At 71.5% G+C, this 361,490-nt stretch carries 293 protein-coding genes, 3 tRNA genes, 7 pseudogenes and 1 riboswitch (1 of these 304 only partly in view); of the genes and pseudogenes, 141 read left to right on the forward strand and 162 right to left on the reverse strand.

Going from position 1 to position 361,490, the window contains the following annotated elements; genetic code table 11:
• Positions 1 to 2,052, forward strand: partial view of an SDR family NAD(P)-dependent oxidoreductase gene (locus tag ACIQOU_RS14690; protein ID WP_401537050.1) — the end only. Its footprint begins 5,409 nt before the window's first position; the window shows 2,052 of its 7,461 coding nt (coding positions 5,410–7,461); the start codon falls outside the window, past its left edge; the stop codon is at positions 2,050 to 2,052.
• 421 nt (positions 2,053 to 2,473) lie between these two features.
• Here the strand turns inward: ACIQOU_RS14690 and ACIQOU_RS14695 are convergent, their stop codons facing one another.
• Complete coding sequence (locus ACIQOU_RS14695) at positions 2,474 to 3,082, reverse strand: hypothetical protein (RefSeq protein WP_401537051.1); 609 nt, start codon at positions 3,080 to 3,082, stop codon at positions 2,474 to 2,476.
• A gap of 347 nt (positions 3,083 to 3,429) precedes the next feature.
• Here ACIQOU_RS14695 and ACIQOU_RS14700 point away from each other — a divergent pair, with 347 nt between their 5' ends.
• Both ACIQOU_RS14700 and ACIQOU_RS14705 read left to right on the forward strand, forming a co-directional pair.
• A complete protein-coding gene (locus ACIQOU_RS14700; RefSeq protein WP_401537052.1) occupies positions 3,430 to 3,684 on the forward strand; it encodes a hypothetical protein in 255 nt (84 codons plus the stop codon).
• Between the two features lie 255 nt (positions 3,685 to 3,939).
• Positions 3,940 to 4,692 carry an rRNA methyltransferase gene (locus ACIQOU_RS14705; RefSeq protein WP_401537053.1) on the forward strand — a complete coding sequence of 251 codons (753 nt, stop codon included), beginning with the start codon at positions 3,940 to 3,942 and terminating at the stop codon, positions 4,690 to 4,692.
• A 61-nt stretch (positions 4,693 to 4,753) separates the two neighbouring features.
• Here the strand turns inward: ACIQOU_RS14705 and ACIQOU_RS14710 are convergent, their stop codons facing one another.
• Positions 4,754 to 5,617, reverse strand: coding sequence for a TrmH family RNA methyltransferase (locus ACIQOU_RS14710; protein WP_401537054.1), 864 nt, complete (start codon positions 5,615 to 5,617; stop codon positions 4,754 to 4,756).
• Between the two features lie 166 nt (positions 5,618 to 5,783).
• Positions 5,784 to 9,278: a carboxylic acid reductase gene (car, locus tag ACIQOU_RS14715; RefSeq protein ID WP_401537055.1), complete on the reverse strand. Its 3,495-nt coding sequence runs from the start codon at positions 9,276 to 9,278 to the stop codon at positions 5,784 to 5,786.
• Between the two features lie 636 nt (positions 9,279 to 9,914).
• On the opposite strand from car, the gene ACIQOU_RS14720 reads away from it, so the two are divergent.
• Both ACIQOU_RS14720 and ACIQOU_RS14725 read left to right on the forward strand, forming a co-directional pair.
• Positions 9,915 to 10,553: a TetR/AcrR family transcriptional regulator gene (locus ACIQOU_RS14720; RefSeq protein WP_401537056.1), complete on the forward strand. Its 639-nt coding sequence runs from the start codon at positions 9,915 to 9,917 to the stop codon at positions 10,551 to 10,553.
• Positions 10,554 to 11,178: 625 nt separating this feature from the next.
• Entirely contained in the window at positions 11,179 to 12,543 is a 1,365-nt protein-coding gene (locus tag ACIQOU_RS14725; RefSeq protein ID WP_401537058.1) for a hypothetical protein, read from the forward strand.
• A gap of 7 nt (positions 12,544 to 12,550) precedes the next feature.
• On the opposite strand, the gene ACIQOU_RS14730 is transcribed toward ACIQOU_RS14725, so the two are convergent.
• On the reverse strand, positions 12,551 to 14,917 hold the full coding sequence (locus tag ACIQOU_RS14730; protein ID WP_401537060.1) for a tetratricopeptide repeat protein: 2,367 nt from the start codon (positions 14,915 to 14,917) through the stop codon (positions 12,551 to 12,553).
• A gap of 297 nt (positions 14,918 to 15,214) precedes the next feature.
• On the opposite strand from ACIQOU_RS14730, the gene ACIQOU_RS14735 reads away from it, so the two are divergent.
• Entirely contained in the window at positions 15,215 to 15,769 is a 555-nt protein-coding gene (locus ACIQOU_RS14735) for a glycoside hydrolase family 25 protein (RefSeq protein ID WP_401537062.1), read from the forward strand.
• Positions 15,770 to 15,812: 43 nt separating this feature from the next.
• Here ACIQOU_RS14735 and ACIQOU_RS14740 read toward each other — a convergent pair whose 3' ends face one another.
• Positions 15,813 to 16,475, reverse strand: coding sequence for an NADPH-dependent F420 reductase (locus ACIQOU_RS14740; protein WP_401537064.1), 663 nt, complete (start codon positions 16,473 to 16,475; stop codon positions 15,813 to 15,815).
• A gap of 99 nt (positions 16,476 to 16,574) precedes the next feature.
• Positions 16,575 to 17,309, reverse strand: coding sequence for a FadR/GntR family transcriptional regulator (locus ACIQOU_RS14745; protein WP_401537066.1), 735 nt, complete (start codon positions 17,307 to 17,309; stop codon positions 16,575 to 16,577).
• Between the two features lie 70 nt (positions 17,310 to 17,379).
• Between ACIQOU_RS14745 and ACIQOU_RS14750 the strand changes: the two genes are divergently transcribed.
• Positions 17,380 to 18,168, forward strand: a complete 789-nt coding sequence (locus ACIQOU_RS14750) for an ABC transporter ATP-binding protein (RefSeq protein WP_401537347.1) — start codon at positions 17,380 to 17,382, stop codon at positions 18,166 to 18,168.
• A gap of 51 nt (positions 18,169 to 18,219) precedes the next feature.
• Here the strand turns inward: ACIQOU_RS14750 and ACIQOU_RS14755 are convergent, their stop codons facing one another.
• The 7 genes from ACIQOU_RS14755 to ACIQOU_RS14785 all read right to left on the reverse strand — a co-directional run bounded on the left by ACIQOU_RS14755 (position 18,220) and on the right by ACIQOU_RS14785 (position 25,277).
• Positions 18,220 to 18,432 carry an EF-hand domain-containing protein gene (locus tag ACIQOU_RS14755; RefSeq protein ID WP_401537068.1) on the reverse strand — a complete coding sequence of 71 codons (213 nt, stop codon included), beginning with the start codon at positions 18,430 to 18,432 and terminating at the stop codon, positions 18,220 to 18,222.
• A gap of 338 nt (positions 18,433 to 18,770) precedes the next feature.
• A complete protein-coding gene (locus tag ACIQOU_RS14760) occupies positions 18,771 to 19,958 on the reverse strand; it encodes a beta-propeller fold lactonase family protein (RefSeq protein ID WP_401537070.1) in 1,188 nt (395 codons plus the stop codon).
• The gene (locus tag ACIQOU_RS14765) at positions 19,958 to 20,749 is read right to left on the reverse strand and encodes a polysaccharide deacetylase family protein (RefSeq protein WP_401537071.1); all 792 of its coding nucleotides are present in this window, start codon (positions 20,747 to 20,749) and stop codon (positions 19,958 to 19,960) included. The genes ACIQOU_RS14760 and ACIQOU_RS14765 overlap by 1 nt, the downstream gene beginning before the upstream one ends.
• A gap of 268 nt (positions 20,750 to 21,017) precedes the next feature.
• Positions 21,018 to 21,524, reverse strand: coding sequence for an ATP-binding protein (locus ACIQOU_RS14770; RefSeq protein ID WP_401537072.1), 507 nt, complete (start codon positions 21,522 to 21,524; stop codon positions 21,018 to 21,020).
• 273 nt (positions 21,525 to 21,797) lie between these two features.
• Complete coding sequence (locus ACIQOU_RS14775) at positions 21,798 to 22,565, reverse strand: enoyl-CoA hydratase/isomerase family protein (RefSeq protein ID WP_401537074.1); 768 nt, start codon at positions 22,563 to 22,565, stop codon at positions 21,798 to 21,800.
• Positions 22,566 to 22,653: 88 nt separating this feature from the next.
• Positions 22,654 to 23,889, reverse strand: a complete 1,236-nt coding sequence (locus ACIQOU_RS14780; protein ID WP_401537076.1) for an Ig-like domain-containing protein — start codon at positions 23,887 to 23,889, stop codon at positions 22,654 to 22,656.
• Between the two features lie 155 nt (positions 23,890 to 24,044).
• Positions 24,045 to 25,277, reverse strand: coding sequence for an Ig-like domain-containing protein (locus tag ACIQOU_RS14785; RefSeq protein ID WP_401537078.1), 1,233 nt, complete (start codon positions 25,275 to 25,277; stop codon positions 24,045 to 24,047).
• Between the two features lie 153 nt (positions 25,278 to 25,430).
• Here ACIQOU_RS14785 and glgX point away from each other — a divergent pair, with 153 nt between their 5' ends.
• The 5 genes from glgX (at position 25,431) to ACIQOU_RS14810 (ending at position 33,409) form a co-directional block, all read left to right on the forward strand.
• Positions 25,431 to 27,683, forward strand: coding sequence for a glycogen debranching protein GlgX (glgX, locus tag ACIQOU_RS14790; RefSeq protein ID WP_401537080.1), 2,253 nt, complete (start codon positions 25,431 to 25,433; stop codon positions 27,681 to 27,683).
• 139 nt (positions 27,684 to 27,822) lie between these two features.
• The gene (locus ACIQOU_RS14795; RefSeq protein ID WP_401537082.1) at positions 27,823 to 29,238 is read left to right on the forward strand and encodes a sulfatase-like hydrolase/transferase; all 1,416 of its coding nucleotides are present in this window, start codon (positions 27,823 to 27,825) and stop codon (positions 29,236 to 29,238) included.
• 123 nt (positions 29,239 to 29,361) lie between these two features.
• The gene (locus ACIQOU_RS14800; RefSeq protein ID WP_401537084.1) at positions 29,362 to 31,191 is read left to right on the forward strand and encodes an ABC transporter ATP-binding protein; all 1,830 of its coding nucleotides are present in this window, start codon (positions 29,362 to 29,364) and stop codon (positions 31,189 to 31,191) included.
• A complete protein-coding gene (locus ACIQOU_RS14805; protein ID WP_401537085.1) occupies positions 31,188 to 33,071 on the forward strand; it encodes an ABC transporter ATP-binding protein in 1,884 nt (627 codons plus the stop codon). The genes ACIQOU_RS14800 and ACIQOU_RS14805 overlap by 4 nt, the downstream gene beginning before the upstream one ends.
• Before the next feature lie 116 nt (positions 33,072 to 33,187).
• The gene (locus tag ACIQOU_RS14810) at positions 33,188 to 33,409 is read left to right on the forward strand and encodes a hypothetical protein (RefSeq protein ID WP_401537087.1); all 222 of its coding nucleotides are present in this window, start codon (positions 33,188 to 33,190) and stop codon (positions 33,407 to 33,409) included.
• Between the two features lie 89 nt (positions 33,410 to 33,498).
• Here the strand turns inward: ACIQOU_RS14810 and ACIQOU_RS14815 are convergent, their stop codons facing one another.
• The 3 genes from ACIQOU_RS14815 to ACIQOU_RS14825 form a co-directional block, all read right to left on the reverse strand.
• Positions 33,499 to 33,954: an RICIN domain-containing protein gene (locus tag ACIQOU_RS14815; protein WP_401537088.1), complete on the reverse strand. Its 456-nt coding sequence runs from the start codon at positions 33,952 to 33,954 to the stop codon at positions 33,499 to 33,501.
• A gap of 123 nt (positions 33,955 to 34,077) precedes the next feature.
• Positions 34,078 to 34,854: a GntP family permease gene (locus tag ACIQOU_RS14820; protein ID WP_401537090.1), complete on the reverse strand. Its 777-nt coding sequence runs from the start codon at positions 34,852 to 34,854 to the stop codon at positions 34,078 to 34,080.
• A gap of 10 nt (positions 34,855 to 34,864) precedes the next feature.
• Positions 34,865 to 35,527, reverse strand: a complete 663-nt coding sequence (locus ACIQOU_RS14825) for a GntP family permease (RefSeq protein ID WP_401537091.1) — start codon at positions 35,525 to 35,527, stop codon at positions 34,865 to 34,867.
• 433 nt (positions 35,528 to 35,960) lie between these two features.
• On the opposite strand from ACIQOU_RS14825, the gene ACIQOU_RS14830 reads away from it, so the two are divergent.
• Positions 35,961 to 37,835 (forward strand): ABC transporter ATP-binding protein, encoded by a 1,875-nt coding sequence (locus ACIQOU_RS14830; protein WP_401537093.1) that lies wholly within the window; start codon positions 35,961 to 35,963, stop codon positions 37,833 to 37,835.
• Entirely contained in the window at positions 37,832 to 39,580 is a 1,749-nt protein-coding gene (locus tag ACIQOU_RS14835; protein ID WP_401537095.1) for an ABC transporter ATP-binding protein, read from the forward strand. The genes ACIQOU_RS14830 and ACIQOU_RS14835 overlap by 4 nt, the downstream gene beginning before the upstream one ends.
• 49 nt (positions 39,581 to 39,629) lie before the next feature.
• On the opposite strand, the gene ACIQOU_RS14840 is transcribed toward ACIQOU_RS14835, so the two are convergent.
• The gene (locus ACIQOU_RS14840; RefSeq protein ID WP_401537096.1) at positions 39,630 to 40,805 is read right to left on the reverse strand and encodes an FAD-dependent monooxygenase; all 1,176 of its coding nucleotides are present in this window, start codon (positions 40,803 to 40,805) and stop codon (positions 39,630 to 39,632) included.
• Between the two features lie 649 nt (positions 40,806 to 41,454).
• On the opposite strand from ACIQOU_RS14840, the gene ACIQOU_RS14845 reads away from it, so the two are divergent.
• The 3 genes from ACIQOU_RS14845 (at position 41,455) to ACIQOU_RS14855 (ending at position 46,096) form a co-directional block, all read left to right on the forward strand.
• Complete coding sequence (locus ACIQOU_RS14845; protein WP_401537098.1) at positions 41,455 to 43,524, forward strand: M4 family metallopeptidase; 2,070 nt, start codon at positions 41,455 to 41,457, stop codon at positions 43,522 to 43,524.
• Positions 43,525 to 43,840: 316 nt separating this feature from the next.
• A complete protein-coding gene (locus tag ACIQOU_RS14850; protein ID WP_401537100.1) occupies positions 43,841 to 45,502 on the forward strand; it encodes a M4 family metallopeptidase in 1,662 nt (553 codons plus the stop codon).
• 72 nt (positions 45,503 to 45,574) lie between these two features.
• Positions 45,575 to 46,096: a DUF1990 domain-containing protein gene (locus ACIQOU_RS14855; protein WP_401537101.1), complete on the forward strand. Its 522-nt coding sequence runs from the start codon at positions 45,575 to 45,577 to the stop codon at positions 46,094 to 46,096.
• 70 nt (positions 46,097 to 46,166) lie between these two features.
• Here the strand turns inward: ACIQOU_RS14855 and glgP are convergent, their stop codons facing one another.
• Positions 46,167 to 48,785, reverse strand: coding sequence for an alpha-glucan family phosphorylase (glgP, locus tag ACIQOU_RS14860; protein ID WP_401537102.1), 2,619 nt, complete (start codon positions 48,783 to 48,785; stop codon positions 46,167 to 46,169).
• 596 nt (positions 48,786 to 49,381) lie between these two features.
• On the opposite strand from glgP, the gene ACIQOU_RS14865 reads away from it, so the two are divergent.
• The 6 genes and pseudogenes from ACIQOU_RS14865 to ACIQOU_RS14890 all read left to right on the forward strand — a co-directional run bounded on the left by ACIQOU_RS14865 (position 49,382) and on the right by ACIQOU_RS14890 (position 58,867).
• A complete protein-coding gene (locus ACIQOU_RS14865) occupies positions 49,382 to 51,481 on the forward strand; it encodes an alpha-1,4-glucan--maltose-1-phosphate maltosyltransferase (protein ID WP_401537103.1) in 2,100 nt (699 codons plus the stop codon).
• A complete protein-coding gene (gene treS, locus ACIQOU_RS14870) occupies positions 51,478 to 53,190 on the forward strand; it encodes a maltose alpha-D-glucosyltransferase (protein ID WP_401537104.1) in 1,713 nt (570 codons plus the stop codon). Before ACIQOU_RS14865 ends, treS begins: the two co-directional genes overlap by 4 nt.
• Before the next feature lie 162 nt (positions 53,191 to 53,352).
• On the forward strand, positions 53,353 to 54,738 hold the full coding sequence (locus ACIQOU_RS14875) for a maltokinase (RefSeq protein WP_401537105.1): 1,386 nt from the start codon (positions 53,353 to 53,355) through the stop codon (positions 54,736 to 54,738).
• Between the two features lie 37 nt (positions 54,739 to 54,775).
• Entirely contained in the window at positions 54,776 to 57,055 is a 2,280-nt protein-coding gene (gene glgB, locus ACIQOU_RS14880) for a 1,4-alpha-glucan branching enzyme (protein ID WP_401537106.1), read from the forward strand.
• Positions 57,056 to 57,667: 612 nt separating this feature from the next.
• A pseudogene (locus tag ACIQOU_RS14885) lies at positions 57,668 to 57,901 on the forward strand (aminoglycoside phosphotransferase family protein); the annotation flags it as partial.
• Positions 57,902 to 58,042: 141 nt separating this feature from the next.
• A complete protein-coding gene (locus tag ACIQOU_RS14890; RefSeq protein ID WP_401537107.1) occupies positions 58,043 to 58,867 on the forward strand; it encodes an SGNH/GDSL hydrolase family protein in 825 nt (274 codons plus the stop codon).
• Positions 58,868 to 59,002: 135 nt separating this feature from the next.
• On the opposite strand, the gene ACIQOU_RS14895 is transcribed toward ACIQOU_RS14890, so the two are convergent.
• The 6 genes from ACIQOU_RS14895 to ACIQOU_RS14920 all read right to left on the reverse strand — a co-directional run bounded on the left by ACIQOU_RS14895 (position 59,003) and on the right by ACIQOU_RS14920 (position 76,465).
• A complete protein-coding gene (locus ACIQOU_RS14895) occupies positions 59,003 to 60,877 on the reverse strand; it encodes an ABC transporter ATP-binding protein (RefSeq protein WP_401537108.1) in 1,875 nt (624 codons plus the stop codon).
• 149 nt (positions 60,878 to 61,026) lie between these two features.
• Positions 61,027 to 62,217, reverse strand: coding sequence for a glycosyltransferase (locus tag ACIQOU_RS14900; RefSeq protein WP_401537109.1), 1,191 nt, complete (start codon positions 62,215 to 62,217; stop codon positions 61,027 to 61,029).
• Positions 62,214 to 63,059 carry an alpha/beta fold hydrolase gene (locus ACIQOU_RS14905; RefSeq protein WP_401537110.1) on the reverse strand — a complete coding sequence of 282 codons (846 nt, stop codon included), beginning with the start codon at positions 63,057 to 63,059 and terminating at the stop codon, positions 62,214 to 62,216. Before ACIQOU_RS14905 ends, ACIQOU_RS14900 begins: the two co-directional genes overlap by 4 nt.
• Positions 63,060 to 63,063: 4 nt before the next feature.
• A complete protein-coding gene (locus tag ACIQOU_RS14910; protein WP_401537111.1) occupies positions 63,064 to 63,396 on the reverse strand; it encodes an acyl carrier protein in 333 nt (110 codons plus the stop codon).
• Positions 63,393 to 69,218, reverse strand: coding sequence for a beta-ketoacyl synthase N-terminal-like domain-containing protein (locus ACIQOU_RS14915; protein WP_401537348.1), 5,826 nt, complete (start codon positions 69,216 to 69,218; stop codon positions 63,393 to 63,395). The genes ACIQOU_RS14910 and ACIQOU_RS14915 overlap by 4 nt, the downstream gene beginning before the upstream one ends.
• 65 nt (positions 69,219 to 69,283) lie before the next feature.
• Entirely contained in the window at positions 69,284 to 76,465 is a 7,182-nt protein-coding gene (locus ACIQOU_RS14920; RefSeq protein ID WP_401537112.1) for an SDR family NAD(P)-dependent oxidoreductase, read from the reverse strand.
• A gap of 780 nt (positions 76,466 to 77,245) precedes the next feature.
• On the opposite strand from ACIQOU_RS14920, the gene ACIQOU_RS14925 reads away from it, so the two are divergent.
• Positions 77,246 to 77,527: an NAD-dependent epimerase/dehydratase family protein gene (locus tag ACIQOU_RS14925; RefSeq protein WP_401537113.1), complete on the forward strand. Its 282-nt coding sequence runs from the start codon at positions 77,246 to 77,248 to the stop codon at positions 77,525 to 77,527.
• A gap of 431 nt (positions 77,528 to 77,958) precedes the next feature.
• Here ACIQOU_RS14925 and ACIQOU_RS14930 read toward each other — a convergent pair whose 3' ends face one another.
• Positions 77,959 to 78,402 (reverse strand): GNAT family N-acetyltransferase, encoded by a 444-nt coding sequence (locus ACIQOU_RS14930; protein ID WP_401537114.1) that lies wholly within the window; start codon positions 78,400 to 78,402, stop codon positions 77,959 to 77,961.
• A gap of 183 nt (positions 78,403 to 78,585) precedes the next feature.
• Here ACIQOU_RS14930 and ACIQOU_RS14935 point away from each other — a divergent pair, with 183 nt between their 5' ends.
• Positions 78,586 to 79,794 (forward strand): helix-turn-helix domain-containing protein, encoded by a 1,209-nt coding sequence (locus ACIQOU_RS14935; RefSeq protein WP_401537115.1) that lies wholly within the window; start codon positions 78,586 to 78,588, stop codon positions 79,792 to 79,794.
• A 141-nt stretch (positions 79,795 to 79,935) separates the two neighbouring features.
• Here ACIQOU_RS14935 and ACIQOU_RS14940 read toward each other — a convergent pair whose 3' ends face one another.
• Positions 79,936 to 80,670, reverse strand: a complete 735-nt coding sequence (locus tag ACIQOU_RS14940; RefSeq protein ID WP_401537116.1) for a GntR family transcriptional regulator — start codon at positions 80,668 to 80,670, stop codon at positions 79,936 to 79,938.
• Between the two features lie 173 nt (positions 80,671 to 80,843).
• Here ACIQOU_RS14940 and ACIQOU_RS14945 point away from each other — a divergent pair, with 173 nt between their 5' ends.
• From ACIQOU_RS14945 to ACIQOU_RS14960, 4 genes are all read left to right on the forward strand, one after another.
• Positions 80,844 to 81,050 (forward strand): hypothetical protein, encoded by a 207-nt coding sequence (locus tag ACIQOU_RS14945; RefSeq protein ID WP_401537349.1) that lies wholly within the window; start codon positions 80,844 to 80,846, stop codon positions 81,048 to 81,050.
• A complete protein-coding gene (locus tag ACIQOU_RS14950; RefSeq protein WP_401537117.1) occupies positions 81,047 to 81,658 on the forward strand; it encodes a hypothetical protein in 612 nt (203 codons plus the stop codon). The genes ACIQOU_RS14945 and ACIQOU_RS14950 overlap by 4 nt, the downstream gene beginning before the upstream one ends.
• A complete protein-coding gene (locus ACIQOU_RS14955) occupies positions 81,643 to 82,140 on the forward strand; it encodes a hypothetical protein (protein WP_401537118.1) in 498 nt (165 codons plus the stop codon). The genes ACIQOU_RS14950 and ACIQOU_RS14955 overlap by 16 nt, the downstream gene beginning before the upstream one ends.
• A 113-nt stretch (positions 82,141 to 82,253) precedes the next feature.
• Positions 82,254 to 82,409, forward strand: coding sequence for a hypothetical protein (locus ACIQOU_RS14960; protein ID WP_401537119.1), 156 nt, complete (start codon positions 82,254 to 82,256; stop codon positions 82,407 to 82,409).
• Positions 82,410 to 82,999: 590 nt separating this feature from the next.
• Here the strand turns inward: ACIQOU_RS14960 and ACIQOU_RS14965 are convergent.
• From ACIQOU_RS14965 to ACIQOU_RS14990, 6 genes and pseudogenes are all read right to left on the reverse strand, one after another.
• Entirely contained in the window at positions 83,000 to 83,350 is a 351-nt protein-coding gene (locus ACIQOU_RS14965; RefSeq protein ID WP_401537120.1) for a hypothetical protein, read from the reverse strand.
• A 666-nt stretch (positions 83,351 to 84,016) separates the two neighbouring features.
• Positions 84,017 to 86,320, reverse strand: a complete 2,304-nt coding sequence (locus ACIQOU_RS14970; RefSeq protein ID WP_401537121.1) for a HelD family protein — start codon at positions 86,318 to 86,320, stop codon at positions 84,017 to 84,019.
• A 126-nt stretch (positions 86,321 to 86,446) separates the two neighbouring features.
• Complete coding sequence (locus tag ACIQOU_RS14975; protein WP_401537122.1) at positions 86,447 to 86,791, reverse strand: thioredoxin family protein; 345 nt, start codon at positions 86,789 to 86,791, stop codon at positions 86,447 to 86,449.
• Positions 86,788 to 87,180: a MerR family transcriptional regulator gene (locus tag ACIQOU_RS14980; RefSeq protein WP_401537123.1), complete on the reverse strand. Its 393-nt coding sequence runs from the start codon at positions 87,178 to 87,180 to the stop codon at positions 86,788 to 86,790. The genes ACIQOU_RS14975 and ACIQOU_RS14980 overlap by 4 nt, the downstream gene beginning before the upstream one ends.
• A 449-nt stretch (positions 87,181 to 87,629) precedes the next feature.
• Positions 87,630 to 88,403, reverse strand: a complete 774-nt coding sequence (locus ACIQOU_RS14985; RefSeq protein WP_401537124.1) for a DUF2127 domain-containing protein — start codon at positions 88,401 to 88,403, stop codon at positions 87,630 to 87,632.
• A gap of 558 nt (positions 88,404 to 88,961) precedes the next feature.
• A pseudogene (locus ACIQOU_RS14990) lies at positions 88,962 to 90,617 on the reverse strand (DHA2 family efflux MFS transporter permease subunit); the annotation flags it as partial.
• A 128-nt stretch (positions 90,618 to 90,745) separates the two neighbouring features.
• Here ACIQOU_RS14990 and ACIQOU_RS14995 point away from each other — a divergent pair.
• On the forward strand, positions 90,746 to 91,363 hold the full coding sequence (locus tag ACIQOU_RS14995; protein WP_401537125.1) for a TetR/AcrR family transcriptional regulator: 618 nt from the start codon (positions 90,746 to 90,748) through the stop codon (positions 91,361 to 91,363).
• Between the two features lie 82 nt (positions 91,364 to 91,445).
• Here the strand turns inward: ACIQOU_RS14995 and ACIQOU_RS15000 are convergent, their stop codons facing one another.
• On the reverse strand, positions 91,446 to 92,867 hold the full coding sequence (locus tag ACIQOU_RS15000) for a cation:dicarboxylate symporter family transporter (RefSeq protein WP_401537126.1): 1,422 nt from the start codon (positions 92,865 to 92,867) through the stop codon (positions 91,446 to 91,448).
• Positions 92,868 to 93,064: 197 nt separating this feature from the next.
• Here ACIQOU_RS15000 and ACIQOU_RS15005 point away from each other — a divergent pair, with 197 nt between their 5' ends.
• From ACIQOU_RS15005 to ACIQOU_RS15025, 5 genes are all read left to right on the forward strand, one after another.
• Entirely contained in the window at positions 93,065 to 94,732 is a 1,668-nt protein-coding gene (locus tag ACIQOU_RS15005; protein WP_401537127.1) for an ATP-binding protein, read from the forward strand.
• Positions 94,729 to 95,427, forward strand: a complete 699-nt coding sequence (locus ACIQOU_RS15010) for a response regulator (protein WP_401537128.1) — start codon at positions 94,729 to 94,731, stop codon at positions 95,425 to 95,427. Before ACIQOU_RS15005 ends, ACIQOU_RS15010 begins: the two co-directional genes overlap by 4 nt.
• A 165-nt stretch (positions 95,428 to 95,592) precedes the next feature.
• Positions 95,593 to 96,969 carry an extracellular solute-binding protein gene (locus ACIQOU_RS15015; protein WP_401537129.1) on the forward strand — a complete coding sequence of 459 codons (1,377 nt, stop codon included), beginning with the start codon at positions 95,593 to 95,595 and terminating at the stop codon, positions 96,967 to 96,969.
• Positions 96,970 to 97,078: 109 nt separating this feature from the next.
• Positions 97,079 to 97,933, forward strand: coding sequence for a carbohydrate ABC transporter permease (locus tag ACIQOU_RS15020; protein WP_401537350.1), 855 nt, complete (start codon positions 97,079 to 97,081; stop codon positions 97,931 to 97,933).
• A gap of 6 nt (positions 97,934 to 97,939) precedes the next feature.
• Positions 97,940 to 98,779, forward strand: a complete 840-nt coding sequence (locus ACIQOU_RS15025) for a carbohydrate ABC transporter permease (protein WP_401537130.1) — start codon at positions 97,940 to 97,942, stop codon at positions 98,777 to 98,779.
• A gap of 134 nt (positions 98,780 to 98,913) precedes the next feature.
• Here the strand turns inward: ACIQOU_RS15025 and ACIQOU_RS15030 are convergent, their stop codons facing one another.
• Positions 98,914 to 99,939, reverse strand: coding sequence for an ATP-dependent 6-phosphofructokinase (locus ACIQOU_RS15030; protein WP_401537131.1), 1,026 nt, complete (start codon positions 99,937 to 99,939; stop codon positions 98,914 to 98,916).
• A 293-nt stretch (positions 99,940 to 100,232) separates the two neighbouring features.
• Here ACIQOU_RS15030 and pta point away from each other — a divergent pair, with 293 nt between their 5' ends.
• The 3 genes from pta (at position 100,233) to pyk (ending at position 105,048) form a co-directional block, all read left to right on the forward strand.
• Entirely contained in the window at positions 100,233 to 102,323 is a 2,091-nt protein-coding gene (pta, locus tag ACIQOU_RS15035; RefSeq protein WP_401537132.1) for a phosphate acetyltransferase, read from the forward strand.
• The gene (locus ACIQOU_RS15040) at positions 102,320 to 103,528 is read left to right on the forward strand and encodes an acetate kinase (RefSeq protein WP_401537133.1); all 1,209 of its coding nucleotides are present in this window, start codon (positions 102,320 to 102,322) and stop codon (positions 103,526 to 103,528) included. Before pta ends, ACIQOU_RS15040 begins: the two co-directional genes overlap by 4 nt.
• 92 nt (positions 103,529 to 103,620) lie before the next feature.
• Positions 103,621 to 105,048: a pyruvate kinase gene (gene pyk, locus ACIQOU_RS15045; RefSeq protein ID WP_401537134.1), complete on the forward strand. Its 1,428-nt coding sequence runs from the start codon at positions 103,621 to 103,623 to the stop codon at positions 105,046 to 105,048.
• Between the two features lie 106 nt (positions 105,049 to 105,154).
• Here pyk and ACIQOU_RS15050 read toward each other — a convergent pair whose 3' ends face one another.
• The 4 genes from ACIQOU_RS15050 to ACIQOU_RS15065 all read right to left on the reverse strand — a co-directional run bounded on the left by ACIQOU_RS15050 (position 105,155) and on the right by ACIQOU_RS15065 (position 109,574).
• Positions 105,155 to 106,576, reverse strand: coding sequence for a hypothetical protein (locus tag ACIQOU_RS15050; RefSeq protein WP_401537135.1), 1,422 nt, complete (start codon positions 106,574 to 106,576; stop codon positions 105,155 to 105,157).
• A complete protein-coding gene (locus ACIQOU_RS15055) occupies positions 106,566 to 107,123 on the reverse strand; it encodes a DUF6114 domain-containing protein (RefSeq protein ID WP_401537136.1) in 558 nt (185 codons plus the stop codon). Before ACIQOU_RS15055 ends, ACIQOU_RS15050 begins: the two co-directional genes overlap by 11 nt.
• 182 nt (positions 107,124 to 107,305) lie before the next feature.
• A complete protein-coding gene (locus ACIQOU_RS15060) occupies positions 107,306 to 107,950 on the reverse strand; it encodes a DUF6230 family protein (RefSeq protein ID WP_401537137.1) in 645 nt (214 codons plus the stop codon).
• A 643-nt stretch (positions 107,951 to 108,593) separates the two neighbouring features.
• Positions 108,594 to 109,574, reverse strand: a complete 981-nt coding sequence (locus ACIQOU_RS15065) for a tetratricopeptide repeat protein (protein ID WP_401537138.1) — start codon at positions 109,572 to 109,574, stop codon at positions 108,594 to 108,596.
• Positions 109,575 to 109,827: 253 nt separating this feature from the next.
• Between ACIQOU_RS15065 and ACIQOU_RS15070 the strand changes: the two genes are divergently transcribed.
• Positions 109,828 to 110,460: a TetR/AcrR family transcriptional regulator gene (locus ACIQOU_RS15070; protein WP_401537139.1), complete on the forward strand. Its 633-nt coding sequence runs from the start codon at positions 109,828 to 109,830 to the stop codon at positions 110,458 to 110,460.
• 23 nt (positions 110,461 to 110,483) lie between these two features.
• Here ACIQOU_RS15070 and ACIQOU_RS15075 read toward each other — a convergent pair whose 3' ends face one another.
• The 3 genes from ACIQOU_RS15075 to ACIQOU_RS15085 form a co-directional block, all read right to left on the reverse strand.
• Positions 110,484 to 112,184 (reverse strand): methylmalonyl-CoA mutase, encoded by a 1,701-nt coding sequence (locus ACIQOU_RS15075; protein ID WP_401537140.1) that lies wholly within the window; start codon positions 112,182 to 112,184, stop codon positions 110,484 to 110,486.
• Between the two features lie 74 nt (positions 112,185 to 112,258).
• A complete protein-coding gene (locus ACIQOU_RS15080) occupies positions 112,259 to 112,597 on the reverse strand; it encodes a DUF3817 domain-containing protein (RefSeq protein ID WP_401537141.1) in 339 nt (112 codons plus the stop codon).
• Positions 112,598 to 112,640: 43 nt separating this feature from the next.
• Positions 112,641 to 113,150: a MarR family winged helix-turn-helix transcriptional regulator gene (locus ACIQOU_RS15085; RefSeq protein WP_401537142.1), complete on the reverse strand. Its 510-nt coding sequence runs from the start codon at positions 113,148 to 113,150 to the stop codon at positions 112,641 to 112,643.
• A gap of 187 nt (positions 113,151 to 113,337) precedes the next feature.
• On the opposite strand from ACIQOU_RS15085, the gene ACIQOU_RS15090 reads away from it, so the two are divergent.
• Positions 113,338 to 114,330, forward strand: a complete 993-nt coding sequence (locus ACIQOU_RS15090; protein ID WP_401537143.1) for a glycoside hydrolase family 6 protein — start codon at positions 113,338 to 113,340, stop codon at positions 114,328 to 114,330.
• 21 nt (positions 114,331 to 114,351) lie between these two features.
• On the opposite strand, the gene ACIQOU_RS15095 is transcribed toward ACIQOU_RS15090, so the two are convergent.
• From ACIQOU_RS15095 to ACIQOU_RS15110, 4 genes are all read right to left on the reverse strand, one after another.
• A complete protein-coding gene (locus ACIQOU_RS15095) occupies positions 114,352 to 116,325 on the reverse strand; it encodes a galactose oxidase-like domain-containing protein (RefSeq protein WP_401537144.1) in 1,974 nt (657 codons plus the stop codon).
• Positions 116,326 to 116,327: 2 nt separating this feature from the next.
• A complete protein-coding gene (locus ACIQOU_RS15100) occupies positions 116,328 to 118,187 on the reverse strand; it encodes a glycosyltransferase family 2 protein (protein WP_401537145.1) in 1,860 nt (619 codons plus the stop codon).
• A gap of 187 nt (positions 118,188 to 118,374) precedes the next feature.
• Complete coding sequence (locus tag ACIQOU_RS15105) at positions 118,375 to 118,671, reverse strand: MTH1187 family thiamine-binding protein (protein WP_401537146.1); 297 nt, start codon at positions 118,669 to 118,671, stop codon at positions 118,375 to 118,377.
• On the reverse strand, positions 118,668 to 119,012 hold the full coding sequence (locus tag ACIQOU_RS15110; RefSeq protein ID WP_401537147.1) for a DUF3817 domain-containing protein: 345 nt from the start codon (positions 119,010 to 119,012) through the stop codon (positions 118,668 to 118,670). The genes ACIQOU_RS15105 and ACIQOU_RS15110 overlap by 4 nt, the downstream gene beginning before the upstream one ends.
• Positions 119,013 to 119,243: 231 nt before the next feature.
• Between ACIQOU_RS15110 and ACIQOU_RS15115 the strand changes: the two genes are divergently transcribed.
• The 4 genes from ACIQOU_RS15115 (at position 119,244) to ACIQOU_RS15130 (ending at position 121,907) form a co-directional block, all read left to right on the forward strand.
• Positions 119,244 to 119,876, forward strand: coding sequence for an AIM24 family protein (locus tag ACIQOU_RS15115; RefSeq protein ID WP_401537351.1), 633 nt, complete (start codon positions 119,244 to 119,246; stop codon positions 119,874 to 119,876).
• Position 119,877: 1 nt separating this feature from the next.
• Positions 119,878 to 120,528, forward strand: coding sequence for an AIM24 family protein (locus ACIQOU_RS15120; protein WP_401537148.1), 651 nt, complete (start codon positions 119,878 to 119,880; stop codon positions 120,526 to 120,528).
• On the forward strand, positions 120,525 to 121,325 hold the full coding sequence (locus tag ACIQOU_RS15125; RefSeq protein ID WP_401537149.1) for an AIM24 family protein: 801 nt from the start codon (positions 120,525 to 120,527) through the stop codon (positions 121,323 to 121,325). Before ACIQOU_RS15120 ends, ACIQOU_RS15125 begins: the two co-directional genes overlap by 4 nt.
• A gap of 105 nt (positions 121,326 to 121,430) precedes the next feature.
• On the forward strand, positions 121,431 to 121,907 hold the full coding sequence (locus ACIQOU_RS15130) for a MarR family winged helix-turn-helix transcriptional regulator (protein ID WP_401537150.1): 477 nt from the start codon (positions 121,431 to 121,433) through the stop codon (positions 121,905 to 121,907).
• A gap of 152 nt (positions 121,908 to 122,059) precedes the next feature.
• Here ACIQOU_RS15130 and ACIQOU_RS15135 read toward each other — a convergent pair whose 3' ends face one another.
• Together ACIQOU_RS15135 and ACIQOU_RS15140 are read right to left on the reverse strand one after the other, a co-directional pair.
• Entirely contained in the window at positions 122,060 to 123,505 is a 1,446-nt protein-coding gene (locus ACIQOU_RS15135; protein ID WP_401537151.1) for a sensor histidine kinase, read from the reverse strand.
• Positions 123,502 to 124,170 carry a response regulator transcription factor gene (locus tag ACIQOU_RS15140; RefSeq protein WP_401537152.1) on the reverse strand — a complete coding sequence of 223 codons (669 nt, stop codon included), beginning with the start codon at positions 124,168 to 124,170 and terminating at the stop codon, positions 123,502 to 123,504. Before ACIQOU_RS15140 ends, ACIQOU_RS15135 begins: the two co-directional genes overlap by 4 nt.
• 116 nt (positions 124,171 to 124,286) lie before the next feature.
• Between ACIQOU_RS15140 and ACIQOU_RS15145 the strand changes: the two genes are divergently transcribed.
• Entirely contained in the window at positions 124,287 to 124,892 is a 606-nt protein-coding gene (locus tag ACIQOU_RS15145) for a PepSY domain-containing protein (RefSeq protein WP_401537153.1), read from the forward strand.
• 66 nt (positions 124,893 to 124,958) lie between these two features.
• On the opposite strand, the gene ACIQOU_RS15150 is transcribed toward ACIQOU_RS15145, so the two are convergent.
• The 3 genes from ACIQOU_RS15150 to ACIQOU_RS15160 all read right to left on the reverse strand — a co-directional run bounded on the left by ACIQOU_RS15150 (position 124,959) and on the right by ACIQOU_RS15160 (position 128,762).
• On the reverse strand, positions 124,959 to 126,221 hold the full coding sequence (locus ACIQOU_RS15150) for an MFS transporter (RefSeq protein ID WP_401537154.1): 1,263 nt from the start codon (positions 126,219 to 126,221) through the stop codon (positions 124,959 to 124,961).
• Between the two features lie 266 nt (positions 126,222 to 126,487).
• Positions 126,488 to 127,444: a methylmalonyl Co-A mutase-associated GTPase MeaB gene (gene meaB / locus ACIQOU_RS15155; RefSeq protein WP_401537155.1), complete on the reverse strand. Its 957-nt coding sequence runs from the start codon at positions 127,442 to 127,444 to the stop codon at positions 126,488 to 126,490.
• A gap of 115 nt (positions 127,445 to 127,559) precedes the next feature.
• Positions 127,560 to 128,762 (reverse strand): acetyl-CoA C-acetyltransferase, encoded by a 1,203-nt coding sequence (locus ACIQOU_RS15160; RefSeq protein WP_401537156.1) that lies wholly within the window; start codon positions 128,760 to 128,762, stop codon positions 127,560 to 127,562.
• A 151-nt stretch (positions 128,763 to 128,913) separates the two neighbouring features.
• Here ACIQOU_RS15160 and mce point away from each other — a divergent pair, with 151 nt between their 5' ends.
• The 7 genes from mce (at position 128,914) to ACIQOU_RS15195 (ending at position 138,788) form a co-directional block, all read left to right on the forward strand.
• Positions 128,914 to 129,354 carry a methylmalonyl-CoA epimerase gene (mce, locus tag ACIQOU_RS15165; protein WP_401537157.1) on the forward strand — a complete coding sequence of 147 codons (441 nt, stop codon included), beginning with the start codon at positions 128,914 to 128,916 and terminating at the stop codon, positions 129,352 to 129,354.
• Between the two features lie 210 nt (positions 129,355 to 129,564).
• A complete protein-coding gene (gene scy / locus ACIQOU_RS15170; protein ID WP_401537158.1) occupies positions 129,565 to 133,419 on the forward strand; it encodes a polarized growth protein Scy in 3,855 nt (1,284 codons plus the stop codon).
• A 185-nt stretch (positions 133,420 to 133,604) separates the two neighbouring features.
• Entirely contained in the window at positions 133,605 to 134,540 is a 936-nt protein-coding gene (locus ACIQOU_RS15175; protein WP_093836241.1) for a cellulose-binding protein, read from the forward strand.
• A gap of 222 nt (positions 134,541 to 134,762) precedes the next feature.
• The gene (locus ACIQOU_RS15180; protein ID WP_401537159.1) at positions 134,763 to 135,746 is read left to right on the forward strand and encodes an ABC transporter ATP-binding protein; all 984 of its coding nucleotides are present in this window, start codon (positions 134,763 to 134,765) and stop codon (positions 135,744 to 135,746) included.
• A gap of 1 nt (position 135,747) precedes the next feature.
• Positions 135,748 to 136,518 carry an ABC transporter permease gene (locus ACIQOU_RS15185; RefSeq protein WP_401537160.1) on the forward strand — a complete coding sequence of 257 codons (771 nt, stop codon included), beginning with the start codon at positions 135,748 to 135,750 and terminating at the stop codon, positions 136,516 to 136,518.
• Positions 136,519 to 136,650: 132 nt separating this feature from the next.
• Positions 136,651 to 137,919 carry an ATP-binding cassette domain-containing protein gene (locus tag ACIQOU_RS15190; RefSeq protein WP_401537161.1) on the forward strand — a complete coding sequence of 423 codons (1,269 nt, stop codon included), beginning with the start codon at positions 136,651 to 136,653 and terminating at the stop codon, positions 137,917 to 137,919.
• Complete coding sequence (locus ACIQOU_RS15195) at positions 137,916 to 138,788, forward strand: ABC transporter permease (protein ID WP_401537162.1); 873 nt, start codon at positions 137,916 to 137,918, stop codon at positions 138,786 to 138,788. The genes ACIQOU_RS15190 and ACIQOU_RS15195 overlap by 4 nt, the downstream gene beginning before the upstream one ends.
• Before the next feature lie 28 nt (positions 138,789 to 138,816).
• On the opposite strand, the gene ACIQOU_RS15200 is transcribed toward ACIQOU_RS15195, so the two are convergent.
• Positions 138,817 to 139,158, reverse strand: coding sequence for an ATP/GTP-binding protein (locus ACIQOU_RS15200; protein ID WP_401537163.1), 342 nt, complete (start codon positions 139,156 to 139,158; stop codon positions 138,817 to 138,819).
• Positions 139,159 to 139,381: 223 nt separating this feature from the next.
• On the opposite strand from ACIQOU_RS15200, the gene ACIQOU_RS15205 reads away from it, so the two are divergent.
• Complete coding sequence (locus tag ACIQOU_RS15205) at positions 139,382 to 140,410, forward strand: LLM class flavin-dependent oxidoreductase (RefSeq protein ID WP_401537164.1); 1,029 nt, start codon at positions 139,382 to 139,384, stop codon at positions 140,408 to 140,410.
• Between the two features lie 72 nt (positions 140,411 to 140,482).
• Here the strand turns inward: ACIQOU_RS15205 and ACIQOU_RS15210 are convergent, their stop codons facing one another.
• The gene (locus ACIQOU_RS15210) at positions 140,483 to 140,875 is read right to left on the reverse strand and encodes an SCO5389 family protein (RefSeq protein WP_401537165.1); all 393 of its coding nucleotides are present in this window, start codon (positions 140,873 to 140,875) and stop codon (positions 140,483 to 140,485) included.
• A 297-nt stretch (positions 140,876 to 141,172) separates the two neighbouring features.
• On the opposite strand from ACIQOU_RS15210, the gene nucS reads away from it, so the two are divergent.
• Complete coding sequence (nucS, locus tag ACIQOU_RS15215; RefSeq protein ID WP_401537166.1) at positions 141,173 to 141,844, forward strand: endonuclease NucS; 672 nt, start codon at positions 141,173 to 141,175, stop codon at positions 141,842 to 141,844.
• Between the two features lie 100 nt (positions 141,845 to 141,944).
• Here the strand turns inward: nucS and ACIQOU_RS15220 are convergent, their stop codons facing one another.
• The 4 genes from ACIQOU_RS15220 to ACIQOU_RS15235 all read right to left on the reverse strand — a co-directional run bounded on the left by ACIQOU_RS15220 (position 141,945) and on the right by ACIQOU_RS15235 (position 146,982).
• Complete coding sequence (locus ACIQOU_RS15220; RefSeq protein WP_401537167.1) at positions 141,945 to 144,458, reverse strand: ATP-binding protein; 2,514 nt, start codon at positions 144,456 to 144,458, stop codon at positions 141,945 to 141,947.
• 237 nt (positions 144,459 to 144,695) lie between these two features.
• On the reverse strand, positions 144,696 to 145,019 hold the full coding sequence (locus tag ACIQOU_RS15225) for an STAS domain-containing protein (protein WP_401537168.1): 324 nt from the start codon (positions 145,017 to 145,019) through the stop codon (positions 144,696 to 144,698).
• Positions 145,020 to 145,348: 329 nt separating this feature from the next.
• The gene (locus ACIQOU_RS15230; RefSeq protein WP_401537169.1) at positions 145,349 to 146,197 is read right to left on the reverse strand and encodes a 3-hydroxyacyl-CoA dehydrogenase family protein; all 849 of its coding nucleotides are present in this window, start codon (positions 146,195 to 146,197) and stop codon (positions 145,349 to 145,351) included.
• Between the two features lie 365 nt (positions 146,198 to 146,562).
• A complete protein-coding gene (locus tag ACIQOU_RS15235) occupies positions 146,563 to 146,982 on the reverse strand; it encodes an ATP-binding protein (RefSeq protein WP_401537170.1) in 420 nt (139 codons plus the stop codon).
• A 187-nt stretch (positions 146,983 to 147,169) separates the two neighbouring features.
• Here ACIQOU_RS15235 and ACIQOU_RS15240 point away from each other — a divergent pair, with 187 nt between their 5' ends.
• The 5 genes and pseudogenes from ACIQOU_RS15240 to ACIQOU_RS15260 all read left to right on the forward strand — a co-directional run.
• On the forward strand, positions 147,170 to 148,435 hold the full coding sequence (locus tag ACIQOU_RS15240; protein WP_401537171.1) for a helix-turn-helix domain-containing protein: 1,266 nt from the start codon (positions 147,170 to 147,172) through the stop codon (positions 148,433 to 148,435).
• A 45-nt stretch (positions 148,436 to 148,480) separates the two neighbouring features.
• Entirely contained in the window at positions 148,481 to 149,053 is a 573-nt protein-coding gene (locus ACIQOU_RS15245; protein WP_401537172.1) for a cob(I)yrinic acid a,c-diamide adenosyltransferase, read from the forward strand.
• Between the two features lie 226 nt (positions 149,054 to 149,279).
• Positions 149,280 to 149,794 (forward strand): annotated as a pseudogene (locus ACIQOU_RS15250) (histidine kinase); the annotation flags it as partial.
• Between the two features lie 8 nt (positions 149,795 to 149,802).
• A pseudogene (locus tag ACIQOU_RS15255) lies at positions 149,803 to 150,247 on the forward strand (DNA-binding response regulator); the annotation flags it as partial.
• Positions 150,248 to 150,561: 314 nt separating this feature from the next.
• Positions 150,562 to 151,674, forward strand: a pseudogene (locus ACIQOU_RS15260) (glycoside hydrolase family 18 protein); the annotation flags it as partial.
• A 12-nt stretch (positions 151,675 to 151,686) separates the two neighbouring features.
• On the opposite strand, the gene ACIQOU_RS15265 reads toward ACIQOU_RS15260, so the two are convergent.
• The 25 genes from ACIQOU_RS15265 to ACIQOU_RS15385 all read right to left on the reverse strand — a co-directional run bounded on the left by ACIQOU_RS15265 (position 151,687) and on the right by ACIQOU_RS15385 (position 178,381).
• Complete coding sequence (locus ACIQOU_RS15265; RefSeq protein ID WP_401537173.1) at positions 151,687 to 152,133, reverse strand: DUF2550 domain-containing protein; 447 nt, start codon at positions 152,131 to 152,133, stop codon at positions 151,687 to 151,689.
• Positions 152,134 to 152,274: 141 nt separating this feature from the next.
• A complete protein-coding gene (locus tag ACIQOU_RS15270) occupies positions 152,275 to 152,649 on the reverse strand; it encodes a F0F1 ATP synthase subunit epsilon (protein WP_401537174.1) in 375 nt (124 codons plus the stop codon).
• A gap of 220 nt (positions 152,650 to 152,869) precedes the next feature.
• Entirely contained in the window at positions 152,870 to 154,306 is a 1,437-nt protein-coding gene (gene atpD, locus ACIQOU_RS15275) for a F0F1 ATP synthase subunit beta (protein ID WP_401537175.1), read from the reverse strand.
• Positions 154,306 to 155,223 carry a F0F1 ATP synthase subunit gamma gene (locus tag ACIQOU_RS15280; RefSeq protein WP_401537176.1) on the reverse strand — a complete coding sequence of 306 codons (918 nt, stop codon included), beginning with the start codon at positions 155,221 to 155,223 and terminating at the stop codon, positions 154,306 to 154,308. Before ACIQOU_RS15280 ends, atpD begins: the two co-directional genes overlap by 1 nt.
• 21 nt (positions 155,224 to 155,244) lie before the next feature.
• Entirely contained in the window at positions 155,245 to 156,834 is a 1,590-nt protein-coding gene (gene atpA, locus ACIQOU_RS15285; protein WP_401537177.1) for a F0F1 ATP synthase subunit alpha, read from the reverse strand.
• Between the two features lie 128 nt (positions 156,835 to 156,962).
• Positions 156,963 to 157,778, reverse strand: a complete 816-nt coding sequence (locus tag ACIQOU_RS15290; protein WP_401537178.1) for a F0F1 ATP synthase subunit delta — start codon at positions 157,776 to 157,778, stop codon at positions 156,963 to 156,965.
• Positions 157,775 to 158,332 (reverse strand): F0F1 ATP synthase subunit B, encoded by a 558-nt coding sequence (locus tag ACIQOU_RS15295; RefSeq protein ID WP_401537352.1) that lies wholly within the window; start codon positions 158,330 to 158,332, stop codon positions 157,775 to 157,777. Before ACIQOU_RS15295 ends, ACIQOU_RS15290 begins: the two co-directional genes overlap by 4 nt.
• A 43-nt stretch (positions 158,333 to 158,375) precedes the next feature.
• Positions 158,376 to 158,621, reverse strand: coding sequence for an ATP synthase F0 subunit C (gene atpE / locus ACIQOU_RS15300; protein ID WP_067259277.1), 246 nt, complete (start codon positions 158,619 to 158,621; stop codon positions 158,376 to 158,378).
• Between the two features lie 74 nt (positions 158,622 to 158,695).
• Positions 158,696 to 159,505: a F0F1 ATP synthase subunit A gene (gene atpB, locus ACIQOU_RS15305; RefSeq protein ID WP_401537179.1), complete on the reverse strand. Its 810-nt coding sequence runs from the start codon at positions 159,503 to 159,505 to the stop codon at positions 158,696 to 158,698.
• 222 nt (positions 159,506 to 159,727) lie between these two features.
• The gene (locus ACIQOU_RS15310; RefSeq protein ID WP_401537180.1) at positions 159,728 to 160,141 is read right to left on the reverse strand and encodes a hypothetical protein; all 414 of its coding nucleotides are present in this window, start codon (positions 160,139 to 160,141) and stop codon (positions 159,728 to 159,730) included.
• Between the two features lie 298 nt (positions 160,142 to 160,439).
• Positions 160,440 to 161,777: an MraY family glycosyltransferase gene (locus tag ACIQOU_RS15315; RefSeq protein ID WP_401537181.1), complete on the reverse strand. Its 1,338-nt coding sequence runs from the start codon at positions 161,775 to 161,777 to the stop codon at positions 160,440 to 160,442.
• 193 nt (positions 161,778 to 161,970) lie between these two features.
• Entirely contained in the window at positions 161,971 to 163,206 is a 1,236-nt protein-coding gene (gene glyA / locus ACIQOU_RS15320) for a serine hydroxymethyltransferase (RefSeq protein ID WP_401537182.1), read from the reverse strand.
• Between the two features lie 72 nt (positions 163,207 to 163,278).
• The gene (locus tag ACIQOU_RS15325; RefSeq protein ID WP_401537183.1) at positions 163,279 to 163,953 is read right to left on the reverse strand and encodes a protein-tyrosine-phosphatase; all 675 of its coding nucleotides are present in this window, start codon (positions 163,951 to 163,953) and stop codon (positions 163,279 to 163,281) included.
• Positions 163,950 to 164,597 (reverse strand): L-threonylcarbamoyladenylate synthase, encoded by a 648-nt coding sequence (locus tag ACIQOU_RS15330; protein ID WP_401537184.1) that lies wholly within the window; start codon positions 164,595 to 164,597, stop codon positions 163,950 to 163,952. Before ACIQOU_RS15330 ends, ACIQOU_RS15325 begins: the two co-directional genes overlap by 4 nt.
• 52 nt (positions 164,598 to 164,649) lie before the next feature.
• Positions 164,650 to 165,489: a peptide chain release factor N(5)-glutamine methyltransferase gene (gene prmC / locus ACIQOU_RS15335; protein ID WP_401537185.1), complete on the reverse strand. Its 840-nt coding sequence runs from the start codon at positions 165,487 to 165,489 to the stop codon at positions 164,650 to 164,652.
• Between the two features lie 83 nt (positions 165,490 to 165,572).
• On the reverse strand, positions 165,573 to 166,649 hold the full coding sequence (prfA, locus tag ACIQOU_RS15340; protein WP_401537186.1) for a peptide chain release factor 1: 1,077 nt from the start codon (positions 166,647 to 166,649) through the stop codon (positions 165,573 to 165,575).
• A 108-nt stretch (positions 166,650 to 166,757) separates the two neighbouring features.
• Positions 166,758 to 166,982 carry a 50S ribosomal protein L31 gene (rpmE, locus tag ACIQOU_RS15345; protein WP_401537187.1) on the reverse strand — a complete coding sequence of 75 codons (225 nt, stop codon included), beginning with the start codon at positions 166,980 to 166,982 and terminating at the stop codon, positions 166,758 to 166,760.
• Positions 166,983 to 167,415: 433 nt separating this feature from the next.
• Positions 167,416 to 168,555 carry an LCP family protein gene (locus tag ACIQOU_RS15350; protein WP_401537188.1) on the reverse strand — a complete coding sequence of 380 codons (1,140 nt, stop codon included), beginning with the start codon at positions 168,553 to 168,555 and terminating at the stop codon, positions 167,416 to 167,418.
• A 339-nt stretch (positions 168,556 to 168,894) separates the two neighbouring features.
• Positions 168,895 to 170,967: a transcription termination factor Rho gene (gene rho, locus ACIQOU_RS15355; RefSeq protein ID WP_401537189.1), complete on the reverse strand. Its 2,073-nt coding sequence runs from the start codon at positions 170,965 to 170,967 to the stop codon at positions 168,895 to 168,897.
• Positions 170,968 to 171,376: 409 nt separating this feature from the next.
• A complete protein-coding gene (gene thrB / locus ACIQOU_RS15360; RefSeq protein ID WP_401537190.1) occupies positions 171,377 to 172,294 on the reverse strand; it encodes a homoserine kinase in 918 nt (305 codons plus the stop codon).
• A 471-nt stretch (positions 172,295 to 172,765) separates the two neighbouring features.
• The gene (thrC, locus tag ACIQOU_RS15365) at positions 172,766 to 173,824 is read right to left on the reverse strand and encodes a threonine synthase (RefSeq protein WP_401537191.1); all 1,059 of its coding nucleotides are present in this window, start codon (positions 173,822 to 173,824) and stop codon (positions 172,766 to 172,768) included.
• Positions 173,825 to 173,830: 6 nt separating this feature from the next.
• A complete protein-coding gene (locus ACIQOU_RS15370) occupies positions 173,831 to 175,132 on the reverse strand; it encodes a homoserine dehydrogenase (protein WP_401537192.1) in 1,302 nt (433 codons plus the stop codon).
• Between the two features lie 172 nt (positions 175,133 to 175,304).
• Positions 175,305 to 176,696 (reverse strand): diaminopimelate decarboxylase, encoded by a 1,392-nt coding sequence (lysA, locus tag ACIQOU_RS15375; protein ID WP_401537193.1) that lies wholly within the window; start codon positions 176,694 to 176,696, stop codon positions 175,305 to 175,307.
• A gap of 58 nt (positions 176,697 to 176,754) precedes the next feature.
• The gene (gene nrtL, locus ACIQOU_RS15380; RefSeq protein ID WP_401537194.1) at positions 176,755 to 177,804 is read right to left on the reverse strand and encodes an ArgS-related anticodon-binding protein NrtL; all 1,050 of its coding nucleotides are present in this window, start codon (positions 177,802 to 177,804) and stop codon (positions 176,755 to 176,757) included.
• Positions 177,805 to 177,892: 88 nt separating this feature from the next.
• On the reverse strand, positions 177,893 to 178,381 hold the full coding sequence (locus ACIQOU_RS15385) for a two-component system response regulator (RefSeq protein WP_401537195.1): 489 nt from the start codon (positions 178,379 to 178,381) through the stop codon (positions 177,893 to 177,895).
• 275 nt (positions 178,382 to 178,656) lie between these two features.
• On the opposite strand from ACIQOU_RS15385, the gene ACIQOU_RS15390 reads away from it, so the two are divergent.
• Positions 178,657 to 178,728 (forward strand) — tRNA-Arg (locus tag ACIQOU_RS15390).
• A 96-nt stretch (positions 178,729 to 178,824) separates the two neighbouring features.
• Here ACIQOU_RS15390 and ACIQOU_RS15395 read toward each other — a convergent pair.
• Complete coding sequence (locus ACIQOU_RS15395; protein WP_401537196.1) at positions 178,825 to 179,265, reverse strand: VOC family protein; 441 nt, start codon at positions 179,263 to 179,265, stop codon at positions 178,825 to 178,827.
• 134 nt (positions 179,266 to 179,399) lie between these two features.
• Here ACIQOU_RS15395 and ACIQOU_RS15400 point away from each other — a divergent pair, with 134 nt between their 5' ends.
• Complete coding sequence (locus tag ACIQOU_RS15400) at positions 179,400 to 180,269, forward strand: alpha/beta fold hydrolase (RefSeq protein ID WP_401537197.1); 870 nt, start codon at positions 179,400 to 179,402, stop codon at positions 180,267 to 180,269.
• 141 nt (positions 180,270 to 180,410) lie between these two features.
• Here the strand turns inward: ACIQOU_RS15400 and ACIQOU_RS15405 are convergent, their stop codons facing one another.
• The gene (locus tag ACIQOU_RS15405) at positions 180,411 to 180,863 is read right to left on the reverse strand and encodes an Lrp/AsnC family transcriptional regulator (protein ID WP_401537198.1); all 453 of its coding nucleotides are present in this window, start codon (positions 180,861 to 180,863) and stop codon (positions 180,411 to 180,413) included.
• 178 nt (positions 180,864 to 181,041) lie between these two features.
• On the opposite strand from ACIQOU_RS15405, the pseudogene ACIQOU_RS15410 reads away from it, so the two are divergent.
• From ACIQOU_RS15410 to ACIQOU_RS15430, 5 genes and pseudogenes are all read left to right on the forward strand, one after another.
• A pseudogene (locus tag ACIQOU_RS15410) lies at positions 181,042 to 181,299 on the forward strand (PaaI family thioesterase); the annotation flags it as partial.
• A gap of 22 nt (positions 181,300 to 181,321) precedes the next feature.
• Complete coding sequence (locus ACIQOU_RS15415; protein WP_401537199.1) at positions 181,322 to 182,500, forward strand: pyridoxal phosphate-dependent aminotransferase; 1,179 nt, start codon at positions 181,322 to 181,324, stop codon at positions 182,498 to 182,500.
• Positions 182,501 to 182,728: 228 nt separating this feature from the next.
• Entirely contained in the window at positions 182,729 to 183,412 is a 684-nt protein-coding gene (locus ACIQOU_RS15420; RefSeq protein WP_401537200.1) for a TetR/AcrR family transcriptional regulator, read from the forward strand.
• Positions 183,413 to 183,690: 278 nt separating this feature from the next.
• Positions 183,691 to 184,932, forward strand: coding sequence for a hypothetical protein (locus ACIQOU_RS15425; RefSeq protein ID WP_401537201.1), 1,242 nt, complete (start codon positions 183,691 to 183,693; stop codon positions 184,930 to 184,932).
• A 260-nt stretch (positions 184,933 to 185,192) separates the two neighbouring features.
• Positions 185,193 to 186,401 carry a fructose-specific PTS transporter subunit EIIC gene (locus ACIQOU_RS15430; protein WP_401537202.1) on the forward strand — a complete coding sequence of 403 codons (1,209 nt, stop codon included), beginning with the start codon at positions 185,193 to 185,195 and terminating at the stop codon, positions 186,399 to 186,401.
• Between the two features lie 229 nt (positions 186,402 to 186,630).
• Here the strand turns inward: ACIQOU_RS15430 and ACIQOU_RS15435 are convergent, their stop codons facing one another.
• The 3 genes from ACIQOU_RS15435 to ACIQOU_RS15445 all read right to left on the reverse strand — a co-directional run bounded on the left by ACIQOU_RS15435 (position 186,631) and on the right by ACIQOU_RS15445 (position 195,093).
• Positions 186,631 to 186,903, reverse strand: a complete 273-nt coding sequence (locus tag ACIQOU_RS15435; RefSeq protein ID WP_401537203.1) for a hypothetical protein — start codon at positions 186,901 to 186,903, stop codon at positions 186,631 to 186,633.
• A 198-nt stretch (positions 186,904 to 187,101) separates the two neighbouring features.
• On the reverse strand, positions 187,102 to 191,259 hold the full coding sequence (locus tag ACIQOU_RS15440; RefSeq protein WP_401537204.1) for an XRE family transcriptional regulator: 4,158 nt from the start codon (positions 191,257 to 191,259) through the stop codon (positions 187,102 to 187,104).
• 117 nt (positions 191,260 to 191,376) lie between these two features.
• Positions 191,377 to 195,093 (reverse strand): helix-turn-helix domain-containing protein, encoded by a 3,717-nt coding sequence (locus tag ACIQOU_RS15445; protein ID WP_401537205.1) that lies wholly within the window; start codon positions 195,091 to 195,093, stop codon positions 191,377 to 191,379.
• A gap of 312 nt (positions 195,094 to 195,405) precedes the next feature.
• Here ACIQOU_RS15445 and ACIQOU_RS15450 point away from each other — a divergent pair, with 312 nt between their 5' ends.
• The 3 genes from ACIQOU_RS15450 to ACIQOU_RS15460 all read left to right on the forward strand — a co-directional run bounded on the left by ACIQOU_RS15450 (position 195,406) and on the right by ACIQOU_RS15460 (position 199,329).
• The gene (locus ACIQOU_RS15450; RefSeq protein WP_401537206.1) at positions 195,406 to 196,308 is read left to right on the forward strand and encodes a hypothetical protein; all 903 of its coding nucleotides are present in this window, start codon (positions 195,406 to 195,408) and stop codon (positions 196,306 to 196,308) included.
• Positions 196,309 to 196,544: 236 nt separating this feature from the next.
• Positions 196,545 to 197,933, forward strand: coding sequence for a glycosyltransferase family 39 protein (locus ACIQOU_RS15455; protein ID WP_401537207.1), 1,389 nt, complete (start codon positions 196,545 to 196,547; stop codon positions 197,931 to 197,933).
• A 694-nt stretch (positions 197,934 to 198,627) separates the two neighbouring features.
• Complete coding sequence (locus ACIQOU_RS15460; RefSeq protein WP_401537208.1) at positions 198,628 to 199,329, forward strand: hypothetical protein; 702 nt, start codon at positions 198,628 to 198,630, stop codon at positions 199,327 to 199,329.
• A gap of 136 nt (positions 199,330 to 199,465) precedes the next feature.
• On the opposite strand, the gene ACIQOU_RS15465 is transcribed toward ACIQOU_RS15460, so the two are convergent.
• Genes ACIQOU_RS15465 through ACIQOU_RS15480 form a run of 4 tightly spaced genes read right to left on the reverse strand, consistent with a single transcriptional unit; the run spans position 199,466 to position 200,944 of the window.
• Positions 199,466 to 199,669, reverse strand: a complete 204-nt coding sequence (locus tag ACIQOU_RS15465) for a DUF397 domain-containing protein (protein WP_401537209.1) — start codon at positions 199,667 to 199,669, stop codon at positions 199,466 to 199,468.
• A gap of 20 nt (positions 199,670 to 199,689) precedes the next feature.
• Complete coding sequence (locus tag ACIQOU_RS15470) at positions 199,690 to 199,893, reverse strand: DUF397 domain-containing protein (protein ID WP_401537210.1); 204 nt, start codon at positions 199,891 to 199,893, stop codon at positions 199,690 to 199,692.
• A 14-nt stretch (positions 199,894 to 199,907) separates the two neighbouring features.
• Positions 199,908 to 200,111 (reverse strand): DUF397 domain-containing protein, encoded by a 204-nt coding sequence (locus tag ACIQOU_RS15475; RefSeq protein WP_401537211.1) that lies wholly within the window; start codon positions 200,109 to 200,111, stop codon positions 199,908 to 199,910.
• A complete protein-coding gene (locus ACIQOU_RS15480) occupies positions 200,108 to 200,944 on the reverse strand; it encodes a Scr1 family TA system antitoxin-like transcriptional regulator (protein ID WP_401537212.1) in 837 nt (278 codons plus the stop codon). Before ACIQOU_RS15480 ends, ACIQOU_RS15475 begins: the two co-directional genes overlap by 4 nt.
• A gap of 107 nt (positions 200,945 to 201,051) precedes the next feature.
• Here ACIQOU_RS15480 and ACIQOU_RS15485 point away from each other — a divergent pair, with 107 nt between their 5' ends.
• The 3 genes from ACIQOU_RS15485 to ACIQOU_RS15495 are packed head-to-tail and all read left to right on the forward strand — an operon-like array spanning position 201,052 to position 202,333.
• The gene (locus ACIQOU_RS15485; RefSeq protein ID WP_401537213.1) at positions 201,052 to 201,294 is read left to right on the forward strand and encodes a hypothetical protein; all 243 of its coding nucleotides are present in this window, start codon (positions 201,052 to 201,054) and stop codon (positions 201,292 to 201,294) included.
• Positions 201,291 to 201,893 (forward strand): hypothetical protein, encoded by a 603-nt coding sequence (locus tag ACIQOU_RS15490; protein ID WP_401537214.1) that lies wholly within the window; start codon positions 201,291 to 201,293, stop codon positions 201,891 to 201,893. Before ACIQOU_RS15485 ends, ACIQOU_RS15490 begins: the two co-directional genes overlap by 4 nt.
• A complete protein-coding gene (locus tag ACIQOU_RS15495; protein WP_401537215.1) occupies positions 201,884 to 202,333 on the forward strand; it encodes a hypothetical protein in 450 nt (149 codons plus the stop codon). Before ACIQOU_RS15490 ends, ACIQOU_RS15495 begins: the two co-directional genes overlap by 10 nt.
• 45 nt (positions 202,334 to 202,378) lie before the next feature.
• On the opposite strand, the gene ACIQOU_RS15500 is transcribed toward ACIQOU_RS15495, so the two are convergent.
• Positions 202,379 to 203,410: a Ku protein gene (locus tag ACIQOU_RS15500; protein ID WP_401537353.1), complete on the reverse strand. Its 1,032-nt coding sequence runs from the start codon at positions 203,408 to 203,410 to the stop codon at positions 202,379 to 202,381.
• Positions 203,411 to 203,463: 53 nt separating this feature from the next.
• Here ACIQOU_RS15500 and ligD point away from each other — a divergent pair, with 53 nt between their 5' ends.
• Positions 203,464 to 204,375: a non-homologous end-joining DNA ligase gene (gene ligD / locus ACIQOU_RS15505; RefSeq protein ID WP_401537216.1), complete on the forward strand. Its 912-nt coding sequence runs from the start codon at positions 203,464 to 203,466 to the stop codon at positions 204,373 to 204,375.
• A gap of 111 nt (positions 204,376 to 204,486) precedes the next feature.
• Here ligD and ACIQOU_RS15510 read toward each other — a convergent pair whose 3' ends face one another.
• Positions 204,487 to 205,290 carry a nuclease-related domain-containing protein gene (locus ACIQOU_RS15510; protein ID WP_401537217.1) on the reverse strand — a complete coding sequence of 268 codons (804 nt, stop codon included), beginning with the start codon at positions 205,288 to 205,290 and terminating at the stop codon, positions 204,487 to 204,489.
• A gap of 97 nt (positions 205,291 to 205,387) precedes the next feature.
• Between ACIQOU_RS15510 and ACIQOU_RS15515 the strand changes: the two genes are divergently transcribed.
• The 6 genes from ACIQOU_RS15515 to ACIQOU_RS15540 all read left to right on the forward strand — a co-directional run bounded on the left by ACIQOU_RS15515 (position 205,388) and on the right by ACIQOU_RS15540 (position 211,776).
• Complete coding sequence (locus ACIQOU_RS15515) at positions 205,388 to 205,894, forward strand: protein phosphatase (protein WP_401537218.1); 507 nt, start codon at positions 205,388 to 205,390, stop codon at positions 205,892 to 205,894.
• 447 nt (positions 205,895 to 206,341) lie between these two features.
• Complete coding sequence (locus ACIQOU_RS15520) at positions 206,342 to 207,049, forward strand: hypothetical protein (protein WP_401537354.1); 708 nt, start codon at positions 206,342 to 206,344, stop codon at positions 207,047 to 207,049.
• Positions 207,046 to 208,332 carry an ATP-binding protein gene (locus tag ACIQOU_RS15525; protein WP_401537219.1) on the forward strand — a complete coding sequence of 429 codons (1,287 nt, stop codon included), beginning with the start codon at positions 207,046 to 207,048 and terminating at the stop codon, positions 208,330 to 208,332. Before ACIQOU_RS15520 ends, ACIQOU_RS15525 begins: the two co-directional genes overlap by 4 nt.
• 132 nt (positions 208,333 to 208,464) lie before the next feature.
• Complete coding sequence (locus ACIQOU_RS15530; protein ID WP_401537220.1) at positions 208,465 to 208,872, forward strand: SH3 domain-containing protein; 408 nt, start codon at positions 208,465 to 208,467, stop codon at positions 208,870 to 208,872.
• 43 nt (positions 208,873 to 208,915) lie between these two features.
• Positions 208,916 to 210,271, forward strand: coding sequence for an FtsW/RodA/SpoVE family cell cycle protein (locus tag ACIQOU_RS15535; protein WP_401537221.1), 1,356 nt, complete (start codon positions 208,916 to 208,918; stop codon positions 210,269 to 210,271).
• Entirely contained in the window at positions 210,268 to 211,776 is a 1,509-nt protein-coding gene (locus ACIQOU_RS15540; RefSeq protein ID WP_401537222.1) for a peptidoglycan D,D-transpeptidase FtsI family protein, read from the forward strand. Before ACIQOU_RS15535 ends, ACIQOU_RS15540 begins: the two co-directional genes overlap by 4 nt.
• A gap of 76 nt (positions 211,777 to 211,852) precedes the next feature.
• On the opposite strand, the gene ACIQOU_RS15545 is transcribed toward ACIQOU_RS15540, so the two are convergent.
• The gene (locus ACIQOU_RS15545; protein WP_401537355.1) at positions 211,853 to 212,749 is read right to left on the reverse strand and encodes a hypothetical protein; all 897 of its coding nucleotides are present in this window, start codon (positions 212,747 to 212,749) and stop codon (positions 211,853 to 211,855) included.
• A 210-nt stretch (positions 212,750 to 212,959) separates the two neighbouring features.
• Between ACIQOU_RS15545 and ACIQOU_RS15550 the strand changes: the two genes are divergently transcribed.
• The 4 genes from ACIQOU_RS15550 (at position 212,960) to ACIQOU_RS15565 (ending at position 216,215) form a co-directional block, all read left to right on the forward strand.
• A complete protein-coding gene (locus ACIQOU_RS15550; RefSeq protein ID WP_401537223.1) occupies positions 212,960 to 213,910 on the forward strand; it encodes a diiron oxygenase in 951 nt (316 codons plus the stop codon).
• A gap of 38 nt (positions 213,911 to 213,948) precedes the next feature.
• Entirely contained in the window at positions 213,949 to 214,611 is a 663-nt protein-coding gene (locus tag ACIQOU_RS15555) for a TetR/AcrR family transcriptional regulator (protein WP_401537224.1), read from the forward strand.
• A 118-nt stretch (positions 214,612 to 214,729) separates the two neighbouring features.
• Positions 214,730 to 215,068 carry a hypothetical protein gene (locus ACIQOU_RS15560; RefSeq protein WP_401537225.1) on the forward strand — a complete coding sequence of 113 codons (339 nt, stop codon included), beginning with the start codon at positions 214,730 to 214,732 and terminating at the stop codon, positions 215,066 to 215,068.
• A gap of 103 nt (positions 215,069 to 215,171) precedes the next feature.
• Positions 215,172 to 216,215, forward strand: coding sequence for an NlpC/P60 family protein (locus tag ACIQOU_RS15565; RefSeq protein ID WP_401537226.1), 1,044 nt, complete (start codon positions 215,172 to 215,174; stop codon positions 216,213 to 216,215).
• A gap of 257 nt (positions 216,216 to 216,472) precedes the next feature.
• Here the strand turns inward: ACIQOU_RS15565 and ACIQOU_RS15570 are convergent, their stop codons facing one another.
• The 3 genes from ACIQOU_RS15570 to ACIQOU_RS15580 are packed head-to-tail and all read right to left on the reverse strand — an operon-like array spanning position 216,473 to position 218,924.
• Positions 216,473 to 217,633: a hypothetical protein gene (locus ACIQOU_RS15570; RefSeq protein WP_401537227.1), complete on the reverse strand. Its 1,161-nt coding sequence runs from the start codon at positions 217,631 to 217,633 to the stop codon at positions 216,473 to 216,475.
• On the reverse strand, positions 217,630 to 217,947 hold the full coding sequence (locus ACIQOU_RS15575; RefSeq protein WP_401537228.1) for a hypothetical protein: 318 nt from the start codon (positions 217,945 to 217,947) through the stop codon (positions 217,630 to 217,632). The genes ACIQOU_RS15570 and ACIQOU_RS15575 overlap by 4 nt, the downstream gene beginning before the upstream one ends.
• A complete protein-coding gene (locus ACIQOU_RS15580) occupies positions 217,905 to 218,924 on the reverse strand; it encodes a hypothetical protein (protein WP_401537229.1) in 1,020 nt (339 codons plus the stop codon). The genes ACIQOU_RS15575 and ACIQOU_RS15580 overlap by 43 nt, the downstream gene beginning before the upstream one ends.
• 545 nt (positions 218,925 to 219,469) lie before the next feature.
• Here ACIQOU_RS15580 and ACIQOU_RS15585 point away from each other — a divergent pair.
• From ACIQOU_RS15585 to ACIQOU_RS15610, 6 genes are all read left to right on the forward strand, one after another.
• Positions 219,470 to 220,489 (forward strand): hypothetical protein, encoded by a 1,020-nt coding sequence (locus ACIQOU_RS15585; RefSeq protein ID WP_401537230.1) that lies wholly within the window; start codon positions 219,470 to 219,472, stop codon positions 220,487 to 220,489.
• Positions 220,486 to 221,052, forward strand: coding sequence for a GNAT family N-acetyltransferase (locus ACIQOU_RS15590; protein WP_401537231.1), 567 nt, complete (start codon positions 220,486 to 220,488; stop codon positions 221,050 to 221,052). The genes ACIQOU_RS15585 and ACIQOU_RS15590 overlap by 4 nt, the downstream gene beginning before the upstream one ends.
• A gap of 291 nt (positions 221,053 to 221,343) precedes the next feature.
• Positions 221,344 to 222,564 carry a phosphatidylserine decarboxylase gene (locus ACIQOU_RS15595; protein ID WP_401537232.1) on the forward strand — a complete coding sequence of 407 codons (1,221 nt, stop codon included), beginning with the start codon at positions 221,344 to 221,346 and terminating at the stop codon, positions 222,562 to 222,564.
• A gap of 105 nt (positions 222,565 to 222,669) precedes the next feature.
• Positions 222,670 to 224,103, forward strand: coding sequence for a hypothetical protein (locus tag ACIQOU_RS15600; protein WP_401537233.1), 1,434 nt, complete (start codon positions 222,670 to 222,672; stop codon positions 224,101 to 224,103).
• Positions 224,104 to 224,228: 125 nt separating this feature from the next.
• Positions 224,229 to 225,596 carry an NAD(P)/FAD-dependent oxidoreductase gene (locus tag ACIQOU_RS15605; RefSeq protein WP_401537234.1) on the forward strand — a complete coding sequence of 456 codons (1,368 nt, stop codon included), beginning with the start codon at positions 224,229 to 224,231 and terminating at the stop codon, positions 225,594 to 225,596.
• Positions 225,597 to 225,793: 197 nt separating this feature from the next.
• A complete protein-coding gene (locus ACIQOU_RS15610; protein WP_401537235.1) occupies positions 225,794 to 226,969 on the forward strand; it encodes a UDP-N-acetylglucosamine--N-acetylmuramyl-(pentapeptide) pyrophosphoryl-undecaprenol N-acetylglucosamine transferase in 1,176 nt (391 codons plus the stop codon).
• A 72-nt stretch (positions 226,970 to 227,041) separates the two neighbouring features.
• On the opposite strand, the gene ACIQOU_RS15615 is transcribed toward ACIQOU_RS15610, so the two are convergent.
• The 6 genes from ACIQOU_RS15615 to ACIQOU_RS15640 all read right to left on the reverse strand — a co-directional run bounded on the left by ACIQOU_RS15615 (position 227,042) and on the right by ACIQOU_RS15640 (position 234,474).
• Complete coding sequence (locus tag ACIQOU_RS15615) at positions 227,042 to 228,142, reverse strand: DegT/DnrJ/EryC1/StrS family aminotransferase (protein WP_401537236.1); 1,101 nt, start codon at positions 228,140 to 228,142, stop codon at positions 227,042 to 227,044.
• Between the two features lie 396 nt (positions 228,143 to 228,538).
• On the reverse strand, positions 228,539 to 229,795 hold the full coding sequence (locus tag ACIQOU_RS15620; protein ID WP_401537237.1) for a styrene monooxygenase/indole monooxygenase family protein: 1,257 nt from the start codon (positions 229,793 to 229,795) through the stop codon (positions 228,539 to 228,541).
• Between the two features lie 39 nt (positions 229,796 to 229,834).
• Positions 229,835 to 230,482: a GTP-binding protein gene (locus tag ACIQOU_RS15625; RefSeq protein WP_401537238.1), complete on the reverse strand. Its 648-nt coding sequence runs from the start codon at positions 230,480 to 230,482 to the stop codon at positions 229,835 to 229,837.
• Complete coding sequence (locus ACIQOU_RS15630) at positions 230,463 to 230,846, reverse strand: DUF742 domain-containing protein (protein WP_401537356.1); 384 nt, start codon at positions 230,844 to 230,846, stop codon at positions 230,463 to 230,465. Before ACIQOU_RS15630 ends, ACIQOU_RS15625 begins: the two co-directional genes overlap by 20 nt.
• Before the next feature lie 137 nt (positions 230,847 to 230,983).
• Positions 230,984 to 231,496, reverse strand: a complete 513-nt coding sequence (locus ACIQOU_RS15635) for a roadblock/LC7 domain-containing protein (RefSeq protein WP_401537239.1) — start codon at positions 231,494 to 231,496, stop codon at positions 230,984 to 230,986.
• A complete protein-coding gene (locus ACIQOU_RS15640) occupies positions 231,493 to 234,474 on the reverse strand; it encodes a nitrate- and nitrite sensing domain-containing protein (RefSeq protein ID WP_401537240.1) in 2,982 nt (993 codons plus the stop codon). The genes ACIQOU_RS15635 and ACIQOU_RS15640 overlap by 4 nt, the downstream gene beginning before the upstream one ends.
• 417 nt (positions 234,475 to 234,891) lie before the next feature.
• Here ACIQOU_RS15640 and ACIQOU_RS15645 point away from each other — a divergent pair, with 417 nt between their 5' ends.
• On the forward strand, positions 234,892 to 235,677 hold the full coding sequence (locus ACIQOU_RS15645) for a protein phosphatase 2C domain-containing protein (protein ID WP_401537241.1): 786 nt from the start codon (positions 234,892 to 234,894) through the stop codon (positions 235,675 to 235,677).
• A gap of 29 nt (positions 235,678 to 235,706) precedes the next feature.
• Here the strand turns inward: ACIQOU_RS15645 and ACIQOU_RS15650 are convergent, their stop codons facing one another.
• Positions 235,707 to 236,099, reverse strand: coding sequence for a MarR family winged helix-turn-helix transcriptional regulator (locus tag ACIQOU_RS15650; protein WP_401537357.1), 393 nt, complete (start codon positions 236,097 to 236,099; stop codon positions 235,707 to 235,709).
• 409 nt (positions 236,100 to 236,508) lie between these two features.
• On the opposite strand from ACIQOU_RS15650, the gene ACIQOU_RS15655 reads away from it, so the two are divergent.
• The 5 genes from ACIQOU_RS15655 to ACIQOU_RS15675 all read left to right on the forward strand — a co-directional run bounded on the left by ACIQOU_RS15655 (position 236,509) and on the right by ACIQOU_RS15675 (position 242,790).
• Positions 236,509 to 237,306: a lysozyme gene (locus ACIQOU_RS15655; RefSeq protein WP_401537242.1), complete on the forward strand. Its 798-nt coding sequence runs from the start codon at positions 236,509 to 236,511 to the stop codon at positions 237,304 to 237,306.
• Positions 237,307 to 237,861: 555 nt separating this feature from the next.
• On the forward strand, positions 237,862 to 239,016 hold the full coding sequence (locus tag ACIQOU_RS15660) for a polyprenyl synthetase family protein (RefSeq protein ID WP_401537243.1): 1,155 nt from the start codon (positions 237,862 to 237,864) through the stop codon (positions 239,014 to 239,016).
• On the forward strand, positions 239,013 to 240,404 hold the full coding sequence (locus tag ACIQOU_RS15665) for a cytochrome P450 (RefSeq protein ID WP_401537244.1): 1,392 nt from the start codon (positions 239,013 to 239,015) through the stop codon (positions 240,402 to 240,404). Before ACIQOU_RS15660 ends, ACIQOU_RS15665 begins: the two co-directional genes overlap by 4 nt.
• A gap of 2 nt (positions 240,405 to 240,406) precedes the next feature.
• Positions 240,407 to 242,194: a hypothetical protein gene (locus ACIQOU_RS15670; RefSeq protein WP_401537245.1), complete on the forward strand. Its 1,788-nt coding sequence runs from the start codon at positions 240,407 to 240,409 to the stop codon at positions 242,192 to 242,194.
• Positions 242,195 to 242,340: 146 nt separating this feature from the next.
• A complete protein-coding gene (locus ACIQOU_RS15675; RefSeq protein ID WP_401537246.1) occupies positions 242,341 to 242,790 on the forward strand; it encodes a hypothetical protein in 450 nt (149 codons plus the stop codon).
• Positions 242,791 to 242,860: 70 nt separating this feature from the next.
• On the opposite strand, the gene lon is transcribed toward ACIQOU_RS15675, so the two are convergent.
• A complete protein-coding gene (lon, locus tag ACIQOU_RS15680) occupies positions 242,861 to 245,296 on the reverse strand; it encodes an endopeptidase La (protein WP_401537247.1) in 2,436 nt (811 codons plus the stop codon).
• A 193-nt stretch (positions 245,297 to 245,489) separates the two neighbouring features.
• Complete coding sequence (locus ACIQOU_RS15685) at positions 245,490 to 246,257, reverse strand: rhomboid-like protein (RefSeq protein ID WP_401537248.1); 768 nt, start codon at positions 246,255 to 246,257, stop codon at positions 245,490 to 245,492.
• Positions 246,258 to 246,517: 260 nt separating this feature from the next.
• Between ACIQOU_RS15685 and ACIQOU_RS15690 the strand changes: the two genes are divergently transcribed.
• The 5 genes from ACIQOU_RS15690 (at position 246,518) to ACIQOU_RS15710 (ending at position 253,586) form a co-directional block, all read left to right on the forward strand.
• Positions 246,518 to 247,195 carry a spermidine synthase gene (locus ACIQOU_RS15690; protein ID WP_401537249.1) on the forward strand — a complete coding sequence of 226 codons (678 nt, stop codon included), beginning with the start codon at positions 246,518 to 246,520 and terminating at the stop codon, positions 247,193 to 247,195.
• A gap of 135 nt (positions 247,196 to 247,330) precedes the next feature.
• The gene (locus tag ACIQOU_RS15695; RefSeq protein WP_093834503.1) at positions 247,331 to 248,068 is read left to right on the forward strand and encodes a response regulator transcription factor; all 738 of its coding nucleotides are present in this window, start codon (positions 247,331 to 247,333) and stop codon (positions 248,066 to 248,068) included.
• Positions 248,065 to 249,180, forward strand: a complete 1,116-nt coding sequence (locus ACIQOU_RS15700; protein ID WP_401537250.1) for an ATP-binding protein — start codon at positions 248,065 to 248,067, stop codon at positions 249,178 to 249,180. The genes ACIQOU_RS15695 and ACIQOU_RS15700 overlap by 4 nt, the downstream gene beginning before the upstream one ends.
• A gap of 291 nt (positions 249,181 to 249,471) precedes the next feature.
• Positions 249,472 to 253,254, forward strand: a complete 3,783-nt coding sequence (locus ACIQOU_RS15705) for a multifunctional oxoglutarate decarboxylase/oxoglutarate dehydrogenase thiamine pyrophosphate-binding subunit/dihydrolipoyllysine-residue succinyltransferase subunit (RefSeq protein WP_401537251.1) — start codon at positions 249,472 to 249,474, stop codon at positions 253,252 to 253,254.
• Positions 253,255 to 253,385: 131 nt separating this feature from the next.
• The gene (locus ACIQOU_RS15710) at positions 253,386 to 253,586 is read left to right on the forward strand and encodes a DUF6104 family protein (protein ID WP_401537252.1); all 201 of its coding nucleotides are present in this window, start codon (positions 253,386 to 253,388) and stop codon (positions 253,584 to 253,586) included.
• An 84-nt stretch (positions 253,587 to 253,670) separates the two neighbouring features.
• On the opposite strand, the gene ACIQOU_RS15715 is transcribed toward ACIQOU_RS15710, so the two are convergent.
• On the reverse strand, positions 253,671 to 254,504 hold the full coding sequence (locus tag ACIQOU_RS15715; RefSeq protein ID WP_401537253.1) for a hypothetical protein: 834 nt from the start codon (positions 254,502 to 254,504) through the stop codon (positions 253,671 to 253,673).
• A 169-nt stretch (positions 254,505 to 254,673) separates the two neighbouring features.
• Between ACIQOU_RS15715 and ACIQOU_RS15720 the strand changes: the two genes are divergently transcribed.
• A complete protein-coding gene (locus tag ACIQOU_RS15720; protein ID WP_401537254.1) occupies positions 254,674 to 255,666 on the forward strand; it encodes a DUF4097 family beta strand repeat-containing protein in 993 nt (330 codons plus the stop codon).
• Position 255,667: 1 nt separating this feature from the next.
• Positions 255,668 to 256,822, forward strand: a complete 1,155-nt coding sequence (locus tag ACIQOU_RS15725) for a helix-turn-helix transcriptional regulator (RefSeq protein WP_401537255.1) — start codon at positions 255,668 to 255,670, stop codon at positions 256,820 to 256,822.
• Positions 256,823 to 256,989: 167 nt separating this feature from the next.
• Here ACIQOU_RS15725 and ACIQOU_RS15730 read toward each other — a convergent pair.
• From ACIQOU_RS15730 to ACIQOU_RS15740, 3 genes and pseudogenes are all read right to left on the reverse strand, one after another.
• Positions 256,990 to 257,237: pseudogene (locus ACIQOU_RS15730) on the reverse strand (Clp protease N-terminal domain-containing protein); the annotation flags it as partial.
• Between the two features lie 7 nt (positions 257,238 to 257,244).
• Positions 257,245 to 258,210 (reverse strand): zinc-binding dehydrogenase, encoded by a 966-nt coding sequence (locus tag ACIQOU_RS15735; protein WP_401537256.1) that lies wholly within the window; start codon positions 258,208 to 258,210, stop codon positions 257,245 to 257,247.
• Positions 258,211 to 258,801: 591 nt separating this feature from the next.
• Complete coding sequence (locus ACIQOU_RS15740; protein WP_401537257.1) at positions 258,802 to 260,097, reverse strand: NADP-dependent malic enzyme; 1,296 nt, start codon at positions 260,095 to 260,097, stop codon at positions 258,802 to 258,804.
• Between the two features lie 603 nt (positions 260,098 to 260,700).
• Here ACIQOU_RS15740 and ACIQOU_RS15745 point away from each other — a divergent pair.
• Genes ACIQOU_RS15745 through ACIQOU_RS15755 form a run of 3 tightly spaced genes read left to right on the forward strand, consistent with a single transcriptional unit; the run spans position 260,701 to position 263,411 of the window.
• On the forward strand, positions 260,701 to 261,657 hold the full coding sequence (locus tag ACIQOU_RS15745; protein WP_401537258.1) for an ABC transporter substrate-binding protein: 957 nt from the start codon (positions 260,701 to 260,703) through the stop codon (positions 261,655 to 261,657).
• A 27-nt stretch (positions 261,658 to 261,684) separates the two neighbouring features.
• Entirely contained in the window at positions 261,685 to 262,620 is a 936-nt protein-coding gene (locus ACIQOU_RS15750) for an amino acid ABC transporter permease (RefSeq protein WP_401537259.1), read from the forward strand.
• On the forward strand, positions 262,617 to 263,411 hold the full coding sequence (locus ACIQOU_RS15755; RefSeq protein ID WP_401537260.1) for an amino acid ABC transporter ATP-binding protein: 795 nt from the start codon (positions 262,617 to 262,619) through the stop codon (positions 263,409 to 263,411). Before ACIQOU_RS15750 ends, ACIQOU_RS15755 begins: the two co-directional genes overlap by 4 nt.
• 127 nt (positions 263,412 to 263,538) lie before the next feature.
• Here ACIQOU_RS15755 and ACIQOU_RS15760 read toward each other — a convergent pair whose 3' ends face one another.
• Positions 263,539 to 264,357 (reverse strand): class I SAM-dependent methyltransferase, encoded by an 819-nt coding sequence (locus tag ACIQOU_RS15760; RefSeq protein WP_401537261.1) that lies wholly within the window; start codon positions 264,355 to 264,357, stop codon positions 263,539 to 263,541.
• Positions 264,358 to 264,457: 100 nt separating this feature from the next.
• Between ACIQOU_RS15760 and ACIQOU_RS15765 the strand changes: the two genes are divergently transcribed.
• Positions 264,458 to 265,087 (forward strand): CGNR zinc finger domain-containing protein, encoded by a 630-nt coding sequence (locus ACIQOU_RS15765; protein WP_401537262.1) that lies wholly within the window; start codon positions 264,458 to 264,460, stop codon positions 265,085 to 265,087.
• Here the strand turns inward: ACIQOU_RS15765 and sodX are convergent.
• On the reverse strand, positions 264,991 to 265,473 hold the full coding sequence (gene sodX / locus ACIQOU_RS15770; RefSeq protein ID WP_401537263.1) for a nickel-type superoxide dismutase maturation protease: 483 nt from the start codon (positions 265,471 to 265,473) through the stop codon (positions 264,991 to 264,993). The genes ACIQOU_RS15765 and sodX overlap by 97 nt on opposite strands.
• Positions 265,474 to 265,619: 146 nt before the next feature.
• Here sodX and sodN point away from each other — a divergent pair, with 146 nt between their 5' ends.
• A complete protein-coding gene (gene sodN / locus ACIQOU_RS15775) occupies positions 265,620 to 266,015 on the forward strand; it encodes a superoxide dismutase, Ni (RefSeq protein WP_401537264.1) in 396 nt (131 codons plus the stop codon).
• 426 nt (positions 266,016 to 266,441) lie between these two features.
• On the opposite strand, the gene ACIQOU_RS15780 is transcribed toward sodN, so the two are convergent.
• The gene (locus ACIQOU_RS15780) at positions 266,442 to 266,675 is read right to left on the reverse strand and encodes a hypothetical protein (protein WP_401537265.1); all 234 of its coding nucleotides are present in this window, start codon (positions 266,673 to 266,675) and stop codon (positions 266,442 to 266,444) included.
• 38 nt (positions 266,676 to 266,713) lie between these two features.
• The gene (locus ACIQOU_RS15785) at positions 266,714 to 267,868 is read right to left on the reverse strand and encodes an anion permease (protein WP_401537266.1); all 1,155 of its coding nucleotides are present in this window, start codon (positions 267,866 to 267,868) and stop codon (positions 266,714 to 266,716) included.
• 102 nt (positions 267,869 to 267,970) lie between these two features.
• Here ACIQOU_RS15785 and ACIQOU_RS15790 point away from each other — a divergent pair, with 102 nt between their 5' ends.
• From ACIQOU_RS15790 to ACIQOU_RS15800, 3 genes are all read left to right on the forward strand, one after another.
• The gene (locus ACIQOU_RS15790) at positions 267,971 to 268,363 is read left to right on the forward strand and encodes a helix-turn-helix transcriptional regulator (RefSeq protein WP_401537267.1); all 393 of its coding nucleotides are present in this window, start codon (positions 267,971 to 267,973) and stop codon (positions 268,361 to 268,363) included.
• Between the two features lie 113 nt (positions 268,364 to 268,476).
• Positions 268,477 to 268,890 carry a VOC family protein gene (locus ACIQOU_RS15795; protein WP_401537358.1) on the forward strand — a complete coding sequence of 138 codons (414 nt, stop codon included), beginning with the start codon at positions 268,477 to 268,479 and terminating at the stop codon, positions 268,888 to 268,890.
• Positions 268,887 to 269,630 (forward strand): VOC family protein, encoded by a 744-nt coding sequence (locus tag ACIQOU_RS15800; RefSeq protein ID WP_401537268.1) that lies wholly within the window; start codon positions 268,887 to 268,889, stop codon positions 269,628 to 269,630. Before ACIQOU_RS15795 ends, ACIQOU_RS15800 begins: the two co-directional genes overlap by 4 nt.
• Before the next feature lie 12 nt (positions 269,631 to 269,642).
• Here ACIQOU_RS15800 and ACIQOU_RS15805 read toward each other — a convergent pair whose 3' ends face one another.
• From ACIQOU_RS15805 to ACIQOU_RS15825, 5 genes are all read right to left on the reverse strand, one after another.
• Positions 269,643 to 269,975 (reverse strand): DUF952 domain-containing protein, encoded by a 333-nt coding sequence (locus ACIQOU_RS15805; RefSeq protein ID WP_401537269.1) that lies wholly within the window; start codon positions 269,973 to 269,975, stop codon positions 269,643 to 269,645.
• A gap of 48 nt (positions 269,976 to 270,023) precedes the next feature.
• Positions 270,024 to 270,608 carry a dihydrofolate reductase family protein gene (locus ACIQOU_RS15810; protein ID WP_401537270.1) on the reverse strand — a complete coding sequence of 195 codons (585 nt, stop codon included), beginning with the start codon at positions 270,606 to 270,608 and terminating at the stop codon, positions 270,024 to 270,026.
• Between the two features lie 214 nt (positions 270,609 to 270,822).
• Entirely contained in the window at positions 270,823 to 271,485 is a 663-nt protein-coding gene (locus ACIQOU_RS15815; RefSeq protein WP_401537271.1) for a GNAT family N-acetyltransferase, read from the reverse strand.
• Positions 271,486 to 271,920: 435 nt separating this feature from the next.
• Entirely contained in the window at positions 271,921 to 272,985 is a 1,065-nt protein-coding gene (locus ACIQOU_RS15820; protein ID WP_401537272.1) for a family 2 encapsulin nanocompartment cargo protein polyprenyl transferase, read from the reverse strand.
• Between the two features lie 113 nt (positions 272,986 to 273,098).
• Positions 273,099 to 274,505, reverse strand: a complete 1,407-nt coding sequence (locus tag ACIQOU_RS15825; RefSeq protein ID WP_401537273.1) for a family 2B encapsulin nanocompartment shell protein — start codon at positions 274,503 to 274,505, stop codon at positions 273,099 to 273,101.
• Between the two features lie 321 nt (positions 274,506 to 274,826).
• Here ACIQOU_RS15825 and ACIQOU_RS15830 point away from each other — a divergent pair, with 321 nt between their 5' ends.
• Positions 274,827 to 275,417, forward strand: coding sequence for an N-acetylmuramoyl-L-alanine amidase (locus ACIQOU_RS15830; RefSeq protein WP_401537274.1), 591 nt, complete (start codon positions 274,827 to 274,829; stop codon positions 275,415 to 275,417).
• Between the two features lie 76 nt (positions 275,418 to 275,493).
• On the forward strand, positions 275,494 to 276,387 hold the full coding sequence (locus ACIQOU_RS15835; RefSeq protein ID WP_401537275.1) for a 1-aminocyclopropane-1-carboxylate deaminase/D-cysteine desulfhydrase: 894 nt from the start codon (positions 275,494 to 275,496) through the stop codon (positions 276,385 to 276,387).
• A 129-nt stretch (positions 276,388 to 276,516) separates the two neighbouring features.
• Here the strand turns inward: ACIQOU_RS15835 and ACIQOU_RS15840 are convergent, their stop codons facing one another.
• Positions 276,517 to 278,112: a Na+/H+ antiporter gene (locus tag ACIQOU_RS15840; protein WP_401537276.1), complete on the reverse strand. Its 1,596-nt coding sequence runs from the start codon at positions 278,110 to 278,112 to the stop codon at positions 276,517 to 276,519.
• 62 nt (positions 278,113 to 278,174) lie between these two features.
• On the opposite strand from ACIQOU_RS15840, the gene ACIQOU_RS15845 reads away from it, so the two are divergent.
• From ACIQOU_RS15845 to ACIQOU_RS15855, 3 genes are all read left to right on the forward strand, one after another.
• On the forward strand, positions 278,175 to 278,435 hold the full coding sequence (locus ACIQOU_RS15845) for a UBP-type zinc finger domain-containing protein (RefSeq protein WP_401537277.1): 261 nt from the start codon (positions 278,175 to 278,177) through the stop codon (positions 278,433 to 278,435).
• 262 nt (positions 278,436 to 278,697) lie between these two features.
• Positions 278,698 to 279,111 carry an anti-sigma factor gene (locus tag ACIQOU_RS15850; protein ID WP_015657891.1) on the forward strand — a complete coding sequence of 138 codons (414 nt, stop codon included), beginning with the start codon at positions 278,698 to 278,700 and terminating at the stop codon, positions 279,109 to 279,111.
• Positions 279,112 to 279,128: 17 nt separating this feature from the next.
• The gene (locus tag ACIQOU_RS15855; RefSeq protein WP_401537278.1) at positions 279,129 to 280,190 is read left to right on the forward strand and encodes an RNA polymerase sigma factor SigF; all 1,062 of its coding nucleotides are present in this window, start codon (positions 279,129 to 279,131) and stop codon (positions 280,188 to 280,190) included.
• A 51-nt stretch (positions 280,191 to 280,241) separates the two neighbouring features.
• Here ACIQOU_RS15855 and ACIQOU_RS15860 read toward each other — a convergent pair whose 3' ends face one another.
• Positions 280,242 to 280,691: a hypothetical protein gene (locus ACIQOU_RS15860; protein ID WP_401537279.1), complete on the reverse strand. Its 450-nt coding sequence runs from the start codon at positions 280,689 to 280,691 to the stop codon at positions 280,242 to 280,244.
• Positions 280,692 to 280,819: 128 nt separating this feature from the next.
• Between ACIQOU_RS15860 and ACIQOU_RS15865 the strand changes: the two genes are divergently transcribed.
• Complete coding sequence (locus ACIQOU_RS15865) at positions 280,820 to 281,788, forward strand: diacylglycerol/lipid kinase family protein (protein WP_401537280.1); 969 nt, start codon at positions 280,820 to 280,822, stop codon at positions 281,786 to 281,788.
• 319 nt (positions 281,789 to 282,107) lie between these two features.
• Positions 282,108 to 282,365 carry a WhiB family transcriptional regulator gene (locus ACIQOU_RS15870; protein ID WP_016639615.1) on the forward strand — a complete coding sequence of 86 codons (258 nt, stop codon included), beginning with the start codon at positions 282,108 to 282,110 and terminating at the stop codon, positions 282,363 to 282,365.
• A 244-nt stretch (positions 282,366 to 282,609) separates the two neighbouring features.
• On the opposite strand, the gene ACIQOU_RS15875 is transcribed toward ACIQOU_RS15870, so the two are convergent.
• On the reverse strand, positions 282,610 to 284,076 hold the full coding sequence (locus tag ACIQOU_RS15875; protein WP_401537359.1) for a sensor histidine kinase: 1,467 nt from the start codon (positions 284,074 to 284,076) through the stop codon (positions 282,610 to 282,612).
• 607 nt (positions 284,077 to 284,683) lie between these two features.
• Between ACIQOU_RS15875 and nagB the strand changes: the two genes are divergently transcribed.
• Entirely contained in the window at positions 284,684 to 285,469 is a 786-nt protein-coding gene (gene nagB, locus ACIQOU_RS15880; RefSeq protein WP_401537281.1) for a glucosamine-6-phosphate deaminase, read from the forward strand.
• 187 nt (positions 285,470 to 285,656) lie between these two features.
• On the opposite strand, the gene ACIQOU_RS15885 is transcribed toward nagB, so the two are convergent.
• The 4 genes from ACIQOU_RS15885 to ACIQOU_RS15900 form a co-directional block, all read right to left on the reverse strand.
• Positions 285,657 to 287,159 carry a glycoside hydrolase family 3 protein gene (locus ACIQOU_RS15885; RefSeq protein ID WP_401537282.1) on the reverse strand — a complete coding sequence of 501 codons (1,503 nt, stop codon included), beginning with the start codon at positions 287,157 to 287,159 and terminating at the stop codon, positions 285,657 to 285,659.
• An 8-nt stretch (positions 287,160 to 287,167) separates the two neighbouring features.
• Positions 287,168 to 288,016, reverse strand: coding sequence for a carbohydrate ABC transporter permease (locus ACIQOU_RS15890; protein ID WP_401537283.1), 849 nt, complete (start codon positions 288,014 to 288,016; stop codon positions 287,168 to 287,170).
• Entirely contained in the window at positions 288,013 to 289,017 is a 1,005-nt protein-coding gene (locus ACIQOU_RS15895; protein ID WP_401537284.1) for a carbohydrate ABC transporter permease, read from the reverse strand. The genes ACIQOU_RS15890 and ACIQOU_RS15895 overlap by 4 nt, the downstream gene beginning before the upstream one ends.
• Positions 289,018 to 289,087: 70 nt before the next feature.
• Entirely contained in the window at positions 289,088 to 290,359 is a 1,272-nt protein-coding gene (locus tag ACIQOU_RS15900) for an extracellular solute-binding protein (protein WP_401537285.1), read from the reverse strand.
• 362 nt (positions 290,360 to 290,721) lie between these two features.
• On the opposite strand from ACIQOU_RS15900, the gene ACIQOU_RS15905 reads away from it, so the two are divergent.
• The 6 genes from ACIQOU_RS15905 to ACIQOU_RS15930 all read left to right on the forward strand — a co-directional run bounded on the left by ACIQOU_RS15905 (position 290,722) and on the right by ACIQOU_RS15930 (position 298,452).
• Complete coding sequence (locus tag ACIQOU_RS15905) at positions 290,722 to 291,480, forward strand: GntR family transcriptional regulator (RefSeq protein WP_401537286.1); 759 nt, start codon at positions 290,722 to 290,724, stop codon at positions 291,478 to 291,480.
• A gap of 412 nt (positions 291,481 to 291,892) precedes the next feature.
• Positions 291,893 to 292,156, forward strand: a complete 264-nt coding sequence (locus tag ACIQOU_RS15910) for a DUF3311 domain-containing protein (protein ID WP_401537287.1) — start codon at positions 291,893 to 291,895, stop codon at positions 292,154 to 292,156.
• Positions 292,153 to 293,763: a monocarboxylate uptake permease MctP gene (mctP, locus tag ACIQOU_RS15915; protein WP_401537288.1), complete on the forward strand. Its 1,611-nt coding sequence runs from the start codon at positions 292,153 to 292,155 to the stop codon at positions 293,761 to 293,763. The genes ACIQOU_RS15910 and mctP overlap by 4 nt, the downstream gene beginning before the upstream one ends.
• 431 nt (positions 293,764 to 294,194) lie before the next feature.
• A riboswitch (cobalamin riboswitch) is annotated at positions 294,195 to 294,351 on the forward strand.
• A gap of 130 nt (positions 294,352 to 294,481) precedes the next feature.
• Positions 294,482 to 296,845: a ribonucleoside-diphosphate reductase subunit alpha gene (locus tag ACIQOU_RS15920; RefSeq protein ID WP_401537289.1), complete on the forward strand. Its 2,364-nt coding sequence runs from the start codon at positions 294,482 to 294,484 to the stop codon at positions 296,843 to 296,845.
• Positions 296,845 to 297,858, forward strand: a complete 1,014-nt coding sequence (locus ACIQOU_RS15925) for a ribonucleotide-diphosphate reductase subunit beta (RefSeq protein WP_401537290.1) — start codon at positions 296,845 to 296,847, stop codon at positions 297,856 to 297,858. The genes ACIQOU_RS15920 and ACIQOU_RS15925 overlap by 1 nt, the downstream gene beginning before the upstream one ends.
• 123 nt (positions 297,859 to 297,981) lie before the next feature.
• A complete protein-coding gene (locus ACIQOU_RS15930) occupies positions 297,982 to 298,452 on the forward strand; it encodes a hypothetical protein (protein WP_401537291.1) in 471 nt (156 codons plus the stop codon).
• A gap of 46 nt (positions 298,453 to 298,498) precedes the next feature.
• On the opposite strand, the gene ACIQOU_RS15935 is transcribed toward ACIQOU_RS15930, so the two are convergent.
• The 10 genes from ACIQOU_RS15935 to ACIQOU_RS15980 form a co-directional block, all read right to left on the reverse strand.
• The gene (locus ACIQOU_RS15935) at positions 298,499 to 299,875 is read right to left on the reverse strand and encodes a cytochrome P450 (RefSeq protein ID WP_401537292.1); all 1,377 of its coding nucleotides are present in this window, start codon (positions 299,873 to 299,875) and stop codon (positions 298,499 to 298,501) included.
• Complete coding sequence (gene cyc1, locus ACIQOU_RS15940; protein ID WP_401537293.1) at positions 299,872 to 300,957, reverse strand: epi-isozizaene synthase; 1,086 nt, start codon at positions 300,955 to 300,957, stop codon at positions 299,872 to 299,874. Before cyc1 ends, ACIQOU_RS15935 begins: the two co-directional genes overlap by 4 nt.
• Positions 300,958 to 301,236: 279 nt before the next feature.
• Complete coding sequence (gene def / locus ACIQOU_RS15945; protein WP_401537294.1) at positions 301,237 to 301,887, reverse strand: peptide deformylase; 651 nt, start codon at positions 301,885 to 301,887, stop codon at positions 301,237 to 301,239.
• 189 nt (positions 301,888 to 302,076) lie between these two features.
• On the reverse strand, positions 302,077 to 303,057 hold the full coding sequence (locus ACIQOU_RS15950) for a tetratricopeptide repeat protein (RefSeq protein WP_401537295.1): 981 nt from the start codon (positions 303,055 to 303,057) through the stop codon (positions 302,077 to 302,079).
• Positions 303,058 to 303,211: 154 nt separating this feature from the next.
• On the reverse strand, positions 303,212 to 304,450 hold the full coding sequence (locus ACIQOU_RS15955; protein ID WP_401537296.1) for an HD-GYP domain-containing protein: 1,239 nt from the start codon (positions 304,448 to 304,450) through the stop codon (positions 303,212 to 303,214).
• Entirely contained in the window at positions 304,447 to 305,775 is a 1,329-nt protein-coding gene (locus tag ACIQOU_RS15960; protein WP_401537360.1) for an HD-GYP domain-containing protein, read from the reverse strand. Before ACIQOU_RS15960 ends, ACIQOU_RS15955 begins: the two co-directional genes overlap by 4 nt.
• A 135-nt stretch (positions 305,776 to 305,910) precedes the next feature.
• Positions 305,911 to 306,213 (reverse strand): mycothiol system anti-sigma-R factor, encoded by a 303-nt coding sequence (gene rsrA / locus ACIQOU_RS15965; RefSeq protein WP_401537297.1) that lies wholly within the window; start codon positions 306,211 to 306,213, stop codon positions 305,911 to 305,913.
• Complete coding sequence (sigR, locus tag ACIQOU_RS15970; protein ID WP_401537298.1) at positions 306,210 to 306,893, reverse strand: RNA polymerase sigma factor SigR; 684 nt, start codon at positions 306,891 to 306,893, stop codon at positions 306,210 to 306,212. The genes rsrA and sigR overlap by 4 nt, the downstream gene beginning before the upstream one ends.
• A 251-nt stretch (positions 306,894 to 307,144) precedes the next feature.
• Complete coding sequence (locus ACIQOU_RS15975; RefSeq protein WP_401537299.1) at positions 307,145 to 307,792, reverse strand: alpha/beta family hydrolase; 648 nt, start codon at positions 307,790 to 307,792, stop codon at positions 307,145 to 307,147.
• 1 nt (position 307,793) lies between these two features.
• A complete protein-coding gene (locus tag ACIQOU_RS15980) occupies positions 307,794 to 308,609 on the reverse strand; it encodes an SOS response-associated peptidase (protein WP_401537300.1) in 816 nt (271 codons plus the stop codon).
• An 81-nt stretch (positions 308,610 to 308,690) separates the two neighbouring features.
• Here ACIQOU_RS15980 and ACIQOU_RS15985 point away from each other — a divergent pair, with 81 nt between their 5' ends.
• The 4 genes from ACIQOU_RS15985 to ACIQOU_RS16000 all read left to right on the forward strand — a co-directional run bounded on the left by ACIQOU_RS15985 (position 308,691) and on the right by ACIQOU_RS16000 (position 312,230).
• Positions 308,691 to 309,410 (forward strand): M50 family metallopeptidase, encoded by a 720-nt coding sequence (locus tag ACIQOU_RS15985; protein ID WP_401537301.1) that lies wholly within the window; start codon positions 308,691 to 308,693, stop codon positions 309,408 to 309,410.
• An 81-nt stretch (positions 309,411 to 309,491) separates the two neighbouring features.
• On the forward strand, positions 309,492 to 310,808 hold the full coding sequence (aroA, locus tag ACIQOU_RS15990; protein ID WP_401537302.1) for a 3-phosphoshikimate 1-carboxyvinyltransferase: 1,317 nt from the start codon (positions 309,492 to 309,494) through the stop codon (positions 310,806 to 310,808).
• A gap of 11 nt (positions 310,809 to 310,819) precedes the next feature.
• Positions 310,820 to 311,830, forward strand: coding sequence for a ribosome small subunit-dependent GTPase A (gene rsgA / locus ACIQOU_RS15995; RefSeq protein WP_401537303.1), 1,011 nt, complete (start codon positions 310,820 to 310,822; stop codon positions 311,828 to 311,830).
• A gap of 76 nt (positions 311,831 to 311,906) precedes the next feature.
• The gene (locus tag ACIQOU_RS16000) at positions 311,907 to 312,230 is read left to right on the forward strand and encodes a DMT family transporter (protein ID WP_401537304.1); all 324 of its coding nucleotides are present in this window, start codon (positions 311,907 to 311,909) and stop codon (positions 312,228 to 312,230) included.
• 52 nt (positions 312,231 to 312,282) lie between these two features.
• Here ACIQOU_RS16000 and ACIQOU_RS16005 read toward each other — a convergent pair whose 3' ends face one another.
• Entirely contained in the window at positions 312,283 to 312,894 is a 612-nt protein-coding gene (locus ACIQOU_RS16005) for a TetR/AcrR family transcriptional regulator (RefSeq protein WP_401537361.1), read from the reverse strand.
• Positions 312,895 to 313,125: 231 nt separating this feature from the next.
• Here ACIQOU_RS16005 and hisN point away from each other — a divergent pair, with 231 nt between their 5' ends.
• From hisN to ACIQOU_RS16020, 3 genes are all read left to right on the forward strand, one after another.
• On the forward strand, positions 313,126 to 313,926 hold the full coding sequence (hisN, locus tag ACIQOU_RS16010) for a histidinol-phosphatase (protein ID WP_401537305.1): 801 nt from the start codon (positions 313,126 to 313,128) through the stop codon (positions 313,924 to 313,926).
• A 182-nt stretch (positions 313,927 to 314,108) separates the two neighbouring features.
• Positions 314,109 to 314,510 (forward strand): cyclic nucleotide-binding/CBS domain-containing protein, encoded by a 402-nt coding sequence (locus ACIQOU_RS16015; RefSeq protein WP_401537362.1) that lies wholly within the window; start codon positions 314,109 to 314,111, stop codon positions 314,508 to 314,510.
• Between the two features lie 92 nt (positions 314,511 to 314,602).
• Positions 314,603 to 315,019: a Fur family transcriptional regulator gene (locus ACIQOU_RS16020; RefSeq protein ID WP_401537306.1), complete on the forward strand. Its 417-nt coding sequence runs from the start codon at positions 314,603 to 314,605 to the stop codon at positions 315,017 to 315,019.
• 137 nt (positions 315,020 to 315,156) lie between these two features.
• Here ACIQOU_RS16020 and ACIQOU_RS16025 read toward each other — a convergent pair.
• The 4 genes from ACIQOU_RS16025 to ACIQOU_RS16040 all read right to left on the reverse strand — a co-directional run bounded on the left by ACIQOU_RS16025 (position 315,157) and on the right by ACIQOU_RS16040 (position 320,603).
• A tRNA-Met gene (locus ACIQOU_RS16025) sits at positions 315,157 to 315,230 on the reverse strand.
• Between the two features lie 159 nt (positions 315,231 to 315,389).
• Positions 315,390 to 317,300, reverse strand: coding sequence for a sel1 repeat family protein (locus ACIQOU_RS16030; protein ID WP_401537307.1), 1,911 nt, complete (start codon positions 317,298 to 317,300; stop codon positions 315,390 to 315,392).
• 228 nt (positions 317,301 to 317,528) lie between these two features.
• Positions 317,529 to 317,602: transfer RNA gene (locus ACIQOU_RS16035), tRNA-Met, on the reverse strand.
• Between the two features lie 55 nt (positions 317,603 to 317,657).
• Positions 317,658 to 320,603: a UPF0182 family protein gene (locus ACIQOU_RS16040; protein WP_401537363.1), complete on the reverse strand. Its 2,946-nt coding sequence runs from the start codon at positions 320,601 to 320,603 to the stop codon at positions 317,658 to 317,660.
• 163 nt (positions 320,604 to 320,766) lie between these two features.
• On the opposite strand from ACIQOU_RS16040, the gene ACIQOU_RS16045 reads away from it, so the two are divergent.
• Positions 320,767 to 321,315, forward strand: a complete 549-nt coding sequence (locus tag ACIQOU_RS16045; protein WP_401537308.1) for a PPA1309 family protein — start codon at positions 320,767 to 320,769, stop codon at positions 321,313 to 321,315.
• A 10-nt stretch (positions 321,316 to 321,325) separates the two neighbouring features.
• Here the strand turns inward: ACIQOU_RS16045 and ACIQOU_RS16050 are convergent, their stop codons facing one another.
• The 4 genes from ACIQOU_RS16050 to ACIQOU_RS16065 all read right to left on the reverse strand — a co-directional run bounded on the left by ACIQOU_RS16050 (position 321,326) and on the right by ACIQOU_RS16065 (position 324,464).
• Positions 321,326 to 322,417, reverse strand: a complete 1,092-nt coding sequence (locus ACIQOU_RS16050) for a PDZ domain-containing protein (protein ID WP_401537309.1) — start codon at positions 322,415 to 322,417, stop codon at positions 321,326 to 321,328.
• A gap of 51 nt (positions 322,418 to 322,468) precedes the next feature.
• On the reverse strand, positions 322,469 to 322,633 hold the full coding sequence (locus ACIQOU_RS16055) for a hypothetical protein (RefSeq protein ID WP_401537310.1): 165 nt from the start codon (positions 322,631 to 322,633) through the stop codon (positions 322,469 to 322,471).
• A gap of 160 nt (positions 322,634 to 322,793) precedes the next feature.
• Complete coding sequence (locus tag ACIQOU_RS16060) at positions 322,794 to 323,249, reverse strand: molybdenum cofactor biosynthesis protein MoaE (protein WP_401537311.1); 456 nt, start codon at positions 323,247 to 323,249, stop codon at positions 322,794 to 322,796.
• A 102-nt stretch (positions 323,250 to 323,351) separates the two neighbouring features.
• Positions 323,352 to 324,464, reverse strand: a complete 1,113-nt coding sequence (locus ACIQOU_RS16065; RefSeq protein ID WP_401537312.1) for an SDR family oxidoreductase — start codon at positions 324,462 to 324,464, stop codon at positions 323,352 to 323,354.
• 192 nt (positions 324,465 to 324,656) lie between these two features.
• On the opposite strand from ACIQOU_RS16065, the gene ACIQOU_RS16070 reads away from it, so the two are divergent.
• Complete coding sequence (locus ACIQOU_RS16070; protein WP_401537313.1) at positions 324,657 to 326,099, forward strand: zinc-dependent metalloprotease; 1,443 nt, start codon at positions 324,657 to 324,659, stop codon at positions 326,097 to 326,099.
• On the forward strand, positions 326,096 to 326,617 hold the full coding sequence (locus ACIQOU_RS16075) for an NUDIX hydrolase (protein WP_401537314.1): 522 nt from the start codon (positions 326,096 to 326,098) through the stop codon (positions 326,615 to 326,617). The genes ACIQOU_RS16070 and ACIQOU_RS16075 overlap by 4 nt, the downstream gene beginning before the upstream one ends.
• A 194-nt stretch (positions 326,618 to 326,811) precedes the next feature.
• Here the strand turns inward: ACIQOU_RS16075 and ACIQOU_RS16080 are convergent, their stop codons facing one another.
• The 4 genes from ACIQOU_RS16080 to ACIQOU_RS16095 form a co-directional block, all read right to left on the reverse strand.
• Positions 326,812 to 327,564, reverse strand: a complete 753-nt coding sequence (locus tag ACIQOU_RS16080; RefSeq protein WP_401537315.1) for an AIM24 family protein — start codon at positions 327,562 to 327,564, stop codon at positions 326,812 to 326,814.
• Between the two features lie 18 nt (positions 327,565 to 327,582).
• Positions 327,583 to 328,263: an AIM24 family protein gene (locus ACIQOU_RS16085; protein WP_401537316.1), complete on the reverse strand. Its 681-nt coding sequence runs from the start codon at positions 328,261 to 328,263 to the stop codon at positions 327,583 to 327,585.
• A gap of 11 nt (positions 328,264 to 328,274) precedes the next feature.
• Positions 328,275 to 329,924 carry a TerD family protein gene (locus ACIQOU_RS16090; protein ID WP_401537317.1) on the reverse strand — a complete coding sequence of 550 codons (1,650 nt, stop codon included), beginning with the start codon at positions 329,922 to 329,924 and terminating at the stop codon, positions 328,275 to 328,277.
• A gap of 120 nt (positions 329,925 to 330,044) precedes the next feature.
• Positions 330,045 to 330,641, reverse strand: a complete 597-nt coding sequence (locus ACIQOU_RS16095; protein ID WP_401537318.1) for a M48 family metallopeptidase — start codon at positions 330,639 to 330,641, stop codon at positions 330,045 to 330,047.
• Positions 330,642 to 330,885: 244 nt separating this feature from the next.
• Between ACIQOU_RS16095 and ACIQOU_RS16100 the strand changes: the two genes are divergently transcribed.
• On the forward strand, positions 330,886 to 332,100 hold the full coding sequence (locus ACIQOU_RS16100; RefSeq protein ID WP_401537364.1) for a ThiF family adenylyltransferase: 1,215 nt from the start codon (positions 330,886 to 330,888) through the stop codon (positions 332,098 to 332,100).
• Entirely contained in the window at positions 332,093 to 333,553 is a 1,461-nt protein-coding gene (locus ACIQOU_RS16105; protein ID WP_401537319.1) for an ABC1 kinase family protein, read from the forward strand. The genes ACIQOU_RS16100 and ACIQOU_RS16105 overlap by 8 nt, the downstream gene beginning before the upstream one ends.
• A 175-nt stretch (positions 333,554 to 333,728) precedes the next feature.
• Here the strand turns inward: ACIQOU_RS16105 and ACIQOU_RS16110 are convergent, their stop codons facing one another.
• The 4 genes from ACIQOU_RS16110 to ACIQOU_RS16125 form a co-directional block, all read right to left on the reverse strand.
• Positions 333,729 to 334,052, reverse strand: coding sequence for a hypothetical protein (locus ACIQOU_RS16110; RefSeq protein WP_401537320.1), 324 nt, complete (start codon positions 334,050 to 334,052; stop codon positions 333,729 to 333,731).
• Entirely contained in the window at positions 334,049 to 334,417 is a 369-nt protein-coding gene (locus ACIQOU_RS16115; protein WP_401537321.1) for a WhiB family transcriptional regulator, read from the reverse strand. The genes ACIQOU_RS16110 and ACIQOU_RS16115 overlap by 4 nt, the downstream gene beginning before the upstream one ends.
• 174 nt (positions 334,418 to 334,591) lie before the next feature.
• A complete protein-coding gene (locus ACIQOU_RS16120; protein ID WP_401537322.1) occupies positions 334,592 to 334,906 on the reverse strand; it encodes a hypothetical protein in 315 nt (104 codons plus the stop codon).
• Positions 334,907 to 335,070: 164 nt separating this feature from the next.
• Positions 335,071 to 337,266: an ATP-dependent DNA helicase UvrD2 gene (locus ACIQOU_RS16125; protein WP_401537323.1), complete on the reverse strand. Its 2,196-nt coding sequence runs from the start codon at positions 337,264 to 337,266 to the stop codon at positions 335,071 to 335,073.
• A gap of 235 nt (positions 337,267 to 337,501) precedes the next feature.
• On the opposite strand from ACIQOU_RS16125, the gene ACIQOU_RS16130 reads away from it, so the two are divergent.
• Both ACIQOU_RS16130 and ACIQOU_RS16135 read left to right on the forward strand, forming a co-directional pair.
• Positions 337,502 to 337,759 carry a mycoredoxin gene (locus tag ACIQOU_RS16130; protein ID WP_401537324.1) on the forward strand — a complete coding sequence of 86 codons (258 nt, stop codon included), beginning with the start codon at positions 337,502 to 337,504 and terminating at the stop codon, positions 337,757 to 337,759.
• A 107-nt stretch (positions 337,760 to 337,866) separates the two neighbouring features.
• The gene (locus ACIQOU_RS16135) at positions 337,867 to 338,187 is read left to right on the forward strand and encodes a hypothetical protein (RefSeq protein WP_401537325.1); all 321 of its coding nucleotides are present in this window, start codon (positions 337,867 to 337,869) and stop codon (positions 338,185 to 338,187) included.
• A gap of 29 nt (positions 338,188 to 338,216) precedes the next feature.
• Here ACIQOU_RS16135 and nudC read toward each other — a convergent pair whose 3' ends face one another.
• The 5 genes from nudC to ACIQOU_RS16160 form a co-directional block, all read right to left on the reverse strand.
• Complete coding sequence (gene nudC, locus ACIQOU_RS16140) at positions 338,217 to 339,161, reverse strand: NAD(+) diphosphatase (RefSeq protein WP_401537326.1); 945 nt, start codon at positions 339,159 to 339,161, stop codon at positions 338,217 to 338,219.
• A 161-nt stretch (positions 339,162 to 339,322) separates the two neighbouring features.
• Complete coding sequence (locus ACIQOU_RS16145) at positions 339,323 to 340,726, reverse strand: dipeptidase (RefSeq protein ID WP_401537327.1); 1,404 nt, start codon at positions 340,724 to 340,726, stop codon at positions 339,323 to 339,325.
• 10 nt (positions 340,727 to 340,736) lie between these two features.
• Positions 340,737 to 344,339, reverse strand: coding sequence for a UvrD-helicase domain-containing protein (locus ACIQOU_RS16150; RefSeq protein ID WP_401537328.1), 3,603 nt, complete (start codon positions 344,337 to 344,339; stop codon positions 340,737 to 340,739).
• 101 nt (positions 344,340 to 344,440) lie between these two features.
• Positions 344,441 to 347,932 (reverse strand): ATP-dependent helicase, encoded by a 3,492-nt coding sequence (locus ACIQOU_RS16155; RefSeq protein ID WP_401537329.1) that lies wholly within the window; start codon positions 347,930 to 347,932, stop codon positions 344,441 to 344,443.
• Between the two features lie 257 nt (positions 347,933 to 348,189).
• Complete coding sequence (locus tag ACIQOU_RS16160) at positions 348,190 to 348,576, reverse strand: MGMT family protein (protein ID WP_401537330.1); 387 nt, start codon at positions 348,574 to 348,576, stop codon at positions 348,190 to 348,192.
• A gap of 186 nt (positions 348,577 to 348,762) precedes the next feature.
• Here ACIQOU_RS16160 and ACIQOU_RS16165 point away from each other — a divergent pair, with 186 nt between their 5' ends.
• From ACIQOU_RS16165 to ACIQOU_RS16175, 3 genes are all read left to right on the forward strand, one after another.
• Positions 348,763 to 351,510 (forward strand): YbhN family protein, encoded by a 2,748-nt coding sequence (locus ACIQOU_RS16165; protein ID WP_401537331.1) that lies wholly within the window; start codon positions 348,763 to 348,765, stop codon positions 351,508 to 351,510.
• Positions 351,511 to 351,589: 79 nt separating this feature from the next.
• The gene (locus tag ACIQOU_RS16170; protein ID WP_401537332.1) at positions 351,590 to 353,134 is read left to right on the forward strand and encodes an alpha/beta hydrolase; all 1,545 of its coding nucleotides are present in this window, start codon (positions 351,590 to 351,592) and stop codon (positions 353,132 to 353,134) included.
• A 136-nt stretch (positions 353,135 to 353,270) separates the two neighbouring features.
• Positions 353,271 to 354,818, forward strand: a complete 1,548-nt coding sequence (locus ACIQOU_RS16175) for an alpha/beta hydrolase (protein ID WP_401537333.1) — start codon at positions 353,271 to 353,273, stop codon at positions 354,816 to 354,818.
• A 68-nt stretch (positions 354,819 to 354,886) separates the two neighbouring features.
• Here the strand turns inward: ACIQOU_RS16175 and moeZ are convergent, their stop codons facing one another.
• From moeZ to ACIQOU_RS16200, 5 genes are all read right to left on the reverse strand, one after another.
• Positions 354,887 to 356,065, reverse strand: a complete 1,179-nt coding sequence (moeZ, locus tag ACIQOU_RS16180) for an adenylyltransferase/sulfurtransferase MoeZ (protein WP_401537334.1) — start codon at positions 356,063 to 356,065, stop codon at positions 354,887 to 354,889.
• Between the two features lie 63 nt (positions 356,066 to 356,128).
• On the reverse strand, positions 356,129 to 356,890 hold the full coding sequence (locus tag ACIQOU_RS16185; protein ID WP_401537335.1) for a spherulation-specific family 4 protein: 762 nt from the start codon (positions 356,888 to 356,890) through the stop codon (positions 356,129 to 356,131).
• Positions 356,878 to 357,837: an NAD-dependent epimerase/dehydratase family protein gene (locus tag ACIQOU_RS16190; protein ID WP_401537336.1), complete on the reverse strand. Its 960-nt coding sequence runs from the start codon at positions 357,835 to 357,837 to the stop codon at positions 356,878 to 356,880. The genes ACIQOU_RS16185 and ACIQOU_RS16190 overlap by 13 nt, the downstream gene beginning before the upstream one ends.
• Before the next feature lie 130 nt (positions 357,838 to 357,967).
• A complete protein-coding gene (locus ACIQOU_RS16195; protein WP_401537365.1) occupies positions 357,968 to 359,362 on the reverse strand; it encodes a hypothetical protein in 1,395 nt (464 codons plus the stop codon).
• A 224-nt stretch (positions 359,363 to 359,586) separates the two neighbouring features.
• The gene (locus ACIQOU_RS16200; protein ID WP_401537337.1) at positions 359,587 to 361,278 is read right to left on the reverse strand and encodes a DUF3492 domain-containing protein; all 1,692 of its coding nucleotides are present in this window, start codon (positions 361,276 to 361,278) and stop codon (positions 359,587 to 359,589) included.
• Between the last annotated feature and the right edge of the window lie 212 nt (positions 361,279 to 361,490).

Raw genomic sequence — 361,490 nt, forward strand, 5'->3', positions numbered from 1 at the left:
AGCCTCCCGGAGCCGGGTCCTGGCGAGGTCGTCGTCGAGATGCGGGCCGTGGCCCTCAACTACCGTGACCCGATGCGGGCCAACGGCCTGTTGCCCCCCGAGGCCGTGGAGCGCAGCCCGCTCGCCCGCGGCCTCGGCACCGACGGCGCCGGTGTCGTCCGCGCGGTGGGCCCGGGCGTGCGGGGCCTGGCAGTCGGAGACCGGGTGTGCGGTGTCTGCCCCGCCGCCCTCGCGTCCCACGTCACGACACCCCACCAGACGCTCGCGCGCATCCCGGACGGCATGAGTTTCGAGGAGGCGGCGACCTTCCCGGTCGCCTTCCTGACGGTCCATCACACCCTGGTCGACCAGGGCCGTCTCCTTCCCGGTGAGACCGTCCTCGTGCACGGCGGAGCGGGCGCCGTGGGTCTGGCGGTCCTGCAATGCGCCCGGGCCCAGGGCGCCCACGTCATCGCCACGGCCGGAACGGCGGCCAAGCGGGACCTGCTGCGCACGCTCGGCGCCGCCCACGTTCTCGACTCCCGCAGTCTGGACTACGTTGCCGAGGTGAGGGAGTTGACCGGCGGACGAGGTGTGGACGTCGTCGTGAACTCCCTCAGCGGCGAGGCCATCGCCCACAATCTCGACCTGTTGCGTCCGGGCGGCCGCTTCATCGAGCTGGGCAAGCGGGACATCTTCCTCAACAACCCCGTCTCGCTCAGGCCGTTCCACCGCAGTCTGACCTTCACCGGGTTCAACCTCGACGTCGTGATCGTCGACCCGGTCCGTGGCCCCCGGCTCTGCGCCGACCTGGCCCGGGAGATCGCCGACGGCACGTACCGGCCGTTGCCGCACACCGTGTATCCGGCCGCGCGGGTCGACGAGGCGTTCCACGTGCTCCAGCACTCGCGGCACACCGGGAAGGTCGTCGTCTCCTTCGCCCCGCTGGACGAACCCGTCCTCGTGGAACCCGCCCCCGGCACCCTCGCCCTCGATCCCGACGGCACCTATCTGATCACCGGCGGACTGAGCGGGCTCGGCGCCGCCACCGCCCACTGGCTGGCCGACCGGGGCGCCCGGCACCTGGCCCTGCTCTCACGGCGCGGGCCCGACGCCCCCGAAGCCCCGGCCCTGTTGCGGGAGTTGGCCGCGCGGGGAGTGCACGCCACGGCCCACGCGGCCGACGTCACCGACCGGGAGGCACTGGAACGGGCCATCAACTCCCTTGAGAGCGACGGGCGTTCGTTGCGCGGGGTGGTCCACGCCGCGATGCACATGGACGACGCGCCGCTGGCCGATCTCACCGACGACCGCTTCGCCGCCGTTCTGGCCCCCAAGGCGGCGGGCGCGGCCCTCCTCGACCACCTCACCGCCGACCACCAACTCGACCTGTTCCTCAGCTACTCGTCCGTCTCCGCCGCCATCGGCAACCCCGGGCAGGCCGCCTACGCCGCGGCCAACGCCTACCTCGAAGCGCTCGCCCGGGCCCGGCGGGCCGCGCGGAAGCCGGGCACGGCTCTGGCCTGGGGCCCGCTGAGCGAGACGGGGTACGTCGCCCGCAGCGGCATGGAAACGGCGATGACGGACCGTGGCCTCGAACTCCTCACGCCCACCGAAGCGTTCGCCACGGCCGACCTGTTGCTGTCGGCGGGCACGGACGTCGCCGTCGCCGGAGCGGGCCGGTACCGCTGGGGCGTGGCCCGCCATCTGCTGCCCGCCCTGGCCACCCCGCGCTTCGGCCTCCTCGCGCCGCCGTCCTCGGAGATCTCCCCCGACGCCCGTGCGGAACTCCTGCGTTCGCTGGCCGAGCAGTCCGAGGAGGAGGCCCTGCGGACGATCACCGAGCGCCTGACCCATCTTTTGGCAGCGGTGCTACAGACCGACGCGGCCGACATGGACCCGACCCACCCCGTCGACGACTTCGGCCTCGACTCGCTGCTCAGCATGCAATTCCTGGTCCAGGTACGGGACTTCTTCGCCATCCGCGTCGCCCCGGCAGACCTCGCCACCAACGGCCGCACCCTCACCCACCTGGCCCACCTGGTCCACCAACGCCTCCCCACCCCCAACTGACCCGAACCCCACCCCAACAGCCCCCACCAGAAACCACTTGCCCAAGGCCCACGGCACGCCGCGAAGGGGCGCGAGGCTGTATCAATATGCGGCTCCGCCGCGCGACCGCGCCCAGCCCCCACGGCGCCGCACCCAAACACAACCAAAACTCACCGTGAACTACTTGCCCAAGGCCCACGGCACGCCGAAAAGGGGCGCGGGGCTGTGTCAATATGCGGCTCCGCCGCGCGAGCGCGACCAGCCCCCACCGGAAACCACTTGCCCAGGCCCACGGCACGCCGGAAAGGGGCGCGGGGCTGTGTCAATATGCGGCTCCGCCGCGCGAGCGCGACCAGCCCCCACGGCGCCGCACCCGAAGTCAACCGCCCCACAACGGAGTTGAAGCCCACCGGACGTGAAGTCCACCCGGGCTTCAGCCCACTCAGCCCGTGTAAGGGTTCCAGCGACCGAAGCGGGCCATCACCTTGCGAGCCGCCTCCTCATCGAGCCCCAGGGCCGCCGCGGCCTGCTCCGGGGTCGTGTCCCAGCGGGCCTCACGAGCCGGCCAGTACCCGACCTGCACAGCAACGACCTCCATCCGACGAACCGCCCGCAGCGCGGCCAGCGGCGAGGACTTCGCCAACTTCTCGATCTCCCGCTCCAGTTGGCCCAACAGCACAGTGACCGTCTCCGGCAACGGCACCGCCGACCGCTCCACCTCCTCGGCATGCGTGTCCCACTCCCGCATACACGCGTCCGCCGCGTCATCACCCGCCTCACCGAAGTCCCGGTCGCCGATCTCGTCCCAGTCCAGGGGCCGTTCCTCGCCGGTCCAGCCGCAGGAGCACACCGCGCGCAGCGCCGCCGCTCTCGGCACGTGCGAGAACCGTCCGTCGTAGACGCTCCACTGCGAGATCTCCGACCCGCCCGTGCCCGACATCATCCCGAAGAAGGCGGGAGGCGGAACGGTGCCGTCGGCCAGCAGCACCCCCACCGCACCCTCGTGCGAGGCCCCGAACTCCTCCGTCGTCCACGTCTCACGCTCGCCCATGACACCTCTCCACCCGCTGCCCAGCCCCCCGCACGCCCCGGACGGGGCTCACGAACGACGATCCCGCAGCCCGCCGACCCGCACTACCGAAACGCGCGAAGAGAAGAAGTTGTCCGAGCTGTCCAGGCCCGGAAGACCCCGACCCGAAGAGACCTCTGGGACCCGTGAGACCTGTGGGACCTGTGGGGCCGCAGAGGTCGATCCGGCCGGTCGGCCCAGTGCAGAAACGCTCCGGCTTCCCCCCTCCCTGTGACGCGCCGTGCGCCCGCGTCACCCCTTCCGCCCCGTCGGCCACCATCCTCTGGCCCGGCCGCGCCCCTGGCGGCCGCCGAACCGAAGGACGACCCATGCGCCTCACGCACACCCGTGTCCGAGCCCTCCTGGTGGCGGTCTGCGCCGCCGGAGTCGCCCTGACCACCGTCCCGGCCGCCCAGGCCGCACCGCAGGCGAACTGCCGTTACTACTACACGAGTTTCTGGCAGGGCCCCAACGGTGAGACCACCGGAAGCGGCAACTGCGCGGAGGGCGACACCGACCCCGAGGGCCGCGTCTGCGAGAACGGCTGGTGGGTCGACAACCGGCAGGACGACGAGCAGTGGTGACACACCCCGCCCGGCCGAGCTAGCACCCCTCACGATCCCCCCACGTCCGCGGCCTCGACCGGCGAACACTCGCTGGTCGGGGCCGCTGTCATGAACCGGGGGCGACCGTCCCGGACCCGGCGGCGACGAGGCCGTCCGGCGGCGGGGAGCCGCACCGAAGCGCGGCATAATGACCGCTTCGGGACTGCGCCGGAGGCGGTTGTGAGGGGCCGGACAGCTGGATGACCGGATGAGTGGAGAGCGGGGAGTGTTCAGGTGAGTGCGTACCGGCATGCCGTGGAGCGGGTCGACAGTTCCGATGTGGCGTGCGGTGTCGTGCTCCACTCCGCGCCGGGTTTCCCCGCTTTCCCCGTCCGGCTGGCGACCGAGATCTTCCTACGGGCGCTGGCCCGGCTTCCGGTCAACGGTCCGGTGACGCTCTGGGACCCGTGCTGCGGCAGCGGTTACCTGCTGACGGTGCTGGGGCTGCTGCACCGGGGCGCGCTGCGCGGGGTGATCGGCTCCGACGTGGACCCCGCCCCGCTGGAACTCGCGGCCAAGAATCTCGCCCTGCTCTCCCCGGACGGGCTGAGCGCACGCGAGCGGGAACGGCGTGAGCAGAGCGAACGGTTCGCGAAGCCTTCCTACCTGGAGGCCGCGCAGGCCGCCGGTCGGCTGCGGGAACGGCTGACGGCGAACGGCGGTGCGCTGCCGTTCACTCTCCGCGCGGCGGACGTCTTCGATCCGGGTGCGCTGGCCGCCGTTGTCGCCGGGTCCGCGCCCGATGTCGTGCTGACCGATCTGCCGTACGGGGAGCGGACGCACTGGGACGGGCAGGTGTCCGACCAGCCGGTGGTGAGCATGGTGCGATCGCTCGCGTCGGTGCTGCCCCCGCACGCGGTGATCGCGGTCACCGACCGCAGCCGCAAGATCCCGGTGGCCCCGGTGCCGACCCTGGAGCGGCTGAAGATCGGGACGCGCTCGGCCGTGCTGGTCCGGGCCTCCGAGGTGCTGGACGCCTGTTCCTAGGCGGGAGTGCCGAACGCGGGCCAGGCCCAACTACCCCGTACCGTGAGGGGAGTTGACCTGCTCATGGAGTCGTTGTGGCCCGGCGGCCGATCCGTTGCCGGAGAGCTTCGTAGAGGATCGCGGTGGCGGCGTTCGCGGCGTTCAGGGAGCTGGCGGCACCGGCCATCGGGATGCTGACCGTGAAGTCGCACAGGCCGCGCCAGCTGTTGCTGAGCCCGGAGGTCTCGTTGCCGATGAGCAGCAGGGTCGGCTGGGTGAAGTCGAAGTCGAACACCTCGCAGTCACCGTGCTCGTCGGTGCCGACCAGGACGATCGGCGTTCCGGCGGCCCGGCGGGTGTCGGCCCACTCCATCACCTCGCCCGGTGACGGCACCCGGACGGCGGGCAGCGAGAACAGTGAACCGGTGCTGGATCGCACGGACTTGGGGTCGTAGACGTCGGCGGCGTGCCCGGCGACGATCAGACCGTGGGCGCCGAGGGCGTCCGCCGAGCGGAGGATGCTGCCGATGTTCCCGGGGCTGGTGGGCCGGTCGAACAGGACGCCGAGGAAGTCGTCGGGGACGCTGATCCGGGCGAGGTCGTCGGCGGGCATCTCCACGACGGCGACGATCTCGGGCGGGGCCTCGCTCTTCTCGCCCAGCTCCATGAGGAGTTCCGGGGCCATCGCGATCTGCTCGGTCCGCACCGAACGGAGCAACTCCCGCGCCCACGTGGACAGTTCGCGTTCGCCGTCGTAGAGGAGCGTGCGGACGGGCCAGCCGCGTTCCACGGCGAGGGAGATCGGGCGGACCCCCAGGACCAGGAACTCTCCGGCGCGCGTGCGCTTGTTCCGGTTGCCGAGCAGGGCCTGCCACTGCTGGAAGCGGGCGTTGCGCGAGGTGATCCGCTGCACCGCCGGCACCCGCTCTCCACGTGACCTCGACATTCCCGAAACCCTAGCGGCCACCCCACCCCCGGGCAAAACACCTCCGCGCCGACGCATCCGGGGCCCCACGAGGACACCGGTCCCGGCGGGCCCCCGCCCCGGCCGAGCCGACCGCGCCTGAGCGGGGCGACCCGCGTGCATGCCGGGCCGCCTCGCTCAACCGCCGTTACAGGATGCCGAGTTGGCGCAGGTCTGTCGGGTACTTGGTGATCAGCTCCGGGGACAGGTGGGGGATGTTCTTGTCGTCGCCGATGCCCGCCTCGCGGACCGCCTTCTCGAAGCGGTCGGCCGGGATGATCGAGCCGGCGAGCGGCTCGTCGGGGTGGGCGAAGGCGTGCAGGAGGGGCAGCAGCGACTGCTGGCGGCGGGACTCGGGCAGGGCGCGCAGGGCCGTTTCGAAGCGGGCGAACCAGTCGTCGTAGTCGTCGACGCGCCGGATCGGATGACCGGCCTCGGTCAGCCAGTCGACGAACGTGTCCAGCGAGACGCCGTCGTCGTGCGGGTTGACGACGTTGTAGGTCCGGTAGCCGTCGGTGGCGTGGGCGCCGAGCGTGTTGACGGCCTCGGCGACGAAGTCGGCCGGCAGACCGTCGTAGTGCGCCCGCTGCCGCTCGCCCGCCAGACCCGTGCGGTAGAAGGAGCCCGGCGCGATCCCCGTCGTGACCAGGCTGAACAGCAGCCGGGTGAACAGGTCGGGGACGTTGAGCTGGCCGGTGTGGCGGCGGTGGGCGAGGATCATGTCGGAGCGGAACACCGTGACCGGCAGCCCGTACGCCTGGTGGGCCTCGCGCAGCAGGACCTCACCGGCCCACTTGCTGGTCGAGTAGCCGGTGGCGTACCCGTCCGAGAGGACGCGGACGGGGCTGACGTCGCGGATGTCGGCCCACTCGTCGAGCCGCGCCGGATCGAGGTCGCTGGCCACGCCGACCGTCGAGAGATACGTGACCGGCTTCAGCTTCCCGGTGAGGGCGAGCCGGATCAGCTCGGCGGTGCCGACGACGTTGGGGCCGAACAGCTGGTCGTAGGGCAGGACATGGTTGACCAGGGCGGCCGGGTGGAGGACGAGGTCGACGTCGGCGGCGAGCCGGTCCCAGGTCGCGACGTCGAGCCCGAGGCGTTCCTGCCCGATGTCCCCGGCGAGCACCTCCAGGTGGCGGTCGGCCAACTCCCGGTAGCGGGCGAGGAGTTCGGTGTCGCCGCTGTCGAAGGCGCTCTCCAGCCGGCGTCGGGCGTCCGCGTCGTCCCGGCCGCGTACGACGGTGACGAGGCGGCCGCCGGTGGTGGCGAGCCGCTCCAGCCAGTCCAGGCACATGAACCGGCCGAGGTAGCCGTTGGCGCCGGTGAGCAGCACCGTCCGTACGGCGTCCTGCGCTGTGGGGCGCGGGAGTTGGGCGGCGCCGCTCAGGGTGGCGGCGTCGATGAACTTCTCCAGGGTCAGATCGGCGGCCCGCGCCTCGGGGCTGCCGGGGCCGTGCACACCGGCGACCGAGGGGCGCTTGGCTCCCGAGGTGCGCTCGCTCTCGATGTGGTCGGCGATGGTGCGCAGGGTGCTGCCGGAGCTGAGCAGGAGGCCGACGGGGACCTCGGTGCCGAAGATGTCCTGGAGCAGCCGGGAGAAGGTGAGGGCGGAGAGGGAGTCGACGCCGAGGTCGGTGAAGCGGGCGGTGGGAGCGAGGTCGGCCGGTGCGCAGCCGAGCAGGGCGCTCGCACCCCGGCAGATGGTCTCGAACACCGGCTGCTGCGGGCCCGCTTCGCGCAGCGCGCGCAGGGCGTCCTCCTGGCCGTCGGCGAGCTGCTCGTAGAGGGCTTCGAGCCGCTCGCCGTACCGTTCCTTGAACCGGGGGTGCAGGTTCTTGCCGATCTCCGACAGCAGGCCGCCCTCGATGCTGAACGGCTCGGTCTCCACGAGGAAGTCGCGCGGGATCTCGTACGGCTCCAACTCCGCCTGCCGGGCCATCTGTTGCAGCGATTCGCTGATCGCGCGCCGGAGTGCGGCGGGGCTGTCGGCGCCTTCAAGCGCGTCCTCGGTGGGGACGACCACGGCGAGCAGGTAGGCGCGCCGGCTGTTGCCGTAGACGTAGATCTGCCGGACGAGCGGGCTGTTGACGAAGAGGCTCTCCAGGCGGGAGACGGTGACGAACTCGCCCTGGGCCAGCTTCAGTACGTTGTTGCGGCGGTCCACGTAGACGAGCCGGTCCGGGGCGGTCTCGGCCATGATGTCGCCGGTGCGGTAGAAGCCGTCGGCGTCGAAGACCGCGGCCGTCGTCTCGGGGCGCCGGTAGTAGCCGGGGGTGGCCATTCGCGTCTTGAGCAGCAACTCGCCCCGGGGGTAGGGCCGGTCGGAGGTGAGGTAGCCGAGTTCGGGGACGTCGACGAGCTTGTACTCGATGACCGGGGGCCGCTGCACGACCGAGTTGAACATGACGAAGCCGGCCTCGGTCGAGCCGAAGGAGTCGTTCATGGGCAGCCCGAGGCAGGACTCGACGAACGCCTTCAGCTCCGGCGCTATCGGCGCGCTGCCGCACTGCAACTCACCCACCCGGTCGCCGAAGAAGCGCTCGCGTAGATCCGCCCTGACCGCCGCCTCCAGCTCCGCCCGGTCGGTGAACTCCCCTGCCCTGCGCACCGTTTCGCTCTGGAACTCCTGGAAGAGCGTGTCGCAGACGCGCGGCACGAGCAGCAGCCGGGTCGGCCGGACGAGCGCCATGTCGTCGAACAGGGTCGACGCGTCGCTCTTCGCGGTGAAGTACGAGACGCCGCCCCGGCCCAGGCCCGCGTAGAGGGTGACGCGGGCGGCCACATGGCTCATCGGCATGTAGTTGACGCCGATGGAGGGCAGTCCCTCCCGGCCCGGGCCCCAGCCCAGCCAGAGGCAGCGCAGCATGTACTCGGTGTAGATGGCGCCCTTCGGCGCGCCGGTGGAGCCGGAGGTGTAGATGAGCAGCTTCATCGCGTCGTCGGCCGACGGGGGCGGGGCGACAGGCGGCAGGGCGCGGCCGCGTTCGGTGACGGCGGTGAGGGCGTCGATCGCGCTCAGCCCGGCGTCGGCGAGCCGGGCGCGGGCGGCCTCGAACCGCTCCCGCTGCTCGTCGACCTCGGGCCGGTAGTCGAAGACGACCAGACGCGGCCTGGGCTCGCTCAGCAGCACCAACTCAACGGCGCTGTCGAGGAGTTCGGCGCTGGTCGCGAGGATGCGCGGGCGGGTCTCCTCCAGGATGGGCGCCAGCCGGGTGAGGGAGGCGCTCGACTGCAACGGCACGGAGACCGCGCCCGCCCGCAGGCAGGCGAGGTCGAGGGCGGCGTAGTCGACGCTGGTGAACCCGTACTGGGCGACGAAGTCCCCTTCGTTCAGGGGGTGTTGGTCGTTGCCGCGCCATTCGGCGGCGATCGCGCCGGCCCGTTCCCAGATCTCGCGGTAGCTGAGGGTCTCGAAGCGGGGCAGCAGCCGGAGGGTGGTCCGGCCCGTCGCCGGGTCCGTCACCGTCTCCGTCGCCCGTTCACCGAAGGCGGGGCGGTCGGCGTATCCGTCCATGACGGTGGAGACGAGGCCCAGCAGGCCGCCTTCGCTGTCGGGCAGGGCGGCGCTGACGGACGGCAGGGACAGCGTGGCGCGCGCCTGCTCGTCGTCCACGAACGGACCGGACTCGGGTACCGAGGACACGAGTTCTCACCGACTTTCCATGAGGCATCAGGGGAGGTGGGGCGGTGGGGCATTCCATGAGAGGGGCCCGCACGGTGGGGCGCGCGGGTCACGTGGGAGGAACGGCGTACGCGGGGTGGGGCATACGGCTTGCTCGGGGTGGAGCGGAGGCACCTGGACGCCGGACAGCGGGGCCGTGCGTACCGCGTCGCGCACGTGCCACGGGGTGCATGCGCCGCAACGGGGCACTCGCACCGCAACCCGCCTACGGGCAACAGGAGTTGGGGCGCTCGTGGCCGGGCGCTCCGCCGGGCCCCGTTGCCGGGGCGCGGTGGGGAACTGGCACGCTGGAGCCCCTGTCGCCAGGGGCGCGGTCGAGGCTCGCGCCCGTCACCGGCACGGTGGGCCGGAGAGGGAGGGAGGGAGCGGGGGTGGGGAGTAGCGGCGGGGCGGCGGGGCGGGCGGGCCGTCCGCCTGCTCGGCTAGGTGCGTGAGGGCGGGTAGGCGGGGCGTGCCGTCGGGTGAAGTGGCTCGTGTGCTGTGTCGGTGGGGGGAGTTGACACAGTGCCTCCAGACGCGAATCTCCGTGTACCCAACAACCATCCTTTTTTCGTTACGTGCCTGTCAAGTAAAGCAATGGCAAGCTACTCTGATCGGATGCGCGAGATGGCCGAAAACGACAAGGCGAGCGGCGCCGAGGCCAAGGTGCGCGGCAGGCCGCGCGACCCGGCCGTGGAGAAGGCGATCCTCCGGGCGACCGTCGAGCGTTTCGCGTCGGACGGGTACTCGCGGATGACCATCGGTGACATCGCGGCGGACGCCGGTGTCACCCGCCCCACCGTCTACCGGCGCTGGGCCAACAAGCACGACCTCGTGGTGGACGCGCTCGACTTCAACTACCAGGAGGAACGGGAGCGCAACCCCATCGCCCCGCTGGAGGAGCTGCCCCCGGCGGAGGCGCTGCGCAAGGCGCTGGAGTACGCCGCTCCGTTCGGCGCGTCCGGCCGCGGCATGACCGTCATCGGGAACGTCCTCGCCGAGGCCAAGGTCACCCCGGGCCTGGTGGAACTGGTGCGCCGGCACGCCGTCGCCCCGCGCGTGCAGCCCCTGATCGACACCCTCCGCCGGCTGTGCAAGGAGGGCGCCCTGCACCCGGACACCGACGTGCAGGTCATCGCGGACATGATGATCGGCAGCTTCTACTCCTCCTACCTGCGCGGCGGCGGCGAGGACCCCCAGCTGCCGGGCCGGGTCGTCGCCGCGATCTGGCCGGTTATCGCCGGTCAGGAACGGTGACACGGGGCCACGGAACGGGTCCCAGGGGGCGCCGCCGCCCGAACCCCCGCACTCCGGGCCCGCCCCGTACGCCCCGATAGCATCAAGGGAAACGGCGGACGAAGCAGCGGCGACAGCACGCTCGGGCACGGGGGACGGACGACGGTGACGGGTGGGGCGGCGCGGTTGCGGGTACCGGTGGGCGAGGACGCCGAGCGATGGGTCACCCGCACGGGATGTCACCGGGTCCTGTTCGTCGTGCACAACGTGACGTCAGCGACCCGGCTGCTGGACGTCATCCCCCTGCTGCACAGCGACCTCCGGGTGCAGATGTTCGCCACCTGCACGGGCTCCTCGCCGTTCCTCGCCGGGGTGCCCGAGCTGCTGGCCCGGGCGGGGCTCCCGGTGCTGCCCTGGGAGCAGGCCAAGGACACCACGTTCGACCTGGTGGTGTCCGCGAGCTACGGCGGCGAACTCACCTCCCTCCAGGGCAAGTTGACCGTCTTGTCCCATGGCGTCGGATACAATAAGAGACTGGCCACACCAGCCACCAGCCACCAGCCACCAGCCACCAGCCACCAGCCACCAGCCACCAGCCACCAGCCACCAGCCACCAGCCACCAGCCACCAGCCACCGGTTTTCGGGATGTCGGGGGAATGGGTGCTGGAGAACGGCCGGCCGGTCGCCGATGCCACCGTGCTGTCCCATCCGGAGCAGGTGGACCGGCTGCGCGAGGCCTGCCCCGAGGTGGCGCCCACCGCCGTGCTCGCGGGAGACCCGTGCTTCGACCGTATCCTCGCCGCACTCCCCCAACGTGACCGTTTCCGGCGGGCGTTGGGCGTGGGGCCGGGGCAGCGGCTGATCGTCGTCAGCTCGACGTGGGCGCCGCGTTCGCTCTTCGGCGGGGCGGGCGGCGACGCGGAGTCGGGCACGGACGACCTGCTGCCGTGGCTGCTGGCCCGGCTGGCGGCGGAGCTGCCGGTCGACGAGTACCGCACGACGGCCGTCCTGCACCCCAATATCTGGCACGGCCACGGCCCCGGGCAGGTCCACGCCTGGCTGGACGGCGCACAGCGCGCCGGTCTCGAAACGGTCCCGCCCCTCGACGGCTGGCGACAGGCCCTGATCGCCGCCGACTGCGTCCTGGGCGACCACTCCAGCGTGACGTACTACGCGGCGGCGATCGGCGTGCCCGTCCTGCTCGGGGCGTTCCCGCAGGCGGACCTGGACCCGCACTCCCCGGTGGCCGAACTCGGCCGCACCGCACCCCGGTTGGACCGGCGTGGCAGTCTCCGCGCCCAACTCGACCGGGCCGTCGCCGCGCACGACCCCGGCCGGTACAAGGAGCTGACGGACCAGACCAGTTCCGCACCGGGCGAGTCGGCCACGCTCCTCCGGCGCCTGTTCTACGGCCTCATGGACCTCCCCGAGCCCGGCAGCCGGCCCGCGCTGCTCGACCCGCTGCCCCTGCCGCCGTTCCGCCCGGCCCGCGTCACCGCCCCGATCCGCGTCCTGACCGGGGCGATCAGCGCGGCGCCGCCGGAGGTCACCGTCGTCCGGTACGCCGTCGTCGGCGACGAGCCCGACCCGGCGGAGCACCCGGCGGCATGGGTCGACGCCGCGCACACGGTGGTCGACGAGGAGACCCGGGAGACCGGCCGACTGCGCGTCGCGGACATCGTCGTCCGGCGTGCGGACGCGGCCGATCCGCGGCTCGGGCCACCGGCCGCCTGGACGGCGGAGGCGCTCGACCGGTATCCGCACTGCGGTCTGGTCGCCTACGTCGACGGCCCTGACCGCTGCGTCGTCCGCACCCGCGACGGACGGCTGGTGCGGCTGTCGGCCGCCCCGGACGCCGAGGGACGGCCCGACCTGTGCGACCCGGCGCTCCACGCCTCCGCGTTCTACGCCTGGACGGTGAACGGCGGGGCGGCGGACGTCCCCGAGATCGGCGTGCGGACCGGTGCCACGACGCACCACGTCACCGTCGAGGCGCTCCCCTCGTCCTGAACGGCCCTCACAATTCCGCGAGTTGGGCGCGGACGCGGGCCAGGGCGAGCTGGTCGCCGGTCTCCTCGAAGCAGGCGACGGCGGTCCGCAGATCCTCGGCGGCCAACTCCGGTCGGCCACAACGGCGGTGGCAGCGGGCGCGGGCCTCGACGGCGTCGGCGAGTTGGAGTCCGGCGCCCGCCTCGGTCATGGCGTCGACGGCCGAGTCCAGGCAGACGCGGGCGAGTTCGGGGTCCCCGGCCGTCAAGTGGGCGTCGCCCAGGCTCATATAGACGCGGCCCGCGTTGTAGGAGTCGCCGCCGGGCAGGGCGCGGAAGCGGGCGAGGGCGTCGTTGAGCCGGGTGAGAGCGGCGGGGAACTGCCCCTGCCTGGTCTGGGCGCGGCCGATGTGGTGCTCCAACAGGGCGGTGGCCCGCGGCACATCGGCCCGGCCGTCCTCACCCTCACCGATCCTGCTGAGGATCACCTGCGCCTCCTCGAAGCACCGCTGGGCCGCCTCGAACTGCCAGGTCCGGAGGTTCAGCAGCCCCAACGCCTCGACGGCGGTGGCCTCGCCCCGGTGGTGTCCGCACTCCCGGTCGGCGGTCCGGGCGTGCTCGAAGGCGTCCCGGGCGTCGTCGGCCTGGCCAAGTCCCATGTGCCCGAAGCCGAGTTGGGTCCACATCCGGCCCACGGAACGCGGGTCGCCGAACTCGGCGGCGTGCCTGCGCGCGGCCTCGACCCCGAGCCGATGGGTGTCGACCCACTGGGTGTGGAAGCCGAGCAGCAGATGCAACCCCCACATGGCTTCGCAGAGTTGCCAGACGAGGTCGTCGCAGTCGTGCTGGGCGGCGGCCCGGATGACGGCGGCGAGGTTCTCCCGTTCAAGCCGCAGCTGTGCGAGGGCCCGCTTGCCGTCGGCCGGGTCACGCTGCTCGGGCAGGGTGAGGCGCTGGTAGGCGGGGCCGAGGCGCCAACGCAGCGGCATGACACGGAAGTCGGCGCCCGCCGCGAACCGCAGCTGCCCGACCGCCACCCGGCGGACGGCGGCCCTCATGCGGTGGGGGCCGTCCTCGGTGACGGCGAGCCCACGGGCGTGCGCGCGGGTCAGATCGTGGAAGCGGTACCGCTCCTCACCGACCTCCTCCAGCAGATGCGCCCCCGCCAACTCCTCCAGCAGCGACCGGACTTCGCCTTCCCCGACACCGGCGGCCTGCGCGGCCAGCGGGACGGTCACCGTCGGCCAGCTGCCCACCGCGAGCGCCCGGTACAACGCGGCGCAGGCCGGGGTCAGTTCGCCGTAGGCGACATCCTGGGCGAGCCGGACGGGGTCGGACGTACCGGGGTCGGCCATGGTGTCGCCCTCCTCGTCGGGGCCGCGCGTCCCGGACAGTTGGCGCGCGACGCGTTCCCAGGTCAGATGTTCCCGGACGGCCAGCCTGGCGCCCGTCGTGCACACGGCGAGGGGCATGCCCCCGGTGCCCTCCGCGACGGCCCGCACCACCGCGTCCGGCGCGGGCGCCCGGTCACCGCCGACGACCCGCCTGATCAGACGCACGGCGTCGTCCGTCGACAGCGGCCGCAGCGCCAGCGGCCGGGCCCCGTACTCGCTCACCAGCCGCCCCGGCCGGTGCCTGCTCGTGACCAGCACCAGCGACCCGGACGACGCCGGAAGCAGCGGAACGACCTGCGCGTCACTGTGCGCGTTGTCCACAACGACGATCAGGCGCCGGTCGGCCGTGCAGGCGCGGTACAGATCGCGTTGCCGTGCCTCGTCGCCCGGCACCATCGCGGCCGGTACCCCGAGCCCCTCAAGGAACCGCGCGAGCACGTCGGACGGCGCGAGGGCGGTCCCGGCCGAGGCGCCGTTCAGGTCGGCGAAGAGCCACCCGTCGGGAAACCGCTCGCCCAGCTCCGCCGCGCACCGCACGGCGGCGGCCGTCTTGCCGATGCCGCCGGGCCCGGTGAGAACGGCGATGGTGGGCGCCGTCGCCGCCCGCCCCTCCGTGTCCAGCAGCCCGGTCACCCAGTCGAGGACGTCGCCGCGGTCGGTGAACACCGGTGTGGTCGGCGGCAGCATCCGCGGCCGGGACGCCCCGGGCGCCACGGCGGGCACGGCACGCGGCGCCAACCACGAGGCCTCCCGCGCCCATTCGCCCACCTCACGCGCCAACGCGGGAGAGCTGCGGGCGAGTTCCATCAACTGCGCCACCGCAGCGGCCCGCTCGCCCTCGGTCGTGGGCAGCACGGGCACGGTCGCACCGCCGCGCGAACGGCCCAGCAGCTCATGGAGCCGCTCGGACATCCGTCTGCCGAACTCGCCCCCGGCCCCGGACAGCGCGCCCGAAGCGACGGTACCGACAGCCGAGAACGCCATCCCCATCAACGCTTCCACCGTGGACTCCCCCAACTCGCCTTTGCGGCAATGGTATCGACGCGATGCGGACGCCGAGCGGGGGAAGAGCGAGGGATGTCCGAGCGACCCACCCCCGCTCACGCCGCGAACGGCCCCCCTGCACACGGACGACCGTGTCCGATTGTTCCGTGAAGTCAGGTTACGTACTTCGTCCGACGCCTGACCGGAATTGACCTCTCACCGCGTTCACACACCCGGAATGAGACCCTCGTGCGACGCTGAAAGGAAGGCCCTCTCCAACTTCCCTCCCCCCACCAGCACTTCAGGGAGTTCCCCATGTTGCGCGGTATCGACGTGAGCGCGTTCCAGACGTCGTACGACACCGACGGTCTCTCCTTCGCCTTCGTCAAGGCGACCGAGGGGCGTTCGTACGTCAATCCCCGGCTCAGCTCCCAGACGAAGATCGCCCGGGACGCCGGACTCGTCGTCGGCTTCTACCACTTCCTGTGGCCCGGCAACCTCACCGCCCAGGCCGAGTACTTCGTCAAGAACGCCCCGGAGAAGGCCGGCGACATCCTCGCCGTCGACTGGGAGACCACCGGCGACGGGACGCACGCGACCAACGCGGAGAAGGACACGTTCATCCGCGCGGTGAAGAAGCTGCGGCCGAACAACAGAGTCGTCCTCTACTGCAACCGCAACTTCTGGCTGAACATCGACACCACCTCGTACGCGGGTGACGGTCTCTGGATCGCCGACTACGTCACCGCGGGCAAGCCCCGCATCAAGGCCGACTGGCTCTTCCACCAGTACACCAGCACCCCGCACGACAAGAACGTCGCCGACTTCGACGACCAGAGCGACCTGGAGGACTGGGCGAACCTCGACTGAGCCGGGTGCGGCCGAGCCGGGTGCGGCCGAAGGCGCCGCGCGGTCAGCCTCGGAAGCCTTCGGGGCGGGTCGGGCTCGCCTCCGCCAGCGCCTTCTCGACACCGGCCACGTCCGCGCGCAGCCCGTACACCGGCGAGTCCGGCTGCTGGCGCCAGGAGTCGTCGATGCCGCCCGCGTCCACGGTGTCGAAGCCGAGCGCGTCGATCAGCGCCCGCACCGTGGCCTTCGCGGCCTCGTCGTCACCGGCGACCGGGAGGGCGATGCGGTCGGCGGCACCGGCCGGACGGGGCCGGTCCAGCAGGTCCTGGGCGAAGGTGCCGTTGAACGCCTTGATGACGGGGTGCCCGAGGTGCTGTTCGGTCCAACGGCTCTCGGTGAGGCCCTCGTCCTCGATCGCGGCGATCCTGCCGTCGCGCTGCTGCGGGTAGTAGTTGCCGGTGTCGATCACGGCGACGCCGTCGGCCGCCCCGTCCAGCAGGCCGGACGGCAGCCCCGGCACGGCCTTCAGCGGGACCGTGACGACGACGATCTCGGCGCCGCGCGCCGCCTCCTCGGCCCGCACCGGTGTCGCACCGGTCTCCTCGGCGAGGGCCGTCAGGGTCCCTGGGCCACGGGAGTTGGCGACGGAGACGTCGTGCCCGAGGGCGGTGAGCCGCCGGGTGAGATTGCCGCCGATGTTGCCCGCGCCGATGATGCCGATCTTCATGGTTCGCCTCGCCCTTCAACGCTGTGCTCGATGGGATGGTGCGTGGGCCGGGAGCCGGTTGCCGCGCTCCGCACCCCACCAACCTCTCCCCCGGCCACGCTATTCCGCCCGCCCGCCGAACGGGTGACCGTCGCCGCACCCCTCCCCGAGCAACCTCAACGTCTCCGTCAACTCCCGCGTCAACACGGCCACCGCGCCCTCCTCGTCGCCCTCGATGACCGCCCGCACCAGGGCCGCATGGGTGTCGTCGTGGACCTGGGGATCGGCTGCGCGCAGCGGCAGCAGGGCGAGCAGCGCGGTCAGCCCCTCCCGCAGGGACGGCGCGAAGTCGGCGAACAGCGAGGTCAGCAGCGGGTTGTGGGCGGCGGCGACCACCGCAGCGTGCAGCGCGATGTCCGCCTCGACGAACGCCGCGTCGTCCGCTCCGGCCGCCGCCCGCCGTCCGGCCAGCGCGGCCCGCAGCGCCGTCGCGTCCTCGGGCGTACGCCGGTGCGCGGCGAGCCGGGCCGCGTGCACCTCGACGGCCATCCGCACCTCGTACACCTCGCTCACCGCCGCCCGCCGCAGCCGCGTCGGCCAGTCCGTGACCGGTTCGACGGCGATGACGAAGACACCGGCGCCCTGCCGGGGCCTGACCAGACCGGCACCGGCCAGCGCGCGCACCGCCTCCCGGACCGTGGAACGGCCCACGCCCAGCTCCTTGGCGAGGGTCGTCTCACCGGGCAGCCGGGTGCCGACCGGCCAGTGCCCCCCGGCGATCTGGGCACGCAGCCGGTCAGCGGCCTGTTCGACCAGCGGGCTGGGCCGAAGGATTCCGAGCGACGGCACGGACATGAGGGCGCCCTTCCACTGATCCGAGTGCAACTTGTCTGAGGAGCTGAGGGGTGGATAGCGTACCGGGATGATGAGCGAGGTACTGCGCGCCGAGGACGTCCACGTCGTGCGGGACGGGCGGCCGATCCTCCAGGAGGTCTCCCTCACCGTGCGGGCCGGTGAGCACTGGGCCCTGCTCGGGGCCAACGGCGCGGGCAAGTCGACGTTGCTCCAGCTGCTCGGGGCGCTGACGCATCCGACGCGCGGGACGGTGGAGGTGCTGGGGCGGCGGATCGGGCGGGTGGATCTGCGGGAGCTGCGGACGTTCGTCGGTCATGTCGATCCGCGGCATCCGCTGAGCGAGCCGCTGCGGGTGCGGGACGTCGTCCTCACCGGGCTCACCAACTCCGTTGCCCCGGTGCCGCGTTGGCGGCCGACGGCGGAGCAGGAGGCGCGGGCCGACCGGCTGATCGACACCCTCGGCCTCGCGGAGCGGCGGGAGGCGCGCTGGCCGACGCTCTCGCAGGGGCAGCGTGGGCGGGCGCTGATCGCGCGGGCGTTGATGCCGGAACCCCGGCTGCTGCTGCTCGACGAACCGGCGACGGGGCTCGATCTGCCGGGCCGCGAGCAGCTGATCGGGGCGTTGGACGCGTTGCGCGCGGAGCATCCTCGGTTGGCGACGGTGCTGGTCACCCATCATCTGGAGGAGCTGCCTCCGGGGACCTCGCACGCGATGCTGCTGCGGGACGGGCGGGTGCTGGCGCAGGGGCCTGTGGACGGCGTCCTCACCGGCGATCAGGTGGGCACGTGCTTCGGTCTGCCGCTGGTGTTGGAGCGCGGCGACGGTCGGTGGAGTGTGCGTGTCCGGCGCCGGGTATGACGAAGGGGCGCCCGTACGGCCGTTCCGGCCCGGGCGCCCCTCTTCACCGGCTCACTTGCTCAGGTGCGTCCAGAACTCGTCGAAGGACAGCACCTTGTCGCCGTCGAGGTCACGGGACTTGATGATGGCCTCGGCGACCGACTCGGTGACGTTCCAGTCGCCGCCCTGGGCGAGGGCGGTCTTGAACTCGGCGGCGGTGATGAATCCGTCGCCGTCGGTGTCGATCCGCTGGAACTCCTTGCGTGCCTCTTCGATGTCCGCCACCGGACCGCCCCTTTGTTTCGTGTACACGTTGACGCAGCTCAGATTATCTGCCCGTACACACCAAAAACGCCGGGGGCGGGTGGCAGGGGTTTCTGGCCGACTGCGGCACCGTCGTGGCTGTCCGCGCAGTTCCCCGCGCCCCTTGAGCGCGATGCCCAACCGTCGACACCAAGCCAAGGACCCCCTTCGAACCAACGCCGACCGCAACGCCGGGATAGGGGCGCGGGGAACTGCGCGAGAAGCCCCACGGCGCCGCACCCGACCACGAACCCTCTAGGGCAGCCCCCACCGGGCCGGGCGCGACCCTCTGCCTCGTCCGGCGTTCATCAGCGAAGCGTCTAGCGGAAGATGCCCGTGTGGCCCAACGAGTAGCGGCCGGGCTGGGGATAGACCGCGAGGCCATGGGGCCCGCTGCCGACCTTGATGCGGGCGAGTTGCTTGCCCGTACGGGTGTCGAGGGCGTAGACCTCGGAGTTGTACCGCCCGGTCAGCCACAGCACCTTGCCGTCGGCGGAGACACCGCCCATGTCGGGACTGCCCCCGTTGGGAAGGTGCCACTTCTTCGCCACCTTGTCCTGGGCGAAGTTCCAGACGGAGACGGTGCCTTCACCCCGGTTGGAGATGTACATCTCACGGGAGTCGCGGCTGATGTACAGACCGTGCGCCCCCTTCCCGGTCCGGAGGAACGTCGGCTTGCTGAAGGTGTCCCCGTTCAGCACCCACATCCCGTCGGCCATCATGTCGGCGACATAGAACTTCTTGCCGTCCGGCGAGATCTTGACGTCCTGCGGCATCGCCCCGTGGAACGCCAGCTTCTGCTGCCCGATGACCTTCATCTTCTCGGTGTCGACCTTGAGGAGTTCGCCGCTGAACTCGCAGGAGACGATGAAGTACCGCCCGTCGGGCGAGAAGTCGGCGTGGTTGACGCCGTAGCAGCTGACCGGCACCGACTTCTTCACCTCCATCGTGTGGGCGTCGCGGAAGACCAGTTGGCGGTCGAGCGAGGCCATCACGACGGCGTACTTGCCGTCGGGCGTGAAGTACAGGTTGTACGGGTCGTGCACGTCGACCGGTTTACCGGCCTTGCCGGTCTTCGGGTCGATGGGGGTGAGGGTGTTGCCCTTGTCGTTGTTGACCCACAGCGTCTTGAGGTCCCAGGACGGCACGACGTGCTGCGGCTGGACGCCGACCGGGATGGTCTCGATGACCTTGTAGGTCGCGGGGTCGATGACGGTGACGGTGTTGGAGTTGGTGTTGGGGACGTAGATCCGGGAGGGGAAGTCCCGGACCACCGGCGAGAGCCGGCCGGGCCGGTCCGCCGCGTAGAGGTCGTGGGGGTCGAGGACGGGCGGCATGCCGGGCAGCCCGCTCGGCGCCTTCTTCTTGACGGGGGCGGGAACGGCGGCCTCGGTGCCGCGTGCCTCGTCGGCGGGGAGACGTCCGGCGCAGCCGCTCAGCGCGGCGAGCGCGACGGCCGCGGTGAGGGCGCGACGCAGGACGGTGCGGCTCAGGAAGGTGCGGTGCATCAGCTCAACAACTCCGTGGTGGTCACCGCGGACAGACCGCGGCGGTCGAGTTCCGTCAGAACGGCGGGGAGCGCGGCGGCCGTGTCCGGGTAACCGAAGTGCAGGCTCACCACGGAGCCGGCCCGGACCTGGCCGAGGATCGTGCGGGTGACGGCGTCGGCGCCCGGGCTCGTGTAGTCGAGGGAGTCGACGTCGTACGACAGGACGTGCGGGTATCCGGCGCCACCGGCCAGCCGTGCGACCAGCGGGGAGGCGCGGGCCGCGCGCGAGGGCCGGAACCAGGTGCCGATGGACCCGGTGAGCCGGTGCAGCCGGTCCGCGCACCCGGTGATCTCGGCGCGGGCGTCGGCCTCCGACATGGCGTTGATGTCGATGTGCCGTTGGGTGTGGTTGCCGAGGTCGTGGCCGCCGTCGAGGATGCGGCGGGCCATCTCGGGATGGGCGTCCAGCCAGCTGCCGACGGCGAGAACGGTGACGCGCGCCCCGTGTTTCTCCGCCGCGCTCAGCAGCGTCCGGGCGAGTCCGGGGTCACCCTGCCCATGAAAGGTGAGCGCGACCCGGGGCCGGTCCCGCGGCCCGTGGTCCACCTGAGCGGGCAGCCCCGGAAACCGCCGAGGAGCAGGCGCCGCACGCGGAACGGCAGCGGCATGGCGAGTAGCACTGGCCGAACTGGCAGCGCTGGCCGAACCGGAGGGGTGTCCGGCAGCCGGTGCACACCCGCTGCCGAACACCCCTCCCGCCACAACCCCAGCACCACCGAACAACACCACACGACGCTCAGTCGAAGTCACGCCCCCATTTAAGAACGCCCCACCACAAAACCCCCCGATTAACCCAAAAGGCGACAGAGTGCCCAACCTTCAAACAGACGCCCACAGCAACGCCAAAAAGGGCCGAGCTTCAAGCTGGCGCCGACAGCAACGCCGATAAGGGGCGCGGGGCTGTATCAATATGCGGCTCCGCCGCGCGGGCGCGACCAGCCCCCACGGCGCCGCAGCCGCGCCCACAACCCCACCCTCCCGCCCGTGGCGGACCCGCCTCACCCCGACGGAGTCACCCTCACCGATCCCCCACCCGCATCTCGAACCACGTCGTCTTCCCCCGGGGCAACAGATCGACCCCCCACCGATCGGCGAGCTTGTCGACAAGGAACAACCCCCGCCCGCTGACATCCGTCACAGCGACCGGCATCAGACACGGCAACCCCCGCGAGGGATCACGCACCTCCACCCGAATCCACCCCCGCCGCCGCTTCATCCGCAGCCCGAAGACCCGCGCACCGGTGTGCCGAACAGCGTTCCCGACCAGTTCGGAGACGAGGAGCACCGTGTCCTCGGTGAGCTTCGGACTGAGCTTCCAGTGCCGCAGGACAACGACCTGCGCAAGCCGCCGCGCCGTCGCCGCGGACTCCGGCCGGGACGGCAACGGCACCTCCGCGTCGGTGGGGTTCCCGAACAACTCCAGTGCCTTCAGGCCCCGTTCGTCCTCCACCGCGGGCGACCACCGCGCCGCGATCGCACGGCCGTCTCCCCGCGGCTGCCCGATGTCCTCCTCCAGCCCCGCCATGCCCCCATCATGGCGGGGCCCGGCGGACTCGGAGGCCGTTCCCGGGGAACGCGCCCCCCGGAACACCTCGGGGTGAGGCGGGCGTTCGGCATATGTCCCAGGCATCTCGGTGGCCGGGGCGACCGATCTGACCTGTGGTGGAGGCTCGGCTGGCGACAATCGACGGGCTCCCTCGACACGGCAGGCTTAAGGGCGTTTTAAGGCTCCCATAACCGTCCCTTCGAGGGACCCCGAATGAGACATCGCGTCAATTGCAAGCGCTTCCAAGGCAGTTCAGCGGAACGTCGCCTTGCCCGGGCCCTCCTCGACGAAGCTGCGCATCCCGCGCTCCCGGTCCTCGGTGGCGAACAGGCCCGCGAACCAGCTCCGTTCGAGAGCGAGCCCGGTGTCGAGGTCGGTCTCCAGGCCCGCGTCGATCGATTCCTTGGCGGCGCGCAGGGCGAGCGCCGGGCCCTTGGCGAGTCGCGCGGCCCACGCGTGCGCGGCGCTGTAGGTGTCCTCGGCCGGGACCACCCGGTCGACGAGGCCGAGGGCGAGGGCCTCGTCGGCCTTGACCATGCGGCCGGTGAAGATGAGGTCCTTGGCCTTGGCGGGGCCGATCAGCCGGGCCAGGCGCTGGGTGCCGCCGGCGCCCGGGATCAGGCCGAGCAGGATCTCGGGCTGGCCGAGCGTGGCGTTCTCGGCGGCGATGCGGAAGTCCGCGCAGAGCGCCAACTCGCAGCCGCCGCCCAGCGCGTAGCCGGTGACGGCCGCGACGACGGGCTTGGGGATGCGGGCGACCGCCGTGAACGAGTCCTGCAAGGCGCGCGAGCGCAGGACCATCGCGGTGTGGTCCATGTCCCGCATCTCCTTGATGTCCGCGCCGGCCGCGAACACCTTCTCCCCGCCGTGCAGGACGACGGCGCGGACGTCGTCGCGCCGGGCCGCCTCCTCGGCGAGGTCCTTGATGCGGTCCTGGATCTCCATGTTCAGGGCGTTCATCGGCGGGCGGTCGAGGCGGAGCGTGCCGACGCCCTCGGCGACTTCGAGTGTCACGGTCATGCCGCCAGGTTAACGACCACTCACGACAACGGGCCCGGTGCCGTCGGACAGCACGGCACCGGACCCGCCCAGGGGCGCTGCTGAAGCGTTACGCCTTCCACTTCTCCCAGGACATGTTCCAGCCGTTGAGGCCGTTGTCCGGGGCGACCGTCCGGTCGTCGGAGTTCTTCACGACGACCACGTCACCGACCATGGAGTGGTCGAAGAACCAGCCGCCGGGCAGCGCGCGGTCCGCGCCGCCCCGGGTGTCCTGGAGGCCGACGCAGCCGTGGCTGGCGTTGTAGTGGCCGAAGGCGCCGCCGCCCCAGTAGTTGCCGTGGATGAAGGTGCCGGAGGTGGTCAGGCGCATGGCGTCGGGGACGTCCTTGATGTCGTACTCGCCGCCGTAGCCGACCGTCTCGCCGTTCATGCGGGTCACCCGGAGCTTCTCGCTGATGACCATCTGGCCGTTCCAGGTCTCGTAGCCGGGCTTGCCGGTGGTGACCGGGACCGTCTTGACGACGCGGCCGTCCTGGGTGATCTTCATCGTGTGCTTCTTGGCGTCGACGACCGAGACCTGGTCGCGCCCGATGGTGAAGGACACCGTCTTGGACTGCGTGCCGTAGACGCCCGAACGGCCTTGCACACCATCGAGGTCGAGCTTCACGGTGACCTTGGTGCCGGACTTCCAGTAGTGCTCGGGGCGGAAGTCGAGGCGGTCGTTGCCGAACCAGTGGCCCTCGACATCGACGGCCGGTGACGTCGTGACCTTGATGGCCTTCTCGACGTCCCCGGGCGCGGTGATGCCCCGGCTGAAGCGGAGCGAGAACGGCATCCCGACGCCGACCTTCGAGCCGTCCTCCGGCGTGAAGGTGCCGATGAAGGTGTTCTTCGGCGTCAGCGTGGTGAAGCGGGAGTCCTTGGCGGTCTCCCGGCCCTCGGTGTCCTTGGCGACGGCGTGCACGGTGTAGGTGGTGGACGCCGCCAGATGCGTGTCCGGCGTCCAGCGCGTGCCCCCGGTGATCTTCCCCGCGACGTCGGCGCCCTTGCCGTCCTTGACCTGGACCCGCGTCAACTTCCCCTGGCCGACGTCGACATGGAGCGCCCCATCGGTGTCGACGGCCTTGCTGCCGTCCTTCGGCGCTATGGAGAGCACCGCCGCCGACCGCGTGCTCGCCGCGCTCCCCGCGTCCCCGTCCTTGGCCTTGCCGTCGGACCCGGAGTCCGAACCGCCCCCGCAGCCGGTCACGGCCAGCATCAGCGTCCCGAGCAGCAGGGCCGGCAGCGCTGTGCGGCGCCGTCCCCGCGCGTCAACCGACGCCCCCGATATCGGTCGCACGTTCACGATCTCTCCCCTCGACGGGCCTGGTCGGGCCCGCTCCCCGGCGCGTTCCACGCGCACATTGGCGCATATTAACCGCAAGGTTTTGAGGAAGTTGTGAGACCGAGGTCACCGTTCAGCGGCAACGCCGCCGATCATCATCTCCCGCCCCAGGAGCCTCACTTGACGGCGCCGCCCGCCGTCCACGCCCGCCAGGTCATGTTCCAGCCACCGAGGCCGTTGTCCGGGGCGATCGTCTTGTCCTTGCTGCGCGTGATCTCGACGACGTCCCCGACCAGGCTGCGGTCGAAGAACCATCCGGCGGGGGTGTCGGAGCTGCCGCCCTTGACGTCCCGGAGGCCCACGCACCCGTGGCTGACGTTCACATGGCCGGGTGCGGTCGGCGACCAGTAGTTGCCGTGCAGGAAGGTGCCCGAGTTGCTCAGCTTCATGGCGTGCGGGACGTCCGGGATGTCGTACTCGCCGCCGAACCCGACCGTGCGGCTGTTCATGCGGGTCACCTCCAGCATGTCCATCACCACCATCTTGCCGTTGTAGGTGGGCGTCTTGGGGGCGCCGGCGGTGATCGGGACGGTGGCGAGGAGTTCGCCGTCGCGCCGTACCTCCATGGTGTGTTCGGCGGCGTCGACCAGGGAGACCTGGCTGCGGCCGACGGTGAAGGAGAACGTCTTGTGCTGGAGCCCGTAGACGCCGGGGGCGCCCTCGACGTCCCGGAGCTTGACCGAGACGGTGACCTCGGTGCCGGGGCTCCAGTACCGCTCGGGGCGGAAGTCGAGGCGGCTCTTGCCGAACCAGTGCGGGCGGACCTCGACCGGCGGGCGGGCGGTGATGTGGACGGCGCGTTCGACGGCGGCCCGGTTCTCGATCTCGCGGCTGAAGTCCAGGGAGACGATCATGCCGGTGCCGACCGTGGAGCGGTTCTCGGGGGTGACATAGCCGATGAACCGTTCGTCGGGCACATAGGTGGTGAACGTGGTGTGCCGGGCCGAGCGGTGCCCGGCGTCGTCCACGGCGACCGCGTCGACGGTGTAGCGGGCGGCGAGGCCGAGACGCCGTTCGTCCGGTTCCCAGCTCAGGCCGTCGTCGGTGATGCGCCCCGCCACCTCCGTCTCCTGCGCGTCCTGCGCTCTGACCACCCGCACCGACTCCAGCCGCCCGTCGGGGACCCGCACCCGCAGCGTCTCGCTCGGCGCCACCCCCTTCGCGTTGTCGTCCGGGGAGATCCGGATGGCGTCCTCGGGGGCCGCCGGCCTGCCGAACGACCCACCCAGGCCGACCCCGCCGGAGCCGCCCGAGGTGCAGCCGGTGGCCCCGGCCAGCAGTCCTGCCCATGTCATGACGGCGGCCAGAGCGGCCCCCGCGCGCCGCGCGCGCCCGTGTACGTGCCTCACGGGGTGTGCAACGAGCGGAGCGGCTCGGGGGAAACGTGAGTGCGACGCGTGCTCTGGGCAGAACATGGGTGAGGACGAGGTGAAGGGGTGCGGTGACCGGGACGTCGCCCGCCCTTTTTCCGGCTCGTCCCCCGAGCCGTGGGAGGCTGACAGGTGTCCAGCGCAGCGGAGCGGGAGGCGGTGGCCCAGGAGCGCGACCGGCCTGCCGTGGTGAGGAACGGGACCCCGCGCAGAACACCGGGGGTGCCGGTGCGGCCGGGGGCGCCGACGCCGTTGGGGGCCCGGGTGCGGGTCGGGTCCGACGGGGTGGCGGGCACCAACTTCGCGCTGTGGGCGGGCGGCGCGGAGGCGGTGGAGCTGTGCCTGTTCGACGAGGGGGGCCGCGAGACCCGGGCGCCGCTGACCGAACTGACGCACGAGATCTGGCACGGGTTCGTGCCCGGCGTGGGCCCCGGCCAGCGCTACGGCTTCCGGGTGCACGGCCGTTGGGACCCGTGGACCGGCGGCCGCTGGAACCCGGCGAAGCTGCTTCTGGACCCGTACGCGCGTGCCGTCGACGGCGACTTCACGTTGCCGCCCGAGGTGTACGGGCATGTCAGGGACTGGCCTCAGCAGCAGGTCGCCGACACCGTCCGTGACGACCGTGACTCGGCGCCGTTCGTCCCCAAGGGTGTCGTCGTGCACGATGACGACGACTGGGCCGACGACACCCGGCCGAAGACCCCGTGGGCGGACTCGGTCATCTACGAACTGCACGTCAAGGGCTTCACCCGGGCCCACCCCGCCATCCCCGAGCAACTGCGCGGCACCTACGCCGGGTTGGCGCATCCGGCGGCGCTCGCGCATCTGGTGCGGCTCGGGGTGACGGCGGTGGAGCTGTTGCCGGTGCACCAGTTCGCGCACGAGGACCATCTGCTGCGCCGGGGTCTGAAGAACTACTGGGGCTACAACTCCCTGGGCTACTTCGCCCCGCACGCCGGGTACGCGGCCACCGGCACCACCGGGCAGCAGGTCGGCGAGTTCAAGCGGATGGTGCGCGCGCTGCACGCGGCCGGTATCGAGGTGATCCTCGACGTCGTCTACAACCACACCGCCGAGGCAGGTGAGTTGGGGCCGACGCTCTCCCTCAAGGGCATCGACAACCGCGGCTACTACCGGCTCCAGTCCGACGCCCGCCGCTACGCCGACTACACCGGCTGCGGCAACACCCTGCACGTCGTGCAGCCGCATGTGCTGCGCCTGATCACGGACTCGCTGCGCTACTGGGTGACCGAGATGGGCGTCGACGGGTTCCGTTTCGACCTGGCGGCGGCGCTGGCCCGCTCGATGCACGACGTCGACATGTTGTCGCCGTTCCTCGCGGTGATCGCGCAGGACCCGGTGCTGCGCCGGGTGAAGCTGATCGCGGAGCCGTGGGACGTCGGGTCCGGCGGCTATCAGGTGGGCGCGTTCCCGCCGTTGTGGACGGAGTGGAACGACCGCTACCGGGGCGCCGTCCGGGACTTCTGGCGGGGTGCGCTGCCCGATGTGCGTGACCTCGGCTACCGGCTTTCGGGCTCAAGCGACCTGTACGCGTGGGGCGGCAGGCGGCCCTACGCGTCCGTCAACTTCGTGACCGCGCACGACGGTTTCACCCTGCGCGACCTGGTCACCTACGAACGCAAGCACAACGAGGCCAACGGCGAGGCCAATCGGGACGGCAGCGACGACAACCGGTCCTGGAACTGCGGCGCCGAGGGCGAGAGCGACGACGGGCGCGTCCAGGCGCTGCGCAGGCGGCAGTTGCGGAACCTGCTGACGACGCTGCTGCTGTCGACGGGGGTGCCGATGCTGGTCGCGGGCGACGAGATGGGGCGCACCCAGGGCGGCAACAACAACGCCTACTGCCAGGACAACGCGCTCAGTTGGGTCGACTGGGGGCTCCTCGAAGAGCCCGGCTGGCGGGCGCTGACCGACCTGACCGCGCGGCTGATCGCGCTGCGCCACCGGCATCCGGTGCTGCGGCGCCGGGCGTTCTTCTCCGGCCGGGCGCACTCCGCCGACGGTCTGCGTGACCTGGCCTGGTTCACCGCGCGGGGCGCCGAGATGACCGAACGGGACTGGTACGCGCCGGCCGCGACGCTCGGCATGTACCTCTCCGGACGGGACATCCCGGGCCGGGACGAGCGGGGCGCCCCGATCGTCGACGACAGCTTCCTGGCGATCCTGCACGCCGGGGACGGTCCGGCGGCGTTCGTGCTGCCGGGGCCGCCGTGGGCAGAGCGGTACGAGGTCGTCGTCGACACCGCGCGGGAGGAGCAGGAGCGGGCGCCGGGCGAGGTGCACCGGGCGGGGTCGACGGTCAGTGTGCCGGCGCGGTCGGTGCTGTTGCTGCGGGTCGGCCGGGACAACGTTGCAGGCGCGTGAACTCCGGTCCGCACGCCTGGGCAGAGCCGGAGTCGGGTGATCAGACTGGGGCCGCCCCCCTGTCGTTCGACGTCCTCCGATGTCCTCCGATGTCCTCCGTCGTTGTCCTCCGTCGTTGTCCTCTGTGCAAGGAACGCGCATGTCCGAGTTGTCCCGTCGTGCCTTCGCCGGTCTCGTCGGCGGTGGTGCCGTCACCGCGGCCGCCGGTGCCGCCACCCCGGCCGAGGCCGCCGTCCCCGCCGAGCGCCCCTTCCGGGCCCGTACGGCCGCCGCCCGCCCCGCCGCCCGGCCCAACCTCCTGGTCATCCTGGGCGACGATCTGGGCTGGGCCGACCTCTCCTCCTACGGCGCCCCGCACATCAGGACGCCGCACCTGGACCGGCTGGCCCGGCAGGGGGTGCGGTTCACCGACGCGTACTCCGGGTCCGCGACCTGCTCGCCGACCCGGTTCAGCCTCTACACCGGGCGCTATCCGGGCCGTACCCCGGGCGGGCTCGCGGAGCCGATCGCCGACCGCACGCAGGGTCTCGAACCGAGCCACCCGACGCTCGCGTCGTTGCTGAAGGAGGCCGGGTACGCCACCGCGCTGATCGGGAAGTGGCACTGCGGCTGGCTGCCCGACTACAGCCCCACGAAGTCGGGTTGGGACGAGTTCTTCGGCAACCACGGGGGCGTCCTGGAGTACTTCTCCAAGCTCGGCCAGCTCGGCGAGTACGACCTCTACGAGGGCGACGCCACCCACCAGGACCTGCGCTACTACACCGAGGTGCTGACCGAGCGGGCGGTGGAGTACGTGGGCCGCGCGCACGACAGGCCGTGGCTGCTGAACCTCAACTTCACCACCCCGCACTGGCCCTGGCTCACCGAGGGCGACGCCGTCACCGGCGCCGAGATCGCCGCGAAGATCCGCGCCGCGACCAGCCAGGCGGAGGTGAGCCGGGCCCTCAACCACTACGACGGCGGCTCGGTCGCGACGTACACGGCGATGGTCGAGAGCCTCGACGCGGCGGTCGGCGAGGTGCTGGCGGCGCTGCGCCGCTCGGGCCAGGAGGAGAACACGGTGGTGTACTTCGCCAGCGACAACGGCGGTGAGCGCTGGTCGTACCTGTGGCCGCTGAGCGGCGAGAAGTTCGTCCTCCAGGAGGGCGGCATCCGGGTCCCCACGATCGTGCGCTGGCCGCACCGGATCGACGGCCGTCAGGTCAGCCACGAGCCGAACTTCTCCCCCGACTGGACCGCGACCTTCCTGGAGCTGGCCGGTGCCCGCCCCGACCCGGCGTACCCGCTGGACGGCACGAGCCTCGCGGGCTATCTCCTGAACGGCGACGCGCTGCCCGAACGGGACCTGTTCTGGCGGGTACGCGCGGGCCGGGCGCTGCGGCGCGGCGACTGGAAGTACCACCGGGACCCGGCGGGCGTCGACCACCTCTACGATCTCGGCGCCGATCTGCGCGAGCAGGCCGATCTGGCGCCCGACCGGCCGGAGTTGCTCGCCGACCTGAAGGCCGCCTGGGAGAAGATCGACGCCGGTCTCCTGCCCTACCCGGCCGCCTAGGGCCGCGGGGCCGCGAAGATCGCCGTCGAACTCGGTGTTCCCGCAGGTCAGGGCGGGGGCGGCGGGGCGATACGGCCCAAAATCTGGTGGGCGTTGTCAGTGCTGGTCCGTACGCTCGTCCTGATGTCCACCACACCTGTCGCCGCGCCCGCCCCCGCGCTCACCGAGCGCCGCTCCGCCGTGCGTACGTTGCTGCGCCTGTGGCCGTATGTCCGGCCCGTGCGGGCGCGGTTGTTCACGGCCGCGTTCGTCGCGATCGTCGCGTCCTGTCTGGGCCTGGTGTTCCCGCTGGTCCTGAAGTGGATCGTGGACGGCCCGGTGGCCCACCGTGATCCGGCCGGGGTGTGGTGGGGCGCGCTGGGTCTGCTGCTGCTCGGGATCACCGAGGGGCTGCTGTTCGGGCTGCGCCGGTGGCTGGTGGCCCGGCCGCTGTCCCGGGTCGAGTCGGAGCTGCGGGCCGACCTGTACGGGCGTTCGCAGCGGCTGCCGGTCGCCTTCCACGACCGGCTGCCGTCGGGGCAGTTGCTGTCCCGGGGCACCACGGATCTGATGCTGCTGCGCATGTTCCTCGCCTTCCCGCTGACGTTCCTGCTGGTCAACGGCGTGACGGTGCTGGTCGGCGTGGGCATCATGCTGGTCCAGGACTGGACGCTCGGGCTGGTCGTGCTGGTGCCCGCGGTGCCGGTGATGGTGACGTGCGTGCTGTTCGAGAAGCGGTACGCGCGGCTGGCGCGGCGCGCTCAGGACCAGGTCGGCGATCTGACGACGGTCGTCGAGGAGAGCGTCCTCGGCATCCGCGTCATCAAGGGCTTCGGCCGCCACCGCAGTCAGGCACGCGCGTTCAAGGAGCTGTCGGGCGAGCTGCGCGGCACGGAGCTGCGCAAGGCGCGGCTGCTCGGCACCGTCCTCGGCGTCATCGTGACCCTGCCCGAGCTGGCCATCGGGGCGGCGCTGGTCGTCGGCGCGGTCCGGGTCGCCGACGGTGAGCTGTCGGCGGGCACGCTGGTCGCCTTCCTGTCCACGGCGCTGGCTCTGCGCTGGCCGGTGGACTCCGTCGGCTTCCTGCTGGCGATGTGCCAGGAGGCGGCCACCGCCACCGAACGGTACTTCGAAGTCCTGGACGAGCGGCCGGAGTCGTCCGGCGTCGACGCCCCGCGCGCGCGGAACGCCGGTGAGGGCGGCCTGCGCTTCGACGACGTGCGGTTCAGCTACCCGGACGCGCCGCCCGGATCGCCGCCCGTCCTGGACCGCGTCGACCTGCACATCAGGCCCGGCGAGTCGATGGCCCTGGTCGGCGCGACCGGCAGCGGCAAGACGACCCTCACGGCGCTGGTGCCGCGCCTGCACGAGGTGACCGGGGGCCGCATCACCCTGGACGGCGAGGACATCACCGCGATGACCCGCGAGGAGCTCCGCTCCCGGGTCGCCGTCGCCTTCGAGGAGCCCACCCTGTTCTCGGCGAGCGTCGGGGAGAACGTCCTGATGGGCGCCGACGGCCGGGCGGGCACCGGCGAGCTGGAGCGGGCCCTGTCCGTCGCGCAGGCCGACTTCGTGGAGGCGCTGCCCGAGGGCGCCGACACCCAGGTAGGCGAGCAGGGCCTCAGCCTCTCCGGCGGCCAGCGGCAACGGCTGGCGCTGGCCCGCGCGGTCGTCGGCCGACCGAGGTTCCTCATCCTGGACGACCCGCTGTCCGCGCTGGACGTGCACACCGAGGCGGCCGTGGAGGCGGCGCTGCGGGAGGTGCTGGCCGACACCACCGCGCTGATCGTCGCCCACCGCCCCTCCACGGTGCTCCTCGCCGACCGGGTCGCCCTGCTGTCCGGCGGCCGCGTCACCGCCGTCGGCACCCACCACGAACTGCTGCGCGAGAACGCCGAGTACGCGTATCTGATGTCCGGCGTCGAGGCCCCGACGGCGGCCCCGGCACCGAGCGAAGGGGAGGGCGGACGATGACCTCCGCGACGACGTCCGTGTCGAGACCCGGGGACGACGAACCGGACCTCGCACCCCCCGCCCCGTCGGCCGCCCCGGCCCCGCCCGTCGAGGACGCCGTCGGGCAGGACCGGCTGCCCACGCCCCCGGGGGCCACGGCGGCGCTGCTGCGTTCGCTGCTCGCCCCCTTGAAGGCGCGGGTCGCCGTCACCGCCGTGCTGATGCTGCTCCAGCAGGCGGCCGTGCAGGCGGGCCCGCTGCTGGTGGCGTACGCGATCGACACCGCCGTACCGGCGCTGCGGCTGGGCGACCGGGGGCCGTTGGTGGCCGTCGGGGTCGGATATCTGGCATGCGCGCTGCTCTCCGGCGGCCTGCAATACACGTTCATCGGCGTCTCCGCGCGCGTCAACCAGGATGTGCTGCTCGATCTGCGCGGGCGGATCTTCCGGCACGCGCAGGCGCTGAGCCTGGACTTCCACGAGCGGTACACGTCGGGCCGGCTGATATCCCGGGCCACCACGGACGTGGAGTCGCTGCGCGAGCTGCTGGAGGAGGGCTTCCAGGAACTGGTGCAGATCGTCCTGTCGTTCGTGTACATCTCGGCGATGCTGCTCTGGCTCGACCTGAGCCTCGGCGCGGTGGCGGTCGCGTCGTTCGGGCCGCTCTGTCTGCTGGTGCGGTCCTACCGGCGGCGGGCGGGGCGGGTGTTCCGGCTGCGGTCGACGGCGATCGCGACGGTGATCGTGAAGTTCGTGGAGACCCTGAACGGCATCCGCCCGGTGCGGGCGTTTCGCCGCGAGTCCGTGAACGACGCGGAATTCCGGGTGGTGAACGTCGAGTTGGAGCGCCGCAACGGCGACGCGCTGCTGGAGATGGCCCGTTACGTGGTGGGTTCGCGGCTGGTCGCCAACACGGCCGTCGCGGGGATCGTGCTGTGGGGCGCCCTGCGGGTGACGGACGGTTCACTCGCACTGGGGGTGCTGGCGGCGGCGGTGCTGTATCTGCGGCGGCTGTACGACCCGATCGACCGGCTGTCGATGTTCCTCAACTCCTATCAGTCGGCGGCGGCTTCACTGGAGAAGATCGCCGGGCTGCTGGCGCAGACGCCGTCCGTGCCGGAGCCGGTCAGCCCCCGGGAGCTGCCGCCGGTGCGGGCGGGGCGGCCCGGCCGTGAGGTCGTCTTCGAGCGGGTGCGGTTCGGCTACCGCACCGGCGGCGAGGTGCTGCCCCGCTTCGACCTGACGATCCCGGCCGCGCAGACCGTCGCCGTGGTCGGCTCGACCGGCGCGGGCAAGTCGACGCTGGCCAAGCTGCTCGCCCGGTTCTACGACGCGTCCGACGGGCGGGTCCTGCTGGACGGGGTCGACCTGCGTGAGCTGGCCGGGCCCGAGCTGCGGCGCGGGGTGGTGATGGTGACGCAGGAGGCGTTCCTGTTCTCCGGCACGGTCGCCGAGAACATCGCGATCGGGCGCCCGGAGGCGAGCCGTGCGGACATCGAGCGCGCCGCGAAGGCGATCGGTGCGCACGACTTCATCGCGGCGCTGCCGGACGGCTATGACACCGACGTCCGCAAGCGGGGCGGCCGGATATCCGCCGGGCAGCGTCAACTGGTCGCGTTCGCGCGGGCGTTGCTCGCCGACCCGGGCGTGCTCATCCTCGACGAGGCGACCAGCTCCCTCGATGTGCCCGGCGAACGGGCGGTGCAGCGCGCGATGTCGACGGTCCTTCAGGGCCGTACGGCGGTCGTCATCGCCCACCGCCTGTCCACCGTCGCCATCGCCGACCGCGTCCTGGTCATGGAGCACGGCCGCATCGTCGAGGACGGCACCCCGGCGGAACTCATCGCGGGCACGGGCAGGTTCGCGGACCTGCACCGGGCGTGGCGGGAGAGCCTGGCGTGAGAGGCATGCCGAGAGTCAGGTGAGGGGCGCGCGGGCCACGGGCACGCCGGGCGTCAACTCCCGTCATCTCCGGCAACGGCACCGGGACCGACGGCGAGCCCGGTCAACGGGTGTGGGTGGAGCGGACCGACAGCGTGCGGGGCATGCTGGAGCGGGCGGCCGCGCGGGGCGAGCCCTCGGTCGACGCGCTCCGCTGCTTCGAGGCGGTCGTCGGGCCGCTGTACGGCTACGCGTTGATGATTCCGGCCCTCGTCAGCCCTCGCGCGCCGATCCTGGTCGGGGAGTTCCTCGCCGACCTCGGGCTGGGCCCCGACAGCCAGCCCCGCGACCCGAGTTGACCACGCCGCCCGCGACCGGCCGGAGCGGGAGCCGACGCGCGCGGCCGACTCCCGCCCCTCTCCCGCCCCTCTCCCGCCGGGGCCCTCCCCTAGGGGAGGATCTTCCAGCGCTGGGACGTGCCGCCGGTGCAGCGGGCGACGTTGACATGGTCGTTCGCCATCCGGCCGAGGCAGGTGCCGTTGGCGTTGTTCTTGATCTGCGCGCCGGCCGACGAGCGGACGACCTTCCAGAGGGCCGCCCGGTCGGCGGAGGCGCAGGGCTTCATGGCCACCTTGCCGCCGCGCACCGTCAGACACGCCCTGGTCGCCACCTGCCGCAGCGCGGTGGCCCGGCCGGAGGTGTTGTTCCAGGTCCACTTCTGGTAGGCGCCGCTGTTGCACCCGGTGACGTAGACGCCCCAATCGGCCCGGTAGTCCAGGCACTTGAGGTGCTCGGCCTGGTTCTCGAAGCGGTTGGTCGCGGACGCCGCGCTGGCCGGTGTGCCGCTCAGCCCCACGGCGAGCGCGACCCCCGTGCCCACTGCGGCCAGCCTGATCAGACGCATGATTCCCCCTGTCTGCCGTGCCGGGACCTGTTCCCGACGGCCAGGAAGCTACCCGGGCGCACTCCCGTACATACTCGAACGAGTTGGCATCAGGCGCCAGATTCTGTTCGATCGCGGACATCTTCAGGCGAACACCGAGAGCAGCAGCGCCATCCCGAGGCCCAGCACGCTCACCATCGTCTGCACGGCCGTCTGCGTCTTCGCCGCCTGCGTCAGATCCATCCCGAACGACTCCTTGACCAGCCAGAACCCGGCGTGGTTCACGTAGTTGAGGCCGAGCGAGCCCGAGCCGATGGCGACCACCAGCAGGGACGCCTCCAGGGTGGAGCCGTTGCCGACGAGCGGCGCGAGGATGCCGGTGGCGGAGACGATGCCGACGGTGGCGGAGCCGGTGGTGAGGGAGAGCAGCAGGGCGATCAGCCAGCCCAGGACGATCAGGTTCAGCCGGGCGCCCTCGGCCGCCGTCGCGATGGCCGCACCGATCCCGGAGTCCTTGAGGACCTGGTTGAACGCCCCTCCCCCGCCGATGATCAGCAGGATCGGCGCGACGGACTGGAGGCTGCCGGTCAGTGAACGGCGCGTCTGCTCACCGGAGTTGCTCCCCCGCACGGCCATCACGCCCAGCGCGAAGAGGAACCCGGCGAGCATCGCGATGAGCGGCTCCCCGGCGAACGTCAGCCAGGCCCGGGGCCCACTGGACTCGTCGAGGGTCGTCTCCGCGAGGGTGCGCAGCAGCATCAGCACGACGGGGATGAGAACGGCGGCCACGGCGAGGCCGATCGGCACCTGGGGGCGGGGCGCGGCGGAGAGGGTGGGGTGTGCGCCGGGGCCGTCGGAGGGGTGCCGTTGCTCCCCTTCGGTGACCTCGACGCGTTCGCCCGCCCCCGTGAACTGGGCCACCAGGGCCGGGTCAGGGCGGACGTCGGGGAGGCGGGGGGGCGATCCAGCGGGCGTAGACGGGCCCGGCCAGCACGATGGTCGGGAGGGCGCAGACCACGCCGACCAGAAGGGTCAGCCCGAGGTCGGCGTGCAGGCCGGTCATCGCGGTGAGCGGGCCCGGGTGCGGCGGCAGCATGCCGTGCAGGGTGGAGAGGGCCGCGATGGCGGGCACCCCGAGCAGCACGTAGGGGGAACCCTGAGTGCCGCCCCGGGTCTCCAGTCTGCGCGCCACGCTGAAGATGAGCGGCAGCAGCACGATCAGTCCGACCTCGAAGAACATCGGCACGCCGATCAGGAACGCGGCGCCCGCGACCAGCCACGGCAACCGGCGTCCAGCGGAGCGGTCGACGATGGCGTGCGCGAGGGCGTCGGTCGCCCCCGAGTCGGACAGCAGCCGCCCGAGCATGGCGCCGAGGGCCAGCGTGACGCCGACATCACCGAGGGTGCCACCGGCGCCGTCCTCGATGGACCCGGCCAGCTTGCCGACGGGTTCACCGGCCGCGAGGCCCGTGCCGACGGAGACGACGATCAACGCGACGAACGGATGTATGCGCAGGCGGGAGTTGATCAGGACGATCAACGCCGCGATCGCCACCGTCAGGATGAACAGCAACGACCAGGCGTGCGGAGTCATATGGGGGGTGCCTTTCGGATCGCGGTTCCGGCGAGCGAGCCGGTCAGGGGGCCGAGGCCGCGGGCGCCGCCCACGAACAGGCCGATGCCGGTGCCCATGCCCAACCGGCCGCCGAGGAATCCGACGAACGGAGGGGAAGGTGGGGAACGCGGGGAAGGTGGGGAAGGTGGGGAAGGCCGCCGCGACGATACGGCCGACAGTGCGGCAGCGGCCCTGTCCGGCGCCCCGGATCGCGGTCGGGCACCACTGGCGAGGAACGCGCCGAGCCTCCTGTCGAGCCGTCGGACTCTCGAACCGTCGAGCCGTCGATCCGTCGAACCGTCGCACCGTCGAGCCGTTGAGCCGCCCGGGGAATAACCAGAGGCGGGGATTCCGCCCGGTCCGCGACAATCGGGGCGCATCGAAGGCGCGCCAACTCCAGGGGGACGGACAGATGATCGACGCGTACGAGGACCCCGGGGAACCGGATGTCCGGGGTGGCGGCGGGCGGTATCTGTGGTGGCTGGTGCGGTGCCAGCCGGGGCGGTCGGTCGCCGGGGCGGTGCTGGGCAGCACCTGGATGGCGCTGCTCGCGGCGACGCCGTATCTGCTGGCGCGGGCGATCGACGAGGGGCTGACGCCCGGGGATCTCCCGGTGCTGGCGGGCTGGACGGCCGCGCTGTTCGGGGTGGGGTCGTTCAACGCCTGGCTGAGCATCATGCGCCACCGCACGATGACCCGGGTCCGGATGGACGCCAACTTCCGTACCGTGAAGGTGGTGGTGGGGCACGCGGTGCGGCTGGGGGCCGCGCTGCCGCGCCGGGTGGGCGCCGGGGAGGTCGTCACCATCGGCGTCGGGGACGTGCAGACCATCAGCGCGGCGCTGACCGTGGTCGGCCCTGGCATCGGCTCGGTCGTCGCGTATCTCACCGTCGCCGGGCTGCTGTGGGCCCAGGCGCCGCTGCTCGCCGTCGTCGTGCTGCTCGGGATGCCGGTGATCGGTGCCCTGGTCGGGCCGCTGCTGGCGCGGTTGCAGGGCGCGGAGGGCGAGTACCGGGAGCGGCAGGGTGTGCTGACGGCCCGGATCGCGGACCTCGCGGGTGGCCTGCGTGTCCTCAACGGCCTCGGTGGCAAAGGGCTGTTCGCGGACGCCTTCCGGCAGGACTCACGGCGGCTGCTCCAACAGGGCTACCGGGTCGGGGCGGTGACGAGTTGGGTGCAGGCGCTCGGGGCCGGGCTGCCGACGCTGTTCCTCGCCGTGGTGACCTGGCTGGCCGCCCGCCTCGCTGCCCAAGGGGCGCTGTCCATCGGGCAGTTGGTGGCGGTGTACGGGTATGTGGCGGTGCTGATATGGCCGGTGTCGTTCTGGGTGGACTGCGGCTACCAGATCAGCCGGGGGCTGGTCGCCGCCCGCCGGGTCGTGCGCTTCCTGCGCCTCGCGCCGATGCCGGACACCGGCACCCTGGACGCGCCCGCCGAACCGTCCGTCCTGCACGACCCCGCCTCCGGTGTCCGGGTGCGCCCGGGACGGCTGACCGCGCTGGCCGCCGCCCGCCCCGCCGACGCGGCCGAGGTCCTGGACCGGCTCGGCCGCTATGTCCCGTCGGACGCGACCTGGGGTGAACTCCCGCTGGCCGACATCAGGTTGGCGCAGATCAGGCAGCGGATTCTGGTCGCCGACCATGAGGCGGACCTGTTCAGCGGCCCGCTCGGGGACCTCCTGGGCGGGCGGCGGGAGCGGACGGCCGCCGACATCGAACGCGCGGTGCGGGCGGCGGTGGCCGACGACATCGTGCGGGCACTGCCGGACGGGCTCGGCACGGTGATCGACGCCCAGGGCCGCAACCTCTCCGGCGGTCAGCGTCAACGGGTGCGCCTGGCAAGGGCGTTGCTCGCCGACGCGGAGATCCTCCTCGCCGTGGAACCGACGTCCGCCCTCGACGCCCACACCGAGGCCGAGGTGGCGGGCCGGTTGCGGGAGGCACGCCGGGGCCGTACGACGGTGGTGACGACGACGTCCCCGCTCGTCCTCGGCCACGCGGACACCGTCCACCACCTGGTCGACGGCAAGGTCGTCGCCACCGGCACGCACGCCGAACTCCTCGACTCCGCACCGGAGTACCGCGCCCTGGTCGCCCGGGACGCGGACGGGGCTGCGGCCCGGGAAGAGCCGGCCGGGGCGCCCGACGCGAAGGTGCCCGACGCGAAGGTGCCCGAACCGGCGTCGGAAGAGCCGACCGGAGAAGAGTTGGCCGGGCAAGAGCCGCCCGGGGAAGAGTCAGTCGGGCAGGAGTCGGCCGTGTCGGCCGGGGACGAGGTGGCGCGGTGACCGCAGGACAGCTCCCGGTGGCCGCTCCGGCCGATGTGCGGCGCGCGGCGGTGCGGCTGGTGCGCGGGGACGCACGGGCGTTCGGCGGGGTGCTGCTGCTCAACTCCCTTGCCGCGGCTGCCGGGTTGGTCGGCCCCTGGCTGGTCGGGCGGATCGTGGACCTGGTGCGGGGCGGGGCCGGGGTCGATGCCGTCGACCGGCTCGCACTGTGGATCGTGCTGTGCGCGCTCGCCCAACTCGCCCTGGCCCGCTGGGCGCGGTACGTCGGTTACCGGTTCGGGGAACGGATTCTGGCGCGGGTGCGTGAGGAGTTCGTCGAACGGACCCTGGCGCTGCCCGCCGCCACCGTCGAACGCGCCGGGACCGGCGACCTCACCGCACGCGGCACGGCCGATGTCGCCACCGTCGGCACCACCCTGCGTGACGTGGGCCCCGAACTGCTCATCAACTCTGCGCAGTCCCTGTTCCTGATGGGCGCGGTGTTCGCCCTCGATCCGCTGCTCGGCGCCTGCGGGCTCCTCGGTCTGGTCGGCATCTCGGTCGCCCTGCGCTGGTATCTGCGCCGGGCCAGGGCCGGTTACCTGGCCGAGGGCGCCGCCACCTCGGACGTCGCGGAGATCGTCGCGGCCACCGCGTCGGGCGCCCGCACGGTCGAGGCGCTGCGCCTGCACCGACGCCGGATCACGGCGAGCCGGGACGCGTTGGAGACATCCCGGCGCACCCGCTTCCACACCCTGTCCCTGCGCACGGTGTTCTTCCCGGCGGTCGAGGTCTCCTACCAGGTGCCGGTGGTGGCGGTGCTGCTGGTCGGCGGCGCCCTGCACACGTACGGCACGCTGAGCCTGGGCGCGATCGTCACGGCGGCCCTGTATCTGCAACGGCTCGAAGGTCCCCTCGACGAGATCCTGATGCGGATCGAGCAACTCCAGAGCAGCGGCGCCTCGTTCGCCCGCGTCGAGGGGCTGGCCCGGGCGCCGCGCGCGGTGCCGGACGCGTCGGTGACACCGGCCGACGACCGGATCGACGTGTCCGGCGTGCGGTACGCCTACGACCGGGGCGGCGAGGTGCTGCGCGGCGTCGACCTCACCGTCAGGCCCGGTGAACGGCTGGCGGTGGTCGGCCCGTCCGGCGCCGGGAAGACGACGTTGAGCCGGCTCCTCGCGGGCATCGACGCGCCGACCACGGGCACGGTGACGGTCGGCGGGGTACCGGTGGTCGCGCTGGGCCCCGAGCAACTGCGGCGCACGGTCGTCCTGGTCACCCAGGAACACCATGTCTTCCTCGGCACCCTCCGCGACAACCTCCTGATCGCCGAACCGGGCGCCGGGGACGAGGAGTTGTGGGACGCGTTGACGGCGGTCGGCGCCGACGACTGGGTGCGCGAGCTGCCCGACGGTTTGAACACCCGCCTGGGTGAGGGAGGTTGGCGTACGGATGGCTCCCAGGCCCAGCAACTCGCCCTGGCCCGCGTGATCCTGGCCGACCCGCACACGCTGATCCTGGACGAGGCGACGGCGTTGCTCGACCCCGCGACCGCCCGGCACACCGAACGCGCCCTCGCCGCCGTTCTCACCGGCCGCACGGTCATCGCCATCGCCCACCGCCTCCACACGGCCCACGACGCCGACCGGGTGGCCGTCATGGAGAACGGCCACCTCACCGAACTGGGCCCGCACGAGACCCTGGTGGCAGCCGACGGCGCCTACGCGCGGCTGTGGCGGACGTGGCACGGGGAACGGGGGTAGGCGGAGCGCCCCCACTCCCCCACGCCCCGACTCCCCCACCGCCCGCCCCTCAGTAGTCCGGCAGGTCGAACGCCGTGGCGGCACGGAACATCTCCGTGTTCACGGGGCCCTCCTCCCCGATCCCGCCCCCCGGCGCGGATTCCGGGTCGCCCGCTGCCGCCGCCAGGGCCTGGCCCAGGACCAACAGGGCCTGGTTGTCGGCGACATGGTCGCGCAGCCGGTCCTCGTAGGCGGCGAACGCGGCCCGGTGATCGCCGTCGGCCGCGTGCAGTTCCCCGGCGAGGACGTACGCCGCGGTCAGTGCCACGCTCGTGCCCTGCCCGGTGAGCGGGGAGCAGCAGTACCCGGCGTCACCGAGCAGCGTGACCCGGCCGCGCGACCACTGGTCCATCTTGATCTGCGCGACCACGTCGTAGTGGAAGACGTCGCTCTCCCACAGGGACTTCAGGAAGCGCGGCATCTCCCAGCCGAGGTGCGCGGCGCGTTCCGCGACCAGCCGCTTCTGCGCGTCGACGTCGCGGGGGAGCATGTCAGCGAGGGGTTCGTCGGTCTGGAAGCCGGTGAAGACACGGAGTTCGGTGTTGTCCCGGACGGTCATGATCATGCTGCCCCACACCTCGCTGTCGTCGCCGGGCTGGTGGAAGATCTCCCAGCGGTCGAGGCCGAGGTGGTTGGGGGCGCTCCAGCCGGCGATGTAGGTGCCGACCGGGTGGAGGTAGTCGGCCTCGGGCCCGAAGACCAGACGCCGGGTGACCGAGTGCAGGCCGTCGGCGCCGACCACGAGGTCGAACGAGCGCTCGGTGCCGCTCTCGAAACGGACCCGGACGCCGTCCTCGTCCTGGACGAGGGTGGTGATCGAGTCACCGAAGAGGTACTCGATGCCGGGTTCGGCGGCGGAGACGAGCAGGGCGCACAGTTCGTCGCGCAGGATCTCGATGTCGGGGCCGTCGACGGCGCCGCCGCTGAAGGTGCGCTCGGTGGTGCGGTGCACCTCGTGGCCGTCGGCGTCGACCTGCGACATCCCGAGCAGCGCGGTCTTCCGCTCCCGAACGGCTTCGAGGAGCCCCATCTTCTCGACGACGTCGAGGGCACTGCCCCGCACGTCCACCGCCTGCCCGCCGCCGCGCAGGGACGGAGCCCGCTCCACGACGGTGACCTCGAAGCCGTACCGCTGAAGCCAGTACGCGAGAGCGGCCCCGGCAACGCCGGCACCGGAAACCAGCACCGAGGTGCCACTCGAGCGAGAGGTTCGACCACTGTCGACCATGACGTCCTCCAAAGGATCGGGGGGGTGTGTACTGCCGTGCCCTCACACTCCAGCCCCCCACCGACACCCCACCGACACCCACCGACACCCGACCGACAGAACAACCGACGGCCCGGCAACGCCGCCTTTAAGGGGCGCGGGGCTGTATCGATATGCGGCTCCGCCGCGCGGGGCGCGACACCCACCCGAGCAACGTCACCGACGGCCCGGCAACGCCGGAAAAGGGGCGCGGGGCTGTATCGATATGCGGCTCCGCCGCGCGGGCGCGACCAGCCACGACGGCGCCGCACCCGACAACGCACCCCACCCGCTCAGGCCATCGTCCGCATACCGAACAAGAACCCCCGTTCAACGAACCATTTCGGTCATTCCTTGCCGTGCACCTGACAGAACGGCAAACCACCTGACACCCTTCCCACGGGAACTTCACAACGACCCCACAGATCAACCCCGTTGCGATGCCCCACAGATCAACCCCGTTGCTCCCCCTAACGGAGTGACTCCGCAACGCCACCCCACGGAGCACCGCGTTCTGCCCGGGCCGGCGCCCAAGCCGCCCGGTCTCCCCCGGCCGCGCGACCCCGCGGCCACGCAGAAGGAGTCCGCGTTGAGAAGCAGTTCCAGACGCACGTCCTCCACCTCGCACCGCCCCACCGCACACCACCCCACCGCACACCGCCGCATCGCGGCCGTCGCCCTCGCCGGCGTCACCGCCCTGATCGCCGCCGCCGTCCAGTCGGGCGCCGCGAGCGCGGCCCCGGCCGAGGCGCCCGCGGGCAAGCCGGGCACGGCCCACGCGGCCACCGCCCTCTCCCCCTCGCAGCGCGCCGAGCTGATCCGCGACGCCGACACCGCCCGCGCCCGCACCGCGCGGGACATCGGGCTCGGCGCGCGGGAGAAGCTGGTCGTGCGGGACGTCCTCCGGGACGCGGACGGCACCCTGCACACCCGCTACGAGCGCACCTACGACGGCCTCCCGGTGCTGGGCGGCGACCTGATCGTCGACACCACGGACTCGGGCACCACTCAGCGTGTCGTGCGGGCGACGAAGGCCGTGATCGAGGTCGCCGACACCACGCCGGAGCTGACGAAGGCCGCGGCCGAACGGCAGGCGGTGCGCCGGGCCGAGGCGCTCGGCTCCACCGAGGCGGACGCCGACTCCGCGCCGCGCACGGTGATCTGGGCGGCGACCGGGACGCCGGTGCTGGCGTACGAGACGGTCGTCGGCGGCTTCCAGGAGGACGGCACGCCGAACCAGCTGCACGTCATCACCGACGCGGCGACCGGCGAGAAGCTCTACGAGTACCAGGGCATCAAGAACGGCACCGGCAACACCCAGTACAGCGGCACCGTCACGCTGACGACGACGCAGTCGGGGTCGACGTACACGCTGACGGACGGGGCGCGCGGCGCGCACAAGTCGTACAACCTGAACCGGGGTTCGTCCGGCACCGGCACCCTGTTCTCGCAGACCAGCGACACCTGGGGCAACGGCACCACGTCGAACACGGCGACCGCGGGCGCCGACGCGCACTTCGGGGCGGCGACCACGTGGGACTTCTTCAAGTCCGAGTTCGGCCGCAACGGCATCAAGAACAACGGCGTCGGCGCGTACTCGCGGGTCCACTACGGCAACGCGTACGTGAACGCGTTCTGGGACGACAGCTGCTTCTGCATGACGTACGGCGACGGCTCGGGCAACGCCCGCCCGCTGACGTCGTTGGACGTGGCCGGGCACGAGATGAGCCACGGCGTCACCTCCAACACCGCGGGGCTCAACTACAGCGGTGAGTCGGGCGGGTTGAACGAGGCGACCTCCGACATCTTCGGCACCGGTGTGGAGTTCTTCGCCAACAACAGCTCCGACGTCGGCGACTACCTCATCGGCGAGAAGATCAACATCAACGGCAATGGCACGCCGCTGCGTTACATGGACCGGCCGAGCAAGGACGGCGCGTCCAAGGACAGTTGGTACTCGGGGATCGGCTCGGTCGACGTGCATTACTCCTCGGGCCCGGCGAACCACTTCTTCTATCTGCTGAGCGAGGGCAGCGGCGCCAAGACCATCAACGGCGTCAGCTACAACTCCGCGACGGCGGACGGGCTCGCGGTCACCGGCATCGGCCGGGAGAAGGCGCTCCAGATCTGGTACCGGGCGCTCACCACGAAGTTCACGTCGACGACCAACTACGCGGCCGCCCGCACCGGCACCCTCGCGGCGGCGGGCGAGCTGTACGGGACGACCTCCGCCGAGTACAAGGCGGTGCAGGACGCGTGGGCCGGTGTCGCGGTCGGCGCGCGCTCCAGCGGGGGCGGGGGCAGCACCGGGACGTCGTTCGAGAACAATTCCGCGGTGTCGATTCCGGACAACGGGGCGGCCGTCACGTCGTCCATCGCGGTCACCGGGCGGACCGGCAACGCGCCCTCGGCGCTTCAGGTCACGGTCGACATCGCGCACACCTGGCGCGGCGACCTGGTGATCGACCTCGTCGGTCCGAGCGGGACGGCGTACCGGCTGAAGAACTTCAGCTCCTCCGATTCCGCCGACAACGTCCAGGAGACATTCACGGTCAATGCTTCGGCCGAAGTCGCCAACGGGACTTGGCAGTTGAAGGTCCAGGACCAGGCGGCGCAGGACACCGGGTCGATCAGCGGCTGGAAGCTCACCTTCCCGTAGGCAGGGTGGCACGGGCGCAGGTCAGGGCGCCGTTCCGGGAGTTCCTCTCCCCGGGGCGGCGCCCTTCGCGCTACCCGCGTCGACCGCTCTTTTTTGCCAACTCCATGCCGACCTCTAGGTAAGGCTTTAGACAGGTCAAGCGGGTTCACATTCCCGAAACGTTCACCTGACCGTCGATATTCAGCCAACATCACTTTCTGACGCTGACATGTACGCGACTTGATGCCACTCTTCCTCACATCCGCCGCACAACCTCAAGCAAGCCATCCCGGACGGCGCCCCACTCCGTCCGGAACTCCCCACTCAAGGAGCTTGTGTGACCCCCCTCTACACGCGTCACAAGCGTTCGACCGTGGCCATCGCGACCGCCGTTGCCGCCGGCACCCTGCTCGCCTCCGGTCTGACCACCGGTACGGCCGCCGCCCAGACCCCGGCGGACTCCACCGGCCGGACGCAACTGGCCGCCGCTCCGCTGCTGCTGAGCAACGCCGCCCGCACCTCCCTCATCAAGGAGAAGCAGGCCGACGCCACCGAGACCGCGCAGGAGATAGGTCTCGGCACCAAGGAGAAGCTGGTCGTCAAGGACGTCCTCAAGGACGCCGACGGCACGGTGCACACCCGCTACGAGCGCACCTACGCGGGCCTCCCGGTGCTCGGCGGCGACCTCGTCGTGCACCAGTCGGCGGCCGGTGCCACCCGCAGCGTCACCAAGGCCGTCAAGGCGACCATCAAGGTGGCCTCGGTGAAGCCGCAGATCGCCGCGGCCAAGGCCGAGAAGCAGGCCGTGACGCTGGCGAAGGCGGCCGGTTCCGAGAAGACCACGGCCGACTCCGCGCCGCGCAAGGTGATCTGGGCGGGCGACGGCAAGCCGGTCCTCGCCTTCGAGACCGTCGTCGGCGGCCTCCAGGACGACGGCACCCCCAACGAGCTGCACGTCATCACCGACGCGGCCACCGGCAAGAAGCTCTACGAGTACCAGGGCATCGAGACCGGCACCGGCAAGAGCCTGTACTCGGGCTCGGTCAACCTGGGCACCACCCTGTCGGGCTCGACGTACCAGCTGTACGACACCACGCGCGGCGGTCACAAGACGTACAACCTGGCCCGGGGCACCTCCGGCACCGGCACCCTGTTCACCGACGCGGACGACGCGTGGGGCACCGGCGCGGCCTCCAGCTCCAGCACCGACCAGACGGCCGCCGTCGACGCGGCCTACGGCGCCCAGGAGACGTGGGACTTCTACAAGAACACGTTCGGCCGCAGCGGCATCAAGAACAACGGCGTCGCCGCCTACTCCCGTGTGCACTACGGCAGTTCGTACGTGAACGCGTTCTGGGACGACAGCTGCTTCTGCATGACGTACGGCGACGGCTCCAGCAACACGCACCCGCTGACCTCGCTGGACGTGGCCGGCCACGAGATGAGCCACGGCGTCACCTCCAACACCGCGGGCCTGAACTACTCGGGCGAGTCCGGCGGCCTGAACGAGGCGACCTCGGACATCTTCGGCACCGGCGTGGAGTTCTACGCCAACAACTCCTCCGACGTGGGTGACTACCTCATCGGCGAGAAGATCAACATCAACGGCGACGGCACCCCGCTGCGCTACATGGACCAGCCCAGCAAGGACGGCGGCTCCGCCAACTACTGGTCCTCGTCGGTCAAGAACCTCGACGTGCACTACTCGTCGGGCGTCGCGAACCATTTCTTCTACCTCCTCTCGGAGGGCAGCGGTTCGAAGACGATCAACGGCGTCGCCTACAACTCGCCGACGTCCAACGGCTCCACCGTCACCGGCATCGGCCGCGCCAAGGCGCTCCAGATCTGGTACAAGGCGCTGACGACGTACTTCACGTCGACGACCAACTACGCGTCGGCCCGCACCGGCACCCTGTCGGCCGCGGCGGCCCTGTACGGCTCCGGCTCCACCGAGTACAACGCGGTGGCCTCGGCCTGGAGCGCGGTCAACGTCAGCTGATCGCACGCCAGTAGACCAACGACGGCCCCCGGGACGCGAGTCGCCCCGGGGGCCGCCCTACTCTTGGGTGCCATGTCCTCCCCGCAGTTCACGTACGACCCCGTCGGCGCCACCCGCGACGACCTCACCGCCTGCCCGCCGGGCTTCCGTCCCCTGCACGTCCGGGCCCGCATCGGCGAGGGCGAGGACGTCTTCCGCAAGGCGTCGGAGGCGGTCCTCACCTGGGAGATGCACCGCGCGATGGGCGTCGGCATAGAGGCCGCCGCCGACCGGGCGGCCCCGGACGTCGACGTCACCGTCTCCCTCGCGGGCCTCATCCGCGCCCCCTGCCGAGTCGTCTGGACCGTTGACGAACCCCGCCGCCGCGGCTGGGCCTACGGCACCCTGACCGGCCACCCCGAGTGCGGCGAGGAGGCCTTCGTCGTCGACCGCACCGGCGACGGCACGGTCTGGCTCACCGTCGCCGCCTTCAGCCGCCCGGCCAAGTGGTACGCCCGAGCCGCCGGCCCCGCCACCCGAGGCCTCCAACAGGCCTACGCCCGCCACTGCGGCACCACCTTGCGCAAACTCTGCACAGAGGCGACCGAATTCTGACCCTGGGGCGGGACACGACCCGAGCCCGCTGACGCCTCAGCACCACCCGGGCCCGCCCCGCGAAGAACCCCTACCGCAGCAGTACCCCCGCCCCCTCTCCCGGAGTCTCCGTCGGGGTGGTCAGTAGGCCCAGTTCTGTGGGGGTGGAGAGGTGGGGGTGGGTGGGGAGGATGCGGATGGTGTAGCCGTAGGGGCCCGTGCGGTCCAGGGCGAGGGGGCCCTCGTAGAGCCAGTGGCCGTCCTGGTCCGGGGTGCCGGTCGGCTTCAGGGTCGTTGCCGTGGTGTCGGTCAGGTGGTCCTCCGGGTCCACTCGGCCGGAGACCGCCTGGACCTCCACGTCCTTCGGGTTCAGGGCGTCCAGGCCCACCCGGGCCCGGAGGGTGAGGGTCGCGCCCAGTTCGGGGGTGGGGGTGGTGGTGAGGGTCTCGACGTGGTCGATGGTGACGCCGTGCCAGGCCGCGCGGATCTTCGCCTTCCAGGCGGCCAGCGACTCGGCGGCGTCCGGGGTCATCGCACGGTGGGCGTGCGCGGCCGGGGTGTAGAGCCGTTCGACGTATTCCCGGACCATGCGTCCGGCCAGCACCTTCGGGCCCAGCCGGGTGAGGGTCTGGCGGACCATCTCGATCCAGCGGTCGGGCAGTCCGGTGCGCCCGCGCTCGTAGAAACGCGGGGTGATCCGCTGCTCCAGCAGGTCGTAGAGGGCCGCGGCCTCTATGTCGTCGCGCCGGTCCGGGTCGGTGCCCGCGCCGTCGGCGGTGGGGATGGCCCAGCCGAAGTCGGGCTGGTACCACTCGTCCCACCAGCCGTCCAGGACCGACAGGTTGAGGCAGCCGTTGAGGGCGGCCTTCATCCCGGAGGTGCCGCAGGCCTCCAGCGGGCGCAGCGGGTTGTTGAGCCAGATGTCGCAGCCGGGGTAGAGCTTCTGCGCCATGGCCATGCCGTAGTCGGGCAGGAAGACGATCCGGTGCCGCACCCGGGGGTCGTCGGCGAACCGCACGAGTTCCTGGACGAGGCGTTTGCCGCCGTCGTCGGCCGGGTGGGCCTTGCCCGCGATGACGATCTGGACGGGCCGCTCGGGGTGCAGCAGCAACCGCGTGAGCCGTTCCCGGTCGCGGAGCATCAGGGTCAGCCGTTTGTAGGAGGGCACCCGGCGGGCGAACCCGATGGTGAGGACGTCGGGGTCGAGGACGCCGTCGATCCAGCCCAACTCGGCGGTGGCCGCCCCGCGTTGGCGCCAGGACGCGGTGAGCCGGGTGCGGACCTCGGTGACGAGCTGCTCGCGCAGGGTGCGGCGCAGTTCCCAGATGTCGGGGTCGGGGATGTCGGCGACGGCGTCCCAGCGGTCGGAGTCGCCGACGGTGAGCGCGTCCTCGGTGCGCTGCACGCCGACCCGCCGGGCGCCGAGCCGCTGCACCTCGGGGGCGACCCAGGTCGGGGCGTGGACGCCGTTGGTCACGGAGGTGATGGGCACCTCGTCGGCGTCGAATCCGGGCCAGAGTCCGGCGAACATCTCGCGGCTGACCCGGCCGTGCAGCAGGGAGACGCCGTTGGCGCGCTGACCCAGGCGCAGGCCCATCACGGCCATGTTGAAGAGGTGGGGTTCGCCGCCGGGGTAGGTCTCGGTGCCGAGCCCGAGGATCTGGCCGACGTCCAGGCGCGGGAGTTCGGCGCCGGGGCCGAGGTGCCGGGCGAGGAGGTCGCGGTCGAAGCGGTCGATGCCGGCCGGGACCGGGGTGTGGGTGGTGAAGACGGTGCCGGCCCGCACGGATTCCAGCGCGGCGTCGAAGTCGAGGCCCTGGTCGGCGAGTTCGGCGATGCGTTCCAGGCCGAGGAACCCGGCGTGCCCCTCGTTGGTGTGGAAGACCTCGGGGTCGGGGTGGGCGGTGAGGCGGCAGTAGGCGCGCACCGCGCGGACCCCGCCGATGCCGAGCAGCATCTCCTGGAGCAGCCGGTGTTCGCTGCCGCCGCCGTAGAGGCGGTCGGTGACGCCGCGTTCGCCGGGGTCGTTCTCCTCGACGTCGGAGTCGAGCATCAGCAGCGGTACCCGGCCGACCCGGGCGAGCCAGATCCGGGCCCGCAGCAGCCGTCCGCCGGGGAGGGCGAGGGCGACCTGGGCGGGGGTGCCGTCGGCCTCTTCGAGGAGGGTGACGGGCAGCTCGTTGGGGTCGAGGACGGGGTAGTGCTCCTGCTGCCAGCCGTCCCGGGAGAGGGTCTGGCGGAAGTAGCCGTGCCGGTAGAGCAGGCCGACGCCGATCAGCGGAACCCCGAGGTCGCTGGCGGCCTTGAGGTGGTCGCCGGCCAGGATGCCGAGGCCGCCGGAGTACTGGGGCAGGGCGGCGGTGATGCCGAACTCCGGGGAGAAGTAGGCGACGGCGGCGGGGAGCCGGCCGGGCCGGGTCTGGTACCAGCGGTCGCCGTGCAGATAGTCGTCGAGGTCGTCGGCGACGGCGGTGAGGCGGCGCAGGAAACGGCGGTCGCGGGCCAGCTCGGCGAGGCGGGCCGGGGGCACGCTGCCGAGGAGGCGGACCGGGTCGCGGCCGACGGCGGCCCAGCGTTCGGGGTCGACGGACTGGAAGAGGTCGCGGGTCTCCTGGTGCCAGGACCAGCGCAGGTTGCGGGCGAGTTCGCCGATCGGCCGGAGGGGTTCGGGCAGGACGGGTCGGACGGTGAAGCGACGGATAGCCTTCATTGCCACCTCGTCAGGCGTGCGGAAAGGGACGCACGGCGTTGCGCGTCCCGTCGTCAGCGTCGACGGTATCGGCGTCCGGTCCTCGTCACCACGGCGCCGCTCGGCCGCACACCGTCCGAAACTGGGCGCGACCTGGAGCGGGGTGCGGGTGCATCCTCGTATCCGTCCGGTCGTTCACCGGCGTTCGCCGGTCCCTGTTTTCCAAGTGCTCGTAAAGGAACCGGCTGCCGGGAAAGGGGCCGTTCGAGGGCCGGGCCCGCCGGGCAGGCTCTGTGGAGTACCGGCTGCCGAACGGCAGAGTGCCTGGCCCAAAGGGGCGGGGACCGGACACCGCGGCGAGACCGGCCGGACGCCGGTCCCGCTTCCTCGGAGACAACCGGTCTCCGGTCCGGACATACGCGCGAGTAGTTAACGAAGTGCCGGATTGCCCACGCCCCCAGGGTGGGAAGGAACCTCCGGTACGAGCCCGTCGCAGACTCCGCCGCGCAGCTCGCGGAACTCCACGGAACTCCATAGAGATCCCCCGGGGACCCCCACGCAGGACCCACTCCCCTCAGCCATCCGCCCACCCATCGTTGACGCGGACAGGAGCGGTCATGCCCGCCACGCACCACACGTCAGCACCCCCGACACCCCGCACGGCACCGGCACCAGCACCCCCGCCGGCCCCCGGCCCCCCGCCGGCGCGGCCACCCGCCACGCCCGGCGCCGGTCTCATCGGACGCATCCCCGTCCTCGACGTACGCCCGGTCGTGCAGCGCGGCCGGCGCCCCGCGAAGGCGGTGACCGGAGAGTCGTTCGAGATCTCGGCGACGGTGTTCCGGGAGGGACATGACGCGGTGGCCGCCGACGCCGTCCTGACCGATCCGGCGGGGCGAACGGCGGTGCGGGCGCCGATGCGCGAACTGGCACCCGGCACCGACCGCTGGGGGGCCCGCGTCAGCGCGGACCGGGTCGGCCGCTGGACGTTCCGGGTGGAGGCGTGGAGCGACCCGGTCGCCACCTGGCGGCAGCACGCGGGCATCAAGATTCCGGCCGGGATCGACACGGATCTGGTCCTGGAGGAGGGCGCGCGGCTGTATGAGCGGGCGGCGGACGGCGTGCCCAGGGGCGCGGGTGCGCGCACGGTGCTGCGCGGCGCCGTCGACGCCCTGCGGGACGCGTCCCGCCCGGCCGCGTCCCGTCTCGCGGCGGCCCTGAACGCCGAGGTCACGGCGGTCCTCGACCGCTATCCCCTGCGTGAACTGGTCACCGCCTCCGAGGAGTTGCCGCTGCTTGTCGAGCGGGAGCGGGCGCTGTACGGGGCCTGGTACGAGTTCTTCCCGCGCTCCGAGGGCACGGCCGCTCAGCCGCATGGCTCGTTCCGTACGGCGGCAGGCAGGCTCGCGGCGATCGCGGGCATGGGTTTCGACGTGGTGTATCTGCCGCCGATCCATCCGATCGGCACGACGTTCCGCAAGGGCCGCAACAACACGTTGGACGCGGCCCCCGAGGATGTCGGCGTGCCCTGGGCGATCGGTTCGCCGGAGGGCGGGCACGACGCGGTGCACCCGCGTCTGGGGACGGTCGAGGACTTCGCGTGGTTCGTGGCGCAGGCCCGCGCCCATGGCCTGGAGGTCGCGCTGGACTTCGCGTTGCAGTGCTCGCCGGACCACCCGTGGGTGGAGAAGCATCCGGAGTGGTTCCATCACCGCTCGGACGGGAGTATCGCGTACGCGGAGAACCCGCCGAAGAAGTACCAGGACATCTACCCGATCGCGTTCGACGCGGACCTCGACGGTCTGGTCGCGGAGACGCTGCGGGTGCTGCGGCTGTGGATGGGCCACGGGGTGCGGATCTTCCGCGTCGACAACCCGCACACCAAACCGGTGCTGTTCTGGGAGCGCGTGATCGGCGAGATCAACGCCTCCGACCCCGACGTCATCTTCCTGGCCGAGGCCTTCACCCGCCCCGCGATGATGCGCACCCTCGGTGAGATCGGCTTCCAGCAGTCCTACACCTACTTCACCTGGCGCACCGGCAAAGGGGAGTTGACCGAGTACCTCACCGAACTCGCCGGGGAGACCGCCGCGTCGATGCGGCCGAACCTCTTCGTCAACACCCCGGACATCCTGCACGCATTCCTCCAGCACGGCGGACGGCCCGCCTTCGAACTCCGGGCCGTCCTCGCCGCCACCCTCTCCCCCACCTGGGGCATCTACAGCGGCTACGAACTCTGCGAGAACACCCCCGTGCGGGCCGGCAGCGAGGAGTACCTCGACTCGGAGAAGTACCAACTCAGGCCCAGGGACTGGGAGTCGGCGGCACGGGAGGGCCGGACGATCGCCCCGCTGATCACCCGCCTCAACGAGGTCCGCCGGGCCAGTCCCGCCCTGCGCCAACTGCGCGACCTGCACTTCCATCACGCGGACCAGGACGCGGTCATCGCCTACTCGAAACGGAGCGGCACGAACACCGTCCTGGTCGTCGCCAACCTCGACCCGCACCACACCCAGGAAGCGACGGTCACTCTGGATCTACCCCAACTCGGCCTGGACTGGGGCGAGTCGGTGCCGGTGCGGGACGAACTCACCGGCGAGATCTACCACTGGGGCCGGTCCAACTATGTGCGTCTGGAGCCGGGACACCGGCCCGCGCACGTCTTCACCGTCCTGCGACCGTCCACCCCGCAGATCGGAGGGTCACCCACCATATGATCTTCAACGAGCCCGTCCCGGACACCTTCGAGGACACCCCCGCCAAGGACCGGGACCCGGATTGGTTCAAGCGCGCGGTCTTCTACGAGGTCCTCGTCCGCTCCTTCCAGGACAGCAACGGCGACGGCGTCGGCGACCTCAAGGGCCTCACCGCCAAGCTCGACTACCTCCAGTGGCTGGGCATCGACTGCATCTGGCTCCCGCCCTTCTTCAAGTCCCCACTGCGCGACGGCGGTTACGACGTCTCCGACTACACCGCCGTCCTGCCCGAATTCGGTGACCTCGCGGACTTCGTCGAGTTCGTCGACGCCGCCCACCACCGCGGCATGCGCGTCATCATCGACTTCGTCATGAACCACACCAGCGATCAGCACCCGTGGTTCCAGGAGTCGCGCCGGGACCCCGAGGGCCCCTACGGGGACTACTACGTCTGGGCCGACGACGACCAGCAGTTCCCGGAGGCGCGGGTCATCTTCGTCGACACCGAGGCCTCCAACTGGACGTTCGACCCGGTCCGCAAGCAGTACTTCTTCCACCGCTTCTTCTCCCACCAGCCGGACCTCAACTACGAGAACCCGGCCGTCCAGGACGAGATGATCTCGGCCCTCAAATTCTGGCTGGACCTGGGCATCGACGGATTCCGGCTCGACGCCGTGCCGTATCTGTACCAGGAGGAAGGAACCAACTGCGAAAACCTTCCTGCAACCCATCAGTTCCTCAAACGGGTCCGCAAGGAGATCGACACGCACTACCCGGACACGGTGATCCTCGCTGAGGCGAACCAGTGGCCCGAGGATGTCGTCGACTACTTCGGTGACTATCAGAGTGGCGGCGACGAATGTCACATGGCGTTCCATTTCCCCGTCATGCCCCGCATTTTCATGGCGGTGCGCCGGGAGTCCCGTTACCCGATCTCGGAGATCCTCGCGAAGACCCCGGCGATTCCGTCGGGCTGCCAGTGGGGCATCTTCCTGCGCAACCACGACGAGCTGACGTTGGAGATGGTCACCGACGAGGAACGCGACTACATGTGGGCGGAGTACGCGAAAGACCCCCGCATGCGGGCCAACATCGGCATCCGCCGCCGTCTCGCCCCCCTCCTGGACAACGACCGCAACCAGATCGAACTCTTCACCGCCCTCCTCCTCTCCCTGCCCGGCTCGCCGATCCTCTACTACGGCGACGAGATCGGCATGGGCGACAACATCTGGCTCGGCGACCGCGACGCCGTCCGCACGCCCATGCAGTGGACCCCGGATCGCAACGCCGGGTTCTCGTCCTGTGATCCCGGCCGCCTGTATCTGCCGACGATCATGGACCCGGTGCATGGGTATCAGGTCGCGAATGTGGAGGCGTCGATGTCGTCGCCGTCGTCCTTGCTGCACTGGACTCGGCGCATGATCGAGATTCGTAAGCAGAATCCGGCGTTCGGGCTCGGGACGTACACGGAGTTGTCGTCGTCGAATCCGTCCGTGATCGCGTTCCTGCGGGAGTACGAGGATGATCTCGTGGTGTGCGTGAACAACTTCTCTCGGTTTGCTCAGCCGACGGAGTTGGATTTGCGGGCATTTAGTGGGCGGCATCCGGTGGAGTTGTTCGGTGGCGTGCGGTTTCCGGCCATCGGGGAGCTGCCGTACTTGCTGACGTTGGGCGGGCATGGGTTTTATTGGTTCCGCCTGCGGGGCGCTTCGCTGGATGGGGCGGGGTGAGGTTGTCGGTCGGGTGCGGCGCAGTGGGGGCTGGTCGCGCCCGCGCGGCGGAGCCGCAGACCGATACAGCTCCGCGCCCCTTTGAGACGCTCTAGCGGGCGTCGGTCACCTGGTGAGAGTCAGTGATAGCCCCGCAGTGAATTGGGGAAAGGACTCGGCGTCATGTCGGAAGTCGTTGTTCGTTCCGGTGGTTCGGCCGACTCCGGGATTGAGTTGCTCGCCTGTCTGGACCCGTTGTTGCGGGAGTGGTTGCCGAGGCAGCGGTGGTTCGCGGGGAAGGGGCGGCCGGTCACCGGGTTCACGTTGGTGGGGGCCGCTGAACTCCTTCCGGTGGAGGGGCGGTTGGGGCTCCACCATCTGCTGGTCCGGGTCCATCAGGGGCCGTCGCGGCCCGGCGACTGCTACCAGTTGCTCATAGGTTCGCGTGCGGCGTTGCCGCCCCGGCTGGCGCCCGCGCTGATCGGCCATGTCGAACAGGGCGCGCTCGCCGGACGCACGGTGTACGACGCCCTGTACGACGCCCGCCCCGCCGACGTCCTCCTGGAGGCCCTGCGTTCCGAGGCGCGCGTCGGCGGCCTGTGCTTCGAGCGGGACCCGGGGCAGGAGATCCGTGCGGACCTGGTGCCCCGTCTGGTCACCTCGGAGCAGTCCAACTCCTCGCTGGTGTACGGCGATACGTTCATCCTGAAGCTGCTGCGCCGGATCGTGCCGGGCGTCAACCCCGACCTGGAACTCCCGTTGGCGCTGGCCCGCGAGCACTGTCCCCGGGTGCCGCCGCCGACGGCGTGGCTCCGTGCCGAACTGGACGGCGAGGCCTCGGTGTTGGCGGTTCTCCAGCCGTTCGTGCGGGGCGCGACGGACGGCTGGGAACTGGCGTTGCGTGAACTCGCCAAGTCCGAGGACTTCTGCGGCGAGGCCCGTGCCCTGGGCCGCGCGACCGCCGAGGTCCACCAGGCGCTGGCCCGGGCCCTGCCGACGGTCACCCTCGGCCACCTCCAGATGGAGGCGCTGGTCGACGGCATGCTGGAACGGCTGGAGTCGGCGGCCCGGGCGGTGCCGTTGCTGCTCCCCTATGTCCCGGCGCTCCGCTCGGCGTTCACGGCGCTGTCGGACCTCGCCGAGGAGGGGCGTACCTGGACCGCCCAGCGCATCCATGGGGACCTGCATCTCGGGCAGTGCCTGCGGGCGCCGGGCGGCGAGTGGTCGGTGATCGACTTCGAGGGCGAGCCGTCGAAGTCGTTGGCCGAACGGCGGTTGCCGCAGCCGCCGTTGCGGGACATCGCGGGGATGCTGCGGTCCTTCGACTACGCGGCCCACTCGGCGGGGGCGCCCGCGCCGGAGTGGGCGGCGGCCTGCCGTGCCGCGTACTGCACGGGGTACGCGCAGGTCAGCGGGGTCGATCCGCGGACCGACCCGGTGTTGTTGCGCGCGTACGAGACGGACAAGGCGATCTACGAGGTCGTCTACGAGGCCCGTCACCGCCCGGACTGGCTGGCCGTGCCGATGAAGGCGATCGCGCGCTACACGACACCGGCCGACCGTTTCTGACCCCCGACGTCCTCAACTCCCCCAGGAGGCGCACCTCGTGACCCCCCGCCGCCCGTCCCACGGTTCGGATGCGAAGAAGCCGACGTCCAGAAAGCCGCCCACGAAGAAGGCGCCGCCGAAGAAGCGGCCCGCGCCGGTCGAGGCCGCCGTCTCCCCCGCCCTGGACGCGGGCGACCGGGAACGGCTGCTGCACGGTACGCATCACGCGCCGCACGCGGTGCTGGGGGCGCACCCGGTGCCGGGCGGGGTGGCGTTCCGGGCGCTGCGCCCGTACGCGCGGTCGGTCACGGTGGTGACCAAGGACCGGCGGACGCGGCTGCACGACGACGGCGACGGCTTCTTCTCCGCGCTGCTGCCGCTGTCGGAGATACCGGCGTACCACCTCCAAGTGGCCTACGAGGCGGCGACGTTGGAGGTGGAGGACGCCTACCGGTTCCTCCCCACGCTGGGCGAACTGGACCTGCATCTCATCGGTGAGGGCCGCCACGAGGAACTGTGGAAGGCGCTCGGCGCGCATCCGACGGTCCACCAGGGCGTGGCCGGAACCCGCTTCTCGGTCTGGGCGCCGAACGCCCGCGGCGTCCGCCTGACCGGCACCTTCAACTTCTGGGACGGCACGGCCTACCCGATGCGCTCGCTCGGCTCGACCGGGGTGTGGGAGCTGTTCGTGCCGGGCATCGGTGAGGGCGAGCTGTACAAGTTCGAGATCACCCGCCCGGACGGTTCCCGCACCCAGCGCGCGGACCCGATGGCCCGCCGGACGGAGGTCCCGCCGGCGACGTCGTCGGTGGTGACAGCGTCACACCACGAGTGGAACGACGGCGAGTGGCTGGCGGCCAGGGGCCACGTCCCGGCGCACGAGGCGCCGTTCTCGATCTACGAGATCCACCTCCCCTCCTGGCGACCGGGTCTGACCTACCGTCAGCTCGCAGAACAACTCCCCGCCTATGTCTCGGACTTGGGCTTCACGCATGTGGAGCTGATGCCGGTGGCGGAGCATCCCTTCGGGGGCTCGTGGGGCTACCAGGTGACGGGCTTCTACGCGCCGACGGCCCGGTTGGGGACGCCGGACGACTTCAGGTTCCTGGTGGACGCCCTGCATCAGGCGGGCATCGGGGTGCTGATGGACTGGGTTCCGGCCCATTTCCCGCGCGACGACTGGGCGTTGGCGCAGTTCGACGGGTGCCCGGTGTATGAGCACGCGGACCCGTTGCGGGCGGCGCATCCCGACTGGGGCACGCTGGAGTTCGACTTCGGCCGACGCGAGGTGCGCAACTTCCTGGTCGCCAACGCCGTGTACTGGTGCGAGGAGTTCCACATCGACGGGCTGCGCGTGGACGCCGTCGCCTCGATGCTCTACCTCGACTACTCGCGCGAGCCGGGCCAGTGGACGCCGAACGCGCACGGGGGCCGGGAGAACCTGGACGCGGTGGCGTTCCTCCAGGAGATGAACGCGACGGTGTACCGGCGGGTGCCGGGCGTGGTGACGATCGCGGAGGAGTCGACGGCGTGGGACGGGGTGACCAGTCCGACGGACAGCGGCGGTCTGGGCTTCGGCTTCAAGTGGAACATGGGCTGGATGCACGACTCCCTCGCGTATCTGGCCCATGACCCGGTGCACCGCGCCCATCACCATCACGAGATGACGTTCTCGATGGTGTACGCGTACAGCGAGAACTACGTCCTGCCCCTGTCCCACGACGAGGTCGTGCACGGCAAGCGCAGCCTGGTCTCCAAGATGCCGGGCGACTGGTGGCAGCAACGCGCCAATCTCCGCGCCTACCTGGCCCAGATGTGGGCCCACCCGGGCAAGCAACTCCTGTTCATGGGGCAGGAGTTCGCCCAGGGCGCGGAGTGGTCCGAGGCCCACGGCCCCGACTGGTGGCTCCTGGACCCGGCGTACGGCGCGGAGGCGGACCACCGGGGCGTACGGGACTTGATCCGCGACCTGAACTCGGCCTACGCGTCCACCCCGGCCCTCTGGCAACGCGACACCGACCCGTCCGGCTTCCAGTGGATCACCGGCGACGCGGCCACGGACAACGTCTTCGCCCACCTACGCCTGGACGCAGGCGGCACCCCCCTCCTCTCCATCACCCACCTCTCCCCGGTCGTCCGCCCCGACTACCGCATAGGCGTCCCGGACTCCACCCAGGCCTGGCAAGAAATCCTCAACACCGACGCCCTCCACTACGGAGGCAGCAACGTCACCAACGGAGACACCCTGAAGACGGAGGCACAGAGCTGGCACGGACGGCGGGCCAGCATCCGACTGACGTTGCCACCGTTGGCGACGGTGTGGCTACGGCCGGTTTGAGGGGGGCACGAGGAGGTTGATCGCCGGCTACCGCTCAGCGGTCAATGAAATAGCCGATCGCAGCAAGAATTGCCCCTGGCAGGAGCAGGATATCTATCCACCAGCGGTACCGGATACGGCGAACCTCTCCACTGATCACCCCGGCAACTTTGCGACCAGGTCCACGTCCCAGCTCATTCCTCACCTCCTCGGCAGCACGCTCACTGGTCTTGAAGACGGCATCAAGAAGGGACCCGCCGAACGCGAAAGAGGAGACAGAAGTTGTCCACCTGGAGCGACGACTCGTGCAGTACGATTCTGCACGTCCCCATCCTTCGGAAAAGCGAGGTCCACACCAAAACGTTTCCCGCCATGAAGAGGTCGCCACTGCGGTCGTCACTATCCAGGGACAGCAAAAGAACTATCAAATAAACGAGCCACAGGACGACAATCCCAACCCAGCTGAAAACAGGCCACGAACGACGCCGCAGCGTGCGTGGTTTCGCCATCCCCACCCCTTGAGTCGCGCGACTCCAACTCTGCGGACTTTACCTGCACTTGGCGTAGTCGCTCCGACAGGCACGGCAGCGTGCAGGGAGAGGGGTCGGGCAACGATGCGAGCGTCAGAGTTCGCAACTGCTGCACGGCGAGCCACACCCGGGCAACCTGCTCAGCGAGAAAGTCGCCGCGCACTACCCCGGTGTCGATCAGGACCTGCTGCGGGCATGCCGGCTCCTTGTGCTGGCGATGATCACCACCTGGCGCTGGGACCGAGGTGACCAACTCCCGAACGGACGCCGGCTGGCGGAGGAGTGGCTCAGCCAACTCCGAACGGCGCTCGGCCACACCCGCCCGTCCGGCGGTTGAGGACGAGGCCGGCCGGGGGCGGAGTCCCCAGGGCTCTTCGGTGTCGTGGGAACGCCGGGATTTTCTGCGCCGTTATCGCTTCCGCATCCTTGGGCTGGTACTTCAGAGGTATCAACTTTCCCCCCACACACGGGAGTTCGCATGCGCCCTGCCCGCGCACGCAGACCGTTGGCCACTCTGCTCGCCGCCCTCGCCACCGCAACCTGCCTCACCGTCGTCGCGGCACCCGGCGCGCAGGCCGCCGAGGCCGGGAAGTATGTCGCGCTAGGCGACTCCTACGCCGTCGCGCCCGGGACGCGCAGCTACGACGACCCCAACGACGTATGCAGGCGGGGGCCGTTGACCTACCCCCGGCTGTGGGCGGCGCAGCACACCTCGTACGCGTTCGTGGAGGCGTCCTGCTCCGGCGCCACCGCAGCGGAGATCAAGACGCAGCAGGTGCCCCGACTCACCGCCGACACCACGCTGGTCACCGTCCAGGCGGGCGGCAACGACGTCGGATTCGTCAGCGTGTTGCAGAACTGTGTGCTCACCCTGGACGACAAGGAGTGCGTGGCCGGGGTGGAGGCCGCGAAGGCGGCGGCGACCGGCGCGCTGCCGGGCACGTTGGCCGACACCTACGCGGCGGTGAGGGCCGCCGCCCCGAACGCCCGCGTGATCGTGGTGGGTTACCCCCGGCTGTACCGGATCGGCGGCAACTGCGGCGTTCTCGGGCTGAGCGACACCGAGCGCACCGCGCTGAACTCGGCCGCCGATGTCCTGGACTCCGTTCTCGCGCAGCAGGCCGCGCACGCGGGCTTCACCTTCCTCGACCCCCGGCCGGCGTTCGACGCGCACGCCATCTGCTCGGGGAACACCACCTGGGTGACAAGCCTGGAGTGGGACAAGCTGAACGAGTCGTACCACCCGAACCAGGCCGGTCACCGGGACGGTTATCTGGCCGCGCTGAACGCCATCACGGGCTGACGGAACAGTAGTTGGGGGCGGGGGCGGGGGCGCGGCTCTGTTGGGCCCCCGCCCCCGTCACCGTCGTTCGTCCGCCGCCCCCGTCACCGTCGTTCGTCCGCCGCCCCCGTCACCGTCGTTCGTCCGCCGCCCCCGTCACCGTCGTTCGTCCGCCGTCGGTACGAGCATCTGGGACGCGGCGAGTTCGCGGTAGAGGGGGTCGGCGTCGACCAGGTCGGCGTGGGAACCGGCGGCGCGGATACGGCCGTTCTCCAGGACGATGATCTGCTCGGCGTCGGTGACCGTGGACAGGCGGTGGGCGATGAGGATGACGGTGCAGCGGCGGGCGGCCTGGTCCACCGCTTCCCGCAGCGCCTGTTCGTTGCTGGCGTCGAGCTGGGCGGTGGCCTCGTCGAGCAGCAGGACCTCGGGTCCGCGCAGCAGGGCACGCGCGATGGCGAGGCGTTGGCGCTCCCCGCCGGAGAGGGCGACGCCTCGGTTGCCGACCTCGGTGTCGAGGCCGTCGGGGAGCCGGGCGATCAGGGAATCGAGCCGGGTCAGCCGCAGCACCTCGGTGATCTCCTCGTCGCTCGCGTCGGTCGCGGCGTAGCGGAGGTTGTCGCCGAGGGTGCCCGCCATGACCGGCGATTCCTGTTCGACGTAGGCGATGCGGCGGCGGACCTCGGCGCGGGGCATCCGGGCGATGTCCCGGCCGCCGATCCGGATGGCACCGGCGTGCGGTTCGTAGAAACGCTGGAGCAGCGCGAACATCGTGGTCTTACCGGCGCCGGAGAGGCCGACCAGGGCGGTGCGGGTGGCGCCGGGCACGGTGAAACCGATGCCGCGCAGGGCGGGTTCGCGCCCCGGGTAGGCGAAGTGGACGGCGTCGAACTCGACCGGCGGCGCCTGCACCTCCCGTTGCGTATGCGCTCGTTGCCCAACTGCCCCGACGGAACGGGTCAGTTCGGGGAGGTCGACGTCGTTCTCGGTGGGCAGGTGTCTGACCTGTTCGATGCGGACGATGGCGCCGAGGCCCTGTTGGAGCATGCCGAGGCCGCCGAGGAGGGAGGCGATCGGGCTGGCGAGGTAGAAGACGTACAGCAGGAACGCGATGAGCTGCGACGCGTCCAGGCCCCCGGAGGCGACCAGCGCGCCGCCGACGCCGAGCACCGCGAGGAACGCCGCCTGGATGGCGACGCCGGACAGCACCTGGACCAGCGCGACGTACTTGGCGCCGGTCAGACCGGCCTCGTACGCTTCCTGGACAGCGGCCTCGGCGCGGGCGGTCTCGCGGGCTTCGGCGCCGTTCGCCTTGACGGTGCGGGCGGCGCCGAGGGAACGGTCGAGGGCGGCGCCGATCGCTCCCACGGAACTCTGCGCGCGGGCGACGGCCTCCCGGATGCGGGGCAGGATCAGTCCGAGGAGCGCCCCGGTGCCGAGCAGGACGGCGAGGGTGACGCCGAGGAGGAGGCCGCTGACCGTGCCCATCAGGGCGATGGCGCCGACGACGGTGAGGAGCCCGTTGGTGATCATGACGAGGCCCTGGGTGGCGGCGTTCTGCACCAGGGCGCTGTCGGAGGTGACGCGGGCGACCAGATCGCCGGGTGGGCGCCGGTCCAGTTCGGGGACCTTGAGGCGGACGAGGCGGAAGACGAGGTCGCGGCGGATGGAGCGGACGACCTGTTCCGAGGTGCGCTGCTGCCACCAGGACTGGAGGCCGGTGAGCACGGCGCCCGCCACCACCAGCACACCGAGCAGGACCAGCGCCCCGGTGACCGTCGTCCCCCTCGCCAGCGCGTCCAGCACCGCCCGCGCCACCAGCGGCTGCACCAGACCGCTGGCGCTGGCGGCGAGAGCCAGCAGCAGCGAGCCGAGCAGGACGTACCGGTGGGGGCGTGCCTGGCGGAGGAGGGCGCGCAGGGGGCGGATGCCGGAATCCACCGGTCCGTCGGGCCGGACGCCGCGATCCTCGGGGCCGTCGGGCGCGGGACGCGGTACCGCCTGCGGCGGGATCGGGTCGGTGGTGGTCATGAGGTGCTCCGGGGTGAGGGACGCGCTCAGCGGCCTGCGGGACGGGCGAGGGTGACGAGGGGAGGGGTGCGGCGGGGGTGCTCAGCGGCCCACAGGCACGGGACCGGCCCACGGGCACGGGACCGGCCCGCGGACTCGGGTGAGCGCGGTCAGCCCGCCGTGGAGACCAACGGGTGCTCGGCGACCAGCCGTTCCAGGTGGTCCGCCGCTGCCCGGCGCCCGCCCGCTGCCCGCAGCGACCTGCCCACCGCCTCCGCCGCGCTGCGGTGGCCGCCCCGGTCGTCGAGGATCGTGCGCAGGGCCTCGGCGAGTTTCGGGGCGTCGACGCGGCCGAAGCGGACGCGGATTCCGGCGCCCGCGTCGGCGACCTGGCGGGCGATGATCGGCTGGTCGTCGCGGATCGGGGCGATGACCAGCGGGAGCCCGTTCCAGAGGGCCTCGCAGACGGTGTTGTGGCCGCCGTGGCTGACCACCGCCCTGGCCCGGCCGAGGAGTTGGAGTTGGGGGACGGACCGGCGGACCAGGACGCCGGGCGGCGGGTCGGTGAGCAGGCCGCCGGGGTCCACGACGACGCCCTGCACCTGGCCGGCGAGCAGGTCGAGGGCGCGCGCGGCCTCGTTCAGGAAACGGGCGCCGGCGTCGGTGTTGGCGGTGCCGAGCGAGACGAGGACCAGGTCGCGGGAGGCGTCGAGGGCGTCCCAGGGGAAGTCGGGGTCGCCGGGCCGCTCGGCGATGGCGGGGCCGACGAGGTGGACGCGTTCCCAGGGCAGGTCGGCGGTGTCACCGACGAGGGCGCGGCTGGTGAAGGCGAGGACGCCGTGGGGGGAGAAGCGGGGGTCGTGGGTGGCGGCCGGGTCACCGATCAACTCCCGGAGCGCGGTGAGCCGTTCGGTCAGCCAGGCGGCCACCTTGGGCAGGTCGGCGAGCGGGTCGACGAGTTCGGCGGAGGTGCTGGCGGAGGTGAAGTAGGGGACGCCGAGGCGTTCGCAGACCAGGGCTCCGGCCACCGCGTGCTGGTCGGTGACGACCGCGTCCGGACGGAACGCCCGCACCGCGTCGGCCACGGCGGGCGCCATCGCCTCGGCCAGCGGAATGAAGAAGTCCGCCCACAGGAAACGGAAGGCGGCCGGTCCGGTCAGGGTCGGCGGCCGGACCAGTTCGGCGGTGTCGGGGAGGGTGCAGGGGTGAACGACGGCGTCGGCTCCGGCGGCCTCGTGGATGCGGTCGGCGTCACCGCACCACGCGACCTCGTGGCCGCGCGCGGTCAGTTCGGCGGCGACGGCGACGAGCGGGTTGATGTGCCCGGTCAGCGGCGGCACGACCAGCAGGAAGCGGCTCATCCGACGGCTCCGGCCCAGGCGTCCGCGCGGCGCGCGTGGTGCTCGCGTACCCAGTCCAGGACCAGGTCCCGGGTGCGGGCGGGCTGTTCGACCAGCACCGAGTGGCCCTGGTCGGGCAGGACCACGGTGCGGCACCGCTCGACCTTGGCCTCCAGCTCCGGCACCTGCGCGCTGAGCCCGGAGGCCCCGCCGAACACGGCGAGCAACGGGCAGCGCAACGCCGAGAGGTCGTCGTCGATGAGCCGCCCGGCCGGGACGTCGTCGGCCAGCGTGGTGGTGGCGAGGATGCGTCCGGCGTTGCGGGAGAGGCGGGCGGTGTGCGCGCCGTGCCGCTCCTTGATCCAGTCGATGGCCTCGTCGCGGACCAACTCCCGCCGCGCGTGCGCCAGTCCGTCCCTGATGTGCCCGGACCAGGCGGCCACCGGCGGCTCGGACTCGATCATCGTGAGGGTGGCGGTGCGGTGCGGGTGCCAGGCGGCGAACCCGGCGGCGACGGTGCCGCCGAAGGAGTTGCCGACCAGGTGCACGGGGCGGTGCTCGCCGAGGGCGTCGAGGAGTTGGTCCAGGTCCTCGACGAAGTGCTCCAACTGGTAGCCCGTGGGCGGCCGTTCGGTGCGGCCGTGTCCGCGCAGGTCGTACATCACCGTGTCGATGCCGGCGGCGGACAGCGCCGGGCCGAGGGTGAAGTAGTAGCTGGCGAGCGAGTCGGTGAGCAGTCCGTGCACGAGGACGACGACCGGCGGCTCGTCGTCGCCGCTGAGGGCGCCGCTGCTGCGGCCGACCGCTCCCGCCGCCAACTGCTGGACATGGGTGGTGAGTTCACCGGTGCGTAGCTTCGCCATCCTGTCAGCTCTCCTGGGTCGCGCGGAGGGAGGCGGCGACGTAGTCGGCGAGCTGTCCGACGGTCAGCGCGATGATCTCGTCGAGTTCCAGGTCCGCGATGAACAGGGCGAGGTTGACGCGGTCGCCGTAGTGCTCGCGGAGCATCCCGGCCAGCGAGACCAGGTCGATGCTCTCCAGCTCCAGGTCGTCGTGGAAGAGGGTGTCGCGGTCGATCTCGGCGTCCTCCAGACCGGCGTCGGGCAGGTCGCGCAGGGTCGCGGCGATCTGCGCGAGGGCGGCGTCCTCGTCGACGCCGGGGGCCGTGGCGGTGGGCGTGCTGGTCGCCTCAGTGGTCATGCCGTCTCTCCTGACTGACTGACTGGCTCGGTGTCGCCCGTGGTCCAGGCGACGACATAGGTCCGTTCGGGCAGCCCTGCGGGGGCGGCCAGTTGATCGCAGCGCACGTCCCAGACGCCGCCCGCGTGTTCGACCCGCAGCAGGCCGGGGCGGGCGGCGGTGACGCGGTAGGCCTGGGGGCGGCCGCCGAGGCCGGTGCCGCGTTCCTTCGCGACGGCCTCCTTCGCCGCCCAGAACCGGGTGAACCACACGTCCTCGCCGTCCTCGCCCGCCGCGACGGTCCGCGCGAGCAGCGTGCGTTCCTCCGGGCCGCAGGCCGCCGCGACGGAGGCGGCGGGCCGCGCGGTGACCTCTTCGAGGTCGATGCCGCAGGGTCCGCGCCGGGCCACGGCGACGGCCGCCTCGCCGCTGTGCGCGAGGGAGACCGTCAGGCCCTGGCCGAGGTCGCGGCCGTGCACGCCGGTGACCGATGGCCGTCCGGTCGCGTCGTTGTGAACGGCGATCTCGGCCGGGTAGATGTCCCCCGCGCCCTCCGCCCACAGCAGCCTGCGCACCGCGTCCTTGGCCGCGATCCGGCCGAGCAGGTGGTGGCGCCGCCGGGTCGGCGGCCGGGCGGCGTAGTGGTCGCGTTCGGCGCCGCCGAGCACGTTCCGCATGATCAGCTCGCGGGTCGCGAGGTCGGGCCACCGTTCGTGGACCACGCTCCAGCCCTCGGGGCGCGCCTCGGAGAGGGTGTTGCGGCCGGGGAAGCGGTCCATCAGCCGGATGCCGGGGTCGGTGTCGAAACGCCGGTCGGTCCAGCCCGTACAGGTCGCCCAGACCCGGCCCGCGTGCACGAGTTGCATGTCGGCGGTGAGGGTGGTGGGGGTGACCTCGCGGATGCGGATGTGGCAGTCCAGATCGGTCCCGGCGGCCGGTTCGGGGCCGTAGAGGTCGATGCGTTCCATGCCGACCGGGAAGACCGTGGTGCGTTCGGTGAGGGTCGCCATGATCCAGTAGCCGAGGAGCTGGCCGACGTTGTCGAAGAGCGCGCCGGGTGCGCCGGGTGCGGTGAGCACGCCGCGCACATGCCGCTCCCCGATCCCGGTGAGCGCGGTGACGCCCTGGAAGGCGGGCCCGTGGAACATCCACCGCTCGGTGTAGAGCTGCTCGGCGGTGAGTTCGGGCACCCGTTCACCCGCCGGGTCCAACGGCCATACGGCGGGCGGTACTTCGCGTCCCGACCCGAACTCCACCTCGGCCCCGGCGAAGCCGGTGAACCCGACGTCGATCCGGTCGGGCCCCGTGCGCCGCACGGCCACCGGCACGTCCCGGGCGGGCATGGCCTCGACCCACTTCTGAAGCCGCACCCGGTGAACGGCGACGACCGGTCGCGCGGGGGTGTGGTCGGGGTGGCCCAAGTGCCCGGCTCGGCCGGGCTGTTCGGGGTGCGGTTGCGGCATCGCCTGTTCCGCGATCCGGATCATGTGGTCGATGACGGTGGTCGCGGGCACGATCGGCCAACGGTCGGCCTCGTCGGGCCACCCGGGCCGCTGCCGGAAGAAGCAGTGGTCGAGGAGGTACGGCATCTGATCGACGTCGATCCGCAGGGTCGCGGGGACCGGGACGAGATCGCCGGGGGCGGTGGAGCCACTGACGCCGTGCGGGGCACGGGAGCTGACGGGACCGCCGGAACTGTCCGAGGGGCGGGGGCTGTTCGGGAGACGGGGACTGTTCGGGACCGTAGGAACGGCCGCGTGAACGTCGGCGCCACGGGAGCCGTCCGGGACACGGGAGCCCTGCGGGACACGGGAGTTGGCCGGGGAACCGGAGTCGGCCAGGGAACCGGAGTGGGCCGGGCCGGTGAAGCCACCCGAGCCGCCGGAACCGTTCGGCCCCCTGGAGTGACCCTGACCTCCGAAACCAACCGGAACGCCGGGACCGCTCGGGACACCGGAGTGGGCCGGGCCGGTGAAGCCACCGGGGCCGCCGGAGCCGTTCGGGGTACCGACCCCGACCCCGGCCGGGGTACCGGTTCCGGACGGGCCGACCGCGTGGCCCGGGGCGGGCGCTGCTGCGGGCGGCGCCGCGACGAACGCCGACGGCGTCGGGGTGACGGCACCGGAACGCGGGGTCGGTGGCAGGTGCCGGGTCGGGACGCGGGGCCCGCCGGGCTGGCCCAGCACGTCGAGGAGTTCCGCTGCGACAGCGGTGGTGTCGGTGAGCAACGCCGAGAACTCGGCCGCCACCGACTGGTGCCCACCGGCGCGGCCGAGCCGATCGAGCACGTCAGCGTGCGCCTCGGCGCGGGCGACCGGAGCAGGGGGCGCCGGGGCAGGGGCCACCGGGGCCGCCCGGTGCGGTCGCTCCGCCGCCGCCCCAACGGCGTTGCCCTGCACGGCAGTTGGAACGGTGAGCGGCGAGCCCTGCGGCGCACCGCCCGGCGTCGAGGTGAGGCCACCCTGCCCGGCAGCCGGAACGACGGGACGCGCCGCCTGCGCCATGCCGCCCGGCGCCGACGCGAGGCCTCCCCTCCCGCCAGCTGCCGGAACGACGGGTCGGCGGGGCTCGCCCATGCCCTCGGCTCCCGGGGCGAGGAGCCCTCGGGTGGCGGACGGAAGGGCGATGAGGGCACCGCCGAGGTCGAGCTTCATCCCGGGGCGACGCGCGGGGCGATGACCCGAACCGGCTTCCGGGGAAGGGGAGTTCCTGGACCCCACCTGCGCGGCAGGGGCATTGCGCGAACTCGCCTGCCCCGCAAGGGCGTTGCCCGGAACCCCAGGTCCCGCAAGGGCGTAGCCCGAGCCCACCTGCACGGCGGGGACGCTGCTCGAACTCGCCTGCCCGGCAAGGGCGTCGCCCCGAACCCCGAGTCCCGCAAGGGCCTCGCCCGAACCCACCTGCACGACGGGGACGCTGCCCGACCTCGCCTGCCCGGCAAGGGCGTCGCCCCGAACCCCGGGTCCCGCAAGGGCCTCGCCCGAACCCACCTGCACGGCGGCGACGTTGCCCGAACCCCCCTGCCCCGCAAGCGCGTTGACCGAGCCCAGCCGCGCTGCATCCTCGCCCAGTAGCGGGCGCGCATCCGGGGTGCCTCCCTCGGTCCACAACGCCGTGGTGACTCGGCGGAGTTGGGTGAGGGCGTCTCGGTTGGGGGCGTGGGCGGGGACGACCAGGCGGTCGCGGCCGGCGAGGGTGTCGTCGATGAGGGAGCCGAGTTGGCCCGCGCCGAGGGTCAGGAAGGCGCGGAAACCGGCGTCGTACATCTCCAGCACGAGGGCGCGGAAGCGGACCGGTTCGAGCAGGTGCCGTACGAACAGTTCGCGGACCGCCGCCGGTTGGGCCGGGAAGGGTGCGGCGATGGTCGCGGACCACAGCGGGGTGTGCGGCGGGTGCAGGCTGTACCGCTCGGCCGCCGCGCGGATCGGCCCGAGGTAGGGCGCGAGCATCGGCGTGTGGAACCCGGAGCGGAACGGCAGCACCTGTGCGATGACGCCCTGCGCCCGGAACGCGTCCACCAGGTGGGCGACGGCGTCCTCGGGGCCGCAGATCATCGACTGGTTGGGGGCGTTGTCGTGGCTGAGGACGACGTCGTCGCGGCCGGCGAGCCGGTCGAGGACCCGGTCGGCGGCCGTGCCGAGGACGGCGAAGGCGAGCCCGGGGACCCGCAGGGCGTCCGGGTCGAAGCCCGCCAGGAACGCGTCGACCTCCTCGGGGGCGTGCACCCCGGCCGCCGCCATCGCGGTCCACTCCCCCACGCTGTGTCCGGCCACGGCGTCGGGCGCCACGTCCAGGCGGCGCAGGGCGGTGTCGAGGAGCCGGCCGAGTTGGAAGACGGCGGCGCCGTGCCGGCCCACGTCACCGACCTCGGCGGTCTCCTCGTGGGCCCAGTCGAGGCCGAGCCGGGCGGCGAGCTGGTCCACCTTCGGGGTGAACTCGGCCTCAAGTCCCGGGAAGACGAAGGCGGTTCGGCCGCCCGCCGATCCGAGCACCGGGCGCGGCGTGAACCACACGTCGCTCCGCCCGCGCCACGGCTCGCCCTTGTCGACAGCCTTGCGGGCCAGCTTCAGGCGCCGCGCCGTGGGGTCGACGATCCCGAGCCGCACGGGCCCTTCGGGAGCGGCGCCGGTCTCCGGCAGGCTCGCGGCGAGCACCGCGCTGTCCTCGGCGTCGAGGAGCGCGGCCAACTCGCCCGGCGTCCGGGCGGCCAGCCGCAGCACACGTTCCGGCTCAGCGACCGTCACCCGAGCCCGACCGACCTGGCCCGCAACGGGCGCCCCCGCCTCCGGCGACTTCCCGGCGCCCACGGCACCGGCCGCAGCGAGGGTCGCCCCGGGACGAGCGGCACCGGCCGCACCGGACACCCCCGTCTCCGACAAGCTCGCGCCGACCCCCGCGCCCCCCGCCCGGGAAGGACCGCCCCGCGCCAACTCGGGCTGTTCCAGGACGACATGGGCGTTGATGCCTCCGAAGCCGAAGGCGTTGACGGCGGCTCGGCGCGGGGCGCCGCTCGCGACGGCGTCCCAACGGCGGGCCGTGGACAGGGGGGTGAAGCGGGTGGCGTTCAGGGACGGGTGGGGGTCGTCGCAGTGCAGGGTGGGCGGCAGCGTCTCGTGGTGCAGGGCGAGGGCCGCCTTGATCAGACCGGCCACCCCCGCGGCCGGCATCGTGTGCCCGATCTGCGACTTGACCGAGCCGATGACCGCGCGGGCGGCGGTCGCGGGCCCGAACACCTCGGCCACCGTGGCCAGTTCGGCCTGGTCACCGGCGGCCGTCGCGGTGCCGTGCGCTTCCAGGAGCTGGAGCGCGTCGGGGTCGCGCGGGTCGAGTCCTGCGGCCTCCCAGGCCTGGCGGACGGCACGGATCTGACCGCCCGGGTCGGGGTTGAACAGGCTCGCGCTGCGGCCGTCGCTGGCCACGCCGGTGCCACGGATCACGGCGTAGATCCGGTCGCCGTCGCGTTGCGCGTCCGCGAGCCGTTTGAGGACGACGACGCCGGTGCCCTCGCCGATCAGGACGCCGTCGGCGTCGCGGTGCAGCGGGCGGATGCGCTCGCTCGGGGAGAGCGCGCCGAGTTGGGTGAAGACGCTCCACAGGGTGAGGTCGTGGCAGTGGTGGACGCCGCCCGCGAGCATCACGTCGCAGCGCCGGGAGGTGAGTTCGCGGACCGCGTGGTCGACGGCGACCAGCGAGGAGGCGCAGGCGGCGTCCACGGTGTAGGCGGGTCCGCGCAGGTCGAGCCGGTTGGCGACGCGGGAGGCGACGAGGTTGGGGACGAGACCGATCGCGGACTCGGGTTCCTCGGGGCCGAGCTGTTCGCAGAACCCGGCGCGTACCGACTCCAGTTGGGCTTCGTCGAGTTGCGGGGTCAACTCCCGCAGGGTCTGCACGAGTTGGTTGGCGGTGCGCACCCGCTGGTCGAGGCGGACCAGGCCGGGGGTGAGATAGCCGCCCCGGCCGAGGACGATCCCGGCGCGTTCCCGGCGGGCGGGCAGCACGGACTCGCCGCCCGCGTCCTTGAGGGAACGGTGGGCGACGTCGAGCGCGATGAGCTGATCGGGGTCGGTGCCGCGCACGGACGTGGGCATGATCCCGAACCGGGTCGGGTCGAACTCCGCGTCCCCGTCCACGAATCCACCGCGTCGGCAGTAGAAACGGTCGCTGCGGCGTGCCTCGCCCCGGGCGGCGGGGTCGTAGAAGAGGGGGTCCCAACGGTCGGCGGGCACCTCGGTGATGGCGTCGACGCCACCGGCGATGACGTTCCAGTAGGCGGCCAGGTCGGGGGCGCCGGGCAGGAAGACCTCCATCCCGACGACGGCGACCGGCTCCGACTGCCGCGACACCTGCGACGACGACTCCGGCGCCGCCTGCGCCCCGGGTCCGCCGTGAGCCTCGGTGGACACGCCGCTCACCAACCGGAGGCGGTGTAGACGACGGCGTGCTCGTCCGGTGCCCCGTAGGCGAGTTCGCGCAGCAGGCTGAGCGGGCCTTCCTCCAGGTCGATCAGTTTGATGCCGCGGGCCGCGTAGGAGCGCATCAGCTCGGGGCCGACCATGCCGCCGCCGTCCTCGGACGCGGCCCACGGCCCCCAGTGCACAGTCAGCCCGCGCCGCTCGGCGCCCGACCACCGTCGGCCCAACTCTTCGAGTACGTCGTTGGCGCCGGCGTAGTCGCTCTGCCCCCGGTTGCCGAGGGCGGCGGCGATGGAACCGAACAGGACGGCGAACCGTGGGCTCACCGGCAGCCGGTCCACCGCGTCGAGCAGGGTCCGGGCGCCGTCGGCCTTGGTGCTGAAGACCCGGGCGAACGACTCCGGCGTCTTCTCCGCGATCAGCTTGTCCTCGATGAGCCCGGCGGCGCAGACCAGCCCGTCGAGCCGCCCGTACTGGGCGTACACCTGCTTGACGGCGGCGCCGACGGCCTCCGTGTCGAGCACGTCGACCCGCTGGTACTCGGCTTCGGCGCCCGCCTCGCGCAGGGCGGTGAGGGTGGCGCGGACCTCGCGTTCGGCGAGGATCGCGGAGACCCGGCGTTCGGTCTCGGCGGGGGTGGTGGTGAGTCGCGCGGCGAGCAGGGCGCCGCGCAGGGCGGCCCGGTCGGTGGCGGCGGCGGTGGCCGGGTCCTCGGTGGCGGCGGGCGGCGGGGTGCGGCCGAAGAGGACCAGGCGGCAGCGGGCGGCGGCCGCGAGGGTGCGGGCGAACCGGGCGGTGATGCCCCGGGCGCCGCCGACCAGCAGGACGACCGCGTCCCGGTCGAGCCCGACGGCCTCCGCCTCGGCGGCGCCGTCCCCGGCCGGTCCGGCCCCGCTGGTGGCGATGGCGCCGAGCGGGCTGAGCCGCAGCTGCGGGGCCCGTCGCCCGCCGCTCTGGTCGAGCAGGACCACCGATTCCCCTGCGGGGGCGGCGAGTTCGGCGAACAGCAGCCGGGCGGCCTCGGCGGCGTCCGCCCCGTCGGGAACCTCGGCCAGCGAGGCGTGGATCTCGGGGTACTCACGGGCCACGGTCCGGAAGAACCCGCGCAGCCCGCTCGGCGCCCCGCCCCCACGCCGGTCGGCGGCGACCAACCGCCTGGGCCCGGCGGCCAGAACCCGCTGATAGAGCCCGAACGCTCCGGGCAGCACCGGCAGTTCACCCTCCAACGGACTCAGGTGAACGACGATGTCGGCGCCCTGGGCGGGGAGTTCACCGTCGGCGACGCGTTCCGTCTCGACCCCGGCGTCGGCCAGCAGCGCGGCCAGCGCGGCGGCGGTCTCCCCGCCCCCGAGCAGCTGGACCCGACTCCCGTTCGCCAGAGGCCTGTTGACGGGTTCGAGCACCTGCTCGGCGAAGACCAACCGCTGCGGGGCGACGATCTCCGGAAGCGGCCCGTCGGCCCCGGGGGCCGCAGCGGAGGCGGCGACCGGCGCGGAGGTCACCGGGGCCACGGCGGGCGTCGCCGTCCCGCCCCCGAGGGCCGCGTCCAGGAGCGCCCCGAGCGCGGCGACGGTACGCGCCCCGCTGAGCGCCTCAAGGTCGGCCTCGGCGGCGATGCCCAGCCGCACCGCCAACTCCCCTGCGATCTCTGTGCGCTTGATGGAGTCGATGCTGAGGTCGGCCTCCAGATCGAGCCCCGGCTCCAGCATGTCCACCGGGTACCCGGTGCGCTCCGCGACCACGTCGAGAACGGTCTCCAGCACCGGCACCTCCCCGGCCGGCCCACCGGCGGCGGCCGGAGCGACCGGCCCGGCGACGGCACCGGCGACAGCGCCGAGCCGAGCGGTGAGGAACGCGGCGATGCCCTCAGCCGTGCGGACCCCGCTCAGCTCCTCCAACTGCTCGCTCTGGTCGGCGCCGATACCCAGCCGACCGGCCAGCTCCCCCGCTATTTCGGTGCGCTTGATGGAGTCGATGCTGAGGTCGGCCTCCAGATCGAGCCCCGGCTCCAGCATGTCCACGGGGTACCCGGTGCGCTCCGCGACGACGTCGAGGACGGTGTCGAGGATCGAGGCACCCGAGGGGGCGGCGGGCGCGGCGCCGGGCGCCGGGACCTCGGCCTGGCCGACGGGTGCCGCAGGAGCTGGCGCCGCGCTCAACGACGTTGCCCCGGAGGGGAGTTCGAGCGTTCCGGGGTAGACGACCGGCGCACCCGCCCCCACCGCCGGAGCCCCCGGGTGTCCGGAGGGTGCCGGTGTTCCCAAGTAGGAGAGCAGGACGTCGCGTTGGGCGGAGACCAGCTCGCGGCTGCTGCGGAGGAACTCCGCGATGAGCGCCTCGGGACCGGCGGCCGGGCCGGGAAGGTGACGCGGGTCGGACACGGTGAACTCCGTCACGGGTCGGGCGGGGAGCAGGGCGTGGGGCGGGAAGGCGCCGTCGGCGCGGCGCAACAGGTGGCCGTCGACGGTGAATCCGGGCCGCCGGACGGTGGCGGCGGTGGCGGGGTCGACGCTGTCGCGGCCGGTGAACAGCGGGCGGGTGCGTATCTCCGTGCCGCTGACGGCGAGTTGGGCGAGGGCGGTGAGGAAGGCGGGGAGGCCGCCGTCGCGGGTGCCCTCCAACGGGACGGTGCGGTGCGGGCGTTCACCGAGAATGTCGGCGACCAGACGGCTGAGGACCCGGCCGGGACCGGCCTCGACGAAGACCCGGGCACCGGCCGCGTACATCGCCTCGATCTGGTCGGCGAAGCGGACCGGGGAGCCTATCTGGGCGGCGAGTTCGGCGCGGATGCCGTCGGCGTCGTCGGGATAGCGGGCGGCGGTGCGGTTGGCCCAGACCGGGAACTGCGGTGTCTGGAGGTCGAGTCCGGCGAGGTGGGCGGCGAAGTCGGTACCGGCGCCGTCGAGCAGGGGGCTGTGGAAGGCGCAGGCCACCTTGAGCTGCTTGGCGCTGTGTCCGGCGTCCTTGAGGCGGGCGACGGCGGTGGTGATGGCCTCACTGGGGCCCGAAATGACCGTCTGGGTGGGCGAGTTGTGGTTGGCGGCGACGACGTCGTGATCGAGTTCCGCGAGCCGCAGCACCTCCTCGACCTGGGCGGCCGAGGCGCCGACGGCGGCCATGGTGCCCGCGTCCGAGGCGGGGACCCGGCCGAGGATGGCCTCGGCGCGGGCGGCGCTGGCGGCGAGGAGTTCCTCGGCGCTGAACACTCCGGCGGCGGCGAGGGCCGCGAGTTCGCCGTAGCTGTGGCCGCCGGCCATCGCGGGCCGTACCCCGAGCGAGGTGAGGAGTTCGGTGGCGGCGAGCGCGGTGATGCCGAGGGCGGGCTGGGCGACAGCGGTGTCGGTGATGCGGGCCTGGGCGCGGGCGGCGGCGTCGGCGTCGAGGGCGGCGGGCGGGAAGAGCGCGTCGGCCCAGCGGGCGCCGAGGTGCAGCGGGCGGTGCAGGGCGGGGAAGGCCGCGAAGAGCGGGGCGAGCATGCCGGGGCGCTGGCTGCCCTGGCCGGGGAAGAGCAGCGCGAGCTGTCCTTCCGTGACCTCCTGGGGGACGGCGCGGGCGAGGTGGATGCCGTCGGCGGGGGCGTGTTCGCCGTCGGCGGCGCGGCGCAGCAGGTCGGGCAGGGCGGCCGTGGAGGGGCCGACGATCGCGATGCGGACGGGTTCGCCGCGCAGGGCGGCGCGGTCGCTGCGGTGGGCGGCGTGGTGGGCGAGGTCGCGCAGCCGGGCCTGGCCGCCGTCCTGGTCGATCAGGGCGAGCAGGGCGTGCACGGCCTTGACGGCGGACTCTTCGTCGTGTCCCCGGAAGGTGAAGAGTTCGGCGGGCCAGGCGTCCAGGGCGTGGGCGGCGGGTTCCTGGTCGTGGGCGCGCAGGACGACGTGGAAGTTGGTGCCGCCGAAGCCGAAGGCGCTGACGCCGGCGATCCGGTCGGCGGGTTCGACGGCCCAGGGGGCGGCGGTGGTGTGGAAGGCGAAGGGGCTGGTGTCCGCGTCCCAGGCCGGGTTGGGGGTGCTGAGGTGGAGGGTGGGCGGCTTGATGCCGTGGTGGAGGGCGAGGGTGGTCTTGATGAGTCCGGCGAGCCCGGCGGCGCACTTGGTGTGCCCGATCTGCGACTTGACCGAGCCGATGGCGCAGGTGCCGGGGCGGGCGCCGTTCTCCTGGAACACCTCGGTGAGGGTGGCGAGTTCGGTGCGGTCACCGACGACGGTGCCGGTGCCGTGCGCCTCGATCAGGCCGACCTGGGCCGGGGAGATCCGGGCGCCGGCGTAGGCGCGGGTGAGGGCGGCGCGCTGGCCTTCGGGGCGGGGTGCGGTGAGGCCGAGGCCGCGGCCGTCGCTGGCGCTGCCGACGCCGTCGATCACGGCGTAGATCCGGTCGCCGTCGCGTTCGGCGTCGGCGAGCCGCTTGAGGGCGACGCAGGCGACGCCTTCGCCGAGGGCGATGCCGTCGGCGCTCGCGTCGAAGGTGGCGGAGCGGCCGGTGGGCGACAGGGCGTGCACGGAGGCGAAGAGGAGGTAGTCGTTGATGCCGTTGTGCAGGTCGGCGCCGCCGCACAGCACCAGGTCGCTGGTGCCGGTGGTGAGTTCCTTGCAGGCGGCGTCGACGGCGGTGAGCGAGGAGGCGCAGGCCGCGTCGACGGTGTAGTTGGCGCCGCCGAGGTCGAGCCGGTTGGCGATGCGGCCCGCGATGACGTTGGCGAGCATGCCGGGGAACGAGTCCTCGGTGAGCGTCGGCAACTGCTCGGCGAGGCCCGGCGGGAGGGTGCCGAGGTAGGCGGGCAGGACGGTGCGCAGGGTGGAGGCGTTGGCGAGGTCGCTGCCCGCCTCGGCGCCGAAGATGACCGAGGTGCGGCGGTGGTCGGCGTCGGGGCCCGCGTATCCGGCGTCGGTGAGGGCGCGCCGGGCGGCCTCCAGGGCGAGCAGTTGGACGGGTTCGATGCTGGGCAGCGAGGCGGGCGGGATGCCGTAGCTCAGCGGGTCGAACGGGATCTGCGGCAGGAAGCCGCCCCAGCGGGAGGGGGTGCGTTCGCCGTCGCCGTCGGGCGCGTAGTACAGCTCGGGGTCCCAGCGTGCGGCGGGCACCTCGGTGACGCTGTCGGTGCCCGCCACCACGTTGGCCCAGAATTCGCCCAGGTCACGGGCGCCGGGGAACATCGCGGCCATGCCGACGACGGCGATCCGCAACGGCTCCGGCGCCTGCGGTGCGGCGGGGGCGACGGCGGTGCGGGCGGCGAGGTGGGCGGCGGCGCCCTCGGTCACCTCGCGGTGCAGGGCGGCGACGGTGGTGGCCTCGGCGCGCAGCACGCTGACCTCGCCGGCCATGAACATGCCCTCGGCGTCCTGGCGTTCCTCGTCGACGGTGCGCAGGTCGTCGCCGACGCGTTCGACGCCCTTGGAGGCGAGGCGGAGTCGGCCGACGTTGAAGCGCTCCAGTCGCTCCCAGATTTCGCGGTCGGGGACGCCCTGGGCGGTGAGTTCGGCGCGCAGGGCGGCGAAGTCGCGGGTGACGTCGCTGGCGGCGCACCGGGTGGCGTGGCCGGGCGCGGTCTCCAGCAGGTCGGTGCGGTCGGCGGCGAGGACGCGTCGTTGGAAGAGCGGCTGGATGGCTCCGGCGTCGACGGCCTCGGCGGTGAACAGGTAGGCGGTGCCCATCAGAACGCCGAAGGCGGCGCCCGCGTCGGTGAGCGGGGCGGCGACGGTCGCGGCCATGGCGGCGGACCGGGCGTCATGGATGCCACCGGCGAACAGGACGGTCAACTCGCCTGCCGCTGAAGGCTGTTCGGCGAGAAACGCGCGGAGCACCTCGGTCTGTGCCTCCCAGAGCGGGAAGCTGTTGCGGGGCCCGATGTGGCCGCCGCACTCGGCGCCCTCGAAGATGAACTTACGGGCGCCCGCCGCGAGGAACTGCCGCAGCAGCCCCGGCGAGGGCACGTGCAGGAACGCCGTGATGCCCTCCGCCTCCAGGGCGGCGGCCTGCGCGGGGCGGCCGCCCGCGATGACGGCGTGGGTGGGTCTCAGCTCCCGGACGACGGCGAGTTGGGCCTCCTTGACCTGCTCGTCGGCGAAGCCCAGGATGCCCACGCCCCAGGCGGCGCCCTCGGGCAGCGCGTCCCGGGTGCGCTCCAGCATGGCGCGGGTGCGGGTGGCGTCGGCGAGGGCGAGCGCGAGGAACGGCAGCGCGCCCTCGGCGGCGACGGCGGCGGCGAACGCGGGTTCGTCGCTGACCCGGGTCATCGGGCCCTGGGCGAGCGGGAGTCGGGTGCCGAGCGCGCGGGCCCCGGCGGAGCCCTCGGCGAGTGCGGCGGCGGCGCGGTCGTCGGCGGCGGCCCGGCCGATGGCGTCGCGGACCCGGCGGACGGCCTCGGCGACGGTGGTGGAGCGGGCGGCGAAGGTGGCGGCGAGGTACCCGTCCTGCCCGACCGGCAGCAGCCGGCGCTCCGGATCGACGGCGGTGAAGGCACGTTCGGCGGCCGCGCGGTCGGCGGGCGGCTCGGGGGTGCGCGGCCCACGGCGGCGCAGGAAGCGCACCCCGTCGACGAGGACGCTCTCGGAGCCGTCCAGCGAGCCGAGCGCCTCGACGGTCTCGGCGTCCGGTTCGGCCTCGTCGAGCAGCGCGAGCTGCACGTCGAGCACCACACCGGCCGCGCCACCGGCGACCGCCGCGGCCGCGGTGCGCGGTCCGATGCCGCCCCACGCCCAGACCGGAACGGTGATCTCCGGGGCGGCGAGCACCCCTTGCAGCAGCACGAACGTGCTCAGCTCACCGGCGCGCCCCCCGCATTCGCTCCCGCGCACCACCAGCCCGTCGGCCCCGTCGCGCACGGCGTCGACGGCGGCGGCGAGACCGGTGACCTCGACCAGGACGCGGCGCCCGGGAAAGTCACCGGCGCTCAGTTCCTCGGAGCCGGCGAGCAGCACGGTGGTAACGCCGTCGGGCAGCTCGTCGTTCCCGACCGGGCAGCCGGGGCGGACCCGGACGCCGAAGGGCCGCCCGCCGGACCAGCGGGCGGTGCGCTCCAGCGCCTCGACGGCCGCGCGGCGCCGCCCGGGCAGTTCGAGCACGCCGAGTGCACCGGCTCGCCCGGCCGCGGCGGTGAGGCGGGGGGAGGGTCGGTGCAGCGGGTTGACCGCGAGAACGGCGTCTGTCGGTGCTTCTGAGGGCGCAGGGGTGGCGAGCGTCCGCATGAGAATCTCCTGTGGGGGGAGTGATGCGCGGTAGTCAACTGGGGCCATGACAACCGGTCAACCCGTCACGGAGCGTGTTCGTGTGCCCTGACCCACACAGGACATGTCATTTCGAATACCGAAAACAAGACACCCGGGAAGCCGCCCCAAGACTTTCACCGAAACACCGCACGACATAGCGGTGCCTGTCACACGAATGTGTCATGCGGAAGCAACACGCACGACGCAATTCCGCCGCTGGAATGTGCGCCAGATCACGCAAATTCTTTATTAGAAAGCGCAACCATCACGGCTTCCCACACGCTCCGTGACGGCCTCTCGGCGCCCCCACTCCCCCGACCCCGCCGCAGGGCAACGGCGGTTTTCCGACGCCCGCACCCTCGGGGAGAAGGGAGCCGGAGGCAACGGAAGGAGACGAAGGCGGAATATGGGCGGTGATAGTCCACCCTGCCATCTCATTACCGTCACTACACCGCTTCCCCCCACCCCTCCCCCAAGAATTCACGATACGCCACCAGACCCGGACACCGCGCCCACCGACGACAGGTCAAATGACAGAAGTTGCCCACGAGTTACCCCGAACCAAATCCCCCGCACACCTACGAACACCGCCAACCTGCTAGCGGAGCGTAAGCAGAGCCCCGCCTCAACTAGGCCACCCCCAGGGCAAGGAACCCCTTCCCGGGGCGGAACACAAGACCGGGACCAGGCCAACTGGGGTGCGGGGGCGGGGAGTTCCCGGCGGTGGGCGCGGGCCGGCCCCAGGGCAGGATCTTGGGCATGAGGATTCTGGTCCTGGGCGGCACGTGGTTCCTGGGCAAGAGCGTCGCGGAGGAGGCCCTGCGTCGCGGCTGGGACGTGACGGCGTTCGACCGTGGCAGGTCCGGGCAGGGCATGCCGGGGGTGCGCTCGGTACGGGGCGACCGTACCCGGGGCGCGGATCTCGACCGGCTTTCCGACCATGGCCCCCGGGACGCCGTGATCGACACGTCGACTTCCGAACTCACGCCGCGCGAGGCGCGGTGGGCCGCGCAGGCCCTGCGGGACGCGGCCTCCCGGTAGGTGCACGTCTCCACCGTGTCGGTGTACGCGGGGTGCCCCCACCAGACCCTGACCGAGCGCCCGAGGCACTGGAGTGCCCGGCGGACGCGGCCTCGTCGTTCGGGCACACGGGTGCGGACGCTTCACCGACCAGGTACGGATGCCAGAAGGCCGGTGGGGAACGGGAACATCTGCGGACGCTGGGCGACTGGCGCCGCCTCCGCCACCCGTCCGGCTCGCCCGGGGTCTGGTACCCGGACCGCGCCGGATGCCCCGTCAACTCGCCCAGTACCGGCACCTGTTCACCGAGCCACCGCGCGGCCGTCGGCGTCACACCGAGACCCACATCGAACCCTCCGGCCTGCGCATCCTCGACCACCCGCCCGACGTCGAAGACCGCAAGGCGCCGCCGAACCGAACAGGCAGAGCACGGGAGTTCGTCACGCTCCCCGTCAGAGCACCGCGCGGTAGAACACCTTCCCCCCGTGCCGTTCCACGCCGAGTGCCGCGTAGAAGCCGAGAGCTGACGGGTTGTCCGAGTCGGCCGTCCACTCGATCCGGGAACACCGCAGAGCCACCGCCTCCGCCCGGAGCCCGGCCAGCAGGCCACGGGCCACACCCCGCCGCCGGGCGTGCTCGCGGACGTACAGTTCCTTGAGGTACAGGCTGGTGTCCGCGCCGGCCGCCGGCCAGAGCCGGGAGTACGAGGCGAGGCCGAGCACCTCATCGCCGTCCCGGGCCAGAAGCACGGTTGCCACCGGGCACTCACCGAACAGGGCGGCACGGATCTGGCCCAGGTCACCGGGCACCGCTGCTCCGCCGTAGTACCCCTCGATCTCGCCGAGAACGATCGAGATGACCTCAACGTCCGCCACCGTCGCCTTACCGATATCCACGCGCCCGCTCCGATCCCGTCCTCGCTCAACACCACCGACGCGTCCGCCATGTTCAGCTCCCCTCCAACCCAGGCTCCAGAGGGCCTCCGGCCTATCCCGGCCGACCGGGGCATCCCGCCGGGGTCGCATCGTCCGCTGAAGGGCAGCCTCCGTGCCCGTATCGGGCGGCAGTACCGTGGGCGCGTGGCAACCGAAGATCTGGGACGAACCCTGCGCCGCCTGCGCCGTCTGGCTTCTCTGACGCAGGAGGAGCTGGCCGAGCGGTCCGGCGTGTCCGTCGACGTCATCCGCCAGCTGGAGCAGGGCCGTAAGCATTCGGCGCGTCTGCCCACGTTGCACGCCCTCGCGAACGGCATGGGCGTGGAGTTGACGACGCTCCTGGGTGACCCGCCTGCCGTCTCCTCGACGGGGGAGAGCGACGGGCCCCGCTTCGTGGCCGTCCGGCGTGCCGTCATGCCCGCGCTCTGGGCGGCCGAACCGGCGCCGCCGGGGCCCGAGTTCGCGATGACCGGCCTGCGCGAGCGGATCGCCGACGGCTGGACGCAGTACCACGCCGCCGAGTTCGACACCGTGATGAAGGCGCTGCCCGACATGCTCGCGGACGCGCGCGGCGCCGCGCTCCACGGCGACGACCGGGAAGCCGGTGCCGCCGCCCTCGGCAAGGCCCTCCAACTGGCAGGCCACGTCGCCGTGCGGATGGGCAAGACGGACCTCGCGCTCATCAGCCTGGAGCGCGCGATAGACGCGGCGGGACAATCGTCCGACCCGCTGCTGCCGCCGATGATCGTCAACTCGGTGGCGTGGACGTACCAGCGTCAGGGCCGCCTCAGTGACGCCCTGAGCATCGCCCTGCACGCCGCCGACGAGATCAGGCGAGGCGGCCACACGGACACCGCCGACGGGCTGAAGGTCTGGGGCGCGCTGACGATGTCCGCCGCGACCTCCGCCGCGCGCAGCAACGACTACGACCGTGCCGCCTCCCTGATGGAGGGCGCTGAGAAGGAGGCCGCCCGGGTCGCGGGGCTGCCGCAGGCCGGTGACAACCGCATGGTCAGCGTGTTCAGCCCGTCCTCGGTACGTATCGAACGGGTCCGCCTGGCCGTGCAGTACGGCCACCCCGAGGAGGCCCTCGACCTGGCCAAGGGGATGCGGCTCGGCAAGGACGTGCCCCCGTCCTGGCGGACGTGGCTCCTGCTGGACGTCGCCCGCGCCCACACCGATCTCTCGGACGCGCCGGGCGCCGTGAAGGCCCTGGAGTCGCTCCGCCGCGTGGCACCCGCCTGGATGCAGCACCACACGCTGGCGGTGGCCATCGTGCGCGACCTGTGGTCCCTCCCCAACCGCCCGCCGGGGCTCCGGCCACTCGCGGAATTCCTGGGAATCGACACCTAACGTCGCAAAACTAGGACGCCACATCCCTGTGACCCTGCATGGCGCTTCACTTCTTGACGGAGCAACGCCCGCCCCTCCAGGCTTCCCAACCCGGTTGCGTGGCAGGGCCGGAGAGTATCCCGGAGTGGCCGGGGTGGTTCGTCACAGCTGGTACTCGTAGCCGATCACGTGGCGGTACGGCAGGCACCATTCTCCGTACTCCATCACGCCCTGGTCGTCCCAGTAGCGGTGGGCGCCGGCCAGGATCGGTGCGCCGACCCGGACGCCGAGGTAGTTGGCCTCGCGGGCGTCGGCGTCGCGGGCGTGCATGTCGTCCCTGCCGTGGGTGGGGGTGCGGCCGGTGGCCTCGATGATCTGCGGGAGCACGTTCTTCATCTTGGTGCGGTCGCTGGAGAGCAGGTCGGGCACCAGGGCGGCGAACTGTGCCGGATACCAGGAGACATGCAGGCCCCGGCGTTGCGATGCCCGTCCGACGTGCCATTCCCGCATGACGACCTGGTCGCCGTCGTCGAGGCCGAAGAGGTCCTGTACGTACAGGGGAGGCACGAGCAGGGTGGCGCGGGTGACGATGCAGTGTTCGCCGGGGACGAAGGGGGTTCCGGCGGACAGGACCCGGGCGGCCCGGTCCCGGCCGGACAGGTTCACGGACGGTGTGTTCGCGACGAACGTCCCGCGCTGGGAGGTGCGGATGATGCCCTCCACCGACAGCTGTTCCAGGGCGCGTTGGATGGTCGCGATCGCCACGCCGTAGGACGCCGACAGCTCACGGTTCGAGGGCAGCTTCGCCCCTTCGGGCCGCTCCCCCTCGACGATGGAACGCCGCAGATGCTCCGCGATCTGCATGTACTTCGGTGCCGGGTTGCCGGTGTCGGTCATGGGTTCACCAGATTTCCGGAAGTGGACTAGGTCATTTGGCATGGTGGACTAGGTCACTCCTCTACCGTAAGTGATGCCGAAGTCACCGGAGAGTGAACGGCGTTAAGACCGTGCAGAGAATCGGACCTCATCGAGCAGGTAAGGCCGCCGTCCCCACTGTGGGCACGTTGGTCGTGGACACCGGCCGGGACACCGTCGCCGAGTTCCGGGCGGAGTTGGCCGGGCGTTGGTACCTGCGGCCCGTAACGGGCGGTGTCGAGTGGGACGTTGACCCCAGGACCGTCCGGCTGGCCAGCCCCGAACAGCGCCTCCGCGTCGAACTCGCCCGTGCCAACGCGCAGAGCCACCGGAACGCCTACTGCAAGCGCGACCCGAAATGACCACCCGCCCCCGGCTGAACTTCCGCCTCCCGCGCTGGTTACGCCCCCGGCACCGCCGTTCCGCGTGGCCGAACACCCTCCACCACTCCCGCCGCACCGGCCCGGCCCTGGAGCCGTCGAGCTACCGGGCGGAGGTCCGCGCCGAGTGGTCCGCCCCCAGCACCGGCGAACCGAAGTGGCTGGTCCTCGGGACGTTCCAGTCCATCTCCCCGAAGCTGATACTGCGCTGGCTGGCCGGAGAGGCGGTGCGGGTCGCGGACCGGCTGGCCCCCCGGCCCACCGGCACCCCGTGGGTGTCACCCCTGATGCACGCCTTCCGGCTGCCCGACCCCGGCTGTTCCGGCGAACTCCGCGCGTGGGCCGCCGACACCGACGAACTGCACGCCGCCCGCACCCACATCAAACGCGGCTACCCGCTCTACGTGACCTTCACGGACGACGACGACTGCACCTACACCCTCACCGTGTGGCCCGTGAACTCCCGCACCCCGCACGACAGTTACACCCCCGCCCCCGCCCCCGCCCCGTCGCCGGTGTGGCACCGGGTCGGCGGACTCTCCCACCCCCTCTACGTCCTCGCCCCGCAGGACCCATGGACGTCACCGTGACAACTCCCGCCCGCCCCAAGGCCGTTGCCCCCCTCACTCCCGCCGAAAAGATCGCCGCCCGCGACGCCGCCCGTGCCGACAGCACCCGCATCATCGAGCGCTACCAGGCCCGCGAACCCGTCTCCCGCATCGCCGCCGACTACCACGTCACCCCCAACTGGCTGGCGCTGCGGCTCGCCGAGTGGGGGGTGCCCCGGCGTCACCGGCACGAGGCCCACGCCCTGCGCCGACCCGCCGGGCACGTCTTCCGAGGCCGCACCCGGCGCCGTTCCACCGCCGAAGTCCGCGCCGCCCAGGCCCAGTTCACCGGCGACCAAGCCGACGTCACCGCCCGCTACCTCGCCGGAACCTCCATCACCACCCTCGCCCGCGAATACCAGGTCAACCCCGTCTGGGTCACCGAACGCCTCGACGACTGGAACGTCCCCCGGCGGAAACAGTCCGCCGCAGCCGCCGCCGCTCGTGCGCGCAGCGCCCGTTAGAACTGCCCCCCACACCACCAACTCCCCCTCTCCCTCAGCCGGAAGCCGTTCCGCCCACACAGATCGGTGATCCCGACGGGACGGCACCTCCCCACCTGACTGGAAGTCGCCGCATGGACCAAAGTGACGAGGTCGAAGCGCTCACCGCTGGATGGGCGATCGGATTGCACGAGGCGCTGAACGAAATCGAGCGGCACCTCACGGAGGCGCAAAGGGGTCTCGATTCGGCCCGTGAGGCGCTGCGCGAACTCGAACGGCTCCGCGACTGAGAATGGGACCCCATTCATCAGGCCCTATGAAGCCAACGGCGGAGACAGCTTGCCCGGCGAGCCAACTGGGGCCACCGGCCAGGGCGGGCGGCGCCAGGCAGACAGTCACCCAACTTCTTAAGGCGGTGGCACCCGACCATAAGGATTGGTCAGAACCGAGCGACATCAGCCAGACCTACGGGGCCATATCCGTCGGGGTCTCCGCCCTGGCGCTGGCTGGTGTCGTCGCCTCGTTGACGCCAACTCGTTCGTACTGGGACGCACCACGGAGGACCAGGTGCGCGGGCTGCTCCGGCAGCACGTCGGTGGTGAACCCGCGCGACCCCACTGGGAACAAGCCCGCGCGGGTTGGCCGCGTCACGTGGAGGCCGGAACTGACCGCCGAGCACTTCGCACCGGAAGCAAACAGGCCCACCACCCCCTGACCATCCGCAACCCGGGCGTCCACTTCTCCTCGCCGTCCCTTTTCGAATACGGCCCTCACATGCCCTTTCTCAGCCATGTGGAAACTCAGCGGAGAAACAGCTCCGCCCCGGCACAGCAACGGTGTGCTGTACCGGGGCGAACGGTGCCGGAGAACCCGCCGAGAATCAGGCCTTCCAGAACATGACCGACCCAAAATACCAGTGCTCTCCGGAACCGGAACCAGTCCCCCGCGAGGGAATCTTGCGGGTCGTTCCGTCACACTTGAATCCACTGTAGATAGTGGCGGAAGCGTCGGTGCCGTTGTTTGCGTAATAACCACGGTCTCGGTCATGGCCAGGAACGGAGTAACACTTCTCTTCCACCGGATCGGTGATCTTGATCGTGAGCTTCTTCATATTCACCGTGTCGCGAAGCTTGTATTCAAACGTCCCCGTGGCCGCATTGGCCGGAGTGGAAACAGTCAGCAGAAGCATAAGTGCACCGAGGCCGGCAGCCACGGCATTACGAAGGCGCATCAGAAACCCTTTCCGGGGTGGTTTTGTCGGCCAAACCCTTACACAAAGGCAGGCTCAGCCAGCCGCCCTCTTCTCCGGATGGGTGGGGCCGAAACGTTCCCCCGCCCCTCTATAGAGGTACCCCCGCACCCAGCCAACGCCGCCGACCATGCCCGGACTTGAGCCAGCCTCCGTTGCTCACGCAAGCCGCCCACAACCAGCCCGTCCGGCGCTTGAGGACGAGGCGGGGTCTGGGGCGGCAGCCCCAGAGTCTTGTGCCGAGCCAGGCAACACAGGCCACACCACTTCAGCCCGTCCGGCGCTTGAGGACGAGGCCGTCCAGGCCGAAGGGGGGTCTGGGGGCACAGCCCCCAGGGTCCTGTGCCCAGCCAGGCAACGCAGGCCCACACCATCCAGCCCGTCCGGCGTTTGAGGACATCGGGCCGGGCAACTCCGGAAACCCTTACAGCGGGCGCCACCCATCCAGCCCGTCCGGCGTTTGAGGACGAGGCCCGTTCAGGGCCGAAGCGGGGGCCTGGGGGCGGCAGCCCCCAGACCTGACCAGTCACCCCGGCCCCTGAAGGGCCACCTCACCCCGGGCCCGCGAGGGCCACCTCACCCCGGCCCAGAAAGGCCACCTCACCCCGGCCCAGAAAGGCCACCTCACCCCAGGCCGGGAAGGCCACCTCACCCCCGGCCGGGAGGGCCAACCTCGGCCACCCCGGCCCATTCCGCCGGCACCGCCCCCACGCACAGCACACCCAACCGCTGCGTCGCCCGAGTCAACGCCACGTACAGATCACTCGTCCCGAACCGCCCCGGTTCCACCACCAGCACGGAGTCGAACTCCAGCCCCTTCGCCTGCCGAGGATCAAGCAGCACCACCCGCCGGGTGAGATCGGGCTCGTCCCCGGCCACGACCCCGTCGATCCGCGCGGCCAACGCCCGATGCAGATCCCGAGGCGCGATGACCGCCAACCGCCCCTCCACAGGGGTGAGTTCGACGACGGCGCCGGCGACGGCAGCGGCCAGGTCCCCGGCGACGCCCCGCACCCAGGGCCGCACGCCGGTGCTCCGGACCGAGCGAGGCGGCTCGAAATCGGGCCGCTGCGCACGAACGACCGCTGCGGCGAGGTCCATGATCTCGGCGGGCGTGCGGTAGTTGACGCCGAGCCGGACGTGGTCCCACCGGTCCTCGACGTAGGGCGTGAGGATGTCGGACCAGGAGCCGACGCCGGCCGCCTCGGCGGTCTGGGCGGGGTCACCGACCAGCGTCATGGACCGCGTCGGACTGCGCCGCATGAGCAACCGCCAGGCCATCGGGGAGAGTTCCTGCGCCTCGTCGACGATGATGTGCCCGAACGCCCAGGTGCGGTCGGCCGCAGCACGTTCGGCCGCGCTGCGGAAATCCTCCTCCTCCTGGCGTTCCGCGAACCGTTCGGCGTCGATGATGTCGTGCGCGGACAGCGCCTCGGAGCCGTCGGGGTCGCCGTCCTCCTTGTCCTCGAACTCATAGGTGCGGGAGGCGTAGGAGACGTCGAGGACACCCTGCGCGTACGCGACCTGTGTCTCGCGCTCACGCTCGGCCCGCGCCCGCGCCAACCGCTCGTCCACGCCGAGGAGTTCGGCGGCCTCGTCGAGCAACGGCACGTCCGCGACGGTCCAGACGCGGGTGACGGGTCGGCGGACGGCGTCGGCATCGTCGTCGTTCAAGTACCCCTCGGGGGAGGCGAGTAGGTCGGCGACCAGGCGGCGCGGGGTGAGGTGCGGCCACAACTGGTCGATGGCGGACCAGACTTCGGGGTTCTCGGCGAGTTCGTCACGGATCTGCGTGATGTCGCTGGGGTCGAGGAGGTTCGTGCCGTCGAACGGGTCGGTGCCGATGCGCTCGGCGACCATGTCGGTGAGCGCGTTGAGGATGTGGCCCTCGAAGTACTCGCGGGCCGCGTTGTGCGGCAGCCTGGTCTGCCGGGTGCGCTCGCGGGCGACCTGGACGAGACCGTCGTCGAGCATCAGGACCTCGCGGTCGTGCTCGATGGTGAGGACCGGGTCGGGCAGCGCCTGCCGGTCGCGAACGGCGGCGGCGAGCACGTCGGCCATGTCCGCGCGCCCCTTCACCGCGGCGGCGGCCGGGGTGTCGGTGGCCGTCGCCTTCACGCCGGGGAAGAGTTCACCGACGGTGGCGAGGAGCACGCCGGTCTCACCGAGCGCGGGCAGCACCTCGCCGATGTAGCCGAGGAACGCGGGGTTCGGGCCGACGATCAGCACCGCGCGCCGGGCGAGCAACTCCCGGTGTTCGTAGAGCAGATAGGCCGCCCGGTGCAGCGCGACGGCCGTCTTTCCGGTGCCGGGGCCACCCTCGACGACCAGCACGCCGCGATGCGGGGCCCGGATGATGTCGTCCTGCTCGGCCTGGATGGTCTGCACGATGTCGCTCATCCGGCCGGTGCGCGCGGAGTTGAGCGCGCTCAGCAGGACGGCGTCCCCGGTCGGGTCCTCGTGCCCGGTGCGGGTGGCGTCACCGAGGTCGAGGATCTCGTCGTGCAGCGCGGTCACCGTACGGCCGTCGGTGGTGAGGTGCCGGCGGCGGCGCAGGCCCATCGGGGTGTGCCCGGTGGCCAGGTAGAACGGGCGGGCGACCTCGGCACGCCAGTCGATCAGGATCGGCGTGCGCTCCGCGTCGTCGGCGCGCAGCCCGATGCGGCCGATGTGGTGGCTGGTGCCGGAGGTGAGGTCGATGCGGCCGAAGCAGAGCGAACCGTCGACGGCGTTCAGCGCGGCCAGCAGCCCGGACCGCTCGGCGACCAGGATGTCCCGCTCAAGGCGGGCCTGCATCGGCTTGTCCCCCTGGGTCAGCGCGTCCGCGACCCCGGCCTCGGTGTCCCCGCGCAGGGCGTCCGCGTGGGCATACAGGCCGTCGATGAATTCCTGTTCCCGGCGGATTTCACCGTCCGGAAATTCACTGTTTGACAATTCCACTCCCGCACGCATATACTGACCTCATCGAGCTTGTTCGTGACAATTCAAAATTAAGTCGCGAACCATTCAATATACGCAAAGAAATCCCCCGGGCGCAACGCCCGGGGGATTTCTTATGTCACCGTCGCCGTCGCCGCCTCACAGCGTGTCCTCCAGCACGTCCTCCAACTCGGCAAGCAGCCGCCGCTTGGGCCGCGCCCCGACCATCGAACGCACCGGCTCACCACCTCTGAACAGCATGAACGTCGGCATCGACAGCACCTTGTAGGCGTTGGTGGTCGCCGGATTGTGGTCCACGTTCAGCTGAACGACCCTCATCCGACCGGCCTCCTCGGCGGCCAGCGCACTCAGCACCGGCGCCATCTGCCGACACGGCGGACACCAGTCGGCAGTGAACTCCACCAGCACCGGCACCGCGGAACCGAGCACTTCATCGGCGAAATCCGCGTCGCCCACTTCGGCCACTCCCACTGCCTTGGTCATAGGGTCCCCTCCAGTTCGCACATGGGCGGCGCGTTGTCGGCGCCCCCGGCCGACGCAAGCCGTACGCCGATCTCGGCCCGCACCGCGCGCAGGTCGCCGATCAGCTCGTCCAGCTCGGCGAGCTTGCGCCGGTAGACGTCGAGCGAGGCGGGGCAGGTGTCGCCCTGGGGGTGACCGGCCCGCAGACACTCCACGAAGGGCCGGGTCTCCTCCAGGTCGAACCCGAAGTCCTGGAGCGTCCTGATCTGCCGCAACAGCTTCAGATCGCTCTCGTCATAGCTCCGGTAGCCGTTCCCGGCCCGCCGCGCGGACAGCAGCCCCCGCGACTCGTAGTACCGCAACGCCCGCGTGGTGGTCCCGCCCCGCGCGGCCAGCTCGCCAATTCGCATACCAAAGAACGTAACCCTTAACGCCAAGGTCAACGCAAGAACCCAACCCACTCACCAGCCCCAACGAAGCCCGCACCCGACAACGCCCGCGCGTGAGAAGCCAAACCACTCAGCCAACGGCCCGCCAACCCCGATAAGGGGCGCGAGGCTGTATCGATATGCGGCTCCGCCGCGCGGGCGCGACCAGCCCCAACGGCCCCGCACCCAACAACACCCGGGCGTGAGAGGCCAAACCACTCAGCCAACGGCCCGCCAACCCCGATAAGGGGCGCGGGGAACTGCGCGACCAGCCACAACGGAGCCGCACCCGACGACACCCCAGCGCAGGAAGCCAGACCACTCAGCCAACGTCCCAGCAACCCCGCAAAGGGGCGCGAGGCTGTATCGATATGCGGCTCCGCCGCGCGGGCGCGACCAGCCCCAACGGCCCCGCACCCGACAACGCCCCCTCAGCGAAGCGAACCCCCCACCCCCGCCCGCTCCTCCACCTCGATCAGGGACGCCCCCCGCCGCTCCTCCTCGAACGCCGCCCGCCCACCCCGCACCCCGAACAGCCGCTTGGCAACGGCTATGTAGACGACGGCGAGGACGTTGAGGACCAGCGTGCCGACCTTCAACCCGCTGACCTGCTCGGTGAGTTCGTAGACCTCCAGCGGAAGGAACGCGGCGGTGGCGACCACCGTCAGATACTCCGCCCAGCGCTTGGCGTACCAGAGACCGACCGCCTCGACCAGTTCGATCAGCGCGTACGCCAGCAGCAGCCCGGCGACGAGCACCAGGGTGGAGTGGTGGTAGCCGAACACCTTCTGGATCGTGCCGACGATCGGCGAGTGATCGAGGTCGTAGTGGAAGTGCCGGAACACCGGCCGCAGCACGTCGAGATACTCGTCGAAGAGCTGCCGCACCGCGTCCTGGCTGTTGCTGAACTTCCACACCGCCAGCGCGACCAGCACGATGAAGACACCGCGCACGAGCCGTTCGATCGCCAGGAACCGCAGGATGAACAGGTCCCGCAGCACCTTGCCGCGCGGCACCAGCGGGGCGTCGGCCGCCGGACCCGAGCCGTGCGGGGCGCCGAGCGCGAAGTCACCGCAGCGCAGGCACCGCCAGACCTCGCCGAGGCCGGTGTCGGCCCGCAGCCGCACCCGGAGTCGGGGGTCGTCCGGCGCGTAGGTCACGTGCCCGCGCCGGGCGCACGTCCGCCGGTCCCAGTCGATCTTCATCCCCCGTGCCTCCAACGAACGTGCCGCGCCAGTGAACCGGCGCGGCACGCTAGTGGAGCGGATTAAGAACCCGGTAAGGATTCAGCGCCCCCGGCCCCCACCCCCGTCCGACGCCTCGACGAGCCCCTTCGCCACCCCGGCTCCCCTGCCCACACCCGAGACCACGCCCGGGGTCGAGCCCGAGTCCGCGTCCGCCTCCGAGTCCGCGCCCCCATCGACGCCCCCATCGACGTCCCCCTCGACGTCCACGCCAGCGTCCCCGTCCGAGCCCGCGTGCACGCCCCCGTCCGCCGCCACGTCCCCCGAGCGCCCCTCAACAGCCCCAGCCGCAGCCGCCGTTGACGACACCCCGTCACCCGGGCCATCCGCACCCGAGCCCGCCCCGAGGGCACCGGACCCCGTCCGTTCCCCCTCGGCCCCGGCCTCGGCGTCGTTCCCAGCCGCAGCGCCAGCCGTAGCCCCGGCCCCAGCCGTGCCCTCGACCGCACCCCCCGTCGACCCGGCCCGGTCACCCGAGCCATCCGCGCCGGAGTCATCCGCCCCGGCACTCGGGCTGTCCGCCCCGGCCCCCGTCTCCCCCGTGTCAGCGGGTTCCGTGCGTTGCCTGCCCGGGAGCAGGACCCCCACCACCAGCGTCCCGATGCCCAGGACCACCGCGCCGATCAGGCTGGTGTGGGCCACCGCGTCGGAGAAGGACGCGCCGACCGCGTCGGCCATCTGGTGGGCGCCCTGGGCGAGTTGGGTGGCCTGTTCCTTCAACTGGGCCGCCTGCTGCGGGTCCGTGGCCTTCGCCGCCTGGCCCGCGAGGGCGCGCGCCTTCTCGCCGATGCCCTGCGCGACGGCGTACCCGGCGCCGACCGAGTCCTGGGCGGTGGCCAGCGTTTGGGCGGGCAGCTTGCTTCCGGCGGTGGCGTCGGCGAGGTGGCCGGAGTACGAAGTCGCCAGCAGGGAGCCGAGGATGGCGATGCCGAGGGAGCCGCCCAGTTCGAGCGAGGTGTCGTTGACGGCGCCGCCGACGCCCAGCTCGGATTCCGGGAAGGCGCCCATGATGGCGTCCGTGCAGGGCGAGAGGGCGAGCCCGATCGCGAGGCCGAGCACGATCAGCGGCGCGACCAGGTCGCCGTAGGTCGAACCGGCGTCGACGCGGGCCAGCAGGGCGAGCGCGGCGGTGCCGCCGACCATGCCCGCGGTGACCGTCCACTTCATGCCGACGCGGGGGGTGAGGTACCCGGTGAGGGCCGAGCCGACGAAGACCGCGCCGGCCAGCGGCAGCATCCGCACGCCGGTCTCGAACGCGTCGTAGCCCAGCACGAACTGGAGGTGCTGGGTGAGGTAGTAGAAGGCGCCGAAGACGGCCAGGAAGAAGAGGGCGACGGCGAGGTTGGAGCCGGCGAACCGGCGGTGGGCGAACCGGCGGACGTCCAGCACCGGGCGCGGGTGGCGCAGTTCCCACAGGACGAACGCGACCAGGCCGACGCCCGCGACGACGGCCGCGCCGATCGCCTTGGCGCCCCACCCGAAGTGCGGGCCCTCGATGATCATGTAGACCAGCGCGGCGATCCAGATGACGGAGAGCACGCCGCCGACGTAGTCGATCCGGTCGTGGTGCCCGGCCCTGGAGGGCGGCACGAGGACGAAGGCGCCGATCAGGGCGACGGCGGCGACGGGGACGTTGATGAGGAACGTCGAGGCCCAGCCGTGCCGTTCCAGGAGCGCACCGGCGACCAGCGGTCCTGCCGCGATGGCGAGCCCGGCGGTGGCGGTCCACAGGACGATGGCCTTGGCGCGTTCGGCGCGCGGGAAGGTCGCGGCGAGCAGCGAGAGCGTCGCGGGCATGATCAGGGCGGCGCCGACGCCCATGACGGCGCGGGCGGCGATGACCGTCGTCGCGCTGTCGGCGAGGGAGCCGAAGACGGCTCCGGCGGCGAACACGACGAGGCCGAGGACGAGCGCCCCACGGCGGCTGTACTTGTCGCCTATCGCGCCGAGCAGCAGCATCAGGGCCGCGTACGGGACGGTGTAGCCGTCGATGACCCACTGGAGGTCGGCGCTGGACAGGCCGAGGTCCTGGGTCATGGCGGGGGCGGCGACGGTGAGGGCGGTGTTCGCCATCACGATGATCAGCAGGCTCAGGCACAGCACGAGCAGCGCCCACCAGCGCCGGGCGTAGGGGCGGTCGGACCTCTCGACCGGTTGGTTCACGACGAGTCGCATGGCAGGGGGCCTTCCTCGGCAGACTTCCGAACGCGCGGACGCAACTGCACAACACTGAGCAATTGCACAACGATGTGCAATGTACGCTCGTTGCACAGCGCTGTGCAAGTCGGTGCGCGGGAGGCAGAATGGCCGTCATGACCACGGGTAACAGCAGCCGCGCCGATGCCAACCGCCGGCGGATTCTCGATGTCGCCCTCGCCGAGCTGCTGCGCGACCCGGACGCCTCGATGGACCAGATCGCGCGCGCGGCGGGGGTCGTCCGGCGGACGGTGTACGGGCACTTCCCCAGCCGTGAGGCGCTGATCAGCACCCTCACCGACGGAGCGGTGGCGGCGGTGGCGCGGGCGCACGCCCAGGGGCTCGCGGCGGCCGAGGGACCGGCGGAGGCGGTGGCCCGTTCCACGCTCGCCGTCTGGGAGATCGCGGACCGCTACCGCATCCTCGTCGCCCTCGCCCAGCGCAGCGTCACCGTGCAGGGCATCCGCGAGCGGCTCGCCCCGGTCCGCGCGTCCTGCGCCGAGGTGCTCGCCCGGGGTCTGGCCGACGGCGTCTTCCACTCGCCGCTGCCCGCACCGGCGTTGGCGTATGTGCACGAACAGATGCTGCTCGCGCTGATGGAGGCCGTGAACGACGGCCTGCTGGAAACGCGGGAGGCGGGCAGCTCCGCCGCGGTGGCACTGCTGACCGCGGCGGGCGTACCCGCCTGTGACGCCACCGACCTGGTGGCGAAGCTGAACTCTTGAGTGGGGAAGCAGGGAAAGAGGGGGTGCCGGGCGGCTGAGTGGACGGGGGGGGAGTCCCTCAGCCGCCCGGCGGGAGGGAGGGTCAGGCCTTGGTGAGTTCCTTCTCGTCGCCCTGCTCCTGCTGCGGGCTCCCGGAACCGTCGGTGCTGTCGGTGCCGTCGCTGGCCTCGGTGGCGCCGTCGACGTCGTCCTCGTCGAGCATCGTCGTCTCGTCGAACGGCAGCTCGCCGCGGAGCACCTTCTCGACGCGCTCCTTGTCGATCTCCTTGGTCCAGGTGCCGACCAGGACCGTGGCGATGGCGTTGCCCGCGAAGTTCGTCAGGGCGCGCGCCTCGCTCATGAAGCGGTCGATGCCGACGATCAGGCCGACGCCGTCGACCAGCGCGGGCTTGTGCGACTGGAGACCACCGGCCAGCGTCGCGAGACCGGCGCCGGTGACACCGGCGGCGCCCTTGGAGGCGACCAGCAGGAAGAGCAGCAGCGGGATCTGCTCGCCGATCGACATCGGGGTGCCCATCGCGTCGGCGATGAACAGCGACGCCATCGTCATGTAGATCATGGTGCCGTCGAGGTTGAACGAGTAGCCGGTCGGGACGGTGATGCCGACGACCGGCTTGCTGATGCCCAGGTGCTCCATCTTGGCGATGAGCCGCGGCAGCGCCGACTCGGAGGACGACGTCGACAGGATCAGCAGGAACTCACGGCCCAGGTACTTGCAGAGCGCGAGGACGTTGACACCGGCCACCAGCCGCAGGATCGCGCCCAGGACGATGAAGACGAAGAGGAAACAGGTGATGTAGAAGCCCAGCATCAGGACCGCGAGGCCCTTGAGCGCGTCCACGCCCGCCGAGCCGACGACCGCGGCCATGGCGCCGAAGGCACCGACCGGGGCGGCCCACATGATCATCGAGAGGATGCGGAAGACGAGGCGCTGGACGTGCTCGATGCCGCGCAGGATCGGCTGGCCCTGCTTGCCCATGCCCTGGAGCGCGAAGCCGGCCAGCAGGGCGATCAGGAGGGTCTGGAGGACGTCGGGCTGGGTGAACGCCGAGACGATCGTGGTCGGGATGATCCCGAGCAGGAACTCGGTGGTGTCCTTGGCCTCGGGGGCGACCTGGGCCTGACCTGTCTCCTTGATCGCCTCGGTGATGTGCAGACCGGTGCCGGGCTCCAGAATGTTGCCGACGACCAGGCCGATGGCCAGCGCCACCAGGGACATCACCATGAAGTAGGCCAGGGCGATACCGCCCACCTTGCCGACCTTGGCGGCCTTGCGCACCGAACCGATGCCCAGCACGATCGTGCAGAAGATGATCGGCGAGATCATCATCTTGATCAGGTTCACGAAGCCGGTCCCGATCGGCTTCAGCTCCTGGGCGAAGCCCGGGGCGGCCAGACCGACGACGATGCCGATCGCGACCGCGCCGATGACCGCGATGTACAGATAGTGGGTGCGGTCCCGCTTCGCGGCGGGGGTGGCGGTTGCCGTAGGCGACGTCGTCACGGCTGCCTCCTTGACATCTTCGTCGGTAGGACCGGCGTGCGGCTCACGTCCGGACGGGGTGCAGAGGGAGAGGAATCGAGCAGTGGCCTGAACCAGTCGTACTGCATCCGTATTGCGGTGACTATCTCCCGCCCTGTGAGGGCGGTCACCCTTCCGTTCATTTAGTTCACGCTTAACGTGCGAGGCACACTGACGACATGAACATCCGCGTCCTGAGACCGCGCAGCCTCGCCGGGCAGCTGTTCGCCATGCAGGCGGTACTGATCGCGGTCGTCGTCGCCGGATGCGCGCTGTTCAGCTATGTCAGCGACCAGCGCCAGGCCCAGCAGGCGGCGGGGCGCCAGGCGCTGGCGGTGGCCCGTTCGGTCGCGGACTCCCCCTCGGTGCCCGCGGCGATCCGCACCGCCCACCCCTCCACCGCGCTCCAGCCCTACGCGCTGCGGGTGATGCGGGACACCGACGTCGACTTCATCACGATCATGAATCCGCAGGGCATCCGCTGGACCCACCCCGACCCGAGCCAGATCGGGCAGCGCTTCCTCGGGCACATCGACCGGGCCGTCGCGGGCCACTCCTTCACCGAGACCTACACCGGCACCCTCGGCCCGTCCGTCCGCGCGGTCACCCCGGTGTTCAACGGCGACGGCAGGGTCGTCGGCCTGGTCAGCGCCGGCATCAAGGTCGAGGCGATCAGCGAACGGGTCCGTGACCAGCTGACCGCGCTGCTCGGCGTCGCCGCCGGTGCCCTGGCGCTCGGCGCGATCGTCACCTACGGCCTCAACGCCCGGCTGCGCCGTCACACCCACGGCATGAGCGCGGCCGAGCTGAGCCGGATGCACGACTACCAGCAGGCCGCGCTGCACGCGGTGCGTGAGGGGCTGCTGATGCTGGACGGGCAGTACCGTGTGGCGCTGATCAACGACGGGGGGCGGGAGCTGCTCGGCGTGCCGTCCGAGGAGGCCGTGGTGGGAGAGTCGGTCGCGGACCTGGGGCTGCCGTCCCCTCTCACGGGGGCGCTGCTGTCGTCGGAGCCCCGGGTGGACGAAGTGCATCTGACGGCGGACCGGGTGCTGGTCGTCAACACCTCACCGGTCTCGGGCGGCGAGCGCCGGGGCACGGTGGTCACCCTGCGCGATGTCACGGAGTTGCAGTCCCTGATGGGTGAGCTGGACTCGGAGCGGGGTTTCACGCAGGCGCTGCGGTCGCAGGCGCACGAGGCGGCGAACCGGCTGCACACGGTGGTGTCGCTGATCGAGCTGGGCCGCGCGGAGGAGGCCGTCGACTTCGCCACCGCCGAACTGGAACTGGCGCAGGCCCTCACCGACCAGGTGGTGGCCGCCGTCCATGAACCGGTGCTGGCCGCGCTGCTGCTCGGCAAGACCGCCCAGGCCAACGAACGAGGCGTGGAACTGGTGGTCTCCGAGGACAGTGGTCTCGACGACGGGCTGTTGCCGCCGTCGCTGCCCGCCCGTGACCTGGTCACCATCCTGGGCAACCTGATCGACAACGCGGTGGACGCGGCCCAGGGCAGCGCCGCGTCGAAGGTGACGGTGACGGCCCGCACGGACGCCGCCGAGCTGGTGCTCAAGGTGGCGGACACCGGCGCCGGGGTCGACGCCGACCATGCCGAGCTGGTCTTCCAGCGCGGGTTCTCGACGAAGCCGTCCGGGCCGGGCGGGCGGGGCCTGGGTCTCGCCCTGGTCAGCCAGGCGGTGCACCGGCACGAGGGCACCTTGTCGGTGGCGGAGGCGAGCGGCGGCGGCGCGGAGTTCGAGGTACGGCTCCCGCTGCGAACGACGATGAAGGCGCCGCCCGCGACCACCACCGGGGCTCGGTCGGACATAGTTCCCGGAGGCAAAGCGTGACCAGTGCTCCGCTCATCCGTGTGCTGGTCGTCGAGGACGATCCGGTGGCCGCCGACGCCCATGTCCTGTACGTCAACCGGGTCCCCGGCTTCACCGCCGTCGGCAAGGTCCACACCGGCGCCGAGGCCCGCCGGATGCTGGACCGCACCGGCATCGACCTGCTCCTGCTCGACCTGCACCTCCCTGATGTGCACGGGTTGCAGCTGGCCCGCTCGCTGCGGGCGGCCGGCCATCACGCCGACGTGATCGCGGTGACGTCGGCCCGGGATCTGGCGGTGGTCCGCGAGGGCGTCTCCCTCGGCGTCGTCCAGTACGTCCTGAAACCCTTCACCTTCGCAACTCTTCGTGACCGTCTCGTTCGGTACGCGGAGTTCCACGCGTCGGCCGGCGAGGCCAGCGGCCAGGACGAGGTCGACCGCGCCCTGGCGACCCTGCGCGCCCCGGGTCCTGCGGCGTTGCCGAAAGGTTTGAGCGGGCCGACGCTGGAGCGGGTGACGGGGGCGCTGCGGAACGCCGACGAGGGGCTCACGGCGGCCGGGGTCGCGGAGGCGGTCGGGATCTCCCGGATCACGGCCCGGCGTTATCTGGAGCACCTGGTGGAGGCGGGCCGGGCGGGGCGCAGCCCGCTGTACGGGCAGGTGGGGCGCCCGGAGCTGGTCTACCGCTGGGGCAAGGGGAGCGCGCCGGGGCGGTGACGCGCCCGGGGTGCGCGCGGGCGCACCCGGACCGGCGGCCCGCCTCCCCCGCCCTCCGCGAGACAAACCCCGCACACGCATTGACCTGACCTGACGGTTCCTCCTACGTTCGCCGGGCAACCATCTCGGCCGACACCGTCGTCAGTCCCGTAGGAGGTCGCGTCCGTGCGTATCGTCGCCGTCCGTTCCCCGCTGACCGCCCTGCTCGCACTCGCTCTCTCCGGCGCCGCCCTGACCGCCTGTGGCGGGGGGCCGGGCGCTGATCCGGACACCGTGAAGATCTCCTACAAACAGTCCACGGACAACTCGGTCCAGGTGATGGACGATTACCTCGCCGGCGTCAAGAAGCAGTTCGAGGCGGCGCACCCCGGCAAGAAGGTCGAGCTGATCCCGGTCAAGGCGCCGGACTCGGAGTACTACACCAAGGTCCAGCAGATGCTGCGCTCCCCCAAGACCGCCCCGGACCTGGTCTACGAGGACACGTTCCTCATCAACTCCGATATCACCAGCGGGTACTTGAGACCGCTCGACGCCTATCTGTCGGCGTGGCCGGAGTGGAAACAGTTCTTCGCCACGGCGCGGACGGCCGCGCGGGCCGAGGACGGCAGGACGTACGGCGTCCCGGACGGCACCGACACCCGGGGCCTCTGGTACGACCGGGACCTCTTCAAGAAGGCCGGTCTGCCCGCCCGTTGGGAGCCGAAGACGTGGGGCGACGTGCTCGCCGCCGCCCGCACGGTCCGCGAGAAGGTCCCCGGCGTCACCCCGCTCAACGTCTACACGGGCAAGCCCGCCGGTGAGGCCGCCACCATGCAGGGCTTCGAGATGCTGTTGTACGGCACCGGCGACGGCCGCGCCGATCCGCTCTACGACAGGGCGTCGAAGAAGTGGATCGCCGGGAGCCAGGGGTTCAGGGACGCGCTGTCCTTCGTCGAGACCGTCTACCGGGAGAAGCTCGGCCCCGACCCTTCCACCGCGCTGGACCCCAACATCCAGACCATCGTGCGCGGAGAGCTGCTGCCCCAGGGCAAGTTGGCGATCGACCTGGACGGTTCCTGGCTGCCGCAGGACTGGTTGACGGGCGCGGGACATGAATGGCCCGACTGGTCGCAGAAGTTGGGGCTGGCCGCGATGCCGACCCAGCACGGCCAGGCGCCCGGCAAGGTGAGCATGTCCGGCGGCTGGACCTGGGCGATCCCCGCCAAGGCCGGCAACCCGGACCTGGCGTTCGCCTTCATCACGACGATGCAGACCAAGGCGAACGCCCGGAAGTGGTGCCTCGCCAACTCCGGTATCGCGGTGCGCAAGGACGTCGCCGCCGACCCCGGGTACGTGCAGGCGCAGCCCGGCATCAGGTTCTTCACCGACCTGGTCGCCAGCAGCCACTACCGGCCGGCCTACCCGGCCTATCCGAAGGTCTCCACGGCGATCCAGGAGGCGATGGAGGGCGTGACGACGGGTGACACGTCCGTGGCGAAGGCGGCGAGCGGCTACGACGACGCCCTCAAGGACGCCACCGACAACCAGGTCGTCCACCGGTGACGGGCGGCGAACGCCGGTGAAGGCGCCGACCTCGCGCATACCCCGGCAGACCTCCCGACCGCCGTCCCGGCAGGCTTCCCCTCCCCGACTCTCACCCCCGCCCCGCGTCCTGCGCTCCCTGGCCCGCGCGCTGCCCGTCTCCCCGGCGCTGATCCTGCTGCTGCTCTTCCTCGCGGGCCCGATCGCCTACTGCGGGTATCTCGCCTTCACCGACCTCCAGTTGACGGGTCAGGCGCACGCGTCCTTCGTCGGCCTGGCCAACTTCCGCCGCGCGTTCCAGGACCCCGCGTTCCTCAACGCCGTTTGGCTGACGCTGGTGTTCACGGTCGTGTCGTCGCTGCTCGGGCAGAACACCCTGGGCCTCGCGCTGGCCGCGCTGATGCGGCGGGCGTCGAAGCCGGTGCGGACGCTCACCGGCGGGGTCGTCGTCACGGCGTGGGTGCTGCCCGAGGTGGTCGCCGGTTTCCTGCTCTACGCGTTCTTCCGCGCGGAGGGCACCCTGAACGCCGTGCTCGACCTGCTCCGACTCCCGTCCCAGAACTGGCTGTTCACGCTTCCCGTCCTCGCCGTGTCGTTCGCCAACGTGTGGCGCGGCACGGCCTTCTCGATGCTGGTGTACTCGGCCGCGCTCAGCGAGATCCCGCAGGAGGTCGAGGAGGCGGCCGAGGTCGACGGCGCGGGCGGCTGGCGCCGGCTGTGGCACATCACGCTGCCGATGATCCGGCGTTCCATCGCCACCAACCTCATGCTCAACACCCTCCAGACGCTGTCGGTGTTCGGGCTGATCTGGGTGATGACGCGGGGCGGCCCGGGCGGCCGGAGCCAGACGCTGCCGCTGTTCATGTACGAACAGGCCTTCCAGAACAGCATGATCGGCTACGGCACGGCGGTGGCCCTGCTGTTGCTGGTGGTGGGCGCCCTGTTCTCGCTCCTGTACCTGCGCCTACTGAGGACGGAGGTCTGACGAGCCATGCCCCCCTCCTCCTCACCCCGCGAGCGCGGCCGCCAACTGGCAGCGGACACCGCCCTGTTGATAGTGGCCGTCGCCTTCGCGCTCCCGCTGGCGTGGGTCCTGCTGTCCTCGGTTGACCCGCACGCCGATCTGCGGGTGAAGGTGCCCGACGGGTTCACGTTCGGCAACTTCGAGGCGATCCTCACCGCCGACATCACGTTCACGCCGATGCTCAACAGCCTGATCCTGTGCGGCGGGGCGACCCTGCTGACGGTGGTGTGCGCGACGCTCGCGGCCTACCCGCTCTCCCGGTTCCGCTCCCGCCTCAACCGGCCGTTCCTGCTGACGGTCCTCTTCGCGACGAGCCTGCCGATCACCGCGATCATGGTGCCGGTCTACGCGCTGTTCGTGCAGGTCGACCTGATCGACACGGTGCGGGGCACGATCCTGTTCTTCACCGCGTCCCAACTCCCGTTCGCCATCTGGCTGATGAAGAACTTCATGGACGGCGTGCCGAGGGAGCTGGAGGAGGCGGCGTGGACAGACGGCGCGTCCTCGCTCCAGTCCCTGGTCCGGATCGTGCTGCCCCTCATGGGGCCCGGCGTCTCGGTCGTGACGGTGTTCTCGTTCGTCATGATGTGGGGCAACTTCTTCGTCCCCTTCATGCTCCTCCTCACCCCCGACCAGCTGCCGGCCAGCGTGAGCATCAACGACTTCTTCGGCAACCGAGGAATGATCGCCTACGGCCAACTAGCGGCCTTCTCCCTCACCTACTCCACCCCAGCAATCCTCCTCTACCTACTGATCTCCAGAAAACTGGGAGGAGGCTTCGCACTAGGAGGAGCAGTAAAGGGCTGAAAACCCGGGGCACTTACCACCACACGCCCGGGGCTGTATCGATGTGCGGCTCCGCCACGCGGGCGCGACAACCCACAACGGCGCCGCACCCGCCCACCAACCACCCCAGCCAGGGTGATTTAGGGGTGCCGCTCCTAAAAGACGGACTCCGCCTCGTCCATGCGGGACGTCGGCACCGTCTTCAGCTCCGTCACCGCCTCCGCCAACGGAACCATCACCACATCAGTCCCCCGCAACGCGGTCATCCGCCCGAACTCCCCCCGGTGGGCGGCCTCCACGGCGTGCCACCCGAACCGCGTCGCGAGAACCCGGTCATACGCGGTAGGCACCCCACCCCGCTGCACATGCCCAAGAATGACCGGCTTGGATTCCTTCCCGAGCCGCCGCTCCAACTCGTACGCCAGAGCCGTCCCGATCCCCTGGAACCGCTCATGACCGAACTGGTCGATGGCCCCCTTGCCATAGTCCATCGTGCCGTCGGCCGGATGCGCACCCTCGGCCACACAGATCACCGCGAACCGCTTCCCGCGAGCGAACCGCTCCTCGACCATCTTGACCAGGTCGGCCGGGTCGAAGGGCCGCTCGGGCAGGCAGATGCCATGCGCACCGGCGGCCATGCCGGACTCCAGGGCGATCCAGCCGGCGTGCCGCCCCATGACCTCGACGACCATCACCCGTTGGTGGGACTCGGCGGTGGTCTTGAGCCGGTCCATGGCCTCCGTGGCGACCCCGACGGCGGTGTCGAAGCCGAAGGTGCGGTCGGTGGAGGAGATGTCGTTGTCGATGGTCTTGGGGACGCCGACCACGGGCAGACCGGCGTCGCTGAGCATGCGCGCCGCCGTGAGCGTGCCCTCGCCGCCGATCGGGATCAGCGCGTCGATGCCGAAGTCACGGGCGATGTCCATGGCGGACTCGCACGCCTCGCGCAGCCGGTCGCGCTCCAGCCGGGACGAGCCGAGGATGGTGCCGCCACGGGCCAGGATGCCGCTGACGGCGTCGAGGTCGAGGCTGCGGTAGTGGCTGTCGAGCAGCCCGGCGTAACCGTCCTCGAAGCCGATGACCTCGTCGCCGTAGGTCGTGACCGCGCGGTGGACGACCGAACGGATCACGGCGTTCAGGCCGGGGCAGTCGCCGCCTGCGGTGAGAACTCCGATGCGCATCGTGCTGTGTCTCCTGCTCGCTGTCGGTCCCGTGGGCCGGTTCGATTGTTTCATGCGTCGAACGACGCCCCTTCCGCACCCTTTAAACATGATTAACCCGTTCGGCCCTATCGGCGGCCTCCCCGCGCCCTCTATCTTGACGGGCGCCTTATCCACCGGGCGGGGTATTGTCAAGGGGGTTCCGCTCACCTTCACGGGTGATTTTCTTCCGGGGGTCACCCCCGCTGAGCGGCCCGTACGTCCTCTCAGGCCACCGACCGACGAGAACCAGACAGACGAAACGGAGAGCACGCGTGACCCGCAGCGTGTACGTGACCGGTATCGACCGCGGCGACGGACGTCAGGTCGTCGAGCTGGGTGTCATGGAGCTGTTGACCAGACAGGTCGACCGGGTCGGCGTGTTCCGCCCACTCGTCCACCACAGCCCCGACCGGCTCTTCGAACTGCTGCGCGCGCGGTACCGCCTCTCCCAGGACCCGGCCACCGTCTACGGCATGGACTACCACGAGGCGTCCACCCTCCAGGCCGAGCGCGGCGCCGACGAACTGGTGTCCACGATGGTCGACCGGTTCCACGTGGTCGCCCGCGAGTACGACGTCGTTCTCGTCCTCGGCACCGACTTCGCCGACACCCAGCTCCCCGACGAACTGGCCCTCAACGCCCGCCTCGCCAACGAGTTCGGCGCCTCGGTGATCCCGGTGGTCGGCGGCCGGGGCCAGAGCGCCGACTCGGTGCGCGCCGAGACCCACAACGCCTACCGCGCCTACGCGGGCCTGGGCTGCGACGTGCTGGCGATGGTGACCAACCGGGTCGCCCGCGAGGACCGTGACGAGATCGCCCGGCGGGTCGGCGCCAAGCTCCCGGTGCCCTGTTACGTACTGCCCGACGAGCCGGCCCTCTCGGCGCCGACCGTCTCCCAGATCGCCCACGCGCTCGGCGCGCGGACCGTCCTCGGCGACGACTCCGGGCTGGCCCGCGACGCCCTGGACTTCGTCTTCGGCGGCGCCATGCTGCCGAACTTCCTGGACGCCCTGACCCCCGGCTGCCTGGTCGTCACCCCGGGCGACCGCGCCGACCTGGTCGTCGGCTCGCTGGCCGCGCACAGCGCCGGCACCCCGCCGATCGCGGGCGTGCTGCTCACCCTGGGCGAGGTCCCCAGCGACGGCGTCCTGACCCTCGCCGCCCGCCTCGCACCCGGCACCCCGGTGCTCTCCGCGCCCGGCAACAGCTTCGTCACCGCCACCGAACTCTTCGCGCTGGAGGGGAAGTTGAGCGCGGCCACGCCACGCAAGGCGGAGACCGCGCTCGGCCTCTTCGAGCGGTACACGGACGCCGCCGAACTCCTGGAGCGGGTCTCCGCACCGAGCAGCGACCGGCTCACGCCGATGATGTTCGAGCACAAGCTCCTGGAGCGGGCCCGTTCCGACCGGCGCCGCGTCGTGCTGCCCGAGGGCACCGAGGAACGCGTCCTGCGCGCCGCCGAGGTGCTGCTGCGGCGCGGGGTCTGCGATCTCACGCTGCTCGGTCCCGTCGACCGCATCCGCAAGACCGCCGCCGATCTCGGCATCGACCTCGGCGGCTGCGAGCTGACCGACCCCGCCACCAGCGAACTGCGCGACACCTTCGCCGAGAAGTACGCCCAGCTCCGCGCCCACAAGGGCATCACGGTCGAACTGGCCTACGACGTCGTCTCCGACGTCAACTACTTCGGCACCCTGATGGTCCAGGAGGGCCTGGCCGACGGCATGGTCTCCGGCTCCGTGCACTCCACCGCCGCGACCATCCGGCCGGCCTTCGAGATCATCAAGACCAAGGAGGACGCCGCCATAGTGTCCTCGGTGTTCTTCATGTGCCTCGCCGACAAGGTCCTCGTCTACGGCGACTGCGCGGTCAACCCCGACCCGAACGCGGCCCAGTTGGCGGACATCGCCATCCAGTCGGCGGCCACCGCCGAGCAGTTCGGGGTCGAACCCCGGATCGCGATGCTGTCGTACTCCACCGGCACCTCCGGCTCGGGCGCCGACGTCGACAAGGTCCGCGAGGCGACCGAACTGGTCCGCTCGCGCCGCCCCGATCTGCGGATCGAGGGGCCGATCCAGTACGACGCGGCCGTCGAGCCGTCGGTCGCGGCGACCAAGCTGCCGGGCTCCGAAGTCGCGGGCCAGGCCAGCGTGTTGATCTTCCCCGACCTCAACACCGGCAACAACACCTACAAGGCCGTGCAGCGTTCGGCCGGCGCGATAGCCGTCGGGCCGGTGCTCCAGGGCCTGCGCAAGCCGGTCAACGACCTGTCCCGGGGCGCCCTCGTCCAGGACATCGTCAACACCGTGGCCATCACGGCCATCCAGGCCCAGACCCCGAGCGAGAAGGCAACCGCCCAGTGAGCCCCACCCGTGTCCTCGTCCTCAACTCCGGTTCCTCGTCGCTGAAGTACCAGCTGCTCGACCCGGCCGACGGCGACCGGCTGGCCACGGGGCTCGTCGAGCGCATCGGCGAGGAGACCTCCCGCCTCACGCACACGCCGCTCGCCACCGGCACCGCGCGGGAGCGGACCGGCCCGATCGCCGACCACGACGCCGCCCTCAAGGCCGTTGCCGAGGAGCTGGCGCGGGACGGGCTCGGCCTCGACTCCCCCGAACTGGCCGCGATCGGGCACCGGGTGGTGCACGGCGGGCAGCTCTTCACCGAGCCGACGGTGATCGACGACGCCGTCCTCGCCGAGATCGAACGGCTCATCCCGCTCGCCCCGCTGCACAACCCCGCCAACCTCACCGGCATCCGCACCGCCCGGGCGCTCCGCCCCGACCTGCCCCAGGTCGCCGTCTTCGACACCGCGTTCCACACGACGATGCCGGAGTCCGCCGCCCGGTACGCGATCGACGCGGCCACCGCCGACGCGCACCGCATCCGCCGGTACGGCTTCCACGGCACCTCGCACGCGTACGTCTCCCGGGAGACGGCCCGGCTGCTCGGGAAGGCGCCCGAGGACGTCAACGTCATCGTGCTGCACCTCGGCAACGGCGCCTCCGCCTCGGCGGTACGCGGCGGGGTCTGCGTGGACACCTCCATGGGGCTCACCCCCTTGGAAGGGCTCGTGATGGGCACTCGTTCCGGTGACACCGATCCGGCCGTCATCTTCCATTTGGCGCGCGTTGGCGGAATGTCCATCGACGAAATCGACACTCTTCTCAACAAGAGAAGTGGCCTGGTCGGACTCTGCGGCGACAACGACATGCGGGAGATTCGCCGCCGGGTCGACGCGGGGGACGCACAGGCCGCGCTCGCCTTCGACATCTACATTCACCGGCTCAAGAAGTACATCGGCGCGTATTACGCCGTGCTCGGTACGGTGGACGCGATCGCGTTCACGGCCGGCGTCGGCGAGAACGCGGCGCCGGTGCGCGCGGCGGCCGTCGCGGGCCTGGACCCCCTGGGCCTGGCGGTCGACGAGGCGCTCAACGCGGTACGCGGCGACGGGCCGCGGCTGATCTCTCCGGCCGACGCCCGGGTGAAGGTCGCCGTGGTGCCGACCGACGAAGAACTGGAAATCGCGACGCAGACCTACGCACTGGTCGGAAAGAGCAACTGAGCGCCGAGGCAGCACCTGAGCAGTGACGCGCCCATTTGTTTCTTCCGTCAGACGGAATATTCCGTAGCGAAACAAACCGATAGGATCGCCCCATGCGCCGTTCGAAAATCGTCTGTACTCTCGGCCCCGCGGTCGACTCCCACGAAATGCTGGTCTCGATGATCGAGGCCGGGATGAACGTGGCCCGGTTCAACTTCAGCCACGGCAGCCACGCCGAGCACCAGGCGCGGTACGACCGCGTCCGGGCCGCCGCCAAGGAGACCGGCCGCGCCATCGGCGTCCTCGCCGACCTCCAGGGCCCGAAGATCCGCCTGGAGACCTTCGCCGAGGGTCCGGTCGAGCTGGAGCGCGGTGACGAGTTCGTCATCACGACCGAGGACGTCCCGGGCGACAAGCAGATCTGCGGCACGACCTACAAGGGTCTGCCGGCCGACGTCTCGCGCGGCGACCAGGTGCTGATCAACGACGGCAACGTCGAGCTGAAGGTCGTCGACATCGACGGACCGCGGGTCAAGACGATCGTCATCGAGGGCGGTGTCGTCTCCGACCACAAGGGCATCAACCTCCCCGGCGCGGCGGTCAACGTCCCGGCGCTGTCCGAGAAGGACATCGACGACCTGCGGTTCGCGCTGCGCATGGGCTGCGACCTGGTCGCGCTCTCCTTCGTGCGGGACGCCTCGGACGTGGCCGACGTCCACAAGGTGATGGACGAGGAGGGCCGCCGGGTCCCCGTCATCGCCAAGGTGGAGAAGCCGCAGGCGGTCGAGAACATGGAGGACGTCGTGATGGCGTTCGACGGTGTGATGGTCGCCCGTGGCGACCTGGCCGTCGAGTACCCGCTCGAAAAGGTCCCGATGGTGCAGAAGCGCCTCATCGAGCTGTGCCGCCGCAACGCCAAGCCGGTGATCGTGGCGACCCAGATGATGGAGTCGATGATCACCAACTCCCGCCCGACCCGCGCCGAGGCCTCCGACGTGGCCAACGCGATCCTGGACGGCGCGGACGCGGTCATGCTGTCGGCGGAGTCGTCGGTCGGCGCCTATCCCGTCGAGACTGTGAAGACGATGTCGAAGATCGTCGCCGCGGCCGAGGAGGAGCTGCTCTCCAAGGGCCTGCAACCCCTCGTCCCCGGCAAGAAGCCGCGCACGCAGGGCGGTTCGGTCGCCCGTGCCGCCTGCGAGATCGCCGACTTCCTCGGCGGCCGGGGCCTGGTGGCGTTCACCCAGTCCGGTGACACCGCCCGCCGTCTGTCCCGCTACCGCGCGGCCCAGCCGATCATCGCGTTCACCACGGACGAGAACACCCGCAACCAGCTGTCGCTCAGCTGGGGCGTCGAGTCCCACGTCGTCCCGTTCGTGAACAGCACGGACGAGATGGTCGACATGGTCGACGCCGAGATCGCCAAGATCAGCCGCTTCAACCCGGGCGAGACGGTCATCATCACCGCCGGTTCCCCTCCCGGCGTCCCCGGCACCACCAACATGATCCGCGTCCACCACATCGGCGGCACCACGAACTGACGCCCGGCACAGGGCAGTTGAACGGCGCTGAGGGCGCCCTCCGGATCGGGGGGCGCCCTCGGTGTCTCTCGCGGCTCGCGGCTCGCTCAGACGCCGGCGGCGACGGTCAGTCCGTCGTGTACACGTGCATGCCCGGGATGGTCAGGGTGCCGCCGAACTGGGCGGCCTGGAGAACCTTCACGTTGGTGAAGTAGATCAGCGGGATGTTCAGCGGGGGCGGGCTGTCCGGCGTGAACGTCACCGGGATCAGGCCGAACAGATTCCCGGAGATGCTCTCGGTGTACATCGTGGTGTCGCCGTCGCGGATGGTGGACGTCGTCCCCTTGGCGGCCTGCACGTGGTACGTCTTGCCGGAGTTGCTGTCGTCCACCGTCTGGTGCAGGTCACCGATGTCGGTGCCCTCGGAGATGACGTACTTGAGCACCTTCTTGGTGGCCCCGCTGGCCGTCTTCACCTCGACGACGCCCTGGTAGTCGGCGCCCTTCAGCAGCAGCGAACTGGCGTCCAGGTGCCAGGGGTCGTCCGCCACCGTGGTCTGCACGCCGCTCTGGTCGTCGGTCGCGAGCGGACAGTTCCCGGCGTCCGCGGAGGCACTGGCCGACGGGCTCGGCGTGGCGGTGGGCGTCGGGGTGGCCGCGTCGGCCGCCTTGCCGACGGCGTCGGTGGTGTCCTTCGCCGCCTCGCTCGCCTTGCCGGTCGGGTCCTGCGCGGTGTCCTCGCCCGTTCCGGTGACCTTCTCGGTGGTGCCCTTGACGGTGTCGGAGACGCCCTTGGTGACGTCCTTGACGATGTCGCCGCTGCCGCCCTGCGAGGCGGACGCGGACGGGGACGCCGACGGGGTGGCCGAGGGCGACGGGCTGGCGGTGGACGTCTTGCCGCCGGTGAAGATGCCCGTGATGGCGTCGCCGATGGCACCGAGGACATCGCCGCCGGAGGAGGAGCCCGAGGAGCCCGAGGAGCCCGAGGAGCCCGAGGACCCCGAGGACGCCGAGGGCGACGGGGTGGCCTTGTCGCCCGTGTTTTCGGAGGGGGACGGCGAGGGCGTGGCCTTGTCGTCGGAACCTGAATCCGACGAAGAGGAGCCGCCCGAGGCCCCCTTGCCCGACGACCCCGAGGTGGCCGTCGGTGAGGGAGACGCCGTGCCGTCCTTGCCGTCCGCGCTGTCCTTGCCGTTCTTGCCGTCCTTGTCGGCGTTCGCCGACTCACTCGGGCTCGCGCTCGTCGAGGCGGACGGCGACGGCGAGGCCGAGGAGTCACCCAGGGCGGCGACGCAGTCCTTGTACTCGTCGGCCGTGAGGCTCTTCGACGTCGGCGACGGCGTCGCGCCGGTGCTGTCCGCGAGGGCGAGCGACGACGTGAAGCCCATGCCCATGAGGACGGCCGTCGGCATGGCCGCCATGGCTATCGCCTTGCCGGCCGGCATGTGGAACCTGGTGAACAGCGGCTTCTTGGGTGCCGCGTGGCGCGGCCCGGTTCTCCCGCGGGACGCGTCCACATCGCTCCCGTGGGTCACCTCGTCAGCCGGCACTGTGCCTCCCGTTCACCCCGCGCGCGGGGCTCGTTCCTGACAGATCGTTCGGCGCACCCACACCGCCGCCCGTGCCCTGGTCGAACGTGTAGTCGTCGGGCCCGTCGTCGTCGGCCCGGGGGGCCGGGCGGACCGGCTCCTCGGCCGGCGGGACGCCCGGCGCCCAGGAGGCGGCGAGGGCGCCGCCGATCAGCGCCAGCACGAAGCCCAGGATGAAGCCGCCGATGTTGGAGACCACCAGCGAGATCAGAGCCAGCAGGATCGCCGCGACGCCCGCGAAGAGCCGGGTGGCCTGCTGGAACCACATGGTCAGCCCCAACGTGCACAACAGGACGCCGATTATCAGCGACCCGGCGCCCGCGGTCGTCGCCATGGTGAGCGACATGCTGCCCAGTTTGAACGTGGCATACGGGAAGTAGGCGATCGGCACCCCGCCGAGCAAGGTGAACAGGCCCGCCCAGAACGGCCGGGTGCCCCGCCAGTCGCGGAACCGCAGACGCAACCGGGCGAAGGTCCCGGCACTCTGGCCCGGAGTCTCGGCACTCATGGAAAACAGCTCCCTGGGTCCGGGGTAGGTACCTGCCGGCTCGACCGTGGCGGACGGAAACCGGAAGTCTCTGGTGGATGTATCCGGCACGCGGCACCGGATGGGTGTGCGGGGCGGAGAAGCAACGCCTCCCCGCCCCTGAGCGGCTCAGCCGACCGACGCCACCGCTGCGGCGTCGACCGTCAGAAACACTCCATCTTGGGGTCCGTGCCGAGACGCATCTTCAGCCCGTTGAGGGTGAAGGTGCCGGCCGTGGTCGCCCACGCCGTCTGCTCGACATTCGTGAGGTCGGCCGTCGCGGCCGTCTGGGCGAAGCCACCCGGCAGGACGCTGTCGCCGGACCTGACCGCGGGACCCTGCGTCTTGTCCTTGACCGCCACCCCGATGTCCATGCCGTGGAACACGGCATCGGCGTCCAACTGGGAGAGATCGATGTAGAGGTTCTTGGCCTCGACCTTGTGATCGGCGTCCGGCCCCGCGTCGAGACGGAGGTAGAACGTCTTCCCTATGAGAGGGATCTCCGTCTTGACCGACTGGCACATCTTCGTGATCTCGGCCGAGTCGAACGACGAGACCGCGACCGGGTGCACCGTCTTGGTCTTGCCGTCGGTCGACGTGTACCCCGTGTCGACAGCGCCGTACTGGGCGAAGCCCGTGCCCTCAAGGTGACCGGCCGAGACCTTGAACTCCTGGCCGGAAACGCTGAACGACGCCGCGAGGGCACCCTGCGCCAGGCCTATGCCCACACATGCTGCGGCGGCGACGCTGGGCACCATGACCACAGCGAACCGCTTCCATCTTGTCCCGCCACGCACCTGGGACTCCATATTTCCTCCTTCTCGGACGTACATCTCCTGGCCCGACTGCCCCCAAAGGCGGCTCGGCCGGGCAGGGATGGGAGAAGTGCTACGTCCTCGGGAAGGAGAGCGCCTGTCTTCGGAGGCGCGAACCGCGCACCGATCGCCGGCGATCACCCCCGAGCGACAACCACTGGTCGCGCCTGACACACATCACGCACAACCCTGCCGGACAGGCTCCGCCTCGACGGCGAAGACCCCCCTGTCCAAGAGCCGACGACACAGGCATCGGCTCTGCTCGGTGGGGACCCTGGAACTCCCGTGACCCGACCGGCTGCCGGAGTACGGGAATGGACCGAGCGTCGCCGATCGTGGTGCATTCTCGCCGCCCGCACAAGGGGGTTCGTTACTGGCTAGTAACGGCCGGATCACCGAAGGGCGACCCACAGGTCTCGGCCGACTGCGCAGGGTGCCACCCTTACCGAGAGCAAAAGCGGAAATCACCGGACAGAGTCCGACAGAGCGACGCCCCCGACTTACTGCCAGTAACAGCGGCTGCGATTACCAAGTTTTGGTAAAGCGCAGCCCTGCTGACGATCCGTCGGCAATCTTTCACCTGAGCATCACATGCCGTCGCGTTTAGCGACTGGTCAGAACCGGCCCGGTGCCCCGCTCAGAACAGCGCCCGCGCGAGCGCCCGGCGCGCGGTCGCGACCCGGGGATCGTCGGCCCCGACGACCTCGAACAGCTCAAGCAGCCGAAGACGTACGGCATCCCGATCGTCCCCGGCCGTCCTGCGCACGGTGTCGATGAGCCGGCCGAACGCGTCCTCGACATGTCCGCCGACCAGATCGAGGTCGGCGGCGGCGATCTGCGCGGCGGCGTCGGACGGGTTCGCGGCCGCGTCCTGACGGGTCCGCTGCGGGTCGAGGTTCTGCACCCGCTGGAGCAACTCGGCCTGCGCGAGGCCGAGTTTGGCCTCTTCGTTGCCGGGGTCGTCGCTCAGGACGTTCCGGTACGCCTGCACCGCGCCGCCCAAGTCCCCCGCGTCCAGGGCCTGTACGGCGGCTTCGAGGAGCGCGTCGTAGGGGCCGGCCGGGATCTCGGGCGCCGTCCGGTCGCCGGGCTGCGCGTCCGGGTCGACGACCAGACCGGTCAGCCCGAACCGCTCCTCGGCGACCTGCACCAGCTGGTCCAGCGTCTGACGGATCTGGTTCTCGTCGGCCGCGCCCTGGAAGAGCGGCAGGGCCTGGCCCGCGACCACCGCGAAGACGGCCGGGATGCCCTGGACGCCGAACTGCTGCATCAGCATCTGGTTGGCGTCGACGTCGATCTTGGCGAGCACGAAGCGGCCGGCGTACTCCAGGGCGAGCCGCTCCAGGACCGGGCTCAGCTGCTTGCAGGGCTGGCACCACTCGGCCCAGAAGTCGATGACGACCGGTACCTCGGTGGAGCGCTGGAGGACATCGCGTTCGAACGCGGCCTCGTCGACGTCGATGACGAGGTCGGCCGGGGAGACGCCCCCGGCGGCGGGGCCCTTGCCCTGTCGGGCGGCTTCGGCGCGGGCCTGCTCCGCCTTGGTCTTGGCCTCCTGGGCCGCCTTCACCGCGCCGAGGTCGACGACCCCGCTCATGGACATGTTCCGTGGCTGCATGCGTCTATCCTCCCCCGATCCCGCGCGTGAGTGAAAAGCGTCCCGAAAGCCGGTCCCACCGGGTGCTGTCGGCGCCGGGTCCCCACCCGCGCCCATGGTTTCGCTACGAGTCGTAGCGTAATGGCACGGGGTGCCTCCCGGACAGCCCCTCGTGGTGATCTCCCTCAGCGCCTCACCAAACCCACGCATCCGCACAACGACGGCCACCGCACACGGGTTCACCGGCCCCGGCGCGGAGATCTATGGTCGGGGGATGCAGAGCCGCAGCCCCGCACCCCGCGCCCCGGGAGGACGCCCACGCAGTGCCGCCGCCGACGCCGCGATCCTCGCCGCCACCCGGCAGGCCCTGGTCGACCTGGGCTGGTCCCGGCTCACCCTGGGCGATGTCGCGGGCCGGGCCGGCGTCGCCAAGACGACCCTGTACCGCCGTTGGGCCGGCAAGAACGAGCTGGTCGTGGACGCCGTCGCTGAACTCTTCGACGAACTCCGGCTGCCCGACAGCGGCTCGCTGGCCACCGACGTCGAGGGCGTCGTTCTCCAGTTCGCGGCGATCCTGGACCGCCCGGAGGCCAGGAACGGCCTGATGGCGGTGGTCGCTGAGGCCACCCGCGACGAGCCGTTGCGCGACCGTATCCGCACCTCGATCGTGGACCGGCAGAAACGCCTCGTCCTGGAGGGCCGCACCCGCGCCCAGGCCCGCGGCGAACTCCCCCCGGAGACCGACCCCGAGGAGGCCACCCGCTCGGTCGACCTCATCTTCGACGTGGTCGCGGGCGCCGTGGTCCACCGCACCCTGGTCAGCGCGGAACAGGCGGACCGGACATGGGCCCACGACTTCACCCAGATCCTCCTGCGGGGACTGACGGGGGCACGGGGGGACACCTAGCGCCCCCGCCCCGCGAGGCGTCGTCAGAACCCCGCCGGTTCCGTGTACACCCCCCACTCGTCCCGCAGGACCCCGCAGATCTCGCCCAACGTCGCCTCCGCGCGGGTGGCTTCCAGCATCGGGGGGATCATGTTGGCGCCCGAGCGGGCGGCGGCGAGGAGGGCGTCCAGGGTCTGGCGGACCCGGGCCTCGTCGCGGGCGGACCGGCGCGCGGTGAGGGCGTGCACCTGGTCGCGTTCCACCTCGTGGCTGACCCGGAGGATCTCCAGGTCGCCGGTGACGGAGCCGGTGTGGACGTTGACGCCGACGACGCGCTTGTCGCCCTTCTCCAGGGCCTGTTGGTAGCGGAAGGCGGACTCGGCGATCTCGCCGGTGAACCAGCCGTCCTCGATGCCGCGCAGGATGCCGGAGGTGACCGGGCCGATGGGGTGGCGGCCGTCGGGGTGGGAGCGCAGTCCGCGTTCCTTGATCTGTTCGAAGATCCGCTCGGCGTCCGCCTCGATGCGGTCGGTGAGCTGCTCGACGTACCACGAACCGCCCAGCGGGTCGGCGACGTTGGCGACGCCGGTCTCCTCCATCAGGACCTGCTGGGTGCGCAGGGCGATTTCGGCGGCGCGTTCGCTGGGCAGCGCGAGGGTCTCGTCGAGGGCGTTGGTGTGCAGCGAGTTGGTGCCGCCGAGCACGGCGGCGAGGGCCTCGACGGCGGTGCGGACGACGTTGTTGTACGGCTGCTGCGCGGTGAGCGAGACCCCGGCGGTCTGGGTGTGGAAGCGCAGCCACTGCGCCTTCTCGGAGCGCGCCCCGTAGACGTCCCGCATCCAGCGGGCCCAGATGCGGCGCGCGGCGCGGAACTTGGCGATCTCCTCGAAGAAGTCGACGTGCGCGTCGAAGAAGAAGGAGAGGCCGGGCGCGAAGACGTCGACGTCCATGCCGCGGCTGAGGCCCAGCTCCACGTAGCCGAAGCCGTCGGCGAGGGTGTACGCCAGCTCCTGCGCGGCCGTCGCACCGGCCTCGCGGATGTGGTAGCCGGAGACGGAGAGCGGCTTGTAGGCGGGGATGCCGGTGGCGCAGTACTCCATGAGGTCACCGATGAGGCGCAGGTGCGGTTCGGGCGGGAAGAGCCACTCCTTCTGGGCGATGTACTCCTTGAAGATGTCGGTCTGGAGGGTGCCGTTGAGGAGAGCCGGGTCGACGCCCTGGCGTTCGGCGGCGACGAGGTACATGCAGAACACCGGGACGGCGGGGCCGCTGATGGTCATGGAGGTCGTGACGCCGCCGAGCGGGATGTCCCCGAACAGCACCTCCATGTCGGCGGCCGAGTCGATGGCGACCCCGCAGTGGCCGACCTCGCCCAGCGAGCGGGCGTCGTCGGAGTCGCGGCCCATCAGGGTCGGCATGTCGAAGGCGACGGAGAGACCGCCGCCGCCGTTGGCGAGGATCTTCTTGTACCGCTCGTTGGTCTGCTCGGCGTTGCCGAACCCGGCGAACTGCCGGATGGTCCAGGTCCGCCCCCGGTACCCGGTGGGGTACAGCCCCCGGGTGAAGGGGTACTCCCCCGGCCATCCGATGCGTTCGAACCCGTCGTAGGTGTCCCCCGGCCGGGGCCCGTACACGGGCTCCACCGCATCGCCGGAGAGCGTGCTGAAGTCGGCCTCGCGCGTCCGCGCGCCGTCATACCGGGCCTGCCAGCGTCGGCGGCCCTCCTCGATCGGGTCAGCGTCCATGCTCTCGAATTTACTAGGACGTCCTAGTACATGTCGATGGCTGTCCGCCGCACGAGTGCCGTACGGCGGTGGGGTCAGGCCTGGGCGGGCGCGGGAGCCTCGTCGGTGACCTGCGCGTTCAGCTCGTGGCTGATCTTCCGCTCGACGAAGAAGGCGGCGGTGGGGATCGTCCCCGCGAGCAGCACCCACAGCTGCTTGCCGACCGGCCACCTGGCCTTGGAGCCCAGGTCGAAGGCGAACACCAGGTAGAGGACGTAGAGCCAGCCGTGCGCGATGGCCACGACGCGGGTGAAGTCCGCGGCACCGGCGACGTCGAACCCGTACTTGGCGATCATGCTCAGGCACAGCAGGACCAGCAGCACGCCCGTGGTGTAGGCCAGGACGCGGTAGCGGGTCAGCACGCTTTTCTTCATGCCGTCGAGCGTAACCACCCGTTCCGGCCGATCTTCCCCCGGGTCACTCCCCGTCGAAATCCCGTGCCGCCAGCCTCAGCGGGCGCAGCAGGGCGAAGATCTCGCCGCACTCCTCCGCGTCGTAGGTGCCGAGGCCGAAGTCCATGTCCATCAGGTCCCGGGTGGCGGCGTCGACGGCCTCGCGGCCCTTCTCGGTGATGGTGGCGAGGGTGCCACGGCCGTCGTTGGGGTTGGGGCGCTTGGCGACCAGACCCGACCTGACCAGGCGGTCGACGGTGTTGGTGACCGACGTGGGGTGCACCATCAGCCGTTCGCCGATCTTCGACATCGGCAGCTCGCCCGCCTTGGAGAAGGTGAGCAGCACCAGCGCCTCGTACCGCGCGAACGTCAGCCCGTACGGCTTGACCACGGCGTCGACCTCGGCGAGCAGGATCTGCTGGGCGCGCATGATCGAGGTGATGGCGGCCATGGCCGGTACGTTCCCCCAGCGCTGCTTCCAGAGCTCGTCGGCGCGGGCGATGGGGTCGAAGGGGAGACTGAGGGGTTTCGGCACGGCAAGACACCCTACCCGCCGGTCATATGGCGGTCAGCCCCCGTCTCGCCCCTCGGTCGCCCCGGACCGCCGCCCGTCTGACGCCGGACGGGGGGTGCGGGCGGCGCCCGTCATGTCGGTTCTTTGTCGATAGATCTACTTGTGCAACGATGACGCACGCTTCGTCACCTTCGCGCAAGGGAGCGGCATGTCCCGGCTGATCCACACCCTCGCGGCCCTCGCCGCCCTCGGGCTCACGGCGGGCTGCGCGTCCGCGCCCGGCACCCACGAGGCCGCCGCCGTCGCCTCCCAGAAGGCGCGCGCCGAGGCCGCCTCGGACTTCTGGATCGATCCCGCCAGCTCGGCCGCCACCCAGATGCACATGTGGCAGCGCGACGGGCGGACCAAGGACGCCGAGCTGCTCGGGCGGATCGCCGAGGAGCCGATCGCGCTCTGGCCGGCCGGTGAGACCGACCCGGGCCCGACCGTGCGGGCGGCGACCGCGGCCGCGAGCGGGGAGGGGCGCACCGCGCTCTTCGTCGCGTACGACATCCCGCACCGCGACTGCGGTCAGCACTCGGCGGGCGGCGCGGCCGACGCGGACGCCTACCGGGCGTGGATCGGGAAGTTCGCGGACGCGCTGGGCTCCGGCAAGGCCCTGGTGGTCCTGGAACCCGACGCGGTCTCCCACATCGTGGACGGCTGCACGCCCGCCGAGTACCACCAGGAGCGCGAACGGCTGCTCGGCGAGGCCATCGTCCGGCTGAAGCAGCAGCCGCACACCAAGGTGTACCTGGACGCGGGCAACCCGTCCTGGATTCGCGAGCCGCACAAGCTCGTCGACCCCCTCAAGCGCGCGGGCGTCGAGCGGGCGGACGGGTTCGCGCTGAACGTCTCCAACTTCCAGAGCGACGCCCGCACCAAGGCGTACGGGCTCGACCTCTCCCGCGCGCTCGGCGGCAAGCACTTCGTCGTCGACACCAGCCGCAACGGCAACGGGCCGCTGGAGGGCGCCTGGTGCAACCCGCCCGGCCGGGCGCTGGGCACCCGCCCGACGACCCGCACCGGCGAGAAGAGCCTCGACGCCTACCTGTGGATCAAGCGGCCCGGCGAGTCGGACGGCACCTGCGAGGGCGGCCCGGACGCCGGTCAGTGGTGGCCGGAGTACGCCTTGGAGCTGGCCCGCAACTCCAAGGCCTAATAACGGCGTTGACCTGCCAGGTCACTTCACCTGAATCCACTTGGCCTCGGACGGCGTGCCCTGGGCGTCGGTCACGAACAGCATGTACCAGCCCGGCGGGACCAGCGCCGGGTCCTTGGGGACGTCGACCGTCACCGCGTGGGCGTCCTTGCTCAACCCCAGCCCGATGGAGCGCTGTTCGACGTCCGTCGTGTGGGTGACGGCGCTGGGCCGCATCAGCCGCGCCTTGACGATCCGGTCGGGGTGGTCGGTGCGGTAGGTCGCCCGGTGGTGCTTGTCGAGGACCTGCGGTCCGTCCTCCAGAACGGGGCGGTCGGCGCCGTTCTTGTGCAGGGCGGGCGGGGTGAAGACCTCCATGCGCTGCTCGAAGTGGCCGAGCTTGCTGTTCTGCTGGTCGTCGAAGAGCGGATCGGAGCCGAACGTGACGACCCGGCCGTCGGGCAGCAGCAGCGCCTCGGAGTGGTAGTTGCGGCCCACCGTCGGGTCGGCCGCCTCCCGGAAGGCGTTCTTCTTCGGGTCGTAGAACTGCGCCTTGAGGATGTTGCTGGCGCTGCGGCCCCGGTAGTCGGAGGAGCCGTTGGTGGTGAACACCGTGTCGTCCGGCATGATCACGCTGTTCAGGTACCGGGTGCCCTGGGGCAGTTGGGGGCCGTCCCGGAAGGCGGGCTTGTCCTTCTTCAGGTCGACGACGGCGGTGCGCGGGGTGGCCTTCTTGGACTCGCCGACCCCGCCGCCGCCCAGGATCATCACCTTCTGGTCCTGCGCGGGTGGCAGCAGCAGCGAGGCCGACGTCTCCGTCTGCTCCGGGTCGCGCAGCCCCGGGACCTTGGTGAAGGAGTTGGTCTTCAGGTCCCACAGGCCCGCCTCGCGCCCCTTGTCGGCGGGGCCGTAACCGGCGTTGGAGGCGGGGTAGAAGAGCTTGCCGCCCTTGGTGAGGAAGAGCGCCGGGTAGGTCGGGAAGTACCGCTTGGGGCCCGGCGTCCACTTCTTGGTCTTCGGGTCGTAGATCTCGTTGTCGCCGGGGTCGACCACGCCGACGTCGTCGAGGCCGGAGACGGCCAGGACCCGGCCGTCGTCGAGGCCGACCAGGGTCGGGTACCAACGGGCCTTCTGCATCGGGTCGACGGGGACGTACCGTTCCGCCGTCGGGTCGAACTCGTAGGCGGCGCGGATGCCCTGGAAGTCCTGCTTGTCGAGGGTGATCTTCTCGCTGAGGCCGTAGGTGTTGTCGGCGTCCTCGTCCTTGAGGCCCTCGATGTCGTACTGGGCCTGCTTGTCGGTGACGGACAGCGGGCCCCTCTCGGCGGCCTCGACGAAGACCCGGACCTCGCTGGCGGTCACCTGGGTGCGCCAGGGCTGCATCACCCCGAGCCCGTCGTAGCTGACCTTGAAGTCGCGTTTCGCCTTGGGGACGGTGACGTCGAACCTGCTGATGTACTCGACGCCGGCCGGGGACCGGAACCGGGTGCCCTTCTTGAGGAAGATCGCCTTCTCGGGGTTCTCGTTCTTGACGCGCATCCCGCCACCGGCCCGGTCGACCTCGCCGTCGAGGAACTCGTAGCGGGCGGTGCCGCCGGCCACCAGCATGCGGCCGTCGGGGAGTTGGGCGTGTCCGGAGCAGAAGAAGTCGTCCGGGGTGGGGATCTTCTTGAAGGTGTTGGCCTTCGGGTCCCACAGCACGGTGTCGAAGGAGCCCTTGTCGAACTTCTTCTGCTCGTTGCCCGACCCGGCCACGATCAGGACCTTGCCGGTGTGCAGGAGCGCCGCGTGGATGGCGTTGGTGCGGTACTTCTCCGGGATGTCGAGCTGCGCCCAGGAGCCGTACGTGGCCTGGTACTCGGGCCGGGATATCTGGTAGGCGTGGTACTTCTCACCGGCGAAGTCCAGGGCCGCCGGGGCGTTGAGGGAGGCCAGGACGACCACGCCCCCGACGCCGAGGACGGTCTTCTTGGCCTTGCGGGACATCCTGGTTCTCTGGAACGGCTGGAAGGCCATGGCTAGTTACCTCCTGTCGGGGAGCTGGCGGTGGCCGGGGCACTGGCGGCGAGGGCGGGTTCGGCGGCACTCCCGGCCCCGTCAACGCTCTCGGTGCACTCGGTGCCCGCAGTGCCCGCAGTGCTCTCAGCGCTCTCGGCACTCTCAGCGGGGCGTGCGGCGTGGGGCAGCGGCTGCCGTTCCCGGCGCTCCTTGCGCAGCGTGGCGCGCCACACCCCGACCGGCGCGAGGGCGATCACCATGGCCAGGGCGGCCCAGGTGCACATGGCGGCGTGGGTGTGGCCGAGGACGACGGAGGCGACCAGCGACGCCGCGAGCAGGGTCGCCCAGAAGAGGTGGATGCGGAAGGTGCGCAGCCGGTCGGCGCTGGCGTCACCGCCCTTGGGCGTCACGACGAACCTGCTGGGGCGGCGGATCGCCGCCTCGCCGAGGGACTTGAGGTAGATCGGCGCGGAGAGGGCGGACATCGCCATCCCGGCCAGGCCCCCGGAGCCCTCGGGTTCGTGCGGGGAGACGTTGTGGCGGCGGTTCCACAGGTAGAGGCCGACCTGGAGGGCCGCCGCGTCGCTGTAGAGCATCAGCCAGACGGAGGCCGAGACCTGGGTGCCGGAGGCGCCGAACCACATGAACAGCGCGCAACTGAGGATGCCGAGCAGCCAGTTGACGGCCGTCATGGGGTAGTAGACGAGCATCAGCGTGTACGAGAAGAGCCGTCCGGGCGGCATCGTGAACAGGGCCTTCGCGTACTGCTTGAGCAGCGTCTCGTAGGTGCCGCGCGACCAGCGCATCTGCTGGGTGAAGAAGTCCGTCCAGGAGGCGGGCCCCTCGCCCACCGCGAGGACGTCCGGGGTGTAGACGGAGCGCCAGTGCGCGCGGGTGAGGGGGTTGCGGCGGCGGTGGATCTCGAAGCCGGTCGCCATGTCCTCGGTGACGGAGTCGTACAGCCCGCCGATCTGTTTGACGGCGGCGATCCGGACGATGTTGTTGGTGCCGACGAACATGGGTGAGCGGTAGCGGTTGCCGGCCCGCTGGATCAGCGCGTGGAAGAGGAACTGCTGCGACTCGGCGGCCTTGGTGACGGGGTTGTGGTAGTTGCCGTACACCTGCGGTCCGACGACGAACGCGACGTCCGGGTCCCGGAAGTAGCCCATCATCCTTTCGAGGTATTGCGGGCTGGGGACGTGGTCGGTGTCGACGGAGGCGAAGAACTCGTAGGCGTCGCCGTGCATCGCGATCCACGCGTTGTAGTTGCCGTGCTTGGTGCGGGCCTTGTGGGCGCCCTTGGGGCGGTTCCACTCGGGGACACCGTGCCGGGTGAAGTGCCGTACGCCCAGTTCGGCGCAGAGCGCCTTGGCCTCGGCGTCGTCGCCCTCGTCGAGGAGCCAGACGTCCAGGGGGCCGGTGTGGGTGATGCGGACGGCGCCTTCCAGGGTGGCGCGGACCATCGCGAGGGGTTCCCGGCCGGGGACGTACGTCGTGAGGAAGGCGACGCGGGTGCCGGGGGCGGGGGTGACCGGGACGGGGTCGCGGGCGACCAGGGTGGCGTGGGCCACGGAGGCGACGTTGACCACCATGAACAGTTCGATGAGGCCGATGGCTATGAGCATCGTGATGTCGAGGCCGATCAGCCACTCCTCGCCGCCCTCGCGCTCGACCCAGTGGCTGGGCCAGACCAGGTAGACGAGCAGGAGTCCGGTGAGGACCGGGGCGAGGCCCATCAGCAGGACGGCGCGTATTCGGTGGGGCTCGCGCGAGAGGAGCGAGTGGTACCGCACCCGGTACGGCCCGGCCGGCGGCTCGGTGAGCGGTCCGGCCAGTCGGCTGTGGGTGTCGTAGTCGTAGCCCTCGTCAGGCTGCCGCACAGCGCCCTCCAGTGATCGAACGTGATCCCGATACCCACACACAAATGGAGATAGGGAGACATGTCGACTTGGAGCGTCCAGGTGGGCGTCATCCGAACTGGCTACGGGCACCTCGCGGGCCGCCGCGAGCTGTGCGCGGAGCCTCTCGAAGTGCCCGTGGGGTGAAGGGAGTTGACGGTGGCGGGAACTAGCCGTCGGACAGGTGTCGTTCGACCGTCGCCACCTTGGAGGTGAGGCCGTCGGTCACCCCTGGGCGGATGTCCGCCTTGAGCACCAGGGAGACCCGGGGAGCCCGCGCCTCGACGGCGGCCACGGCGCGCTTGACGACGTCCATGACCTCGTCCCACTCGCCCTCGACGGACGTGAACATCGCGTCGGTGCGGTGCGGCAGCCCCGAGGCGCGCACCACGCGGACCGCGTCGGCGACGTACTCCCCGACGTCCTCGCCGACGCCGAGCGGGGTCACGGAGAAGGCGACGATCATGCGCCGACGACCCCTTCCTGGCGGGCCCGGGAGGCGATGACCTCATCCTCGGCGGCGCGCTTGAGCTTGCGCTCGGCGAAGAAGCCGCCGGTCGGCAGGACCGACAGGACGAAGTAGAGGGCGGCGGTCTTCGCGTTCCACTTGGTGCGGTTCCAGGCGTCCGCCCAGAAGATCACGTAGAGGATGAAGAGCACGCCGTGGACCATGCCCATGACCGGCACCGCGTTGAAGTCCGTGGTCCGCTTGAGGACCGAGCAGACCAGCAGGAGCAGGAAGGAGACCGCCTCGGGCGCGGAGACGAGGCGGAGTCGGCGGAGGGCGGTGGCGGTCTTGATGTCCACGGGTCACCTTCGGTGGTCGGTGGGAGGGACGCCGGCACGGCACGGGTGGGGCACCGACGGGTTTGTGAACGCGAGCACAAACGTGGGGCCATTGTGACAAACGTGCGAGCCGCCCCGGAGCCGGGGGTGGGGTCGCGCGGGTCACATCCCCTAGGGGTGCGGTCAGGGGTGATCTCCACCCGTGGGCCCTGTCGGGCGGGGTGCGGCGTTGGATACCTTCACTGCGTGGCGATGTTCCGACTTCAGGACAGCAAGGTGCTCGCCGTCGACATGACCGGAGACGCCGTGAAGGCGAAGAACGGCTCGATGGTCGCGTACGACGGGCAGATGGCGTTCAAGAAAATGACCGGCGGCGGTGAGGGAATCCGGGGGATGGTCACCCGGCGCATCACCGGCGAACAGATGACGGTGATGGAGGTGAAAGGGCACGGGACCTGCTGGTTCGCGGACCGTGCCTCCGAGATCAACCTCGTCGCGCTCCAGGGCGACAAGCTGTACGTGGAGTCGAGCAATCTGCTGGCGACCGACGCGGGGCTGCGCACCGGCACGTCGTTCACGGGGCTGCGCGGGGCGTCCCAGGGCAACGGCCTGTTCACGACGACGGTGGAGGGTCACGGGCAGGCGGCGATCCTCTCCGACGGTCCGGCCGTCGTGCTGCGGGTCAGTCCGCAGTACCCGCTGACCGTCGACCCGGGCGCCTACATCGCCCACCAGGGTGATGTCCGGCAGTCGTTCCAGTCGGGGGTGAGCTTCCGCACGTTCCTCGGGGAGGGCGGCGGCGAGGCCTTCCAGATCCGGTTCGAGGGCAGCGGCCTGGTCTACGTCCAGCCGAGCGAGCGCAACACGATCGCGGGGGATGTGTGACATGGGCTTCCGTGAGATCAACTCCAAGATGGTCGAGGCGACGGTACTGCCGGGGCAACGGCTGTTCAGCCAGCGCGGGGCGATGCTCGCCTACCAGGGCGAGGTGTCCTTCACGCCGAACCTCCAGGGCGGGCAGGGCGGGATCATGTCGGCGATCGGACGCCGGGTGGCCAACGAGGCGACGCCGCTGATGACCGTCGAGGGCAGCGGCACGGTGCTGTTCGGGCACGGCGGCCATCACGTCCAGGTGATCGAGCTGACCGGGGACACGCTGTACGTGGAGGCCGACCGGCTGCTCGCCTTCGAGGGCACCTTGCGGCAGGGCACGATGTTCATGGGCGCGCAGGGCGGCGTGATGGGCATGGTGCGCGGCCAGGTCACCGGGCAGGGCCTGTTCACGACCACCCTCCAGGGGCAGGGGGCGGTGGCCGTGATGGCACACGGTGGTGTCTTCGAGATCCCGATCACCCCGCAGCGCCCGGTCCACGTCGACCCCCAGGCCTACGTCGCCCACCACGGCGACGTCAGAAACAAACTGTCGACCGCGCTCGGCTGGCGGGACATGGTGGGCCGGGGCTCGGGCGAGGGGTTCCAGCTGGAGCTGAGCGGCAACGGATCGGTGTTCGTCCAGGCGTCGGAGGACAAGCTGTGAGCACGTACGGGAGCCCTGGCGGCCCGCAGGTCTTCGACCCCATGACCCTGCCGGTCGACGACAACGTCAACCACTACACCTTCTGTGTGGAACTGAAAGGGAGCCAGTGGTTCCTTCAGAAGGGGAAGATGATCGCCTACTACGGGTCGATCGACTTCAACGGCATCGGGCACGGCCGCCTCGACCGGCTGGTGCGCACGTCGTTCCACTCGCCGCTGCACGCCAGTGACTGGGTGGTGGCGGAGGGGTCGGGCAAGATGCTCCTCGCCGACCGGGCCTTCGATGTGAACTCGTTCGACCTCGACGACGGCAATCTGACCATTCGCTCCGGAAATCTCCTCGCTTTTCAGCCAAGTCTGGCGCTCAAGCAGTCGATCGTGCCGGGCTTCCTGACGCTGATCGGGACCGGGAAGTTCGTGGCCGCCTCGAACGGCCCCGTGGTGTTCATGGAACCCCCGATCCGGGTGGACCCGCAGGCCCTGGTCGGCTGGGCCGACTGCCCCTCCCCCTGCCACCACTACGACCACGGCTATATGACCGGCGTGCTGGGCGGTCTACGTGCGATGACGGGGGTCGGCGGGGCGTCCGGCGAGGAGCACCAGTTCGAGTTCGTCGGGGCGGGTACGGTGCTGCTCCAGTCGAGCGAGGCGCTGATGGCCGAGCAGGACATCGGGGCCCCTCCGGCGCAGCCCGGAGTGCCCGGTGGGCAGGGTGCGCAGGGTGGTGCGGGGCAGGGGGCGGGGGCACCGCGTCTTCCCGGACAGCTCGGCGACCTCCAGCGTCGCTTCGGGCTGTGAGCGGTAGTCTGCGGAGTGTGACGTCGAACGCGTGCACGCCGTCACCTCCCGTACGCAGATACCGCAAGCTAGTTCGCCTTTCAACATTTTAGGTAGACTTCATTCATGGAGACTGAGACGGCCACGCGCTGGCTGACCGATGCGGAGCAGTGCGCCTGGCGTACTCACCTGGACGTCAACAGGCTCTTGACGTACCAGCTGGAGAAGGATCTCCAGCCGTTCGGTCTGACGATGAACGACTACGAGATCCTCGTGAACCTCTCCGAGTCGCCGGATGTGCGGCTGCGGATGAGTGACCTCGCCTCCGCGACGCTTCAGTCCAAGAGTCGGCTCTCGCACCAGATCACTCGAATGGAGAACGCGAATCTTGTGCGGCGGGAGAACTGTGAGTCTGATCGGCGGGGGTTGTACGCGGTGCTGACTGAGCATGGGTTGGAGACCATGCGGAAGGTTTCGCCGCATCATGTGGCTTCTGTGCGGCGGCACTTCATCGACTTGCTGTCGCCGGAGGCTCTGGCGGAGTTGGAGACGGCGCTGCGGCCCATCGCTGCGCACTTGCGGGGGCAGCGGGGGCGGCCGTAGGGCGGGGTTCGTTTTCGGGTGCGGCGCCGTCGTGGCTGGTCGCGCCCGCGCGGCGGAGCCGCAAATCGATACAGCCCCGCGCCCCTTTTCGGCGTTGCCGGGCCGCGTCTTGGACAGTTGGGCGGCGCTCCTGGATGGTCGGGGCTGGTGGGCTAGGACTCTGCTGCGGGGACGTTGAGGGTGAAGAGGGCTCCGCCCTCTGGGGTGTTCTGGGCTGTCAGGGTGCCCTTGTGGCCGTGGGCTATTTCTCTGGCTATGGCCAGGCCCAGGCCCGCTCCGCCGTCGTCCCGGCTGCGGGAGGCGTCGAGGCGGACGAAGCGCTCGAAGACGCGTTCCCGGTCCGGCTCGGGTATGCCGTCGCCGTCGTCGGCGACCGTGAGGATCGCCCGGTCGCCCACCCGGCGCACCTCGACCACCACCCCGGTGCGGGTGTGCCGGGCCGCGTTGTCCAGCAGGTTGCCCAGCACGCGGGTCAGTTGGCTCCGCGAGCCGGTCACCTCGACGGCGTCGTCCGTGCTCACCGTCACCCCGGTGCGCCGGGACGCTTCCGCCCGGGCCAGTCGGGCGAGGTCGACCCGGGTGTCCGCCGGGCGCTGGCCCGCGTCGAGCCGGGCCAACAGCAGCAGGTCGGCGGCGAGGTGCTGGAGCCGGACGGTGTCCTCGACGGCGCCGTCGACGTCCAGCAACTCCGGGTGCGCGGCGCCGACTTCGAGCTGGGTGCGCAGGGAGGCGATGGGGCTGCGCAGTTCGTGGGAGGCGTCGGCGACGAACCGGCGCTGGCGTTCCACGGAGGTCTGGAGGGCGGTCAGCGTCTCGTTGGTGGTGCGGGCCAGCCGGGCGACCTCGTCGTGCGCGTCGGGCACCGGCACCCGGCGGGCCAGGTCCTCGGACGCGGTGATCGCGGCCATCTCGCGCCGGATGCCCTCGACCGGGCGCAGCGCACGCCGGGTGACCAGCCAGGTCACGGTGGCGACGACGCCGAGCAGCAGCGGGAAGCCGACCAGCATCACGGTGAGGGCGGTGCCCACGGCGCCCTGCTCGGTGGCGAGTTCGGACCCGGCGTACACGGTGAGCCGTCCCTTGCCGGGGACCTCCACCTGGACGGCGGCGAAACGGTAGTCGGCGCGCTGCCCGTCGACGGTCGCCGAGCCGTCGGAGTAACGGACCTGGTCGGCGATCTCGCCGGGCTGGAGGGAGAGGTCGTCCTCGTCGTCGCCCGGGTGGTCCTCGCCGTCGTCGTCGGACTCCTCGTCGTCGCCGGAGGGCGCCGGTGCCGTCGGGCGGGGGGTGACGGCGCTGCTGCCGGTGCCGGTGACGGCGTCGAGGCCCTCGCTGGCGGCGACGAGGCGGCCGTCCTCGTCGACGACCTGGACGGGGGGTCCGTCGTCGTCGAGGTCGAGCCGGTCGTAGGCGGTGCCCGCGGCGAGGTCGGCGGCGACCTTGCGGGCGGAGCGTTCGGACTGGGTGTCGGCCTGGTCGAGGAGGTTGGCGCGCAGCGAGAGCAGCACGGCGGCCCCGGCGGCGAGCAGGGCGACCGCGACGACCAGGGTGGCGCCGAGGGTGGCCTTGGCCCGGACGGAGCCGAAGAGCCGTCTCATCGCCCGCTCTCCAGCCGGTACCCGGCGCCGCGCACGGTCCGGATGAGGTCGGGGCGGAGTTTGCGGCGCAGGGTGCTGATGTAGACCTCGACGATGTTCGGGTCGCCGTCGTAGGCGAAGTCCCAGACGTGCTCCAGGATCTCGGCCTTCGACACCACATGCCCCGCGCGCGTGACGAGGTGTTCCAGGACCGCGAACTCCTTGGTGGTGAACGGCACTTCGTCTGCCGCGAGGAAGACGCGGCGGGCGGCGGTGTCGACCTTCAGGTCACCGAGCGTGCGGACGGGCGAGGCGCCGGGGCCCTGTCCGCGCCGCCGCAGCAGCGCCTTGACCCGGGCGACCAGCACCACGTAGGAGAACGGTTTGGTCAGGTAGTCGTCCGCGCCGGTGTCCAGGCCCTCCGCCTCGTCGTACTCGCCGTCCTTGGCGGTGAGCATCAGGATCGGCACCTCGTGGCCCCCGGCGCGCAGGGCGGCGCAGACCCGGTAGCCGTTGAGGCCCGGCAGCATGATGTCCAGGATCACGAGGTCGTAGCAGCCCTCACTAGCCCGGTGCAGGCCCTCCCGGCCGTCGTGGACGACGTCCACGGCGTACCCCTCGGCCGTCAGCCCCTTGGCGAGGGACAGGGCGAGGCGTTTTTCGTCCTCCACGATCAGCAGGCGCATGCGTACAGGGTCGCAAAGCCAACCTGAAGATCACTTCAGGTGCCTTCAGGTTCCCCTCAGCCTCCGGCCGCGAAGGTGGGTCGTGTCGAGAACGACATGACTCGGGAGGAACCGCCATGAAGCGCAACATCGTGATAGCCGCCGTGACGACCGTCGCCCTGATCGGGGGCGGTACGGCCACGGCCCTCGCGGTGTCGGGGGACGACGGCACGTCGGCGCGGCAGGCGTCCGTCTCCACGGACGACCACCGGCAGGACCGCACCGACGACCGCGACGGCGACGACAGCGTGCGGGTGGCCTCGGCCCGGGTGACGGCCGCCGAGGCGATCGACGCGGCCCTCGCCCATACCTCGGGTACCGCCGTCGCCGCCGAGCTGGACGACGACGACCGCGGCGGCCGGGGCGAGTGGGAGGTCGACATCCTTGCCGCCGACGGGAGTTGGCACAGCGTGGACGTCAACGCCCTGACCGGCAAGGTGACATCGGCGCACGGCGAGGACGAGGACGACACCGCCGAGGTCCGTCGTGCCCTCGCGGGGACGTCCGTGTCGGCGGCCGAGGCGGCCCGCGCCGCCGCCGGTCAAGGCACCGTGACCGCCGTCGAGTTGGAGGACGACTCCGACGACCGGGGCTGGGAGATCGACGTCCGCTCCTCGGGCGACGAGCACGACGTCCACGTCGACCTGAACTCCGGCAAGGTCACCACCGACCACGACGACTGACGGCCACGCCACCGGAGAGTGGCCAACTGCCTTACGGACAACGGCGACTGCCCCCGCAGTCGACGGTCAGGCGCCCGGCGGAGGGGATTCCGCCGGGCGCCCGGCCGTCGTGGTCCGGGGTCGGCGGCCGCCCGGGATCAGTGCCGTCGCCACCGCCACCGCGCCCGCGAGGACGAAGCACGGCCCGGTCGGCAGCTGCTGGAGGAGCCAGCCCGCACCCGCCGCCCCGGCCGAACTCCCGGCGTTGATACCGGTGTTGATCCAGGCACCGGCCCGGGTGCGCAGGCCCGGCGGTGCCGACTCGTCGGCGATGAGATAGGCGGTGGTCATCGTGGGCGCGACGAACAGGCCCGCGCAGGCGACCGCCACCGCGAGGGTGCCGATCCCGGGCGCGAGACCGGCGGCGGCCAGCGTGATGCCGAGCCCCGCCGCGCAGAACGGCAGCCGGGTGCGGGCGGGCGTCCGCCAGTCGACGGCGCCGTTGAGGAGCCCGCCGACCGCGCTGCCCGCCGACAGGGCCGCGAGGACCCAGGCGACGGTGTCGTCCCGGTGGTGGGTCCGCTCGGCGACGGCGACCACGAGCAGGTCGACGACGCTGAGCGACAGGCCGACGCCCGCCGCGACCAGCACCGGTTGCAGCAGGGCCCGCCCCGGACCGCCCCGATCGCCGTGCGGGCGAGGGGACTTGGGGCCCGCCGGGCCGACCGGGCCGACCGCGCCGACCGCCGGGGAGGTGACGAAGGCGAGGGTGCCGGTCGCCATCAGGGCGGCGCTGAGCAGCAGCCCGGCGGCCGGTGGGGTGGCCCCGCCGACCGCACAGACCACGCCGACGAGCAACGGGCCGGTGACGTAGAGGAGTTCCTCGGCGACGCCGTCCAGGCTGTAGGCGCGGCGCAACAGGGCGGGTTCGGGGGCGAGTTCGGACCACACCGAGCGCATGGCGGGGCCCAGCGGGGGCGCGCAGGCACCGCCGAGGGCGCCGAGCACGCCGAGCGCGACCGCCGAGGCCCCCGGACGCCAGGCGGCCGCCGCGAGGACGCAGAGCAGGGCGGAGTGGAGCAGCGCCATGGGCGTCAGGGCCCGGCGCGGCCCGAACCGGTCGACCAGCGACGCCCGGTAGGGCATCAGGACGACGCTCAGAGCGCCGTAGAGGGCGATGACGGTACCGGCGACGCCGTAGGAGCCGGTGGCCCGGGTCACGGTGAGGATCACGGCGACGGAGACCACGCCGTAGGAGAGCCGGCCGATGAGGGCGGCGCCGAACGTGCGGCGGGCGTGGGCAACACGGAGAACGGCCGCATAGGACGGCCGCGTAGAGGGTGCGGACACGCGAGAGGTTCCTCAACTGGAGGCGAGAGGGGGACGCCGAGGGACCGCGACGGCCACACCGAGGTGCCGGTCGCGGGCCGGGGCGGGCCCTATGCCAAGAGGAGGAACACGGGGGCAACGTAACAGCGGGGCACGGGAGTCGCCCACCGGTTTTCCCGGCGGTCGGCCCCGCACCGCCCACGGACAGGACCGGCCTCCGCCGGGCGCCCACCGCCCGTCGCTCGGGCCGCCGCCGGGCTCCCGTCGGCCCCGTGCCGCCCCCGCCCTCAGTCCCCCGTCAACCCGGCGACGAGTTCGTCCGCCGCGCGGTAGGGGTCGATCCGTCCGGCGACGATGCGCTCGGCGAGGGCGTCGAGGCGGCGGTCGCCGTGCAGGTCGGCGATGCGTGCGCGCAGGGCGGTCACGGCGATGGTCTCGACCTCGCGGGCGGCGCGGGCGCGGCGGCGGCGGGCGAGGGCGCCGTGCTCCTCCATCCAGGCCCGGTGCTTCTCCAGCGCCTGGACCATCTCGTCGATGCCCTCGCTGCGGGCGGCGACGGTCCTGACGATCGGGGGCCGCCAGTCGCCGGGGGCGCGGGCGGTGCCGAGGCCCAGCATGTGGTTCAGCTCGCGGACGGTGGCGTCGGCGCCGTCCCGGTCGGCCTTGTTGACGACGTACACGTCACCGATCTCCAGGATGCCCGCCTTGGCCGCCTGGATGCCGTCGCCCATGCCCGGGGCGAGGAGGACCACGGAGGTGTCGGCCTGGGAGGCGATCTCCACCTCGGACTGGCCGACGCCGACCGTCTCGACGAGGATCACGTCGCAGCCCGCCGCGTCCAGCACCCGGATCGCCTGCGGGGCGGCCCAGGCGAGGCCGCCGAGGTGTCCCCGGGTAGCCATGGATCGGATGTAGACGCCGGGGTCGCCGGAGTGGTCCGACATCCGCACCCGGTCGCCGAGCAGCGCGCCGCCGGAGAACGGCGACGACGGGTCGACGGCGAGGACGCCGACCCGCTTGCCCTGCTTGCGGTAGGCGGTGACGAGCGCGGACGTCGTCGTGGACTTGCCGACGCCGGGCGAGCCGGTGAGGCCGACGACATAGGCGTTCCCGGTGAGCGGGGCGAGGGTCGCCATGACCTCCCTGAGCTGCGGGGACGCCCCCTCGACCAGGGAGATCAGCCGGGCCACCGCCCGCGGCCGGCCTTCTCTGGCCTGGGCGGCCAGCGAGGAGACGTCCTGCATCACAGCTCCGTTCCGCTTCGTGACGTGGATGGTGGCGCTCAGACCGCGCTCAGGCCCTGCTCAGGCCCAGCTCAGGCCGCGCTCAAGTCGCGCTCAAGTCGCGCTCGGGCCCTGCTCACGCCTTGGGGACTCGCACGATCAGGGCGTCGCCCTGACCGCCGCCGCCGCACAGGGCCGCCGCGCCGACCCCGCCGCCGCGCCGCTTCAGCTCCAGCGCGAGGTGCAGCACCAGCCGGGCGCCCGACATGCCGATGGGGTGGCCGAGGGCGATGGCACCGCCGTTGACATTCACCCTTTCCGTGGACACCCCGAGGTCCTTCATTGACTGGACGGCGACGGCCGCGAAGGCCTCGTTGATCTCGATGAGGTCGAGGTCGGCGACGTCGAGGCCCTCCTTGCCCAGGGCGTGCCGGATGGCGTTGGAGGGCTGGGACTGGAGGGAGTTGTCGGGGCCCGCGACATTGCCGTGGGCGCCGATCTCGGCGATCCAGTCGAGGCCCAGTTCCTCGGCCTTGGCCCTGCTCATGACGACGACGGCGGCGGCGCCGTCGGAGATCTGCGAGGCGGACCCGGCGGTGATGGTGCCGTCGCGGGTGAAGGCGGGCCGCAGCCTCCCCAGGGACTCGGCGGTGGTGTCGGCGCGGATGCCCTCATCCTGGCTGAAAATCACCGGTTCGCCCTTGCGCTGCGGGATCTCTACCGGCGTGATCTCGGCGTCGAAGAGGCCGTTCTTGCGGGCGGCGGCGGCCCGCTGGTGGGAGAGCGCGGCGAACGCGTCCTGCTCGGGGCGGAGGATGCCGAGGCGGGTGTTGTGGTGCTCGGTGGACTCGCCCATGGCGATGTTCTCGAAGGCGTCGGTGAGGCCGTCGTGGGCCATCGCGTCGAGCATCTCGACGGCGCCGTACTTGAAGCCCTCGCGGGACTTCGGCAGCAGGTGCGGGGCGCCGGTCATGGACTCCTGGCCGCCGGCCACCACGACGTCGAACTCCCCGGTCCTGATCAGCTGGTCGGCGAGGGCGATGGCGTCGAGCCCGGACAGGCAGACCTTGTTGATGGTGAGGGCGGGCACGTCCATCGGGATGCCGGCCTTGACGGCGGCCTGCCGGGCCGGGATCTGGCCGGCGCCGGCCTGGAGCACCTGGCCCATGATCACGTACTGCACCTGGTCGCCGCCGATGCCCGCGCGCTCCAGGGCGGCCTTGATCGCGAAGCCGCCGAGATCGGCTCCGGAGAAGGACGTGAGCGAGCCGAGCAAACGGCCCATCGGGGTGCGGGCACCCGCGACGATCACGGAGGTCGTGCTGTTCGATCCGGACATGACGTGCGATCCCCTTTTCCGGCCTGCGCAGCCGCGGAAGTGAACGAGGGTTTACTTCGAATGTACTGAGCGGCGGTCCACCGCGTCATCGTGCCGTCGGTGTGATCGCGCGCACGTTGCGTAACCGCCCGTTCGGCGCTCCACTGACTCCATGCTGACGCGTATCGATCACATCGGGATCGCCTGCTTCGACCTCGACACCACCGTCGAGTTCTACCGTGCCACGTACGGCTTCGAGGTGTTCCACACCGAGGTCAACGAGGAGCAGGGGGTCCGCGAGGCCATGCTCAGGATCAACGGCACCTCGGACGGCGGCGCCTCCTACCTCCAGCTCCTGGAACCCGTCCGTGCCGATTCGACGGTCGCCAAGTGGCTGGAGAAGAACGGTGAGGGCGTCCACCACATCGCGTTCGGCACGGCCGATGTGGACGCGGATGCGGCGGACGTCCGGGAAAAGGGCGTCCGGGTGCTGTACGAAGAGCCCCGACGCGGCTCCATGGGGTCACGGATCACCTTCCTCCATCCAAAGGATTGCCACGGTGTACTGACAGAACTGGTCACTTCGGCGCCAGTTGAGTCACCTGAGCACTGACCCTCGTACATATGGGCCGGTAGGGTTGGGGGCGGTCGTCGCTCTCAACCAGGGCGACCGCATGCCGGGGTCCAGGTTTCGGGGGGCAGCGACGGGGCAGCAGCCTCTGCCGCCCCGCTGATCTGACACCATTCCCCGGGGGTGCCGTCCGGTCGGTGGACGGCGCTCGTTCTGAATGACCTGCGACCAGGGGACGGATGGGACCGCGCAGTGCGGGGCTACGAACGCCAGGAGCGAGAGCCGGCGGCTGACGTCGACCACCTCTCTCGGTTCGAGGCCGAGATGGAGCGGCTGAAGACCGAGCGGGAAAAGGCGATCCAGCACGCCGAGGACCTCGGCTACCAGGTCGAGGTGCTGCGCGCCAAGCTGCACGAGGCGCGCCGCACCATCATGTCCCGGCCCGCCTACGACAACGGCGGCGGCGACCTCGGCTACCAGGCCGAGCAGATGCTCCGTAACGCCCAGGTGCAGGCCGATCAGCTGCGCCAGGACGCGGAACGGGAGCTGAGCCAGGCCCGCGCCCAGACGCAGCGCATCCTCCAGGAGCACGCCGAACAGGCGGCCAGGCTCCAGGCGGAGCTGCACCAGGAGGCGGTGACCCGGCGCCAGCAGCTCGACCAGGAGCTGTCCGAGCGCCGCCAGACCGTCGAGTCGCACGTCAACGAGAACGTCGCCTGGGCCGAGCAGTTGCGGGCCCGCACCGAGGCCCAGGCCCGCCGGCTGCTCGACGAGTCGCGGGCCGAGGCCGAGCAGGCCATGGCGCAGGCCCGCGCCGAGGCCGAGCGGGTGACCGCCGAGGCCCGTCAGCGCCTCCAGTCCGACGCCGAGACGGCCCGTGCCGAGGCCGAGCAGCTGCTGCGCCGCGCCCGCACGGACGCCGAGCGGCTGCTGAACGCGGCCTCCACGCAGGCCCAGGAGGCCACCGACCACGCCGAGGCGCTGCGCAGCTCCACGGCGGACGAGTCCGACGCCGCCCGGCGGCAGGCCGGTGAGCTGAGCCGGGCCGCCGAGCAGCGGATGGCGGACGCCGAGGAGGCGTTGCGCAAGGCGCAGTCCGAGGCCGAGAGGCTGGTCACCGACGCCAAGGAGGCCGCGTCCAAGGCGATCGCCGGTGCCGAGTCGACCAACGAACAGCGCACCAGGACCGCCAAGGAGCAGGTCGCCCGGCTGGTCGGCGAGGCCACCAAGGAGGCCGAGACCACCAAGGCGGACGCCGAGCAGCTGGTCGCGGACGCCCGCGCGGAGGCCGAGAAGATCCTCGCCGAGGCCTCCGAGAAGGCCCGCAGCATCACCGCCGAGGAGAGCGCCTCCCAGCTCGCGAAGACCGCCAAGACCGCGGAGGACGTCCTCAACAAGGCGTCCGAGGACGCCCGCAGCACCACCAGGGCCGCCGCCGAGGAGGCCGAGCGGATTCGTTCCGAGGCCGAGGCCGAGGCGGACCGGCTGCGCGAGGAGGCGCACGACCTCGCCACCCAGCTCAAGGGCGCGGCGAAGGACGACACCAAGGAGTACCGCGCCAAGACCGTCGAATTGCAGGAGGAGGCCCGCCGGTTGCGCGGCGAGGCCGAGCAACTGCGCGCCGACGCGGTCGCGGAGGGCGAGAAGATCCGCGCGGAGGCCCGCAAGGAGGCCGTCCAGCAGATCGAGGAGGCCGCCAAGACCGCCGAGGAGCTGCTCGCCAAGGCGAAGGCGGACGCGGACGAGCTGCGTCAGAAGGCCGCCACCGACAGCGAGAAGGTCCGCACCGAGGCCATCGAGCGCGCGACGACGCTGCGCCGGCAGGCCGAGGAGACCCTGGAGCGCACCCGCACGGAGGCCGAACGGCACCGCGCCGAGGCCGTCGAGCAGTCCGAGGCCGTCAGGGCCGACGCCGAGCGGGCCGCGCGGGAGCTGCGCGAGGAGACCGAGCGGGGCGTCGAGGCCCGGCGCACCGAGGCCGCCGCCGAGCTGACCCGGCTCCAGACGGAGGCCGAGGAGCGGCTCGCCTCCGCCGAACAGGCCCTGTCCGAGGCGCGCGAGGACGCGTCCCGGATGCGCCGGGAGGCCGGCGAGGAGGCGGAACGGCAGCGCACCGAGGCCGCCGAGCGGATCGCCGCGCTCCAGCAGCGCGCCGAGGCGGAGGCCGACCGGCTGCGCACCGAGGCCGCCGCCGACGCGGCCGCGTCCCGGGCCGAGGGCGAGTCCGTCGCCGTTCGGCTGCGGTCCGAGGCCGCCGCCGAGGCGGAGCGGCTCAAGTCGGAGGCCCAGGAGAACGCCGACCGGGTGCGCTCGGAGGCGCTGGCCGCCGCCGAACGGCTCGCCGCGGAGGCGTCCGAGACGCTGGCCGCCGCTCAGGAGGAGGCCACCCGGCGCCGTCGCGAGGCGGACGAACTGCTCGGCTCGGCACGGTCCGAGGCCGACCAGGAGCGCCAGCGGGCCCGCGAGCAGAGCGAGGAACTGCTCGCCTCGGCGCGCAACCGCGTCGAGGAGGCGCAGACCGAGGCGGTCCGGCTGGTCGAGGAGGCCGACCGGCGTGCCACCGAGATGGTCGCGGCCGCCGAGCAACACGCCCAGCAGGTACGGGAGTCGGTCTCGGGGCTGCACGAGCAGGCCCAGGACGAGATCGCCGGGCTGCGCTCGGCCGCCGAGCACGCGGCGGACCGCAGCCGCCGGGAGGCCTCGGAGGAGGCGGACCGGGTCCGCGCCGACGCCTACGCGGAGCGCGAGCGGGCCGCCGAGGACGCGAGCCGGGTGCGGCGGGAGGCCTCGGAGGAGTCGGAGGCCGCCAAGTCCCTTGCCGAGCGCACCGTTTCGGAGGCGATCGCGGAGGCGGAACGGCTGCGTTCGGACGCGTCCGAGCACGCGCAGCGGGCCCGCACCGAGGCCGCCGACGCCATCGCCGAGGCCGAGCAGGCGGCGGCGCGGACCCGGGCGGACGCCCGCGAGGACGCCAACCGCATCCGTTCGGACGCGGCGACGCAGGCGGACACCCTCATCACGGAGTGCCGGGGCGAGGCCGAGCGGCTCACCAACGACACGATCGCGGACACCGACCGGATGCGGGCGGACGCCGTCGCCAAGGCGGAGAAGCTGCTCGCGGACGCGAGCGGCGACGCGGAACGGCTGCGCGCCGAGGCCGCGGACACGGTCGGCGCCGCCCAGCAGCACGCACAGCAGCTGCGCAGCGAGTCGGAGCGGGTCAAGGCGCAGGCGCTCGCGGAGGCCGAACGGCTCACCACGGCCGCCCGCGAGGAGTCCGAACGCACCCTGGACGAGGCCCGCAAGGACGCCAACAAACGCCGTTCGGACGTGGCCGAGCAGGTCGACACGCTCATCACGGAGACCACCGCCGAGGCCGACAAGCTCCTCACCGAGGCGCAGCAGCAGGCGCACAAGACGACCGCGGAGGCGGAGGCGCAGGCCGACAGCATGGTCGGCGCGGCCCGCACCGAGGCCGACCGGCTCCTGTCGGAGGCGACCGTCGAGGGCAACTCCCTGGTGGAGAAGGCCCGTACGGACGCCGACGAGCTGCTGGTCGGCGCCCGCCGGGACGCCACCGCGACCCGGGAGCGCGCCGAGGAGCTGCGCGACCGGATCACCGGCGAGATCGAGTCGCTGCACGAGCGGGCCCGCCGGGAGTCGGCGGAGACGATGAAGTCGGCGGGCGACCGCTGCGACGCGCTCATCAAGGCCGCCGAGGAGCAGCTCGGGAAGGCTCAGGCGAAGGCCAAGGAGCTGGTGTCCGAGGCCAATTCGGAGGCGGGCAAGGTCAGGATCGCCGCCGTGAAGAAGGCGGAGGGTCTCCTGAAGGAGGCCGAGCAGAAGAAGGCGACGCTGATCCGGGAGGCCGAGGAGCTGAAGGCCGAGGCGATCCGCGAGGCCCGGCGCACGGTCGAGGAGGGCAAACGCGAGCTGGAGGTGCTGGTGCGCCGACGCGAGGACATCAACGCCGAGATCTCCCGTGTCCAGGACGTGTTGGAGGCGTTGGAGTCTTTTGAGGCCCCGTCGGGTACGAAGGACGGCGGGGTCAAGGCGGGCGCGACGGTGGGAGCGCCTCGTTCGGGTGGCAAGTCGTCAGACAGCTGACAGAAGATGTCCGGTTCGGGCGTCTTCCGTGCTTTTGACGGGACTTCGTGGCAACGCCTCCACGAGTCAACCACTCAAAAGGGGTGTCATTCTCCAGATCAAACACGTATCCGCTCGATGACACACCGCTTCGGCCCCTAGGATTCCCTCTATCACCTCACCCGGTCTCATTCGACAGGAACCCCATGAGCGACACTTCCCCCTACGGCTTCGAGCTTGTGCGGCGTGGGTACGACCGCGCTCAGGTGGACGAACGCATCTCGAAGCTCGTCTCCGACCGTGACAGCGCTCTGGCCCGCATCACCGCTCTCGAAAAGCGCATCGAGGAACTCCACCTCGAAACGCAGAACGCCCAGGCCCAGGTCAGCGATGCCGAGCCGTCGTACGCCGGCCTCGGTGCGCGGGTCGAAAAGATCCTGCGCCTCGCCGAGGAAGAGGCGAAGGACCTGCGCGAGGAGGCCCGTCGCGCGGCCGAGCAGCACCGCGAGCTGGCCGAGTCGGCGGCCCAGCAGGTCCGTAACGACGCGGAGTCGTTCGCGGCCGAGCGCAAGGCCAAGTCCGAGGACGAGGGCGTCCGGATCGTCGAGAAGGCCAAGAGCGACGCCTCTCAGCTGCGTTCCGAGGCGCAGAAGGACGCGCAGTCGAAGCGCGAGGAGGCCGACGCCCTCTTCGAGGAGACCCGCGCCAAGGCCGCCCAGGCCGCCGCGGACTTCGAGACGAACCTCGCCAAGCGGCGTGAGCAGTCGGAGCGTGACCTGGCCTCGCGTCAGCAGAAGGCCGAGAAGCGGCTCGCGGAGATCGAGCACCGCGCGGAGCAGCTGCGCCTTGAGGCGGAGAAGCTGCGCACGGACGCCGAGCGCCGTGCCCGTCAGACGGTGGAGACGGCGCAGCGTCAGGCCGAGGACATCGTGGCCGACGCCAACGCCAAGGCCGACCGCATCCGTTCGGAGTCGGAGCGCGAGCTGGCGGCGCTGACGAACCGTCGCGACTCGATCAACGCCCAGCTGACGAACGTGCGCGAGATGCTCGCCACGCTCACGGGTGCCGCGGTGGCCGCGGCCGGTTCGCCGGTCGAGGACGAGCCGATCTCCCGCGGGGTCCCGGCGCAGCAGACCCGGTAACACCGCGGGTGGTGTCCGTGGCACCACCGACGGTGTGGAGGCCCGTGCTCCCTTCAGGGGGGTGCGGGCCTCGGTCGTGCGCGGTGGCGGGAGTCGTTCGCAAGCACGCGCGTGCACGGGATGCGCGGGACAGGCGGGACAGGCAGGACAGGCGGGACACCCGGGATACGGAGGGACCCGTTCGAGTGGCAGGGCCGAAACGGCCGTCCTAGCGTGGGCCGCATGATCGAGCTGGAGGGGCTGACCAAGCGGTACGGCGACAAGGTGGCGGTCGACGACCTCACGTTCCGGGTGCGGCCCGGCGTCGTCACCGGGTTCCTGGGGCCCAACGGCGCCGGGAAGTCGACGACGATGCGCATGATGCTGGGCCTGGACCGGCCGACGTCGGGCGATGTCCGGATCGACGGCACGCACTACGACCGGCTCAAGGACCCGCTCACCTACATCGGCGCCCTGCTCGACGCGAAGGCCGTGCACGGCGGCCGCAGCGCCTACCACCATCTGCTCTGTCTCGCCCAGAGCAACGGCATCCCCCGCCGCCGCGTCGACGAGGTCCTGGACACCGTCGGGCTGAGCGCGGTCGCCCGCAAGAAGGCGAAGGGGTTCTCGCTCGGGATGGGCCAGCGGCTCGGCATCGCGGGCGCGCTGCTCGGTGACCCGAAGATCCTGATGTTCGACGAGCCGGTCAACGGGCTCGACCCCGAGGGCATCCACTGGATTCGCCACCTGATGAAGTCGCTGGCCGCGCAGGGGCGGACGGTGTTCGTGTCCTCGCATCTGATGAGTGAGATGGCGCTGACCGCCGACCACCTCGTGGTGATCGGCCAGGGCAGGCTGCTCGCGGACACCTCGATGGCGGAATTCATCGCCCACAACTCCCGCAGTTACGTCCGCATCCGCACCCCGCACCGGGAACGGCTCCTGGACGCGCTGCACCAGGAAGGGGTCACCGTCGTCGAGACGGGCGGCGGGACGCTGGAGGTCGACGGGGTCGACGCCGCGCCGATCGGTGAGCTGGCGGCGCGCCACCAGATCGTGCTGCACGAGCTGAGCCCGCAACGGGCCTCCCTCGAAGAGGCGTTCATGGGGCTGACGGCGGAGTCGGTGGAGTACCACGCGCACGGCGAGGCGCCCGCCGAGGCACCGCCCGCACCGCCCGAGGGACCCGCCCGCCCCGGCTGGGGCGACGGCTGGGGAAGGAACTGACATGGCGGCGATCCAGGTGATCAGGTCCGAGTGGACGAAGATCCGGTCGGTGGCGTCGACGGTGTGGACGCTGTCCCTCGCGGTGGTCGTCACCATCGCGCTCGGCATGCTGATCTCGGCGCTGTCCCGGAACGACTTCGACAGCATGAGCACGCGTGATCAGTTCACGTTCGACCCGACGTTCATCAGCTTCGCGGGGATGACTCTCGGCCAGCTCGCGATGATCGTGTTCGGGGTGCTCGTCGTCGCCAACGAGTACAGCTCCGGCATGATCCGGACCTCGCTCGCGGCGGTTCCGCAGCGCGGCACGTTCCTGTTCAGCAAGATCGCGGTGGCGACGGGGCTCGCGCTGGTGGTGGGGTTCGCGACGAGCTTCGCCGCGTTCTTTCTCGGGCAGGCGATGCTGGGGCCGCACGGGGCGGCGCTCGGTGATCCCGGGGTGTTGCGGGCGGTGATCGGGGGTGGGCTGTACATGACGTTGATCGCGGTGTTCTCGATGGGGGTGGCGACGATGTTGCGGTCGCCGATGCTGTCGCTGGGCATCTTGATGCCGTTCTTCTTTCTGATCTCCAACATCCTGGGGAACGTGTCCGCGACGAAGCGGGTGGGGCAGTTTCTGCCGGATCAGGCGGGGAGCAAGATTCTTCAGGTGGTCACGCCGGTGGGGGACGACACGCCCTACGGGCCGTGGGGTGGGCTCGGGATCATGGTGGTGTGGGTGCTGGCCGCGCTGCTCGGGGGGTACGTGGTGCTGAAGCGGCGTGACGCGTAGCCGCTAGCCCCGCGCCCCTTGTCGGCGCTGCCCTGCTGTCTGCTTGGTGGGAACCGTTGGTGGGTCTATAGGCTCTTAGCTCCTACGGGGGCTTGTGCCCTGTTGTCCTGAACCATTCGGTGGGTGCGGAGCATGATCGAGGCAGTCGGCCTGACCAAGCGCTACGGCGACAAGACCGCTGTGCACAACCTCTCCTTCCAGGTGCGGCCCGGTCTCGTCACCGGGTTCCTGGGGCCCAACGGCTCCGGGAAGTCGACGACGATGAGGATGATCCTCGGCCTGGACAACCCCACGTCCGGGCAGGTGACGATCGGCGGCTATCCCTACCGCAAGCTGCCCAACGCCCCGCGTCAGGTGGGCGCGCTGCTCGACGCCAAGGCCGTGCACGGGGGCCGCACCGCCCGCAACCACCTGCTGTCGCTGGCGCAGCTGTCGGGCATCCCGGCCCGCCGGGTCGACGAGGTGCTCGGGGTGGTGGGCCTCCAGGACGTGGCCCGACGGCGTTCCAAGGGGTTCTCGCTCGGCATGGGCCAGCGGCTGGGCATCGCCGCGGCGCTCCTCGGCGACCCGCAGGTGCTGCTCTTCGACGAGCCGGTCAACGGCCTCGACCCGGAGGGCATCCTGTGGGTGCGCAACCTGATGAAGGCGCTCGCGGCGGAGGGCCGTACCGTCTTCGTCTCCTCGCACCTGATGAGCGAGATGGCGTTGACCGCCGACCACCTCATCGTGATCGGACGCGGACAACTGCTTTCGGACATGAGCGTGCGGGACTTCATCGCGGCGAACTCCGCCGGCTTCGCGCGCGTGCGGACCCCCGACACCGAGCCGAAGCTGCGCGAGAAGCTCGCGGCGGCGCTGACGGAGGCGGGCGGACATGTGCTGCCGGAGCAGGACGGGGCGCTGCGGGTGACGGGGCTCGCGCTGCCCCGGATCAGCGACCTCGCGCACGACACCGACGTCCGGCTCTGGGAACTGTCGCCGCACCAGGCCTCGTTGGAGGAGGCGTACATGCGGATGACGCAGGGCGCGGTGGACTACCGGTCGACGTCGGACGAGAAGGCCGGGCTGATGCAGCCGCTGCCGCCCGGTACCCAGCCGCCGATGCCGATCCCGGGCCAGGGTCAGGCCGGGTGGTACGCGCCGCCGCCCCCGCAGGAGAGCGGGCAGCCGTTCGCGATGCCGGGCCCCCACGCGGCCGGGCAGCCCACCCCGAACCCCTATGCACCCCCTAGCGGCCCCGCGGCGGCTCAGGGCAACCCGTACGCCCAGCCGGGCCCCGCGGCCCCGCAGCCGCCCGCTCAGCCCCCTCAGCAGGTGCCGCAGTCCGCCCCCCAGGGACCCGGGGTGCCGCAGGCGCCGGCCGCTCCCGCCGACCCGACGAAGCCCGAGGACGTCCGATGAGCACGCCACAGCACCCGACGCCGCAGGCCACCGCGCCCGAGTGGCAGACCGGCGGCGGGTCGTCGTACGCCGGTTACACCTCGCCGATCCCGGTGGTGCGCACGCATCTGGGGCACGCGATCGCCTCGGAGTGGACGAAGATCCGCTCGGTGCGCGCCACGCTGTGGACCCTGGGCGTGTTCGTGCTGCTGGTCGTCGGCATCGGCCTCGCGGTGGCCGCCCTGATGGCGAGCAGCGGCGCCGAGGACGGTGTCAGCGCGCAGAACCCGCTGTCGTTCGGCTTCTTCGGGGTGCTGGTCGGGGTCATGTGCGTGATCACGCTGGGCGTGCTGACGACGGCCTCGGAGTACGGCACCGGCATGATCCGCACCACGATGACGGCGTGCCCGTCGCGGGTACGGGTGCTGGCGGCCAAGTCGATCGTGTTCTTCGGGGTCGCGTTCACCGTCACGTTCGTGTCGGTGCTGGTGGTCGCGCTCGCGGATGTGGGGCTGCTGACCGAGACCCGGCAGCCGTCGGCCTCGGAGTGGCTGAAGGCCACCCTGGGCGTCTCGCTGTACGTGGCGCTGCTCGGGCTGTTCTCGCTGCTGCTCGGCTCGGTGATCCGGCACTCGGCGGGCGCCATCACGCTGATGATCGCGCTGGTGCTGGCCCCGCTGGTGCTCGCCCTGTTCATGTTCTCGTCGGCGCTGCGCGGCGTGCGTGAGGGGCTGTTCGAGTACTCGATCCCCAACCAGCTCGGCGTCTTCTACACGGCCTCGCTCAGCGACTCGGGCCCCACCGGCTGGGAGCCGCTGTGGATCGCCGTGGGGGTCACGGCCGTCGCGTTCGCCGGTGCCGCCGTGCTGGTGCAACGACGGGACGTGTGACGTGTAACGACGCCGCCCCGGCCGACGCTCAGAATCTGGGCGCGTTCCTGGACCGCCGTGCCCGTGTGGCGCGGCGGTCCTTCGCGTTCCAGCAGGCCTTGTGCCAGTGGCGCCGGTCGTCCACGCCCGCGTGCTCGGGCCAGGCCACCACGTGCGGGACGCCGGAGGGGATCATCTGGTCGCAGCCGGGGCAGCGGTAGGTCTTGCCCTGGGCGCTGGCTCCCGCCACATGGCGCACGCTCCACTCCTCCCCCTGCCAGCTCTCGGAGGACTGCCAGCCGCCGTAGCGGCCCGGCCGGTCGTCCTCGGCGCTGCGGCCGGACGAGCCCGCCGGGCCGAAACCCTGGGGTCGATTGCGACGCGGGGACACAGGACACCTCACGGAGCTAGCAGAAGCACGGGTCGCCTCCCAGCCTAAAGGGCGCGGCGGGGGGTACGCGTAGGGCGGATATCCGCGCAAGTCCCCCTACACGAAGCCACATTCTCCAGACAATCCGCAAATCTCCCCGCCAGGCCGTGTCCTCGGCACGTGTCGTCCGGTTATGCGGTGCGGGGGAGCTCCCGGTCGGAGCCAAGGAAGCGGGAAAAGATCGATGCGCGTTGGAACGTTCGTGTTGGCGGCCCAGTTCCCCGGACAGGGCCAGGGAGAGGCCCTGCACCGCGCGGTCCGCTCGGCGGAGGTCGCCGAGGAGGCCGGCCTCGACGCGGTCTGGCTGGCCGAACACCACTTCGTCCCGTACGGCACCTGCCCGTCGGCCCTCACCCTGGCCGCGCTGCTGCTCGGCCGCACCCGGCGTATCCGGGTCGGCACCGCGGTGACTGTGCTGCCGACGGCGCACCCGGTGGCGGTGGGTGAGCAGGCGGCGCTGCTGCATGTGCTGTCCGGCGGGCGGTTCTCGCTGGGCGTGGGGCGCGGCGGGCCGTGGGTCGACCTGGAGGTGTTCGGCACCGGTCTCGCCGCGTACGAGGAGGGGTTCCCGGAATCCCTCGACCTGGTGACGCGCTGGCTGCGGGAACCGTCGGTGGCGGGGCACGGCGAGCGGTTCGGGTTCCGTGAGGTCACCGTCGTTCCGCGCGCTGATGAGGCGTTGTCGGCGGCGGCGGGGCCGGAGGTGGTGGTGGCGTGCACCTCGCCGTCGAGTGTGCGGCTGGCCGCCGAACGGGGGCTGCCGATGCTGCTCGGGATGCATGTCGGGGACGAGGAGAAGGCGGAGATGGTCGCCGCGTGGGCGCGCCACGCGCGCGAGGCGGGGCGGACGGCGGAGGAGGTGCGCGGCGCGGCCCATGTGTCGGCCGGGGTCTGCCAGATCGCGGACCGGCGCGCCGACGCGGTGGAGTCGCTGACGAAGGCGATGCCGGGGTGGCTGCGCGAGGGTCTGGGCGCGCACGTCACCGTCGACGGGCGGGAGCGGCGGATGCGCGACCCGCTGGCCTACACCGAACTCCTCTGCGGGCTGCACCCGGTGGGCCCGGCCCGGCTCTGTGCCGACCGGCTCGCCGCGACCAGCGAACGGACCGGCGTCACCCGGTTCGCGCTGCTGGTCGAGGGGACCGGCGACCTCGCGGCCACCGAGGAGAACGTCCGGCGACTGGGTTCCGAGGTTCTTCCGCGCCTCGGCTGATGGAAGGGACGCTTGCCGCTCCCTGCGAATCGCACCTCCCGCGCGGGGAGCGGCAAGCAACGGGCCCCGTACTCAGCAGTCCCGGAACTCCGGTGACTGGTTGAGCAGTTGGGAGCGGACCGAGGTGAAACGGGTCAGCTTCTCGTCGACCGAGGGGTCCAACGGGAAGACCGCCACCCGGTGACAGTTCTGGAAGGCGAGCCGGACACCGAAATGCCGTTGCAGCGCGCCGCGAATCGCGTCACTCGCCAGGGCACGCAGCAGCTGACCGCGCGCCTGCTCGTCCGGCGGGGGCGTCTGGTTGTCGGCGAAGGCTCCGCCGTCCACCTTCAGCTGGGCCACCAGGGAGCTGATCATCTCCCATGCGTAAGGCAGGGAGGTCCGGACGCAGTCGACGAAGGCAGCTTCGTCGACCTCGCCTCGCTCGGCCTGTTCGAGTAGGGCCGGTGAGACGTCGAGCGACATGGGTACTCCTCTCGCACCCCCGCCACCAGGAGCGGGGGTTGCCGGACAGTTGAGGGAGTACGCGAGACAGAGCAGGCAGGACAAACCGAGCAGTCTGAAAGCAAGCAGGCTGAAATCAGGCACGCTGTGTACACGTCTCGCGACCTCCCGTTCACTACCGTAAGCAGCGGCCGGTGACGGCACCAGGAGAATGCGTACATAGGCCACTCGGGTTGGGCTCACAATCGGCCAACGGTGAACAGTTGAATTACAGGGCGAATCGCGTCCACCCACGCCCGTCGAGTAGCGTTGCCGACCATGCGTCTCGTCATCGCCCGGTGCTCCGTCGACTACGCCGGCCGGCTCACCGCCCACCTTCCCTCGGCGCCCCGCCTGATCCTGGTCAAGGCCGACGGCAGCGTCTCGATCCACGCGGACGACCGCGCCTACAAGCCTCTCAACTGGATGTCCCCGCCCTGCACGTTGAAGGAGGGCGGTGCGGACGAGGAGGGGATCTGGACCGTCGTCAACAAGGCGGGCGAGAAACTGATCATCACGATGGAGGAAGTCCTCCACGATTCCTCGCACGAACTGGGCGTCGACCCCGGCCTGATCAAGGACGGCGTGGAAGCGCACCTCCAAGAGCTGCTCGCGGACCGCATCGACACCCTCGGCGAGGGCTACACGCTCATCCGCCGCGAGTACATGACGGCCATCGGTCCGGTCGACATCCTGTGCCGTGACGCCTCCGGGCAGACCGTCGCGGTCGAGATCAAGCGGCGCGGCGAGATCGACGGCGTGGAGCAACTGACGCGCTATCTGGAGCTGTTGAACCGTGACCCGCATCTCGCGCCGGTGCGCGGGGTGTTCGCCGCCCAGGAGATCAAGCCGCAGGCCCGGGTGCTCGCCACCGACCGGGGCATCGGCTGCCAGATCCTCGACTACAACGCCCTGCGCGGCATCGAGGACGACAAACTCCGCCTGTTCTAGAGCCCGTTCACGACACTCCCGTCCATGACGGGACGAACGAAGGGGGGGCCAGGTCCGTACGACGGACCCGGCCCCCCTTTCGTCCGCGCGTACCGCCGGCTCAGATCACCTCGGGCGTCGCGCTGTCGCTCGACGGGGTCGGGGTGACCGAGTCGCTGGCCACCGGGGTCGAGGGGGCGGGGTCGCTCGCCGAGTCGGAGACGGTCGGGTCGGCCGTCTCGGTCGGGGTGGGCGGCTCGCTCTCGGTCGGCGTCGGGCTGTCGCTGGGCGACCCGGAGTCGCTGGGCGAGGTCGTCGGCCTGCTCGGCGAGGTCGTCGGGCTGGTGGGCGGCCGCGACGACGCCGACTGCGACGGCGACCGGGTCGGGACCTGGGTGCCGCTCGGGTCGTCGGTGGGTTCCCCGCTGCCGGTCGGCGTCGGGTCGTCGGCGGTGCCGAGGGTGCCGTCGGGGCCGGGGTCGCTCGGGCCGCCGGTGAGTGTGCCGGTGCCGGGTCTGGCGTCGCCGGTGGCCGGGGTGTCGGCGCCGACGCTGCCGTCGTCGAGGTCGGTGCCCGCCGTCGGGTTGACGCCGACCCGGTCGGAGGGGGTGCCGGCGTCGTCGTTGCCGGTCACGCCGAGGGTGACGACGGTGCCGAGGACGGCGACGAGGAGGGCGCCCGCACCGGCCGAGACGAGGTTGCGGCGGGCCACGCCGCGCAGCCCGGCGCCCCGGGAGCGGGCCGGGGCCGGCGGGCCGAGCACCGGCGGGGTGGCCCGGTGGCTGACGACGGTCGGGGAGGTCTCTCCGACCGGGGTGAGCGCCTTGGTCACTCCGGCGGGCGGGGTGCGCGGCTCCTGGGCGGCGTCCGGTGCGGCGCTCGCGGCGAGCCCGGCGAGCAGTCCCGGCGCGGTGCCTGAGCGGTCGGCGACCAGGGCGAGGGCCCGGCGTCCGGCGACGGTGCCGCGTCGGTCGGCGAGGGCGCCGCGCAGGCCGACGGAGGCCTCCAGCTCGGCGCGGGCCCGGTCGAGCTGGCCCTCGCAGAGCGCGAGGACGCCCAACTCATGGTGGAAGTAGGCCTGTTCAGCGACTTCGCCGGAGAGCCTGGCGGCCTCGGCACCGGCGCGCAGGGCGCGTTCCCAGGCGTTCCAGTCGAGGCTCGCGGCGAACGCGGGGGCGGCGGTGCGGGCGAGCCGGACGGCGACGGGCTGCCGTTCGTCCTCGGCGGGCGGGGTGGCGGCGGGCGCCAGCACGGCGAGGGCGGCGAGCACGGCACCGGCCTCGGCGGCGACCCGTTCCGGGGTGACCGAGGGGTGCCCGGCCCACCAGGTGTAGTGCTGGGCGACGGCGTGCGCGCGGGCCTCGATGTCGTCGCCGTACCCGGCGGCTTCCAGTTGGGCGATGACTCCGGCGGCGAGCCGGTAGCGGGCGCCGACCGGCGAGACCAGACCGCAGGCGGCCAGTTCACCGAGGGCGGCGTCCGCGTGGGTGTCACCGATCAGCGCGGGCAGGTGCGCCGGGTGCGGCACCTCACCGCCGAGCGCGACGGCGAACCGCAGGGTCTCGCGGGCCGAGGACGTCAGCCGCGAGGCGAGCAGCGGGGCGGGCGCGGCGGCCTCCCCGAGGGAGGGCAACGGCACCTCGTCGACGTCGGCGACGGCGGCGGCGGTCGGGTCGGCGGGCGGGAGCAGGTCGGTGAAGACGCCGTACGTGTCGACGGCGCGGGCCCCGGCGCGGCGCTTCTCACGCTGGTCGAGGAGGGCACCGGCCTGGACGAAGCGGAGCGGCAGGCCCTCGGACTCGAACCAGAGGTCTCCGGCCCAGTTGGCCTCCTCCTCGGTGAGGGGGCGGCCGACGGCGCGTTCCAGGATGTCGACGCCGCCGGCCCGGTCCAGGCCGCCGAGGAAGACCTCCTCGACGGCGGCCCCCGCGGAGGGCGCGCGGACGTCGGGGGTGGCGGCGAACAGGAAGGCGCACTCGGGGGTCGCGTCCAGGAGCGTGTCCAGGGCGGCGCCGCCGAACTCGACGTCGTCCAGGACGACGACGGCGCCGATCTCCCGGACCAGGGCGAGGAGTTCGTCGCGTCCGGGGCGGTGCAGGGGGGCGTCGTGGACGGCGTGCAGGAGGTCGTGCAGGACGTCGTCGGCGGTGCGGTGGAAGCCGTCGAGGCGGACGACGCCGTCGGGGGCGAGGTCCGAGCAGTCGTCGGCGACGAGGTCGAGGAGGCTGCTGCGGCCGGAACCGGCGGGTCCGGTCAGCCGGACGGAACGGCCGCGGGCGAGCAGCCTGACCAGGCGTTCGCGTTCGTCCTGGCGCTCCAGGAGCGGCAGCGCGGGCCGGGCCGGGCCCGGCGGCACCGGCGGGCGGGCGGCGCGGGCGGCCTCGGCGCGGGCGGCGGCGGTGCGCTTGGGCGGGTGCGGGGGGCGTTCGCCGGGCGGGCAGGCCGCTATCTCGCTGCCGTCGACCGGGTTGACGGTGAGCAGGTGCTCGCCGGCGACGAGGCGCACGGTGCGGGCGAGAGCGGGCGCGCTCTGGGCGAAGTCGGGGGTGAGGGGGTCCCTGGGCGGGCGCGGGCGCGCGAGGGCGCCGTCGCCGTCGTGGCCGTACTCGTCGGCTCCCCGGTCGGTCGGGTCCATAGGTCAAAGCCCCCAAGAGCGTCGTGCGGTCAAAGCACCTCCCGGCCTTGCTGCACACCACGCTGTCGCTTCTGGTCCGGACCCGCCGACAGGGATGTCAGGCAGCGGGCGACCGAACCTTAAACCGTGTTCAGTATCGGTGACAGTCCGGGGTGCCGGGCAGCCCGAGAGGTCACAGTCTCATGAGGATTGCGCGCGATGCGCGGTGCGCAGGGGTGAACGGCCGGGGTACGGGGGTCAGACGCGGGGCAGCGACTCCAGGCCGATGCCGCCCTCGATCGCCAGGATGCGGTGCAGCCGGGTGGCGACCAGGAGGCGCTGCATCTGCGGGGGCACGTCGCGCAGCACCAGGCGGCGGCCGCAGCGTCCGGCCCGGCGGTGGACGCCCATGATGACGCCGAGTCCGGTGGCGTCCCACGAGTCGAGTTCGGACAGGTCCAGGACCAGGTCCCCGACCCCGTCGTCGACGGCCGAGTGCAGGGCCGTACGGGCGTCCGCCGCGCTGCGGACGTCGAGGCGGCCCCCGACGACCAGCTCGACGTGGTCGCCCCTGATGTGCATATGCGCTCCCGTGAGTGCGGTGGCCTACTCCGTGACGGTGACTCATGACAGTGGTTCATGAAGGTGGTTCATGAAGGTGATGCGTGACGTGCCGTGTGACGGTGACTGTCGTCCGTGACGGTGCAACGTCTGACTTATGACTGTGCAACGTCTGACTGCTTCAGCGGCCGACTGGTTGCCGTCTGTAAGCGAACCGATACCGAATTCACCCCTGAGAGTGATGGCCTCCGGGGCTGTGCGGTTTTCCGCCGGGGTGTGCGTGCCACAGGTTCGGCACACGCGTGCGTAGCTGCGGCACGCGCCGACGTACGTGCGGTATGTGGCGGACCTCAGTACGTGTAGAAGCCTTGCCCGCTCTTGCGGCCGATGTCACCGGCGTCCACCATCCGGCGCATCAGCTCCGGCGGGGCGAACTTCTCGTCCTGCGACTCGGTGTAGATGTTCCCGGCGGCGTGCAGCAGGATGTCGACGCCGGTGAGGTCGGCGGTGGCCAGCGGGCCCATGGCGTGCCCGAAGCCGAGCTTGCAGGCCAGGTCGATGTCCTCGGCGGTGGCGACGCCGGACTCGTGGAGCTTGACGGCCTCGACGACCAGCGCGGAGATGAGACGGGTCGTCACGAAGCCGGCGACGTCACGGTTGACGACGATGCAGGTCTTGCCGAGGGACTCGGCGAACTCCCGTGCGGTGGCGAGGGTTTCGTCGCTCGTCTTGTAGCCGCGGACCAGCTCGACGAGCTGCATCATCGGCACCGGGGAGAAGAAGTGGACGCCGACCACGCGCTCGGGGCGTCCGGTGGCGGCGGCGATCTTCGTGATCGGGATGGCGGAGGTGTTGGAGGCGAGCACGGTGTGCTCGGCGACGAGGGTGTCGAGGGCGCGGAAGATCTCGTGCTTGACCTCCAGCTCCTCGAAGACGGCCTCGACGACGAGGTCGGCGTCCGCGACCGCGTCCAGGTCGGTGGTCGTGGTGATGCGGGCGAGGGCGGCGTCGGCGTCGTGCGCCTCCATGCGGCCCTTGCTGACGAACTTGTCGTACGAGGCCTTGATGCCGTCGGTGCCGCGGGTGAGGGCCTGGTCGGTGACGTCCCGCAGGACCACGTCCCAACCGGCCTGGGCGGACACCTGGGCGATGCCGGCCCCCATGAGACCGGCTCCGATGACGGCAAGCTTCCGTGCCACTGTGCGACTCCCCTTTGAAACGCGTTGCACGCTATCCCTTCCGCCGGACCCTAGCGCCCAGGACCCCCTGTGTGACCGCTTAGTAACGCGCGTCACGTCTCAACTGGCGGACATCACACGGGAGCGGGCGGAGGGGGCGGCTGGAGGGGGTCACCGGGGGGCGCGGGGGGCGTAGTTGAGGACGCTGTCCCTCGCCGGGAGCGGCTCGATGTCGCCGGGGAGTGCGGCCACCCCTGCCGGAGAGGGCGGGAGTTCACCCGCGGTTCCGGGCACGGCGCTGTTCGCGCGGGAGGAGCACGGTCGGGTGCACGGCCGACGTCCGGGTCGCAGCCGTGGTCACCCGTCCCGGTCACGGGCGAGGCGGGTCAGTGGACGGCCCCGCTGTGCAGTTCGCCCCAGACCTTCTTGCCCCACGGCAGCAGGTCGGTTCCCCAACGGTGGGTCAGGGCCGCGATCAGGGCCAGGCCGCGGCCCCGCACCTCGTGGTGGTCCGGGTTCCGCGGCTCGGGCACCGTGTGGCTCTTGTCCACCACGCCGATGCGCACGAGGTCGTCACTCGGCCGGGTGACCGTGACGTGGATGTACCGGCACCGGGTGTGCTGGGAGGCGTTGGCCACCAGCTCGGTGACGACCAGTTCGCCGGGCTCGGCCAGGTGGTCGAGGGCCCAGGCGGCCAGGGCCGTCCTGACCAGTCTGCGGGCCCTCTTGGCACTCCGCGCCTCGCAGGGCAGTGTCTCGGTGTATCCCGGGTGTCCGGTGGAGTGGGGCAATGCGGTCACGGTCATCTCTGGCCTCGCCGGTCGGGGGAAGAAGGGCGCCGTGTCCGCATGACGGACAGCGGGCGTGTGCCCAGTCCAACGAATGTGCCGCCGTCTCCCGCAGGGCCGCATGAGGGTGCGTTTCCCGGCGGAGGGCCGGTTCAGGGGGCCAAGATGGGACCCAGGGCGACAAAAGGGGAAGCGGAGGGCGCCGGTGACATGTCCCGAGGGGATCGGCCGTCTGCTGCGCGGGCTCCGGCAGGCCGCCGGGCGCACCAGGCAGGAACAGGCGGAGTTACTGGAACGCGCGGGCGGCCGCTGGGTCGACCCGGAGAACATCAAACGGTGGGAAACGGAGCGAAGGCTTCCCATCCCGGCCTGGCACGCACTGATCGCCGAGGGCTACGGCCTCACCGTCGAGGACGTCCGGCGAGCGGTCACCGCCAGTCGGCGATACCGCCGGTCGACGTCCGCGTCAGTACTGTTGAACGACCATCAGGAGGAGGCTTCCGACGTGGAGCGACGCGAGTTCCTGGGTGTTTCGATACTGGCCTCCGGAGCGGCACTTGAGCCGTGGGGACGGCTCGCCGCAGCGGTCACCGGCCCCCGCGTGGACGCCGAGACGACCGACCGAATCGTCAGGACGACGGCGGAGATGTTCATCGGCGGACGCAATCTGCCCGTCCGGCTGCTCGGGGAGCGGGTGACCGGTCATCTGGAGACGCTGACCGCGTTGCTCCCCCGAGCCGGTGAGCACCGCAAGGCGTTGCTGGTCGCGGCCGGGGAATCAGCCGCGCTGGCCGGGTGGGCCGCGTTCGACACCGGGGACACGAAGTCCGCCCAGCACTACTACCGGACAGCGATGCTCGCGGGCCGGGAAGCCGGACACCCGCCGGTAGTGGCGCTGACCATGGGGTACGCCTCCTACGCGGTCGACGGAGGCAAGGCCCGGGAGATGCTGGTCACCGCGCAGGGCCACGTGCGAGGAGCCGGATACGCGACGGCCCGCGCCTGGCTCGCCGGTCGCGAGGCCGAGGAGGCGGCCGCCCTCGGCGACCGTGAAGGCGCGTTGCGCTCGGTGGAGCGAGCCATGACCGCCTTCGACTACGCCGACCCCGACGCGGAACAGGCATGGGTGCATTTCTGCCAGCGACCCCGCCTGGACTCCCTGGTGGTGTCCACTTACGCACGGCTGCGTCACCCCGCCCTTGAACAGGCCGCCCAGGACTCCCTGGACCATCTCGGCGACGACAGGTCGATGACCTCCATCGCGGTCCTCTCGGACGCGGCCAACGGCTACCTGGTGTCCGGGAACGTAGAGCAGGGCGTCGAGTTGGGGCACCGCTTCGTGGACGCCACCACGGCCAGGCCGTCGACCCCCGGACGCAAGCGCCTGCGCTCCCTCGCCGAGCTGCTCCCCCCGCAGCACAACGGGGCACGGGAACTCCGTGAGAACATCCGCACCGCACTCGCCGCCTGAGTCGATGAGTCGGCCACACCCCCCACCCCTAACTACCCTGACCCCATGGTCAATCTGACGCGTATCTACACCAGGACCGGCGACCGGGGTACCACGAATCTCGGGGACATGAGCCGGGTGCCCAAGACCGATCTGCGGATCTCCGCGTACGCCGACGCCAACGAGGCGAACGCGGCGATCGGAACGGCGATCGCCCTCGGTGAGCCCGCCGAGGACATCGTCGCCGTCCTGACCCGGGTGCAGAACGACCTGTTCGACGTCGGCGCGGACCTGTCCACGCCGGTGGTGGCGGAGCCTCAGTTCCCGCCGCTGCGGGTCGAGCAGTTCTACATCGACCGGCTGGAGGCGGACTGCGACCGCTTCAACGAACGGCTGGAGAAGCTCCGTTCGTTCATCCTGCCGGGCGGCACCCCCGCCGCCGCCCTGCTCCACCAGGCCTGCACGGTCGTCCGCCGCGCCGAACGCTCCACCTGGGCCGCCCTGGAGGCGCACGGCGAGACCATGAACCCGCTCACCGCGACCTACCTCAACCGGCTGTCGGACCTGCTGTTCATCCTGGCCCGCGCGGCCAACCTCACCACCGGGGACGTCCTGTGGGTACCGGGCGGCGAACGCTGACCCCGAGCCCACTGACAGCGGGGCGGCGGGCACGGCCGGGGCCTTCTTGGACCGGATCAGATAGGTCAAGGTTGATCAGGGCGTGAAGGACGGTCCCCCCGCCGCGCCGTCCCCTGGAAGGACCGCAGGGACGAGACGTCACCGTCACCGACGTACCAGCACGCGGCCTGCAACAGCACGAGGGCGACGACCGCCGCGACCAGGGTGCACAGCCAGGCACCCTTCGCGGCGGACCCGCACCAGACCGTGCCGGGTCGGCGTCGACACCCTCACCCTGCGCGCCGACCTGTGCACCCGGGGCAGCCTGGCCACGCTCACGATGTACACGGACCTGATGTACACGGCCGCCCTCCACAGCACCCCGGCCGCCGCCCGCCATCTGCCGATCACCACCGGCGTGGTCACCCTCGGCATCACCCTCGGGTTCGTCGCGTGGAGGCGGGTGCCGGAGGCGCGCTGCTCATCCGGTTCGCCACCGGCATCGTCTCGTTCGCCCCGGCGGCGACCGGCGCCCTGGTCCGATCCCATCGGGACGCGGCGGAGTCGGCGCGGCTGCGGGCCGAACGGACCGTGCTACTGGCCGAGTTGGACCGCAGTCAGGCGGTCGGCGCGGAACGGGCGCGGATGGCAAGGGAGTTGCACGACATGGTCGCCGGGAACCTCTCCGCCCTCGCGATCCACTCCACCGCCACGCTCTCCCTCCTCGACGCCCCGAGGGCCTCCCGGGACGCCCTCGGGGTCAGTCCGCCGTTCGGGCCGGGCTGTTGCTGATGGACGTTCAAATGCCTTGTCTGGACGGGGTGTCGGGGGGCTGGGCAAAGCCCTGGTGCTGACGACGTTCGATCTGGACGCGTATGTCTCGGGGCGCTGCGCGCGGGCTGCTCGCGGCCGTGCGGGCGGTGGCGCGCGGCGAGGGACTGGTCGTCCCGGCCGTCACCGGGCGTCCGATCGCGGAGTTCGCGGCAGACCCCGATGCCTGAACCCGCCCCCGATCCAACGGAGTTGGCCTCGTTGACCGGGCGGGAGCGGGAGGTGTTGGCGGGTCTGGGTGAGGGCATGTCCAACGGAGAGATCACCGACCGCCTCGCCATGGCCGAGGCCACCGCGAAGACGCACGTCAGCCGACCGCCGGGGAAGCTGGAACTGCGCAACCGGGTCCAAACAGCCATGCTGGCAAAGGAGTTGGGGATCTAGGAAACCGGCCATGTCAGGGGTCGGCACACCGGTGGCCAACTGGTCCAGACCTCTTGACCTATGGTCCAGACCTTTCTATTCTCGCGGAACCGTGGGCGCCGCGCCCTGTCGTGCCGCCCGCCCCCACCCCCCCCACCCCGAAGGAGGCGCGCATGCGCTTCAGACACCGAGCCGCGGCCGGATTCGCCGGCCTGCTGCTGCCGTTGGCCACCCTGGTCGGTCTGGCGAGCCCCGCCGACGCCACGGCCACCGCGACCAGCGCGACCACCCCCGTCACCCAGGCCACCGCCGACGCTCCCCCACGTGCCGCCGCCGACACGGTCAAGCTCGGCTACTTCACCGAGTGGGGCATCTACGGCCGCAACTACAACGTCAAGAACCTGGTGACCTCCGGCTCGGCCGCGAAGATCACGCACATCAACTACGCCTTCGGCAACGTCACCGGCGGCAAGTGCGCGATCGGTGACTCCTACGCCGACTACGACAAGGCGTTCACCGCCGACCAGTCCGTCAGCGGCACCGCCGACACCTGGGACCAGCCGCTGCGCGGCAACTTCAACCAGCTGCGCCAGCTGAAGGCCAAGTACCCCAACCTCAAGGTGCTGTGGTCCTTCGGCGGCTGGTCCTGGTCCGGCGGCTTCGCCGAGGCCGCCCAGAACCCGGCGGCGTTCGCGCAGTCCTGCTACGACCTGGTCGAGGACCCGCGCTGGGCGGACGTCTTCGACGGCATCGACATCGACTGGGAGTACCCCAACGCCTGCGGCCTGACCTGCGACACCAGTGGCGCCGCGGCCTACAAGAACCTGATGCAGGCGCTGCGCGCCACGTTCGGCACGGGCAACCTGGTCACCGCGGCCACCACCGCCGACGGTTCGGCCGGCGGCAAGATCGAGGCCGCCGACTACGCCGGCGCGGCCCCGTACGTCGACTGGTACAACGTGATGACGTACGACTTCTTCGGCGCCTTCGACGCGCAGGGCCCGACGGCCCCGCACTCGCCGCTGACCTCGTACCCCGGCATACCGAAGGCCGGGTACACCACGGCCGACGCGATGGCGAAGTTCAAGGCGATCGGCGTGCCCGCGAGCAAGCTCCTGATCGGCATCGGCTTCTACGGGCGCGGCTGGACCGGCGTCACCCAGGACACCCCGGGCGGCACGGCGACGGGTCCGGCGGCGGGCACCTACGAGCAGGGCATCGAGGACTACAAGGTCCTCAAGACGTCCTGCCCGGCAACCGGCACGATCGCGGGCACGGCCTACGCGAAGTGCGGTTCCGACTGGTGGTCGTACGACACCCCGGCGACCATCGGGACGAAGATGGCGTGGGCCAAGGCGCAGGGTCTGGGCGGCGCGTTCTTCTGGGAGTTCAGCGGCGACACCGCGAGCGGCGAACTGGTGAGCGCGATCGACAGCGGCCTTCGATAAGGCACCAAGCCTCTAGGCGACGTTCACACGCTGACCGGGCGGGGCTGCCTCAAGCCACGCGAGGAAACCGGTCAGCGCGTCTTCGCTGAGGGCCAGTTCGAGACGCGTGCCCCGGTGCAGACAGGTGAGGACAACGGCGTCGGAGAGCAGCGCCAACTCCTCCTCGCCCTCGGGCAGTCGGCGTCCGGCGACCTCGATCGCGGCGCGCTCCAGGACCCGGCGCGGGCGGTAGGCGTAGGAGAAGACGCGGTACCACTCGATGCGGTCGCCGTTGTAGCGGGCGACTCCGTAACCCCAGCCTTTTCCGCTGGTGTCGGGTTTCTCGGGGACGTCCCAGCGCAGCGAACAGTCGAAGGTGCCACCGGAGCGTTGGATGAGTCTGCGGCGCAGGCCGAAGACGAACAGCCCCACCACCACGAGGGCGACGACGATTCCGCACATAGTCAGAGCGAGGACCATCGACACCGACCTCCTCGTCTCCTAGGTACCCGTACAGGTAACGGAAAGGAAAAAACATCCAGATCTGCCTCAGCCGCGGTCGGCACCGGAGGGTTCCGGTGCCGACCGCGGCTGAGTGACGTCATCACATGGGGCGCGGCTTCAGCTCGCCGCCGCCGCACGCAGTCGTACGTCCGCGCGACGCTCGGCGGAGGAGTCACCCTCCGACTTGGCCCGCTCCAGCTCGCGTTCGGCGCGCTGGACATCGATCTCGTCGGACAGCTCGGCCACCTCGGCCAGCAGCGACAGCTTGTTGTCGGCGAACGAGATGAAACCGCCGTGCACCGCGGCGACGACGGTGCCACCGTCACTCGTACGGATGGTCACCGGGCCCGACTCCAGCACACCGAGCAGCGGCTGGTGACCGGGCATGACGCCGATGTCGCCGGACGTGGTGCGCGCGACGACCAGGGTGGCCTCGCCGGACCAGACCTCTCGGTCGGCCGCGACCAGCGCGACGTGCAGCTCAGCAGCCATGTAAGGCTCCTCGGGTCACCACCCGGCTTTCTCGCGCCGGGTGTTGTGTATAAGTCTAATGGGGCTCCGAGCGCCCATGTATCGGGGCCCGGCCTCAGCACTCTGCTGGGGGGTCTGGGGGTTGTCCCCCAGGTGATGCAGCAGAGGGCGTGGCTGAGGGGGCGGGACGCGGCCCGCCCCCTCAGACGAGCTCAGATCGAGCTCACGATGAGCTCAAAGCTCAGGAGACGCCCAGCTCCTTGGCGTTGGCCTTGAGGTCCTCGATGCCACCGCACATGAAGAACGCCTGCTCCGGGAAGTGGTCGTACTCACCGTCGCAGATCGAGTTGAACGCGGCGATCGACTCGTCCAGCGGAACGTCCGACCCGTCGACGCCGGTGAACTGCTTGGCGACGTGGGTGTTCTGGGACAGGAAGCGCTCCACGCGACGGGCGCGGTGGACAACGAGCTTGTCCTCCTCGCCCAGCTCGTCGATACCGAGGATCGCGATGATGTCCTGGAGATCCTTGTACTTCTGAAGGATCGTCTTGACCCGCATCGCGGCGGCGTAGTGGTCCGCCGCGATGTAGCGCGGGTCCAGGATGCGGGACGTGGAGTCCAGCGGGTCCACGGCCGGGTAGATGCCCTTCTCCGAGATCGGACGGGAGAGCACCGTCGTCGCGTCGAGGTGGGCGAAGGTGGTGGCCGGGGCCGGGTCGGTCAGGTCGTCCGCGGGGACGTAGATCGCCTGCATCGAGGTGATCGAGTGACCGCGGGTCGAGGTGATGCGCTCCTGGAGGAGACCCATCTCGTCGGCCAGGTTCGGCTGGTAGCCCACCGCGGAGGGCATGCGGCCGAGCAGGGTCGAGACCTCGGAACCGGCCTGCGTGAAGCGGAAGATGTTGTCGATGAAGAACAGCACGTCCTGCTTCTGGACGTCACGGAAGTACTCGGCCATGGTGAGGCCGGCCAGCGCGACGCGCAGACGGGTGCCCGGGGGCTCGTCCATCTGACCGAAGACGAGCGCCGTCTTGTCGATGACGCCGGACTCGGACATCTCCTCGATGAGGTCGTTGCCCTCACGGGTGCGCTCACCGACACCGGCGAACACGGAGACACCGTCGTGGTTGTTGGCGACGCGGTAGATCATCTCCTGGATGAGCACCGTCTTGCCGACACCGGCACCACCGAACAGACCGATCTTGCCGCCCTTGACGTACGGGGTCAGCAGGTCGATGACCTTGACGCCGGTCTCGAACATCTCGGTCTTCGACTCAAGCTCGTCGAAGTTCGGCGCCTTGCGGTGGATCGGCCAGCGCTCGCCGGTGTACTGCTCGTCGACGTTGAGCACCTCACCGAGGGTGTTGAACACCTTGCCCTTGGTGAAGTCGCCGACGGGGACGGAGATGGCGGAGCCGGTGTCCGTCACGGCGGCCTGGCGGACCAGACCGTCGGTGGGCTGCATGGAGATGGTGCGGACCAGGCCGTCACCCAGGTGCTGGGCGACCTCCAGGGTCAGCGTCTTGCGCTCGCCGTCCTTCGCCGGGTCGGCGACCTCGACGTGCAGCGCGTTGTAGATCTCCGGCATCGCGTCGACGGGGAACTCCACGTCGACGACCGGGCCGATGACCCGGGCGACGCGGCCCGTGGCCGTCGCGGTCTCAACAGTGGTGGTCATTAGCGGTCACTCCCCGCGGTCGCGTCGGCCAGGGCGCTGGCGCCACCGACGATCTCGCTGATTTCCTGGGTGATTTCGGCCTGGCGGGCCGCGTTGGCAAGACGGGAGAGCGTCTCGATCAGCTCGCCCGCGTTGTCGGTAGCCGACTTCATCGCACGCCGGGTGGCGGCGTGCTTCGAAGCGGCCGACTGGAGAAGCGCGTTGTAGATGCGGCTCTCCACATACCGCGGCAGAAGGGCGTCCAGGACGTCCTCCGCCGACGGCTCGAAGTCGTAGAGGGGAAGGATCTCGCCCTGGGGGGCTGCTTCCTTCGCGACCTCTTCGAGGCTGAGCGGCAGCAGACGGTCGTCGAGGGCCGTCTGCGTCATCATCGACACGAACTCGGTGAAGACGATGTGGAGTTCGTCCACGCCGCCCTCGGCCGTGTCCTTCTCGATCGCCGCGATCAGCGGAGCCGCGACCTTCTTGGCGTCCGCGTACGTCGGCTCGTCGGTGAAGCCGGTCCACGACTCCGCGACCTTGCGCTCACGGAAGTTGTAGTGGGCGAGACCACGGCGGCCGACGATGTAGATCTCGACCTCCTTGCCCTCCCGCTCCAGCCGCTCGGTGAGCTTCTCCGCCGCCTTGATGGCGTTGGAGTTGAAGGCACCGGCGAGGCCGCGGTCGCTCGTCAGGAGCAGCACCGCGGACCGCACGACCGTCTCGGCCTGCGTGGTCAGCGGGTGCTTCGTGTTCGAGCCGGTACCGACCGCCGTGACCGCACGCGTGAGTTCCTGCGCGTACGGCGTGGAGGCCGCCACCTTGCGCTGTGCCTTGACGACACGCGAGGCGGCGATCATCTCCATCGCCTTGGTGATCTTCTTGGTCGCGGTGACGGATCGGATGCGACGCTTGTAGACCCGGAGCTGGGCTCCCATGAGTCAGGTCCCTTCCTTACGTCACTTGGCGGCGGCCGGGGCGTCCTCGCCGAGAAGCTTGCCGTCCGAGGTCTCGAACTGCTTCTTGAAGTCGGCGATCGCGTCGGCAACGGCGGTGAGGGTGTCGTCCGACATCTTGCCGCCCTCGCGGATGGAGGTCATGAGGCCCTGCTCCTTGCGGTGCAGGTACTCAAGCAGCTCCTTCTCGAAGCGGCGGATGTCGTTGACCGGGACGTCGTCCATCTTGCCCGTGGTGCCGGCCCACACCGAGACGACCTGGTCCTCGGTCGACATCGGCTGGTACTGGGACTGCTTGAGCAGCTCCACCATGCGGGCACCGCGCTCCAGCTGCGCCTTCGACGCGGCGTCCAGGTCGGAACCGAAGGCGGCGAACGCCTCCAGCTCACGGAACTGGGCGAGGTCGACGCGGAGTCGGCCGGACACCTGCTTCATCGCCTTGTGCTGCGCGGAACCACCGACTCGGGAGACGGAGATACCGACGTTCAGCGCGGGGCGCTGACCGGCGTTGAACAGGTCCGACTCCAGGAAGCACTGGCCGTCGGTGATGGAGATGACGTTGGTCGGGATGAACGCCGAGACGTCGTTGGCCTTGGTCTCGACGATCGGCAGACCGGTCATCGAACCGGCGCCTTCCTCGTCGGACAGCTTCGCGCAGCGCTCCAGCAGACGGGAGTGCAGGTAGAAGACGTCGCCGGGGTAGGCCTCACGGCCCGGCGGGCGGCGCAGCAGCAGCGACACGGCGCGGTAGGCGTCGGCCTGCTTCGACAGGTCGTCGAAGATGATCAGGACGTGCTTGCCCTCGTACATCCACTGCTGGCCGATGGCCGAACCGGTGTACGGGGCGAGGTACTTGAAGCCGGCCGGGTCGGACGCCGGGGCGGCCACGATCGTCGTGTACTCCAGCGCGCCGTTCTCCTCCAGCGCACCGCGTACGGACGCGATGGTGGAGCCCTTCTGGCCGATGGCGACGTAGATGCAGCGGACCTGCTTCTTCGGGTCGCCGGTGCGCCAGTTGTCACGCTGGTTGATGATCGTGTCGACGGCCAGGGCGGTCTTGCCGGTCTGGCGGTCGCCGATGATCAGCTGACGCTGGCCGCGGCCGACCGGGGTCATGGCGTCGACGGCCTTGTAGCCGGTCTCCATCGGCTCGTGCACCGACTTGCGCTGCATGACCGTGGGGGCCTGCAACTCCAGCGCGCGGCGGCCGGACGTCTCGATCTCGCCGAGGCCGTCGATCGGCTTGCCGAGCGGGTCGACGACGCGGCCGAGGTAGCCCTCGCCGACCGCGACGGAGAGGACCTCTCCGGTACGGGTGACCGGCTGTCCCTCCTCGACGCCGCTGAACTCACCGAGGATGACGGTACCGATCTCGCGCTCTTCGAGGTTGAGCGCAAGACCGAGGGTGCCGTCCTCGAACTTCAGCAGTTCGTTGGCCATGGCCGAGGGGAGGCCCTCGACCTTCGCGATGCCGTCGCCGGCAAGGGTGACCGTACCGACCTCCTCGCGCGAGGCCGCGTCCGGCTTGTACGACTGGACGAAGTTCTCCAGCGCGTCCCGGATCTCCTCCGGCCGGATCGTGAGCTCCGCCATCTGGGTTCCCTGCTCTCCTTGTTGGGCCCGAAGTTTCACTTTGGGGTCTGGGGGCGACCCCCAGGATTCTTCTGCACGGCCCAACCAGGGCCGTAGTGAATGCGTACTGCCTGTAATGCGTGTGCTGGTCAGCTCGCCAGGCGGCGGCCGGCGTCCTCGATGCGGTCCGCGAGCGAGCCGTTGATCAGCTCGTCCCCGACCTGCACCCGAATCCCGCCGACGACCGCGGGGTCCACGTCGAGGTTGAGGTGCATGCGGCGCCCGTAGAGCTTCGCGAGGGCGGCGCCCAGGCGCTGCTTCTGCGGGTCGCTCAGCGGCACCGCCGAGGTGACGACGGCGACCATCCGGTCCCGGCGGTCCGCGGCGAGCCTGGACAGGGATTCGAGTCCCGACTCCAGGCTACGTCCCCGGGGCGCGGTGACCAGACGCGTCACCAGACGCTCGGTGACCACGTCGGCACGGCCGCCGAGCAGCCGGTGCAGCAGCTCGACCTTGGCCGCGGTGGTGGCCTTGCGGTCGGTCAGCGCGGCGCGCAGTCCGGTGGAGGAGGAGACGATCCGGCCGAACCGGAACAGCTCGTCCTCGACGTCGTCCAGGGTGTTCGCCTGCTGCGCGGCGGTGAGGTCGGCGGTGTCCGCCAGCTCCTCCAGCGCGTCCACCAGGTCGCGCGACTGCGACCAGCGGGAGCGCACCAGACCGGCGACCAGGTCCCCGGTGGGACCGCCGACCTGGCTGCCCAGCAGACGCTGGACCAGTTCGGCCTTGGCCTCGCCGGCCTGCGCCGGGTCGGTGAGGACCCGACGCAGGGACACCTCACGGTCGAGCAGCGCGGTGACGGCGGCCAGTTCGGCGGCGAGCGTGCCGGCGTCGACGGACGTGGAATCCGTCAGCGCGTCCAGACGCTCACGTGCGGCTGCCAGGGCCTCGCGGCTCGCCCCGTTCATCGGGCGGCCTCGGCCTTCGTCGCCTTCTCGTCGAGGTCGTCGAGGAAGCGGTCGATGACACGGCTCTGGCGGGCGTGGTCCTCAAGGGACTCGCCGACGAGCTTGCCGGCCAGGTCGGTGGCGAGCTTGCCGACGTCCTGGCGCAGGACCGACGCGGCGGCCTTGCGGTCGGCCTCGATCTGCGTGTGACCGGCGGCGACGATCTCCTCGCGCTGCCGCTGGCCTTCCGCGCGCATCTCGGCGATGAGCGTGGCGCCCTGCTCCTGTGCTTCCTGGCGCAGGCGCGCGGCCTCGTGACGGGCCTCGGCGAGCTGAGCCTTGTACTGCTCAAGAACGCTCTGTGCCTCGGTCTGCGCGGCCTCGGCCTTCTCGATACCGCCCTCGATGGCCTCGCGACGCTCTTCCAGAACCTTGTTGATGTTCGGAAGGAGCTTCTTGCCCAGGACGAAGAACACGATCGCGAAAGCGATCAGGCCGATGACGAGCTCGGGGATCTCCGGGATCAGAGGATTCTGGGCCTCCTCCTCGGCCGCGATTTGCAGCAAGGGCGAGATCACATCAGTTCCTTCCGTGGAATTCTCTCGTCGCCCGAGTTGGTCAGGCGGACGGGTAGACGAAGCCCATGACCAGGCCGATGAGGGCGAGCGCCTCACAGAGCACGAAGCCGAGGATCTGGTTCTGGCGGATCAGGCCGGCGGCCTCGGGCTGGCGGGCCAGCGCCTGGGTGCCGTTACCGAAGATGATGCCAACGCCGACGCCGGGGCCGATGGCCGCGAGACCGTAGCCGATGGCAGCGAGGTTGCCCTTGATTTCGACCGCGGCGAGGGTGTCGAGAGCGGACATGCCGTAACTTCCTTCTCTTTACGCAGGACGGTGGGGGTTGGCCACCGCGAGTTTCAGGGGGTGGTGACGGGTGCTCAGTGGTGCTCGGCGAGCGCGCCCTGGATGTAGCTACAGGACAGGAGGATGAAGACGTAGGCCTGGAGGGCCTGGATGAACAGCTCGAAGACCGTCATCACGAGCACCATCAGGAACGACACGGCGGAGTAGGCGATGCCGATGCCGTTGAGCAGGTACCACGTTCCGATGGTGAAGATCAGGATCAGAACGTGCCCGGCGAACATGTTGGCGAAGAGCCGGACGGCGTGGGTGAACGGCCGGATGAACACGTTCGAGAGAAACTCGAAGAACATGACCATCGGGAACACCGGGCCGAGCGAGCGGTCGTAGCCGGTGATGTTCTTCCAGCCGCCGATGAACCCGTGCCGCTTGAACGTCACGCTCATCCACACGATGTAGACGAGGGCGGCGAGGCCGGCCGGGAAGGCGATGACCGATGTGGCCGGGAACTGGGCGACCGGAATGATCGACCAAAGGTTCATGATCCAGATGAAGAAGAAGAGCGAGACCATCAGCGGGACGTACTTCTCGCCCTCGCGCTTGCCCATCGTCTCGTACACGACTCCGCGGCGGACGAAGTCGTAGCCGACCTCACCGACCATCTGGAGCTTGCCGGGGATCAGCTTCGGCTTGTTGAAGGCGGCCCAGAAGAACCCGATGACGAGGACCGTGCTCAGCAGCGCCAGCAGTATCGGCTTGTTGAAGTCGATGCCGCCGACGGTGAAGATCGGCTCGAACATGAACGAGTGCAGGCCGGGGGTCGGGAATCCGCACCCGTCGAAGATATGACAGTCGGTCTCGAAGGCGAGCGTCTTGGCGTTACTCACCGCGAGCTCCTTCAGCATGGCGCATGGGTACGGCAACCTCGATGTGTCGGCGCGGCCTGCGACCGCGGGACGGCACTGGACTGGACTTACGAATCTGGGGGCGGCTACTGGGCTTCGAGCCGTGAGGCGTCACAGGCTCGGCTGCCGCCCGCGCCAGCTCTGCCGCAGTTGTGGCGAGACCATAGCAAATGAGCGGAAGCCCCTTTACCCCGGCCCTACCTGTCACGATGTCGTCCGGGCGGAGTCCGGCTCGACATAGAGAATCTTGGCTTTCATGTGCGAGTACACCTGCGCGGCGATCCACACGAGGGTCGCGGCGAGCAGGGTGAACGCGAAGCACCTCGGGTTGAACGCCGTGGTGCCCTTGAACACGATCAGGACGATCATCAGCACCAGGATCTGCGTCGTATAGACCAGCAGACCCATCGACTGGAACAGGTGCGGGAACTGACGTGCCGTGCGCAGCAGCATCATCAACCCGCTCCCCATGAACAACAGGACGAGCGCCGCACCCAGAACCGCACCGAGCGCACCTTTACCACCGGCAACGGCGGCACTCACCGCGACTCCCGCCACACCCGCGACAGCGGTGGGCAGGGCGCAGTGCAGGAGCGTTCGTACGTCGGGGGACTGCATGGCGGCAACTCCGCATTCAAGGGGGGCAGGTGTCGTCATGGACGAGCGTAGTCCCGGAGCGGGAGAGAGCCTCACGCCAAGGGGCCGACGCACTGCGGCCCTTCAGCTCTGTCCGGGGGTTCTCGTGAACAGTATCACAAACTATTTGATGCGGTCTTTACCAAGCAGGGGTGCTTGCTGTCACACATGAGAGTGAAACTGCGCGTTCCACCGAAATCGAGGGTGACTTGTCTGGTATTCGGGAGGTTTACTCCCCCACGTTTTGGCAATGCTCTCGTCAGATTCTTACCTTGTCGCGTCAACGTGACGAGCGCGACGACTCGGCCTTGCGCCGCTCCAGGAACCCCGGCCGAGCCCCCATCGCCGTCGCCCCGTTGAGCCCAGCAGCCCCCGCCGCGACGGGAGTTCGCGGCTCGTCGTCGCTCTCCCGGGCCACCGCCCCGGCCGCCGCCGGGAGTTCGGGCGCCGTCCGGCGACGGCGCCGGTACCGGGGCGGCACGAAGCTCTCCGCCCAGCGCGGCGCACGCGGCGTGAAACGCGGCAGCAACAGCAGCGCGAGCCCGAACGCGCTGAGGAACACGACCCCCAACACGATCCACATGGAAGCCGAGTTGACCGAGTAGGCGAGCGCCCCGAAGGCGATCAGCGCCGACCAGAAGTACATGATCAGCACCGCCCGGCTGTGCGAGTGCCCGATCTCCAGGAGCCGGTGGTGCAGATGCCCCCGGTCCGCCGCGAACGGCGACTGCCCGCGCCAGGTGCGCCGCACGATGGCCAGCACCAGGTCGGCGGTGGGCACCGCGATGATGGTCAGCGGCATCAGCAGCGGGATGTAGACCGGCACCATCTGGTGCACGGTGCTGCGCTCGGACCCGCCGAAGAGGTTGTCGGGGTCGACCTGCCCGGTGACCGAGATCGCGCCCGCCGCCAGCACCAGGCCGATCAGCATCGAGCCCGAGTCACCCATGAAGATCCGCGCGGGGTGCATGTTGTGCGGCAGGAAGCCGATGCACATGCCCATCAGGATCGTCGCGAACAGCGTCGCCGGGGCGGCCGCCTCGATGCCGTACGAGTACCAGATGCGGTACGTGTACATGAAGAACGCGGCCGAGGCGATGCACACCATGCCGGCCGCGAGGCCGTCGAGGCCGTCGACGAAGTTGACCGCGTTGATGGTGATGACGACCAGCGCGACCGTCAGCAGGGTGCCCTGCCACTGGGTCAGCGCGACCGTGCCGACGGTCGGGACCGGCAGCCACAGGATCGTCAGCCCCTGCATGACCATGACGCCGGCGGCGATCATCTGGCCGCCCAGCTTGAGCAGCGCGTCGATCTCGAACTTGTCGTCCAGGACGCCGATCAGCCAGATCACCGCCGCCCCGGAGAGCAGCGCGCGCGGTTCGTTGGAGTTCTCGAACACCTCGTTGAGGTTGGTCAGATGGTCCGCGACCAGCAACCCCGCGCACAGACCGAAGAACATGGCGATCCCGCCGAGCCGTGGAGTGGGTTCCCGGTGCACGTCACGGGCCCTGATCTCCGGCATCGCCCCGGCCACGATCGCGAACTTCCGTACCGGCCCTGTCAGCAGATACGTCACCGCGGCCGTGACGCAGAGCGTCAGCAGGTATTCACGCACGGGCTTCCCCACAGGTCTCGCTGGCCATCTCAGCCCCACACACTAGCGATCGACCGATACACGGCGCATATCTGTGGGGACTACCGGGTAACGACGATGGTTGCACGGGTCGCCGGGGGCGTGGTCGCGCGGGCCACGTCCCGTCCGCCCGCCTACCCCCTTTGGCCCGGCATACGCCGGTAACGGCACCCGCTCACGGTGGCGGAAACGCCCCCACCAGGTCCCGCACCTCGTCCCGGGCCCGCCGCGCGTCCACCCGCCCCCGCAGCACCCCCGCGACCAGCGCCGCGAGGCCGGCCATCTCGCTCTCCCGCATGCCCTGTGTGGTCACCGCCGCCGTGCCGAGCCGTATCCCGCGCACACCGGGGCGGGGCAGCGCACAGCGGTCCAGGAACATCCCGGCGGCGGCCAGCACCTCGCGCGCCGCCCGCCCGTCGACCCCCAGCGGCGCCGGGTCGGCGGTGATCAGGTGGGTGTCGGTGCCGCCCGTCGTCACGTCGAACCCCTCCCCCGCGAGCGCGGCGGCCAGCACCCGCGCGTTGGCGACGACCTGATGCGCGTACCCGGTGAACGCGGGCGTCGCCGCCTCCCCGAACGCGACGGCCTTGGCGGCGACCGCGTGCATCTGCGCCCCGCCCTGGGTGAACGGGAACACCGCGCGGTCGACCCGCTGCGCGAGGTCGGCGCCGCACAGCAGCATCCCGCCGCGCGGCCCGCGCAGCACCTTGTGCGTGGTCGCGCAGACGATGTCCGCGTACGGCACCGGATTGGGCGCCGCTCCCCCGGCGACCAGCCCGATCGGATGCGCCGCGTCGACGATCAGATACGCCCCGACCTCGTCGGCGACGTCCCGGAACAGGGCGTGGTCGAAGTGGCGCGGGTAGGCGATCGAGCCGCACACGATCGCCCGCGGCCGGTGCAGCCGGGCCAGCGCGCGCAGCCGGTCGGGGTCGACGAGGCCGGTGTCCGCGTCGACGCCGTAGCCGACGAAGTCGAACCAGCGGCCGGAGAAGTTGGCCGGCGAGCCGTGCGTGAGGTGGCCGCCGTAGGGCAGGCCGAGGGCGAGGACGGTGTCGCCGGGGCTCAGCAGCGCGGCGTAGGCGGCGAGCACGGCGGCGGACCCGGAGTGCGGCTGGACATTGGCGTGCGCGGCGCCGAACAGGGACTTCGCCCGGTCGACGGCGATCCGCTCGGCGACGTCGACGATCTCGCAGCCGGCGTGGTGGCGGGCGCCCGGATAGCCCTCCGCGTACTTGTTGGCGAGCGGCGAGCCGAGGGCGGCGAGGACGGCGGGCGAGGTGAAGTTCTCGGCGGCGCTCAGCTGGAGCGTCGTCGCCTGCCGGGCCGCCTCACCGAGCAGGACACCGGCCACTTCGGGGTCCTGGCGGCGCAGGACGTCGGTGGCCTCGGGTGTGGGGGTGAGCGGCATGGTGGGCTCCGCGGGCGTCGACGGTGACGTACGTCCAATGTAGGCCCGGGGCGGGTGGGGTGCGCGGTGTCGTCACATCCGGGCGGGCACGCCGGTGAGCGCCGTGACCACCGGGTCGAGCGCGGTGTTTATCTCGTCACCGATGGAACGGAAGAACGGCAGCGGGGCGCCGTAGGGGTCGTGCACCTCGTCGGCGTCGGCGGTGGGCGCGAGCAGCCAGCCGCGCAGCGCGGCGGCGGCCCGCACCAGGGCGCGGGCGCGGTCCACCAGGCCGTCCTCCAGGGGCGGCAGGGTGGCGGTGTCGATGGCCCGCACCAGGCGGGTGAACTCCTTCAACGTGAAGGTACGCAGGCCCGCCGAGTGCCCCATGGAGATGACCTGGGCGCGGTGGTCGCGGGTCGCGGTCAGTACCAGGTCGGCCATGATGACGTGCTCGTCGAGCAGCTCCCGGCCGACGAAGCCGGAGGCGTCCGCGCCGAAGTCGGCGAGCACCGCCTCGGCGTTGGCCTCCATGGGCGCGCCCTCGTGGCCCCAGGTGCCGGCGCTCTCCACCAGCAGCCCGCCCCACAGCGGGTCGTCGCCGAGCCGGTCCGCGAGGGCATGCCGGTTCAGCCGCTCGGTGATCGGTGAGCGGCAGACGTTGCCGGTGCTGACATGGAGGATGCGGAAGGTGTCACGCGGCAGCCCCGTGAAGGTCCGCGTCTCTTCCCCGTCCCATATGCCACGCCCCGCGTCAGGGGCCGTCAATTCGCCACCTCAAGGTCGGGGACGACCTTCCGCAGCTCCTCGGGCGAGAGCGCGCCCTCGCGCAGCAGCACCGGCACAGGACCGGTGACGTCGACGATGGAGGACGGGACGTTGGCGGGGGTCGGGCCGCCGTCGAGGTAGACGGAGACGGCCTCGCCCAGCATCTGCTGCGCGGCGTCGCAGTTCTCCGGCGCGGGATAGCCGGTGAGGTTGGCGGAGGAGACGGCCATCGGGCCGACCTCGGTGAGCAGCTCGATGGCGACGGGGTGCAGCGGCATCCGGATCGCGACGGTGCCCCGGGTGTCACCGAGGTCCCACTGCAACGACGGCTGGTGCTTGGCGACGAGGGTGAGGGCGCCCGGCCAGAACGCGTCGACCAGCTCCCAGGCCAGCTCGGAGAAGTCCGTGACCAGGCCGTGCAGGGTGTTCGGGGAGCCGATCAGGACGGGCGTGGGCATGTTGCGGCCGCGCCCCTTGGCGGTGAGGAGGTCGTGGACGGCCTCGGTGGAGAACGCGTCGGCGCCGATGCCGTACACCGTGTCGGTCGGGAGGACCACCAGTTCGCCACGGCGGACGGCGGACGCGGCTTCGCGCAGACCGGTCGTGCGGTCGGTCGCGTCGTTGGTGTCGTATCGCCGTGCCATATCTAGCGGGCCTCCTCGTACACATGCTGCGGGTCGGAAGTGGTGGGCGTGCTCACGGCATCGCCCTGCGCGCGGTCGCGAACCGCGGCCGGTTGTTGAGGTCCGGGTGATCGGCCGCGTCGGCCCAGCCCCGTTCCTCGGTGAAGATCCACGGCACCTGGCCGCCCTGGGTGTCGGCGTGCTCGACGACGACGACACCGCCGGGGCGCAGCAGCCGGTGTGCGGCGCGCTCCAGGCCACGGATCAGGTCGAGCCCGTCCTCCCCCGAGAACAGGGCGAGTTCGGGGTCGTAGTCCCGGGCCTCGGGAGCGACGTACTCCCATTCGGTGAGCGGGATGTAGGGGGGGTTGGACACCACCAGGTCGACCTGGCCGTCGAGGTCGGGGAACGCGTCGAGGGCGTTGCCCTGGCGCAGGTCGACGCGGGAACCGGCCATGTTCTTGCGGGTCCACTTCAGGGCGTCCTCGGACAGCTCCACGGCGTGCACCCGGGAGCGCGGGACCTCCTGGGCGAGGGCGAGCGCGATCGCACCGGAGCCGGTGCACAGGTCGACGATGAGCGGCTCGACGACGTCCATGGCGCGCACGGCGTCTATGGCCCAGCCGACCACCGACTCGGTCTCCGGGCGGGGCACGAAGACGCCGGGTCCGACCTGGAGTTCCAGGTAACGGAAGTAGGCGCGTCCGGTGATGTGCTGGAGCGGCTCGCGCTGCTCGCGCCGGGCGATGGCCTCCCAGTACCGGGCGTCGAAGTCGGCGTCCTTGACGGAGTGCAGGGCGCCCCGCTTCACCCCGTGCACGAACGCGGCCAGCTCCTCCGCGTCGTTGCGCGGCGAGGGCACGCCGGCGTCGGCCAGCCGCTGGGTGGCCTGTGCCACCTCTGCGAGCAGCACGTTGCGGGGGTTCGGGGGTCGCTCCCCAAAAGGTTGCTGCACGCCAGTCCTCCGTGTCGTACTCGTAGCCGCGTCAGCTCGTCTTACGCGGCGGCCAGCTTCGCCGCCGAGTCCGCGTCGACGCAGGCCTGGATCACCGCGTCGAGGTCGCCGTCCAGGACCTGGTCGAGGTTGTAGGCCTTGAAGCCGACGCGGTGGTCCGAGAGGCGATTCTCCGGGAAGTTGTAGGTGCGGATCTTCTCGGAGCGGTCGACGGTGCGGACCTGGCTGCGGCGGGCGTCCGCGGCCTCCTTCTCCGCTTCCTCCTGCGCGGCCGCGAGCAGCCTGGAGCGCAGGATACGCATCGCCTGCTCCTTGTTCTGCAACTGGCTCTTCTCGTTCTGGCAGGAGGCGACGACTCCGGTGGGAACGTGCGTGATGCGCACGGCGGAGTCGGTGGTGTTGACGGACTGTCCGCCGGGGCCCGAGGAGCGGTAGACGTCGATGCGCAGGTCGTTCGGGTTGATCTCGACGTCGACCTCCTCGGCCTCCGGGGTCACCAGGACACCGGCGGCGGAGGTGTGGATGCGGCCCTGCGACTCGGTGGCCGGCACCCGCTGCACCCGGTGCACGCCGCCCTCGTACTTCAGGCGGGCCCACACGCCCTGTCCGGGCTCGGTGGCGCCCTGGCCGCCCTTGGTCTTCACGGCGACCTGGACGTCCTTGTAGCCGCCCAGCTCGGACTCGGTGGCGTCGATGATCTCGGTCTTCCAGCCGACCCGCTCGGCGTAGCGCAGGTACATGCGCAGCAGGTCGCCCGCGAAGAGCGCGGACTCGTCGCCGCCGGCGCCCGCCTTGACCTCCAGGATGACGTCCTTGTCGTCGTTGGGGTCCCTCGGCACCAGCAACAGGCGGAGCTTCTCGGTGAGTTCGTCGCGCTGCTTGTCGAGTTCCTTGACCTCGGCGGCGAAGTCCGGGTCGTCGGCGGCGAGTTCACGCGCGGTCTCGATGTCGTCGCCGGTCTGCTTCCAGGAGCGGTACGTGGCGACGATCGGGGTCAGCTCGGCGTAGCGCTTGTTCAGCTTGCGCGCGTTGGCCTGGTCGGCGTGGACCGACGGGTCGGCGAGCTTCGTCTCCAGGTCGGCGTGCTCACCGACGAGTTCCTCGACGGCCTCGAACATCTTGGGCTCCTGAATACTGCGGGGTGAGGGGCAGGCGGGCGACCAAAAACGCCGGTCCCGGCGCGCCCTGGGCGGGGGCGCTGCCGTGGACCGGCGAGAAGGGGCTCGCTACTTCTTGGAGCCGGCGGAAGCCTTGCCGAAGCGGGCCTCGAAGCGGGCCACGCGGCCACCGGTGTCGAGGATCTTCTGCTTGCCCGTGTAGAACGGGTGGCACTCGGAGCAGACCTCGGCGCGGATGGTGCCGCTCGTGATCGTGCTGCGGGTGGTGAACGAGGCGCCACAGGTGCAGCTGACCTGGGTGTCGACGTACTCGGGGTGGGTGTCGCGCTTCAAGGTGTCTCCTAGGTTCGGGAGGGCGCCGGGTCGCTGCCGCGGGGTGCGGTGGCGTGAACCGGAGCCGACGTACCAGTCTGCCAGCACTGGCGTCATCCCCCAAAACGGGGGGTTGGGCTCGGTTATTCCCCCCGGCCCGGTGGGGGTTCTCGCGCCTCGCGGCGAAGCGGCGTATCGGTACAGCCCCGCGCCCCTTTATGGAGCCGGTGGGGGTGGGTGGGCCCAGTACTTCCCCCGCGGGCCGGTGGGGCTTCTCGCGCAGTTCCCCGCGCCCCTTACGGGGCCCGGTGGGGGGCGCCGCCCGTCAGTGCCCTGCGGGCCGGTGGGGGGCTCGCGCCCTGCGGCGGAGCCGCCTATTGATACAGTCCCGCGCCCCTTACGGGGCCCGGTGGAGGCGCCGCCGTCAGTCCCCTGCGGGCCGTAGGGCGTGCCCTTACGGGGCGCTGACCACGCCGTCTGCCTTGCCTGTTGCTGTGCCCTCTGTGGCTGACTTGGGGATTTGTTGGTCGTTCTTCAGGGCTGTCCAGACCTGGGTGGACTTGGTCTGTTCGACGATGACTCGGTTGGGGTCCGAGGGGTCGTACTGGACGGGCATGGTGACCATGGACATGTGCTGGGGGCTGATGCTCTTGAGGCCCTCGGCGAAGGAGGCGAGGGAGTTGACCGAGCCGAGGCCGGAGTCGGTGGTGACGGTCTTGGTGGCGGTGTCGGCCAAGTCGTACAGCTTCTTCGGGCTGGTCAGTACGCCGACGTCCTTGACCTGCTTGACCAGCGCCTTCACAAAGGCCTGCTGGAGCTGGATGCGGCCGAGATCGGAACCGTCGCCGACGCCGTGCCGGGTGCGGACCAGACCGAGGGCCTGCTCGCCGTCGAGGGTGTGGGTGCCCGGCGTCAGGTCGAGGTGGCTGTCGGGGTCCTTGATGGACCTGGTGGTGGTGACGTCGACGCCGCCGAGTTCGTCGATGAGCTTCTGGAAGCCGCTGAAGTCGACCTCCAGATAGTGGTCCATGCGGACCCCGGACAACGACTCGACGGTCTTCACCGCACAGGTCGCCCCGCCGGTGGAGTACGCGGAGTTGAACATGACGTCCGTGGCGGCGTCGTGCGTGGTGCCCTCGGCGTCGGTGCAGGCGGGGCGGTCGATCAGGGTGTCGCGCGGGATCGACACCACGCTGGCCTTCTTGTGGCCCTTGTAGACGTGGATGACCATCGCGGTGTCCGAACGGGCGCTCCCGTCGTCGGCGCCGCCACCGAGCTTCTTGTTGGTGCCGGAACGCGAGTCGGAGCCGAGGACGAGGATGTTCTCCGAGCCGTTGTCGACCTTGGCCGGGCGGTCGGTGCCCAGGGCGTGGTCGATGTCGATGCTGTGGAGGTTGCCGTTGAGCTTGATGTACAGGTAGCCGACCCCGGTGCCGCCCAGCAGAACGATGCCTGCGGCGGTCCACGCCATGATCAGCAGGGCCTTGCGGCGCTTGCCCTGCGGCCTGCGGCGGCGCCCCTTCGCGCGGCGGCCCCGGCCCGTACTGTCGGCATCGCCCGGTATGCCGGGCTCCTGCGTGCTCTCGGCGGACATGTGCTCCTCGAATCCCGTCCCGGTCGGTTATCCCCTGCTTTCAGGGTCAGGCCTGGTCGTTTTCGACCCGTACCGCACCATCGTCACCCGTCAGGTCAGACGGGGAAACCGGGGAAAGCGTTGCACAACGCACCGTCGCCAACGGGTGCAAAGTCGGACACAGTGCGTGACAACGGAGACCGGGCGCACCGCGCTCACCTGGGACTTCAGGGGTGAGGGCGGGGTGGGCTGCGGACGGCGCCGGGGAAGGTCGCTGTGGGAAAGGTCTCGGGGGACGGACATGCGAACGGGCCCCCGTCACCGAAGTGACAGGGGCCCGTCGACGTGCGCCGACGCGGATCAGTCGCCGTTGCCCGGGGTGGGCGTCGTCTTCTGGATCTGCATCAGGAACTCGCCGTTCGACTTCGTCTGCTTCATCTTGTCGAGGAGCAGCTCGATCGCCTGCTGCTGGTCGAGCGCGTGCAGCACCCGGCGCAGCTTCCAGGTGACGGCCAGCTCGTCGCTGCCGAGCAGGATCTCTTCCTTACGGGTGCCGGACGCGTCGACGTCCACCGCCGGGAAGATGCGCTTGTCGGCGAGCTTCCGGTCGAGCTTCAGCTCCATGTTGCCGGTGCCCTTGAACTCCTCGAAGATCACCTCGTCCATGCGGGACCCGGTGTCCACCAGGGCGGTGGCGAGGATGGTCAGCGAGCCGCCGTCCTCGATGTTGCGGGCCGCACCGAAGAAGCGCTTCGGCGGGTACAGGGCCGTCGAGTCGACACCACCGGACAGGATGCGGCCGGAGGCCGGGGCGGCGAGGTTGTACGCGCGGCCCAGGCGGGTGATCGAGTCGAGCAGGACGACGACGTCGTGACCCAGCTCCACGAGACGCTTGGCGCGCTCGATGGCCAGCTCGGCAACCGTCGTGTGGTCCTCGGCCGGGCGGTCGAAGGTCGAGGAGATGACCTCGCCCTTCACCGACCGCTGCATGTCGGTGACCTCTTCCGGACGCTCGTCGACCAGGACGACCATCAGGTGGCACTCGGGGTTGTTGTGCGTGATCGCGTTGGCGATGGCCTGCATGATCATGGTCTTGCCGGTCTTCGGCGGGGCCACGATCAGACCGCGCTGGCCCTTGCCGATCGGCGACACGAGGTCGATGATCCGGGTCGTCAGCACCCCCGGGTCCGTCTCCAGGCGGAGGCGGTCCTGCGGGTAGAGCGGCGTCAGCTTGTTGAACTCCGGGCGGCCACGGCCGTGTTCGGGCGCCATGCCGTTGACGGAGTCCAGGCGGACCAGCGCGTTGAACTTCTCGCGGCGCTCGCCCTCCTTGGGCTGCCGGACCGCGCCGGTGACGTGGTCGCCCTTGCGCAGACCGTTCTTGCGGACCTGCGCGAGGGAGACGTACACGTCGTTCGGGCCCGGCAGGTAGCCGGAGGTGCGGATGAACGCGTAGTTGTCGAGGATGTCCAGGATGCCCGCGACGGGGATCAGGACGTCGTCGTCGTTGACCTGCGGCTCGGCGACGTCGTCACGGCCGCGACGGCCACGGCGGTCACGGTAGCGCCCGCGCCGGCCGCGCCGGCCGCCGTCGAAGTCGTCGTCGTCCTGCGGGCCGTTGTCGCGGCCCTGCCGGTCCTGACGGTCCTGGCGGTCGGGGCGCTCCTGGCGGTCCTGGCGGTCCTGCCGGTCCTGACGGCCGCCGCCCTGCTGCTGGTTCTGCTGCTGGCGCTGACCGCCCTGGCCCTGCTGGTCGTCGCCCTTGCCGCGCCGGTCGCCCCGGTCACCGCGCTCGCCGCGGTCCCGGCCCCGGTCACGCCGGTCACGTCGGCCACGGCCCTCGCCGTCACCGGCGTCGCCCTGCTGCTGCCCCTGCTGCGCCTCGGACTTCGACTCGCCCTTGGCCTCGGCGACGACGGTCTCGGCGCCGTTCGCGGGACTGCCGGCGTCGGCGGTGGCACGACGGCGACGGCGCTCGGTGGGAGCCTCGTCCGCGCCGCGCTCGGCGTCGCCCGCACGGGCGGCCGGCTGGCCGGGGATGTCGATCTGCTGCTGGGCGGCGGCCTGCTCGGCGGGCGCCTCAGCGGCGGCCTTCTGGTCGGCGGCGGGCTCGTCGCCGGTGCGGGCCTTGGAGGTGGCCCGGCGCTTCGGCTTGGTCTCGGCGGCGTCCCCCGACGGGGCCTTGGCGGCCGAACTGCCGCCCGCCTGCGCCTCCTTGATGACCTCGATCAGCTGACTCTTGCGCATCCGCGCGGTGCCCCTGATACCGAGGCCGGAGGCGACCTGCTGCAATTCCGCCAGCACCATGCCGTCGAGGCCGGTACCGCGGCGCCGCCGGGAGCCGGCACCGGTGGCAGGCGCGGAGGCGTCCGTGGCGGGCGCGGCAGCGGTGTCCTCGACACGTGCGCCCATCAGATCGGTGGTGTCGCTCACGAAGGGTCCTTCCCTGGAGCGGACGTCGGCCTGTCTGGCTCGGCGACCGGTTGTGCTGTCCGGCTGCGGTCCTTGCTGTGTGGACCGTGCCGGGGCGGTGGTCCGCCCAAAGCGGCGGAGGAATATCTGGGATCGGCGCTTCCCGAAGACGTGGCACCGAGTGTCTGTGTCACGTGGCTTGGTCGCACCGGTTCCGGAGCGTGCCCTGCGAGTCGCGCCGTGTCCGCGTACGCGGTACCGCTCGGGTACGTCGTACGGAACGCGATGCGGCTGTGGGAGGCTCCCGGAAGAGTGTCTGTCCCGGACGGGGACGTGAAGCACCTCGCCATGGTGGGGTCGGGTGCAGACTTGAGGTTAACACTACCGGGTCCAACAAATATTCCCCCTCTCGAAATCCGGCAACCGGGTGTCAGGGCGCAAGCGGCAGCACGCTCGCTCCCCGGGCGTCGAGCGGCAGCCGGTTCGCGGCCCAGCCCTCGCCTGCCAGATGGGCGACCTTGTCGGCGCTCGCGTCGTCGGCCAGCGCGAGCACCGTGGGTCCGGCGCCGGAGATGACCGCGGGCACGCCGTCGCCCCGCAGCCGCTCGACCAGCGCGATGCTCTCCGGCATCGCCGGGGCGCGGTAGTCCTGGTGGAGCCGGTCCTCGGTGGCCGGCAGCAGCAGCTCGGGGCGCCGGGTGAGGGCCTCGACGAGCAGGGCCGCCCGGCCCGCGTTGGTGGCGGCGTCGACGTGCGGCACGGAGCGCGGCAGCAGTCCGCGCGCGGTCTGCGTCAGGACCGACTTGCCGGGCACGAAAACCACCGGAACGATGGAATCGGCGGGCTCCATCCTGATCGCCCGCGCGGCGCCCGACTCCATCCAGGAGAGCGTGAATCCGCCGAGCAGACAGGCGGCGACGTTGTCCGGGTGGCCCTCGATCTCGGTGGCCAGCTCCAGTACGGCGGCGTCGTCGAGGCGGGACTCGCCGCCTATGGTCACGGCCCGGGCGGCGACGATTCCGGCGCAGATCGCGGCCGACGAGGAGCCGAGGCCGCGGCCGTGCGGGATGCGGTTGGCGCACACGATCTCCAGGCCCCGGGGCTGTCCGCCCAGCAGGTCGAAGGCGGTGCGCAGGGAGCGGACGAGGAGGTGGTTCTCGTCCCGGGGCAGGGTCTCGCCGCCCTCCCCCGCGATGTCGATGTGCAGCCCTGAGTCGGCCACCCGGACGACGACGTCGTCGTAGAGACCCAGCGACAGGCCGAGGGCGTCGAAGCCCGGGCCGAGGTTGGCGCTGGTGGCGGGGACGCGCACCCGGACGGCGGCGGCGCGGAACGCTGGACCGGCCATCGCTCGTTGACTCTCCTTGGCTGCGTGACGGTCGGGGACGTCCGATGAACGCCCATGACAGTCGATGAGATTCGATACGTACGGGAGACCCAGGGGCCGTGGAGACGGCGAGGCACCGCGGATATGCGGAGGCATATGCTGCGGGCGGGTTCGGTACAGCCTATCGAAGGAAGGTTCTGCGGCGACATAGGGCGCACAGGAGGCGCACGATGCGTGTCGAAAGCGCCTCGTGCATCCTTCGGAGGGGTTCCCGGGTCTTGCCCGATGGCGGCCGGGGTCCGACGCCCCTGGCCGGTGTTCCCCGGCGATTTCAGATCCTCCGGGGCGCCCCGAACCCTCCCCGGGCTTCCCCCTGCCCCGACCCGGACTCCCTCGCGGGGCTTCCGGGCGTGAACGCCCCTGAACGCTCCTGAACGCCCCGAAAGGGGCCGGATGACGGTCCGACCCCCTCCGGATGGCGCGTTCCGGCTGTCAGGCGAGGCCGAGGCGCTCGGCCGCCGTCGCCGCGTCGACCGGGACGGTGACCGGCTGCGGGGCGCCCGCGACGGCCCAGTCGGGGTCCTTGAGGCCGTTGCCGGTGACGGTGCACACGATGCGCTGGCCCGGGTCGACCTTGCCCTGTTCGGCGGCCTTCAGCAGACCGGCGACCGACGCGGCCGACGCGGGCTCCACGAAGACGCCCTCCTGCGCGGCCAACAGCCGGTAGGCGCGCAGGATCTCACGGTCCGTCACCTCGTCGATGAGGCCGCCCGACTCGTCCCGCGCGGCCAGCGCGTACTGCCAGGACGCGGGGTTGCCGATCCGGATGGCGGTAGCGATGGTCGACGGGTCCTTGACGACCTCGCCGCGCACGATGGGCGCGGAGCCGGAGGCCTGGAAGCCCCACATGCGCGGGGTGCGGGAGGCGATCCTGTCCCCGGCGTACTCCCGGTAGCCCTTCCAGTAGGCGGTGATGTTGCCCGCGTTGCCGACCGGCAGGACGTGGATGTCGGGGGCGTCGCCGAGCATGTCGACGATCTCGAAGGCCGCCGTCTTCTGGCCCTCGATGCGCACTGGGTTGACCGAATTGACCAGCGCCACCGGGTAGTTGTCGCTGAGCGAGCGGGCCAGGGTGAGGCAGTCGTCGAAGTTGCCGTCGACCTGGAGGATCTTGGCGCCGTGCACGAGAGCCTGGCCCATCTTGCCGAGCGCGATCTTGCCCTGCGGGACGAGGACGGCGCAGACCATGCCGGCCCGCACCGCGTAGGCGGCGGCGCTGGCGGAGGTGTTGCCGGTGGAGGCGCAGATGACGGCCTTCGCGCCCTCCTCCTTGGCCCGGGTGATGGCCATGGTCATCCCGCGGTCCTTGAAGGAGCCGGTCGGGTTGGCGCCCTCCACCTTGAGGTGGACCTCGCAGCCCGTGCGCTCGGAGAGCACCTGCGCGGGCACGAGCGGCGTGCCGCCCTCGCGGAGCGTCACGACCGGCGTGCTGTCGGATACCGGCAGCCTGTCCCGGTACTCCTCGATGATTCCGCGCCACTGGTGGGTCATTGCTGGTTACTCTCCTTCAACCCGCATGATGCTGGCGACACCCCGCACGGTGTCGAGCTTGCGCAGCGCCTCGACGGTCCCGGTGAGGGAGGCGTCGGACGCGCGATGGGTGACGACGACGAGCGATGCCTCGCCGTCCCCGTCCTGTCGGCCTTGCTGGCGAACCGTATCGATCGACACCCCGTGCTCGGCGAACACGGTGGCCACCTGCGCCAGGACGCCCGGCTTGTCGGCGACGTCGAGGCTGATGTGGTACCGGGTGACGACGTCGCCCATCGGCGACACGGTCAGCGCCGCGTAGGCCGACTCGCCGGGTCCCGTCGCGCCGTTGAGACGGTTGCGGCACACGGCGACGAGGTCGCCGAGCACGGCGGACGCGGTCGGGGCGCCGCCGGCGCCGGGACCGTAGAACATGAGCTGTCCGGCCGCCTCCGACTCGACGAACACGGCGTTGTACGCGCCGCGCACGGAGGCGAGGGGGTGGGTCAGCGGAATCATCGCGGGGTGCACGCGCGCGGTGACGGCCGAGCCGTCCCGGGAGCGCTCGCAGATGGCGAGCAGTTTGATGGTGCAGCCCATGTTCCGCGCGGAGGCGAAGTCCGCGGCGGTCACCTCGGTCATGCCCTCGCGGTGGACGTCGTCGAGCCGCACGCGCGTGTGGAACGCGATCCCGGCGAGGATGGCGGCCTTGGCGGCGGCGTCGAAGGCCTCGACGTCGGCGGTCGGGTCGGCCTCCGCGTAGCCGAGCGCGGTGGCCTCGTCGAGGGCCTCCTGGTAGCCGGCGCCGGTGGAGTCCATCTTGTCGAGGATGAAGTTGGTGGTGCCGTTGACGATGCCGAGGACCCGGTTGACCTTGTCGCCGGCGAGGGACTCGCGCAGCGGGCGGATCAGCGGGATGGCTCCGGCGACGGCGGCCTCGTAGTACAGGTCGCGGCCGTGCTCGTCGGCGGCGGCGTGCAGGGCGGCGCCGTCCTGGGCGAGCAGCGCCTTGTTGGCGGAGACCACGGAGGCGCCGTGCGCGAAGGCGGCGGTGATGAGGGAGCGGGCGGGCTCGATGCCCCCGATGACCTCGACGACGACGTCGATGTCGCCCCGCTTGACGAGGGCGGTGGCGTCGGTGGTGACGAGGTCGGCCGGGATACCGTCGCGGACCTTGGAGGGGCGCCGTACGGCGACTCCGGCCAGCTCGACGGGGGCGCCGATGCGGGCGGCGAGGTCGGCGGCGTGCGTCGTCATGATGCGCGCCACCTCTGAGCCGACCACTCCACAGCCCAGCAGCGCCACCTTCAGCGGACGCGTACGCATCATCCGACCTCGTTTCCTCATACCGTCACGGTTGAACCAGTCTCACTCAACGGACGGGACTTTCTGCCCATAGTCCGGATTGTGAGACGTTTATTTCATTGTGCGACCGGCGCGGCCGGAAATCCTCCCGCGCCCGCCCCACTCCCCCTGATCCGTCCCCCTCATGCTCCCCTCATCATCCGACATCGAGGCGGAGCAGGTCCTCCTCGGTCTCCCGGCGGACGATGACGCGGGCCGCGCCGTCGCGCACGGCGACGACCGGCGGGCGCGTCACGTGGTTGTAGTTGCTGGCCATGGAACGGCAGTAGGCGCCGGTCGCGGGAACGGCGATGAGGTCACCGGGTGCCAGGTCGGCCGGCAGGAACGCGTCCTTGACCACGATGTCGCCGCTCTCGCAGTGCTTGCCGACGACGCGGGCCAGCATCGGCTGGGCGTCGCTGGTGCGGGAGACGAGGGCGACGCTGTACGCGGCGTCGTAGAGCGCGGTGCGGATGTTGTCGGACATGCCGCCGTCGACGGAGACATAGGTGCGCAGCCCGTCGAGGGGCTTGATGGTGCCGACCTCGTAGAGCGTGAACGCGGTGGGTCCGACGACGGCACGGCCGGGCTCGACGGAGATGCGGGGGGTGCGCAGCCGGGCGGCCTCGCACGCGCGCGTGACGATCTCGGTGAGCGCCTTGGCGATCTCGTGCGGTTCGCGGGGGTCGTCGTCGCTGGTGTAGGCGATGCCGAGGCCGCCGCCGAGGTCGATCTCGGGCAGTTCGACGCCGTGCTCGTCCCGGACGTCCTTGAGGAGGCCGACGACGCGCTGGGCGGCGACCTCGAAGCCGGACATGTCGAAGATCTGCGACCCGATGTGCGAGTGGACGCCGATGAGGTCGAGCCCGTCGAGCCGGAGGGCCCGGCGCACGGCCTCGGCGGCCTGCCCGCCGGCCAGCGGGATGCCGAACTTCTGGTCCTCGTGGGCGGTGGCGATGAACTCGTGGGTGTGCGCCTCGACGCCCACCGTGATGCGGATCTGCACGCGCTGCCGGACACCCCGGGTCTGCGCGATGTGGGCGACGCGGACGATCTCCTGGAAGGAGTCGAGCACGATCCGCCCGACCCCGGCGTCGACGGCCCGTTCGATCTCCGACGTCGACTTGTTGTTGCCGTGGAAGGCGATGCGTTCGGCGGGCATTCCCGCGGAGAGCGCGGTGGCCAGCTCGCCCCCGGAACACACGTCGAGGTTCAGCCCCTCGTCCTTCAGCCACCGCACGATGGCGCGGGAGAGGAAGGCCTTGCCGGCGTAGAAGACGTCGGCGTCGGGTCCGAAGGCGGTCCGCCAGGCGCGCGCCCGGGCCCGGAAGTCGGCCTCGTCCATGATGTAGGCGGGGGTGCCGAACTCCTCGGCGAGCGCCTTCACATCGACCCCGCCGACGGTGACGGCCCCGTCCGCGTTCCGCGCGACGGTCTGCGACCAGACCTTGGGGTCGAGGGAGTTGAGGTCGGCGGGCGGCGCGGAGTAGTGCCCCTCGGGCACGACGTCGGCGTGCCGGGGCCCGGCGGGGTGTGCGGAACGACTCATGACGGTGACTCTCTGACTCTCTCTGCGGGCTCTCTGAACGGGCGGGTCCTGCGGCGGCTCAGAGATGTTCGGGTGCGTCGATGCCGAGCAGGGACAGGCCGCCTGCCAGCACCGTCCCGGCGGCTTCGGCGAGCGCGAGCCGGGCGCGGTGGGCGGCCGAGGGTTTCTCCCCGCCACGCGGAAGGACGGTGGCGAGAAAAGGAAGCGTGGCGTCCGCGACGGCGACGAGGTGCCGGGTGAGCCGGTCGGGCGCGCGGGTGGCGGCGGCCCGCTCCAGCACCCGCGGATGATCGGCGAGAACGGCGGCCAGGGCGACGTCGCCCGTCTCCCCGGCCCGCGCCGAGAACCCCAGGTCAACGGCGTTGCGCCGAAGCCCACGGCACCGGGCGTGCGCGTACCGCACCCGGAAGAGGGGGTTGCTCTCCCGCTGGACGAGATGACCGGCGTCGAGCTGCGGCCGGTCGTGCCCGGCGGGATGCAGCAGGGCCCACCGCCCGGCATCCCGCCCGAGGGGAAGGGGATCACCGAGGGCAGGCACGGGACGCACGTCGAGGGAGCCGTCGGCGTCACCGGGTTCACCGTAGGAATCGACCCGAACGCCGAACACTTCCGCCCACCCACCCCCGCCCTCCGGAGCACGACACCGAGTCCGAACGTCGTTCCCCTGGGCCCGCATCAACCGCCCGACGACGTCCATGACGACGACGGCCCGGACGTCCCCGGGGCAGGTCAGCCGGCGGACGTCGCCGCCCCCGTCCCGGAATCCGTACCGGGGCCCGCGTCGGAGGATCTCGGCGACGAGGTCGGTGGCGGCGGTGTCGCGGAGCCGGATGTTGAGGAACCCGGGTCCGGTGACGACGACGTCGTCGACGCCGTCGGAGCCGAGGAGGTGCGGTCGGAGGATCTCCGCGACCCGCAGCGGGGGCTGCCCGGCGGGGCGGGCGAGCTGGAGGGCGACGTTGGTGGCGTAGTCGCCCCAGCCGCCGGCGCCGGGCGGGGTGACGACGACCCGCTCCGGGAGCCCGGCGGGTGCGAGGCGCAGTTCCCCGTCGTCGACAGCACGACGCACCGCGCGCAGCACGGTACGGGACAGCTCGACGGGGGTCACGGGACCAGCGTAGGGGAGGAGGGGGGTGGGTCGGCGAGCCGGTTTGCCGAAGGGTCCGGGATGTGGACGCGGCGGGGGCGGCGCGGGCTCAGCCCCCGGTGCGACCGGCCCGCTCGGCCTCGCCGACGCCGAGCGCCCCCTGCTGCCGCCGCAGCTCGACCAACCGCCGTACCAGGGCGACCAGTTCGGCGGGGTCGAAGGGTTTGGACAGGAAGGCGTCGACGCCGACGTCGAGGCCGCTGTCGACCTCGTGCTGGGTGCACGCGCTGACGATGGCGAGGGGGAGGTCACGGGTCAGGGGGTCCGCACGCAGCCGGGACGCGGTGCGCAGGCCGTCGAGGCGCGGCATGACGACGTCCAGGGTGATGACGTCGGGGCGCACCTGATGCACGACGTCCAGGCACTCGGCACCATCGGCCGCGGTCACGACCTCGAACCCTTCCAGTTCGAGATTGACCCTGATCAGCTGCCGGATGACCTTGTTGTCGTCCACAACAAGCACCCGGCCCGACGCGCCTGGCACAACTTGAGAGTAGGTCGCCCCACCCCACCGCGTCCGGCGTTTCCTCACTTCCACCCGTTGAGGAGGATGCCGAGGAGAAGCGGCAAGGGAACGGGGAAACGGGGGTGAGCGGGACCGTGACGGGAGGGTGGGCACCCGGCTGCCGGGAGGGCTGCGAGTGGGGAACGGGAGGGGAGTGGGCGGGGCTCGGGAAGTGCCTCGGAGGCGGGGTGTCCGGAAGCTCCGGACCAGGGCGGGGGCGGGGTGGGGACGCCGGTAAACCCGTTCATGAACACCCCTGTGGAGCTGGTAGGGTTCTACCCGTCGCCGCCAAGCAAGGCGCACGACACGCCCCCGTAGCTCAGGGGATAGAGCAACGGCCTCCGGAGCCGTGTGCGCAGGTTCGAATCCTGCCGGGGGCACTCGCCTAGCAGCTGGGAACGTTCCTAGGTGGTCGGGCGGATGCCGACGGAGAAGGGCGGGAGTCAGTTTTACTGGCTCTCGCCCTTTTCTCGTTCTCAGGTCAGTTGTTCGGCCAGGCCGATGATGATGCCCTCGGGGCCGCGGACGTAGCAGAGCAGGTGGCTGTTCTCGAAGCGGGCGATCTCGCCGAGGACTTCGGCGCCGTGCGGGCGCAGGCGGGCGACGGTGTCCTCGATGTCGTCGACGGCGAACATGACGCGGTGGGTGCCCAGGATGTTGTGCGGGCGGTCGCGTGGTCCGGCGCTGATCGCCTCGGGGCTGCGGTACTTGGCCAGTTCGAGCCGGCCGTGGCCGTCCGGGGTGCGGACCATCGCGATGTCGCAGTGGACGCCGTCGAGGCCGGTGCACTGGTCGGCGAAGCGGCCCTGGACCTCCGCCCTGCCCTCCAGTTCCATACCGAGTTCCTCGAAGAACGCGAGGGCGGCGTCCATGTCGTCGACGACGATGCCGACGTTGTCCATCCGCTGAATCGCCATGCTGGTCCTCCTTCTGCGAAGACGGTCCGCCGCAGCGTGCGCGCGGAGGCCTCTCCAACCTAGGTCACGGCGCCGGGTCGCCCCCGGCGCCTCGTCGCGCCTAGCATGAACGTCCGTTCAGGAGGTGGCGCAGCGTGCTGCAACAGGTGGAACGCGAGGGTGTCTCGCTCGCTCTCACCCGGCGTGACGGTTCGGGTCGGCCGTTGGTGATCGTGCCCGGGGTCATGGCCGACGCCGCCGGATGGCAGCCGGTCGTGGACGCGCTGGACGTGGCCGGGCCGGTCTATGTGCTGAACCGGCGTGGCCGTACGCCCAGTGGTCCGCTCGGCCCCGGCTATTCGGTGCGGACCGAGATCGACGACCTGGACCGCGTTCTCGACGAGGTCATCGCCGCCGAGGGCGTGGCCGGGGTGGACCTGTTCGGCTGGAGCTTCGGCGGGCTCGTGGCGCTGGAGACGACGGCGCGGCGTCCCGGGAACGTCCACTCGCTCACCCTCTACGAACCGGTCGTGCGGCCCTTCGGCCGGGACGCGCTCGACGCCCTGCGGGAGGCCGACGCGGCCGGCGACCTGGACCGTGCGGTGGAGATCGTGAACCGTGATGTGTCGGGGTTCTCCGAGGAGTACGTGGCGCGGCTGCGGCAGACCCCCGTCTGGGAGGTCCTCAAGCCCCTGGCGGCGCCGCTGGCACGGGAGTTGACCGCCCTTGACGGCCATGTCACCGACCTGCGGGCGTTCGGCGGGCTCGACCTGCCGCTCACCCTGCTGCTCGGCGCCGAGAACGAGGGCGTCCCGCCCTACGGTGACGTCTTCGCCGAGTTCGCGTCGGCACTGCCCCGCGCCCACGTCGTCCGCATGCCGGGCCAGGGCCACCTCGCCCACGCACAGTCCCCGGCCGAACTGGCCCGACACATCGGCCAGGCGCTCGGTGCGGCGGGCCGGGACTCGGCGGACGGCGGAGTTCTTCCAGTGCGGTGCGGCACTGGTTCCGTGCAGGTGTGCTGAGCCGGGGTGACTCCCGCGCGACATCCGGCGAGGACGGCAACCAGGAGTGGAGAGTGGCCAGCGTCTCCAGCAGTTGGCCCGCCGCCGTGGCGGACCGCTCCCGTTCCCGTTCACGACGCGCCAGGCGGGCGTTGGGGGTGGTCAGGTCGGTAGGGGGCGGTTCGGTACTGCGTGTTTCATCACGATGGTTGAGGTCAGGCGTTGGACGCCGGGGAGGGTGGTGAGGCGGTCGTCGTAGAGGCGTTGGAACGCTGTGAGGTCGGCGGCGACCACGCGGAGCAGGTAGTCGGGCTCGCCGAAGAGGCGTTGGGCCTGGAGTACGTGGGGGAGGTCGGCCACGGCCTGTTCGAAGGCGGCGACGGTGGCGCCGTTCTCCCAGCGGAGGGTGGCGAAGACCAGGGCCTCGAAGTCCAGGCCGAGCGCGGCCGGGTCGACGACGGCGCGGTAGCCGCGGATGGCGCCGGTGCGTTCGAGGTCGCGCAGGCGGCGGTGGCACGGCGAGACGCTCAGCCCCACCCGGGCGGCCAGGTCGGTCACCGTCAGGCGGCCGTCCCGTTGCAGCTCCGCAAGAATTGTCCGGTCCAGGTCGTCCATGCGGGAGATTCTGCCTCAGCTGGCCGTCTGGTGGGGGAAATTTAGGAACACCTTTGGGCATGGTGCGCCTAGCCTTCTCCTGCACGTCTGAGTTTCTGAACGTCTGACCGGATGATAGGGATGAGGGAATGAGGGGAGAACGGTGGCGGGCCGCGCGCGGCAGGAGCAGGTGAGTCCGGCCGTCGCCGACAGCGCGGGCGGCTACGCGGCGTTCACCGTGCTCCCCGAGGACATGTCCGTTCTCACCGTCGAGTACCAGATCAATCTGCTGGCGCCCGCCACCGGCGATCACGTCGAGGCCGTCGGGACGGTGCTGAAGGCCGGGCGCACCCTGACCGTGTGCCGCCTGGAGGTGTTCGGCGTCCAGGGGGAGCAACGATCGCTCGTCGCCGCCGGGCAGCAGACGCTGATCGCCGTGAAGACGGCCGAACGATGAGACACGCGACGGAGGACGGGGCATGAGGATCTCTCGACGGGCGCAGGGGATCGCGCCGTTCTACGCGCTGGAGTTCGGCAAGCACGCCGCCGCGCTGGAGGCCGCGGGCCACCATGTCGTCAAACTCAGCATCGGGGAACCGGACTTCGGCGCACCCCCCGCCGTGCTGAGCGCCCTGCGGGACGTCACGGACGGCAGGCCGCTGCCCTACACCGCGCCGCTCGGGGTGCCCGCGCTGCGGGAGGCGATCGCCGGGTTCTACCGCACGCAGCACGGCGTGACCGTGGACCCGGCGCGGGTCGTCGTGACCGCCGGGGCGTCGGCCGCGCTGGTGCTGGCCGCCGCCGCGCTGGTCGATCCCGGTGACGAGGTGCTCATCGCGGACCCGTCCTACCCGTGCAACCGGCAGATCGTGGAGAGTTTCGGCGCCCAGGTCACGCTCGTGCCGACCGGCGCGGAGTCCCGGTTCCAGCTGAACGCGGCCTCGGTGCGGGCGAGTTGGTCGGAGCGGACCCGTGGGGTCATGGTCGCCACGCCGTCGAACCCGACCGGTACTTCGGTACCGGGCGACGAGTTGGGCGCGCTGTGCGGCCTCGCCCGTGAGCGCGGCGCCTGGCGGCTCGTCGACGAGATCTATCTCAACCTGAGCGACCACGACGAGCAGGGCAGGCCGCCGCGCAGTGCGCTGTCCCGCGACCCGGACGCCGTCGTCGTCAACAGTTTCTCGAAGTACTTCGGCATGACCGGCTGGCGGCTCGGCTGGTGCGTCGTGCCGGAGGATCTTGTCCCGGTGCTCGAACGCCTCACGCAGAACTACTTCCTGTGCGCGTCGACTCCCGCGCAGTACGCGGCACTTGCCTGCTTCACGCCCGAGTCCCTCGCGGTGTGCGAGGAGCGCCGGGTGGAGTTCGGGCGGCGCCGGGCGCTGGTCCTCGACGGGCTCGCCCGGATCGGGCTGCCGGTGCCGGTGCCGCCGGACGGCGCGTTCTACGTGTACTTCGACGTCGGGGCGACGGGGCTGACGTCCTGGGAGTTCTGCGAACGGGCCCTGCGCGAGGCGCACGTCGCGCTCACCCCGGGCCGGGACTTCGGCACCCGCTCGGCACCGAAGCACGTACGCCTCTCCTACGCGGCCTCCACGGATGAACTCCGGGAGGGGATACGCCGGTTGGGGGCGTTCGTGGGGGGACTGGGCGCGTAGGTCATCGCGGGGGGCGGTCCGCCGACGGTGGTGCGGGCCGGGTGGGATGGCTGCGGGACATCGCCGAACTCTCCGGCCCGTTGGACACGGCACCGGGCCCCTTTCTCGGCGTTGGCCGGGCCTTGGGCGAGGGGAGCAGTTCGGCGGCGCGCGCCCGCACCGGGTCCAGCGAGGCGAAGTCCGTCAGGTGGGCCCGGCCGCCGTCTTCTCCGGGGCTAGAGTTCCGTCATGGAACCCTCGCGGCGACTGCGCGCCGACGCCGCCCGTAACTCCGAGCGGATTCTGCGGGCCGCGCGTGAGGTCTACGCGGAGAACGGGCCCGACGCGATGCTGGAGGACATCGCCCGCCGTGCCGGGGTGGGCATCGCGACGCTGTACCGGCGTTTTCCCAACAAGGAAGCGCTCGTGCGGGCCGCGTTCGAGCAGAGCATGTCGGAGCACCTCTCGCCCGCGATCGAGCGGGCCCTCGCCGACGAGGACACCCGGCAGGGGCTCGACACCCTGCTGAACGCCGCCCTGTCGATGATGGCCCGCGAACGCAACATCCTGGCCGCCGCCGACCTCTCGGGCACCCTCACCGCCGAGGTCGCCGCTCCTTTCCTCGACCCGCTGATGCTCCTCGTCCGCCGGGGACAGCGGTCCGGTGCCCTGCGCGCCGACCTCGTCCCGGACGACGTTCACCGTCTGATGGGCATGCTCATCGGCGTGCTGTGGAGCATCGACCCCGCCGGTGAGGGCTGGCGGCGTTATGTCGCGCTCACGCTGGACGCCCTCTCCCCCGCCGGGGCGAGCCCGTTGCCGCCCGTCACGCCGCTGGCCCACCGCGTCGGGGACGGGGACCGGTACCGGCCCGACCATCCCGCGCGCACCCTCACCGGCACCGGGAGGAACGGCACCCGCACCCGCCGGTGACGTCCTCGGCGGCCCGCACCACCCGGTCCCGTTGATTCCCGTCGTTTGATTTCCCGGGTTGATTCCGGTGGCGACAGCGGGTGGAACGTCAATGTCCTGGCTGCCAGCCTTCCGTCCCAGGGTCATCCGGGTGTACCGGGCAGGCGCCCGCACCTGACGTGCGGTGCACCTCGCTCCCGGCGGCCGGCAACGCGTCTCCCTCGTCCTCGCGGCAGCAGCCGCGGGGCCGTCGGCCGTGGCCGGGCACTTCGGATCTGCCCTTGAGCAGAAGGAAGACTATGAGATCAACAAGGAAGTCCCAGCGTTTCGCGCTGGCACTCATCGGCACGGTCGCCGCCGTCGCGGCGCCGCTGACGGTGAGCGCTCCGGCGTGGGCGGCCCCGGCGCCGGCCACGACCACCGCCACCGTGTCGTCGCTGCCCACCCAGGGGCAGTGGAAGCAGATCGACAAGATCGCCTCGGCGCACTCCGCGCTCGGCGTCGCCGACTCCGGCGCGGTGGTCAGGCTGGCCGCCGACACCTCGGCCGCGGCCCAGGCCAAGGTCGCCGCGCAGCTCCCGGCCGGTGCCAAGACCGTCGTGCGGACCAGCAAGTTCAGTGAGAGCAAGCTGAACCAGATCCAGAAGACGGTCACGGCACGCGACTGGAACAGCGACGCCGACAAGTACGGCGTGGCCACCTCCTACGACCCCGGCACGGACAAGGTCGTCGTCTACACCAACGCCCCGGCCTCCGTCACGAAGTCGCTGACCACGTCCTACCCGGGCGCCCTGGACGTGGAGCAGTCGCGTCTTGAAGCGCAGAACAGCCGGTTCGGTGACGCCCAGCCGTTCTGGGGCGGGGCCGCGCTGGTCGCCAGTGAGAGCAGCGGCGCCTACAAGTGCACCGCCGGTTTCACCGTCAAGGAGCGCGCCACCGGCAACCTCTACATGACGACCGCCGGGCACTGCTACAGCAACCTGACGCACGTCTACAACCGCCGGGCGGACAACAGCGACGGCAACTGGGTCGGGCAGGTCAACCGCCGCAACCAGAGCATCGACACCGAGATGATCTACGCCAGTTCGTCGGTAGCGTACGGCACCGACATCTACACCGGCGGCACCACCTACAGCGAGTCCCACGCCTTCGTGCACGGGACGGAGCAGCCCGAGCTGGGTACGCAGGTGTGTGTGAGCGGCTCCGTGTCGTTCAACCACTGCGGCCACCCGATCTCCAACACCCACTTCAGCATCTGCTACTCGGGGGGCTCGAACTGCATCACGAACGGCCGGGGCTTCCTCTACGACCGGGGCGGCACGTACCCGAGCTACGACAACGGGCAGCTCACCCAGGGTGGTGACTCCGGTGCCCCGATCTACACCGAGGACTACACGCAGTCGGCCGCCTGGATCGTCGGCTCGCACTCGGGCCTCATCTACCAGGGCGAGAACGCCTGCGGCTGCTCCAAGCCGCACATGGTCGGCGTGAACGTGTACAGCATCGTCCAGGCCATGGGCGTCGACGTCATCACCAAGTGACCGTCCGCCGTCCGTAACAGGTGATCGCCCGCGTCCGTGGCAGGCGATCGCCCGGCACCCCTCCGGCGCACGCCTGAACAGCACCGGAACGAGTGCCGAGGTGCCGGTCGTCCCCCCAGGGCGGCCGGCACCCACCCGGACCCCCTCACCTCGCCCGGACCCCCTCACCCCGCCCGAAGGCGCACCCCGACCGTCGCTACCGAAGGCACGCCGCGCCGCCCCAGCCGCCCACCGGGCGGTGCCGCACCTCTGGAGTCACCATGCCCCACCCCCGCACCCGCACCGCCGCGCCGTCGGTCCCCATGGACCAGGGCGACGCCCAGGGACGTCACGCGGGCGTCCGGATCGGCCGCTGGCTGGCCGCCGGCGTCCCCTGGTTCGCCCCGTTCGTCGCGATCTCCGCGGTGATGAACGTCCTCGCCCTCGCCCTCGGCGGCCCGGACATCACCGACACCGCCGACCAGGTCCTGGGCGCCGGGGACTGGAGCCAGCCGCACACCTGGGCCGCGTTGCTGCTCAAGATCGGCTCCAGCGGGCTCGGTTTCCTGCCCGTGGGCGTGGCCGGATATCTGGCCTACGGCATCGCGGGGCGCCCGGGGTTGATCCCGGGTCTGCTGGGCGGCATGGCCGCGATGGGCGTCCAGGGCGGCGTCCTGGTCCCGCTGGCCGCCGGTCTCATCGCCGGCGGCGTCACCGTCGCCCTCCAGCGCATACCGTTCCCGGCGACACTCCGTGACCCCGCCGCGAACGTGCTGCTCCCCCTGCTCGCCGCCCTGATCACCTCGCTCGCGGCCTTCGTCGCCGCCCAGTTGGTGCTCGGCCCGCTGGCCGCCTGGCTGCACCAGAAGATGGCCTTCCTCGAATTCCAGAACACCGCCCTGCTCGGCATGTTCCTCGGGCTGATGGTCTGCTGCGACCTCGGCGGCGCGATCAGCCGGACGGCGGTCGCCTTCGCCACGGTCGGCGTGAGCGGGTACGACGCCTCGAAGTTCAGCCCGATCGACATCACCATCATGGCCGCGGTGATGGCCGCCGGAATGGTCCCGCCGCTCGGCATGACCCTGGCCACGCTGGTGCGCCGCACCGTCTTCTCCGACGCCGAACGGGCCTACGGCAAGGTCTCCTGGCTGTTCGGCGCGGCTTCGCTGCCCCAGGGCGCGGTGCCGTTCGCGCTGTCCGACCCGTTGCGGGTGATCCCGGCGGGCATGGCGGGCGGGGCGGTCAGCGGCGCCCTCGTCATGACGTTCGGCAGCACGTTCACCGTTCCCTACGGCGGTCTGCTGGCCGTCGGCGATCTGGGCAGGCCGCTGCTGTTCGGGGTCGCCGTGATCGCCGGTGCGCTGGTCACCGCGGCGGTCGCGGTGGGCCTGAAGAGCCTGCGCAGCCCGGTGCCCCTCGCGCCGCCCGCCGCCACCCGCCCGGTGCCGCCCCGCGCCCGGAACGGCCGCAAGGCGTCGGCCACCGCCTGACCCCGTCCCCACGTCAGCCGGAAAGGTCCGGCCGCCCGGGCGCCAGGTGCCCCGAGCGGCCGGACCTTTCGTCATGCCGGTGCTGAACGGCCGTTGCCCCGAAGGCTGTTGAGCGGTCTTCCGCTCGCCTTCCGTCCGGGCCTCCGGCCGCGAGCGCCTGCTACCGGTTGCCGGTCACTGGTCAGGTGCTGCCGGTGACCGGCTGCCGGTCAGGTGTGCCGACCACTGGTCAGCGGTTCGTCCACAGATGCCAGAAGACGTCGCCCTCCGCGCACTGGTACTGGTCCCAGTGGCCGCGCTCGACGCCCTGGCGGCCGGCGTTGTCGCAGTTCGCCCACGTCCAGTACCAGGTGCGGTAGACGGGCAGGTTGGCGGCGGGGGCGGCGGCCACCGTGTGGGTGGTGGCGGGGGCGGCTGCCGCCGAGGAGACCCCGACTCCGAGCGGTGCCACCAGGGCGGCTCCCGCCAGGAGGAGGGTGGCCAGGGACTTCGCGTTCTTCATCTGCGTTTCTCCCGTTGGTCGTGGCCGTGGTCCGTCAGCCGTGGGCTGGCGTTCGTCGGCCGGTGTCGTGTGTCCGGCGGCCGGTCGGACCGGCTGCCGACTCCAGGAATACCGGCTCCGCGTTGTTCACGATCGGGGCGCTGACGTGGACAGACGGATGCTGAACAACGCGTGCTCGCGGGGTGCCGTTCTCCCCGGTCAGCAGGGTGGCCGGTACGGCAGTCCCGGCACGAACCGGCGGGCCGCGGCCGGGGAGAGGCCCGGGTGGCCCGTCGTCCGGCAGATCCGTTCGGCGACCCGGTCCGCGTCGAGGTCCCACACCAACGCCGTCGCGTCCTCGGCCGCCGTCACCAGGGTGTGGCCGTCGGGGGCGAAGGCGAGCGCGTCGACGGGTTTGGTGTGCCCGGTGAGGACCGCCAGTTCGGTGGGGTGGCGGGGGTCGGCCAGGTTCCACAGGCGAACCGGGCGGTCGGGGCTCGCGGTCGCCAGGGTCCGGCCGTCCGGGCTGAACGCGAGGGCGCGGACGGCGTCGGTGTAACCGCCCGGGGCGGCGAGTTGGACGGGGGCGGTGGGGTCGGTGACGTCCCACAGGCGCACCGTGCGGTCGTAGCCGGTGGTCGCCAGGAGGTGGCCCCGGGGGCTGAACGCCACCGCCTTGACGCCGTGGTGATGCGCGGTCAGCGTGGCGAGAGGGCGCGGTGCGGTCGGCCGTGCGGTGTCCCACAACCGCACGGTGTGGTCCGCGCCGCCGGTGGCGAGCACCCGGCCGTCGGCGCTGAACGCGACCGATTCGACCGGCCCGTCGTGGCCCGCGACGGTGGCGACGGCGTGCGGGTGGGCGGGATCGGCGGTGTCCCACAACCGCACGGTCGTTCCCCCGGCGGCGAGCAGGGTGCCCTTCGGCTGGAAAGCGACGGTGTGGACGGCGCCGGGATGATCGGCGAGCCGGGCGAGGAGGCGTGGGGTGCCCCCTCGTGCGGTGTCCCAGAGGCGCACCGTGCGGTCGAGGCTCGCCGACGCGAGCGTGTGGCCGTCGGGTGCGAAGGCGACGGCCTTGACGGCGGCGGTGTGCCCGGTCAGGAGGGAGCGCGGCGCGGGCCGGTAGGGGTCGGTGGTGTCCCACAGCCGGACGGTGCTGTCGTCACCGCCGGTCGCGACGGTGTGCCCGTCCGGGCTGAACGCCACGCCGTGCAGCGAGTTGGTGTGCCCGAGCAGCACCGGGCCGGGCAACTCCCACAGGCGGGCGGTGAGATCGATGTCGCCCGAACTGGCGAGTGTGTGCCCGCCGGGGCCGAACGCGAGCGAAGTGACGCCGCCGGTATGGCCGTTGAGGACGGTCAGGGGGCGGGCGTGGGTCCGGTCGGTGAGGTCCCACAGGCGGACCCGGGTGTCCGACGCACCGCTGGCGAGGGTCCGTCCGTCGGGGCTGAAGTCGAGGGCGAGAACGGTGTCCGTGTGCCCGGTGAGCTTCGCCGGTGGACGCGGGGCACCGGGCCCTTTGGCGTCCCAGAGACGCACGGCCTGGTCGTTCCCGGCCGAGGCGAGGGTCCGGCCGTCCGGGGAGAGGGCGAGCACGCGGACCGGGAGGGTGGTGACGGGGGTGCGGGTGACGGGTGTCGACGGTGTCGACGGGGCGGGCGGTGCGGCGGCGGTGCCCGGTGCTGTCCCGGCCGCGCTGGGGCGCGGGGCGTCGCAGGGTTCCCGTTCCCCGCCGCCGGGTGCCGGGATCGGGTCGGCCAGGGTCCACAGGGCGATGCCGTGGGTGCCGCCGACGGCGAGGATGTGGCCGTCGGGGGTGAAGGCGAGGGAGTCGGGCCGTTCCGCCTCCCCCGTCAGGACGCCGGCCGGTGTGACGGCGGGCGTCGCCCGGCACCGGCGGGCCGCGTGCCACAGCCGGACGGCGTGATCGCCGCGGGCGGTGGCGAGGGTGCGGCTGTCCGGCGCGAACACGACCGTCGGACCCGTGCCCTTGAGCACGGCCGGGGCGTCGACCCGGGACGGCGTGGCGACGTCCCACACCCGGGCCCGCCCGTCCGCCCCCGCCGCCGCGAGCAACCGCCCGTCGGGGCTGAACCTCATCGACCGCACCTCGCCGGGCCGCCCGGCGAGCGTGGCCAGGGGGCGGGGCCGGTGCGGTGCGGTGACGTCCCACAGGTGGACGGCGTGGCCGCGTACGGCGGTGGCCAGGACGTGCCCGTCGGGGCGGAGCGCGACGCGGTCGAGGCGGTCGCTTCCGGCCAGCCGGGTCGCGTACGGCGTGGCGTACCCGCTCAGCAGCGCGCCTCGGGCCGCGACGGTGGGGTGCAACCGGTAGGCGCTCAGGGCGAGTTGGAGCGCGGCTGCGGGATCGGTCGGCCGCAGGGCGGCGGCCTGTTCCGCGATGCGCTGCGAAACGGCGGTGTCGCGCTCGTCGGCCGCCCGGTGCTGGGCCAGCACGGCGAACCCGGTCGCCGTCGCCGTACAGAGCAGCAGGAACGCGAGCAGCCACGTGAGCTGACGCAGCCTCCGGGTCCCCCGTAGCGCGGCCCGCTCCTCAGCGGCCCGCGCGGCGAGGCTCGCGTGCAGGAAGGCGCGTTCGCGAGCGCTGAGGGTCGCGGCGGGGGGCGGGGTGGTGCGCCGTCGGCGGGAGAGGGACCCTGCGCGGGACGGTTTGGCGTTCGTCCGGTCGTCGCGTGCACCGGCGTCCGACGAGGCACCGCGCTCCTGGTCGCCCTCCCCCTCCCGGTCCCCCGCCGCCCTCGCGCGCCGGGCGCCGCCGTGTTGTCCCGCTGCCCACTGGTGGGCGGATGCCAGTCGGATGCCTCGGTAGAGGGCGCCGGGGTCGCGGCGGACCGACTCCCAGGCGTGGGCCGCTTCCGTGAGGGCGCGGTGGATGCGTTGGCCCTCGCGGTCGTCGAGGAGCCAGCCGCGCAGCCGGGGCCAGCAGCGGATCAGGACCTCGTGGGTGATCTCGATGCTGGTGCGGTCGAGGGTGACCAGGCGTTCGCGTGCGAGGCGTTCGAGGACGAGGGCGGTGTCGGCGGCGTGCGCGTCGCGCTGGTCGGGCGGCACCGCGAGGGCGGAGCCGGCCGGTGCCGACACGGTGTCGGGGCAGGGGGCCAGTTCGGCGCGGGTGATGCGGCGTTTGGTGTCCTCGGCGCCTTCGCCCAGCGCGGTCAGCCGCAGCAACAGGGCCCGGGCCGCCTCCTGTTGGCGCGGAGACAGGTCGGCGTACAGGGTCTCGGCCGTGTGGGCCAGCGCGCCGTCGATCCCGCCGGTGGCGTGGTAACCGGCCAGGGTCAGTGTCGTCCCGCGACGGCGGCGCCAGGTCTCCAGCAGGGCGTGCGAGAGCATCGGGAGGACCGCGGCCTGGCCCTGTGTCTGGCTGACGAGTTCCGCCACGAGCGCGCCCTCGACCTGGTAACCGGCGTCCACGGCGGGCCGGGTGATGGCCCGGCGCAGTTCGTCGGTGGTCATGGGGCCGACCGGGAGCTGGGCGTCGCTCATCGCACGGGCCAGTCCGGCGTGGGCGGTGCAGTGGGCGTAGAAGTCGGCACGGACGCCGACGACGACCCGGCACCGGCTGTTCTCGGCACCCGCCGCCGTGACGAGCGCGTCGATGAACCGGGCGCGTTCGGCGGGATCGTGGCAGAGCGTGAAAAGTTCCTCGAACTGGTCGACCACCAGCAGCGCTTCCGCCTCGTCCGGCTGGCCGGCGAGGGCGTGGCGGACCGCGCGGTGCAGGGCGCGGGGCGAGTCCGCCAGGTCCCGCGCGAGGGCGCCGGGTGACCGTCCGGCCGCCTCGGCGCAGGCGATCGCCGCCTCCTCCAGCGGGCTGGGCCCGGGCGTGAACATCACCGTCGGCCACTGCGGGTACGCGCGCCGCCAGTGCGGGACGACCCCGGCGCGCAGCAACGACGACTTGCCCGCGCCCGACGCCCCGACCACGGTGACGAACCTGCTGTCCCGCAGCCGTTGCGCCACCTCCTCGATCAGCCGCTCCCGCCCGAAGAACCGGTCCGCGTCCTCGGCCCGGAACTCCGCGAGCCCCACGTAGGGAACGGCGTCCCCGGCGGCCCCCTCGGGTCCGGCCGCCGGTCCGGTCTCCCGCGCGTGCTCCGCCGCCAGGGCGTGCCAGTGCCGCTCCCACTCGACGCGGTCGGCCCCGCAGGCCGTGGCATAGGCGAGCGTCACCGCCAGGCTGGGCAGCTTGGTCCCGGCCGCGGCCGAGGAGAGCGCGGCGACCGAGTAGTGGGAGATCCGGGCCAGTTCCCGATAGGTCGGGCCGCCCGCCTTCTGCCGCAACGCCCGTAACTCCGCCGCCAGCCGCAACGGCACCCCGTCCCCCGCCGCCAGCGGGCGTTCCCCTCGCGCCACCGTGGCCCCCTTCCCCCGTGGTCCTGCACCCGAGGCTCGCACACGGCCCGCCCCGAGGCCCAACACCCCCGCTCACCCGCACGGCAGGACACCCCGGCCCAGGGCGCCGCTCTCGCCTCACCCCTCGGCGCACACCTTCCGGTAGGGCACGTCCGGCAGGTACGTGTCCCATTGGGTTCTGGTCAGTTCGGCGTGGTTCGTGCGGGCGCAGATCAGGGGGACCGCTCGGGTCGGGGCGATCGTGTAGTGCTGGACGGGGACGTGGAGGGTGGAGACCTCCAGGGTGGTGTTGTCGGGGGTGAAGGCGACGGAGAGGATCGGGTCGCCGGGCGTGGGCAGGGGATCACCGAGAGGCTGGCGGGTGGTGGTGTCCCAGAGTTGGAGGGTGCCCGCGTCGCCGCCGACGGCGAGGGTGCGGCCGTCGGGGCTGAGCGCGAGGGCGCTGACCGACTCGGGGTAGTCACCGATCGGGGCGGGGAAGACGTTGCGCAGGACGCCCTCGCGGTGGCGGACCGTGCCGTCCCAGAGGGTGACGCGGCCGTTCTGGTCACCGGCCGCGAGGCGGGAGCCGTCGGGGGCGAACGCGAGGGCGCCGATGCCGCTGCCCTGGGCGAGGTCGGCCGCCGCCGCGGCCCCGGTCGGCAGGGTGACGGCGCGGTCGTCACCGATGAGGAGCCGCCCGTCGGGGCGCAGCGCCAGATGCGCGCCCGAGGTCGGGAACGTCCGGGTCCGCCGGTGGCGCCGGGTGTCCCAGACCTCCGCCCGCAGGTCCCCGAGGACGGGCGCGCGGACGGCGTAGAGGGTGCGGGCGCCGGGGCCGAGAGCCAGGCTGACGACGGCGCCCTGGGCGGACGGTGTCGCGAGGTCGAGGGTGGTGCGCTTACGGCTCCGGGTCAGGTCCCAGAGGGTGAAGGGCTGCGCGGCGGCGTCCCGGCCGGGGGCGGAGACGCCGTAGGCGAGGGTGGCGCCGTCGGGGCTGAACGCCAGCAGGGCCAGGGCGCTCGCCGGGTCGACCGGGGTGGCGGGGGCGCGGGAGACCGGCATCGGCGGGGCGGGCAGGGTGCGCAGGACGCGCCCGGTGCCGGTGTCGCGGAGCTGGAAACGGTAGGCGGCGCCGGTGCGTTCGGCGGTGGCGAGGGTGCGGCCGTCGGGGCTGAGCAGCACCTGGTCCGGGGTGTGGTCGGACCAGTCGGGGGTGGTGGCCGCCGTGAGGTCGAGGGTGCGGGCGGTGCCGCCGTCGAGGTAGCGCAGCAGGGGCCGGGCGGGGTCCCAGGCGAGGCTGCCGGGGGCGGGGACCTGGTTGTTGAGGGCGTAGCGGAAGACGGGGGCGTCCGGGTCGGACAGGCGCCGCACCTGGATCTCGCTGTCGCCGACCGTGGCCAGGAAGGCGCCGTCCGCGCTGAACGCGGCGGAGTCCACGTCCGAGGCGTCGAAGGAGGCGACCTGGTGTCCGGTCGCGGTGTCCCAGACGCGGACCCCGCCGCTGGTCACGGCGGCGAACCGGGTGCCGCCGCTGAACGTCAGCAGGGACCGGTCGTCGTCGTGGCAGCGGACCCCGGAGGTCGTCCAAGCGCCGGTCAGGGTGTGGTGGGTGGTGAGGTCCCGGACCTCGGGGGCGTGCCCGGAGGGGCAGACGGCGGCCAGTCGCCCGCCCTCACCGACGGCGACGTCGGCCGCGCTGGGCGCCTCGGTGCTGAGGAGGACCCGGCCGCCCTCGGTGGACCGCAGCCGGACCTGGTCGTCGTTGGCGCCGCTCTCCAGGTAGGTGTGGGTGTCGGTGCCGAAGTCCACGGTGTCGACGAGGGCACCGGACGGGTTCCCGGCCCACTTCCCGGTGGCCGTGTCCCAGAGTCTGAGGCGGCCGGTGTCGGCGGCGCCGGGGTCGTTCTGGCTGTAGAGGGCGAGGAGCCGGCCGTCGGGGGAGGCGGAGGCGACGCGTCCGGCGGGCAGCCGGCCGGAGCTGATCCGGTGGTGGGTGGCGACGTTCCAGGTCCGCCAGGTGCGGCCGTCGACGCTGAGCAGGGTGCGGCCCGCGTCGATGAGGAACCGGGCCGGGCTGTCGCCGGGCGCCGGGTCGGTGAAGCTGTCCGTCTCCGGCTGGGCGAGGGCGCCGAGCAGGGCCCGGCGGGTCTCGGGGAGTTCGGAGACCCGCCAGGCGGCGACGCCGAGGAGCTGGGCGGTGCGCGGGTCGGTGGTGCGCAGGGCGTCGGCGACCTCGGCGACCCGGCGGGCCGCGTCGTCGGTGCTCTTGCGGCGGCTCTCCTGGTGCTGGTCCCAGGCGACGACCCCGGCGACCAGCGCCACCACCAGGACGGCGGAGAGGGTCGATATCAGGGTGCGGGCCCGGCGGGCGGCCTGCGCGGTGGCCCGGTGCTCGGCGTCCCGCGCGGCGAACGCGGCCAGCAGGAACGCCCGTTCGGGGTCGGTCAGCGCGGGGTCGTCGGCGTAGCCGGGGAAGAGGTCCTCGGCGCGGCTGAGGCGGGCGCCCCGGTACAGGGCGCCGGGGTCGCGGTCGTGCTCCAGCCAGACGCGGGCGCCCTCGGTCAGCCGCCGGTGGTGCCGCAGCCGTTCGCGGTCCTCCTCGATCCACTCGCGCAGCCGGGGCCAGCAGGTGATCAGCGCCTCGTGGGCGAGATGGACGCCCTCCTCGTCGACGGTGAGCAGGCGGGCCCGGGTCAGGACGTCGAGGACCACCGGGACCGAGGGGTCGGCCCAGTCGTCGCGTTCGGCGCGGGTCAGCGGGCGCCGGGTGTCGGGGGCGCCCTGGCCGGGCTCGACCATCCGCAGCAGGAGCAGCCGGGCCGCGTGCGCCTCGGCGCCGGTCAGTGTGGCGTAGGCCTCCTCGGCGGTGGCCGCGATCGCGCCGCGCACCCCGCCGGCCGCCTCGTACGCGGCCAGCGTCAGCATCCGGCTGCGGCGTCTGCGCCAGGTCTCCAGGAGGGCGTGCGAGAGCATCGGCAGGCCGCCGGGCTCGTCGAGGACCTCGTCGACGATCCGCGCGGTCAGTTCGCGTTCGACGATGAGTCCGGCGGCCTGGGCGGGTTTGATGACGACGTCGCGCAGTTCCTCGGCGCTCAGCGGGCCGACCAGCATCCCGGCGCCGTACAGGGCCTGGGCCAGTTCGCGGTGTTCGGCGCAGCGGGCGTAGAAGTCGGCGCGGACGGCGATGAGGACCTTGAGGCGGCTCGCGGGGTCACGGGCGGCGAGCAGCAGGTCGATGAAGCGGGCGCGTTCCTTGGGGTCCCGGCAGAGCGTGAAGACCTCCTCGAACTGGTCGACGACGACATAGCAGTCCGGGTCGCCGTCGGCCGGTGCCAGCAGATGCCCGTACGTCTCGACGGGGCGGGCGCCCGGCGTGAGCACCCGCAGCACGGTGGGCCGGTGGCGGCGCGCGATCTCCTCCTGGAGGCGCGGTATGAGCCCGGCGCGCAGCAACGACGACTTGCCGCTCCCGGACGCCCCGAACACCACGGCGAAACGGTGGCCGCAGACCAGTTCGCAGAGTTCGTCGACGAGCCGGTCCCGGCCGAAGAACAGCTCCCGGTCCCCCGGCTCGAACCGCGCGAGTCCCCGGTAGGGCGGTGTCTCGTCGGCGTCGTCGCGTGGTTTCCCGGCGACCTCGGCCTCGGCCTCCCGCCAGCGCGGCGCCCACTCCGCCGGGTCGGCCCCGCAGGCGCGCACGTACGCCTGGAGCACGGCGAGGGACGGCAGCCGTTCCCCGCTGGCCGCCTTGGACAACGTTGCCGGAGTGAACCCCGCCGCGTCGGCCATCGTGCGGTAGGTGAGTCCGGCGGCCTGGCGCAGCTCGCGCAGGTCATGGGCGAGCCGCTGCACGGGCCCCGCCTCCCGGTCCACCGGTCTTTCAGGGCGCCCCACGTGCCCACCCACTTCCGTACAACTTCCGCACAGCGGATGAAACAGATGTTCAACGGCGATCAACATACGTTCCACGCCGATCGGACGTCACGTGGTTCCCGGCGGATTGTGGCCGTGATGACCGTCACGGGGGCTGCGGCGGGGGTGGGCGGGCCGGGGTCCGACGGAATTGAATTCGCTGATGGAAAGGGCGTGAGCAACAACGTCCGGGTCGCCACCGTGGGGTCTGTCGGGCCGGAACCGGCCCCACTCACCGGAGGAGACCACGCCATGCCCCACGCACACCTCGCGGCGGTCGACCGCCGCCCGACCGGGCCCCGGACACCACGGCCGACGAGCCCGTTCCGCTTCGTCCTGCATCTGCTGCTGGTGGCGCTGGCCGCCACCGGCGCCCTGGTGACCACCGCCGGGTCCGCCGCCGCCCAGGACGAGCCGCCCGCCGCGCTGAGCCAGGCCAGTGTGCCGGGCGTGATGTACCGCGGCGACTCCCGCAACCCCAACGACATCTTCACCAACGGCTTCACCTCCCGGGGCACGAACTACGACCTCGTCGCCCATGTCCGCGGTGACCGCGCGTTGCAGAGCGGCTACATCTCCACGACCGGCACCGTGAGCGTGGCGGACCAGTTCGCGCGCAGCCAGGGCATGCAGAACCTGGCCGCCGCCGCGAGTCAGCCGCGCTGCCAGGGGGCGGGCTGGTCGATCGGTCAGTCGCTGCCGGTCATCGGCTGGCTGGTGACGTCGAGCTGCGAGCACTCGGTGTTCACCGCGCGGACGTTCGTGTACACGATCAACCCGCAGTTCACGAACCTCATGCTGCATGTGCCGGACCAGTTGCGCGGCAACCCGGATCTGCACCGGCACTACGCGAGCCAGGACGAGTGGGCGTTCTTCCACCGGATTCCGCCGCAGGCCATCACCGGCGTCCACATCTACGAGATGCAGGGCCGCGCGGTCGGCACCACCCTCCAGCCGCAGAGCATCACCTTCCGCCACGACCGCTGGGTGGCGAACCCGAACTACGACCGCAACTACCGCTACAACCCGGTCTCGGACCCGTCGGCGCACTTCAGCCTGGACACGTCGCTGAACATCCCCGAGATCCAGGCGAACCCCGGCGCGAACCGCGGGTGCAGCGCGATCGAGCGCTGCCGGGGCGGCAGCGGCGGATGAGTCGTTAGACCCCACGCGGGGCCCCTGGCCGCACCCCGGCCGGGGGCCCCGCCGTCCGTCCCGGGCCTGCCGGCCACCCGCACCCCTCGGAGCCTGCCATCAGCACCGCATCCCTTCTCCGCCCCCGCACCACCCTGCCCGCGCCGGGCGACACCGGCCTGTGGTGCCGCCGCGCCGGGCGGCTCGCCGTCGCCGCTCTGCCGGTTCTGCTCTCCCTCACGCTCGGCCTGTGGGGGGTGCGGCGGGAGGGGAGCCTGTGGCGGGACGAGGCCGTCACCTACGACATGGCCCACCGCACGCTCGGGCAGCTGCGGGCGACGGTGGTCCATGTCGACCTGGTCCACACGGTCTACTACCTGCTGATGCACGGCCTCTTCGACCTCTTCGGCGCCGTGCATCCGCTCCTGGTGCTGCGGCTGCCGTCGGTCGCGGCGGCGGCCGTCGCCACCGCGCTCGTCGCCGCGCTCGGCAGACGGCTGGCCGGGCGGCGGGCGGGCGGGCTCGCCGGGTGCCTGTTCGCGGTGGTGCCGCAGGTGCAGCGCTTCGCGCAGGAGGGCCGCTCGTACGCCCTGGTCACCGCGTGCGTGGTGGGGGCGACGTATCTCCTGGTGCGCGCGCTGCGGTCCGGTTCCCGGGCAACGTGGGCCGGGTACGCGGCGCTGATGCTGACGGCGGCGTTGCTGCACGAGTTCGCGATCCTGGCGCTCACCGCGCATGCCTGTGCGGTGCCCCGGCTCGCGCGCCGACGCTGGCTCGTGGCGGCGGCCGTGCCGGTCGTCGGGGTCGCCCCGCTGGCGCTGCTCAGCACCGGGCAGTCGGCGCAGGTGTCCTGGATCGACTGGGACGTCACCGGGCTGACCTGGTACGCGGCCGCGGGCACGGTGGCCGTGCTCTGCGCCCGGCTGCTGCTGCGGCCGGTCGCCACGGCCTCCCACGACGCCGCCGCCCGGCTCGACGGCGACGCCCGGGTGATCCAACTGGTCCGGGTCGCGCTGCCGTTGGCCATCCTGCCCGGCGCGATCCTGCTGCTGGCCTCGCTGGTCCAGCCGCTCTTCGTCGACCGCTACCTCCTCTACAGCACGGCGGGCCAGGCCCTGCTGGCGGGCGCGGCGCTCGCACGGGCGTCCCGCGCGCTGCTGCGCAGGGGCCGCGGGCCCCGGTCGGCCGTCATCGCCGCGCTCGTCCTCGCCGTGCTCGCCGTCCCCACGTACTCGGTCCCTCTCCGGAAGCCGAACGGCCGTGGCGACGACGTCACCGCCATCGCCGGGGCGGTGCGGCGGCTGAAGGCTCCGGGTGAGGGCGTCCTCTACGAACCGTCCCGGCGCCGGGTGTGGTCGCTGACCAGTCCCGCGAGCTTCTCCGGCCTGCGTGACCTCGCGCTCGCCCAGGCCCCGGACCGCTCCGGCTGGCTGTACGGCACCGAGGTCCCGGCGGCCGTTCTGCACGCGCGGCTGCTGCGGGAGCGACGCGTGATCGTGTTGCGCGACCCGGCGGGTGAGCCGCTGGATGTCACCCCGGCGGAGGTGACGAAACGGCTGCTGCTCGCCGAGGCGTTCCAGGAGTGCCGCACGCTGTATCCGCACGGGGCACGGGTGTCGGTGTACGCCCGCGGGGGACACTGCTGAGGGCACGGAGCGCGGGGGCCTCGCCCTCAATCGCCGGCCGGGCTGATTCCGGGCGAGCCTGCGCCCCCAGGGCACCCAAGAAACCCGGGGGCTACGCCCCCAAACCCCCATCGGCCTGAACGGCCTCGTCCTCAAACGCCGGACGGGCTGATTTTGGGCTGGCCTGCGCCACCTCGGCGCCGAAGAGACCTGGGGGCGCTGCCCCCAAACCCCCATTCGGCCTGAACGGCCTCGTCCTCAAACGCCGGACGGGCTGGATGATGCGCCCTGCGTCACAAAGCTGACGAACTGACGGGCTGACGGGCTGACGGGCTGACGGGCTGACGGGCTGACGGGCTGACGGGCTGACGGGCTGACGGGCTGACGGGCTGACGGGCTGACGGCACAAAAAAACGCCGCTCACGTCAACCCACCCAGGGGCGCGGGGCTGTATCAATATGCGGCTCCGCCGCGCAGGCGCGACCAGCCACGAAGGCTAACGCCCACCACTCAAGTAACCGAGACCGACGGACAGACCGACGGCACCAAAAAACTTCGCTCACCTCAACCCACCAGGGGCGCGGGGAACTGCGCGACCAGCCACGGCGGCGCCGCACCCGCCAACGCAGCTGAGGCCCCACGGCTGACGCCCACTGCTCAAGTGACCGAGACGGGCGGGCGGGTGGGTAAAAGGGGGCCCCGCCGAGGGGCCGGGGTGCAGGCGGGCCACCTCGACTGGGCGTACACCGCCGTGGAGCGGCAACTCGCCGCCGCCGCCCGGGCCAGCGACCCCCTGCTGGAGGGGATGGCCGTCAGCACCCTCTCATGGGTACTGCTCCGCCAGGGCCGCTGGGAACAGGCGCAGGACATCGCCGTACGCAAGGCGCAGGACCTGGAACCGGGATTCATGAAGGCCACCGGCCCCCAACTCGCCGTGTACGGAAACCTCCTCACCTCGGCAGCCACACCGGCCGCGCGCCGGGACGCACACGACGACGCGATGACGCTGCTGCAAGCGGCCGAGGCGGCAGCCGTTCGCTCGGGCCCGGTCCACTCCTACGGCACCGCGTTCTCCGTGGTCGACGTGCGCACCCAGAAGGTGAACATCTCGCTCGCCGGAACCGCGCCCCGGCCCGACAGGGCACTGGAGTTCGCGGGCGACATCCGCCTGGAGTCCATCAGCCGGCCGGTCCACTCAGCCGCCCACCGGGTCGACGTGGCGCAGGCGCGGTACCAGACGGGCGACAGCGACGGCGCCCTCGCGACCCTGCTGGAGGTCGAGGCCGAACAGCCGGAGTGGATCAAATTCCAGGCGGACGCGGTGGCCACGGTAGGGGAAATGCTGGAGACCGAACGCCGCCGCAACACCCCCCTGCGGGCAATCGCGACCCGACTGGGAGTCGAACCCGCCCTCTAGGACACGCCCCTGGGCTGCGACGGATCGCCACTCCCAACGACGGCCCGCACCCGTGCAGGCCCCGGACAGCGCGGCAGGCGATGACCGCCCCCAAGGGGACAACCACCGCCTGCCCGAACGGACTTGACTCCGGCGCTCAGACCCCGCCGAACACCCCACCCTTGACGCCGGTCACGAACGACGCGAACGCGGTCGAGGGGACGCCCAGCACCGGACCGGCCGGGTTCTTGCTGTCCCGTACCGGCACGACGCCCTGCGGGGCAACGAGGTTGAAGGCGACCTCGACGCAAACGCCGCCGTTGTCGCTGTACGAGGACTTGAACCAACTCGGGGTTTCCATCAACGCGGGCTGCCCTTCCGTCAGTTGAACTCGCCGGACTTGACCCCGCTCACGAACGACGTGAACGCGGAGGTGGGGAGGTTCAGGACCGGACCGGTCCGGGACTTGCTGTCCCGGACCGGCACGATGCCGTGCGAGGTGGAGAGGTTGGCGGCGACCTCGATGCACTCGCCGCCGTTGGAGCTGTACGAGGACGTGAACCAGCACGGAGATTCAGTCAACACAGCTTGCCCTTCGGTTAGTTGAACTCTCCGGCCTTCACGCCGGTCACGAAGGACGCGAACGCGTCGGCCTTGAGGCCGAGGACCGCGCCGGTCAGGTTCTTGCTGTCGCGGACGGGGACGATGCCGTGCGAGGCGGCGAGGTTGGCGGCGACCTCAATGCACTGGCCGCCGTTGTTGCTGTAGGAGGACGTGAACCAGCGGGGGGTTTCGGTCGTCACGGGGTGCCCTTTCGTAACTTCTGGATCATGGCCACCGATGCAGCCTGCGACAGCGCCTCGGTTTGGAGTTGATGGTAGGCCGTCAGTATGGGCAGCACAAAGGAGGTATCACGGTCCAGATGGCCCCGATGAGTGGACTCCGCGTACGACATGAGCGACCGGTCTGGCATGGTCAGCATCGTCACCGGCATGTCGAACGAACGGCTGGCTCCCATGTCGAACGGGGCAATCTGGAGAACGGTGTTCGGCCGCCCGGCGAACTCCTCTAGATACGCCAACTGCCCCTCCATGACTGCCGGTTCGCCGATAGGGCGACAGATGCAACTCTCGTCCAGCACCACGAAGAACAGGGGCGAAGACCTGCGGTCGAGCGCGGCTTGCCGCTTCGCGACGGTCTTGATCCGCTCTTCCGCCTGCTCGACGGTGATCGCTCCTCGCTTGATAGCGCTGTCCGCCAGCACCAACGCGTACTCGGGTGTCTGAAGCAGTCCGGGGATGATCCCGATCTCGAACAGTCGGATCTCTGTTGCCCGGCCCTCGAAGGCTACGTACTCGGGGAAGCCCTCCAAGAGGCTGCCGTTCCGCATCTCTCCGAAGCCACGTTCGAAAGATTCCGCTGCCCCGGTGAGTCCGAAGGCGGTGTCCAGACTGCGCGAGAAACGCAAAGTTGGAAACTTGCGACCAGTTTCTACGGCCGAAATATGCGTGCTGGAATATGCCATCTGCTCGGACAGTTCGTCTTGCGTCCACCCGCGTGCCTCGCGGAAGCTGCGCACTCGCGCCCCGAACGCAGCTTGCGGGCTCTTCTCCGGGTCCAACTCCTTGCGATTCAAGGGTGCGTAACCATCCTTTCTTTCCTCACAAGCAGGTTGATCGGGTTACGACTCTAGGCCAATCTGTGGCCTCCCGGTAGTGGAATGACTACGGAGAGGAGCGACTCATGTCCAAGGACACCGCCCCGTCCCTCGGAACCCTGTTGGTCGACGCTCACGACAAGGTGGGTGAGTTCCGGGCCGCGTTGTCCGGCCGTTGGTACCTGCGTCCCGTGAGTGGCGGTACCGAGTGGGACGTCGACCCCCGCGACGTCTCGCCGGCCAGCCCCGAACAGCGCCTGCGTGCCGAACTCGCCCGCGCCAACGCCCAGAGCCGCACGAACGCCTACTGCAAGCGCGACCCGAAATGACCACCCGCCCCCGGCTGAACTTCCGCCTCCCGCGCTGGTTACGCCCCCGGCGGCGCCGCCGTTCCGCCTGGCCGAACACCCTCCACCACTCCCGCCGCACCGGCCTTCCCCCGGAGCCGTCGAGCTACCGGGCCGAGGTCCGCGCCGAGTGGTCCGCCCCCGGCACCGGCGAACCCACCTGGCTCGTCCTCGGGACGTTCCAGTCCATCTCCCCGAAGCTGATACTGCGCTGGCTCGCCGGAGAGGCGGTGCGGGTCGCGGACCGGCTCGCCCCCCGGCCCACCGGCACCCCGTGGGTGTCCCCGCTGATGCACGCCTTCCGTGTGCCCGACCCCGGCTGTTCCGGCGAACTCCGCGCATGGGCCGCCGACACCGACGAACTGCACGCCGCCCGCACCCACATCAAACGCGGCTACCCGCTCTACGTGACCTTCACGGACGACGACGACTGCACCTACACCCTCACGGTGTGGCCCGTGAACTCCCTTGCCCCGCACGACAGTTACCCGCCCGCTGCGATGCCGTTGCCGGTGTGGCATCGGGTCGGCGGGCTCGCCCACCCCCTCTACGTCCTCGCACCGGAAGACCCATGGACGTGACCGAGACACCCGAGCCCCGCTCCAAGACCGCCGCCCGCGACGCCGCCCGCGCCGACAGCGACGCCATCATCCGGCGTTACCAGGCCCGCGAACCCGTCTCCCGCATCGCCGCCGACTACGGCGTCACCGCCAACTGGCTCGGGCTGCGGCTCGTCGAGTGGGGAGTGCCCCGGCGTCACCGGCACGAAGCCCACGCCCTGCGCCGACCCGCCGGGCACGTCTTCCGAGGCCGCACCCGGCGCCGTTCCACCGCCGAAGTCCGCGCCGCCCAGGCCCAGTTCACCGGCGACCAGGCGAACGTCACCGCCCGCTACCTCGCCGGAACCTCCATCACCAGCCTCGCCCGCGAATACCAGGTCAACCCCGTCTGGGTCACCGAACGCCTCGACGACTGGGGCGTTCCCCGGCGGAAACGGCCCGGCCGGGACCCGGCGGGGTGACGGGGTCGTCCTCGAACTTGCCTACGGGCAGGCCCCGTTGACCGGTCAAGCGGAGCGTTTGCGTGGGGTGGCCTTTTTGGCCGGGGACTTCTTGGTGGGGGACTTCTTCGCCGTCGCCGTCGATTTTGCCGTGGTCTTGCTGGGCGCGGCCTTCTTCGCGGGCGTCTTCTTGACCGTCGACTTCTTGCCGGTCGGTTCCTTCGGGGTCGTCCGGGACGAGGTGGCCGCCCGGTCCTTCGAGGGCGCCCGGGACGCTGTCCGGCTGGGCAGCGGGGTCACCTCGGCGTCCTCGCCCCGGGATTCCTTGGCGTCCTGGACGCTTTTCTCCAGGGCTGCCATCAGGTCGAGCACCTTGGCGCCGGTGTCGCGCTCCGCGGGGGCGGGCGGGGTCTCCCCGGCGGCCTTCGCCGCGATCACCTGCTCCAACGCCTCGCGGTACTCGTCGTGCAGGTCGGCCAGATCGACTTCACCGAGGGTGTCCATCAGGGCGTCGGCCAGGTCGAGTTCCTTGTCGTTCACGGTGACGGCCGTTTCCGGGGCGACGCCCTCGGGCGCGCGGACCTCGTCCGGCCAGAGCAGGCCGTGCATCGCGATGGCGTCCTCCACGACCCGCAACATGCCCAGCCGTTCCCGGCCACGCAGGGCGTACTTGGCGACCGCCACCTTGTTGCTCCGCTTGAGCGCCTCCCGCAGCAACGTGTACGGCTTCGCCGCCGGACCCCCTCCCGCCGCCAGGTAGTACGCCGCGTCCAGATGCAACGGGTCGATCCGGTCCGCCGGAACGAACGCCACGATCTCGATCGTCCGCGCCGTCGGCAACGGCAACTGCGCCAGATCCTCGTCCATGATCGGCACGATCGTCCCGTCCGCCTCCTCATACCCCTTGCCGATCTCCCCCGACGCCACCTCCCGGTCCTCCAGATCGCAGAACTTGCGGTACCGGATGCGCCCGCCGTCCTCCAGATGGATCTGCCGGAACGAGATCGAGTGACTCTCGGTCGCGTTCACCAGCTTGACCGGGATGCTGACCAGACCGAACGAGATGGCGCCGTTCCATATGGATCTCACGTGCCCGATTCCTTCCGGCCTGCGACAACGAAGCTGTCCCGATTGCGTGGGATTCTTATGGTATGACGCCGATCACGGTCGTGGCGGGGCGACGGCTCTCCGTCAGCAATCTCGGCAAGGTGCTGTATCCGGCCACCGGGTTCACCAAGGGCGAGGTGCTGCACTACTACGCCGTCGTCGCGGAGGCCCTGCTGCCCCATCTGCGCGACCGGCCGGTCTCCTTCCTGCGCTACCCGGACGGGCCCGAGGGGCAGGTGTTCTTCACCAAGAACGTTCCGCCGGGTACGCCCGGCTGGGTCACCACGGCCGAGGTTTCCCGGTCGGAGGGGCCGAGCCGGATGGTCGTCGTCGACGAACTGGCCGCGCTGATGTGGGCCGCCAACCTCGTCACGGAGTTCCACACCCCGCAGTGGGTGATGGCGGCTCCGGGCATCGCCGACCGGATCGTGTTCGACCTCGATCCCGGCGCCCCCGCGACCGTCACCGAGTGCTGCGAGGTCGCCCTCTGGCTGCGGGAACGGCTCGCCCGGGACGGCATCGCCGCGTACGCCAAGACCTCCGGGGCCAAGGGGCTGCACCTGCTGGCGGGCGTGCGGGCGGCGACGTCCGCCGAGGTGAGCGGGTACGCGAAACAGCTCGCGCTGGAAGCGGAACGGGCGCTGCCGGAACTGGTCGTGCACCGGATGGCCCGGAATCTGCGCCCGGGGAAGGTGTTCGTCGACTGGAGCCAGAACGCCGCCAGCAAGACCACGGCGACGCCCTACACCCTCCGAGCCCGCCCGGAACCCACCGTCTCGACGCCGGTCACCTGGCAGGAGGTCGAACAGTGCGCCGCCCTCGGGCAGGACGACCCCGGGCCGGACGACCCCGGGCACCTGGTCTTCCGCGCCGACGACGTCCCGGGCCGCCTGCACACCCACGGCGACCTGCTCGCCCCACTCCTGGACCCGAAGAAGGCGGGTTCACTTCCGTGAGGCCGCTTCGCGGACGCGAGGGGATGCAACGGAGGCTTCACCCTGAAGCGACAGTTACACCCTCTAACAAAAGTCACGCCGCCTCACGCGCGCCACTCCCCCTAGCGAACATCACACCCGCTCCCACGTCCCCCGATCCCGCGCCATCGCGTGCAACGCCTCCACATCCGCCGGTTTCAACACACCCCCCGCCCCCGCCAGACTCCCCACCTCCGTCTCCCGCAGCACACGCACCGACCGGGGCGGCACCGGAACCGTCACCTCCGTCGCCCCGTACAGCACGAACAACGGCCGCACCTCGGCGGTCAACGCGTACGAAGCGCGTCCGGCGTCCGCGCGGGCCCGCCGCAGCACCGGCCGGGCATCACGGCGCCCCAGCGTGACCATCGGGTCGGCGACAGTGACCCGGCACTTACGGGCGTACAGCGTGTACACGGCATACAGGCCGCCGGGGCCGATGACCAGGTGATGGACGCGATCGCCACCGGGCAACGGGATCGAGTGCAGGGCGTACCACCCCCCGCCGGTCAGCCGTTCCAACGCCTCCCCCACCGCCTGCTCCGCCTCCAGGGCGTGCCGGCGCGGATCGGCCCGGAACCGCTGCGGCGCCCCGGGGTCACGGTCGAGGGCGATGTGGAGGGCCTCGCCCGGACGGTTGGGGGCGAGATCGTCGTCGGGGTGGAGGGCGAGGCGCGCCAGTTCCGCCGGGGTCGGCACGGGCGGCGGGCCCACGGTGACCGGCCCGGTGAGAAACGGACCCAGGGCTTCCAGGACGCCGTCGCGGTCGTTCTCGCTGAGCAGGTTGACCCGGGCGGTCGCCCTGTCGTACCAGGCGACGTTCCTGCCGTCGGTGAGACAGACGTAGAGGCGCTCCTGTCCGTGCCGCCGGGTCGGTACGACGCGCAGTGGGTTCACACCGCATCACCCCCTTCCATGGGAACAGGCGGCCTGCCCCAGGGGCAAGAACACGGTTACCTTTGAAGACAGTTGAGGTGCAGTGGGGGAGGCGTTGTTGCGTACCCGCGGGAAGCAACCCGACGTACCGTCCCCGGACGCCCCGTGGAACGAGATCGTGCCCGGCCTGTGGATGGGCGGGCACGAGTTCCGGAGGAGTTCGGGCGACCGGGAGTTCGCTGTGGCACGGGACGAGTTCGATCTCGTGCAGAGTCTGCTGAGGCTGCCCGGGCACGGTCCCGATCCGGGCGTGGAGCACCATGTGTGGCCGATTCCCGACGGTCCGCTGGACGGGACGCAGCTCGCCGGGGTGATGCGGCTGGCGCGGGCGGCGGGCGAGGCGCTGGCGGAGGGCCGCCGGGTCCTGGTCCGCTGCTGGCACGGCTACAACCGCTCGGGCCTGGTGGTGGCCCACGCGCTAGTGCGGCAAGGCCACTCCCCCGAGGACGCGATCCACCTGATCCGCTCCCGCCGTTCCCCCTGGGCCCTCCACAACGACCTCTTCGTCGCCTACCTAAAAACAGGCCTCCCCACAGCCCGCCTCCTAGAAGAACTAACGGAGTAACCACACCCCACAACAACAGCCAGAACAACGCCCCAAAGGGGCACGGGCCCCTCTCAACAAACGGCTCCACAGCACCCCAAAAGGAGCGCGGGGCTGCTATCGATATGCGGCCCGGCAACCCCGCTAAAGGGGCGCGGGGCTGTTATCGATATGCGGCTCCGCCGCGTGGGCGCGACCAGCCACAACGGAGCCGCACCCGCCCGACGCCCCCCAAACACGGGCCCGAGCAATACAGCCAACGCCCCGGCAACGCCCCAAAGGGGCGCGGGGAACTGCGCGACCAGCCACGACGGAGCCGCACCCGCCCACCATCCCCTCCACTCATCGGGATGAATAGGGTGTACTGGGACGCACCCTTTCCAGCCACCCCCGCCCAGGAGCCCCGTGCCCCGCACAACCCACCCCGCCCGCACCCGGCGCGGCAAGCGCACAGGTACCCGCACAGCGATGCTCACCGCCACCCTCGTGGCAACGCTCGCGGCGACAGCGGGTTGCGGCGACGCGGGCGACCTGGCCAGCGCGGGCCCGACCCCCACCGCCACCAGCCCCGCCCGCCTATGGCCAGACCTCACCCCCGCCTCCACCCCCGCGTGGAACTACGACGACGGCGAATCCGAGCTGATGCGCGGCATCACCGCCCCCGGCAACGACGTTCGCAAGGTCGACCCGGTGGACGTCGTACGCGCGGAGATCCGCCAGGACCCGGGGTCGTACACGGGCGCCAAGGCGCCCTACCGGGAGACCGCCCGCCGGATGGCGGAGTGCGGCGAGGGCGCGGGCCACGGCGAGTGCCCGGTCCTGAAGGCGTACTACCGCGACCTCACCGGCGACGGCCACGAGGATCTGGCGCTCGGGTTCCGGCTGCTGCCGGGCGACCAGACCGCCGTTCGCGTGTACACGTTCGAGGAGGGACGGCTGGTTCAGGTCATGTCGAACGACGATGCCGTCAGCTCCGTCGAACTGGCCGGCCGGTCCGTGATCATCCACGCGCCCTCCGACATCGCGTCGTACGAGTACCGCTTCCAGTGGACCTGGGACCCGCAGCAGCGGGTGATGCTGCTGACCCACGACGAGATGATCCGCATCGGCCACGGCGACCACCCCGCGACCCCGCCCGCGCCGGCGCCCGCGTCGCCCTCCGCGAGCGCGCGGTGAGGGTCGCGCTGCCCGCGTGGGCCGGGACGCTCGCGGTGAAGGCGGCCGTGTTCATCACGGTGATGTGCTGCGCGCTGGCCGCCCTGCTCGGCGTTCTGGTGCATGTGTCGGTGACCGGTCAGACCGTCGACCAGGCACGGGGCCTCGCGCTGTCCCGGCTCGCGGAGGCGACGAAGGCGTACGAGGCGGGGGACACGTTGGAGCCGGGGGCGGGCGTCGATCCGCCGGGGCTGCCGACGTCGCTGCGGGCGCTGGCCGTGGGCGGGGAGCGCGGCACGATGGTCACCCGGTGGCGCGGGCGGCCGACGATGTGGGCGGCCGGGCCCGCCGACGGGAACCGGGCGCTGGGCGTCGAGGTCGACTACGCGCAGCACGCGCGGACCATCGCCGGGCTCGACCGGGCGATCCTGTGGTCGTCGCTGCTGGCGATCGGGGCGACGTTGCTGGTGGGGGCGTTCGCGGTGACGCGGGTGACGCGGCGGCTGCACGCGACGGCCCGGGTGGCCCGGCGGATCAGCGCGGGCGACCTGGACGCGCGGGTGGACGACCCGCAGGCGAGGGCCGGGGCGCGCCCGCAGGACGAGGTGGCCGCCGTCGCCGTCGCGCTGGACTCGATGGCGGCGTCGTTGCAGGGGAAGCTGCTGAGCGAGCAGCGGTTCACGGCGGACGTGGCGCACGAGTTGCGGACCCCGCTGACCGGGCTGCACGCGGCGGCCGAACTGCTGGAGCCGGGGCGGCCGACGGAGCTGGTGCGGGACCGGGTGGCGGCGCTGCGGGTGCTGACGGAGGACCTGTTGGAGATCTCCCGCCTCGACACCGGGCGGGAGCGGCTGGAGCTGGACACCGAGGCGTTGGGGGCGGTGGCCGAGCGGGTGGTGCGGGCGACGGGGCTGGCCGGGACCGAGGTGGTCGTGGTGCGGGACGCGCTGGTGGAGACCGACCGGCGGCGCCTGGAACGGGTGCTCGGGAACCTCGTCGTGAACGCGCACAAGCATGGGCGGGCGCCGGTGACGTTGACGGTGGACGGGCCCGTCGTCACCGTGCGGGATCACGGGGCCGGGTATCCGGAGTACCTCGTGGCGCACGGTCCGCAGCGGTTCCGCACCGAGGGCGGGGCAACCGGGCACGGGCTCGGGCTGACCATCGCGGTGGGGCAGGCGGAGGTGCTGGGCGCCCGCCTGGAGTTCACGAACGCGCCCGGCGACGGCGGCGCGACGGCGACCCTGACGCTGCCTCATCTCCCGGGCCCCGCCGACCCCGCCGCCCCCGGCGCCCCGGCGTGACGCCGTCACCCGCGCGCCTCAGCGGTCCGGCCGGGCCCCTCCCTGATGGACCAGCGTGACGGGCGACCGTCAACGACTGCTCCTAGTGTGGCGATCAGTCAGTTCCGCCCCTTTCTCGGAGGAGTAGTCCCCATGTCCCTGCGCTCCACCTGCACCCGTCTCGCCATAGTGGCCGCCGCCGGTACCCTCCTCGTCTCGACCGCCGCCCCGGCTCTCGCGGACGGCCGGGACGACGAGGACGACAGCTACAGCCACAGCCGTCACGACAACTGGGACGACCGGGACGACGACGGCCGTGACAACCCACGCCGTTACCGGGGCGTCGTGACCGCGGAGGAACTGTTGCTGCGCAGCAGACCGGACCGCGGCAGCCGGGTGATCCGGGTGGCCCACCGGGGCGAACGCGTCTGGATCGACTGCAAGACGCCCGGTCAGCGCGTCGACGGCAACCCGCTCTGGTACCTCCTCACGGACGGGACCTGGGCGTGGGGTTCGGCCCGTTTCATCGACAACATCGGCCCGGCGCCACGCTGGTGCTGACGCCCTGACCTCACCACCCCCACTATTTGGGTAGGTTCCGGACATGACCCACGCCGGAATCGCCGCGGCCACGGCGGACCCGACCGAGGCCGCGGCCCACCGGCCCCGGCGCCGCGGCCTCGAACTCGCCCTCATCGTCCTGGCCGTCCTGCTCTGTGTGTACGGCTACTGCGCGGTCGGCCTCGCGAAGTCGGGCGCCGTCCCGCCCGGCGCCGCCGGTTACGGCGCCGGGCTCGGCGTGCTCGCGTTCCTCGCCCATCTCGCGGTGCGGTGGCGCGCCCCGCGCGCGGACCCGCTGCTGCTGCCGATCGGCGTGCTCCTCAACGGCCTCGGCCTCGTCCTCATCTACCGGCTCGACCTGGAGACCCCCGCCGACCGGGCCGCCCCCGCCCAACTGGTGTGGTCCACGCTCGGGGTGACCGTGTTCATGGTGGTCGTCCTGGTGCTGCGCGATCACCGGGTGCTCCAGCGCTACGCCTACGTCTGTGTCGCCGCCGCCCTCGCCCTGCTGGTCCTGCCGATCTTCTTCCCGGCCGTCAACGGCGCCCGGATCTGGCTCAGGATCGCCGGATTCTCCATCCAGCCCGGCGAGTTCGCGAAGGTCCTGCTCGCCGTCTTCTTCGCCGCCTACCTCGCCGCCAACCGCAACGCGCTGGCCTACACCGGCCGCCGGATCTGGCGGGTCCAGCTCCCCACCGGCCGGGTGCTGGGCCCGATCGTCGCCGTCTGGCTGCTCAACGTCGGTGTCCTGGTCCTGGAGCGCGACCTCGGCACCTCGCTGGTCTTCTTCGGCCTGTTCGTCGTCCTGCTGTACGTCGCCACCGGCCGCACCGGCTGGATCGCGGTCGGGCTGCTGCTGGCGTCGCTGGGCGCGGTGGCCGTCGGCTGGCTGGAGCCGCATGTGCACAGCCGGGTGGAGGACTGGCTGCATCCGTTCGCGTCGATCGAGGCCGGGCAGGGCCCCAACCAGCTGGCGCAGTCGCTGTTCGCGTTCGCGGCGGGCGGTGTCCTCGGCACCGGGCTGGGGCTCGGCCACTCGATCCTGATCGGCTTCGCGGTCAAGTCGGACTTCATCCTGGCCACCGCGGGCGAGGAGTTGGGCCTGACGGGCCTGTCCGCGATCTTCCTGCTCTACGGTCTGCTCGTCGAACGGGGCTACCGCACCGGGCTCGCGCTGCGCGACCCGTTCGGTCAACTCCTCGCGGTGGGGCTCGCGTCGATCGTGGCGCTCCAGGTGTTCGTGATCGCCGGCGGGGTGACCGGGCTGATCCCGCTGACCGGGATGGCGATGCCGTTCCTGGCGCAGGGCGGCTCGTCCGTCGTCACCAACTGGGCGATCGTGGCGCTGCTGATCCGGCTCAGCGACTCGGCCCGCGACGAGGAACGGCTCGCCCCATGACGCTCCCCCACCATCTCGACCCCGTGCGCCCCGGCGGCATCCCCACGTTGCGCCACGCGGGCTTCCTGGGCGCCCTGTTGCTGGCCGCGCTGCTCGTCAACGCCTTCCGCATCCAGGTCGTCGAGGCCCGCTCCTACGACGACAATCCGGCCAACCGCCGCTCCACCATCGTCCGTTACGAGAAACCGCGCGGTGACATCCTGGTCGGCCGCGAGCGCGTCACCGGCTCCCGGGACTCCGGCGAGCAGCTGCGGTACGAACGGACCTACCGTGACGGGCCGTTGTACGCGCCGGTGACCGGGTTCGCGTCGCAGACGTACGGGACGACGTTCCTGGAGCACGCCCGGGACCCGCTGCTGTCCGGCACCGATCCGCTGCTGACGCCGTTCGCGCTGTGGAACGACTTCATCCGGCGGGTCCCCCCGGGCGGCGACGTGATCACCACCCTCGACGGGGCCGCGCAGCGGGCGGCGTTCAGCGGGCTCGGCGGGCGCACGGGGGCGGTGGCGGCGGTGGAGCCGTCGACCGGGCGGATTCTGGCGCTGGTGTCGACGCCGTCGTACGACCCGGCGCTCTTGTCGGGCAACGCGCCCTCCAATGAACGGAGTTGGGCGCGGCTGAACGCCGATCCGAGCAAGCCGATGCTCAACCGGGCGATCCGGCAGACCTATCCGCCGGGGTCGACGTTCAAGGTGGTGACGGCGGCGGCCGCGCTGGACGCCGGGGTGATCACGGATCTCGACGCGGCGACCCGCTCCCCCGCCCCCTACACCCTGCCCGGCACCACGACGCGGCTGACCAACGAGGGCGACGGCTGCCAGGACGCCCCGCTGCGGGCCGCGTTCGCGTGGTCGTGCAACACGGTGTTCGCGAAGCTCGGCGTGGACGTGGGCGTGACGCGGATGGCGGCGACGGCGGAGGCGTTCGGGTTCAACGAGGGGGGCCTGCGGGTGCCGTTCTCGGTGGCCCGTTCGACCTTCGACACCTCGGTGGACAAGGCCCAGTTGGCGCTGTCGTCGATCGGCCAGTACAACACCCGTGCCACTCCGTTGCAGATGGCGATGGTCGCGGCGACCGTCGCCAACGGCGGTCTGCTGCGGGAGCCTTATCTGGTGGAGCGCACCACGAACAACGACGGCGACCCGGTCGGCACACCGCTCTCCCACCCGGCCCGCCAGGTGATGCAGCCCTCGACGGCTTCCCGGGTGCGGGAGTTGATGGAGAACGTGGTGACCGAGGGCACCGGCGCCAACGCCGCCGTCCGGGGCGCCACCGTCGGCGGCAAGACCGGCACCGCCCAGCACGGCCTGGGCAACTCCGGTACCCCGTATGCCTGGTTCGTCTCCTGGGCCCAGGCCGACCACGCCACGGAACCGAAGGTCGCGGTCGCCGTGGTGGTCGAGGACGCGTCGGCGGTCCGCGGCGAGATCACGGGCGGCGGGGTGGCGGCGCCGATCGCGAAGGCGGTGATGGAGGCGGCCCTGCACACCCGGGGCAAGCCCTAGGGGATCGGAGGGCCCCAGGGGCAGACCCCGAGCCCCCAGGGGGACAGACCCCGGGGCCCCTAGGGGATGTCCCGCCTCACTCGATCGCCTTCCGCATCTCCGCGCGCACCTTCAGGGTCGTCGCCGCCGCCTTGTCCAGGTCGACGTCGGCCGGGTCCTGGGTGACCGTCTCGGGGGTGACCTCGGCGACCGAGGCGCCGGTGTTCTCGTCGGTCCAGCCGCAGACCGGGAGGGTGACCTCGGTGGCGGACTGGGTCTGGGTGAGGACCTCGCAGGTGACGGTGATGCCGCCAGTGCCGTCCGGGTGGAAGTCCTTCGGCGCGACAGCCACCTTGGCGCCGTCGCCCTCGGCGGCACCCTTCATCATGTTGTTCCGGGCCAGGTCGGTGTTCTTGAACCGCCCGTACATGCCGGACACCACGAGCGTGCCCTTCGTCTCGTCGCCGCCCAGGTGGTAGGTGCCGACGGCGGCTCCGTCGACCTTGGCGTCCCAGGCGCCGTCGGCCTCGTCCAGGATCGACTGGCCCTGCGTCTTGGAGAGGTCCTGGGAGAGTTCGTAGGTGTCGTCGATCAGCGTCTGCGGCAGCGTCAGCGTGAACTTCGCCTCGGGGAAACCGCTGTTGGCCACCTTCGCGCCGAGCACCCCGAGCGCGACGACGCCGATGACCACGAGGGCGACCGACCCGCCGACGATCCCGAGGACGAGCCCGGTACGCGACTTCTTCGGCGGGGGCGGGCCCACCGGCGCACCCCAGCCGTACGGTTGCTGCTGTTGCTGCGGGAACGGGGGCGCGCCGTACGGCGGTTGACCCGGGGGCGGGGCGAACTGGCCCTGCGGGTGCGGTTGTTGGCCGTACGGACCGGGAGGCGGCGGCTGCTGGCCGTACGGTCCGTGCGGCGGTGGCGACTGCTGGCCGTACGGGCCCTGGGGCGGCGGCTGCTGGCCGTAGGGGTTCTGCGGTGCTGGCGGCATGGACACGCTGAAACGCTACTGCATCGGGGTGACGATCCGGCCACGGCCGGGCACCGCCGCCCCCTCCCGCCACACATCCCGCCCCTCGGCTCCCCAGGTCCCCAACGACCAGCCCCGCACGAGGGATTGACGGGCTTACTGACAGGCAGTCTCATAAGAGGCGGTGGAGATACCCCCTGGGTGACCAGTCCGGCAGTGAGGTGGCAGACCATGACGACCCGAACTCCGTCGCAGACCGGGACACCGGAACCGGACGGGCCGCGCGACGCGCTCGGGCTGCTCAAGGACCGGGAGCAGGTGGCCGAACGGCTGCTGGCCGCGTCCGCGAGACACTCGTTCGACCCCGACAAGGAACTCGACTGGGACGCGCCGTTCGAGGACGGAAAGTGGTTCTGGCCACCGGAGTTGGTGTCCCTGTACGGCACCCCGTTGTGGCGGCGGATGAGCGAGGAGCAGCGCATACTGCTCTCCCGGCACGAGGCGGCGGCCCTCGCGTCCCTCGGCATCTGGTTCGAACTGATCCTGATGCAGCTGCTGGTCCGGCACATCTACGACAAGTCGGCGACCAGTGCGCATGTGCGGTACGCGCTCACCGAGATCGAGGACGAGTGCCGTCACTCGAAGATGTTCGCGCGGCTCGTCTCCCGGGGTGACACCCCCTGGTACCCGGTGAGCCGCGTCCACCAGAACGTGGGCCGGGTCTTCAAGGCCGTCTCGAACACCCCGGGTTCGTTCACCGCCACCCTGCTGGGTGAGGAGGTGCTCGACTGGATGCAGCGCCTCACCTTCCCCGACGAGCGGGTGCAGCCCCTGATCCGGGGCGTCACCCGCATCCATGTCGTCGAGGAGGCCCGCCATGTGCGGTACGCGCGTGAGGAGTTGCGGCGCCAGATGGTGACGGCGTCGAGGTGGTCGCAGGAGGTCACCCGGGTGACCTCGGGGGAGTTCGCCCGCCTCTTCTCGGTGGCGTTCGTCAACCCGGACGTCTACCCCAACGTAGGACTCGACCGGCGCGAGGCGATGGCGCAGGTGCGGGCCAGCGGCCATCGCCGGGAGATCATGCAGGCCGGTTCCAGGCGGCTCACCGACTTCCTGGACGACATCGGCGTGCTGCGCGGCACCGGCCGACGGCTGTGGAAGGCCTCCGGGCTGCTGGCGTAAAAGCCCGCACATCGGACGGGGCCCGTTACGCTGCGCGTATGAGCCCCTCGGCCTTGACCCCCGCCTACCGCCGCCTCAGCGTCAGGGAGCGCCGCGACCAACTCCTCGACGCCGCACTGAGTCTGTTCGCGCACCGCGCGCCCGAAGACGTCTCCCTCGACGACGTGGCGGAGGTCGCCGGCGTCTCCCGGCCACTGGTGTACCGCTACTTCCCGGGCGGCAAGCAGCAGTTGTACGAGGCCGCGCTGCGCACCGCGGCCGACGAGTTGCAGGAGTGCTTCGCCGTGCCGCCCGACGGTCCCCTGCTGTCCCGCCTCGGCAAGGCCCTCGACCGCCACCTCGCCTTCGTCGACCAGCACGACGCCGGATTCAGCGCGCTCCTCCAGGGTGGCAGCGTCGTCGAGACGTCCCGGACGACGGCCATCGTCGACGGGGTGCGCCGCACCGCCGCCGAGAACATCCTCAAGCACCTGGAGGTGCCCACCCCCGGACCCCGGCTGCGGATGACCGTCCGGATGTGGGTCACCGCCGTCGAGGCGGCCTCGCTGATCTGGCTCGACGAGGACAAGCAGCCGCCGAAGGACGAGTTGCGGGACTGGCTGGTGGACCAGTTCGTGGCCGTGCTGTCGGTCACCGCTGCCCGGGACCCGGAGACCGAGGCCCTGGTACAGGCCCTCGCCGGAACGTCCGAGAGCGCCTGAGACGGTTCGAGAACGTCCGGGAAGGTCTGAACGTCCGAGAAGGTCAGAGAACGTCTGAGACCGGCGCCCGCTGCGGGCCCGGTGCGGTGAACTGGATGAACTGTCCGAGACTGGTGCCGTGAAACGACAGGACACGCCCTTCGAGGGCGGCCCGATGGACGGCCGGACCCTGCCCGTGCTGCTCGGCCCGACCGGGCACCCGCCCAAGACGTACCGCATCCCCGTCCCGGACCACGCCGGTGGCCCGCCCACCGTGCTGGTCTACCGCCGGGTCCCCCGCGCCCACAGCAGACGGCTCGGCGTCCCGCAGGGCTGGAAGTACGAGTTCGACCCGGCGGGCAAGAAGGGCGGCGGCCTGAACTGGCCCTGGTCCAAGCCGACCCCTCGGCCCGACCACCGTCCCGCCCCCCGGCAGGACGCCACGCCGGACGGCAAGCGGGACGACACCGACGGGTGACCCGGTTGCGCCGAACCGCGCACACCCGGCGCGCGGAACCGGCGGGCGCGTCCCATGCTCGCGATGCGGGGCGGACCGGCCGCCGCGCACCGGAGGTGATGACGTGTCAGGAAGGCTTCCCCACCTGGTCTGTACGGCGGCGCTGGCCGCCGGTACCGTCCTCGTCCCGCTGCCCGCCGCAGCCGTCCCGCAGCCCGGGGAGCGGGGCGTGGCCGAGCTGCTGACGGACCTTCAGGACCGCTACCGCAAGGCCGAACAGGCCACCGAGACCTACAACGGCACCGCCGAGCGCCTCCAGCGCGAACGCGCCGAGGTCGCCCGCCTCGACGGCGAACTCGCCCGCGCCCGCCTCTCCCTGCACGACAGCCGGGGTGCGGCCGGGCGCCTCGCCCGCCAGCAGTACCAGGGCAGCAGCGCCCTCTCCCCCTACCTCCGCCTGCTGCTGGCCCGCAATCCGCAGCAGGCGCTGGCCCAGCGCCATGTCATCGGGCAGGTCGCCCGCGAACGTGCCGAGACGGTGGGTCGGCTGACCGGCAGTGAGCGGAAGGCCGGCGACCTCGCCCGCAAGGCCCGCGCCGCCCTGGACACGCAACTCGCCCTCGCGGAGAAGCAGCAGAAGGACCGGGACGACGTGCGGCGCAGCCTCGGTGAGGTGGAGTCCCTGCTCGCCGGTCTCACCCCTCGCCGGCTGGCGGATCTGGCCCGGTTCGAACAGCGGAACGTCGACACCGCGCAACGGGAGTTGGTGACGTCCGGTGCCCTCAGCAGCACCGAGCGGGTGCCGTCCGGGGCGGGGAAGCGGGCGGTGGATTTCGCCTTGCGGCAGCTCGGCAAGCCGTATGAGTGGGGGGCGGAGGGGCCGGCCGCGTACGACTGTTCCGGGTTGACCTCCCAGGCGTGGGGGCACGCGGGTTCTGTGATCCCCCGGACCAGTGAGGAGCAGTGGGCCCAGCTGCCCCACGTTCCGCTCTCCGAGCTGCGGCCGGGTGACCTGGTCGTGTACTTCCCCGAGGCTACGCATGTCGCGCTGTATCTCGGCGAGGGCAGGGTGGTGCAGGCGCCACGCACCGGCGAGAAGGTCAAGGTGACGCCCTTGGCCGCCCACCCGATCCTGGGAGCGGTCCGCCCCGACTCCGCCGAGGTCTAGGGCGGGGGGGTGAGGGGGGGTGAGGGGGGGTGAGGGGGGTGACTGAGGTTATTCGGGTGCGGCGCCGTGGGGGGCTGGTCGCGCCCGCGCGGCGGAGCCGCATATCGACACAGCCCCGCGCCCCTTCACGGCGTTGCCGGGCCGGGGGTTTGCAGTGACCCCGCGCCCCTTGGCGGCGTTGCCGGGCCGGGGGTTTGAAGCGGCCCTCGTGCCTTATAGGGACTTGGCTGGTCACTCGTTTGGGGGGAGTTGGGTGCTTACTTTTCTTTGTAGAGGGGTGGGCAGATTGTGTGGGTGGCCTTTTGCAGCAGTGCGGTGCTTGCCGGGATGTCGTGGCTCAGGCGGATCGTCCGGTGAGGCAACTCGGCGAGCCGGGCGGCGACCTCGGCGCGGGCGCTCGACCGGCCGCCGCTGTCCACGCCCTGGGCGAGCCCGAAGAGGTCCGGGTACCGGTCTTCCGTGGCCCCCGACATGAAGTCGGCCTCTCCCAGTGTGCGCGTGCCGTCGACGACGTCCGGTGCCGCGTCGGCGTCGATCTGGGGGAAGAGGAGTCCGGCCGCCCGGCCGCCGGTGGCCAACGGCACGTCGAACAGGGTCGGGAACTGGTCCGGGAACACCTGGACCTTCCGCTCCCGTTTCCCGTTCTCCCACAGCGGCGTGTGGTCGCCGGCGAGCAGCGCCTCGGTCACGGACTCGTGCTGAGTCGGATGGAAGCTCGAACCGGCCACCAGGTGCTCGCGGGCGATGACGTCCCAACCGAACGAGTGCAGCAGGCCCAGGCCGAGGGCGGCAGCGGACGGCCAGGGCACGACGTCGACGTCCCGCTCGCCGGTCGGCCGGACCAACACCCTGTCGTTGGCGAGGAGTTGCCAGCCGTGCGAGGCGAGCAGCAGAGCCGTGGTCGTCTTCCCGGCCCCCTTGTCACCGAAGGCGAGAAGCGTCGCGCCGTCGTCCGGCCGCACGACGGCGGAGGAGTGCAGCACCGCCCATCCGTCACCGAGGAGTTGACCACGGATCGACTCCCGCGCGAGGCGCGCGGCGGCCAGGGCGAGCGGCTGAGCCTCGGTGCCCGCGAGGACGAGCCGACCGGACGACGGTGTGCTGCGGTACGCGATGCCTTCCTCCGGTGACGTGGCGATGATGTCCTCCCCGTCACGAGCCACCAGCAGCGGGTGCTTCGCGTAGTCGGCCTCGTGCGTGGGCCGACCGTCACGGACGAGGAAGGTGATCTCCTCGTACTCGGAGGGTTCCACGACGTCGGCGATCACCACCGCCCCGGCGCACCCCTCGGTGGCGTCGACCGGCGCGGCGTTCCACCACGGGCCGAAGTACCGCAGGGTCCAGTCCGTCACCTCCTTGCGGTTGCTGAGTACGGTGACGGCCGCCGTGGCGGCGTCGAGTCGGGTGGCGCTGATCATGTGGCGATCCTTTCGGGAAGGGCGGGCAGGAGGGTGTACGCGTCACGGAGACTGCCGGCGGCCGAGTCCAGACCCAGGCGTTCGGACCGAGTGAGCGGGGGCAGGCACGGTGTGGCGCTGCCGCCGGTGAAGCGCATCGGAATTCCGAGGAAGACGTCCCCGTAGGGGACGGACAGTTCCTCGACGCCGTCGACCAGGCCGAGGGCTTTGCGGAGCGTCGACAGCACGGCACCGGCGGGCCCGCAGCGGGTACGGCCGATGCCGCTTCGGATCAGCGCCGGCCGCTGGTGGAGTTCGTCGAGGACCGTCCGCACCGGGACGGCGACCGGGTGGCTGTCGACGGTCGTCGTCGACGCGCAGACGACCGCGCGGTCACCGTGCTCGCCGATGACGTGGCCATGCACCCGGTCCGGCGACACCCGCGCGTACCGGGCCAGCAGCAGCCCGACGACCCGACGAGAAGCGCACTCGCTCGGTCCACGAATCCCGCCACCGTGCGGGCCCGCTCCACGAGGGACTGCTGATGGGGGGTGAGGAGGAGGCCCTGCGGCGCGCTGAGGCAGGTACTCAGGATGCTCACGGTGTCCATGAGCCAGAGGACCATGATCTCCCGTAACTGACCTGCTCGCTCATGCTCCGGGAGGGCCGCGAGGTACCGGGCGAGGGTGGCCGCGACGCCCTGAACGATCTGCGACCCGGCCGACCGGTCCGGGTGCCCGACAGCGAGAAGGACTGCCCGGCCGGTGAGTTTCGCGATGTCGGGCTGCGGCCCAGCCGCCCACTGCACGGCCGGGTCGATGAAGTTGAGGTGGGGGCCGTCGATGTGGACGTGCTCGGGCTTGAGATCTCCGAACACCAGGAGGTCCCGGCGGGTGGAGATCGCACCGGCCATCCGCAGCAGCCGCCACGCTGCGGTTCGCACCAGCTCCGCGACTTCTTGGCGTTCGTGCTCCGGAAGCCGACTGTCCTGGCCGAGCGTGCGTAACCGGCCCGCGGTGCTCAGGCCGTTGAACTTCCGCCGGAACACGCCGACGACGGATCGCTCACCGATCGGTGCGACGCCGCGCAGGATGGACACCAGCGACAGCCCCAGCCAGCTGTACTTGGCGATCAGGTCTTCGCCGTTCACCGTCACCCGGCAGACGTACGACGTGACGCTCGGGTGCTGGGGACCGAGGACGATCTCCTTGTCCGGCCACCGTCGTTCAACCGCTCGGACGATGTGCCGTCGGCTCGTGCGGTGCAGCAGATCCGCCGCGACCGCCGTGTTCTCGCTTGCGGTGAGGGGCACTGACCGCCTCCTTGTGAGTGTGCGCCACCTATGGGTCGGTGGTCACGTTTCGGGGGCGCAGGCCGTACGGGCAGGCAGCGGCGGCCGCCTGCGAGCAGGGCGTTGTCTCCCTTGCATACGAGCCAACGCCACGGCAACAGATCACGCCGGACGTTCAGTCGGACTCTTCGCCGGACTTTCAGGCCGGACGGACTTTCCCGCCGTCAGGCGAGCGCTACCGTCGGTATGAACCAGATCACCGGAGGTACCGGGTGGATGTCCTGACACCGTTCGAGCAGGCATGTGTCGAGCACGGGTGGTCGAAACCGGCGGACTTTCTTCGCGCCTTCCAGATGGCGGCCGATGTCCTCGGCGAGCCTGTCACCGTGACGTGCCGACAGTTCCACCGCTGGCGGCAACCGGCGCCACCCGCGCCGAGGTTACGGGCGTGGCGCGTCCTCCACGCCATGTTCGGGTTAAGCCCTCACCTGCTCGGCTTCCCCGGGCCTCCGCCAGGTGCCACCGTGGGGCGAGCTGCGTTTCCCGCACAGAGAGGCACGCTCCCCGTGGACCGACGTGCGTTCCTTGCCGATACCGTGGGCGTCGCCGTCGGCGCCGGCCTCCCCGCGCACCCGCGCCCCCTCACCCCGGTCGGGGCACCCGGCGCCGTCGGAACCGCCCACCTGCTCGAACTGCGGGCGGGCCTGCACAGCCTCTTCCAGCTCGACGACGCCTACGGCGGGGACGACGTCCGCTCACTGGCCGTCCGTCACCTACGCCGAGTGCGGCGCATCGTGAGCACGCGCACCTACCCGGACACCATCGGCCGTCAACTCCAGCTCCTCGCGGGCGAGGCCGCCGAACACTGCGGCTGGCTGTTCTACGACGCCGACGACCAGGACAGCGCCCGGCTGTACTGGGGGCAAGCCCTGACCAGCGCCACCGTCCTGAAAGACCCGAACCTCGACGTGCTCGTCTTCAGCTCCATGAGCTTGCAGGCGTGCCACGAAGGCCGGCCCCGCGAAGGACTCGAACTCGCCAGGGCCGCCCAGGAGCGCGCCATCCGCCTCAGCTCGCCCACGCTCCGGTCGATCATCGCCGCCCGGGAAGCGCGTGCCCTGTCCCTCATGAACGACGGCCGCGCCGCTGGGCGACGCCTCAGTGAGGCCATGCGCCTGGTCGACAGCAGCAGCACCGGCCGGGGCCGCCCGGCACCGGAGTGGGCGGCGTTCCACGGCCACGCCGAACTCGACTATGCGCAAGGGATGCTCTACACCGAGTTGGGCCGCCATGACTCAGCCGTGCAGTTCCTCCGGGCCGCGCTCGCCCATCAGGACCGTACCTACGGCCGCAACCGCGCCCTGTACCGCCTGACCCTCGCCAACAGCCTGGTCCGGTCCGGCGCCGTCGACGAAGGCGCCGCTCATGCCGTGGAAAGCCTGGAGCACCTGGGAGAGGTCGAGTCCGGCCGCGTCACGCGGAAACTCCACGAGGTGACGGACCTGCTGCGCCGATACGACGCCGACACCGCCCGTCGGGCCGTCGAGGAACTGTCCGAGTACGCCCGGGCGAAGGGAGCGGCGTGACGCCGACCGGACCGACCTACGAGCGCTACGAGGGCACGGAGGCCGCTGAGCAGCTCGACACGTTCGTCGCCGCGTACGAGGAGGTATACGCCGAGCCCCCGTACCGGGAGGGTCCGAGGGACGTCGCCGAGTTCATCGAGCACTACCAGGTCCACGCGCGGAGGGCCGGGATGCGTCTGGTCATCGCCCGCGACGGGGACCAGGTCATCGGCTTCACCTACGGCTACCTCCTCCCGGCCGACAGCCAGTGGTGGAACAACGTCCGAGAGGACCTGCCCGACGAGTTCACGGCGGAGGACGGCACCCGCACGTGGGTCATCCTCGAACTCGCCGTGCGCAAGGAGTGGCGCCGTCTCGGCGTCGCCGCCGGTCTGCACACGCTGCTCCTTGAGGGCCTGACCGTCGAACGCGTCACCCTGACCGTCCGGCCCGAGCCCGAAGCGAAGGCCGCCCAGTCCGCGTACGCGACGTGGGGATACCGCGAGGTCGGCCTCTCGCATCCATGGGACGAAGCGCCGTTCTACACCGCGATGGTCCTCGACCTCGGGCAGCCGACCACCTGACCGGCTCATCTGGCCCCCTCCGCCAAGTCCCCTTGCACCACCCCCCGTTGGGGAAACGATCCGGCGTCGGCGCGCCCCTTGCGCCCCCGGGTTCGACCCAATTACGCCCCCTCTGCTCGCATGTGGTCGATCACGCTCCGCCTAGGGTTGAGGTCACTCGGTGATCACCTTGCCGGTCGTACGGTCATCCGGTCTGTCGATCGGTCGGCGGCGATTTCGCGTGCACCGGGTTCTTTCTCCGTTCCCCGTAACGGATTCGACGCCCCCTCAACTCCCGCAAGGAGCACGCACGTGGCGCACAGCGACGACGAGTTCTCGAAAACCCTCGGTGAGTTCACCGACAAGATCAAGCGGTGGTACAAGGACGATGTCGAGGGCTTCAGGACCCTCTATGACGCTGCGGTCACGAATGTCGTGGCGTTCCCGGAGGACACCCCGAAGGAAATTCAGTACCACTGGAAGGGCCGGAAGGTCGGCGACCTGTGCAAGTTCTTCGAGGACTGGTACGCGTGGATGCCGGGAGTCCACACCGGGCTGAACTACATCGAGATGTTCAGCTGGCTCAACTACGAGAACATCTACGGGATGGTGTTCGTCACCACCGGTCCCGGCCACAAGATTCTCGCCGACTTCACGCATCTGCAAGGCATGCAGATGGACGAGAAGGACAGCGAGCGGAACAAGCAGCTCATCAAGGACTGGTCGACAGCCCTGGGCAAGAAGAAGATGGCGGACTACGAGCCCGGCCCCTGGGCGACGTTCAATGACTTCTTCGCCCGGAACCTCGCCGGTCCGGACAAGCGGCCCATCGCGGCGAAGGACGACAACAGCGTGGTCGTCGCCCCCGCCGACTGTGTCATCAACATGATCGTGGATGAGCTGAAGGAGGACACGCCCATCCCGGTCAAGACCGTGACCATGAACGTCAGGCAGTTGCTCGCCGACTCCAAGCACGCGGACAAATTCCTGGACGGGACCGCGGTTTCCTGCATTCTCATGCCCGACAGCTACCACTGGTACCACGCCCCGGTGGGCGGGACGTTGGTCGAGGGGCGGAGCGACATCGCCGGCTCCTACTACGGCATGCGGGACTTCCCCGAACTGCTCAACAAGGGGAACGTCGGCTACGGATACGACTACGAGATGTTCGATCACTTCCGTCGGGGATACGTGATCATCGAGGTGGATTACCCCGAGGACACGCACGGCCGCTCCTCCAAGGGTCTCGTCGGAATGGTGACTGTCGGCCTCAATTCGATCGCCTCGGTGAACTACCTGCCCAAGTTCACGAACGTCGACGGTCCGGTCACCGTCACCAAGGGCGAGAAGATCGGGAACTTCAAGTACGGCGGGTCGCTGAACATCCTGCTGTTCGAGAAGGACCGGTTCCCGGCGTTGCAGATGCAGCAGGGGCAGCGCATCGGCGTTCTGGAGCAGGTCGAGCGCACGAAGGGTCTGTTCACCGGGCCGTACCACTCGCAGTCCCGGCGACGCCTTCCCCTGGCGCCCTGATCCCGCCGCACCACTTTCACCGCCGCTGCTGCCACGGCTGACCGCCGCCGCTCCCCCTGCCGCTCTCTTGCCGCTCCCCTGCCGCTCCCGAACGGATGGTGACCCGTGTCCCCCGAGCCTCCCGAATTCCCCGACCTCGTCGCGTCGATTCCGGCCAATGTCGCCGACACCCAGCAGATCCCTCTCTTCACCAAGGAGACCAAGAAGGTCCGTTCCTACGCCGGACATGCGAATGTCGGCTGTATCGACGCGAATCAGGAGGGCAAGAACCATCTCTTCTACTGGTTCTTCGAGAGCCAGACCTGCAATCCCCTCGCCCCGGCGAAGGATCAGCAGAACCTGATCGACCGGACGCCCCTGCTGATCTGGCTCAACGGCGGTCCCGGCGCCTCCTCCCTACTGGGACTGTTCCTGGAGAACGGGCCGCTGACCATCGCCGACGACGCCGCCGGGACCATTTCACTGGCCCCCACCAGCTGGAACCAGGAAGCGCACGTCATCTACTGGGACCAGCCCCTCGGCACCGGGTACAGCTACTCCGACGTGGGTGAGTACGTCACCAGCGAGGCTCAACTCGCCGAGATGTTCTGGGAGGCCCTCCAGCAGTTCTTCGCCGCGCACCCGGAGTACGCGGCATGTCCGGTGTACGTCTGCGGGGAGAGCTACGCCGGAAAGTACGTGCCAGCGATCGCCCTGGAGATCGACCGGCGCAACCCCAAGAAGAAGAGCAAGCGGAACGGCACCGGAAAGGAGCCGACGTACATCGACCTCCAGGGGATCGCCGTTGGGAACGGCTGGATCAAGCCCGAACTGTCGCTGCGCGTTCTGATCGACTACGCCTACACGACCGGGTTCATCGGCATCGACCAGAGGAACCTGCTGGAGGAGCGCTACCGCCATTTCCAGAAAGTCCTGCACGAGGGCGCGGACATGAAGTGGGCGTACAACCTGGGCACCGCGCTGGTGGACCAGACCCTGGCGTACGGCGGAAACTTCGACGTCTACGACGTGCGGCGCTGGGACGACCTGTCCATGGGGGCGCTGAAGGCCTATCTCAACAGCGATCACGTGAAAGAGGCTCTCCACGTGCCCCACAACGTCACCTGGGAATGCGCGGACGACTCGGGGCCGGTGTCCGAGAATCTTCAGAACGACAACATGGCGGACGCCTCGGAGTGGTACGCCGAACTCATCAAGAAGGGCTACAAGACCCTCCTCTACACCGGGAACTTCGACACCGCCTGCGGATACCGCAGCACCGAGGAGATCCTGGACGACCTGATGCAGGGGCGGAACAAGCGGCACGACTGGCGTGGAACCGACCGGCTGATCTGGAGCCAGGCCCAGGGCAACCCCAAGGGATTCGTGCGCCAGTTGGACAACGTCACCCAGGTCGCCATCCCCGACTCCGGACATCAAGTGCCCGCGTTCCAGCCGGAGATCTGCCGGGAGATGCTCTACAACTGGCTCTTCGACCGGCCCTTCACCGGCTACGTCCCGAAGACGGAACCGGAGCCGGGGCCGACGCCGGCCCCCTAGGGCCTGCCGCCCCACCCCCGCCCCACACCCCCGCCCCACGCACCCTGTCGCTCACTTCTGGTGTGCGCGATGATGCGGAACGCAACCGCCACGGAGTCCAACTGCCAAGGGAGAGGCCGGTGTTGATGGCTGACAGGACGGGGCACGCCGTGGTGGTGGGGGCGGGGCTGTCCGGGCTGCTCACCGCCCAGGTGCTGGCGCGGCGGTTCGCGCGGGTGACCGTGATCGAGCGGGACACGGTGACCGGCGAGGCGGGCGCGTTCCGCGCGGGCGTTCCGCAGGCGAGGCACGTGCACATCTTCTGGTCGCGCGGTCTCGCGGCGATGGACGCGCTGCTGCCGGGCACCGTCGCGGAGTTGGAGGCGGCGGGGGCGTCGCTCGTCGGGGCGCCCGAGGAGATGCGGTGGCTGTCCCCGGCCGAGTGGTTCACCGGCGTCACCGGAGCGTCCTACCTCTCCGTCTCACGCGAGCTGCTGGAAGCCACCCTGCGCCACCGCGTCCTCGACGGGTCCCCGTCCATCACCCTGCTGGACCGGCACGAGGTCACCGGGCTCGTCGCGGCCGACGGCACCGAAGCGGTGACCGGAGTGCGGCTCCGGGAACGGGGCGAGGTCGGCCAAGAGGCCACCCTGGACGCCGAGTTGGTGGCCGTCGCCGCCGGTCGCAGCTCGCGGCCCGCGCAATGGCTGACCCAACTCGGCCGCCCGGCACCGGCGGTGGAGCGGATCGACGCCCATCTCGGCTACTCCTCACGGTACTTCCGCCGCCCGGACACCGGGACCGGCTGGAAGGCGATGTATCTCCAGGGCAACGCGGAGCTGCCGCGCGGCGGGGTGATGAACCCGATCGACGGCGGGCGTTGGCTGGTCACCCTCATCGGACAGGGCGCGCACCAGCCGCCGGTCGAGGAGAAGGCCTGGTGGGAGTATGCCGCGTCGCTGCGCTCGGACGAGCTGGCGCGGGCGCTCGCGGACGCGGAGCCGTTGTCGGACCCGGTGGCCTTCCGGGCGACGGCGAACGAATGGACCCACTTCGAGCGCGCCGACCGCCCGCCGCGCGGGTTCCTCGTGGTCGGGGACGCCCTGTGCCGGTTCAACCCGGTCTACGGGCACGGCATGAGCGTCGCGGCGACCCAGGCACAGGAGATCGCCCGGCAGCTGTCCACCCTCGGCGCGGCACAGTTCGCGGCCAGGTCCGGGGAGATCCAGCGGGCCGTGGCCCAGCGGGCACGGGGCGCCTGGGCGATCGCGACCGGCGAGGACCGCTGCTATCCGGACGTGGAAGGACCGACACCGGGACTGCTGACGCGGCTCCAACAGGGCTATATGGGACGGGTGTTGGCGACCTCCAACACCGACCCGCTGGTCGCGGAGGCGCTCTTCGCCGTGCTCTCCCTCAACCGCCGCCCCGAGAGCCTGCTCTCCCCCCGGATCATGTCCCGCACGACCCGCCGCCGCAACGGAAGCGGCAGCAGCAATAGCAGGCGACTTTGACAGCGGCGGTACCTGAACGCCCCCGGTTCGCGGCTCCCCAGTTCACACGCCCCCGGTGCGCACGCCCCAGGTGCGCGGCTCGGCGAGGGGCGAGCTGCTCACGGCCAAGCAGCCGCCGGTGGCCGGCAGCCGGGTCCGGGGCGATGTCCGTCTGCCGCACTTCAGCGTGAGCGGCTGGGCGCCAGTAGGGTGCGGGGGTGAATACTCCCTACGTGCTCCCGCGTTCGTTCCGGCTGCTCGTGACGGGCGGAGGCACTGGCGGTCACACCTACCCGGCCCTGACGGCGATCCGTACCCTGCAAGGCCGCCTCGCAGATGAGGGCAGCACGTTGGATGTCCTGTGGATCGGGACGGCGGACGGTCTCGAAGCGCGTGTCGCTCCGGAGGCGGGGATCGCGTTCAGGACAGTGGCGACAGGGAAGATCCGTCGTTCGTCGAATCCGCTGAAGATGCTGTCCGCCGCGAACGTGAAGGACATGGCGCGGGTGCCGTTCGGCGTTGCCCAGGCCCGGTCGATCGTCTCCGGCTTCCAGCCGGACGTGGTCCTGGCGACGGGTGGGTACGTGGCGGTCCCGGCCGGGCTGGCGGCTCGGCTGTGCCGCGTTCCGCTGGTTCTGCACGAGCAGACGGTCCGGCTGGGGCTTGCCAACCGGAAGCTCGCGAGTTCGGCAACGCGGATCGCGGTGTCCTCGGAGTCCTCCCTTCCGCTGCTGCCCGCAGAGGTGCGCGAGCGTGCGGTCGTCACCGGGAATCCTGTGCGGCCGGAAGTACTGGGCGGCCGCGCGGACAAGGCGATGGAGGCGCTGAGCCTGTACGGGTTCGACCGGCGTCTTCCAACCGTCTACGTCACCGGCGGCGCGCAGGGCGCCCAGCAGATCAATGGTGTTGTTCGTGAAGTACTGCCCTGGCTCCTGACGCACGCGAACGTGATCCACCAGTGCGGTCCGGCGAACGTGGACGAACTCCGTTCGGCCGCCGCCGCCTTGGACCCGGTCCTCGCCGGCCGTTACCACGTGGCCGGGTTCCTCGGGACGGAGCTGCCGGACGTACTCGCGCTGTCTGACGTTGTGGTGGCCAGGAGCGGGGCGGGGACGCTGGCGGAGCTGACCGCGCTCGGCAAGCCGACGGTGTTCGTCCCGCTCGCCACGTCGGCCGGGAACGAGCAGGCCCACAACGCCCGGCACCTGGCTGACGCGGGGGCGGCGATCGCTCTGCTCGGCGAGGTGACGGGCGCTGCTCTACAGAGTGCCGTGGGCCCGCTCCTGACCGACCCTGCCCGGCGGGCGGCCATGGCGGAGCGGGTTCGGACGCACGGGCGGCCGGACGCGGCGGACCGGCTCGTGGACGTGGTGCTGTCCGCCGCCTCCGTCTGATCAGCAGGACCGCGAGCGTCGGCGTTCGATGTGCGGGGCTGTCGCCCAGGCATGCGGTCAGGATCTTGCGCATCACGATCCTCTGACCGATGTGAGGGCCTGTTCGAGTGAGTTCACCACGCGGTCGATGTCAGTTTCGGTGAGGTGCTGGTGGAACGGCAGGCTGAGGATTTCCTCGCCTGCCCGTTCGGTGGCCGGCAGACAGCGGTGCCAGGCGGCGAACGCGGGCTGGAGATGGTTGGGCGGGTAGTGGACACCCACCCCGATGTCCCGGCGCCGGAGACTGGCGAACACCTCATCGCGGTGAGGTACGCGGATCTGACACAGATGCGGAACAGCGTGGTCGACATCGACGTCGACGAGCGTCACCCTGTCCAGCGGGGCAAGGGCTTCGCGGTAGGTGCGCCACAGGTGACGGCGGGTGTGCGCGGCGGCCTGGAAGCCGTCGAGCTGGACCAGGCCGATGGCGGCGTTGAGGGCGGACAGCTGGTAGCGCAGGCCGAAACCCTCCACGCGGTAGTTGGTGGTGTTCGCGCGTTCGTCCTGGGACGGGACCACGCCCAAGAGGCGGGTCCTGCGGATCACGTCGGCCTCCTGTGGGGTGCGCGGGATGACCATGCCGCCCTGGCCGCAGGTGAGGTTCTTGACCGGACCGAATGAGAAGCAGGTCAACGTTCCGGTGGCACCGACATGGCGGGTGCCGTTGGAGGACCCGAAGGCGTGGGCGGCGTCCTCGATGACGGCGATCCCGCGTTCGTCCAGTTCGCTGTGGATTGGACCGAGGTCCACAGCCCGGCCACCGAACAGGACCGGCATGACGGCGGCAGTGGCCGCGGTGACCGCCTCCAGGACGAGTTGGTGATCCACGCACAGGGTGGCCGGGTTGATCTCGATGAACCGCGGGGTGGCGCCGACGGACAAGATCGCCTGGACCGTCGCGCAGAACGTCATCGAGGGGACGATCACCTCGTCGCCGGGGCCGACCTTGGCGGCGAGCAGCGCGGTGTGCAGAGCCGCGGTGCCGGAGGTGACCGCCACGGCGTCGTCGACGCCGAGGAACGCGACGACGCCGCGCTCTGTCGCCGCTGAGACGTGGGTTGGCCTCGATGATCCGCGCCTGACCGTCCGCACCGAGGACGAGGTCGAAGTTGGCTGGCCCGTCGACGATGCCAAGCGCACGGCACAGCCGTTCGGCACTCGTCTCAAGGTGGTCGTGCTCCGCCGGGGACAGCTCCACCGTGCCGATCCGCCTGACGACGAAACCCCCGGCGACCAACTCTTGCTCCTTGACACAGGTCATCATCGACCTGCCGTCCCGCAGGAAGAGATCGATGGTCAACTGCCCGCCGGTGAGACCCTGCCCTCCAGCCGCGCTGCGACCTCGTCCACCCACTCCAGCCACTTGGCCAGGTTCTTGAACGCCCCCGGTGCGCGGCTCCCGGCCGACGGTCGGCGCCGGGCGGGGCTGCGGTCGTTCGCGAGTGCTCGGGGCGGCGGGCGGCGTCACCCTGTCGGTGAGGCATCCGGGGCCGGGCCCCCGGGGCAGGGCCCGGTCGTCGGCCTTGTGGGTCAGGCGTCCGTGAGCGACGTGAGGTAGGCGGCCGTCTTCTCGGGCTCGTAGAAGAAGTGCTCGAAGTCGGACGGGTCGTCGAAGGCGTTGGCGAACCGGTCGGCGACCGGGGGGAGTTGGCCTGCGGCGCCGATCAGGTTGAGGACGTGCTCGGGCGGCGGGGCCAGCATCGCGTTGGTCCACTTGGTGACGGGCTGCGCCACCTCCTGCCAGTACCGGTCGAACGTGGCCCGCATCCAGGCCTCGTCGAACTCCTTCTCGGCGTTCTCCAGGATCGACGCGAGGTAGGCGGCGGCGCACTTGGACGCGGAGTTGGAACCCTGGCCGGTGATCGGGTCGTTGGCGACGACGACGTCGGCGACGCCCAGGACCAGGCCGCCGCCGGGCAGCCGGCCGATCGGGTTGCGGACGGTCGGCGCGTACCGGCCGGCCAACGTGCCGCCCGCGTCGGTGAGTTCGACCTTCGTGGCGCGGTCGTACTCCCAGGGGACGAACGTCTTCATCAGGTCCAGCGTCAGGGCGAGGTGCTCGGCCGGGTCCTTGACGCCGGTGAAGGCGTCGAGGGGGCCGCCGGGTATGCCCTCCCAGAACAGGATGTCGGCGCGGCCCGAGGTGGTGAGCGTCGGCATGACGAAGAGTTCCCCGACGCCGGGGACCAGGTTGCAGCGGACGGCTTCGAGGTCCGGGTGTTCCGGACGCGGGGCCAGGCCGTGCACGTACGACACCGCGAGGGCGCGCTGCGGCTCGCTGTAGGGCGAACGGGACGCGTCCCGGCCGAACATGGAGACCAGCTCGCCCTTGCCGGCCGACACCAGGACCAGGTCGTAGGCGCGGGAGAAGTAGTCGAGGTCGGAGACGGCGACGCCGTGGATGACCAGTTGGCCGCCGCGCTGGGCGAACGTCTCCATCCAGCCGGCCATCTTGACCCGCTGGTCGACCGACTGGCCGTACCCGTCGAGCGTGCCCACCCAGTCGATGACGCGCTGCGAGGGGCCGGGGTCGAAGGAGCCGGGGGCGGCGACGGAGACGCCGAGGCCGTCGATCCTGGCGGCCTGCGACTCCCAGAAGTTCAGCTGGAGGTCGCGCTCGTGCTGGAGCGCCGTGTGGAACATGACCTGCGTCGACATCACCCGCCCGGTGCGGATCTCGTCCGCCGTCCGGTTGGACATCAGGGTGACCTCGTAGCCGTTCGACTGGAGTCCGAGGGCGAGTTGGAGTCCGGACTGACCGGCTCCGACGACGAGTATCTTCCGCATGCGGGTGGTGTCTCCTACCGGGGGCTGACGAGGGCTGGGCTACTCGGGGGTTTCCTCTAGGGCGTGGCCGACGAGGGCGAGCAGGGTCTCGATCGCCGAGATCCGGCGCCGGGCATCCATGATCATTACAGGCACGTGCGGGGGGATCGTCAATGCCTCGCGGACGTCCTCCGGCTTGAACAGTTCGCTGCCGTCGAAGTGGTTGACGGCGACGACGTAGGGCATGCCGCAGCTCTCGAAGTAGTCGAGGGCGGGGAAGCAGTCCTTGAGGCGGCGGGTGTCGGCCAGCACGACGGCGCCTATCGCGCCGCGCACCAGGTCGTCCCACATGAACCAGAACCGCTGCTGGCCCGGCGTGCCGAACAGGTAGAGCACCAGGTCGTCGTCGAGGGTGATGCGGCCGAAGTCCATGGCGACCGTGGTCGTCAACTTGCCGGGCGTGGCGGAGAGATCGTCGGTCTCCTCGCTCGCCTGCGTCATGAGCGCCTCGGTCTGGAGCGGCGTGATCTCCGAGACGGCCGTGACCAGCGTCGTCTTACCGGCGCCGAACCCGCCCGCCACCACGATCTTGGTGGCGATCGGGGCCTGGGTCCGGTCCGTTTCCCATGACTTCAGGTTCTCGTCGTCGTCGACGAGAGGGGTGACGCCCCGGGCGGCGTCGGTGACGTCAGAGACGACGTAGTCCACTCAGCACCCTTTCCAGCAGTGCGCGTTCCGGACGGCCTGTGCCGTGTCCGGTGCCGGTTCCGTACACACGGATCTTTCCCTGGTCCGCGAGGTCGCTCAGGAGCACGCGGACCACGCCGAGCGGCATCTTCAGCAGCGCGGCGATCTCGGCGACCGTGCGCATGCGGCGGCACAGTTCGACGATGGCCTGCATCTCCGGCATGACCCGGGTGGCGAGGGACCCGTTCGGGAGTTCCTTGCGTTCCTCGGGCGCGTCCAGCGCCGCCACCAGCGTCTCGACGAGCAGTACATGGCCGAAACGGGTGCGCCCGCCGGTGAGCGAGTAGGGCCGCACCCGGGCGGGCTTGCGGTCGCCGCCGCGCACCGGGAGCTGCGACCTCGACGACGGCGAGGGCGCCGAACTCTTCGCGTCCTTCGGTGACTTGGAAGGCTTGGAAGACTGGGACGACTTGGGCGACTTGGACGACTGGGAAGGCTTGGGGGAACTGCCACTGGTGCTGCTCATCGGGTGCTCCCCGTGGGCTCGGCCGACTCGGTCTCCAAGGATTTCCGTAGCTCGCTGCGGAGTTCGGGCGTCAGCACATGTCCGGCGCGGCCGACGAAGAGCGCCATATGGTAGGCGACGACGCTCATGTCGCAGTCGGCCGAGCCGTGCACGCCGAGGAGTGAGCCGTCGCTGATGGACATGACGAACAGGCTGCCCTCGTCCATCGCGACCATGGTGTGCTTGACGGCGCCGACGTCCATCAACTTGGCGGCGCCGACGGTGAGGCTGCCGATGCCGGAGACGATGGTGGCGAGATCGGCGGCGGAGCCGCGCGGGCCCCGGGGCTTGCCGGTGCCGGGCTGCCGGGCCTGTTCGTTCTGGCCGGGGTCGGAGGAGAGCAGGAGCAGGCCGTCGGAGGAGACCACGGCGACCGACTGGATGCCGGGCACCTCCTCGACGAGGTTCGTCAGCAGCCAGTGCAGGTTGCGGGCCTCACTGCTCAGTCCGAAGGTACTGGGCGCGGTCAACTGCTTGCCTCCTCGACTGTGCCCCCCGTGGCTTCTTCGGTGCCGCCCGGAACGGTCGAGGGCGCGGCCGGGGCGGCCGGTGCCTTCGTCTGTCCGGTGTGTTCGGCGATTTCCGCCTGTACCTCGCGGTGACCGGCCTCCGCCCCCCGGCGGAAGCCACCGAGACGGCGGCGGAGCGCGTCGGCATCGACCGACGCGTTGTGCGGGCGCTGCTGCGGAGTGGGTGCGGTGATCTTCGGGGTGCGTTTGGGGAGGCCCTTGTCGGTGACCTCGTCCTCGCCGCTCTCGTCACCGTCGTCGGCGCGCCGGTGCCAGGCCTCACCGTCGTCGGCACGCTGATGCCCGGCCTCACCATCGTCGGCACGCTGATGCTCGGCCGCGGCGTCATCGACGGCGGGCGACCCCGGTTCATCGTCAACGACGGTGTCGGGAAGGGGAGTTGAAACGGCGACGGGTGCGGGCGTCGGCACCTCTGCCCCGGCAGCCCCGGTCCGGCCGGGCGGCTCGGCCCCGGCAGCCTGCGCCGTGCCCGGTGCCGTGCCCTCGGGGGCCTCGGCCAACTCCGTTTGCCCGGTGGGCCGTTCCTCGGCGTCCGGGCCCGAGTCCTGGGCCGGGATGAGGAGTTCCATCGTCGTTTCCGGCGTCGTCTCGGGCGTCGCGTCCGGCGTCGAGTCGGGGTCGGCCTCGGGGTCTGCCTCGGGCGCCGGCTCCGGGTGGGCCTCGCGGACCGCCTCCTCCGCCAGGGCCACAAGCGGGTCGGGGTGGGTCGCGCGGGCGTGCAGGACGTTGGAATTGGCCTCGGCGTCGGCGCCCGGCAGGGTGACCTGGCCGGTCGGCGTCGATCCGGCGGCGGACGCGGTGGCCGGGGCCGGGACGGTGGCCGACGGCGCGGCCGCGAGGAGGGTCTTGGGGAGCACGGCGACGGCGGCCACCCCGCCCTGCTTCTGCTCGCGCAGCCGGACCCGGGCGCCGTGCCGGTGGGCGAGGCGGGCGACGACGTAGAGGCCGAGGCCGAGGCCCTCCTCGCCCTCCTGGTCGTAGGGGGACTCCGGGTCGAACTCGGTCAGGCGGGTGTTGAGGCGGGTCATCCGCTCGGCGGCCATGCCGATGCCCTCGTCCTGCACGGAGAGCATGACCTCGCCGCTCTCCAGGAGCCAGCCGGAGACCTCGACGGGCCGCTCGGGCGGGGTGGCGGCGGTGGCGTTCTCCATCAGCTCGGCGAGCAGATGGGAGACGTCGTCGGCGGCGAACCCGGCCACATGGGCGTGCGGCGGCAGCGCGGCGATCCGGACCCGCTCGTACCGTTCGATCTCGCTGACGGCGGCGCGCACGACGTCGATCAGCGGGACCGGGCCCGCGCTCTGCTGGACGTGTTCGGTACCGGCGAGGACGAGGAGGTTCTCGCTGTGCCGGCGCATGACCGTGGCGAAGTGGTCCAGCTTGAAGAGGGTGGCGAGCCGCTCCGGGTCCTGCTCGCGCTCCTCCAGGCCCTCGATGACGGCGAGTTGGCGCTCGACGAGGCCGAGGGTGCGTAGCGCGAGGTTGACGAAGGTGGAGCCGATGCTCTCCCGCAGGGCGTCCAACTGCTGGGCGGAGTCGGTGAGTTCGGCGCGGAGTTCCTCGCGGGCGTCGGCCATCCGCTGGCGTTGGCCGACCAGGTGTTTGCGGTCGGACTCCAGCGTGGTGACGCGCTCGTGCAGGGCGACGGCCTGCGCGTGCAGGGCGTTGACGGAGCGGACGGCCTGCGCGAACTCGTCGTTGCGGCCGGTGAACGCGACGGGTTCCTCGGCGGCCGGGTTCTCGGCCTGGGCCAGCCGGGCCGAGCCGCGGCGCAGCACCGAGAGCGGCTGGGTGAGGGTGCGGGCCATGCCGGTGGTGATGCCGAGGGCGAGCAGCAGCAGCGCGCCGAGGGCGGCCACCCTGATCTCCAGGGCGGTGACATCGTCGTCGCGGAGCTGGGCGAGGTCCTTGGCCCGGCGCTCGTAGAGGGCGGACTCGGCGCCGCGCATCAGGTCGACGCGGGCCGAGAGCGCGGCGTCGGCCTTGGTGGCGTCGGTGCCCAACTCGGCGTTGGAGAGGGAGGGTTGGTCGGTGAGGGCGGCGAGGTACTTCTCGGCGGAGTTGACCTCGGGGCCGGTGACCGTGGAGTCGTAGGAGGCGCGGGCCGTCTGCGGGGCGGTGTCGCGGAAGTCGGCGAGGGCCGCGTCGGAGCGCAGCCGGGCCTGCTGGGCGGCGGCGGTGAGGGCGTCGCGCTGCTTGGCGTCGGCGGCCGTGGAGGTGGTCGTCGTCGAGGCGAGGCCGGTCAGCGGGTCGATGCCGGTCTGGGTGGTGCGCGGCACGCTCAGCGCGGCGAGCAGCAGTCCGCGGGCGGCGGCGGCCTGCTGGACGGCGGAGTCCAGTTCGGCCAGCGCGTAGCCGCCCGGCCCGGCGCTCGGCGGCAGCTGCTCGGCCAACTGCTCGGCGAGCCGGTGCAGTTCGGTGATGGCGGCCGAGTAGGCGTCGTGCGCCTCCAGGGCGCTGGAGCGGCCGGTGAGCGCGGAGCGGCGCAGGGCGGCGATGCCGTCGAGGTCGTCGCGCAGGGCGCCGGGGGTGTCGGTGTCGGCGCGCAGGTCCTCGACCTGGCGGTCGACGCGGGCGCTGCGCTGCTCGGTGGGCGCCTTGGACTTGGGGCGTCCGGCCGCGATGTAGGCGGTGACCTCGTCGCGTTCGTCGGCCAGGGAGTGGGCGAGGCCGAGCGCGTTCTGGGTCTGCCCGGCGAGCGTCACCAGGTTCTGGTCGTCGTTCAGCTGCCCGGACGCGGCGAGCACGGTGGGCGCTCCGGCGGCGGCGATGGCGGCGGCCACGACCGCCACGGCGACGATGAGCCGGTTGCGTACGTGGGTGGGGCGGCCCTTGCCGATCGCGGGAACGCCGGTCTCGGGGCTGCCCCCCGCGGGGTCCGTCTGCTTGCTCGTGCGACGAGGCCGCGTCTTCTGCACCGGTGCTCGCATTCCTGACTCGTGAAACCCATGGCCCGGGCGACATCGCGTCATCCGATGCCTCCGCGCGTACACCTTCCCCCAGGTGCTCGGCTGCTGTGCGAGCAGGGGGTGCCCCCACCGGGGCCCGACCCTCCCAGTGCCGGTGGGCAGTGGCCGCGCATCATCCGACCTGCCACTCGAAGGAGTGAACATCGGAGGGTAGTTGGCGGGCAAGTCCCGACGCCGGGCGTGCCGCTCTGGTGCGGTGGGCCGGTTGGACGTCGGCGGCGGCCGATGGCAAGATACGTCGCCGCTCGCCGCCCCGACACCCGAATCCGCCCCAAATCAGGCGTCTGACCTGCACGGCTACCGCAACGGCGAGGAGCGCCACCGGCGTTCTGCGGGGCTCGCGCGGACGTCGGGCAGACTGGCCGGATGCGTACGGAACTTGTCTCGGAACCCGGTGACCGGGCCCGGCCCAACGAGGACTTCGCCGGGGTCGCCCTCCCCGCGTCCGGCCGGGGCGGCGCCGTCGTCGTGCTGGACGGCGTGACTCCGCCGCAGGGCGGGACGGGGTGCGTGCACTCGGTGCCGTGGTTCACGGCGCGGCTCGGCGGGGCGCTGACCGAACTGACCGTTTCCCGCCTGAATATGCCGCTGGCCGAGGCGTTGAGCCTGGCCATCGCGCGGACGGCGGCGGCCCACGCGGACACCTGTGACCTTTCTCACCCGCGTACCCCGCAGGCCACGGTGGCCCTGGCGCGCTGGCAGGACGACGCCGTCGAGCACCTCGTGCTGTGCGACTCGGCGCTCCTCCTGGAGGCGCCCGACGGGACCGTCACCCCGGTCCTGGACGACCGGCTGGCCCGGCAGCCCCGGTCGGCGCTGGCGACGGAGGCGCTGGTCGACGCGGAGCTGCGCAACAAGGAGGGCGGCTTCTTCACGGCGGCGGCCGATCCGTCGGTGGCCGCGCGGGCGGTGACGGGGAGCACGCCGCGCTCCGAGGTGCGGGCGCTGGCCGCGCTCACGGACGGGGCGACGCGCTGGGTCGAGACGTTCCACGCGGGCGACTGGGCGGACTGCCTCGCGGTGATCCGCAAGGAGGGCGCCCGATCCCTGGTGGACCGGGTCCGCGACCTCGAACTCGCCGACACGCGACGGCAGTTCCTGCGCCGCAGCAAGACCCACGACGACGCGACGGTGGCCTACGCGGAGCTGTAGGGCGGGCGGGCCGGGGCGCGGGACGACGCTCAGCGGTCCATGCCGTCGTTCAACCGGCCGAGCAGGCGGGCCAGTTCGGCGACCTCGTGGCGTTCCCAGTGGCTGAGCTGGCTGACGTAGCGGGCGCGGCGGGCCTCGCGGACCTGGCCGACCCGGCGGCGGCCCTCCTCGGTGAGGTGGACCAGCCAGGCGCGGCCGTCCGCGGGGTCGGGTTCGCGGGCGACCAGGCCGAGGTCCTCCAGGGCGCGCAGCTGCCGGGACATGGTGGCCTTGCCGACGCCGATGTAGGCGGCCAGCGCGGTGGCCCGCTGCCGTCCGCACTCGTCGAGGCGGACCAGGAGCCCGTACGCGGCGGACTCCAGGTCGGGATGGACCTCGCGGGCCATCTCCCCCTGGTTGGCCCGGGCGCGCCGCAGCAGCATCGTCAACTCCCGTTCCAGGGACAGGTATTCGCGGTCGGCGCCGGGCGTCGCCGCCGCCGGGTCCGGCCGGTGTGCGTCGCCGTGCGGGCCGCTCTTCGCACTGCTGCTCGCGCTGCTCTTTGCGCTTCCGTGCACGTCAGTTCCTGCCTAGGTCGGTCCGGCCGGTGTCCCGGCGCGGTTTCCCGGACTTGAAAGTTTCCACCGGGCGCCGTCATCGCCGCAGCTCGGCAAGTATTTCGCAGGCTTAGACCAACGGCGTCGCCCGGCCCTCTTCCCCGTGGCCGTTCTGCGCGCGTAGCGTCGTCAGCAGGCACCCGACGGGCATGCGCACGCCATCACAGCACCTTCCCCGCACCGCTGTGCACGCACCTCCCCCCACCGAGCATCACCAGCCTTCGGAGGCATCGCCATGCCCCTGCGCAGACCCCGCCCGTTCCTCGCCGCCCTCCTGCTCGCCGCCCTCTCGCTGACCTGCGCCGTCCCGGCGGCGGCCGCGGACACGCCCGTCCGGGGCTCGGCCCACCTCGGCATGGGCGTCCTCGCCCACGACGGCAGCGCCGGCTCCCCCGTCACCCGCGCCGCCCAGACCGAGGGCGTCGACGTCTCCGCCTACCAGGGCAACGTGGCCTGGTCGACCCTGTGGAGCAGCGGGGTGCGCTGGGCCTACACCAAGGCGACCGAGGGCACCTACTACACGAACCCGTACTTCGCCCAGCAGTACACCGGCTCCTACGGCGTCGGCATGATCCGGGGCGCGTACCACTTCGCGACGCCGGACACCACGAGCGGCGCGACCCAGGCCGCCTACTTCGCCTCGAACGGGGGCGGCTGGTCCAAGGACGGCCAGACCCTGCCGGGCGTGCTTGACATCGAGTGGAACCCGTACGGGGACGCCTGCTACGGCAAGTCGGCGAGTGCGATGGTGAGTTGGATCGCGGACTTCCTGACCACCTACCGCGCGCGGACCGGCCGGGACGCGGTGATCTACACGGCCACCACCTGGTGGACCCAGTGCACCGGGAACTACGCGGGTTTCGCGACCGCCAACCCCCTGTGGATCGCCCGCTACGCCTCCGACCCGGGGACCCTCCCGGCGGGCTGGGACTTCTACACGATGTGGCAGTACACGTCGTCGGGCCCGACGGTCGGCGACCACGACAAGTTCAACGGCGCCCTCGACCGCGTCGTCGCCCTGGCGAACGGCTGAGCCGGTCGGCCGCCCGGCGGTCGACCGGGAGAAACCCGTGGGCCACCTGGGAAAACGGTAAAGGTACGAGAAAAGAACCAGCCGCCAGTCCTGTGGGACTGGCGGTTTTTTGTGGTGGTCCGGTGAAGAGTGGGGAACTTGAAGATTCACACGTGAGAGGTGGGCGGGGTGTCGCACTCCACTTTTCCCGCACTGAATGCTGACAATCCAACAGATATCGCTACTTCGGGGTCGACTTACTTCGCATAACCGAAAAATGTGGGCCTCTTGCCGAGCAGATTGAGACGCCCTTATCGTCGCAATCGCTCATAAGCGATCTTCGACCGGACATCGGTGGACGTGATCCGGTCGCCCGATCCCTCCGGCACCACGGCCGAGGCCGACCCCCGCTCCCCAGTCCGCACCCGGCGCACCCGTCACCCCCGACACCGGTCGCCTTTTCGCCACCCCCGCTCCCCCGCCCGCGCCGGCGGTCGATCCGGCCTGCCCGCACGACCTTCCGCGACTCCCGTTCCGTGTACGCCACTTGTCCGTGTACGCCACTTGGAAGTGCCGATGAGAACTGAACGTCACTCGCTCGCGGCCCCACCCGTCCTGCCGTCGACTCCCCCGGCGACGATCCCCCGGACGGCGGCACGCGGTACTCCCCCGCCGCAGGACATCGACTTCACGGCCGTACGCCATGCCGTGGACCGGGTCCTCGCCGACTTCCTGGACACCAAGTCCCGGGCCGCGGCCGACCGTGGCCTGCCCGCCGAAGTCACCGACCTGGTACGGGAGTTCGTGCTCTCCGGCGGCAAGCGGCTGCGCCCCCTGCTGTGTGTGGTCGGCTGGTACGCGGCCGGCGGCAAGGGCACGCCCCCGGCCGGGGTGGTGCAGGTCGCCGCGTCCCTGGAGATGTTCCACGCGTTCGCCCTGATCCACGACGACGTCATGGACGGCACCCCGCTGCGCCGGGGCGCCCCGACCCTGCACCGGGCGCTGGCCGCGCACCACGCGGGGCACCGCAACGCCGACCGGCTCGGCGAGCACGCCGCCATCCTGCTCGGCGACCTGGCGCACTCCTGGTCGGACGAACTGCTCTACACCGCCGGGTTCCCGCCCTCCCGGCTGGCCACGGTGCGCGGGGTCGCGGACACCATGCGGTGGGAGGTGATGTTCGGGCAGTACCTGGACCTCGTCGCCACCGACAACCCCGACCACGACGAGGAACGCGCGCTGCGGGTCGCCCGCTACAAGACCGCGAAGTACACCGTCGAACGGCCGCTGCACCTCGGGGCCGCCCTCGCCGGTGCCGGTCCCGACCTCCACGTCGCCCTCTCCACCTACGCGTTGCCGCTGGGCGAGGCCTTCCAGCTCCGTGACGATCTGCTGGGTACCTTCGGCGACCCGCGCACCACCGGCAAGCCGTGCCTGGACGACCTGCGCGACGGCAAGGGCACCCTGCTGGTCGCGCTCGCCCTCGGCCGCGCCGACGAGCACCAACTCCGCACCCTGGGCGCCCTGTTCGGCAACCCCGAACTCGACGAGGAACAGGCCGAGCGGCTGCGCGAGGTGCTCGTCGACACCGGCGCCAGGGCCACCGTCGAACACCTCATCTCCACCCGTTACGAGCAGGCCCGACGCGCCCTCGACCGGGCCGCGCTGCCCCCCGTCGCGGCCGACGCCCTGCGCCGGATCGCGTTCGCCAGCACCGAGAGGACCTCATGACCACCGAGGCCATCCGCCCGTCCGTCCCCCTGCCCGCACCGGTCCCCGACGCCCCCGGCGCGCTGCCGCTGGTCGGCCACATCCCCCACATGGCGCGCTCGCCGCTGGAGTTCTTCAAGAAGCTCGCGGCGCTCGGCCCGGTCACCCGCATCAGGATCGGCAGCCGCCCCGCCTACGTCGTCTCCCGCCCGAACCTCGTCCACCGGCTGCACGTAGGGGAGTTGGACTCCTTCGACAAGGGCGGCCCGCTCTTCGAGAAGGTCCGCCACTACGTCGGCAACGGCCTCGCCAGCTGCCCCGCCCACGACCACGTCCGGCAACGCCCCGCGCTGCAACCGGCGTTCCAGCGCAGCCGGATCGAGCGCTACGCCGAGGTGATGACCGAGTCCGCCGCGGAGGTCGCCGGTTCCTGGAGCGAGGGCGACGAGATCGACCTCTACCAGCAGATGCACCGCCTCACCACGCTCGTCATCAGCCGCACGCTGATCTCGGCGGAGGTGGCGGGCCCCGCCGCCGCCAGCATCGCGGAGTCGGTGCCGGACATCATGAGCGGCGTCTACTGGCGGATGGTGGTGCCGGGCCGCTGGTTCCCCAAGCTGCCGATCCCGGTCAACCGCCGCTACGAGGAGGTCGACGCCCGCGTCCGCAAGGTCGTGAACGAGGTCGTCGACACCTACCGCGCCGACGGCATCGACCGGGGTGACCTGATGTCGATGGTCGTCGCGGGCTGCGCGAACGAACCCGACCCGCACAAGGCGGTCTACGACCAGGTCGTCACCTTCCTCACCGCCGGCCTGGAGTCGGTGGCGTCCTCGCTGGTCTACACGTTGCGGCTGCTCGACCGGCACCCCGAGATCACCGCCCGGGTGCTCGCGGAGATCGAGGAGGCACTCGGCGACGGCGAGGGCGGCGAGCTGCGCGCGCCCGGCTACGGCGACATGGCGAAGCTGAAGTTCACGCAGAACGTCCTCACCGAGGCGCTGCGGCTCTTCCCGCCCGCCTGGATCGTCAGCCGGGTCGCGACCACCGACGTCAACTGGGAGGAGGGGCACATACCCGAGGGCGCGGGCGTGTTCTTCAGCCCGTACATCGCCCACCGCGACCCCGAGGTCTTCCCCGACCCGGAGGCCTTCGACCCCGACCGGTGGGGCCCGGACCGGGTCACCACGCTCCAGCGGCAGTCCTACTTCAGCCTGGGCGCCGGCCGCCGCAAGTGCATCGGCGACGTCTACGGCACCGTCGAGTCGACGATCGCCCTCGTCACCGTTCTCAGCCGCTGGAAGCTGACCCACCGCCCCGGCTCGGAGAACGACCAGCCGTCGGTCACCGCGCTCCTCATCCCGCCGCGCACCCTCGTGCGCGTCGAGAAGGCCGAACGGAGCAGCTGACCATGGCAGTTGACGTCCCGGCCGCCGTGGCGCCGGGCAAGCCGGACATCTGGGACGTCGAGCGCTCCGGGCTGCTCGGCGGCCCCGCGCTCGGCCTCGCGGCGGCCGTCGGCACGGTCACCGAGGGCGGTGCCGACGCCACCGGCGCGACGACCTACCTGGTCGGCACGCCCTCCTACGTCCCCTACGGCACCGCCAGGATGCCCGCCCCCGAGGCCGGGTACCGGATGGCCGAACGGGTCATGCGGGCGGTGTACGACCCCGAGGTCCTGCGGGCCGTCGAGGCGGGCCCGTTGGCGGAGATCGCGCGCCGGATCACCGCCGTCCAGGCGGCCCGGCTCTGGCGCCGGGACGCCACCCCGGCCGCGACCGGGCTCGCCCGGCTGGCCGCCGTCGCGCCCCGGAAGGGCGGTGAGACACGGGAGTTGTGGGCGGAGTACCGGCGCCGGGTGCCGGATGCGCGGGACCCGATCGTGGCGATGCGCGACCTGTGGGGCAGCGTCTACACCTGGCAGTTCATCCGGGGCGACGACGCCCGGCTGCACGACCTGTGCGCGTCGATGCTGTCGCTCACGTCGGCGGTGGACTTCTGCGACGCCTTCGACGACTCCGGCGCGGGCGGCCACGCCCTCTATCTGGCCGCCGCCAGCGAGGGGTTGGAGCATCTGTCGGGCGGTGCGGCGGCGCTGGCGGTCCGGGAGATGGTCGCGGTGGGCGGCCTGATGGTGGTGAAGGACGCCATGGCGAGCGATGTGGCGGCTGTCGAGGGCGACGCCGACGTGGTGCCCCCGACTCCCGACGAGTACATGGGCGCCCGTTCCTGGGACGGCGCGATCGCTCCCTACTACCGGGTGATGCTGGCCTCCGCGCACTACCGTCATGTGGCCGACGAACAGGGCGAGTTCACCTCGGCGGCGAAGTGCGACGCGATCCAGCGGGCGCTCGACAACATCATGCGGTACAACGATGTCACCGACGCGGTGGCGGACTACGCGGCCCACGAGTGCTTCAACCAACTCCTGTCCGCGCTGTCGGTACGCGGCGCGGCGACCGCCACCGGCTACGGCGCCGCCCTCGCGGAGGTCACGGACGCGGCCCTGGACTGCGAGTGCGGCCAGCCGGGCCACGACGAGGCGGCCGAGCTGTCGATGGGCGCCTGCCTCTGGTACCTGCTGACCCCGCGCTACCAGGTCCGGCGCCAGCTGTCCGCGTTCACGGCCACGGACGCCACCCGCGCGGCGTACGCGCGCTGCACGTCGGCCCGCCTCCTGCCGGGCGCCGACCTGTACGCCCCGGACTGGACGCCCCTCTGGCACCCGGCGCCGCCCCGCGAGGCGTCGGACCGGGCGGCCCGCGTCGCCCGCAGAGCCCTCCTCCCCACGACGAACCCGGACCGCTGCGCGGCGGCGGCCCTGACCGTCCTCACCGCCTGCGACGCGGCACCGGACGACACCGCCGCCCTGCTGTCCCTGGCGTCGGGCTGGCAGACGGTGTTCGACGCGGCCCTGGCCGACGGCCCGGCCCACGGCACACCCGAGGCGGCCCGACTCCAGCCGTTGGTGGGGGACTTCTGGCGCCAGGCGGTGCTGGGCGCGGGCGACACCGTCGACATGGACGCCAAGCTGGTCATGGACATCGACGAGGCGATCCGGGCCACCTTCACCCTCCCCGCCGCCACGGGCCACGCCCTGCGCCGCGCCTTCTTCGGCGTCACCAGCGGCGCGGCGGAACTGACCCCGGCCAACCCGTTCGGCAGGCTGACCGACGGCGTGGGGGTGATCTGCGCGTAGGGCACCGCACAGCCCGCGCAGCCCCCACCGGCGCCCCTTTTGTCACCGATTCGTCACGGCCCGGCGCGGAGGAAACCCGCGCCCTCGGCCGACCCTCTCCCTGGGCGTCAGCAGCACGTCGCAGCCCGCGCAGCAGAGGATGGGTCATGAACCACCGTCACGTCTCCGCCGTCGTCGCCCTCGCTTGTGCCACCGCGCTCCTCGGTGCCGCGAGCACCACCGCCAGCGCCGGTACGGCGGGCACGGCCACCCGAGCCACCCCGTGGCAGCCCTGCCGGCTGCCCTCCGGCTACCAGCACTTCGTCGAGTTCCACTCCGCCAAGAACGTCCACGGCACGACCGTCGTCCGCGTCACCCCGGAGACCTGCAAGGTCAACAAGGACAACGACGAGGACGTCATCTACACCCCGAGTGGAGCGCCCCGCTCGCTCACCTTCGCGCCGGGCGCCTTGGTCAAGGTCGTCCGGGACACCGCGTCGGTGAAGGTCACCCCGAAGTGGCTGGTGACCCACCGGCTCGCCAACAGCCCGTACTTCTACGCCCACGTCGACGCGCAGCACCGGATCACCGCCCTGGCGGAGATCTACCACCCGTAAACAGAGGACGCGCGCGGCGGTGGGTCCGGCACCAGCAGGCACCGGGCCCACCCCGCCCCCGTCACCCCGCTCACGCCGCCGCCGAGACTCCCACTCCCACCGCGCCGTTCGTCGCCGGGGACAGGGCGAGGTCCAGGACCTGGCGGACGTCGCTGACCGTGTGGACGTCGAGCCGGTCCAGGATCTCGGCCGGGACGTCGTCGAGGTCGGCCTCGTTGCGCTTGGGGATGATCACCGTGGTGACCCCGGCCCGGTGCGCGGCCAGCAACTTCTGCTTGACGCCGCCGATCGGCAGCACCCGCCCGGTCAGCGAGACCTCGCCGGTCATCGCCACGTCCGTGCGGACCAGCCGTCCGCTCAGCAGCGACGCCAACGCCGTCGTCATGGTGACACCGGCGCTCGGGCCGTCCTTGGGGACCGCGCCCGCCGGGAAGTGGATGTGCACGCCCCGGTCCTTCAAGTCGCCGACCGGCAGCTCCAGTTCGGCGCCGCGCGAGCGCAGGAAGCTCAGCGCGATCTGCGCCGACTCCTTCATCACGTCGCCCAGTTGGCCGGTCAGGGTGAGCCCCGCCGCGCCGGTCTCCGGGTCGGCGAGCGACGCCTCCACGTAGAGCACGTCACCGCCCGCGCCGGTGACCGCGAGGCCGGTGGCGACGCCGGGCACCGAGGTGCGGCGCTCCGCCGGGTCCTGCGCGGACTCCGGCACATGGTGCGGCCGTCCGATCAGCGCCCGCAGCTCGCCGTCCGAGACGGTGAACGGCAGCTGCCGTTCGCCCAGTTCGTGCTGGGCCGCGACCTTGCGCAGCAGCCGGGCGATGGCCCGCTCCAGGGTGCGCACGCCCGCCTCCCGGGTGTACTCCCCGGCGAGCTTGCGCAGCGCGCTCTCCTCGATGGTCACCTCGTCCGGCACCAGACCCGCCCGCTCCAGCTGGCGCGGGAGCAGGTGATCGCGGGCGATGACGACCTTCTCGTCCTCGGTGTACCCGTCGAGGCGGACCAGCTCCATCCGGTCCAGGAGGGCTTCCGGGATGGCTTCGAGGACGTTGGCGGTGGCGAGGAACACCACGTCGGACAGGTCGAGTTCGACCTCCAGGTAGTGGTCGCGGAAGGTGTGGTTCTGCGCCGGGTCGAGGACTTCGAGGAGGGCGGCGGCCGGGTCGCCCCGGAAGTCGGAGCCCACCTTGTCGATCTCGTCGAGCAGCACCACCGGGTTCATCGACCCGGCCTCCTTGATCGCGCGGACGATCCGGCCGGGCAGCGCGCCCACATAGGTGCGCCGGTGACCGCGGATCTCCGCCTCGTCCCGCACGCCCCCGAGCGCGACCCGCACGAACTTCCGCCCCATGGCGTGCGCGACCGATTCCCCGAGCGAGGTCTTGCCCACACCGGGCGGCCCGACCAGCGCCAGCACGGCGCCGCCGCGCCGCCCGCCGACCACGCCGAGCCCCCGCTCACCACGCCGCTTGCGCACGGCGAGGTACTCGGTGATCCGCTCCTTGACGTCGTCGAGCCCCGCGTGCTCGGCGTCGAGCACGGCACGGGCGCCCTGGATGTCGTAGGCGTCCTCGGTCCTGTCGTTCCACGGCAGTTCGAGCACCGTGTCGAGCCAGGTGCGAATCCAGGAGCCCTCGGGCGACTGGTCGGAGGACCGCTCCAGCTTGTCGACCTCCTTGAGGGCGGCCTCGCGGACACGCTCGGGCAGGTCTGCGGCTTCCACGCGGGCCCGGTAGTCGTCGGACTCCTCGACGGAGTCCGGGGAGCCGTCGCCGTTCAGCTCGCGCAGTTCCTTGCGGACGGCTTCGAGCTGGCGCCGCAGCAGGAACTCCCGCTGCTGCTTGTCGACGCCCTCCTGGACGTCCTTGGCGATGGTCTCGGCGACGTCCTGCTCGGCGAGGTGGTCGCGCAGATGCTGGGTGGCGAGCTTGAGCCGGGCCACCGGGTCGGCGGTCTCCAGCAGCTCGATCTTCTGGTCGGTGGTCAGGTAGGGCGAGTACCCGGAGTTGTCCGCGAGCTGGGACACGTCGTCGATGGCCTGCACGCGGTCCACGACCTGCCAGGCGCCGCGCTTGCGCAGCCAGGCGGTGGCGAGGGCCTTGTACGCGGTCATCAGCTCGGCGGCATGGCCGGGCAGCGGCTCCGGCACGGTCTCGTCGACGCGGGTGCCCTCGACCCACAGGGCGGCGCCGGGGCCGGTGGTTCCGGCGCCGATCCGCACCCGGTCGCGGCCCCGGATCAGGGCGCCGGGGTCACCGTCGGCGAGCCGTCCGACCTGCTCGACGGTGCCGAGCACACCGGTGCTCGCGTAGGTGCCGTCGATCCTCGGCACCAGGAGCACCCTCGGCTTGCCCGGTTCGGCGCGGGCGGCGGCCTGGGCGGCCTCGACGGCGGCGCGGACGTCGGTGTCGTTCAGATCCAGCGGCACCACCATCCCGGGCAGCACGACCTCGTCGTCGAGCGGCAGGACCGGCAGGGTCAACGATTCGTATGCCTTGGACTCAGAAGCCATGATCTCCCCTTCGGCAGTCAAGTTGAGCTATGCCGACTCAATGCTTGGGAGCCGCCGAATGTTCCCGACCTGATGTTCGCCGTGAGCGATCACCTGAACCGAGGGGGAGCACACGAGGGGGCCAAGAGGGACCTGGTCGCTACAACAACCCCGCTGACCAGGTATTCCACGCTTCCCTACCGGTGACGGTCACCTACCGGCGCGCCGCGCTCCACCGGCGTACCCACGGCCAGGTGGCGACGCCGATGGTGAGGGCGATCAGGTGGCCCCAGTTCGTCATCGGGTCGGAGAAGGCGATGAGGGCCTCGACCAGCACCCACGTGTAGTAGCCGAGGATCGGCAGGGCCAGCCACGGCCGCAGCAGCCCACAGAGCGCACCCACACACGCGGCGACGCCGAAACTGATCCCGTAGTCCATGCGGTGCAGGGAACTCTCCGGCAGATGCCCGACCAGCACCGCGATCCCGACCGTCCCCTCGGTCGCGAGGGTCGCCAGCACATGCCCGAGCAGGAAGACGACGACGGTTCTCGCCCCGCCGATCCGCCGCTCCAGGGCGGTCAGCGCGAGCACGAACCCGATCACGTACAGCGAGGTGTACCCGCCCGCGATCCACAGCGCGCTGGCCAGCAGCACGAACACCGGCGTCCGTATCAGATGCGCGACATCGGTGCTGGTCGCCTGGTGCAACGTGGCGACCAGGGCCGGCGAGGCGTAGGTGGTGAACACCGAGGTGGCGATCAGGACGAGCGTGTACCCGAAGGTGAACGGCGTCCCGGTGGGCGTCGGCAGCAGCTGCCAGAGGCGCGGCAGGCGGCGCGCGGGGGCCGCCGTGGGGCGCGGGAGTGCGCGGGGCGCTGGGGCGGGGGCGGGGGCGAGGCGGACGCGCTGGCGGGGCATGCCGTCGAGGAGCGGCGGGCCCGAGGGCTTCACATCGGCCTGCACGGCCGTGACGGGTTCCACGGCGGGCGCTCCCTTCCGTTGCGCCCCCAGCCTTCGGGGGCCCGACGGTCACTGTCCATGACCGGCGTCACTCCTGACGCCTTCCCCAGCAACCTTTGGCCGTCAGTTTGCGTCCGGCGTCTGTCAGCGGGCTGTGGGCCGCCCTTGCGCGGTCGCAGACGACGATGAAAGTTCCCTGAGCGCCGCCGCACGCCCGTTCGAGGCCACCCGGCACCGGTAATTCAGGTGCCCGCAACCCCGCGTTGGGACAGGATGGACCGATGATCACCAGCCTCGTTGAGCCCGTGGTCCTGGACCGCCGCGAGGGACCCTACGGCGAGGTCGTGCTCCGCAGACACGGCGAACTGCTCCAGATCATCGCCAACGGCTGTTTCCTCATGGACACCTCCGACGGCCGCTCGGAACGGCTGCTCGTCGACGCGGCACTCGCCGCCCTCGGCCCGCGCGAGCGCCCCGCGATCCTGATCGGCGGCCTGGGTGTCGGATTCTCGCTCGCACACGCGGCGGCCGACCCGCGGATCGGCGCCCTCACCGTCGTCGAACGAGAATCGGCCATCGTCGCATGGCATCGCGACGGGCCCCTCGCGCCGCTCACCGCCGAGGCGCTCGCCGACCCCCGGACGACGATCCTGCACGGCGATCTGCTCGCTCACCTGCGTGAGACTTCCGCCACGTACGACGCCCTGTGCCTGGACATCGACAACGGCCCCGGATGGACCGTCACCGAGGGCAACGGGCAGTTGTACGCGCCGACCGGACTCGCGGACTGCGCACGGGTGTTGACGCCTGGTGGGGTACTGGCCGTGTGGTCGGCCCAGCCCTCTGGTGTTTTCGAGGAAACCCTACGGAATGCCGGGTTCCAGCAGGTGCGTACCGAAGAGATCCCGGTTGCCCGGGGCGTACCCGACGTCGTGCATCTCGCCCTCCGACCTGGATAGCCGTGGCACGGTGACTCCCCGTAGGCTGCTTCCCCTGGCGCAGATCATGCAAGCGTCAATCGCAAGCATGCGCAGACATGTGCTAATAAAACGGATCACCCCACGGATTCCGGAAAGCAACTTCAGGGGCGGGCGATGGAGCAGACACACACCTCGCACAACGGCGCGACGGCGACGCAGGGCGCGCAACGCCGAGTTCTGGTCGTCGAGGACGACCCGACCATCGTCGACGCCATCGCGGCCCGCCTGCGCGCCGAAGGTTTCGTCGTGCAGACCGCGGGTGACGGCCCTTCGGCCGTCGACACGGCCGAGGCCTGGCAGCCCGACCTGCTGATCCTCGACATCATGCTGCCCGGCTTCGACGGCCTGGAGGTCTGCCGCCGCGTGCAGGCCCAGCGCCCGGTGCCGGTGCTGATGCTCACCGCGCGCGACGACGAGACCGACATGCTGGTGGGCCTCGGCGTCGGCGCCGACGACTACATGACCAAGCCGTTCTCCATGCGGGAACTGGCCGCTCGGGTGCATGTCCTGCTGCGCCGGGTGGAGCGGGCCGCGCTGGCCGCCACCACTCCGCGCTCCGGCATCCTGCGCCTGGGCGAACTGGAGATCGACCACGCGCAGCGCCGGGTACGGGTGCGCTCGGAGGACGTGCACCTCACGCCCACCGAGTTCGACCTGCTGGTCTGCCTGGCGAACACCCCGCGCGCGGTGCTCTCCCGCGAGCAGCTGCTCGCCGAGGTGTGGGACTGGGCGGACGCCTCCGGCACCCGCACGGTCGACAGCCACATCAAGGCGCTGCGCCGGAAGATCGGCGCCGAGCGCATCCGCACCGTGCACGGTGTGGGCTACGCGCTGGAGACCCCCACGCCATGAGCGGCGGGCCGCCAGCACGGAACGCGCGCAGGAGCCCGGCGGACGAACCCTGGGGCGGCGTCCGCCCGTTCTCGGTCAAGACCAAGCTGGGCGCGTTGGTGGTCACCTCGGTGCTGATCACCACGGGTCTGTCGATGATCGCGGTGCACACCAAGACGGAGCTGCGCTTCATCACGGTCTTCTCGATGATCGCCACACTCCTGATCACGCAGTTCGTGGCGCATTCACTCACCTCGCCGCTGGACGACATGAACGCGGTCGCCCGGTCCATCTCGCACGGCGACTACACCCGCCGGGTCCGTGAGAACCGCCGGGACGAGCTGGGCGACCTGGCCCAGACGATCAACGTCATGGCGGACGAGCTGGAGGCGCAGGACCAGCAGCGCAAGGAGCTGGTGGCCAACGTCTCGCACGAGCTGCGCACCCCCATCGCCGGGCTGCGCGCGGTGCTGGAGAACATCGTGGACGGCGTCTCCCCCGCCGACCCCGAGACCATGCGCACGGCCCTGAAGCAGACCGAGCGGCTCGGGCGCCTGGTGGAGACCCTCCTCGACCTGTCGCGCCTGGACAACGGTGTCGTGCCGTTGCGCCGCCGCCGTTTCGAGGTGTGGCCCTACCTTTCGGGCGTCCTCAAGGAGGCCAACATGGCCGTGCCCGCCCGCGCGGGCATCGCCTCCGGCTCCGGCACCCACACCCGCACCGACGTTCATCTGCACCTCGACGTGTCGCCGCCGGAGCTGACCGCGCACGCCGATCCGGAGCGCATCCACCAGGTGGTCGCCAACCTGATCGACAACGCGGTCAAGCACAGCCCGGCGCACGGCCGGGTCATCGTGAAGGCGCGGCGCGGGCCGCAGCCGGAGTCGTTGGAGCTGGAGGTCCTCGACGAGGGGCCCGGCATCCCGCGCTCGGAGTGGCACCGCGTCTTCGAGCGGTTCAACCGGGGCGGCGCGGGTTCCGCGAAGGGCGCGGGCGACGGCGGCACCGGGCTCGGTCTGGCGATCGCCCGCTGGGCCGTGGATCTGCACGGCGGCCGGATCGGAGTGGCCGAATCCGAGCGCGGTTGCCGGATTCTCGTCACCCTTCCGGGAGAGACTTCTCTGCCAAGTTGACGTAAAGTCCGGTCAACGGCCACAAGATCCACGAGCTTCCGCACCGACGGACCAGTGTGATCAGGCACACGCCCGCCCGCTCAGCGCGCAGGGGCTACGCCGCCGTTCCCCGCCACGCCCGAAACACCGTGGAACCACGCTTGTTTCCCGCCAATTCCGCCCCCGAAACACGGCCTCCGGTGTGACTTACACGACGATGAACCGGCCTGGTCTGACCTTCACCCTCCAGGGGGCGTAGCCTTTATTCCCGCTGTCCATCACCTTGCGAAGCGGAAGAGGGCGGTTGCCGCCGTGTCGTCACAGTCCCCCAGTAAGTCGAGCATCTCGACCGACGCCGACCAAACGGGAAAGAATCCCGCGGCCGCGTTCGGCGCCAATGAGTGGCTCGTCGACGAGATCTATCAGCAGTACCTCCAGGACCCGAACTCGGTAGACCGAGCCTGGTGGGACTTCTTCGCCGACTACAAGCCCGGCGCGGCTGCCGCGCCGGCTGCGGCGGGCACGGCGGCCACGGGGGCCGCGGAGACCACCAGCACCGCCGCCGCGACGCCCGCGGTCCCGGCGCCGGCCCCCGCTGCCCCGCAGCCGGCCGCCGCCGCGCCCGCGCCGGCGAAGGCCGCCCCGGCTCCGGCCGCGGCGCCCGCCCCCGCCAAGCCGGCCGCCGCCCCCGCGAAGCCGAAGGCCGCTCCGGCGGCCGAGGCCCCCCAGGGTCCGGAGCTGGTGACGCTGCGCGGCCCGGCCGCCGCGGTCGCGAAGAACATGAACGCGTCGATCGAGGTCCCCACGGCCACGTCCGTGCGCGCGGTCCCGGTCAAGCTGCTCTTCGACAACCGCATCGTCATCAACAACCACCTGAAGCGGGCCCGGGGCGGGAAGATCTCCTTCACCCACCTCATCGGCTACGCGATGGTGCAGGCCATCAAGGCCATGCCGTCGATGAACTACTCCTTCCAGGAGAAGGACGGCAAGCCGACGCTGGTCAAGCCGGCGCACGTCAACTTCGGCCTGGCCATCGACCTGGTGAAGCCGAACGGCGACCGCCAGCTCGTCGTCGCCGGCATCAAGAAGGCCGAGACCCTGAACTTCTTCGAGTTCTGGCAGGCCTACGAGGACATCGTCCGCCGCGCCCGCGACGGCAAGCTGACGATGGACGACTTCACCGGCGTCACGGTCTCCCTGACCAACCCCGGCGGCCTCGGCACCGTCCACTCGGTGCCGCGTCTGATGCCGGGACAGTCGGTCATCATGGGCGTCGGCTCCATGGACTACCCCGCGGAGTTCCAGGGCACCAGCCAGGACACCCTGAACAAGCTCGGCATCTCGAAGGTCATGACGCTCACGTCGACCTACGACCACCGGGTCATCCAGGGCGCCGCCTCCGGCGAGTTCCTGCGCATCGTCGCCAACCTGCTCCTGGGCGAGCAGGGCTTCTACGACGACATCTTCGAGGCGCTGCGCATCCCCTACGAGCCGGTCCGCTGGCTCAAGGACATCGACGCCAGCCACGACGACGACGTCACCAAGGCCGCGCGGGTCTTCGAGCTAATCCACTCCTACCGGGTCCGCGGCCACGTCATGGCCGACACCGACCCGCTGGAGTACCGCCAGCGCAAGCACCCCGACCTGGACATCACCGAGCACGGGCTCACCCTGTGGGACCTGGAGCGCGAGTTCGCCGTCGGCGGCTTCTCCGGCAAGTCCCTGATGAAGCTGCGCGACATCCTGGGCGTGCTGCGCGACTCGTACTGCCGCACCACCGGCGTCGAGTTCATGCACATCCAGGACCCGAAGCAGCGCAAGTGGATTCAGGACCGCATCGAGCGCCCGCACTCCAAGCCGGAGCGCGAGGAGCAGCTGCGCATCCTGCGCCGACTGAACGCGGCGGAGGCCTTCGAAACGTTCCTCCAGACCAAGTACGTCGGGCAGAAGCGGTTCTCCCTGGAGGGCGGCGAGTCCGTCATCCCGCTGCTCGACGCGGTCCTCGACTCGGCCGCCGAGTCGCGCCTGGACGAGGTCGTCGTCGGCATGGCCCACCGCGGCCGCCTGAACGTCCTCGCCAACATCGTCGGCAAGTCGTACGCGCAGATCTTCCGGGAGTTCGAGGGCAACCTCGACCCGAAGTCGATGCACGGCTCCGGCGACGTGAAGTACCACCTGGGCGCCGAGGGCACCTTCACCGGTCTCGACGGCGAGCAGATCAAGGTCTCGCTGGCCGCGAACCCGTCCCACCTGGAGACGGTCGACCCGATCATCGAGGGCATCAGCCGCGCCAAGCAGGACATCATCAACAAGGGCGGCACGGACTTCACCGTCCTGCCGGTCGCCCTGCACGGTGACGCGGCCTTCGCGGGCCAGGGCGTGGTGGCCGAGACCCTGAACATGTCGCAGCTGCGCGGCTACCGCACCGGCGGCACGGTCCACATCGTCATCAACAACCAGGTCGGCTTCACCGCGGCCCCCGAGTCCTCGCGCTCCTCCATGTACGCGACGGACGTGGCCCGGATGATCGAGGCCCCGATCTTCCACGTGAACGGCGACGACCCCGAGGCCGTCGTGCGCGTCGCGCGGCTCGCGTTCGAGTTCCGTCAGGCGTTCAACAAGGACGTCGTGATCGACCTCATCTGCTACCGCCGCCGTGGTCACAACGAGTCGGACAACCCGGCGTTCACGCAGCCGCTGATGTACGACCTGATCGACAAGAAGCGCTCGGTGCGCAAGCTCTACACCGAGTCCCTCATCGGTCGCGGCGACATCACCCTGGAAGAGGCCGAGCAGGCCCTTCAGGACTACCAGGGGCAGCTGGAGAAGGTCTTCACCGAGGTCCGCGAGGCGGTGGCCCAGCCGTCCGAGGGTCCCGTGTCGGACCCGCAGGCGGAGTTCCCGGTCGCCGTGAACACCGCGATCTCCGCGGAGGTCGTCAAGCGGATCGCCGAGTCCCAGGTCAACATCCCGGACACGTTCCACGTCCACCCGCGTCTGCTGCCGCAGTTGCAGCGCCGGGCGACGATGGTCGAGGACGGGACGATCGACTGGGGCATGGGCGAGACCCTCGCCGTCGGCTCCCTCCTCCTGGAGGGCACCCCGGTCCGGCTCTCCGGCCAGGACTCGCAGCGCGGCACGTTCGGCCAGCGGCACGCGGTCCTCATCGGCCGTGACACGGGCGAGGAGTACACCCCGCTCCAGTACCTCGCCGAGGAGCAGGCCCGCTACAACGTCTACAACTCGCTGCTCTCCGAGTACGCGGTCATGGGCTTCGAGTACGGCTACTCGCTGGCCCGCCCGGACGCCCTCGTGATGTGGGAGGCGCAGTTCGGCGACTTCGTCAACGGCGCGCAGACGGTCGTCGACGAGTACATCTCGGCGGCGGAGCAGAAGTGGGGCCAGACGTCCGGCGTCACCCTGCTGCTCCCGCACGGCTACGAGGGCCAGGGCCCGGACCACTCCTCGGCCCGCGTCGAGCGCTTCCTCCAGCTGTGCGCGCAGAACAACATGACGGTCGCGATGCCGACCCTCCCGTCGAACTACTTCCACCTCCTGCGGTGGCAGGTGCACAACCCGCACCACAAGCCGCTGGTGGTCTTCACCCCGAAGTCGATGCTGCGCCTGAAGGCGGCCGCGTCGAAGACGGAGGAGTTCACGTCGGGTCAGTTCCGTCCCGTCATCGGTGACGCGTCGGTGGACGCGGCGGCGGTCCGCAAGGTCGTCTTCGTGGCCGGCAAGCTGTACTACGACCTGGAGGCCGAGCGGCAGAAGCGCGGCGTCACGGACACGGCGATCATCCGCATCGAGCGCCTGTACCCGCTGCCGGGTGCCGAGCTTCAGGCGGAGGTCAACAAGTACCCGAACGCCGAGAAGTACCTGTGGGCCCAGGAGGAGCCGGCCAACCAGGGCGCCTGGCCGTTCATCGCCCTGAACCTGATCGACCACCTGGACCTCGCGGTCGGCGCGGACGTGCCGCACGGCGAGCGCCTGCGCCGCATCTCCCGCCCGCACGGGTCCTCCCCCGCGGTCGGTTCGGCCAAGCGCCACCAGGCCGAGCAGGAGCAGCTGGTGAACGAGGTCTTCGACGCGTGACCCGCTGACCGAACGAGACCGGCCCCGTCGCCTCCACGAGGTGACGGGGCCGGTTTTCTCGTTCCGCGCGGCGCATAACCTGGGGGGACAGGAACCGGTGGCCATCCGGCCCAGCCCCAGGAGAGCATCCCGTGTACTTCACCGACCGAGGCATCGAAGAACTCGAAAAGCGGCGTGGCGAGGAAGAGGTCACCTTCGAGTGGCTCGCCGAGCAGCTGCGGACGTTCGTCGACCTGAACCCGGACTTCGAGGTTCCGGTGGAGCGCCTCGCGACCTGGCTGGCCCGCCTGGACGACGAGGACGACGAGTACGACGAGAACAACGACGCGTAGCCGGGCCCGCGCATCCGCCGGATCTCCTCAAGGGGCGCCTTGTTGGCGCCCCTTGAGCCGTTCCCGGGGGCTGCCGACGGGGCGTCAGTCGCGGGGCCTGGCGAGGTCGTACACGAGGCCCAGTGTGCCGTGCGCCAGCAGCAGCGCGCCCGCCGCCGCCCAGCCGCCACCGCGCCGGTGCAGCCCCCAGAGGGTGAGCGGCAGCCCGGCGGCGATCTGCGCCAGCGCCAGGGCACGCGCCCTCGGGGTGCCGGACCAGGGCAGCCAGGGGCCGAGGGGAGTCTCGTCGACGGCGTCGAGTCCGGCGCGGACCACCTCGCGCGTGCCGGGCCACTCGACCGGCCGGGTGTCGGTCCTGGCCAGGGCGGCCTCACGGAGACGGTCGGGGGGCGCGCCAGGGGTGAATCCGGTGGGCAACGACACCCCCGCGCGCGTGAGGATCGCCTGGAGGCCGCGCAGCCGGGCGCGGGCGTCGGCGGCGGGATCGGGTGCGGTGAGCCGGTCGAGGGCCTGGACGTCGAGGACGGGGTCGAGCCCGAGGCGGGCGGCGAAGGTCCGCATGGCCTCGCCCTCACCGGCCGGGGTGCCGTCGGCGAGCCAGACATAGCCGACCGGACGCCGGAATCCGGAGGCGAGGGTGTAACCGGCCCGGTCGGCGTCCCACCACAGGGCGAGCGCGGGCCAGGCACCGCCGACGGCGAGCGCGGTGGCCCAGCCGGTCAGGACGCGGTCGACAGGCTCGGCGGCGTCCCGCCAGGGCGTTCCCCCGGGCACCAGGACGCTCCAGGCGCTCCCGGCGGGAGTGAGCAGCAGGGGCGCGCGCAGGAGGTGGGCGGCGGGGGCGACGGCGGCGGGTTCGGCGCGGCAGAGCAGGAGGGCTCCGGAGGGGGCACCGGCACGGGCGGCTTCCGTCGACATGACCACACGGTAAGTCGACATATCTCCTCAGTCATGTCGGGCGGAGAGGTCGGCGGGGACGCCCCGGGCGGCCGGGAGTCACTGGAACGGGTGTCTTGACTTTCCTCGACCGCGATATATCGTGAATGACAGGAGACGCGATATGGCGCGTCGCACGGGGAGGTGCACGATGTCCGAATGGTCCGTCGCGGAGCCCGAGAAACTCACGTTCGGCGAGCCCGTGAGGGAGCTGAAGGTCCGCATCGCCAACGGCACGGTGAACGTGGTGGGCACCGAGGAGAGTTCCGCCCGCCTGGAGGTCACCGAGATCGAGGGCCCGCCGCTCGTGGTGACCCAGCGGGACGGCGTCCTGACGGTGGCCTACGAGGATCTGCCGTGGAAGGGCTTCCTCACGTGGCTCGACCGCAAGGGCTGGCGGCGCAGCGCGGTCGTCTCGCTCGCCGTGCCGTCCTCCACCCGGGTGGAGGTGGGCGTGGTCGGCGCGGCGGCCATGGTCTCCGGGCTCGACGGGCCCACGGAGGTGAAGGGCGTCACCGGCGACGCCACCCTGGTGGGCCTCAGCGGCACGGTCCGCGCCGACACCGTCTCGGGGAACGTGGAGGCGCAGGCCCTCAGCGGGGACCTCCGCTTCCACTCGGTGTCCGGGGATCTGACGGTGGTCGAGGGTGCCGGGTCCTCGGTGAAGGCGGAGTCGGTGAGCGGTTCGATGATCGTCGACCTGAACCCGGCCGACCGCCCGACGGACGTCAGCCTGTCCGGCGTCTCGGGCGAGATCGCCATCCGGCTGCCGCATCCGGCGGACGCGCGCGTGGAGGCCAACACGGCGAGCGGCACGGTCTCCAACGCCTTCGAGGATCTGCGGGTCAGCGGCCAGTGGGGCGCCAAGCGGATCACCGGCAGCCTCGGCACGGGCCGGGGCAGCCTGAAGGCCACCACCGTCTCCGGTTCCATCGCCCTGCTGCGCCGCCCGGCACAGGACGACCGGTGGGACCCGGCGCCGACAACCCCGGCGGACGGGGCGGACTCCGACTCGGGGGACAATTCCGTTTCCGGCCCGGACGGCGGCGCGAGCGGCATACCGGCCGACGTACCCGCCGACCCGCCTGCCGAGGCACCGGCCGGTGGTCCGACCGACGGCCCGACCGACAAGAAGGTGCTCTGAGATGCCCCCCGTCTTCGCCCACGGCCGCCTCCGTCTCTATCTGCTGAAGCTGCTCGACGAGGCACCGCGCCACGGCTACGAGGTGATCCGGCTCCTGGAGGAGCGGTTCCAGGGGCTGTACGCGCCGTCGGCGGGCACCGTCTATCCCCGGCTGGCCAAGCTGGAGACGGAGGGTCTGGTCACCCACACCACCGAGGGCGGCCGGAAGGTGTACGCCATCACGGACGCGGGCCGCGCCGAGTTGGCCGACCGCAGCGGTGAACTGGTCGACCTGGAGCTGGAGATCGGTGAGTCCGTCGCCGAACTCGCGGCGGAGATCCGGGCCGACGTCCGGGGCGCGGCCGGTGATCTGCGCCGCGAGATGCGGGCGGCGGCGACCCAGGCCCGGCAGGGCACCACCACCGGCGGACCCGGCGACCCGGGGACCGGCGGGGACCTCGACGACAAGGAGTCCTGGCGGGCGGCGAAGGAGGAGATGCGGCGCGTCAAGCAGGAGTGGAAGGAACAGGCGAGGCGGGCCAAGGACGAGAGCCGCCGGGCCCGTGAGGACGCCGAGCGCGCCCGGCGCCAGGCCAAGGAGGCCCAGGAGCGGGCTCGCGCCCAGGCCCAGGAGGAGCTTCAGCGCATCACCCGCCGGGTGCAGGAGCGCGTCCAGGACCACTTCACCCGGGGCGACTGGCCGACGGGCGTCCAGAAGGGCCTGACCGAACTGGCCAAGGAACTGGGCGAGTTCGGCATGGGCTTCGGCAAGGAGTTCGGCAAGGACCTGGGCTTCGGGCGGGGAAGCACCGGCAACGGGGCGACGGCGAGCGCGGGGGGCACGGGGACGGCAAGCACGGGCACGGGTACAGGCCCGGGTGCGGGTGCGGGCCCGGGTACAGGCCCGGGTGCGGGTGCGGGGGGATCGTCCGCTCGGGCCGAGTACCGGTTCGACGACGAGGAGTTCCCGGCCGCGTACGAGCCGGGGTGGGCGCACGAGAGCCCGACCGGCGACACGGCCCGGGATCTCGACCGGCTCCTGGACCGTTTCCGCGACGACATCCGGGACGCGGCCCGCGACCACGGAGTCGACGACGACCAACTCCGCGACACCCGCCGCCACTTGTCGACGGCGGCGGCACACATCGGGGCACTGCTGCGGGCGCCTCGGGGTTAGGGGCAGGGGGGAGGCCCGGGGCCTGGGGTGGGGCGAGGCAGGGGGGTGGGGTGTCGGTCCGCCGAGGGGACGCGGAGCCGACCCCTCCCCCAGCCACCAGCCGGCTGGGGCCAGCTCCCCCGACCGTCGGCGTGCCGGGGCCGGCTCGCTCGGGCGGTCGGGGCGTCGCCGTACAGGACGCGGGTCAGGGCGTCGTGGGTGACGCCGTGGTCGGCGAGCACCTCACCAGGAACGCCGGGGAGGACGGTCAGGGCGAGGAGAAGGTGCTCGTCGCCGATGTGCCGGTCCCGGTGGGCGGCGGCGATACGCACCGTCCGCGCCAGGACCTCCTTGGCACCCCGGCTGAAGGGGCGGCGGCCGGACCAGCGCCCCTCACGCCCAGGCCGCCGGACATCGCGCCGACGCCGTGAGCCTCAGCCGATTCAGTCGTTGGTGAGCACGATCTTGCCGAACTGGTCGCCGGACGCGAGGCGTTCGAAGCCCTCGCGGGCCCGGTCCATCGGGAGCACCTCGTCGATGACGGGCCGGACGCCCGTGGTGGCGCAGAAGGACAGCAGGTCCTCCAGTTCGTCCTTGGTGCCCATCGTGGAGCCGACGACCTTGAGTTCGAGGAAGAAGATGCGGGTCAGTTCGGCGTGGGAGGGGCGGTCGCCGCTGGTGGCGCCGGAGATGACGAGTGTGCCGCCCGGCTTCAGGGACTTCACCGAGTGCGACCAGGTCGCCGCGCCGACGGTCTCGATCACGGCGTCGACGCGTTGCGGCAGCCGGGCGCCGGGCTCCACGGCCTCGACGGCGCCCAGTTCCACCGCCCGCTTGCGCCGGGCCTCGTCCCGGCTGGTCGCGAAGACCCGCAGCCCCGCCGCGCGTCCGAGCACGATCGCGGCCGTGGCGACCCCGCCCCCCGCGCCCTGCACGAGCACCGAATCCCCGGGCCGCACACCGGCGTTGGTGAACAGCATCCGGTACGCCGTCAGCCAGGCCGTGGGCAGACAGGCGGCCTCGGCGAAGGAGAGTTCCCTGGGCTTGGGCAGCACGTTCCAGGTCGGCACGGCGACCTGTTCGGCGAACGTGCCCTGATAGCGCTCGGTGAGGATCGAACGGGGTTCACGCGCTCCGACGCCGTGGCCGGTCTGGCCGATCACGGAGTGCAGGACGACCTCGTTGCCGTCCGCGTCGATGCCGGCGGCGTCGCAGCCGAGGATCATCGGGAGGCGTTCCTCGGGGAGGCCGACGCCACGGAGGGACCAGAGGTCGTGATGGTTGAGGGAGGCGGCCCTGACGTCGACGGTGCTCCAGCCTGGGCGGGGGGTGGGGGCGGGGCGGTCCCCCGACTCCAGTCCGGCGAGGGGCTGGTCGCGGTCGGTTCGGGCGGCGTAGACGGCGAACATGCCCCCGACGATAGGCTCCGCCGGTACGGCGAGGGAACAACCCGGGGTCGCGGAACCCACCTCTTCCCCACCAACCGCACCCTGCCACCAAGCCAGGGGACTACGCCCCCACCCCCCTTCGGCCTAACCGGCCTCGTCCTCAAACGCCGGACGGGCTGATTTGGCGACCCGCGTCACGAAACTGGGCTGCCCCACAGTCCCGTTGTCCTCAAACGCCGGACGGGCTGATTCGGCAACCCACGTCACGAAACTGGGCTGCCCCACAGTCCCGTTGTCCTCAAACGCCGGACGGGCTGAATCGGCACCCTGCGTCGCGAGGCGAGCGAGCTGGCGAGCTGGCGAGCTGGCGAGCTGGCGAGCTGGCGAGCTGGCGAGCTGGCGAGCTGGCGAGCTGGCGAGCTGGCGGCGCCGACGAAACTCCGCTCGCCCCAGCCCACCCAGGGGCGCGGGGAACTGCGCGACCAGCCACGACGGCGCCGCACCCGCCAACGCGGCCAAGCCCCCCACGGCTGACGTCCACTGCTCAAGTGACCGAGACGGGCGGGCGGGTGGGTAAAGGGGGGCCCCGCCGGAGGGGCGGGGCCTGGACAGTTAGCGGCGGGCTACGCCCTCCGCCTTCGCCGCTGCCGCCACAGCACTGGTCACCGCAGGAGCGACCCGCTCATCGAACGGCGACGGAATGACATAGTCCGCAGCAAGATCGTCACCGACCACCCCGGCCAACGCCTCAGCCGCAGCAAGCTTCATCCCCTCGGTGATCCGAGACGCCCGCACCTGCAACGCCCCCGCGAAGATGCCGGGAAACGCGAGCACGTTGTTGATCTGGTTCGGGAAGTCCGAACGCCCCGTGGCCACGACCGCCGCGTACTTGTGGGCGACGTCCGGATGCACCTCGGGGTTCGGGTTGGCCATGGCGAACACGAACGCGCCCTCGGCCATGGAGGCGACCGCCGCCTCCGGCACCGTTCCACCGGAGACGCCGATGAAGACGTCGGCGCCGCAGAGCGCGTCCTCCAGCGTGCCGGACAGCCCGGCCTTGTTGGTGAACCCGGCGAGTTCCCGCTTGACCGGCGTCAGATCGTCGCGGTCGGCGGACACGACGCCCTTGCGGTCGGTCACCGCGACGTCCCCGATCCCGGCCTCGACCAGCATCTTCGCGATGGCGACCCCGGCCGCGCCGGCCCCGGAGATGACGGCCCGCAGCTCCGCGAGCCCCTTCCCGGTGAGCCGCGCCGCGTTGCGCAGGGCGGCCAGCGTGACGATGGCGGTGCCGTGCTGGTCGTCGTGGAAGACGGGGATGTCGAGCCGTTCCTGGAGCGTGCGTTCGATCTCGAAGCAGCGCGGCGCCGAGATGTCCTCCAGGTTGACGCCCCCGAAGGAGGGCGCGAGCCGCACCACGGTCTCGACGATCTCGTCGACGTCCGTGCAGGCGAGCGCGATCGGCACCGCGTCCACGCCGCCGAACTGCTTGAACAGGATCGCCTTGCCCTCCATGACCGGGAGGGAGGCCTCGGGACCGATGTCGCCGAGTCCGAGCACGGCCGTTCCGTCCGTCACGACGGCGACCACGGACGACTTCCAGGTGTAGTCGTTGACGAGTTCCGGCTGCTCCGCGATCGCGGTGCACACGCGCGCGACGCCGGGCGTGTAGGCGAGGGACAGGTCGTCCCGGTCGCGAACCGGCACGGTGGCCTGCACGGCCATCTTGCCGCCGCGGTGCAGCGCGAACACCGGGTCGAGGGAGTCGAGGGGCTCGCCCCCGCCGTTCTGCTCGGCACTGCCCGGGTTCCGCTCGGCACTGCCCGGGTTCCGCTCGGCACTGCCCGGGTTCCGCTCGGCACTGCCCGGCTTGTTGTCGCCGCGAGGATTGACGATCTCCGCTGCCACTTCGTTGACCCCTTAGATGTTCATTCGGTTGAGGGTGCCACTCCTGGTGAGGGGTGGGCGGGACCGCGTAGGCCCGGAGGTGTGTGAGGCGCACGGGCTCTACGCGACGGGCGCGCCGCACGCGCGCCCCTAGCCCCGGATGAGGGGTTGAAGAACCTTCTTACCCGACGGACCGCGCCGGGGACGAGTCCATCCGGCAGGCGAGCGGAACGGCCGGGCCACAGGTCACGTCTCGGTGACAAGAATGGTCACGAAATATCACGACAGCTGGCCGTGTTCGCGCGGTCACGCGCCTGAAACAGTGATCAAAGCCTCGGACGCCCGGTCCGGATACCGAGACGCCCCGCAGATCTTCCGGCGGTCGCGCGGGACGGCCGTGGATGGTCCGGCCGAGCGGGGCCGGACGGGCCCGACCGGTGCGCCGCGACGCGGTTCGACGCGAACGAGGACCGGTCCCGTTATCCGATTTTGACATCACCGGTCCCCTGAATGGCGTAGCCACAATGGCAAGATGCCGTAATCAATCATTCAAGGTCGCGACACCCGAAGATGCGTGTGCCTGTCGACCCGTCGGCCGCTCCACCCATCCGCCGGAGGACCAAAATGACCGCATTCACCACCCGTCGTGCGACCGCCCGCGCCAGGACCGCCGCGGTCGGCGCGGTCGCGGTCGCCGGTGCCCTGCTCCTCACCGCCTGCGGTGACCAGACGGACAAGGGGAGCGACAGCGCGTCCTCGTCGTCCGGTTCCGCGCCGCTCGCCGACAAGCTGCCCGCGGACCTGCGCAAGGCCGGTGTCATCAAGGTGGGCTCGGACATCGCGTACCCGCCGGTGGAGTTCATGAAGGACGGCAAGGCCGTCGGCGTCGACCCGGACATCGCGGCCGCGCTCGGCAAGCAGCTGGGCGTGACGTTCCAGTTCCAGAACAGCAAGTTCGACAACCTGGTCGTGGGCCTCCAGGCCAAGCGCTTCCAGATGGTCATGTCGGCGATGAACGACACGAAGGACCGCCAGAACGGCGTCGACTCGGAGACCGGCAAGAAGGTCGGCAACGGCGTCGACTTCGTCGACTACTTCACCGCCGGCACCTCGATCCTCGTCCAGAAGGGCAACCCGAAGGGCATCAAGTCCCTCGACGACCTGTGCGGAAAGGTCGTCGCCCTCCAGAAGGGCACCACCTCCGAGGGCGTCGCCAAGGCGCAGAGCGCGAAGTGTACGAAGGACGGCAAGAAGGCCATCACCCTCCAGACCTTCGACACCGACCCCGAGGCCCTGCTCCGCCTGAAGCAGGGCGCGTCCGTCGCCGACCTGAACGACTTCCCGGTCGCCGCCTACAACGCCAAGACCGCCAGCAGCGGCAAGGACTTCGAGGTCGTCGGCGACCAGATCGAGGCCGGCCCCTACGGCATCGCCGTCAGCAAGGACAACACCGAGCTGCGCGACGCCCTCAAGGCCGCCCTGGCCGCGATCATCAAGAACGGCGAGTACACCAAGATCCTCCAGAAGTGGAACGTCACGGACGGCGCCGTGACCGGCGTGAAGATCAACGGCGGCTCCTGAGCGCGCGGACGCTGAGAGGCCATCACCGTGACCGACATAGCCGAGAAGTCCCCGGCGCCCGTGCCGTCCGTGCCGCCGGAGCAGATCAAGGCCATCCCCGTGCGCCATTACGGACGTTGGGTGGCCGGAGTCCTGGTCCTCGCCGTGCTGGCGCTGATCGGGACCGCGTTCTCCAACGCGAAGATCAACTACGGGGTGATCCCCGACTACCTGTTCGACCCGACGATCATCGCCGGTGCCTGGACCACGTTGTACATCTCCGTGCTCGCCATGGTCGTCGGCGTCGTCCTCGGGGTGCTGCTCGCCGTGATGCGGCTGTCGTCGAACCCGGTGACCAGCACGGTGGCCTGGTTCTACATCTGGTTCTTCCGGGGGACCCCGGTCCTGGTGCAGCTGCTGCTCTGGTACAACATCTCGCTCGTCTTCCCCATCCTGAACCTGGGGTTCTACAAGAACGAGATGAACGAGGTGATGACCCCCGTCCTCACCGCGCTCCTCGGACTCGGTCTGAACGAGGCCGCGTACATGTCGGAGATCGTCCGGGCCGGTATCCAGTCGGTCGACGAGGGCCAGACGGAGGCGTCGCACGCGCTGGGCATGACCCGGGCCAAGACGCTGCGCCGGGTGGTGCTGCCGCAGGCGATGCGGGTGATCGTGCCGCCGACCGGCAACGAGTTCATCAACATGCTGAAGACGTCGGCGCTGGCCTACGCGGTGCAGCTGCCCGAGCTGATCAAGATCACCACGGACGTCTCCAGCACCTCGCTCGCGGTCGTCGAGATGTACTTCGTGGCCTGCGTCTGGTACCTGCTCCTGACCACGGTCTTCAGCATCGTCCAGTACTACGTCGAACGGCGTTACGCCCGGGGTTCGACGCGCAACCTGCCGCCGACGCCGTTGCAGCGGATGCGGACCTACGTCCGGATGTTCGCCTCGTTCCGCCGCCCGGAGGTGGCCCGATGACCAAGCTCGTCAAGGACGTCGCCCGGGGCGGCCATCCGATGGTCAGGGCCGAGGGCGTGCACAAGTCGTTCGGGCCCGCGCACATCCTCAAGGGCATCGACCTGGAGGTGAACCCACGTGACGTGTTCTGCCTGATCGGCCCGTCCGGCTCCGGCAAGTCCACGTTCCTGCGGTGCATCAACCACCTGGAGAAGATCAGCGCGGGCCGCCTCTCGGTCGACGGCAAGCTGATCGGCTACCGCCAACAGGGCGACAAACTCTACGAGTTGAAGGAGCGGGAGGTCGCGGCGCAGCGGCGGGACATCGGCATGGTGTTCCAGCGCTTCAACCTCTTCCCGCACATGACGGCGCTGGAGAACGTCATGGAGGCGCCCGTCCAGGTCAAGCGCGAGAGCAAGGCCGTGGCCCGCGAACGCGCCGCCCGGCTCCTGGACCGCGTGGGGCTCGGCGACCGGCAGGGCCACTACCCGGCGCAGCTCTCCGGCGGCCAGCAGCAGCGGGTGGCGATCGCGCGGGCGCTGGCGATGCAGCCGAAGCTGATGCTCTTCGACGAGCCGACCTCGGCCCTCGACCCGGAGCTGGTCGGTGAGGTCCTGGACGTGATGCGGGACCTCGCGTCGGACGGCATGACGATGATCGTCGTCACCCACGAGATGGGCTTCGCCCGCGAGGTCGGCGACGCGCTGGTCTTCATGGACGACGGCGTCGTGGTCGAGTCCGGGCACCCCCGCGACGTCCTGACCGACCCGCAGCACGAACGCACCCGGTCGTTCCTGTCGAAGGTGCTCTGAGCACGGGCGGGAAGTCCGGGATACCTGAAGGTGAGGGGTGGTACGGGACCGGGTCCCGTACCACCCCTCACCTTCAGCCCGTCCTGCTGGAGAGCTGTCCGTCCTACCTGCTGGAGAGCTGGCCGTCCTACTTGAGGGCCAGCAGCAGGGTGTCCGACGGGGAGCACCAGACCGGCCGGGCCTCCGCGAATCCGTGGGCGCGCAGGGTGTCCGCGTGCCAGCGGGCGGCGGGCATGTCGCCGTCGGCGTGTTCGCCGTAGATCTCGAAACGGCGGGCGGTGGGCCCGGCGAGTACCGGGTCCTGTCCGGCGAGCTGCCACCAGTCGGCCCAGTCGACGGCACCGGAGCGCCTGGCCTGTTCCATGCGGGTGTGCCGCAGGGCCCGTTCCGCCGCGTTGATCCGGGGCGTGGTGTCGTCGATCATGTGGTCCGCGTTCATGAAGACACCGCCGTCGGGGACGAGTTCCGCGATCTGACCGTAGAGGGCCGCGAGGGGTTCGCTGTGCAGCCAGTGCAGGGCCGTGGCCGTCAGAACGGCGTCGAACGAGTCGTACGGGAGCCGGCGCGTCCAGTGCGGGTCCTTGAGGTCGGCGGTGACGAGGGTGACCCGTCCGTCGCCCGCGAAGGTGCCCTCGGCGATGGTGAGGAGGGCCGGGTCGAGGTCGACGCCGACGCTGGTGGCGTCGGGGAGGCGGGCCAGCAGCCGGGCCGTGATGGTGCCGGTGCCGCAGGCGAGGTCCAGGACGCGCGGGGCGGGGCCGGCGAGGGCCTCGACCATGTCGAGCATGATGCGGAGGCGTTCCTCGCGGTCGGGCATGTACCACTCCTGCTGACGGTCCCAACTCCGCTGCCAGGCGGCCCAGTCGGTCCCGCCCGGCGCGACACCCGAGTCCGCGCCCGAGTCCGTACCCGTACCCGAGTTAGTGCCCGTGCCCGTGTCCGTCATGGGAACCTCCGCCAGACGAGAATGAGTAATACCCTGTAAGCGCGATCAGCCATTACCCGACCGCCCGCACGACGATAGAACACCCCCGTAAGGACTACAAGTGGAACTGGCCTATTACTCGGATTACGCGGTCCGGCTCGTGAACAGCGAGGAACCGGCCCGCGGCAAGGACGCCCTGACCTCGGTGGAGGCGGTGCGGAACCTGTTCGGCGCGGGCGCGACGGCGGCCCGCCGGGCGGCCGAGGCCGACGTCACCCGGTTCCGGTCGGTGCGGGGGCGGTTGCGCGCGGTCTTCGAGGCGGCCGACCAGGGCGACGAGACCCTCGCCGTGGACCTGCTGAACTCCCTGCTCCTGGAGTTCCCGGTGAGCCCGCAGATCTCCGGGCACGACCACCGCGACGACGACGGCCGCCCGTTGTGGCACATGCACCTCGCCGACCACCCGTCGAACGCGACAGCGGGGTACGCGGCCATCGCGGCGATGGGCCTGGCCTTCCATCTCACCGAGTACGGCGTCGACCGGCTGGGCCTGTGCGAGGCGCCGCCGTGCCGCAACGCCTACCTGGACACGTCCACCAACCGCTCCCGCCGTTACTGCTCCGACCGCTGCGCGACCCGCGCCAACGTCGCCGCCTACCGGGCCCGGAAACGGCTGGAGGCCGACCGGTCCGACAGCACGGGCCGGGCCGCCGTGAGCGCCCAGCGCACCCGCGCGAGCGGCGAGAGCTGACCTTCCCCGCGCGGCCGGTAGCGCCACCGCACCCGGCCCAGCACCAGTTCCTCGGGAACGGTGCCGTAGTCGGTGCTGTCGCCACCGGCGCCCGGGTTGTCGCCGAGCACCCACCAGCCGCCGTCGCGGCGCTGGGCCGCCCGCTTGACGACGAGGAGGTCCTGTTGGAAGGGGTGGCGCAGGACGACCACGTCACCGGGCCTGATCCGGGCGCCGTAACGCACCACGAGCCGGTCCCCGTGCCGCAGCGTCGGCACCATGGAGGGCCCGCTGACCACGGCGGCCCCGAACGGCAGCAACGCCCGCGCCCGCTCGGCCGGCTGCTCCTGCCCGCGCGCCCGCTCCAGCTCACGTCGCCGCTCCTGCTCGCGCGACAGCTCCGGCATTACCGGCACCTCCCCGGTCCGACTCCTCCACCAGTCTCAGTCTGACCCCGGACTTTTGTCCTAGGCGCATGGGGGCACTCGCGAAAAGACCTCCCCCAGGGAGTAATGTCGCACCTGAGAAGACGATCACGAGGAAGGAACGCTCCATGCTTTCCCGCCTGTTTGCCCCCACGGTCAAGGTCAGCGCCCACTGCGACCTGCCCTGCGGTGTGTACGACCCGGCCCAGGCCCGCATCGAGGCGGAGTCGGTGAAGGCCGTGCAGGAGAAGATGGCCGCCAACGACGACGCGCACTTCCAGGCGCGCGCCACCGTCATCAAGGAACAGCGCGCCGAACTGGCGAAGCACCACGTCTCCGTCCTGTGGAGCGACTACTTCAAGCCCCCGCACTTCGAGAAGTACCCGGAGCTGCACCAGCTGGTCAACGAGACCCTGAAGGCCCTCTCGGCCGCCAAGGCCTCCGCCGACCCGGCGACCGGCCAGAAGGCCCTGGACTACATCGCCCAGATCGACAAGATCTTCTGGGAGACCAAGAAGGCCTGACCCTGGGCCAGGCCTTCTGACCCGTACTGTCGCGGGTCGCATCGCCTACTTTCCGCACCCGGTCCGCAGAGACACCGAGAACGGTGTCCACCGCGGTCCGGGTGCGGTCTTTTTTGCGCTACTCCCTGAAGAAAACGGCGAGTTCGCGGCTGATCCGGCCGGCGGGCGTTGGACCACCGCAGCGCGGGGACGAGGTCGAGGGTGTAGCGGGGTCGGCCAGAACCAGCCAGGAGCGGCGGCGCACCCGTTCGTCGGTCCACGGCTCGGTCCCGCACCCGCCTGGGCACCACGGCCGGCGCCTGCCGCCGCGCGTTCGGTCGGCCCTGACGGTCGGGTGCCCCGTAGGTGAGACTCCCTAGGGGCAGCCACCGACGACGCGTGGGGCAGCTGCCCCTAGGGGATGGGCCGTCGGGGCGTTGCCCTCGTTCAGTGGAACTGCGGCACGATCAGGTAGATGCCGTACGCCACCACCGTTGCGCAGGCCAGGAAGCACAGGGCTGCCTGGGCGCGGCCGAGGGCCGAGGCGCCGGCGCCGGTGTCCTGGGAGCCCTCGTAGCGGGCCAGGCCGAGGACGCCGAGGGCGAAGACGACGACCACGGCCACCGTGACGCCGATGCTCACCGCGGTGACCTGACCGAGTGCGGACCAGTCCAGCTGCATGTCGAATCTCCTGTTTCTGAACGGAGCGGAGGACGGGCTCAGGCGGCCGTGCCGACGTGGGCCGGCGGCGCCGTGCGGACGGCGACCTCGTGGGTGTCGTTGACGTTGTCGGCGCGGACCGGGTTGCGGCGGGAGATCAGCACGATGCCCGCGGCGACGGCCGCGCCGGCCAGCGCGACGACGACCGTGCCGACGTTGCCGCCGTGCTTGACCGCGCTCGCGGAGACCCCGCCGACCAGCGCGGCGGCGGGCAGCGTGATCAGCCAGGCCAGCAGCATCCGCCCGGCGACGCCCCAGCGGACCTCGGCGAGCCGTCGGCCGAGCCCCGCGCCGAGGATGGAACCGGACGCGACCTGCGTGGTGGACAGCGCGAAACCGAGGTGCGCGGAGGTGAGGATGACGGTCGTGGACGCCGTTTCCGCCGCGAAGCCCTGCGGGGACTGGATCTCGGTGAGGCCCTTGCCCATCGTGCGGATGATCCGCCAGCCGCCCAGGTAGGTGCCGAGGCCGATGGCGAGACCGGCGGCCCCGATCACCCACACCGGCGGCCCGGCGTCGTGGCCGAGGGCGCCCGCGGAGATCAGGGTGAGGGTGATGACGCCCATGGTCTTCTGCGCGTCGTTGGTGCCGTGCGCGAGGGAGACCAGGGAGGCCGAGGCGATCTGGCCGATCCGGAATCCCTTGGTCACCGAGTCCTTGCGGGCGCGGGCGGTCAGCCGGTAGGCGAGGTAGGTGGCGAGCAGCGCCGCGACGCCGGCCACGACCGGCGAGGCCACGGCGGGGATCAGGATCTTCTCGACCACCTTGTCGACGTGCACGCCGTGCGACCCCGCGCCGACCCAGACGGCCCCGATCAGCCCGCCGAACAGGGCATGCGACGAGCTGGACGGCAGCCCGACGAGCCAGGTCAGCAGGTTCCACAGGATCGCCCCGACCAGCCCCGCGAAGATCATGCCCGGCGTGACCAGGGTGTCGTCGACGATCCCGCCCGAGATCGTCTTCGCGACCTCGGTGGACAGGAAGGCGCCGACGATGTTGAGCGCGCCGCTCACCAGCACCGCGGTCTTGGGCTTCAGGGCACCGGTGGCGATGGACGTGGCCATCGCGTTCGCGGTGTCGTGGAAACCGTTGGTGAAGTCGAAGGCCAGTGCCGTGACGATCACGACGGCCACGAGGAACGTGATGTGGTCCATGCCCCCAGGGGAGCAAGCCGTTTCGTACACAAGGCGAATTCCGGGCAAAGCCTCTCCCAGGACCCGGTACGCACGCCGTGCGGGTCGTGCGACCCTGCTGTGGTGAACCGCGAGGATCTGGTCCGGCTGCGGCGGGCCCGGGACCGCATGGACCGCGAGTACGCCGAACCCCTGGACGTGCCGGAGCTGGCGCGGACCGCGCTGATGTCGCCGGGCCACTTCCAGCGCAGCTTCCGCGCGGAGTACGGGGAGACCCCCTACGGGTACCTGATGACCCGCCGCGTCGAACGTGCGAAGGCGCTGCTGCGGCGGGGCGACCTGTCGGTCACGGAGGTCTGTCTCGCGGTGGGGTGCACGTCGCTGGGCTCGTTCAGCTCCCGGTTCACGGAGCTGGTGGGCGAGACGCCGAGCGCCTACCGGGCCCGCTCGCACGAGGCCGGCGCCGCCATCCCACCCTGCGCAACCCGCCGCCTCACCCGCCCTCGCCGCCGGTAGCAGCGGGGGGTACCCCTACGGCACTTCCCCGTCAGGGGCTCCCCGTCAGGGGGACGTCAGGGCCCTCGTCAGGGCCGGACCCGGCCGGGGACCCTAGCCTGGGTTTCATGGACATGGACCTCAGACTGCGCACCTGTTTCCTCGCCGTCGACGATCACGACAAGGCCATCGCCTTCTACCGGGACGTCCTGGGCATGGAGATCCGCAACGACGTCGGCTTCGAGGGCATGCGATGGGTGACCGTCGGCTCGCCCCGGCAACCGGACGTCGAGATCGTCCTGGAGCCGCCCGGCGCCGACCCGGACGCCTCCCCCGCGGACAAGGAGGCGCTCAGTCGGCTGCTCGCCAAGGGCATGCTGCGCGGCGTCATCTTCTCCACCCCCGACTGTGACGCCCTCTACGCCCGGGTCCGCGAGTCCGGCGCCGACGTGCTCCAGGAGCCGATGGACCAGCCGTACGGCGTGCGGGACTGCGCGTTCCGCGACCCGGCGGGCAATCTGCTGCGCTGCATGGAGCGGGCCGCGTGAGCCCCACCGCGCACTGGGCGTACCTCTTCATCGACCGGCCGGCCTCGGAGTCCGCCCGGGCCTGCGACTTCTGGGCCGCCGTCACGGGCACCCGGCTCTCCGAACTCCGAGGCGACAACGGCGAGTTCGGCACCCTCCTCCCCGAGGGCGCCGATGCCTCGGTGAAGGTGCAGGGGGTGGCGTCGGGGCCCGGCGGGGCGCATCTCGACCTGTGCGTGGCGGACGTCGACGCGTTCGTGGAGGAGGCGCTGCGGCTCGGTGCGGACCGGGTCCTGGACGCGGGGGCGCTGGTCGTACTCCGGTCGCCCGGCGGGCAGTTGTTCTGTGCCGTGGGGTGGGACGGGGAGACGGTCCGGGCGCCCGTCGTGCGCGGCGCACGCCTCGACCAGGTCTGCTTCGACGTCCCGACGTCCCGCTACGACGCCGAAGTCGCCTTCTGGAGCGGCCTGTTGCCCGACTGGGAGTCACGCGCCGGGTCGCTCCCCGAGTTCCACGCCCTGGTGCCGCCGCCCGGTTTCCCGGTCCGGGTGCTGCTCCAGCGGCTGGGCGACGAGGGTCCCGGCGGCGCCCATCTCGACCTCGCCTGCGCCGACGTCGACGCGACCGCTGCCGCCCACGAACGGCTCGGCGCCCGCGTCGTCTCCCGGCACCCGTTCTGGACGGTCCTGCGCGACCCGGCGAACGGCACCTACTGCCTGACCGGCCGCGACCCCTGGACCGGCGGCCTGCCCGCCGCGTAGCCCCGGCGCCCTTCAGGAAGCGGGCCACGTCTCCACGGCCACCACCGCCGTCACCGGGATCGGCCCGTACACGTGCGGGAACGCCTCCGCACCCGGCTGCGGTGCCTCGTACTTCACGGGGACGTCGAGCAGCGCCGGGTCGATGACCAGGACCACCAGGTCGTCCAGGTCGGCGCAGAACGCGGCTGCCGTGCCCGGGAGTTGGGCGCGGGTGGAGCAGTGCACGAAGCCCTCCTCCTGGAGCGTCCGTCCCCGGGTGGACATCTCGTAGGTGCCGCCCGCCCGGGCCGCGTCCCACAGGGCTCGTTCGGTCACATGGAGGATGTGCGTGGTCTGCTCCGGCATGCGACCACGGTACGGCCCCGCGTTCCTCCGGTCACCGGGTCCTGCCGGTCACCGGACCCGGGTGTACGTGCGGATGAGCACGCCGTTGCCGAAGGTGCGCACCGACTCCAGCGCGAAGTCCGTGACGGCGAAGTCGGCGGCGAACATCGGCATGCCCGAGCCGTAGACCTGCGGGTAGGTCTTGATGACCAACTCGTCGACCTCGTCGAGCAGGTGGCCCGCGAGCTGGGAGCCGCCGCAGAGCCAGATCCCGAGGTCGCCCTCCTCGGCCTTCAACTCCCGCACGCGGGGCACGAGTTCGCCGTCGATGACGGTCACGTTCGGGTCCGGTGAGGCGCCCAGGGTGCGGGAGACGACGTACTCGCGCAGATGCCGGTAGGGGCTGGTGATCCCCGCGTCGAGGGCGATCTGGTAGCTGTGGCGGCCCTGGATCACGGTGTCGAAGTGCGCCCCGGCCGCGTCGGTGAGGCCGAGTCGGTCGCGGCCGGGCGTGGCGATCGTCTCCGGGTACGTGGCGGCGAGGTGGCCGAGGTACTCCTCGTCGAGGAAGGCGAACATCGAGCTCGCGTCGCCGTCGGGCGCGCCGATGAAGCCGTCGATGGAACAGGCGATGAAGTAGGTGAGCTTGCGCAAGCCGCTGCCTTCCGATCCGACCCGAGGCCGTCCGGCCCCGAGGTCTTCCGATCCGACCCGAGACACTCCGGCCCCGGAGTCTTCCGACCCGTCCCGAAGCCGTCCGGCCTCGGGGCTTTCCGGCCCGAGGTCCACCGCACCCGGGCGTCTTCCTGATCCCGAGGTCACACTCCCCCGGCCCGGGGCCCCCGCCCCCCTGACCACTCCCCCCGCTTCAGGCGTGCGGTTCCCGCCACATCGGCCACATCTGGGGCCCACCGTACGGGAGTTGGAGGGGAGTGCCGGTCACGGTGAAGCCGAGGCGTGCGTACAGGGCGCGGCTGCGGGCGCTGCTGGCCTCCAGGTAGGCGGGCAGTCCCGCGCGGTCGCAGCGCCCCAACACCGGTGCCATCAGCGCCGTTCCGAGCCCCTCGCCCTGCTGGTCCGGAGCGACGCCGATCATCCACAGGTACGCGTGGGCGCGGTCGGCGGGGTGAACTCCCGCTGTCAGGCGGCCGATCAGCTCGACACGCTCGTTGCCGGGATCGACGGCGTCCCGCAGCCGCGCCGGCCCATCGTCGGCATCGGTGTCGTCGGTCCCATCGTCGGCATCGGTGTCGTCGGTCCCGTCGTCGCCGTCTGTGTCGCCGCCGTCGGCGTCGCCCGCCGGGATCGACAGCCACAGGGCGCACGCGCTGCCGTCCTCGGTGAGGTCGACGCGGCCCTCGGCGAGCACGATGTCGGTGAAGGCGGCCATCAGCCGGGGGTGGGCGGCCCTGCGGTGGGCCGCGTCGGGGAAGACCCAGGTGCTGACCGGGTCGTCCTGGAACGCCTCGTCCAGCAGCCGTACGACCCGCTCCCGGTCGCCCTGGCCCGCCGTCCGGATCGCCACACCCATCTGCCGCCACCTTCTCGCCCGTAGGGTCCCGCCCGTAAGGGACAGACCCGTAAGGGACAGACCCGTAAGGGACAGACCCGTAAGGGACAGACCCGTAAGGGACAGACCCGTAAGGGGAGCGAGCCTATCGAGCGGGTGGGTCTGAAGCGTCGTTCCGGCCGAGTGGCCGCCGTCCGGCGCGGCGCCGCCCTCCTGCCCAGGGCGCGCCGCCCCACCAGCCCAAGGCCCGCACCCTCCTGCCCAGAGCCCGCCACCCCACCAGCCCAAGGCGCGCCCCCCTCCCGCCAGGGCCCCCGGATGGCAGAAGGGGCGGGTCCCGCGCGTCGTGGGGATGCGCGGGGCCCGCCGGGTCCGAGGCGGCCGACGGGCGTGCGAGGGGTCAGGTCCCGCACCGCCGTCGACCGCCCCGGGGCTCGTACGCCCCTTCGGGGCGCGTCAGTTGCTGCGCCGCGTCACGAACTCCGCGAGCGCCAACAGCCCGTCCGCCGCCTCCGGTTCGGGAACCGCGCGGGACAGTTCCTGCATCGCGCGGGCCATCCGGTCGGCCGCCTGGACCTGCGCCCAGTCACGGCCGCCGGCCCGTTCGACGACCAGCGCCATCCGCTCCACGCTCTCCTGGTCGTCGTCGGTGCCGGGCCGCGTGTACAGCTCGGCCAGTTCGACGGCGGCCGGGGTGCCCGAGGTGAGCGCGGCGACCACCGGCAGGGACTTCTTGCGGGCGGTGAGGTCGGCGCCGGCCGGTTTGCCGGTGCGCTGCGGATCACCCCATATGCCGATGACGTCGTCGATGAGCTGGAAGGCGAGCCCGGCCTCCCGGCCGAACGCGTCCAGCGCCTCGACGTCCTCCTGGTCCGCGCCCGCGTACAGCGCGCCCAGCGCACAGGCGCACCCGAGCAGCGCGCCGGTCTTGGCCTCGGCCATGGTCAGCACCTCGTCGAGGGAGACCTCGCCCGGATGCCGGGTCTCCATCGCCGTGTCGGCGTGCTGTCCCGCGCACAGTTCGATGACGCAGTCCGCGAGCCGGACGGCGGCCTGCGCGGACGCCGGGTGCGGGTCCTCGGCGAGCAGCCGCAGGGCCAGCGCCTGGAGGGCGTCCCCGGCGAGGATCGCGTCCGAGGTGCCGAACACCGTCCACGCGGTGGGCCGGTGACGTCGGGTCACGTCACGGTCCATCACGTCGTCGTGCAGCAGCGTGAAGTTGTGGATCAACTCCACGGCCGCCGCTGCCCGGACGGCTCGTTCTCGCGCCTCGGGGCCGCCGAGGGCGGCCGCCGCGGTGAGGACGAGGGCCGGCCGGATCGCCTTGCCCGCGTTGCCCTCCGCCGGGCTGCCGTCCGCGTGCTCCCACCCGAAGTGGTAGCGCGCGACCCTGCGCATGGAGGGCGGCAACGTGTCGACCGCCGCCCGCATCGCGGGGTCGACCAACGCCCGGCACCTCTCCAGGATGTCCGCCGCCTCGGGCCCGTCGAGGTGCTGTGCCTGTGCTGTCGCCTCGGCCATGGGGTCCCCCTCGGACAGTCCGCGGACGCTGCCGCCCGGACCGCCGCCGGACGAGTACGCACCAGACGTACCCGTCTCCGGAGCCGGGGACACGGCTCCGAGGTGCAAAAATGTCATTGCCAACGTCCGATCTCGACGTTCTCCAGGACGCCCAGCGCGTCCGGGACGAGCACCGCCGCCGAGTAGTAGGCCGTCACCAGGTAGTTGATGATCGCCTGTTCGTTGATGCCCATGAAGCGCACCGACAGGCTCGGCTCGATCTCGTCCGGGATGCCGGCCTGCTGGAGACCGATCACGCCCTGCTCGCTCTCGCCGGTACGCATGGCGATGATCGAGGTGGTGCGGGCCGCGCTGACCGGGATCTTGTTGCACGGGTAGATCGGCACGCCGCGCCAGGTCGGGATGCGGTTTCCGGCCACCTCCAGGGTCTCCGGGACCAGTCCGCGCCGGTTCAGCTCGCGGCCGATCGCGGAGATCGCGCGCGGGTGGGCGAGCAGCAGCTTGGTGCCGCGCCGCCGGCTGAGCAGCTCGTCGAGGTCGTCGGGCCCGGGCACGCCGTCGTGCGGCTGGAGCCGCTGGTCGTACTCGCAGTTGTGCAGGAGGCCGAACTCCCGGTTGTTGACCAGCTCGTGCTCCTGGCGCTCCTTCAACGCCTCGACGGTGAGCCGCAACTGGTGCTCGGTCTGGTTCATCGGCTGGTTGTAGAGGTCGGCCACGCGCGAGTGGATGCGCAACACCGTCTGCGCGATGCTCAGTTCGTACTCGCGGGGCTTGGCCTCGTAGTCGACGAAGGTGTGCGGGATGTCGGGCTCGCCGCTGTGGCCCGCGGCGAGGTCGACGGCCTTCTCGCCGTACTTGTTGGTGTTCTGGTCCGGGATCGCGCGGGCCTCGGCGAGCTGCGCCCGCAACGACTCCGAGCGCTCCGCGATCTGCTCCACGTCCTGGCGGGACAGCACCAGCACCGTGCAGGCGGTGACCGCGCGGGCGGTGCACTCCCAGACGGCGTCGCCGCTCAGCAGGGCCGCGTCACCGAAGTAACCGCCGTCGGCGAGCACCCCGAGGATCGCCTCGTCGCCGTACGGGCCGGTGCCGAGGCGCTCCACGCGGCCGTGCGCGAGGAGGTAGACCTCGTCGTTCGGGCTGCCGTCGGAGACGATCACGTCGCCGGGCGCGAACTCGCGCTGGCGGCAGCGCTGGGCCAGCTCGCCGAGCACCTCCTCGTCCTCGTAGGACCTCAGCGCGGGCAGCTCGGCCAGTTCCGCCGGGATGACCTCGACCCGGTCGCCGGTCTTCACGAACGTGATGCGTCCGTCTCCGACGGCGTACGTCAGCCGTCGGTTCACCCGGTACGCGCCGCCCTGCACATTCACCCACGGCAGCATCCGCAGCAGCCAGCGCGAGCTGATCTCCTGCATCTGGGGTGCGGACTTGGTCGTGGTGGCCAGGTTCCGCGCGGCAGCCGTGCCGAGACTCTGCTGCGGCTTGTCCTGCTCCGAACGGACCTCTTCGCCTACCGACATATGAGAAATGCCCTCCCGAATCATGCGACGGCGCCTGACGCACCGACGCATCAACTTGCTCAGGAGTCACCTTTCCATCACCTATCGCGATGGTGCTATTACCCGAAAGAGCGGGAATGGATCACTCCCGAACTGGGCAGGAGGAGCGTTTTTCCAGCGCCCCCAGAGGCGTTGGACACAGGTGAGTGACGTCTACATCCGGTCGCACTTTGTCCGAACACCGTATGCGGACCGCCTCCCTCCGGTAGAAGCAGCGGTACGAGACGGCCGTGCACGACGGTCGTCGGCGCAGCACCGAACAACGGAAAAGAGGGAACGGCCATGGCCTCACCCATGTCCGCGGGCGCGTTCCTGAGCGCCCTCAAGGCCGAGGGCGTCGCCGTCGTCGAGGTCGGCGACTGGGAGCACCACAACCGCAACGCCAAGGGCCCCTGGGGCCCGGTGAACGGCGTGATGATCCACCACACCGTGACCAACGGCAGCGCGCAGACCGTCGCCCTGTGCCGGGACGGCCGCAGCGACCTGCCGGGCCCGCTCTGCCACGGCGTCATCACCAAGGACGGCCGCGTCCACCTGGTCGGCTACGGCCGCGCCAACCACGCGGGGCTCGGTGACGACGACGTCCTGCGCGCGGTGATCGCGGAGAAGGCGCTGCCGAGGGACAACGAGGCGAACACCGACGGCAACCCGCACTTCTACGGCTTCGAGTGCGAGAACCTCGGCGACGGCGAGGACCCGTGGCCCGAGGTCCAGTTGGAGGCGATCGAGCGGGTCTCCGCAGCCGTGTGCCGCGCCCACGGGTGGACGGAGAAGTCGGTGATCGGCCACCTGGAGTGGCAGCCGGGGAAGGTCGACCCGAAGGGTTTCACCATGGCGTCGATGCGCGAGCGCGTCCGGGACCGCCTGAAGTGACCGGCCCGGGCGCCCCCTTGGGGCGGGAGCGGGAAGTGGCCTCGCCCGTCCTGACCGCGCAGGTCACAATGGGGACGTGACCGGCCTCGACCCTCTCAAGCCCCGCCTGCCGTCCCCGTTGCGGGAGGTGTCGGACGAGCGGTTCGCGCGGCACGGGGTGCGGCTGCTCCTCAAGCGGGACGACCTGATCCATCCGGACGTGGTCGGCAACAAGTGGCGCAAACTCGCGCCGAACCTCGCCGCCGCGGCCGGCCGTACCGTCGTCACGTTCGGCGGGGCGTACTCCAACCATCTGCGGGCCACGGCCGCCGCGGGCCGGCTCCTCGGGCTGCCCACGGTCGGCGTGGTGCGCGGCCAGGAGCTGGCCGACCGCCCGCTCAACCCCTCGCTGGCCCGGTGCGCGGCCGACGGCATGCGGCTGCGCTTCGTCGACCGCGCGACCTACCGGGACAAGTCGGAGCCGGGGACGCTGGCCGCCCTGGTGCGCGCGGCGGACGTCACGCACGCGTACGTCGTCCCGGAGGGCGGCAGCAACGCCGCTGCGGTGAGCGGCTGCCGGGCTCTGGGCGAGGAACTGCGCGGGCGGGCGGACGTGGTCGCGGTGGCCTGCGGCACCGGGGGAACGCTGGCCGGGCTGGCGGCGGGACTGGCCCCTGGGCAGCGCGCGCTGGGCATTCCGGTTCTCAAGGGTGGCTTTCTGGGCGCCGAGATAACGGCCTTGCAGGAAGCGGCCTTCGGGCTTCCCAGCGGCAACTGGAATCTCGACGACCGCTTCCACTTCGGCGGCTACGCGCGGGTGCCCGCGGAACTCGACGCCTTCGCCGCGGACTTCGGGACCCGCCACGCCGTCCCCGTCGAACGCCTCTACGTGGCCAAGCTGTTGTCCGCTCTCGTCACCCTCACCGAGGAGGGCACGTTCCCGCGCGGGACGACGGTCGCGGCGGTCATCACCGGCCGCCCCTTCCCCTGACGAACCCCCCTCCGCGCACCCTTAAGGAGCCGCGCTCTCAAAAACGCACCCTTAAGGCGACGCGCTCTTAAACGCACCCTTAAAGGCCGCCGCACCCCCCGCGCGCACCCTTAAGGCCGCCGCCCAGCCCTACGCCGCCTCCCGGTAGGCCGCCGCCTCCTCCAGGTCGAGGCGTCGGAGCAACGTCCGCAACATCTCGTCGTCGATGTAACGGGCGTCCCTGAGCGTCACGAAGACCGCGCGCTCGGCGCTGATCATCTCGGCCGAGAGCCTGCGGTAGGTGTCGTCGGCGCTCTCGCCGGTGACCGGGTTGACCTGGCCGAGGCGTTCCCAGACGGCGTTGCGGCGGCGCTCCAGGACGCTGCGCAGCCGGTCGGCGAGCGGTCCGGGCAGGACGTTGCGCTCGTCCTCCAGCAGCTCGTCCAGGCGGCGTTCGGCGGCCCGGGACGCCTGGGCCTGGGCGTTGGCCTCGGCGAGCGTCTCGGCCTGGGTGTCCCGCCCGGGCAGCTTCAGCAGGCGGATCAGCGGGGGCAGCGTGACGCCCTGCACGACCAGGGTGCCGATGACGGTCGTGAACGTCAGGAAGAGGATCAGATTGCGGCCGGGGAAGGGCCGCCCGTCGTGCAGGACGGCCGGGATCGAGAAGGCGATGGCCAGCGAGACCACACCCCGCATCCCGGCCCAGCCGATCACGAAGGGCCCCTTCCAGCCCGGGCTCTCCTCCCGCTCCCGGATACGGGCCGACAGCAGCCGGGGCAGGAAACTCGCCGGGTAGACCCAGAGGAACCGGGCGGCGACGACGACCAGGAAGACGGCGACCGCGTACCAGGTCACGCTGATCCCGCCGTACGCGCCGATCCCTCTGAGGACGACGGGCAGTTGCAGCCCGATCAGGGCGAACACCGCGGACTCCAGGACGAACGCCACCATCGTCCAGACCGCCTCCTCCTGGAGCCGCGTCGCGAAATCGACCTCCCACGCGCGGTGCCCGAGATGCAGCGCGACGACCACGACGGCGAGCACACCGGAGGCGTGCACCTGCTCGGCGGCGGCGTACGCGACGAACGGGATCAGCAGGGAGAGCGTGTTCTGCAACAGCGCCTCCTTGAGGTGGGTGCGCAGCCAGTGCAACGGCACCATCAGCACCAGACCGATCCCGACGCCGCCGACCGCCGCGAGCAGGAACTCCCCGATGCCGCCGGCCCAGGTGGCGCCCTCGCCGACGGCCGCCGCGAGGGCGACCCGGTAGGCGGTGATGGCGGTGGCGTCGTTCACCAGGGACTCGCCCTGGAGGATCGTCGTCAGCCGGGAGGGCAGGCCGACCCGGCGGGCGACGGCGGTGGCGGCGACCGCGTCCGGCGGCGCGACCACCGCGCCCAGCACCAGCGCCCCGGTCGGCGTCAGGCCCGGCACGATCCGGTAGGCGGCCCAGCCGACCACCAGCGTCGCGAACAGCACGTACCCGACCGACAGCAGCGCGACCGGCCGCAGCTGCGCCTTGAGGTCGAGGTAGGAACTGTCGCTGGCCGCCGTGTACAGCAGCGGCGGCAGCAGCAGGGGCAGCACGATGTCGGGGGCGAGGGTGTAGTCGGGCACCCCGGGCAGGTACGACACCAGCAGCCCGGTCGCGACGAGCAGCAGCGGCGCAGGCACCGGTGTGCGCCGGGCCGCCGCGGCCACCCCGGCGCTCCCCGCCACCAGCAACAGCAGTGGCATCACGTCCATCGTTCCCGCCCGCCCTCGGTATTCCGCGCGATCTTCGGCGCGCCCGTCGTAATCTGGCAATCATGAAACAGTGCACGCACGCCGACGCGCTGCCGCACCCGGAACCCGTCCCGCTCCACGAGACGTGTCCCGAGTGTCTGGCGCAGGGCACCCACCCGGTCCAACTGCGGCTGTGCCTGACCTGCGGCCACGTCGGCTGCTGCGACTCCTCGCCCGGCCGGCACGCCACGGAGCACCACAAGGATTCCGGTCACCCGGTGATGCGGACCTTCGAGCCCGGCGAGAGCTGGCGCTGGTGCTTCGTGGACCACGTGCTGGTGTGACCCGACGCGACGGAAGGTTCAGGACGGTTCGAGCGACCGGCGTATGGGTACGTCAACCCGGCGCGCGCTCTTCCCAATTGGGCCCGCAGACCCCCTAGCCACGGAGCGTATTCATAGGTTTACTATGAGTGACGGCAAGGGGATGGGGTCCTGGGGACAGGACAGTTCGGAGCGCGATAGCGTCACCGCTGAACCACTCGTCGCGTTACCCCGGGGGGCGACCCCTCGGCCCCGAAAAGCTTGTACCACCTTGGAGGTGAGGGTGTCCCAGATCGCAGGCGAGCCCGCGACCCAGGACTTCGTGGAAGTCCGGCTGCCGGCCGCGGGTGCCTACCTGTCGGTGCTGCGTACGGCCACGGCCGGCCTCGCGGCCCGTTTGGACTTCACCCTCGACGAGATCGAGGACCTCCGCATCGCGGTGGACGAGGCCTGCGCGATCCTGCTCCAGCAGGCCGTGCCCGGCTCGGTGCTCAGTTGTGTCTTCCGGCTCGTCGACGACTCGTTGGAGGTCACCGTCTCGGCGCCGACCACCGACGGTCACGCTCCGTCACGGGACACCTTCGCGTGGACCGTGCTGTCGGCCCTGGCGGGGAAGGTCTCCTCGGCGGTGGACGACGACAAGACCGTGTCGATCAGCCTCTACAAACAGCGCGGCGCGGGACCCGGGCCGGCGTGAGGACAGGGGACGGGCCGGTGCGTGACGAAGAGCGCGGCACACGGGAGATCCCGGCCGAGGACAGGGGCGGTTCCCGGCACGCGGGGGACGCCGTCGACGGCATGACCGGCATCCCCGAGCAGGCCCGCCCGCACCCCCAGGACGACGGGGAGCGGGACCGGGACGGCGCCGTACGGAGCACGCCCCCGGGCGGGCGGACCACGGTCTCACCGGTCCGTCCGGAGGCGAGGGCGCAGCGAAGGACAACGGGCGGGACGATGAGCGAGCACGAGCGAGACGAGCAGCAGGCCCCACAGGCCGCGCCACCGGCCACGCACCACGAGGTGCACGACCGCAGCGGAGCGCGGGCCCTGTTCATCGAGCTGCGGGCGCTGGACGCCGGCAGCACGCAGTACGCGGAGCTGCGCAACCGGCTGGTCAGGATGCACCTGCCGCTCGTCGAGCACCTCGCCCGCCGCTTCCGCAATCGCGGCGAGCCGCTGGACGACCTCACCCAGGTCGCCACCATCGGCCTGATCAAGTCGGTCGACCGCTTCGACCCGGACCGGGGCGTGGAGTTCTCGACGTACGCGACCCCGACGGTCGTCGGCGAGATCAAGCGGCACTTCCGTGACAAGGGCTGGGCGGTGCGGGTGCCGCGCCGCCTCCAGGAGCTGCGCCTCGCGCTGACCACGGCGACGGCGGAGCTGTCCCAGCAGCACGGCCGTTCCCCCACCGTCCACGAGCTGGCCGAGAAGCTGGCCATCTCGGAGGAAGAGGTGCTGGAGGGCCTGGAGTCGGCGAACGCCTACTCGACGCTCTCCCTGGACGTCCCCGACACGGACGACGAGTCGCCGGCCGTCGCGGACACCCTGGGCGCGGAGGACGAGGCGCTGGAGGGCGTCGAGTACCGCGAGTCCCTCAAGCCGCTCCTTGAGGACCTGCCACCCCGGGAGAAGCGGATTCTGCTGCTCCGTTTCTTCGGCAACATGACGCAGTCGCAGATCGCGCAGGAGGTCGGCATCTCCCAGATGCACGTCTCCCGCCTGCTCGCCCGCACCCTGGCCCAACTCCGCGAGAAGCTCCTCGTCGAGGAGTGACCGAGGAGCGGTCGGGGCCCGAAACGATCGGGAAGGCCGGTCGCCCCGGGGCTACTCCTGGTCGCCGCGTGCGCCGCCGGGGCCCCGGATGCCCAGGGCCCGGTGCGTCTCGGCGTTGACGAGCAGGACCAGCACCGCGACGGCGGCGGCGGCGAGGGCGATCCCGGCCGGGATGGCCACGCTGTCCGCCTGGAGCAGGGTGTACGCGACCGGCAACGCCAAGACCTGCGTCATCACGGCGGGCCCCCGGCTCCACCCCCGCAGCCCCAGCAGCCCCCGCGCGGCCAGCAACGGCAGCAGCGCGAGGACGATCAGGGTGATGCCGCCGGTGACGGCGGCCCTGCGGTCGTCCGGGTCCCCGGTGAACCCCTCGACCAGCATCCAGCCGCCCCCGACGAGCACCGCGAGCCCCTCCAGCGCGGTGAGCGCGGCGGCGTAGGTCAGCCGGCGCGGCCGGGGGCCGGTCGGTCCGGGGGTGGCGGGGTTCTGCGCACTGGTCACCTCAGCAGGGTAGCCGTCGGCCCCGCAGCCTCCCCGGCCCCCCGGGTGGCGAGGCTCACGCCCTCCCCTCTTACCCGATCCCTACCTCGGCCTGTGCCCGGTATCAGCGGGTGGGTACGCTGCAACTCATGCGTGCACTTCTCGTGGTCAATCCGGCGGCAACCACCACAAGCGCACGTACGCGCGATGTTCTGATCCACGCGCTCGCCAGCGAGATGAAGCTGGAGGCGGTCACCACCGAGTACCGCGGCCACGCGCGTGACCTGGGCCGGCAGGCCGCGGACAGCGACGACATCGACCTCGTGGTGGCCCTCGGCGGCGACGGCACCGTCAACGAAGTGGTCAACGGCCTGCTGCACCAGGGCCCCGACCTCGACCGGCTGCCCCGCCTCGCCGTGGTCCCCGGCGGCTCCACCAACGTCTTCGCCCGCGCCCTCGGCCTGCCCAACGACGCCGTCGAGGCGACCGGCGCCCTGCTGGACGCGCTGAGCGAGAACAGCGAACGCACCGTCGGGATGGGCATCGCCGAGGGCACCCCGGGCACCGAGGACGAGGCGGTGCCGTCGCGCTGGTTCACCTTCTGCGCGGGGCTCGGCTTCGACGCGGGCGTCGTCGGGCGGGTCGAACAGCAGCGCGAGCGCGGCAAGAAGTCCACCCACGCGCTCTATCTGCGCCAGGTGATGCGGCAGTTCCTCCAGGAGCCGAACCGTCGGCAGGGCACGATCACCCTGGAGCGACCCGGTGAAGATCCGGTGACGGATCTGGTCCTGTCCATAATCTGCAATACCTCGCCCTGGACCTATCTGGGTAATCGGCCGGTGTACGCGGCGCCCAAGGCGTCGTTCGACACCGGGCTCGATGTGGTCGGTCTGAGCCGGATGTCGACCGTCGCGATTGCCCGGATTGCCACGCAATTGCTCACTTCGTCCCCCGAGCGGGGACCCCAGGGACGGCATGCGGTCGCCCTGCACGACCTGGACCGGTTCACCTTGCATTCGAAGGTGCCCCTCCCCCTCCAGATGGACGGCGACCACCTTGGACTGCGCAGGAGCGTGACGTTCACAGGCGTACGCCGTGCACTGCGTGTGATTGTGTGAGCAGAAGGGGCCAAAGTCCTTTCACTCGAACGTTTAGACCAGGGTCCACCCCATGGAAGTACGGCTGTGACCTAGTCGACACCGAGGAATCAAAAAAAACTTTCCAGAAGGGGTTGTATCCGCCGCTGAGGTTTGCGAGTCTCTACGTGGCGATCGGGACGGCCCGCAACACCAGCCTCCACAGATCACCGGAACCCCTCTTCATCACCCAGGACCACGCTGGCAAGCCTGGCGGTAGGCCCTTCACTTGTTGAGGGATTCGTGAAAGCGTTCACATTCACAAGCAACGTGCATGTAATACCAAGGAGAGGTAGCAGCCATGGACTGGCGTCACAACGCCGTTTGCCGCGAGGAAGACCCCGAGCTCTTCTTCCCCATCGGCAACACCGGTCCTGCGCTGCTGCAGATCGAGGAAGCCAAGGCCGTCTGCCGTCGCTGCCCTGTCATGGAGCAGTGTTTGCAGTGGGCGCTTGAGTCCGGCCAGGACTCCGGCGTCTGGGGTGGTCTCAGCGAGGACGAGCGTCGCGCCATGAAGCGCCGCGCCGCCCGCAACCGGGCTCGTCAGGCCTCCGCCTGACCACGACCCACCCCACAAGCCCGAGCTTGGCGGCGCGTACAGCGAGTACGCATCTCCCGCCCCCGAGCCGCAGCGCGCAGTACCCCCGATGCGCTTACGCTTAGCGAACAAGCAGCAACGAGCACAGGCCCCGGACCTCCTTCAGGTCCGGGGCCCTTTGCTGTGCCGGGGCCGCTCCGGTCCGCTGCCCCGGTCCGCCACGGGAGTTGACGCCCCGGGGCGGCGGACTCCGGTTCCGCCCGGCCTACTTGTGGGCCCGCACCGGTACGTCCAGGACGACCCGGGTGCCCCGTCCCGGCGCCGGCACCATGTCGAACGTTCCGCCCAACTCGCCCTCCACCAGCGTCCGGACGATCTGGAGCCCCAGGTTGCCCGCGGTGTGCGGGTCGAAACCCTCGGGCAGGCCGACGCCGTCGTCCTGGACGGTGACGAGCAGGCGGGCCTCCTTGGTGGTGCCGCCGCGCACCGCCCCCACCTCGACGGTGCCGGTCTCGCCCTCCCCGAACCCGTGTTCCAGGGCGTTCTGGAGGATCTCGGTGAGCACCATGGAGAGCGGGGTGGCGACCTCGGCGTCCAGGATGCCGAAGCGTCCGGTGCGCCGCCCGGTGACCTTGCCCGGCGAGATCTCGGCGACCATCGCGAGCACCCGGTCGGCGATCTCGTCGAACTCCACGCGCTCGTCCAGGTTCTGGGAGAGCGTCTCGTGCACGATCGCGATGGAGCCGACCCGGCGCACCGCCTCTTCGAGGGCCTCGCGCCCCCGGTCGGACTCGATGCGCCGGGCTTGCAGGCGCAACAGGGCGGCGACCGTCTGGAGGTTGTTCTTCACCCGGTGGTGGATCTCCCGGATGGTGGCGTCCTTGGTGATCAACTCGCGTTCGCGGCGGCGCAGTTCGGTGACGTCCCGGAGCAGGACGAGCGCGCCGATGCGGGTGCCCTTGGGCTTGAGCGGGATCGCCCGGAACTGGATCACCCCGTCGTGCGCCTCGATCTCGAACTCGCGGGGCGCCCAGCCGCTGGCCAGCTTGGACAGCGCCTCGTCCACCGGGCCCCGGGTCGGGGCGAGTTCGGCGGTGGTGACGCCGAGGTGGTGGCCGACCAGGTCGGAGGCGAGGCCCATGCGGTGGTAGGCGGAGAGCGCGTTCGGGGAGGCGTACTGGACGACGCCGTCGGCGTCGACCCTGATCAGGCCGTCGCCGACGCGGGGCGCCGCGTCCATGTCCATCTGCTGGTTCGGGAACGGGAACGAGCCCGCCGCGATCATCTGCGCGAGGTCGGACGCGCTCTGGAGGTACGTCAGTTCGAGGCGGCTGGGAGTGCGCACGGTGAGGAGGTTGGTGTTGCGGGCGATGACGCCGAGGACGCGGCCCTCGCGCCGGACCGGGATCGACTCGACGCGCACCGGGACCTCCTCGCGCCACTCCGGGTCGCCCTCGCGGGCGATGCGGCCCTCGTCGAGCGCCGCGTCGAGCAGCGGGCGCCGGCCGCGCGGGACGAGGTGGCCGACCATGTCGTCCTGGTAGGAGGTCGGCCCGGTGTTCGGGCGCATCTGGGCGACCGAGACGTACCGGGTGCCGTCGCTGGTGGGGACCCACAGGACCAGGTCGGCGAAGGAGAGGTCGGAGAGCAGCTGCCACTCCGAGACCAGCAGATGCAGCCACTCCAGGTCGGAGTCGTCCAGGGCGGTGTGCTGGCGGACCAGTTCGTTCATGGAGGGCACGCAAGGGAGCGTACCTGCCGGTTTGTACGACCGCCGAAAGCACCCGCGGGCCGCGGCGCCTGAGAGGGACCCTCAACCCTCCCGGCACCGCAGCCCGGAGCAGCATCGGCCGTGGGCTGTGCGGTCCCGGTCGGCCGAAGGATGAGGAGCCGGGGCAGTCAGGGCAGAGAGCACCGGTTCCTCGGTCCGCCCTCCTGTGCGGGGAAGGCGGAAGTTGTGCGATGACGGTGGGCCTGGGCCGCGCCGCCACTTCTACGATTGTGGACTAGACCACTACCTGTGTCTATGCGTGGGAGCTTGTTTGTTGATGTCGTTTTACCGGGCCATTACCCGGACTCCCCAGCGCAGCCTAGCGGGTGACGGGTGGGGCGTGGAGTGGTTCGGCGGACCGAGTTCCACCACCGGTGCGCACCCCCGGAACACCCCCTCCCCCGGCGAACACCGGCCGCCCTTCGGGTGGAGTGCCGGGCGGGGGAGAAAAGGCATATGTTCACCCGTTTCCCCTGGGCCGTTGAGGTGAACCCTGCTAGATTGGTCTAAACCACATAGCCTTCTCCGGACGCCCAGCGGAGCGTCCCCTCAGATCGGCAGGACCAGCGTGGAAGTTGTCATCGTTCCGGATGCCAGGGCGGGCGGCGAGTTGATCGCCGACGCGCTGGCCCAGCTCCTGCGGCGCACGCCCGACGCTCTGCTCGGCGTGGCCACCGGTTCGACGCCGCTGCCGATCTACCAGGCCCTGGCGGCGCGGGTCCGCGCCGGTGCCGTCGACATCACGCGGGCGCGGATCGCCCAGCTCGACGAGTACGTGGGCCTGCCCGCCGACCACCCCGAGTCCTACCGTTCCGTGCTGCGCCGGGAGGTGCTGGAGCAGTTGGGCATCGGCATGGACGCGTTCCTCGGCCCGGACGGCGCGGCCGAGGACGTGCGGGCCGCCTGCGCGACCTACGACCGGGCTCTCGCGGAGGCCGGTGGCGTCGACCTCCAGATCCTCGGGATCGGCACGGACGGGCACATCGGGTTCAACGAACCCTGCTCCTCCCTCGCCTCCCGCACCCGCATCAAGACGCTCACCGAGCAGACCCGCGTGGACAACGCGCGCTTCTTCGACGGCGACCTCTCCCAGGTCCCGCACCACGTCATCACCCAGGGCATAGGCACCATCCTGGAGGCCAGGCACCTGGTGCTGCTCGCCACCGGCGAGGGCAAGGCCGACGCGGTCGCCGCGACCGTGGAGGGCCCGGTGGCCGCCGTCTGCCCCGCCTCCGCGCTCCAGCTGCACCGGCACGCCACGGTGGTCGTCGACGAAGCCGCCGCGTCCAAGCTGAAGTTCGCCGACTACTTCCGCCACACCTACGTCAACAAGCCGGACTGGCAGGGCATCTGACACCCCGCCACCTCCCGAAGGCGCCGGTTCCCGACGAGGGACGACCGGCGCCTTCGGCGTTCCCCACGGGGCAACGGCGGTGAGGGCGCCGACAGTTGGCGCGTGAGGCCGACGCCCTTCGCCAACGGCGCTGCGGGCGACCGGCGTTGCCTCCTCCCCCGGCCCAACTCCCGTTCCGGGGTTGCGCTCACGTTCCCGCGATGACCTCCGCCGCCGCCCGGCCGCAGACCCGGGCCGCTCCGTGGGTCGCGATGTGCAGGGCGCCCCGGGGTGGCGCCTGGGGCACGCCCATCTCGACCACCAGGGTGTCCGGGCGGGCGGCGAGCAGGGTGTCGAGGGCCGCCGCCATCCAGGGGTGCCGGTGCTCGTCCCGGACGACGGCCACGATGCGCCGGGCGCCCGCCGCCTCCAGTGCGGCCCGGCCCGCGTCCGCGCCGGAGAAGCTCCCCGTCGCCGTGCCGGGGAGCATCCGGCCCAGCTCGGCGGCGACGCCCCAGGGGGTCTCGTCGCCGACGGCGATATTGGCGACGGGGGTGAGGACGGCGACGTAGGGGGGCTCGGTGAGGGGGGTGACGCCGGGGGCGTTCGGCGCCGTTGGGTGGGTGGTGAGGCGCAGGGCGCGCCGGGCTGCTCCGAGGCCCACGTCGGCTGACGGTGGCTGCGGTGCCGCGCTGCCTCGTGCCGTCGTCCAGGCGGCGAGGGAACGGACCCTCGACGCGGCCTCCGCCAGGCGTTGTTCGGGGAGGGCGCCGGTGCGGACGGCGGTGGTGAGGGCGTCGCGGAGGCGGCGGACCGTGGCGTCGTCGGCGAGGCCACCGCCCACGCAGATGGCGTCGGCACCGGCGGCGACGGCGAGGACGCTGCCGCGTTCGATGCCGTAGGTGGCGGAGATGGCCTGCATCTCCATGCCGTCGGTGACGATGAGGCCGTCGTAGCCGAGTTCGCCGCGGAGCAGGTCGGTGAGGATGCGCGGGGAGAGGGTCGCGGGGCGGTCCGGGTCGAGGGCCGGGACCAGGATGTGGGCGCTCATCACGGCCCGGGTGCCGGCGGCGATCGCGGCGCGGAAGGGCGGGAGTTCGCGGGCGGCGAGGGCCTCGGTGCTCGCGTCGATGCGGGGCAGCGCGTGGTGGGAGTCGACGGCGGTGTCGCCGTGGCCCGGGAAGTGCTTGGTGCAGGCGGCGACCCCGGCGGACTGGAGGCCGGTGACGAAGGCGGCGGTGTGCCGGGCGGCCAGGGCCGGGTCGGCGCCGAAGGAACGGACGCCGATGACGGGGTTGCCGGGGTTGGAGTTGACGTCGGCGGACGGGGCCCAGTCGAGGGTGATCCCGCAGGCGGCGAGCCGTCGGCCCAGGTCATGGGCGACCTCGCGGGTCAGCTCGGGGTCGTCGATCGCGCCGAGCGCGTGGTTGCCGGGGTAGGAGGAACCGGCCCGCACTTCGAGGCGGGTGACATCGCCGCCCTCCTCGTCGACGGCGACCAGGACATCCGGGCGTTCGGCGCGCAACTGTGCGGTGAGGGCGGCCAGTTGGGTGGGCGAGGTGATGTTGCGGCCGAACAGGCCGACGGCGGCCAGACCCTCGCCGAGCCGGCGCAGCAGCCAGTCGGGGGCGGTGGTGCCGGTGAAGCCGGGCTGGAGGACGGTGAGGGCGTCCCGGGTCAGGGTGTCGGTGCCGTGGGCGAATGTCGTCATCGGGGGCGTTATCCCTTCACGGCGCCCGCGGTCAGACCCGCGGCCATCTTGCGCTGGACGAGGAGGAAGAGAACGACGATGGGCAGGGCCATCATGGTGGCGCCGGCCATCATCGGGGCGTATTCGGTGCCGTGCTGGGTGGTGAAGTTGCCGAGCCAGACCGTCGCCGTCTGGTTCTTCTGGCTGAGCAGCAGCAGGGCGTACAGGTATTCGTTCCAGGCCTGGATGAAGCCGTAGACCGAGGTGGCGACCATGCCGGGGGCCAGCAGCGGGAAGACCACGCGGACGAAGGCGCCGGTGCGGCTGCACCCGTCGACCATGGCCGCCTCCTCCAGTTCCTTGGGGATGTTGACGATGAAACCGCGCAGCGTCCACACCGTGAAGGGCAGGATGAAGGTGAGGTAGGTGAGGATCAGGCCGGAGAGCCTGTCGTACTGGCCCAGGTCGCTGAGGAGCAGGAAGACCGGGATGACCATGGCGACCAGCGGGACCATCTGGACCGCGAGGATGCCGACGATCACGATCTTCCGGCCGCGGAAGGCGAACCGTGCGAGGGCGAGCGCGGCCAGCAGTCCGACGACGACGCCGATCACGACGACCGACAGAGAGACGGTCAGGCTGCGGCCGACCGGGCCCCAGAAGTCGGAGATCTCCAGCGCACGGCTGAAGTTGGCGAGCGTGAGCGAGGTCGGCAGCAGGCTGGGGTCGGGGTCGATGGCGTCCTTCGCCGGTTTGAACGCCGTGGTGAGCATCCAGTAGACGGGGAACCCGGCGACCAGGAAGACCAGCAGGCCGAGGGCGTTCCAGCCCGCCCTGGTCCTGGTGCGGCGGCCGCCCGGGGCGGTGAAGGTGCTCATGCGACGTCTCCGATCTTCAGCATCTGACGCATGTAGACAGCGACGACTCCGAGCAGCAGCACCACGGTGAGGAGGGCGATCGCCGAGCCCTGCGCGTAGTCGTTGACCACGAAGGCACGGTCGTAGGAGTAGGTGGTGAGGAGTTGGAACTCCGCCTCCGGATGGCCGCCCCGCATCACGAAGACCTGCGGGAAGACGCCCATGTCCCAGATGACCGAGAGGGTCGTGAGCATCACGATGATCGGCTTGAGGACGGGCAGCGTGACGTACCGGAAGACGCCCCAGGCACCGGCGCCGTCGAGCCGGGCGGCCTCCTCCAGTTCGGCGGGCACCTGGGTGAGCCCGGCGCCGAGGGTGATCACGGCGAACGGAACGGCGCCCCAGACCACCAGCAGCATGATCACGGCCAGCCCCTGGGGCCCGCTCGCGAACCAGTTGTGGCCGATCAGCTGGACGCCGGGGAGCCTGCTGAGGAGGGCGTTGAGGATGCCGTAGTCGGCGTCGAAGAGCCACTTGAAGACGGTGGTGGCGACGATGATCGGCATGCCCCAACTGGCCACCAGGACCACGTTGATGAGGAACTTCACCCAGCCGGAGACGCGTTGCAGGAGCAGCGCGAGGAGCATCCCGAGCACCATGGTGGAGACCACCGCACCGGCCGCGAAGAGGACGGTGCGCAACGTCACCCGCCAGAACTCCGGGTCGCCGAGCACCTCGGTGAAGTGGGCGAACCCGACCCACTCGGCCGGCCGGCCGCCCCACAACTGGGCCTGCCCGAACGTCTGGAGGGACAGCGTGACCAGGCGGACCAGCGGATAGCCGAGGACCAGCACCAGGACCAGCAGGCAGGGCGCGAGCAGCAGCCACGGCACGGCCGCGCCGCCGCCCGAACTCCCCTCGCGCCACGGCTCCTTGGAGAGGCGCGGGGGCGGTGACGGCGCCTTCCTCGGCGGCGGCACCTCGGCGGAGGTGGCGGGGGTGGTGGTGTCTGCGGCACTCATCGCGCGCTCCTCGGCGGCTGGTTGTCCCGTGCGACGGCGGGGCCCCTGCTCAACGGGGCCCCGCCGCACGTCACTTGGTGTTGATGACCTTGTCGATCGCGGCGTCCGCTTCCTTCGCGGCGGCGGCGACGGACTTCTTGCCGGTGCCGATGGACTGGAGCATCGTCTGCAACACCTGGGCCTTCTCCACCTGACCCCAGCCGGGGGCCGTCGGGACGAACCAGTTGGACTCGGCGGCGATGGCCGGGACCGCCGTCGCCGGGTCGTTCTTCAGGGTGGCGAGGTCGGTCCGGTTGTTGGGCAGGTTGCCCTTGGCGATCAGCGCCTGCTGGCCGGCCGGGCCGGTGAGCGCGTTGATCCACTCGGCGGCGACGGCCTGCCGCGGGGACTTCACCGGGATCGCGAGGTCGGAACCGCCCAGGAAGACCGGCATGTTCTTGCCCGAGGGACCGGGCATCACGAAGTTCTCCAGGTTGTCCTTGAGCGTGCCGGTCTTGTCGTTCTTCGGGTCGGCGGAGGTCGCTCCCTCCCAGGCGGCGCCGAAGATCATGCCGGACTTGCCCTGCCCGTAGACGAGATAGCGGTCCGACTCGTCCTTGGTCTTGTCGCCGTGCATGTAGGAGTCGACGACCTTCTTGAACTCCCCCAGTCCCTTGAGGGATTGGGGTGAGGAGAGGGTGCCCTGCCACCGGCCGCCCTGTTCCTTCGCGATGGCGCCGCCGGCGTCGTAGACGAAGGACATGGCCGCGTACCAGTCGCGGGTGGGCTGGTACCAGGCGGAGAAGGAGTCGCCCCGCTTCTTCTGGACCTTGTCGAGGGCGGCGGTCAGTTCCGGGTAGGTCGTCGGCGGGGTCTTCACCCCGGCCGAACCGAACACGTCCTTACGCCAGTTGGCGACCCGGCCGCCCGCGTAGTAGGGGACGCCGTAGGTCTTGCCGTCGTAGGTCACCGAGGCCTTGAGGCCGTCCAGCCAGGCGGCGGAGCGGTCGAACGTCGCCGGGTCGACGGGGGCGAAGGCGCCCTTGACCATGTAGCCGAGCATCTCGGTGTTGCCCATCTCGACCACGTCCGGCACCTGGTCGGTGGCGAGGACGGCGTCGAGCTTGGTGTTCTTGTCGGGCCACCCGTAGTACTCGTGGTGGATCTTGAGACCGGGGTGCTTCGCGACGACCGCCGCGTCGGCCGCCTTGACCAGGTCGGGCCAGTTGTTCTGGGCGTCGACGGTGAGCCAGACCGTCAGCTCCTTGGCGTCGCCCTGGCTGCCCGAGCCACCGCCCCCGCACGCCGCGATGGAGACCATCATGCCCGCGATACCGATCGCGGCTGTCAGCTTGCGCTTCACGCCACCCTCCTCACTCGGGGATGCCACAAACCCCCCTGCCCCTGGACCAATGGTGTAGACCAGTACCGGGAGCTTGGCTCAGACCAACAGGCGTGTCAAGGCTGGCGAATAGGCTCCGACCAGCCGTTATGGGACCTACATATGCAGGAACCTTTAAGTAAGAAGCTCTCGAAAACCCGGCTCCGCGGGGCCATACTCCGGTAGACCACTGCACGTGGTGGACTAGACCAACAGCGGGCGTGACGGTATACAGAGGGGATCACGGAGCGTGTGGGTTCTGCTCGCGCGCGGCCGTGCCACGATGTGGGCCGTGGCCGACGGGATGTCGGCCGCATCGGCACCGGGAGCCGGGAAGGCAGAGCATGAGCACCGACGTCGGCAGTGCGGAGAACGAGGGTGGGGCAACCGTCCGTACCGCGCGCGTGCCCAAGTACTACCGCCTCAAGAAGCATCTGCTGGACATGACGGAGACCCAGACGCCCGGCACGCCGGTGCCGCCGGAGCGGACCCTCGCCGCCGAGTTCGACACGTCCCGCACCACCGTCCGCCAGGCCCTCCAGGAACTCGTGGTGGAGGGGCGGCTGGAACGGATTCAGGGCAAGGGCACGTTCGTCGCGAAGCCGAAGGTGTCGCAGGCGCTGCAACTCACGTCCTACACCGAGGACATGCGGGCCCAGGGGCTCGAACCCACGTCGCAGCTCCTGGACATCGGGTACGTCACGGCCGACGACCGGCTCGCCGGGTTGCTCGACATCACCGCGGGTGGGCGGGTGTTGCGGATCGAGCGGTTGCGGATGGCCAACGGGGAGCCGATGGCGATCGAGACGACGCACCTGAGCGCGAAGCGGTTTCCCGCGCTGCGGCGGTCGTTGGTGAAGTACACCTCGTTGTACACGGCGCTTGCCGAGGTGTACGACGTGCGGCTCGCGGAGGCGGAGGAGACGATCGAGACGTCGCTCGCCACGCCTCGGGAGGCGGGGTTGCTGGGTACGGATGTGGGGTTGCCGATGCTGATGTTGTCTCGGCATTCGCTGGACCTGGGCGGTCAGCCCGTGGAGTGGGTGCGGTCCGTCTATCGCGGGGACCGGTACAAGTTCGTGGCCCGGCTCAAACGTCCGTAGGGGGTTGGCGGTTCGCCGTGGCGGGGCAGGTCGTCGGACGAGTGCGGCGCCGTCGCGGCTGATCGCGCAGTTCCCCGCGCCCCTTACAAGCAGGGGGTTGCCCGGCCGTGGGCTGGAATACTCGGGCCGGTCGGTCGCGCCCACGCGGCGGAGCCGCACATGGACAACGCCCCGCGCCCCTTACAAGCAGGGGGTTGCCCGGCCGTGGGCTGGAGAGCTCGGGTCTCGCTGCAAGCCTCAACCTGCCCCCGGTGTACGGGATTTCGGGCAAGCGTTCTACTGGGCGGAGGTTCGTTCTCGTGGTGTACCGATATGCGGGCGTGGTCTTCCGTCGGGGTGGGGGGCTGACCTAGATTGCGTGCGCTTGCGCTGGTGAAGCGCAGGTTCACGCACGAGGGACGGAGCCGCGGATATGTCGGAGTTGCGGGAAGCGGGACCACCGGTGGTGACACCGGTACGGGTGGTGATCGCGCTCTGCCTGGCGGCGCCGTTCGTGGCGGTGCTGTGGGTCGGGTCGTTCGCGAAGACGGACCCGACGTTCATCGGCATCCCGTTCTTCTACTGGTACCAGATCGCGTGGGTGCCGATCTCCACCGCGCTGACCTCGATCGCCTACCAGCTGTGGAAGCGCGACCAGCGTGCCCGCACCGGCGCGAAGGGGGGTGCGTCGGCATGAAGGACGGCGTGAACGGCGTCGCGCTCGGCGTCTTCATCTTCTTCTTCGTGGCCGTCACGGCCGTCGGCTTCCTCGCCGCGCGCTGGCGGCGGGCCGAGAACGAGCAGAGCCTCGACGAATGGGGCCTGGGCGGACGGTCGTTCGGCACCTGGATCACCTGGTTCCTGCTGGGCGGCGACCTCTACACGGCGTACACCTTCGTGGCCGTTCCGGCGGCGGTGTACGCGGCGGGCGCGGCCGGCTTCTTCGCGGTGCCGTACACGATCCTGGTGTTCCCGCTGATCTTCACGTTCCTGCCCCGGCTCTGGTCGGTCTCGCACCGGCACGGGTATGTGACGACGTCGGACTTCGTGCGGGGCCGTTTCGGCTCCAAGGGGCTGTCGCTCGCGGTCGCCGTCACCGGCATCCTCGCGACGATGCCCTACGTCGCGCTCCAACTCGTCGGCATCCAGGCCGTCCTGGACGTGATGGGCGTGGGCGGCGGCGCGGACACGCACTGGTTCATGAAGGATCTGCCGCTGCTGATCGCGTTCGGTGTGCTGGCCGCGTACACGTACTCGTCGGGGCTGCGGGCACCGGCGTTGATCGCGTTCGTGAAGGACACGCTGATCTACCTCGTCATCGCGGTGGCGATCATCTACATCCCGATCAAGCTCGGCGGCTTCGACGAGATCTTCGCGAAGGCCGACGCCAAGTTCACGACGGCGGGCGCGGGCGGGCTGCTGCCACCGGCGGCCGGGCAGTGGACGTACGCGACGCTGGCGCTCGGGTCGGCGATGGCGCTGTTCATGTACCCGCACTCGATCACCGCGACGCTCTCCTCCAAGAACCGTGAGGTGATCCGCCGCAACACCACGATCCTGCCGCTGTACTCCCTGATGCTGGGACTGCTGGCCCTGCTCGGGTTCATGGCGATCGCGGCCGGCGTGAAGGTCGACAACGGCCAGCTGGCGATCCCCCAGCTGTTCGAGGACATGTTCCCCGACTGGTTCGCGGGCGTAGCGTTCGCGGCCATCGGGATCGGCGCGCTGGTGCCGGCGGCCATCATGTCGATCGCGGCGGCGAACCTGTTCACGCGGAACATCTACAAGGACTTCATCAGGCCCGACGCGACGCCCGCGCAGGAGACCCGGGTCTCCAAACTGGTCTCGCTCCTGGTGAAGGTCGGCGCGCTGGCGTTCGTGCTCACGATGGACAAGACGGTCGCCATCAACTTCCAGCTGCTGGGCGGCATCTGGATTCTCCAGACGTTCCCGGCCCTGGTCGGCGGCCTGTTCACGCGCTGGTTCCACCGGTGGGCGCTGCTGGCGGGCTGGGCGGTCGGCATGGCCTACGGCACGCTCGCCGCGTACGGGGTGGCGTCGCCGACGCAGAAGCACTTCGGCGGCTCGTCGGCCGACATCCCCGGCATCGGTGAGATCGGTTACATCGGCATGACCGCGTTCGTCCTCAATGCCCTGGTGACGGTGGTCCTGACGTTCGTCCTGAAGGCGACGAAGACCCCCGACGGCATCGACGAGACCACCCCGTCCGACTACACAGCCGACGCAGGCGACCCAGGAGTAACCCCAAACCTCCCCCCAGCAACAGCAACCGCCACCCACTAACCGGTTCCCTGTTTTTTAGGGGCGCGGGGCTGTATCGATATGCGGCTCCGCCGCGTGCGCGCGACAAGCCCCCACCGGACCCCAGCGGGCCGCCGAACCGAACCACCCACGGCGGCCCGCAGCCACGTCCACACCTGAACGCCCCCCAGCACAAACCCCCTGTTTTTTAGGGGCGCGGGGAACTGCGCGACAAGCCCCCACCGACCCCGCAGCGGGCCGCCGAGCGAACCAGCCACGGCGGCCCGCCGTTCATGTCCGCGAGCCCCGCAAACCCGCCCCCAGCCCCGCGCAGGGGGGCCACGCGGGGGCCCGTGCAACGCCCCCAGAACACCCCCAGAAGCCCGCCCGCAGGGCGCTCCCAACGTGACTCAACCCAACGGAGAGTTGACGCTCCGAGACCGTCGCGACACAACATCTGGGGGTGCCACCCTCACCCGGCACTAGATGTATGCTCGTGCTCGCTGTCGCCGCAGGGGAATCCGGTGCGAATCCGGAACTGTCCCGCAACGGTGTACTTGCGTACCCTCGCGTACCCGCGAGCCGTACGCATGGCCAGTCCGAGGACCTGCCGACAGCGCACCCGAACCTCCCGGTCCGGGTGCCTGTAGAACGTCCGGGCCTCGTGGAATGGGCGGCTGGACGCGACACACGCCAGTGTTTCGCGGCTGAGCCCTGCCCGCTTTCGAGGCCCCCGTGCCGAGCGAGGGAGAGCCCCCACGTGACCATCGCGCCAGTCGACCCGGCTTCAGTCACCCCGGTGGAGAACGACGGTCCCGGTGCCGCGCTGCTGCGGACCCTGACCGAGCTGACCGCCGACCTCCCCGACGCCGACCCCGGCCGGGTCGCCGCCGCCGCGCTGCGCGGCCGGTCCGCGCGGGCGGACGAGGCGGAACTGCGCGAGCTGGCCACCGAGTCGGCGGCCGGCCTCATCTCCGAGGACCCCGCGTACTCGCGGCTGGCCGCCCGGCTGCTGACCATCAGCATCGCCAAAGAGGCCGCCACGCAGGGCGTCACGTCCTTCACCGAGTCGATCACCGTCGGCCACCGCGAGGGCCTGATCGCGGACCGCACCGCGGAGTTCGCCCGGGTGCACGCCGCCCGCCTCGACGCGCTGGTCGACCGCCAGGGCGACGACCGCTTCGGCTACTTCGGCCTGCGCACCCTGTACAGCCGTTACCTGCTGCGTCACCCGATCACCCGCAAGGTCGTCGAGACGCCCCAGCACTTCATGCTGCGGGTCGCCTCCGGTCTCGCCGAGGACGACAGCCTCCGTTCGGTCGACGAAGTCGCCGCGCTCTACGGGCTCATGAGCCGCCTGGACTACCTGCCGTCCTCCCCCACGCTCTTCAACTCCGGTACCCGGCACCCCCAGATGTCGTCCTGCTACCTGCTGGACTCGCCGCTGGACGAGCTGGACTCCATCTACAGCCGCTACCACCAGGTGGCCCGCCTCTCCAAGCACGCCGGCGGCATCGGCCTGTCCTACTCCCGCATCCGCAGCCGCGGTTCGCTGATCCGGGGCACCAACGGGCACTCCAACGGCATCGTGCCGTTCCTGAAGACGCTGGACGCCTCGGTGGCCGCGGTGAACCAGGGCGGGCGGCGCAAGGGCGCGGCCGCGGTCTACCTGGAGACCTGGCACTCCGACATCGAGGAGTTCCTTGAGCTGCGCGACAACACCGGCGAGGACGCCCGCCGCACCCACAACCTGAACCTCGCGCACTGGATTCCGGACGAGTTCATGCGCCGGGTCAACGCCGACGGCCAGTGGTCGCTGTTCTCCCCCTCCGACGTGCCGGACCTGGTCGACCTGTGGGGCGACGACTTCGACGCCGCGTACCGCAAGGCGGAGGCCGCCGGGCTCGCGAAGAAGACGCTGCCGGCCCGTGAGCTGTACGGCCGCATGATGCGCACCCTGGCGCAGACCGGCAACGGCTGGCTGACCTTCAAGGACGCGGCCAACCGCACCGCCAACCAGACGGCCCTGCCCGGCCACACCGTGCACTCCTCGAACCTCTGCACAGAGATCCTGGAGGTCACGGACGACGGCGAGACCGCGGTCTGCAACCTCGGCTCGATCAACCTCGGCGCGTTCGTGGTGGGCGGCGAGATCGACTGGGAGCGCCTCGACGACGCCGTCCGCACCGCGGTGACGTTCCTGGACCGGGTCGTCGACATCAACTTCTACCCGACCGAGGAGGCGGGCCGCTCCAACTCCAAGTGGCGTCCCGTCGGTCTGGGCGCGATGGGGCTCCAGGACGTCTTCTTCAAGCTGCGGCTGCCCTTCGACTCGCCCGAGGCGAAGGCGCTGTCCACCCGGATCGCCGAGCGGATCATGCTGGCCTCCTACGAGGCGTCCACCGACCTCGCCGAGCGCAACGGCCCGCTGCCCGCCTGGGAGAAGACCCGCACCGCCCGCGGTGTGCTGCACCCCGACCACTACGACGTCGAGCTGACCTGGCCGGAGCGCTGGGCGGCGCTGCGCGCCCGGATCGCCGCCACCGGTATGCGCAACTCGCTGCTCCTGGCGATCGCCCCGACCGCGACCATCGCGTCGATCGCGGGCGTGTACGAGTGCATCGAGCCGCAGGTGTCCAACCTGTTCAAGCGCGAGACGCTGTCCGGCGAGTTCCTCCAGGTCAACTCCTACCTGGTCGACGAGTTGAAGCGGCTCGGCGTCTGGGACGCGCGGACCCGTGAGGCGCTGCGCGACTCCAACGGCTCGGTGCAGGAGTTCGCGTGGATTCCGGCGGACGTGCGGGCGCTGTACCGCACGGCGTGGGAGATCCCGCAGCGCGGTCTGATCGACATGGCCGCCGCCCGCACCCCGTACCTCGACCAGGCGCAGTCGCTGAACCTGTTCCTGGAGACGCCGACCATCGGCAAGCTCTCCTCGATGTACGCGTACGCCTGGAAGTCGGGTCTGAAGACGACCTATTACCTGCGCTCGCGTCCGGCGACCCGGATCGCGCGGGCCGCCCAGGCCCAGGCGCAGGCCACCGTCCCCGTCCAGCAGGCCGCCGACCCCGACGCCGTCGCCTGTTCCCTGGAAAACCCCGAGTCCTGCGAGGCCTGCCAGTAATGACCAGCGAAGCCAAGAACCTGCTCGATCCCGGCTTCGAGCTGACCCTTCGTCCGATGCGCTACCCGGACTTCTACGAGCGCTACCGGGACGCCATCAAGAACACCTGGACCGTCGAGGAGGTGGACCTCCACTCGGACGTCGCCGACCTGGCGAAGCTGTCCGCGATGGAGCAGCACCTGATCGGCCGTCTGGTGGCGTTCTTCGCGACCGGTGACTCGATCGTGGCGAACAACCTGGTGCTGACGCTGTACAAGCACATCAACTCCCCCGAGGCGCGGCTCTACTTGAGCCGTCAGCTGTTCGAGGAGGCCGTGCACGTCCAGTTCTATCTGACGCTGCTCGACACCTATCTGCCGGACCCGGAGGACCGTACGGCGGCCTTCGCGGCGGTGGAGAACATCCCCTCGATCCGCGAGAAGGCCCAGTTCTGCTTCACGTGGATGGACTCGGTGGAGAAGCTGGACCAGCTGGAGACGCAGGCGGACCGCCGGCGCTTCCTGCTCAACCTGATCTGCTTCGCCGCGTGCATCGAGGGCCTGTTCTTCTACGGCGCCTTCGCCTACGTCTACTGGTTCCGCAGCCGGGGCCTGCTGCACGGCCTCGCGACCGGCACCAACTGGGTGTTCCGTGACGAGACCATGCACATGAGCTTCGCGTTCGACGTCGTCGACACCGTCCGCAAGGAGGAGCCGGAGCTGTTCGACGACGCGCTGGAGCAGCAGGTCACGGACATGATGCGGGAGGCCGTCGAGGCCGAGTTGCAGTTCGGGCGCGACCTGTGCGGCGAGGGTCTGCCGGGCATGAACACGGAGTCGATGCGCCAGTACCTGGAGTGCGTCGCCGACCAGCGCCTTGGCCGCCTCGGCTTCAAGCCGGTGTACGGCTCGGAGAACCCGTTCTCCTTCATGGAGTTGCAGGGCGTGCAGGAGCTGACGAACTTCTTCGAGCGCCGCCCGTCCGCGTACCAGGTCGCCGTGGAGGGCACGGTCGACTTCGACGAGGACTTCTGACCGGTCAGGTCACCTTTGTGTTCGCAGGGCGGTCCGCGGTTCTCCGCGGGCCGCCCTTCGGCCTGCCGCGACACCCGGGGAACGGGAACGGCGGCTTCCGCGTCCAAGCGGCGAGGAGGCCCCATGCGACCCACGCACCACCGCCCCGCACGCGCCCTGGCCATCACCGCCCTGGCCCTGCTGCTCACGTCCTGCGGCACCGACCAGAGCGGCGGCAACGACGATCAGGGCGCCGGCGCCCGTGTCTCGCCGTCCCCCTCGGCCTCCGCACGGGACTGTGCCGCGCCGCCGGCCCAGCTCGGCGCCGGGGACAGCGGGCGCACGGTGTGCGTGGCGGCGGGCGGGGTGGTGAGGGTGAGCCTGGACGGCGGCGACGGCCGCCCCTGGAAGCCCCTCGCCGTGAGCGGGACCGGTCTCAGGGCGACCAACAGCGGGATCGTGCTGCGGACCGGCGACGCGTCGGGCGCGTTCGAGGCGGTCGCCGCCGGGACGACGACACGGCTCACCTCGACGCGCCCGCTCTGTGCGACGAAGGCGGGGCAGTTGGCGTGCCAGGGCCTTCAGGAGTGGTCACTCACCGTGATCGTGAAGTAGGCCCTAACCCGTGCCCCACCCCGCGCCCCGGCCCGTGGTCCGGACCTCACCGTGGGACCGGCTTCAGCAGCAGCCGGTTGGGGCGCAGGGTGACGCCCACCCGGGGTGTGGGGTCGGAGCCCGGCGCGGGTTCGAAGCGGAACGCGGTGGCGACCGCCGCCGTGAGAAGGCTCAGCTGGGCCATCGAGAAGTGGTCGCTGGGGCACTTTCGATTGCCGACGCTGAACGGGCTCATGGCGAATTTCGGTACCTCCTTGGAGCGCCCCGGAAGCCATCGGTCCGGGTCGAACTCCAGGTGGTCCGCGTAGGACTTCGGGTCGCGCTGGATCGCGTAGGGGCTGTAGATGATGTCGGACCCGGCCGGAATGCGATAGCCACCGAGTTCGGTGTCGGTCACCGCCCGCCGGGTCAATATCCAGACGGCGGGGCGCAAACGCATCGTTTCGACGACGACATTGTTGGTGTGCGTGAGCGCACGGATGTCGTCGAATGCGACGGGTCGGCCGCCGGTGACGGATTCGACTTCGGCGCGCACCCGGTCCGCGTGTTCCGGATGTTGCGCGAGGAAGTGCAGCAGCCACATGATCGTCGATGCGATGGTTTCACTGCCCGGGGTGAGGATCGCAACGACCTGGTCGTGGATCTCCTGTTCCCCGATGGGGTCGCCATTGTCGTCCTTCGCCGCCAACAATGCCGTCAGCAAATCGTCCGGCTTTTGACCAGATGCTCTGCGTTCGTCGATGATCTCGTCGACGAGGAGATGTAAATCGGCCAGGGCCCGGTTGAATTCCCGGTTGGCCGGGAACGGCAGCCGGTAGAGCGGACCGAGGGGTACCACCATCCGGCGGTACATGCCCCGGAAGACGGTCGCGAGGGCCACGCACAGCCGCTCCGCGCGCTCGTCCATGTACTCGCCGCGCAGCAGACAGCGGGCCGCGACCCGCACCGCCACCCGGAACGACTCCGAGGTGCAGTCGATGACCTCGCCCGACCGCCAGCGCACGGTCAGGTCGTGCGCCTCCGCCTCCAGGATCGCCCCGTACCCGGGGATCGCGTCGAGCCGGAACGCGGGCTGGATGGTGCGCCGTTGACGCCGGTGGAGGGGACCATTGGCGGTGGCCACGCCCTCCTTGCCGAGCAGCCCCTCCAGGGACTCCCAGAGCGGTCCGGCGATGATGAAGTCATGGCTGAGGGCGAGCGCCCCGGTGAGGGCCGGGGTGGTGGGCGCGTACACCGTCTTCGGGCCGAGCTTCAGCCGGACGACGTCGCCGTGGGCACGCAGGCCGGACATGAAGGCGAGCGGGTCGCCGGCCAGCTTCAGGCCGTGGCCGAGCACCGGGACCCGGCCGCCCGCGAAGGGGGGTTCACGCAACTGCGGGGACGTGGCCCCGTCGGTCTCGGTACGTACGGACTCGACGGTCATTTCTCACCTGCCGCTTCGTTGTTGACGTACGGGGGCGTGGACCGGTCGTCCCAACTGTCCACCATGTAACGACCGGACTCGTGGTGGAACCAGTAGACGGAGCTGAACCAGTTCCGCATGTTCTCGACACAGATTCTGACGGCGGCACCGAGTTCTTTCCCGTGCACGGTCCCGTCGGAGAGTTCATCGGCGAGCCGCAGCGCACCTTGCTCGACTTCGAGGAATTCCGTGATGCATTCCTCGACTCTTCGGCGCACTTCGACGACCGCCTCTTCCAGAGTCAGCCCCTCGTATTTGATGAGGCTGATTCCAAGATTATGCACCTCATCCCCCGCTATTTCCTTCGGAAGGGAACAGAGGTCGTTGTACCAGGCGGCGAATTCATGGCTCAGCAGAGCGGCCCGCACATAATGCGGGTGTTTCCGCACGGCATCCGGGAGCACACATCCGACGCCCAGTTCCAGAAGGTCGGTCCAGATCCAGTGCGCGAAGGTGAGCCGGCGCAGTTCGAGATACTCCTCGACGGTCGGGATGACACCCTCGGTGCGATTGTGGAACTCCCGGTCGTACGCCTCGATCACCGCGTGGAAGTGCCGGGCGAAACGGGCGTTCCAGGACTCCGGCAGGAACGCGTAGAGCCGCACCATGCAGTCCGCGAACCCCGCGATCAGCGGGTCCGGGTGGCTCAGGTGGTCCTGTGGGGCGTCCAGCGCCGTGTGCAGCAGGAGCCGCAGCCGCCGCCAGGCGTCGGAGCGCCGGTGGACGATGTCACGGTCGTGCCGGTCGTCCCAGACGAAGAACCACGCGCTGTAGTCCGCGATCGCCTGGAGCACGTCGTCGGGTGCCCCCAGGTAGTACCCGGCCATCAGGTCCGTGTAGCACAGGCCGTCGGCATATTCTTCGACCTTGTCCGCCGGCATGAGCCGTTTCTCCAGGAGCCAGGTCCTGGTCTTCTCCTGGAGCCTCGGCCAATACGCGTGCCGTTTCCGGGGAAACGCGCCCTCGATCACCGGAAGACGGAGTGTGGGCGGTACCGCGACCGCGGTCACCGTCGATGTGGTGCTGTGTGAGAAAGCAGGCACGAAACAAACCCCTCTCATCCGCCAGTCGGCGAACGCCCCTCCCGCTGTGCCGGGCGCACGCCGTTGCGCATCCCCGCACTTCCTATTCAGCACCACAACTGACCGCTATGGGAACGGATTTGCTCCATTCACCACCCTGCGGCGCCTAGTTCCTCCCCTTGTGTGACCGAATACGGATCAGCTTCGCCCGGATGGGATCAAATGTGCGTCGCACATATGAACGACGCCCGGTCGGGATGGTGAATCCGACCGGGCGTCGTTCGCGGGGAGATGAGCGGGTCAGCCGTTGGCGACCACGGGGTAGCGTGGCTCGTTCTCCGCCATCTGCCGCAGCGCGTCCTTGCGGTCACGCTTGGAGAGCCGGTCGATGTAGAGGTACCCGTACAGGTGATCCGTCTCGTGCTGCAAACACCGAGCAAAGTAGCCGGTGCCGCGGACCTTGATCGGGTTGCCCTTCTCGTCCTGCCCGGTCACCTCGGCATAGTCGGGGCGGGCCAGCTCCGCGTACGCCGTCGGCACCGAGAGGCAGCCCTCATTGCTCTCGTCCAGCACGCGCAGCTCGGCGGGCAGGTCGACCAGCCGGGGGTTGCAGACGACACCGACGTGCCGGACACCCTCGTCGTCCATGCAGTCGTAGACGAAGACCTTCAGGCCGACGCCGATCTGGTTGGCGGCCAGACCCACGCCCTCGGCGGTGCGCTGGCTGGCGAACATGTCCGCGACCAGCTGCTCCAGCTCGGCGCCGAACTCGGTGACGTCCGCGCACTCCGTGTGCAGCACCGGGTTCCCGACGACCGTGATCGGCCGCGAGGTCCCGCGCTCACGCCAGCCGCTCTCCCGCTCGTCCGTCTCCTCGACGTCGACGACGAACCCCTCGTCATCCACGGGGAGCACACCCACACCCTGCTGATCGATGTCCTGCTGCGCCATGACAGACAAGAGCCTTCCTAAAAACCGAGGAGTCCAACTTGCTGCTACAGGGTACGGGGACAGAACGAGACAGGACTCCGGGAAGCAGACCGGGGACCCTGACGACTCCGCCGCGCGGGCGCGACCAGCCACGACGGCGCCGCAGTCACCCACACACCCGAGCCCACCGATCCAGTCACGGCGGCGCCGTCAGCAGACCTCTTCAAGATCCCGCCAGTCCCGGGAATCGGGACTGTCGGCCACCCACCCGTCCAACAACCCCCGCACGAGCGACACCGGCGCGGCAACCCCACACTCCCGCTCCGGCACCCACAACGACCCATCGGTCCGGTGCCCGAGCGGCCCGGGATGCCCCGGCTCACTGTGATCATGCGGGTCCAGATGCTCGCCATCCCCCTCATCCGCCGGCATCCGCGACTCACTGCACATCCGGCACAGCAACCGCACCGAAGAAGACCAGTCCTCCGCGGCGAACCCCGCGTCGGCGGCCAACTGCTCCAGCGCGTCCCGATCCGCCTCGGTCGCCGCCTCAAGCAGCACGACCCACGTCGGCACGGGCGACGGCGCCCACAACTCGATCTCGTCGAAAACGGGGTACGCGTGCCCGGCACCGGTCGTCCGCTCCCCGTGCGGGACGCCGTCGTGCAGCACGACCTCACCCCAGCGCCGCCCGGAGGACGGCAACGGGATCGACAGCACCTCGATCCGCGCCGGGTCGAGCCGCCGTCCCCACACCACCTCGGCCTCCCCCTCGGGGGACAGCCGGACGGCCGCGCTGCCGAGGTCCATGCCGACCGGCTCACCGGCCTCGGTGGCGCCGCCGGGCACCCGCAGCCCGTACGCCTGCCAGGCCCGCCGGGCCAGCGACCAGTCCTGGAGGGCGGTCGCGGCGATCCCGACGTTCCACCAGTCGGGTGCCCCGGCCTCCCGGTCGAGGAGGGCGACGGCCCGCAGCCCCGCAGCCCGCGCCTGCTCCCAGTCGTGCCGGAACTTGTGCAGCAGGGCGAGGTTGAACCACGACTCGGACAGCCAGGGTTCCAGGTCGGCGGCGCGGGTCAGCAGCGCGCCCGCGTCCTCGTAACGGCCGTCGCCGATCAGGGTGAACGCACGGTCCGTGGCCTGCCGCCAGGAGGCGGAGGGCCGGTGCCGTCCCTTGCCGAAGATCCTCACGATTCCCGCCTGCCGGTTCCTTGGAGTGGGCTGAGGGGTGTCACTGCCCCCGGATGACACCCTCGCACCCGCACGCCCGCGCGCCCACACCGACTGCTCATCATCTCTTCGCATCCAACCACGTGCGGTCGCGGAGGCGCTCCTTACCCATGGGTTACCCAGCCGACCGCGGGGTCAGACAGTCCCGGGCCAGGACCCGGGCCAGCGATTCGACGACCTCCGGGGCGTACTCCCCGGCCGTCGCGAGCCGCAGTTCCTCCAGGGCGGTGAGCGGCCCGCCGGGCCCCGCGTCGCGGACCTTCTCCTCGTAGGCGTTGACGGCCCGCACGATCCGCGCGGCGACGGGCTGGTCCCGGCAGGGGTCGGCCTGCCGTTCGACGACCACGGCGACGCTCGCGGCGACCCCGGTCTGACGCACGACGGCCCCGCCGAGCAGGGCGATCCGGCGCTGTTCGGCGGCGGGCAGGTCGGCGGTGGCGCCGCCCCTGACGGGGTCGACGAGGCTCAGCTGCCCGATGTCGTGCATGAGGGCGGCGTACTCCAGGACGAGCAGCGCGGGCCGGGTCAGCCCCAGGTCCCGGCCGACGGCCCGGCTCAGCTCGGCGACCCGGTGGGCGTGCCCGGCGGGCGTGTACCCGGCGATCTCGGTGGCGCGGGCCAGCGAGGCGATGGTCTGCCGGTAGGTGGTGCGCACGGCCGCGTACCGGCGGAACGACAGCTGCGTCAGCAGCAGCGGCAGACAGAACACCGGCAGCGCCCACAGCCCGACGACGGCCACGGCGACGGCCATCACCGCGCCGGTGGCGCAGACCGCCGAGCCGATGCCGAGCAGGGCGCGCAGCTCGTCCCGCAGCAGCGGTCCGAAGGGCCAGCCGGTGCGGGAGTGGGCGAGGGCGGCGGCGAGCACGGCGTCGCAGAGCGCGGTGAGGGCGAGCAGCGCCAGGAGCAGCAGCGGATATCCGGGCCCGGCGCCCCAGGCCCCGAACAGCCCGGTGCCGTCCAGGGGTTGGAAGCAGACGGCGGCGAACGCGACGGTCAGCACCCGGCGGGCCAGATGGTCCAGGACGGGCCCGTGCCCGCGCGCGAGGTGCGGGACGCTGCCGAGCAGCGCGGCGGCGAGCACGACGGCGACGATCTGGAGGACGGCGTGCTGCCCCGGGCGTCCGGCGTCGGCCCCGAGGAGGGCGTAGGCGAGCGCCCCCGCGGCGCCGAGCGGGGCGGCCTCGCGGACCCGGGCGCCGGTCCAGCGGGTGAGTTCGCCGAGGGCGATGAGGAGGCCGAAGGCGAGGGCGGTGGGGCGTTCGTCGAGGCCGGTCCAGAGGACGACGGCGAGGGAGACGGCCGCGAGGAGGGCGGCCGAGGCGGGGATGAGCACGGTCGGGCGGACGCTCACCGGGCCGCTCCCGGCCCGCTGGCGACGGGCACGGCGGACGACGTCCCCGGCGGCGGCTGTTCCTCGGCGGTGACGGCGGGGTGCCAGCCGTGCCGGGCGAGGGCGCGGACCAGCGCGGCGACCATGTCCGGGTCGAACTGCGCGCCCGCGCACCGCTCCAGTTCCGCGAGGGCGGCCGACACGGGCCGGGCCCGGCTGTAGGAGCGGGTGGAGGTCATCGCGTCGAACGCGTCGGCGACGGCGACCACGCGGGCCGATTCGGGGATCTGGGTGCCGATCAGGCCGTAGGGGTAGCCGCTGCCGTCGAGGCGTTCGTGGTGGTGCAGGACGGCGGCGCGGGCCTCGCCGAGGAAGCCGATGCCGCGCACCATCTCGTGGCCGTACTCGGGGTGCAGTTCGATGACCCGGCGTTCCTCGGGGGTGAGGGGGCCGTCCTTGCGGAGCAGGCGGGTGGGGACGCCGAGCTTGCCGACGTCGTGGAGGATGCCGGCGAAGCGCAGGACCTCGACGCGGGCGTCGTCCATGCCGAGTTCGCGGGCGATCAACTGGGAGGCCTGGCCGACGCGTTCGCTGTGGCCCCGGGTGTAGCCGTCCTTGATGTCGACGGCCTGCACCAGCGCCCGGATGGTCGCCTGGTGGGCGGCGCGTTCGCGGTGGTACTGGGCGAACGCCCACCAGGACACGCACATCGGCAGCAGCACCAGGAGCGCGGCGGCGGGGCCGTAGGGGCTGCACCACAGGACGGCCATCATGAGCCCGGCGAGCCCGTGCACGCCGATCGGCGCGAGCGAGCGGGGCAGCAGCCCGCGCCAGGCCCGCCGCACCGGCACATGGTCGGCGAGGGCGCGGACCCCGCCGTCGAGGCCGGTCAGCACCAGGCAGAACACCAGGACGGCGGCGGCCGCGGCGGCGAGCGCGCAGGGGAGGTCGGAGGCGACGACGGCACCGCGGCCGCCGAGCGCCCAGTGGGTGCTGCCGGCGGCCCGCACGGCGAGGACCAAGTGGGCGGCCCGCCAGATCCGGCGCGGCCATGGGGTGCCCCGTTCCACCCGGGACAGCAGCGCCCCCGGCAGCGGGACGAGCGCGGCGGCGGACGGCGGCAGCAGGAACGCGGCGGCCAGCAGCACGGGGTAGAAGGTGCCGGCGAACCGCCAGCGGGCGGCGGCCTGCTCGCACCCGGCGTAGACCACGGCCAGCAGCAGCACGGCCCGCCAGGGTGTCCACAGCGCGGGAAGCGGCAGCAGACAGCCGACGGCGGCGACGCCCGCGCAGGCGATGACCACGCGGAGCACATACGGGCGTGCCCGTGCCGCAGCCGCCTCCATCACGCGCCCTCCCCGGCCCAGCCTGCTAGGACTCGGGAGCCTAGGACGGCGCGGGGGTTCGGCGTGGGCCTATCAACCGTCGATTAGCACGTTCGGGTGACGAGAGGCCCGTTCCAGGTGTGCCGGGTGGGACGGTTACGACTCCTGCGGGCCCGCGACGATGTCGTGGTCGGGGACGGCCTTCCCCGAGCGGATCAGGTCGAGCCGCCCGAGGACCTTGGCGCGCAGGTCGGAGGGGACGTCGTCGTGTCCGCAGCACCGCTTGACCAGCTTCTTCACGGCCTCTTCGAGCCCGTACTTCTCCAGGCACGGCGAGCACTCCTGGAAGTGCTGCTTGAACTTGTCCCGGTCCATGTCCGGCATCTCGCTGTCGAGGAACTCGTAGAGATGGTCGAGGACCTCGCCGCAGTCCGTCTCGTGCGGCTCTCCGCAGCTCATGAGCCCGAACCTTTCGCTTCGTTCGACTCTCCGGCACCGGCCGGGACGAGCCCGCGGTCACGGGCGTAGTCCTCCAGCATGCCGCGCAGTTGACGGCGGCCCCGGTGCAGCCGGGACATCACCGTTCCGATGGGTGTCCCCATGATGTCGGCGATCTCCTTGTACGCAAAGCCCTCGACATCGGCGAGGTAGACGGCGATGCGGAACTCCTCGGGGATCGCCTGGAGCGCGGCCTTCACGTCCGAGTCGGGCAGGTGGTCGAGCGCCTGCGACTCGGCGGAGCGCAGCCCCGTCGACATGTGCGACTCGGCGCGCGCGAGCTGCCAGTCCTCGATCTCCTCGGCCGCCGAGCGCTGGGGTTCGCGCTGCTTCTTGCGGTACGAGTTGATGAAGGTGTTGGTGAGGATGCGGTACAGCCATGCCTTGAGGTTCGTGCCCTCACGGAACTGGTGGAAGGACGCGTACGCCTTGGCGTACGTCTCCTGCACCAGGTCCTCGGCGTCGGCCGGATTGCGCGTCATGCGCAGCGCGGCCGAGTACATCTGGTCGAGGAATTCGAGCGCGTCGCGTTCGAAGCGCGCGCTGCGCTCCACGCTGGTCTCCGCGCTGTCGCCCTGGCCCTCGGGCCGTTCCGCCTGGCCGTTGTCGGTCCCTGCGTCGATCCCCGTGACCGGACCCACCTCCTCGATATTCCGGGCGGAACCGAGACCGGTCCCACCAGATTCGGAGGATAGACGACGATCCGGTCCGCCCGCCGCTCGAATGGGCGCGGCCTTGGCGGCGTGCAGCACGGTCCACTCCAGGTCAGAGCTGCTGCGGGCCGGGCAAAAGGTCGAGGCCATGCGGCGGACTTCCTCTCCGTGGGCGGTGGCGCCGACGGCTCGGCACCTGTCCCCCACAACAGCCGTCGCCCGCGCAACATTCCCGCGCCCTACCCGAGTGACCCGGCCCACCCGACGACCGCCTCGGTGATCACGGTCAGCGCCTCGTCCTGCCCCACCGGCGCCCGCTTCGGCACCGCGAACCCGTGGTCGGCGTACGGCACCTCGACGAGGTCGTGGGCGCCGTCGGGAAACTCCGCCGGGCGCCCGAAGGGGTCGTTGCCGCCCTGGACGACGAGGGTGGGCACCCCGGCGCCGAGCAGCTCGGCGGCGCGGGACTTGTCGGGCCTGCCCGGCGGGTGCAGCGGGAAGCTCAGGGCGAGCACGGCACGGGCGCCCAGCTCCGGCGCGGTGCGGCAGGCGACCCGGGCCCCGGCGCTGCGCCCGCCCGCGATCACCGGCAGGCCGGGCGCGGTCAGCGCGGGCCAGAGGTCGCGCCAGGCGGCGTCCAGGGTCTTCGGGGCGGGCGCCACCTTCTTCCCGGCCACCCGCCAGGGCTGCTCGACGAGGGCGACGGTGATGCCGTGCCCCGGCAGCGCGGCGGCGAGCGCCCGGAGGTCGCGGGCCTCGATGCCGCCGCCCGCGCCATGACTGACGGCGAGCACGAGGCGGGGGGTGCGGGCGGGGTGCCAGGTGATGCGGGCGTCCCCGGCGGCCGTCGGAACGATCGCTGTGGTCACGTCGGAAGAGGTCGTCACGTCAGAAGAGTGTGCCCTCCTCGGGGCCCTCCAGCTCGGTCAGCAGCTCCGGTCCGTTGTTGCGGACGTTGCTGACGGCGGTCGGCACCGGGTAGGCGCGCAGCAGGCCCGGGGGCGGCGGGGTGAGCAGGGCGCGGAGTTCCTCGACGTCGGTGCGGGTCGGGTCGAGCCAGCTGTCCCAGCGGTCGGGGGTGAGCATCAGCGGCATCCGGGGGTGGATGTCGGCGAGGGCGCGGGGGCCGTCGTCGGGCACGCTCGCCAGGGGCGTGGTCTCGGCCTCGGTGGTGAGCACGGAGCAGGTCGCCCACCAGGCCCGCGGGTGGTCGTCGGGCAGCGTGCGGTCCCGCCAGAACTCGTAGATCCCGGCCATCGCGAAGACCGAGCCGTCGGCGGGCGTCACGAAGTACGGCTGCTTGCGCGCCCGCTTCCTGCGCCCCTCGACCTCCAGGTCGCGTTCCTGCGCTCCGGTGACCCACTCGTAGTAGCCGTCGGCGGGCATCACACAGCGGCGGGCGGCGAAGGCCCGGCTGAACGACGGCTTCTCGTGGACGGTCTCGGCGCGGGCGTTGATCATCCGGGCGGCGCCGTCCGGCGAGGCGGACCAGGCCGGGACCAGGCCCCACTTCAGTTTCCGCAGCTGACGGACCGGGCGCGGATCGGCGGCGCCCTTGAGGGGGCGGTCGAGGACGACGTAGACCTCTTTGGTCGGGGCGATGTTGTAGTCGGGCGCCCAGGCCTCCTCCAGCTCCGTCTTCTCGATCTCAAAGACTTCCTTGAGATCCTCGGGTCCCCGACTGGCCGCATACCGTCCGCACATACATGTCACACTGCCAGGCCCACCCGCGGCCGGGCCACCGCCCCCCGCCCTTCTCCATACCTACGGGAGCCACCGCCGACCATGGACAGCACCGCATCCTCGCTCTCCTCCCTCTGGGACGAGGTCTTCGGCACGCAGCCCGACCCAGATCTGTGGGTGGTGATCGCGACGCTGGTCGCGGCCCTCGCGGTGACCGTCCCGTCGGGGGTCTGGCGGGTCGCCCGCAACGCCGTCACGATCGCCCACGAGGGCGGCCACGGCCTGGTCGCCCTGGTCACCGGACGTCAACTCACCGGTATCCGGCTGCACTCCGACACCAGCGGCCTGACCCTCAGCCGGGGCAAGCCGCACGGGCTCGGCATGATCCTCACGGCGGCGGCCGGTTACACCGCGCCCTCGCTGCTCGGGCTCGGCGGCGCCGCGCTGCTCGGCGTCGGCCGGATCACGTTGCTGCTGTGGCTGGCGACGCTGCTGCTTCTGGTGATGCTGGTGATGATCCGCAACGCGTACGGCGTGCTCACCGTCGTCCTCAGCGGCGGCACCTTCCTGCTGGTGTCCTGGCTGGCCGGACCCCAGGTGCAGGCGGCGTTCGCGTACGCGGTGGTGTGGTTCCTGCTGGTGGGCGGGGTGCGCCCGGTCTTCGAACTCCAGGCGAAACGGCGCCACGGCGGCGCCCCCGACTCCGACGCGGACCAGCTCGCGCGGCTGACGCATGTACCGGCGGGGCTGTGGCTGTTCCTGTTCCACGCGGTGAGCCTGTGCGCGCTGATAGGCGGCGGCAGGTGGCTGCTGGCGATGTGAGGGCCGTCGGCCCGGGGCGTCGGTCCGGCACCGGCGCCCTGCCGACGATCGGGACCGACCGCCTGCTTATAAAGTGTTCGCATGGCCCCGAACCCCGCAGACACCGCCCTCTGGCCCGCCCCGCACGCGAGCGGAGCCGTCGACGCGACGGTTCACGTGCCCGGGTCCAAGTCGGTCACCAACCGTGCCCTGGTGCTGGCCTCCCTCGCCTCCGAGCCCGGCTGGCTGCGCCGCCCGCTGCGCTCCCGCGACACCCTGCTGATGGCGGGCGCCCTGCGGGCGATGGGCGTCGGCATCGAGGAGGGCGTCGGCCCGGACGGCTCCGGTGAGTTCTGGCGGGTGCTGCCGACCGGCCTGCACGGCCCGGCCACCGTCGACGTCGGCAACGCCGGCACGGTCATGCGGTTCCTCCCCCCGGTCGCCGCGCTGGCCGACGGCCCGGTCCGCTTCGACGGCGACCCGCGTTCCTACGAGCGCCCGCTGCACGGCGTGATCGACGCGCTGCGCGCCCTCGGCGCCCGCATCGACGACGACGGCCGGGGCGCGCTGCCCCTCACCGTGCACGGCGGCGGCGCCCTGGACGGCGGCCCGGTCGCGATCGACGCGTCGTCCTCGTCGCAGTTCGTGTCGGCGCTGCTGCTGTCGGCGCCGCGCTTCAACCAGGGCGTCGAGGTCCGCCACACCGGCGCCTCGCTCCCGTCGATGCCGCACATCCGGATGACCGTCGACATGCTGCGCGCGGTCGGCGCCCAGGTGGACACCCCGGAGTCGGGCGGCGAGCCGAACGTCTGGCGGGTGACGCCGGGCGCGCTGCTCGGCCGTGACCTGGTCATCGAGCCGGACCTGTCGAACGCCCAGCCGTTCCTGGCGGCGGCCCTGGTGACCGGCGGCACGGTCACCGTCCCGGCCTGGCCGACCCGCACCACACAGCCCGGCGACCGGCTGCGGGAGATCTTCACGGAGATGGGCGGCTCCTGCGAACTCACCGACTACGGCCTTGAGTTCACCGGTTCCGGGTCGATCCACGGCATCGACGTGGACCTGAGCGAGGTCGGCGAGCTGACCCCGGGCATCGCCGCCGTCGCGGCCCTCGCGGACACCCCCTCGACCCTGCGGGGCGTGTCGCATCTGCGGCTGCACGAGACGGACCGGCTGGCCGCGCTCACCAAGGAGATCAACGAACTGGGCGGCGACGTCACCGAGACCGCCGACGGCCTGCACATCCGCCCGCGCGCGCTGCACGGCGGCGTCTTCCACACCTACGAGGACCACCGCATGGCCACGGCCGGCGCGATCATCGGCCTGGCGGTGGAGGACGTCCGCATCGAGAACGTGGCGACGACGGCGAAGACCCTGCCGGACTTCCCGGAGCTGTGGACCGGGATGCTCGGGGCCTAGGGACTTCCGCGATGCGCCGCTACGGCAAGCACACCGACGAGGACGACATCCGCCAGCGCCCCAACCGCAAGGGCAACCGGCCTCGGACCAACATCCGCCCCAAGCACGAGGAAGCCGTCGACGGCATGGTCCTCACCGTCGACCGGGGCCGTCTCACCTGCCTGGTCGAGGACCGGGTGGTGATGGCCATGAAGGCCCGTGAACTCGGCCGGAAGGCGGCGGTGGTCGGCGACCGGGTGGCCATCGTCGGCGATCTGTCGGGCGACAAGGACACCCTCGCGCGGATCGTCCGCATCGAACCGCGCACCTCGGTGCTGCGCCGCACGGCCGACGACGACGACCCGTTCGAACGCGTGGTCGTCGCCAACGCCGACCAGCTGGCCATCGTCACCGCCCTCGCCGACCCCGAACCCCGCCCGCGTCTCATCGACCGCTGCCTGGTCGCCGCGTACGACGGCGGCCTCACCCCGCTCCTGGTCCTCACCAAGTCCGACCTGGCCCCGCCCGACGAACTCCTCGGCATGTACGGCGCGTTGGGCGTCCCCTACGTCGTGACGAGCCGTGCGGAGCTGGAGAGCGGCGCGGCGGTGGAGCGGGTCCGCAAGGAGCTGGACGGCAAGATCACGGCGTTCGTCGGCCACTCCGGCGTCGGCAAGACCACCCTCGTCAACGCCCTGGTCTCACAGGAACGGCGGCGCAGCACCGGCATCGTCAACGCGGTCACCGGACGCGGCCGGCACACCACCACGTCGGCCCGCGCGATCCCGCTGCCCGACGACTCCGGGTGGGTCGTCGACACGCCCGGCGTGCGTTCGTTCGGGCTGCACCATGTGGACCCGTCCCGGGTCATCAAGGCGTTCCCCGATCTGGAGCCCGGCACCGAGAACTGCCCGCGCGCGTGCAGCCACGACGAGCCGGACTGCGCGCTGGACCAGTGGGTGGCCGACGGGCACGCGGACCCGGCCCGGCTCTACTCGCTGCGCCGGCTGCTGGCCACCCGGGAGCGGACAGAGGGCGACTGACCACCGCGTTGTTTGTGGGGACTCAGGTTCGGTAAGTGCATAATCGCACCGAGCCGGACCTACGGGAGGACAGCACATGGCGTGGCTGCTGGTCATAGTGGCCGGGATTCTCGAAACCGGCTTCGCCGTGTGTCTGAAACTCTCACACGGCTTCACCCGCCTCTGGCCGACGATCGCCTTCTGCGCGTTCGCCCTGGGCAGCTTCGGTCTGCTGACCCTCTCCCTGAAGAAACTCGACGTGGGCCCGGCCTACGCGGTCTGGACGGGGATCGGCGCGGCGGGCACGGCGATCTACGGGATGGTCTTCCTGGGCGACCTGGTCTCCACCCTGAAGCTGATCTCGATCGGCTTCGTCATCATGGGAGTCATCGGCCTCCAACTCTCCGGCTCGGCCCACTGACCGGGAGCGCGGGCACACCGGCGCCGGTCCGTCGGTCCGTCAGGCCCCGGCGTCAGCCGACCTGGTGCCGGTGCAGCGCCCCGCGCACCAGGTCCGCCACCCCGCCCGCGCCCGGTGGCGCCGCGACGCAGGACAGGGCGAGGCGGACGGCCAGTTCGCAGGCGCGGGCGAGTTCGGTGGGGTCCGTGCGGTGCGGGCCCGTGCCGGTCAGCGCCGCCACCGCGCGGTCGCGGACCAGGGCGACCAGGTCGCCGGGCGAGGGCAGCGGGCCGTCCGCCCGCCGCTGCGCCGGTGCGGCGGCCGAGGACGGCACGGCGGAGAGCGTCGGCGCGGGCAGCCGCTCGCTCCAGCAGCCGGTGAGCAGGGCCCGCACCAGGGCGTCGTCACGCGCGCTGAGGGCGGTGAACTCGGCGGCCGAGGTGAGCCGTTCACGGGCGTCGCTGTGGGCGGCCAGGGCGTGTTCGACCCCGGTGAGGTAGCCGTCCGCCGCACGCCGGACCAGGGCCCGGGCGAGCCCTTCCTTGCTGCCGAACTCGTTGTAGAGCGTCTGCCGGGACACTCCGGCCGCGGCGGCGACGTCCACCATCCGCACCGTGGACCAGGACCGTAGGGCCAGCGCCGTGTACGCGGCGTCGAGCAGGGTTTCCCGCGCTCCAGGCATCATCGCCTCCCAGGGGAGCGGCACTGCGCCCAGATTTGACGCGCCCGGCGGCACTGTCAAGAGCCACCGGACCCACGCGGGGGCGTCCTTCGGCCAACGTGGAGCAACTCGGCGCGGGGCGCGCCCTGCTGGCCGCACGGCCCCCGTCGGCGACGATGCCGGGGCGGCCCGCGCCGGGGGCACGGACCGGTGCCTGGTAGCCCGGGTCTGGTCCGGCCGGATAGCGTGCTTTCCATGCCGGACTATCTCGATGACCTGCGTTTTGCCCACGTCCTCGCGGACGCCGCCGACGCCACCACCATGGACCGTTTCAAGGCCCTCGATCTCAAGGTCGAGACGAAGCCGGACATGACCCCGGTGAGCGAGGCGGACAAGGCGGCGGAGGAGATCATCCGCGGCCACCTCCAGCGCGCCCGCCCGCGCGACGCGGTCCTCGGTGAGGAGTACGGCGTGGCGGGCACCGGCCCCCGCCGCTGGGTCATCGACCCGATCGACGGCACCAAGAACTACGTGCGCGGCGTCCCCGTCTGGGCCACCCTCATCTCCCTGATGGAGGCGGCGGAGGGCGGCTACCAGCCGGTCGTCGGCCTGGTCTCCGCACCGGCCCTGGGCCGCCGTTGGTGGGCCGCGAAGGGGCACGGCGCGTTCACCGGGCGCAGCCTGACGTCCGCGTCCCGGATGCACGTCTCCCGCGTCGACACCCTCGCGGACGCCTCGTTCGCGTACTCCTCGCTGAGCGGCTGGGAGGAGCAGGGGCGCCTGAACGGCTTCCTCGACCTGACCCGCGAGGTGTGGCGCACGCGCGCGTACGGCGATTTCTGGCCGTACATGCTGGTCGCCGAGGGCGCGGTGGACATCTGCGCCGAACCGGAGCTGTCCCTGTGGGACATGGCCGCCAACGCGATCATCGTCACCGAGGCGGGCGGCGCGTTCACCGGCCTCGACGGCCGCGCAGGCCCGCACAGCGGGAACGCCGCCGCGTCCAACGGGCTGCTCCACGACGATCTGCTGGGGTATCTCAACGAGCGCTCCTGACCCTCCCCCAGCTCTCACAAATGAGCGCGTGCGCCCTCAAATGGCGCCACGCGCTCTCTTGTTCGCCTCCGAACTGCCTGCCACCCTGAACCCACTCCCACTTGTGAGCTTGTGAACTCCCGCGCAAGCCCGGTGGCCCGAAGGTTCGTAGCTTCGTAGGTTCGTAGGAGGTGGCTCAGACCATGCTCGTCCGCGACGCCATGAGCACGGTGATCCTCACCATCGGCCCCGCCCACACACTCCGTCAGGCGGCGACCCTGATGTCCTCGCGCCGGGTGGGCGCCGCCGTGGTCCTGGACCCCGACGCCGGTATCGGCATCCTCACCGAGCGGGACGTCCTCAACTCCATCGGCCGGGGCCAGAACCCGGACCTGGAGCACACGTACGCCCACACCACGGACACCGTCGTCTTCGCCGCCCCGACCTGGACCCTGGAGGAGGCGGCCCGCGCGATGGCCCACGGCGGCTTCCGGCATCTCGTGGTCCTGGACGGGGGCGAGCCGACCGGCATCGTCTCGGTCCGCGACATCATCCGCTGCTGGGCACCGGCGCCGGAACGGGCCCGGCACCTGGCCCCTCGTTAGACAATTTCCAACCCAAGAAACTCTCTAATCTCACCCATGCTCTAATTCGAAACCTATTCGGAACCTGGTCCCCTTCTGTTACGCTGAGCCCTATGAGCGACCTTCTGGAACGGCTGCGCGGACGCGGATGGCGCATGACCGCGCAGCGGCGCGTGGTGGCCGAGGTACTCGACGGCGAGCACGTTCACCTGACGGCCGACGAGGTGCACACGCGCGCGGTGGCCAAGCTCCCCGAGATCTCCCGGGCGACGGTCTACAACACGCTGGGTGAGCTGGTCTCGCTCGGCGAGGTGCTGGAGGTCAGCACCGACCACCGCGCCAAGCGCTACGACCCGAACGCCCACCGCCCGCACCACCACCTGGTCTGTGCGAGCTGCGGCGCCATCAAGGACGTCCACCCGAGCGGTGACCCCCTGGCCGACCTCCCCGCCTCGGAACGCTTCGGCTTCACCGTCTCGAACGTCGAAGTCACCTACCGAGGCGTCTGCCCGAACTGCACGACGGCGTAACTCCCGCTTCCCTGAACCCCGGTGCCCGATGGGTACCGGGGTTCGGTGCGTGCCGGGGTTCGGTGCGTGATGGCCACACGAAAAAGACCGAGGGCCGAAACCCGGATGTTCTCCGGATCTCGGCCCTCGGCCATCAGTAGCGGGGACAGGATTTGAACCTGCGACCTCTGGGTTATGAGCCCAGCGAGCTACCGAGCTGCTCCACCCCGCGCCGTTGAACTGAACGTTACGTGATGGGTGGGACGAGAGGCAAATCGGTTGATGGGAGGGGTCCCGGAGGCCACCCACCACCACGACTCAACGACGTCCAGGGCCCGCCCCGGACCGCACGGCGCCGCCCTGGGAACGGGGCGTCGCTCCGCCCCGTCCCTCACGCCGACAGTTCCTCGCCCAGCGCGTCCCGCAGCCGGCCCGCCCGCTCGGCGACCTCGCCGGGACCGAGCAACACCGCGCGGTCGGCCCACCGTTGGCCCTCGGCGAGGTCCCCGCGCCGCGCGCACACCAGCGCGAGCCGCAACGCCGCCCGCCCATGGCCCGCGTCGGCCGCCCGGGCCCACCACACGGCCGCCTCCGGCTCGCTGCCCTCCCGGGCGAGCAGCAGCCCGAGGTTGAACGCGCCGTTGCGCGAGCCGGCCTCGGCGGCCTCCCGGTACCAGCGAGCGGCCTGGACGACGTCGCCCCGGGCCGCGGCCAGCATCCCGACCCGCACCTGGGCGCGCCGGTGGCCCTGGGTGGCGGCCCGCTCGTACCACTCCTCGCACTCGGTCTTCTCGTGGACGATCTCGCCGAGTTCGTGCGCGGACTCGGGTGGCCGCCGCGCGTCCAGCACGGTCGCCAGCCGGTACGCCGCCTCCGCGTTGCCGCCCCCGGCCGCGCACCGCAGATACCGCTCGGCGTCGGCCTCGTCGCCGTCCCGCAGCCGGGCCATGCCCACCTGCAACGCGGCCTCGGTGTGCCCGGCTGCCGCGGCCCGCTCGTACCAGCGCAGCGCGAACGCGTCCTCGCCGCGCCCGGCGAAGAGAATCCCGAGGTTGAACGCCGCGTCCACGCTCCCGGCCTCGGCCGCCTTGGAGAACCACGGCTCGGCGCCCGAGGTGTCGCCGCCCTGGAGCAGCAGGATGGCCAGCGCGTTGGACGCCTCCCGGTGTCCGGCGTAGGCGGCGCGCCGGTACCACTGCTCGGCCTGCGCGGTCCGGCCCTGCTCGGCGCAGAGGAGGCCGAGGTTGTAGGCGCCGTTGTCGTCACCGGCGTCCAGGGCGGCCCGGTACCAGCGCTCGGCGGTCTGGGTGTGCCCGCGTTCGGCGTGCAGGGCGCCGAGGGCGTTGGCGGCGTTGCCGTCGCCGTCCTGTGCGGCCCGCAGCCACCAGACGGCGGCGCTCTCGGTGTCACCGGCGTCGCGCAGCAGGAAGCCGAGGGCGCAGGCGGCCCGCGCCTCGCCGTCCTTGGCGGAGGTCAGGTACCAGCGGCCGGCCTCCTTCAGCTCGCCGCGCTTCTCCAGGATCGCGCCGAGCTGGAGCGCGGCATGCCGGTGTCCGCGCGCGGCGGCCTGCCGGTACCACTGCTCGGCCTCCTGCGCCGCCTGGACACCGTTGTCACCCCTGTTCCCGCGCGCCCCACGGCCCACGGGGCTCCCGGCGGCGCCGTTCCTCCCCCTGGCCTCCGCGCGCCCCGTACGCGCCGTGCTGCTCGTGCTCTCCGCGCCCTCTTCCTGTTCGGCGGCCTTGCGGTCGAGCACCCGGGCCAGGCGGTAGGCGGCCTCGCGGTGCCCGCGCTCGGCGGAGGTCCGCATCCAGGCCTCGGCCCCGGGGTCGCCCCGGTGCTCCAGGAGGTCGGCGAGAGCGTAGGCGCCGAGCGCGTGCCCCTGTTCGGCGGACTGGCGCAGCCAGTACTCGGCGGCGGGTTCGTCGCCGCGCTCGCGGTGGTGGCGGCCGAGCGCGTGCGCGGCGGCGGCCGATCCGGCGACGGCGGCGATGCGCCACCAGCCGGCCGCCTCGTCGGCGTATCCGCGCTGGTGGAGAAGGACTCCGAGGTTGTTGGCCGCGGCCCGGTCACCGGCCCCGGTGGCGGCCCGCAGCTGGGGTTCGGCTCCGTCGAGGTCGCCGCGGCGCAGCAGCATGGCGCCGAGGACGCTCATCGCCTCGACGTCGCCGGCCTCGGCGGCGAGTCGCTGACGGAGCTCCTCGGCGGCTTCCTCCGCCGCTTCCACGGCATCGTCCCGCCCGGAGGGCTGCACAAATCGCCCTGACTCGAACAGAGTTGCCTTGTCCCCCATAACGTCCATCGTCGCACCACCCGCAACCCGGGTACAGCTCGTATACCGAAGCCTGTGAGGTCACCGCAGTGAGGTCACTACAGCGTTTTGTCGACATGCCCACAGAACGACAAGTCAAACACATCTCTCTCAACTCCCCACGGCGGCACGACGGTCTCCCTCGTTCACACACAAGTGCCCGCACAAGTCGAAGGCCCGGACCGATCCTTGAGGATCGATCCGGGCCTTCGTCTTCAGTAGCGGGGACAGGATTTGAACCTGCGACCTCTGGGTTATGAGCCCAGCGAGCTACCGAGCTGCTCCACCCCGCGCCGTTGTTCTGCAACCGTATCACGGCGCGGAGGTGGTCAGTTGATCAGCTGACGATCAAGCGCTGCTCGGGCTCTTGGTCGCTCTCACCGTGGGGCTGGCACTGGGGTCCGCGCTGCTCCCACCGCTCGACTTCTTCTCCTTGTCGGCGGCGGCCTGTGCGTCCTCGGCCTTCTTGAGCGCGTCCTCAAGTTCCTTCTGGGCCTTGCCGTACGCCTCCCAGTCGTTCTTCTTGAGAGCGTCCTGGCCGGAGTCGAAGGCCTTCTGGGCGTCGTTCAACGCCTCTTGGACCGTCGGGTTCTTGGACGTCGGCGGCGGGTTGGTGGTGGTGTCGTCGTCCGGTGGCGAGGTGTTCGTGTCCGTGGCCCCGAAGACCTTGTCGAGCGCCTCGTCGAGGGTGTCCTCGAAGGCGGTGTTGCCTCCGTAGGTCACCAACACCTTTCTCAGCAACGGGTACTTGAGCCCGCCACCGCGCACATAGACCGGTTCGACGTAGAGCAGTCCGCCGTCCATCGGGACGGTGAGCAGGTTGCCGTACTCGATGTCGGAGTCGCCGCCCTTGAGCAGCTTGATCGACTCGGCGATGTCCTGTTCGGAGTTGAACTGGCTCTGAACCTGCTTGGGCCCGTTGACCGTTGTGCTCGTCGGCAGTTTCAGGATTCTGATCTTGCCGTAGTCGCTGGTGCCCGCCTCCGCGTCGACGGACATGAACGCACTCAGGTTGTCACGGCCGTTGGGCGTGAACGTCGTCGTGAGCGAGAACGCCTGTGCCTGCTGATCGGGCATCTTCATGCTCAGGTAGTACGGCGGTACCGCGTTGCCCGACTTGTTGGTCGGGTCGTCCGGCACCTGCCACACCTCGCTGCCCGACAGGAACGTCTGCGCGTCCTCGACGTGGTAGCGGGTGAGCAGCTCGCGCTGCACCTTGAACAGGTCCTGCGGGTACCGGAGATGGGCCATCAGGTCCGAGGAGATGGCGGTCTTGGGCTGCACGGTGCCCGGGAACGCCTTCATCCACGTCTTGAGGACCGGGTCCTTGGTGTCCCACTGGTAGAGCTTGACCTCGCCGGTGTACGCGTCGACGGTCGCCTTCACCGAGTTGCGGATGTAGTTGACCTGGTTCTGCTGGGCCACCACCGCGCGGGAGTTGTTCGTCGCCGTCAACGAGTCGGCCGTGGTGTCACCCAGGGTCGTACGGGAGGCGTAGGGGTATCCGTTGGTCGTCGTGTAGGCGTCGACGATCCACTGAATCCGGTTGCCGACGACCGCCGGGTAGGCGTCGCCGTCGATGGTCAGCCAGGGGGCGACCGCCTCCACGCGCTCCTTGGGGGTGCGGTTGTAGAGAATCCGCGAGCCCTCGCCGATCGCGCCGGAGTAGAGGATCTGCGGTTCGCTGAACGCCAGCGCGTACGCGGCCCGGTTGATCGGGCTGGAGAGGCTGACGCCGCTCTTGCCCCGGTAACTGGTGGTCTTCTCGCCGCTGTCGTCGGAGTAGTCGATCTCCTTCTGGGGACCGCCGACGATCGAGTACGTGGTGGTCTTCTCGCCGTAGTAGACCCGCTGCTGGTAGTCGCCCAGGTCGCCCTTGGAGGGCAGGTCCGACTCGGTGAAGACGGGCCGGCCCTCGGCGTCGGCCGTGGTGCCCTTGGCGGCGACGACCCCGTATCCGTGGGTGTAACGGAAGTGGTCGTTGATCCAGTTGTTCTTCGGGATGCCGTTGAGGTTCAGCTCACGCAGCCCGATGACGGTGTCCTGGTCCTTGCCGTCCTTGCTGTACCGGTCCACGTCCAGGTTGGTCGGGAACCCGTAGTAGTTCCTGATCTGCTGGAGCTGCTGGAACGTCGGCGAGACGATGTTCGGGTCCAGGATGCGGATGCTCGCCGTGGAGTCGACGTCGTCGCGCAGCTTGGTCTTGTCCTGGGTGGAGCCGGTGCCCGAGTACTCGGTGACCTGGGCGTCGTCGATGCCGTAGGCCTCGCGGGTCGCCTTCAGGTTCTTGTTGACGTACGGGGCTTCCTTGGCCTGCTCGTTCGGCTGGACCTGGAACTTCTGGACGATCGCCGGGTACAGACCGCCGATCAGGATCGCCGAGAGCACCATCAGGCCGAAGCCGATGACAGGCAGCTGCCAGGTGCGCCGCCACAGCGTGGCGAAGAACAGCAGCGCGCAGATGACGGCGATGCAGAACAGGATCGTCTTGGCCGGCAGATAGGCGTTCGCGTCGACGTAGCGCAGACCGGTCCAGTTGTCCGTCGCCTTGAAGTCGCTGGACTTCACGGCCAGTCCGTACCGGTCGAGCCAGTAGGCGACGGCCTTGAGGGCGACGAAGAGGCCGAGCAGCACCGACAGATGCCCGGTCGCGGCGGCGGTGGCGCGCGCGCCCGGGGAGGTGACCCGCAGGCCGCCGTACAGGTAGTGGGTGAGCGCGGCGGCGATCAGCGAGAGGATCGCGGCGGCGAACCCGACGCCGAGCAGGAACCGGTACCAGGGCAGGTCGAACGCGAAGAACGCGACGTCGAGATGGAACTGCGGGTCCTTCTGGCCGAAGGGCACGCCGTTGACCCACATCAGCCAGGTCCGCCACTGGCCGGCCGCCGAGGCACCGGCGATCAGGCCCACCAGGGCGGTGATGCCGAGCAGCAGCCACTTCTTGTAGGGCGCGATGCCCATCCGGTAGCGGTCCAGGCTCTGCTGCTCCATGGACATGGCGCTCAGCGGGGGGCGCAGCCGGTGCGCGAGCCAGATGTTGAAGCCGACCGCGACGGCCATCAGCAGGCCGAAGACGAAGAACAGGCCGATCTTGGTCCAGAGCGTGGTGGTGAAGACGGAGGAGTACTGCACCGACCGGTACCAGAGCCAGTCCGTCCAGAAGCCCGCGAACATGGTGAACGCCATGCCGAGCACGGCGAGGACGCCCAGTGTCATGAGCAGGGTCCGGGCCCGTCGGGACGGGCGGCCGACTCTGATCCGTGGCCCCGTCGGGCCTCCGCCGCGGTCCGGCATCTGGAAAGCCAAGGTGGCACCTCGAAGTTCGCTGTCGATCCGTCAGGCCCGCGTTTTCGTGGGCCTCCCGTGGCCCCTGGCGTGCGTGGGCCCACACCTATGCAACTTACTCATCGCTTACTCGGTTCCCGATTCCGGGTGCGAACGAGGCAGGATTGTGACCATGTCCAACACCCCCATGGCGGCGAGCCCGCTCACCCGGGCCGTACTTGAGATCGACGAGTACGCCTCCGGCCTCGGCTGGGACCAGCCCGCCCGTCTCTTCGCCCTCGTCGACACCGCGCGTCTGCGCGTTCAGGAACCCGACCTCGCGGCCCAGCTCGGCCTGGACGAGGAACAGCAGTCGGACGCCCCCGCGTTCACCCCGATCGAGCAGGACGAGATCCCGGCGGGCCGGCCGCTCGACACGTTCCTGGGCACGATCGCCTGGCCGGACGCGGTGGTCGGCTGCGCGCTCACGGTGGAGCGGCTGATGCTCCCGCCGTCCGCCGAGGCGCAGGTCCCGGAGGGCCTGAACGACGCGAAGCTCGCGAAGTGGGTGGCCGCCCACCCGGACCGGCAGGAGGTCCGGATGACGGTGGCGGTGCTGCGTGACGGCGCCCGCGACTCCGCCGTTCGGCTGCGGGAGAAGGACACGCCGACGGAGGTGCTCACGGGCGCCGATCTGGTGCCGGGTCTGGCGGAGGCGCTCGCGGCGACCTTCGAGGAGTAGCTCTCGCGGGCTACTTGGTGCACTTCGGCAGGTCGGCGGTCTTCCCGGAGCGGATGTCCTTCAGCGCGCCGAGGGCGTCGCCGATGGTCTTCACCTTGACGAGGGTGAGGCCGTCGGGGGTGCTCGCGGCCGCCGCGGCGCAGTTGTCGGCGGGCGTCAGGAAGTACTGGGCGCCCTTGTCGCGCGCGCCGACGGTCTTCATCTCGATGCCGCCGATCGGGCCGACCGTGCCGTCGTCGTCGATGGTCCCGGTACCGGCCACGAACTTTCCGCCGGTCAGGCTGGTCGGGGTGAGCTTGTCGTAGATGCCGAGGGCGAACATCAGTCCGGCGCTCGGGCCGCCGACGTCGGCGAGCTTGATGTCGATGGTGAACGGGAACGTGTGATCGGTCCCGGCGGAGATCCCGACGATGGCACGCTTCCCGCCCTTGTCCTCGGAGGTCGCCGTCTTGATGGTGACCTTCTCGGTCTTGTCCGTCGCCCGGCGTTCCTTCTCGGCGGCGGCCTGCTCCTTGGCGGGGACGACCGTGAAGACGACGTCCTCGCCTGGCGTGTGCTTGGTGACGAGCTTGGCGACATCGGCGGGCGCCTTGACGGCCGTCCCGTCGACGTCCTTGATGACGTCACCGGCGTGCAGCCGGCCCTCGGCCGGTGATCCCTTGACGACGGTGGAGACGATCACCCAGGACTGCACGGGCACGTCCAGCTCCTTCAGGGCGGCGACCTTGGCGCTCTCCTGGGACTCGCTGAACTCCTCGGCGTTCTCCTGGGTGGACTGCTCCTCGGTCTTGCCGTCCGGGTAGAGGGTGTCGTGCGGGACGACCTTGTAGTCGTGCGCGAGCCAGCCGTAGACGGCCTCGACGAGGTTCATGCGGTAGTCGGCGCTGGTGACGCGGACGGTCGTCATGTTCAGGTGCCCGCTGGTGGCGTACGTCTTGCGTCCGGAGATCTGCAACACCGGCTCGCCGTCGTGGTCCCCGAGCGTGTTGACCGTCGGCCCCGGTGACATCTCCGAGTACGGCACGGGGAGGAACACACCCGCGCACAGGAGCGCGATCAGCATCAGGGTGGAGGCGAGCATCGTCGCGGTGCGGCGTGGCATGCGAAGACAGTACGGGACGGGACTGTCAGTGCACCGGCGGCCCCACGTCTGTCAGGTGCCGCTGTGGGACTTCTCCATGGCCGCGCGGAAGCGCGCGTATCCGTCCAGCTCGGGGCCGTCGCTGCGGACCTTGCGGGTCCGGTTGGCCCAGCTTCCCCACAGGGCGGCGCCGACCCCGGCGATCAGCGGAATCAACAACCACGCGAGTGCCGCCATACCGACCTCCCGACCCTGGACGCGCCCGAGCTGGCCGACCAGCCGAACTGACTGATCAGCAGATTAACCATCTGTACGGACAACGCTCGTACCCGGGGTCGGGTTACGCAACCGGAGCAGCAATCGTCATCCTCAAGGAGAGCCGCTGGGGCAACACGCCCTAGGCCCCGACCCACTCTTCGGTGCCGTCGGAGAACACCTGGTGCTTCCAGATCGGCACCTCCTTCTTGAGGTCGTCGATCAGCTTGCGGCAGGCCTCGAAGGCCTCGCCCCGGTGCGGGCAGGAGACGGCGACGACCACCGCGAGGTCCCCGACGACGAGGTCACCGACCCGGTGGACGGCGGCCAGGGCGCGCACCGGGTACTCGGCGACGACCTTCTCGGCGATCCGCCGCATCTCGGCCTCGGCACTGGGGTGGCTGGAGTAGCCGAGCCGGTCCACACCGGCGCCGCCGTCGTGGTCGCGCACGGTGCCCACGAACAGGGCGGTGCCGCCCGCCGCCGCGTCACCGACCGCGCGGAAGACCTCGTCGACCGAGAGCGGGCTCTCGCGGACGGCGATCAGCTTGACCGGGTCGTCGGCGGCCCGTTCCCCGGGGTGGTCGGTGCATGCCATGGCTCCATCGTGCCTCACCGGCCGGGCACCGGGAACCGCACGGTCGACCGGCACGCGCGCGGGGCGTTCGGGGGCTCCTCCCCCGACGCGTCCCAGGACGCGTCAGATGCGGCGACGGGCCTTGCGGGCCCGGCGCACCACGGCCGCGGCGCCCAGCAGCGCCACCGTCGCACCGGCCGCGCCGGCCGCCGTGGCGTCCTTGCGACCCAGGCGGCGTCCGGCGACCGTGTGCCGCCCGGAGACCTCCTCCAGCAGCTCCGCGAGGACCTCCTCGTTGGTCCACTGGGGCCGCCAGCCCGCGTCGTGCAGCCGGCTCCCGCTGACCACCCAGGGGTACATCGTGTAGGCGAGGTCACCGGCCGGGGACGGCGTCAGGCCGATCCGGTGCAGCCGGGCCGCCGCTCCCAGGGCGACCGCCGAGGGCAGCTCCATGCGCCGGATGCCGCTGAGTTCCTCGACCTCCTCCTGTTCGAGCCAGCCCTCGCAGCCGACGGCGAGTTCCCCCTCGACCTTCTCCAGGACGGTGTACTCCAGGGCGCCGCACAGGTCCTCGACGTGGCAGAACTGCCAGGCGGGCCGGGAACCGGCCACCACCAGCAGCCGGGGCGACTCGAAGTACCGGGTCAACGCGGTGTCGGTGCCGCCGACGAGGATGGCGGGGCGGACCACGGTGACGTTGAGGCCGGGGTGCGCGCGAGGGGCGCGGCGGGCGAGCCGTTCGATCTCCAGGAGGTCGCCGACGCCGGTGGCCTCCGCCGTGGCGCGCAGTTCGGCGTCCTCCGAGAGCGGCAGTTCGTTGTCGGGCAGTGCCCCGTAGACCATCGCGGACGTGCAGAGCACGACCCGGTGGACGCCCGCAGCGGCGGCGGCCGTCAGGACGGTCTGGGTCCCCCGGACGTTGTAGGCCGTTCGGGCGGCGGCGTCGGTCTCCAGGTCGAGATCGAGCGCGAGGTGGACGACCACGTCGGCGCCGCGCAGTTTCTCGGCGATGGCCGGATCGCGTACGTCGAGGATGTGCCACTGGGCCTCGGCGCACTCGCCGCGCCGTTCGTCGATCGCGATGACCTGCCTGACCTGGTCCGAGGCGGCGAGCCGTGCGGTGAGCAGGGCGCCCACTCCGGACGCGGCGCCCGTGACCGCGACGACGGGCCCGCGCACGGCGGGAGGGGTTGACTCGTTTCGCGCTGCGCGAACGTGCGGATCTGGGGAACTCACCGGGCGTCTCCAGAGGTTGTCTTCAGTACGGACGCGAGTGACGCGTCCGTACCAGGTGGCAACCATCCTGCCGCAGGCCAAGAGTCGGCGGAGCACCGAGGCCCGAACCGCCGGCGGTGTCTACGCTGGGTGGTGTTATCGGGCAGTCGTGCCGCCGGAGCCAACCGGTGGCCCTAGGAGCCGAGGAATCCCGTGAGTGACACCCCATTCGGATTCGGCCTTCCGCCGGAGGAGCCGGAAGACGGCGACGAGGGCAAGAAGAAGGACCAGCAGAGCGGTGGTGGTCAGGGCCCGGCCGACCCGTTCGGATTCGGCCCGGCCGGCGCCGGGGGCATGGGCGGGGACAACCCGCTCGCGGCCATGTTCGGCTCGCTGAACCCCACTGACCTGGGCGCCGCGTTCCAGCAGCTGGGCCAGATGCTCTCCTTCGAGGGCGGCCCGGTGAACTGGGACATGGCCAAGCAGATCGCCCGCCAGACGGTCGCCCAGGGCACGTCGGACGGCACGAAGGACGCGAGCGTCGGCCCCGCCGAGCGCACCGCCGTCGAGGAGGCCGTCCGGCTGGCCGACCTGTGGCTGGACGATGTGACGTCGCTGCCGTCGGGTGCCGGGTCCGCGGTGGCCTGGTCGCGCGCGGAGTGGGTCGAGGCGACCCTGCCGGCCTGGCAGGAGCTGGTCGACCCGGTGGCCGAGCGGGTCGGGGCGGCGATGGGCGATGTGCTGCCCGAGGAGATGCAGGCCATGGCGGGCCCGCTGATCGGCATGATGCGCTCGATGGGCGGTGCCATGTTCGGCACCCAGATCGGGCAGGCCGTGGGCGTGCTCGCGGGCGAGGTCGTCGGCTCCACCGACATCGGCCTGCCGCTCACCCCGGCCGGCAAGGCCGCGCTGCTGCCGGTGAACATCGAGGGGTTCGGCAAGGACCTCGGCGTGCCCAAGGAGGAGGTGCGGCTGTATCTCGCCCTGCGGGAGGCGGCCCACCAGCGCCTCTTCGCGCACGTGCCGTGGCTGCGTTCGCATCTGTTCGGCGCGGTCGACGGGTACGCGCGCGGGATCAAGGTCGACACGGCCAAGCTGGAGGACGTGGTCGGCCAGTTCGACCCGCAGAACCCGGAGCAGTTGCAGGACGCCCTCCAGCAGGGCATGTTCCAGCCGGAGGACACCCCGGAGCAGAAGGCCGCGCTGGCCCGTCTGGAGACGGCTCTGGCGCTGGTCGAGGGCTGGGTGGACGCGGTGGTGCACGCGGCGGCGAAGCCGCGGCTCTCGTCCGCCGACGCGCTGCGCGAGACCCTGCGCCGCCGTCGTGCGACCGGCGGTCCCGCGGAGCAGACGTTCGCCACGCTGATCGGCCTGGAGCTGCGGCCGCGCCGGCTGCGCGACGCGTCCCGGCTGTGGGCGTCGCTCACGGACGCGCGCGGGGTCGACGGCCGGGACGGCCTGTGGGCCCACCCGGACATGCTGCCGACCGCCTCCGACCTGGACGACCCGGACGGCTTCGTCCACCGCGAGCAGCTGGACTTCTCCGAGCTGGACAAGATGCTCGGCGAGGCGGCCGACAAGCCGGACCTGCGCAAGAAGGACCCCGCGCAGGACGACACCACGAGCGACGACACCAAGGGCGACGGCACCGAGTGAGCCTGTACGACGACGCGGTCCTCGTCCTGAAGGGGTACGAGGGCCAGCCGGAGCTGCGCCAGGTCTACCTGGACCACCTGTCGACGCACCCCGACGGGATGTGGAAGGCGTGCGAGGCCGGGCACCTCACGGCCAGCGCCCTGGTGATCGACCCGGAGCGGGGCCGGGTGCTGCTCACCCTGCACAAGAAGCTGCGGATGTGGCTCCAGTTGGGCGGCCACTGCGAGCCGCAGGACCCGTCGCTGACGGCGGCGGCCCTGCGCGAGGCCACCGAGGAGTCGGGCGTGGCGGGGCTGACGGTGCTGCCGGGCGGCCCGGTGCGCCTGGACCGGCATGCCATCCCGGCCCCGTGCCACTGGCACCTCGACGTCCAGTACGCCGTGGTGGCACCGCCGGGCGCGGTCCAGACGATCAGCGACGAGTCGCTGGACCTGCGCTGGTTCGGGTACGACGAGGTGGCCGAGGTGGCGGACGCGTCGGTGGTCCGCCTGCTGGAGGCGACCCGCGCCCGCCTCTGAGGGTGCCGTGAACGCCGTTGTGGCGGGGACGGCGGCGGCGCGTGGACGACGTTGCAAGACGCGTGAACGACGTGTTGTAAGACGCGTGAACGACGTTGTAAGGGGCGACCGCTATGGCGGTCGCCCCTTACGTGTGGGCCGGCCCGGCCGATGTGACCGGCGTATCCGGGCCGGTCCGGCCGCCGTGCGGGATCTCAGCTCCAGGCGTTGCCCTGGCTCTGTCCCCGGGCGCCCTGCTGACCCATGCCGTACTGCCCGGCGAGGCCGCTGATCCGGGCGTTCTGCGGCGGGAGCAGCTCACTGGGCTGAACGAGTGCGAACCCGCTGCCCATGAAGCTCAGCTCCCAGCCCTCGCCGGTGGTGCCCCGGCGCCGCCAGACCCCCGAGGAGTGCGTCTGGGCCTGCATCTGGACGCGCAGCCCGGTCGACCAGGCGACGATCGCGTCGGCGTCGCAGTTGACGTACGTGTCGGGCGTCACCCGCATCAGCAGCGGTGCGCCCGAGGTCATGAGCGCGACCTTGCCGCGTCCGGTGATGTTGAGCTGGTACTTCCCCGATCCGGAGATGCCGTAGAGGCTGTCGACGGCGATGACCTCGTGGTGCAGCGAGGAGTCCATCGCCAGCACATAGCTGCTGTCGACGGTCAGGCCCTCCTGCTCGACGTCCATCAGGTGGACGTACTGGGCGAGGTTGGCGAGGTGGACCGTGCCCTGCCCGTGGCAGCGCATCAGGTCGAGTCCCTCGCCGGTGGACGCACGCGCGCGTCCCTGCTGGTTGCTCTGGTACTCCGCGTCGAACTCGACGAGCCCCTGATAGGCGACCATCGTGCCCTTGCGGGCCAGGATGTCGTCGTGGCCCTCCAGGGTGACGCGCAGCATCTGTGGGTTCTGCACACTCCAGCGTTCTTGGGTCTGCTGGTCGTTGTAGGTGAAAAGCGGGCTCTGCATGGTTGTTCCGGCTCCCCCTCAGCCCCGGACCCGAAGGCGGTCGGTGCTGTCCTCGCTGGGCTGGACGACGACGATGCCCTGACCGGAGAAGGCCATCTGGTAGGCCTCCCCGCTGCCACGGCCGATCAGCGACTGTGCCTTGAAGCTGCGCTTGCCCTTCACCTTCAGGTTCGGTGACCAGGCGACGAGCGCGTCCGGGTCGACGTACGTCTCGTCCTCGCCGCCGCCGCAGTCGACGACGATCGGCTTGCCCCGGGAGGTCAGCGCGACCCAGCCCTGCCCGGAGATCCGCGTGTTCCACAGGCCCTGTCCCGCGAACTTCGCCAGCCCCTTGACCCGCTCCACGCTCCAGGTCAGCTGGGTGTCGAAGGCGAGGAGGTTGGTGGCGTTGACGGAGATGCCGTCGCCGTCGAGGTTGATCACGACGACGTTGGCGCCGTAGTCGGCGAGGTAGAGCAGTCCGTCGCCCGAGCACTTCATCAGGGGCGCGCCCTCGCCGGTCATCCAGTCGCGGGCGATCTGGCGCACGGCGGGCGGGTTGGGCTCGTACTGGATGAAGCCCTCGTAGGCGACCATCGAGCCCACGCGCGCGTAGAGGTCGTTCCCGGTCTGTAGGGCGACCTTCAGCATGTGGTCGCCGTGGTTCTCCATACGGGCGGTGACGGGTGCGGGGGCGTAGCCCGCGAGTGGCTGGTTCATGACGGACTCCCTCAGACCTCGTACGGCTGGACGACGATGAAGTTGCCGGGAGCGCCCCGGAACTGGAGGTTGACGCTCTCGCCGGTGTCGCCCGCGTAGGCGTTGCGGCGCATCCGCACCTGGCTGGAGACGATCACCTGGGCGGCGGCCGACCAGGCGACGACGGCGTTGCAGTCGGCGAACGTGGTGGGCGTGACCGGCAGCACCACGGGCGTGCCGTGGGTCTTGACGATGATCGTTCCGGTGCCCTGGAACTGCATCGTGAACAGCGCGCCCCCGGGGATGCCGTGTCCTTCGACGCGGCGCACCTCGTACTGAAGGCTCTCGTCGAAGGCGAGGACGTTCTCCGCAGAGACGCAGATCGCGTCGCCCTGCAACTCGACCGGGTGGAGATGGCTGGCGTCCTCGGCGAGGAACACCTGCCCCTGGCCGGTGCAGCGCATCAGCTGCATCTCCTGGCCGGTCGCGTTGCCGACGATGCGTCCGGCGAACCCGGCGCCCTTGTAACTGAAGTCGACCTTGCCCTGGTAGAGCACCATGCTGCCCTGCCGGGCCAGGACGGGCTGTCCCTCGATGCCGAGGTCGACGCGGACGAGCTTCTTGTTCTGCTGCGTCCAGCGCTGCCCGGTGGGCGTCTCCTTGAACTTCTGGAGCCCGGCGGCCATCCCGGCACCGCCCGCAGGAGCGCCCTGCGGCACCCCGTAGGAGGCGGTCTGCTGCCCCGGGACCTGTCCGAAGGGCGGCTGCTGGCCGTAGCCGGGGGCGGGGGGCTGTCCATAGCCCGGCGGCGGGCCGGGGGCGGGCGGGGCGCCGGGTGCCGGGTGCTGGCCGTAGCCGGGCGGCATGGGGGCGCTCGGGGCGCCGGGTGCGCCGTACGGCTGCTGCTGGGGCGGCTGGCCGTAGGGCGCGGGGGCCGGTCCTGGCGGCGGTACGGGGGCGGCGCCGGGCGGGGTCAGGGGCGCGACGATGGTCGGCGCGGCGTGCACGGAGGGCGCGGGCGGCGGGGCGTACGCCTGGGGCGCGGGGGCGGGTGCCGGGGCGGGCGCGGGGGCCTGCGGGGCGGCGAACGCGGGCGGGGCGAAGCCCGGGGCGGTGCCGGTCTGCGGCGGCTCCGGCGCGGCGGGCGCCTCCTCCTCGGCGACCTCGCCGCCGAAGTTCTTCAGCAGCGCGTCCAGGCCGCCGTCGAAGCCCTGTCCGACGGCCGCGAACCGCCAGACGTCCTTCAGATAGAAGTCGCCGAGCATCACGGCGCGCTCGGTGGTGAACTCCGAGCCGCTGAAGGCGTACCGGGCGACTTCCTCGCCACCGGCGACGATCCGGATGTAGCCCGGGCCGACCTGCGACATCTGTCCGGCGCCGTCGAGCGTCGCGGTGAACGACAGCTTCTGGATCTGCGCCGGAATCCGGTCGAGCGTGACCCGGAAGGACTCCGTGTCGCCCGCCTGGGCGCCCAGGAGCTGGATGGACTCCTCGGGCGACTTCGGCTGGTTGAAGAAGATGAAGTAGCGGTCGTCGGAGAGCCGTTCATCGGCGTCGAGCCCGAAACAACTGATGTCGAACGTCAGTCCGGGGCCATCGATCTGCACGCCTACGTACAGATCGGTGCCCGCGGTGAGGTCACTGATCCTGGCCTTGTGGCCGCGCTGGAATTCCCTGGCCATGCGAAACGACCGTCCCCCGTCCCGAATACAAGTACGTCGCGACAGGCTAACGGCAAAGTCTGACACCGCGAACGGTCGGTACAGACCCGGTACACAACGCCCACGTGCGGCGCGCGCCGGTCACTCCTCGCGGGCGTCCGGCGGGGGCTGCTGCCGTTCGGCCGCGGCGACCCCTTCGAGGTAGCCACGCGCGCGTTCGGTGCGCGGGTAGGCGTCCAGGAGCCGCCAGAAACGGGGGCCGTGGCCGGGCACCAGCAGATGCGCCAGCTCGTGCAGGAGGACGTAGTCGACGACGTACTCGGGCATGCCCTGGAGGCGGTGCGAGAGGCGGATGCTGCCCTCGGAGGGGGTGCAGGAGCCCCAGCGGGTGTTCTGGTTGGTGACCCAGCGCACCGAGGCGGGCCGGGCGCGGCCCTCGAAGTACTGGTCCGACAGCCGCAGGGCGCGCTCGGCCAGCTCGTCGTCGCCGAGGACCCGTCTGCTCTCCTGTGCGGCGAGCTTGTCCAGCATGACGTTCACCCAGCGCTGCTCCTCCGCCGCGGACATCCGGGCGGGGATGAGCACGATGGTGCGATCGCCCTCGCGGTACGCGGAGACCGTCCTGCGTCGACGGGTGCTCCGGCGGACCTCGATCGCGCTCGCGGCCGGACCGCTGGGCGGCTGGCTCTTCGTGCCGCGCTGTGGTGTTCCGGCGCGGTGCAGGGGGTCGGCGGACACGCCCCGACGTTACCCGCTGCGCACGCGGGACGTCCTCCCTGCGGGACGGTTCGGCGCCGTTGCCCTCCATGCGTCTGATTCGTATGACGAATACCCCGGCCTGTGGACAACGTTCGGCACGGGCCGGCCGGGACCGGGCATGCTGGCACTCGCCGGCGGAGCGTCGACCGACTCCGCGGGCCGACGGGGACGTTGTCGACCGATACGAGGGCCACGGGGGTCTGTCATGCACGCTTTGGACCAGATGGTTCCGCAGATGAAGCCGGCGCTCAGGCGCGGCTGGCGGGATCTCAACACGGTGCAGTTCGGGATGGCCCCGGCGCACGCGCTGACGCTGGGCCCGGTGGACACGGCCACGGGCAGCTTCCTCGACCTGCTCAACGGCGTCCGGGGGCTGCCGCTGCTGCGCGAGGAGGGCCGCCGGATGGGCCTTCCGGACGGCCACGTCGACACCCTGGTGGAGCGGCTGGCGCAGGCGGGTCTGCTGGACGACGCGCGGGGCGGCGGTCCGGCCGCCGACGAGCTGCGCGACAAGGAGGCGGTCCTCGACCGGCTGCGCCCGGACCTCGCTTCCTTGTCCCTGCTGGCCTCGGAGCCGGGAGAGGCGATGCAACGGCTGGCCGCCCGCCGCTCGCTGCGCGTGCGGGTACGCGGGGCGGGCCGGGTCGGCGCGCTGGTCGCCTCGCTCCTCGCGGGGGCGGGCGTCGGTGAGGTCGATGTACGCGACGGCGGCCGGGTGGAGCCGGGGGACGTGGCGCCGGGCGGCCTGCCCGCCGAGTCGGTGGGCGAGCGCAGGGACGAGGCCGCCCGCCGTGCGGCCCGACGGCACGCGCCCGACCGGCCGCCGCGCCGGACCTCGAAGGACTCCCCCGAGGCCGAGGGTGGCGGCTTCTGCCTGGTCATCCTCGCGCCACGCGACGATGTCGCCGTCCACGCGCCCGACCCGACCGCCGCCGCGCCCCTGGTGACCTCGGGCACCCCTCATCTGTACGCGGGTGTGGTGGAGGCGACCGGTGTGGTCGGCCCGCTGGTCCTGCCCGGCGAGACGAGCTGCGCGGGCTGCCTCCAGGAGGGGCGGATCGACCGGGACCCGAGCTGGCCCCGCTTGGTCGCGCAGTGGCGCTCCGGTGCGCCACGTCAGGTGCGGGCCTGTGATCTGGCGCTGGCCACGACCGTCGCCGGTCTCACCGCCGCGCATGCGCTCGCCTTTCTGGACGGCCGCGTCCCGGCGAGCGCGGGTGCCCGCTGGGAGGTCTCGCTGCCCGGTCTGAACTGGCATGCGAGGCCCGTTCCCGCGCATGCGGCGTGCTCGTGCGGGGCAGCGGAGAAAGCCAGGAGCGAGCAGGCCCCCGAGGAAGGGGACGCACGCGCGACAATGGCGGGGCAAGGGCCGTCGAAGGAGTCAAGCCGTGAGGCGGACGCGGCGCGGCCTGCTGGGACTTGGAGGGCGCATGTCTGATCTTCCCCGCAAGGCGGTCACCCGGACCGCCAAGCTCGCGGCGCTGCCGCTCGGCTTCGCCGGACGGGCCACCTGGGGACTGGGCAAGCGGATCGTCGGCGAGTCCGCGGAGATCGTCGGCCGAGAGCTGCAACAGCGCACGGCGGAACAGTTGTTCAAGGTGCTCGGCGAGCTGAAGGGCGGGGCCATGAAGTTCGGCCAGGCCCTGTCCGTCTTCGAGTCGGCACTGCCCGAGGAGGTCGCCGGTCCCTACCGCGCGGCCCTGACGAAGCTCCAGGAGGCGGCCCCGCCGATGCCGACCCGCACCGTGCACGCGGTGCTGGAGGAACGGCTCGGCGAGGAGTGGCGGACGCTGTTCCTGGAGTTCGAGGAGAAACCGGCGGCGGCCGCGTCGATCGGCCAGGTCCATCGCGCGATGTGGCACGACGGCCGGGAGGTGGCGGTCAAGGTGCAGTACCCGGGAGCGGGCGAGGCCCTGCTGTCCGACCTCACCCAGCTGAGCCGCTTCGCCCGGCTGCTCGGCCCGCTGATCCCGGGCATGGACATCAAGCCGCTGATCACCGAGTTGAAGGACCGGGTCTCGGAGGAGCTGGACTACAGCCTGGAGGCCGAGGCCCAGCGGGCGCACTCCGAGGAGTTCGCCGACGATCCGGATGTCGTGGTGCCCGAGGTGGTCCACCAGTGCGAACAGGTGCTGGTCACCGAGTGGATCGACGGCATCCCGCTGTCGGAGGTCATCGCGGACGGCACTCCGCAGCAGCGCGACCGGGCCGGACAGCTTCTGGCCCGTTTCCTCTTCTCCGGCCCGGTCCGCACCGGCCTGCTGCACGCCGACCCGCACCCCGGCAACTTCCGTCTGCTGCCGGGCGCTTCGGACGGCGACGGCGACTGGCGGCTCGGCGTCCTGGACTTCGGCACGGTCGACCGGCTCCCCGAGGGGCTGCCCACCCCGATCGGCGAGTCCCTGCGGATGACCCTCGACGACGACGCGGAGGGCGTCTACGAACTCCTCTGCGAGGAGGGTTTCGTCAAGAAGTCGGTGGAGCTGGACCCGGGCGCGGTCCTCGACTATCTGCTGCCGATCATCGAACCGGCCCGGGTCGACGCGTTCACCTTCACCCGGGGCTGGATGCGCAGTCAGGCGGCCCGCATCGCCGACCCCCGCTCCCCCGCGCATCAGCTCGGCCGGCAGCTGAACCTCCCGCCCGCCTACTTCCTCATCCACCGGGTGACCCTCAGCACCATCGGCGTGCTCTGCCAGCTGGGCGCGACGGTGCGGCTGCGCGACGAACTGGAGGAGTGGCTACCGGGGTTCGTGCCGTACGAGCCGGCGGACGAGCTGTCCGACCCGGACGAATCCGACTCGGGCGAGGAGCAAGCGGCAGAGAGGCCGGAAGGAACAAGGGGTGCGGAGGGGACGGAGGGGGTGAAGGCGGCAGTCGTGGAGGCCTGAGCTTCTCCCCGCTGCGCTCCCCGTCGTGATCCCCGCGGTGATCCCCGCGGTGATCGGAGATTCCGCTCCTCTGCGCCCGACGCACGGCGGGGGCCGGTCCGTTCGGACGGACCGGCCCCCGCGGGGAGCTTTCTCCTCCCGGTGTCGGGAGGTCACCGCTTCGGGTGAGGATCGCCTACTGCATCACGGCGAGGGCGAGCGCCCGGCGGGCGCGCATCGAGGCGCGCTCGGCCCGGCGCTGCATCCGGCGCGCGGCCACCAGGCTCGCGGCCCGGCGCTCCTGTTGCGCCTCCTGCATGCGGTCGTGCATATGCGCACGAGCCAGGGCTTCTGGGATGAGTTGCATCTCGCGGGTCCTGTTCTGACGTTCACCGGTCGCGCCGGTGGTGGGAAAGTCTTCGATCGCCGAGCCGGTGGGCTCGTTGGCGGACGGCTTCATCGGGGCCTGCTTCGTGGGGTCGTGCGTGAAGGGACGGTCGATCGTTCCTGGGGTGTTCATGCCGTGACCGGGTTCTTGCGCGGGCGGCCACGCGGCCGCTTCCGGGCGACGACGACACCCTGGACGAACAGTTCGCCGCCCCAGACACCCCAGGGCTCACGCCGCTCCTTGGCGCCGGCGAGGCAGGCCTCGACGAGCGGGCAGGTGCGGCAGAGGGACTTGGCGTACTCGACGTCGGCCGGGGACTCGGCGAAGAAGACCTCCGGGTCGTAGGAACGGCAGGGAACGGGCACGCCGAGGTTCTCGATGGCGTCGTCCAACGCGGTGAGCGCGGTGAGCGGGGTCAAGGTGGGGTCCTCCGTGGAGCCGGGCGGCGGAATCGTTTCGGAAGGCGGTACGGACGGGGCGTGCGTGTCGAGTTGCACGGTGCGTCTTCCTCGTCTGGTCGTGCCGGTCGGGTCGACCGGTTGGCGGCTGGTACCGAGTGGTGCTCTGGCCCGAGGCTCCTTCGTGCTGTCGTCCCGGTTCGGGACAAACAAAAGGGCCGCGGTTCCCGGATGGGGTTCCGCGGCCCTGAAGGCGCCGACCTGATCAAAAGATCAGGCTGGTTCACTCCAGGGATCTGGCCCACGGAAGGCCCACATCTGGTGATGCTGCGTCGTCTGCTTCCGGCTTCCGGCACCGGCCGCCGTAAAGGCATAGGCCCGTGCCTGTGCCGCTACTGCTTCCAGTGCCTTGGTCGGTCGCTCATTGCGCTCACGGACGGGAAGTCCCGTGAGAGACAGGGAGGAGACCGGCAGGGCGACACCGATGCCGGACAGACCGGTGCCGTTGCGGGAGGAGCCGAGAACGCACACAGAAGCGAGGACCGAGCGATCGGTCAGTTTGACGGTGCTCTTCGTAATGCTGATCACTGGACTCGCCTCCTCTCGGCGTCTCAAGGGGCTGGGATGAACCAGCCAACGGGTATGTAAGTAGACCACGGAATCGGGGCCTTCGAGAAGGCCTCCGTCCCCGTGGGAAAGAACCTATGGGGACGGCCGGGGCGTGCGCAAACTATTTTTTCGACGAGTTTCCCTCACGCGTCCCGCTCGGCTTCCGCAACGTCCTGGCCTGCGCAGATGGCGAGGACGTCGACTCCGTAGCGGTTGAGCTTGCGGACGCCGACCCCGGGGATGCGGGCCAGCTCGCCGTCGCCGTCGGGCACCGCCTCGGCGATCGCCATGAGCGTCTTGTCGGTGAACACGCAGAACGCCGGCTGCCCGCTGCGCTGTGCCTGCACGGCACGCCAGGCGCGCAGCCGCTCGTACAGTCCCTCGTCCATGTCGGACGGGCAGTCCTCGCAGCGCATCAGCTTCATCTCACCGGCGTCGGTGAGGGTGCGCCCGCAGACCCGGCAACGGGCCGGGGAGCGCTGCACGCGCCGGGGCGCCGCCTCCGCCCTGCTGGTGAAGCCCCGCTCGACGCCTCCGGTACCGCCGGTCGCGGCCCGTCCGGTGGCGCCGGTCGATCCGGGGCGCAGTCCGTCGAGGAAGCGGCTGGGTCTGCGGTGGGCGCGGCCGCCGGGGGCGCGGGACAGTGCCCAGGAGACGTACAGGCGTTCCCGGGCGCGGGTGACGCCGACGTAGAGGAGTCGCCGTTCCTCCTCGACCTGTTCGTCGGTCTTCGCGTAGGTGATCGGCATCATGCCCTCGGCGACGCCGACCAGGAAGACGACGTCCCACTCCAGGCCCTTGGCCGCGTGCAGGGAGGCCAGGGTGACGCCCTGCACGGTCGGGGCGTGCTGGGCTCCGGCCCGCTCGTCCAGCTCCGCGACGAGGTCTCCCAGGGTGGCGCCGGGCTTGGCGGCGGCGAAGTCGTGCGCCAGGTTGACCAGCGCGGCCAGCGACTCCCAGCGTTCCCGCGCGGCGCCGGAGCCGGCCGGTGGCTGCGTCGTCCAGCCCTCGCCGGACAGCACCGCCCGCACCTGGGAGGGGAGGTCGACGACCTCGTCCAGCAGGGAGTCGTTGCCACCGAAGCGGGCCGCGCCGCGCAGGGCGACGCCCGCCTTGCGCACCTCGGGCCGGTCGAAGAACCGCTCGGCGCCGCGCAGTTGGTAGGAGACGCCGGCGTCGGCGAGGGCCTGTTCGTAGGTCTCGGACTGGGAGTTGGTGCGGAACAGGATCGCGATCTCGCTGGCCGGGACGCCCGCGTCGATCAGTTCGCGGATGCGGCGGGCGGCGCCCTCGGCCTCGGCGGGTTCGTCCGGGAACTCGGTGTAGCCGGGCTCGGGGCCCGCTGTGCGCTGGGAGACCAGCTCCAGGCGGTGGTCGGCGGCGCGACCGCGGGCCTGGGCGAGGAGGCCGTTGGCGAGGTGGACGACCTGGGGGGTGGAGCGGTAGTCGCGGACCAGCTTGACGACGGTGGCCCCGGGGTGGCGGGTGCGGAAGTCGAGGAGGTGGTCGGGGGTGGCGCCGGTGAACGAGTAGATGGTCTGGCTGGCGTCGCCGACCACGCAGAGGTTGTCCCGCTCGCCGAGCCACAGCTCCAGCAGGCGCTGCTGGAGGGGGCTGACGTCCTGGTACTCGTCGACCACGAAGTGCTGGTACTGGGAGCGGACCTGCTCGGCGACGTCGTGCCGGTCCTGGAGGACGGCGACGGTGAGCAGCAGGACGTCCTCGAAGTCGATGACGCCTCGGTCCCGCTTGAGGTCCTCGTAGACGGTGTAGATCTGGGCGATCTCGGCCGGGTCGCGGGGGGCCTCACGGCCGGCCTTGGCGGCGGCGGGACCGTAGTCGGCGGGGACGGTCTGGGTGACCTTGCACCACTCGATCTCGCCGGTGACGTCCCGCAGCTCACCGCGGTCGAGGCGGATGCGGCAGGCCGCGGCGGCGTCCACGACGAGCTGGGCCTTGCGGTCGACGAGCCGGGGCATGGCGCCGCCGATCGCCTTGGGCCAGAAGTACTGGAGCTGGCGCAGGGCGGCCGAGTGGAAGGTGCGGGCCTGGACACCGGCGGCGCCGAGCTGGCGCAGCCGGCCGCGCATCTCCCCGGCGGCGCGGGCGGTGAAGGTGACGGCGAGCACGCTGGAGGGCTGGAGGATGCCCGCGTGCACTCCGTAGGCGATCCGGTGGGTGATCGCCCGGGTCTTGCCGGTCCCGGCGCCCGCGAGCACGCACACCGGACCGTGCAGGGTGGTGGCGACCTCGCGCTGCTCGGGGTCGAGCCCGTCGAGCACCGCGTCGGCCGAGTCCGGTACCTGCGGGAAGAGCGAGGAGTGTGTTGCTGCTGTCACACGGCCATGCTGCCAGGTCGCCGGTGACGGATGCGTCGGGTTGTCCACAGGCACCCCCTCGCGGTCGTACTAATGCTGCGGACGCCCTGGTGCGGTCGGCGTCCGCAGAGAGCAGGCGTCCGGCGGTGCGGTGCGTGTCACTCTCGCAGGGGGCCCGTGCGAGGGAATGGTGGGGGTGCGGCGTACGTTCTCTGGACGCGAGAACCCATTCCCGATGCCGAGGAGCGCGAGAGACATGCCGGGCACTGTGACGATGTACAGCACCACGTGGTGCGGCTACTGCCGCCGGCTCAAGAGCCAGATGGACCGCGAGGGCATCGCGTACGACGAGATCAACATCGAGCACGACCCGGAGTCCGCCGCGTTCGTGGAGAAGGCGAACGGCGGCAACCAGACGGTCCCGACGGTTCGGGTGGTGCCCTCCCAGGGCGGCTCCGAGGTCGTCATGACGAACCCGAGCCTCGCCCAGGTGAAGCAGGCCCTCGCGGTCTGACCCGCCGCCACGCCGCGCCCCCTCCGGTCGAGTCACCGCAGGGGGCCGCGCCGTTTCCGGGGCGCTCGGGTGCAACCGCGCGCGTGCCGTGGCGAGTCGTACCCGGCATGAACGACACCGTTCGACCGTCCCGGACCGGCGACCACGTGATGGCGACCGTCCTGTTCGTGGGCGAGCTCTTCGTACTGCCCGTGCTCTTCGTGCTCTACGGGTCGGGCATGTGGGACGTCGGTTTCCACACCGGCATGCAGCATCCCGACCCGGCCACGCGGACGGCCGCGAAGTGGGACTTCGTCCGCCTCCTCACCGTCGGCACGGCCGTGATCGCCGGTCCGTTCCTGGTCTTCCGCCGGTGGGTGTCGGGTGTGTCGCAGCTCCTGGTCCTCGGCGGCTGTGCCGTCGCCATGTGCTTCGTGTCGACCTACTGACGCCGCCCTCCCGGGGGGGCGTGCCCCTGTCAGACGCTTCTCGTCGGCAGGGGCTTGCCGTACCAGAGTTCGATCAGACGGGCGGCGATGGAGATGCCGTAGGGCGGCAGCACGTCACCGGCGTCGAAGGCGGCGGTCAGTTCGTCGCGGGAGAACCAGCGGGCCTCGTGGATCTCGTCCCCGTCGACGTTGATCTCCGTCGAGGTGGCGCGGGCCATGAAGCCGAGCATCAGGCTGGACGGGAACGGCCAGGGCTGGCTGGCGACGTACTCGACCTGGGGGCCGACGATGATCCCGGCCTCCTCGAAGACCTCGCGGCGCACCGCCTGCTCGATGGACTCGCCGGGCTCGACGAAACCGGCGAGCGTGGAGAAGCGGCCCTCGGGCCAGTGCACCTGCCGGCCGAGCAGGATGCGGTCCTCGTCGTCGGTGACCGCCATGATCACCGCAGGGTCGGTGCGCGGGTAGTGCTCGGCACCACAGGCGGAGCAACGGCGGATGTGGCCGGCCGCGGCGATGACGGTGCGCTCGCCGCAGCGGGAGCAGAAGCGGTGGGTGCGCTGCCAGTTCTCCAGGCCGACCGCGTGCACCATGAGGCCCGCGTCGCGCGGTGACAGCAGCAGACCGGCCTCGCGCAGACCGGCGGGGCGCGCCGACTGGTCGATGCGTCCTGGCAGGGAGTCCTTCTGGAGGGCGAAGTAGCTGACGCCGTCCTCGTCGGTGCCCAGGAAGTAGCGGTGCGCCTCGGTGAGGGGCGCTTCGAAGGAGGGCGTCATGACGAGTTCGGTCCGGCCGTCCGGGGTCTCGTCGATGAGGACCTGGGCGCCGGAGACCACGAAGCAGCGAGTGGTGGGGTGGCTCCATGCCGCCGCGAGCCAGGCCTCGTCGAGGCGGTGGTGCGCGGCACGGTCGATGCCGCTCGGGGCGGTGAGCGAGATGGGGCGGTCGGCGGTGTGGTCGGTCCAGGTGGTCACGGGTGCTTCCAACTCCCCCGGGGGAACGATGTGGTGCGGCGGGCGGTTCGGCGGGCGGTGGGGCGGGCGGCGACCGGGTCCGGGTCCGGCGGGACGGTGCGGGGCGGTTCCTCCAGTGTGCCTGCGCGCCGGTGCCGTCGCGGACGGTGCGGGACCGCTGCTCAGGGCGCATGACGCCAGGTGTCCGCGAGGTCGCCCCAGAGGTACGCGGTGGTCTCGACGCCTTTGAGGAGCAGATCCAGTTCGACTTTCTCGTCGGGTGCGTGCCAGCCGTCGGAGGGGACGGAGATGCCCAGGAAGAGCACGGGTGCCCCCAGGACTTCCTGGAGGTCGGCGGCGGGCCCGGAGCCGCCCTCGCGCGTGAAGCGGACCGGTGCCTCGAAGGCGCGGCCCATCGCGCGGGCCACGGATCGCAGGGCGGGGTGGTCGAGCGGGGTCAGGCACGGGCGCGTGGCGGGGCCGAACGTGATCTCGTGCCGGATGCCCTCCGGGAGCCGTTCGGCGGCCCAGGCGCGGACGGCCTTCTCGATGTGGTCGGGGTCCTGGCCCGCGACCAGGCGGAAGGAGAGCTTCGCCATCGCCGAGGACGGGATGATCGTTTTGCTGCCGGGGCCCTGGTAGCCGCCTCCGATGCCGTTGACCTCGGCGGTCGGGCGGGCCCAGACGCGCTCCAGGGTGGTGTGTCCGGCCTCGCCGCGGGCGGCGTGGGACTTGGCCGTGCGCAGCCACCGCTGCTCGTCGAAGGGCAGCTCGGCGAAGAGTTCGCGTTCCCGGTCGGTGAGTTCGACGACGCCGTCGTAGAAGCCGGGGATCGCCACGCGCGCGTGGTCGTCGTGCAGGGCGGCGACCAGGCGGGCGACCTCGGTGGCCGGGTTGGGGACGGCGCCGCCGAACGATCCGGAGTGGATGTCCTGGTCGGGGCCGTGCAGGGTGATCTCGCACTCCGCGAGGCCGCGCATGCCGGTGCAGACGGTGGGGGTGTCCTCGGACCACATGCCGGTGTCGGAGACGATCACGGCGTCGGCGGTGAGCCGTTCGGCACGGTCCTCGACGAGCGCCCGGAAGTGCGGGGAGCCGGACTCCTCCTCGCCCTCGATCAGCAGCTTCAGGTGGACGGCGGGGGCGGTGGCGCCGGTGGTGGCGAGGTGGGTGCGGACGCCGAGTGTGTGGAAGAACACCTGCCCCTTGTCGTCGGCCGCCCCGCGCGCGTAGAGGCGACCGTCCCGGACGACGGGTTCGAAGGGGTCGCTGCTCCAGCCGTCCTCGCGGGCGGCGGGCTGGACGTCGTGGTGGCCGTAGACGAGAACGGTGGGCGCGTCGGGGTCGGCGGCGGGCCAGGAGGCGTAGACGGCGGGGGCGCCCGGGGTCTCCCAGACCTCGACGGTCGGGAAGCCGGTGTCCCGGAGGGCGGCGGCGAGCCAGTCGGCGCTGCGGCGGACATCGGGCGCGTGGTCGGGCTGGGCCGACACCGACGGGATGCGCAGCCACTCGGCGAGGTCGTCGAGGAAGGCGGCGCGGTGCTGCTCGATGTACGCGCGGACGGCGCTGTCCGGGGTCTGGCTCATGGTCACGAGCCTATCCGCCCCCACTGACATCGTCGGTGGGCGGTTCGTCACTCTTGGCTTCTTCGAGGAGCAACCTTTCCAGTTCGGCCCGCCCGGGCAGGGCTCGGGGCCTGACGACCTCGCCGCCGCGCACGTAGACGAACGCGGCGTCGACCGACTCCACCGGGACGCCCTGCTGCTCGGCCCAGGCGAGCCGGTACAGGGCGAGCTGGAGCGGATCGGCGCTGTGGGTCCTGGCCGTCTTCCAGTCGACGATCTCGTAGGCCGCCCCGTCGCCGTCGTCCTCTTTCTTGTAGACGGCGTCGATGCGGCCCCGCACGACGCGTCCGGCGATGGCGACCTGGAAGGGGGCCTCGACGCGGTGGGGGGTGCGGTGGGCGTACTCGGTGCGCTCGAAGGCGTCCTTGAGGGTGTCCAGGTCGTGTTCGTCGGCGATGTCGGCGTCGGCGCCGGGCAGCTCGTCGGGTTCCAGCAGGGGCAGGGTCAGCTCTTCGAAGCGGGACTCGACCCAGGCGTGGAAGCGGGTGCCGCGACGGGCTGCGGGCTGCGGGGGGCGGGGCATGGGGCGGGCGAGTTCCTGCGCGAATCCGTCGGGGTCGGCGGCCAGGCGCAGCACCTGGGAGACGGTGAGCGAGGCGGGCAGGGGGACCTCGGTGACGGCTTCCCTTGCGCGCAGCAGCTCGCCGGTGAGGGCGTCGAGGTCCCGGTCCCAGGAGGCGATGGCACGGGCTTCCTCGGGGGTGAGGTGCGCGTGGGCATCGGCGTGCGCGGGTGCGTGCGTGGGGGGCGGCGCCTGGTGCGGGTGCGTGTGGTCCTCGGTCTGCACGCGTGCGTGCGCGGGAGGCGGCGCCTGGTGCGGGTGCGCGTGGTCCTCGGTCTGCACGCGTGCGTGCGCGGGGGATGCCGCTTGGTGCGGGACGGTGGGGCGGTCGGTCGGCCAGGAGTCCCAGTCGGCCGCGTCCGCGTCCTCATCGGGGTACGGCTCGTCCTCGGGGGCCTCGTCGTCGACAGGCGGGGGCCAGTCGGGGTCGTCGTGGCTGTCCGGGTCGTGTGTGGCCACCAGGTGCCCGTGGCCACCGGCCTCGCCGTGACCGTCCTGGCCGTCGGCGGCGGCGAGGGCCTCCAGGTGCTGGAGAACGGTGGCCGCGGCCTCCCTGCGGTGGGCGAGGGCCGTCGCGTCCAGGGGCAGCGGCCACACCTGGTCGGCGTCCGCGCGGTGCAGGACGGGGTTCTCGTCGCCTTCGGCGGGCTGGTCCGCCCAGGCCTCGATCTCGCCGTGTCCGGCCGCGCAATGGTCGTGCAGGGCCCGGAGGAAGTCGGACGGGCCGCGGGGCTTCTTCTGATGCGGGCCCCACCAGTGGCCGGAGCCGAGGAGCAGGGAGCGGGGGCGGGTGAAGGTGACGTAGCCGAGGCGGAGTTCCTCGGTGTGCTGGTGGTCCTTCATGGCCTCCTGGAACGCCTTCAGGCCGCGCGCGTCCCAGGCGGCGAGGTCGGGCAGCGTGTCGGCGTCGCCGCGCAGGGCGTGCGGCAGGACCTTGCCCTGGGCCGTCCACTTCTCCCGCCCCTGGGTGCTGGGGAAGGTGCCGGTGACCAGGCCGGGCACGGCGACGACGTCCCACTCCAGGCCCTTGGAACGGTGGGCGGTGAGCACCTTCACGGTGTTCTCGCCGCCCGGGAGGGCGTTGTCGAGGCCCTTCTCGTACTGGGCGGCGGTGCGCAGGAAGCCCAGGAAGGCGAGCAGTGTGGCCTCGCCGTCGCCTGCGGCGAAGGAGGCGGCGATGTCCAGGAAGTTGGAGAGGGTCTCGCGGCGCCGGGCGGCCAGCGCGTGCGGGGACGCCGACAGTTCCACCTCCAGGCCGGTGACGGCGAGGACGCGGTGCAGAACGTCCATCAGCGGGTCGGCGAGCGAACGGCGCAGGTCGCGCAGTTCGGCGGCGAGGCGCGCGAAGCGTACGCGTGCCTGGGGCGAGAAGGGCAGCGTGTCGTCCTCGTGCCCGGTGTCGAGGGGCAGCTCCAGGAAGGTGTCCAGGGCGTCCGCGAGCGATATCACCTCGGCGGGGTCGACCCCCTCGACGGCCTGGGCGAGCCGACGGTCCCGGTCGTCACCGGCGTCCACGCGCGCGTGGGCGACGAGATACCGGGCGCGGCGGCCCAGGAGGGCGAGGTCGCGGGGACCGATGCGCCAGCGCGGGCCGGTCAGCAGGCGGACCAGGGCGGCGTTGGCCCCGGGGTCTTGGAGCACCTCGCAGACGGCGACGAGGTCGGCGATCTCGGGCAGGTGCAGCAGCCCGGAGAGGCCGACCACCTCGACGGGGACGTCCCGAGCGACGAGGGCGGCCTGGATCTCGGCGAAGTCGGTCGCCGTGCGGCACAGGACGGCGATCTCGCCGGGTGCCGTCCCGGTGTTCACCAGGTGGGCGACGGAGTCAGCGAGCCAGTCCAGCTCCTCGGCGTGGGTGGGCAGCAGCGCACACCGCACCAGGCCGTCGCGCTCGGCGCCCGGGGCCGGCCGGAGCGCCTCCACGCCCGCGTGCAGGGCGCGCAGCGGCTCAGCGAGGCCGTTGGCGAGGTCGAGGAGGCGGCCGCCGCTGCGGCGGTTCTCGCTGAGGGACTGGCGGGTCGCCGGGCGTCCGTCGGGGTGGGCGAAGTGTTCGGGGAAGTCGTCGAGGTTGGCGACGGAGGCGCCGCGCCAGCCGTAGATGGCCTGGCAGGGGTCACCGACGGCGGTGACGGGGTGGCCGGTGCCGTCGCCGAACAGCCCGGCCAGCAGGATGCGTTGGGCGACGGAGGTGTCCTGGTACTCGTCAAGGAGGACGACCCGGAACTCGTCGCGCAGGGCGCGGCCCACCTCGGGGATGCGCGCGAGCTGTGCGGACAGGGCGATCTGGTCCCCGAAGTCGAGGAGGTCACGGTCGCGTTTGGCGGACCGGTAACGGGCCACCAGGGCGGCGAGTTCACGGCGGGCGGCGGCGGCCTCGGGGATCTTGCGCAGGTCGGCGTTGGTGAGCTTGGCGCCCTCCAGGGTGTGCAGCAGCCCGGCGTCGTGGGCGCGCAGTTCCTCGGGGCGTACGAGGTGCTCGGAGAGTTCGGCGTCGAGGGCGAGCAGATCACCGACCAGGTCGGCGAAGGAGCGGGTGAGCGCCGGGTAGGAGCCGGGCGCTTCGCGCAGCACGCGCGCGGCGAGCTGGAAACGGGTCGCGTCGGCGAGCAGCCGGGAGGTCGGCTCCAGGCCGATGCGCAGCCCGTGGTCGGTCAGCAGGCGGCCCGCGAAGGAGTGGTACGTCGAGATCACCGGCTCGCCCGGCGGGTTGTCGGGGTCGATGATGTCCGGGTCGGTGACGCCGGCCCTGACGAGCGCCTTGCGGACGCGCTCGGCGAGTTCACCCGCGGCCTTGTTGGTGAAGGTGAGGCCGAGGACCTGTTCGGGGGCGACCTGGCCGGTGCCGACCAGCCACACCACGCGTGCCGCCATCACCGTCGTCTTGCCGGAACCGGCTCCGGCAACGATCACCTGCGGGGCGGGCGGCGCGGTGATGCAGGCCGTCTGCTCCGGGGTGAACGGGATGCCGAGCAGCTCTTTGAGCTGGTCGGGGTCAGAGATACGGGAGGGCACGTCACAGAGGCTAGCGGCGGCCACTGACAGTCGGGGCGCGAAGGCCTGCCGGGCGGGCACAAGCGCAGGTCAGCAGCGGTGGGTGTGGTGGCTCACCCCGGTCACTCGACGATGTGGCGTCCTTCGGGCCTGGCGGTGCAGGAGGCCCGGAACGCGCAGTGCGTGCAGTGCTGTCCGGCGCTCGGCGTGAACCGTTCGTCGAGGACCTTCCCGGCGGCTCCGGCCAGCAGGTCGCCGACCCATTCGCCCTCCAGCGGCTCCTGGGCCTGCACCTTGGGCAGGGTGTCGCCGCCTGCGCGCTGGGCGGCGCCCTGGCGCAGCTGCACCAGTTCGGCGCCGCCGGGCTCGGGGCGTGCGCCGTCGAACGCGTCGTCGACGGCGCCCTCGCGGACGGCCAGCTGGTAGACGGCGAGTTGGGGGTGGCGGGTCACCTCGCGGGAGGTGGGCGCCTGTTTGCCGGTCTTGAAGTCGACGACGTAGGCGCGGCCGTCGGTGTCGGCCTCGACGCGGTCCATGGAGCCGCGGATGCGTACCTCGTAGTCGCCCGCCGCGAGGGTGACGTCGAAGTCGTGCTCGCTGGCCACCGGGGTGCGGCCGGCCCGGTCCATGACGTGCCACTTCAGGAAGCGTTCGAGCGCCACGCGCGCGTTGCTCTTCTCCTGCTCGGACTTCCAGGGCGCGTCGAAGGCGAGCGCGTTCCACACGGAGTCGAGGCGCTCCATGAGGACGGCGAGGTCGGCCGGGGTGTGCCCGGAGGCGACCTCGTCGGCGAGGACGTGCACGACGTTGCCGAAGCCCTGGGCGGTGGTCGCGGGCGCGTCGGCCTTCACCTCGCGGCCCAGGAACCACTGGAGGGCGCAGGTGTTGGCGAGCTGGTCGAGGGCGCTTCCGGAGAGCACGACGGGCTGGTCGCGGTCGCGCAGCGGGACCTTGCTCTCGGTCGGGTCGTCCATGCCCCACCAGCGGTACGGGTGCGCGGCCGGCACCAGCGGGCGGCCGTCCTCGTCGGCGAGGGCGGCGAGCCGCGCCAGCCGGTGCGCGGCGGCCTCCCGCAGCGCCTTGGACGCCTGCGGGTCGACGGTGGTGGCGCGCAGTTCGGCGACGAGCGCGGCGACGGACAGGGGGCGGCGGGGGCGGCCGGTGATGTCCTGGGGTACGACGCCGAGTTCGGTCAGGAAGCGGGAGGGCTGGTCGCCGTCGTCGGCGGGGGCCTTCACCGCGGTGACGACGAGACGCTCTCGCGCGCGCGTGGCGGCCACGTAGAACAGGCGGCGCTCCTCGGCGAGCAGGGCGCCCGGGGTGAGCGGTTCGGCGAGTCCGTCGCGGCCGATGCGGTCGGCCTCCAGGAGGGAGCCGCGGCGGCGCAGGTCGGGCCAGAGCCCTTCTTGCACCCCGGCGACGACGACCAGGCGCCATTCCAGGCCCTTGGAGCGGTGCGCGGTCATCAGGCGGACGGCGTCGGGGCGCACGGCACGCCGGGTGAGGGTGTCGGCGGCGATGTCCTCGGCGTCGATCTCCGCCAGGAAGCTCAGGGCGCCCCGGCCTCCGGTGCGTTCCTCCGCGCGCGCGGCCGTCGCGAACAGCGCGCACACGGCGTCGAGATCGCGGTCGGCGTTGCGTCCGGCGGCCCCGCCGCGCCGGGCGGAGCGCTCCAGGCGGGTGGGCCACGGGGTGCCCTGCCACAGGTCCCACAGCGCCTCTTCGGCGGAGCCGCCGCCCGCGAGTCGTTCCCGGGCCTTGCCGAGCAGCGCGCCCAGGCGCTGGGCACCGCGCGCGTACGCGGGGTCGTGCGCGACGAGCCGCTCGGGCTCCGCCAGCGCCCGCGCGAGCAGTTCGTCGGACGGCCGGGGCAGCGGGTTGCCCGCGGCGCGCTCCTCGTCCCGCAACGCCCGCCCGAGGCGCCGCAGATCGGCGGTGTCCATACCGGCGAGCGGAGAGGCGAGCAGAGCGAGAGCGGTCTCGGTGTCGAGCCAACGAGGGGCGACGGAGGCGCCGTCGTCCCGCGCGGATGCGTTCTGGCTGTCGTCGTCCCGCGCGGGTGCGTTCTGGCTGTCGCCGTCCCGCGCGGGTGCGTTCTGGTTCTCGTCATCCCGCGCGGGTGCGTCGTCGGAAGGCTCCTCACGCCACGCCGCCGCTGCCTCCTCCTCGATCCTCTCGGCGTCCTTCTCCGAAGGGGGGCGTTCGCCGTGGTCGCCGCGCCCGGCCGCCTCCGCCACCACCCGGAGGGCCGTCAGCAGGGGGGCCACCGCTGGTTCGTGGCGCAGGGGGAGGTCGTCGCCGTCGATGTCCAGGGGGACCCCGGCGGCCGTGAGGGCGCGGCGGAGCATCGGGAGGGTGCGGGAGCCGGCGCGCACCAGGACGGCCATCTCGCGCCAGGGGACGCCGTCCTCCAGGTGGGCCCGGCGGAGGATGTCGGCGATGTTGTCGAGTTCCGCGCCGGACGTCGGATACGTGTGGACGTCGACGTGGCCTCCGTCGCGCACCGGGGTGAGTTCGCGATGGGCGCGTACCTTTTCCGCCGGGAGCCGGGTGAGCGGCATGCGCTGGGTGAGCAGCCGCGTCTTGGCGAGCAGGTCGGCGCCGGAACGGCGGGAGGTGCGCAGCACCTGGACGGGCGCGGGGCGTCCGTCCGCGCGCGGGAAGGCGTCCGGGAACTCCAGGATGCCGTTCACGTCGGCGCCCCGGAACGTGTAGATCGACTGGTCGGGGTCGCCGAACGCGACCAGGGTGCGCCCGCCGCCCGCGAGGGCGCGCAACAGTCGTACCTGGGCCGGGTCGGTGTCCTGGTACTCGTCGACGTAGACGGCGTCGTACTGCGCGGCGAGTTGCTGGGCGGTCTCGGGGCGGCCGGCGAGGAGCACCGCGCGGTGGACGAGTTCGGCGTAGTCGAGCACGCCTTGCAGATCGAGCACGTCGAGATACTCGGCGAGGAAGGCGGCCGCCGCGCGCCAGTCGGGGCGGCCGATGCGGCGGGCGAAGGCGTCCAGGGCGCCCGGACCCAGGCCCAGTTCGCGGCTGCGGGCGAGGACCGCGCGGACCTCGTCGGCGAAGCCACGGGTGGTCAGGCAGGCGCGCAGGTCGTCCGGCCAGCGCACGTGCGCGAGGCCGCGCCGTTCCAGGTCGGTCTGGCCGGCGAGCAGGTCGCGCACGGCCACGTCCTGCTCGGGTCCGGACAGCAGCCGCAGCGGCTCGGCGAAGCGGTCGTTGTCCTGCTGGGCGCGGACCAGGGCGTAGCAGAACGAGTGGAAGGTGGTGGCGCGGGGCGCGCGGGCCGTCCCGATGCGCAGTGCCATGCGGTCGCGCAGTTCGACGGCGGCCTTGCGGCTGAACGTCAGCACCAGGACGCGTTCCGGGTCGCCGCCGCGGGCGATGCGGGCGGCCACGGACTCGACGAGGGTGGTGGTCTTGCCGGTGCCGGGGCCGGCGAGGACGAGCAGGGGGCCGGTGGTGTGGTCAACCACGGAGCGCTGGGGTGCGTCCAGACGAGGGGGGTCGGGCCGGGCCGGCGGGGTACGCACCAGTCGGTAAGCGCCACGGTTCCCCTGGCGCACCGGGGGGTGCGTCAGGCGCTTGGTGGAGGAAGAGGAGCTCACGTGGTTCGCCGGTCCTGGTGGGTGTGCTGCTGGTCGGAGCGCCGCGGGTGCGGGGCGGTGATCGCGGGGTGAGGCGGTCGCGTGCGGCCGACGCCGTACCGGCGGAGAGTGTGGAAGCAGGGCTTCCGATTCCTCCCCCGTGGCACGCCTGCCACCTGTGTCCCCCGCCCCTCGAACGTACGGCATACCGCGGTCGTGCCCCCGTTCCCCCGTACGGGTCATGGGCCGTACGCCGGGGTGACGGATGGCGGAAGCTGTCAGGTGTGACCTTCCGCGTGTCCGCCGCCGTCCCAGCGTGCGCGTCGCATGTCGAGGCGCGGCAGGTGGCCCTGGGCGGCCCGGCTCGCTTCCTTGAGGGGCGTGCCCTCGTCGCGGTAGTGGCCGAGGGCGTCGAGTTCGTGACCGGGCAGCAGGGCGCCGTCCGCGCGGACGATCCGCCACCAGGCGACGGCGCCTCCGTAGAGGGCCATCACGCGGCCGACCTGACGGGGTCCGCCCTCCTCCAGCCACTCGGCGACGTCCCCGTACGTCATGACACGCCCGGGCGGCACCAGTTCGGCGACGTCGAGGACGCGCTCGGCGTACTCGGGAAGCGCGTCGGCCTGCTCCGCGCGCGGGTCCCGGGAAAAGCTCTGCTCGCTCATCCCGACCATCCTGCCCCACCCCACCGACAAGGTGACGCCCCGGCGACCGTGCGTGCGCCTCGCCCCTCGGCGGCGCTTCGGGCAGACTGTGCGATCCCGCTTTTGCACCCTGATGCCCCTGTGTGTCGGTGGGGCATGCCACCATCGTGCGGGCGGTGACCGGTGATACCAGACCAGGAAGAGGCGATGAAACAGCAGGGTGCGCAGCCGGAGGACGCGGACAGCGCCTCTGACGCTCCGTCGCGCCCGGACGCCGACGCCGACGCCCCGAAGCGCACCGGCCGGTCCGCGGGCCGCTCCAGGCCGGTGCGCGACGACGACGTTCCGGACGTGGCGCACGTCGACGAGGTCGAGGGCGACGAACCGCTGCTCCCCGCGCGCGTGCACCGCCCGTCGGACCTGATGCGCTTCCTGGTGGGCGTGCTGGCCGTCGTCGTGGTGCTCGGCATCGCCGCGTTCGCGCACGGCACCACCTCGGGGCTCGAACAGGACATCAACAAGGGCACCGGGCAGGCGCCCGACCTGCTCATCAAGATCGCGGGTCTGGCCTCCAGCATCGCGATCCTGCTGGTGCCGGTGGCGTTCGCCATCGAACGGCTGATCAAGCGGGACGGGCTGCGGATCGCCGACGGTGTGCTCGCGGCGGTCCTGGCGCACGGGGTGACCCTGGCGACCGACCTGTGGGTCGCCAAGGGGGCCCCCGCGTCCATCCAAGAAGCGCTCACCCAGCCCTCCCCCAGCGACATCCACGCCCTGACCGATCCGGTGCACGGCTATCTCGCGCCGGTCATCGCGTACATGACCGCCGTCGGCATGTCCCGGCGTCCGCGCTGGCGTGCGGTGCTGTGGATCGTGCTGCTCCTCGACGCGTTCTCGATGCTCGTCACCGGCTACACGACGCCGTTCTCGATCATCCTGACGGTGCTGATCGGCTGGACGGTCGCCTACGGGACGCTGTACGCGGTGGGGTCGCCCAACGTCCGGCCGACCGGGCAGACGCTGATGGCGGGTCTGCGGCACGTCGGTTTCCATCCGGTGAGCGCCGCGCGCCAGGAGGTGCACGAGACGCCGGAGACCGGTGACCGGGGGCGGCGCTATTTCGTCACCCTGGAGGACGGTCCACCGCTGGACGTGACGGTCGTCGACCGTGAACAGCAGGCTCAGGGGTTCTTCTATCGCGCGTGGCGCAATCTGACGTTGCGCGGGTTCGCCACCCGCAGCAGTCTCCAGTCGCTGCGCCAGGCCCTGGAGCAGGAGGCACTGCTGGCGTACGCGGCCATCGCGGCCGGCGCCAACGCGCCCAAGCTGATCGCGACCTCGGAGCTGGGTCCCGACGCCGTGATGCTCATCTACGAGCACACCGGCGGACGCACCCTGGACACGCTGTCCGACGACGAGATCACCGACGATCTGCTGCGTGACACCTGGCATCAGGTGCGGGCCTTGCAGTCCCGTCGGATCGCCCACCGCAGGCTGGTGGGTGACGCGATCCTGGTGGATCGTTCCGGCACGGTGATCCTCACCGATCTGCGGGTCGGGGAGATCGCGGCCGGTGATCTGCTGCTGCGCATGGACGTCTCGCAGCTGCTGGTGACCCTGGGGCTGCGGGTGGGCGCCGAGCGGACGGTGGCGTCCGCGTTGAACGTGCTCGGTCCTGACGCCGTCGCCGACTGTCTGCCGATGCTCCAGCCCATCGCGCTCTCCCGCACCTCGCGCGCGACCCTGCGCAAGCTGGCCCGGGAACGTGCCGAGCGTGAGCGGGAAGCGGCCCTGGAGGCGGCCCGGCTCGCCAAGCAGGCGCGCCTGGAGGAGGCCGAGGACGACGCGGGCGTGCCCGTGCTCGACAAGCCCGACAAGAAGGCCGTACGCGCCGAGCAGCGGGCCGAGAAGCGGGCCGTGGACGAGGCGCTGGAGGAGGCCCGCGAGGAGGATCTGCTCACGCTGATCCGGCACGCGGTGCTGCGCATCAGGCCGCAGGCACCGGTCGAACCGGCCCGGCTGGAGCGGGTCAGACCGCGCACGCTGATCAGTTTCATGGCCGGCGCGATCGGCGCGTACTTCCTGCTGACGCAGCTCACCCACATCGAGTTCGGGCCGCTCATCGCCAACGCGCAGTGGGGGTGGGTCGCGGCGGCGGTGCTGTTCTCGGCGTGCAGTTACTTCGCGGCGGCGATGGCGCTGCTGGGGTTCGTGCCGGAGCGGGTGCCGTTCCTGCGGACGGTGGGGGCGCAGGTCGCCGGGTCGTTCGTCAAGATCGTCGCACCGGCCGCGGTGGGCGGGGTCGCCCTCAATACGCGCTTCCTGCAACGCGCGGGGGTGCGGCCGGGGCTGGCGGTGGCGAGTGTCGGCGCCTCTCAGTTGTTCGGCCTCGGCTGTCACATCCTGATGCTGCTGTCGTTCGGCTATCTGACCGGCACCGAGAAGACGCCGTCGTTGTCGCCGTCCCGGACGGTCATCGCCGGTCTGTTGACGGTCGCGGTGCTAATCCTGGTGGTGACCTCGGTGCCGTTCCTGCGGAAGTTCGTCGTCACGCGCGTACGGTCGCTGTTCGCGGGTGTCGTGCCGCGCATGCTGGACGTGCTCCAGCGGCCGCAGAAGCTCGTCACCGGCATCGGCGGCATGCTGCTGCTGACCGCCTGCTTCGTGATGTGTCTGGACGCCTCGATCCGCGCGTTCGGCGACGAGACGACGTCGTTGAGCATCGCGAGCGTCGCGGTGGTCTTCCTGGCGGGCAACGCGCTCGGTTCGGCGGCCCCGACGCCGGGTGGCGTGGGCGCCGTGGAGGCGACCCTGACGGTCGGTCTGATCGCCATCGGCCTCCCCAAGGAGGTCGCGGCCCCGGCCGTACTGCTGTTCCGGCTGCTGACGCTCTGGCTGCCGGTGCTGCCGGGCTGGCTGGCCTTCAACCACCTCTCCCGCAAGGGTTCGCTCTAGCCGCACGCGCGCGTGGGGCCGTACCTCGGACGGACCGCGGCCCCGAGCGCCCTGCCGTGCCCGACCGCAGGATGGGTTCATGTCGAACCCTTCCCGCGCGCGTGCCGCCGCCCTGTCCGCCAGCGCCGTGCTGTTGTCCTCCTTCCTGGCGGGCTGCGGCGACGGCAACCAGGACGTGGATCTGGGGGCCCAGAAGCTGAGCTGGAAGGACTGCCCGGCCCCGTCCGAGGCGGAGGGCGGCGGCACCTCCCCGTCCCCGCTGCCGGGCGGCGCGCGCTGGGAGTGCGCCACCATGAAGGCGCCGCTGGACTGGGGCAAGCCCAAGGGCGACACGATCGGTCTGGCGCTGGTGCGGGCGAAGGCGAGCGGCGCCGCGAGCAAACGGATCGGTTCGCTCGTCTTCAACTTCGGTGGCCCGGGCGGCTCCGGCGTCACCACGCTGCCCGCCTTCGGCACCGACTACGCGAAACTCCGCACCCGCTACGACCTGGTGAGTTTCGATCCGCGCGGGGTCGGCCGCAGCGCGCCCGTGCAGTGCGAGAGCGACGAACAGCTCGACACGTACTTCCAGCAGGACGCGGCCCCCGACAACGCGGCCGAGCGCACGAAGCTGATCGCCAACACCAAGAAGTTCAACGCGGCCTGCGAGAAGAACTCCAAGAGGATGCTGCCGCACGTCCGCACCACCGACGCGGCCCGCGACATGGACCTGATGCGCCAGGTGCTCGGCGACGACAAGCTGCACTACTTCGGCATCTCGTACGGCACCGAACTCGGCGGCGTCTACGCCCACTTGTTCCCGGGGCATGTGGGGCGGGCCGTGTTCGACGGGGTCGTCGACCCGACGCAGAACTCCGAACAGGGTTCGCTCGGGCAGGCCAAGGGCTTCCAACTGGCGCTCGACAACTTCGCCGACAACTGCACCTCGCAGGTCAAGGACTGTCCGGTCGGCGACACCGCCCAGGACGTCAAGAACAAGATCGCCAAGCTGCTCAAGGACCTGGGCCGCAAGCCGATCCCCGGCATCTTCCCGCGCGAGCTGACCCAGACCGCGGCGACCAACGGCATCGCGCAGTCGCTGTACTCGAAGGACTTCTGGGAGTACCTCACCGAGGGTCTGGAGCAGGCCTACGACGGGGATGGCCGGGTCCTGATGCTGCTGTCCGACTCGATGAACGGGCGCAGCGAGAACGGCAAGTACAGCAACATCACCGCGGCGAACATCGCGATCAACTGCGCCGACGACAAGCCCCGGTACACCGTCGCCGACGTGCAGAGCAAGCTGCCCGAGTTCCGGGCCGCGTCCCCCGTGTTCGGGGACTTCCTCGCCTGGTCCATGGTCAGCTGCACCGACTGGGCGGTGCCCGGTGCCGCCGACCATCCGGACGTGAGCGCGCCCGGCTCGGCGCCGATCCTCGTGGTGGGCAACACCGGTGACCCGGCGACCCCGTACGAGGGGGCCAAGAAGATGGTGGACGCCCTGGGCAAGGGGGTCGGTGTGGAGCTGACGTACAAGGGTCAGGGGCACGGCGCCTACGACAGCAAGGACAAGTGCGTGCAGAGCGCGGTGAACGGCTACCTGCTGGACGGCAAGGTACCGGCGGCGGGCACCGTCTGCTCCTGAGACCGGGCCCGAAAACCCGCAAAAGTCGCAGGTCAGAAGGTTATCCACAGGGTCAAACGGGATCGGCCTGGTCCGCCTACCATGGCCTCACCGCCGTTCGCCACTCGGTGCGGACGGCTCGTGAGGGGGGGCACGCATGAGGGGATTCCTGTGGTGGGCGGCGCTCGGCGCCACCGCCGCGCTGCTGGTGACGGGGTGCGGTGGCGGTGGGTCCGGGTCGAACGGCGATGCCAGGACCGGCAAGGAGACGCCGTCGTCGGACGGCTCCTCCGCTCCGGCGGCCGCGCTGCCCACGTCCCTGACCGGGCAACGGCTCGACTGGGCGCCGTGCAAGGCCACCGCGGACTCGCCCACGCCGGGCGGCGACTGGCGGTGCGCGACGTTGAGGGCGCCGCTGGACTGGGCGAAGCCGGCCGGCGAGACGATCGGCCTGGCCCTGATCCGCGCCACGGCCCAGGGGAAGGACCGGGTCGGCTCGCTGCTGTTCAACTTCGGTGGGCCCGGCGGCTCGGGGGTGTCCACGATGCCGTCGTACGCGACGTCGGCGTCCGCGTTGCGTGAGCGGTACGACCTGGTGAGCTGGGACCCGCGCGGGGTCGGCGCCAGCGAGGGCGTCCGCTGCCGCACCGACCGGCGGATCGAGGCCGCCGAGAGCATCGACGCCACCCCGGACACCCCGGCCGAGGAGAAGGCGTACTTCCAGGACGCCGCCGACTTCGGCCAGGGCTGCCGCAAGGCCGCGGGCAAGCTGATGGCCCACGTGTCGACGACGGACACGGCCCGCGACATGGACCTGATGCGCCAGGTGCTCGGCGACGACAAGCTGCACTACTTCGGCATCTCGTACGGCACCGAACTCGGCGGCGTCTACGCCCACTTGTTCCCGAAGCGGGTGGGTCGGCTGGTCCTGGACGCGGTCGTCGACCCGACGGCCGACACGGTCGGGCACGCGAAGAACCAGGCCAGGGGATTTCAGCGGGCGCTCGACGACTACCTCGACTCGACCGGCCAGGACCCCGAGCAGGGCACCATGAAGATCGCGGCGCTGCTGCGGCGGATCGACGCGACGCCGCTGCCCACGTCGTCCGGACGGAAGCTGACCCAGACGCTGGCCACCACCGGCATCGTGCTGCCGCTGTACAGCAAGTCCGGCTGGCCGACGCTGACCAGCGCCCTGGACGCGGCCCAAAAGGGCGATGGCTCCGAGCTGCTGGAGCTGGCCGACGGCTACAACGACCGGGACGCCTCGGGGCGCTACGGCACGGGGAGCCACTCCCAACGGGTCATATCGTGCCTGGACGAACGGCAGCGGCCGACGCCCGAGCAGATGAGGAAGCTGCTGCCGGCCTTCGAGAAGATCTCGCCGGTGTTCGGGGACTACCTCGGCTGGGACGCGGCAGGCTGGTGCCACGACTGGCCGGTGGCCGGGCAGTACGTCACCCCGGAGGTGAGCGCGGCCGGTGCGGCACCGGTCCTCGTGGTCGGCAACACCGGCGACCCGGCGACCCCGTACGAGGGGGCCCGGAAGATGGCCGACGAGCTGAGCAAGGGCGTCGGTGTCCTGCTGACCTGGAAGGGCGAGGGGCACGGCGCGTACAGCGCCGGGAGCACCTGCGTGGACTCGACGGTGAACGCGTACCTGCTCAAGGGCACGGTGCCGAAGGACGGCACGGTCTGCTCCTGACGACGACGGGGGCTCCCCGCAACGGCGAACGCGCTGCGCGAAGCCCCCGCCGTGCGAAGGACGTCAGGTCAGTAGACGGGCTTGTCCGGCTCGATCTGGTGGACCCAGCCGATCACGCCGCCGCCGACGTGCACGGCGTCGGAGAAGCCCGCGGACTTCAGGACCGCGAGGACTTCCGCACTGCGGACCCCCGTCTTGCAGTGCAGGACGATCTTCTTGTCCTGCGGGAGGTTCGCCAGGGCGGTGCCCATGAGGAACTCGTTCTTCGGGATCAGCTTGGCGCCGGGGATCGAGACGATCTCGTACTCGTTGACCTCGCGGACATCGATGATCTCGATGTTCTCGCCGTCGTCGATCCACTCCTTGAGCTGCTTCGGAGTGATCGTCGAACCGGCCGCCGCCTCCTGGGCCTCTTCGGAGACGACGCCGCAAAAGGCCTCGTAGTCGATGAGTTCGGTGACGGTCGGGTTGTCGCCGCAGACCGCGCAGTCGGGGTCCTTGCGGACCTTGACCTGGCGGTACTGCATCTCCAGGGCGTCGTAGATCATCAGGCGGCCGACCAGCGGGTCGCCGATGCCGGTGAGGACCTTGATCGCCTCGGTGACCTGGATGGAGCCGATGGACGCGCACAGCACGCCCAGGACGCCGCCCTCGGCGCAGGAGGGGACCATGCCCGGCGGCGGGGGCTCCGGATAGAGGCAGCGGTAGCACGGGCCGTGCTCGGACCAGAAGACGGAGGCCTGACCATCGAAACGGTAGATCGAACCCCACACGTACGGCTTGTTGAGCAGCACGCACGCGTCGTTGACCAGGTAGCGGGTGGCGAAGTTGTCCGTGCCGTCGACGATCAGGTCGTACTGGCTGAAGATGTCCATCACGTTCTCGGCTTCGAGCCGCTCTTGGTGAAGGATCACGTTCACGTACGGGTTGATGCCCAGGACGCTGTCCCGCGCGGACTCGGCCTTGGAGCGGCCGATGTCGGCCTGGCTGTGGATGATCTGGCGTTGCAGGTTCGACTCGTCCACCTCGTCGAACTCCACGATGCCGAGCGTGCCGACACCCGCGGCCGCCAGGTACATCAGCGCCGGCGAGCCCAGGCCGCCGGCGCCCACACACAGCACCTTCGCGTTCTTCAGCCGCTTCTGCCCGTCCATCCCGACGTCGGGGATGATCAGGTGGCGGGAGTACCTGCGGACCTCGTCTACGGTGAGCTCAGCAGCTGGCTCAACCAGGGGTGGCAGCGACACGGGGACTCCGTTGATCGGTCAATCACTACAGTTGTTCTCCCTGTAACACTGCCACGCCCCTCATCATTCCGAGACACTCGTTCCGATCCGCGAGACGATCTCGTCCCAGTAACCGGGCATCGTCTCCCACGGGTCGAGGTGGCCGCCGCGATCGGTGCGGTCGGTGAAGTAGATCGTCGAGGCGCCCTGCCAGCGGGCGATGCGCAGCGCCTCGTCGAGGTGGCCCAGGGGCACCCCGTGGACGAAGTGGCAGAACCGCTCGGGCGGGTAGTCGGCGGTCCACTCGGCCGCCTGCGACCAGCGGTACTCGCTCCAGGGCCCGGTGAACGTGACCAACTGGTCGGCGTTCTCGGCGTACCCGGGGTACGGGTGGCTGCCGTGGCCGAGGACGATGTGCGCCCCGGCGCGCAGGGTGCGCAGAGCGGTGACGGTGCGGCGGATCTCGGGGAGACCGGCGCGTTCGGTCGGGCAGCGGTCCAGGAGGAAGCCGTCGACGCGGTACCAGTCGGCGTACCGGTGCGCCTCGGAGAGCAACTCGCCGAAGCCGCGGGCGCCGTGGACGGTGTCGAGGTGGCCCAGGACCCGCACGCCCGCGTTGCGCAGCCGCCCGGTGGCCTCCAGGCAGTGCGGGTCGGGGCGGGCGCCGGGTCCGTCGGCGACGTTGAGGACGACCCAGTGCAAGGGGGTGCCGGGGCGGGTGAGTTCGCCCCATTCGGTGGGCGCGAGCAGGGGGTGCGCGTAGCCGGGGATGCCGAAGCCGGTGTGGACGCCGGTGGCCGTGCCGGTGGTGGTGCCGCCCGTGCAGGCGCTGGTCAGATGCGGCATGCCGCCTCCATCCAGATGTCGGCGAGGGACTCCTCCAGGTTGATGCGGGGCCGCCAGCCGAGCCGGTCGCGCGCGGTGCGCACGTCGGCCTGCTGCCAGGTGCCGCAGCCGTCGGGGTACGGGTACGCGGCCGGGGGCAGGTGGTCGCCCTCGCCCCGGGGGTGGCCGATGGGGCCGCGCAGGGCGCCGGGCGGGCCGTCGAGTTCATGGAGGGCGCCGCCGTATCCGGCCACGCGGGCGAGCACGGCGGCGGCGTCGCGGAGTCGGACGGCCCGGCCGGAGCCGATGTTGATGACGCCCTGGGCGGCCGAGAGCGAGGCGGCGTGCACCGCGCGGGCCACGTCGCGGACGTCGACGAAGTCGCGTTGGACACCGAGGCCGGTGAGTTTCAGCTCGCCGTCGCCGGACTGCATGGCCCGGCGCATGGCCTCGGCGAGGCGGCCGAGCGGCGATCCGGCGGGCGTGCCGGGTCCGGCCGGGGAGAAGACGCGCAGTACGACGGCGTCCAGACCGGAGCCGAGGACGAGTTCGGTGGCGGCGAGTTTGCTGACGCCGTACGGGCCGCCGGGGCGGGGCACCGCGTCCTCGGCCGTGGAGGAACCGGGCTGGCTGGGGCCGTACTCGGCGCCGCAGCCGATCTGCACCAGTCGGGCACCGCAGCCGCTGCGCCGCAGTGCCTCGCAGACGGTGGCGACGGCGACGGTGTTGTGGCGGGTGAGTTCGCGGGCGCCGCCCCGGGTGGTGCCGGCGCAGTTGACGACGACGCCCGGGTGGACCGCGTCCAGGAACCGGGTGAGGGCGCCGGGGCTGCCGGAGGCGAGGTCGAAACGGACGTCGGCGTCGTCGCCGCGGCCGAGCGCGGTGAGCTGGACGGCCGGGTCGGCGAGCAGGCGGTCGGCGACGAAACGGCCGAGGTAGCCGTTGGCTCCGATGAGCAGGACCCTCATCGCGCGACTCCCGGGGCCGAGCGCTCGGGTCGGGACGTGATCATCTGGCGTTCTCCTTCGAAGAGAGTGGTGCGGTCGCCGAGGGCGTTGGGGCCGGGGGCCGGCGACGGAGAAAGGGGCGGTCGCCGCGTCAGCACGGCGGGTCCGGTGGGGCGTGGGCCGAGGCCCGGGTGAGGGTGCGGGTCGCGTGGATCAGCAGGGTCAGGGCCGCCGCCGCGCACACGAGGGACGGCACGCTGCCTGGCCCCCAGGTGTCGGTCAGCGTCGTGACGGGGGTGGCCAGGAACGCCCAGCCGGGCAGGCGGCCCGCGAACACCGAGGCCAGGGCCACCGCTTCGGCCGTGGCGGCGGCGGTGAGGACGAGAGCGGGCGCGCGGGTGGAGCCGTGTGTGAAGAGGAGGCGGGCGAGGAAGAGGAGGGAGCCGAGGGTGAGCGCCTGGGCGAGATGCGCGGGTTCACCGAGGACGGCGCCGGACGCGGCGAGCAGCACGGCCAGCGCGCCCAGGTACAGAGCGAAGACGCCGAGCAGCAACGGCCTTACGGAGGCCCTGAATTCCGCGAGACCGCGACTGACCGCCAGTGTGCGCCGGGCGCGCACGGTGAGGAGGTGCGCGCCCCAGGCCGCGGGGGCGCAGGACAGGGCGAGCGCCAGGAAGGGGGCGGCGGCGAGGGGCCAAGGTCCGTCGGGGGTGCCGTCGGGCAGGACGTCGGGGCCCGCGGCGACGGCGGCGTCCAGGAGTCCGTCGCCCAGGAGGAGGTAGCCGAGCAGCCAGAACGTCCAGGTACGCAGGCCGGATCGGTACGGGAAGGCCGCCGCGAGGGAACGGGGTTCGCGGGCGAGGGGGCCGCGCTTGAGGGCCGCGCGCAGGCCGAGGGCAACGGCGAGGAGGCCGACGGCGGCCACGGTCAGCCGGGGGCGGCCGTCGGTGAGGCGCAGGCCGGTGACGGTCGCCGCGCAGAGGAGGCCGGGAAGGAGGGTGCGCAGGGCCCAGCCGGTGCGGGCCGGGGTGGGCGCGGGGGGCTGCGGGGGTGGTGCCGTCTGTTCGTCGCGGGAGACACGGGCGTACATCTCCTCCGCGAGGGAGAAGACGTCCCGGTGCCTGAAGCGGGTGGCGGTGCGGTCGGTGACGCCGTGGGCCTCCAGTGCGGCGGCGATCTCCAAGGGGTCGACGGCCCGTTCGCACAGGCGGCGGTGCCGGTGCAGCAGCGCCTTGACCGGGTCGGCGGCGGCACGCCGGGGCACGGGCTGCCGACGGGCGGGAGGCGCGTCGGAACGACCCCGGCGCGCACCGACACCGGTTTCCCGCCCGAGCCGCACCCCACCACCGACCTCACGGTCGAGGGGGGCGGGGGCGGGGGGGACGGGGGTGGCTTCGACACCAGGGTCGACGGCAGGTTCGGCGGGGGCGGGGGCGGGGGCGGGGGCGGGGGCGGGGGCGGCAGAAGTATCGGCGCCCCAGACGCCAACTCCACCCCCACTCCCACCCCCACCCCCACCCTCCAGTGCAGGACCGTTCACTCGCATCGCCGAAACCTCGGTCTCCCCGTCCAGAGCCACGCTCTCCCCCTCCAGAGCCTCGCTCTCCCCCTCCAGAGCCACGGTCTCTCCTTCCAGGGCCTCCGTCCCCCCGTCCAGCCAACCCCGCGACCGGTCGTCCCAGCCCCCGGGGCTGACCGGCGTACCAGGCCGGTCCAGGCCACCGCTCCCCTCCGGCGTGCCCACGCCCGCCGTCTCTCCCCTCCCGTTCATCACGCCCCCTCCGCTGCCCGGAAGGCGTTGGTGTGGGCCGGGGGTGTGGCCCAGGCCGGGCGGAGCGGGCGGGTGGCGTCGGTCCAGTGGCCGGGGACGTGGGATTCGGCCGGGACGGCGAACGGGACGGGGTCGCCGGTGGCGTCGAGGACCGGGCGCCGTACCGGCGTGTGGGAGACGATCTCCAGGTAGAGGCCGTGGAACGCGGTGGTGTTCTGCTCGACGGTGAACAGTTCGAGTGCGCGGGCGCGGGCGGCGGCACCGAGGCGCTCACGGCGTTCGGGGTCGCGCAGCAGTGTCACGCACGCCTCGGCGAGCGCCCTGGGGTTGCGCGGCGGTACCACGAGCCCCGTTCCGCCGATGACCTCCACGACCGCGCCGACGTCGGTCGAGACGGTGGCCCGCGCACAGAACATGGCCTCCACGAGCCCGGCGGGGAAGGCCTCGACGACGCTGGAGAGCACGCTCACCGCGCCCGATCCGTAGGCGTCGGCGAGTGTCGGCAGGTCGGGGCCGCCGATCTCCTCGAAGGAGACGGGGTTGTCACCGACGGCGTGGAGTCCGTCGGCCTCGTCGGGGAAGAGCTGGGCGGCGAGGGCACGGCAGTGGCCGAGGTAGGCCTCGCCCTCGGGGCCGGCCGGGGTGCCGATGATCCGCAGTCGGGTCGTGGGTTCCTCCTTGCGCACCTCGGCGAAGGCGTGCAGCAGGGACACCAGGTCCTTGGCGGGTTCGACGCGGCCGACCCAGACGAGCGTGTCGGGGTCGGCGCCCTCGGGGGCCTCGCCGATCTCGGCGAAGGGGGCGGCGTCCATGCCGGGGTGGATGGTGCGGAGCTTGGCGCGGTCGGCGCCGCAGCGTTCCTGCCAGCGGCGGGCGTGGGCGTTGCCGGGTGTGACGAGGGTGGCGCGGGTGTAGATCTCGCCGGCGAGGCGGCCGTGGAAGGCGGCGAGCAGGGAGCGTACAGCGGGTGGGGCGGCGGTGGCGGCGAGGTACTGGCCGCGCAGGTGGACGCCGTACTCGGTGACCAGGAGGGGGATGCCGAAGAAGTGCCGGGCGAGCAGTCCGGGCAGGGCGGCGGCGCCGCCGGAGGCCGCGTGGCACAGGTCGACGGTGCCGAGGCCGTCGTTGTCGTACCAGTCGAGGGAGAGGGGGCGCAGGGCGCGTTCGAGGTGGGCGGTGACGGCGAGGAGTTCCGGGAGGCGGGCCTCTCGGGCCGGGCGTTGGGCGCCGGGCGTGCGACAGGCGCGTTCGAGGGCGCGTACTGCGGTCTCGGAGCGGAGTGCGGCGACCAGGCCGCCTTCGTCGCGGGCGAGTTCGGCGAGTCCGTACAGCGCGCTGCCGAAACGGTCCGCCTCAACTGCGGTGGCCTCTGTCGCGGTGGCGGCGGGGTTGGTGACGCCGCCCGTGCACAGGGCGGTGACGAGGTCGCCGTAGGCCTCGGTGAAGCGGCGGCGGGCGCGGCGGCCGTAGGTCGCTCCGTCGTCGGCGGCGGTCCACAGGGGCGCGGTGTGCACCCGGCTGACCTGCGGCGGCAGGGGGACGTGGCCCTCGTTCGCCTGGCGTGCGGTGCGGCTGAGCGCGTAGATGTGGAATTCGTGCTGCTCCAGCCCGCGCACGAGCCGGTCGCACCAGGGCCTGGCGTCACCGCTCAGATATGGATAGCCACCCTCTGTGAGCAGTCCTATACGCACGTCCGCACCCCCGATCTCCCGTATGGGGAGCCGCCGTTGGTCCGGCGGCTCGCAGCGGGAAGAACGTATGCGGACAAGGCGGTGGTGGGGGGGGGGGGGGGGGGGGGGGCCCCCCCCCACGCGGGGGCCGGCCGCCACACGACGCCGCGGGGGGGGGGGGGGCCCGGCCGGGCCGCCACCCACGACGAGGGCGAAACCCACCGCCGGCCCGG

This window comes from Streptomyces sp. NPDC091279, assembly GCF_044757465.1.
In the GTDB taxonomy this organism is placed as follows: Bacteria; Actinomycetota; Actinomycetes; order Streptomycetales; family Streptomycetaceae; genus Streptomyces.

Excerpts from the sequence above, each read along its gene's own strand:
- ACIQOU_RS14960 (WP_401537119.1), top strand. The coding sequence starts at position 82,254 with ATGGACCAAAGTGACGAGGTCGAAGCGCTCACCGCTGGATGGGCGATC.
- sodX (WP_401537263.1), bottom strand. The coding sequence starts at position 265,473 with ATGCCGGAGCTGTCGCGCGAGCAGGAGCGGCGACGTGAGCTGGAGCGG.
- ACIQOU_RS16100 (WP_401537364.1), top strand. The coding sequence starts at position 330,886 with ATGGTTCCGCAGATGAAGCCGGCGCTCAGGCGCGGCTGGCGGGATCTC.
- ACIQOU_RS15550 (WP_401537223.1), top strand. The coding sequence starts at position 212,960 with ATGACGACCCGAACTCCGTCGCAGACCGGGACACCGGAACCGGACGGG.
- atpE (WP_067259277.1), bottom strand. The coding sequence starts at position 158,621 with ATGTCCGCTCTCGACACCCTCGCCGCGGTCGAAATCAAGGGCAACCTC.
- ACIQOU_RS16045 (WP_401537308.1), top strand. The coding sequence starts at position 320,767 with ATGTCCAACACCCCCATGGCGGCGAGCCCGCTCACCCGGGCCGTACTT.
- ACIQOU_RS14875 (WP_401537105.1), top strand. The coding sequence starts at position 53,353 with ATGTCGGAAGTCGTTGTTCGTTCCGGTGGTTCGGCCGACTCCGGGATT.
- ACIQOU_RS15605 (WP_401537234.1), top strand. The coding sequence starts at position 224,229 with ATGGCTGACAGGACGGGGCACGCCGTGGTGGTGGGGGCGGGGCTGTCC.
- ACIQOU_RS15555 (WP_401537224.1), top strand. The coding sequence starts at position 213,949 with ATGAGCCCCTCGGCCTTGACCCCCGCCTACCGCCGCCTCAGCGTCAGG.
- ACIQOU_RS14895 (WP_401537108.1), bottom strand. The coding sequence starts at position 60,877 with ATGACCACCACCGACCCGATCCCGCCGCAGGCGGTACCGCGTCCCGCG.
- ACIQOU_RS15795 (WP_401537358.1), top strand. The coding sequence starts at position 268,477 with ATGGACCTCAGACTGCGCACCTGTTTCCTCGCCGTCGACGATCACGAC.
- ACIQOU_RS15820 (WP_401537272.1), bottom strand. The coding sequence starts at position 272,985 with ATGGCCGAGGCGACAGCACAGGCACAGCACCTCGACGGGCCCGAGGCG.
- ACIQOU_RS15450 (WP_401537206.1), top strand. The coding sequence starts at position 195,406 with ATGCCCCACGCACACCTCGCGGCGGTCGACCGCCGCCCGACCGGGCCC.
- meaB (WP_401537155.1), bottom strand. The coding sequence starts at position 127,444 with ATGCAGGACGTCTCCTCGCTGGCCGCCCAGGCCAGAGAAGGCCGGCCG.
- ACIQOU_RS15290 (WP_401537178.1), bottom strand. The coding sequence starts at position 157,778 with ATGAACGGGGCGAGCCGCGAGGCCCTGGCAGCCGCACGTGAGCGTCTG.
- ACIQOU_RS15245 (WP_401537172.1), top strand. The coding sequence starts at position 148,481 with ATGGTCAATCTGACGCGTATCTACACCAGGACCGGCGACCGGGGTACC.
- ACIQOU_RS15745 (WP_401537258.1), top strand. The coding sequence starts at position 260,701 with ATGACCGCATTCACCACCCGTCGTGCGACCGCCCGCGCCAGGACCGCC.
- ACIQOU_RS15210 (WP_401537165.1), bottom strand. The coding sequence starts at position 140,875 with ATGTCGCTCGACGTCTCACCGGCCCTACTCGAACAGGCCGAGCGAGGC.
- ACIQOU_RS16000 (WP_401537304.1), top strand. The coding sequence starts at position 311,907 with ATGGCGTGGCTGCTGGTCATAGTGGCCGGGATTCTCGAAACCGGCTTC.
- thrC (WP_401537191.1), bottom strand. The coding sequence starts at position 173,824 with ATGACCCACCAGTGGCGCGGAATCATCGAGGAGTACCGGGACAGGCTG.
- ACIQOU_RS15225 (WP_401537168.1), bottom strand. The coding sequence starts at position 145,019 with ATGCACATCAGGGGCGACCACGTCGAGCTGGTCGTCGGGGGCCGCCTC.
- ACIQOU_RS16165 (WP_401537331.1), top strand. The coding sequence starts at position 348,763 with ATGAAACAGCAGGGTGCGCAGCCGGAGGACGCGGACAGCGCCTCTGAC.
- lysA (WP_401537193.1), bottom strand. The coding sequence starts at position 176,696 with ATGAGTCGTTCCGCACACCCCGCCGGGCCCCGGCACGCCGACGTCGTG.
- ACIQOU_RS15890 (WP_401537283.1), bottom strand. The coding sequence starts at position 288,016 with ATGAGCACCTTCACCGCCCCGGGCGGCCGCCGCACCAGGACCAGGGCG.
- ACIQOU_RS14795 (WP_401537082.1), top strand. The coding sequence starts at position 27,823 with ATGTCCGAGTTGTCCCGTCGTGCCTTCGCCGGTCTCGTCGGCGGTGGT.
- ACIQOU_RS14710 (WP_401537054.1), bottom strand. The coding sequence starts at position 5,617 with ATGTCGAGGTCACGTGGAGAGCGGGTGCCGGCGGTGCAGCGGATCACC.
- ACIQOU_RS14825 (WP_401537091.1), bottom strand. The coding sequence starts at position 35,527 with ATGACTCCGCACGCCTGGTCGTTGCTGTTCATCCTGACGGTGGCGATC.
- ACIQOU_RS15070 (WP_401537139.1), top strand. The coding sequence starts at position 109,828 with ATGCAGAGCCGCAGCCCCGCACCCCGCGCCCCGGGAGGACGCCCACGC.
- ACIQOU_RS16130 (WP_401537324.1), top strand. The coding sequence starts at position 337,502 with ATGCCGGGCACTGTGACGATGTACAGCACCACGTGGTGCGGCTACTGC.
- ACIQOU_RS15220 (WP_401537167.1), bottom strand. The coding sequence starts at position 144,458 with ATGGACCCGACCGACCGGGGAGCCGACGAGTACGGCCACGACGGCGAC.
- ACIQOU_RS15195 (WP_401537162.1), top strand. The coding sequence starts at position 137,916 with ATGAGCACGCCACAGCACCCGACGCCGCAGGCCACCGCGCCCGAGTGG.
- ACIQOU_RS15660 (WP_401537243.1), top strand. The coding sequence starts at position 237,862 with ATGAGAACTGAACGTCACTCGCTCGCGGCCCCACCCGTCCTGCCGTCG.
- ACIQOU_RS15185 (WP_401537160.1), top strand. The coding sequence starts at position 135,748 with ATGGCGGCGATCCAGGTGATCAGGTCCGAGTGGACGAAGATCCGGTCG.
- ACIQOU_RS15910 (WP_401537287.1), top strand. The coding sequence starts at position 291,893 with ATGTCGGAGTTGCGGGAAGCGGGACCACCGGTGGTGACACCGGTACGG.
- ACIQOU_RS16175 (WP_401537333.1), top strand. The coding sequence starts at position 353,271 with ATGAGGGGATTCCTGTGGTGGGCGGCGCTCGGCGCCACCGCCGCGCTG.
- ACIQOU_RS14940 (WP_401537116.1), bottom strand. The coding sequence starts at position 80,670 with ATGACCGACACCGGCAACCCGGCACCGAAGTACATGCAGATCGCGGAG.
- lon (WP_401537247.1), bottom strand. The coding sequence starts at position 245,296 with ATGGCTTCTGAGTCCAAGGCATACGAATCGTTGACCCTGCCGGTCCTG.
- ACIQOU_RS16005 (WP_401537361.1), bottom strand. The coding sequence starts at position 312,894 with ATGATGCCTGGAGCGCGGGAAACCCTGCTCGACGCCGCGTACACGGCG.
- ACIQOU_RS14775 (WP_401537074.1), bottom strand. The coding sequence starts at position 22,565 with ATGACCGTGACACTCGAAGTCGCCGAGGGCGTCGGCACGCTCCGCCTC.
- ACIQOU_RS16145 (WP_401537327.1), bottom strand. The coding sequence starts at position 340,726 with ATGAGCCAGACCCCGGACAGCGCCGTCCGCGCGTACATCGAGCAGCAC.
- def (WP_401537294.1), bottom strand. The coding sequence starts at position 301,887 with ATGGCGCAGCAGGACATCGATCAGCAGGGTGTGGGTGTGCTCCCCGTG.
- ACIQOU_RS14950 (WP_401537117.1), top strand. The coding sequence starts at position 81,047 with ATGACCACCCGCCCCCGGCTGAACTTCCGCCTCCCGCGCTGGTTACGC.
- ACIQOU_RS15840 (WP_401537276.1), bottom strand. The coding sequence starts at position 278,112 with ATGGACGTGATGCCACTGCTGTTGCTGGTGGCGGGGAGCGCCGGGGTG.
- ACIQOU_RS15650 (WP_401537357.1), bottom strand. The coding sequence starts at position 236,099 with ATGCTGCTGCGGCGCGCCCGGGCCAACCAGGGGGAGATGGCCCGCGAG.
- ACIQOU_RS15960 (WP_401537360.1), bottom strand. The coding sequence starts at position 305,775 with ATGGAGGCGGCTGCGGCACGGGCACGCCCGTATGTGCTCCGCGTGGTC.
- ACIQOU_RS15065 (WP_401537138.1), bottom strand. The coding sequence starts at position 109,574 with ATGCAGCCACGGAACATGTCCATGAGCGGGGTCGTCGACCTCGGCGCG.
- ACIQOU_RS15405 (WP_401537198.1), bottom strand. The coding sequence starts at position 180,863 with ATGGACGACCTGGACCGGACAATTCTTGCGGAGCTGCAACGGGACGGC.
- ACIQOU_RS15725 (WP_401537255.1), top strand. The coding sequence starts at position 255,668 with ATGCCCCCCGTCTTCGCCCACGGCCGCCTCCGTCTCTATCTGCTGAAG.
- ACIQOU_RS15985 (WP_401537301.1), top strand. The coding sequence starts at position 308,691 with ATGGACAGCACCGCATCCTCGCTCTCCTCCCTCTGGGACGAGGTCTTC.
- ACIQOU_RS15130 (WP_401537150.1), top strand. The coding sequence starts at position 121,431 with ATGGAGACTGAGACGGCCACGCGCTGGCTGACCGATGCGGAGCAGTGC.
- ACIQOU_RS15885 (WP_401537282.1), bottom strand. The coding sequence starts at position 287,159 with ATGACGACATTCGCCCACGGCACCGACACCCTGACCCGGGACGCCCTC.
- ACIQOU_RS15235 (WP_401537170.1), bottom strand. The coding sequence starts at position 146,982 with ATGACCGTGACCGCATTGCCCCACTCCACCGGACACCCGGGATACACC.
- treS (WP_401537104.1), top strand. The coding sequence starts at position 51,478 with ATGATCTTCAACGAGCCCGTCCCGGACACCTTCGAGGACACCCCCGCC.
- ACIQOU_RS16160 (WP_401537330.1), bottom strand. The coding sequence starts at position 348,576 with ATGAGCGAGCAGAGCTTTTCCCGGGACCCGCGCGCGGAGCAGGCCGAC.
- ACIQOU_RS15620 (WP_401537237.1), bottom strand. The coding sequence starts at position 229,795 with ATGCGGAAGATACTCGTCGTCGGAGCCGGTCAGTCCGGACTCCAACTC.
- ACIQOU_RS16090 (WP_401537317.1), bottom strand. The coding sequence starts at position 329,924 with ATGGCCAGGGAATTCCAGCGCGGCCACAAGGCCAGGATCAGTGACCTC.
- ACIQOU_RS15430 (WP_401537202.1), top strand. The coding sequence starts at position 185,193 with ATGCCCCACCCCCGCACCCGCACCGCCGCGCCGTCGGTCCCCATGGAC.
- ACIQOU_RS15310 (WP_401537180.1), bottom strand. The coding sequence starts at position 160,141 with ATGCAGTCCCCCGACGTACGAACGCTCCTGCACTGCGCCCTGCCCACC.
- ACIQOU_RS15280 (WP_401537176.1), bottom strand. The coding sequence starts at position 155,223 with ATGGGAGCCCAGCTCCGGGTCTACAAGCGTCGCATCCGATCCGTCACC.
- ACIQOU_RS14760 (WP_401537070.1), bottom strand. The coding sequence starts at position 19,958 with ATGCACCGCACCTTCCTGAGCCGCACCGTCCTGCGTCGCGCCCTCACC.
- ACIQOU_RS14750 (WP_401537347.1), top strand. The coding sequence starts at position 17,380 with ATGAGCGAGGTACTGCGCGCCGAGGACGTCCACGTCGTGCGGGACGGG.
- ACIQOU_RS15205 (WP_401537164.1), top strand. The coding sequence starts at position 139,382 with ATGCGCGTTGGAACGTTCGTGTTGGCGGCCCAGTTCCCCGGACAGGGC.
- ACIQOU_RS15140 (WP_401537152.1), bottom strand. The coding sequence starts at position 124,170 with ATGCGCCTGCTGATCGTGGAGGACGAAAAACGCCTCGCCCTGTCCCTC.
- ACIQOU_RS15895 (WP_401537284.1), bottom strand. The coding sequence starts at position 289,017 with ATGAGTGCCGCAGACACCACCACCCCCGCCACCTCCGCCGAGGTGCCG.
- ACIQOU_RS15115 (WP_401537351.1), top strand. The coding sequence starts at position 119,244 with ATGTTCCGACTTCAGGACAGCAAGGTGCTCGCCGTCGACATGACCGGA.
- ACIQOU_RS15695 (WP_093834503.1), top strand. The coding sequence starts at position 247,331 with ATGGAGCAGACACACACCTCGCACAACGGCGCGACGGCGACGCAGGGC.
- ACIQOU_RS16085 (WP_401537316.1), bottom strand. The coding sequence starts at position 328,263 with ATGAACCAGCCACTCGCGGGCTACGCCCCCGCACCCGTCACCGCCCGT.
- ACIQOU_RS15415 (WP_401537199.1), top strand. The coding sequence starts at position 181,322 with ATGAGGATCTCTCGACGGGCGCAGGGGATCGCGCCGTTCTACGCGCTG.
- ACIQOU_RS15925 (WP_401537290.1), top strand. The coding sequence starts at position 296,845 with ATGACCAGCGAAGCCAAGAACCTGCTCGATCCCGGCTTCGAGCTGACC.
- ACIQOU_RS15025 (WP_401537130.1), top strand. The coding sequence starts at position 97,940 with ATGCCCCCCTCCTCCTCACCCCGCGAGCGCGGCCGCCAACTGGCAGCG.
- rsrA (WP_401537297.1), bottom strand. The coding sequence starts at position 306,213 with ATGAGCTGCGGAGAGCCGCACGAGACGGACTGCGGCGAGGTCCTCGAC.
- ACIQOU_RS16050 (WP_401537309.1), bottom strand. The coding sequence starts at position 322,417 with ATGCCACGCCGCACCGCGACGATGCTCGCCTCCACCCTGATGCTGATC.
- atpD (WP_401537175.1), bottom strand. The coding sequence starts at position 154,306 with ATGACCACCACTGTTGAGACCGCGACGGCCACGGGCCGCGTCGCCCGG.
- ACIQOU_RS15545 (WP_401537355.1), bottom strand. The coding sequence starts at position 212,749 with ATGCCGCCAGCACCGCAGAACCCCTACGGCCAGCAGCCGCCGCCCCAG.
- ACIQOU_RS15540 (WP_401537222.1), top strand. The coding sequence starts at position 210,268 with ATGACGCTCCCCCACCATCTCGACCCCGTGCGCCCCGGCGGCATCCCC.
- hisN (WP_401537305.1), top strand. The coding sequence starts at position 313,126 with ATGCCGGACTATCTCGATGACCTGCGTTTTGCCCACGTCCTCGCGGAC.
- ACIQOU_RS15670 (WP_401537245.1), top strand. The coding sequence starts at position 240,407 with ATGGCAGTTGACGTCCCGGCCGCCGTGGCGCCGGGCAAGCCGGACATC.
- pyk (WP_401537134.1), top strand. The coding sequence starts at position 103,621 with ATGCGCCGTTCGAAAATCGTCTGTACTCTCGGCCCCGCGGTCGACTCC.
- ACIQOU_RS15785 (WP_401537266.1), bottom strand. The coding sequence starts at position 267,868 with ATGGACCACATCACGTTCCTCGTGGCCGTCGTGATCGTCACGGCACTG.
- ACIQOU_RS14920 (WP_401537112.1), bottom strand. The coding sequence starts at position 76,465 with ATGCGGACGCTCGCCACCCCTGCGCCCTCAGAAGCACCGACAGACGCC.
- atpA (WP_401537177.1), bottom strand. The coding sequence starts at position 156,834 with ATGGCGGAGCTCACGATCCGGCCGGAGGAGATCCGGGACGCGCTGGAG.
- ACIQOU_RS15700 (WP_401537250.1), top strand. The coding sequence starts at position 248,065 with ATGAGCGGCGGGCCGCCAGCACGGAACGCGCGCAGGAGCCCGGCGGAC.
- ACIQOU_RS16040 (WP_401537363.1), bottom strand. The coding sequence starts at position 320,603 with ATGCCGGACCGCGGCGGAGGCCCGACGGGGCCACGGATCAGAGTCGGC.
- ACIQOU_RS15095 (WP_401537144.1), bottom strand. The coding sequence starts at position 116,325 with ATGGCCTTCCAGCCGTTCCAGAGAACCAGGATGTCCCGCAAGGCCAAG.
- ACIQOU_RS15980 (WP_401537300.1), bottom strand. The coding sequence starts at position 308,609 with ATGTGCGGACGGTATGCGGCCAGTCGGGGACCCGAGGATCTCAAGGAA.
- ACIQOU_RS16185 (WP_401537335.1), bottom strand. The coding sequence starts at position 356,890 with ATGCCGCATCTGACCAGCGCCTGCACGGGCGGCACCACCACCGGCACG.
- ACIQOU_RS15495 (WP_401537215.1), top strand. The coding sequence starts at position 201,884 with ATGGACGTGACCGAGACACCCGAGCCCCGCTCCAAGACCGCCGCCCGC.
- ACIQOU_RS15030 (WP_401537131.1), bottom strand. The coding sequence starts at position 99,939 with ATGCGCATCGGAGTTCTCACCGCAGGCGGCGACTGCCCCGGCCTGAAC.
- ACIQOU_RS15905 (WP_401537286.1), top strand. The coding sequence starts at position 290,722 with ATGAGCACCGACGTCGGCAGTGCGGAGAACGAGGGTGGGGCAACCGTC.
- ACIQOU_RS15735 (WP_401537256.1), bottom strand. The coding sequence starts at position 258,210 with ATGTTCGCCGTCTACGCCGCCCGAACCGACCGCGACCAGCCCCTCGCC.
- ACIQOU_RS15715 (WP_401537253.1), bottom strand. The coding sequence starts at position 254,504 with ATGTCGACGGAAGCCGCCCGTGCCGGTGCCCCCTCCGGAGCCCTCCTG.
- ACIQOU_RS14770 (WP_401537072.1), bottom strand. The coding sequence starts at position 21,524 with ATGGCGGGGCTGGAGGAGGACATCGGGCAGCCGCGGGGAGACGGCCGT.
- ACIQOU_RS16195 (WP_401537365.1), bottom strand. The coding sequence starts at position 359,362 with ATGCGAGTGAACGGTCCTGCACTGGAGGGTGGGGGTGGGGGTGGGAGT.
- ACIQOU_RS15645 (WP_401537241.1), top strand. The coding sequence starts at position 234,892 with ATGCGTACGGAACTTGTCTCGGAACCCGGTGACCGGGCCCGGCCCAAC.
- ACIQOU_RS15865 (WP_401537280.1), top strand. The coding sequence starts at position 280,820 with ATGCGTGCACTTCTCGTGGTCAATCCGGCGGCAACCACCACAAGCGCA.
- ACIQOU_RS16170 (WP_401537332.1), top strand. The coding sequence starts at position 351,590 with ATGTCGAACCCTTCCCGCGCGCGTGCCGCCGCCCTGTCCGCCAGCGCC.
- ACIQOU_RS15160 (WP_401537156.1), bottom strand. The coding sequence starts at position 128,762 with ATGTCCGGATCGAACAGCACGACCTCCGTGATCGTCGCGGGTGCCCGC.
- ACIQOU_RS16080 (WP_401537315.1), bottom strand. The coding sequence starts at position 327,564 with ATGCAGAGCCCGCTTTTCACCTACAACGACCAGCAGACCCAAGAACGC.
- ACIQOU_RS15935 (WP_401537292.1), bottom strand. The coding sequence starts at position 299,875 with ATGACCGTCGAGTCCGTACGTACCGAGACCGACGGGGCCACGTCCCCG.
- ACIQOU_RS15120 (WP_401537148.1), top strand. The coding sequence starts at position 119,878 with ATGGGCTTCCGTGAGATCAACTCCAAGATGGTCGAGGCGACGGTACTG.
- ACIQOU_RS15060 (WP_401537137.1), bottom strand. The coding sequence starts at position 107,950 with ATGGAGTCCCAGGTGCGTGGCGGGACAAGATGGAAGCGGTTCGCTGTG.
- ACIQOU_RS15780 (WP_401537265.1), bottom strand. The coding sequence starts at position 266,675 with ATGCAGCTGGACTGGTCCGCACTCGGTCAGGTCACCGCGGTGAGCATC.
- ACIQOU_RS14700 (WP_401537052.1), top strand. The coding sequence starts at position 3,430 with ATGCGCCTCACGCACACCCGTGTCCGAGCCCTCCTGGTGGCGGTCTGC.
- ACIQOU_RS15760 (WP_401537261.1), bottom strand. The coding sequence starts at position 264,357 with ATGACGGACACGGGCACGGGCACTAACTCGGGTACGGGTACGGACTCG.
- ACIQOU_RS14905 (WP_401537110.1), bottom strand. The coding sequence starts at position 63,059 with ATGGCGAAGCTACGCACCGGTGAACTCACCACCCATGTCCAGCAGTTG.
- ACIQOU_RS14855 (WP_401537101.1), top strand. The coding sequence starts at position 45,575 with ATGTCCTCCCCGCAGTTCACGTACGACCCCGTCGGCGCCACCCGCGAC.
- ACIQOU_RS14965 (WP_401537120.1), bottom strand. The coding sequence starts at position 83,350 with ATGCGCCTTCGTAATGCCGTGGCTGCCGGCCTCGGTGCACTTATGCTT.
- ACIQOU_RS14975 (WP_401537122.1), bottom strand. The coding sequence starts at position 86,791 with ATGACCAAGGCAGTGGGAGTGGCCGAAGTGGGCGACGCGGATTTCGCC.
- ACIQOU_RS15370 (WP_401537192.1), bottom strand. The coding sequence starts at position 175,132 with ATGATGCGTACGCGTCCGCTGAAGGTGGCGCTGCTGGGCTGTGGAGTG.
- mce (WP_401537157.1), top strand. The coding sequence starts at position 128,914 with ATGCTGACGCGTATCGATCACATCGGGATCGCCTGCTTCGACCTCGAC.
- ACIQOU_RS15720 (WP_401537254.1), top strand. The coding sequence starts at position 254,674 with ATGTCCGAATGGTCCGTCGCGGAGCCCGAGAAACTCACGTTCGGCGAG.
- glyA (WP_401537182.1), bottom strand. The coding sequence starts at position 163,206 with ATGCCGCTCACCCCCACACCCGAGGCCACCGACGTCCTGCGCCGCCAG.
- ACIQOU_RS16055 (WP_401537310.1), bottom strand. The coding sequence starts at position 322,633 with ATGGCGGCACTCGCGTGGTTGTTGATTCCGCTGATCGCCGGGGTCGGC.
- ACIQOU_RS15105 (WP_401537146.1), bottom strand. The coding sequence starts at position 118,671 with ATGATCGTCGCCTTCTCCGTGACCCCGCTCGGCGTCGGCGAGGACGTC.
- ACIQOU_RS14995 (WP_401537125.1), top strand. The coding sequence starts at position 90,746 with ATGGCCGTCATGACCACGGGTAACAGCAGCCGCGCCGATGCCAACCGC.
- prfA (WP_401537186.1), bottom strand. The coding sequence starts at position 166,649 with ATGTTCGAGGCCGTCGAGGAACTCGTCGGTGAGCACGCCGACCTGGAG.
- ACIQOU_RS15055 (WP_401537136.1), bottom strand. The coding sequence starts at position 107,123 with ATGAGTGCCGAGACTCCGGGCCAGAGTGCCGGGACCTTCGCCCGGTTG.
- ACIQOU_RS14985 (WP_401537124.1), bottom strand. The coding sequence starts at position 88,403 with ATGAAGATCGACTGGGACCGGCGGACGTGCGCCCGGCGCGGGCACGTG.
- ACIQOU_RS14815 (WP_401537088.1), bottom strand. The coding sequence starts at position 33,954 with ATGCGTCTGATCAGGCTGGCCGCAGTGGGCACGGGGGTCGCGCTCGCC.
- ACIQOU_RS14735 (WP_401537062.1), top strand. The coding sequence starts at position 15,215 with ATGTTGCGCGGTATCGACGTGAGCGCGTTCCAGACGTCGTACGACACC.
- ACIQOU_RS15530 (WP_401537220.1), top strand. The coding sequence starts at position 208,465 with ATGTCCCTGCGCTCCACCTGCACCCGTCTCGCCATAGTGGCCGCCGCC.
- ACIQOU_RS14805 (WP_401537085.1), top strand. The coding sequence starts at position 31,188 with ATGACCTCCGCGACGACGTCCGTGTCGAGACCCGGGGACGACGAACCG.
- ACIQOU_RS14695 (WP_401537051.1), bottom strand. The coding sequence starts at position 3,082 with ATGGGCGAGCGTGAGACGTGGACGACGGAGGAGTTCGGGGCCTCGCAC.
- ACIQOU_RS14725 (WP_401537058.1), top strand. The coding sequence starts at position 11,179 with ATGTCGGGGGAATGGGTGCTGGAGAACGGCCGGCCGGTCGCCGATGCC.
- ACIQOU_RS14740 (WP_401537064.1), bottom strand. The coding sequence starts at position 16,475 with ATGAAGATCGGCATCATCGGCGCGGGCAACATCGGCGGCAATCTCACC.
- ACIQOU_RS14745 (WP_401537066.1), bottom strand. The coding sequence starts at position 17,309 with ATGTCCGTGCCGTCGCTCGGAATCCTTCGGCCCAGCCCGCTGGTCGAA.
- ACIQOU_RS15520 (WP_401537354.1), top strand. The coding sequence starts at position 206,342 with ATGCTCACCGCCACCCTCGTGGCAACGCTCGCGGCGACAGCGGGTTGC.
- ACIQOU_RS15350 (WP_401537188.1), bottom strand. The coding sequence starts at position 168,555 with ATGTCCGCCGAGAGCACGCAGGAGCCCGGCATACCGGGCGATGCCGAC.
- ACIQOU_RS15755 (WP_401537260.1), top strand. The coding sequence starts at position 262,617 with ATGACCAAGCTCGTCAAGGACGTCGCCCGGGGCGGCCATCCGATGGTC.
- aroA (WP_401537302.1), top strand. The coding sequence starts at position 309,492 with ATGGCCCCGAACCCCGCAGACACCGCCCTCTGGCCCGCCCCGCACGCG.
- thrB (WP_401537190.1), bottom strand. The coding sequence starts at position 172,294 with ATGGCCGGTCCAGCGTTCCGCGCCGCCGCCGTCCGGGTGCGCGTCCCC.
- ACIQOU_RS15270 (WP_401537174.1), bottom strand. The coding sequence starts at position 152,649 with ATGGCTGCTGAGCTGCACGTCGCGCTGGTCGCGGCCGACCGAGAGGTC.
- ACIQOU_RS15190 (WP_401537161.1), top strand. The coding sequence starts at position 136,651 with ATGATCGAGGCAGTCGGCCTGACCAAGCGCTACGGCGACAAGACCGCT.
- ACIQOU_RS16060 (WP_401537311.1), bottom strand. The coding sequence starts at position 323,249 with ATGGCATGCACCGACCACCCCGGGGAACGGGCCGCCGACGACCCGGTC.
- ACIQOU_RS14890 (WP_401537107.1), top strand. The coding sequence starts at position 58,043 with ATGCGCCCTGCCCGCGCACGCAGACCGTTGGCCACTCTGCTCGCCGCC.
- ACIQOU_RS14720 (WP_401537056.1), top strand. The coding sequence starts at position 9,915 with ATGCGCGAGATGGCCGAAAACGACAAGGCGAGCGGCGCCGAGGCCAAG.
- ACIQOU_RS15535 (WP_401537221.1), top strand. The coding sequence starts at position 208,916 with ATGACCCACGCCGGAATCGCCGCGGCCACGGCGGACCCGACCGAGGCC.
- ACIQOU_RS16190 (WP_401537336.1), bottom strand. The coding sequence starts at position 357,837 with ATGAGGGTCCTGCTCATCGGAGCCAACGGCTACCTCGGCCGTTTCGTC.
- ACIQOU_RS15330 (WP_401537184.1), bottom strand. The coding sequence starts at position 164,597 with ATGGCACGGCGATACGACACCAACGACGCGACCGACCGCACGACCGGT.
- ACIQOU_RS14830 (WP_401537093.1), top strand. The coding sequence starts at position 35,961 with ATGATCGACGCGTACGAGGACCCCGGGGAACCGGATGTCCGGGGTGGC.
- ACIQOU_RS15175 (WP_093836241.1), top strand. The coding sequence starts at position 133,605 with ATGAGCGACACTTCCCCCTACGGCTTCGAGCTTGTGCGGCGTGGGTAC.
- ACIQOU_RS14955 (WP_401537118.1), top strand. The coding sequence starts at position 81,643 with ATGGACGTCACCGTGACAACTCCCGCCCGCCCCAAGGCCGTTGCCCCC.
- mctP (WP_401537288.1), top strand. The coding sequence starts at position 292,153 with ATGAAGGACGGCGTGAACGGCGTCGCGCTCGGCGTCTTCATCTTCTTC.
- ACIQOU_RS15815 (WP_401537271.1), bottom strand. The coding sequence starts at position 271,485 with ATGGGTGTGGCGATCCGGACGGCGGGCCAGGGCGACCGGGAGCGGGTC.
- ACIQOU_RS15870 (WP_016639615.1), top strand. The coding sequence starts at position 282,108 with ATGGACTGGCGTCACAACGCCGTTTGCCGCGAGGAAGACCCCGAGCTC.
- ACIQOU_RS15435 (WP_401537203.1), bottom strand. The coding sequence starts at position 186,903 with ATGAAGAACGCGAAGTCCCTGGCCACCCTCCTCCTGGCGGGAGCCGCC.
- ligD (WP_401537216.1), top strand. The coding sequence starts at position 203,464 with ATGACGCCGATCACGGTCGTGGCGGGGCGACGGCTCTCCGTCAGCAAT.
- ACIQOU_RS16105 (WP_401537319.1), top strand. The coding sequence starts at position 332,093 with ATGTCTGATCTTCCCCGCAAGGCGGTCACCCGGACCGCCAAGCTCGCG.
- ACIQOU_RS16110 (WP_401537320.1), bottom strand. The coding sequence starts at position 334,052 with ATGAACACCCCAGGAACGATCGACCGTCCCTTCACGCACGACCCCACG.
- ACIQOU_RS15845 (WP_401537277.1), top strand. The coding sequence starts at position 278,175 with ATGAAACAGTGCACGCACGCCGACGCGCTGCCGCACCCGGAACCCGTC.
- ACIQOU_RS15145 (WP_401537153.1), top strand. The coding sequence starts at position 124,287 with ATGAAGCGCAACATCGTGATAGCCGCCGTGACGACCGTCGCCCTGATC.
- ACIQOU_RS15075 (WP_401537140.1), bottom strand. The coding sequence starts at position 112,184 with ATGGACGCTGACCCGATCGAGGAGGGCCGCCGACGCTGGCAGGCCCGG.
- ACIQOU_RS15425 (WP_401537201.1), top strand. The coding sequence starts at position 183,691 with ATGAGATCAACAAGGAAGTCCCAGCGTTTCGCGCTGGCACTCATCGGC.
- ACIQOU_RS15805 (WP_401537269.1), bottom strand. The coding sequence starts at position 269,975 with ATGCCGGAGCAGACCACGCACATCCTCCATGTGACCGAACGAGCCCTG.
- ACIQOU_RS14910 (WP_401537111.1), bottom strand. The coding sequence starts at position 63,396 with ATGACCACTGAGGCGACCAGCACGCCCACCGCCACGGCCCCCGGCGTC.
- ACIQOU_RS16030 (WP_401537307.1), bottom strand. The coding sequence starts at position 317,300 with ATGGACGTTATGGGGGACAAGGCAACTCTGTTCGAGTCAGGGCGATTT.
- ACIQOU_RS15930 (WP_401537291.1), top strand. The coding sequence starts at position 297,982 with ATGCGACCCACGCACCACCGCCCCGCACGCGCCCTGGCCATCACCGCC.
- ACIQOU_RS14925 (WP_401537113.1), top strand. The coding sequence starts at position 77,246 with ATGAGGATTCTGGTCCTGGGCGGCACGTGGTTCCTGGGCAAGAGCGTC.
- ACIQOU_RS14980 (WP_401537123.1), bottom strand. The coding sequence starts at position 87,180 with ATGCGAATTGGCGAGCTGGCCGCGCGGGGCGGGACCACCACGCGGGCG.
- ACIQOU_RS16020 (WP_401537306.1), top strand. The coding sequence starts at position 314,603 with ATGAGCGACCTTCTGGAACGGCTGCGCGGACGCGGATGGCGCATGACC.
- ACIQOU_RS15420 (WP_401537200.1), top strand. The coding sequence starts at position 182,729 with ATGGAACCCTCGCGGCGACTGCGCGCCGACGCCGCCCGTAACTCCGAG.
- ACIQOU_RS15180 (WP_401537159.1), top strand. The coding sequence starts at position 134,763 with ATGATCGAGCTGGAGGGGCTGACCAAGCGGTACGGCGACAAGGTGGCG.
- ACIQOU_RS15830 (WP_401537274.1), top strand. The coding sequence starts at position 274,827 with ATGGCCTCACCCATGTCCGCGGGCGCGTTCCTGAGCGCCCTCAAGGCC.
- ACIQOU_RS16135 (WP_401537325.1), top strand. The coding sequence starts at position 337,867 with ATGAACGACACCGTTCGACCGTCCCGGACCGGCGACCACGTGATGGCG.
- ACIQOU_RS15825 (WP_401537273.1), bottom strand. The coding sequence starts at position 274,505 with ATGTCGGTAGGCGAAGAGGTCCGTTCGGAGCAGGACAAGCCGCAGCAG.
- ACIQOU_RS15080 (WP_401537141.1), bottom strand. The coding sequence starts at position 112,597 with ATGAAGAAAAGCGTGCTGACCCGCTACCGCGTCCTGGCCTACACCACG.
- ACIQOU_RS15690 (WP_401537249.1), top strand. The coding sequence starts at position 246,518 with ATGATCACCAGCCTCGTTGAGCCCGTGGTCCTGGACCGCCGCGAGGGA.
- ACIQOU_RS15465 (WP_401537209.1), bottom strand. The coding sequence starts at position 199,669 with ATGGAAACCCCGAGTTGGTTCAAGTCCTCGTACAGCGACAACGGCGGC.
- ACIQOU_RS15265 (WP_401537173.1), bottom strand. The coding sequence starts at position 152,133 with ATGGTCCTCGCTCTGACTATGTGCGGAATCGTCGTCGCCCTCGTGGTG.
- ACIQOU_RS15135 (WP_401537151.1), bottom strand. The coding sequence starts at position 123,505 with ATGAGACGGCTCTTCGGCTCCGTCCGGGCCAAGGCCACCCTCGGCGCC.
- ACIQOU_RS15490 (WP_401537214.1), top strand. The coding sequence starts at position 201,291 with ATGACCACCCGCCCCCGGCTGAACTTCCGCCTCCCGCGCTGGTTACGC.
- ACIQOU_RS14970 (WP_401537121.1), bottom strand. The coding sequence starts at position 86,320 with ATGCGTGCGGGAGTGGAATTGTCAAACAGTGAATTTCCGGACGGTGAA.
- nucS (WP_401537166.1), top strand. The coding sequence starts at position 141,173 with ATGCGTCTCGTCATCGCCCGGTGCTCCGTCGACTACGCCGGCCGGCTC.
- ACIQOU_RS16015 (WP_401537362.1), top strand. The coding sequence starts at position 314,109 with ATGCTCGTCCGCGACGCCATGAGCACGGTGATCCTCACCATCGGCCCC.
- ACIQOU_RS15090 (WP_401537143.1), top strand. The coding sequence starts at position 113,338 with ATGTCCCGGCTGATCCACACCCTCGCGGCCCTCGCCGCCCTCGGGCTC.
- ACIQOU_RS15875 (WP_401537359.1), bottom strand. The coding sequence starts at position 284,076 with ATGAACGAACTGGTCCGCCAGCACACCGCCCTGGACGACTCCGACCTG.
- sodN (WP_401537264.1), top strand. The coding sequence starts at position 265,620 with ATGCTTTCCCGCCTGTTTGCCCCCACGGTCAAGGTCAGCGCCCACTGC.
- ACIQOU_RS15675 (WP_401537246.1), top strand. The coding sequence starts at position 242,341 with ATGAACCACCGTCACGTCTCCGCCGTCGTCGCCCTCGCTTGTGCCACC.
- ACIQOU_RS14900 (WP_401537109.1), bottom strand. The coding sequence starts at position 62,217 with ATGAGCCGCTTCCTGCTGGTCGTGCCGCCGCTGACCGGGCACATCAAC.
- glgP (WP_401537102.1), bottom strand. The coding sequence starts at position 48,785 with ATGAAGGCTATCCGTCGCTTCACCGTCCGACCCGTCCTGCCCGAACCC.
- ACIQOU_RS14865 (WP_401537103.1), top strand. The coding sequence starts at position 49,382 with ATGCCCGCCACGCACCACACGTCAGCACCCCCGACACCCCGCACGGCA.
- ACIQOU_RS15485 (WP_401537213.1), top strand. The coding sequence starts at position 201,052 with ATGTCCAAGGACACCGCCCCGTCCCTCGGAACCCTGTTGGTCGACGCT.
- ACIQOU_RS15570 (WP_401537227.1), bottom strand. The coding sequence starts at position 217,633 with ATGATCAGCGCCACCCGACTCGACGCCGCCACGGCGGCCGTCACCGTA.
- ACIQOU_RS14800 (WP_401537084.1), top strand. The coding sequence starts at position 29,362 with ATGTCCACCACACCTGTCGCCGCGCCCGCCCCCGCGCTCACCGAGCGC.
- ACIQOU_RS15395 (WP_401537196.1), bottom strand. The coding sequence starts at position 179,265 with ATGGCGATTCAGCGGATGGACAACGTCGGCATCGTCGTCGACGACATG.
- ACIQOU_RS15005 (WP_401537127.1), top strand. The coding sequence starts at position 93,065 with ATGAACATCCGCGTCCTGAGACCGCGCAGCCTCGCCGGGCAGCTGTTC.
- rsgA (WP_401537303.1), top strand. The coding sequence starts at position 310,820 with ATGCGCCGCTACGGCAAGCACACCGACGAGGACGACATCCGCCAGCGC.
- ACIQOU_RS15665 (WP_401537244.1), top strand. The coding sequence starts at position 239,013 with ATGACCACCGAGGCCATCCGCCCGTCCGTCCCCCTGCCCGCACCGGTC.
- ACIQOU_RS15655 (WP_401537242.1), top strand. The coding sequence starts at position 236,509 with ATGCCCCTGCGCAGACCCCGCCCGTTCCTCGCCGCCCTCCTGCTCGCC.